Here is a 454541-nt window from a genome sequence, read left to right as displayed (position 1 = left end):
TAGCATCCACCTTCAGGCACTGCGCCTTCAGCGCTTCGCGCAGGGCAATCGCTTCGCGGGCGTAGCCGACGATGCGCGGAGAATCGAAGTTAACGTTAGTCAGCGTGGAGAAAAAGGCGCGCGGCGCGAAGCTGTCGACGTAATGGTCGACGATGCCGTACTCGCGGGCTTTGAATGCCCAGGCGGAAAGCCCCTGCAGGGCGGCTATCAGCAGATCCTGCAGGTCTGATGTTTCTGCGGTTTTACCGCACATACCCTGCGCGTAAGAACAGCCATTGCCTGCCGGGGTACGGATAGTTTGTTCACATTGCACACAAAACATAATCACACCTGTTAAAGTTATATTTAATATACATGTTTAAGATTATGCCTGTGCCAGAACGGTGAAAAGGGGTTTCTGCTACAAAATAGAGGGAGATTGATTTAGCGCAATTTTGGCGGCAGGCATCCTACCGCCATGGAGGTATCAGGCGGAGAAAAACGCCATCAGGACGGGAACCAGCAGACTTAAAATAAAGCCGTGTACGATGGCGGCGGGCACCATCTCCAGCCCGCCCGAACGCTGGAGGACCGGCAGGGTAAAGTCCATCGACGTCGCGCCGCACAGGCCCAGCGCCGTCGAGCGGCTGCGGCGAACCAGACCCGGGATCAGCATGATGGCAATCAGCTCTCGCGCCAGATCGTTAAAGAAGGCGGCGCTGCCGATCACCGGGCCGAAGGATTCGGTCAGCAGAATACCGGAGAGGGAGTACCAGCCAAACCCGGAGGCCATCGCCAGCCCGGTCTTCAGCGGCAGATCGAGAATAAAGGCATTAATCACGCCCGCCACCATTGAACTGGCGACAACCATAACGGCAACGATCATTCCCCGACGGTTAAGGACAATCTGTTTCAGCGTCATACCGTTATTTCGCAGCTGAATACCAATCAGGAACAGCAGGAAAATCAGGGTATATTCGCTGGCGTCCGTCGCGTGCTGTAAAAATGTCCATCCGGTAAGGCCCAGAAGAAATCCAAGCACCACGACGCCGCAGAGCTTTAATGATTCCAGCGCCATTGCAATTCGGGAGGGGAGCTTCTCCTGGTGATGATTATTTTTCCACGGAATAGTGCGTTCCAGCCAGAGCAGGGCAGCAATATTGCACAGCAAAATAACCACCACGGTGACCGCGGAATAATGCAGGATGGAAAGTAAATTCGTCGCCAGATTATCCAGGAAGGCCAGGCTTATCCCCATAAAGAACAGAATGACGTAAACAATCCAGCTGAGAAAACGGTTAATAAGCTTTAAGGCCGATTCATGACGCAGCGGAATAAGATAGCCCACAATCAGGGGCAGGAGAATAATGAGGAGTCCTGAAAACATGAACAGCCGGTCCTTTTATGTGTCTGTTAAGCGCCAGAGACACTACCCAATAAAGGCTGTAAGGTAAAGCTACAAAAAAGCCGGGTGGCGGCTACGCCTTACCCGGCCTACAAAGTGCACACTCACGTAGGTCGGGTAAGCTTTAGCGCCACCCGACATTACAGGCCGCACTTAATTAATCGCGTTTTTCCAGCAGAGTGCGGTACAGCACGCCGCCCAGAATACCGCCGACGATCGGCATCACCCAGAACAGCCACAGCTGCTCAAGCGCCCAGCCGCCCTGGAAAATGGCGACGGCGGTGCTGCGCGCCGGGTTAACGGAGGTGTTGGTCACCGGAATGGAGATCAGGTGGATCAGCGTCAGCGCCAGACCAATGGCAATGGGCGCGAAGCCTGCAGGCGCGTGTTTGTCGGTTGCACCGTGGATCACCAGCAGGAAGCCTGCGGTCAGCACAATTTCAATTACAATTGCAGAAAGCATGGAATAACCGCCCGGAGAGTGTTCACCGAAGCCGTTAGAGGCGAAGCCGCTGGCCGCCGCGTCAAAGCCCGCTTTACCGCTGGCAATGACGTACAGAACGCCTGCCGCAATAATACCGCCAACCACCTGCGCCACGATGTAGCCAATAACCTCTTTCGCCGGGAAACGCCCGCCCGCCCATAAGCCTAATGTCACCGCCGGGTTAAAATGACCGCCGGAAATATGCCCCACGGCGAAAGCCATGGTTAATACGGTTAAGCCAAATGCCAGCGCGACGCCGACAAAACCAATACCTAATTCCGGGAATGCTGCTGCCAGAACGGCGCTACCGCAGCCACCAAATACCAGCCAGAATGTACCAAAGCATTCTGCTGCCAATTTTCTAAACATAACCACCTCAAAATAATTTTCCACGCGTTTCCCGCGCGCGGGATATATCGCCATAAAGGGATGACGACTCAAAGAGCCCGTATTTTAGAAACCAACAACATCCCTTCGCCACTTAAATAAATTCGATTAATTTGATTTAAGGCAATGTGATGTCAATCCTTGTTCAAGTCAGCGGTAAATAGAGCATAGTTCAAATCTCGCAAGCGCGAATCTTCTGCTGTCGTGCCAGGGTTCCTGCCGCTATACTGCTGATAACTTAAAGGAAAAAGTGATCATTTCGCGGGGGATTTATGCTTCTCGAACGTGTGGAAATTGTCGGGTTTCGCGGTATTAACCGCCTGTCGCTACAGCTGGAGCAGAACAACGTCCTGATCGGCGAGAACGCGTGGGGCAAGTCCAGCCTGCTTGATGCGCTGACGCTGCTGCTCTCACCCGAAGACAAGCTGTATCACTTCGTCCACGATGATTTTTGGTTCCCGCCCGGCGATATCGCAGGCCGCGAGAAGCACCTGCATATCATCCTGACGTTCCGCGAATCCGAGCCCGGCCGTCACCGCGTGCGTCGCTTCCGCCCGCTATCGCCCTGCTGGGTGCCCTGCGACGACGGCTTCCACCGGATTTTCTATCGACTGGAAGGTGAGATGGCGGAAAGCGAGGGGGTGCTGACCCTGCGTGAATTCCTCGATGAGAAAGCCAACCCGATCCCGCTGGAGAATATCGACGATCTTGCGCGTCACCTTATCCGCCTTACGCCGGTGTTACGCCTGCGCGATGCGCGCTTTATGCGCCGTATTCGTAACGGCACCGTACCGAATATGCCGGAAGTGGAAGTCACCGCCCGCGAGCTGGATTTCCTGGCGCGAGAGCTGGTGTCGCGTCCGCAGAACCTCACCGATGGTCAGATTCGTCAGGGGCTGTCCGCGATGGTGCAGCTGCTGGAGCACTATTTTTCCGAGCAGGGCACGTCGGAGTCGCGCCATCGTCTGATGCGCCGTCGTTCTCATGATGAGCAGCGCAGCTGGCGCTATCTCGACATCATCAACCGGATGATCGACCGGCCCGGCGGGCGTACCCATCGGGTGATTTTGCTGGGGCTGTTTTCAACGCTTCTGCAGGCGAAGGGCACCGTCCGTCTTGACCGGGATGCCCGCCCGCTGCTGCTGGTGGAAGACCCGGAAACGCGCCTGCACCCCATCATGCTCTCCGTGGCGTGGCACCTGCTGAATCTGCTGCCGCTCCAGCGGATTACCACCACCAATTCCGGCGAGCTGCTATCGCTGACGCCGGTGGAGCACATCTGCCGTCTGGTGCGCGAGTCCTCCCGCGTATCCGCGTACCGCCTCGGGCCCGGCGGGATGAATGCCGAAGACGGGCGGCGTATCGCGTTTCACATTCGCTTTAATCGCGCCTCGTCGCTCTTCGCCCGCTGCTGGCTGCTGGTGGAGGGGGAAACGGAGACCTGGGTCATCAACGAACTGGCGCGCCAGTGCGGCCACCATTTTGATGCCGAAGGCATTAAGGTGATCGAATTTGCCCAGTCGGGATTAAAACCGCTGATAAAATTTGCCCGCCGAATGGGAATTGAATGGCATGTGCTGGTGGACGGCGACGAGGCGGGGAAAAAATATGCCTCAACCGTGCGCGGCCTGCTGAACAACGAGCGGGAAGAAGAGCGCGACCACTTAACGATGCTGCCCGCGATGGACATGGAGCATTTTATGTACCGTCAGGGCTTTGACGACGTGTTCCACCGCATTGCGATGGTGCCAATCGACGTCCCGATGAACATGCGCCGCGTGATCGCCAAAGCTATTCACCGCTCGTCAAAACCGGATTTAGCCATTGAAGTGGCGACGGAAGCGGGAAGGCGGGGCGTGGAGGCCGTTCCTACGCTGCTGCGGAAAATGTTCTCCCGCGTGCTGTGGCTGGCACGCGGGAGGGCGGATTAACGCCGGGTCGCCTGTTCCACCTGCTGAATCAGGCTATCCAGCAGCGCGTAGCGGCGGCGGTATTCGGCGCGTTTTTTGCTCGCGATCTCTTCTACGGGTTTACGCGGCATGGCAAGCGGCAGCATAAAGTGGCCGCTCTCCTGCTTTTCCCCACCGAGGGAACTCCAGAAGCCGTCGTAATCGGCCAGCAGTTTTCCCTCTTTTTTCTTGCGGTAGCGCCAGCTGCGATAAATATGGGTGGCGTTACTGACGGCAACAATCTGCGCGACCGGGAATGCGGCGCCGAACGTCATGGCGGCTTCAACCAGCAGGCGTTTCGGGAACAGCCCGTGGCAGGCCTTCGTCGCTTTCTGGATAAGCTCATGGGGAACATGCGCTTTCGCACCCTGTAAACCGCCGATGAACAGCGTCGATTTTCCTTCAAACTGGCAGAGCGTAAAGGTTAGCTCCGCCAGCACCGTATTCTGATCGTCGCAGAAGGTGAGGGTGGCCTCTCCCTCTTTATCCAGGAACGCATCGGCACACAGGCGGACGGTAAATTGCTGTTCATCTTTCCCGGTTAAGGTCAGCAGCGTAGTCCCCTGCGTCGAAAGATAGCCCTTCAGGAGCGTGGCCGGGAGCTGGCGGCTCATGGCCTGGTAGTGCCAGTTCAGGGATTCCAGCGCGTGCTGGCGATCCATCGTCACCGTCAGCCAGGGACGATGAAGCCGACACGGCAGACCGGGCTGCACCTGCAGCATCTGCATCAGACGCGGCTGCTTAGCGAGGTTCGTTAACAGGCGAGACGTGCTCACGGGCGTCGCCAGCGAACGCAGCATGAACTTACGGCGATAGGCGGGGTTCTGCCATGCAAGGCCGGGCGCGATCTTGCCGAACGCCAGGTTTTTGAAGAGCTGCCAGCCGGATGTCGGCTGCGTCAGGTTTGAAAGAGGTGTATCGACGATAGAAGACATGATAAATCCTGAGCCTTTTGGAATACCGCTATTTCAGCAGGGGAAATATCAACGTCTTGTAAACAAATTAGGGTGATTTCGGAGAACGGGGGTTTCGTTAAGGAGTCGTTTAGATAGAATCAACGTTTATTATTGCCAGAACATTTATTTGGAATATTTATGAACCTCAAGGGAAAACGCAGAACGCTGTTTCTGCTGCTGGCGCTGGTGATTGTAGCCGGTGGATTCTGGTTATGGCAGGTGCTTAACGCGCCTGTACCGCAGTACCAGACGCTGATCGTTCGCCCGGGCGAACTGCAGCAAAACGTCCTCGCGACGGGCAAGCTTGACGCGCTGCGCAAGGTTGACGTCGGCGCTCAGGTCAGCGGCCAGTTGAAAACGCTGTCGGTAGAGATTGGCGACAAGGTAAAAAAAGGCCAGCTGCTCGGCGTTATCGACCCTGAACAGGCCGAGAACCAGATCCGCGAAGTGGAAGCGACGCTGATGGAGCTGCGCGCGCAGCGTGCGCAGGCGCAGGCAGAGCGTAACCTGGCGCAGGTGACGCTGACCCGCCAGCAGGCCCTGGCGAAAACCCAGGCTATTTCAAAGCAGGATTTAGACACCGCCGCGACTGAACTGGCGGTGAAACAGGCGCAGATTGGTACGATTGACGCGCAAATCAAGCGTAATCAGGCCTCGCTGGATACGGCGAAAACCAATCTTGATTACACAAAGATCGTCGCGCCGATGGCCGGGGAAGTGACGCAAATTACCACCCTGCAGGGCCAGACGGTAATTGCCGCCCAGCAGGCGCCAAACATTCTGACCCTGGCGGACATGAGCACCATGCTGGTGAAGGCCCAGGTCTCCGAGGCGGACGTGATCCATCTTAAGCCGGGGCAGAACGCCTGGTTTACCGTACTCGGCGATCCGCAGACCCGCTACGAAGGCGTGCTGAAAGACATTCTGCCGACGCCGGAAAAGGTTAACGACGCCATTTTCTACTATGCCCGTTTTGAAGTGCCAAACCCGAAGGGCGTGCTGCGCCTGGACATGACCGCCCAGGTGCACATCCAGCTGACCGGCGTGAAGAACGTGCTGACCGTTCCGCTCTCCGCGCTGGGTGAATCCGCCGGGGACAATCGCTACAAGGTGAAAGTGCTGCGCAACGGCGAAACGCGCGAGCGCGAGGTGGTGATTGGCGCGCGCAACGACACCGACGTGGTGGTGGTAAAAGGGCTGGAAGAGGGCGAGGAGGTTGTTGTCAGCGAAAGCCTGCCCGGAGCCGCTAAATGACCGCGCTGCTTGAGCTGAACGACATTCGTCGCAGCTATCCGTCCGGCGACGGCCCGGTGGAGGTGCTGAAGGGCATCTCCCTGCGCGTGGAGGCGGGTGAGATGGTGGCGATCGTCGGCGCGTCGGGGTCTGGTAAATCGACGCTGATGAACATTCTCGGCTGTCTGGATAAGCCCACCAGCGGCACGTACCGCGTGGCCGGGACGGACGTCTCGACGCTGGACGGCGACGCCCTGGCGAAGCTGCGCCGGGAACACTTTGGCTTTATCTTCCAGCGTTACCATCTGCTCTCGCACCTGAGTGCGGCCCAGAACGTGGAGGTTCCCGCGGTGTATGCGGGCGTCGAGCGGAAGAAACGCCTTGAGCGCGCGAAGGCGCTGTTAACGCGACTGGGGCTGGCGGAGAGGGTGGAGTACCAGCCGTCGCAGCTTTCCGGCGGCCAGCAGCAGCGCGTGAGTATCGCCCGCGCGCTGATGAACGGCGGGCAGGTGATCCTCGCGGATGAACCGACCGGGGCGCTCGACAGCCACTCCGGCGAAGAGGTGATGGCAATCCTGCACCAGCTGCGCGACCAGGGGCACACGGTGATTATCGTTACCCACGATCCGCAGGTGGCGGCGCAGGCCGAACGGATTATTGAGATCCGCGACGGCGAGCTGGTGAGCAACCCGCCGCCGCGCGAGTCCAGAAAGGCGGCACCGAAGGAAGCGCTGCCAGCGTCGACCGGCTGGGCGCAGTTCTCCAGCGGCTTTCGTGAAGCGCTGACCATGGCCTGGCTGGCGATGGCGGCCAATAAAATGCGCACTCTGCTCACCATGCTCGGCATCATTATCGGTATCGCCTCGGTGGTGTCGATTGTGGTGGTGGGCGATGCGGCCAAGCAGCTGGTGCTGGCGGATATTCGCGCCATCGGGACGAACACCATTGACGTCTATCCCGGCAAAGACTTCGGCGACGACGAGCCGCAGTATCAGCAGGCGCTCAAGTATGACGATCTGGCGGCCATCCAGAAGCAGCCGTGGGTGAACTCCGCCACGCCTGCGGTCTCGCAAAACCTGCGTCTGCGCTACGGCAACATCGACGTAGCGGCCAGCGCCAACGGCGTGAGCGGCGACTACTTCAACGTCTACGGCATGACCTTCAGCGAAGGCGCCACCTTCAACGCCGAACAGCTGGCGGGGAGGGCGCAGGTGGTGGTGCTGGACGCCAACTCGCGCAGGCAGCTTTTCCCCAATAAAGCGAACGTGGTGGGGGAAGTGATCCTCGTCGGCAACATGCCTGCCACGGTTATCGGGGTGGCGGAAGAGAAGCAGTCGATGTTCGGCAGCAGCAAGATCCTGCGCGTCTGGCTGCCGTATACCACCATCTCCGGGCGGATTATGGGCCAGTCCTGGCTTAACTCCATCACCGTGCGCGTGAAGGAGGGCTATGACAGCACGCTGGCGGAACAGCAGCTGGAGCGGCTGTTAACGTTGCGCCACGGGAAGAAGGATTTCTTCACCTGGAACATGGACGGCCTCTTGAAAACGGCGGAAAAGACCACACGTACTCTTCAGCTGTTCCTGACCCTAGTGGCGGTGATCTCGCTGGTTGTCGGCGGTATCGGGGTGATGAATATCATGCTGGTGTCGGTAACTGAACGCACCCGGGAGATTGGCATCCGCATGGCGGTCGGGGCCAGGGCCAGCGACGTGCTTCAGCAGTTTTTAATTGAAGCGGTGCTGGTATGCCTGGTGGGCGGCGCGATGGGCATTGCGCTCTCGATGATGATTGCCTTTGCGCTCCAGCTCTTTTTACCCGGCTGGGAGATTGGCTTCTCGCCGATGGCAATACTCACCGCGTTTTTGTGTTCCACCTTTACCGGGATTTTGTTTGGCTGGCTGCCTGCGCGCAACGCGGCGCGGCTGGATCCGGTGGACGCGCTGGCTCGGGAATAACCCGAAAATAAAAATGCCAGCCGATCGGGCTGGCATTTTGACTGCGTGATGTACACAATAAAACAGAGAGCTATGCAACCGTTTCTGCTTCAACGGGTACGATTAGGCTTGCATGATTGCCTTTTGGTCCCTGGTGTACATCGAACCGGACGGACTGCCCGGCTTTGAGCGTCCTGTAACCATCCATCTGAATGGTGGAATAGTGAGCGAAGATATCTTCGCCGCCGCCTTCGGGGCAGATGAAGCCAAACCCCTTGGCGTTGTTGAACCACTTAACAGTACCCATTTCCATGCTTCGACATCCTTCGTAAATCTTATAAATTAAGATGGAATGAACCGGTGGTGGAGTGGGGGCTGTTCAAAACCTCGCCATCTCACGCTTGTACAATTTAGATAAACGAAAGACGTCGTCAAGCGTTTGGCGCTGGAGTTGGGACAATAATCAACCAAAGTTTGAAGCAGTTAACGCTATTGCAACAGTTTGTGACAGACATCGCGGATGACAGTAATAGATGATTGTTATCTAACATCTGAGGTAGATTCAAAGTGGTTATGCAAAATGGGTAAGACCAACGACTGGCTGGATTTTGACCAGCTGGCGGAAGACAAAGTGCGTGACGCGCTAAAACCGCCATCTATGTATAAAGTTATGTTAATGAACGATGATTACACGCCGATGGAATTTGTTATTGACGTGCTACAAAAGTTCTTTTCTTATGATGTAGAACGTGCAACGCAACTGATGCTTACCGTTCATTATCGTGGCAAAGCTATCTGCGGCATTTTTACCGCCGAGGTGGCGGAAACCAAAGTGGCGATGGTGAACGACTATGCGAGGGAGAACGAGCATCCGTTGCTGTGTACGCTGGAAAAGGCCTGATAAGGCATAAAATTGGGGGAGGTGCCTATGCTCAATCAAGAACTGGAACTCAGTTTAAACATGGCTTTCGCCAGAGCGCGTGAGCACCGACATGAGTTTATGACCGTCGAGCATTTACTGCTCGCACTGCTTAGCAACCCATCTGCCCGCGAAGCGCTGGAAGCCTGCTCCGTGGATCTGGTGGCGCTGCGTCAGGAACTCGAAGCCTTCATCGAACAAACCACACCGGTGCTGCCGGCCAGTGAAGAGGAGCGCGACACGCAGCCGACGCTCAGCTTCCAGCGCGTGCTGCAGCGCGCGGTATTTCACGTCCAGTCTTCCGGACGTAGCGAAGTGACTGGCGCAAACGTCTTAGTCGCCATCTTCAGCGAGCAGGAGTCACAGGCTGCCTATCTGCTGCGCAAACATGAAGTCAGCCGCCTCGACGTGGTTAACTTTATTTCTCACGGAACGCGCAAAGACGAGCCTAACCAGGCATCGGATTCCAGCAATCAGGTCAATAACAATGAAGAGCAAGCAGGCGGGGAGGATCGTATGGAAAACTTCACCACCAACCTTAATCAGCTTGCTCGCGTTGGCGGCATCGACCCGCTGATTGGCCGCGATAAAGAGCTGGAGCGTGCGATTCAGGTGCTGTGCCGTCGCCGCAAGAACAACCCGCTGCTGGTGGGTGAGTCCGGCGTGGGTAAAACCGCGATTGCCGAAGGTCTTGCCTGGCGCATTGTGCAGGGTGACGTGCCGGAAGTGATTGCCGACTGCACTATCTACTCGCTGGATATCGGCTCGCTGCTGGCGGGCACGAAATACCGCGGTGATTTTGAAAAACGTTTCAAGGCGCTGTTAAAACAGCTGGAGCAGGACACCAACAGCATCCTGTTTATCGATGAGATCCACACCATCATCGGTGCAGGTGCGGCTTCCGGCGGCCAGGTGGATGCGGCAAACCTGATCAAACCGCTGCTCTCCAGCGGCAAGATCCGCGTGATGGGCTCCACGACGTATCAGGAGTTCAGCAACATCTTTGAGAAAGACCGCGCGCTGGCGCGTCGCTTCCAGAAAATCGACGTGACCGAGCCGTCCGTTGACGAAACGGTGCAGATCATCAACGGCCTGAAAACTAAGTATGAAGCGCACCACGACGTGCGTTATACCGCGAAAGCGGTACGTGCGGCGGTGGAGCTGGCGGTGAAATACATCAACGACCGTCATCTGCCGGATAAGGCGATTGACGTGATTGATGAGGCAGGGGCGCGTGCGCGTCTGATGCCGGCCAGCAAGCGTAAGAAAACCGTTAACGTGGCGGATATTGAGTCCGTGGTGGCCCGCATCGCGCGTATCCCTGAGAAGAGCGTTTCTCAGAGCGACCGCGACACGCTGCGCACCCTCGGCAACCGCCTGAAAATGCTGGTCTTTGGTCAGGATAAAGCCATTGAGGCCTTAACCGAAGCGATCAAGATGGCCCGTGCCGGACTGGGGCATGACCACAAGCCTGTCGGTTCCTTCCTGTTCGCTGGCCCGACCGGCGTGGGGAAAACCGAGGTGACGGTTCAGCTCTCCAAAGCGCTGGGCATTGAGCTGCTGCGCTTTGATATGTCCGAGTATATGGAGCGTCACACCGTCAGCCGTTTGATTGGTGCGCCTCCGGGCTACGTGGGCTTTGACCAGGGCGGCCTGCTTACCGACGCGGTGATTAAGCATCCGCACGCGGTACTGCTGCTCGATGAAATCGAGAAAGCGCACCCGGACGTGTTCAACATCCTCTTGCAGGTGATGGACAACGGGACGCTGACCGACAACAACGGGCGCAAGGCGGACTTCCGCAACGTGGTGCTGGTGATGACCACCAACGCCGGTGTGCGTGAAACCGAGCGTAAATCCATCGGCCTGATCCACCAGGATAACAGCACCGATGCGATGGAGGAGATCAAGAAGATCTTCACGCCGGAGTTCCGTAACCGTCTGGACAACATTATCTGGTTCGATCACCTGTCTACCGAGGTGATCCATCAGGTGGTGGACAAGTTTATCGTCGAGCTGCAGGTTCAGCTGGATCAGAAAGGCGTGTCGCTGGAAGTGAGCCAGGAGGCCCGCAACTGGCTGGCCGAGAAAGGCTACGACCGCGCAATGGGTGCTCGTCCGATGGCGCGCGTGATTCAGGACAACCTGAAGAAACCGCTGGCGAACGAGCTGCTGTTTGGCTCGCTGGTGGACGGCGGCCAGGTCACCGTGGCGCTGGACCAGGCGAAGAACGAGCTGACGTACGATTTCCAGAGTGCGGCGAAGCACAAGCCGGAAGCGGCTCACTGAGTTGTTTTAGTTCAAAAGCCGGGTTTTTAACCCGGCTTTTTTGTGCCTGCTTTTCTCCCTCTCCCCGTGGGCTGAGGGTTCCCCACAAATTAATGCGAGCAGTGAACAATCCCCTCGCCCCTTTGGGGAGAGGGTTAGGGTGAGGGGAACAGGCCGCAGAGGAATTTTGCGAGGCGCTTTCCAGTTTCTTTCGAAGTTTGTTGCTGGATAAATCCACAGTAATAAAATGGCGGCGCACCTGCAAAATCAGGTGCCGGGATTGGCGTCCTGAATACACACGAGAAATGATGTTGATACGTCAACTATCATCAGGTTCGTTCACACTTTTGAAAGCTAGCGATATAATCCGCAGACTCAATTATGGTGGGCTGAACCGGGGCTTCTTTTGAAGCGCCGATTTTCCCGTGTGGGTCGGTACGCCAAACCGGTTCAGTCTGCCACCTGAGTTGGCGTTCGGGTGGAGATCTCATTATTTCACACGGAGTCATAATCAAATGGAACATAACAATCTTTCTCTGCTTTACAGCGAACTCTCCCTCAACCCCGATCTCCCAACCCTCGCAGAGCGCTGCAAACTGCTCACCGAAATCCTCCTCGACTGCAAATCACTCCCACAAACGCAGCCCGTTTGCCGTTGTCTCGGAGCTTACCTGGAAGAGGTGAAATCCGGCCTCACGGAATCAATGCGTGATTTTCAGGTGGTGGAATTTGAGGACGAAGCGGAACAACCGCGACAAAAAGAGTGGCTGCTGGAAGATACAGAAACGAAATGCGACTACTGCCGGGCGTTAAACCACGTGCTGCTGGTTTCGCATTTTGACCGCGATATGCTGCCGCACCTGACGGGGCTACTTCATGACATGGCTCATTCTATGGCGGAGGATTTAATCACTCCTGTACAGCCGTGGACCACAATACATCTACCGGTACAGCCGCACTAAGCCATAAATAAAAAAGGCCGGGATAATCCCGACCTTTTAAATATTCATCTGCCATTACAGGCGAAAACAATTAGCGACTACGGAAGACAATGCGGCCTTTGCTCAGGTCGTACGGGGTCAGTTCAACAGTCACTTTGTCGCCCGTCAAAATGCGGATGTAGTTTTTGCGCATTTTACCGGAGATGTGCGCAGTTACCACGTGACCGTTTTCCAGCTCTACGCGAAACATGGTATTAGGCAACGTATCAAGTACGGTACCCTGCATTTCAATATTGTCTTCTTTGGCCATCTAATCCTCTGGGGTATCACTACCAAGTTTTGAACCGGCAAGATAATGCCGAAATTCATCAATTAAGTAAAGAATTGCGCGATTAAAACGCAGCAAAACAGTTTCGGCGCATTGCCCAAGCGTCACGGTACAACCGAACAGGAAGCGCATTCGTAAAGGGGAGACGACAGGATAAACGTCAGGACGTTATCTGAAGCGAGGGTCCCAAACGGCGGCGGGGCAACAGGCAGAAGCTACTCTGCGGCATAATTATAACACCCTCACAAAAAATATGCGGAAAACATTTAAGCATTGGGCATAAAGAGCGTCCTGGGGATCCAGAAGTCGCGCGGGAGCTTCTCCTGACGGCAGGCGTCCAGATGCTCAATATACTGTCGACGCGGTATGTCAACTGCACCGAGAGAGGCCGTGTGCTCATTGAGCACCTGGCAATCTATCAGGCGTCCACCGCGTTGGGCAAAGGCCTGGCAGAAGACCAGCAGCGCGGTTTTCGAGGCGTTGACCGCACGGGAGAACATCGACTCGCCGCAAAACAGCGTCCCTTGCGCCACGCCGTACATGCCGCCAACCAGTTCCCCGTTTTCCCAAACCTCAATGGAGTGGGCGTAGCCAAGCTCATGGAGCTGGTGATAGGCGTTGACGATATCGCGGGTGATCCACGTCCCTTCGTGGCGATCTTCGGCACAGCCTTCGATCACCTGCCCAAAGGCGTGATTCAGCGTTACGCGGTATGGTGATTTTGCATGGAATCGCTTCATGCTGCGGCTCAGATGGAACTGCTCTGGCCACAGCACGGCGCGCGGGTCGGGAGACCACCATAAAATCGGGTCGCCGGGAGAAAACCACGGGAAAATGCCGCGCTGGTACGCCATTAATAGCCGCGCAGGGCTAAGGTCACCGCCAAGGGCCAGCAGCCCGTTGGGCTCACGCAGCGCTCCCTCCGGCGAAGGGAACGCGATGTTATGACGAGAAAGCTGGACCAGGCGCATGACAGCAAAACTCCAGTACGCGAGTGAGGACGCTACAAATATAGTCTACAGACGCTGTTTGAACTGATAGTAGCGACCCTGTTTCGCCAACAGCTCTGCGTGACTACCTTGCTCAATAATGTGCCCGTTGTCCATCACAATTATCCGATCAAAACTTGCCAGCCCGCGCAGGCGGTGCGTCACCATCAGAACGGTTTTTCCTGTCATGACGTTCGCCAGCAAATCAAGGATTTGACTCTCGGTTGTCGCATCAAGCCCTTCTGTAGGTTCGTCGAGCAACATCAGCGGCGCATCATGCAGCAGCGCGCGCGCAATGGCCAGACGGCGTAGCTCGCCGCCGGAAAGCTGACGACCGCCTTCACCCAACCAGCTGTTGAGCCCTTCGTCCTCAAGCAGCTTGTGCAGTCCGACCTGCTCCAGTACGGCGCGAAGATCATCGTCCGAAGCCTCTGGCGCGGCCAGCAGCAGGTTATCGCGCAGGGTTGCGCTAAACAGATGCACGCGCTGGGGAACGACGCTCACGGTCTTGCGCAGGGCCTGCTCGCTGAAATCAGTCAGCAACGTGTTATTAAAACGAATCTGACCGTGCTGTGGATCCCAGGCGCGCGTCAGCAGCTGCAGCAGTGTCGACTTACCGCAGCCGGTACGGCCGAGGATCGCAATCCGCTGCCCTGCATTAATGGAAAGGTTGATACCGTCCAGCGCGTTCTGCGCCTGCTTGTCATAGGCGAAAGTCACGTTATCAAGCGTCAGCGCCACCTGCTCAGGCACGGCGGTCTGCCCGGCGCTGAACGTGACTTCAGGCTCCTGTTCGGCAATCTGGGTGATGCGCAGGGCAGAGGCGATCACCTGTCCAAGATGCTGGAAGGCGCCCGTCACCGGGGCCAATGCCTCAAAAGCGGCCAGCGCGCAGAAAACGAAGAGGGCAATAAGAGGGCCTGGCTGGGTGTTGCCGCCAATCCCGCCGGATGCCAGCCACAGCATGGCGATCACCGCCACGCCGCCGATTAACACCATCAGCGCCTGCGAGAAGGCCGTCAGTTCTGACTGGCGGCGCTGGGCCTCATGCCAGTTCAGCTCCGTACTTTCCATTCGGGCACGGTAGCGCTTGCTGGCACCAAAAATGGTCAGCTCTGCCTGGCCCTGAAGCCAGGAGGTCAGCTGCTGGCGGTAATCCCCGCGCAGCCGCGTCAGGTTTTCCCCGGTGGATTTCCCGGCGCGGTAAAACAGCGGCGGCAGAATAAGGAGCGTCAGCAGCATGATCCCGCCGAGCGTCAGCGCAACGGGAACATCCAGAACGGACAGCCCCAGCGTGACCACTACAATCACCACAAACGCGCCCACTATCGGGGAGATCACCCGCAGGTAAAGGTGGTCCAGCGTGTCGACATCCGCAACGACACGGTTAAGTAATTCACCCTGACGAAAACGCGCCAGCCCGGCAGGGGAGAGGGGCAGCAGTTTGCTGAAGGTGTAAATGCGCAGGTGCTGCAGGACGCGGAACGTCGCGTCGTGGCTGACCAGCCGCTCGAAATAACGTCCGGCAGTACGGGTAATGGCGGTACCCCGCACGCCTGCCGCCGGCAGCATATAGTTAAAGCTGTATAATCCGGCAAACCCGGCAACGGCGGAGGCCGACAGGAACCAGCCGGAAAGCGTGAGCAGGCCGATGCTGGCGAGCAGCGTTACAATCGCCAGCACGATCCCCAGCGTCAGCATCCATTTGTGGCGTTTATAGAGCGCAAGATAAGGCAGCAGAGCACGCATCAGATGTCCTCCTGACGGTTCGCCAGCAGGGCGGCGAACGGCCCCTGCGCGGCAACGAGAGCGGCGTAATCGCCTTGCTCAACAATACGGCCGTTCTCCATCACCCAGATCTCGTCCCAGTCAGCAAGGCCTTCCAGCTGATGGGTGACCATCAGGGTGGTTTGCTGCAAGGAAGCGGCGTTCAGGGCCGCCATGACGCGCTGCTCGCTGTGTGAATCCAGGCTGGCTGCGGGCTCATCCAGCAGCATCAGCTGGCACGGGTTCAGCAGCGCACGGGCGACGGCCACGCGCTGTGCCTGGCCGACAGACAGACCGGCAGACTGATCGCCTACCACGGTATCGACACCCTGCGGGAGCAGCGGCAGAAATTCACTGACCCACGCGCGGTCGAGAACGGACTGCAGTTCATCTTCACGGGCATCCGGGCGCGCCAGGAGCACGTTTTCACGCAGCGTGGAAGCAGGAAGCTGCGGGTTTTGTCCGACCCAACTGAGCTGCTTACGCCAGGCGTCGGGATCGAGATTACGCAGTTCAGCTTTGTTTATCCGCAGCGAACCGGTGTAGGCCATAAAACCGGATAACGCATTCAGCAGTGAACTCTTCCCGGAACCGCTGGTGCCGACCAGCACCACGCGTTTTCCGGCTGGCAGGGTAAAGTTCAGCGGACCTGCGAGCACTTTGCCTTCAGGTGACAGAATGGAAAAGTCCTGCGCTTCAATGGTCACGGGGTCTTTAGCATTCAGCGTCACGTCACCGCGCTCCGGGTGCGCCAGCGGCGTCTCCAGGAAGGTTTTCAGGCTGTCGGCCGCGCCAACGGCCTGCGCTTTGGCATGATAGAAGGTCCCCAGGTCGCGAAGCGGCTGGAAAAACTCCGGGGCCAGGATAAGCGCGAGGAAACCGGCAGAGAGGGTGACTGCCGTGCCGTAGTGGCCGAAATCCAGCGCGCCGAGATAGGAGAAACCGAAATAAACCGCCACGAGGGCAATCGACAGCGAGGTAAAGAATTCCAGCACGCCGGACGAGAGGAACGCCAGGCGTAACACTTCCATCGTGCGCTGGCGGAAGTCCTGTGATGCCAGGCGAATATTCTCGGTTTCCGCTTCACCGCGACCAAAAATACGCAGGGTTTCCATCCCGCGCAGACGATCGAGGAAATGTCCGCTCAGCCGGCCCAGCGCCAGGAAGTTGCGGCGGTTGGCATCAGCCGCACCCATGCCGACCATCGCCATAAACAGCGGGATCAGCGGGGCAGTGCCCAGCAGGATCAATGCCGCCACCCAGTTAACGGGGAAAATGGCGATAACAATCAACAGCGGCACAAAGACCGCCAGCGCCATCTGCGGAAGATAGCGCGCGTAGTAATCGTGCATATCGTCGATCTGCTCAAGGATCAGCGTCGCCCAGCTTCCGGCGGGTTTACCCTGGATCCACGCGGGCCCGGCTTCCTGCAGGCGATCGAGCACCTGACGACGGATCTCGTAGCGGATATGCTGTCCGGCGTGGAAGCCGACACGTTCACGCAGCCACACCACCCAGGCGCGCAGGACAAAAACCAGGATCAGAACAATAAAAGGCAGCAGGAGCGCTTCGCGGGGAATGTTCTCCATGATCATGTGATTAAGAATGCGGGCCAGCAACCATGCCTGGGCAACAATCAACAGACCGCTAACGAACCCCAGAAGACGGGAGATCGTAAGCCAGCGGCGGGAAATAACGCTTTGCTGTTTCAGCCAGCGTGTTAACTCTTGTTGACGGGTTTTTTCCATTGCGTATTTTGCAGGTGACGTTATAAGAAATTAGACATCTGCATGTTACACGCGAGCAAAAATAAAGGCGACCTGTGGCCGCCTTTATTTACGTTTGTTACTGACTTGTAAAGATTATTTACCTTGTTCAGCCAGTCCGTCGAGGTAGCGTTCAGCGTCCAGCGCGGCCATACAGCCAGTGCCCGCAGAGGTGATCGCCTGACGATAGATATGGTCCATCACGTCACCGGCAGCGAACACGCCCGGGATGCTGGTCTGGGTCGCGTTACCGTGAATGCCGGACTGCACTTTGATATAGCCGTTTTCCAGCTCCAGCTGGCCTTCGAAGATCGCGGTGTTCGGGCTGTGGCCGATTGCCACAAACAGACCCGCCACTTCCAGCGTTTCGACATTATCGGTGTTCTGGGTATCACGAATGCGCAGACCCGCAACGCCCATCTGATCGCCGGTGACTTCTTCCAGGGTACGGTTGGTGTGCAGCACGATGTTGCCGCTAGCCACTTTATCCATCAGGCGCTTAATGAGGATCTTCTCCGCGCGGAAGGTGTCACGACGGTGGATCAGATGCACCTCAGAAGCGATGTTCGCCAGGTACAGCGCTTCTTCCACCGCGGTGTTGCCGCCGCCGATAACCGCGACTTTCTGGTTACGGTAGAAGAAACCGTCGCAGGTCGCACAGGCAGAGACGCCGCGGCCTTTGAACGCTTCTTCAGACGGCAGGCCGAGGTAGCGGGCAGAGGCCCCGGTGGCAATGATTAGCGCATCGCAGGTGTACTCGCCGCTGTCGCCCGTCAGTCGGAACGGACGGTTTTGCAGGTCGACCTTGTTGATGTGGTCGAACAGGATTTCGGTTTCGAATTTAGCAGCATGCTCGTGCATGCGTTCCATCAGCAGCGGCCCGGTCAGGTCGTTCGGGTCGCCCGGCCAGTTTTCCACTTCCGTGGTGGTGGTCAGCTGACCGCCTTTTTCCATGCCTGTGATCAGTACCGGCTGCAGGTTTGCACGTGCAGCATAGACCGCCGCGGTATATCCCGCAGGTCCAGAACCAAGGATTAACAACTTACTGTGTTTGGTCGTGCCCATGAGATCCCCATTGTTGTTGGCAGGCAATGGGCTGGATTGTAGGGAATTTGTTGCCGTAAAAAAAGAGCACTGGGATTTTGCTTTCGATATATGCAATAGCTGCGCCCGATGAATCTAGCGCCGTTACATCACGTTTTCTACTGAAAACCGCTCGTTTATAAGGCAGTAAAATGAGGATTAATACCCCCCCGTAATGAATATCCGGCATCTTGTACTAAAAAACGATGTTTTGCTTTGACAATCCCCTGCGCATTTGCGAAAACATTCAAGGAAGAAAAAAACCGCGTTAACCGTATGCCGCATAGGCATGCACGTAAATGCCATTTTTACCGTGTCAGTGAAATCTACGCATGGCGTGGACAGACGCCATACGTGATGTCGGTGACAGCCTTCGGGCAGCGGTCTTCTTACCAACAGAACCCGAATCCGCATCGCGTCTATAGCCTAATAATTCGAGTTGCATGAAGGCGGCGACGCAGCGAATCCCCTGGAGCGTACATAAGTACGTGACTGGGGTGAGCGAGGAAAGCCAACGCACAGGCAACTTGAAGTATGACGGATATAATACATAACCAGGCGATGTGATGACTAACGGGTACAGGCTCTGAACAGTGATGTGCACAGGGTCCAGGCAGGAGTAGGGAAGGAATACAGAGAGACAATAATAATGGTAGATAGCAAGAAGCGCCCTGGCAAAGATCTCGACCGTATCGATCGTAACATTCTTAATGAATTGCAAAAGGATGGGCGTATTTCCAACGTCGAGCTTTCAAAACGTGTGGGACTTTCCCCGACGCCGTGCCTTGAGCGTGTGCGCCGACTGGAAAGACAGGGTTTTATTCAGGGCTATACGGCTCTGCTGAACCCGCATTATCTGGATGCCTCACTTCTGGTATTTGTTGAGATTACTCTGAATCGTGGTGCGCCGGATGTGTTTGAGCAATTTAACGCCGCTGTACAAAAACTTGAAGAAATTCAAGAGTGTCATCTGGTGTCCGGTGATTTCGACTACCTGTTGAAAACCCGTGTGCCTGATATGTCCGCCTACCGTAAGCTGCTGGGGGAAACCCTGCTGCGTCTGCCAGGCGTGAACGACACCCGTACCTATGTGGTGATGGAAGAGGTCAAACAGAGCAATCGTCTGGTTATTAAGACGCGCTAACACGGAACAGGTGCAAAATCAGCGTAGTTTGATTACACTCCTGTTAATCCATACAGCAACAGTGCCGGGGAGCCCCGGCGCTGTTGTCCGTTTTAGCAAACAGGCAGGATATGCCTGATACCTGGAGAGCCTTTCTTGAGCCAGGAATACACTGAAGACAAAGAAGTCACACTATCGAAGCTAAGCAGCGGACGTCGTCTCCTCGAGGCTTTGCTGATCGTTATTGCCCTTTTTGCCGTCTGGCTGATGGCAGCCTTACTCAGTTTCAACCCCTCCGATCCCAGCTGGTCGCAAACCGCGTGGCATGAGCCTATTCATAATTTAGGCGGCGTACCCGGAGCCTGGCTTGCGGACACGCTCTTTTTCATTTTCGGTGTGATGGCCTACACCATTCCCGTCATTATTATTGGCGGATGCTGGTTTGCATGGCGTCATCGTCAGAACGATGATTACATCGACTATTTCGCGGTTTCCCTGCGCCTGATTGGCGCGCTGGCACTGATCCTCACCTCCTGCGGGCTGGCGGCGATTAACGCCGATGATATCTGGTACTTTGCCTCCGGTGGGGTGATTGGCAGCCTGCTGAGCTCTGCGCTACAGCCGATGCTTCACAGCAGCGGCGGCACGCTGGCGCTGCTCTGCATCTGGGCGGCCGGGCTGACGCTGTTTACCGGCTGGTCATGGGTGAGCATTGCCGAGAAGATCGGCAGCTTTATTCTTACGATCCTGACTTTCGCGAGCAACCGTACCCGCCGCGACGACACGTGGGTCGATGAAGAAGAATATGAAGACGAGTACGAAGAGGAAGACGATGCCCCGGTGCAGCGTCGTGAATCTCGTCGTGCCCGTATTCTGCGCGGTGCCCTGGCGCGTCGCCAGCGCGTTGCTGAGAAATTTGCTAACCCGCTTGGACGTAAAACCGATGCGGCGCTCTTCTCCGGTAAGCGTATGGATGAAGACGAGCAGGTGGAGTACCGCGCAGCGGGTAACGCAGTAGATCCTGATGATGTGCTTTTCTCCGGCAACCGTGCGATGCCGGGTGATTTCGATGAATACGATCCGCTGCTTAACGGCCATACCGTTACCGCGCCGGTTGCCGCGGCCGCAGCCGCAACGACAGCAGCCCAGGCGTATGCCGCGCCTGTCGAAGCCGTGATGCCATCCGCGCCGGTTCCGCCTCCGGAATCCGCTATTCAGCAGCCTCAGGTTGCGTGGCAGACCGCGCCGGGTATCCACACGCCGGAGCCTGTTATCGCCCCTGAACCAGAAAGCTATATCCCTGTGCAGCAGGAGCAGTGGCAGCAGCCTTACCAGCCGCCGCAACCTGAGTATGAACCGCAGCAGTATGAGCAGCCTGTGGCCCAGCCGTATCAGGAGTACGTGCCTGAACCGGTTGAACCTGTGCAGCCTTATGTCGAGCCTCAGCCTGAACCTGAGGTGGTGGAAGAGGTGAAACCGTCTCGTCCGCCAATGTACTACTTTGAAGAAGTTGAAGAACGCCGGGCTCGTGAGCGCGAGCAGCTGGCGGCATGGTATCAGCCTGTGCCTGAACCGGTGCAGGAACCTGCTCCAAAAGCCCCGTCTGTTTCGGTTCCTCCGGTCGACCCGACGCCTGCTGTTGCCCCCGTAGCGGAAAGCGTGAAGCAGGCTACCGCGGCCGCAGCGGCGGCGGCACCTGTCTTTAGCCTGGCAACGGGCGGTGCGCCGCGTCCTCAGGTAAAAGAGGGAATTGGTCCGCAGCTGCCTCGCCCTAACCGCGTCCGCGTTCCAACCCGTCGTGAGCTTGCCTCCTATGGGATCAAGCTGCCTTCCCAGCGGATGGCCGAAGAAAAAGCGCGTGAGACGGACTACGAGGATGACGCTGATGAAATGCAGCAGGACGAGCTGGCCCGCCAGTTCGCCGCGCAGCAGAATCAGCGCTACGGTGAAGACTATCAGCACGATGAACCGATGCTGGAAGACGAAGATGACGCGGCTGAAGCCGAATTAGCGCGTCAGTTCGCGGCAACCCAGCAGCAGCGTTACTCCGGTGAACAGCCTGCTGGCGCGAACCCGTTCTCATTATCGGATTTCAAGTTCTCGCCGATGAAAGATCTGGTGGATGATGGCCCGAGCGAACCTCTGTTCACCCCAAGCGTGATGCCGGAAGCAGAGCCTGTGCGCCAGCAGCCAGCGCCGCAGGCACAGACATACGCGCAGCCGCAGCAACCTGTTCAGCAGCCGTATGCGCAACCGCAGCAGCCACAACAACAGCCGCCGCAGTTCCAGCAGCCAGCGCCACAGCCGCAGGAGAGCCTCATTCACCCGCTGCTGATGCGTAACGGTGACAGCCGTCCGCTGCAGCGTCCGAGCACGCCGCTGCCGTCGCTGGATCTGCTGACGCCGCCACCGGCTGAAGTCGAACCGGTTGATACGTTTGCCCTGGAGCAGATGGCCCGTCTGGTGGAAGCCCGCCTGGCAGACTTCCGCATCAAGGCGGATGTGGTGAACTACTCACCCGGTCCTGTGATCACCCGTTTCGAACTGAACCTGGCGCCGGGCGTCAAAGCCGCGCGTATTTCTAACCTGTCCCGCGACCTGGCGCGTTCTCTGTCGACCGTGGCGGTACGTGTGGTGGAAGTGATTCCGGGTAAACCGTACGTTGGCCTTGAGCTGCCGAACAAGAAACGTCAGACCGTTTACCTGCGTGAAGTGCTGGATAACACCAAGTTCCGCGATAACCCATCCCCACTGACCGTGGTGTTGGGTAAAGATATCGCCGGCGATCCGGTGGTGGCAGACCTCGCGAAAATGCCTCACCTGCTGGTAGCGGGTACTACCGGTTCCGGTAAGTCCGTCGGCGTGAACGCCATGATCCTCAGCATGCTTTATAAAGCGCAGCCGGAAGATGTGCGTTTCATCATGATCGACCCGAAAATGCTCGAACTGTCGGTCTACGAAGGCATTCCGCATCTGCTGACGGAAGTGGTCACCGACATGAAAGACGCCGCCAACGCCCTGCGCTGGAGCGTCAACGAGATGGAGCGCCGCTACAAGCTGATGTCGGCGCTGGGCGTGCGTAACCTGGCCGGCTATAACGAGAAAATCGCCGAGGCGGCGCGCATGGGCCGTCCAATCCCGGATCCTTACTGGAAACCGGGTGACAGCATGGATGCCCAGCATCCGGTGCTGGAGAAACTGCCTTATATCGTCGTGCTGGTGGATGAATTCGCCGACCTGATGATGACCGTTGGTAAGAAAGTGGAAGAGCTGATCGCGCGTCTGGCACAAAAAGCGCGCGCGGCAGGTATTCATCTGGTGCTGGCGACCCAGCGTCCGTCCGTGGACGTTATCACCGGTCTGATTAAGGCGAACATTCCGACCCGTATCGCGTTTACCGTTTCGAGCAAAATTGACTCCCGTACCATTCTTGACCAGGGCGGCGCTGAGTCGCTGCTGGGAATGGGTGACATGCTGTACTCTGGCCCGAACTCCACCTCTCCGGTGCGCGTGCACGGCGCGTTTGTTCGCGACCAGGAAGTACATGCGGTGGTGCAGGACTGGAAGGCGCGCGGACGTCCGCAGTACGTTGACGGCATTACCTCCGACAGCGAAAGCGAAGGCGGCGGCGGTGGCTTTGACGGCGGCGAAGAGCTGGATCCGTTATTCGATCAGGCGGTTAATTTCGTTACTGAAAAACGTAAAGCCTCCATCTCTGGCGTGCAGCGTCAGTTCCGTATCGGCTATAACCGCGCGGCGCGTATCATTGAGCAGATGGAAGCGCAGGGTATCGTGAGCGAACAGGGGCACAACGGTAACCGCGAGGTGCTGGCTCCGCCGCCGTTTGATTAACCTTCAGCGATTGCAAAGAAGGGTAAATCAGCAAAAATTAAGCATATTCTTCTGTCGCCTGCCTGCTGGCAGGTCCAGAATAGAAACGGAAACCCCATTTCGGGAAGACGTATTTTAAGGAATAACAATGAAAAAAATCGCCATCGCCTGTGCATTACTCACCAGTTTTGTAGCCAGCAGCGTCTGGGCTGATGCAGCCAGCGACCTTAAAAGCCGACTGGACAAAGTAAGCAGCTTCCACGCCAGCTTCACGCAAAAAGTGACAGACGGCAGCGGCAACGCGGTGCAGGAAGGACAGGGTGATTTGTGGGTGAAACGCCCCAATCTGTTTAACTGGCATATGACCCAGCCTGATGAAAGCATTCTGGTTTCTGACGGTAAAACCCTGTGGTTCTTCAACCCGTTTGTTGAGCAGGCCACTGCGACCTGGCTGAAAGACGCGACCAGCAACACACCGTTTATGCTGATCGCCCGCAACCAGGCCAGCGACTGGCAGCAGTACAACATTAAACAGAATGGTGATGAATTTGTCCTGACGCCAAAAGGCAGCAACGGCAACCTGAAGCAGTTCACCATTAACGTAAGCACCAACGGTACCATTAATCAGTTCGGCGCGGTTGAGCAGGACGATCAGCGCAGCAGTTACCAGCTTAAGTCTCAGCAGAACGGCGCCGTTGACGCATCGAAATTCACCTTTACCCCGCCGCAGGGCGTAACGGTGGACGACCAACGCAATAAGTAAGAGGCATGAGTGGGCAATCTGTCGCTCGATTTTTCAGATAATGCGTTTCAACCTCTGGCCGCCCGTATGCGGCCAGAAAATTTAGCGCAGTACATCGGTCAGCAGCATCTGCTGGCTGCGGGGAAACCCTTGCCGCGCGCCATTGAGGCGGGGCATTTACACTCAATGATCCTTTGGGGGCCCCCAGGTACCGGCAAGACCACGCTTGCAGAAGTCATTGCCCGGTATGCTAACGCGGACGTTGAACGTATCTCGGCGGTAACGTCCGGCGTAAAGGAGATCCGCGAGGCGATCGAGCGCGCGCGTCAGAACCGCAATGCCGGGCGCCGCACCATTCTCTTTGTCGATGAAGTCCACCGCTTCAACAAGAGCCAGCAGGATGCTTTCCTGCCGCATATTGAAGACGGCACGATCTTTTTTATCGGCGCGACCACCGAAAACCCGTCGTTTGAGCTCAATTCCGCGCTGCTTTCCCGCGCGCGCGTCTACCTGCTTAAATCCCTGACCACCGAGGATATCGAAAAGGTCCTCACGCAGGCGATGGACGACAAAGCGCGTGGCTACGGCGGGCAGGATATCGTCCTGCCTGACGACACGCGACGTGCGATTGCGGAGCTGGTCAACGGCGATGCGCGCCGCGCGCTGAACACGCTGGAAATGATGGCCGACATGGCCGAAGTGGATGATGCCGGAAAGCGCGTGCTGAAGCAGGAGCTGCTGACCGAAATTGCCGGAGAGCGCAGCGCGCGTTTCGATAATAAAGGCGATCGTTTCTACGACCTGATCTCGGCGCTGCATAAGTCCGTGCGCGGCAGCGCCCCGGATGCAGCGCTCTACTGGTACGCGCGTATCATCACCGCGGGTGGCGATCCGCTATACGTTGCGCGCCGCTGCCTGGCGATTGCCTCAGAAGATGTTGGCAACGCCGACCCGCGCGCCATGCAGGTTGCGATCTCGGCCTGGGACTGCTTCACCCGCGTAGGCCCGGCGGAAGGGGAGCGCGCCATTGCTCAGGCGATTGTTTACCTGGCCTGTGCGCCGAAAAGCAATGCCGTTTATACCGCGTTTAAAGCCGCGATGTCGGACGCGCGTGAACGCCCTGACTACGATGTGCCGGTCCACCTGCGCAACGCGCCAACCAAGCTGATGAAAGAGATGGGTTACGGGCAGGAGTACCGCTACGCGCATGATGAACCCAACGCCTACGCCGCTGGCGAGGAATATTTCCCGCAGGAGATGGCACAAACCCGCTATTATCACCCCACAAACAGAGGTCTTGAGGGCAAGATTGGTGAAAAGCTCGCCTGGCTTGCCGGACAGGATCAAAATAGCCCTATAAAACGCTACCGTTAGCGCTATCGTTGCGGTAATGTTGGCGTAGTATCCCTGTGGCCGCAGGCTGTGGTCACATTTTCCTATTTTAATTCGATAAGCACAGGATAAGCATGCTCGATCCCAATCTGCTGCGTAATGAGCCAGACGCAGTCGCTGAAAAACTGGCACGCCGGGGCTTTAAGCTGGATGTAGATAAGCTGCGCGCTCTTGAAGAGCGTCGTAAGGTTCTGCAGGTACAAACTGAAAATCTGCAGGCAGAGCGTAACTCTCGATCGAAATCCATTGGCCAGGCGAAAGCGCGCGGGGAAGATATTGAGCCATTACGCCTGGAAGTGAACAAGCTGGGTGAAGAGCTGGATCAGGCGAAAGCGGAGCTGGACGTTCTTCAGGCCGAAATTCGTGATATCGCCCTGGCGATCCCGAACATTCCTGACGACAGCGTGCCTGTCGGCAAAGACGAGAACGACAACGTAGAAGTGAAACGCTGGGGCACGCCTCGCGAGTTTGACTTCGAGGTGCGCGATCACGTCACGCTGGGGGAAATGCACGCGGGCCTGGACTTTGCGGCAGCGGTCAAGCTGACCGGTTCTCGCTTCGTGGTAATGAAAGGCCAGATTGCCCATCTGCACCGCGCCCTGGCGCAGTTCATGCTGGATTTGCACACCGAGCAGCACGGCTACAGCGAAACCTACGTTCCGTATCTGGTTAACCACGATACGCTGTACGGTACGGGCCAGCTGCCGAAATTTGCCGGCGATCTGTTCCATACCCGTCCGCTGGATGAAGAAGCAGACAGCAGCAACTATGCGCTGATCCCAACCGCGGAAGTGCCGCTGACCAACCTCGTGCGTGATGAGATCATTGACGAAGACGACCTGCCAATCAAGCTGACGGCACACTCTCCGTGCTTCCGCTCGGAAGCAGGTTCTTACGGTCGCGATACCCGTGGACTGATCCGTATGCACCAGTTCGACAAAGTTGAGATGGTGCAGATCGTACGTCCTGAAGAATCCATGGACGCGCTGGAAGAGATGACCGGCCACGCGGAAAAAGTGCTGGAGCTGCTGGGCCTGCCGTATCGCCGTATGGCGCTGTGCACCGGTGACATGGGCTTTGGCGCCTGCAAAACCTTCGACCTGGAGGTCTGGGTGCCTGCGCAGAACACCTACCGTGAAATCTCCTCCTGCTCTAACGTCTGGGATTTCCAGGCGCGCCGCATGCAGGCACGCTGCCGCAGCAAATCTGATAAGAAAACCCGTCTGGTGCATACCCTGAACGGTTCTGGTCTGGCTGTTGGCCGTACCCTGGTTGCCGTGCTGGAAAACTACCAGCAGGCAGATGGCCGCATCGAGATCCCTGAAGTGCTGCGTCCATACATGAAAGGCCAGCAGTACATCGGCTAATTCTTTGCCTCAAAACAAAAAAGCGCCTTCTGGCGCTTTTTTTATGCCTATGAATTGACACGACGCAATACCCCCTCCCTCTAAAGTAGTAATACTCCTCCGAATGAAAGTTAGCATAAAACGCTGATAACGAAGCAATTCGTTATTTATAAAACTATATAGCGGTTCGTGCCGCCTCTCTTTTCTTTGTGAGCAACCAAAGTGAGTCTCTATGAAAATCAAAGCGCCTGAAGCGTTAATGGCTGCCGAGGTCACTCGCCGTGGGTTGATGAAAACCACGGCAATAGGCGGCCTGGCTGTAGCCAGCAGCGCCTTCACGCTCCCTTTTACCCGGCTGGCGTCGGCGGCGGATGCACTATCCTCAGCCGCAGCTCCGGAAAAAGTGGTGTGGAGTGCGTGTACCGTAAACTGCGGTAGCCGTTGTCCGCTGCGTATGCATGTGGTGGATGGCGAAATTAAGTATGTCGAAACCGACAACACCGGGGACGATAACTACGAAGGGTTACACCAGGTTCGCGCCTGCCTGCGCGGTCGCTCCATGCGTCGCCGCGTCTATAACCCGGATCGTCTGAAATACCCAATGAAGCGTGTCGGTAAACGTGGGGAAGGGAAGTTCGAGCGCATTAGCTGGGATGAAGCCTACGACATTATCGCCACCAACATGCAGCGCCTGATCAAAGAGTACGGCAACGAGTCCATCTACCTGAACTATGGCACCGGGACCCTGGGCGGCACGTTGACCCGCTCCTGGCCACCGGGTAAAACGCTGGTCGCGCGTCTGATGAACTGCTGCGGCGGTTATCTCAATCACTATGGCGACTACTCTTCCGCACAGATTGCCGCGGGCCTGAACTATACCTACGGCGGCTGGGCCGACGGCAACAGCCCGTCCGATATCGAAAACAGTAAGCTGGTCGTCCTGTTCGGTAACAACCCGGGCGAAACCCGGATGAGCGGCGGCGGGGTGACGTACTACCTCGAACAGGCCCGAGCCAAATCTAATGCCCGCATGATTATTATCGATCCACGCTATACCGACACCGGTGCCGGGCGCGAAGATGAGTGGATCCCCATTCGTCCCGGTACCGATGCGGCACTGGTTTCCGCGCTGGCGTGGGTGATGATTACTGAAAACCTCGTCGATCAGCCGTTCCTTGATAAATACTGCGTCGGTTATGACGAGAAAACGCTGCCAGCCAGTGCCCCTGCCAACGGTCACTACAAGGCCTATATTCTCGGCCAGGGTAGCGATGGCGTGGCGAAAACGCCGGAGTGGGCCTCCACCATCACCGGTATTCCGGTTGAGCGCATTGTTCAGCTGGCGCGTGAGATTGGCACAGCTAAACCGGCCTACATCAGCCAGGGCTGGGGACCGCAGCGTCATGCGAATGGCGAAATTGCCACCCGCGCTATCTCCATGCTTTCTATTCTGACCGGAAACGTCGGTATTCATGGTGGTAACACCGGCGCGCGCGAAGGTTCTTATGAAGTGCCGTTTGAGCGTATGCCGACGCTGGATAACCCGGTTCAGACCAGCATCTCCATGTTTATGTGGACGGATGCGATTGAACGTGGCCCGGAAATGACCGCCCTGCGCGACGGCGTACGTGGCAAGGACAAGCTGGATGTACCGATCAAGATGATCTGGAACTACGCCGGCAACTGCCTCATCAATCAGCACTCGGAAATCAACCGCACCCATGAAATCCTGCAGGATGACAAGAAGTGCGAGATGATTGTGGTGATCGACTGCCACATGACCTCCTCGGCAAAATATGCCGATATTCTGCTGCCGGACTGCACCGCGTCTGAGCAGATGGATTTCGCGCTGGATGCGTCCTGCGGCAACATGTCCTACGTGATCTTTACCGACCAGGCCATCAAGCCGCGCTTCGAGTGCAAAACCATTTATGAGATGACCTCCGAGCTGGCGAAACGTCTTGGCGTTGAGCAGCTGTTTACCGAGGGACGCACGCAGGAAGGGTGGATGCGCCATTTGCACGAACTCTCTCGTAAAGCGATTCCTGACCTGCCGGACTTCGATACCTTCCGCAAGCAGGGCATGTACAAGCAGCGTGACCCGGAAGGGCATCACGTGGCGTATAAAGCGTTCCGTGAAGATCCGCAGGCGAATCCGCTGACCACGCCGTCGGGCAAAATCGAAATCTACTCCGAAGAGCTGGCAAAAATCGCCTCTACCTGGGAGCTGCCGGAAGGCGATGTTATCGATCCGCTGCCGATCTACACGCCGGGGTTCGAAAACTATAACGATCCGCTGACGGCGAAATTCCCGCTGCAGCTGACCGGTTTCCACTACAAGGCGCGCGTGCACTCCACCTACGGTAACGTCGACGTACTGAAGGCCGCCTGCCGCCAGGAGATGTGGATCAACCCGATGGATGCCAAAGCACGTGGTATTAGCAATGGGGATCGCGTGCGTATCTTTAACGGTCGCGGCGAGGTGCACATTGAAGCCAAAGTGACACCGCGCATGATGCCAGGCGTAGTGGCGCTGGGGGAAGGGGCCTGGTACAGCCCGGATGCCAACCGCATTGACCAGGCAGGCAGTATCAACGTCCTGACCACTCAGCGTCCGTCGCCGCTGGCGAAAGGCAACCCGTCTCACACAAACCTTGTCCAGGTTGAAAAGGTTTAAGGAGTAACCGATGACAACCCAGTATGGATTTTTCATTGATTCCAGCCGTTGCACCGGGTGCAAAACCTGCGAGCTGGCCTGTAAAGATTACAAAGATCTCACTCCGGACGTGAGCTTCCGCCGCATTTACGAATACGCCGGGGGCGACTGGCAGGAAGATAACGGCGTCTGGCATCAGAACGTTTTTGCCTATTACCTGTCGATTGCCTGTAACCACTGTGAAGATCCGGCCTGCACGAAGGTGTGCCCGAGCGGGGCGATGCACAAGCGGGAAGACGGTTTTGTGGTGGTGGATGAAGATGTCTGCATTGGCTGTCGCTACTGCCATATGGCGTGCCCGTACGGCGCGCCGCAGTACAACGCCGCCAAAGGGCATATGACCAAGTGCGACGGCTGCCACAGCCGCGTAGCGGATGGCAAAAAGCCAATCTGCGTCGAGTCCTGCCCGCTGCGCGCCCTGGATTTTGGTCCGATTGAAGAGCTGCGTCAGAAACACGGCCAGCTTGCCGCACTGGCGCCGCTGCCCTCCGCGCACTTCACGAAGCCGAGTATTGTCATTAAACCTAACGCCAACAGCCGTCCGACGGGTGACACCACCGGCTACCTGGCTAATCCGAAGGAGGTGTGAGATGGGAAGTGGATGGCATGAATGGCCGCTGATGATCTTCACGGTCTTTGGGCAGTGCGTAGTGGGCGGCTTCATTGTTCTCGCGTTGGCGCTGTTAAAAGGGAACCTCAATGCTGAACAGCAGCAGCGTTTAGTGTTGAGCATGTTTGGCCTGTGGGTGCTGATGGGGATTGGATTTATCGCCTCTACGCTGCACCTGGGCTCACCGATGCGCGCGTTCAACTCCCTGAACCGCGTGGGGGCCTCATCCCTCAGTAACGAAATTGCCAGCGGGGCAATCTTCTTTGCGGTCGGCGGGCTGGGGTGGCTGCTGGCTGCGCTCAAGAAATTGCCTGCGGGCCTGCGCAGGCTGTGGCTGATCGTCACCATGGTACTGGGCGTGGTGTTCGTGTGGATGATGGTGCGCGTCTACAACACCATCGATACCGTCCCAACCTGGTACAGCGTCTGGACGCCGATGAGCTTCTTCCTGACGATGTTTATCGGCGGGCCGCTGCTGGGCTACCTGCTGCTGCGCGTGGCGGGGGTAGACGGTTGGGCAATGCGTTTGTTGCCAGCCGTTTCGCTGCTGGCGCTGGTGGTGAGTGCGATGGTCGCCCTGATGCAGGGTGCCGAACTGGCAACCATTCACAGCTCTCTCCAGCAGGCTTCTGCGCTGGTGCCGGACTACGGCTCGCTAATGGCCTGGCGCGTGGCGTTGCTGGCGGCTGCGCTGGTATGCTGGATTGCCCCTCAGCTTAAAGGTTACCAGCCCGCTTTGCCGCTGCTATCCCTGGCCTTTGTGCTGGTGCTGGCGGGCGAGCTCATTGGTCGCGGCGTGTTCTATGGCCTGCATATGACGGTCGGTATGGCAATCGCCAGCTAATTTTATTTTTGGTTATTAAAAGCCGGGACATAGCGCCCGGCTTTTCTTTTTTTCATTCATGAAATTTTTCGACTGTCGTTTTGTTTTAATTTTGGTCATTAATAAATAAAAACAGATACATAATTAATATCTATAGCAGGCGCTGCATTAGCAGGATAAGTTTTTTAAATCGACAGGGAACATATTGTGCGAGCCGGCTAAATCTGTGGATTGACTTTGTTTTTGCCAGTGGCATGATGCGCACGAAATCTGAACTTCCTCACGGTTTTTAATCCATGACCACCTATACCCGGCCAGTGCTCCTGTTGCTCTGTGGCCTGCTTCTGTTGACCCTGGCGATCGCCGTGTTAAACACGCTCGTCCCGCTGTGGCTCGCCCATGAAAACTTACCGACCTGGCAGGTGGGTATGGTCAGCTCGTCCTTTTTCACCGGGAACCTGCTGGGCACATTATTAACCGGTAGCCTGATTAAGCGTTTTGGCTTTAATCGCAGCTATTATCTGGCCTCGCTGATTTTCGCTGCCGGGTGCGCCGGTCTGGGTCTGATGGTCGGCTTCTGGAGCTGGATGGCATGGCGCTTTATCGCCGGCGTCGGCTGCGCGATGATTTGGGTGGTGGTTGAAAGCGCGCTGATGTGTAGCGGTACCTCCCGCAACCGCGGGCGCCTGCTGGCGGCCTATATGATGGTTTACTACGTCGGTACCGTTCTGGGTCAACTGATGGTCAGTAAACTGCCAACCGACCTGATGAGCGTACTGCCGTGGGTAACGGGGATGGTGCTAGCCGCTATCCTGCCGCTGCTTTTTACGCGCATTGTGAACCAGAACAGCGAACATCAGGAAGCGACCCACGTCTGGCCGATGTTGAGGCTCCGTCAGGCGCGTCTGGGCGTTAACGGCTGCATTATCTCGGGAATTGTACTGGGCTCGCTCTATGGCCTGATGCCGCTCTACCTGAATCATCAGGGCGTCAGCGATTCCGGAATTGGTTTCTGGATGGCGGTGATGGTCAGTGCGGGTATTGTGGGGCAATGGCCGATTGGCCGCCTGGCGGACCGCTTTGGTCGTCTGCTGGTGCTGCGCGTTCAGGTCTTCGTGGTGATCATGGGATGCCTTGCGATGCTCAGCAACGCCGCGATGGCGCCCGCGCTGTTTATTCTCGGAGCCGCAGGTTTCACGCTCTATCCGGTCGCGATGGCCTGGGCCTGTGAGAAAGTAGAACATCACCAGCTCGTGGCAATGAATCAGGCGCTGTTATTAAGCTACACCATCGGTAGCCTGCTGGGACCGACATTTACCGCGATGCTGATGCAGAATTATTCCGACAATTTGCTGTTTATCATGATTGCCAGCGTGTCGTTTATTTATCTCTTAATGCTGCTGCGTAAAGCGGGCGAGCATCCAACGCCTGTGGCACACGCCTGATTAAATAAAAGCCTGTCGATGACAGGCTTTTTTGTCCCTGTCACATATAAGACTTTTACTCATTGTTTGTTTTTCCCGCCTGGCGATAATTCAAGTGAGTTCTACCACTAAAAGGCAACAATCATGTCTATACGTCGTTTTTCCACTACCGCACTTGCCGTAGTGTTGTCTTTAACGTTTGCAACGGCTCCGGTCATGGCTAACCCTGGAAACGGGAACGGCGGTGGTCACGGAAACGGTGGCGGACAAGGTAATGGCGGCAATCATGGTAACGGGAATTCTGGTAATTCCGGTAACCATGGTAATAAGCAAAATAGCGGAAAGGATAATCCTGGGAAATCGGATAAGAGCTTCAAAAACAGCAAAGATGTCGGTAATGACGTTGATGCTCGCGTGAGCTTCGATCATGCCCGCCACCTGGCACTGAATTACGGCTTAACGGGCTATGAGTCTCTGCCTCCGGGTATTGCGAAAAACCTCGCCCGCGGTAAACCACTTCCTCCGGGCATTGCTAAGAAAACCGTGCCAGCGTCTATGCTCGGCCAGCTTCCTTCCTACCCTGGCTATGAATGGCGCGTGGTGGGTGACGATCTGGTCTTAATTGCGCTGAGTACGGCGATTGTGACCTCCGTTATTAATGGCGTCTTTAAATAGAATATAAAAGGCCCGGTTCTTACCGGGCCTTCTCTTTAATACATGACCTTGTGGCCATACTGCTCAAGAATACCTTTCACGCGTTCCATCGTCTCTTTTTTCGGCGGCTTCACGCCATCAAGCTTGTACTCTTCGCCCATCGCCACCCATTTATGTTTACCCAGTTCGTGATAGGGCAGAAGCTCAATTTTCTCGACGTTGCCCATGTCGCGGGTAAATTCACCCAGGCGGTGCGCGGAGTCATCGTCATCTGACCAGCCGGGAACAACAACGTAGCGGATCCAGGTTTTGATGCCCTTGTCGGCGATGTATTTGGCAAACTCCAGCGTACGGTGGTTAGAAACGCCAACCAGATTCTGGTGGATCTCATCGTTCATCTGTTTGAGATCGAGCATCACCAGATCGGTCACCTCGAGCAGTTCATCAATGACCGGATCGTAGCGGCGCACAAAGCCGTTGGTGTCGAGACAGGTATGAATGCCTTCTTTATGGCAGGCGCGGAACCAGTCGCGGACAAACTCAGCCTGAAGAATAGCTTCACCGCCGGATGCCGTCACGCCACCGCCGGACGCGTTCATAAAGTGGCGGTAGGTCACCACCTCTTTCATCAGATCTTCCACGGTGACTTCTTTACCGCCGTGCGTGTCCCAGGTGTCGCGGTTATGGCAGTACAGGCAGCGCATCAGGCAGCCCTGGAAAAAGGTGATAAAGCGGATACCCGGGCCATCGACGGTGCCACAGGATTCAAAGGAGTGAATGCGACCAATAGTTGACATTGCGGTGATATCTCCGAATTTGGCCCATCCGGGGGCCTATGTAGTTGCACAGCTCAAAGGCTATGTCGAGTCTGTTTTGGCTGTTATCCATAAAGTATAGATAGCGGACAAAAGAGACTGGTGAAGCGAGGGTGTTAAAAAGGCCCCACTTGCGTGGAGCCTTTATTGTACGCTTTTTAACGCGTGATTTCAGTCAATTCCACTTACATGGACTGAGTGAAAGTACGGGTGATAACGTCCTGCTGCTGTTCTTTAGTCAGGGAGTTAAAACGTACTGCGTAGCCAGATACGCGGATGGTCAGCTGAGGATATTTCTCAGGGTGTTCCATCGCATCGAGCAGCATTTCACGGTTCATTACGTTCACGTTCAGGTGCTGACCACCTTCGATGGACGCTTCGTGGTGGAAGTAACCATCCATCAGACCCGCGAGGTTAGTTTTACGCACTTCGTCGTCTTTACCCAGCGCGTTTGGCACGATAGAGAAGGTGTAAGAGATACCATCTTTCGCGTAAGCAAACGGCAGTTTAGCAACGGAGGTCAGAGAGGCAACAGCACCTTTCTGGTCACGACCGTGCATTGGGTTAGCACCTGGGCCGAATGGCGCGCCAGCACGACGACCGTCTGGGGTGTTACCGGTTTTCTTACCATACACAACGTTAGAAGTGATGGTCAGAACAGACTGAGTCGGGATAGCGTTACGGTAGGTAGTGAGTTTCTGAATTTTCTTCATGAAACGTTCTACCAGGTCAACCGCCATGTCATCAACGCGAGAATCGTTGTTACCAAACTGCGGGTATTCGCCTTCGATTTCGAAGTCTACGGCCAGGCCGTCTTCGTCACGAATTGGTTTAACTTTCGCATATTTGATTGCAGACAGGGAGTCAGCAGCCACGGACAGACCAGCGATACCACACGCCATGGTGCGGATAACGTCACGGTCATGCAGCGCCATCAGAGAGGCTTCGTAGCTGTACTTGTCGTGCATGTAGTGGATAACGTTCAGCGCGGTCACGTACTGCTTAGCCAGCCAGTCCATGAAGTGGTCCATGCGCTCCATGACTTCGTCATAGTTCAGCACGTCGCCTTTGATTGGTTCAGACTTAGGACCAACCTGCATTTTCAGTTTTTCATCAACGCCGCCGTTGATAGCGTACAGCATGGTTTTCGCCAGGTTTGCACGCGCACCGAAGAACTGCATTTGTTTACCAACAACCATTGGGCTCACGCAGCAAGCGATAGCGTAGTCGTCGTTGTTGAAGTCCGGACGCATCAGGTCATCGTTCTCGTACTGCAGAGAAGAGGTGTCGATGGACACTTTAGCGGCGAATTTCTTGAAGTTCAGAGGCAGTTTTTCAGACCACAGAACGGTGATGTTCGGCTCCGGAGAAGGACCCATGGTGTACAGGGTGTTCAGGAAGCGGAAGCTGTTTTTGGTAACCAGCGTACGGCCGTCAACGCCCATACCACCGATAGATTCAGTTGCCCAGATTGGGTCACCAGAGAACAGTTCATCATATTCTGGGGTACGCAGGAAGCGAACCATACGCAGTTTCATGACCAGGTGGTCAATCATTTCCTGAGCGTCTTGCTCGGTGATTTTGCCAGCTTTCAGGTCACGTTCGATGTACGCATCCAGGAAGGTAGACACGCGACCGAAGGACATTGCTGCGCCGTTCTGAGACTTAACCGCGGCCAGGTAGCCGAAGTAGGTCCACTGGATAGCTTCCTGGGCGTTGGTTGCAGGACCAGAGATATCGCAGCCATATTTCGCAGCCATCTCTTTAATCTGACCCAGCGCGCGGTGCTGTTCAGCAATTTCTTCACGCAGACGGATAGTCGCTTCCAGGTTGACGCCGTTTTCCAGATCGGACTGCAGGGAAACAAACTGCGCGTACTTGTCTTTCATCAGGAAGTCGATACCGTACAGCGCAACGCGACGGTAGTCACCGATGATACGGCCGCGGCCATACGCATCTGGCAGACCAGTCAGAACGCCAGATTTACGGCAGTTCAAAATGTCTTTGGTGTAAACATCGAATACGCCCTGGTTATGGGTTTTGCGGTATTCGGTGAAGATTTTTTTCAGCATTGGGTCCAGCTCGCGGTTATACGCTTTGCAGGAACCTTCAACCATTTTGATACCACCGAACGGGATGATTGCGCGTTTCAGTGGTGCTTCAGTCTGCAGACCAACGATTTTCTCAAGGGCTTTGTTGATGTAGCCAGCATCGTGAGAAGTGATGGTGGAAGCAACGGAGGTGTCAAAATCAACTGGCGCGTGAGTGCGGTTTTCCAGTTTAACGCCTTCCATTACGCTGTCCCACAGCTTGGTGGTCGCGTCAGTTGCGCCAGCCAGGAAGGATTCGTCACCTTCATACGGGGTATAGTTTTTCTGAATGAAGTCACGGACGTTTACTTCATTCTGCCAGTCACCTTTCGCAAAACCTTCCCAGGCTGTGGCTAACTTTTCATTAAGCTCGGACATGTAACACCTACCTTCTTAAGTGGATTTTTTATTTACTGCCTGAGACAACCATTAATGATGGTCGCCGCCACGCAGGTAAATGACCCAGTATGTCAACCCAACTAACAGACCCCCACCGATAATGTTCCCGATAGTAACGGGGATCAGGTTATCAGTAATGAAATTCATAATAGTCAGGTGAGAGAAACTTTCCGGGGATGAACCAACTGCGGTCCAGAACTCCGGGCTTGCAAAGTTGCGGATAACAATCCCCATCGGGATCATGAACATATTCGCAATACTGTGCTCGAAGCCGCTGGCAACAAACATCGCAACCGGCAGAACCATAATCATGGCTTTATCCATCAGGCTACGGCCAGAGTAGCTCATCCAGACCGCCAGGCAGACCATCAGGTTTGCGAGGATGCCGAGAGCAACGGCTTCGATAAATGTGTGGTGCATTTTGTGGTCAGCGGTTTGCAGGACATTAAGCCCCCAGCCGCCGTTGGCGGTCATATACTCGCCAGAGAGCCACATCAACAGAACAAAGAGCAGACAGCCAATCAGGTTACCAACGTAGACGTTAAGCCAGTTGCGCGCCAGTTGACCCCAGGTAATTCTTCCGCTGGCTTTCGCCACAACAATCAGCACCGTTGAGGTGAAGAGGTCGGCGCCGCAAATGACGCAGAGAATCAGACCCAGTGAGAAGCAAATGCCGCCAATCAGTTTGGCCATGCCGAAAGGCATTCCGGCAGTACCGGTGGTGGCGGTGATGTAGAAGACGAAAGCGATAGAGATGAACACACCTGCGGTGATCGCCAGATAGAACGTCTTCATCGGGTGTTTCGTTGCTTTATAGACACCCGCTTCTTCGGCAACTTTTGCCATCGCGGCGGGGAGTAAAAGATCAAAAGGGTTGTCAGCTTTCACACTAACTCTCTCTTTATTAAGTCGGCGACGAGATACTAACAAAGCATTATAGAAGAGAAATTGATATAGATCATATCTCGCCTGGCTTATAGGCCCGCAGTATGTATGGTTTTACAGCAAATGCGGAGTAAGTATTTGATTATCCGTATAAAAATAAATTTTAAAAATTATGAAAAGAGTTGAATTATTTCGTTCGGCCCCCTTCGAAACAGTTAATTAATATGGAGTATTTACCATAAAAAGTAACAATAAAGCCCAGGCAAATATTATTATATTTACCCGTGTTTAACTTAATTATTACAATCAACAATCATTGCCGAAGAGAATAAAAAACGGGGCAATGAAATTGCCCCGTAATATAGCCCAGACGATTGAATACGCCTACTGCTGTTAATGTTATATGCGCTTATTTTGACCAGTAAGCGGCTTTTGCTTTCTGCAGCTTTTCATAGGCCTTCAGCAGAGACTGATGCGCCGGGAAGGCTTTCAGATCGCTGTCAACCGCCTGCAGACCGTAGAACGGCTCTTCACCGCTCAGCGCCGCGCTGGCGGCTTCAACCGCTTCAGCACCGTACATACGTACGAAAGCGTTGAGGTACTGCAGTGGCTCGCGAGCCTCTTCCTGTGCAAGCAGCAACAGGGTTTGCAGACAGCGGTAATAGTTGGTGCGCTCGGCGGAGAAGACCGACTGGTTAAACTCCATGGTCCATTCGGTCCAGGCCAGAGCCTGATCTAGATCGCCGCCCGCGAGGGCCAGCATCGCTTTCAGCTCACCGATGCGCAGGGTGTACCAGCCGTTGTCTTTACCGGTCGCCAGACCCAGCAGCTCGCGCACGCGGGTGAAGTCATCGTGGCCTTCATCGTCCATCTGGGCAATCAGGTTGAGATAATCTTCTTTTTCCCACTCGCTGCCCGGCAGGGAGAGCAGGGTTTCACGCAGGTGCGCGCCCATGCTGTTGTTTGCGAGCCACAGATCTTCAGCAGGGTAGATATCGGACATGCCAGGTACGATGATGCGGCACGCGTAAACGCCCAGGTGTTCGTAGTCGGCAATGTAGACTTCCTGATCTTCGGCGTTGAAGATGGCCATCAGTGTGGCGAACTCTTCTTCGGTGGTACCGGCAAAGCTCCAGTCCACGAACGGATAGTCCGCGTCCTGCTTGAACATATCCCAGGAGATCAAACCGCTGGAGTCGATGAAGTGGGTTTCGAGGTTGGTGTGCTCGGCCACTTCTTCATCGTCAAACGTTGGCGGGGTGAAGACGTCGAGATCTTTTAGGCTACGGCCCTGCAGCAGCTCGGTCACGGTACGCTCCAGCGCCACGCCGAAGTCAGGATGCGCGCCGAAGGAGGCGAAGCAGGTTCCGTTAGTCGGGTTAAACAGCACGACGCAGATAACAGGATATTTACCGCCCAGCGAGCCGTCATACGCAAAGATTGGGAAACCTTCCGCTTCCAGCTTCGCGATGGATTGCACCACGCCCGGGTAGCGCGCCAGCACGTCCGCCGGGATCTCCGGCAGGCTGATGGATTCAGCGATGATGCGGTTTTTAATGTGACGCTCGAACACTTCAGACAGCCCCTGCACGCGCGCTTCATTGCGGGTGTTACCGGCTGACATGCCGTTGGACACATACAGGTTGCCGACGATGTTCATCGGAATATACACGGTCTGCTCGTCAGACTGACGGGTGAACGGCAGGGCGCAGATCCCACGCTCTTCATTGCCAGACTGCAGATCGATCAGCATGCTGGCGGTCAGTTCGTTTTCCGGATCGTAGAAGGCACGCAGACGGGCATCCAGAATGCCTTCCGGCAGTTCATCGTCTTCGGTCAGCGGGAACCATTTTTCGTTCGGATAGTGAACGAACGGGCCGTTAGCGATGGTTTCACCCAGCCAGAAGTCAGCGAAGAAATAGTTGGTGGACAGACGCTCAAAATACTCACCCAGCGCAGAGGCCAGTGCCGCTTTTTTCGTCGCACCTTTACCGTTGGTAAAGCAGAGCGCGCAGTCTTTGTCGCGAATGTGCACGGACCAGACGTGAGGCACCGGGTTCAGCCAGGAGGCTTCTTCGATGTTAAAGCCCAGGTCGGTCAGTTTCTGCTGGAAGCGAGCGATGGAATCTTCCAGAGCGGCGTCTTTGCCGGGGATAAACGTTTGAGTCATGGCGTTCACTTTTATCGTACGTAAAGCGCGCAATGATACGGGTTTTGCGTGACGGGTGCTATCTCCGGCGAAAATAAATGGCTGGGCTATGCTTAGTAGCAGTAACCTACTGTTAAGGCGTAGAAAAATGAAAGCATTTGATCTCCAGCGGATGGCGTTTGATAAAGTTCCACCTGAATTTCTGGGCGAAGTGGCGCTGCGCAGCCTGTACACCTTCGTACTCGTCTTCCTGTTTCTCAAAATTACCGGCCGTCGTGGCGTTCGGCAGATGTCGCTGTTTGAAGTGCTGATCATTCTGACGCTGGGCTCGGCGGCGGGGGACGTCGCGTTTTATGACGACGTGCCGATGGTGCCGGTGTTTATCGTTTTTGTTTCTCTCGCCTTGCTTTACCGGCTGGTCATGTGGCTGATGTCGAAAAGTGAGAAGCTGGAAGATCTGCTTGAAGGGAAACCGGTCGTTATTGTCGAGGACGGTCAACTGGCCTGGGAAAATGTGCAAAGCGCCAATATGACCGAGTTTGAGTTCTTTATGGAGCTGCGTCTGAATAGCGTTGAACAGCTCGGGCAGGTGCGGCTGGCGATCATGGAAACCAATGGGCAAATCAGCGTCTATTACTATGCTGACGACGACGTTAAGCCCGGCCTGTGTATCCTGCCGGATATGTTAATAGAACGGTTCAGGGTGGTACCTGAAACCGGGGAGTATGCATGTATAAAGTGTAGTCATGTGGTGGGGATGCATGCGGGCGATCATCAATTATGCCCCCGTTGTGCAAATCCGGAATGGACGAAGGTTAGCCGGGCTAAACGCCTCGTCTGACAGCGATTTTGTCGGTTTTGTGACGACGAGGCGGCAGATTGTTTTGTGTGACGAAGGGCACATTTCTCCGGTCATAAGTTTTAGACATTGCGGCGCGTGTCACTGAATGATAAAACCGATATCCACAGTTATAACTTATGGCTTTTAGCGTGGTGAGGGGAAATGGCTCAAGTCTTTAATTTCAGTTCAGGTCCGGCAATGTTACCGGCAGATGTGCTCAAGCAGGCTCAACAGGAGCTGTGCGACTGGAACGGTCTGGGTACGTCGGTGATGGAAATCAGCCACCGTGGTAAAGAGTTTATTCAGGTGGCGGAAGAGGCAGAAAAGGATTTTCGCGATCTGCTGAACATTCCCTCGAACTACAAAGTATTGTTCTGTCACGGCGGTGGACGCGGCCAGTTTGCGGGTATCCCGCTCAATCTGCTGGGCGACAAAACCACCGCTGATTACGTCGATGCCGGCTACTGGGCAGCCAGTGCGGTAAAAGAAGCGCACAAATACTGCACGCCGAATGTCATCGATGCCAAAGTCACCGTCGACGGTCTGCGCGCCGTGAAGCCGATGAGCGAGTGGCAACTGTCTGACAACGCCGCGTATCTCCACTACTGCCCGAACGAAACCATCGACGGCATCGCCATTCACGAAGAGCCAGACTTTGGCGACAATGTCATTGTGACGGCGGACCTCTCTTCAACCATTCTCTCCACCCCGCTGGACGTTAGCCGTTACGGCGTTATCTATGCGGGCGCGCAGAAAAATATCGGTCCTGCGGGCCTGACTATCGTCATCGTCCGTGAAGACCTGCTGGGGAAAGCCCATAAGTCCTGCCCGTCAATTCTGGATTACACCGTCCTGAATGACAACGACTCCATGTTCAACACCCCACCTACGTTTGCCTGGTATCTCTCCGGCCTGGTCTTCAAATGGCTGAAGCAAAACGGCGGCGTGGCGCAGATGGACAAGATCAATCAGCAGAAAGCCGAACTGCTGTACGGCACGATCGACAAGAGCGATTTCTACCGTAACGATGTGGCGAAAGCGAACCGTTCCCGCATGAACGTGCCGTTCCAGCTGGCGGACAGCAGCCTGGACAAAGTCTTCCTGGAAGAGTCCTTCGCAGCAGGCCTGCATGCGCTGAAAGGCCATCGCGTGGTGGGCGGCATGCGTGCCTCTATCTATAACGCGATGCCGCTGGAAGGGGTTAAGGCCCTGACCGATTTCATGATCGACTTCGAACGTCGTCACGGTTAATTTGCTGTTTTTCACCCCCGCAGCGTCCCTGCGGGGTTTTTATTATGTTGATTTGAGAGTTTAGTTTTCATGGAATCCCTGACGTTACAACCTATCGCGCGGGTAGATGGCACCATCAATCTGCCTGGTTCAAAAAGTGTCTCGAACCGCGCTCTGCTGCTGGCAGCTCTGGCAAACGGCACCACCGTCCTCACCAACCTGCTGGACAGCGATGACGTGCGCCATATGCTCAATGCGCTGAAAGCGTTGGGCGTTCATTACACACTCTCTGACGATCGTACCCGCTGCGAAGTGGCCGGTAACGGCGGCGCGCTGCAGGCGAGTGAAGAGCTTGAGCTGTTTCTGGGTAACGCGGGTACTGCGATGCGTCCGCTGGCGGCGGCTCTGTGCCTCGGGAGCAATAACATCGTGCTGACCGGCGAGCCGCGCATGAAGGAGCGTCCGATCGGCCATCTGGTGGATGCCCTGCGTCAGGGCGGCGCGCAGATTGATTATCTGGAGCAGGAAAATTACCCGCCGCTGCGTCTGCGCGGGGGCTTTACCGGCGGTAGCGTCGAGGTTGACGGCAGCGTCTCCAGCCAGTTCCTGACGGCGCTGCTGATGACCGCGCCGCTGGCCCCGCAGGATACGGTTATCGCGATTAAAGGTGAGCTGGTTTCCAAGCCGTATATTGATATTACGCTGCACCTGATGAAGACCTTCGGCGTTGAGGTTGAAAACCAGTCTTATCAGCGCTTCGTGGTTCGCGGCGCGCAGCAGTATCAGTCGCCGGGCAACTACCTGGTTGAAGGCGATGCTTCATCCGCGTCCTATTTCCTTGCCGCTGGCGCGATTAAAGGCGGTACGGTAAAAGTGACCGGCATTGGCCGCAACAGCGTGCAGGGCGATATTCGTTTTGCCGACGTGCTGGAAAAAATGGGCGCGGTTGTCACCTGGGGGGATGATTTCATCTCCTGTACCCACGGCGAGCTGAACGCCATCGACATGGACATGAACCATATCCCGGATGCGGCGATGACCATTGCCACGGCGGCGCTGTTTGCCAAAGGCACCACCACGCTGCGTAACATCTACAACTGGCGCGTAAAAGAGACGGACCGCCTGTTCGCGATGGCAACCGAGCTGCGTAAAGTCGGCGCTGAGGTAGAAGAGGGCGAAGATTACATTCGCGTTACCCCTCCGGCAAAACTGAACTTTGCTGAAATCGGGACCTATAACGATCACCGTATGGCGATGTGTTTCTCGCTGGTGGCGCTGTCCGATACCCCTGTGACCATTCTCGATCCGAAATGTACGGCGAAAACCTTCCCGGACTATTTCGAACAGCTGGCGCGCATTAGCACCCTGGCATGATGAAGTCTTGCCGCATCACCTGATGCGGCATTTCCTTACGCTTCCTGACGATCTTTCCCGCTCATTTCTTCTACACTCTGCTTCTATCATTCCGTAATTTGCACGCAAAGGTAACAGTTGCGCACGTTGGCGCGTATAATGCGCGGCGTTCATGTTAACGGTATGCCTTATTTAAGGAGAAAAAGATGACGGCAGTTGCCCCGGTAATCACCATTGATGGGCCGAGTGGCGCAGGGAAAGGTACTCTGTGCAAAGCGATGGCGGAAGCATTGCAATGGCATCTTTTAGATTCGGGAGCAATCTATCGCGTGCTGGCGCTCGCTGCGCTGCATCATCACGTGGATGTCGCCTCTGAAGAGGCGCTGGTACCGCTGGCTGCGCATCTGGATGTGCGCTTTGTCTCAACTGATGGCAACCTTGAAGTGATCCTGGAAGGGGAAGACGTGAGCGGTGAAATCCGTACGCAGGAAGTCGCTAATGCGGCCTCCCAGGTGGCCGCTTTCCCACGCGTTCGCGAGGCGCTGCTGCGTCGCCAGCGAGCGTTTCGAGAAGCCCCGGGTCTGATCGCTGACGGACGCGACATGGGAACCGTGGTCTTCCCTGATGCGCCAGTAAAAATCTTCCTTGACGCCTCTTCGGAAGAACGTGCTCAACGCCGTATGCTTCAGTTGCAGGAAAAGGGGTTTAGTGTTAACTTTGATCGCCTTTTATCCGAGATAAAAGAGCGCGATGACCGCGATCGTAACCGCGCCGTCGCACCGCTTGTTCCTGCAGAAGATGCATTAGTTCTGGATTCAACCAGTTTAACTATTGAGCAAGTGATTGAAAAAGCGCTACAATATGCGCGCCAAAAACTGGCATTCGCGTAATCGCGACCGATTTAGCAGTACCCCCGCTGCAATGGATTGACGGCGGGTATGTGAAACAACCCCATCCGGCACGGAGCCAGGTGGACGTTAATATTAACCTGAAGATTAAACATGACTGAATCTTTTGCTCAACTGTTTGAAGAATCCTTAAAAGAAATCGAAACCCGTCCGGGTTCCATCGTTCGTGGTGTTGTTGTTGCTATCGACAAAGACGTAGTACTGGTTGACGCCGGTCTGAAATCTGAGTCCGCCATTCCGGCTGAGCAGTTCAAAAACGCCCAGGGCGAGCTGGAAATCCAGGTTGGTGACGAAGTTGACGTTGCTCTGGACGCAGTAGAAGACGGCTTCGGCGAAACCCTGCTGTCTCGTGAGAAAGCTAAACGTCACGAAGCATGGATCACGCTGGAGAAAGCTTACGAAGAAGCTGAAACTGTGGTCGGTGTTATCAACGGCAAAGTTAAAGGTGGCTTCACTGTTGAGCTGAATGGTATTCGTGCGTTCCTGCCAGGTTCACTGGTAGACGTTCGTCCAGTCCGTGACACCCTGCACCTCGAAGGCAAAGAGCTTGAGTTCAAAGTAATCAAGCTGGACCAGAAGCGTAACAACGTTGTTGTTTCCCGTCGTGCCGTTATCGAATCCGAAAACAGCGCAGAACGCGATCAGCTGCTGGAAAACCTGCAGGAAGGCATGGAAGTCAAAGGTATCGTTAAGAACCTCACTGACTACGGCGCATTCGTTGACCTGGGCGGCGTTGATGGCCTGCTGCACATCACCGACATGGCGTGGAAACGCGTTAAGCACCCAAGCGAAATCGTGAACGTGGGCGACGAAATCACTGTTAAAGTGCTGAAGTTCGACCGCGAGCGTACTCGTGTATCCCTCGGCCTGAAACAGCTGGGCGAAGATCCATGGGTAGCTATCGCTAAGCGTTACCCAGAAGGTACTAAACTGACTGGTCGCGTAACCAACCTGACCGACTACGGCTGCTTCGTTGAAATCGAAGAAGGCGTTGAAGGCCTGGTGCACGTTTCCGAAATGGACTGGACCAACAAAAACATCCACCCATCCAAAGTTGTTAACGTTGGTGATGTAGTGGAAGTGATGGTTCTGGATATCGACGAAGAACGTCGTCGTATCTCCCTGGGCCTGAAGCAGTGCAAAAACAACCCATGGCAGCAGTTCGCGGAAACCCACAACAAGGGCGACCGTGTTGAAGGTAAAATCAAGTCTATCACTGACTTCGGTATCTTCATCGGCCTGGACGGCGGCATCGATGGCCTGGTTCACCTGTCTGACATCTCCTGGAACGTTGCAGGCGAAGAAGCAGTTCGTGAATACAAAAAAGGCGACGAAATCGCTGCAGTTGTTCTGCAGGTTGACGCAGAGCGTGAGCGTATCTCCTTGGGCGTTAAACAGCTCGCAGAAGATCCGTTCAACAACTGGGTTGCACTGAACAAGAAAGGCGCAATCGTAAACGGTAAAGTGACTGCAGTTGACGCTAAAGGCGCAACCGTAGAACTGGCTGACGGCGTTGAAGGTTACCTGCGCGCTTCTGAAGCTTCACGTGACCGCGTTGAAGATGCCACTCTGGTTCTGAACGTAGGCGACGACGTTGAAGCTAAGTTCACCGGTGTTGACCGTAAGAACCGTGCAATCAGCCTGTCTGTTCGTGCTAAAGACGAAGCTGATGAGAAAGATGCAATCGCAACTGTTAACAAACAGGAAGATGCAAACTTCTCTAACAACGCAATGGCTGAAGCTTTCAAAGCAGCTAAAGGCGAGTAATATCAGGTTCTCAACATCATTTGAGCTGTAACGCATTTACAGCGCGAAGGATGAGGAGCAGACTTGACAGATTGCAGGATTCGTCCTGTAATCAATAACAAAGGGCGGCTACGGCCGCCCTTGTTTAATGAGCTGTTCAGCTAATTGGTTTGAAAGGAACCGGAGGAATCATGACCAAGTCAGAATTGATTGAAAGACTTGCCAGTCAGCAACCGCATATCCCTGCCAAGGCAGTGGAAGATGCCGTAAAAGAGATGCTGGAGCATATGGCCTCCACTCTTGCCCAGGGCGAGCGCATTGAAATCCGCGGTTTCGGTAGTTTTTCTCTGCACTATCGTGCTCCACGTACCGGGCGTAACCCGAAAACTGGTGATAAAGTCGAGCTGGAAGGGAAGTACGTTCCACACTTTAAGCCGGGTAAAGAACTGCGCGATCGCGCCAATATTTACGGCAACTGAGTTTAGCCAGCCGGTTAAACTGGGTTCGAAAGAAAGCACCTGCGGGTGCTTTTTTTGTCTCCGTCACTTTCATTCTGAAGGTGTCTCGCATTTTACGTTGCGTTTTCTGCAACGCGCTAAAAACCTTGCAGCGCTTGCTGTAGATTGCATTTTTCACACCTGACACCCCGCTCGATCTGCCCGCATACTGCCACCCAGAAACAGGGAGGTAGCAATGGGAATTCCCGCTTTAGGTATCTGCGCCATTCTGGCGATAGCCCCGTTACTCTGGTTACCTGAACTGCCATCGCGTTATACCATCTGGATAATGATGGCTGGCGGGGTTGCACTGGCCGCACGCCAAAACGTACGGCTGAAGTATGTGGGGATGACGCTGTTATTTTGCGTGTGGGGCATTCTGGCCGCGCAAGAGAGCGTCTGGCCGATGCAGCATTTAACCGCAGGTGCCATACAGGCCGAGGTGGAGATCGCCGCGACTGATGGTGCCACTGTGCATCAGGGAAAAATACTCACCGTTGATGGCCAGCGCTGGTGGGCGTCAACGGGCGTAACGCTTTATGGTCATTATCTGCCGCAGAAAGCGTGTGCCGGTCAGCGCTGGTCGATGACGCTCCGGCTCAGGCCTGTACACGGCGAACTGAACGACGGAGGGTATGACCCCCAGCGCAGCGCTATTGCCCGCCATCAAACGCTAAGTGGGCGTTTTACCCATGCAGAACTCATCGATGGACGCTGCAGCCTGCGAGTGCAATACCTGACATCGCTGCAAAACCGACTTTCAGCTTATCGTTGGGGCGCGGTTATCCTCGGACTGGGCATGGGAGAACGTCTGGATGTCCCCAGGGAAATAAAAGACCTGATGCGTGAAACCGGCACGCTGCATCTGATGGCGATTTCGGGTCTGCATATCGCGCTGGCGGCCTCCATCGTCTGGTTTCTTGTGCGCGGGCTTCAGTTTTTATTACCTTGCCATCGGGTCAACTGGCAAATGCCTCTGCTGGCAGGGTTATTCTTTGCTGCTTTCTACGCCTGGCTGACCGGTCTGCAACCGCCCGCGTTACGCACGGTTATCGCACTTGCTGTACTGGCGGCGCTGCGGATCGGTGCCCGGCAATGGTCTCCCTGGCAGGTGTGGATCTGCTGTGTCGCGGCGATCCTGATAAGCGATCCCTTAGCCATACTTTCGCAGAGCCTGCTTTTGTCTGCATTTGCCGTCGCCGCGCTGATTTTCTGGTTTCAGTGGCTGCCGCTTCCTCACTGGCGGCAGGTGCGTCGGGTACGTCCGCTGCTGAACCTGATCTATCTGCAGGTTGGCATGCTGTTACTCCTCATGCCGTTACAGGTTCTGATTTTCCATGGCTTTAGCATTTCATCGTTGATCGCCAATTTCTTTGCCGTTCCGCTGGTGACGTTTGTCTGCGTTCCGCTGATTTTACTCGGCATGCTGCTCCATCTGCTGCCGCTGGCGGGGCTGGAAAGCGGCATCTGGTATGCAGCCGACAAGACGCTTGCCGGGTTGTTCTGGTTTCTGATGCGCCTGCCAGACGGCTGGCAGAGTGTGGACCAGCGCTGGCAGTACATGACGTTACTGCCGTGGCTTATCCTCATCGGCTGGCGTTTCCGCGCCTGGAAAACCGTTCCTGCCGTTTGTCTGGCGGGAAGTGTCTTGCTGGCTTCTCCCCTCTGGCGAACGGCGAAAAGCGACGACTGGACGCTCCATATGCTGGACGTGGGGCAGGGGCTGGCAATGGTTATTGAACGACAGGGAAAAGCCATTCTTTACGATACCGGGCTCGCCTGGCCGGGCGGGGATAGCGCACAGCGATTAATTATTCCATGGCTGCGCTGGCATCATCTGCAACCGGAAGGCGTTATTCTCAGCCATGAGCACCTCGACCATGCGGGAGGTCTTGTATCGCTGCAAAAAGCATGGCCTGAGATGTGGGTTAGAAGTCCGTTGCACCAGACTGGGCATCGTCCCTGCTTTCGCGGGCAAAGATGGCAATGGCAGGGTTTAACGTTCACCGTCCACTGGCCCCCTGAAAATTATCCGGCTCAGGGTAACAATCACTCATGCGTGGTAAAAATTGACGACGGCGAGCAGAGCGTTCTGCTGACGGGAGACATTGAAGCACAGGCAGAACAGGCTATGCTTAGCCATTACTGGCAGCATCTGACGTCCACACTCATACAGGTACCTCATCACGGCAGCAATACCTCGTCGTCATTGCCGCTGGTACAGCGCCTGGAAGGGGAGATTGCGCTGGATTCAGCGGCCCGCTATAACGCATGGCGATTTCCGTCGGCTAAAGTGGTCCGGCGCTACCGAAAAGAGGGATATATCTGGCACGATACCCCCCATTCCGGGCAAATATCGGTGACATTTTCGAATCATCGCTGGGAAATCCGGCGCGTGCGGGATCAATTTTTACCCCCCTGGTATCATCAGTGGTTTGGCGCGCCCGTAGATAACGGGTAGAATATGCGGCTATTTCAACAAATGCTGGTTTTTTGAATGCATAACGACAAAGATCTCTCCACGTGGCAAACCTTCCGCCGACTCTGGCCGATGATTGCACCTTTTAAAGCAGGCCTGATCGTGGCGGGTGTAGCGTTAATCCTCAACGCAGCCAGCGATACTTTTATGTTATCGCTCCTCAAACCGTTACTGGACGACGGTTTTGGTAAAACGGATCGCTCAGTGTTGCTATGGATGCCTCTGGTGGTTATCGGGCTGATGATCTTACGTGGGATCACCAGCTATATCTCCAGCTACTGCATTTCCTGGGTTTCCGGGAAAGTGGTTATGACCATGCGCCGTCGTCTGTTCAGCCACATGATGGGCATGCCGGTCTCATTCTTTGACAAGCAATCCACCGGGACGCTGCTGTCTCGTATTACCTACGATTCAGAGCAGGTAGCCTCCTCCTCTTCAAGCGCGCTGATTACCGTCGTGCGTGAAGGAGCGTCGATCATCGGTCTGTTTGCAATGATGTTCTATTACAGCTGGCAGCTGTCGCTGATCCTTATCGTGCTGGCACCGGTCGTGTCCATTGCTATCCGCGTCGTCTCAAAGCGCTTCCGCAATATCAGTAAGAATATGCAGAACACCATGGGGCAGGTGACGACCAGCGCAGAACAGATGCTGAAAGGGCACAAAGAAGTGTTGATCTTCGGCGGTCAGGAAGTCGAAACCAAACGCTTTGACAAAGTCAGCAACAAAATGCGTCTGCAGGGGATGAAGATGGTCTCGGCCTCTTCCATCTCTGACCCGATCATTCAGCTGATTGCCTCACTGGCGCTGGCGTTCGTTCTTTATGCGGCAAGCTTCCCGAGCGTAATGGAGACGCTGACGGCGGGTACCATCACCGTAGTCTTCTCCTCGATGATTGCCCTGATGCGCCCGCTGAAATCCCTGACGAACGTGAACGCCCAGTTCCAGCGCGGGATGGCCGCCTGCCAGACGCTTTTCAGCATTCTGGATTCTGAACAGGAAAAAGACGAAGGTACACGCGAGGTAGAGCGCGCGCGTGGCGACGTGGAGTTCCGCAACGTGACCTTCACCTATCCAGGCCGCGAAACGCCGGCTCTGCGCAATATCAACCTGACGATTCCGGCAGGTAAAACCGTTGCGCTGGTAGGCCGCTCCGGCTCCGGTAAATCCACCATTGCGAGCCTCATCACCCGTTTCTACGATATTAACGAAGGTGAGATCCTGCTGGATGGTCACGACCTGAGGAAGTACACCCTGCAGTCGCTGCGTAACCAGGTTGCGCTGGTTTCTCAGAACGTGCATCTCTTCAACGATACGGTTGCCAACAACATTGCTTATGCGCGCACTGACGAGTACAGCCGCGAGCAGATTGAGAACGCCGCGCGTATGGCGTACGCAATGGACTTTATCAACAAGATGGATAACGGTCTGGATACGATCATCGGTGAAAACGGGGTACTGCTCTCCGGCGGTCAGCGCCAGCGTATTGCCATTGCGCGCGCGCTGCTGCGCGATAGCCCTATACTGATCCTGGACGAAGCAACCTCTGCGCTGGATACGGAATCTGAACGCGCGATTCAGTCGGCGCTGGATGAACTGCAAAAGAACCGTACGTCGCTGGTGATTGCGCACCGTCTCTCCACCATCGAGCAGGCAGACGAGATCGTCGTGGTTGAGGACGGCATCATTGTTGAACGCGGAAGCCATGCCGATCTGCTGGAACATCGCGGCGTTTACGCCCAGCTTCACAAGATGCAGTTCGGCGAATGATTGCACGCATCTGGTCCGGTGAATCCCCGCTGTGGCTGCTGCTTTTGCCGCTCTCCTGGCTGTACGGCCTGGTGAGCGGCATTATTCGCCTGTTTTACCGTCTGGGGATTAAGCGTGCCTGGCGCGCGTCGGTTCCGGTAGTCGTGGTGGGTAACCTCACGGCGGGCGGCAACGGCAAAACGCCGGTGGTGGTCTGGCTGGTGGAGCAGCTGCAAAAACGCGGCATCCGCCCCGGCGTGGTGTCGCGCGGGTATGGTGGTAAAGCGGCGCATTACCCATTGCTGCTGACGACGGAAACCACGACCGCCGAAGCCGGTGATGAACCAGTATTGATTTTCCAGCGCACCGGTGCGCCGGTTGCGGTTTCCCCGGTGCGCAGCGACGCCGTGCAGGCGCTGCTTGCCGGGCATGCAGTACAAATCATTATTACTGACGATGGCCTGCAGCATTACGCTCTGGCGCGTGATAAAGAGATTGTAGTTATCGACGGCGTTCGCCGTTTCGGCAACGGCTGGTGGCTGCCCGCTGGCCCCATGCGTGAACGGGCTTCGCGTCTGAAGTCCGTTGATGCGGTGATTGTTAACGGCGGTGAAGCAAAGTCGGGTGAAATTCCTATGCGTCTGTTACCTGGAATGGCGGTCAACTTGGTGACGGGGGAACGCCGGCCGGTTGCTGAGCTGCCTTCGCTGGTGGCGATGGCGGGAATTGGCCATCCGCCGCGCTTCTTCGCGACGCTGGAGCAGTGTGGTGCCCGGCTGGAAAAACGCGTTCCACTGGCCGACCATCAGGCGCTGGTGGCAGAGCAGGTTGAGGCGCTTACCGCGCCTGGCCAGACGCTCATTATGACCGAAAAAGATGCGGTGAAATGCCGTGCCTTTGCGAAAGATAACTGGTGGTATCTGCCGGTTGACGCTGAACTCAGCGGCGAACAGCCGGAACAATTGCTTAAGGAACTGATTGCGTTGGTGCAGTAGAGGCTTACGCGGTTCTGGTGGCGCTTTGACTGACAGGAAAACGCATGTCTTTACCGCAACTCTCGCTTTCAGCCGCACGTCATTTACACCTAGCCGCGCAGGGGCTGCTCAAAAAGCCCCGTCGCCGTGCGCAGCCTGCCGATATCCTCTCTACCGTCCAGCGCATGTCGCTGCTCCAAATCGACACCATTAACATTGTCGCCCGTAGCCCTTACCTGGTCCTGTTTAGCCGCCTGGGAAGTTATCCTCCGCAGTGGCTGGATGAGGCGCTCTCCAAAGGGGAGCTGATGGAGTACTGGGCTCACGAAGCCTGCTTCCTGCCCCGCAGCGATTTCGCCCTGGTTCGTCACCGCATGCTTGCTCCGGAAAAGATGGGATGGAAATACCGGCAGGCGTGGATGGAGGAACATGAGGCCGAAATAGAGCAGCTTATCAGCCATATTCAGGAAAACGGCCCCGTTCGATCCGCCGATTTTGAACATCCGCGCAAAGGTGCAGGCGGATGGTGGGAGTGGAAGCCGCACAAGCGTCATCTTGAAGGGTTGTTCACGTCAGGCAAAGTCATGGTCATTGAGCGGCGTAATTTTCAGCGCGTTTATGATCTGACGCATCGCGTGATGCCCCACTGGGACGACGAGCGGGACCTGCTTACCCAGGAGGCGGCCGAGGCCATCATGCTGGAGAACAGCGCCCGCAGCCTGGGCATTTTCCGTCCGCAATGGCTGGCAGACTATTACCGCCTCCGTCAGCCCGCGCTGAAGCCGCTACTGGAGATATGGCAGCGCGAACAGCGAGTTATTCCCGTCATGGTGGAAACGCTGGGCGAAATGTGGCTGCATGCGGATCTCCTCCCTCTGCTGCCCGAGGCTCTGGAGGGGAAACTCCGGGCGACCCACAGCGCGGTATTGTCACCTTTCGATCCGGTGGTCTGGGACAGAAAACGCGCCGAGCAGCTGTTCGACTTCAGCTACCGGCTGGAATGCTATACCCCGGCGCCAAAGCGGCAATACGGCTACTTTGTCTTACCGCTGCTGCACAAGGGACAGCTGGTCGGACGCATGGATGCCAAAATGCACCGCAAGACCGGCACGCTTGAAGTCATTGCCCTTTATCTGGAAGAGGGCGTCAGGGGCACGGCGAGCCTGGAAAAAGGGTTAACGTCCGCCATTAGCGAGTTCGCGCGCTGGCAGGGGGCTCGCGACGTAACGCTTGGCCAGGTACCTGACGGGTTATTCACATCCTGTCGAAGTGGCTGGGAAACAGGCACGCCCTGAAAAGGGAATGTGTTAAGCTTTAGCGATTACCCATACGGAGGAACTATGGATCACCGTTTACTTGAAATTATTGCCTGCCCGGTATGCAACGGCAAACTCTACTACAGCCAGGACAAACAGGAGCTGATCTGCAAGCTGGACAGTCTGGCCTTCCCGCTGCGTGACGGCATTCCGGTACTGCTGGAAAATGAAGCCCGTTCCCTGGTGGCAGAAGAGAGCAAACCATGAGTTTTGTTGTCATTATTCCTGCGCGTTATGCCTCAACGCGTCTGCCGGGTAAACCGCTGGTAGATATCAACGGCAAGCCGATGATTGTGCATGTCCTTGAGCGGGCGCGTGAGTCCGGTGCCGATCGCGTGATTGTTGCAACCGATCATCCTGACGTCGCCCGTGCGGTTGAGGCCGCAGGCGGTGAGGTGTGCATGACCCGCGCCGATCACCAGTCCGGCACCGAGCGTCTGGCGGAAGTGGTTGAGAAATGTGGTTTCAGTGACGATACGGTCATCGTAAACGTGCAGGGCGACGAGCCGATGATCCCGGCCGTTATTATCCGTCAGGTGGCGGAAAACCTGGCGCAGCGTCAGGTCGGTATGGCGACGCTCGCGGTGCCCATTCACCACGCTGAAGAGGCATTCAATCCGAATGCGGTGAAGGTGGTGATGGATGCCGAAGGCTATGCGCTCTATTTCTCCCGCGCGACGATTCCGTGGGATCGCGATCGCTTTGCGCTCTCTAAAGAGACCATCGGTGATGCTTTCCTGCGTCATATTGGGATCTACGGCTATCGCGCCGGATTTATTCGTCGCTATGTTGCCTGGGCGCCGAGCCCGCTGGAGCATATCGAAATGCTGGAGCAGCTTCGCGTGCTCTGGTATGGCGAAAAAATCCACGTTGCCGTTGCCCGCGAAGTACCGGGAACGGGCGTTGATACGCCGGAAGATCTTGAGCGCGTCCGCGCCGAGTTGCGCTAATCCCGCCAGCATCCCTCCTTTCGGAGGGATGTCCTCTCCCGCAAATTCCCCTTTCTTTACCCTAATTGATCTCTTCCGGGTGACATCTTCACGCTGTGCGCTCATTATAAAAGCAGTAGTCTTAATGGGGGTAATCTCATATGGAACAGCTGCGTGCCGAACTTAGCCATCTGCTGGGTGAGAAGTTAAGCCGGGTCGAATGTGTGAGTGAAAAGGTCGATACCGCGCTCTGGTCGTTGTATGACGGCCAGGGCAATCCGATGCCGCTGATGGCCAGAAGCTTCTCGTCGCCGGGCGTGGCCAGGCAGCTTGCCTGGAAAATGTCGATGCTGGCACGGGAGGGAACCGTCCGTATGCCGACCGTGTACGGCGTGATGACCCACGAGGAACATCCCGGCCCGGACGTACTGCTGATTGAGCGTTTACGCGGTGTGCCGGTTGAAGCGCCCGCGCGTACGCCGGAACGCTGGGAACAGCTGAAAGACCAGATTGTCGAGGCGCTGCTGGCCTGGCACCGACAGGATAGCCGTGGGCTTGTTGGCCCGGTCGACAGCACCCAGGAAAACCTGTGGCCGCTGTGGTATCGCCAGCGGGTGGAAGTGCTGTGGGGGACGCTTAACCAGTTCAACAATACCGGTTTGACCATGCAGGACAAACGTATTCTGTTTCGCACCCGCGAGTGCTTACCGGCGCTGTTCAACGGCTTTAACGACAACTGCGTGCTGATCCACGGCAATTTTACTCTGCGCAGCATGCTCAAAGACTCCCGCAGCGATCAGCTCCTGGCGATGCTAGGGCCGGGGATCATGCTCTGGGCACCGCGGGAATATGAGCTGTTCAGGCTCAGCGACAGCGGGGCGGCGGAAGGGTTACTGTGGCACTACCTTCAGCGCGCGCCCGTTGCAGAGGCGTTTCTCTGGCGGCGCTGGCTTTATCTGCTCTGGGACGAAGTGGCGCAGCTGGTCAACACCGGACGTTTCAATCGCGCCAACTTCGATCTGGCGGCTAAATCACTCTTGCCCTGGCTCGCCTGACGATCCTTTCAGCCACTGCCAGAGGCGTCCGAGCGTCTCGTAGCCGACGCGATCGCTATGCATCAACCACATCGGAGAGGGGATCACCCGTTCCCACGGGTTGAGCGGCGCGCTGATGGCCATCTGGTTTGCCGGTGCGGGAAGCGGGTGCAGACCTTGCTTCTCGAAGAAAATCATCGCGCGTGGCAGGTGCGAGGCGGAGGTCACCAGTAAGAACGGAACATCGCCAATCGCCTGCTTCACCGCGGCAGCCTCTTCCTCGGTATCCTTTGGGCTGTCCAGCGTGATGATAGAGGAACGCGGTACGCCGAGCGATTCCGCGATTCTGGCCCCCGCTTCAGCCGTGCTCACCGGGTTGGTTTTGGCCGCCGCGCCGGTGAAGATCATTTTTGATCCCGGATTCGCCAGCCACAGGCGAATGCCTTCGTTTAGCCGTGGCAGGCTGTTGTTGATCAGGTTCGAGCTGGGAGCCCAGTCAGGGTCCCAGGTATACCCGCCGCCCAGCACAACGATGTACTCAACTTTCTGGTTTCCCTGCCACGTCGGGTACCTGTTTTCGATGGGGCGCAGCAGTCCATCCGCTACCGGCTGCAGGCTCAGCAGCAGCAGGACCAGCCAGCCGAACGTAATAAGCGTTTTGCCACTCTTCTGAAAGCGACTAAACCACACCAGCGCCAGCCCCAGCGCGATGATGACAAGCAGCAGCGGAAGGGGAAGCATCATCCCTCCAACGTATTTCTTAAGGGTAAAAAGCATCCTTTTTGGTTCCTTTTTTGACCATACAGCAGATGATTACCGGTGATATTACACCAGAGAGGTTCATTCTCCGCGCGGGTGTGACAAAATAGCGGTTTTGCAGTTAGCGAGTGGAACTCTCCCAATGCGGGATCGCAATTTTGATGACATCGCGGAAAAGTTTTCGCGCAACATTTATGGCACCACGAAAGGGCAGCTCCGTCAGACGATCCTCTGGCAGGATCTGGATACCATTCTGGCGGGCTTTGGCGGCCAAACGTTGCGCGTGCTGGACGCCGGAGGCGGTGAAGGGCAGACGGCGATAAAAATGGCCGGGCTCGGTCATCACGTCACGCTTTGCGATCTTTCTGCTGAAATGGTCGCCCGCGCGACGCGTGCCGCAGAAGAGAAAGGTGTGAGCGACAACATGCATTTTATACAATGCGCCGCTCAGGACATCGCGCAGCATTTGGAAACACAGGTTGATCTGATATTGTTTCATGCGGTGCTGGAATGGGTTGCCGATCCGCAAAGCGTGTTACAAACCCTGTGGTCGATGTTACGCCCGGGCGGTACGCTGTCGCTGATGTTCTACAATGCTAACGGCTTCCTGATGCACAACATGGTGGCAGGGAACTTCGACTATGTTCAGGTCGGGATGCCGAAAAAGAAAAAACGCACGCTTTCCCCGGACTATCCGCGCGATCCGCAGCAGGTTTACGGCTGGCTGGAAGAGATTGGCTGGCAGATTGTCGGGAAGACGGGCGTCAGGGTGTTTCATGATTATCTGCGTGAAAAACACAAACAGCGTGACTGTTTTGACACCTTAACAGAATTAGAAACGCGGTATTGCCGCCAGGAGCCGTTTGTCAGCCTTGGCCGCTATATTCACGTCACCGCGCACAAGCCGCAGATGCAAGGATAACCTATGAGTGAATTTTCCCAGACAGTCCCCGAACTGGTTGCCTGGGCCAGGAAAAACGATTTCTCCATCTCGCTGCCGGTAGACAGACTCTCTTTCCTGCTGGCGGTTGCTACGCTCAACGGCGAACGGCTGGATGGTGAAATGAGCGAGGGTGAACTGGTGGATGCGTTCCGCCACGTCAGTGATGCGTTTGAGCAAACCAGCGAAACCATTAGCGTGCGTGCCAATAACGCAATCAACGATATGGTGCGTCAACGTCTGCTGAACCGCTTTACCAGCGAGCAGGCGGAAGGAAACGCCATCTATCGCCTGACGCCGCTGGGCATCGGCATTACCGACTACTACATTCGCCAGCGCGAATTCTCCACGCTGCGTCTCTCCATGCAGCTCTCGATCGTGGCGGGTGAGCTTAAGCGTGCCGCCGACGCGGCCGATGAAAACGGTGACGAATTCCACTGGCACCGCAACGTTTACGCGCCGCTGAAATACTCGGTGGCCGAGATTTTTGACAGTATCGATCTCACCCAGCGCCTGATGGACGAGCAGCAGCAGCAGGTGAAAGACGATATCGCGCAGCTGCTGAACAAAGACTGGCGTGCGGCCATCTCCAGCTGTGAACTTTTATTGTCAGAAACCTCCGGTACGCTGCGTGAGCTGCAGGATACGCTGGAGGCCGCAGGGGACAAGCTGCAGGCCAACCTGCTGCGCATCCAGGACGCGACCCTGGCGCACGACGATCTGCATTTTATCGACCGTCTGGTGTTCGATCTGCAGAGCAAACTTGACCGCATCATCAGCTGGGGCCAGCAGTCGATCGATCTGTGGATCGGCTATGACCGCCACGTGCATAAATTTATCCGTACCGCGATTGATATGGATAAAAACCGCGTCTTTGCCCAGCGTCTTCGCCAGTCGGTACAGACCTACTTTGATGCGCCGTGGGCGCTGACCTATGCCAATGCCGATCGTCTGCTGGATATGCGCGACGAAGAGATGGCGCTGCGCGACGAAGAGGTTACCGGTGAACTGCCGCCGGATCTGGAGTACGAAGAATTCAACGAAATTCGTGAGCAACTTGCGGCGATGATCGAAGAACAGCTCGCCGTCTACAAAACCAGACAAGCGCCGCTGGATCTTGGGCTCGTGGTGCGCGACTATCTGGCGCAATATCCTCGCGCGCGCCACTTCGACGTTGCCCGCATTGTGGTAGACCAGGCGGTTCGCCTAGGTATCGCGCAAGCAGATTTCACCGGACTGCCGCCGAAGTGGCAGCCAATTAACGATTACGGAGCCAAGGTACAGGCGCATGTCATTGACAAATATTGAACAAGTGATGCCAGTTAAGCTGGCACAGGCGCTGGCGAATCCGTTATTTCCGGCGCTGGACAGCCAGCTGCGTGCCGGTCGTCACATTGGCCTGGACGAGCTGGATAATCACGCCTTTTTGATGGACTTCCAGGAATACCTGGAAGAGTTTTACGCCCGCTACAACGTGGAGCTTATCCGCGCGCCGGAAGGTTTTTTCTATCTGCGCCCGCGCTCCACGACCCTGATCCCGCGCTCCGTGCTTTCCGAGCTGGACATGATGGTCGGCAAAATTCTTTGCTATCTCTACCTCAGCCCGGAACGCCTTGCAAATGAAGGCATCTTCACCCAGCAGGAGCTGTACGATGAGCTGCTGACGCTGGCGGATGAGAGCAAGCTGCTAAAGCTGGTGAACAACCGTTCGACGGGGTCGGATCTTGACCGTCAGAAATTACAGGAAAAGGTTCGCTCTTCCCTGAGCCGTCTGCGCCGTCTGGGGATGGTCTGGTTTATGGGCCACGACAGCAGCAAATTCCGCATTACGGAATCGGTCTTCCGCTTCGGCGCCGACGTGCGTGCGGGCGATGACGCGCGTGAAGCGCAGCTTCGCATGATCCGCGACGGTGAAGCGATGCCGGTGGAAAACCATTTGCAGCTCAATGACGAGCATGAAGAGAATCTGCCGGATAGCGGGGAGGAAGAGTAATGATTGAACGCGGTAAATTTCGCTCACTAACGCTGATTAACTGGAACGGCTTCTTTGCCCGAACCTTCGATCTGGATGAGCTGGTGACGACGCTCTCCGGCGGTAACGGGGCGGGTAAATCCACCACCATGGCGGCGTTTGTTACGGCGCTGATCCCCGACCTGACGCTGCTTCACTTCCGTAACACCACCGAAGCGGGCGCAACGAGCGGCTCCCGCGATAAAGGACTCCACGGTAAGCTGAAAGCGGGCGTCTGTTATTCCGTGCTGGACGTCATCAACTCCCGTCACCAGCGCGTGGTGGTGGGTGTGCGCCTGCAGCAGGTTGCCGGCCGCGACCGTAAAGTGGATATCAAACCGTTTGCCATTCAGGGGCTGCCAACCTCCGTACAGCCGACCGCGCTGCTGACGGAAACGCTGAATGAACGCCAGGCGCGCGTCCTGACGCTGCAGGAGCTGAAGGACAAGCTGGAAGCCATTGAGGGCGTGCAGTTCAAGCAGTTCAACTCGATTACCGACTATCACTCCCTGATGTTCGATCTGGGCGTGGTGGCGCGCCGTCTGCGTACCGCTTCAGACCGTAGCAAATACTACCGACTTATCGAAGCGTCCCTGTACGGCGGTATCTCCAGCGCCATTACCCGCTCCCTCCGCGACTACCTGCTGCCGGAAAACAGCGGCGTGCGTAAGGCCTTCCAGGACATGGAAGCGGCGCTGCGTGAAAACCGCATGACGCTGGAAGCGATTCGCGTTACCCAGTCTGACCGCGACCTGTTTAAACACCTGATCAGCGAAGCCACCAACTACGTGGCGGCGGACTATATGCGACACGCCAACGAGCGCCGCGTCCATCTCGATCAGGCATTAGAATACCGCCGCGAGCTGTTTACCTCCCGTAAACAGCTGGTGGCCGAGCAGTATAAGCACGTAGAGATGGCGCGCGAGCTGGGCGAACACAACGGTGCCGAAGGCGATCTGGAAGCCGATTACCAGGCTGCCAGCGATCACCTGAACCTGGTGCAGACCGCGCTGCGCCAGCAGGAAAAGATCGAACGCTACGAAGCGGATCTCGATGAGCTGCAGATTCGTCTCGAAGAGCAAAATGAAGTGGTGGCCGAAGCCGCCGAGATGCAGGAAGAGAACGAAGCCCGCGCCGAAGCCGCCGAGCTGGAAGTGGACGAGCTGAAAAGCCAGCTTGCCGATTACCAGCAGGCGCTGGACGTGCAGCAGACGCGTGCGATTCAGTACAACCAGGCGCTGCAGGCGCTACAGCGTGCAAAAGAGCTGTGCCATCTGCCAGACCTGACGCCGGACAGCGCCGACGAATGGCTGGACACCTTCCAGGCCAAAGAGCAGGAAGCCACCGAAAAACTGCTCTCGCTTGAACAGAAAATGAGCGTCGCGCAAACGGCGCACAGCCAGTTTGAGCAGGCTTATCAGCTGGTGGTTGCCATTAATGGCCCGCTGGCGCGTAACGAAGCCTGGGAAGTCGCCCGTGAACTGCTGCGCGACGGCGTCAACCAGCGCCATCTTGCCGAACAGGTGCAGCCGCTGCGCATGCGCCTGAACGAGCTGGAACAGCGCCTGCGCGAGCAGCAGGAAGCCGAGCGTCTGCTGGCCGAGTTCTGCAAGCGTCAGGGCAAACAGTACGATTTCGACGAGCTTGAGGCGCTGCATCAGGAGCTGGAAGCGCGAATTGCGGCCCTGTCCGATACCGTATCAAACGCCAGCGAACAGCGTATGACGCTGCGTCAGGAGCTGGAGCAGCTTCAGTCTCGTTCGAAGACGCTTCTGGAGCGTGCGCCGGTCTGGCTGGCCGCGCAAAGCAGCCTGAACCAGCTCAGCGAACAGTGCGGCGAGGAGTTCGAATCCAGCCAGCAGGTGACGGAATACCTGCAGCAGCTGCTGGAGCGCGAGCGCGAAGCCATTGTTGAGCGTGACGAAGTGGGTGCCCGCAAGCGTGACGTCGACGAAGAAATCGAGCGCTTAAGCCAGCCGGGCGGGTCAGAAGATCCGCGTCTGAACACCTTAGCCGAGCGTTTTGGCGGCGTACTGCTGTCTGAGATTTACGATGACGTCGGCCTGGACGATGCGCCTTACTTCTCCGCGCTGTACGGTCCATCCCGCAACGCAATCGTGGTGCCGGATCTGTCGCTGATTTCTGAACAGCTCGCAGGGCTGGAGGATTGCCCGGAAGATCTCTATCTGATCGAAGGGGATCCGCAGTCGTTTGATGACAGCGTGTTTAGCGTTGACGAGCTGGAAAAAGCGGTGGTGGTTAAAATCGCCGACCGCCAGTGGCGCTACTCCCGCTTCCCGGAGCTGCCGCTGTTTGGCCGCGCCGCGCGCGAAAGCCGCATTGAGAGCCTCCACGCCGAGCGTGAAACGCTGTCTGAACGTTTTGCCACCCTGTCGTTTGACGTACAGAAAACCCAGCGTCTGCACCAGGCGTTCAGCCGCTTTATCGGCAGCCATCTGGGCGTGGCGTTTGAAGCCGACCCGGAAGCGGAAATCCGCAAGCTCAATACCCGTCGTGGCGAGCTGGAGCGCGCGATTGCCAGTCATGAAAGTGACAACCAGCAGAGCCGCATCCAGTTCGAACAGGCGAAAGAGGGCGTCGCTGCCCTTAACCGCATCCTGCCGCGCCTGAACCTGCTGGCGGATGACACGCTGGCCGACCGCGTGGATGAGATTCAGGAACGTCTGGATGAAGCCCAGGAAGCCGCGCGTTTCGTGCAGCAGCACGGCAACCATCTGGCGAAGCTGGAGCCCGTCGTGTCTGTACTGCAGAGCGACCCGGAACAGTTCGAGCAGTTAAAAGAAGATTATGCCTGGTCACAGCAGGTGCAGCGCGAAGCGCGTCAGCAGGCGTTTGCCCTGACGGAAGTGGTGCAGCGTCGTGCGCACTTCGGCTACTCCGATTCGGCTGAAATGCTGAGCGGCAACAGCGACCTGAATGAAAAACTGCGTCAGCGCCTTGAGCAGGCGGAAGCGGAACGTACCCGCGCTCGCGAAGCGATGCGCAGCCACTCGGCTCAGCTGAACCAGTACAACCAGGTGCTGGCCTCGCTGAAAAGCTCCTTTGACACCAAGAAAGAGCTCTTAAACGACCTGCAGAAAGAGCTGCAGGACATAGGCGTCCGTGCCGACAGCGGGGCGGAAGAGCGCGCGCGCATTCGTCGTGATGAGCTGCACAGCCAGCTCAGCAATAACCGCGCGCGTCGTAATCAGCTGGAAAAAGCGCTCACCTTCTGCGAAGCGGAAATGGATAACCTGACCCGTCGCCTGCGCAAGCTGGAACGCGACTACCATGAAATGCGCGAGCAGGTGGTGACGGCGAAAGCGGGCTGGTGCGCCGTAATGCGGATGGTGAAAGACAACAACGTTGAGCGTCGCCTGCACCGCCGCGAGCTGGCATATCTCTCTGCCGATGAACTGCGTTCGATGTCGGATAAGGCGCTGGGTGCGCTGCGTCTGGCGGTGGCGGATAACGAACACCTGCGCGATGTGCTGCGCATGTCAGAGGATCCGAAACGTCCGGAACGTAAAATCCAGTTCTTCGTGGCGGTTTACCAGCACCTGCGCGAGCGTATTCGTCAGGACATCATCCGTACCGACGATCCGGTCGAAGCCATCGAACAGATGGAAATCGAGCTGGGGCGTCTGACGGAAGAGCTGACCTCCCGCGAGCAGAAGCTGGCGATCAGCTCCCGCAGCGTGGCGAATATCATTCGTAAAACCATTCAGCGCGAGCAGAACCGTATCCGCCAGCTGAACCAGGGGCTGCAGAGCGTGTCGTTTGGTCAGGTCAACAGCGTACGTCTTAACGTCAACGTGCGTGAAGCCCACGCGACGCTGCTGGAAGTGCTCTCTGAGCAGCACGAGCAGCATCAGGATCTGTTCAACAGCAACCGTCTGACCTTCTCCGAAGCGCTGGCGAAGCTGTATCAGCGCCTGAATCCGCAGATTGATATGGGCCAGCGTACGCCGCAAACCATCGGTGAAGAGCTGCTGGACTACCGTAACTACCTGGAAATGGAAGTTGAGGTTAACCGTGGCTCAGACGGCTGGCTGCGTGCGGAGTCCGGAGCGCTCTCTACCGGTGAAGCGATCGGTACCGGGATGTCGATTCTGGTGATGGTGGTGCAGAGCTGGGAAGATGAAGCGCGTCGTCTGCGCGGGAAAGACATTTCCCCATGCCGACTGCTGTTCCTCGATGAAGCGGCGCGTCTCGATGCCCGCTCGATTGCCACGCTGTTTGAGCTTTGCGAACGTCTCGATATGCAGCTCATCATTGCGGCACCGGAAAACATCAGCCCTGAAAAAGGCACCACCTATAAGCTGGTGCGTAAAGTGTTCCAGAACAGCGAACACGTGCACGTTGTCGGGCTACGTGGCTTTGCGCCGCAACCGCCTGAGTCATTGCCGGAAACCACGGCAGACGCTTCCTGAGGCGTTTTGTTACAAAGAGCGGCGCAAAAGCGCCGCTTTTTTTTATTCACTTAACTTGTGCTCAGGGCTGCGTTATCTTTAAACTTCTTTACATAAGGTAAGGCAACAGCGTTGTCGTCTACCTATAATAAAAGAAAGCCCCACCGTGATGGGCATGTCGTAAAAACAGGGGGCAAGGGATGTTGCTAAAGAAAGAATGTGGTCGTCAGCTGTCAGCGCTGAGTTTATGTCTGGCAGTGATGTTTGCTCCACTGTTAACCGCCCAGGCCGACGAGCCTGAAATTGTGCCGACTGACAGCTCCGCAACGACAGGCGCGCAGCCGACGTCATTGTCTCAGCCGCTGGAACAATCTCCGGCAACGGCCATCATGGCCGGAATTAAGCCATTGCCGGAAGGCATCGACGTTGAATCGCTCAGCCAGCAGCTCCAGACAGGCCTGCCTTCAGGCTACACGCCCGCCTATATCAATCAGCTCACGCTGCTTTATGCTGCCCGGGATATGAAGCCCATGTGGGAAAACCGCGAAGCCGTGCGCGCCTTCCAGCAACAGCTGGCGGAAGTGGCGATTGCGGGCTTCCAGCCGCAGTTTACGAAGTGGGTTGAGCTGTTAACCGATCCTGCCGTCACCGGTCAGGCGCGGGACGTGGTCCTTTCCGATGCCATGATGGGCTACCTGCAGTTTGTGGCGGGAATTCCGGTCAATGGTAACCGCTGGTTGTACAGCGACAGGCCCTATAAGCTGGCGACGCCAGCCCTGTCGGTGATTAACCAGTGGCAATTAGCGCTGGATAACGGCGACCTGCCGCGCTTTATTGCCAGCCTCGCGCCGGCGCATCCACAGTATGCCACCATGCACCAGTCGCTCCTCGCGCTGGTGGGGGACTCGCGTCCATGGCCGCAAATGCGGGGGACCGCAACGTTGCGTCCGGGTCAGTGGAGCAGCGATGTGCCAGCCCTGCGCGAGATCCTGAAACGCTCCGGTATTCTTGATGGCGGGCCGAAGATTGCCCTGCCGGGCGACGATCCGCAAAGCGCGGTGGTCAGCCCGTCAGCGCCCGTAAAAGAGAACAAGGCCACTACCCTGAGTAACAAGCCCGAGGCTTACGATCGCGAGCTGGTCGCCGCGGTTAAACAGTTCCAGGCCGTTCAGGGGCTGGGAGCCGATGGCGTTATTGGACCGTCAACGCGTGACTGGCTTAACGTATCGCCTGCGCAGCGGGCAGGGGTGCTGGCGCTTAATATTCAGCGTTTGCGTTTGCTGCCGGGCACGCTGTCCACCGGCATTATGGTCAATATCCCGGCCTATTCCCTGGTCTATTATCAGGATGGTAGCGAGAAACTGGCCTCGCGCGTGATTGTCGGGCGTCCGGATCGCAAAACGCCGATGATGAGCAGCGCGTTAAATAACGTGGTGGTTAACCCACCGTGGAACGTGCCGCCGACGCTGGCGCGTAAGGACATTCTGCCTAAGGTCTGGAACGATCCGGGTTATCTGGAACGTCATGGCTATACGGTGATGCGTGGCTGGAACAGTAAAGAGGCAATCGATCCTTACATGGTCGACTGGTCGACGATTACGGCTTCCAATCTGCCGTTCCGCTTCCAGCAGGCTCCCGGAGCGCATAACTCTCTGGGACGCTATAAATTCAACATGCCAAGTTCAGATGCTATCTATCTGCACGATACGCCGAACCACAATCTGTTCCAGAAAGATACCCGGGCACTGAGTTCAGGCTGCGTGCGCGTGAATAAAGCCTCGGAGCTGGCCAACATGCTGTTGCAGGATGCGGGCTGGAACGATACGCGTATCTCTGACGCCCTGAAGCAGGGGGATACGCGCTACGTGAATATTCGCCACAACATTCCGGTTAATCTTTATTATCTGACGGCGTTTGTGGGTGAAGACGGTCGCACTCAGTACCGTACAGATATTTACAATTATGATCTCACCGCGCGATCCGGCGCACAAATTTTGCCAAAAGCGGAACAATTAATCAGGTAAATGAAGCAGTTCGGGAAAAATGATTGTCGTAAGTTATGGTGAATCGGGGCCAATATCGCTGTAAGCCGCGTATTCACTGGGGTTGGGCGCCTTGACGTACTCTGTTTTGCCAGTTAAGGTGCCCTTCGTGCGCTAAGCATATTACGATTTCTTTGACCTGTAGACCTGATTATCATGGACAAATTTGACGCTAATCGCCGCAAGCTGCTGGCGTTAGGTGGTGTTGCGCTTGGCGCAGCGGCCATCTTACCGACGCCAGCATTTGCCACCCTCTCGACACCTCGTCCGCGCGTTTTAACGCTCAGCAATCTTCACACTGGTGAGTCGCTAAAAGCGGAGTTTTTCGATGGCAGAGGCTATATTCAGGATGAATTAGCAAGACTCAACCATTTTTTCCGTGATTTCCGCGCGAATAAAGTAAAAGCCATCGACCCTGGACTGTTTGATCAGCTTTTCCGCCTTCAGGGCCTTCTGGGCACCAGCAGGCCGGTGCAGCTTATTTCTGGTTATCGCTCAATTGATACCAATAATGAACTGCGCGCCCATAGCCGTGGTGTAGCGAAAAAAAGCTACCACACGAAGGGACAGGCAATGGATTTCCATATTGAAGGCGTTTCGTTAGCCAATATTCGCAAAGCCGCGTTATCTATGCGCGCTGGTGGTGTAGGATATTACCCACGTAGCAACTTTGTGCATATTGATACCGGGCCGGTTCGGCACTGGTAATAACGAAACACAGGAGCAGTATGAACTATCGTATTATTCCGGTTACCGCGTTCTCCCAGAACTGTTCATTAATCTGGTGCGAGCAAACCAAACTGGCCGCGCTTGTCGATCCCGGCGGTGACGCTGAGAAAATCAAGCAGGACGTTGCCGACAGCGGCGTGACGCTGATGCAGATTTTACTGACGCATGGTCACCTCGACCATGTAGGCGCAGCGGCTGAACTGGCTAAACACTACGGTGTGCCGATTATCGGCCCGGAAAAAGAAGATGAGTTCTGGCTGCAGGGGTTACCCGCCCAAAGCCGCATGTTTGGCCTTGATGAGTGTCAGCCTTTGACGCCCGATCGCTGGTTGAACGAAGGAGAGCGCGTTAACGTAGGGAATGTGACTTTACAGGTGTTGCATTGTCCTGGGCATACGCCAGGCCATATCGTCTTCTTTGATGACCAGTCCCGTCTGCTGATTTCCGGCGATGTGATTTTCAAAGGTGGCGTGGGACGCAGCGATTTTCCGCGCGGCGATCACGGGCAGCTGATTCAGTCGATCAAACAGAAGTTGTTGCCGCTGGGTGATGACGTAACGTTTATCCCTGGACACGGTCCGATGTCGACGCTGGGCTATGAACGGCTCCATAACCCGTTCCTTCAGGATGAGATGCCTGTCTGGTAACCAGCATAAAAAAAGCCTGCTTACGCAGGCTTTTTTGTGGGCGCAAATTACAGGACGGCGACAATCGCTTCGCACAGTGGCGCCATGTTGTCAGGCGTCATGCCTGCAACGTTCACGCGGCCAGAGGCCACGGCGTACACGCCAAACTCTTCACGCAGACGCAGAACCTGCTCTTTGGTCAGGCCGCTGAACGAGAACATGCCGTTCTGTTTGATGATGAAGCTGAAGTCGCGGTCAGCGCCTTTCTCAGCCAGGGTGTTCACAAACAGCAGGCGCATGCGCTGGATACGCTGACGCATATCGTTCAGCTCTTGTTCCCAGATCGCGCGCAGCGCATCGTTGCTCAGAATGGTCGCAACAACAGACGCACCGTGTGCCGGCGGGTTAGAGTAGTTAGCGCGGATAACGGACTTCATCTGGCTGAAGGCGCGATCGGCGGTTTCATCGTTAGCCGCAACCAGCGTACAGGCACCTACACGCTCATTGTACAGACCAAAGTTCTTGGAGTAGGAGCTTGCAACGATCAGCTCCTGATGCACGGCTGCGAACGCGCGCAGGCCTTCGGCATCTTCTTCCAGACCGCGGGCAAAGCCCTGGTAAGCAAAGTCAAACAGCGGCAGCCAGCCTTTCTCAACGGAGAGCTTCGCCAGGTGTTCCCACTGCTCAAGCGTTGGATCGATACCGGTTGGGTTGTGGCAGCAGCCGTGGAACAGCACCACGTCACCCGCCTGCGCTTCGCTCAGGCTTGCCAGCAGGCCGTCAAAGTCCAGAGCGTGGTTTGCCGCGTCATAGTAAGCATATTCGCGCACTTCCAGGCCCGCAGAGTTGAATACGCTCTTGTGGTTCGGCCAGCTTGGGTTGCTCACCCATACGCGCTTAACAGAGGTGTTTTTCGCAAGGAAATCCGCCGCCACGCGCAGCGCGCCGGTACCGCCAGGGGTCTGCGCCGTGCGCGCACGTTTGTCACTCACGATTGCGCTGCCTTTACCGAACAGCAGCTCCTGGGTGCAGCGACCAAATTCAGGGATACCATCAATACCGAGGTAGTTTTTGGTGGTTTCATTTTCCAGCAGATACTGCTCAGCTTTCTTAACGCTGGTCAGTACCGGAGTTTTGCCGGTTTCATCTTTATATACACCAATACCCAGGTTGATTTTGCCAGGGCGGTCGTCGGCACGAAACAGATCGGCCAGGCCCAGAATAGGGTCGGCAGGAGCGGCGGTAATGTTCTCAAACATGACGAAGTTCCATTGTGATTACAGAAGTGAAATCCGCTATCAGGTTAACGGTAGATTTACAAAATGCCAACCGTTTGCGACGAAAAGCGTGCGGCTTTTCAAAAGTCGCCATTATTTTCTGTCAGGCATAAAAAAACAGGGCCGAAGCCCTGTTCATTATGCATATAACAAAGTGGTGTACTGATTAGAACTGGTAAGTTACAGCCATTGCAACCTGGTCGTCTTTACCGTTCACGATACCAACGCTACGAGAGTAGTCACTGTCGTCGATCAGGTTCAGCTGATAGTCAACATAGATGTTGAAGTTTTTGTTGAAGTAGTAAGTCGCACCCAGTTCAACAAATTTCTGCAGGTCAGCATCGCCGCCGGAGAAGGTGCCACGCTGTGCCAGGTTTTTACCTTTAGACTGAACGTAAGACACGGAAGGACGCAGGCCGAAGTCGAACTGGTACTGGGCGATAACTTCGAAGTTCTGAGTTTTGTTCGCGAATGAGCCGTCATCTTCACGGGTCATATTGCGGGTTTCAGCATAGGTGGTTGCCAGGTAGATGTTGTTTGCGTCGTATTTCGCGCCAACTGCCCATGCTTCAGCTTTCTCACCTTTGCCATCAGCGCTTTGCGCATCAGTACGGTCAGAGTTGCTGTATGCACCGATCAGGCCGAAACCTTCGCCGAATTCATAACCTACAGAAGTACCGAAGCCGTCACCGTTAGACGTTCTAACGTCGTCACGCTCGTTTTTACCCTGGTACTGCAGGCCCATGCTAAGACCGTCAACCAGACCAAAGAAGTCAGAGTTACGATAGGTCAGAACACCCGTGGTACGGCCGGTCATGAAGTTATCAGAGTAGTTGGCCCAGGTCATACCAGAGTAGGATGGCGCCATATCGGTGTAGGATTCTACGTCGTAAACGATACCGTAGTTACGACCGTAGTCGATTGAACCTGCATCACCGGCTTTCAGACCAGCGAACGCCAGACGAGTACGCTGAGTCTGGTTGCTTTCTGCCTGGCTTGCCAGGGCACGGTATTCCCACTGACCATAACCAGTCAGTTGGTCATTAATTTGAGTTTCACCTTTGAAACCGATCTGCGCATAGGTAGCGTCGCTGCTGTCAGTGTTGTCACCTGAGGTGACGAAGTCATGCTCGGCAACCACTTTTCCGTACAGATCCAGTTTGTTGCCGTTCTTGTTATAGATTTCTGCAGCGTTAGCTGCACCGGCTACCAGCAGGGCAGGGATTACCACTGCCAGAATATTGCGCTTCATCATTATTTATTACCCTCATTGGTTTTTTTATGACACTCGCCACCGCCGCCAATAAATTCTGTCAATAAATATTTCCGGAACTATTGATGAGAGTTTGGTGTCTTTATGTATCTGACAGGCATCTTTCCATTCACCGAAGCGTTTCGCTAGCCTGAAAGTGCTACAATTTTCAAGATTGAGTTACAGAAAGAAAATATGTGTAACTAAATGTGTATTTTTGGGAACTTTGTGAACCATCTCAAATTTCGGAACCCTCTGGCGAATTAAGCATCAGTTTGTTTCCTATATATATGAATTCCTTATGTTTAATTTGGATAAAGGCAATTCCTATAAACGGATGTTAAACGACTCGTTTTTTCTTATGACCGAAAAAAGACTTCTGGATGGCTGAAAATTGGTTGAAATTTGTGCTATTACTTCAGGGTGTAATAATCGCAATAAGACTGAGGTTTATTTTTTGTGGCTGGATATTTCGCGGAAACAAAACGTAACAGGTAGTGGTTGTGACGGGGTGGTGGTTTAAAAAGGCTGACTTTACGCTGACAAAAACTGACAAGACAGAATAAAATAATGGCCAGCAAATGCTGGCCATTGTCTGTGGTGTTACTTAGAAGCTGGCGTTGCGCGGAGTACGCGGGAACGGGATCACGTCACGCACGTTCTGAACGCCGGTAACGTAGGCGATCAGACGCTCGAAGCCCAGACCAAAACCGGCGTGCGGAACGGTGCCATAACGGCGCAGGTCGCGATACCAGCTGTAGTCCGCAGGGTTGAGACCCATCTCTTCCATGCGCGCATCGAGCACGTCCAGACGTTCTTCACGCTGAGAACCACCGATGATTTCACCGATGCCCGGCGCCAGTACGTCCATCGCTGCCACGGTTTTACCGTCTTCATTAAGGCGCATATAGAAGGCTTTAATGTCTTTCGGGTAGTTTTTAACAACAACCGGCGCTTTGAAGTGTTTCTCGGCGAGATAGCGTTCGTGCTCAGACGCCAGATCGACGCCCCAGTAAACCGGGTTCTCAAACTTCTCACCGCATTTTTCGAGGATCGCTACCGCGTCGGTATAGTCCACCTGCGCAAAGTCGGCAGAGACGAAACGCTCCAGACGCGCTACAGCATCGCTGTCAACGCGCTCTGCGAAGAACTTCATGTCGTCAGGACGCTCTTCCAGCACCGCTTTGAAGACGTACTTCAGCATCGCTTCTGCGAGACCTGCAACGTCATTCAGATCGGCAAACGCCACTTCCGGCTCCAGCATCCAGAACTCCGCCAGGTGGCGGCTGGTGTTGGAGTTTTCGGCGCGGAAGGTTGGGCCGAAGGTATAGATTTTAGACAGCGCACAGGCGTAAGTTTCGCCGTTGAGCTGACCGGATACCGTCAGGAAGGCTTCTTTACCAAAGAAGTCTTTGTCATAGTCCACTTTACCTTCCGGCGTGCGCGGCAGGTTTTCCATGTCCAGCGTCGAGACGCGGAACATTTCGCCTGCGCCTTCCGTATCGGACGCGGTGATCAGCGGGGTCGACACCCAGAAATAACCCTGCTCATCGAAGAAGCGATGCAGCGCCTGGGCCAGCGTATGGCGCACGCGAGCCACCGCACCAATCAGGTTGGTACGCGGACGCAGATGTGCGACTTCACGCAGGTATTCTATGCTGTGACGTTTTGCCGCCATCGGGTAGGTGTCCGGATCTTCAACCCAGCCGGTGACTTCAATGGCTGAGGCCTGGATCTCGAAACTCTGACCCTGGCCAGGTGATGCGACAACCACACCGGTAACGATAACGGAACAGCCCGTCGTCAGGCGCAGAACGTCATCATTGTAATTGGGCAGAGAATTATTGATGACGGCCTGTACAGGATCAAAGCAGGAACCGTCATAGACGGCAAGGAAGGAGATGCCAGCTTTAGAATCTCGGCGAGTACGCACCCATCCGCGCACGGTGACCTCCTGGTCAACGGCGACACGGCCCTGGAGTACGTCGGCTACAGGCACAACGCTCATAATATTCTCTCTGTTAATAGTCGGAAAAAATAAACACTTGTCCACCCCAAGACGGGGGGATATCTATGTTACCTGCCAACCGCTATCAGACAAGTAAATTTCGCAGTCAAAAGAGAAGAATTGAGAAATAAATAAGGGAAGGGAGCCCTGAAGGCTCCCGTAAGCGCTTAACTGGCTTTTTTGATCTGGGGGAGATCGAACGCTTTGCGCAATGCGCGAACAAACGCTTTGTCATGGCAGATGGTTTTACCCGGGCTGTCGGAGAGCTTTGCCACCGGCTTGCCGTTACATTCCACCAGCTTTATCACGATATTCAGAGGTTTTACCTGAGGAATGTCGCAGGTCAACCGGGTACCGATCCCGAAGCCCAGATTAATTCTGGTATTGAAATGACGATACAGTTCGACAGCTTTCGCCAGGTCAAGATTATCGGAGAAGACCAGTACCTTGCTCATCGGGTCAATGCCGAGTTTTTGATAATGGGCAATCGCCTTTTCGCCCCATTCAACCGGATCCCCGGAGTCGTGGCGTAACCCCTGGTAACGCTCTGCGAACTCGGGACCAAAGTCACGCAGGAAGGCATCCATCGTAATGCAGTCGGTCAGGGCGATCCCGAGTTGATTCGGGTACTCTTCAAGCCAGGCGGCCAGCGCCGCTCGCTGGCTGTTAGCCAGGTCAGGGCTAATTTGCTGATGCGCCTGGAACCACTCGTGCGCCTGAGTGCCCATTGGCGTCAGGTTGAGGCGACGCGCAAGATCGTAGTTGCTGGTGCCCACGAACCACGGCTCCTGCTGCAAACGTTCAACGATAGCCTGCTGAACTTCGCGAGAGAAGCGGCGACGGGTGCCGAAGTCCATCAGGCGGAAGCGGGACATATCCAGCCCTTCGGTCAGCGTTGAGAATGCCTCAAGTTTGTTTTCCAGCGAGGCGACCGCCTGTTCGACGCCCGTTTCAGGCGAACGGTAGCGGTGAGCCAGCTCGCTGATGACGGCCAGAAGCGGCACTTCCCACATAATCACTTCCCGCCACGGACCTTCAAGACGAATATCCAGCTTGCCGTTCTCGTTGGTCACGGTGACCTGTTCAGGCTTATAGCGGAAGTCGCGCAGCCAGTTCAGATAGTCCGCTTTGAAGAAAGGCAGGCCTGAAAGCCACTGGTATTCGTCGTCCTGCAGCGTCAGATGCTGCATCGCATCGACCTGTTCACGAATGGAGTCTGCGTAGATACCGAGCAAGTCGTCACCACGGCAGCGGAATTCCGCCGCGACGTGAACGTCATAGTAATGGTGGAAAACGGCTTGCTGCATATGCAGTTTATACGCGTCGGTATCCAGCAACGTATGCAGAACCGGAGAAGCGAATTGAGTCATAGGTGCGCTGTAGCATCCTCTCACGGGAGCGTTTAGTACAATAAACAACTCCGGAGTATACCTTGTTTAGTGATTTATTGAACCCCGATCACAACATAAGCACACTTTATGGTCGAGAGCATTTCGTGCCCCGTGTTATACAAATGTAGCAAAAAAGGTGTTTCTGCCTGAAAAGATGAACATTCTGCATAGCGCGTTTTACGCAACAGGAATATATTGAAACGTTACTCGACAAACGATGCATAAGGTTTTCTATGACACAACAGCCACAAGCCAAATACCGCCACGACTACCGTGCGCCGGAATACCTGATTAGCGATATCGACCTGACTTTTGACCTGGATGCCACAAAAACCGTTGTGACGGCGGTAAGCCAGGTGACGCGCCACAGCGCGACTGCCGTACCGCTGCGTCTGGATGGCGAAGACCTGACGCTGGTCTCCCTGCACATTAACGATGAACCCTGGTCAGACTATAAAGAAGAAGGCAACCAGCTGGTCATCGACAACCTGCCGGAACGCTTTACGCTGCGCATCGTGAATGAAATCAGCCCTGCCGCCAACACGGCGCTGGAAGGGCTTTACCAGTCAGGCGTGGCCCTGTGTACCCAGTGTGAAGCAGAAGGTTTCCGCCACATTACCTGGTACCTCGACCGCCCGGACGTGCTGGCGCGCTTTACCACTAAAATCATTGCCGATAAAACGCTCTATCCGTTCCTGCTCTCCAACGGTAACCGCGTCGGCGAGGGCGAGCTGGAAAATGGCCGTCACTGGGTGCAGTGGCAGGACCCGTTCCCGAAACCGTGCTACCTGTTTGCGCTGGTGGCGGGTGATTTCGACGTGCTGCGCGATACCTTCAAAACCCGCTCTGGACGCGAAGTGGCGCTGGAGCTGTTCGTTGACCGCGGCAACCTTGACCGCGCGCCGTGGGCGATGACTTCACTCATTAATTCCATGAAGTGGGACGAAGAGCGCTTCGGCCTCGAATACGATCTCGACATCTATATGATCGTCGCCGTCGACTTCTTCAACATGGGCGCGATGGAGAATAAAGGCCTTAACATCTTTAACTCCAAATACGTGCTGGCGCGTACCGATAACGCCACCGATAAAGACTACCTCGATATTGAACGCGTCATCGGCCACGAGTATTTCCACAACTGGACCGGTAACCGCGTCACCTGCCGCGACTGGTTCCAGCTGAGCCTGAAAGAGGGCCTGACCGTCTTCCGTGACCAGGAGTTCAGCTCCGATCTCGGCTCGCGGGCGGTCAACCGCATCAACAACGTGCGTACCATGCGCGGCCTGCAGTTTGCGGAAGATGCCAGCCCAATGGCGCACCCGATCCGTCCGGACAAAGTCATTGAGATGAATAACTTCTACACACTGACGGTGTACGAGAAGGGCGCGGAAATTATTCGCATGATCCACACCCTGCTGGGCGAGGAGAACTTCCAGAAAGGGATGCAGCTCTATTTCGAGCGCCACGACGGCAGCGCGGCCACCTGCGACGACTTCGTGCAGGCGATGGAAGACGCGTCCAACGTTGATCTCTCTCATTTCCGCCGCTGGTACAGCCAGGCCGGAACCCCGATCGTCACCGTGAAGGACGACTACAACCCGGAAACCGAGCAGTACACTCTGACCATCAGCCAGCGCACGCCGCCAACCGCCGAGCAGGAAAAGAAATATCCGCTGCACATTCCGTTTAGCATTGAGCTGTACGACAACGAAGGCAACGTTATTCCGCTGCAGAAGGGCGGCCATCCGGTGCACAACGTGCTGAACGTGACCCAGGCAGAGCAGACCTTTATCTTCGATAACGTCTACTTCCAGCCGGTTCCTGCGCTGCTGTGCGAATTCTCCGCGCCGGTGAAGCTGGAGTACAAGTGGAGCGACCAGCAGCTGACGTTCCTGATGCGCCACGCGCGCAACGATTTCTCTCGCTGGGACGCCGCGCAGAGCCTGCTGGCAACCTACATCAAGCTGAACGTGAACCGCTACCAGCAGGGCCAGCCGCTGACGCTGCCGGTGCATGTGGCAGACGCGTTCCGTGCCATCCTGCTGGACGAGAAGATTGACCCGGCGCTGGCGGCTGAAATTCTGACGCTGCCGTCCGCGACTGAAATTGCGGAGCTGTTCGAGATCATCGACCCGATTGCCATCGTGGCCGTGCGCGAAGCGCTGACCCGCACGCTGGCGACCGAACTGGCGGATGAATTCCTGGCGCTCTACAACGCCAACAAGCTTGACGCCTATCGCGTGGAACATGCGGATATCGGCAAGCGTACCCTGCGCAATACCTGCCTGCGCTATCTCGCGTTTGGTGAGGCCGGGCTGGCGAACACGCTGGTGAGCAAGCAGTACCACGAAGCGGATAACATGACCGATGCGCTGGCCGCGCTGTCGGCAAGCGTTGCCGCTGAACTGCCGTGCCGCGATGCGCTGATGCAGGAGTATGACGACAAGTGGCACCAGGATGGCCTGGTGATGGACAAGTGGTTTATTCTGCAGGCGACCAGCCCGGCGGCCGATGCGCTTAGCAAGGTTCGCAGCCTGCTGAAGCACCGTTCGTTCACCATGAGCAACCCGAACCGCGTTCGCTCGCTGATTGGCGCATTTGCCAGCAGCAACCCGGCCGCGTTCCACGCCGAAGACGGCAGCGGATACCAGTTTATGGTGGAAATGCTGACCGAGCTGAACAGCCGTAACCCGCAGGTTGCATCACGTCTGATTGAGCCGCTGATCCGCCTGAAACGCTACGATGCGCAGCGCCAGGCGAAGATGCGCGCCGCGCTTGAGCAGTTGAAAGGGCTGGAAAATCTGTCTGGCGATCTGTACGAGAAGATTGCTAAAGCACTGGCCTGATAGAAAGCTTAACCCTCCCTCTCCCTGTGGGAGAGGGCCGGGGTGAGGGCATCAGGCATTAGCCGTAATCAACGCACGCTCATTTACCCCACGCTTCATCACCCGCTCCAGTACCGCCGCCTCCAGCTCCGCCAGTCTCGCCGAGCCCACGCGACGAGGTCGCGTGATATCCACCGTCAGATCCAAACCGATTTTCCCGTCTTCTATAAGCAATACCCGGTCCGCCATCGCCACGGCTTCGCTGACGTCATGCGTCACCAGCAGGACCGTAAAGCCGTGCGCCTGCCAGAGGGATTCAATCAGATCCTGCATTTCGATCCGCGTCAGGGCGTCGAGCGCGCCGAGCGGCTCATCAAGCAGCAGCAGGCCGGGACGGTGAATCAACGCTCGCGCCAGCGCCACGCGCTGCTTCTGCCCGCCCGACAGCGCCGCAGGCCATTCACCGGCACGGTTTTCCAGCCCGACGGCGGCCAGCGCCTGACGGGCTTCATCCTGCCAGTTGCCTTTGAGCCCCAGCCCGACGTTATTAATCACCGTCTTCCAGGGCAGCAGCCGCGCGTCCTGAAACATCATGCGCGTATCGTTCTGAATATTCGAAAGCGGCGTTGTTCCTGCCAGAATCTCTCCACCGTTGGGGGCTTCCAGCCCGGCTAAAAGACGCAGGAGCGTGCTCTTGCCGCCGCCGCTGCGCCCGACAACGGCCACAAACTGGCCGGCGGGAATGTGCAGATCCAGCCCGTTAAGAATGGTGTTTTCGCCGTAGCGTTTAGTTACGCCGTTCAGCAGCAGCGGCGTTCCCTGGTTCAGTCGTGCCGTATTCATGCTTTCGCCTCCTGAAGGGTATAGGCCGGGTTCCAGCGCAGCCAGCTGCGCTCCAGCCACTGGGCGCTGATGTCCGCGAGTTTGCCAAGCAGGGCATACAGGATGATGGCAACCACCACCACGTCCGTTTGCAGGAATTCACGAGCGTTCATCGCCAGATAGCCGATGCCTGAATTGGCTGAAATGGTCTCCGCCACAATCAGCGTCAGCCACATCAGGCCGAGCGCAAAACGCACCCCGACCATAATGGAGGGCAGGGCGCCCGGCAGGATCACGTGTGTAAAGAGAGAAAAGCCGGACAGGCCGTAGCTTCGCGCCATCTCCACCAGACCGCGATCGATATTGCGGATGCCGTGCCAGGTGTTGATGTATATCGGGAACAGCGTGCCCAGCGCCACGAGGAAGATCTTGGCGCTTTCATCAATCCCAAACCACAGAATCACCAGCGGGATCAGCGCCAGGTGCGGCACGTTGCGCAGCATCTGAATGGAGGTATCCAGCAGCCGCTCGCCCCAGCGGGAAAGGCCGCTGATCAGACCCAGCAACAGACCAATGCTGCCGCCGATGGAAAACCCAATCACCGCACGCCAGGAGCTGATCGCCAGATGCTGCCACAGCTCGCCGCTGACGCTCAGCGACCAGAACGCTTCGATAACGCCCTCCGGAGAGGGCAGTATGCGGCTCGACAGCCAGCCGGTGGTCGACGCGAGCTGCCAGAGCGCCACGATGCCGACGGGCAAAAACCACGGGGCGGCGCGCAGCAGCCATTTTTGTGAGGTGGCAGACATGGTCACTCCTTAGCTCTGCGCGGCTTTGCGCGGAATAAACTCGTTCGCCACGGCTTCGCCCTGCAGCTGGAGCCGCTGCGGCTGCGGAATTTCCGGAACGGCGACGTCCAGATGCGGGAATAACAGCTCGCCCACCCTGTAGGCCTCTTCCAGATGCGGATAGCCGGAAAGAATAAAGCTGTCGATGCCCAGGTCAGCGTATTCATTAATCCGGGCGGCTACGGTCGGGCCGTCGCCGACCAGCGCCGTGCCCGCGCCGCCGCGTACCAGACCGACGCCCGCCCACAGGTTCGGGCTGATTTCCAGATTCTCGCGCCTGCCGTTGTGCAGAGAGGCCATGCGGTGCTGCCCGACGGAGTCGGTTTTGGCAAACGCGGCCTGCGCCTTCGCGATGGTCTCATCATCCAGCTGGGAGATCAGACGGTCTGCCGCCTGCCAGGCTTCTTCATTGGTTTCGCGCACAATCACGTGCAGGCGAATGCCGAAGCGCACCCTGCGGCCATGGGCGGCGGCTTTGGCGCGGACCTGAGCAATTTTCTCTTTCACCAGCTCGGGCGGCTCGCCCCAGGTCAGATAGAGATCGACCTGCTCGGCGGCCAGATCCTGAGCCACATCCGACGATCCGCCAAAATAGAGCGGGGGACGCGGCTGCTGCACCGGCGGGAAGTAGAGCTTCGCGTCGCGAACGTGAATATGCTTGCCTTCAAAGGTGACGGTTTCGCCTTCCAGCAGGCGTCGCCAGACGCGGGTAAACTCGGCGGAGGCTTCATAGCGCTCGGTATGGTCGAGGAACACGCCGTCGCCCGCCAGCTCCTGCGGATCGCTGCCCGTCACCAGGTTGAACAGGGCCCGGCCGTTGGAGAGCCTGTCCAGCGTTGCCGCCTGACGCGCCGCCACGGTGGGGGAGACGACGCTCGGGCGCAATGCAACCAGGAATTTAAGGCGCTGGGTGACCGGGATCATCGACGCGGCGACCAGCCAGGCATCCTCGCACGAGCGTCCGGTCGGGATCAGCACGCCGGTAAAACCGATTCGGTCCGCCGCCTGCGCAATCTGCTGCAGATAGCCGTGGTCAACCGGGCGCGAACCCTCTTCTGTGCCAAGATAGTGCCCATCGCCGTGGGTGGGTAAAAACCAGAAAAGATTCAGACTCATGATTTAGCTCCTTCTTTGCCTGCGGGCTGCCAGATGCGTTCGCGAATATCGACCTGTTTTGGGACCAGGCGGTTTTGATAGAAGAGGTCAGCGGTCTGTTGCTGAAGCGCGGCGACGTGCGCGTCTACCGGTGAAATGGTGGTGGGTGGACGGTGGCTGAGATAGCTCGCGATCACCGGTTCAGGCAGGCCCATGGTTTTTGCCAGCAGGGCAATGCTCGCCTGAGGCTGGCTTTGGGTCAGAGCATCTGCCTGCGTGAAGGTATCCAGCACGCCCTGAATAAACGCGCCGTTTTTTTCCGCGTAAGGGCGCGCGGCGAGGTAGAACGAGCCGGTCTGTTTCAGCGTGGTGCCGTCCTTCAGCACCCGAACGCCGCCCTGCAGTAATGCCGCAGAGTAGTACGGATCCCAGATAGCCCAGGCATCAACGTTCTTCTGCTGGAACGCGGCGCGCGCGTCGGCAGGCGTCAGGTAAACGGGTTGAATGTCGGTGAACTTGAGCCCGGCTTCCTGTAAGGCGCGCAGCAGCAGGTTGTGCGAGCTGGAGCCTTTCTGGAAAGCGACCTTACGTCCTTTAAGGTCGGCGACGCTTTTAATGTCGCTGTTTTCAGGTACCAGAATCACCTCGGCTTTCGGTTTCGCGGGTTCTACGCCGACGTAGACAAGGTCTGCCCCGGCAGCCTGAGCAAAAATAGGCGGGATGTCGCCCGTGCTGCCCAGATCGATACTGCCGACGTTCAGCGCTTCAAGCATCTGCGGCCCTGCCGGGAACTCCACCCAGGAGAATTTGGTGTCCGGGAAGCGTTTTTCCAGCAGATGGTGGCTTTTTGCCAGCACCATGCTGACGCTGCCTTTTTGGTAGCCAATGCGTAAGCTGTCCGGTGCGGTTTCTGCGGCATGCGCCAGCGCGGTAAACGCCATCAGGCCAGCCAGTCCGAGACGGGTTAAGGTTTTAAACATGTGCGACTCCCTGAGGCGGAGTAAAAGAAGGAACCTGGATATCCCGGCGATGCAGGGCGTGCCAGAAGGTTTCCAGCGCGGCATCAAGGCGCGTTTGCAGATTCGGCGTGAAGTGCGGCTTATGCTGGTAGTCAATGACCTGCGAATCATCCGCGAAAACGCCGTGGAGGATCTCCTGCGCCTTCAGGGCGTTCAGCACCGGCTTCAGGGCGTAATCCACCGCCAGTAAATGTGCCACCGTGCCGCCCGTTGCCAGCGGCAGCACCACTTTGCCGTCCAGCGCGCGCTCGGGGAGAAGATCGAGCAGGGTTTTCAGCGCGCCCGAAAAAGAGGCTTTATAAATCGGGGTCGCAACGATGAGGCCGTCCGCTTCCTTGAGCTGCTCGGTGAGGGTTTTCAGCGCGGGGCTGTCGAAGCGGGCATACAGCAAATCTTCAGGCTCGAAGTTATGCAGATTCCAGTGGCACACTTCCACGTCCAGGGCGTTGAGCTTTTCACGGGCATGTTCCAGCAGGGCGCTGGAACGCGAAGGGAATCGTGGACTTCCGGCCAGGGTAATGACGCGCATACATCCTCCTTATAACTAATTGTTTGCTTTTATCTAACATTCATAACAATTTTCAGGAGTGTGACACCGCGCGGTTATTCCACTAAATGATTTATCCGCAATTAAAATGCAAAAAACTGCATAAGAAAGGGAAAGGCAGGAAAACGATTGCGTTTTACGCCGTTTTTTTGCCGCAGGTCAATTCCCTTTCGCGACGGGATCGCCCATAATCCCCTCCCGGTTTGCACACCGGGAATCCAGGAGAGTTCATGTACTACCCCTTCGTTCGTAAAGCCCTTTTCCAGCTCGACCCCGAGCGCGCTCATGAATTTACATTCCAGCAATTACGTCGCATTACAGGCACGCCTCTGGCGGCACTGGTGCGCCAAAACGTGCCGGAAAAGCCTGTGCAGTGCATGGGTCTGACCTTTAAAAATCCGCTGGGTCTGGCGGCCGGTCTGGACAAAAATGGCGAGTGCATCGATGCCCTGGGCGCGATGGGCTTTGGCTCCATCGAAATTGGTACCGTCACGCCGCGCCCGCAGCCGGGAAATGACAAACCGCGTCTGTTCCGCCTGGTCGAAGCCGAAGGACTGATCAACCGCATGGGCTTTAATAACCTCGGCGTTGATCATCTGGTGGAGAACGTGAAGAAAGCCCATTTCGATGGGGTGTTAGGCATCAATATTGGCAAAAATAAAGATACGCCGGTTGAGCAGGGTAAAGATGACTATCTGATTTGTATGGAAAAAGTCTACGCCTATGCCGGGTATATCGCGGTGAATATTTCCTCACCTAATACCCCGGGTTTACGCTCGTTACAATATGGCGAAGCGCTGGACGATCTTCTGAGTGCCATTAAAAATAAACAAAATGAACTCCAGGCGATCCACCATAAATATGTTCCGGTCGCGGTGAAGATCGCGCCGGATCTTTCTCATGAAGAATTGATCCAGGTTGCCGACAGTTTGGTTCGCCATAATATCGATGGGGTGATTGCAACGAATACCACGCTCGATCGTTCGCTCGTTCAGGGAATGAAAAACTGTGACGAAGCGGGTGGGTTAAGTGGCCGTCCGGTACAATTAAAAAGCACCGAAATTATTCGCGCTCTGTCTGCGGAATTAAATGGCCGTTTACCGATTATTGGCGTCGGCGGTATCGACTCGGTGATTGCTGCGCGCGAGAAGATGGCGGCCGGTGCGTCACTGGTGCAAATCTATTCCGGCTTTATTTTTAAAGGCCCGCCGCTGATTAAAGAAATCGTTACTCATATCTAATCTTTTCTCTTAATCAGACAACCAGGGCTTTATTTCCAGCCCTGGTTGTTTTATATTCCGTCACTGTTGCTTATTTAGACATTATAGTCTTTTATTACTAGTGTTATAAACGAAGCGGCCAACAGGACATTTTTAGTACAGGACGTTTGGGGACGGGAGAGAAACATGCGAATTAAACCTGACGATAACTGGCGCTGGTATTTTTGCGACGAACACGATCGCATGATGCTCGATTTAGCCAATGGCATGTTGTTTCGTTCTCGTTTTGCCCGCCGAATGTTAACCCCGGACGCGTTTTCTCCATCGGGCTTTTGCGTTGACGATGCGGCGCTTTATTTCTCCTTTGAAGAAAAATGCCGCGATCTGGAGCTCTCAAAAGAGCAGCGTGCCGAACTGGTATTAAATGCGCTGGTGGCTATCCGTTTCCTGAAACCGCAAATGCCGAAAAGCTGGCATTTCCTGCCTCACGGCATGGACTGGACGCCAGCAACGGGTGATGCGGCCAGCGTTAACCTGAGCGATACCGCCGAAGAGGTGAGTTTATTAGTCGTTGAGCCGGGCGAAAACGCCGCACTTTGTCTGCTGGCGCAGCCCGGCGTGACGATTGCCGGGCGCGTAATGCAGTTAGGTGATGCGATCAAAGTCATGAATGACAGGCTGAAGCCACAGCTGCGCGTAGATTCCTTCAGCCTCGAACAGGCGGTTTAAGCTTCCAGCTGTACCGACGTTTTCGGTACGCAGCTACAGCACAGGATTGTGCCGTCATTTCCAATTGCAGATTTTTTCAGCGCACTCACTTCACCCTCCAGCAGCCTGATGCGGCAGCATCCGCAAATTCCCGCGCGGCAGGAATACGGTACGCGAATACCGGCTTGCTCCAGTTGCTCCAGCAGCACCTGCTGATTGTTGCCACGAATAATCTTGCCCTGCCAGTGAATATCCACCGCAGAGGCGACGTTTGTCACAACGTCAACCATTTCTTCTTCCTGGCCCGAGCCGTACACTCTCGCCGGCCCGCGGGCGAGAATTTCAACCTCATCGCCTACGCGGATCGCGCCGCTGGAGCGCGGGATCAGGTTCTGGCCGAAATCGACATCGCCGTTGTCCTGTGCGGTACGGAACGATTGCAGCGTTTTCAGCGGCTCGCCGGAAGGATGCTTCTGGCCTTTCTCGGGGCTTACCGTGGTGAAAATGCAGCGGCTGCAGGGTTTGACGACATCAAAGATGACGCTGCCGATGCGGATGACTTTCCAGGTATCTTCATCCCAGGCGTCGACTCCCGTCACCACCAGGTTCGGACGGAACTGTTCCATCTGTACGCTGGCTTTACAGCGATTCTGTAAATCACGCAGCGACGCTTCGTTGGTGAGCAGGAACGGGAAGCCATCCGCGAAGGAGAGGGGAACGGCGTCGTGGCGCTTGACGCGACGCGTCAGTTCCGGCCCAACCCAGCGCAGCTGCACGTCGCGGGAGAAGAAGCCGCTCAGCCAGCGGTTAATTTCATCCGGTGCGATGCGGGCGGTAAAATGGTTGCCCCATACTTCCGTTGGCGCGTCGACAGTCGCAAAATCAGCAAAGCGGATCACCGCGCTGGAACCGTCCGGCGCGGTCAGATGCAAACCATCATGAAGCGGTGAAGGGGTAAAGCGAACCATTTGCGGGAACTGGCGTGCGGTGATAAACGTCCCGTCAGGCTCGGTGACCATAAAAATACGATCGAAGGCGAACCCGCTCATGTCTGCCAGCGCGTGAGAGACGCCGATGCCGCGCATGGATTTCACCGGATGAATAAAAAGCCTGGATAACGTCGCCACTGCACACTCCCGCAAATGAAAATAAGCCTTCAACTTTATGACATACACGCCATATTAGCTATAATGCGCGACAATTTTCTAAGAGTAAAAGTGACGATATGAATTCTCTGTTTGCCAGTACGGCCCGTGGGCTGGAAGAGCTGTTAAAAACTGAACTGGAAGCCCTCGGCGCGCAAGAGTGCCAGGTGGTTCAGGGTGGTGTCCATTTTGAGGGCGACACGCGGCTTATTTACCAGAGCCTGATGTGGAGCCGTCTGGCGTCGCGCATCATGCTGCCGATGAAGGAGTGCAAGGTCTATAGCGACCTGGATCTCTACACCGGCGTACAGATGATCGACTGGACAGAGATCTTCACGCCTGACGCCACCTTCGCGGTGCATTTCAACGGCGTCAACGACGAGATCCGCAACAGCCAGTACGGCGCCCTGCGCGTAAAAGACGCGATTGTTGACTGCTTCACGCGTAAAAATAAGGAACGTCCGAACGTCGATCGCGAAAATCCGGACCTGCGTATCAACGTCTGGCTGAACGGCGACACGGCAAGCATCTCCCTCGATCTGAGCGGCGCCGGTCTGCACCTGCGCGGCTACCGCGATCGCACCGGTATGGCGCCGATCAAAGAAACCCTGGCCGCCGCCATCGTGATGCGCTCCGGCTGGCAGCCGGGCACGCCGCTGCTCGACCCAATGTGTGGATCCGGTACGCTGCTGATTGAGGCCGCAATGCTGGCAACCGACCGTGCGCCGGGGCTGCACCGCGGCCACTGGGGCTTTAAGGGCTGGGCACAGCACGACGAAGCGCTCTGGAAAGAGGTTAAAGACGACGCGCAGACCCGCGCGCGTAAGGGCCTGGCGGAGTACACCTCGCACTTCTACGGTTCGGACAGCGACCCGCGTGTGATTGAACGCGCCCGCAGCAACGCCCGTCGCGCCGGTATCGGCGAGCTGGTCACCTTCGAGGTGATAGACGTGGCGAACCTGACCAACCCGCTGCCGAAAGGCCCGTACGGAACCGTGATCAGCAACCCGCCATACGGCGAGCGTCTGGACAGCGAGCCTGCGCTGATTGCTCTGCACAGCCTGCTGGGCCGCAATATGAAGGACTATTTCGGCGGCTGGAACCTGTCTCTGTTCAGCGCTTCGCCGGAGCTGCTGAGCTGCCTGCAGCTGCGTGCCGATCGCCAGTTTAAAGCGAAAAACGGCCCGCTGGACTGCGTGCAGAAAAACTACCATCTGGCAGAGAAAGCGGCGGACAGCAAGCCAACCGGCGTGGCGGAAGATTACGCCAACCGCCTGCGCAAAAACCTAAAGAAATTTGAAAAATGGGCGAAGCAGGAAGGGATCGAGTGCTATCGCCTGTACGATGCCGACCTGCCGGAGTACAACGTGGCGGTTGACCGCTACGCGGACTGGGTGGTGATTCAGGAATATGCTCCGCCGAAAACCATTGATGCGCAAAAAGCGCGTCAGCGTATGCTGGACGTCATTGCGGCCACCATTGCCGTGCTGGGGATTGCGCCGAACAAGCTGGTTCTGAAAACCCGCGAGCGTCAGAAGGGTAAAAACCAGTACCAGAAGATGGGCGAAAAGGGCGACTTTATCGAAGTGGGCGAATACAACGCCCGCCTGTGGGTGAACCTGACCGACTATCTTGATACCGGCCTGTTCCTTGACCACCGTATCGCCCGCCGCATGCTTGGCCAGATGAGCAAGGGCAAAGATTTCCTCAACCTGTTCTCCTACACCGGGAGCGCCAGCGTGCACGCCGGTCTCGGCGGCGCGCGCAGCACCACCACGGTGGATATGTCCCGCACCTATCTGGAGTGGGCCGAACGCAACCTGCGCCTGAACGGTCTGACCGGACGCCAGCATCGCCTGATGCAGGCCGACGTGCTGGGCTGGCTGCGGGATACCGACGAGCAGTTCGACCTGATCTTTATCGATCCGCCGACCTTCTCTAACTCCAAGCGCATGGAGGATAGCTTTGACGTTCAACGCGATCACCTGCGCCTGATGACCGACCTGAAGCGCCTGCTGCGCAAAGGCGGCACCATTATGTTCTCGAACAACAAACGCGGCTTCCGTATGGATCATGACGGCCTGGCAGCCCTGGGACTGAAAGCACAAGAAATCAGCCAAAAAACGCTGTCTCAGGACTTCGCCCGTAACCGTCAAATTCATAACTGCTGGTTGATTACCGCGGTCTGAAAGGAAAAATAAATGTCATTAATTAGTATGCACGGCGCGTGGCTCTCTTTCAGCGACTCACCGCTTCTCGATAATGCAGAGCTGCATATCGAAGATAACGAGCGCGTCTGTCTGGTGGGCCGTAACGGCGCGGGTAAATCCACGCTGATGAAAATCCTCAACCGCGAGCAGGGGCTGGATGACGGCCGCATCGTGTACGAGCAGGATCTGATCGTCTCCCGCCTCCAGCAGGATCCGCCGCGTCATGTGACCGGCAGCGTGTACGATTTCGTGGCGGAAGGCATCTCCGAGCAGGCGGAGTACCTGAAGCGCTATCACGAGATTTCGCATCTGGTGATGACCGACCCGAGCGACAAGAACCTCAACGAACTGGCGAAAGTGCAGGAGATGCTCGATCACCACGGTCTGTGGCAGCTGGAAAACCGCATTAACGAGGTGCTGGCCCAGCTTGGTCTCGAAGCGGATATGGAACTGTCCGCGCTCTCCGGCGGCTGGCTGCGTAAAGCGGCGCTGGGCCGCGCGCTGGTCAGTGGCCCTAAGGTACTGCTGCTGGACGAACCAACCAACCACCTGGATATTGAAGCGATTGACTGGCTGGAAGGGTTCCTGAAAACCTTCAGCGGCACCATCATCTTCATTTCGCACGACCGTTCGTTTATTCGCAATATGGCGACGCGCATTGTCGATCTCGACCGCGGGAAGCTGGTTACCTATCCTGGCGATTACGATACGTATCTGCTGGAGAAAGAAGAAAACCTGCGCGTGGAAGAGCTGCAGAACGCCGAGTTCGACCGCAAGCTGGCGCAGGAAGAGGTGTGGATCCGTCAGGGCATCAAGGCGCGCCGTACCCGTAACGAAGGCCGCGTGCGTGCCCTGAAGGCGATGCGACGCGAGCGCAGCGAGCGCCGCGAAGTGATGGGCAGCGCCAAAATGCAGGTGGAAGAGGCGTCCCGCTCCGGCAAGATTGTCTTCGAAATGGAAAACGTTAACTACCAGGTTGACGGCAAAGTGCTGGTGAAAGATTTCTCCGCTCAGGTTCAGCGCGGGGACAAAATTGCGCTGATTGGCCCGAACGGCTGCGGCAAAACCACGCTGCTGAAGCTGATGCTGGGCCAGCTGCAGGCCGACAGCGGCCGCATTCACTGCGGCACCAAGCTGGAAGTGGCCTACTTCGACCAGCACCGCGCGGAGCTGGATCCGGACCGCACGGTGATGGATAACCTCGCCGAAGGTAAACAGGAAGTGATGGTAAACGGCAAGCCGCGGCACGTGCTGGGCTATCTGCAGGACTTCCTGTTCCACCCGAAACGCGCGATGACGCCGGTGCGCGCGCTCTCCGGCGGGGAGCGTAACCGTCTTTTGCTGGCCCGTCTGTTCCTGAAGCCAAGCAATTTGCTGATCCTCGATGAACCGACGAACGATCTGGATGTCGAAACGCTGGAATTACTGGAAGAGCTAATCGACGGTTATCAGGGAACCGTGATGCTGGTTAGTCACGATCGTCAGTTCGTGGATAACACCGTGACCGAGTGCTGGATCTTCGAAAGTGAAGGGCGAATTGGTCAGTACGTGGGCGGTTATCACGACGCAAAAGGGCAGCAGTCGCAGTCTCTGGCGCAGAAACAGTCAAAGTCCAGAACAAGTTCTGAACCTGCTGTAACAAAAGCAGAAACTGTCAAGAAAACCTCGGCTAAACTAAGCTATAACCTGCAGCGCGAACTGGAGGGGCTACCTCAGCGTCTCGAAGAGCTGGAGGCCGCGCTTGAGGGGCTGCAAGCACAGGTTGCTGATGCATCATTCTTTACCCAATCGCATGACTATACTCAGAAAGTACTGGCTGAAATGTCCGCGGCTGAAAAAGCCCTGGAAGAAGCATTTGAGCGCTGGGAGTATCTTGAGTCTCTGAAAAACGGCGCATAAACAGGGATTAAATATGTGTGACCAGCACCATGCCGACAGGCATATATTATGCTCGCAATGCGATATGCTCGTGGCGTTGCCAGAGCTTGGTCACGGACATAAAGCCCTGTGTCCACGCTGTGGCGCGACGTTGACAACCGAATGGGACGCGCCGCGGCAGCGTCCCACTGCCTACGCGCTGGCAGCCTTGTTCATGCTGCTGCTCTCCAATCTCTTCCCCTTCATCTATATGAAGGTCGGTGGGATGACAAGCCAGGTGAATCTGCTTGAAATCCCGGGCGTGATGTTCTCGGAAGATTACGCCAGCCTCGGCACCTTTTTTCTCCTGTTCGTCCAGATAGTCCCGGCGTTTTGCCTGGTCGTCATCCTGCTGCTGGTTAACCGCGTCAGGATGCCGTCATTGCTGAAAATCCGGCTTGCGCGCATCCTTTTTCAGCTCAAAAGCTGGGGGATGGCCGAGATCTTTCTGGCGGGGATACTGGTCAGTTTCGTGAAGCTGATGGCGTACGGCGACGTGGGGATAGGCAGCAGCTTTATTCCCTGGTGTCTGTATTGCGTCCTGCAGCTGCGCGCTTTCCAGTGCGTGGACAGGCGCTGGGCCTGGGACGATATCGCCCCGGCCCCGACGCTTGCCCAGACGGTGAAGGTCGGCGTGCCGGGTATCCGCCAGGGGCTTCGTTCCTGCCCGTGCTGCACCGCCGTGCTGCCCGCCGATCTTGAGGTTTGTCCGCGCTGCGAAACGAAGGGCCACGTTCGCCGTAAAAACAGCCTGCAGTGGACGATGGCGCTGCTGGTCACGTCCGTCATGCTGTATCTGCCCGCCAATATTCTGCCGATTATGATCACCGATTTGCTCGGCGATAAAATGCCCTCGACGATCCTTGCCGGGGTCATACTGCTGTGGGGCGAAGGATCCTATCCTGTCGCCGGCGTGATTTTTATCGCCAGTATTATGGTGCCCACCTTAAAAATGATCGCCATTGCCTGGCTCTGCTGGGATGCAAAAGGCCACGGAAAGCGCGACAGCGAACGCATGCACCTGATTTACGAAGTGGTCGAGTTTGTTGGTCGTTGGTCAATGATCGACGTGTTTGTGATTGCCGTTCTCTCTGCGCTGGTGCGGATGGGCGGTTTGATGAGTATTTATCCCGCGATGGGGGCTTTAATGTTTGCACTGGTGGTGATTATGACCATGTTTGCGGCCATGACCTTCGACCCTCGTTTATCGTGGGATCGTGAGCCTGAATCAAGCCATGAGGAAGAGTAAGAGCATGGAAAATAAGAGTGGAGAGGCGAAAGTGCAGAAGGTCAAAAACTGGTCGCCGGTGTGGATTTTCCCCATCGTGACCGCGCTGATCGGTGCATGGATCCTGTTTTATCATTACAGCCATCAGGGACCGGAAGTGACGCTGATTACCACCAATGCCGAAGGAATTGAGGGCGGTAAAACGACCATCAAAAGCCGCAGCGTGGATGTGGGCGTGGTGGAAAGCGCAACCCTGACCGACGATTTAACCCATGTGGAGATTAAGGCGCGTCTTAATGCCGGCATGGAAAAACTGCTGCACGGCGATTCTGTTTTCTGGGTGGTTAAACCTCAGGTGGGGCGCGAGGGGATCAGCGGCTTAGGAACGCTGCTCTCAGGTGCCTACATCGAGCTGCAGCCGGGTGCAAAAGGCAGCCAGCCGGCGCAGTACCAGCTTCTGGATTCACCTCCGCTTGCCCCGCCTGATGCAAAAGGTATCCGCGTGATCCTCGACAGTAAAAAAGCGGGCCAGCTCACGGCGGGCGATCCGGTGCTGTTCCGCGGCTATCGCGTGGGTTCGGTGGAGAAAAGCACCTTCGATCCTCAGAAAAGAGCCATCAGCTATCAGCTGTTCATCAATGCGCCTAACGATCGTCTGGTCACCAGCAACGTCCGTTTCTGGAAAGACAGCGGCATCGCGGTGGATCTAACCTCGGCGGGCATGCGTGTAGAAATGGGCTCGCTGACAACGCTGTTTGGCGGTGGCGTGAGTTTTGACGTGCCGGAAGGACTGGACCTGGGGCAGCCGGTTGCGGAGAACACCGCTTTCCGCCTGTTCGACGATCAAAAAAGCATTCAGGATGCACTCTATACCGATCACATCGACTATCTGATGTTCTTTAAGGATTCGGTTCGCGGCCTGCAGCCTGGGGCGCCCGTTGAGTTCCGCGGTATTCGTCTGGGGACGGTGGGACAAGTGCCTTACTTTGTTCCTGGCCTTAAGCAGATGCTTGATGATGATTACCGTATTCCGGTGCTGATCCGCATTGAGCCTGAGCGCCTGATCAACCAGATTGGTGAGAATCAGGATATCGGCGAGCACATCACCGACCTGATGAACCGCGGTCTGCGCGGCTCGCTGAAAACCGGTAACCTGGTGACCGGCGCACTGTATGTCGATATGGACTTCTATCCAAAAGCGCCGCCGATTACCGGTATGCGTGAATTTGGTGGTTACAAGATCATCCCAACGGTAAGCAGCGGTCTGGCCCAGATCCAGCAGCGTCTTATGGAAACGCTGGATAAAATTAACAACCTGCCTCTGAACCCAATGATTGAGGCGGCGACAGGTTCGTTACATCAAAGCCAGGCGACGATGCAGCGCCTGCAGACTACGCTGGACAACATCAACAAGATCACAGCCAACCAGAGTATGCAGCAGCTGCCGCAGGATATGCAGAAAACGCTGCGCGAGCTGAACCGCAGTATGCAGGGCTTCCAGCCTGGCTCGGCGGCGTACAACAAGATGGTGGCAGATATGCAGCGTCTCGATCAGGTCTTGCGCGAACTGCAGCCGGTTCTGAAAACGCTCAACGAGAAGAGCAATGCGCTGGTGTTCGAAGCGAAAGATAAAAAGGATCCTGAGCCGAAGAGGGCGAAACAATGAAAAAATGGCTAGCGATTGCAGGAGCGATGGTACTCACGGCCTGTAGCTCCGGGAGCGAAACGAAAAGCTACTACCAGCTGCCGCTGGTGACGCAGGCGGTTACGCAAACTACCGCCTCGCAGGGCAACCGTCTGCTGTGGGTTGAGCAGGTCGCCGTGCCAGATTACCTGGCCGGCAACGGGGTGGTCTATCAGACCAGCGATGTACAGTACGTTATCGCCAACAACAACCTGTGGGCCAGCCCGCTGGATCAGCAGTTACGCAATACGCTGGTGGCGAATCTGGGTAGCCAGCTTCCGGGCTGGGTTGTTGCCTCCCAGCCTTTGGGAAGCGATCAGGATACGCTGAACGTCACGGTAACGGGCTTCCACGGTCGTTATGACGGTGCCGTTGTCATCAGCGGCGAGTGGCTGTTAAATCATCAGGGACAGCTGATTAAGCGTCCTTTCCATCTGGAGCTGAAGCAGCAGAAGGATGGCTATGATGAAATGGTGAAAATGCTGGCTCAGGGTTGGGCGCAGGAGTCAGCCAGTATCGCCAGGGAAATTTCCCGGCTACCATAAGTAAAATTCATCGTCAAAAACCGCAATCGGCCTGGTGCTGATTGCGGTTTTTTTTTCGTTTTTGCGTCAGGTTGTTACTTGTGCCGGGTCACAATTTTTGTACAAATGATCTTCCAGCTAGCTCACAAATATGACAGCCGTATGAATTTTGAACATTGACGCTGAGAGTAAATCGGGGTATTCGTTATCTGTGCCTGCGCATCTGGCGTAGACACTGTTTTCTTTCCACCAGACAAAAGAATGAGGGAAACGAGGCATGAAGAGACAGAAACGAGATCGCCTGGAACGGGCTCATCAACGTGGTTATCAGGCCGGCATCGCTGGACGTTCGAAAGAAATGTGTCCTTATCAGACGATAAATCAAAGGTCACAATGGCTTGGAGGCTGGCGAGAAGCCATCGGCGACAGGGCACTAATAGCCTGATAACGTCTCTTTAAAAAAAGAAACCTCCGCATTGCGGAGGTTTCGCCTTTCTGAACGGGGCTAAAAGCCGTTATCAGAAAGCAGAGGTATCCTGGAATAGACCCACTTTCAGGTCGTTCGCGGTATAGATCAGACGACCGTCTACCAGCACTTCGCCATCCGCCAGCCCCATAATCAGGCGACGGTTAACGATGCGCTTGAAGTGAATGCGATAGGTCACTTTCTTCGCCGTAGGCAGAACCTGACCGGTGAATTTCACTTCGCCCACGCCCAGCGCGCGGCCTTTACCTTCACCACCCAGCCAGCCCAGATAGAAGCCAACCAGCTGCCACATGGCATCCAGGCCCAGGCAGCCAGGCATTACCGGATCGCCAATGAAGTGGCAACCGAAGAACCACAGGTCCGGGTTGATATCGAGTTCTGCTTCTACGTAACCCTTATCGAAGTTGCCGCCGGTTTCGGTCATTTTCACGACACGGTCCATCATCAGCATGTTCGGGGCCGGTAACTGTGGGCCTTTCGCGCCAAACAGTTCACCGCGACCAGAGGCAAGAAGATCTTCTTTTGTATAGGATTCGCGTTTATCTACCATGTTCTCAGTAAGCCTTATTTTAGTGAAGGACGCAGGATAGCTAACACGTGTACGCTGAACAAGTCCGATCAGTTCGAACTGAACCAACCCATCCAGCGTAACGGCCATGGATAACGATGACGAGCATCCTGCTGTGTCGCCTGAGCAATGCGCTCCTGGATAGTCTGCATCAGGGTTGTCTGACCTTCGCCATCCCAAACCAGGTTTGTCAGTAAGGGTAGTGCATCCTCAATCCCTTCGATGGCCCAGATGGCGAACTGTTCTTGTTCAACCGCGTCCAGAATATCCTGGCACAGGCTGAGATGGCGTACGTTAGGCGCCGGAATAATCACACCCTGTTTGCCGTTTAAACCGCGCTGCTGGCAGACAGAGAAGAAGCCTTCAATTTTTTCGTTCAGACCGCCAACGGGCTGAGCACGACCAAACTGATCGACCGAACCGGTAATCGCGATGTTCTGGTTGATCGGCACGTCCGCCAGGGCGCTGATTAAGGCGCACAGCTCCGCCATAGAGGCGCTATCGCCATCCACTTCGCTGTAGGACTGTTCGAACGTCAGCGAGGCGGAGAAGGGGATTTGCTGCTCAAGCTGCAGCTCAGACATCAAAAACGCCTGCATGATCATCATGCCTTTGGCGTGAATATTGCCGCCCAGTTCGGCCTTGCGTTCAATATCGGTAAACTCGCCATCGCCAATATGCACAACGCAGCTGATTCGCGAGGGTTCACCGAACGCCCGCGGATGGCCAGGAAACTCGATCACCGAGAGGGCGTTGATCTGCCCAACGCGTTCGCCTTCTGTCTCGACCAGAATTTGTTCCAGCAGAATTTCATCCTGCATGCGGTCAGCAAGATAGCCTTCGCGCCACTCTCGCTGCGCCAGCATCTGCGTGAGCTGTTCGCCGGTAAACGCACCGTTACAGCTGATCGTACCCACTTCACGCAGTTGCTTGCCGATCCAGAGCGGGCAGAGCGGCAGGGTTTCCTGGTCACCGGTATAGCGAACGGCTTCGCGGATTAAACCCGGCCACGCGTCAGCGGCAGGCGCTGGCAATGCAAAACGTTCCGCCACGGCCATTACCCACTGACACCACTGCGCCATGTCGTCCGCATCGGCAATCTGAATGTTGTCTTCATATTCGCTGTAAACCGCCTGCTCGGCCAGCTCCGGCTCCATCTCCTGGAAGTCCGCCAGCGATTCGCGGTCACCCGTCAGCACGACGGTCAGCGACAGCGGCATGGACGGCACGGAGACAGGAAGAGGACGAGACTCGTCATAGCCGACCCAGTCAAAGCGCTGTTGAGTCACAACGGTTTTCAGGCGCATCCACAGCAGCGGCTGCGAGAGCAGGGTGCGCAGAGAGATGATGAGCACGCCACCGTTTGCACGATGCACCAGCCCCGGCTGCAGGGAAAGCTCACCGTTAAACTGGCGCAGACAGCCAAAGAGCTGTTCAGCCTCGACCCAATTAGCGGTAATCACCTCGCCTTTAGCAGCAAAACGACCGTCTGCCTGGTCCGCCGGTTCGAAGGTAATATTATGCCCCGCGATACGATACTGGCCGCCAAATACCGCGTTGGTGTCCGGCCGCAGCTGGCGCATGGCATCCCCAAGCAGCGTCAGATATTCCGCTTCTTCCGGGGCTTTCAGCAGCATGAAGGGCGATGTCGCCCACGGGCTTAACGTCTGTTCCAGCGCATAATGTAAGCGTGGTTGCGTATCGCTAAGGATGAATTCGTGTTCTTTTGCGAGATCGGGCTGTGCAAACAGTTCCTGATAGCTCTCGGCATCCGGAACAAGGTCACGCCATGCTAGTTTCGTAATGGTCAAAGTTGATGTTTTTTAGTCAGATGTAAAAGCGTGGAGTATACCGTAAGCGGGGGGCTCTACCCAAGCAGGATTGGGTATTTCAGCAGGCGGATTGGCTGCACTCACTCACAGGATATGATTTCTTTTCAGCAGATTGCTAAAAAACTGATATTCTGAACAGAGTTACGTGGTAACACTGAGATCGCAATGAAATATCAACAACTGGAAAATCTCGAAAGCGGCTGGAAATGGAAGTACCTGGTCAAAAAGCACCGTGAAGGGGAGCTGATCACCTGCTACATCGAAGCCAGCGCTGCGCAAGAAGCCGTGGATATTTTGCTGACCCTCGAAAATGAACCGGTACAGGTTAATGGCTGGATTGAGAAGCACATTAATCCCGCGCTGTTAAACCGGATGAAGCAAACTATCCGCGCGCGACGTAAACGGCATTTTAATGCCGAGCATCAGCATACCCGGAAAAAATCCATCGACCTTGAATTCGTGGTCTGGCAGCGTCTGGCCGGGCTGGCGCAACGGCGTGGTAAGACCCTGTCGGAAACCATCGTGCAGCTGATTGAGGATGCCGAACATAAAGAGAAGTACGCCAGCCAGATGTCGTCACTGAAAAACGACCTTCAGGCGTTGTTGGGCAAAAAATAGATTTTTGTTTTCTTCAGACAATAAAAAACCCCGCATGGCGGGGTTTTTTTATAAGACGATAACTTATGCCGCTGGCTGAGTTACAACGTCTTTAACGCCTTTAACTTCGATCTCTACGCGACGATCTGGTGCCAGGCAGTCGATCAGTGCAGCGCGAGCTTTAACGTTGTCACAGGTGTTGCCAGTAACTGGGTTAGATTCGCCCATACCACGTGGGGAGATCTTGTTAGCTGGGATACCTTTAGAGATCAGGTAATCAACAACAGACTGAGCACGTTTCTCAGACAGTTTCTGGTTGTAAGCGTCAGAACCGATGCGGTCGGTGAAGCCCAGAACCACTACAGAACCGTCTTTAGGATCCAGGTTGCTCAGCTGGGTGTACAGCTGATCCAGTGCCTGCTGACCTTCTGGTTTCAGGGTCGCTTTGTTGAAGTTGAACAGAACGTCAGACTTCAGAGTGAAGTGCTTGGTCTGTACTTCTGGAGCTGGAGCCGGCGCTGGAGCAACAACTGGTGCTGCATCTTCCTGCTGGCCGAAACGGTAGGAAACACCTACGCTCAGCATGCCGTTGTCTGGACGAACGCCAACGGTAGCACCGTCACCGATGTTGTTAACCCACTGGTATTCCAGACGGGTAGCGATGTCACGGGTCATAGCCCACTCAACGCCACCAGCGAATACTGGGGAAACGCCAGTGTCATGGTCGTCGCCAGCGAGGTTGTTGCTGGAGTCTGCACGCCATACCATGCCGCCCAGACGGGTGTACACGTCCAGATCGTCAGTTACTGGGTAACCCAGTTTAGCGGTCAGCTGAACGCCCTGAGCTTTGAAAGCGCCATTGATGGTGTCGCCTTTGTATGGCATACGACCTAACCAGTCGTAACCCATTTCAAAACCAACATACGGGTTAACCTGATAGCCACCGAACGCACCTGCACCAAGCTGGCTCTCGTGAGTAGGGCCATCGTTGTTCAGGCTGCTGTTGTACCAGCCAGTGTCGTGGAACTGAGACCAGCCCAGTTTACCACCTGCATACCAGGTATTATCTTTCGGAGCGGCCTGCGCTACGGTAGCGAAGCCAGCCAGTGCCACTGCAATCGCGATAGCTGTCTTTTTCATTTTTTGCGCCTCGTTATCATCCAAAATTCGCCATGAAGGTCTCAAGAGAGAATCACGGTTAAATCCTTCACCGGGGGGCGTGGTCAAATATAAATCTACCGATATCTTCGGCTTAGGCCGAGCACCCCTGGCGATGTAAAGTCTACAACGTAGCTGAAAACTTACAAGTGTGAAGTCTGTCAGGCATATGAAAAAAAAAGTTCCGTATACCTATTATTTAACATTTTTAGAACGAATTTTGTGCAATAAAATTAAGGAGAACCGCACCAGACAAGCCTTGCCGCAATTTTGAGGCCGGGAACTAAAACCGCATCTTGCGGTCAAAAAAAATTCCAGGAAAAATCTTAATTTCACTCAATGATACAAATTTGAGTGAATTTTTAGCCCAGAAAGTTGTCCTCTGCGATAAGAATCTGGACGAACCGGGCGCATGATAAACCCGATCGCATTCCCTTCTTCAGCCGCTTCGGTCAGACGAAAATGTTCCTCTTCCGTCAATTCTTCCGGTAACCACCCGATCACCACGCTGTAATTTCCGGTACGTAACGCGCGAATCATCGACTCGACGGTATCGCAGGGAGAAAGCTGGTTGATCTGCATCACCTTTGCCAGGGGCAGGCCTGCGGACTGCACCCATTGACGGCTCAGTTTCTGCTGTGGCGTCAGCCAGAGCTGCCAGCGCGATTGCTGACCAAGCTGCTGTAATAACGGAAGCAGCAGGAGTTGGGTCAACAGAGGCTGGTCTTCACGGTAAACCACTTCACTAATAAGCCCCGTCGAAGCACCCCCAACGGTGTTCTGCGCGACAGTGCCCGCGGTAGAGGAGAGAGAAGTTGAGCGATTTGCATAGCCTGAAGTGTACATATTCATTCCAGCCCTGTAGTTACTGTATGGATATACAGTAACCCCTGTGTGCATAAAGATCAACCTCATTTTCGGAAAGCGACTCGCAAAATTCATTCAATGTTGATGCCCTTCGAAAAATCATCTTGCTCAACGACGCTAAGTTGCCTATTTTCCTGCTAACGGATCCGCTAGTAAGAAATTTCGTTGTTACTTTATGATTTTGAAGGGAAATATCATGAAAAAGATATCTTATGAACGGATTTATAAATCCCAGGAATACCTCTCACCGCTGGGTGAAATTCATCATCGCGCGCTGTTCGGCGGCTATACCCTGGCGGTGGATGATGCGGTTTTTGCCATGGTGTCAGACGGTGAGCTCTATCTCCGCGCCTGTGAAGAAAGCGCAAAATACTGTGTGAAAAATGCCGCTTCTTTTTTGACCCTGATGAAGCGGGGCCGTCCGGTGCTCCTCAACTATTACCGGGTGGATGACGGGCTGTGGCAGGACAGGGAGCGTCTGCTTCAGCTCTCCTCTTTCGCACTCAATGCGGCAAGAAAAGAGCGTTACCAGCGCCATCAGCGCAATCGACTTAAGGACCTGCCAAACCTGACCTTTCAGCTGGAAGTACTGCTCTTTGAAGCGGGCATAACCAACGAAGAAACGCTGCGGGCGCTTGGCGCCAGGGAGTGCTGGCTAAAGATGCGGGCAAAAAATAAAGCGCTGAGTATTAAAGTGCTCTTCGCGCTGGAAGGGGCGATCGAGGGGCTGCATGAGGCGGCACTCCCGGCCGGCATTCGCCGGGAGTTGACGGAGTGGTTTAATGCGCTGCCTGAGCCACAGGAGAATCACTCCTCCAGGTAGCGATTTGCTGTTGCAGACGGCAAATTTCTGGCAGCAGGGCGATGAGCAGGCCAATCTGCTGAAGCACCAGAGGCGCTTTGCTGTCGTTCCCGGGCTCAAGATGCGCAATACGTTGGGTCAGTTCATCCAGCGCCTGCCTCACGCGCGGTTCATCGGCTGGCCGGTGATGCAAAGCATCGTCGACATAACAGACCGCGTCATCCAGCAGGTTGAGGATGCCCGGGTTGGTGAGTTTTTCACGGTGGGCGCCCAGCGTGGAAATGTAGCTGGTGAAGGTATGGTTCAGGCAGAGCAGCCGGAAAGCCGTCTCACGAATCTCGGCCGTGGCGCGAGGCTCCGTTGACATATTAGAGACGACCGAGGCCAGTTCTGCATCGCTGTTGTGCGCATCGCGGCGCGCTATCCGGTAAGCCAGGCGGTTATCGCGGCCCTGATGGTACTGCTCAAGGATGGCATCCAGGTATCGGCAGTTGGCGTTCATGGCCCTGTCTAACACGCGCGGTAGATTACGGAAACGCCAGTCCGGCCAGATAAAGCTGACGGCGGCCCAGGCGATAGCGCAGCCAATCAGGGTATCGAGCACGCGGGGCAGGGCGACCTCGAACCCTTCACCCAGCAGGTTAAAGCAGAGCAGAACCAGCAGCGTGATGAACATGGTGGCATGGGCGTACTGCACGTTGCGAAACGCGAAGAACAACACGCCGGTAATCACGATCAGGATCAGCTGTCCTTCAATGGACGGCACGAAATAGAGTACCGGAAGGCCGATCGCGACCCCGACCAGCGTGCCGATAATACGCAGCGCCAGGCGGTGTCGGGTGGCGTTATAGTTCGGCTGACAGACAAACAGGCTGGTCAGCAGGATCCAGTAGCCGTGGTGCAAACCGGTTATCTGGATAAAAGCATACCCCACGCATAAGACCAGGGACATTCGCACCGCGTGGCGAAACAGCGCCGATTCCGGCGTGAAGTTGCGGCTCAGACGTAGCCACATATCGCTCACGCTGTGCACGCTGTCATCTGCAAGCTGGTTATCCATCTCGCTGCCCGGCAGCGCCATCGCCTGCTCGGACTCAATCGTCGCCAGCTGAGCATCAATCGCCCGCAGGTTGTTGAGCAGAAAACCCAGCGCTTTGATCTGTTCCGGTGACGTTCCGCTGGCCTGCACGCGGTCGAGTGCCGCATCAAGATGGCTAAACACGCGTTCGAAGCGGGAGTCGTGCTGATAGGGCGTGCGCAGAAGAATGGAGCGCGCGAGCTGCTGGCATGCCTGAGACTGCATGGAAAGCAGGCGCTGGAAGCGGAACATGACGTCGCTGTAGCGGAACTTCTCGCGCAGGGCGGCATACTGAACGTGCGAGGAGCTGGCGCGTTCATGAATGTCCTGAGCGGCAAAATAGTAGTGTAAGGTTCTGCGCGTTCCCCGCTGGCCGCGATCCCCGCGCAGTCGGGTAAGAAGCGAGGCTTTCGTCTGGTTTAGGGTGGCGACCAGCTGGCCGTTTGCCAGCGCCAGATCGTAAAGCGGCGCCTGGCTTTCTTCTTCGATATCCGGGTCGAACAGCCGGGACTTTAGTTCAAGATAGTGGGCTAGCTGCTCATAGCTGCGAGCGAGGTTATCCTGCAAAGGGCGAACCGGGAAGATCAGATGACCGGTTAACGTCAGCAGGTTATACCAGATGGCGCCCAACAGCAGCAGCACAGGCTGCTGGTACCACTGGTCGTACAGGGAAACGCCCAGCATGGTATAGATGGCGATCAGCAAGGCACCGAAGGCGATAGTGGCGTAGCGCTGCCCCAGACCGCCCAGCAAAATAAACCCGCTGGTGGAGAGCGTCAGGCCCAGGGCAAACAGCCACGGCCAGGGGAAAAGCAACTCAACGGACGCGGAGGCGATAAAAAAACAGACCAGTGTAATGACCAGGTTCCGCAAACGCCCGGCCAGGCGATCGTCCAGATCCGCAAGCGCCCCGGCCACCACCCCCAGCGTGAGCGGGATGGTGAGCTTGACATCATTCAGCCACCACGGCAGGGCAGCCGTGCCGCAAAGAGCGATAAAAATCCTGACGTTGTAGAGCCAGGCGCTGTTCCAGGTATAACGGCGAAGCAGTGGGCTTAGCATAAACGCGGCCAGTCCTTTTTACTGAAAACGACGACGTGCGTTCGCTTCACGCGCCGCCTGGGCTACCTCGACCGGAACCACCCTGCGCCCGACGGGCCAAAGGGCGATGGCGGCGATCTTAAAGTTCGCGAGCCCGACCGGAATACCAATTATTGAGATGCACTGCGCAATACCGGCAAAAATATGCATGATGCACAGCCACCAGCCGAAGAAAATCAGCCACAGAATGTTCAGCAAAGTTCCCCCCGTATTCATCAGGGCGCTCTTGCTCTCCGGGTTCAGCTCGTTAACGTGGATAGCTTCGTTACCGTAGGGGATGAAGGACAGTTTCGTGATTTCCCAGCAGGAGCGGGTCAGGGGAAGCGTGAAAATCAGGACGATGCTCACCAGCGTGGCAAAAAGCCAGGAAAGGGTGGTGGCAAAACCGCCCAGCACAAAATTCAACACATTCAGAACGGTACGCATAAACCCTCACTTCCTTTCGATAAAATTAACGCCCAATGATTGTAACGTTTTTTTAGGCTGGAGCACCTTAAAACTGGCAGTTAAACTGTCAGGTAAATTATCTCTTCGTGGATTTGGCGGGACATGGAACTGAAAGCAACTTCATTAGGCAAACGCCTGGCGCAACACCCCTATGACAGAGTTGTTCTGCTCAACGCCGGGGTGAAAGTCTCCGGAGAACGCCACGAATACCTTATTCCGTTTAATCAGCTTCTGGCTATTCACTGCAAGCGCGGGCTGGTGTGGGGCGAGCTGGAGTTCGTTCTGCCTGACGACAAAGTCGTTCGCCTTCACGGCACCGAGTGGGCGGAAACCCAGCGTTTTCATCACCACCTGAACGCGCTCTGGCAGCAGTGGAGCCATGACATGAGCGAAATTGCCGCTCAGGTGCTGCAGCAGGTGCTGGACGATATTGCGCAAAGCAACGCGCAACAAACGTGGCTGACTCGCCAGCAGACTGCCGGATTGCAGCAAAAGATCCGGCAGGCACTCTCGGCGCTGCCGCTCTCCGTGACGCGCCTTGATGAGTTCGACAATTGTCGCGACGCCTGGCGTCAGTGTCAGGCCTGGCTGAACGATATGGATAAAAGCCGGCTGGCGCATAACCAGGCCTGGACGGACGCCATGCTCACCCAATACGCCGACTTTTTCAGTACGGTGGAAACTTCACCGCTCAACCCTGCTCAGGCGCGCGCGGTGGTCAACGGCGAGCAGTCGCTGCTGGTGCTTGCGGGGGCCGGAAGCGGTAAAACGTCGGTGCTGGTGGCGCGTGCGGGCTGGCTTCTCACGACCGGGGAGGCCGTTGCCGATCAGATCCTGCTTCTGGCTTTTGGCCGTAAGGCGGCCCAGGAGATGGACGAACGCATCCAGGAACGCCTGCACACCCGGGACATCACCGCCAGAACCTTCCATGCCCTCGCGCTGCATATCATTCAGCAGGGCAGCAAAAAAGTGCCTGCCATCAGTAAACTGGAAAACGACGCGCAGGCGCGGCAGGCGCTGTTTATCAAAACGTGGCGCCAGCAGTGCAGTGAGAAAAAAGCGCAGGCGAAAGGGTGGCGCCAGTGGCTGGAGGAGGAACTCGCCTGGGAGGTACCGGAGGGCAGCTTCTGGCAGGATGACAAACTGGCGCGTCGGCTCGGCTCGCGTCTTGACCGCTGGGTCAGCCTGATGCGGATGCACGGCGGCTCGCAGGCAGAGATGATTGAAAGCGCGCCGGAGGCGATCCGCGATCTGTTTTCAAAACGGGTCAAGCTGATGGCTCCGCTATTGAAAGCCTGGAAAACCGCGCTGAAAGAGGAAAATGCCGTTGATTTCTCGGGTCTTATCCATCAGGCGATCGTCATTCTGGAGAAGGGACGCTTTGTCAGCCCGTGGAAGCATATTCTTGTGGATGAATTCCAGGACATCTCACCCCAGCGTGCGGCACTGCTCTCGGCGCTGCGGGCGCAGAACAAACATACCTCGCTGTTTGCGGTGGGGGACGACTGGCAGGCCATCTACCGCTTCAGCGGGGCGCAGCTCTCGCTGACGACCGCCTTCCACCACTATTTTGGCGAAGGCGACCGCAGCGATCTGGACACGACATACCGCTTCAATTCACGGATTGGTGAAATCGCCAACCGCTTTATCCAGCAGAACCCGCATCAGCTGGCCAAGCCGCTAAACAGCCTGCGGGCAGGAGATAAAAAAGCGGTCACCCTGCTGGCAGATGACCAGCTGGAGCCGCTGCTGGACAAGCTCAGCGGCTATGCGAAGCCCGATGAGCGTATCCTGGTGCTGGCGCGTTATCATCATCTTAAGCCTGCTGCGCTGGAAAAAGCCGCTACCCGCTGGCCGAAACTGCAGCTTGAGTTTATGACCATTCACGCCAGCAAAGGGCAGCAGGCCGATTATGTGATTGTGGTGGGGCTGAAAGAGGGCAGCGACGGTTTTCCGGCCCCGGCCCGCGAGTCGGTCATGGAAGAGGCCCTGCTGCCGGTGCCGGAAGATTTCCCGGATGCCGAAGAACGGCGTTTGCTGTACGTGGCCATCACCCGCGCGCGGCACCGCGTGTGGCTGCTGTTCAACAAAGAGGAGCCATCCGTGTTTGTCGATATTCTGAAGAGTATTGATGTGCCGGTGGCGAGAAAACCATAACAGCGTCAGGCAAGATTTCCAGGCCGGGTAAGGCGTAGCCGCCACCCGGCAAAAAAGCTACTTCAGTCTCTCGGAAAGATAGCGCTGATAGTCCGGAATAAGGATCTCAACCGGCGAGTTAAACTGCGGGGATTCAATGATGAAATCCGCCGTCGACAGGTTCGTCGCTACCGGAATATTCCACACCGTTGCAAGACGCAGCAGCGCTTTGACATCCGGATCGTGCGGAACCGCATTCAGCGGATCCCAGAAGAAAATCAACACATCAATTTTCCCTTCGGAAATCTGCGCCCCGACCTGCTGATCGCCGCCCATCGGGCCGCTCAGCATCGCATTCACCTCCAGACCCGTTTCGCGCTGGATCAGGTTACCGGTGGTGCCGGTGGCCGACAGGGCGTGCTTTTCCAGCAGCGGCTGATGGCGGCGAACCCAGTTAAGCAGCATTTGTTTACAGTGATCGTGCGCCACCAGCGCAATGTGTTTGCGTTCAGGCAGCGTGCGTGTTGTCAGTTCCATAATCATATCCATCAGGTTAACTGACTACACGATGACGGGAACCGTCTGACGCTGCAAGAGAAAGGCGTAAAAAATGTGGCTTATGATGAAGGTTGTTGCTTTGCCCACTGTAAAAACCGGGCCCGCGTGTCGGGATCGGCCTGCTGGAACCAGAATTTAAGGCGCTGTTCCGTCAGGCTCTGGGACTGCGGCGGAATGACGTCCAGTTCCGAGACGCCGGATAGCAGCGTACTGTCGTCCGCCATCATGGTGGCAAACTGCGGAAGGGAGGCGCGTTTGCCGGCTTTGTTATAGACCTGCGTCGCGGCCTCGTAGTCCGGGCTTTTCGGGGCGCTGGTCAACGCCAGAATATCCAGCTTCACCGGGATCGGCATTGCATTCCCGTCCAGCAGTTCAACGCGCGGCTCGGCGTCAAAGGCCGCAGCCTCCTTCTCCGTTTCAAGGCGAGGCAGGGTAATGTTCACCTGACTGACTTGCCGGGTATTAAAGCTGACAATCAGCGGCGGAGAGATGTACATCCGCTGCTCATGGTTAGACAGGCCGATTGATTTTTCGACCCGGAACACCAGCTGATGCGGCCCGTTATCTAACTCAATGCTTTCAGCCCCGCGCAATAACGAGCTGGAAACTTTTTTCCCGTCCAAAACCAGAAGATCAATGTCGCCAGAGAGCCGAAGCGTGGTGGCAAAAACGCAAACCGGCATCACTAACGCAATCAGAGCAGTGGCAATACCGGTTTTCATAGAAGGCTCCCGTCAGACATATTTTCGCCGCATTAATGTATCTAAATCTTTCGGTAATCACGTTTACTAACATATAGACATATTTTGCCGTTTTGCCCTCATACATCTGTATGGGATGGATGGTTGAGATGTGCGCTTTGGCGTACACTTTTAAAAAAGCCAGGAGAAAAACCATGAAAGAGAACGATATTGCCGAGATTCTGACATCCACGCGTACCATTGCGCTGGTGGGCGCGAGCGATAAACCCGACCGTCCAAGCTATCGGGTGATGAAATACCTTCTCGATCAGGGCTATCACGTCATCCCGGTGTCGCCAAAAGTGGCGGGAAAAACGCTGCTGGGTCAGCAGGGTTATGCCACGCTCGCAGAGGTGCCGGAAAAAATTGATATGGTGGATGTCTTTCGTAATTCCGAGGCCGCATGGGGCGTGGCGCAGGACGCGATTGCCGTAGGGGCGAAAACCTTGTGGATGCAGCTGGGCGTGATTAACGAGCAGGCCGCCGTGCTGGCGCGGGATGCGGGATTGAAAGTGGTCATGGATCGCTGTCCTGCGATCGATATTCCCCGGCTGGGTCTGGCGAAGTAATAAAAAAAAGCCCGTCATCGGGCTTTTTTTACACGCTTAGTTCCGCAGGCGCGGAGCCTGTAACTGTTTGCGGATAGTCTGAGCAAGTTCATCCATCGTGGGTTGTTCCGGATGCTCTTCCTGCAGCTCGCTACTCAGCTGCGCTTCGGCAAGATAGGTATGAACGGGTTGTCCGTCATCACCTTCCATCACCACATGATACCAGGGCGCAGCGCGAAGCTCTGCGTTCACCGCCAGCTCGTCCGCTGACGGTTCATCAAGGGAATACTCCGGGTCGATATCCACGACCACACCCAAATACCCTAGCAAAGTGTGGCGGACCTGCTGGCCGATACCGAATTTGCTGGCAATCATAGTCACCTCCCGGGAAACACTACTTACACATTAAGTGTGGGCAATATTTCTCTTTTCAAGTTACATGACGCGACAGGCAAACCCTTTCAGATACAGTCCTTCCGGGTAGGTAGCAATCACGGGGTGATCGGCTGCCTGACGGAACTGCTCTATAAATTGTACATCACGCCCGGCATCTATTGCGGCATCGGCGATGATTTTTTGGAATAAATCGGTGGTCATCAGCCCGGAGCAGGAGAAGGTGAGCAGCACTCCGCCCGGGTTCAGCAGCTGGATGGCCAGCATGTTGATATCCTTATACCCACGGCAGGCGCCCATCAGCTGGCTTTTGTTCTCCACAAACTTTGGCGGATCCATCACGATGACGTCGAACTTCTCGCCCCCATCGCGATATTTACGCAGCAGCTTGAAGACGTCATCGCGAACAAATTCAGCTTTGCTCAGGTCAAGCTTGTTCAGCTCGACGTTTTGCTTCGCCACGTCCAGCGCTTCCTGCGACGTATCCACGCTCACCACCTGAGCACAGCCGCCCATCAGCGCCGAAACGGCGAAGCCGCCGGTATAGGAGAAACAGTTCAGGACGCGTTTGTCGGCAACGTACTGGCGGGTCGCCAGACGGCTGTCGCGCTGATCGAGGTAATAACCCGTTTTGTGCCCGCCCTGGATATCCACCAGCAGCTTCATGCCGTGCTCTTCAATCGGCAGAAGGGCAGGCGGCAGCTCGCCGGTAACCGGACCCTGGGCCAGCTCCATACCCTCTTTTTTGCGCACCGCCACGTCGCTGCGGTCGTAAATAGCGCATTCCGGGAACAGGGCTTGCAGCGCGCTAATCAGCGCGGCACGCTGGTATTCCGCTCCGGCGCTCAGAAGCTGCAGCACCAGAAAATTACCGAAGCGATCGATGGTGACGCCCGGCAGGCCGTCGGATTCACCGGCAATCAGGCGGTAGCTGTCCAGCCCGTCGCGCTTTGCCAGCCATTCGCGCCACTGCTGCGCCTGCTGCAGGCGGCGGACGAAGAAGTCGATGTCGATGGTTTCATCTTTATCAAAGGTCCAGACGCGCGCGCGGATCTGGGACGCTGGCGAGTAGGCGCCTCGCGCTAACCATTTCCCCTGGTGGTCAACAATATCAATGGTTTCACCGAGGCTGGCTTTGCCTTCCATACGGGCAACCGCGCCGGAAAAGACCCAGGGATGACGGCGCAGTAATGATTTCTCGCGCCCTTTGGCTAACACTAAACGTACACTCATAATTTGCTGTTCTGTCGATTTCAGGGAAATGGCGCGTAGAGTAGCACATTCAGCCTGGCGCAATCATCTGCGGATGTCGTTGAGCGTTTCGGCACAAAATCAAATCGCTTAGGCACATTACGGCATTGCAGCAGGCATTACAGTGGGGCTTCCGGTACAGCAAAGGAAGCACCCATGAAAAAGCGCAGTGTGATAGCAATAGCCGCTTTGGCGGCAATCAGTTTTCAGGTTTCAGCGGCAACGCCTTTCAGCATCACCAGTGAGGATATTTCCGGCGAGCGCCATTTAGCGCAGCCGCAAATATTCGAGGGATTCGGCTGCCACGGCGGTAACCAGTCTCCGCAGCTGGCGTGGAAAAATCCGCCAGCCGGTACGAAAAGTTTTGCCGTCACGGTATATGACCCGGATGCGCCCACCGGCAGCGGCTGGTGGCACTGGACCGTAGTCAATATTCCCGCGGAGGTAACGACGCTGCACGCTGATGCCGGAAACCCAAACGGCGAAAAATTACCTGCCGGCGCGGTGCAGGGGCGTAATGATTTCGGTTATTCTGGCTTCGGCGGCGCATGTCCACCTGCGGGAGACAAACCCCACCGCTATCAGATGACCGTCTGGGCGCTGGACGTGGATAAACTGCCTCTCGATAAAAATGCCAGCGGCGCGCTGGTCGGCTTTATGCTCAATAGTCACGTTCTGGCAAAGGCGCAGTTAACCGCAACCTACAGCAGATAAGGATAAACCGGTGCAGGAGTTCCATTTTCGATATAAACACCTCACGGCGGGTGAAGTGAACGCCCGCAAAATGCATCGTCTGCACCAGGTTAAGCTCTTTTTCCCGGCCATTTGCCATATCACGCATGGCAGTAAGGTAATTGTTCAGGACGATAACCGCCTGGTGGCCACCCGGGATGAGCTCATCATTATCCCGGCCAATACGACGATGGAGATTATCAATCAGCCCGCGAACGGTTTTTTTCATTCTGATTTACTGATGTTGTCCCCGGAGATCCTCGCCGAGTTTAAAGCGCATTACCTGAAGTCCTGGCCGCGAACGACATCACATTCCCTCTGTGCCCCGCTGAGCGAGGGGCTGGCGTTTATGTGGGATAACCTGCTGCACGCCGTGCGTCAGGATTTACCGGAAGCGCTGCAAAAACATCAGGCCTTCGGCCTTCTGCTGGCATTGCTGAATGATGGCTTGGCGGGTCCGCTGCTTATTGAGCGAAACAGTAACCTGACCGAGCAGGTGCGGCAGTTCATTATGCTGTCGCCCGCCAGAGCCTGGACCGCGCAGGACGTCGCCAGCCGTCTGGCCTTAAGCGTACCGACGCTGCGCAGACGCTTACGCGAAGAGTCGCAGAGTTTTCGCCAGATCGTGGAGGAGGTGAGGATGGCCGTGGCGCTGTCTCAGCTTCAGTCGACCCGACTACCGATTGGTGAAATCGCATTACAATGTGGGTATCTTTCCAGCTCTCGTTTCACCGCCCGTTTCCGGCAGCACTATGGCTGTTTACCGAAAACGCTACGTTAAGGAGAAGAAAAATGTCAAAAGTCTGCACCATTGCCTGGGTCCACGGCGTCGTTCAGGGCGTCGGGTTCCGCTACAGCACCCAGCGCGAAGCGATGACGCTTGGGCTAACGGGATACGCACGCAATATGGACGACGGCAGCGTTGAGGTCGTCGCCTGCGGCGACGCGGAGCAGGTTGAAAAACTGATGGCGTGGCTGAAAGCAGGTGGGCCGCGCAGCGCCCGGGTTGATAAGGTCTTAACGGAACCGCATCAACCCGGCAGGGAATATGTGAACTTCGGTATTCGCTATTAAATACACTTCACAGGTTTAGGCAGGCCGGCAATTTTGGTGGCCTGTTTGGCCGGGCCCTTCGGGAACAGGCGATACAGATAGCGGCTGTTGCCTTTTTCTTCGCCGAATTTGTTGGCCATGGCTTTAACCAGCATGCGGATCGCCGGAGATGTGTTGAATTCGAGATAGAATTCGCGCACGAAACGCACCACTTCCCAGTGTTCGGGGGAGAGGGCGATGCCTTCGTTTTCGGCGATTTTCTCCGCCAGCGGCTCGCTCCATAGCGTCGTGTCTTTCAGATAGCCTTCGCTATCGGTCTCAATTTCCTGGCCTGCAAAAATGAACATAGTGCTCTGTCGATAAAGTAAAAACCGCCCCTAGTCTAGCAAATAAGGGGCGGCGTGAGAAACCTCGACCTACAGAAGAAGCTGGAGCAGATTGTTGGCATTAAGCTTTTTTAGCGCGTTGCATTTATACGTCGAGACCTGTTTTTCACTCATCTGCGTCATATGCGCGACGTGCCTTACCGATTGTCCGTTCACCAGCCTGTCGAGAACGTTGAACTCCATGCCCGTCAGGCAACAGTTCAGGGTGCGCACCCGGCGGGGCTCTCTGGCAAGCAGATATGCCGCATCTGCAACGGCAATCCGGTCGTCAATGATATATAAGGTCAGCGCGGCAAACCGCTTTCGCAGATGGGTAGCCAGCGCCCAGCCTTTTTCATTGCACACCAGATACACCGTTCCTTCCCAGCGCCTGGCCTCCAGCTGCAGCAGAATGTCGACCAGCGCCAGATGCGCCCCCGCGACGGAAAAGCGGCAGCGAACAACGAGGGTGTTACAGGCCAGCAGCGAACGGCACCACTTTACCGTACCGCTCTCAACCTGCGTCTGAGCGTTACGGCGCAGAAGGGCGTAGCGCAACCCTTCGGCATAAAAACGATTGTTATCGAGGATGGCGTAACTCACGATGGCCTCTCTATAAGGTACTGGGCGTATAGATAACGCGCAGCGTGCCGGTGTAATCCCCGGCATTTTTACTGCTGGCAGCAAACGCGGGCGTTTTCAGAACGATGGGGGCGGGGACACACAGTACGCTCTCCCGTCCACCCGGCAGCACAACCTGACGCAGATATTGCGGGTCATTAGTGCCCTGCCAGACCAGCGTTTTGCCATTCGCCGCGGTTTCTGCTGCGCCCGTTACCGGGTTGATCACCGTCACCTGATAATCGAGCCGATCCCGCGCTTCGGTCTGGCTTCCACCGCGTCGTCTGACGGAAAACGCCCCCTCAGTACGGCCCGTTGCCGCTAAACCGTCATCCTCAAAGCGCAGATAGACGCGCGTGCTGGCGCTGTTTTTGCCGTCATACAGGCACATATCCAGCGCGCTCTCGCCCTGGATTTCGCTGCCGCCGGGCCGCCCCGGAAAATTGGTCAGGTTGAGGTTAACCATCGGGGTTGAGTGGGGGAACGCCGGCAGATAAATCTGATGGTTACCCGGATCGACCACCTCAATACGTATCGTCGCCTGCCAGCGGGCAATGGTGAGGTAGCCTGGGCACCCAACGTTGACGTCGTTAAAGTTGCCCCCGCAGTCGGCGCTTCCCCATTCGCGCAGGTCCTGCTTCAGCGTTGCGGTCCAGATGCCCGGCTGGGCGAGCTTGTCCAGTTCGCCTTTAACGATGTAAAAATCAAAATAGGGCTCCCGGTTCCAGGCCGAGAGATCGCCGGTACCGCCGGTCACAAAGCTGGCAAAAGTGAAAACTTTGTTGTTGATAAACATATGTTTTTCACCATAGACCTTCACATCTACTGTTTTATTTGTCGACGTGTGGGTAAAACGCAGCGTAATGGCGTAGGGGGCGGCCGGGTTCGCGGAAAACCAGACCGGTGCTGTCATACACGCCCCGTACGTCGGGTCGGTGCGGGACTGGCAGGTCAGGGTGTTGCGTCCCCACTTTTGTGGGTCAACGGTGTCGTAACCGCTCGGTTCATGGACCCAGATATCAAAGCGCGCAGGCGGCACCGCGCGATCGTAGCTAATCCCTACGCTGGAATTTCTTCCGGCAGGGACGCCCGCCAGCGTCTGGCAGCTCCACAAGGTCAAAAAAAGCAAAATAAAGAGGTAGTTGTTCACATCATTTCCCTTTGGTGAGGTGCTCTGCATTCATGGCCGTTGGCCCCGTCGGCACGTTACGTCCGGCGAGCATCAGCTGCGCCTGGTGCTGGACCGAATCCGGCAGGGCGGAGAAGGTGAGTTCCCGACACGGGATCGACCCGACGTAACGCACCACGTCGCGCATGCTTTTTACGCTCAGCTCACACTGATAAAACTGCTGCTGGCGCACCAGATAAAGGTTGCGGAGCAGGGCGTCGCTCTGGGCGCTGAAACCGCCATTGCCGAGATCGTTCCAGCCGTTCACGTTCAGCGGCACGCCGCCCACGAACGGCGAATGGTGTTCGTCAGTAAGCTGGCCGAGCCAGGTGTAGCGGGTGGTGGTTTGCACGTCCCGGCGAAGCATTTTGCCAGGCACCATAAAGAGCGTCCGGCTGCCGGAACCCTGCGTGATTTCACTGCTGGCGCCTGATGAGACGTTCAGCGACTCATTAACCGTCAGCGTTGTTGGCTGATAACCCGGCACCGCAAAAAGGGCGCGGCTGTTGGCCGGGATATCCGCGCTGCCGCCGTTATCCAGCGAGACGGCGACGCGTGAATCCCGGGAGTCCTCCGGCGTAGCCACGTTTACCGCAACGGCAGAAGCCGGGCGTCCGTCGCTCCAGCGGCCAAGCCACAGCCCGGCGCGCGACAGGGCGAGGGTGGAGCTGTAGTTGCCGCTGCTGCTTAACGTATGGCGCCGATCCTGGCGATCCCACGCGTCGCTCACCGTCAGGCTGGCGTTACCAAAACGTCCGCCCTGGCGCGTATACGCCGAGGCGTTGAGCGAATCGCTGTTGATCCCCGACGCGCTCAGGCCGTATTCATTCTCGCCGCGCGCGTCGGCATACCAGTTATGCGCCACGTTGTAGCTCAGCTGGTTTTTTTGATTCTGCTGGTGCTGCCAGGTTGCCCCAAGCGAGGTATAGCCTGAAGCATCGCCCTGGCGGTTATGCGCCATCGAGAGGCTAACGCTCAGATAGCCGCCTTTGTCTTTCCCGTCGCGAGAGTGGTCGTTGCGCATAAACAGGTTAATGCTGCTGTTGATGTTCAGACCGCGCGCGCTAATGGTATTACTCAGCCCGGCCTGCCAGGCCTGCGTGCGGGAGCGGGTCACATACACCGGCTCCCACGGCAGGCCGGCGTCGTGACGATCGTCATGGTCCGGCAGTTCCCGGCGCGTAACGTAGCGCCCTTCGTTGCGGTTATCCGAATACCCCAGGCTGGCGTACCACGAGCCGACAGGCACGGAGAACATGACTGAGAGGCTACGATAACAGCCGTTGACGGCGTCAAAACCTGCGCTGCGGGTATCACAATTTTCTGCGGATAACGCGTTGCGATAGAAGCTCAGCGAAAACCCGTCGTTATAGCTGATTTGCTGAATATTGCCGCGTTGGCCCTTGCTGCCGTAGAGGTAGCTAAAGCGTGTGCTTAACACCCCGTCGATCGGGCCCGCGTTAAAGCCGCGGCTCCAGTCGAGGGCATTTTCCAGAAAATGCTGCCTTTTCATGACGGTTGCGCCGCTGGTCAGCGCCAGCGTCGGGGTAACGGGCAGGCGTATACCCGCCTGCGCGACCGGGCTGCGTTCGTCATTTTGATCGTTATTGGCCGTTTCTCCTGCCTGCATAAACCACTCGACGCGGTCGAATGGCGTAATGCTCGTACGGGTAAACGGAACCTGCTCGGTACGCGTCAGTCGGTTGTTTTCATAAACAGACAGGGTCACGGTATAGCTTCCATCCGGAAACGCGCGGGTATCCAGGGTTTGTGCCCCGGCATTGAGGTAAAAGCTGGCCAGCAGCTCCTTGCCGCGTCGCGCGTCGATACGCGCATCGTGCGAAAGCAGCACCGTAATGGGCGTGCCCTTCGATTGCTGAACCGGGTTGATCCAGGCTCGCGTAGAGCCCGCGCGCAGGCCACGAATTTTGCCCAGCGGCAGCTGGCTGAGGTTAATATTCCCCCCGGCGTTGCTGAACAGGTCGCGGGTATCCATCTCGCCCATCTGTAGATAATATTCACGCCATAAATCCTGGCGGAACCAGGCATTGTTAACGGTCATTTCCTGCTGCTGCTGGTGACGCGAGCGTTGTCCCAGCCAGGTCCAGTCGAGGTTAAGATAGCCGTCCTGGGTCAGCGCCAGCGCCCCGTTGCCCTGAACGGTGGCGGACTGATAATCCCTGTCGGCAACAAAATTGATATTTTGCTGATGAATCAACGCATTTTCGGTCTCCTGCGTAGGCTGATACCACTGGTTTTCCACCGAGGGCTTTGGCAAAAAGCGCTTATCAAAAAACAGGTTTATGCGGGCATTGTTTTCGTCATAGATGATGGCCGCACGGCGGGTTTCGAGATAATCACACCCCGTCGCGGAGCCGTTGCTGCTGCAGGCCAGGTTGCCGTTACGGGCAAGCGGAACGGCCAGCGCGGCGGAAACGGAGCCGATAAGGGCAGGATCGTCGTTAAACTGACGTTTGATGGCCGCGACCACGGTTTCAGGCGCGACAAAACTGACCGTTTCAAGGTTGATATCGGTTTCGAAAAGGCCAAGCGACTCGCCGTATAAGCTCACTTCTGTCCACATGCGCTGCGTTTTTGCCAGATCCTCGAATCCGGCCGGGACGGCCATCTCGGCGCAGGCGAGGTGGACAGATGCAGGTAATAAAGCAACAAAAAGGAGAGTATTTCTGTGAAACGCCATGAACGAGCCTCGACATCATCCTGACGTCAGAGGGCGGGCGCCCTCTGACGTTATTCCTTAGGTGCTGTGGTGTTACGCACCGCCTTCCGTGGTGGTTGCCTGAGTCAGCATCAGGCTCACAACGCCGCTGTACTGGCCGGTTTTCAGAATGCCTTTGGTGGTCTGGGAAATGGTCAGAGGCAGAACCGCAGAACCGTTTTCAATGCTGCCCGGGAACAGTTCGGTTCCGGTAAATTCGGCATCGGTGGTGGAGAGGGTTTTATCACCCAGAAGAACCGTCATCGGTACAATCTGATCCCCATCCGTGTTGGTGAGCTTAGCTGCGCTAACGAGGCGTACTTTGACGTTGCTGGTAGCGGAGTTGGACCATACCTTGGTGTTCAGGCGGTAGCTTTCCAGGCCACGACCCGGCAGATACTGCATGTCGATGCTCGCTGGCAGCGGCGTGTTATCGGCCTGGGTCATGTCCAGCTGTGAATCAACGCTGGCGTTGACGGTAATATCTTTCTGGATCGCCAGCGCGCTGGCAGATGTGGTCATCGCGGCAACGATCATCAGAGGTTTAATAAATTTACGCATTGATATCTCCATATTTTACAAATGAGCACCCTGGCTCTTTAAACAAACCACAAGGGTTTTTACAGTGACGTCGTGTTATTGCACGACGGGTAAGTCAGCTTCTTCAGCGGTTTTTTTCACCCAGTTGAAGTAGCGGAATTTGTATTTCTTGCCGTTTACCTGATTAAGCGTTTTTAATTTCCGCTCGGTATCCGGGTAAATCGTGGCGTCTTCTTTAATCCATTTACAGACGTCGTCTGACTGACAAATACCGATCTCCCTGAGCGGCACGCGCAGGGTGCCGGCGTTGGTGACGGTCCCCCGTGCGGGATCGATATGCAGCGAAACGCGCTCCGTTGCGGGGGCCAGATGTACCAGCGCCCCCCAGATAACATTGACCCCCAGCTTTGCCGTCGCTGCCGTGCTTTCGGGCTGGCCGGGAATAATGCTGTCCGGCTGTTTCACCCCTTCAAAATAGACTCGCCAGGTGGTCTCTTTTTCCGGCGGCGTCAGTGAAACAAGGCGCACCACGCGCATTGCGCCTGCCGCCAGGGCAAATTTATCGGGCGTCACCACGACGCCGCCTTCTTTCCATGAAGCAACGTCAATCTCTTTTTCCTGGGCCGTTCCGGGGTTAAGAATTTTCTTTTGCCTCACCCGGATGAACTGAATATCATCCGTTTTCGATGCCACTTTTATTTGCGCTGCACCGGCGCTCTCCACGTTAAGTTCCATTGGATAGACGCTCATATTGGCCATTGTCATTTCTGAGAAAAATGACAGCGACAGCGCGGCGACATAAAACGCGGTTGTCATATTCACTTTTTGTTTCTGTTTCACATTCAGCCTGCCTGCTCTGAGTTCTTGTACGGTTTTTAACACCAGGACACCGTCTGCTTTCGTATCGCTTCAGGGCAGGGAAACTTTAACCAGAACAGCAGGTTGTGAAAATTTGTATTAGTTAACCGCTAATATACAGTGATTTATCCTGCTTTGATGGGCTTAAAGTTGTATAGTTAAAAGAAAATGCCGCTACCCAGGATGGGGAGAAAATTCCTGTTGATGAAAAAACAACCTGCTCAGGAAGCGATTTTCTTGCCGATGTCACAGGGATAAAAAAGCCTGCGGTAATAGCTGAGAGTGAAATATGTTTTTTATATGCAATAATTCGTTGTTATTTGATCCTGAAGCACATGCAATTAGCCTTGTTGGTCAACCGGAGTCTGTATTAACGCTCTCGGCGCCAGCCGTTCGCCTTTTACAGGAGTTTATTCGTCATAAAGGGCACGATCTGAGTCGGGAAGAATTAATTACGCGCGTTTGGGAGGAGTATGGCTTTACGCCGTCTGGAAATAACCTCAACAAAGCGGTCAGTGAATTACGCAAAGGCTTCCAGTCCCTCGGTGAACATCATAATTTTATTGTGACGATACCCCGGTATGGATTCCGTTTTGTTGCCGACGTTATTTGCCAGCCTGCGCAAACCGTTCACCCTGCAGAACCGCAGCCGCACTCTGCTGTGGCGCCGTCAGAGGCAAAACGTCAGCGTATATCCCTGAAATGGGGCGCCGCGGCGGCGGTATTGTTAGCATCAGCACTGGGGTTAGGCCTGCTGTTTAACCAGCAGCAGAAGATTGCTATACCGATGACGCCAAAGCCCGTCGGGCAGAAAATAGCGGGCTGCAGCATCTGGCTTATTAACGATCATGGCCGGCCGCTGGTGCTCTCGAAACTGGCGGTGCTGCTGGAGGCGAATAACGTGGCGTGCGCGCGCGAAGCGTACAATATCTACTATTTCAGCGCCCGCTTTAACCTTGCAGCCGCGGATGAAGTGTTCATTGGCGCATGCCCGGTCAATAAAACCAGCCTGTGCAAAACCATTCGCTATAAAAGCGGGGCAGAAAAATGAAAATGAGACTTCTGTTCGCCGCGGGCGGTGCGCTTGCCGGCGGCGCGCTGGCGCTGTTTATCTATTCGGGCGGCCTGTATAAACGCGATGCGCTGGCCTGCAGTACGGAATTTAATTTTACGCGCAATGAGGGAAAAGCGAATGAGGTCCGGGTCAATACCGTTGCCCAGTTCTATTTTCATCGGGACGGTACCGGATTAACAACGTACAAAGGTGCTGCTATGGCGGAAGGCCGGGGCATGATCGTTGACAGGGATGTGGATTTTACCTGGTCGCGACGGGATGATGATAACGTTATCGTGTTGAGCTACGCCAAAACCTGGCGTCGGCATAATGACAATACCCCGGACGAAAAGTGGGGAAGCTTTGCGAGGCCGACAGCCCGCTATTACCTCACGATCTCCGAGCTCGAACCCGCCGTGTGGTTGATACAGGACCGGCTCTATCCCACCTATATTTGCCGCGGTGACTAGGGCATAAAAAAAGGAGAATGCCTGAGGCATTCTCCTTTTTATTTCAGCAGGCCTGCTTAATCGCGGCTGGCGAAGCCCAGGATGCTGAGCAGGCTGACGAAGATATTGTACAGCGACACATACAGGCTCACGGTCGCGCGGATGTAGTTGGTCTCACCGCCGTGAATGATGTTGCTGGTTTCATACAGGATCGCGCCGGATGACAGCAGGATAAACACCGCGCTAATCGCCAGGTGCAGGGCAGGCAGCTGCAGGAAGATGTTTGCCACCATACCAATCAGCACCACCACGATACCCGCCATCAGCATACCGCCGAGGAAGGACATATCCTTGCGCGTGGTCAGCACGTAGGCCGAGCAGCAGAAGAACACCAGCGCGGTACCGCCCAGCGCCATGCCAATCACGTCGCCCATGCCGGCAGACAGGTACGCGTTCAGGATCGGCCCCAGGATATACCCCAGGAAGCCGGTGAAGGCGAACGCGGAAAGAATACCGACCGGTTTATCAGCGGTTTTGTAGGTCAGGAACATCAGACCGTACATCCCCACCAGCGTCAGGATCAGGCCCGGAGACGGCAGCATCAGCACGGTGCTGGCGGTAGCGGTGATCGCCGAAAACGCCAGCGTCAGGCTGAGCATAAAATAGGTATTGCGCAGCACCTTGTGGGTGCTGAGTAGCGATGTGCGGTCGCGTGAGGAAGTAATTATACGATCCATGAGTCACTCTCTTATGACAGATGTAATTAACGGAAAGAATAGGAAACGGCGCGCCAGTCTCAAAGTGGTTTTACCCATCTTTACTCAGCACGTTAGCGCTGAAGGTGGTTGTTTCTTCTGCAAAAGCATGTGTAACCAGTATGAACGGCGGTTTAAAAGTATTTACCAGATCAACCTCTTATAGGTTACTGAAAAATATTGCGTTATTTCCCTTCGGGCGCTAAGAGTTATCTCCGGATCGTCATAAAACAGACAATAAGGCGAAGGAAATGAAACCACAAACACGCACGCGCTTTACGCTCTCTTTACTCACCGCCGGGATCCTGTGCGCCAGCACGGCGACCTGGGCGGCTAACGTGCCGGCAGGAACAGCGCTGGCCGAAAAACAGGAACTGGTCAGAAACAACGGCAGCGAACCGGCCTCGCTCGACCCGCATAAAGTCGAAAGCGATGTCGAATTCAATATTATCAGCGATTTATTCGAAGGGCTGGTGAGCGTCTCCCCGTCTGGGGAAATTCAACCCCGGCTGGCGGAAAAATGGGAGAACAAGGACAACACCGTCTGGACGTTCCACTTACGTCCGGGCATCACCTGGAGCGACGGGACGGCCATTACCGCAGAGGATGTGGTCTGGAGCTGGCAGCGCCTGGTCGATCCAAAAACCGTTTCACCGTACGCCAGCTATCCCGGCAACATGCACATCGTCAACGCGGCCGATATCGCCCAGGGGAAAAAATCCCCCGACACGCTGGGCGTAAAAGCAATTAACGACACCACGCTGGAAGTGACGCTCACCCAGCCCAACGCGGCGTTTCTGGCGATGCTGGCGCATCCGTCGCTGGTGCCGGTGGATAAAGTGCTGATTGGCCGTTTCGGTGAAAAGTGGACCAAACCGGAGCATTTCGTTAGCAGCGGGGCGTATAAGCTGTCCCAGTGGGTGGTCAACGAACGCATTGTGGCGGAGCGTAACCCGCGCTACTGGGATAACGCGCATACCGTTATTAACAAAGTCACCTATCTTCCCATCACCTCCGAGGCCTCGGATGTGAACCGCTATAAAGCGGGCGAAATTGACATTGTGTATACGGTACCCATTAACCAGTTTGCTCAGCTGAAGAAAACGTTGGGCAGCCAGCTGGACGTCTCCCCGCAGCTGGCGACCTATTACTACGAATTCAACACCACCCGTCCGCCGTTCAACGACGCGCGCGTGCGCAAGGCGCTGAACATGGCGCTGGATAAAGACATCATCGCTGAGAAGGTGATGGGGCAGGGGCAGCGCCCAGCGTGGCTGATTAGCCAGCCGGATATTGGCGGGGTCAAGCTGCAGAACCCGGATTACGCCAGCTGGCCGCTGGACAAACGCATCGCTGAGGCGAAAAAACTGCTCAACGAGGCCGGGTATAACGAAAGCCATCCTCTGAGCTTCAACCTGCTCTATAACACCTCTGAATCGCACCAGCGCATCGCGATTGCGGCCAGCTCGATGTGGAAGAAAAACCTCGGCGTAGACGCGAAGCTGCAAAATCAGGAGTGGAAAACCATGCTGGACACCATGCACACCCACAACTTTGACGCGGTGCGCTACGCCTGGATTGCCGACTACGACGACGCGGCGACCTTCCTGAACAACTTCCGTACCGGCGACAGCGAAAACACCAGCCAGTACAGCAACCCGGACTACGATCAAGCCTTGATCAACGCCGCAAAGGCCAAAACGCCGGCAGAGCGGGGTAAGTTCTACCAGCAGGCGGAAGATCTGCTTGGGCGTGATGTGCCTGCCATTCCGGTTTATCACTACGTCCGTACGCACCTGGTGAAACCGTGGGTGGGTGGCTTTACGCCGGATAAGCTGGGGTACTATTTCACAAAAGATATGTACATCAAAAAGCACTAAGCGAGAGGGCTGGATTTTATGCTGATAAAATCGCCGATGTGTTGTCAGTTCAACCGATTAAGCACATTTTGGCTAATTTTAAAGCGAACGAATGCAGCCACTCTTTACAGCACGCGGTGAGGTGTTTATAGTTCGCCTCACTCAGGAAGTGTGGCCGAGCGGTTGAAGGCACCGGTCTTGAAAACCGGCGACCCGAAAGGGTTCCAGAGTTCGAATCTCTGCGCTTCCGCCAAATTAGAGCCCCTGCGATAGTTCTATCGCAGGGGCTTTTTTTATGTCCATATCTCAACATCGATCCCAGAGATAAGTCGGTAGGCACGTTTTCCTGTCTCACAATCACTCTGATTCTGAAGCTATCATGATTGTGTTTAATGCCCGGCACATCAACAGGTGATTTGATGAACGTAAGTTCAATTTATTTTTCACTCTGATGCGATACGCACTGGTGGTTTTTTCTGAAATGTTCATTAGACTGGCGATACGATGATTGCTTAAATGAGCGAGTTTAAAAAAATCATATTCTCTGTTCGTTAAATACGTTTGTTTGACTTTTTCTCTGTTATTGGCCAGGTTGCTTATATACTTGATCGAAGATCGTAATGACGAGTAAATACCACTGTCGATCTTGACCGCTGTGTCTTTTTTTATTTCATCTAGCATAACAATATGTGGTGTGCTCAAATCTCGTAGTAGACTTGTCGTTCTGACTCGTAACACTTCATTTTCAATAGCAACGATAACGGAGTTTGGGTTGTTCAAATAACATAACTTTTTGATCTCTAAAATATTGCTCACATTGCTTACAAAGAATACAGTAGAGGGGATTCCTTTGCACAAAAAATAATTATCGCTCACAAATGATATCATAGATCAACCCCTTTTTTATCTTCCATGGCGAAATGATACTAAAGTGATAATTATAATTGGAAGTGTTTAATGTTTAGATTATTTAAATTTTAAATTTAAATATCGAAAATAGTGTGAGCACTATGTTTCAGACCTGCTATCTATGGGGTGTTGAAGCATCAATGTATCCGAAATACGATCAAGGGCCAGCATGGCGATATTTTTCTCCATCGCCTGATGATAATGGATAAAACAGTCGAATGACATGTTAAAGCGTTCTGGCAATTGACATCCCTGAAGAGGAAAACGCTTTTGCAATGGTGCTAAAAACACCTTTGGTACCACCATAAGGTATTTTGATATAGCGCAATGCCATGCAAGTGACAGGAGATTTGGGCTCGTCCACACCACTTTGCGTTGCATAAAAAGGTCATAATCTATTTGCTCGACCAACCCTCTGATGCTGTCTAAACCGCGTTGCCAGTTGATAAATTCATACTCGTTCCAGTCATCCAATAGTATGCCATCCTTTATCCGAGGGTGATCCCGGTTAGCCAACGTACATATATCCGAGATAACCAGTCGCTTGCAGATAATGGCGCGGTCATCCGGCAATCTGCCTCCAATATCGATATCCACCTCCCGGTGTTTTAGCTTTTTAAGGCGCTCTTCCTCTGTGCTTCCCATCACCGTAAAGTGCATTAAGGAATCTGTTTTAGGGTGCAAATGATCGGCTAACAGCATCTCTATCAAGGAGTAGGTGGCGATAACAAACTCACTCTTTCCGGCATTAATTTCAGCAATTTCAGCGTATTTTTCCTGTAACTTGACTGCATATTCGGTAGGGCGTAATCCCTGACGCGTGCGTAAAAATAATGCCTGTCCAGTTTGCTTTTTCAGTTGGTTAAGAGCATAGCTGATTGAAGACGGTGAAATATTCAGTTCTTTAGCTGCGCTGACAGCACTCTTTTGTTCAATAAGCGTATTGATGATTTTTAATTGCCGCATATTTATCTGGCACATTCAATAAATCCTTTAAGGAGGGGTTACAAAATCGTCTTGATTGCCCTGATTTATATTTTTAAAATGAGAAACGATCTCATTAGCGGTGAGTTTCATCTCTTCATAATCAAAAAGTGTATTGCTAAAATGGAAATAGCAATCGTATTTAAGAGACAGTTCCGGTGGCATAGACAACTTTTTTACTGGAAACGTCGACGTAAAAACATGGGCAAAATAATCAGGGATCATCATAATGCATTTACTGTTGGCACAAAAAGCAACCATGTTAATGATACTGGCGGAAATCATGGCTATTTTTCTCTCCTCCATATGTTTGACAACATTTTGTGAGGATAAAAGATTATCGCAATAGTAATCACTGAAAACTGACCAAACCGCATGTTTTCTCTCCTGCCAGTCGATGAGCGTGATCGTATCTTCTAACCCTGAATGTTGATTCGCCAGGAGAGAAACGGGAGTCGAAAACAGCTTGATCTTATTAACGAGTTTGTCGGCTGGCAGTTTGGAACCAATATCAATATCGATCAGACCATTTTTTATTCTTTCGAGACGATCGTTGCTATTGGAGTCATAGGGAAAAAAGTTGAAGCGTAGATCGCTGTTCCAGACGCGACTCTCTTTAACGATTTTCGCTAACATCATTTCAACAGGTGTGAACGTCATGATATTCAAGGTATTTTTGCCTGTCGCACTTTCGCTAAAAGTGGGGGGAATACTGTTACCCGTAAATTTTTGATACCGTTGACTCAGTTCTTTAGCTGTCGTATCAGGTTTCATACCATTCCGTGTACGAATGAAAAGATGAGCGCCTGTGATGCTGCGCGCTTTTTTCAACGCATAACTGATGGAGCCCGGACTCACTTTTAATTGTTGAGCCGTTTTAGTGACACTTTGCGTCACGACCAGGGTATTGATGATGTTAAGTAGTTTTATATCTATTTCTTTTTTCATGCCACTCTCACGAATATTTAGATGCGCAGCGTTTGAATCTAACCGCCAGATGCTGGAAGATTAAGTGATAATTAGATTGTGATGTTTTTAATAATTCTAACCTCGATTTTTTAGAAAAAACAACAATAAAAATATTTTTTTAAAAATTACGTATGGCTATTTGTAACTTTCCGGGAGTAACGCTATGTATCTCAAGGTTATTTTTTAATTTAAATTCTTTTAAAAATACATTTCAACGTACTGCTAATTTAATTTTGAACTAAGAATGTATGAACACTTCCTTTTTGTATGGTATAGGCAGAGGAAATGCCCTTCGTCTCTCCATGAAATTTATTTAAAATTAAATTACCAGTATTGCTTTTTTCAGTGTTGAATTTAGCTTAACCCTTTAATTTTAAAAGTTTAATTGATATTCGATTGGTTTTTTTAAAAATCCGAGTCGGGTTGTTTGATTTTTTAAAATAGTTATATTTAAAGGGCTGAAGGATGTTGATAAGTAGCGTTGTCAATACTCAGCAGACAAAGGTTATTTATATTTAATAAGTGCGTGGATAATCCGTATCCACCACAAAAACACAGGTAATGATATGAAAAAATACTTGCTCACTATTGCTGCATCTATTGCGGCAGTAACCACTATTAATGCCTATTCTGCGGATGGGACAATTCACTTTACAGGCAGCATTTCAGATGAGGCTTGTACTGTTGATGCGGCCTCTCAGAATATGACCGTCGATTTAGGGAAAATATCTCAGTCCACACTAAATGGTTCTGCAGGTTTGCGTGCTGCACCCACTAGCTTTGTTTTGAGCCTGAGCAATTGTCCTGCAACGCTGACCGCGGCGAACGTCAAATTTGATGGGACAAGCGACAGTACGGATAGCTCACTTCTGGCGCTTGATTCAGAAGCGGGGGTGGCATCCGGTGTCGCTGTTGAATTGTCTGACGCTTCTGGTAATCCGCTTGATCTGAAGACTTCATCAATGGACTACCCCATTACCACAGGGGTCACAAATAATCTGCAATTCACGGCGCGTTATATCTCTACGGGCTCGACTGTTGTGGCAGGTACGGCTAATGCTACCACGGAGTTCACGATGAGTTATAAATAATGCGCAGATATTAAAAAGGAATCACTACAGGGACGTATCTTATTTAAGCTATTCCGAGAGGATATTATGTACGTATTTCATAAAAAGGCAGCCGTAACGGCTTCGTTGCTTGCGGCTACTTTGTTGATGGCTATCTCCATCCCGGCAGAGGCGGGTATATCTATCGGCGGTACGCGAGTGATTTATCAGGCTAAAAACAAAGAAGCTACGCTTTCTATTAAAAACCCTGCGAACTCCTCAGTCTATTTAGTCCAGAGTTGGGTAGAGGGAAACAATAGCTCCCGCAAAGCCCCGTTTATTGTTACACCCCCGTTGTATCGTTCAGAACCGGGTAAGGAAAATATTCTACGTATAGTGCATACCGGTGCGCAAACGGTGGGGAATAAAGAGACTCTGTACTGGTTAAATGTCAAGTCAATCCCCGCGACGGACAGTGAGGCAGCAAATAACAATACGCTGCAGATGGTGGTGAAGTCACGTATAAAACTATTTTACCGCCCTGCTGATATTAAAGGAAATCCGCAGGATAGCTATAAATCGCTACAGTTCAGCCGCAATGGTTCGCATTTGCATGTGAGTAATCCTACGGGTTACTACGTTACCTTTTACTCTCTGAAGGTTAACGGCAAAGACGTTAAGGAAGCTGATATGGTCCCACCATTTGGCCAATCCGATTATGTCGTACCTATGAATGGCCGTGTCAGTGTGACCTGGCAGGCAATTAATGATTTTGGTGGTATCACTGAGGCCGCCAATACAAGCGTATAACGCTACGCAGGTTATTTATCATGTTTATTAATACCAGATTAAAAATTCTGGCGGTCGCCATTATGGCGATTTCAGGTAATGCTTCTGCGAAAGAAATATTTAACCTGCATGCGCTGGAAATAGGTAATCCAGCAGGGCAGCCGGTAGATATTTCCCGGCTCATTTTGCCTGGTGGACAGCTGCCTGGTGTTTATCATGTGCGTATAGCCGTCAATGGCACACCGTTAGCTGATGCTGAAAATATAAGCTTCATTGAAGGCGATAAGGGAAACCTTACGCCACAAATTACACCGGCCATGCTTTCTCGCTGGGGCGTTAAAGTTGAGGCCTTCCCTGAACTGAATCGTGCGCCACAGGAAAAACCTTTGCGGGATATTGGGGAATATATTCCCGATGCAACAGCCGTAATCAATTTTGAGGCGATGAAACTTAATGTCACGATTCCACAGGCGGCGATGGATAAGCAGGCTCAGGGGTGGGTCGACCCTTCGTTATGGGATGAAGGTATTCCTGCGGTACTGCTGAATTATAACCTTAGCGGCTCAGATACCTGGCGGCGCGATCAACCGGGCAAAGCTGAAAAATCGTATTACGCGAACCTTCAGGGTGGGATCAATATCGGTCCGTGGCGTTTGCGTAACAGCTCAACCTGGGACTACAACGAAACGGATGGGGGCCACTGGAATACCATTAGTACCTCTTTGTCCCGTGATATTCAGTCATTGCGCTCGCAGTTTACGGTAGGGGATACCTACACAGATGCCGAAATCTTCGACAGCGTTAAAATGCGCGGGCTTCAGCTGGCGTCAGATGACAGCATGTTGCCGGACAGCCAGCGCGGATTTGCCCCGGTTATTCGTGGGATCGCCAAATCAAATGCGCAAGTGACCATCAAACAGCATGGTAACGTCATCTATCAAACCTACGTTGCACCAGGAGCCTTCGTTATCGACGATCTGTATCCCACCTCTAACAGCGGGGATTTAGACGTTACGATCAAAGAGGCAGATGGCAGTGAACGTCATTTCACCCAGGCATTTTCCTCGGTCCCTGTGATGCAGCGCGAGGGGCAATATAGCTATGCTCTTGTCGCGGGGAAATACAGCTCTTCCTCATCGGGAGCGAATGAACCTGACTTTATTCAGGGAACATTAATTTATGGCTTGCCCCATGGTCTGTCCCTGTATGGCGGCGTGCTTTATTCCCGTGATTATGCCTCTGCGGCAGTCGGGGCGGGGATGAGTCTTGGTGAGTTGGGGTCGGTTTCCGCCGATCTGACTCAGGCTAAAACAACCTTTAACACGGGTGATAGTGCTCAGGGGCGTTCAGTACGTGTTCAGTATGCGAAGAGCATTGATTCTACGGACACGAATCTGACGCTGGCGGCCTCGCGTTTTTCAACGGCAGATTACTACTCCTTCGAAGATGCGAATGAAAATTTTTATGGCCCGGACGCCCAGGACAATACAGACAGCCACAAACGTCAAAAGTTACAGCTTCAGATTAACCAGTCTGTCGGCGACTGGGGCTCCTTCTATTTAAGTGGCTATCGCCAGAGCTACTGGGATAACAGTGGTTCCGATCGCACGTTGAGTGCTGGCTGGAACGGAAGCGTGAAAGGTATCACCTATAGCCTGAGCTATACCCACACCCACTCGCTGGACGTCGATGAGGATGATGACCGTCAGGTTGCTTTCAGTCTGCAGGTACCGCTTTCCCGGTTCTTACCAAATGCCTGGGCCAGCTACAACATGAACAGCAGTACTCACGGAAGTACCCGTCATCAAATTGGACTCAGCGGTACGGCACTGGAAGATAACAACCTCAGTTACAGCATTCAGGAAAGCTTTAACGGTCGCGACGTGGGGACAAGCGGAAATGCCAGTGCCAGCTGGAAAGGGACTTACGGTGAGGTGCGTGGTGGCTATAACTATGATGCCGATAGCCATCAGATTAACTATGGCGCGCAGGGCGGGATCATTGCCCACCCCTGGGGGGTTACCTTCTCGCAAAGTCTGGGTGATTCGGTCGTACTGGTCAAAGCCCCTGGCGCGGCAGGCGCGAAGGTGCAAAACAACACTGGCGTGCGAACGGACTGGCGGGGTTATACGGTTGTCCCTTCTGCGCAGGCTTATCGCCTGAATCGCGTGGCGATCGATCCTGAATCACTACCCGATAATGTGGATCTGGATAACGCAGTAAAAACCGTGGTTCCCACAAAAGGGGCGGTTGTCGTTGCAGATTTCAACTCCCGTAAGGGATATCGCGTGCTGATGCACTTGACCCATCATGCCAAACCCGTGCCGTTTGGGGCTATCGCCACGATGGAAGGTGGTGCAAATGGCATTGTTGACGAAAAAGGTCAGGTCTATCTCAGCGGCGTACCGGCTAAAGGCCATGTCACCGTTTCGCTGGGCCAGAAGACCTGCTCTGCCAACGTTTCGATCCCAAAAAGCAAAATCAATCAGCCGGTCATTGAGATCGATGAGGTATGCAAGTGATGAATATTTTGAAAATAACCCTTTTGTTGGTTGGGGTTGCACTGTCCCGACTGGCCCTGGCTGGCTGCGATACGCTGGCACCAACACTGGCAATGCCGGAAAGCCACATCCAGTTTGGTAAAATTACCGTGGATTCGACTTTGCCTGTCGGCGGTGTCATCGCCAGTATCAGTCAGCCGCAGAATGGGGAGGTCGGGTGCGTCTGGTCCGCTGAGAAGTGGCGCTCGCCGGGAGTGGGTGGGGAGGGTGTCTATCAGACGAACCTGAAGGGGGTGGGGATCCGCATGACACAAGGCGGGAAGGTCATCTCCACCACAGCGCGTTCACCGGACGCAGCCATACCAGGGCCATTAAAAATTGAATTAATCAAGACGGGCGAGATTTCCGGTGGGGTGCTGGAAAATGGCATCATTGCGGAACAGAAAACACGAGAGGCTGAGCCGGTACGGTCATTGAAACTGAGTGGGGTCAATGCTCTGGCCGCAGCCACCTGTACCGTTACGACCCCCGATGTGAATGTCAATCTTGGCTTTCATCGTCCAGGTGAATTTGCTGAGAATACGGTCACCGCATGGCAAAAGTTCGCGATAGGACTGGACTGCGTTCAGGGTACCATTGTCTCAGTGCAGTTTGACTTTAGCATAGCTCCAGGGCGCCTTGTTTCGACAATGCCTCTGGACGACGCGGGCAGCAGTTCTACCGCGCAGGGGGTGGGCGTTCAAATGTTTTTTGCTGACGACACGCGTATCTACCCAGGTGAAATCGTTCAGGATTATTTGACCTCCACCAACGGCGGCACCGAATACATTAATCTGAAGGCGCGGTATGTTCAGATCAGTACGCCAGTCACTGCCGGCAAGGCCGACGCAACCGCGACCTTTACCATGACCTACCGCTAGTTTCCTTGTTATTTATCTGATAGCTCAACGGTAGTTTTGGGCATCATGCGGCCATAGTCATTAATACTTTGCCAGCTCAAAATACAACGTGAAGCCGGGTCGCACTCTGCCAACTGGCGGGTACTGAAGGGGGCGACCATGCCTGGGTCACGAACATTCAGCCCATTAACGTTAAGATTAACCAGTGTGACGTAATAGGGCGTAGGGTTGTTGACCTCAACCTTTCGAGCCACTTGTCTCCAGCGTAGCTGTTTACTGGCGTCCTGGGGCTTCCCTTGTAGACCCATCGGGCGGTAAAACAATTTCAGCAAGGAACGGGGCGCAACTTGCACACTATTGCCTGTGGCGTTTCCGGCAGGAATAGCTGCAATGCTGAGTGTAAAAAGCGTTTCCCGATCTTGCCGCAACGTCTGCGCGGTTTTCAGTATTCTCAGCGTGCCTTGTTTCTTCCCTTTTAACGCAAACAGGGGAGGGGCAATAATAAATGGCGCGGGTTGTGGTGAGGGGCGAACACCGTTCCATGTCCCACCCGAGGTAATATGGGTGTTAATTAACCAGGTTTCAGCACTGCTGTTCATGACAAGTACTGTCAATGCACGGGCTTTCTCACTGTATATAAAACGTGTTCCACCAATGCTGACGCCAGCAAGGGCGGTAGTGGTATAAGCAGTCAAAAATACCGCGGCGAGAAGTTTAATCATAATTCAGGGTGAATGTCGTGGAGGCCGTTGCAGAACCAGAGCGAACCGGGCTGCCATTTGCGAGGAAGCGAGCATAGAAAGAGAGGGTGACGTTTGCCTGGTTCGTCACCAGATCGGTCGCCGCGGATGGCGTATTTAGCGGAATAAGGGTCTGATCGCTATTATAGAGGGCGAGGGCAACGCCCTGTGCGCCAGATGTATTCGTGTCCAGCCTCAGAAAGTCCGGTGCAACCGTGTCCTGGATACCTGAAAAAGTAATACTTACCCGCTTCGCGGCATCCCCGCATCGTTCAAGATGAAGTGTAAAAGGTTGATAGGGCCCCCCTTCTCCGGCACGCGTAAACTGCGCTTTTGCAATATTTCCCATATCTACGGTCAGGGCGGTTGAATCTGCCGAAACAACACAGGTGTTATCTGTGATCCTTCCGGTGATATTTACCGTGCCGTCATAGGCATGCGTGTTCAGCGTAAAGAGTAGCAATGTTGCAGAGACGGATAAACCCACAGAAAAGCGTGTCACGTGATCGTCCTATTGATATTGAATATCGAAATACATCACTGCCGAGGCATTTCCGGGAGTGACGCTGTTTTGTGTGGATTTATAACGCAGATAAAACGGCAGCATGACGTCCCCGGATGTCAGAGGAACGTGACCCGACGTTACCGTATTTACTGCGATAGGTTGCTGTGTATTATCAAGTATCTCTATGGCGACGCCTGATGCCATACCGCCCTGACCAGACGTATCCGAGAGTGCCAGTAATGATGGGTTAGTGGCATCGGACGTGCCGGAAAACACCATTTTTGCGCCAGATGCTTTCGAGCCACAGCCGGTTAAATGGATGTTGAACTGAGTGGCTGACGAGGTGGCACCGGTAGAGGTGAACGAGCTGGCGTTGAATTGGCCCATATCGACATCCATATTCTGGCTATCGCTGGCAACATCGCAGGTCCGCGACAATATCGTGCCAGTGATCTGCAAATTAGGCGAGCTGGCAAGGGCTTGTACGCTTAACCCTGTTGCTATCACGCAGGTCAGAACTGCTATGGAATAATGTTTAAGTTTCATTTTTTATCCTCAGGCGAAATCAATGCGCAGTATCGCGAGGGCCGTAAATGTCCCCTCGGCAGGAGGCAGGCCAGTGGTGCTGACAGGGTAGGCCTGCAGCGAGACGTTGGTGGTGTAAGTATCACTGTCGACCATGTCCAACGTAATCGGAATGGCGCTGTTGGTATCTGTGGGGCGTAGCGTCATACCATCAGAAGTGGTGATTTTGACGCCAACATCCGGGTTCGTGGTCTCCAGGGCATCGGGTACACTGGTGGCAGGCGTTCCGTCCACACGCAAGGTTAGATTCGCCAGCGACGCCCCATAGTTACATGACACGGGAACGTTAAAGGATTTAGCATTTACGTTGCGTGGCTTCTCGCCAGCGGAGATAAAATCCGAACTGTACATTTCCCCCAGATCCAGTGAAATCACCGTTCCGGCATTGATGACGCAATTCTGGGGTACCGCCACCGTACCGCTTAAGAAAATCTGTGCGATGGGCTCAGGGCTGGTGGCAGTTGCACTCTTGGTGACATAAAAATCGGCCACATGGATATTTTCAAAATCGCTGCTACCCATAACAGCTTTCTTGAAACGGAGATCGAGTTTACCTGACCCTCCGCCGTTGACCTGAGTATTTGAGCTCGCATCATTCGCCAAACCACCGCGAACATTCCTGAAGGGGACGTAGCGTGCGGCCCCCTTAATATTCAGTGCGACGGTACTGTCCAGGTACTCATTGATATAGTACCACTGGTGTCCATCATTGGTGGTCGGTGTGAGCGGGGAGTCTGCAGAGAAGTAACGATAACGGTAGCCTGTAGTCGGTTCATCGCATCGAATGTGGCTACTGACGCTCTTGCTCCAGGTGGCTGCCGACATAAAGGTCTGACCCGGCACGTTCGCGGAGGGGTCTGTAATCGTGTAAGTCCCAAAATTGGCGATAATGGGGTTAGGCGTTCCCGTACGGGAATGACAGGTATAGGTATAACCCCAGGCATTTTGCAGTGATAAGGCGACGAATAAGAGTCCGCTTGCTATGAGAGTATGTTTCAGGGCTTTCATTATCGACACTCTATGTTCAATGTATTTATTGTTTTCCCGGCCGCATCCTCAGGAAGACGGTAATGACCAGTACACGCCTGTTGGGCTCCCGCGCCCCATTTGGCAACGATATCCCCCTCAGGCGACAGCCCTGACAGATAGGCCTGACCGGCATCGCCAACAATGCTGCTGTTTTGGTCTGTGCTAACCATTGTTCCAAAAGGAAGGGGTTTACCATTGTGGGTGAGGTTAATTAACGCGCGGGCACCCACATGAGGATTGAATTCGGCACGCACCAGCGCACCACGGGTAGGGACAACGTTGACCACGTTCTCTTCCAGCTCAACGTTAGCTGGCATATTAGTGGTGTCCAGGGACATCCGGTTGCGACGATATGTCGTGGCAAAAGGCACGACGGCATAACCCCGCCAGTCCGTTTTAAGGCCCTCAACATCATCGACTTTGACATTTTTCGCCCCTGGTGCGGCGATAAGAACATTGGTGTCACCCAACGGCTGGCTGAAGGTGATACCCTCGTCATGGATGACAATTCCACCACGCAAACTGTAATTAAGCTGTTGGTAGTCGCCGTTATCGCTGTAGTTATATCCCACGCTGGAGCTTCCCCAGGAGGTGTCGTAGCCGATGTTCACCGCACCGTTTGCGTTGCTTTCACTGCCGGTTTGATATCCTTGCTGGACGCTATAGTTGAGATTATTGTCCTCCAGCAACGTCCCGTTAATTCCTGCGCTGTGAGAGGCATTACCGTGTTGATCATGGCTGAAGTTATAGCTGGCATAGGCTTCGTGATGCTGCTGGGTAATATCGTCACCTGATGAGAGCCACAAACTCAGAGGAAAGGAGAAACCGAACGCAATACGCTTGTCGGCATCGCCTAATCCCGGAATTTTGTTGTAACTGTAGCTGACATTCCAGGAGATACCCTTGAGGTTTCCGCTGTAACCCGCCTGTAGCAACGTATTAGATTCATTCGTTTTCCAGTAGCTCTGACGGCTACCACTGAGATAAATTGACCCGTACTGACCTAATTGTTGCGACACGTTAACCTGGAACTTTGCACGCTTATTGTTTTTTAAATTGTAATAGTCGACATACGGCGACGCGTCGTTATTATCTGTATTACTTTCATCCTCGATAAACCCGGACATCTTTTTCCAGGTCGTTTCTTCGAGGGTATAAAAACCTTCTGTCGAATAGCGATAACCCAGTAACTGGAAGTTTGTACCCAGTTCATTCAGGGACTTTGCATATAAAAAACGAAGAGAGGCACCGCTGTGGTCGCTTCCGTCGATAAGCCTACTTTTGGCCTGTGTCACGTCAGCTGAAATGGCGCCAAATTGGCCGACATTGATTCCAAGACCTAATGCGAACGCCTTGTACTGGCTGGCAAGCTGTGTTCCACCATAGGCTGTCACACCGGCGGGTAAACCGTAGATTAACGTAGATTGCACAAACCCAACGCTGTCTTGCCGATCGTTATTACTGCGGTAATCCCCGGCGGTCAGAGCATATTTTATGTGACCTTCTCGCTGTAAAACCGGCACACTGGAATAAGGCACGGTGTAAACGTTCACGCTGCCATCAGCTTCTTTTACCTGCACGACAAGATCGCCACTTGACGAAGTGGGGAAGAGGTCATTAATTTCGAAAGCACCGGGCGGAACGTAAGTCTGATAAAGGGTATAACCGTTCTGTTTAATGGTGACCTGTGCGTGACTTTTGGCAATACCTCTCACGACCGGCGCAAAACCGCGCAGGCTATCGGGCAGCATAGTATCGTCAGACGCTAGCTGGACGCCCCTGAAACCAATGCTGTCGAACACATCTGATGGGGTCGTGCTGTCGCCGATCACCAGTTCACTACGCAATGGAATGATCGCGCGCTCCAGATAGGTATTAATATGGTTCCAGTGGTTTTCACCAGACGACCCGTCGCTGTAGTTCCAGGTAGCGTAATCCCGCAGACGCCAGGGGCCATAGTTAAATCCGCTATTTAGCCCCAGGAAATAATTTCGGTTTGATTCGTCATCATGCGTATCCGATCCCGAGAACGTGTAATTAAACATCAGTGCTGTAATGCCTTCATCCCAGCGAGAGGGAGGAATATAGCCACGGGCGGTATTCAGCATGGCAACCTGGGGAACGGTAATGTTCAGGCGCTGTTGGTCGAAGGCAAATTCCGTGTGAGCACCAGGGATAACCCGGGCTATATCGATGGTTGCGTCCGGATTCGATGCAGTAAGCTCAGGGATCGCGGTGACATTCAATCCCATCGATTTAACCATTTTCAGGGGAAGTTGAGGCCGAAGACCGGTATCGTCCAGTGAGGATTGATCGGTGGTATCCACTACAAAGGTAACATCTTGCGAGGACTGAAAAATATCATTTACCCATATGTCCACGCGATATTGACCGGGAGCCTGATTACCATTTTGAAATCGGGAAAGGTCGGCTACGGCATCAGGGTCGGCAGAGAGAAATGCCGGGTTGAAAATATTTTCTGCGTAGCAATTGATGGTGGCAAGCGATATAAAAAACGCAAGTGTAGTTTTTTTATAATGTTTATTAACCATCGTCGACAAGTTTCCTTTTAACGTTTATGGCAAAGCGGAACACCTGTCAGGTGCGACAGTGCTGTAGCGGTGTATTCGCACCGAAATCATTAAGGGTGCTGAATTTGACGGCGCCCTGGCCTGCCACTGTTAATGAGGATTTTGGGGCAACCATATTATTCGCCATTTTTTTTCCGCCGATGCTGAGCTGTACTAACGTCACGTAATAAGGGGAAGGGTTATTGAACACTGTTTTCGCGGACTCGACATGGCAGGTTATTGTTGCAGGAGCATCGACAGAACGTGACGGTAAACCTTCCGGACGCATGAACAATTTGATGACACTTTGTGTAGCAATCTGCAGGGTATTACCCTTAAGCGATTCTTTCGGGACTGAAGGTATGGCTTTGCTATTGATATAAAAAACGGATTCCCGATCCTGAGGCAGCATTGGACCAGTGTAAATAATACGTAACTTATTCTCTTTTTTAGGCTTAAGGACAAATAATGGCGGAGTGACGATAAAGTTAGCCGCCTTTGAACCATCTGCGCGTGAAATCCAGGTTTGTACAAGAAAACTCATGTTTTCTGACGTATTATTTAACGGTAATGAAATTTGCTTTTCATTTTCGCTATAGATTACTCGCGTCGCGCCGAGTGCAATTCCACCCGCATGAGCAGCACTGATACCTGCGATGTTAAGCAGGCTTGCCGTGATGGCTATTTTGAACATTTTCATATGGATATACATCTTCAGAGAAAAAGCCCCGCCAACGGGGCTTACCATTTACTCAGGAATAGGTCGTGGTGAAGGTGGCAACAGCGGCTACGCCACCTGCGGTAGCAGCACCGGCAGTGGCAACATAGTCCACACTAAATGGCAGGATGTTTTCGCCGGTAGTCATGGTGGTAGCATTACCTGTCGTGCCCAGGGTCATGGCATTACCATCCTGACCGTACAGCTGCAGAGCAACGTTTGTGGCTGCACCGGCACCGGCGGTGTTGGCTAAGGCTCCAACTGTGTTCGCGTCTGACTGACCGTTAAAAGTCACAGCAACGTTTGACCATGCGGTGGTATCACAATCTTCCAGCGTGATGTTGAAGGATTTCGCCTGACCCGCGGCCTGGCCGGCAGTTTGCAGGCGAGAAGCACGAACCTGATCCAATGTTACGGTCTGGTTCAGGCTGTCAGCAGAGACGGCGCATGCGCCATCGACAACCTGGCCTGTGAAGTTAATAGTACCGCCTGATAAGGTCGTTTCTGCTGCGTGCACTACGCCAGAAGAAATTGCTGCCGTTACAACGAAAGCCAGGGTCGTTTTAATTAATTTCATAGTTTTCCTTATTTTTCCTTTTATCCTAATAAATTAGGGTGGTTAAGTTGAAATATTGACAATTCTTTGTGGCAGTTACTGGTAAATAAATGTCACTTTTTATCGCTCTTCTTTCAGAGGTTTGATTGTTGCTGCGTGTTTGTCTGCTATTATCCCTTTTTTGACGTCACTCCTTGTTTGTCTGAAATATAACTTACATGATTTGTATGGTTATACCAAGAAGACTGCTTGTTGATAGTGTTGATATATAAATTTAAAAAAATAGAAATTTTGAATTTTAATGGGGTTGGCACGAAATAGCATATTGGCCTCCTTCCACTTTGCACTACTTTCCCTTGCCATATCCATGATCGTCGCTCGCTGGCGAAGGTCTTTCGACACCCCGAAATCATGGCGATTTCTTTACAACGTATTCTTCCCTGGCCGAGTCCGGTTCGGCTGCCCGTCTGAAAAAATACTCTGATTCTTGAACTGCTTCGCACACGTATGACTGATTTTTCACGGTAACTCGCGAGGTATATAAAAATGTCTATACTGATGCTGTATCCCATTTCGTTGCAGGCATTCATCCTGATGCAGGTTCACTTTTTGTAGCCTGAGCCGGGTAAATGAAAGCGGTAAGCGTATTAAGGAGCCGGTAAGGAACTATGAAACTTCCAGAAAAAAAGAAAACGCTCGCCGTCGTCATCTTCTCTGTCTTAGCAGTCTATTTCGTACAAAAAATACATACGCGGCATCAGGATAATAATGCGTTGGCTTATGTTGATGTGCAGCGTGTCCTCATGGAGTCCACTATTTTGAAGCAGGAAAAGGCTCAGCGTGAGGTTATCAAGAAACGTCTTGAGAATGATATGAAGAACCTTGAAAATGCTTACGCCAATATGCCCGAACCGCTCCGGCGTGAGAACCGTTTTGTTGATATGACAAACTTAAATAACCAGTTCAGAAATGAGACTAATCATCTCCGAATGAAAAGTATGTCGGTCATTAATGAAGCCATTGAAAATTACAGGCTCAAAAATAAATTATCTCTTGTGGTATATAATCAAAACATAACTGAAAATAATAAATACCGCGATATAAGTCCGATGATCATCCGGGAAGTTAATAAATCGAAAATTAACTACGACCCGCAACACACGGCACTGCAAAATTAATATATTTAAACTGCTTGTTTATGGTGCCAATGATATCACCGGCACGGTCGCCAGGAGGAGGTGAATAGCATAATGGATATCGTGGCGGAGTATGATACCACCGGTAATTTCTTCTGGCCCAGCCAGGGGATCTCTCTTAGCGGTGAATACCAGTTTTATGGTCACTACCTCGGGGGTGATTATCGCTACGATTTAATGACGCAGGGAGAGGATGTCAGCACGGTACAGACTCAAATTGCCTGGCAAGCAACACCGCAGTGGGTGATTCAGGGGTTCGTCGGCGCAGGGAGCGCAGCAGACCGCGCCAGTGATATCTATAGAACGGCGGAAGTCGCCTGGGAAATCGGGTTTCGCTATGTGATTGCCAAAGAATATGGTTTGCATTCGGGGATAGATATTGCCTTCAGCGACCATAAACAGGCGGTGTATTTCAACGTGGGCTCCGGGCTGTAAGCGGACAATGATACCCGGAATCTTCATGTTACTCAGGTTTCGGCATGGCTCTGGAGCGATCCTCCAGAGCCTTCACAATAACGTTAACGTCAGGGGCGTTTAGCGGTTTTCTTCAATATAGCGAGCCAGATCCGCCGGGGTTTTCAGCACCGTCGCCACGTCGGTAGGCGGGATCATACAGCCGTAAACGTCCTGCACCTCCAGCACCATGTCGACCGCCAGAATGGAGTCGAGAATGTCGGATTCAATCAGCTCATCGTGAAAGCCCACCTTGCGGGATAACACTTTTTCAAACAGGGCGAGAATATCGTGTTCCATCATTTTTCCTGGGATAATTAATGTGTGCGGGCGTAAGCGTCCAGCAGCTTGCGGTCAATTTTGCCGTTAGGATTCAGCGGCAAAGCGTCTTTTACGATAATTTGTGAAGGCACCATGTAGTGGGGCACCACGTTTGCCAGCGAGGTTTTGATGGCATCCGGCGCCAGCTCCGTCACGCAGAATGCGGCGATGCGCAGCACGCTGCCGCAGGGTTTCATCAGCGGCATCACCACCGCTTCGCTGATGCCGGACATGGCCAGCAGGCGGTTTTCAATCTCGTTGATCTCGATGCGGTAGCCATTCAGCTTGACCTGGCTGTCGTTGCGGCCCTGGCAGTAGATAAGCCCGTCTTCATAACCCAGATCGCCGGTCCGGTAGCCGCGAAACGCGTCATCTTCCCGACGCAGCAGTTTTGCCGCGTTCTCCTGCGGCAGGCCGAGATAGCCGCGCATGACGTTTTTACCCCAGATAATCAGCTCGCCCTCGGCGGAAACTTCCATTCGGCTGTCCGGCATCATCACCCCCACCGGCAGCACCGCGCTGTCGCTGTTAAGGATGGCATCCGTGATCTCAACCACGGTTGTCGCAATGGTCGCTTCCGTTGGGCCATAGGAGTTGATGATTTTGGCCTGCGGGAAGCGGCGGCGAAGCTGTTTAACCAGCGCTTTATTGAGCACTTCTCCAATGAAGATAAAGACGCTGAGTGCAGGTAAATACTCGCTGTTAAAGTGCGGGGAAAGCAGCTGCTGATAGGCAAAAGAGGGGGTGGAAACCCAGGCGGAGACCGCGTTGCTTTGCAGTCGCTCAAGCCAGTTCTCTTTCTGGATATCCTCTTTGGCATTCAGCACGATGTGGCCTCCCATCGCCAGGTTCGCCAGCAGAGGGATCAGGGAGAGGTCAAAGCTGAATACCGCGTGGTTCATCAGCACCGGCTTTTCCGGCAGCGAAAAGTCCCGGCTGACCCACTTCATGAAGTGCCATACGCTTTCACGCCCAATCTGCACGCCTTTCGGTTTTCCGGTGCTGCCTGAGGTAAACATGATATAGGCCAGATCCTGCTCTTCGAGCACCTTGCCCGCCTCGCCGGTGGCGATGAACTGCCGCGTCGCCACGTCGTAGTAGTAAGGGGCACTGGCAAGGTTGCAGATCTCGCGAAGCCGCTCCTGCGGGTAGATGCAGTCCACCGGGATGTACGGAATGTTGTGCAGCAGGCAGCTATAGATTGCCACGGCGAACTCGGCCTGCTGATGGCCGTACAGCACGACTGGCGTACCGTCTGCGGGCTGGCAGCGTCGATAGCGCTCTGCCCAGTCCGTCACGGCAGCGGAAAGCTGGTGCCAGCTTAGGGTTTCGTCGCTGCCGCTGATGGCCAGCTGCTGCGGGGAGGCGGGATCGCGCAGTGCAGCACGTAAGAAATCCTGCAGTTCCTGCAGGTCGGTATGCTTTTTCATAGAGGTGACATTCCACTGAAGATGTAAAGGGACCCTGCGGCGCTTCCCAGCGTCAGAATTCGTCCCAAAAACGCAACGGCCGGATACTGCAATCCGCGGTGTAACGTTGGGCTACGTTTGGCTGACCACAGCAGCATGTTGTGCGCGACGGAAATCGCGCCAAACAGCGCGCCGCTGATGACGTAATGGCGTTCCAGGCCATTCCACGCCCCCATGCAGAACAGGGTGCAAAAAATGCCGATATTTTGCGCCAGCGTTTTGTTCTGGCGGAAAAAGTTAAACTTCATCAGGTTCATATAGACGGGCATAAAGACCACGTCGCGCAGCCATTCGGACAGGCTGATGTGGAAGCGGCGCCAGAAATCCTGAGGGTTCTTCGCAAGAAGCGGCATATTGAAGTTTGCCGGAATATTCAGCCCAAACAGGCGACCCGCGCCGATGGCCATATTGCTGTAGCCCGCAAAATCAAAGTAGAGGTAGGCGCTGTAGGCAATCGACATCACTACGCCCACGGTCAGGGTAAACGGCTTATGGCTCCAGGGCTGCACGACGAGCGAATCGATCAGCATGGCAAACAGGAACTTCTGGATGATGCCGGTAATAATTTGCTCCAGCGCCGTTAAAAACTGTTCGCGATTAAGGACAAATGCCGGCTTATTTACATCGCTCATCCACGTCCGCCAGCGATACATCGGGCCGGCCAGAATAATAAATGGCATAAAGAGATAGCAGAAATAGTGCAGGAAATTCTGGCCCTCTTTTTTACTGCGATAGAGCAGCACGTCCACCGCGCGGAACGTCATAAAAGAGAGACCGAGCATGCCGAGATGATGATTAAGGTGTAATTTCACCAAAAACAGGGGCAGCAGCGTTAAAACGATCGCCTGCCAGGTTTTTAACCATCCCTTTTCTTTTAGCGTAGCGAAGAGATAAAAACAGCAAAAGACGGCCAGGGGGACAATGTAATCACCCTGAAAAATATAGCCCCAGCCTAATGCAGCAAGGACGGATAAGGCCGATAAATAAGTCAGACGATGACGTAATACGCGATTGACCAGCGCAAACGCCAGGGCGGATGAAAATAAACAGACAAAAAACATTCCTGAGCTGTACATCATTTCGCCTCAGAATTTTTGATATTCAAAATGCAGCTGCATACTCATGCTGTCATCGACAGCGGTCCATGCAACGACGGTGATCGCCAGCAGTAAATAAAGGCAAAAAAGACGGATCGCGATTTTCATTATTTAAAACTCTGTGCAATAAAGCGAAGCATTGGCACCCAGGCCAGTTCGGTAGGGTGCAGACGATCCCAGTTCCAGCCGTTCTGATACGGCATGGCGTACATATCTAAATACGGGATCTGGTTCTCTTTCAGAATGGTTTGAATCTGCTTATCGAACGGGCGGAAGGTGTCGGTATTGTAAAGCGCCCACGGGTTAACCGGGTCAACGATCGCAATCACCTGCACGTGATGCGCTTTCAAAAGCTGAACGGTTTTCCTGAACGCGGCGAACTGCCCCGGCACCACCGGCGTGTCATCCCACTGCTGCGGCTTTCCGTCCTCGTCGTAAATCGTTTTGTCCATCCACAGCGTGGCCGCGCTCTGATGGCGTTTTTTATTCAACTCCCGGGCATTCGCCAGCGCTTTATCCCAGTCAGGGGAAAGAGGGGCGGTCGGCTGCTGAGGCCAGGGCTGCGCCGTTTGTGGCGTAATGTTGAGCAGCGACAGCCAGTCGTTTTTAATCAGGGTGCAGAAATTCGCAAACTGAAAACTCAGCTCGTCCCACATCAGCGCCGGATGCCAGCCATAGACACCCATTTGCCCGAAGGTTAAATGGCTTATCTCTTTCGCATCAATATGCTTCAGGTAATTAACCAGTAACGGGCGCGCCTGAGGATCTTTCATCAGGGGATTAAAAACGGAGCCCGGAAAATTATCCGCATAGATAGCGGGCGGCAGGCCTTTTGAGTAAAAGGCGTCGGGTGCCAGCAGCAAAACGACTTTACTGTTTGCGTTAAGGCTATTTTTAAAACGCGAGAGAAGTAAAAATTGCGTTTCGTCATCGACAAACGCATCGCCATAGGCCACGACGGGCTGGTGCAATTGCTTATTAAAATAATTATATACCGCGTAATGCTCATCTTCTGAGGTGGCAACCTCAGACGCGCCGAGGAAGAAAATAGCGTTCCCTTCTAAAGCATGGGAAATAGTGGCTATTTTTTCCGCCTGTTCTTTTGTCGTCCCCGCCATAGATTTGATCAGCGGCTGGAATTTAAGCGGCGGTTCAAAGCTTGTCACCAGCGGGTGAAAGCTCAGGACTAAAATGGCCAAAACGGCCATCACGATATGTAAGCAAAACGTATTTTTGATTTTCATCATCAACCAGTAAGGCCCTATGACAGTAATGCGTTTAAACCCGCGTTACCCGGATTTATTACCATTACGAAACACATGGACGTCTATTTTTTTGGGCATTCTATACCACAGTGATTTAAAAGGATGAGCGTTGCTGTGTAACGGTATGTACAAGGGGGGAAGGCGCGAGGGCAGGAAAGCGTCCGGGTGACTTTTTGCGCAGTCAAACGCCTGCAGGCAAAAAACGAAAAATTCCTGCTTTACAAGGCGCTAATAGATGTTTATAGTGCGCCTCACTTTGGAAGCGTGGCCGAGCGGTTGAAGGCACCGGTCTTGAAAACCGGCGACCCGAAAGGGTTCTAGAGTTCGAATCTCTACGCTTCCGCCAAATTTGAAACCCAGGTCGTTATGCGACCTGGGTTTTTTTATGCGCAGAAAACCCCTTTCGATCTGTTAATGACGTTCAAATACGCGAACAGGACGTTCTGGCGCTGAGGATACTGCGCCGATACTGCAGTGGCGTCTGGCGCATCATCTTTTTAAAGCAGGTAATGTAATAGGTTACCTCACTAAACCCGACGGCCAGGGCAATGGCGTCAATAGGCTCATCGCTGTACCGTAACAAATCGCAGCTGCTTTTTATCCGCCGGGTCAGCAAATATTCGTGGATGGTACCGCCGGTCTGCTGGCGGAAAATTCGTGAGGTATAGCTGCGCGAAAGCCCCAGGTCGTGGGCCAGCTGGTCGAGCGAAAACTTGCGGGCATAGTGGGCTTCGACCCAGCTCATAATCCGCGAGGCGACGGTCTGCTGGCGCGGCGGGTAGGGCTGCGGCTGTTCGGGCAGAAACGTCATGAGCTGCATCACCAGAAATGCCACCTCACAGGCCTCGGTCTGTTCGTAGCCCTCCAGGCGCTGAAACTGTTCAAGGATCCTCTCGATAAACGCCGCATGTTCGCTGAGATCGTAAATCTGTGCTGGCAGATTGCTGGCGGCCAGCGCGGCGAACCGGGCCTGATGGCGAGGGAAGGCGCCGAGTGCACTTTCGACGACCGATTGCTCAATGTGCATGGTCGTGCGGTGGTAGGGATTCTTATCGCTATGATCGACCTGCACTTTGTGCAAACGGAAGGGCGGGAAGATAAATAATCGCCCCGGACGGGCGGTGTAGTGCTGATTATCCACCACCACGATGCCGTAGCCGCTGGAAATATAGAGCAATTCAACGCACTGATGCCAGTGGTAGTAAATCGCGCTGGTGGTGTACATGCGGTTAAAAGAAATGGCCTGCCGATCGAGCGTTATGCGTTCCAGCAGTTGCGTTTCACCCATTTTGCCTCCAGGACAACGGATTTAAATTTTTAGGCCATCATTTGTAATTTATCCCCCTCCCGATCGACAAAATCCAGCAAAAATGAAATAGCGGTTTAATTTTGTGAGTCTGCTCACTCAGCGCCGGGAATAAAAGCAGTTACTCTTCATTCAGACGTCGCACGTGTGGCTTTAAAAAAGCCAAATAACAATAACTTATCTCTACCCTCGTGTAATGCGGGAGGACCCTGTGCAACCTGAAAACATTCATCTGGATAATCCACTGACAAGCCGGGAAGAGGTGCAACGGCTGGTCAACGACATGCTGAACGCGGTGGCGCCCTTTTTTAAAAAAGACGCCAGCCGTATTGATTTAGCGAACTTTACCGCTCACTACGGCCAGCAGGTCGCGAGCATGGAAACCTTTTCCCGCCTGCTGTGGGGGGTGACGCCGCTGTTGGCTGGCGGCAGCGAGCCGCAGCACTTCTCTTTCTATATACAGGCGATAAAAAACGGCACCAATCCTCAGCATGCCGATTACTGGGGCGACGTGGCGCCTTACGATCAGCGAATTGTCGAGATGGCGGCCTACGGGCTGCTGCTGGCGCTGGCGGATGAAACCGTACTGGCGCACTTCACCGAGACGGAGAAAGAGAATTTATGGCGCTGGCTAAAGCAGTGCGAGACTCAGGAGATCCCCGATAACAACTGGCACTTCTTTCCGATTCTGGTGCAGGTCGGCTTCCATTATTGCGGCATGCCAACTAACCCGCAGGCGCTGGAAGATCATTTTGCTGCCATGGAGCATTACTACCTCGGCGATGGCTGGTACTCCGATGGTCCGGGCCGGCCGCGCGACTATTACATCTCGATGGGCTTTCATTTCTATGGCCTGATTTACGCGAAGCTCATGGCCGGGGTCGATCCACAGCGCTGTGCAACGCTGCATGACCGGGCCGCGCGTTTCTCCTCTGACTTCATCCATTTCTTTGCCGAAGACGGCGCGGCGATCCCGTTTGGCCGTAGCCTGACCTACCGCTTTGCCGAGGCGGCGTTCTGGAGTGCGGCGGCCTTCGCCGGGCTGGAGGTCTTTTCGCCTGGCGTGATGAAGGGCATCGTTCTGCGCCATCTGCGCTGGTGGCTGAAGCAACCGATGTTCGACCGCGACGGCGTGCTGAGCGTCGGCTACAGCTATCCGAACCTGGCGATGGCGGAAGACTACAACGCGCCGGGTTCGCCATACTGGGGCCTGAAGACCCTGCTGGTGCTGGCATTAGATGAGGGCAATGCCTTCTGGCAGGCGGCCGAGTTGCCGCTGCCGCCGTTGCCCTCGCAGCACACGATAGCCCACGCGGATCAGGTGGTGGTGCATCAGGCCGATCACCTGTGGATGCTGACGTTCGGCCAGATGGAGCTGAACAACTTCGTCAATACCGAAGCGAAATACTGCAAATTTGCCTATTCCACCCGCTTTGGCTTCACCATCGAACGCGGGCGCTACGGCCTGAACCATGCCGCGCCCGATTCGATGCTGCTGCTGGCCGAAAAGGATAACTACTGGCGTGGCCGCCGCGAATGCCAGCGCGTGGTCACCGCTGACGGCACCATTTACAGCCGCTGGCTGCCGTGGCGCGATGTAGTCATTGAAAGCTGGCTGCTGGCGCTGGGCGACTGGCAGCTGCGCGTCCATCGTATCAATACCCGGCGCGCGCTGGACTGCGCGGAGGGTGGCTTTAGCCTGGCGAACCGCCCGCAGCCGCAGGTACACGAGAGTGACGGTGCCTGCTGGTTACGCAATGTCCGGGATGTCTCTGCCATTTTCTGTTTACATCCGCACGCCCGCCGCGGCGAGACGGTGTTGACGCCGCCAAACAGTAATCTGCTGTTCGCCGAGCGCGCGGCGGTGCCAGTGCTGCGCGGTGAACTCGACCCCGGCAAGCATGTGTTAATCAGCGCGGTGTGGGCGGGAAATGCCGCCGACTTTGACCCGCAACGCTGCCCACAGGCCATCATTAGCGATGACGCGGTACGCTTCGTGACGGCACGACAAGAAACAACGCTCGTTCTGGCCCCGGAGGCATCGCTATGAGCACATCATCGTCCGTACGCGCCGCACAGTACAAAATGAGTACCTTTATTTTTCTTTACTTCTTCACCTGGTCATCCAGCTTTGGCCTGTACGCCTTATGGCTGAGCCAGAAAGTGGGTCTCGATAGCGTCACCATCGGCAGCGTGTTCGCTATTAACGGCGTCTTCGCGGTGGTCCTGAAGCCGGTGTACGGCTACATCATGGACAAAATCGGCATGAGCAAGTGGTTGCTCTATTTTGTCTGCGCCATCTCTGCGCTGATGGCGCCGTTCTTCGCGCTGGTGTACCAGCCGCTGCTGCAAAGCCATGCGATGGCGGGGATTATCATCGGCGCGCTGTATCTGAGCCTGGGCTGGTACGCCGGCGTGGCGGCGTCTGAATCTTACGCCGACCGCTTTAGCCGCCTGTACGGGCTGGAGTTTGGCCGCATCAGAATGTGGGGTTCACTGGGCTGGGCGATGGCGGCTTCAGTCTCAGGTCTGTTGTTTAACGTCACGCCGCTGGCCAACTTTCTGCTCAGCAGCGGTACCTCGGTACTGATGCTGCTGGTGCTGATGAGCCTCAAAATCGGCGACGAGCAGCTGCGCAATAACAGCGTCATCTCCGCCAATAAGATCGTTTTTGCCGACGTGCTGATGCTGCTGAAAAACCGCAAATTCTGGATGTTTAGCCTCTACGTTGCCGGGGTGGCGTGGATGATGTTTATCGCCGAGCAGCAGTTCCCGCGCTACTTCGTGTCGTTCTTCGTCACCAAAGAGCAGGGTAATGCCTGGTACGGCTACCTGAGCACCGTCCAGTCGGGGATGGAGTTCGTGATGATGATGTTTATCCCGTGGCTGGTGAACCACTACGGCGCGAAGCGCGGCCTGCTGTTCTGCGGCTGCGTGGTAGGAGCACGGCTGATCGCATCCGGGCTGACCAGCGACCCGATTGTTATCTCCATCATCAAACCGTTTTATGGCGTCGAGATCGCGCTGCTGCTGATTTCGGTCTTCAAATACATCGCCGAACATTTCCATCGTCGGGTTAACGCCACGATGTACCTGCTGGGCTACCAGGCGATGATTTATGTGGGCTCGATTGTGGTCGCCCCGCCTGCCGGCTACCTGTACGACAGGATAGGCTTTGAGCATACCTATCTGCTAATGGGTTGCTGCGCCCTGATATTTACGCTGATTTCCGCCTTTACGCTGTCGCGCTGCCAGTCGACGCGCGATGTCTCACGACCCTTTGCTCCGGCTTTAGATACCGCCCCGGTTGAACCGGCCAAACATTAACTCAGGAGTTGTTATGACCAAATCTGTTATCACCGAAGCGCTGCGGCCGATCGAACTGCATCAGGTCGATCGCCTGGCGCTGAGCCAGAAGCTGGAAGCGGCCTTAACCCGCGTCACGCGCAAGCTAGACAAGAATATTGTCGCCTTCGGCGATAAGTTCCCCGGCGAAGCCTGTGAGAAGGGGGTCTGGCCGCGCACCGATAACGTGGAATGGACCACCAGCTTTTGGCCTGGCCAGCTTTGGCTGGCGTGGGAGATGACCGGCAAAGCGCATTACCGCAAAGCCGCCGAGCGCTATTTACCGTCGTTCGCCCGGCGTATTGAGCAGCGTATCGACACCGCCACGCACGATCTCGGGTTTCTCTATTCGCTCTCCTGCATCAGCGCCTGGCGGCTCACCGGTAACGAAGCCGCTCGCCGGTCGGCGCTGCTGGCAGCCGAGCGCCTGATGGAGCGTTTTAACCCAACGGCCAGCATTATTCAGGCGTGGGGTGATTTAAACGACCCGGAGCAGCAGGGGCGAATGATCATCGACTGCAATATGAACCTGCCGCTGCTGTACTGGGCCAGCGAACAGACCGGGGATCCGCGCTATGCGCAGGCGGCGACGGCTCACGCCGGACAGGCAGCGAACTATATCGTGCGTGAGGATGCCTCGACGTACCACACTTACTATATGGATGTGCAGAAGGGTGAGCCGCGCTTTGGCAACACCCATCAGGGCTACAGCGATACCTCGTGCTGGTCGCGCGGCCAGGCATGGGGCATTTACGGCTTTCTGCTCAGCTATCAGCAAACCGGCGATAAGCAGATGGTTGAGTTGTCGCGCAGCCTGGCGCATTACTTCCTCAACCGCCTGCCGGAAGATGATGTTTGCCACTGGGATCTGGCGCTGCTCGGCACCGACGCCGTGCGCGACAGTTCAGCGGCGGCGATTGCCGCCTGTGGCCTGCTGGAGCTGGTCAAGGCGCTGCCGACGCTCGACGCACACCGCGCGTATTATGAAGAGATGGCGCTGCGTATTGCGCAGTCGCTGACCGATAACTACCTTGCTCACGACGACGATCCGACCGAAGGGCTGCTGCAGCACTCGGTTTATCATATGGGCAGCGGTAAGGGCGTCGATCAGTGCTGTAGCTGGGGAGACTATTTCTATCTTGAGCTGCTGGCGCGGCTGCGACAGATTTGGCATCCGTACTGGTAACCCTTAAGCAATGGAGAGCAAGATGAAAAGCGTAGCCGTGCTACTAGCCCCCGGTTTTGAAGAGGGGGAAGCGATTGTCACTGTCGATATCCTGCGCCGCCTGAATATTAAGGTGCAGACGATTGCCTGCGGCGAGAGTCGCGAAGTGGTGAGCTATCACGCCATCTCTGTGATGGCGGACAGCACTTTGCAGGCCAGCCTCGACCGGACCTTTGACGCCGTGGTGTTACCGGGGGGCCCGGAAGGCAGCGTCAACCTGGCGAAAAGCGCGGAGGTGATTGCCTTCGTTCGCCGCCATGATGAAGCGGGAAAATATATCTGCCCGATCTGCTCCGCCGCCGCCCGCGTGCTGGGTGGCAATGGACTGCTGAAGGGGCGTCGCTATGTCTGTTCCGGCGATTTGTGGAAAACAATCAGCGATGGCATGTACGTCGATGCCGACGTGGTGGAGGACGGCAATCTGCTGAGCGGCCGTGGGCTGGGTAAAGTATTTGATTTCGCCTTTACCCTGGCGGCGCGATTACAGGGCGATGAAGCGTTGGCGCGCGAGCAGGCCAGCCATATTGATTATGCGTGGCCGCCGGGACGCGTCTGATAACAAAGCGTTGCTGGCACATCTGAAAAACCTCCGGCTATGCCGGAGGATAGTTATTTCGTTTTACAGCCCAATCACCAGCTCCCTGGAGTGACTCCGCGAACAGCAGAGCGCCACCTGCTGGTTAGCCGCGCTTTTTTCTGCATCCGACTGCACGCTATCCCTGTGGTCCACCACGCCGTCAATCACCGGCGTCAGGCAGGCGCCGCAGATCCCCATTTCGCAGGACAGCGGCACGTCCACGCCGTTTTCCTGTAATACCTGAGCGATGGTCTTATCCGCAGGCACCGGCCAGCGCTCGCCGGTGGAGGCAAGTTTGACGGTAAAAATCTCGCCCGCGTCACCCGCGGCAGGAGGGGCTACAGGCTGAAACGCCTCGCTGTGGATATGGGCGTCATCCCATCCCTTCGCCGCCGCCACCTCGCGTGCTTTCGCCATAAACCCCGCGGGTCCGCACATCCACGCGTGCAGCCCCGCCTCAGGCGCCGGGAGATGCTCCGCCAGCGTGATTCGTGGGCTGGTGGTATGAATAACGCAGTCAGCGCACTGCGAGAGTTCGCGCGCAAACGCCGCGCTTTCCCGGCTTCTGACGTAATAGTGCAGCGTAAACGGCGTCCCGATAGCTTTCAAATGCAGAGCCATCGCATACAGCGGCGTAATGCCAATCCCTGCCGCCAGCAGCAATACCCGCTCTGCCTGATGCAGCGGAAACAGATTGCGGGGGGCCGAGATCGAAAGCCTCTGGCCCGGACGCAGCGTTTCATGAACGTAGCGCGACCCGCCGCGCGAGGCGGCTTCCCGCCCCACGCAGATAAGATAGCTCTCCTCCCCACAATCCCCGGTCAGGGAGTACTGGCGGACCACGCCGCAGGGCAGGTGGACATCAATGTGCGCGCCGGGCTGCCACGCCGGTAGCGCGTCGCCGTTTTCGGCCACCAGCCTGACGGCGAGGCTTTTATCCCCCTCGCGCCACAGCCCGTCAACGATCGCGTTCAGCATATTGGCCTCCGTCATACCAGGAAAAATTCGCCAAAGCCCATCTTCTTCAGTCCACGGCGGTAGGCAATCGAACTCTTATCTGCCGGAATATGGGCCTCCAGAGTGAGATCCAGCGGCAGACTTTCCGGGCGCTGGGTTTCGACCATCAGGCGATCCTCTTCGAAGATGCGCAGGTTGAAGGCATACACGTCTTCCACCGGAATATGCAGATCAAAGTTGCGCGCGATAGGCGCGAACATGCGGGTCACCCGTGACGAGACGGGCGAGGCGGCGTTCATAATCACCAGCCGCGATTCACCCGGAAAATGAATCGTCAGGGTGGCGGTAAACGGCAGATGCATTTCAAAATGGCGCAGCCACTGGAACCCTTCTGGCGCCTGCACGGGTGAACTGGCGGGATAGTTGCTCACGGAACTCCAGTAATCGGCCACGAAACCGAAGGGCGTCTCCTGCGGCTGATAGTGGGGCACCAGCGGGTTATTGGGGTCGGCAAAGGTATCGGTGTGGATCCAGGCAAAGTGCGCCACGTCCAGAAACCCCTCCACCTGGCGCCCGGCGAAGCCGTTCACCTCAAACGCCGGGCAGTTGATCTGCTGAAATCCGTCGTCGTCCCAGTGCGGCATGGTGGGCAGCAATACAGGATTGTCCGGGTCGAACGCCAGGCAGGTCCAGATCAGGCCGAAGCGCTCTTCCACCGCGTAGTTAATCAGGTTCAGCTTCGCCGGAACGGGCTGGTCGGGGCTGGACGGAATACGGTTGCAGCGCCCGTCCTCCCCAAAGCGGAGGCCGTGGTAGGGGCAGATAATCCCGTGCTCGTCGTGAAAGCCGAGCGTCAGCGGCACGCCGCGGTGCGGGCAGACGTCACGGGCGACCACGACCTGGTCGTTAATTCGGTAAATTACCAGCTGTTCATTCAGCAGGGTGGCTTTGATCGGCGCCGGGCCGACGTCGCAGGCGCGCGCGACCGGATGCCAGCATTTCGCCAGACGCAGCCAGTCTTCTGGCTCAAACGTGCAGTGGGCGGGTGGAGTCGGTTCTCTTTTCATCGTTGTCCCTCTTGTTCAGCCTAACGGGCCGCCCTGAATGGTCTCGCACAGACCGTTGATAATGCGCTCTCCGGTCTCCTCTTTGAGCTCCTGATACCAGGCCTGCGTCAACGCCATGTCTTTCCCGTGGGTGACGTCGCAGCGTTTACGCGCCTTCAGCACCAGGTCACGCACACGGTCGCAGCGCAGGGCTTCGTACTGCCGCAGCGCCAGCGTAATGTTGTGGTTTTCACGCAGGCATTCGCCCAGCACCACGGCGTCCTCCATGGCCGCGCAGCCGCCCTGGCCGATATCCGGCGTGGTGCTGTGTCCGGCATCGCCGAGCAGCGCGACGCTGCCGCGCACCAGGCTGTCGAACGGCTCGATGTCATGGATTTCAATGCGGTTGGTGGTATCGGGATCCAGCGCGGCGATAAGCTTCTGCACCGGCGGTGCCCAGCCGCGGAAGTAGCCCGTGAGATCGGCGCGCAGGGTGGTGCGATCCTCCGCCAGGCCTGCGGGCAGCGGCACGTCAAAAAAGAAGTAGAAGCGTCCGCCGGAGACGGGCATCAGCGAGACGCGTTTGCCCTCGCCAACGAAGGTGGTCCACTGGTGCGCCGGGGCAATCTCTTCGTCAATTTTCACCAGCCCGTTCCAGTTCACGTAGCCGGCGTAGCGGCGCTCCGGGGTATAGCCCAGCACATACGGGCGAACCGCCGAGTGGCTGCCGTCTGCGGCAATCAGGAAATCCCCGGCTGCCGTGGTGCCGTCGGTAAAGGTCACGCTCACGCCCGCGTCGTCTTCATGAACGTGTTCCACGCGCTTGCCGAACTGCACCCTGTCGCGCCCCCAGAAGTCCAGCATTTCGCGCTGGAGTTCAGCGCGCGAGACGGGGCAGGGACGCCCGCCGGTACGCTCAACCAGCGGGGCAAGGCTAAAGCGGGTCAGGGTGTCGCCGCGCCGGTAATCCTTGTAGGCCATAAAACGCATCGGACCGCCCCAGGTCTCGATAATGTCGCCCATGCCGAGGTGCTGCATACATTTCACGCCGTTAGGCCAGATGGAGATGGCCGCCCCGACGGGCCGGATCTCTTTTACGGCTTCGAACACGGTACAGTCGATGCCCGCTTTCTTTAGCGCGACGGCGGCGCTCAGGCCGCCAATACCCGCGCCAATGACGATTGCTTTCATGCTTCTCTCCTTTTGCAGGGTGTAAAAACATTCAGCAATTTGCGTACCAGGCTGCAGAGTGGCGAAAACAGCGTTGTGGGAGGTGGGTTTGCACTGCTAAGGTGCGCAAACGCGGTGAACATGCCTTTTTATGAATCAATAATTTCCTGTTCAGCCATACAGAATCGACTGTTTCACACCGGCCACAAGAGTGGCGCGGTTTGTGCAACAACCCGGAGGATGACAATAAAGGAGACACCATGATCGCTCTGCACGACTTCAATCATCTTCCTGAGAAAGAGGCTCTCGCGCTGCTCCATCCCTGCGTGGCGCTCCCCGGCTGGGCTGAGGTGCTGGTATGCGGTCGGCCTTACCCGAGCCGGAGTGAATTGACGATCGCGGCGCAGGCGCTGATGCAGCGCTGGGATGAGGCGGCGTTAGCGCAAGCCCTGAGCGCCCACCCGCGCATCGGCGAAAAGCCCGCGGGTGCACAGGCGGAGGCGGCGCTGTCGCGTCAGGAGCAGGGCGCGGTGAATGACCGGGACGCGGCGCTTGCGCAGGCGCTGCGCGAGGGCAACGCCCACTACGAGGCCCGCTTCGGGCGGGTGTTTCTGATCCGCGCGAAGGGCCGCAGCGGCGAGGACATTTTACAGATACTGAACGCGCGGCTGGAGAACAGCGACGCGCAGGAAGTGCAGACGGCGCTGGAACAGCTGCGGGAGATTACGCTGCTGCGGCTGGAAGGAGTAATTAGCGAATGAGCACGCTCAGCACCCATATTCTCGATATTTCGACGGGCAAACCCGCAGAGGGCGTGACGGTCCATCTGCAGCAGGACGGGAACACGCTGGCCATGGGCGTGACCAACGCGCAGGGGCGCATTGCCGCGTTCGTTTCGTCTCTGCCCGCAGGCCGCTATCGGCTGGTGGCGGAGATCGGCGCGTGGTTTCACGAAACCGGCCGGGAGACGATCTACCCCTGCGCGCAAATTGATTTTGTGACGGGAGAAACGGCAGACGAGCACTTCCATCTGCCGTTTGTGATTGCGCCCGGCGGGTGGTCAACCTACCGGGGCAGTTGACCACACCCGCTCGCCGTTGACCCAGGTCTCGCTGATGTTGCGCTCGTCGCCCAGGGTCATCAGCACGAAAAGCTGCTCGTAGATATCCTTATAGCGGCGATTGCGCAGGCGCTGCAGCGGCGTCACGTCAGGATCGATAACCACAAAATCCGCCTCTTTGCCGGGGGCGAAGTTGCCAATCTTGTCGTCCAGCCTGAGGGCGTGCGCGCCGCCCAGCGTGGCGTGATAAAACGCCTCGCTGGCGCGCAGGCGGTAGCTCTGAAGCTGGCCGACCTTGTAGGCTTCTCCCAGGGTGCGCAGCATGCTGAAGGTGGTGCCCGCGCCGACGTCGGTGCCGATGCCCATCCGCACCCTGTGCTGCCAGCAGGCGGGCAGGCGAAACAGCCCGCTGCCGAGAAACAGGTTCGAGGTGGGGCAAAACGCCACCGCCGAACCGGTGTCGTGCAGGCACTGCCACTCGCTGTGGTGGAGATGAATCGCGTGGGCAAACACGCTGCGCTCGCCGGTCAGGCCGTAGTGGTGATACACGTCCAGATAGCGCTCGTGCTCCGGCCAGAGATCGTTCACCCAGGCCACTTCGTTTGGGTTTTCGCTGAGATGGGTCTGCAGCCAGGTATCCGGGAACTCCTCTCTGAGCAGGCTGACCGCGGCGAGCAGCTCGGGTGAGGACGTTGGGGCAAAGCGCGGCGTAATGGCATACCCCAGCCGCCCCCGTTGATGCCAGCGCTGGATCAGCTCCCGCGTCTGCCGGTAGCTCTGCTTTGCGTCTTCGCTCAGGTAGTCCGGCGCGTGCCGGTCCATCATCACCTTCCCGGCGATAAGGCGCATGTTGAGGCGCAGGGCCTCGGTAAACAGCGCCTCGACCGATTCCGGATGCAGCGTGCAAAACACCAGCGCGGTGGTGGTGCCGTTACTCACCAGCTGGTTAATGAAAAATTCGGCGATCTCCTTCGCGTAGGCTTCATCGGCAAACTGGCTCTCCACCGGGAAGGTGTAGGTGGTTAGCCACTCAAGCAGCTGTTCGCCAAAGGCGCCGATCATCTCCGTTTGCGGATAATGGACGTGGGTGTCGACAAAACCGGGCAGCAGCAGCCTGCCGCGCAGGTCGGTGTAGCCTTTATGAGGGGCAAGATACTGCTCGCCCTCCTGCCACGCCGTGTGCGCCAGAATTTTACCGTTCTGGATAAACAGCAGCCCGTCCTCAAGGTAGCGCGCGTGTTGGGCGATCGCGTCTGCGCTGTCGCAGACCTGGGCGATATCGAAAAATGCACCGCGTATCGCAGTCTGGTATTCCATCGTGGGTCCTGCCTTAGTGTTTGCGTAGCGGGGTGAAAAGGCTCAGCAAGAACGGTGCCAGATTGAACGGGCCGCAGATAAACTGCGGCCGGAGGGAGGGGGTTACTCTTTTTGCGTTGCCACGCGGGAGCTGAACGAGGCCGCGCCTGCAGTCTCGCGCTCTTCCCGCGCCAGCCAGCGGTAGGTCACGCCGCCGAGGAAGACGCCGATAAACCAGCTGAAGTTTGCCACCTCATGCAGGGCCGGGATAAAGCCAATCACCAGCCCCACGGCAACGGACGGGATCAGCGCGCCAATGGCCTTCGGGTTAAAGCCGTTGCGGTACCAGTATTTGCCCTTTGGCGTGTCGTCGAACAGATCGTCTACCGACACCTTGCCGCGCTTAATCAGGTAGAAATCGGCAATCAGAATGCCGAACAGCGGCCCGATAAACGCCCCAAGCACGTCCAGGGTGTAGTGGATAAGCTCCGGCGAATTGAACAGGTTCCACGGGGTGAGCAGGATCGAGCCGACGGCGGCAATCATCCCCCCGGTGCGGAAGCTGATCTTCTGCGGCGAGCAGTTAGAGAAATCAAACGCCGGTGAGACAAAGTTCGCGACGATATTGATCCCGATGGTGGCGGTGATCATGGTCAGCAGGCCAATCGCCACGGCCAGATCGTTACCCACGCGGCTGACGGTTTCGATCGGGTCGGTGATCATGCGGCCAAACAGCGACTGGGTGCCGGAGACAATCACCACGGTGACGATGGAGAACAGCAGGAAGTTAAACGGCAGCCCCCAGCGGTTGCCGCGACGGATCTCGCCCATGCTTTTGCCGTAGCGGGAGAAGTCGCCAAAGTTGAGCAGCGGGCCGGAGAAGTAGGAGACCACCAGCGCGGTCGCGGTGATCATCTGCCAGGTCTGCTCGCCCGCGCTCAGGGATTTGCTGGCGAGGGTAAAGGAGATCCCGTCAAAGCCGGTCTTGTATACAATCCAGCCCGCGAGGGCCAGCATCACCACATAGACCGCCGGACCGGCGATATCAATAAAGCGCTTGATGGCGCTCATGCCGTGCCAGAAGACCATCGCCTGAAGGACCCACATGATAGCAAAGCAGATCCAGCCCAGCGGCGACAGGCCCAGGAAGGCACCGGTGGTAAGGCTCGCCAGAGAAGGCCAGAACTTAAGCACTACCAGCATCAGGGCGTTGGCGGCAAGCCAGGTCTGGATGCCGTACCACGCAAAGGCGATAAGCCCGCGGATCACCGCCGGAATATTGGCCCCGAAGACGCCAAACGCCTGGCGGCTGATCACCGCGTAGGGCACGCCCGCCATCTGGCTCGGTTTTGCGACCAGGTTGGCGCACAGCTGCACAATGCAGATCCCCACCAGCAGGCAGAGCAGCACCTGCCAGCTTGCCAGCCCGAGCGTAAAGAAGCTCGCGGCAACAACGTAACCCCCCATGCTGTGAACGTCCGACATCCAGAAAGAAAAGATGTTGTACCAGCTCCAGTTCTGGTCACGCGTTGGTGCCAGATCCTCATTGCAAAGACGTGGGCTGTAAACCGCACCGGAATCAGCGGCCGTACCCTGCTGTGCGTTTTGACTGTTTGGCATGAATCCTGCTCCTGTTAATGAAAACCCGTTGAGTGGGAGTGCAAACGGTATTGCAGGATCCAGGCCAAAATAATAAATCTTGTATGCAATATTTTATTTTTATGTATACGATTCGCTAACGAAAGGTAAAAGATGGAGTGGTAAATGAACATCGTAAACGCCCTGCAGACCGCGCCAGACCTGCATGACAAAGACGAATCGATCTTTCAGGCGCTGATGACCGCGATTGTCGAGCATCAGCTGCTGCCGGGAAGCAAATTGCCGGAAGAGGCGCTGGCCGAGGTGTTTGGCGTGAGCCGCACGGGCATTCGCAAGGTGCTTCAGCGACTCGCCGCTGTGCAAATGGTCACCTTAACGCCCAAGCGTGGTGCACACGTTGCCAGCCCGACGGTCGAAGAGGCGCGGCACATCTTCCGCACCCGCGCCCTGCTGGAGGTCGCCAACCTGCCGGACGTGCTTGCCCGCTGCCAGCCGCCGCACCTTGCCGCGCTGGAGGCCATTATTCGCCAGGAGCAGCAGGCGCACGAGGCGTACGACGGCCCGGCGGCAATTCGCCACTCCGCCAATTTCCACATTCAGCTGCAGGCCATCTCCGGCAACCAGGTGCTGACGGAGATGGTGACAGGCCTGAGCCAGCGCTCCTCGCTGGTGATTGCTACCTGGGGCGCGCCGTGGCGCCAGGGCTGCCGCTGCAACGACCACGAACAGCTGGTGGATCTGCTGCGTCAGAAGGCGCTGCAGCCGCTGAGCGATGCCCTAATGCACCATTTTGAACATATCGTTGCCAGCCTCTGCTTCGAGCGGGCGGGCGAGTGCCTGCCTGATTTTGCCCGGCTGTTTGCCGGCCACAAGGAGTCGTAATGTCATCTGTCTGTATACAAGTCATTAACCCCAACACCAGCCTCGCGATTACGGAAACCATCGGCGCGGCGGCCCGCGCGGTGGCGGCGCCGGGCACGGAGATCCTCGCGGTCTGCCCCAGCGCGGGCGTGCCGTCTATCGAGGGCCACTTTGATGAAGCCATCGCCGCCGTGGGGGTACTCGAACAGGTCAGGCTCGGGAGAGAGCAGGGCGTGCACGGTCACGTCATCGCCTGCTTTGGCGATCCGGGCCTGCTGGCGGCGCGCGAGCTGGCGCAGGGGCCGGTAGTCGGCATTGCGGAAGCCGCCATGCATATGGCGACGCTGGTGGCGACGCGCTTTTCGGTGGTCACCACGCTGCCGCGCACGCTGATTATTGCCCGCCATCTGCTGCACCAGTACGGCTTTCAGGACAAGTGCGCGGCGCTGCACGCCATCGATCTCCCGGTGCTGGCGCTGGAAGACGGCAGCGGTCTGGCGCAGGAGAAGGTGCGCGCGCGCTGTATACAGGCGCTGAAGGAGGACGGCTGCGGCGCCATCGTGCTGGGCTGCGGCGGCATGGCGACCCTGGCGCACGAGCTGACCCGCGAGCTGCGCGTGCCGGTTATCGACGGCGTCAGCGCGGCGGTGAAGATGGTGGAGTCGCTGGTGGCGCTGGGGCTCTCGACCAGCAAGCACGGGGATCTGGCCTTCCCGGAGAAAAAAGCGTTAAGCGGACATTTTCAGGCACTGAATCCATTTTAATTTTTGGGGGTGGCAATGGGGCTTTTTGAACAGGATTACCCGCGCGATCTGCACGGCTACGCGGGCAACCCGCCGCACGCGCGGTGGCCGAATCAGGCGCGCATCGCCGTGCAGTTCGTGCTCAATTACGAAGAGGGCGCGGAAAACCACGTTCTGCACGGCGATGCCGGATCCGAGCAGTTCCTGTCGGACATCATCGGCGCGGCCAGCTATCCGGACAAACACATGTCGATGGACTCCCTCTACGAATACGGCAGCCGCGCCGGGTTCTGGCGGATCCACAGTGAATTTCAAAAGCGCGGCCTGCCGCTGACGGTCTTTGGCGTGGCGATGGCGCTGGCGCGTCACCCGGAGATCGTTGAGGCGATCAGGGCGGCGGATTACGACGTGGTCAGCCACGGCTGGCGCTGGATCCACTACCAGAACATGGACATCAGCCAGGAGCGCGAACACCTGCATAAGGCGGTGCACGTGCTGACCGACCTGTTCGGCAAGCCGCCAACGGGCTGGTACACCGGGCGCGACAGCCCCAATACCCGCCAGCTGGTGGTGGAGCACGGCGGCTTCGACTACGACAGCGACTACTACGGCGACGACCTGCCCTTCTGGACGGAAGTGGGCTGCGGCGACGGCACCCGCAAACCGCACCTGATCGTGCCCTATACGCTGGATGCGAACGATATGCGCTTTGCGACCGCGCAGGGGTTTAACACCGCCGAGCAGTTTTATACCTACCTGAAGGACAGCTTTGACGTGCTGTACGAGGAGGGGGAAAGCGCGCCGAAGATGATGTCCATCGGCATGCACTGCCGCCTGCTGGGGCGGCCGGGGCGTTTTCGCGCGCTGCAGCGGTTTCTGGATTACGTGCAGCAGCACGAGCGGGTGTGGGTCTGTACCCGCCAGCAGATTGCCGACCACTGGCGGGAGATGCATCCGTTTCAGAAGTAAGTGTGCGGTGTTTTGCCGGGTGGCGGCTGCGCCTTACCCGGCCTATGTCATCAAACTCACCTGCGCCGCAACAATGCGCCACCCAAACGCAAACCGCACCCACGTCTGCTGCTGGCGGCCAATACGTTCCGTGCCCTGGCGGGTAAACTCGGTGCTGCACACGGCATAATCCTCCCCGAAGGTGGTAATCACGGTGTGGCGCAGCGTCCGCTGCAATCCGGCAGTCGGGCGCGCCGCCCTAAAGGCGCGGATTTCATCGATCCCGTACAGGTTTTCACCCGCTCCCAGACGCACCGTGTTTTTGTCGTGCCAGAACAGCTCGTCCAGCACGGCAATGTTGTTGCTCACCAGCGCGTCTTCGTAGCGATAAAACGCGGTGGTCACCTCGGCCACCACCCACGGCAGGTTAATGTCATCATGATTTATCATGCTGCAACCTCCGCCGGACGGGCATCGGTGATGCCGCTCTCTTCCAGCACGCGCGCGACGCGCAGGCAGGCCTGCTCGTTAAACGGCGCGGCAATCAGCTGCAGGCCAATCGGCGCGCCATGAGCGGTGCGCAGCGGAACGGTGGTCACGGGCAGGCCCAAAAATGAAATTGGCTGGGTCAGCATCCCCATGCTGGCGCGGATGGGGAGCGGCTGACCGTTAATCTCCATGGTTTGTTCGCCGATCCGCGTGGCGCTGCGCGGCGTCGCGGGGGCGATCAGCACGTCGGCCTGGGCAAACAGCGCGTGAAACGCCTGCCGCGCCTGCGCGCGGAACCGCTGGGCCTGAATATACCAGGCGGAGGGGATCATCGCGCCTGCCAGCAGGCGTTCACGGGAGTGCGGCTCAAAGCGCTCGGGCTCGCGGCGAAGCGCGGGCAGGTACTGATTTCCCCCTTCAGAGGCGCTGATGATAAACGCCGCGGAGCGCGCCAGCTCGGCGTCCGGGAACTGTAATTCATCCTGCACGTCGAGCGCCTTCGCCACCCGCGCCACGGCGTCTCTGGCGTCTGCATCGCACCAGGTTGTGAAGTAGCCGCCGAGCACCGCGCAGCGCAGGCCGTCAAGGCCGCGATCGAGCAGGGGGCGCGTCTGCTCGCGCGAGCTCTCTGCCTGAAAACCGTCGCTGCCGTCCCGGCCCTGCAGCGCGTCGTACGCGGACGCCAGGTCGCACACCCGGCGGGCAAAGGGGCCGATATGATCCAGGCTCGCGACAAACGGATGGCTACCGGATCGCGACAGGCGGCCGAAGGTGGGCTTCAGGCCGTAGATGCCGCACAGGGAGGCCGGGACGCGAATCGACCCGTTGGTGTCGGTGCCGAGCGAAAAGTGCACCAGCCCGGCGGCCACGGCGGCGGCTGAACCGCCGGAGGAGCCGCCCGCAATGCGCGTCAGGTCGTGCGGGTTACGCGTCGCGCCGTAGTGGCTGTTCTCGGTGGTAAAGCCGTAGGCGTAGGCGTCCATATTCACCATCCCGGACAGCAGCCCGCCCGCGCTGCGCAGCTGGCGCACCGCGAAGCTGTCAGCGGCCGCGGCGGGGCGCTGGCTGAACAGCTCTGCGCCCGCGAGGGTGGTATGTCCGGCAACGTCGAACAGGTTTTTTACCGCGTAGGGCACGCCCGCCAGCGGGGGCAGGGGGCGCTTTTCGCGGCGCAGGGTGTCGATGTTCTCGGCCTCGGCGAGCATGCGTGCTTCCGTCACGGTGGTCCAGGCGTTGATCTGCGGATTAACGCGCGCAATCGCCTCCAGCGTCTGGCGGGCAATCTCATGGGCGCTCAGCTCGCCCGCGCTCAGCGCCTGTTGAATGTCGCTGATACTCATCTCGTGTAGCGTCATGCTTTATACACTCCTGCGATCTCCAGACGGTCGTCGAGCGGCAGCGCCATCAGCGGGGCGGCCATGCCGGCAATGCGGCTGAATTGTAATTGCAGCTCGGCGCGGCGGGCATCGTCCAGCGTCACGCCGAGCACGGACTCCATGTGCGCCAGGTACGCTGGCCAGTCGGGTTGTTGTGTCGTCATTATTTTCTCCTCAGAATCCGGCGGCCGCGCCGTTGCTGCGCGGGTCAAACGCCCCTTCAAACAGCCCGTTGGGGTGGCGGACAATCGCGCCCGCGTGGCCCATCGCTTCGCTAAAGTCGGGGAACATTTCCACCTCGTGCCCCCGCCCGCGAAGCTGAGCGACCGTCTCAGCGCTAAAGCGTCCTTCCAGTTTTAAGGTGTCTGAGGTTTGTCCCCAGGTGCGTCCCAGCAGCCAGCGCGGGCGGGAAATGCTTTCCTGCAACGGCACGCCCTGAACCACGTAGCGGGTAAAGAGCGTGGCCTGGGTTTGCGGCTGTCCGTCACCGCCCATCGATCCGTAGACCATCACGCGCCCGTCCTTAAGACGCGCCGCCGCCGGGTTCAGGGTATGGAAAGGCTGTTTGCCCGGCGCGAGGGCCAGCAGATGAGCGGGGTCGAGGCTGAACGACGCCCCCCGGTTCTGCCAGACGATGCCGGTATCGGGCAGCACCACGCCGCTGCCGAACTCGTGATAAATGCTCTGGATAAACGACACGGCAAGCCCGCTGTTATCCATCACCCCCATCCACACCGTATCGCCGGGCCCTTTTCCGGTGCCCCACGGCGCGGCGCGGCCGTCGTCAACCCTGTCGGCAAGCGCCTGCAGGGCGGCGGGATCCAGCAGACCCTGAATATCGGTTTTCAGCTCGCGCGGGTCGGTGATGTGGGCATCGCGCAGGCCAAAGGCCAGCTTTGTGGCTTCAACGATGCGGTGAATGGTGTCCGCGTCGTCGGCCTCCGCCATATTCAGGCGGTCGGTGATGCCGAGTATCGCCAGCGAGACCAGCCCCTGCGTCGGCGGGGCGTGGTTAAAGATCTCCCCCTGCTGATGCTGCAGCTTCAGCGGCGCGGTGCGCCGGGCAACGTGCGCGTTAAGATCGGCCAGCGTCACGGGCAGGCCCAGCGTCTCCATGCCGTGCGCCAGCACGTCCGCCAGCGGGCCGCGATAAAAGCTGTCCAGACCGTCCTCTACCAGGCGCGTCAGGGTTGTGGCCATGGCGGGCTGGTAAAAACGGCTTCCGACCTGCGGCGGCTTACCGTCCACCAGCCAGGTTTCCGCGAAGCCGGGGATGGCCTTCAGTTCGTCGAATTTACTGGCCGTGGCATGGGCCTGTGAGGCCGTGACCGGCGTGCCTTTCTGCGCATAGTCGATGGCGTCGCCCAGCAGGCGGGCCAGCGGCAGCGACTTGCCGGTCATCTCGCGCGAGACCTTCAGCGCCTCGTCCCAGCCGCTCACCGTACCGGCAACGGTCAGCGCCGCCAGCGGTCCGCGATGGGGAATGTGCGTAAGGCCGTCGTAGGCGGCAAGCGTTGCCCGCGATCCCGCCGCGCCGCTGGCGTCAATGGCGATGGGGTCGCCTTCCGGCGGCACGATAAGCCAGAAGCCATCGCCGCCCAGCCCGTTCATGTGCGGGTAAACCACGGCGATGGTGGCCGCCGCCGCGACCATCGCTTCAATCGCGCTGCCGCCTTCGCGCAGGACCGCCAGCGCGCTCTGGCTGGCAAGGTGGTGGGGCGCAACGGCCATGCCGTGCGTGGAGACATTGCTTTGCATGAGAAGTCCTCGTAACCCTGAAAGTTACAAGGCGCTGCAAAAGCTGTTCCAGTTCTGAGAGAAAAGTTTCAGTAAACTGGCACGTATAATGAATACGTATTAAAGAATGGCATAATGTGATGAAACAAAAGTTACAGAGGCGCTATGGAACAACTGGATGAACGTCTGAAAGCACAGTACCCGTCGCTGTCGCCGCAGGAGCAGCGGGTGGCGGATTTTATATTCGACCATTTTGACGACCTGATTAGCTACAACAGCGCCGAGCTGGCGCAGCTGAGCGGGGTGTCGAAAGCCACGGTGAGCCGCCTGTTTAAGCGTCTGGGCTATGAGAAATATAAAGATATGCGCGACGAGCTGCGCACCCTGCGCCAGAGCGGGATGCCGCTCACCGATAACCGCGATGCGGTGCAGGGCAATACGCTGCTGGCGCGCCACTACAAGCAGGAGATGGCGAACCTGACCCAGTGGGTCAATGCCCTTGACGCGCAGCAGTTTGCCGACGCCATGGCCTGCATGGTGAAGGCGCGGCGCATCGTGATTATCGGCATGCGTAACGCCTATCCGGCGGCGCTGCACCTGCGTCAGCAGCTGCTGCAGGCGCGCGGTCAGGTGCTGGTCCTGCCACAGCCGGGGCAGAGCCTGAGCGAGGAGCTGGTGGACTTAACGCCGGACGATCTGGTGGTGATGATGGCCTTTCGCCGCCGCCCGCGCATCATCCGCCCGCTGATGCAGCAGCTTCAGAGTAGCGGTATTCCGGTGCTGCTGATGTGCGAGCCGCAGGCCCACAGCCTGTTTCCGCTGGCGAGCTGGCAGCTTTGCGCCCCGCTGGACAGCGTCTCGGCCTACGACAGTTACTCCTCGGTCAACAGCCTGATCAACCTTCTGGCAAACGCCTTCCTGCATGAAATTCTCGATAAAGGCCGTCCGCGCATTCACGAAATTGCCTCCCTTTACCAGCAGTTGGACGAGCTGGAACAACGATAATGGGGCATCAGGCTGGTGCTTTGCATTAAAATGGTGCAGTAGACGGGTAGGGAAAACGCAGGTTTTTTTGGCCCGTCCTCGTTTTATCAGGCTTTAAAAGAATATTCCCCGCTTCGCCTTATCTGGCACATTAGTTGCAAAATCACATTCAAAGAATCTTTTGTTTCATGTTAACGTTACGGGGAAGCACCATGAAAAAACTGTTAATTGCACTGGCCGGGGCCGCCTGTCTCTTCACTCAGCTGCCGGCAAAGGCTGACCAGCTTCAGGATATCGAGAAGCGCGGCACTATCCGCATTGCCGTTCCGCAGGACTTCCCGCCGTTTGGCTCGGTGGGGACCGATCTGCAGCCGCAGGGCTACGACATCGATATGGCGCGCTATCTGGCGAAACAGATGAAGCTCAAGCTTCAGCTGGTGCCGGTGACCAGCGCCAACCGCGTGCCGTACCTGCAAACCGATAAGGTGGATCTGGTCATTTCCAGCCTCGGTAAAAACCCGGAGCGCGAGAAGGTGATCGACTTCAGCCGCGCCTACGCGCCGTTCTTCCTCGGCGTGTTTGGCCCGAAAGGGGCCGAGCTGAAGGACGCCGCCGCGCTGAGCGGGAAAACCATCGGCGTGACGCGCGGGGCGGTGGAGGACATGGTGCTGACCGGCCTGGCGCCAAAAGACGCCAACGTGAAACGTTACGAAGACAACAACACCACGCTCTCCGCCTACCTCTCCGGTCAGGTGCAGTACGTGGCGACCGGCAACCTCGTGGTGGCGGCCATTTCGCGCCAGAACGCGGATAAAGCCCCGGTGCCGAGCTTTATGCTGAAAGATTCGCCGTGCTTTATTGGCCTGAAGAAAAACGAACCGGCCCTGAAGGCAAAAGTGGATGCGCTGATTGAGCAGGGCATCAAGGACGGCACGCTGAACGGCCTGTCCGAGCAATGGCTGAAGGCCCCGCTGCCGGCAAACCTTGGCGCCTGAGCCGATGACGGAGCAACTTGATTTTTCAGCCCTCTGGCCGCACTGGCCGGAGCTGCTGGCGGGGCTGTGGGTCACCATTCATCTGACGGTAATGGCGACCGTCGGCGGGCTGGCAATCGGGATTTTCGGGGCGGCGATCCGCAGCGGACGCGCCACCTGGTTCAGCCGGATCTGGGGCGCGTACGTGGAAATCATCCGCAACACGCCGTTCGTGGTGCAGCTGTTTTTCATCGTCTTCGGCCTGCCGAATCTTGGCCTGAAGATGACGGCGGGGGAAGCGGCGCTGCTGGCAATGGTGGTGAACCTGGGCGCGTACAGCACCGAGATAATCCGCGCGGGCATTCAGGTCACGCCGAAAGGGCAGTGGGAGGCCGGGCGCGTGCTGGGGCTGACCCGTCTGCAGACGTTTATTCGCGTGGTGCTGCCGCCCGCGCTGCAGCGCATTTATCCGGCGCTGGTGAGCCAGTGCATCATCGTAATGCTCGGCTCGTCGGTGGTGTCGCAGGTCTCGTATGAAGAACTGACCTTCGCCGCCAACCTGATCCAGTCCAGAACGTTTTTGAGCTTTGAGGTCTATCTGGTGACAACCGGGATTTACTTAGCGCTGTCGATTACCCTGCGCCAGCTGATGATGGCGGCAGGACGTAAATGGCTGGGGGTGCAGGCATGATGACCACCTTTACCGACTGGGACATTATTCGCAACCTGCTGCTGGCCGGACGCTGGACGGTGCTGCTGTCGCTGGTGGCGTTTGTCGGCGGGGCGGCGGTAACGCTGCCGCTCCTGCTGCTGCGCCTGACGGGCGGGCGCACGGTGAAGCGCATCATCCGCGGCTATATCGAGCTGTTTCAGGGCACCCCGCTGCTGATGCAGCTGTTCCTGGCCTTCTTCGGCGTGGCGCTGTTCGGCATCGACGTCTCGCCGTGGACCGCCGCCTCGCTGGCGCTGACGTTTTACACCAGCGCGTTTTTGCTCGATATCTGGTACGGAAGCATTCGCGCCCTGCCGAAGGGGCAGTGGGAAGCCTCGCGCTGTCTGGGGCTGACCTTCGGCCAGACCCTGTTTCGCGTGGTCGCCCCGCAGGCGCTGCGCATCGGCATCGCCCCGACGGTCGGCTTTGCCGTGCAGGTGATCAAAGGCACCGCGCTGGCGTCGATTATCGGCTTCATCGAGCTGACCAAGGCCGGGACCATGCTGACCAACGTGACCTATCAGCCGTTTAAGGTCTTTGCGCTGGTGGCGCTCGGCTACTTTATTCTGTGTTATCCGCTGTCGCGCTACAGCCGCTATCTGGAGACGAAATTCAATGCCTCTCATCACCATTAATCAGGTGCAGAAGTACTACGGCGATAACCACGTGCTCAAGGGCGTCGATCTGGATATCGACATGGGCCAGGTGATCTCCATTATCGGGCGCAGCGGTTCGGGCAAAAGCACGCTGCTGCGCTGTATCAACGGCCTGGAAGGGTATCAGGACGGGAGCATCAAGCTGGGCGGCATGACCATTACCGACCGGGACTCTCAGGCGCGTGAAATCAGCCGCTCGGTCGGGATGGTGTTCCAGAGCTTCAACCTGTTCCCGCACATGACGGCGCTGGAGAACGTGATGCTCGCCCCGCGTCGGGTGCTGAAGAAAAGCGCCGCCGAATGCCGCGAGCTGGCTCAGCGCATGCTGGAGAAAGTGGGGCTTGGCGATCGTCTGGATTACTACCCGTCGAGCCTCTCCGGCGGCCAGCAGCAGCGCGTGGCGATTGCCCGCGCGCTGGCGATGTCGCCTAAGGTTTTACTCTGCGACGAGATCACCTCCGCGCTCGACCCGGAGCTGGTGGGCGAAGTGCTCAAGGTGCTGGAGCAGCTGGCGGCGGAGGGGATGACCCTGATCCTCGTGACCCATGAAATGAATTTTGCCCGCGAAGTGGGCGACCGCGTGGTGTTTATGCACCAGGGGAAAGTCTGGGAGCAGGGCGACAGCAAAACGCTGTTCGCCAACCCGCAGACCACGGAACTGAAGCAGTTCATCTCCTCCGTGCGCGGCCTCAACTGATAAGGACTGACAAATGGATATCGCACGCTTTCCGCAAATTAACCCGCCCCAGCGCCTGCTGATGGGGCCGGGGCCGATCAACGCCGACCCGCGCGTGCTGCGCGCCATGTCGAGCCAGCTGATCGGCCAGTACGATCCGGCCATGACCCACTACATGAATGAGGTGATGGCGCTCTACCGCGGGGTGTTCCGCACCGAGAACCGCTGGACGATGCTGGTGGACGGCACCTCCCGCGCGGGGATTGAAGCCATTCTGGTCTCCGCCATCCGCCCCGGAGACAAAGTGCTGGTGCCGGTCTTTGGCCGCTTTGGACACCTGCTGTGCGAAATTGCCCGCCGCTGCCGCGCGGAGGTGCATACCATCGAGGTGCCGTGGGGCGAGGTGTTCACCCCGGACCAGGTCGAGGACGCGATTAAGCGCATTCGTCCGCGCCTGCTGCTGACCGTGCAGGGCGACACATCTACCACCATGCTGCAGCCGCTCGCCGAGCTCGGGGCCATCTGCCGCCGCTACGACGTGCTGTTCTACACCGACGCCACCGCGTCGCTCGGGGGTAACGCGCTGGAGACCGACGCCTGGGGGCTGGATGCCGTCTCGGCCGGAATGCAGAAGTGCCTCGGCGGCCCGTCGGGCACCTCGCCGATCACACTCAGCCCACGCATGGAGGAGGCGATCCGCCGCCGTAAATGCGTTGAGGAGGGCATACGCACCGACGCCCACCGCGACGGCGACGAGGAGATGATCTACTCCAACTATTTCGATCTCGGCATGGTGATGGACTACTGGGGGCCGGAGCGCCTCAACCACCATACCGAAGCCACCACCGCGCTGTTTGGCGCCCGCGAGTGCGCGCGTCTGATCCTGCAGGAAGGGCTGGATAACGGCATTGCCCGCCACAGGCTGCACGGCGACGCGCTGCTGAAGGGCATTCAGGCGATGGGGCTGGAGACCTTCGGCGACCTGAAGCACAAGATGAACAACGTGTTGGGCGTGGTTATTCCGCAGGGCATCAACGGCGACCAGGTGCGTAAGCTGATGCTGGAGGATTTCGGGATTGAAATCGGCACCTCGTTTGGCCCGCTGCACGGCAAAGTGTGGCGCATCGGCACCATGGGCTACAACGCGCGCAAGGACTGCGTGATGACCACCCTGAGCGCGCTGGAGTCGGTGCTGAACTACCTGAAATTCACCACCACGCAGGGTGCGGCGATGCAGGCCGCGTGGGACCACTATCGCCGCGAGACGCCGCAATGAGCCCGGCGGCAGAACGGGTGATGGCCCGCGCCGACGCGCTGGCCGCCATCAGCGAAACCCCGGATGCGCTGACCCGGGTCTACCTCTCCACGCAGCATCTGCAGGCCAACCAGCTGGTGGGGCAGTGGATGAGCCTGGCGGGAATGACCGTCTGGCAGGACAGCGTGGGCAACATCTGCGGCCGCTATGAGGGCGCGCAGGAAGGGGCGCAGGCGGTACTGCTCGGATCGCATCTGGATACCGTGCGCAACGCGGGACGCTACGACGGCATGCTCGGGGTGCTCACCGCCATTGAAGTGGTGGACAGCCTGCACCAGCAGGGCGTGCGTCTGGCACAGGCCATCGAGATTGTCGGCTTTTGCGATGAAGAGGGCACCCGCTTCGGCATTACGCTGTTAGGCAGCCGGGGGCTGACGGGCACCTGGCCGCAGGGCTGGCTGGAAAAAGCCGATGCCAGCGGCATCAGCGTGGCGCAGGCGATGACCCAGGCGGGGCTCGATCCCGCCCGCGTGTCGAATGCCGCGCGCCGTCAGGAAGATTTCAGCGCCTATCTGGAGCTGCATATTGAGCAGGGGCCGTGCCTTGAGCAGGAGGCGCTCGCGCTTGGCGTGGTGGAGGCCATCAACGGCGCCCGTCGTCTGAACTGCCGCTTCACCGGCGAGGCCGGGCACGCGGGAACCGTGCCGATGCACCACCGCAGGGACGCCCTTGCCGCCGCCGCCGAGTGGATGGTCATCATTGAAAACGCGACCCGACAGCAGGGCGGCAACCTGGTGGCGACGGTTGGTGAGCTGCGCTGCCTGCCGGGGGCGGTGAACGTGATCCCCGGCGAGGTTCAGCTCTCGCTCGATATTCGCGGCCCGCAGGATGCACCGCTGGACAGGTTGCTCAACGATCTGCTGGAACATGCCCGGGCGATCGCATCGCGCCGCGGGCTGGCGTTTAGCGCCGAGGAGTTTTACCGCATTGCCGCCACGCCGTGCGATCTCCACCTGCAGAACGTGCTGGGGGAGGCCATCAAATCGGTACAGGGGCGCTCGCTGTCGCTGCCCAGCGGCGCGGGCCACGATGCGATTGCCATCGCGGAACGCTGGCCGGTGGGCATGCTGTTCGTGCGCTGCAGGGGCGGTGTCAGCCACCACCCGGCGGAATCGGTGATGGCTGAGGATGTCGCGCTGGCGATTGAGGCGTTTTCGCGTGCGGTGATTCAGCTGGCGGAACGCGCTACTCCAGCCCCAGCGTATACTGCGCGATCTTGAAGTAGATAATTAGCCCGGTACCGTCGATAAGCGTCGCGATAAACGGCGCGGAGACGACCGCCGGGTCAATGCCGCAGCGCTTGAGCACCATCGGGATCACTGACGACACAATCGCGCTCCAGAGCGTAATGCATACCAGCGTCAGGCTAACGATAAGCGTGATTTCCAGCCCGATACCCATCATCCAGGCGCGGATGCACCCGGCAATACCGAGCGTGACGGCAATCATCAGCGAGGTGGTCATCTCTTTGCGCAGCACGCGGCCCACGTCGCGCAGATGCACTTCACCCAGCGCCATGGCGCGCACCAGCGTGGAGGTGATCTGCGTTCCGCTGTTCCCGCCCGTGCCGATCAGCAACGGAATAAAGAACGCCAGCGCGATGGCGGACTCCAGCGCCTCTTCAAAGTGCTGGATCACCGAGCTGGTGTAGGCTTCCGCGACAAACAGCAGCAGCAGCCAGACGGAGCGTTTCTTCCACAGGCTGAAGGCGCTGGTTTCCAGATAGGGCTTCTCCAGCGGCAGCGTCGCCCCCTGGAGCTGGGCGTCTTCGGTGACGTCATCTTCCAGCAGATGGGCAATTTCGCGCTCGGTCAGGCAGCCGACGAGCTTGCCGTGGGTCACAACCGGCACGACGTCCGCCTCGCCGTGGGCCAGAAGCCCGGCGACATCAGCGCGTTCATCTTCCGGTTTGACCTGCAAAAACTGAGAAATCATCAGGCTTTTAATTGGCTGCACGGTATCCGTGACCTGCAATAATTTGCGCACCGCAATCATGCCCGCCAGGCGTCCATGGTCTTCAATAAAAATATGCGACGGAATATCATCGTCTTTTAATTTTTCGAAGAATTGCTCGCGCGCCAGCGCCACGCATAATGAAACGTCGAGGACGATAAAATCGGTATTCATATATTGCGCAACCGCGCTGTCGTTGAATGCCAGGTTTTGGTTGTGAATAGCGTAAGACATAGTGAATTCCCTTTGAATAATAATATCTCTCAGGGGCGAGCAAGACAGGGCATGTCGAAGAGGAGATCCCCACGTCCTGGGTTCAGCACTGTACACCGTATCCCGCAAGGGAAGTTATACTGACAAAGCCTTGATTCGACAGTGCCTGTTTTACCCTGTGCCGGTTCTCTCGAACCCACCAGAGCGATAACGTGTATTTGTACAGGAGCCTCGCCATAACGAGATCGTTGTAAAACGTGAGGAATAATACGCCTGTTTAAATTTACCGCTCAGAAAATTAAATAATGTTTAAGAAAGGTTTAGGTAAATCTTAATAATAAAATGTTGAGGGTTTATTTAAGGTTATTCCTTTTAAATGAAGGATTAATTAACGGGGGGGAGAAAAATGGCGTGGTTTGATAATCTGCTGAATCATTTTGCGCATTATCCCGCACATCTGTTCGCGCTGTTATTCGTGATGGCGCTGAGCAAGTCCACGGTGCTGATCTCCTCCGTGCTGCCGCCCGCCTCGGTGATGCTGCTGGCGGGCATCGGCGTCAGCCAGGGGAGCATGCATCCCGCGCTGGCGTGGCTCGCCGTGGTGCTGGGGGCAACGGCCGGTTCGGCGCTGAATTACCATATCGGCCAGCTGATGGGGCACACCCGGCTGGTCGCGCGCTTTACGTCGAAGCATGCCGCTACGTTTTTACGGGTTCAGCATCAGCTGCAAAAGAACGGCGTCTTCGTACTGTTTACGTCGCGCTTTCTGGCGGTGTTGCGCTATGTCGTGCCGCTGGCAGCGGGGATGCTCAGGCTGAACGCCGTCAAAGTTTACGCCGTCAGCCTGCTTTCCGCCTGCGCGTGGGCGGCGCTGTATGTCGGCGCGGTCACCGGCATCAGCGCCTTTTGATTTACAAACTCCCCATTCCGCCGTCCACCAGCAGCTCTGTTCCTACCGTGTAGCTCGACTCGTCTGACGCCAGATAGAGCGCGGCTTTCGCCAGCTCCGTTGTCGAGCCCATTCTGCCGAGCGGCACCAGCTTGATGATGTCCGCCATCATCGCGTTAAGCGTCTCTTCGCTTAAGCCCGTTTTCGTAAACGCCGGGGTTTCCACCGGGCCGGGGCTCAGGCCGTTGACGCGGATCCCGCGCGGCAGCAGCTCCGCCGACAGCGTGCGCGCCAGCGACAGCAGGGCGGCCTTGCTCGCGGCATAGACGCTGCTGGTGGGCAGGCCGATGCGGGCGCTCACGGAGCCGCAGAGGATCACCGACGACGGGTTATTCAGCAGCGGCAGCAGCGCCTGAATTAAAAAGAACGGTCCCTTCAGGTTGATGCCCATCAGACGATCCCAGGCCTCTTCCTGCCACGCTTCCAGCGGCGCGTGCGTCACGTCGCCTGCGTTGAGAAACACCGCGTCCAGGCGCGGCCAGCGGGCGGCGAGGGTTGCCGCCAGCGCGCGTTGCGCTGTGATATCTCCCGCATCGGTTGGGATCACCCAGGCCTTATCGCCCAGAATGCGCTCTGCTTCGGCGAGGGTGTCCGGGTTGCGTCCGGTCACGGCGACGCGCGCGCCTTCTGCGATAAACGCCTGCGCGGTGGCAAGACCAATGCCGCTGGTGCCGCCGGTAATCAGCGTATATTTATCTGTTAAACGACCCATGTTCTTCTCCTGAAAAGTCACTGGAGAAAGCACTATAGAAACGTTAGTATCGAAAGGAAACCAGGTACCAAATGGATACTAAAGAGGCAAGAGGTGTGCTATGGCGGAAATGCTGACTGAGTGCTGTGAAAAAAAATCTGAGGTCTATACCTGCCCGATGACGCAGTTTGTGAACCTGATTTCCGGCAAATGGGCAATCCCGATCCTCTATCGTCTGATTGTGATCAACACGCCCGTCCGCTTCGGCGATCTGCTGCGTGCGGCTGCCCCCATCACCCAGAAAGAGCTGACGAAGCAGCTGCGCCTGTTTGAGCAGCGCGGGCTGGTGACGCGGACGGTCTACCCGGAGATCCCGCCGCGCGTGGAGTATCAGATAACCGGGCTGGGGTTAACCCTGCAGGACGCACTCTCGCCGCTGGCCGCCTGGATGAGCGAGTACGGCGACCAGCTCGAACGTTAAGCTACTGCTTCACGTAGCGCGGTGCCGGAATACCGGTGCGCGCGCTGTTAAACAGCTCAAGGCGCGCCGCTTCGTAGCGAGTCCACAAGGTGGCGTCATGCATCGGCGGAATAGTGATCTGTTCGCCTTGATCCAGACCCGCCAGTGACGCATCGACCATATCGTCGGTGGTCATCACCGACCCTTCCGGCAAATCGTTCACCGTAACCCCTGAATGGCTCCAGATCTCCGTCGCGGTAGCGGCGGGCAGCACCGCCTGAATGCGCACGCTGCTGTCGGCAAATTCTTCCTGTAGCCCGCGGGTAAAGCTCAATACCCAGGCTTTGGTGGCGCTGTACAACGCGCTGCCCGCACGGACATGAAGCGATAGCACCGAGGCGATATTGATCAGCGTCCCGCGATTATTCTTCGCCAGGCGGGGCAGGATGGCGTAGGTCAGACGCATCAGCGCCGTGGTGTTGAGGGTGTTGATGGCCTGATGCTGCGCCACGTCGCCCGCGAGGAACGGCGCCATCTGCGCGGTGCCCGCGTTGTTTACCAGCGTATCGATGGCGGTATTGCGGCGCAGTTCCTCTTCCACGGCGCGGATCCCGGCTTCATCGCTGAGATCGGCCACCAGTATATCGACGGCCACGCCATAGCGCGCGCGCAGGTCGGCGGCGAGGGCTTTCAGGCGATCCTCGCGGCGGGCGACCAGGACCAGGCTAGCGCCGCGCGCGGCCAGGCGATCGGCATAGACGGCACCGATCCCGGAAGAGGCGCCCGTGATCAGGGCGGTGGTGATTTGCGTAGTCATCGTGTGTTACCTCAAGGCAAAGTGGGTTATTTGGTTTCAATATGAAACTGAATTAACTCTCTGCTATTTGGTTTTATAATGCAACCATTTTACTGAGCATTTTGTGCTTTTGCCGTTGGGAACGATCAGGAGGGGAGTTTAGCCACGATCTCTTCAGGCGTCAGCTCGCGCCCATCGTCGGCGATAAGCGCCAGTTTACGCAGCGGTTTGCGCTGTTCGCTATCGACGAGAACGGTGCCGCATTCGTTTTCCGCGAACAAAAATTCATTGCCCCACTGGGACAGGGCGACCAGCACCGTCTGGAGCGCGCGTCCCTTGTCGGTCAGAACGTACTCCTGCCAGGCGCTGCCGTCGGAGGCGGGCTGAAGCCGGAGGATACCTTCGTCGACCAGCAGCTTCAGCCGCGAGGTGAGCATGTTTTTCGCGATACCGAGGCTTTTCTGAAACTCGCCGAAGCGTTTAATCCCGCGCAGCGCGTCGCGAACGATCAGCAGCGACCACCAGTCGCCGATGATATCCAGCGAACGGGCGACGGGGCAGGGGCTCTCTTCAAGGCGGGTACGTTTCACGGTAAGGTCTCCGGTGGGGTGTGGTTTTATTATAAAACTAATTAGCGCCCACCGTAAGCACGTTAATCATCAGTTTGAGAAATGCTTCCCGAAAAAACTGTCACGAATCTGTCACACTCAGCGGAACATTAAAAAAGCGTGAGGAACGAGGGATGAGAAAAGCACTACTCGCAGTGGCCGTGGCAGGTACCCTTTCAATGACCTTTGGCGCACAGGCGCAGGAGACGCCGGAAGGCTATCAGCTGCAGCAGGTGTTAATCATGAGCCGTCACAACCTGCGCGCGCCGCTCGCCAACAACGGCAGCGTGCTGGAGCAGTCCACGCCGAAGCAGTGGCCGGAGTGGGACGTGCCGGGCGGTCAGCTCACCACCAAGGGCGGCGTGCTGGAAGTCTATATGGGCCATTACATGCGCGAGTGGCTGGCAGAGCAGGGGATGGTGAAGACGGGAGAGTGCCCAGCGGCGGATAGCGTCTATGCTTACGCCAACAGCCTGCAGCGTACCGTCGCCACCGCGCAGTTCTTCATTACCGGCGCGTTCCCGGGGTGCGACGTTCCCGTGCACCATCAGGAAAAAATGGGCACCATGGATCCGACCTTTAATCCGGTGATTACCGATAACTCGCCGGAATTCCGCGAAAAAGCGCTGAAGGCGATGGAGACCGAGCGGCAGAAAATGCAGCTTGGCGAAAGCTATAAGCTGCTGGAGCAGATGACAAATTACGTCGATTCCCCATCCTGCAAAGAGAAAAAAGTCTGCTCCCTGGCGGACGCGAAAGATACCTTCAGCGCCGACTATGAAAAAGAGCCTGGCGTATCCGGCCCGCTGAAGGTGGGTAACTCGCTGGTGGACGCGTTTACGCTGCAGTATTACGAAGGCTTCCCGGCCGACCAGGTCGCGTGGGGTGAAATCAAGACCGACCAGCAGTGGCGCGTGCTGTCGAAGCTGAAGAACGGCTATCAGGACTCGCTGTTTACCTCCACCGAGGTGGCGCAGAACGTGGCGAAACCGCTGGTGAAGTATATCGATAAAACGCTGGTCACCGAACAGGCGAAAGCGCCGAAGATCACCCTGCTGGTAGGGCACGATTCGAACATCGCTTCACTGCTCACCGCGCTGGACTTTAAGCCGTATCAGCTGCACGACCAGCAGGAACGGACCCCGATTGGCGGCAAAATTGTCTTCCAGCGCTGGCACGACAAAAACGGCAATCAGGAGCTGATGAAAATTGAGTATGTTTACCAGAGCGCGGAGCAGCTGCGAAACGCCAGCGTGCTGTCATTGCAGTCGCCCGCGCAGCGCGTGACGCTGGAGCTGAAGGGCTGTCCGGTGGACGCGAACGGCTTCTGTCCGGTTGATAAATTCAATGCGGTTATGAATAACGCGGCGAAGTAAAAGAGAACCCCCCGCGGCGGCGGGGGGAAACGCTTAGACGTTTTTACGTTCGATGGTTTGCTCGCCCCAGAAGAGCGAGTCTTTGTCCGTTTTTTCGAAGGCGCGAATCAGCACTTCATCGTTGCCTTCTTCCCAAATCTGCTCGGCCAGCTTTTCATCGTAGTTCGCGACTTCAAAGATAGCTTCGGCAATCTCCGGAGAGGTGTTGCGTAAACTTGCCCATTCGCCCACGTGGTGAGCTTTGGATTCCTGTGTTGGCATACTTTTCCTCCTGTTGGGTTAGCCGTTCAGTTTTTTAGCGAGACCCGCAACGTATTCACCCTGATAGCGGGCGATAGAGAGTTCTTCATTGCTTGGCTGACGTGAGCCATCCCCACCGGCAATGGTGGTTGCGCCGTACGGCGTGCCGCCGCGCACCTGGGAAACGTCAAACAGCTCCTGCGCGCCGTAGCCAATTGGCACAATCACCATCCCATGATGAGCAAGGGTAGTCCAGGTTGAGGTAATCGTCTGCTCCTGCCCGCCGCCGGTGCCGGTAGAGCTGAATACGCTGGCGAGCTTGCCGTACAGCGCCCCGGATGCCCAGAGCCCGCCGGTTTGATCGAGGAAGGTACGCATCTGGCCTGACATATTGCCGAAGCGGGTCGGGGTGCCGAAGATAATGGCATCATACTCCGCCAGCTCCTGCGGGGTGGCGACCGGGGCATTTTGGGTTTTTCCCCCGGCTTTGGCGAACGCTTCCGCCTGCATGGTTTCCGGTACGCGTTTTACCACAACCTCAACGCCGTCCACTCTGTTTGCGCCTTCTGCTACCGCGTGAGCCATGGTTTCAATGTGTCCATACATGGAATAATAGAGCACCAGAACTTTTGCCATTTTGCATCACTCCTCGTTGGTTTTTTCTGACAGCGGATCGCTGCGTTCATTTAAAGATATGACATCACGGCCAGACTGCAAAAATGAACGGCATTTCTTTGATTTATAACAATATGGTTACAATAAGGCTACTGTAGCAAAATGAAACAACTTTCTGGTCGCCGAATTTTAAAATGATAAGAAAGGCTTATAGATTTCCGTCGCGTTATCTCACCCGAAAGGCGGAGATCATGTTGCAGAATATTACCCGTGGCTTGCCGGATAGCCTCAGTCCACTAAGCTTAGTTTCACGCGGCACAGATAAAGGCCCTGTCCTTTAGCCGCGAGGTGAAAGAATCCTCTTTTACTGAATGCAATATGATGTCTAATGTTTCACACTCTGGAGGTTAGAGATGGCAAACCATCGTGGTGGTTCAGGTAATTTCGCTGAAGACCGTGAAAGAGCATCAGAAGCAGGTCGTAAAGGTGGCCAGTCTAGCGGGGGTAACTTCAAGAATGACCCTCAGCGCGCGTCAGAGGCTGGTAAAAAAGGGGGTAAAAATAGCCACGGCAGCAACAAGTAGTACGCTGGGTTGACTCCCTGCCGCCGGGTTTCCCGGCGGCTTTTTTATTTCTGCAACATTGAACTGTAACCAAAGGCAACGCACACTACAGAATTGATCTCACTTGCTGGTGTCGCATGTCCGTCTCACGCTTTAAATTCTCCATAAAACCGCAGGAAGCCATCCTTATTCTCATCACCATGTTCTGGGGCGGGACCTTTCTTGCCGTCCAGTACGCGGTAACCCTCAGCGATCCGTTCTTTTTTGTCGGCCTGCGCTTTGCGACGGCGGCGATAGCCGTGGGGCTGATCTCCCTTAAAACGCTGCGGGGTCTGACGCTGAAGGAACTCAAGGCCGGCGTGGCGATTGGGATTGCGATAGCGATGGGGTACAGCCTGCAGACGTGGGGTTTGCAGACCATCTCCAGCAGCAAATCTGCATTTATTACCGCCATGTACGTACCGCTGGTTCCGCTATTGCAGTGGCTCTGTCTCGGCAGAATTCCGGGCCTGATGTCCTGCATTGGCATCGTGCTGGCGTTTATCGGCCTGATTTTATTAGCCGGGCCGGAAAATAACCTGCTGGCGCTGGGGCCGGGCGAGATCATTACCCTCGTAGGTGCCATTGCCATCGCGGCGGAAATTATTCTGATCAGCGCCTGGGCTGGGAAAGTGGACGTCAAGCGCGTGACGGTGGTGCAGCTCGCGACGGCGTCGCTGGTGGCCTTCGCGACGATGGTGCCTGCCGGGAAGTCCGTGCCGCCGATGTCCACCGGGCTGGTGGTGGTCGCGCTGGGGCTCGGCATCTTCAGCGCCATTATCCAGGTGACCATGAACTGGGCGCAGCGCAGCGTATCGCCAACGCGCGCGACGGTGATTTATACCGGCGAACCGGTGTGGGCGGGTATTTTCGGACGACTCGCTGGCGAGCGTTTGCCGCTGCTGGCGCTGGTGGGCGCGGCGTTTATTGTCGCCGGGGTGCTGGTGAGCGAGGTAAAGCTCAGAAAGCGGCGGCGTGAAGCGAGTCATTTGACTGCTGAGAAAGGTTTAGATTGAAAAAAAGCGCAACGTTACTTAGGGTGTGTACGGATTAAAACCGTACACGGTGATGTAAACCATGCCAGCACTTAAAAAACAGCGTATCGATCTTCGCTTAACGGACGAAGACAAAACAATGATTGAAGAAGCGGCGGCGATGACGAATCAAACGATCACCCAGTTTATGGTGAACAGTGCGTCAGAGCGTGCTGCAGAGGTCATCGAGCAGCACCGTCGTCTCGTGTTGAACGAAGCCTCATGGAATGCGGTGATGGATGCCATCGACAATCCACCAGAGCCAAATGAACGCCTCAAGCGAGCGGCAAAACGTCTTCGAAACATGGAGTGAAGCGTCCTGGAAAATCTCACGATTGAAATGTTTTCAGAGGGAACCGATTATGATTTCGGGGATTTTGATTGTGGTGAACCCTCGCTAAATGCCTTTCTGAGAGAACACCTGGTGCGCCAGCACAATGGGCGAATTCTACGAGCCTACCTGCTTAAAGAGCGCGACCATCCGCGCGTGCTGGGTTATTACACGCTATCGGGAAGTTGCTTTGAGAGAGCGATGCTTCCTTCTAAGACTCAGCAGCGACGTATCCCTTATAGCAACGTACCCAGCGTGACGCTGGGACGTCTGGCTATTCATAAAGAACTACAGGGAAACGAGTGGGGAACAACGCTTGTTGCACACGCTATGCGCGTGGTTTACCTGGCGTCGCAGGCTGTGGGCGTACACGGAATATTTGTTGATGCCCTTAGCGAGCAGGCTAAACGATTTTATCTGAAGCTGGGTTTTATCCCGCTGGCAGGCGAAAATAGCCATTCTTTGTTCTTCCCGACAAGATCTATCGAACGGCTGTTTGAGCAGGCGTGATCGCTCTTAAGGAGCATGCAGGTCGGGTAAGGCGTAGCCGTCACCCGACATATCGATTTCACGAATCCTGATGCACCACGGCGCCCTGCGGCGCAGCGGCCATCCGGCGGCTCAGCAGGGCGTTAAGCAGGATCGCGCCGAAGGTCGCTGTACCAATCCCGCCAATCGTAAACCCGCCCAGCGTCAGGGCAAAATCGCCCGCGCCCAGCACCAGCGTGACGGCCACCATGATCAGGTTGCTGTTCTGGCTGAGGTCGACCCGATGCTGCACCCAGATGCGCGCTCCGGCCACGGCGATCAGCCCGAACACCACAATCGACGCGCCGCCGATGACCGGCGACGGAATGGTGTGGATCAGCGCGCCGAACTTCGGTGAGAAACCAAGAAGGATCGCCATGACCGCCGCCGCGACGAAGACCAGCGTCGAGTAGACTTTTGTCACCGCCATCACGCCGATGTTTTCCGCGTAGGTGGTCACGCCGCTGCCGCCCACGGAGCCTGAGAGCATGGTTGCCAGCCCGTCGCCGACAAACGCGCGGCCCATGTACGGATCCATGCTGCGCCCGGTCATCCCCGCGACCGCCTTCAGGTGACCTAAGTTCTCAGCCACAAGGATCACCGCCACCGGGGCGATAAGCATCATCGCCTGCGTGTTAAAGGTGGGCGAGGTCACCTGCGGCAGACCGAACCAGGCGGCCTGATGAAGCAGGGTAAAATCCACCGGCTTGCCCATGCCGAACACGTTCGCCAGCAGGGCGTAGATCAGACAGGCGACAATCAGCCCGACCAGGATCAGCAGCCGCTGGATCATCCCCCGCGTGAACACCGCCACCAGGCCGATGCACAGCACGGTTATAACCGCCATCCAGCTTTCAAACGGCGAAGCGGAGACGCTTTTCACCGCAATCGGCGCGAGGTTCAGGCCTATTGCCATCACCACTGCACCGGTGACGACGGGGGGCATCATCCGTTCGATCCAGCGCGTGCCGATCTTCATCACCACCAGACCAATCAGGGTGTACACCAGACCGCAGGCGATGATGCCCCCGAGGGCCACGCTCAGGTTGGGGTTGATCCCCTGGCCGTTAAAACCGGTGGTGGCGATGACCACTCCGACAAAGGCGGCGCTGGAGCCGAGATAGCTGGGCACGCGCCCGCCGGTGACGAAAAAGAACAGCAGGGTGCCGATACCCGACATCAGAATAGACAGGTTGGGATCGAGCCCCATCAGCATCGGCATCAGCACCGTCGCGCCGAACATCGCGACCGCGTGCTGGACGCCCATCACCATCGTCTGCCCGAGCGGGAGGCGTTCATCCGGCGCGACCACGCCTGCTTCTGTGGAGGTCGATTTCAACTGCCAGTGGGGAAATCCGAACATGGTCTGTCTCCTTAAAGCGCCTTAGCAGGCGGGTCGCATAAGCGCGTGGTAGCCGCGGTCAAACCACACCAGACCTTGCGGCGCGGGGTGGCGAATAATGGAAACGATGTCGCAAAACAGAATGTCGTGAGTACCGACGCTCACCACCTGGCTGATGCGGCAGTCAAACGAGGCCAGTGCATCCTCCAGACGCGGGCAGCCCGTGTCGCCCGTCTGCCAGCGGGCGGCGGCAAAGCGTTCTTCCATCGGCGTTTTGCCGCCAAACAGATTGGATAGCGGCTCCTGTCCGGCGCTCAGGGTATTCACGCACAGGGTGCGGTTCTCGCTGAACGTGGGCCAGACGGACGCGCCGCGGTTCAGGCACACCAGCAGTGTGGGAGGGGAATCCGTGACGCTGCATACCGCGCTGGCGGTAAAGCCCGCCATCCCCGCCGGGCCGTCGGTGGTGATGATGTTGACCGCCGCGCCAACGCAGGCCATAGCGTCGCGAAAGGTCTGTTTATCCGGTGTCGTCATAATCGCTCCTTACGCCAGCCCGCAGGCATCGTCGAAGGTCAGGCGCGGCAGGCGCCCGTAAAGTTTGCGCGTATCGCCATAGCCAATGTTGATCAGCAGGTTGCTTTTAAGCGTTGTGCCGGTGAAAAAGGCCTCGTCGACCTTTTGTCGGTCAAAGCCCGACATCGGGCCGGTATCCAGCCCGAGCGCGCGACAGGCGAAGATCAGATACGCGGCCTGCATTGAGCTGTTGCGAAAGGCCGTCTCTTCCGCCAGCGCGGGGCTTGCGGTAAACCAGCTCTTTGCATCGCCGTGCGGGAACAGCTCGGGCAGGCGCTCGAAGAATTCCCCGTCCCAGGCGACGATGGCCGTGACCGGGGCGGTAAGCGTTTTCTCGAGGTTGCCGCTGGAGAGCGCCGGGCGCAGCTTCTCTTTTCCCTCTGCGCTTCGCACAAACACAATCCGCGCCGGGGAGCAGTTGGCGGAGGTCGGTCCCCATTTCATCAGGTTGTAGATCTCGCGCAGCGTCTCGTCGCTGACCGGCATATCCAGCCAGCCGTTGTGGGTGCGGGCGCCGGTGAACAGAGTTTCCAGCGCGGCGGGCGTAATGGCTTCGCTCATTAAAGCTCCTTATAAAGCGGGTTCAGGGCTGTGCAGCAGGCTGGCGAGCCCGTTCAGCAGCAGGGTGTTAAAGGTGTCCGGCTCGGTGACGTTGCAGGCATGCCCGCCCTGGCGCATCATCGTTTTGTGGGCGTGCGGGAGGGCGGCGTGCAGTTCAGCGGAACAGACGGACGGCACCAGCACGTCGTCGGCGGAACAGATAATGTGAACCGGGCAGCGAATGCGTGCGGCCTGGCGGCGGAAGTCGGCTTTTTTCAATGCGCTGAGCCTGTGCAGCAGATTGGTTTTACCCTGGAAATGGGCCAGCGCCAGCGCTTCTTCGGCCTCCAGACGCGGCGCGCGGGCGGCCATCCAGTCTGCCGGGTAGAGAAACAGCGGCTGCGCCTCGACCCATGCCTGCGCGCCGCCGGAATGCAGCAGCCGCTCGCGAACGTCAAAACAGCGGCGGGTGTGGGCATTGAGGGTCAGCCAGCCGTTGACGCACACCAGCGCGGTGAGGGCGTCGGGCCTGTCGAGAGCCAGCTGCAGGCCGACCAGCGCGCCGAGCGCGTGCCCGACGACGCTGTAGCGCGCAATGCCCGCGTCAGCCAGCGCCTGGGCGAGCTCGTCTGCCATCTGCGCAAGGCTGTAACCCTCCGGCAGGGTCTCGGGGTTATTGCCCGTTCCCCGCTGGTCATAGCACACCACCTGATATTCCGGCTCCAGCGCGGCCTGCTGGGGCAGCCAGTAGCTGCCGCTGCCGCCGAGACCGGAAATAAAGACCACCACGGGCGCACCCTCGTACGGCGGCGGCGAGACGGAAAGTTTCATGCCTGCCTCACTTCGCAACGTGCGCAACGGTGGCGATCTCAACCAGCGCGTCCGGTTTTACCAGCCCGCACTGAATGCAGAACCGCGCCGGTTTATCGCCGGGGAAGAACTCGGCGTAGATTTCGTTAATCGCGGCGTAGTTTTTCCAGTCGGTGATAAAGATGCTGTTGAAGGTCACGTCCTCCATGGTGCCACCCGCCGTTTCGATGACGGTTTTGATCGTCTCCAGCACGTGGCGGGTTTGCGCCTTTGGGTCGTTGATAAACACCACGTTATTGTCTTTATCAAACGGCAGCGTGCCGGAGACGTACACCACGCCGTCGGCGAGGGTGCCGGGAACAAACGGGGCAATGGGCGTGCTGGTCCCCGGCGGAATAATCACGGATTTCGGCATCAGGCGTCTCCTCAGGCGATACGGGCGAGCGGCGGGGTCAGGGCGTTGCAGAAATCGGCAACGTTACTGACCCAGCCAAAAAAGGTTTCGATATTGAACAGGGCGGCTTTCTGGGCGAACTCCGGCCCGGCCTGATGGGTCGCGTCCTCCAGCACCACGCCGAAATACTCAAGGAAAAAGCCGTCGCGCAGGGTCGACTCCACGCAGACGTTGGTGGCGATACCGGTGAAGACCAGATGGCGAATGCCCCGGCTGCGCAGCAGGCTGTCGAGCGGGGTATTGAAAAAGCCGCTGTAGCGCGGTTTCGGCAGGACGATATCGCCCGCCTGCGGCACCAGCTCGTCCACCAGCTGATAGTCCCAGCCGCCTTTGGCCAGCAGCTTGCCCTGCAGGTCTGGGTTCTTACGCATGGTTTTCAGGGCGTTGGACTTGTGGAAGTTGGGCGAGCCGGGGCCGCCTGCCTCGACGTACTGGTCATCCCAGCCGTTCTGGAACCAGATGATGAGCATGCCCGCCGCGCGCGCCGCGGCGACGGCGGTTTTGATGTTCTCGATCACAGGCCTTGTGGCGGAGACGTCGAACCCCGCCAGATCCAGATAGCCGCCTTTGCTGGCGTAGGCGTTTTGCATGTCCACCACGATCAGCGCGCTCTGCTGCGGCGCAAAGGTGATGGCTTCCGGGCGAGCGTTTAAGGTCGTCATTACGCCACCTCCTTCGTAACGGCAGGAATATGGGCGCGACACTGCATCAGAGGCTGGATGCGCTCGCCGAAGGTTTCCACGCCGGTGAGGAAATCATCGAAGGTCAGCAGGACGCCCTCCGCGCCGGGTACGGCTGCCACTTCGTCGAGCATTCTGGCGACGCTGGCGTACGAGCCAACCAGCGTGCCCATATTGATATTGACGGCGGAGGTCGGGTCGGCCATCTGGCGCACGTTGGTGTCTGCGCCGGAACGGGTGTCTTTCTGGCTCTGCTCGGTAAGCCAGCTCAGGGCTTCGTCGTCAGCGCCGTCCTTATATCGCTCCCATTTAGCGCGTGCGGCGTCGTCGGTTTCGTCGGCAATCACCATAAACAGCACGTAGGAGCCCACGTCGCGCCCGGTCTTGTCGGCGGCCTCTTTCATCCGCGCGGCGGTTGGGGCGAAGGCGGCAGGGGTATTAACGCCTTTGCCGAAGCAGAAGTTGAAGTCGGCGTATTTGGCGGAGAATTCCATCCCCGCGTCGCTCTGCCCGGCGCAAATCACCTTCATCGGCACAGACGGCTGCGGGCTGACGCGGCAGTCGTTCATGGTGAAGAAGTCGCCTTTAAAGTCGCTTTTGCCGGTGCCCCACAGGTCGCGCAGCACCTGCACGTATTCGGTCAGGTAGTCGTAGCGGCGGGAGAAATAATCGTCGCCCGGCCAGAGCCCCATCTGCTCGTACTCCGGTTTTTGCCAGCCGGTGACCAGGTTAACGCCGAAGCGCCCGCCGGAGATGGAGTCGATGGTGGAGGCCATGCGCGCCACGATTGCGGGCGGCAGGGTGAGGGTGGCCGCGGTGGCGTAGATCTGGATCCGCGAGGTGACTGCCGCCAGCCCGGCCATCAGGGTGAAGGACTCCAGGTTGTGGTCCCAGAATTCAGTTTTGCCGCCAAAGCCGCGCAGCTTGATCATCGAAAGCGCAAAGTCGAAATGGTAGTGCTCCGCTTTTTGCACGATGGCTTTATTCAGCTCAAAGGTCGGCATGTATTGCGGTGCAGTGGTCGAGATAAGCCAGCCGTTGTTGCCGATGGGTACAAATACGCCAATTTTCATCACGAACCTCTCTTCATTACGTCGCAGGTGTAACGGTGGTTTTGCAAAGGCAATGCCAGTTTTGAAAACGGCTGTGTTATTAATGTGTTAATCAGAGGTTGGGGAATTGATGCCGCTAAATGTGGACTAAATGGTCAAAAACATTGCACAGAAAACAGGCACTCATGCGCGATGGGAGTGCAGAATGTCGTGGCGAGACGGGGGTTTTGCTATGCTGAGGGCAACGCAGAATAAGGAGAGCGGGAATGACACAAGGCGCAGTGAAAACACCAGGTAAACGTTCGCAGGCGGTGAGCGCCAAGAAGCAGGCGATCCTCAGCGCCGCGCTGGAGACCTTTTCACAGTTTGGCATTCACGGCACGCGCCTGGAACAGGTGGCGGAGCAGTCCGGGGTATCCAAAACTAATCTGCTCTACTATTACCCGTCGAAAGAGGCGCTCTATGTGGCGGTGATGCAGCAGATCCTCGATATCTGGCTGGCGCCGCTTAAGGCGTTCCGCGAAGAGCTGGCCCCGCTGGTGGCTATAGAGGAGTACATTCGCCTGAAGCTGGAGGTGTCGCGCGATTACCCGCAGGCGTCAAGGCTGTTTTGTCTTGAGATGCTGCAGGGCGCGCCGCTGCTGCAGGCAGAATTAACGGGAGATTTAAAGCAGCTGGTGGACGATAAGTCGGCGATTATCGCCGGATGGGTTGCCAGCGGAAAGCTGGCCCCGGTCGACCCGCAGCACCTGATCTTTATGATCTGGGCCGCTACCCAGCATTACGCTGACTTTGCGGCCCAGGTCGAGGCGGTAACCGGTAAAACGCTCCAGGACGAGGCGTTTTTCCACAGTACCCTGCAAAACGTGCAGCGGATGATTATTGAAGGGATCCGCGTGCGCTAGTTCCCCCTCACCCTAACCCTCTCCCCGGAGGGGCGAGGGGACTGTTCTGTGCTGTCTTTTCGCCCTCGCCCCTATGGGGAGAGGGGACAGCTTAGGTCGCCCTCTTCACACTGCATCAGCGAGGACAGAAACGCTTCGCGCTCCACGGTTTTCTCCGCCAGGCACTGATTCACAATCATGGGCTGAACGCTGCCGCCCTCCGTACCCGAACCGATAAACGCGCAGTCCGCGTCGCGCAGGGCAATCCACGCCTGCTGCGCCTTTTTCAGCAGGTCGCGCTGGGGAGCCGCGGCACGCTTAATGGCGGCCTGATAGGTCTGGTTGAGCTTTTTATCGGCAGCCTGGTACTGCTGCGCGCTACAGGTGTTCATTTCAAGCTGGGTGGTCGCTTTGTCGCACTCGTTGGCCAGCGCGCTGGCGCTGAACAGCAGTGCCGCACCGGCGATAAGATATCGTTTCATATTCTCCCCAATAAAATAAGGCTCCGTCTCCGGAGCCTTATTAGCACAGCGTTAGCCGATTGTCATCAGGCTGGCGTTACCGCCCGCCGCCGCGGTGTTGACGCTGAGCGAGCGCTCCACGTACAGGCGCTCCAGCAGCAGGTTGGTTTCCCCGCGGGCGAAGCCCTGCACCGAAACAATCGCCCCGCTGCGGGCCGCCACCTGCTCGCAGAGCTCGCGCAGCTGGTCAGAATCGCCGTGGTAAATCACCGCATCAAACGGCTGGGTCAGCAGGGCATCGGCCTTCGCAAAGCGAATGCGGGCCGAGACCGCTTTCGGCAGCTGCTTGGCGAGATCGCGATGCAGCGCATCTTCCGGCCACAGCACTTCGCAGCCGGTAGCCATCGCCGCGGCCAGCTGCACCAGCGCGTCCTGCTCGTTATCCGCCACGCACAGCACGCGCTCGCGCGGCATCAGCGTCCAGGTGTTGCGCTCGCCGGTTGGCCCCGGCAGCAGGCGCTGCGTGCCTGCCTGCGCCAGCTCGCCGTACTGCCGGGCAACCGCACGCAGCTCAGGACGTTTTTCCGCCCAGGCGATCAGCGCCTCCAGCGGCTGGGTCAGCACGGTTTTCACCTGCGTATCTACCGGATAACTTGCGTCCTGGCGCGCCAGCGTCACGCCCAGGGCATTTTCCGGACGGTTCGCCAGCAGGCGGTACAGGTAGAGCGGGCCGCCCGCTTTCGGGCCGGTGCCGGAGAGGCCTTCGCCGCCGAACGGCTGCACGCCCACGACCGCGCCCACCATGTTGCGGTTAACGTACAGGTTGCCAACTTTGGCCGTGCCGGTGACCTGTGCAATGGTTTCGTCGATACGGGTATGCACGCCGAGCGTCAGGCCGTAGCCGGAGGCGTTGATCTGGTCGATAAGCTCGTTGAGGTTGTTACGGCTGTAGCGCACCACGTGCAGCACCGGGCCGAAGACCTCTTTTTTCAGCTCGTCGAAGCTTGCCAGCTCGATAAGCGTAGGCGGCACGAAGGTGCCGGTCTGCCACTCGCGGGCATCTTCGCTGTTCTCGCGCACCGCCTGGAACACCGGACGGCCTTTGGCGCGCATGGACTGAATGTGGTTTTCAATGTTGGCTTTGGCCTCCGCGTCGATCACCGGCCCGATATCGGTGGTGAGACGGCCCGGGTTGCCCATGCGGCATTCCGCCATCGCGCCGCGCAGCATCTTCAGCGTGTGGTCCGCCACGTCGTCCTGCAGGCACAGCACGCGCAGGGCGGAGCAGCGCTGACCGGCGCTGTCGAAGGCGGAGGCCAGCACGTCGACCACCACCTGCTCGGTGAGCGCGGAGGAGTCAACGATCATGGCGTTCATCCCGCCGGTTTCGGCGATGAGCGGCGTAGGGCGGCCCTGCGCATCCAGACGGGTGGCGATATTGCGCTGCAGCAGAGAGGCCACTTCGGTGGAGCCGGTAAACATCACGCCGCGCACGCGGTTGTCGGAGGTCAGCTTCGCGCCGACGGTTTCACCGCGGCCCGGCAGCAGCTGGACCACGCCCGCAGGTACGCCTGCTTCCAGAAGAATGTTGATGCCCTGGGCGGCAATCAGCGGGGTCTGCTCTGCCGGCTTGGCCAGCACGCTGTTGCCTGCGGCAAGGGCGGCGGCAATCTGGCCGGTGAAGATCGCCAGCGGGAAGTTCCACGGGCTGATACAGACCACCGGACCGAGCGGACGGTGCGTTTCGTTGTCGAAATCATCGCGCACCTGACCGGCGTAGTAGTGCAGGAAGTCGACGGCCTCGCGCACTTCGGCGATGGCGTTGCTGAAGGTTTTACCCGCTTCGCGTACCAGAATGCCGATGAGCGACTGCATCTGATCTTCCATCAGCACCGCGGCGCGTTCCAGAATGGCGGCACGCTCCTGCGGCGGGGTGGCGAACCAGATTGGCGCGTTGTTCACCGCGCTCTCCAGCGCCTGGTCCACTTCCGCTTCGGTTGCTTCACGCGCGTAGCCGACGATGTCCTTCGGCTCTGCCGGGTTGATCACCGGCTGCATGTCGCCATCCTCGACGGCCTGCTCAAGGATCGGTTTGGCCTGCCACTTCTGCAACGCGCTGTTGAGCAGGGCAGAGGAGAGGGACGCCAGACGGTGTTCGTTGGCGAGATCCAGACCCGCCGAGTTGACGCGGCCCTCGCCGTACAGCTCGCGCGGCAGGGCAATCTTCGGATGAGGCAGGCCAATCTGGCCTTCCTGCGCCGCCATCTTCTCTACGGCCTGCACCGGATCGGCCACCAGCTCGTCCAGCGGCAGGGTGGTGTCGGCGATGCGGTTAACGAAGGAGGTGTTCGCGCCGTTTTCCAGCAGGCGACGCACCAGGTACGCCAGCAGGGTTTCGTGGGTGCCCACCGGGGCATAGATGCGGCAAGGGCGGTTCAGCTTGCCGTCGGCTACTTTACCGGTTACCTGTTCGTACAGCGGTTCGCCCATGCCGTGCAGGCACTGGAACTCGTACTGGCCCGGATAGTAGTTCTGCCCGGCCAGGCTGTAGATCGCCGCCAGGGTATGGGCGTTGTGGGTCGCGAACTGCGGATAAATCAGGTTCGGCACGCCGAGCAGCTTTTTCGCGCAGGCGAGGTAAGAGACGTCAGTGTAAACCTTGCGGGTATAGACCGGATAGCCTTCCAGGCCTTCCATCTGGGCGCGTTTGATTTCGCTGTCCCAGTAGGCGCCCTTCACCAGGCGGATCATCAGGCGACGGCGGCTGCGGCTTGCCAGATCAATCAGGTAGTCAATAACGAACGGGCAGCGCTTCTGGTAGGCCTGGATAACGAATCCAATCCCGTTCCAGCCCGCCAGCTCCGGCTCGAAGCACAGTTTTTCCAGCAGATCGAGGGAGATCTCCAGACGGTCGGCCTCTTCGGCGTCGATGTTGATGCCGATGTCATACTGGCGCGCCAGCAGCGTCAGGGACTTCAGGCGCGGATAGAGCTCTTCCATCACCCGGTCGTACTGCGCGCGGCTGTAGCGCGGGTGCAGGGCGGAGAGCTTAATAGAGATGCCAGGGCCTTCATAAATACCGCGACCGTTGGACGCTTTACCGATGGCGTGGATCGCCTGCTGGTAAGAGACCATGTAGGCCTGCGCGTCGGCGGCGGTGAGCGCCGCTTCGCCCAGCATGTCGTACGAGTAGCGGAAACCTTTATCTTCCAGCTTGCGGGCGTTCGCCAGCGCTTCGGCAATGGTTTCCCCGGTGACGAACTGCTCGCCCATCAGGCGCATCGCCATGTCCACGCCCTTGCGGATCAACGGCTCGCCGCTCTTGCCGATGATGCGGTTCAGGGAGCGTGACAGGTTGGCTTCGTTATGGGTGGAGACCAGCTTGCCGGTAAACAGCAGGCCCCAGGTAGCGGCGTTGACGAACAGCGACGGGCTGCGGCCAATATGGGAGTGCCAGTTGCCGTTGCTGATCTTGTCGCGGATCAGCGCGTCGCGGGTGGCTTTATCCGGAATACGCAGCAGCGCTTCCGCCAGGCACATCAGCGCCACGCCTTCCTGCGAGGAGAGGGAGAACTCCTGCAGCAGCCCCTGTACCATCCCGGCGCGTCCGGTGGCGGTTTTCTGGTTGCGCAGCTTGTCGGCTAACTGATACGCCAGGCTGTGCGCCTGGGAGGCAATGGCTTCCGGCAGGCGGGCCTGCTCCAGCAGCATCGGCACGGCGTCGGTTTCGGCGCGGCGGTAAGCCCCGGTAATGGCGGCGCGGCTGACGGACTGCGGCAGGATCTGCTCGGCAAATTCGAGGAACGGCTGGTGGTTATCTTCCACCGCCGTCGCGGCGTCGTCGCTTTCGTTTGCTGCGCCCGCCAGCAGGGCAGGCAGCTCCGGCAGGCCTTCTTCGCTCTCAAGCCTTTCCAGATAGTTAAAAATCGCCTGCTTGATTAACCAGTGCGGTGTGCGGTCAATGCGGGTTGCTGCGGTTTTAATCCGTTCGCGGGTCGCGTCATCCAGCTTAACCCCCATGGTGGTCATCCCCATGCCAAAACTCCTGTTGTTCTGTAATAGCGTTCTGTTGATAGCGTGAAATATCCACCATGTTGCAACTTTGTGCAACCGTGTTAAATGTGACCTGGTTTGCAAGCTGGAAAATGAATGGATTGTTAACGATTAGTTAGCTGGGAAAAAGAACTGCCTGCTGTTTCTGAACCCAGTTTTTATGCGGTGCTTAACACTTTTTAAAGGTGCAACCCGCAAAAGCGTGAGCGAGTGCAACCTATAGGAAACTCGTATCAAACCGGGGATGAATTTGATGTAAATGCAGTGTTAAATCGTTTGTCAGCGGGATGCGCATACGGCAGGATAGCGCGCCCAACGGAAACACATACACACATCACTACGTTCCGGTGATGACATAACAAGGCAGCCCGGACGGCTGTCGCTCGACATTTTGGAGAATTTGAATGGCTATTAGCACACCGATGCTGGTGACATTTCTCGTTTATATTTTTGGCATGATCCTGATAGGGTTTTTGGCATGGCGTTCGACAAAGAACTTTGACGACTACATTCTGGGCGGCCGCAGCTTAGGCCCGATGGTTACCGCGCTCTCTGCGGGCGCATCCGACATGAGCGGCTGGCTGCTGATGGGGCTGCCGGGCGCGATTTTCATCTCTGGTATTTCCGAAAGCTGGATCGCCATCGGCCTGACCGTCGGCGCGTGGATCAACTGGAAGCTGGTGGCAGGCCGTCTGCGCGTGCACACCGAAGCCAACAACAACGCCCTGACGCTCCCGGACTACTTCACCGGACGCTTTGAGGATAACAGCCGTATTCTGCGCATTATCTCCGCGGTGGTGATCCTGCTGTTCTTCACCATCTACTGCGCCTCCGGCATCGTGGCGGGTGCGCGCCTGTTCGAAAGCACCTTCGGCATGAGCTATGAAACCGCCCTGTGGGCCGGTGCCGCGGCAACCATCCTCTATACCTTCGTGGGCGGGTTCCTGGCGGTAAGCTGGACCGACACCGTGCAGGCGAGCCTGATGATCTTCGCCCTGATCCTGACCCCGGTGATTGTGATTTTCACCGTCGGCGGCTTTGGCGAATCGCTGGAAGTGATCAAGCAGAAGAGCATTGAAAATGTCGACATGCTGAAGGGGCTGAACTTTGTGGCCATCGTCTCCCTGATGGGCTGGGGCCTGGGCTACTTCGGTCAGCCGCATATCCTGGCGCGCTTTATGGCGGCGGATTCTCACCACACCATCGTTCACGCGCGTCGCATCAGCATGACGTGGATGATCCTGTGTCTGGCGGGCGCGTGCGCGGTCGGCTTCTTCGGTATTGCGTACTTTAACAACAACCCGGCCCAGGCGGGCGCGGTGAACCAGAACGCCGAGCGCGTGTTCATCGAGCTGGCGCAGGTGCTGTTTAACCCGTGGATTGCCGGTATTCTGCTCTCTGCGATCCTGGCGGCGGTGATGTCCACCCTGAGCTGCCAGCTGCTGGTTTGCTCCAGCGCAATCACCGAAGACCTCTACAAGGCCTTCCTGCGTAAAGACGCGAGCCAGAAAGAGCTGGTGTGGGTAGGGCGCTTTATGGTGCTGGTGGTGGCGCTGGTGGCCATTGCGCTGGCGGCCAACCCGGAAAACCGCGTGCTGGGCCTGGTTAGCTACGCGTGGGCGGGCTTCGGTGCCGCGTTTGGTCCGGTGGTGCTGTTCTCCGTGCTGTGGTCACGCATGACCCGCAACGGCGCGCTGGCGGGGATGATCATCGGTGCGGTGACCGTCATCGTCTGGAAGCAGTTCGCGTGGCTGGGCCTGTACGAAATCATTCCGGGCTTCATCTTCGGCAGCATCGGTATTGTGGTGTTCAGCCTGCTGGGTAAAGCCCCGTCTGCCTCTATGCAGAAGCGCTTTGCGGAAGCGGACGCGCATTACCACACTGCGCCGCCGACTAAGCTTCAGGCAGAGTAAAAATATACCCACCTCCTCACCCTAACCCTCTCCCCAAAGGGGAGAGGGGATAGACCGTTCACCAGTTCGAGATGAAAAATGATGATTAAAACAGGGTTAATGGTGGCAGCATTAGTGATGCTGGCAGGCTGCACTGCTCCCACGCAGCGCGCGGCGGTAGAGACCTGCAAAGCGGATAACCAGATGCAGCAGACCACGCTCTATTTCGGCTTAAATCGCCCGGCAGGGGCGCAGATTACCGGTAGCGAGTGGCAGCAGTTTGTTGACCAGGACGTGACGCCGCGCTTTCGCGATGGCTTAACGGTATTTGATGCGCGCGGGCAGTGGCTGGGTAACGACGGGAAAGTAGCGCGTGAGCCCAGCAAGGCATTGATGCTGATCCACGGTAAAGACGTGCAGAGTGAAACAAATATCGAAGCGTTACGCGGGATTTATAAATCACGCTTCGCGCAGGAGTCGGTGATGCGCGTCGACCAGCCGGTGTGCGTGCAGTTTTAATAAAAACGGCGGGAAATCCCGCCGTTATTTGTAGCAAAGCAATTTACAGCACTAACCCCGCAAAGCTCGCCGACAGCAGGCTCACCAGCGTCGCACCGTACACCAGACGCAGACCAAACCGCGATACCACGTTGCCCTGCTGCTCGTTCAGCCCCTTAATCGCCCCGGCGACGATGCCGATGGAGGCGAAGTTGGCGAACGATACCAGGAAGACGGACAAAATACCCAGCCCGCGCGGTGACATTTCATGGGCAATTTTTTGCAGCTCAATCATCGCTACAAATTCATTCGCCACCAGCTTGGTTGCCATAATGCTGCCCGCGTTTAGCGCATCGCTCAGCGGAATCCCGATAAGCCACGCCAGCGGATAAAAAACATAGCCCAGGATCTGCTGGAAGCTCATGCCGAATACGCTGGAGAAGAGGGCGTTAACGGCGCTGATGAGGGCGATAAAGCCAATCAGCATCGCCAGAATAATCATCGCCACCTTAAAACCGGCCAGAATATACTCGCCCAGCATTTCAAAGAAGCTCTGGGATTCGTGCAGCTTTTCCAGCTTGATATCCGGCTCGGCTTCCGGACGCACCGGGTTAATGACTGAGAGAATAATAAAGGTGCTGAACATGTTCAGGATTAGCGCCGCAACGACAAATTTGGCGTCGAGCATGGTCATATAGGCGCCGACAATCGACAGGGAAACCGTCGACATCGCGGTTGCGGCCATGGTGAACAGGCGACGCGAGGAGAGATCCCCCAGCACGCCTTTATAGGCAATGAAGTTTTCCGACTGGCCGAGGATCAGCGAGCTCACCGCGTTGAACGATTCCAGCTTGCCCATGCCGTTCAGCTTTGACAGCAGCGTTCCGATGATTCGAATAAAAATCGGCAGGATCCGCCAGTGCTGGAGAATACCAATCAATGCGGAAATAAAAATAATCGGACACAGTACGCCGAGGAAAATAAACGCCAGCCCTTTTTCACCCATTCCGCCAAAGACGAAATTCGTCCCTTCCGAGGCAAATTTCAGCAGTGACTCAAAGAAGCCGGAAACGTATTTAATCAGGAATAGCCCGCTTTCGGCGTGCAGGAAAAAGAACGCCAGAGCAATTTCAATAACAATCAGCTGGAAAACATAACGAATGCGAATTTTTCGGCGGTCGAAACTCACCAGCCAGGCAAGCGCAAGAATAATCACCAGCGCCAGCAGGAAATGGACAATCTTAAACATGGGTTATTTTCGGTTGGTTTTTGAGGCGGATATTTAGCCACAGCGCTGGTTAACCGTAAATGGGCATTTTTATTATAACTTATAAACTTAACGGTAACGGCAGCAACTATTAACAGGCTTTACGTTTACAACTCGTCATCAAATCACCACACATTTCGCTTGTGTTTCCCTTCGCCGTAATGATAATCACTATCACAAGAATTTACCTTTCTTTGCATCAGTTGACCGCGATAAACATTTAAGGTGTCGGCATGTTTGTTCCATTTCTCATTATGTTACGTGAAGGCCTTGAAGCGGCCCTGATTGTCAGCCTTATCGCCAGCTATCTGAAGCGCACCCAGCGCGGGCGCTGGATTGGCGTGATGTGGGTTGGCGTCTTCCTTGCCGCGGCGCTTTGCCTGGGCTTAGGTATCCTCATCAATGAAACCACCGGCGAATTCCCGCAGAAAGAACAAGAGCTGTTTGAGGGTATCGTCGCCGTGATTGCGGTGTTCATCCTGACGTGGATGGTCTTCTGGATGCGCAAAGTTTCCCGCAACGTGAAGGTGCAGCTGGAGCAGGCGGTGGATAACGCCCTGCAGAAGGGGAATCACCACGGCTGGGCGCTGATTATGATGGTCTTTTTCGCCGTGGCGCGCGAGGGGCTGGAATCGGTCTTCTTCCTGCTGGCGGCATTCCAGCAGGACGTGGGCATCTGGCCGCCGCTGGGCGCTATGCTCGGTCTGGCAACGGCGGTGGTGCTGGGCTTTCTGCTCTACTGGGGCGGCATTCGCCTCAACCTGGGCGCCTTCTTTAAGTGGACCAGTCTGTTCATTCTGCTGGTGGCTGCGGGGCTGGCGGCAGGAGCGATCCGCGCCTTCCACGAGGCGGGCCTGTGGAACCACTTCCAGGACGTGGCGTTCGATCTCAGCAACGTTCTCTCCACCCATTCACTGACCGGCACCCTGCTCGAAGGCATCTTCGGCTACCAGGAAACGCCGAGCGTCAGCGAGGTGGCGATGTACTTTATCTATCTGGTTCCGGCGCTGGTGCTGTTCGCAATGCCGCCGCGTACCGGCTCGCAGGCGTCGCGCGTTGCGCCGTAATTATTGTTTTAGTTACAACATACTTTTTAAGGGAAGAGTCATGGCAATTCAGTTTCGTCGTAGTGCATTGTGCGCAGGCATTGCCGCGCTGTTCGCTTCTGCATTCGCCGCGCAGGCTGCGGATACTCCGCAGGTGAAAGTCACCGTTAACGATAAGCAGTGCGAGCCGATGACCATCACGGTTAACAGCGGTAAAACCCAGTTTATCATCCAGAACCACAGCCAGAAGGCGCTGGAGTGGGAGATCCTCAAAGGCGTGATGGTGGTGGAAGAGCGCGAAAACATCGCGCCGGGCTTCAGCCAGAAGATGACCGCCAACCTGCAGCCGGGTGAATACGACATGACCTGCGGCCTGCTGACCAACCCTAAAGGCAAGCTGATCGTCAAAGGTGCAGCGACGGCGGACGCGGCCAAAGGCGAGGCCCTGCTGAGCCTGGGCGACGCCATTACCGCCTATAAAGCCTACGTCACCAAAGAGACGGCGGACCTGGTCACGGGCACCAAAGCCTTCACCGACGCGGTGAAAGCGGGCGATATCGAAAAAGCGAAATCCCTGTACGCGCCAACCCGTCAGCACTACGAGCGCATCGAGCCGATTGCCGAGCTGTTCTCTGACCTCGACGGCAGCATTGATGCCCGCGAAGATGACTACGAGCAGAAGGCCGCCGATCCGAAATTCACCGGCTTCCACCGTCTGGAAAAAGCCCTGTTTGGCGATAACTCCACCAAAGGAATGGAGAAATACGCCGGGCAGCTGAACGCCGACGTGCTGGAGCTGCAAAAGCGCATCAGCGAGCTGGCCTTCCCGCCGTCAAAAGTGGTGGGCGGCGCGGCGGGGCTGATTGAAGAAGTGGCCGCGAGCAAAATCAGCGGTGAAGAAGATCGCTACAGCCATACCGACCTGTGGGACTTCCAGGCCAACGTCGACGGCGCGCAGAAGATTGTCGATCTGCTGCGTCCTCAGCTGCAAAAAGAGAACGGCGAACTGCTGGCAAAAGTGGATGCCAACTTCAAAAAGGTCGATACCATCCTGGCGAAGTACCGCACCAAAGACGGGTTTGAAACCTACGACAAGCTGACCGACGCTGACCGTAACGCGCTGAAAGGCCCGATTACGACGCTGGCGGAAGATCTCTCCCTGCTGCGCGGCGTACTGGGTCTGGACTAAGCACGATGAACAAGCACGACGAATTCGACGTGGCGGAACCTTCCCGACGTCGTTTGTTAAAAGGGGTAGGGGCGCTGGGCGGCGCGCTTGCCCTGGCGGGCGGCTGCCCGGTGGCGCACGCAGCAAAACCGCAAAGCGCGCCCGGCACGCTGTCGCCGGATGCCCGCATGGAGACCCAGCCGTTTTACGGCGCGCACCAGGCGGGTATTCTGACGCCGCAGCAGGCTTCCATGATGCTGGTGGCCTTTGATTCGCTGGCCAGCGATAAGGCGGATCTGGAGCGGCTGTTCCGCCTGCTGACGGCGCGCATCGCGTTTCTGACCGCGGGCGGGCCGGCGCCGGAGACGCCGAACCCGCGCCTGCCGCCGATGGATTCCGGTATCCTCGGTGCGTTTATCGCGCCGGATAACCTGACCATTACTGTGTCGGTAGGGGAGTCGCTGTTCGATGACCGCTACGGCCTGGCAAAACAGAAGCCGAAAGCGCTGCAGAAGATGACGCGCTTCCAGAATGACTCTCTCGACGCGGCGCTGTGCCACGGCGATCTGCTCCTGCAGATTTGTGCCAATACTCAGGACACGGTGATCCACGCCCTGCGCGATATCATTAAGCACACGCCGGATCTGCTTAGCGTGCGCTGGAAGCGGGAAGGGTTTATCTCTGACCATGCCGCCCGCAGCAAAGGCAAAGAGACGCCGGTTAACCTGCTGGGCTTTAAGGACGGCACGGCCAACCCGGACAGCAGCGATGCGGCGCTGATGAAAGACGTGGTGTGGGTGACGGCAGATCAGGGCGAACCGGCGTGGGCGGTGGGCGGCAGCTACCAGGCGGTGCGCATTATCCAGTTCCACGTGGAATTCTGGGACCGCACGCCGCTGAAAGAGCAGCAGACGATTTTTGGCCGCGACAAGCAGAGCGGGGCGCCGCTGGGCATGAAGCACGAGCATGATGTGCCGGACTACGCGAGCGATCCGGATGGCGACGTCATCGCGCTCGACAGCCATATTCGCCTCGCCAACCCGCGCACCAAAGAGACGCAGTCCAGCCTGATGATGCGCCGTGGCTACAGCTATTCGCTGGGCGTGACCAACTCCGGCCAGCTTGATATGGGGCTGCTGTTCGTCTGCTATCAGCACGATCTGGAGAAAGGCTTCCTGACCGTGCAGAAGCGGTTAAACGGCGAAGCGCTGGAAGAGTACATTAAGCCCATCGGCGGCGGCTATTTCTTTGCTCTGCCCGGCGCGCGCGATGCTGGCGCGTATCTCGCACAAGGTCTGATTGAAGCCTGATAATCGTCCCTGCGATAGTTCGCGGGGACATTATTTTTTCATATGACTATCTTATTGTTATATTTCTGTAATATTCATATATAAGACTGATTCCGCTGCAGGAACAGTCTTAAAAGTTGCATTCAGGTAAAATAAATGTTGCATTTATGATAACTCCTGATGTACTTAAGATAAGACAGCGGTAGTTCCCGGCAGTGATGCTGAATCACTATGGAGATCGCGAATGGTTGCGTCCTGTACTGGACAAGGTAAACATAACAACCGCAGCACCCGGCGCGGAGGCTCAGACTCCGGCAGCGATTTCCTCACCACTAAATTCTCCCCCACACCTCAAGAATCTGATTCGACCGACGTGCAGACCGGTGCGCGTAGCCGTTCTGTATCGTCATCTGATAAAGCAAGCAATGGCTTACAAGGAAGCCAACCCTCTGATGTTCGTGCGCATAATCGTGCCAAAGCTGGCGCGTGTGATGAATACCAACAACTCAAGGTGCTATCCATGGGAAGACAAAAAGCAGTGATCAAAGCTCGTCGCGAAGCAAAACGTGTGCTGAGACGGGACTCACGTAGCCATAAACAGCGTGAAGAAGAATCGGTCACCTCGCTTGTGCAGATGAGTGGCGTAGAAGCAATTGGCATGGCCAGAGACAGCCGTGATAATTCTCCAATTGTGGCGCGCAATGAGGCTCAGGCGCACTACCTGAATGCTATCGAGAGTAAACAGCTCATCTTTGCAACCGGTGAAGCCGGATGCGGGAAAACCTGGATCAGTGCGGCCAAAGCGGCGGAAGCGCTGATCCATAAGGACGTGGAGCGCATTATTGTTACTCGTCCGGTACTGCAGGCGGATGAAGATCTCGGCTTCCTGCCCGGGGATATTTCGGAGAAGTTTGCTCCGTACTTCAGGCCCGTCTATGACGTGCTGGTGAAGCGACTGGGTGCATCCTTTATGCAGTACTGCCTGCGACCAGAGATTGGCAAGGTGGAAATCGCGCCGTTCGCCTATATGCGCGGACGTACATTTGAAAATGCGGTCGTCATTCTTGACGAGGCTCAGAACGTGACCGCTGCGCAAATGAAGATGTTCTTAACGCGCCTCGGGGAGAACGTGACGGTTATTGTTAACGGCGATATTACCCAGTGTGACCTGCCGTCGGGCGTGAAGTCCGGCCTCAGCGATGCCATGTCACGTTTTGAGGAAGATGAGATGATTGGGGTGGTACGTTTCACCAAAGAGGACTGCGTGCGTTCAGCGCTGTGTCAACGGACGCTGGAAGTGTATTCCGATTAAGATCATTCTTTTTAAGCCATTTCTTCCCGGCGTCATGCCGGGAAGCGTCATTTATTATTTGCATTCCTCACCTGTTATTCATAATTAATCATTTCGATTATTTATTTATATTCGGCTGGTTTTTATTTGAGCGGTAGAAGTGTGACATGTGTTTATAATACCCACAAAATATCTATGAATATAATGATCGCGCTAATTGTTAGTTAAAAATTAAACGTGAATGTTGTCACAGATCATTACTACGAAGTAAAAATTAAGTTGGTGTCTGCAGGGGAGTTATCTATGTTTCGTACTTGTTCGAACAAAATTCTAAGAAGAAACACAACAGGGGATCCGTTCCCCCGAAACATCACGCTGAGGGTCATACATGAACGAACTGGTTGGTGCTATTAATGGTGTAATCTGGAGCCCTGCGTTAATATTTTTATGTCTGGGTGTTGGCCTCTATTTCTCACTGCGTAGTCGCTTTCTGCAATTACGTCATATCAAACATATGATTACCCTGATGTTCCAGGGGCGTCCTACCGATGCAGGCGTATCGTCGTTTCAGGCGCTGACGATGACGCTGGCAGGCCGCGTGGGGACAGGGAATATCGCCGGTGTGGCCACGGCAATTACCTTTGGCGGGCCGGGGGCGCTTTTCTGGATGTGGATAGTGGCGTTTTTGGGCGCCAGCTCAGCGTTTGTTGAATCCACTCTCGGTCAGGTTTATAAAGAAAAAATAAACGGTGAATATCGCGGCGGTCCTGCCTTTTATATTGAAAAAGGTTTAGGCGTGAAGTGGTATGCCTGGTTATTTGCCATTGTGACTATTTTCTCCTGCGGGTTATTACTTCCGGGCGTACAGGCAAACTCGATTGGTGCGAGCCTGGATATTGCCTTTGGTCTGAGCCCGAACGTCACGGCGGCATTACTTGCCGTGCTGTTAAGTTTTATTATTTTCGGCGGCGTGAAAAGGATCGCCAGCTTTAGCAGTATGGTCGTTCCTTTTATGGCGCTGGGCTATATTATTGTCGCCTGCGTGATTATCGCCATTAATATTAACCAGCTCCCTTCGGTTATTCTGCTGATCTGGAAAAGCGCGTTCGGCCTGGAAGCGGGCTTTGGCGCCATCCTCGGCCAGGCGATTATGTGGGGCGTTAAGCGCGGCGTCTATTCTAACGAAGCGGCGCAGGGGACCGGGCCGCATGCGTCATCCGCGGCGGCGGTAAGCCATCCGGTGAAGCAGGGGCTGGTGCAGGCATTCTCGGTCTATATCGACACGCTGTTTGTCTGCTCCGCGACCGGGTTTATGCTGCTGATCACCGGGCTGTATAACGTGCAGGGCGTCGACGGCGCGGCGCTGTATACCGGGATTGCAGGCGTGGCCGCAGGTCCTGGCTACGTGCAGACGGCGATGGAAAGTATGATGCCGGGCTTTGGTAATTACTTTGTTGCCATTGCGCTGTTCTTCTTTGCCTTCACCACGATTATTGCCTACTACTATATTGCCGAAACGAATATCGCCTTTATTAACCGTAAAATTCACCGCCCGTGGCTGACGTTCCTGCTCAAATTATGTCTGATGGCTTCGACGGTATATGGCACGGTTCGTACCGCGGATCTGGCCTGGGGGCTGGGGGATATTGGGGTAGGGCTGATGGCATGGCTCAACATTATTGCCATTGTTCTGCTGCATAAAAAAGCGTTTGCCAGCCTGAAGGATTATGAAACTCAGAATGCGCAGGGGCTGGATCCACAGTTTGACCCGGTTCGACTGGGGATTAAAAATGCGGATTACTGGCTGGAGGAGCGTAAGGACGAGAATGTTGCTAATCCTGGACAGGTTTCATCTCCTGAAGGAAAGCAGCCGGCAGGGAAGTTGAATAGCTGAGGAATAGAATAAGAAGGCCCGTGCTTTGACACGGGCTTTTTTTATAAGTGAGGTGCTGAGTCTGGACCGGGGGGGGATTGACTCGCTTCGCTCGCCCTACGGGCAGCCTGTTCGCTTCGCTCTCAGTCTGTCCAACTGGCTGCGCCAGTTGTCGAACCCCGGTCGGGGGTTCTCATCCCCCCTTACGGAGAATATAAAAGAAAAAAGCCCGTACTTTCGTACGAGCTTTTATCTTGAATATGGCGGTGAGGGGGGGATTCGAACCCCCGATACGTTGCCGTATACACACTTTCCAGGCGTGCTCCTTCAGCCACTCGGACACCTCACCATATTGTTTTGCTGCCTGACTGCTTGGGGGGCAACGGGGCGCTACTATAGGGAGTTGCGCGAAAGCGGTCAAGCAGATTTTCTGCATTCCTGCTTGTTCGGTTAAGCCTTAATCAGCTTATGCCGCACGGCGCAGGATTAACGCTGCGAATCGAGCACTTCGCTGTTTTTCACCACCTCCTGCGCTTTGCCGTAGCTTTCGATCAGCAGCTGGTAGGCCGGGAAGATGTGGGTGTAGACCTCAGCCCATTCAGCCGCGTCTTCACGGTTCCAGGTTCGCTGGATCTCAGAGGCCACAGCGGCGGTATCCATCGGCACCACGCCTGCCTGAACCACGCGTGCCAGGGTGATCTCCTGCGCCATTTTGCTGTAGGTGCCGGAGGCATCAATTACCGCAAACACTTTATACCCGTCCGCGACCGCGCTGATGGACGGGAAGGCCATGCAGACGCTGGTGATCGTGCCGGCAATAATTAACGTCCTGCGACCGGTGGCTTTTACCGCCGCCACGAATTCCGGGTTATCCCAGGCGTTGATCTCACCTTTGCGGGCCACATACTGCGCATGCGGCGCGTTGGCGTGGATCTCCGGGATAAGCGGGCCGTTCGGTCCCTGTGGAACGGAGGCCGTGGTGATCACCGGGATCTTCGCCAGCGTGGCGATCTTTGCCAGCGCCGCCGCGCGGGCGCGCAGCTCCGGCATGGGCATGTCGCCGACGGTCTGGAACAGACCGCTCTGGTGGTCAATAAGCAGCATGACGGCATCATTTACGTCAATGACGGGACGTGTACCGTTGAAGTTTGCAGGGGTAGACATATTGCGCTCCTTAATTACGTTCAGATCTGGCCGAAGCGGCCGGAGTTGAAATCACGAATGGCTTCCGCGATCTCGGTTTTACTGTTCATCACAAACGGGCCGTAGCCCACAATCGGTTCATTCAGCGGCTCGCCGGCCATCAGCAGCACTTTCGCGTCGCTGTTCGCTTCCAGATGCAGCCTGTCGCCGCTCTGGCTCAGCACGACCAGCTGCGCTTCACTCGCTGGCGTGGTGCCGTTCACCGTTACGCTGCCCTCAAGTACCACCAGCGCTGTGCTCCAGCCTTCGGGCTGGTTGAGCGTCAGATGGCTGCCCTGGTGCAGCGCCAGATCCCAGACGTTCAGCGGTGAGAAGGTATGAGCCGGGCCCGTCACGTCCTCAAAGCGACCGGCGATGACCCGCAGCGTGCCGCTGTTATCCGGCAGCGTGACCACCGGGATATCCGCTTTGGTGATGCTCTGGTAGCCGGGCGTCGCCATTTTGTCTTTGGCAGGCAGGTTAACCCACAGCTGCATCATTTTCAGTTCGCCGCCTTTCTGCGCGAAGGTGCTGGAGTGGAACTCCTCGTGCAGGATGCCTGCGCCCGCCGTCATCCACTGCACGTCGCCGGGGCCGATGACGCCGCCTCTGCCCGTGGAGTCGCGGTGCTCCACTTCGCCGGAGTAAACGATGGTCACCGTTTCAAACCCGCGATGAGGATGCTCGCCCACGCCGCGTTTCGCGCCGTCCGCCGGGAAGGTGTACGGCCCTGCGTAGTCCAGCAGCAGAAACGGGCTCAGCGGCTCGCCGTGCGTCTGGTACGAAAACATCGAACGAACCGGAAAACCGTCACCGACCCAGTGCGGACGAGGTGCGGTATAAACGCCTGTTACGCTTTTCATGATGAACTCCTGATGTTCTGTTGATGTAATTAGCTTATATTCAGGGTTAATATCCCGGTAGATAGTGAAAATGACATTCACTGTTCTGAAAATAGAACGATGAGGGCATATGCAGGATCTCAATGATTTCGCGTGGTTTGTGAAGGTGGTGGACCATGGTGGGTTTGCGGCGGCAGGCCGGGCGCTCGATCAGCCCAAGTCGAAACTGAGCCGCCGGATTGCCCAGCTGGAAGAACGCCTTGGCGTGCGGCTGATTCAGCGTACCACCCGGCAGTTTACGGTGACGGAAGTGGGGCAGACGTTCTATCAGCACTGTAAAGCCATGCTGGTAGAGGCCGAAGCTGCGCAAGAGGCGGTGGCGGCGTTGCAGGCCGAGCCGCGCGGCGTGGTCAGGATCACCTGTCCGGTCACCTTGCTGCACGTGCACGTGGGGCCCATGCTGGCGCGGTTTATGGCGCGCTATCCGGGGATCAATCTTCAGCTTGAGGCCACCAACCGGCGGGTCGATCTGGTGGGCGAGGGGATTGACGTGGCGATCCGCGTTCGCCCACGTCCGTTTGACGACAGCGACCTGGTGTTAAGAGTGCTGGCTGACAGGGGGCACTGCCTGGTGGCGAGCCCTGAGCTGATCGAGCGGATGGGCAACCCTGCCGTGCCGTCTGAGCTGAGCGAGTGGCCGGGTTTGAGCATGGGGGCGGGAAAGCAGCTGCATAAATGGGAACTGAGCGGGCCGGAAGGGGCGAAAGCGGAGATTCACTTTACGCCGCGCTTGATTACCACCGATATGCTGGCGCTGCGTGAAGCGGCGTTGGCGGGTGTGGGGGTAGTACAGCTGCCGATTTTAATGGTCAAGGATCAGCTGGCATCAGGGGAACTGGTACGGGTGCTGGACGCGTGGGAGCCAAGACGGGAAGTGATTCACGCTGTTTATCCCTCCAGGCGAGGTTTGCTGCCGTCCGTCAGAACGCTGGTGGATTTTCTTACTGAAGAGTATGCGCGGATGGTGGAGGAGTAACGATCCCTTCGCCCTGCGGGCTGAGGAGTCCCCGGAAACTAATGCGAGCAAGTGAACAATTCCCTCGCCCCTTTGGGGAGAGGGTGAGGGGCTCAGGCCGCACCGAGCTGCTTATAGCACCGGGGGGATTGACTCGCTTCGCTCGCCCTTCGGGCAGATTCCTCGCAGGCTCGTCATCTGTCCAACTGGCTGCGCCAGTTGTCGAACCCCGGTCGGGGGGCTCATCCCCCCACAGGCGTGCAATATGCAAAAAAAAAGCCCGCATTTTCATGCGAGCTCTTCTTTAAATATGGCGGTGAGGGGGGGATTCGAACCCCCGATACGTTGCCGTATACACACTTTCCAGGCGTGCTCCTTCAGCCACTCGGACACCTCACCATATTGTCATCCCGTTGTTGCCGGGACGGGCGCTAATGTAAGGAAAAGCCGAACTGCCGTCAACCCACTTTTTCAGTAATTTAGCGCGTTTAGACAAACTTCAGGCAACATGATTCTTAAATGTGCTGAAAGCGTCTTTTTTATCAACAACACAGTCGCGCAAGAAATTTGCTATGCTGACCGTCCAGTTAAAAAGCAAAATAAATCAGCGCAATAAAAGGCAGGATTGACTATGGATATACTCTTCTATCACCCCACTTTTGATACGGCTTACTGGATTAAAGCACTTTCTGCGGCTCTGCCGGGCGCTCGCGTTCGTGAGTGGAAGCGGGGCGATAACGAACATGCCGACTACGCGCTGGTCTGGCATCCGCCGGTAGAAATGCTTCAGGGCCGTAAGCTGAAGGCCGTGTTCGCGCTCGGGGCCGGCGTGGATTCCATTCTGAGCAAGCTGAAAGCACACCCTGAAATGCTGCCGGAAGATATCCCTCTGTTCCGCCTCGAAGATACCGGTATGGGCCAGCAAATGCAGGAATATGCCGTGAGCCAGGTGCTGCACTGGTTCCGCCGCTTTGATGATTATCAGGCGCTTAAGCAGCAATCCCGCTGGGAGCCGCTGCCAGAATATCCGCGCGAAGCGTTTACCGTTGGTATCCTCGGAGCCGGCGTGCTGGGTTCGAAAGTGGCTGAAGCGCTCGCGCCGTGGGGCTTCCCGCTGCGCTGCTGGAGCCGCAGCCGTAAAAACTATCCGGGCGTTGAGAGCTTTGCCGGAACGGATGAGCTTCCGGCCTTTCTGAACGGCACGCGCGTGCTGATTAACCTGCTGCCCAATACGGCGGAAACGGTGGGGATCATCAATGAAGGCCTGCTTAACCAGTTGGACGATCGGAGTTACCTGATGAATCTGGCGCGCGGCGTGCATCTGGTCGAGCCGGATCTGCTGAAGGCGCTGGACAGCGGGAAGCTTAAAGGCGCCATGCTGGATGTCTACAGCCGCGAGCCGCTGCCGGAGGAAAGCCCGCTGTGGCGACACCCGCGCGTGGCAATGACTCCGCACGTTGCCGCCGTGACGCGACCTGCCGAGGCGGTGGCCTATATCTCGCACACGATCGGTGAAATAGAGAAGGGTAACCCGGTCACCGGACAGGTCGATCGACAGCGCGGTTACTGAGAGAAACCCGGCGTTCGCCGGGTTTTTGCTAATATTCGCCGCTGATAACTGCTATCCTTTGGAAAAAACGCAGAGGAGAGAAAGATGTATCCCGTTGACCTGCATATGCACACCGTCGCCAGCACCCACGCGTATAGCAACCTCCATGATTATATCGCCCAGGCGAAGCTTAAGGGCATCAAGCTGTTCGCGATAACCGATCACGGCCCGGATATGGCGGATGCGCCGCACTACTGGCATTTTGTGAATATGCGTATCTGGCCACGTCTGGTGGACGGCATTGGGATACTGCGCGGCATTGAGGCGAACATCAAAAACACCGACGGTGAAATTGACTGTACCGGCCCGATGCTGACCTCGTTAGATCTGATCCTTGCCGGTTTCCATGAGCCGGTATTCCCGCCGCAGGATAAAGAGACCAATACCGCGGCGATGATTGCCACTATTGCCAGCGGCAACGTGCACATCATTAGCCACCCGGGCAATCCGAAGTACCCGATTGATATTCAGGCCGTGGCGCAGGCGGCGGCGAAACACCGCGTGGCGCTGGAAATTAATAACTCCTCGTTCGTGCACTCGCGTAAGGGCAGTGAAGCCAACTGTCGCGAAGTGGCTGCCGCCGTGCGTGATGCGGGTGGCATGGTGGCGCTGGGCTCTGATTCGCACACGGCCTTCACGCTGGGGGATTTTAGCGAGTGCCTGAAAATATTGCAGGATGTGGATTTCCCGGAAGAACGCATCCTGAACGTCACGCCGCGTCGTATGCTCGATTTCCTCGAGTCGCGCGGCATGGCGCCGATTGATGAATTTGCCGATCTTTAATTGAATAACGGAATAAAACAATGAATGAATTTTCCATCCTTTGCCGCGTGCTGGGCTCCCTGTATTACCGCCAGCCGCAGGATCCGCTGCTGGTTCCGCTGTTTACGCTGATTCGCGAAGGTAAGCTGGCGCAGAACTGGCCGCTGGAACAGGATGAGTTACTGGAACGCCTGCAGAAAAGCTGCGACATGCAGCAGATCTCAACGGACTACAATGCTCTGTTCGTGGGCGAAGAGTGCCGCGTGTCGCCGTATCGTTCCGCCTGGCAGGAAGGAGCGACCGAAGCGGAAGTGCGGGCATTTCTCTCCGAACGCGGGATGCCGCTGAGCGATACGCCAGCCGATCATATCGGTACGCTGCTGCTGGCCGCCTCCTGGATCGAAGACAACGCTGGTGACGACGAAAATGAGGCCATCGGGATCCTCTTCGAAACGTATTTGCTGCCGTGGGTGGGGACCTTCCTGGGTAAAGTGGAAGCTCATGCGACCTCTCCCTTCTGGCGAACGCTGGCCCCGCTGACGCGTGACGCCATCGCAGCAATGTGGGACGAGCTGGAAGAAGAGAGTGAAGAGTGATTTAAATCACAAAAATCCTGCAACGATACATTTCAACTTGCACGTAATGTGCTTCTGATCTCATTTCTGTGGCGCGCTTCTGCTAAGATGCGCGCCATGAACATATTACTTTGTATTGCGATCACGACGGGCATCCTCTCCGGTATTTGGGGATGGGTAGCGGTGTCTCTCGGTCTGTTAAGCTGGGCTGGCTTTCTGGGCTGCACGGCCTATTTCGCCTGTCCTCAGGGCGGGCTTAAGGGGCTGTTTATCTCTGGCTGCACGCTGATGAGCGGCGTTATCTGGGCGCTGGTCATCATGAAAGGCAGCGCGCTGGCGCCGCATCTGGAGATGCTGGGGTACGTCATGACGGGTGTCGTCGCCTTCCTGATGTGCATCCAGGCGAAGCATCTGCTGCTGTCGTTTGTCCCGGGCACCTTCATGGGGGCCTGTGCGACCTTTGCCGGTCAGGGGGACTGGAAGCTGGTGGTTCCTTCCCTGGCGCTGGGACTGCTGTTTGGCTACGCCATGAAGAACAGCGGTCTTTGGCTGGCGGCGCGACGGGAAAAAACGCAAAACATCACCGCGGTGAGTGAATAAAAAAAGGCGAGATAATCATCTCGCCTTTTTTATGCGCTGCCCGTCAGGATTCCGGAGGCACCGACATATCACGGTATTTCACCAGGATCGGGTTCTGCACGTCCGCTCTGTTTTGCAGATCCCACAGCCCGCGATCGATACCATCGTTGATTAAGAAGATCACGCCGGTTTCAATGGCTGACATCAGACACATCATGACCGGTTCGTTCGAGGTGTAGCCAATTTCTCCCTCCAGCAGGCGCTGGTAGTCGATGAAGCGGAATACCCCAGCCTGAACTTCATAAGACAATATCGTTTTGCTGGTGTTGACCGAAGAGAGCACTTCACCGGTACTGACGTTCACGACGCGCAGGTTAACCGCAATTTGGTCGAGCTGGTACTGGGTATCTGCGCCGATACCGAAGTAGCGCGCGCCCACGCCACCCGATTTCACGTTGCTCTCGTAACCGATAATCGACCCTTCAATCATCACGTTTGCGGCGGCCAGAGACTGCAGAGGCATCCGGTTATTGTCCGCGACGGTGCCATTCTCCTGCGCGGCACGAATGATTTTTCGTTCGTTTAACAGGTTCTGAAGCCCCTGGCGTTCCAGCGGTATAAACCAGCGCGAATCCTTCAGAGCGGTCACCAGCATGGCGGTGGCGCTTTGCGGCACCGCGGTGGAGAAGTTACTTGCCGGGTAAGGCTTAAATTGCCCGGTTTCATCCTGAATGTTGTATACCGAGACAAATATCTTGCCCGTAGGCGAAGGCAAATGGGTTAAATCACGATAACTCTGGGCCCGAGGCATTAATGTGGGTTTTGCAGCTTCTTTAGGCGGAGCAGTTAAACAACCGCTCAATAAGCACACTGCAACAAATATCAGGAAGCGCTGCATGGTCGTTGTCCTTATTTAGCTGTTGTTTAAAAGTCAGTTGAATTATTTTGCAGGCCGGAAACTTCTATGGTGGACGTTTTTCCGGTTTTACGATCGGTCACATTCAACTGAAGCTGTCCGTCCCTGTTGGCGATGTCGACAATAAAGTCGTTGGTCATCATTCGGCCGGGCTTGCCGGTATTAATGTTGGTCAGCAATCCCCCTAAAATTTGCGACTGGATAGCCTGGGTGAAGTTATCCAATGCGGAAGGGGTATCAACGGTAAAATCCTGATAGCTCGGATCTTTATAGGAGTTTTGTGCCTGGGCTTGATTCAGCAGAAAGGCACCGTTGTTGGGGTTACCGCCAAAGTTAGGGTTACGGAACTGGAAGGTCATATTTCCGGCCCAGCTCAGGGGAGCAATAAGCATGATCGAAACAACTGCATATGCAATACGCATGACAGCCTCCGCATATCGGTTCGCTAGAACTCATCTTTTGCTAAATCGCTGGTGCTTAATAGGGCTTTATCTATTTGCAGGCGATTAATAGCGTCTTCAGTTTGAGCCAGTGCTAAGGCTACGTTTTTATCGAAGTCTGTTTTCGAGGGGAATAAAAACGTTTGATAAATAACGTCCTGATTGGCCGTTATGGTTATCCAGCTTCCCCAACGTGCACTGGGCCGCTCGTTGATTGTTAAATTACCCGTGTAGGGACTGTCCCATTTATCGCTGAAGGCCCGGTAAAAACTGTGCCCGATCGATGAGACAGTGTGGTCAGTTAACAATCCGGGAACTTCGACCTCAACGGCCTGCAGGTTCCCTGCAGCGAGCAGAAAACTCGCTGCGGCGATCCAACTCAACGTGCGCTTCATGTGATTAACGCCTGAGGTTATCGTTTGCCCATGAAACCGCCTGAGTTCGGTTTTTAACAGCTATCTTCTTGAAAAGATTATAAAGGTGCGTCTTTACCGTATTTTCGCTGATAAATAACGAACGGGCGATTTCAATATTTGAAGCACCAATGCGTAATTTGTTCAGGATCTCTTTCTCACGGTGGGTGAGCAGCGCTGATTCCGAACTGTTATAGCGGTAATTTCCGGAGTGCGTGATGAGGTAGCTGGCGAGCTTTTGCGAGAAATAGCATTCGCCGCGCAATATGCCTTGCAGACCATCTACCACCCGAACTTCTTCTTCAGTGACGTAGAACACGCCATTGATATGCGGCCAGCTCTCAATATCTCTGAAAGGATATTCATCAGGCGTATTCAATAATAACACGCGGATATTATTGTTTTTCCTGCTTAAGTTATCTTGCCAGTAATGGATAAGCTTTTTATCGGCTTCCATCATATCAAACAGAATGATGCTGCCAGGCGCAATATCATCAAAAGAACGTTGAATATTATGCAATTTCCCGTTCAGTGATAAAGATTGCTTTAAATGTTGTAATAAAGCTGTCGCTTGCAGAGAAGGTTTTGTGATCAACAGTAATGTATGACCATGTAAACTATGGACTTCATTATACATGATGAAACCCCACTTATTTTTGGCACCTGACAGCAGCCCTCTTTGTAAAGAAGAGGGCACCAGAAGTACTGACAGATGTTGCACTGCTGTGTGTAGAATCAGAACATAACCTCCGCAGGGAGGTAAATATAAAACCAATTTCGTACATCTAATTTCAATCTAGCTTTTACGAATTTTAAAGCAAGTGTTAATCATGTAACAAGATGTAAAAATCAATATTAATTTGTGAAAATTACAGATTTTGAATGTTGTTATTTGATATGAAAGTTGTACATGTAAATAGTTGTGCATAGATTTTAAAAATCATACAAATATTATTAATTGGTTGATATTTATCAGTATTAATTATTTTCTTTCGCTTGTATCCAGGTATGAGTAACTGATACTTTCTAAGTCATGCCGTTCTGGTTTTTCTGGCTTAAGAAAACTCGCCTTGTGTCACGCACTGAAGAAAATGTCATCCTGTCGTTACGCTTAAACAACGCGGGGAGGGGCATGGACGGCTTTCTCGTCGTTGTACAACATGTCACGCATAAATATTTTTATAAAAAATAAAACCGGCCTGTGTAATGCCTTTTATGGTGCGAATTACAACTTTGTGGTGAGCTGAAAAATAAAAATAAGCCGCGCGGGTGAGATATTTAAAATGTTTCAACGGACATACTCTTCACCGTAACGACGCGTTAACAAAAACGAGCCGTTTAATACGAAATACGATCAGGGTGTTTTCAGGTAGCCGGGTCCAGGGTGACAACATGAAAAACACATCGTTATTTTTGATGTTTACATTACTGGGTGCGCCTGGATTTGTAACCGCAGCGAATTCAGATTTGGCAAACGCTGAATATAACTTTGCGGTTAATGAATTAAGTTATTCATCATTAAATCAGGCAGCTATTATTGGTCAACAGGGCGTATTTAATGACGCTCAGCTTCGCCAGGAAGGATCGAAACTCTTGTCCGTCATTTCCCAGGATGGGGTAGGCAACAGAGCGAGAGTTGATCAATCAGGGACTTACAATATTGCCTGGATCGATCAGAGCGGTAACGGGAACGATGCAGGTATTACGCAGGATGGATATGGTAATAGTGCGAAAATTATCCAGAAAGGGTCGGGTAATAGAGCAAATATTACGCAGTACGGTACGCAGAAAACCGCAGTTGTAGTGCAGAAACAGTCGCAGATGGCAATTCGCGTTATTCAGCGCTAGCTATTTCGCGACGACGTTAATCAATCCGATGGGGGTATACCATGAAATTTATCAAAGTGGCAGCACTTGCAGCAATCGTAGTTTCTGGTAGTGCTATGGCTGGTATGATTAATCAGGGCGGATGGGGTCATGGACACGGTCATGGTCAGGGCGGAAACAGTGGTCCAAATTCAACCCTGAATATTTATCAGAACGGTGGCGGTAACTCCGCGCTGGCGTTGCAGACCGATGCCAGAAATTCCGTTCTGAATATTAGCCAGACCGGTGGCGGTAACGGGGCTGATGTTGGTCAGGGTTCTGACGACAGTAAAATCAACCTGACCCAGAACGGTTTCGGCAACAGTGCGACACTCGATCAGTGGAACAGCAAAAAATCCGTTATGAATGTTAGCCAGTACGGCGGCCTTAACGGTGCGCTCGTAGACCAGACGGCGTCTAACTCCACCGTCAACGTTACCCAGATCGGCTTTGGTAACCACGCGACAGCGCATCAGTACTGATACTGAAATCTGTACTACAAAAAAACAGGGCCGATGCCCTGTTTTTTTTCGGGAGTTCCTCATGAATACCTTCATTCTCCTTGCCGCGCTTTCCGGCCAGATAACCTTTCAAACGTCACAGCAGGGAAATATGACGACCATTATTCCGCAGGTCATTTTGACGGAACCGTGTGATTGTCAGGTTCAGATCCACACCTTGAAGGAAGGGCAGAGCGGGCAAAGTGCTTCGCGGCAGCAAAATACCCTCTTTATTCCCGCTAATCAGCCGATTGATTTAACGCGGTTGAGTTTAACTATTTCTGCGGGGGACACGATAAAAATCGTTGTCACCGTCACGGATGGAAAAGCGCTTCATTTATCACAGCAGTGGTCGCCAGCCGGGGGTGCGCTGTAAATATTCATGAAATCAATAGATTGCGAATATTTGCCGTTGAACTAAGCTGTTATCAGGAACTGCGTTGTTAGGTTCCGTAACGTCAGCCTTCGTTTGCATAATGAAGCGCGTTTGCCCCTCATGGACGATTTTCATTGAGGAGTACATATCGTGACCCACTATTTTGCTCATCTTATTTCAGGTCTGGGCCTGCTCGTTTCTGCTTTTATCGCTCCAGCTTATTCAGCCACTATTGCAGAAGGTGGTGTTATTCACTTTCGCGGTGCAATCGTTGCTGACCCTTGTGAAGTCACACCGCAACAGCGGCAGCTTGCGCTGTCATGCCCGGAAAAAAACCGTATGCAAACGCGTACGATCAGTTTTGACGATGCGCTGAACGGCAAGTCGACGGCTTCAAGCCTTGCGACAGTCAATATGACGTACCTGAATCCTGAAAAAACGCTCGCGGTTGTTCAGATCCAGTACCGTTAATACCCGTGCGCGCCCGTCGGTGGGCGCGGTTTTATGCCTGTCATTTTTCTCAATAACCCCTCTGCGATACACTTATAAAAAAGCGGACAGCAGAGGGGCTTTATGAAACCGCAAATTGAAGTTATTCATGGCGATATTACGACAGTTCATGTCGACGTCATCGTCAATGCGGCCAATCCTTCCCTGATGGGGGGAGGAGGCGTAGACGGCGCTATTCACCGGGCTGCCGGACCGCAGTTACTGGAAGCTTGTAAAATCGTGCGTCAGCAACAGGGTGAATGCCCTCCGGGCCATGCGGTGATTACGCTGGCGGGCAACCTTCCTGCTAAAGCGGTGATTCATGCTGTCGGGCCCGTGTGGCATGGCGGCGACCAGCATGAAGCGAGCCTTCTGGAAGAGGCATACCGGAACTGTCTGCGGCTTGCTGCCGACAACGGCTTTAAAACGATGGCCTTTCCGGCCATCAGTACCGGCGTGTATGGTTATCCAAAGGCAGCCGCGGCGGCCATCGCTGTAGATACCGTCTACCGTTATCTGTCACTCAAACCGCTGCCAGAGAAGGTGATTTTTGTCTGCTTCGATGAAGACACCACGCATCTTTATCAGCGGCTTCTGACCCAGCGCAGACAAGAGCTGGAAAGCTGAAGTAAAGGCGGCGCACTCAGTGCGCCGCGCTGCTCAGGCGGCTTTCGGCTGTGGTTTTCCTGAAAACAGGAAACGCAGGAGAGGGATCCGCAGATGGATCTCATAGAGTACGACGGCAATCCCCACCACAAACACCAGCCCGGTAAAGAAGCCCAGCGTGTTGGATGCAATATGCGGCGTGATGTACGCCCCGAAGAACAGCGTCAGCGGGTGGTGCACCAGATAGATAAACAGTGAGGCGTTGACGAAGTAGGTCACGCGGCTGGACTTAAAGTTCAGCAAACGGTGGCCGAGCGCGAACACCACGTTCACCATCCACAGGCCCAGCAGCATGGTAATCACGCTTTCCGTTTCATACATCCAGGCGTCGCCGCTTCCGTAGCGCTGGTTCAGCAGGTAGGCCACGAAGGCGATGGCCGCACCCACCGCGCACCACGGTGACGGGGTGGTAAACAGCGCTTTAAGCTTCGGATGGATAAAGGCCAGTGCGCCAATTAAAAAGAATGGAATGTAGAACAGCGACTGCATCACCACAAAATTGAACAGGCCGTCGCTCAGTATCGGTGGATAGATGATAAACAGCGTGCGTCTCACCGCGGCATAGGCGATCCCCAGCAGTAAGAAGAGCACCGACAGTTTGCCCAGCGTGACGTTGGCGAAGAAAGCGTCTGCTGTCGTGCTGAGATGACGGCGCAGGCGGCTGAAAATCACCAGACTGACCGTGGTCAGCACCACCAGAACCAGCAGGAACCAGAGGTGAGACACCAGCTCCCAGACCAGCGTGTTGTACTTTTCATACAGCGAGAGATTCGGCCAGTTCTCCGCCTTGCCCTTAACGTACTGCAGCATAATGAACTGCGGCAGCGTCAGCAGCGGGATGGCGGTTAACATGGGAATACCTACGCGCTCCACGCGCACTTTCCACCAGCGCTTAAGCGGATAGCGTAAAAAAAGCATGTACGAAAAATAGCCGGATATAACAAAAAACACCTGCATGCGGAAGGCGTGAATAAAGTCATTAAACAGCGTCAGCCACCAGGAGGGCATCTGGCTATTAACATGCCACGTGTGGCTGGAGTAAATCAGTGAAATATGAAAGGGGATCCCCAATAGCATCAGCCATGCCCGGATCGAGTCGAGGAAATATTCCCGTTGTATCGGTGTTGTGCTCATATAACGTTGTGCATTCTCAGACTTTTCGCCTTATCCCTAAGGCTCATAATGGTTACATTCGAAGCCAACCCTACACCAAGACCGACACACTGTCTCCAGGATAAGCACGCAAAGTGAATAGCGGGTTCTTTCATTTGCTTAATCCATGAGCCAGCAGCTGAACAAAGCAGTGATTATGTTGTCGGATTGCCTGAGTTTCCATTAAAATGGATCGGATCGATATAAGCACACAAAGGGGGAAGTGCTTACTTATTATGAAACATAAACCACAGATGATGAAAATGCGTTGGTTGGGTGCTGCAGTGGTGTTATCACTGTATACCTCATCGGCACTGGCCTTTAACATCGACGATGTCGCAAAACAGGCAAAATCGATGGCAGGCAAGAGCTACGAAGCGCCGAAAAGTAACTTGCCCTCCGTTTTCCGCGACATGAAGTATGCGGACTATCAGCAGATCCAGTTCAACCACGATAAAGCGTACTGGAACAACATTAAAACCCCGTTCAAGCTTGAATTTTATCATCAGGGTATGTACTTCGACACGCCTGTTGCCATCAATGAAGTGACGGCAACCGCGGTACGCAAGATCAAGTACAGCCCGGATTACTTCAATTTTGGCAATGTGCAACACGACAAAGATACGGTGAAAGACCTGGGCTTCGCAGGCTTCAAAGTCCTTTATCCGATCAACAGCAAAGATAAAAACGACGAAATCGTCAGCATGCTTGGCGCCAGCTACTTCCGCGTGATTGGCGCGGGGCAGGTGTACGGGCTTTCTGCGCGCGGTCTGGCTATTGATACCGCGCTGCCATCAGGTGAAGAGTTCCCGCGTTTCCGCGAGTTCTGGATTGAACGTCCAAAACCAACGGACAAACGTCTGACTATTTATGCGCTGCTCGACTCTCCGCGTGCAACCGGTGCCTATCGCTTTGTGATTATGCCGGGTCGTGACACGGTTGTTGACGTGCAGTCTAAGGTTTACCTGCGAGACAAAGTGGGCAAACTGGGCGTTGCGCCGCTGACCAGTATGTTCCTGTTCGGGCCGAACCAGCCGTCTCCGGCAACCAACTTCCGCCCGGAACTGCATGACTCCAACGGTCTGTCTATTCATGCCGGTAACGGTGAGTGGATCTGGCGTCCGCTGAATAACCCGAAACATCTGGCGGTTAGCAGCTTTGCGATGGAAAATCCGCAGGGCTTTGGCCTGCTGCAACGTGGCCGTCAGTTCTCTCGCTTTGAAGATCTCGACGACCGCTATGACCTGCGTCCAAGCGCCTGGGTTACGCCGAAAGGTGACTGGGGTAAAGGCAAGGTAGAGCTGGTTGAAATTCCAACCAACGACGAAACCAACGACAACATCGTCGCATACTGGACGCCGGATCAGCTGCCGGAAGCCGGTAAAGAGATGAACTTCAAGTACACCATTACCTTCAGCCGCGACGAAGATAAGCTGCATGCGCCGGATAACGCGTATGTGACGCAGACTCGCCGCTCTACGGGTGACGTGAAGCAGTCTAACCTGATCCGTCAGCCTGACGGTACGGTAGCGTTTGTCGTGGACTTCACCGGTCAGGATATGAAGAAACTGGCTCCGGATACTGCGGTGTCGGCCCAGGCCAGCATCGGTGACAACGGTGAAATCGTAGAGAACACCGTGCGTTACAACCCGGTAACCAAAGGCTGGCGTCTGACCCTGCGCGTGAAAGTGAAAGATCCGAAACAGACCACTGAAATGCGTGCTGCGCTGGTCAGTGAAGATCAGCCGCTGAGTGAAACCTGGAGCTACCAGCTACCTGCCAATGAATAATACATCTGAATATATTGATGCCATGCCGCTGACGGATATCGAAAAAGCGGCGCTGCCTAAGAGCGACATCCGCGCGGTTCATACCGCGCTGGATGGCGAACATCGTCAGTTTTCCCGTGATGATGATACGCCGCTGGGGTCAGTCAAGGCGCGTCTGGAGCAGGCCTGGCCAGACTCGCTGGCAGAAGGGCAGTTGATTAAAGACGACGAAGGACGCGATCAGCTTCAGGCAATGCCGAAGGCGACGCGTTCCTCAATGTTCCCCGATCCATGGCGCACCAACCCGGTTGGCCGCTTCTGGGATCGCCTGCGCGGACGTGACGTCACGCCGCGCTATCTGTCGCGCCTGACGAAAGAAGAGCAGGCCTCCGAACAGAAATGGCGTACAGTGGGGACAATTCGCCGCTATATCCTGCTGCTTCTGACGCTGGCGCAGACGGTTGTCGCGACCTGGTACATGAAAACCATTCTGCCTTACCAGGGCTGGGCGTTTATCAACCCGACTGACATGATGGGCCAGGATCTCTGGGTCTCCTTCATGCAGCTGCTGCCGTACATTCTGCAAAGCGGCATTCTCCTGCTGTTCGCGGTTCTCTTCTGCTGGGTGTCGGCCGGTTTCTGGACCGCGCTGATGGGCTTCCTTCAGCTGCTGATGGGACGGGACAAGTACAGCATTTCGGCGTCAACGGTCGGGGATGAACCCCTCAATCCCGAGCACCGCACCGCGCTGATTATGCCTATCTGTAACGAAGACGTTGACCGCGTATTTGCGGGGCTGCGTGCAACCTGGGAGTCCGTGAAGGCGACCGGTAACGCGGAACATTTCGACGTTTACATCCTGAGCGACAGTTACAACCCGGATATCTGCGTTGCAGAGCAAAAAGCCTGGATGGAGCTGATTGCGGAAGTGCAGGGCGAAGGGCAGATCTTCTACCGTCGCCGCCGCCGTCGCGTGAAGCGTAAAAGCGGCAACATCGATGACTTCTGCCGCCGCTGGGGTAACCAGTACAGCTACATGGTCGTGCTGGATGCTGACTCCGTCATGAGCGGTGACTGCCTGAGCGGTCTGGTGCGTCTGATGGAAGCCAACCCGAACGCGGGGATCATTCAGTCTTCGCCAAAAGCGTCCGGTATGGACACCCTGTACGCGCGCTGCCAGCAGTTCGCCACCCGTGTTTACGGCCCGCTGTTTACCGCCGGTCTGCACTTCTGGCAGCTGGGTGAGTCGCACTACTGGGGCCACAACGCCATTATCCGCGTGAAGCCGTTCATCGAACACTGTGCGCTGGCGCCGCTGCCGGGCGAGGGTTCTTTTGCCGGTTCGATTCTGTCGCATGACTTCGTGGAAGCGGCGCTGATGCGTCGTGCTGGCTGGGGCGTCTGGATTGCCTACGACCTGCCGGGATCGTACGAAGAGCTGCCGCCGAACCTGCTGGACGAGCTCAAGCGCGACCGCCGCTGGTGTCACGGTAACCTGATGAACTTCCGCCTGTTCCTTGTTAAAGGGATGCACCCGGTTCACCGTGCGGTGTTCCTGACGGGCGTGATGTCCTATCTCTCCGCACCGCTGTGGTTTATGTTCCTCGCGCTCTCCACTGCGCTGCAGGTCGTCCATGCCCTGACGGAGCCGCAATACTTCCTGCAACCGCGCCAGCTGTTCCCGGTGTGGCCGCAATGGCGTCCGGAGCTGGCGATTGCGCTGTTTGCTTCCACCATGGTGCTGCTGTTCCTGCCTAAGCTGCTCAGTATCATCCTGATCTGGTGCAAAGGCTCGAAAGAGTACGGCGGATTCTTCCGTGTGACCCTTTCACTGCTGCTGGAAGTGCTGTTCTCCGTGCTGCTGGCGCCGGTGCGTATGCTGTTCCACACCGTGTTTGTGGTCAGTGCGTTCCTGGGCTGGGAAGTGGTCTGGAACTCACCGCAGCGTGATGACGACTCCACGCCGTGGAGTGAAGCCTTCATGCGCCACGGCTCTCAGCTGCTGCTGGGTCTGGTGTGGGCAGCCGGAATGGCCTGGCTGGATCTGCGTTTCCTGTTCTGGCTGGCGCCGATTGTCTTCTCGCTGATCCTGTCGCCGTTTGTGTCCGTGATCTCCAGCCGTTCAACGGTGGGGCTGCGTACCAAGCGCTGGAAGCTGTTCCTGATCCCGGAAGAGTATTCCCCGCCGCAGGTGCTGGTGGATACCGATACCTATCTGGAACAGAACCGCAACCGCACGCTGGACGATGGCTTTATGCACGCCGTGTTTAATCCGTCATTCAATGCTCTGGCGACGGCGATGGCCACCGCGCGCCACCGCGCAAGCCAGGTGCTGGAGATTGCCCGCGATCGTCACGTTGAGCAGGCGCTTAACGAGACCCCGGAAAAACTCAACCGCGACCGCCGTCTGGTGCTGCTGAGCGATCCGGTCACGATGGCAAGGCTTCACTATCGCGTATGGTCCGCTCCGGAGAAGTACTCTTCATGGGTGAACTACTACAAAGAGCTGAAGCTGAACCCGCTGGCGCTGAAGGCGAAGTAAGCGGTTAAGCAAAGCGCCACCCGCCAAATAAAATACCGGCTGCGAGGCCGGTATTTTTTTAGAGGTTACTGATGAAAATAATCATCGTCGTCATGATGGCATGCCTGCTAAGCGGCTGCGGCAGCATCATCAGCCGCACCATTCCAGGTCAGGGCCACGGCAACCAGTACTACCCGGGCGTGAAATGGGATGTCCGTGATTCCGCATGGCGCTACCTGACGGTGCTCGATCTGCCGTTCTCGCTGATTTTCGACACGCTGTTGCTGCCTATCGATGCCAGCCACGGCCCGTACGAGTAGCGTAAATTAACGCTCGTCCCATTCATCGGCTGCGGTTTGACCTTCTTCCGTATCCAGCGGTGGCTCGAGCTGAAATTCGCCCTCATCCCACTCGTGCAGCGTATTCTCCTCCAGCCATTCCTGGCGTAACTCAATTTCATCATAGTCGCCATCAAACACGGCCTGCGCACCTGCACCGCTCAGGACCGGCAAACATTCCCCTTCTTCGCCTTCATCGGCAAAGAATTCGGCCTGCCACATAATATCCCCATCCTGCAGAACATATTTTTGGATATTAAGTTGTTGCACGTCAGCATCTTCTTCCTCAACGCCGGGATTATCGGCAAGGAACTCTTCACGAGCGGCATCAATAGCTTCTTCCAGCGTGGCGTACATGGTCATTGGTGTCTCCCTGTTTTCCAGAAGGTTTCAGGGAAAGAATAGCTGAATATCAGATTCTGCAAGTATGAATGCGAAAATAAGCCGTCAGGCTTTCTTCTTATTCCGTCACCGGCCGTAACGCGCGGGATAAACTGAACCACGAGTAAATCGCGTTGAACAGCACCACGCCAGCCGTCACGATAAAGACGGCGCGAAAACCGAAGCTGGCTGAAATACCCGCCCCGAGAAGCGGTCCGGTGACGTTGCCGATATCGCGAAACGACTGGTTATAGCTAAAGATACGCCCGGCAATCTGGTTCGTGGAGTTGTAGACCAGCAGGGTCTGCACCGCGGGCAGCAACGCCCCGTCGGCGGCGCCCAGCAAAAAGCGCAGGACGCCCAGCTGCCACGGAGAGTGCACCATCGACATGGGGATAAGCAGCAGGACGGAGATGACCAGCGCACAGATTAGGATCTTCTCCGGACCCACGCGGTCCCCCAGCTTCCCCAGCCGCGGCGCACTAAGCAGCGCCGCCACGCCGGGCACGGAGGCAATCAGCCCGCTAATAAACGCAATATTGCTGACGTTACCCGCGAGGTCGCGAACGTACAGCGTCAGAATAGGAGCAATCGATCCGGTTGCCACCTGAATGATCAATGTCGTCACGAACAGGCTCAGCACCAGTCTGGGGTTTTTAAGCGAGGTCAGCACGTCTCTGGCATGGAGCATCTCTTTTTTGGCGACGGGCGTAAATTTTTCACGAATGCAGACCAGGGTGACAATAAAGCACAGGAACAACACGCTGGCGGTGATGAAAAAGACCGGGCGCAGGCCGTAGTTATCCGCCAGTAATCCCCCCGCCAGCGGCCCCAGCAGGGCACCGCTCACGCCGCCGGTTGAGAGCGTGCCAAGCGCCCAGCCGCTCTTATGGCGAGGAATTTGCGTGGCGATCAGGGCATTCGCGTTGGGAATAAATCCGCCCAGCAAGCCCAGCAATGCGCGCAATATCAGGAACTGCCAGACGTTCTGCGCCACGCCCATCAGCGCCATGATAATCGCCATTCCCAGCGCCGAACGCAGCAGCATAATTTTACGTCCCTTACGGTCGGCAAGGCCGCCCCAGAAGGGCGAGGCAATGGCGGAAAAGAGAAACGTGATGCTGAATACCAGGCCAGACCACATGTTGAGCGCACCGTGGCCCGTCACGCCCAGCTGTTCGACGTAGAGCGGCAGGAAAGGCATGACCAGGCTAAACGCCGCGCCGGTAAGAAAACAGCCAAGCCACGCAACCGTGAGGTTACGCTTCCAGTTTATGGGGGCATCTGAGGGTGACATAACAATCCGCATAGTGAGGTGCAGAGCACCTGAAGCATGAAGTAATAAGCCTGCTAATTATGCGCCTGGGTTATGATTGCCGCAATGAGGGGGAGCTTTTAAAGCTAAAACAGCATGCGGCCCTGAAGGCCGCATGAGGATTAATAGCGGGACGGCGTGCCTTCTGGCCGCGTTTTAAAGCGGCGGTGCAGCCACATGTACTGCTCGGGCGCCAGCATGATGCACTTCTCCACAACGCCGTTCATCCAGCGCGCGGTGGTTTCCGCATCTTCCAGCGGCGGCGCGAGTTCCGGCTCAAGCATCATCAGCTCGTAGCCTGAGCCATCCGGCATACGGCGGGGAACAAAGGGAACGATGGCGGCCTTGGACATCCGCGCCAGCATCCAGGTGCCGGTCGTGGTGGCGGCCTCGTCGACGGCGAAGAAGGGGACAAAGACGCTGGCCTGTGGGCCATAGTCGTGATCGGGGGCATACCAGACCACTTCACCGGACTTCAGCGCGCGGATCATGCCCTTCAGATCCTTACGGTCGATCATGCTTTTGTTGGAGCGCATGCGGCCGTTGGTCTGAATGAGATCGATAACCGGGTTGTCGTTAGGACGATAAACCCCGATGCCGGGCGCCTGCATGCCAAACATACGCGCCCCGATTTCGAGCGTCAGAAAATGGACGCCGATCAGCAGCACGCCGGTCTGATTGGCCTGAAGCGTATGTACCGGCTCCATGCCGGTGCCTGTAACCTTGCTCCAGCGGGCCATGCGTTTGTCCGACCAGAACCACGCCATGCCGGTCTCCATAAGACCCATGCCGACGGATTCGAAATTCTTCGAAACCATATCATGGCGCTCTGCCTCGCTCATCTGCGGAAAGCACAGCTCAAGGTTACGATACGCGATGCGGGCGCGGCGCTTCATAAGCGTTTGCGCGAGTCGGCCTAATGATTTACCTAACCGGAAGATAACAGGGTAGGGAAGCTGTACCAGTAGCCATAAAAAGCCAATGCCAAGCCAGGTCATCCAATAGCGGGGGTGCAAAAGGGCGACGGTAAATTTTGGTAACTGGGTCATGTCTTTCCTGTGTTCAAACGTCCTGTTTCGCTATTGTCGCATTTTTTGAGACATAGCCAAAATATCTGCCGTCGAAACCTGCACGACAGCAGTAATTGTTAAGCCTGATTCATCAGGGTGTGTGAAATGTAGCGTAAATTGTGTGGATGTAAATTGGTTTTGTTTGCTATATGATGCCGACCGATTTTGATTCTCTCTGACGATTGCAGGACTTGTACACCATGCCAGTGTTACACAACCGCGTTTCGAATGAGATGTTAAAGGCGCGCATGTTGGCTGAAACCGAACCGCGCACGACCATCTCCTTCTACAAATACTTCACCATTGACGATCCGCAGGCGACCCGCGATGCGCTTTATCAGGCCTTCACGGCGCTGAACGTTTTCGGGCGCGTCTATCTTGCCCGCGAAGGCATTAACGCGCAGATTAGCGTCCCGGAAAGCAAAGTGAACGCGTTCCGCGACGCGCTTTATAACTTCGATCCGGCCCTTAACGGCTTACGCCTGAACATTGCCCTGGATGACGACGGAAAATCGTTCTGGGTGCTGCGCATGAAGGTGCGCGAACGCATCGTGGCGGACGGTATTGACGATCCTGATTTTAACCCGGCGGACGTCGGCGAATATCTGAAGGCCGCTGAAGTGAATGCGATGCTGGACGATCCGGATGCCGTGTTCATTGATATGCGTAACCACTACGAGTACGAAGTGGGGCATTTCGAAAACGCGATGGAGATTCCGGCCGATACCTTCCGCGAGCAGCTGCCTAAAGCGGTGGAGATGATGCAGGAGCATAAGGATAAAAAAATCGTTATGTACTGCACCGGCGGTATCCGCTGCGAGAAGGCCAGCGCGTGGATGAAGCACAATGGGTTCAACAAGGTCTGGCACATTGAAGGCGGTATTATCGAGTACGCCCGCCGCGCCCGCGAGCAGGGCTTACCGGTACGCTTTATCGGTAAAAACTTCGTCTTTGATGAGCGTATGGGCGAGCGCATTTCAGAAGACGTGATTGCCCACTGCCACCAGTGCGGCGCGCCGTGCGATACCCACACCAACTGCAAAAACGACGGTTGCCACCTGCTGTTTATCCAGTGCCCGGCCTGTGCAGAGAAGTTTAACGGCTGCTGTAGCGAGCTGTGCAGCGAAGAGAGCGTCCTGCCGGAAGAAGAGCAGCGACGTCGTCGCGCAGGGCGTGAAAACGGCAATAAGATTTTTAATAAATCACGCGGCCGTCTGAATACCAAACTGGGAATTCCTGACCCGGAATGATAATAACGCCCGGCACGGCGCAAGCCTGCCGGGCGAATCTATTACGACTTCTGCTGCACGCCCTCAACGGAAATAACCAGCTCAACGTCCTGAGACGCCGGGCCTAAATCCGTTGTGATATTAAAATCTTTCAGGTGAATTTTACCCGCCGCTTCAAAACCTGCGCGTTTTCCGCCCCACGGATCGTCGCCCTGACCGATCAATTTCGCATCCAGAGTAACGGGTTTGGTTACGCCATTCAGCGTGAGGTTACCGGTAATAGCCAACTTATCACCGTCTTTTTTCACTTCCGTAGAGGTGAAAGTTGCCTGTGGGAATTTTGTGACGTTCAGGAACTCTGCGCTGCGCAGGTGTTTATCGCGCTCAGCATGGTTCGTGTCGACGCTGTTCGTATTAATGGTCACATTGACTTTATCTGCCGCAGGATTTTTCTCGTCAAAAGTAAATGTGCCGTCGAAATCTTTAAAGGTGCCGTACAGCCAGCTGTATCCCAGGTGCTGAATGCGGAAATTGACGAAAGCGTGCTGGCCCTCTTTATCAATTTTATAGTCAGCCGCCACGGCAGAACCGGCGGTGAATAACAGAGATCCAAGGGCGATACCCAGCAGGTGTTTTTTCATTTTATGCTCCAGAGTCAACTGACGAGCGGCCAAGCATGCGCTTAAGCGTATCGTCTTTATCAATAAAGTGGTGTTTAAGGGCGGCGAGCCCGTGCAGTACGGACAGGATCACCACGCTCCAGGCAAGCCAGAGGTGAACGACGCCTGCCGTGTCGGCCTGAGCCCCGGCATCGCTGAGCGTTGCCGGAACCTCGAACAGGCCAAAAACGCTAATCGGTTTGCCGTCTGCCGTTGAAATGAGATAGCCGCTGATAAAGATGGCAAAGAGCAGCGCGTAGAGCGCAATATGCGCGGCGACGGCGCTGACGCGGGTTATTTTACCGTATGTCTTTAGCGGCGCGGGCGGTGGAGAAATATGTCGCCAGATCACGCGAAACACCAGGCCCAGCATCAGCAGAACCCCGATGCTTTTATGCAGCTCGGGTGCCTGATGATACCAGCCATCGTAATAGCTGAGCGTGACCATCCAGAGTCCAAGTCCGAACATACCATAGACGGCAATGGCAAATATCCAGTGCAAGCTTATGGATATTATTCCGTAGCGCCGGGAGGAGTTACGCAATTGCATCAGAATGTCCATTTTCAAATTAACCGAAAGGTAAAAATGAACGGGAAGGCGCGATATTGCAACTGAAATAATTGACTATTGATTTTTATTTTATTTATTTCAGCGATTTTGAAAAGGAACCGCAAGATTAATTCAATGGCTTCGTGCAAGACGTATTTAGCAGAAGAAAAAAGCTTAAATAAACATAAAGTAACGTCAGTTAACGTCAATTGTCGCTTTCAATAAAACACAATGTAAATAACATCAACGATAGCGAGCAGCGCCCACAATAAGATATAGAGCATAAAGTGCTCGCGAATGTTATTGATGAGGAAATCCACGATCCTGCGCATAACGCCCCACGGTTGAGTACGAAGAAAACGGGCCCCGATACCGCCGGAGCCCGTGGCCGATTATCCGTTAAAACGCGAGAGTGAGAACGGCGTCAGATCAAACTGCGACGTGATACCCTGGGCAAACTGCGCGGCGATTTCACCCAGCACCGAAGCGAACTTAAAGCCGTGGCCGCTCAGCCCGGTAATCAGCAGGGTGTTGTCATGGCCCGGCAGCGTATCAATGATAAAGTCTTCATCCGGCGTGTTGTCATAGGTGCAGGCCGCGCCATAAAGCAGGCCACCGACGCCCGGGAGAATATTGCGCAGGAACGAGAAGGCTTCTGAACCGTCCTGCGGGCAGGCGCCAAACGGTTTGCGCTCCTCCGGTGAGGAGATGACCTGCCCGCCGTTATGTTTTCCAATCTTGAGGGCGTCCTTTTCGGAAGGGAAACCGTAGAACTGATCGCCGTTGGCTAACTCGCCGGTAAACGCCGGAAATTTATTTTGCGCGCTGTAGCGCCCGTCCGACTGGAACCAGGAGAAGACCTTGCGCACCGGCTGGATCGGCAGGTCCGGGAGAAGGCGGGTAACCCAGGTTCCTGCGCTAATAAGCAGGCGGGAAGCTGAATAGTCCCCGTCTACGGTTTTCACCGTAACGCCGTTTGCATCATGCGTAATGGCCTCTACGGGGCAATTAAACAGCTGCGCGCAGCCTGCTTTGGCAGCCAGATCGATCCAGGTTTTGATCGCCGTTTCACAGTGCAGCACGCCGGAGTTGGCTTCAAAGAGGCCGATATAATCCTCCGGGACGGTAATTTCAGGCCAGCGCGAGGTAATGGCCGTCGCGTCCAGCTTCTCAACGTCAAGATTAAAGGCTTTCGCGCTGCGTTCGACGTTGGCGAGGAATTCTGAACGGGCCGGACCGAGGTTGATGACTCCCGTGCGCTCAAAAATGCGCTCTTCAGTCTGTTTCGCCAGCTCGTCCCACAGCGTCTGGGCGCGAAGCACCAGCGGTACGTAGCGCTCCCCCTCGCCGTAGGCATGACGAATGAGGCGGGTGTCGCCATGATGGCTACCTTCGCTGTGAGGCGGCAGGTGGGCGTCAATCATCAGGACGTTCAGCCCTGCCCGCGTTGCGTAATAACCGGCGGCCGAACCAACGGAGCCGCTACCAATAATGATTAAGTCGTATCTCATATGCATCTCGTAAACTTACGGTTTGTTAGCAGAGTAATTAACAACGCGGGCGCAAACAAGCGGGAAATAAATAAGGCACCGCGAGGGTGCCTGTTGAGTGAAAAGTGGGCATACGGTTAGTGCCGTTTATACTCATTTTCCTGATAGTCGCCAGATTCTATTTTTGCAATGCCTGCCTCTAAAATAGAAATAAACTGACGGGCGACGTCTGTTGTTAGCCACAGCGTCTGTCCAACTTCCGCTTCGTCACGGTTGAGTTGATTTGGGGTCTGGTAGTGCAAACGCAGCATCAGCGCATCGTAGCTATCTACGGTACTGATATCCCAGCCTACAAGCGGATGGGTCTGGATGACTTCGTTATTCTTTTCCATTATAACCCCCTAAATGCGTGTTAGAAGACAACGGCTCTGAGGTTCAATGCATGTTTTTCTGAAAGCTTCTTCAGTATACCAAGTAATAAGGGTTCCAACGGGAAAAATAAACAGGTAGCAACACATTTTTCTGCTTTTTAGGATTGTTCGAACAATAAAACACCATCTCGTTCACGATTTTTTAAGAAGACGCTGAATTAATTTGAACTATCGAAATTACAGGCAAAAAAAAAGCCGGGGCGACCCGGCAAAAAACACAATGAGGGAGCAGTGTTAATCGGTAATGAACCAGTCGTCTGCGCTTTCCCACGTTTCCTGCAGGATTTCGCTGATGCGATCTTTGTCTTCTTTTGCGGCACCCATGACGGAGAGGTTGTTCGCTGCGGCGTAACGCACCGTTACGGCGCCCGCGTTGTCGGGAAAGGTGTTGTTAATACGACGGGATAATTCGCCTGCCAGAGCGTCAAGCGCGCCGGCAGGCAGAACGGTAGTTTTGGCTATGGTGACTTCAATACGCATAAATGCCCCCTGTGTAATATACTGTTTATTTATACAGGCATATTGTCGGTTTGACAACAAGGGGCGTTGATTTTTTAGCGTTTTACTGTCCAGCTTACGGTTTCACCTGCCAGGAAGGGGATCAGCGTGTCATCCGTTAGCGCGATAGACTCCTCAACCTGGCTCGCTTTGCGCTCCAGTTCAATGAAGGTGTCATTGACCGGCAGGCCGTAGAAGCGCGGGCCGTTGAGGGAGCAGAACGCTTCGAAATGCTCCAGCGCGTCCATCTCTTCAAATACGGTTGCATAGCTGGCAAGCGCCGTTGGGGCGTTGAAACAGCCCGCGCAGCCGCAGCTAGCCTCTTTACGATGGCGGGCGTGAGGCGCGGAGTCCGTGCCCAGGAACGCGCGCGTGAATCCGCTGGCGACCAGCTCGCGCAGCGCCTGCTGGTGAACGTTGCGCTTGAGGATCGGCAGGCAGTACAGGTGAGGGCGCACCCCGCCCACCAGCATATGGTTACGGTTAAACATCAAATGCTGCGGGGTAATGGTCGCAGCGATCAGCTCGTTACCGTCGCGAACATACTCTGCCGCATCTTTGGTGGTGATATGCTCAAAGACCACCTTAAGCGCGGGCAGGCGCTGGCGCAGAGGCTCCATCACGGTCTCGATGAAACGAGCTTCACGGTCGAAGATGTCAATCTCCGCATGCGTTACTTCGCCGTGTACCAGCAGCGGCATGCCCAGCTTCTGCATGCGCTCCAGCACCGGCATGATGGCATCAATGCTGGTGACGCCGTGGCTGGAGTTGGTGGTGGCATTCGCCGGGTAGAGTTTCGCCGCCGTAAATACGCCTTCGTTAAACCCGCGTTCCACTTCGTTCGGGTCCAGTGAATCGGTCAGGTAGCAGGTCATCAACGGGGTGAAATCATGTCCCGCCGGAACGGCATCCAGAATGCGCTGGCGGTAGGCAACCGCTGCATCGACGGTGGTGACTGGCGGAACCAGGTTTGGCATGACAATCGCGCGGCCATAAATTTCACTGGTATAGGGCACGACGGTTTTCAGCATATCGCCATCACGCAGATGGATATGCCAGTCGTCTGGGCGGCGGATTTTAAGAACCTGGGGTTGTGCAGTCATGGAAGCTCCGGCTTGTCAGGAATCAGTCATAAGGATGGCTGTTTTTGCCGGACACAAATCATAAGCGGAAACGTTTTCGTTTGCACACTTTTCCGTAAAAAAAAGGGCGCCGCAGCGCCCTTCAGGTTAATCGGTGAAAGGAATAACGATCTCTCCCGGCTTCACCTCTATCCCTTTTGCGTATTTTTTCGCGAGAGCTTCACCCTTGCTTTTGTCTTCGCTTAAGACGTACGCCGGCTGCTGGTTAAAGTAGTTTCGCAGCGACTGGTTCAGATAGGGCATCAGGGTTTGCAGTACCGGTGCCATTTTGTCCGGCGAAACCTGCGCATCGACCACTTCCATCTCCTGCAGGAATATCGCCCCCTTCTCTTTGTTGAAAACGGGAAGCGCCTTCAGCTTGAGCTTGATGTTGGCTTTCTGATTGCCAAAAAGGGAGGTCATATCAAGCGCGGCATCGCCTGCCAGAGTGACTTTATTCGGCTCTTCGCGACCAATCTGGCTGGTGAGATTGGTGAGCACGATGTGGGCATCGGCCAGCCCCGGCACGCCAATGTCTTTAGAGAAATTGTTATGTTTTTCCAGCGCCTGATTAATTTCCTGCTCACTGACGGTATATTGCGTAAGCTGGTTACAGCCCACCAGCAGTCCGCTGACAATAAATGCGGCGGCAATGACAATTTTCTTCATAGTGTTCCTCAACGAAAAATCGGCGCTTCTGTCCTGTTTCGCAAGTATGTCAGTGTGAAATGGCATAAACCAGCAGAAAATACTGAGAAGTGAGGCGGGAGTTTTCTCCCGCCGGAGGGAAGGTCTACGCGCCGGGCTCGAGCATGCCGCTCGCGCTGCGCTTCTGGCTGAACTGCCACCACAGGGCGAGGAGCGTCATGACACCCACCACGCCGAGCATCATCCAGGGGAGCTCCGGCTGGTTCAGCGCTTTGCCGGCATCGAACAGCCAGCCGCCGCCGGCGTAACCCAGCGCACCGCCAAAGGCCAAACCCAGGCGGCTGAAGCCCATATAGCTGCCCCGCGCACGCGCATCCGCAAGCGAGGCGCTCAGCGTTTCGCGGGCGGGCTCGGCAATGATGGAGCCGATGTAGAAGGTGCAGATCAGCGTAAAAAGCTGCTGAAGCGTGTTTACCAGACCGATCGGCATCATGCTCAGCGTCATCAGAAACAGCCCGGCCATCAGGCGATGCTCCAGGCGAAAACGTCGTTCACTCCAGCGGGCAATCGGGTAGAGCAGCGTTAACGACAGGCAGGCTTCGATGGCGTACATCCATTTTACGGCAGCAGGCGTGCCCGCAATATCGTTCACCATGATTGGCAGCATCAGCATCACCTGTACGGCCAGCATGTAATAGCCGGTCAGGGTCAACACGTAGGTGACAAAACGCCTGTCGCGCAGGACGCGTCCGAGCCCTTCGCGCACCGGGGCTTTTACCGTCGACAGCTTCCAGGCCGGAAGGTAGAGGCCGTTAAACAGCGCGCAAAGAATAAACAGCACCGCCCCGGCCGCGCAAACCAGACGGAAATCGTACTGCAGCAGCCAGCTGCCCAGCAGGGCGCCAACAACCGCCCCGGCGCTGTCCTGCATCATCAGAATGGAGAAGAAGCGGCCGCGGTGCTGGGGACGAATCAGCTTCACCACCAGCGCGGTGCGCGGCGGGTCAAACAGGGTGCCACCGATACCGGAGAGGAAGCAGGAGAACCACAGCAGCCAGGGCTCGTGGGCAACCGCCATCGTGGCAAAGCCTGCCGCGCGGAGCAGCATACCGGTAACGATCATCGGTTTAGCGCCAAAGCGGTCAGCGATCGCGCCGCCAAAGACGCCCAGACCCTGCTGGACAAACTGACGTAGCCCCAGCGCAATACCAACCATCAATGCCGCCCAGCCCATTTGATCGACAAAGCGGATCGAGATGAGGGGGAACACGACAAAAAAGCCGAGCACGACCAGCATGTTATCGACGAGCAGGAAATATTTACCCAGGCTCCTGGCCTGTGATACGCGGGACATTTTCCCTCCAGGGAAAATAAGAAGGTGAGCACGCTAACATTCTGCGGTGTCGCCGCGTTTTTTCCCACCCCCGGGCGCGACAATATTTTTTTATCAAAACGGTGCTTTGATAGAGAGTTCTCATCGAAAAATGTGAAAAGAGGTGAAAATGGTATGTCACTGTTTTCACAGACGGCACAGGCGCAGGTATAGTAAAGCTAATGGGTAAGCTGAAGCGACGGGAAGGAGTGGTATTGATGTTTGGCTATCGCAGTAATGTGCCAAAAGTGCGTCTGACAACTGACAGGCTGGTCGTTCGTCTTGTGCATGAGCGTGATGCCTGGCGTCTGGCGGATTATTACGCCGAGAATCGCCAGTTTTTAAAACCCTGGGAACCCGTTCGGGACGAGAGCCATTGTTACCCCTCCGGCTGGCAGGCGCGCCTCAGCATGATCGCTGAATTTCATAAGCAGGGCAGCGCGTTTTATTTCGCGCTGCTGGATCCAGAAGAGAAAGAGATTATCGGGATCGCCAATTTTTCAAACGTGGTGCGGGGATCGTTTCACGCCTGCTACCTTGGGTACTCCATCGGCCAGAAATGGCAGGGGCAGGGGCTGATGTACGAGGCGTTAACGGTAGCCATCCGCTATATGCAACGCACGCAGCATATCCATCGCATTATGGCGAACTACATGCCGCATAATCAGCGCAGCGGCAATTTGCTGGCGCGTTTAGGGTTCGAGAAAGAGGGTTACGCCAAAGACTATCTGCTGATAGACGGAGAGTGGCGCGACCACGTTCTGACGGCATTAACCACCCGTGACTGGACCGCAGGTCGTTAAGGAGAAAAGATGAAGTATCAGCTAAACGGTACGGAAGCGCGCGTGATTGGGTGCTTACTTGAAAAACAGGTGACGACGCCGGAGCAGTATCCGCTCTCTGTCAACGCCGTGACCATGGCCTGCAACCAGAAGACCAACCGCGAGCCGGTGATGAACCTCAGCGAGCATGAGGTTCAGGACGTGCTGGATGCGCTGGTGAAGCGCCACTATCTGCGCACCGTCAGCGGCTTCGGCAACCGCGTGACCAAATACGAGCAGCGCTTCTGTAACTCCGAATTTGGCGACCTGAAGCTGAGCAGCGCGGAAGTGGCGGTCATTACCACGCTGCTGCTGCGCGGGGCGCAAACGCCGGGGGAACTGCGAACGCGCGCTTCCCGAATGCATGAGTTCAGCGACATGCAGGAAGTCGAGCAGACGCTGGAAGGGCTGGCCGCGCGTGAGGATGGCCCTTACGTGGTGCGCCTGGCGCGCGAGCCGGGCAAACGTGAGAGCCGCTATATGCATCTCTTCAGCGGCGACGTTGACGCCGCAAGCGTGGCGACGGAATCGGGCCCTGCAACCCGTGACGACCTTGCCGCGCGCGTGGAGGCGCTGGAAGACGAGGTGGCCGGGCTGAAACAGCGGCTGGATGCACTGCTGGCACATTTGGGAGACTAACGGTGAAAAAATTACGCATTGGCGTGGTGGGGCTGGGCGGTATTGCGCAGAAAGCCTGGCTGCCCGTACTTGGCGCCGCGTCTGACTGGACGCTGCAAGGGGCATGGTCACCTACCCGAGAAAAGGCAGAACGCATCTGCGAAACCTGGCGTATCCCGTATGCGGCATCGCTTCAGGATCTGGCCCGCGAGTGCGATGCGGTATTTGTGCATACCTCAACGGCAACCCACTATCAGGTAGTGAGCGAGCTGCTCAATGCGGGCGTTCACGTCTGCGTGGATAAACCGCTGGCGGAAAATGTTCAGGACGCCGAACGGCTGATTGAGCTGGCGGCCCGTAAAAAACTGACGCTGATGGTCGGTTTCAACCGCCGCTTCGCGCCGCTTTACCAGCAGCTGAAGGCGCAGTCCGGCAATATGGCCTCGCTGCGCATGGACAAGCACCGCACCGACAGCGTGGGTCCGAACGATCTGCGCTTTACCCTTCTCGATGACTACCTTCACGTAGTGGACACCGCGCTGTGGCTGACTAACGGCAATGCACAGCTGAAAAGCGGCACTCTCGTCACCAACGAGCAGGGGCAGATGGTGTATGCGGAACACCATTTTGCCGTTGAGCATCTTCAGGTCACCACCAGCATGCACCGCCGCGCGGGCAGCCAGCGGGAATCCGTACAGGCGGTGACCGACGGCGCGCTGTACGACGTTACCGACATGCGTGAGTGGCGGGAAGAGAAGGGCAGCGGCGTGGTGATGCAGCCGGTCCCCGGCTGGCAAAGCACTCTGGAGCAACGTGGTTTCGCAGGATGTGCCCGCCACTTTATCACCTGCGTGGAAAATCAGACGGTTCCTGAAACGTCCGGCGAGCAGGCCATTCTGGCTCAGCGCATTGTGGAACGGCTCTGGCGCGATGCCATGAGTGAATAACTCGCTGTAACATCTGCGGATAGTAATTCGTTGAAATCGGGTTAGACTAAGCGCCGCTTGTTGGCTTTGCCGGGTGGCGCTTGCGCGTTCCTGGTCTATAAATCCGTATGGTTCTGGAAATTCACGTTAATGAACTTATTAAAATCGCTGGCGGCCGTCAGCTCGATGACCATGTTCTCTCGCGTTCTCGGTTTTGCGCGCGATGCCATTGTGGCAAGGGTCTTTGGTGCAGGGATGGCAACGGACGCCTTTTTCGTCGCGTTCAAGCTGCCGAACCTGCTGCGTCGCATTTTTGCTGAAGGGGCGTTCTCCCAGGCGTTCGTGCCCATTCTGGCGGAATATAAAAGCAAGCAGGGTGAAGACGCGACGCGCGTGTTTGTCTCTTATGTCTCCGGGCTGTTGACGCTGGCGCTGGCCGCGGTGACGGTAGTCGGTATGCTGGCCGCGCCCTGGGTAATTATGGTGACCGCCCCCGGCTTTGCCGACACGGCGGATAAATTTGCCCTGACCTCGCAGCTTCTGCGCATTACCTTCCCCTATATTCTGCTGATCTCGCTGGCCTCGCTGGTGGGGGCGATCCTGAATACCTGGAACCGCTTCTCCGTTCCGGCGTTTGCGCCGACGTTCCTCAACGTCAGCATGATCGGTTTTGCGCTGTTCGCCGCGCCGCACTTCAACCCGCCGGTGCTGGCCCTGGCCTGGGCGGTCACCGTGGGCGGGGTACTGCAGCTGGCGTATCAGCTGCCGCATCTGAAGAAAATCGGCATGCTGGTGCTGCCGCGCATCAACCTTAAAGATGCCGGGGCTATGCGGGTGATTAAGCAGATGGGGCCCGCCATTCTTGGCGTCTCTGTCAGCCAGATCTCGCTTATCATCAACACCATCTTTGCCTCTTTCCTGGTGTCGGGTTCCGTCTCGTGGATGTACTACGCTGACCGTCTGATGGAGTTCCCGTCCGGCGTGCTGGGCGTGGCGCTGGGGACCATCCTGCTGCCGTCGCTGTCGAAAAGCTTTGCCAGCGGCAACCATGACGAATACTGCCGCCTGATGGACTGGGGCCTGCGTCTCTGCTTCCTGCTGGCCCTGCCAAGCGCGGTAGCGCTGGGGATCCTCGCCAAGCCGCTGACGGTGTCGCTGTTCCAGTACGGTAAATTCACCGCGTTTGACGCCGCGATGACCCAGCGCGCGCTGGTCGCTTACTCGGTGGGATTGATGGGGCTGATTGTCGTCAAAGTGCTGGCGCCGGGGTTCTATTCGCGTCAGGACATTAAAACGCCGGTGAAAATTGCCATTGTGACGCTGATTATGACGCAGCTGATGAACCTGGCATTTATCGGCCCGCTGAAGCATGCCGGCCTGTCGCTCTCTATTGGTCTGGCGGCCTGCCTGAATGCCGGGCTGCTTTACTGGCAGCTGCGCAAGCAGGATATCTTTACGCCGCAGCCGGGCTGGGCAAGTTTCCTCGCGCGTTTGGTTGTGGCCGTGCTGGTGATGTCTGCGGCACTCATCGGGATGATGTACGTCATGCCGGAGTGGTCCCTCGGCACGATGCCTTATCGTCTGATGCGGCTGATGGCCGTGGTGGGCGTCGGGGTGGTAGCCTATTTCGCCACGCTCGCCGTGCTGGGCTTCAAAGTGAAAGAATTTACCCGCCGGACGGCATAAACGCCAAAAGGGGAGTTCACCTCAGGGTGCTCCCCACTGCATGATTTGTCGCTTAAGCTTCAAATCGAAATCTTTTTTACACCCGCAATACGTGCCGTCGCCGTCTGACCATCCGCGCCGTACAGTCCGGTTTCTTTATGCGGCTTCAGCACCTCAAGCGCCTGCTGATTACGCTCTATCTGGCCTTCAAGCAGCCAGCCGTTATGCTGGTTGAGATCGCGCAGATGCTGGGTTTTTTCGGTAATGGTCTGCCAGCGCTCGGCAATATCGTCATTGGCGCTGCGCTTCGAGTCCTGCTCGGCGCGGCGCTGCTGCTCCAGATAGTCCAGCGTCGCCAGCAGCGAACTCTTATCTTCAGTAACACGCTGCAGCGCGCTGCCGTTAATGTGACCGGAAGAGAGATGCTGCTGTTCAGCGTCCATTACCGTTTTCAGGTCGTTCAGGACAACCGTCATTTGATCCAGTATTTCTGACAGTCGACTCATACGGTTAGTTACTCTGTAAGAAACTCTGTGCTTCCTGAATCAGGGCATCAGCGATTTTGCTGGTGTCCATTTTCAGCTCACCGTTGCGAATAGCCGTTTTCAGCGCTTCAACACGTTCCATATTGATATCGTTGCTGCCTGGCTGCATCAGTTTTGCCTGGGCATCGCTCAGGGTCACGCTGGTGCTGTTAGACGTTGACGGTTTTTCCAGACGCGTTTTCTGAGGAGTTGCGTCGTTCGTTTCGCGAGGCTGTACAGCGCTTACCGGCTTCAGGGCTGATGTACGATCAATGCTCATAGTGTTGTCCTCATCGAGGGTTCGCGGCGTTTGCGCCTGACATCATCATTAGTGGAATATTTATCGGCACGCGCCGCGAAATCTTTAAAAAGATTATAGGTTAATCAGAATATTCCCATCAGAATCGACGGTTCCGCTCACCACCTGGCCTGAGGACATTCTGACGCGGGCGTTTTGCGCTACCGCGGCATTGTTTAACGCTTTCCCTTCACTGTTGATGCTAAAGCCGTCTCCATTGGCGACCACCATCACCTGCTGTCCCGCTTTGACACGCCACGCCTGGCGCAGCATGGAGAGCTGAATCGGCTGGCCCGGCGCGACGTCGCGCAGGCTGACGGCGTCCTGTGCCTGGTTAATGTCCAGCATTGTCCGCGGCGGGAGCTGATCCAGACGCCCGCGCTTTAACGTCACGCTGTTTGCCTGCAGCGCGCTGCCACGCACAATGGGTACGGCGGCGACAACATAATTGCCCGTCGCCTGAACTGCAACCTGTAAATAGCGTTTTTCGCTGGCGCAGCGTGCCAGGACGTTCACATTGCCCCACAGCTTGGTGGTCCCCGTCACGCTGAATGACGGTTGCTCGCAGGTCGGATACAGATTCGGCGGCGTGCGGATGGTCACGTTAACGTCATCGCTAAAGCCCGCCAGCTTCTGGGCAAAAAAATTGGTCAGCGCATCCTGTAAATCCCCGGCATTCACCAGAGGGCTAAACAGCAAGAAGGTTGCCATCAGGCCACGTTTTAACGTTTGCATCGCAAGTTCCACCGTTTCCAGAGTTGAGTGAATTCTACCTGCAGTGGTTTTGCATCAACGGAATAAATAGCGACGCATTTTGTGCTTATTCCGTCGATAGGGGAGACCGGGTGAGATTTAAGCTGTGAACTGAAATTTTGCCATCAGCGGAGGAGACATGCTCGATAAACTCGACGCCGCGTTACGTTTTCAGCAGGAAGCGCTCAATTTACGCGCCCAGCGGCAGGAGATTTTAGCCGCCAACATCGCTAACGCCGATACGCCCGGGTATCAGGCGCGCGATATTGATTTTTCCAGTGAACTCAAAAAGGTGATGGAGCGTGGACGTGCCGAAGGAACGGGTGTTGCACTCGCCATGACATCCTCTCGCCATATTCCCGCTCAGGCGATGACCGCGCCAGCGACCGATTTACTTTATCGCATCCCTGACCAGCCTTCACTCGACGGTAACACCGTGGATATGGACCGGGAGCGTACGCAGTTTGCCGATAACAGCCTGAAATACCAGACGGGCCTGACCGTACTCGGCGGACAAATCAAAGGCATGATGAACGTCCTGCAGGGGGGCAACTGATAAATGGCCTTGCTGAATATTTTTGATATCGCCGGCTCGGCGTTAACCGCCCAGTCCAAACGTCTTAACGTGGCCGCCAGTAACCTGGCGAACGCCGACAGCGTGACCGGACCTGACGGACAGCCTTATCGTGCCAAACAGGTTGTGTTTCAGGTCGACGCTGCGCCAGGCGCGGCAACGGGCGGCGTGAAGGTGTCTGACGTGGTAGAGAGCCAGGCGCCGGACAAGCTGGTGTACGAGCCCGGTAACCCGCTCGCGGACGCTAACGGATACGTGAAGATGCCAAACGTGGACGTGGTGGGCGAGATGGTGAACTCCATGTCGGCGTCCCGTAGCTACCAGGCGAACGTCGAAGTGCTTAATACCGTGAAGAGCATGATGCTCAAAACACTCACTCTCGGCCAGTAAAGGAGACATGCATGTCCATCGCCGTAAATGTGAACGATCCGACGAACACGGGTGTTAACAACACCAAAAGTTCGACAAGCTCCAGCTCCCTGACGGGAAGCAATGCCTCCGATTTGCAGAGCAGCTTCCTGACGCTGCTGGTGGCTCAGCTTAAGAACCAGGATCCGACTAACCCAATGCAGAACAACGAACTGACCACGCAGCTTGCGCAGATCAGTACCGTGAGCGGCATTGAGAAACTGAACACCACCCTGGGTTCCGTCTCCGGTCAGATTAACAGCGCCCAGTCCCTGCAGGCGGCAAGCCTGATCGGTCACGGCGTGATGATCCCGGGGACCACGATCCTTGCGGGCACCAGCACCACCGACGGTACATCGACCACCACCACTACGCCGTTCGGCGTTGAACTGCAGCAGGCGGCTGACAAAGTGACGGCGACGATCACCGACTCAACCGGCGCCGTGGTTCGCACCATCGACATCGGCGAGCTGAAGGCGGGCGTTCACACCTTTACCTGGGACGGCAGCCTGACCGACGGCACGAAAGCACCAAATGGCTCCTACAAAGTCGCGATTAGCGCCAGCAACGGAACGACCCAGCTGGTGGCGCAGCCGCTGCAGTTCGCGCTGGTTCAGGGCGTGATTAAAGGGGGCGACGGCAACAAACTGGATTTGGGTACCTCCGGTACCACCACACTCGACGAAGTTCGGCAGATTATCTAAGCCTTAACACTTATCAGGAGTAAGTCATGGCCTTTTCTCAAGCGGTCAGCGGCCTGAATGCTGCGGCCACCAACCTGGACGTCATTGGCAACAACATCGCCAACTCCGCGACCTATGGTTTCAAATCCGGTTCTGCGTCCTTTGCAGATATGTTTGCCGGTTCCAAAGTGGGTCTGGGCGTAAAAGTTGCGGGCATCACTCAGGACTTTACCGACGGCACCACCACCAACACCGGTCGTGGCCTGGACGTTGCCATCAGCCAGAACGGTTTCTTCCGTATGGTCGATGCAAACGGCTCGGTGTTCTACAGCCGTAACGGCCAGTTCAAGCTGGACGAAAACCGTAACCTGGTGAACATGCAGGGGATGCAATTAACGGGTTATCCGGTTGCCGGAACGCCATCAACGGTTCAGACCGGTGCGAATCCACAGGCGATTAATATCCCGACCACGCTGATGGCCGCGAAGTCCACCACCACGGCTTCCCAGCAGATTAACCTTAACTCTACCGATGCCGCACCGACCGCCGCCTTCGATCCGGCTAACCCGGATACCTACAACAAAAAAGGTACGGTAACCGTCTTTGATAGCCAGGGTAATGCGCACAACATGAACCTGTTTTACGTCAAAGATGCAACCCCGGCTAACTCCTGGAAAGTGTATGCCCAGGACGGCAGCGTAGCAGGCAGCACGGCGGCAGTGGCCACGACGTTGACCTTCGATAATAACGGTACGTTGATTGGTGGTGGAAACATCAACATTACTACCGCGACTATCCCAGGTGCGGACCCGGCGACCTTCGCGATGAGTTTTGCTAACTCCATGCAGCAGAACACCGGTGCGAACAATATCGTGGCGACCAACCAGAACGGCTTCAAGCCGGGCGACCTGGTGAGCTATCAGATCAACGATGACGGCACCGTCGTCGGGAACTACTCCAACGAGCAGACCCAGGTGCTGGGCCAGATCGTGCTGGCTAACTTCGCCAACAACGAAGGCCTTAAATCTGAAGGCGATAACGTCTGGTCGGCTACCCAGTCCTCCGGCGTGGCGCTGCTGGGTACGGCGGGAACCGGTAACTTCGGCACGCTGACCAACGGCGCACTGGAAGCCTCTAACGTGGACCTGAGTAAAGAACTGGTGAACATGATTGTCGCGCAGCGTAACTATCAGTCGAACGCGCAGACCATCAAGACCCAGGATCAGATCCTCAACACGCTGGTTAACCTGCGTTAAGCGGCTAACAGGAAAGCGCAATGGATCACGCAATATATACCGCGATGGGCGCGGCAAGTCAGACGCTCAACCAGCAGGCCGTTACCGCCAGCAACCTGGCCAACGCCTCTACGCCGGGCTTTCGCGCTCAGCTGAATGCGCTGCGCGCGGTGCCGGTGGAAGGGCTCTCCCTGCCGACCCGTACGCTGGTGGCGGCATCCACCCCGGGCGCAGACATGACGCCAGGGCAGATGGATTATACCTCGCGCCCGCTGGACGTTGCTCTGCAGCAGGACGGCTGGCTGGCGGTGCAAACGGCGGACGGCGGTGAAGGCTATACCCGTAACGGGAATATCCAGGTCAGCGCGACCGGCCAGCTGACGATTCAGGGGCATCCGGTGATGGGTGAAGCGGGCCCGCTGACCGTACCGGAAGGCTCTGAGCTGACCATCGCTGCGGACGGTACCATCTCGGCGCTGAACCCGGGCGATCCGGCCAACACCGTTGCCCCCGTCGGGCGTCTGAAGCTGGTCAAAGCGGAAGGCAAAGAGGTGCAGCGCGGCGACGACGGCATGTTCCGTCTGACCCAGGCGGCCCAGGCTACCCGTGGTGCCACGCTACAGGCCGATCCGAGCATCCGCGTGATGTCCGGCGTTCTGGAAGGCAGCAACGTTAAGCCGGTAGCCGCCATGAGCGACATGATCGCCAGCGCCCGTCGTTTTGAAATGCAGATGAAGATTATCAGCAGCGTGGACGAAAACGCGGGCAAGGCTAACCAACTTCTGTCGATGAGTTAACAGGACTCTTTATGATCAGTTCTTTATGGATCGCGAAAACTGGCCTGGACGCGCAGCAAACCAATATGGACGTGATTGCCAACAACCTGGCAAACGTAAGCACCAATGGTTTCAAGCGTCAGCGTGCCGTTTTCGAAGATTTGCTTTATCAAACCATCCGCCAGCCGGGCGCGCAGTCTTCTGAACAGACGACGCTGCCGTCAGGCCTGCAGATCGGTACCGGCGTTCGCCCGGTGGCGACCGAGCGTCTGCACAGCCAGGGCAACCTGTCTCAGACCAACAACAGCAAAGACGTGGCGATCAAAGGCCAGGGCTTCTTCCAGGTGCAGCTGCCTGACGGGACCTCTGCCTACACCCGTGACGGTTCCTTCCAGGTCGATCAGAACGGTCAGCTGGTAACGGCGGGCGGTTTCCAGGTTCAGCCTGCGATCACCATTCCGGCGAACGCCCTGAGCATTACCATCGGCCGTGACGGCATCGTGAGCGTGACCCAGCAGGGGCAGGCCGCGCCGGTTCAGGTCGGTCAGCTCAACCTGACCACCTTCATGAACGATACCGGTCTGGAAAGCATTGGTGAGAACCTCTACACCGAAACGCAATCCTCCGGCACGCCAAATGAAAGTACGCCAGGCCTGAACGGTGCCGGTCTGCTGTATCAGGGGTATGTCGAAACCTCCAACGTGAACGTGGCGGAAGAGCTGGTGAATATGATCCAGGTCCAGCGCGCGTATGAAATTAACAGTAAAGCAGTCTCGACGACCGATCAGATGCTGCAGAAACTGACGCAACTCTAAGGTGTAGCCCGGTGCGGTAAACCCCGCACCGGCTCCCTGTTTTCGAAGATGAAGGCAATGCAAAAAAACGCGGCGTTTCGTTATCCGATACTGACTGTTCTGGCCGTCACCCTCAGCGGGTGCGCCTTGATCCCGTCTAAACCATTGGTCCAGGGTGCGACGACTGCCCAACCCGTTCCTGGCCCTGCGCCAGTCGTAAACGGCTCCATTTTCCAGACCGCGCAGCCGATTAACTACGGCTATCAGCCGCTGTTTGAAGATCGCCGCCCGCGCAATGTCGGCGATACATTGACCATTGTGCTGCAGGAAAACGTCAGCGCGAGCAAGAGCTCGTCGGCGAACGCCAGCCGCGATGGCAAAACCAATTTTGGCTTCGACACCGTTCCACGTTATTTGCAGGGTCTGTTCGGCAATGCCCGTGCGGATGTTGAGGCCTCCGGCGGCAACACCTTTAACGGTAAAGGTGGCGCGAACGCCAGCAACACCTTCAGCGGTACGCTGACCGTCACGGTTGACCAGGTGCTGGTTAACGGCAATTTACACGTCGTGGGTGAAAAACAGATCGCCATTAACCAGGGCACTGAATTCATTCGCTTCTCGGGCGTGGTGAATCCACGCACCATCAGCGGCACCAACACCGTTCCGTCCACCCAGGTGGCGGATGCGCGCATTGAGTACGTCGGTAACGGCTACATTAATGAAGCGCAGAATATGGGTTGGCTGCAGCGCTTCTTCCTTAATTTATCGCCGATGTAAGCGAGGTGACCCATGTTTAAATCGATCTTCGCCGCGGCGCTGGTTCTTGTCGCAACGTTTGCTCAGGCCGACCGCATTCGCGATCTCACCAGCGTTCAGGGCGTTCGCGGGAACTCGCTGATTGGCTATGGCCTGGTGGTGGGGCTGGACGGTACCGGTGACCAGACGACCCAGACGCCGTTTACCACCCAAAGCTTAAACAACATGCTTTCCCAGCTCGGCATTACCGTGCCGGCGGGAACCAACATGCAGCTGAAAAACGTGGCCGCGGTAATGGTCACGGCCTCCTACCCGGCGTTTGCGCGCCAGGGGCAGACCATTGACGTGGTGGTCTCCTCAATGGGTAACGCCAAAAGCCTGCGCGGCGGTACGCTGCTGATGACCCCGCTGAAAGGCGTCGACAGCCAGGTCTACGCGCTGGCGCAGGGGAACATCCTGGTCGGCGGGGCGGGCGCATCCGCTGGCGGAAGCAGCGTGCAGGTGAACCAGCTGAACGGCGGGCGCATCACCAACGGTGCGATCATCGAGCGTGAACTGCCGACCCAGTTTGGTGCGGGCAACACCATTAACCTGCAGCTGAATAATGAAGACTTCACGATGGCGCAGCAGATCGCCGACACCATCAACCGCAGCTATGGCAATGCCACGGCACTGGATGCGCGTACCGTGCAGATCCGCACCTCCACCGGCAGCAGCAACCAGGTGCGCATGCTGGCGGATATCCAGAATCTGGAAGTGAACGTGCCGGTGCAGGATGCCAAAGTGATCATCAACTCCCGTACGGGCTCCGTGGTGATGAACCGGGAAGTGTCGCTGGATAGCTGTGCCGTGGCGCAGGGTAACCTGTCGGTGACGGTTAACCGTTCTGCCAACGTCAGCCAGCCGGATACACCATTTGGCGGTGGACAGACGGTAGTGACGCCGCAAACGCAGATTGATTTACGCCAGAGCGGCGGTTCCCTGCAGAGCGTGCGCTCCAGCGCCAACCTGAACAGCGTGGTGCGTGCCCTGAACGCGCTGGGCGCGACGCCGATGGATCTGATGTCCATTCTGCAATCCATGCAAAGCGCGGGCTGTCTGCGCGCCAAACTGGAAATCATCTGATGCTGACCGATAGCAAACTGTTGACCAGTGCCGCCTGGGACGCCCAGTCGCTCAACGAACTGAAATCCAAAGCAGGTAAAGATCCGGCGGCGAATATCCGCCCGGTTGCCCGCCAGGTGGAAGGGATGTTTGTACAGATGATGCTGAAAAGCATGCGTGAAACCCTGCCGAAAGACGGGATGTTCAGCAGCGATTCAACGCGTCTTTACACCAGCATGTATGACCAGCAGATTGCGCAGCAGATGACCGCCGGTAAAGGCCTCGGTCTGGCTGACATGATTGTCAAACAGACCGCCGCCGCACAGGGTGTTCAGCCTGAAGAGCAGCCGCAGCAGGTGCCGATGAAGTTCGACCTTGAAACGGTGACCAGTTATCAGAACCAGGCGCTGACGCAGATGGTGCGTAAAGCGATACCGAAGGCAACGGGCAGCGGCGACGAGGCGCTCTCCGGTGACAGCAAAGACTTCCTGGCGCAGCTTTCTCTGCCTGCGCGACTGGCCAGTGAACAGAGCGGCGTGCCTCACCACCTGATTCTCGCCCAGGCCGCGCTGGAGTCGGGCTGGGGCCAGCGCCAGATCCGCAAGGAAAACGGCGACCCGAGCTTTAACATTTTCGGCGTGAAGGCCACCTCCAGCTGGAAGGGGCCGACCACGGAGATCACCACCACCGAATACGAGAACGGCGCGGCGGTGAAGGTGAAAGCGAAATTCCGCGTTTACAGCTCTTATCTGGAAGCCTTGTCCGACTATGTGGGGCTGCTGAGTCGAAATCCGCGTTATACCGCCGTTACGCAGGCGGCGACGGCGGAGCAGGGCGCCCAGGCCCTGCAAAACGCGGGCTACGCGACCGATCCGAACTACGCCCGTAAGCTTACCAGCATGATCCAGCAGCTGAAATCCATGGGCGAGAAGGTCAGCAAAGCCTATAGCGCAGATATCGAAAATCTGTTCTGAAAGTTCTCAAGTCCCGGTGGAGGTTGCCGATAACCTTCATCAGGACTCGTGTCTGAACGTATAAAAGGAACCCCCATGTCCAGTTTGATTAACAGCGCCATGAGTGGCCTCAGTGCCGCGCAGTCGGCACTCAATACCGTCAGTAATAATATTTCAAGCTATAACGTGGCAGGTTACACCCGCCAGACGACGGTGCTGGGTGCATCTAACAGCACGCTGACCGGCGGTGGCTGGGTGGGTAACGGGGTGTATGTCTCCGGTGTCCAGCGTGAATATGACGCTTTCATCACCAACCAGCTGCGCGCCGCGCAGACCCAGAGCAGCGGCCTGACCACGCGCTATCAGCAGATGTCAAAAATTGACGATGTGCTCTCCGATACAACCAACTCGCTTTCCACCACCCTGCAGGATTTCTTCAAGAGCCTGCAAACGCTGGTGAGCAACGCCGAAGATCCGGCTGCGCGTCAGACGGTGCTGGGAAAAGCGGGCGGCCTGGTCAATCAGTTTAAAACCAACGATCAGTATCTTCGCGATCAGGATTCGCAGGTGAATACCGCAATTGCGACCAGCGTTTCGCAGATCAACAACTATGCCAAACAGATTGCGAATCTGAACGATCAGATTTCCCGCCTCACCGGCGTCGGCGCGGGCGCATCGCCTAACGATCTGCTCGACCAGCGCGATCAGCTTGTCAACGAGTTGAACAAAATCGTGGGTGTGGAAGTTTCGGTTCAGGATAGCGGCACGTTTAACATCTCTTTCGGCAATGGCTACAGCCTGGTGCAGGGCAGCAAAGCTAACCAGCTGGCGGCCGTAAAGTCCAGCGCCGATCCATCCCGCACCACTATCGCCTACGTCGATGAGGTTGCGGGTAATGTCGAGATCCCGGAAAAGATGATCACCACCGGCTCGTTAGGCGGTTTGCTGACCTTCCGCGCGGAAGATCTGGATAAGGCCCGTAACACCCTGAACCAGATGGCGCTGGCGTTTGCTGACGCGATGAACAAGCAGCACGAGGCCGGCTTTGATGCCAACGGCGATGCGGGCGGCAAGCTGTTCGGCTTTGGCTCTCCGGCTGTGCTTTCCAACAGCAAAAATAGCGGTACGGCGGTCGTCAATGCCACCGTTGCGGACAGCACCAAAGTTCAGGCAACGGACTATAAGCTGCAGTTCAACGGCACCGACTGGACCATTACCCGCACGTCGGACAAGACCAGCTTTACCATGAGCCCGGATGCCAGCGGCAATCTGTCGTTTGACGGTCTCAACGTGAACGTCAGCGGTTCGGCTAACGCCAAAGACAGCTTTACCGTGAAGCCTGTTTCCGACGTCATCATGAACATGGAACTGTCCATCAGCGACGAGTCCAAACTGGCCATGGCCGGGGTGCAGAACGGCGGTGAGAGCGACAACCGCAACGGGCAGAAAATGCTCGATCTGCAAAACAGCAAAGTGGTCGGCGGAAACAAAACCTTCAACGATGCCTACGCCTCGCTGGTGAGCACCGTGGGGAGCACCACCGCTTCACTGAAAGTCAGCAGCCAGACGAAAGCCAATGTGGAAACGCAGTTAATTAAGCAGCAGCAGACCATCTCCGGGGTAAACCTCGACGAAGAGTATGGCAACCTGCAGCGTTATCAGCAGTATTACCTCGCCAACGCGCAGGTGCTCCAGACTGCCAGTACGCTCTTTGATGCAATTATCAACATTCGTTAAGGTTGAGGTGAAAAATGCGTATTAGCACCCAGATGATGTACGAACAGAACATGCGCGGGATCACCGATTCCCAGAGCAGATGGCTAAGCTATGGTGAACAGATGTCCACCGGCAAGCGCGTTAACCGTCCGTCGGACGATCCTATCGCGGCTTCACAGTCTATTGTGCTGTCACAATCTCAGTCTCAAAACAGCCAGTTCGCGTTAGCGCGCACCTTTGCCACGCAAAAAGTGTCGCTGGAAGATAACGTGCTGACCCAGGTGAACACCGCGTTATCAAGCGTGCGTGAGAAGCTGGTCTATGCGTCAAACGGCACCTTAAGCGATGACGACCGCCTCTCTCTGGCGACCGATATCCAGGGGATCCGCGACCAGCTCATGAACCTGGCTAACACGACGGATGGCAATGGTCGCTTTATCTTTGCGGGTTACAAAACCGAGAGTGCACCTTTTGATGCCGCAACCGGCACCTACAATGGCGGCACTGAGGCGATCACCCAGCAGGTTGATACGGCGCGAAACATGGCGATCAGCCATACCGGCCAGCAGATCTTCGAGAGCATTACCAGCAATGCGCAAGAGCTGCCGGGCGGGGGCTATGGCGATACCAACATGTTTAAAATCCTTGATTCCGCCATTGCTTCGCTGAAGACGCCGATTGAGAACGATCCGGCCGCGGCTGCCGCGCAAAGCCAGGTGATTTCCAATGCGCAGATCGGTATTAAAAACGCTCAGAACAACGTCCTGACGGTCGTTGCGGATGTGGGTACCAAGCTGAATGAGCTGGAAAAACTCGATACCCTGGGTGACGACCGCGCGCTGGGTCAGACTAAGCAGATGAGCGACCTGGTGGACGTGGACTGGAACGAAGCGATTTCCTCTTACACCATGCAGCAGGCGGCCCTGCAGGCCTCTTATAAAGCGTTTAGCGATATGCAGGGCATGTCTCTGTTCCAGCTAAACAAATAACATCTTGACCTCTTGGAACATGTCTTGAAACTGGGCATGTTTTACTGCCCAATCCGTCTGGATTGGGCATTTTTTTTATGCCATTTCTGCTGGTGCCGAGGCGACGCGCGCGCTTTCAATCATACGGATTGCCAGCGCAATGATGCCGCAGACCGTTGCCAGCGCAACCACGCCCGTCCAGCCAGCCAGCGTATAAATATTGCTGCCTAACGCGGAACCTAACGCCATACCGATAAAGATCACGGTAAAGAGCAGGGCGTTCAGACGGCCACGAGCCTGTGGCTCAAGGCTGTAAACCAGATTCTGGTGCGCGACCAGGCTGGACTGCAGGCCCAGATCGAAGCCGATAGCAGAGACGGCAATCAGAATCAGCTGTCCGTGAACCCCCAGAGCGGGCATCAGGAACATCAGGGCAAACGAGACGGTCACGAGGACGGCGCCAAGCTGCGTGACTTTTCCTGCACCCAGTTTATCCGCCAGGCCGCCCGCCAGCGGGGCTGCCAACGCGCCGGCTGCACCTGCGATACCAAAACCACCGGCGACGGCACTCCCGAGGTGATAGCGTTCCAGCAGCATGACCGCAAGCGTAGACCAGAAGGCGCTAAAGGCTATCGACAGAAAACCCTGGGCCAGCGCCGCGCGGCGCAGAGCGGGATAGCGACGCCACAGATGTTCCATCGAGCGCAGCAGAGCGGGATAGCTCAGCGTGGAGTGAACCGCGAAACGAGGGAGCACGGCCCACATCACCACGCCGATAAACGCAATACTTGCCGCAGCCAGCTGATACATCACGCGCCAGCCAAACGCTTCACCCACCACGCCGCTGACGGTTCTGGAGAGCAAAATGCCCAGCAGCAGACCGGTCATCACCGTACCCACGGTTTTCCCCTGTTTGCCTTCCGGCGCAAGGATCGCCGCAGCCGGGACAATATCCTGCGCCATGGTAGCGGCCATACCGATAAGCAGGCTTGCCAGCAGCAGGGAGTGGATCTGTCCGGTCAGGCTACAGCCCAGCAGAAACAGCGCCAGCGCCGCGCTCTTTATCAGGATTAACGTTCTGCGGTCGTGGCGATCGCCGAGCGGCAGCAGGAACAGGATCCCCAGGGCATATCCCGCCTGGGTGAGGGTCGGGACCATGCCCATTCCTTCGATACTGAGGTGAAGGTCTGCGCCCATCAGGGGCAGCAGAGGCTGGGCATAATAGATGGATGCCACGCTGAAGCCCGCACCGAGCGCCAGCATTAATATTACCCAGCGGCTTACGGCATGGGCGGCGGTTGTTGTGTTCATAAGACGTTCCTCATTCATCGTGTGAGGCTATTTTTTATCACTACGCCTTGCGGCGGTAGCGGGCGTGGTGGTAAAACGCTTATACGTTGGGCGTATAGGTAAGAATGAGATGAAAAGAGCTGAGCGTATAGACAGGGTGGAGCTGATGCGGACGTTTGTGCGCATTGTGGAGGCGGGTTCCCTCTCTGCGGCGGCACGGCAGCTGGCCACAACCCAGGCCACGGTGAGCAGGCGGCTGCAGTCGCTTGAGACCATGCTGGGCGTGCGTCTGATGTTGCGCACCACCCACACGACGCGGCTGACGGATGATGGGGAGCGCTGCTACCAGCACGCCCGTCGCGTGATTGACAGCTGGCTGGCGCTGGAAGATGAGGTGGGGCAGACGGAAGATGAACCGGTAGGCGTGCTGCGGGTGCGGGCACCGCACGCGTTTGGTCAGGATCAGCTCCTGAAACCCTTAACCGAATTTCTACAGCGTTATCCGCAGCTTTCAATTGAGTGGATGCTCAACGATCGGTCGGCTGATTTTCTGGGCGACAACCTTGACTGCGCTATTCGGGTGGGAATGGAAGTCGACCCGGCAACCGTGTCCGTGCTGCTGGCCGAAGTGCCGCGCTCGGTGGTGGCCTCTCCGGCATTGCTGGACCGTTTTCCGACGGTTAACGCCCCGGAGGATCTGCAGCAGCTTCCCTGGATTGCCATCAGTTCTTTCTACCAGCGCCATGTGGAGCTTTTTCACGAGGCATCATCCGCCACCGCGCGCGTGATAATTACCCCACGCCTGAGCACCGACAGTCTGTACGTCGCACGCAATACGGCACTCACCGGTCTTGGCGTGGCGGTGGTATCCAGCTGGACAGTACAGGATGATATTCGGGAAGGGCGGCTGGTGCATTTACTGCCAGAGTGGCAGCCGGCGGCATTACCAGTGCATCTGGTTTACCCCTGGTCCCGGTATTATCCGGCGCGCTTGCGGCGTTTTCTGGAGCTGATGCGGCAGATCATGCCGGAGGTCACCGGGATGAGAAAGCCCGTGCAGCAGGCATAAAAAAGCCGACCCGAAGGTCGGCTTTTTACTTTCTGCATCGTTATTCGACAGACTGCGGACGCGTCGCCGGTGCAGTCGCCTGATGCGTTGCACTGTGGCCGCCTGCAGCGCCTTTACCGTCAAAGCTGAACGCCGGGCGAACCCAGTCGCTGTGACGCGGTGCTTCTGGCACATACTCTGGTGCCGGAGCGCGCGTCATCGGCGCTGTCGCAACGTGAGCTGGCGCAGGTGCGGCAACAACCTTAACCGGCTCTGGCTCCACTTCAGGCGCTTTCGCTTCTTCAACAACCGGTTCAACCTGAATCTCAACGTCCTGAACGACTTCTTCAGTGGTGGTTTCGACGAGGGTTTCAGCAGTTTCTTCCACCGCGGCTACAGGTTCGGCCTCTTCAGCGACTTCCTCAGCCACCACGACATCTTCTTCGGCGATAATCTGCGGTGCGGCATCAACCGGCGCGGCAATCACTTCAGGATGGGTGGTTTCGACGTCCACTGCGTGTGGTTCTGCCGCTTCAACAACCTGAGGTTCAACCACGGTTGCTGCTTCGGTCACAGCCTCTTCAACCGCTGCTACAGGGGCAATCACCTCTTCGGCCACAGTCTGTTCTTCAACAGCCTGCTCCAGGCGAGCGACCGGATAACGGATCCAGACTTTGCCGGATGCCATTTCTGGTGACGCGCACGCCACGGCCAACGGCATTGGAGACTGAGTCGGATAACGCTCGTCACGGTAGCGACGACGGCGCTGGCCACTCACGCGCAGATGACGCGGAGAACGGCGGGAGCGACGCGGCATACCTGCGTTGTCACGGTTTTCACCGTTTTCATCCTGCTCAACGTTATTGTCCACGACGGCTGGCAGGTCAACTTTTGCAACCTGCGTGCCTGTTGCGGTTTCTGCCGCTTCAGCCGGAACTACGGTGGTTTCTTCTACCGGAGCAGCACCGATGCGCACTTTCTGCGCCATCTGGCGCTGCTTACGACGTGGCATAACCTGAGTACGTTCTTCCTGCTCGCCGTCCTGCTGCTCAGCGGGCTCTTCGCGGTTCAGGTTTTTAACTTCCTGCTGCGCCTGACGCTTCTCGTCGTTACGACGGCGGTTGCGTTCGCGGCGTGGCTGCTGCTCGTCGCGCTGTTTGCTCTTCTCGGACTCATCGCCCGCCTGCTGGCGAATTTCACGATCTTCAACGTTCTGCTGCTGTTTCTCGCGACGGTTGCGACGGTTGTCTTCGCGCTGCTCACGGCCTTCGTTATTGTCTGAACGGCTGTCACGGCGCTCGTTACGGTCGCTGCGGTCATTACGATCGCGGCGGTTGTTCTGACGCTTGCGACGGTCCTGCTGACGCTCAGGTTTGGCTGCTTTTGGTTCTTCTTTCGGCTGCTCTGGCTGAACTTCTTCACCCGCAAACATCTTCTTCAGCGCGCCGAAGAAGCGGCTCAGCAGACCCGGTTGCGCCGGCTGGGCTTTCGCTGCCGCGGCTTCTGGTTTCTGTGCCGCCGGTTTGGCTGCCGGTTTTTCCAGCGCCGCTTCCGGTGGTGCTTCAGGCATAATGAAGGTCGCTAACGCAGGCTGCTCAGGCAGTTTGCGCTCGGCAGGTTCTTCATCGGAAGGCAGCGCCATCTCTTCTTCATGCAGCTTCGGCAGCAGGTAGCTGAGGGTGCTGGTCTCTTCGCCTTTACGGACACGCAGCACGTGATAGTGCGGGGTTTCCATCTGGTCGTTTGGCACGATGATGCAGCGAACGCCACCCTGACGGGCTTCGATTGCGCTGACCGCTGCACGTTTTTCGTTCAGCAGGTAAGAGGCAATTGGCACAGGCACAATCGCGTGAACCTCTTTGGTGTTCTCTTTCAGCGCTTCTTCTTCAATCAGACGCAGGATAGAGAGGGACAGAGATTCGTTATCACGCACGGTACCGGTGCCGGAGCAGCGCGGGCAGACGTGATGGCTGGACTCACCCAGCGACGGGCTCAAACGCTGGCGGGACATCTCCAGCAGGCCGAAGCGCGAGATATGGCTAATCTGGATACGCGCGCGATCCTGACGCACCGCTTCACGCAGGCGGTTTTCAACCGCTCGCTGGTGGCGAACAGGCGTCATGTCGATGAAGTCGATAACAATCAGACCGCCCAGGTCGCGCAGGCGGAGCTGGCGGGCGATTTCATCAGCGGCTTCAAGGTTGGTGTTGAAGGCCGTCTCTTCGATGTCGCCGCCGCGGGTTGCCCGCGCGGAGTTGATGTCGATAGCGGTCAGCGCTTCGGTGGTATCGATAACGATAGAACCGCCGGACGGCAGGCGCACTTCACGCTGGAAGGCGGATTCAATCTGGGATTCGATCTGATAGTGGCTGAACAGCGGGATTTCACCGGTGTACAGTTTAATTTTGCTGGTGAAATCCGGACGACCCAGCGCGGCGATGTGCTGGCGAGCCAGCTCAAGCACTTTCGGGTTATCGATCAGAATCTCACCGATGTCCTGACGCAGGTAATCACGGAAGGCACGCACGATAACGTTGCTTTCCTGGTGGATCAGGAACGGAGCAGGGCGGCTTTCTGCAGCTTTCTGGATCGCTTCCCAGTGCTTCAGACGGAAGCTCAGGTCCCACTGCAGCGCTTCGGCAGATTTGCCCACGCCCGCGGTACGCACGATAAGCCCCATGCCATCCGGCAGCTCAAGGCTTGCCAGGGCTTCTTTCAGCTCGGTACGGTCATCACCTTCGATACGGCGAGAGATGCCACCCGCGCGCGGGTTGTTTGGCATCAGCACCAGATAGCTCCCCGCCAGGCTGATAAAGGTAGTCAGTGCGGCACCTTTGTTGCCGCGCTCTTCTTTATCAATCTGAACGATAACTTCCTGACCTTCACGCAGAACATCTTTGATGTTTGGGCGGCCATGGGCGTTGTAGTTTGCAGGGAAATATTCGCGGGCGATTTCTTTCAGAGGGAGGAAACCATGACGCTCAGCACCGTAATCGACAAATGCAGCTTCAAGGCTTGGTTCAATGCGGGTGATTTTACCTTTGTAAATGTTCGCTTTTTTCTGTTCGTGTCCAGGACTTTCGATATCCAGATCGTACAGGCGCTGCCCATCCACAAGGGCGACACGCAACTCTTCTTGCTGAGTTGCGTTGATTAACATTCTTTTCATCGTAACTTACTCGTTATTCTTACATTGACGACAAAGCTGCGGGCAAGGTGACGCTTTCCGGGGTATGAACCGATGGCCTCGTGTCTGTTCACGTCGCCAACCTCACGGTTGTCGCTCGCTTAAGAGGCGCAGAGTGTCGGTTGCCTGTATTTCATACGGAAACACAGCGCAATTATCAGGGGAATTGCCTGGGTAGAACTCTCCAGAGAACAATCCTTATACCGGGAAGTACTGCAACCCGCAGCCCGCTAACTGCCTGAAAGATCAATACGTCTTACGCCATTGCTGCGTGGATGATCGGTCAGACAAAATTGGTCATTCCGTCGACATCCTTACAAAACCCGGATTTAACGCGGAAAACGGTCTCATTATTCCACTGCTCGCCGGGTTATAGCAAGATGACTTTTACCAATTATCACCCGGTTACTCACAGTTTCTTCACCTCAAGGTGGTGATTGGTTTAATAACCACCAAATCGATTGCGTGAAACAGGGCGCAGGCCGGATAAAAGTAAATATAAGCATAGAAAAATGAGTGGCGCTAATGGCTGACGATATTTAGAATCGCCAACCATGAAAACAGAGACTCCAGCCGTAAAAATGGTTGCTATCGCGGATGACTACGCGGGGCAACGTATCGATAACTTCTTGCGCACCCAGTTGAAGGGCGTGCCAAAGAGTATGATTTACCGCATCCTGCGTAAGGGCGAGGTGCGGGTGAATAAAAAACGCGTGAAGCCTGAGTACAAGCTCGAAGCGGGCGATGAAGTGCGTATTCCACCGGTGCGCGTGGCAGAACGTGAAGAAGAGGTAGTTTCGCCGAAGCTGCAAAAAGTCGCGGCCCTGAGCGATGTCATCCTTTATGAGGACGATCATATTCTGGTGCTGAATAAGCCATCGGGTACCGCGGTCCACGGTGGTAGCGGCCTGAGCTTCGGCGTGATTGAAGGGTTGCGTGCGCTGCGTCCGGAAGCCCGTTTCCTCGAACTGGTGCACCGTCTGGACCGTGATACCTCAGGCGTGCTGCTGGTAGCGAAAAAGCGTTCTGCGCTGCGTTCACTGCACGAGCAGCTGCGCGAGAAGGGCATGCAGAAAGATTATCTGGCGCTGGTGCGCGGTCAGTGGCAGTCCCACATGAAGGTGGTGCAGGCGCCGCTGCTGAAGAACATTCTGCAAAGCGGCGAGCGCATTGTTCGCGTGAGCCAGGAAGGAAAACCGTCTGAGACGCGCTTTAAGGTAGAAGAGCGCTACGAGTTTGCCACGCTGGTGCGCTGCAGCCCGGTGACGGGGCGTACCCACCAGATTCGCGTCCATACGCAGTTTGCGGGCCATCCGATTGCGTTTGATGACCGCTACGGCGACCGCGAATTTGATAAACAGCTGGCCGGTACGGGCCTGTCGCGTCTGTTCCTGCATGCGGCCGCGCTGAAGTTTACCCATCCTAATACCGGTGAAATCATCCGTATTGAAGCGCCGCTGGATGAGCAGTTGAAACGCTGCCTGAAGGTTCTGCGCGGTTAAGGTAAATGTAAAACGGCAACGAGGTTGTCGTTTTTAATGTTTGCTCCCTCTCCCTGTGGGAGAGGGCCGGGGTGAGGGCATCAGGCCGCAGTTTAGTAGCCCCATGCAATTGAAGCGCCGCTGGGCGAAAGTCACATGGACAGCGGATTACATTCTTCTCTTCTTAACATCTGGCACAGCGCAATCAATGGCAGCCCCACCAGCGTATTCGGATCCCGCCCGTCCAGCTTGTCGAACAACGCAATCCCCAGTCCTTCACTCTTAAAGCTCCCTGCGCAGTTCAGCGGACGTTCCCGGCGCACGTAGTCCATAATTTCCTGCTCGCTTAGATGGCGGAAGTGCACGTCGAACGGCTCGCATTCGGTTTGCAGATGGCCGGAGGCGGAGTTATAGAGCGCCAGGCCGGTATAAAAGGTCACGATACTGCCGCGCGCGCGCAGAAGCTGCTGGCAGGCGTTTTCTTCCGTATGGGGCTTGCCGGTGATTTCGCCGTCCAGCACGCAAACCTGATCGGAGCCTATAATCAAATGTGCAGGATAACGTGCGGCCAGCGATTGCGCTTTCTCCTTAGCGAGACGCGTCACCAGATGACGCGGTGATTCACCCGGCTGCGGCGTCTCATCAACGTCCGGCGCGGCGCATTCAAACGGGATCCCGAGCTTTTCCAGCAGCGTTCGACGGTAGGGAGAAGTGGAAGCAAGTACGAGATTTGGCATATTTTTATCACCAGATATAGCGTATCGATGCCAGCCATTTTAAACTACAGGCCGCAATGTGTGCGAATAATTGGCAAAAGGCAGCTCTGGTTGCCTTTTTCTTTGACTCTATGACGTTACAAAGTTAATATGCGCGCCCTATGCAAAAGGTAAAATTACCCCTGACTCTTGATCCGGTTCGTACGGCTCAAAAACGCCTCGATTACGAAGGTATCTATACTTCCGATCAGGCCGAGCGTATTGCCGAATCTGTAGTCAGTGTGGACAGTGATGTAGAATGCTCCATGTCGTTCGCTATCGACAACCAGCGTCTCGCCGTTTTAACCGGTGATGCAAAGGTAACGGTAACGCTCGAGTGTCAGCGTTGCGGGAAACCGTTTGTACAGCATGTTCACACAACGTATTGTTTCAGTCCGGTTCGTTCTGACGAACAGGCTGAAGCACTCCCGGAAGCGTATGAGCCGATTGAGGTTAACGAATTCGGTGAAATCGATCTTCTGGCTCTGGTTGAAGATGAAATCATCCTCTCCTTGCCAGTGGTTCCGGTGCATGATTCTGAACACTGTGAAGTGTCCGAGGCGGACATGGTCTTTGGGGAACTGCCTGATGAAGCGCAAAAACCAAACCCATTTGCCGTATTAGCCAGCTTAAAGCGTAAGTAATTGAGGAGTAAGGTCCATGGCCGTACAACAGAATAAACCAACCCGTTCCAAACGTGGCATGCGTCGTTCCCATGACGCGCTGACTGCAGTTACCAGCCTGTCTGTAGACAAGACTTCTGGTGAGAAACACCTGCGTCACCACATCACCGCTGACGGTTTCTACCGCGGCCGCAAGGTTATCACTAAGTAATCACGCGTCAGCGTGATTAGGCTTAGTGAGGATTTCCCCGTGCAAACGGGGAAGTTACCGAACCAGGCTGCGACGATACCTTGACACGTCTAACCCTGGCGTTAGATGTCATGGGGGGAGATTTTGGCCCTTCCGTGACAGTGCCTGCAGCATTGCAGGCACTGAATTCTAATTCGCAACTCACACTTCTTTTAGTCGGCAATCCCGACACAATCACGCCATTACTTGCAAAAGCTGACTTTGAACAACGTTCGCGTCTGCAGATTATTCCTGCGCAGTCAGTTATTGCCAGTGATGCCCGGCCCTCGCAGGCGATTCGCAATAGCCGCGGCAGCTCTATGCGCATCGCGCTGGAGCTGGTAAAAGAAGGGCGAGCGCAGGCTTGCGTCAGCGCCGGCAATACCGGTGCGCTGATGGGGCTGTCGAAATTACTGCTCAAGCCGATTGAAGGCATTGAGCGCCCGGCGCTGGTGACGGTGTTACCGCATCAGCAGAAGGGGAAAACGGTGGTGCTCGATTTGGGCGCTAACGTGGATTGTGATAGTACCATGCTGGCTCAGTTCGCCGTGATGGGGTCGGTGCTGGCAGAAGACGTGGTCGGGATTAACAATCCCCGCGTTGCGTTATTGAATATTGGTGAAGAAGAGACCAAAGGCCTGGACAGCATTCGCGAAGCTGCTGAAATGCTCAAACAGGTTCCCTCCATCAACTATATTGGTTATCTCGAAGCCAATGAGTTGCTGACGGGAAAAACGGATGTTCTGGTGTGCGATGGCTTCACCGGAAACGTAACGTTGAAGACCATGGAAGGGGTCGTGCGCATGTTCCTTTCTCTGCTGAAATCTCAGGGAGAAGGCAAAAAAAGCGCCTGGTGGTTGATTTTATTGAAGCGTTGGTTACAAAAGAGCCTGACGCGGCGATTCAGTCACCTCAACCCCGACCAGTATAATGGCGCCTGTCTGTTAGGATTGCGCGGCATCGTGATTAAGAGTCATGGCGCCGCCAATCAGCGAGCATTTTCTGTCGCCATTGAACAGGCAGTGCAGGCGGTGCAGCGACAAGTCCCTCAGCGGATTGCCGCTCGCCTGGAATCTGTATTAGCTAAAAGTGACTGAGCGTACATGTATACGAAGATTTTAGGTACCGGCAGCTACCTGCCAAAACAAGTGCGTACCAACGCCGATCTGGAAAAAATGGTAGATACGTCTGACGAGTGGATTGTCACGCGCACAGGTATCCGCGAACGTCGTATCGCCGCGCCAGACGAAACCGTGTCCACCATGGGTTACGAAGCCGCACAGCGCGCTATCGAAATGGCGGGTATCGATAAAGAAGAGATTGGCTTGATCGTGGTTGCCACGACGTCTGCCACGCATGCTTTCCCAAGCGCGGCGTGCCAGGTGCAGAACATGCTCGGTATTAAAGGCTGCCCGGCGTTTGACGTTGCCGCCGCGTGCGCAGGTTTCACCTACGCGCTGAGCATTGCCGATCAGTATGTTAAATCTGGCTCCGTCAAATATGCGCTGGTCATCGGTGCTGACGTGCTGGCGCGTACCTGCGATCCAACCGATCGCGGAACGATCATTATTTTCGGTGATGGTGCCGGTGCGGTGCTGCTGGGGCAGTCCGAAGAGCCGGGTATCATCTCCACGCATCTGCATGCCGATGGCCGTTACGGCGAGCTGTTAACGCTGCCTAACGCCGATCGCGTTAATCCGGACAGCTCCATCTACCTGACCATGGCGGGTAACGAGGTGTTCAAGGTGGCGGTGACCGAGCTTGCGCATATCGTCGATGAGACGCTGGAAGCGAACAACCTTGAACGCACCGCTCTCGACTGGCTGGTGCCGCATCAGGCGAACCTGCGAATCATCAGCGCAACGGCTAAAAAGCTGGGCATGTCGATGGATAACGTTGTGGTGACGCTGGATCGTCACGGCAACACCTCTGCGGCGTCGGTACCGTGCGCATTTGATGAAGCGGTACGCGATGGACGAATCAAACGGGGCCAGCTGGTCTTGCTTGAAGCCTTCGGTGGCGGGTTCACCTGGGGTTCCGCGCTGGTTCGTTTCTAGTATAAGGAATAAAAAATGACGCAATTTGCTTTTGTGTTCCCGGGCCAGGGTTCTCAAACCGTTGGGATGTTGTCTGAAATGGCAGCAAACTACCCGGTTATTGAAGAGACTTTTCGTGAAGCTTCTGATGCGCTGGGTTATGATCTGTGGGCGCTGACCCAACAGGGTCCGGCCGAAGAGCTGAACAAAACCTGGCAGACTCAGCCAGCGCTGCTGACTGCGTCAGTTGCGCTGTGGCGAGTATGGCAGCAGCAGGGCGGTAAAGCGCCAGCGCTGCTCGCGGGCCATAGCCTGGGTGAATACTCTGCGCTGGTGTGCGCCGGTGTGATTGCGTTTGCTGACGCGGTGCGCCTGGTAGAACTGCGCGGTAAATTCATGCAGGAAGCGGTGCCAGAAGGAACGGGTGGCATGTCTGCCATTATTGGTCTGGATGATGCCGCGATTGCAAAAGCGTGTGAAGAATCTGCTGAAGGGCAGGTGGTTTCTCCGGTTAACTTCAACTCGCCGGGCCAGGTCGTTATTGCTGGTCATAAAGAGGCCGTTGAGCGTGCCGGTGCAGCCTGTAAAGCCGCGGGCGCCAAACGCGCACTGCCGCTGCCGGTCAGCGTACCGTCTCACTGCGCGCTGATGAAGCCCGCTGCCGAGAAACTGGCGGCTGAGCTGGAAAAAATTACCTTTAACGCACCGACGATTTCCGTTGTGAACAACGTCGATGTGAAATGCGAAACCGCGCCGGAAGCGATTCGTGACGCACTGGTTCGCCAGCTCTACAACCCGGTGCAGTGGACCAAAACCGTTGAGTTTATGGCCGCTCAGGGCGTTGAGCACCTGTATGAAGTCGGTCCTGGTAAAGTCCTCACCGGTCTGACGAAACGTATTGTTGACACCCTGACTGCCTCGGCGATTAACGAGCCGGAAGCGATGTCAGCGGCACTCTCGCAATAAAAGAGGAATACCATGAGTTTTGAAGGAAAAATTGCCCTAGTTACTGGCGCAAGCCGCGGTATCGGGCGTGCAATTGCTGAAACACTGGTCGCGCGCGGCGCGAAGGTGATTGGTACAGCAACCAGCGAGAATGGCGCTCAGGCCATCAGCGAGTATCTGGGTGCGAACGGTAAAGGTCTGGTACTGAATGTGACCGAACCTGCATCTATCGAATCTGTTCTGGAAAATATTCGCGCAGAGTTTGGTGAAGTGGATATTCTGGTCAATAATGCCGGGATCACTCGCGACAACCTTCTGATGCGAATGAAAGATGATGAGTGGAACGATATTATCGAAACCAACCTGTCATCTGTATTCCGTCTGTCAAAAGCGGTAATGCGCGCTATGATGAAAAAGCGTCATGGTCGTATTATCACTGTTGGTTCTGTGGTTGGTACCATGGGAAATGCTGGTCAGGCTAACTACGCTGCGGCGAAAGCAGGTCTGATCGGTTTCAGTAAGTCGCTGGCGCGTGAAGTCGCGTCCCGCGGAATTACTGTAAACGTTGTTGCTCCGGGCTTTATTGAAACGGACATGACGCGTGCGCTGACTGATGATCAGCGTGCGGGTACGCTGGCGGCAGTTCCGGCGGGTCGTCTTGGCGACCCTAAAGAAATCGCCAGTGCGGTTGCATTTTTAGCCTCTGACGAAGCGGGTTACATCACTGGTGAGACCCTCCACGTCAACGGCGGGATGTACATGGTTTAATCACGATCGAAAATATTTGCGTTATTAGGGCAAATGGCCTCAAAATAACGTAAAATCGTGGTAAGACCTGCCGGGATTTAGTTGCAAATTTTTCAACATTTTATACACTACGAAAACCATCGCGAAAGCGAGTTTTGATAGGAAATTTAAGAGTATGAGCACTATCGAAGAACGCGTTAAGAAAATTATCGGCGAACAGCTGGGCGTTAAGCAGGAAGAAGTTGTGAACTCCGCTTCCTTCGTTGAAGACCTGGGCGCAGATTCTCTTGACACCGTTGAGCTGGTAATGGCTCTGGAAGAAGAGTTTGATACTGAGATTCCGGACGAAGAAGCTGAGAAAATCACCACCGTTCAGGCTGCCATTGATTACATCAACGGCCACCAGGCGTAAGTGAACATCTCCAGGCGGTCATTCGACCGCCTGAGTTTTATCTTTTTTAGTCCCACGAATCTCTTTTTTTATCCCTCCCTGGAGGACAAACGTGTCTAAGCGTCGTGTAGTTGTGACCGGACTTGGCATGTTGTCTCCTGTCGGCAATACCGTAGAGTCCACCTGGAAAGCTCTCCTTGCCGGTCAGAGCGGCATCAGCCTAATCGACCATTTCGATACTAGCGCCTATGCAACGAAATTTGCTGGCTTAGTAAAGGATTTTAACTGTGAAGAGATCATCTCGCGCAAAGAACAGCGCAAGATGGATGCCTTCATTCAATATGGAATTGTCGCTGGCGTTCAGGCCATGCAGGATTCTGGCCTTGAGATTACGGAAGAGAACGCAACCCGTATCGGCGCCGCTATCGGCTCCGGGATTGGCGGTCTTGGCCTGATCGAGGAAAACCATACATCGCTGATGAATGGCGGACCGCGTAAGATCAGCCCGTTCTTCGTTCCGTCCACGATTGTTAACATGGTGGCAGGTCACCTGACCATTATGTTCGGCCTGCGTGGGCCAAGCATCTCTATCGCTACTGCGTGTACGTCTGGCGTACATAACATCGGCCAGGCCGCGCGTATTATTGCGTACGGCGATGCAGATGCTATGGTTGCGGGCGGTGCTGAAAAAGCCAGTACCCCACTGGGTGTCGGTGGCTTCGGCGCGGCGCGTGCGCTCTCTACCCGTAACGATAACCCTCAGGCGGCGAGCCGTCCGTGGGATAAAGACCGCGATGGTTTCGTACTGGGTGACGGCGCAGGTATGCTTGTACTGGAAGAGTACGAACATGCGAAAAAACGTGGCGCAAAAATTTATGCTGAAGTCGTTGGCTTCGGTATGAGCAGCGACGCGTATCACATGACGTCTCCTCCGGAGAACGGTGCGGGTGCTGCGCTGGCGATGGAAAACGCGATCCGTGATGCGGGTATTACCCCGGCACAGATTGGCTACGTTAACGCGCACGGCACTTCTACGCCTGCAGGCGATAAAGCTGAAGCGCAGGCGGTTAAGTCTATCTTCGGCGAGGCTGCCAGCCGCGTTATGGTCAGTTCCACAAAATCCATGACCGGTCACCTGCTGGGTGCGGCGGGTGCAGTAGAGTCAATCTACTCCATCCTTGCGCTGCGCGATCAGGCTGTACCGCCAACCATCAACCTGGATAACCCGGATGAAGGTTGCGATCTGGACTTCGTTCCGCACGAAGCGCGCCAGGTTAGCGGTATGGAGTACACCCTGTGTAACTCCTTCGGCTTTGGCGGCACGAATGGTTCTCTGATCTTCAAAAAGGTCTGAGCCTGACTGCGCGAAAGCTATAAAAAAAGGTCCGCTTGCCGGGCCTTTTTTATTAGGGAAAATCCCCTTGTCCGGCTTTTAACATCCTGCCAGACTGAGCCTCCACGCATAAGGAGCCACCATGTTTTTAATTAATGGTCTTGAGCAAGAAACGCTGCCGGCAAGCGACAGGGCAATCCAGTTTGGCGACGGCTGTTTCACCACTGCGCGTATTCTTGACGGTGAGGTGTGCCTGCTTGACGCCCATATCCGTCGTTTACAAAAAGCCTGCGAGAAATTGCTGATTCCCTTCATGCAGTGGGACATTATCGAGCGCGAGATGCGTCGGCTGGCGTCAGGTAATACAAGCGGCGTATTAAAAGTTATCCTCAGCCGCGGCAGCGGCGGGCGAGGGTACAGCGGTGCCGCCTGTCAGCATCCCACTCGTATTCTTTCTGTATCAGCGTATCCTGCCCACTATGCGCGCTGGCGTGAGGAGGGGGTGACGCTGACGCTGAGCCCGGTACGGCTGGGGCGAAACCCAATGCTCGCCGGAATAAAACATCTTAATCGCCTTGAACAGGTGCTTATTCGTACTCATCTTGAACAGACGGACGCCGATGAGGCGCTAGTCCTTGACAGCGAAGGGTTCATTACGGAATGCTGTGCGGCTAATTTATTCTGGCGGAAGGGCTGTGAGGTATTCACCCCTTCGCTGGAGCAGGCTGGGGTTAACGGCATCATGCGTCAGTTTTGTTTGCAGCAGCTGGCACATGCAGGCTTTCGCGTTGTCGAAGTAAACGCGAAGGAAGAGGCGCTGCTGTCCGCCGATGAAGTTGTCATCTGCAATGCACTGATGCCTGTTATACCCGTCCGGGCGTATGGTCAACAACGCTGGTCTTCGCGCGAGCTGTTTACGTTTTTAGCCCCGATATGTGAGCAAATCAGATAGTCATGAAGAAAATGTTGCGCTTTGTCCTTCTCCTGATCGTTGCGCTGGGTATCGCCGGCGGAGCGGGAGTATGGAAAGTTCGCCAGCTGGCGGACAGTAAAATCCTGATTAAAGACGAGACGATTTTTACCCTGAAAGCAGGTACCGGGCGGATGGCGCTCGGCGAGCAGCTTTACGGGGATAAAATCATCAACCGTCCACGCGTGTTCCAGTGGTTATTGCGTATCGAGCCTGAACTGTCTCACTTCAAGGCTGGTACCTATCGCTTTACGCCCGGCATGACCGTCAGAGAGATGCTGCAGCTGCTGGAAAGCGGTAAAGAGGCACAGTTCCCTCTGCGTTTTGTCGAAGGGATGCGCCTGAGCGATTACCTCAAACAATTGCGTGATGCGCCTTACATTAAGCACACGCTCAAAGATGACCGCTATGAGACGGTCGCCGAGGTGTTGAAATTTGAACATCCTGAGTGGGTGGAAGGCTGGTTCTGGCCAGACACCTGGATGTATACGGCGGGCACGACCGATGTGGCGATTCTTAAACGGGCACACAAAAAGATGGTCGAAGCAGTTGATTCCGCCTGGGAAGGGCGCATGGACGGGCTGCCTTATCAAGATCAAAATCAGTTTGTGACAATGGCCTCGATCATCGAGAAAGAGACGGCCGTGGCGGCCGAGCGCGACCGGGTCGCGTCGGTATTTATCAACCGCCTGCGCATCGGCATGCGTCTGCAAACCGACCCGACCGTCATCTACGGCATGGGCGAGAGCTATGCCGGCAAGATCTCCAGAAAAGATCTGGAAACGCCAACGGCGTATAATACCTACGTGATTAACGGCTTACCGCCGGGCCCGATAGCCACGCCGAGCGAGGCTTCGCTCAAAGCCGCCGCGCACCCGGCCAAAACGCCGTATCTCTATTTTGTGGCGGACGGAAAAGGCGGGCATACCTTTAATACCAACCTTGCCAGCCACAATCGCTCTGTTCAGGACTATCTGAAGGCACTTAAGGAAAAAAATGCGCAGTAAATACATTGTCATTGAGGGACTCGAAGGGGCGGGTAAAACCACCGCCCGCAACGTGGTGGTAGATACGCTGAAATCGCTTGGCGTCGCTGACATGGTCTTTACTCGCGAGCCGGGCGGTACGCAGCTGGCGGAGAAACTGCGCAGCCTGGTGCTGGACATTAAATCCGTTGGCGATGAAGTTATCACTGACAAAGCCGAAGTGCTGATGTTCTACGCGGCCCGCGTGCAGCTGGTTGAGACCGTGATTAAACCTGCGCTGGCCGAAGGCAAGTGGGTGATCGGCGACCGTCACGATCTGTCGACTCAGGCCTATCAGGGCGGGGGACGCGGTATTGACCAGGCGATGCTGGCAACCCTTCGTGATGCCGTGCTGGGGGATTTTCGCCCGGACCTGACGCTCTATCTGGATGTGACCCCGGAAGTGGGCCTCAGGCGCGCCCGCGCGCGCGGTGAACTGGACCGCATTGAGCAAGAGTCTTTCGATTTCTTTAACCGCACGCGCGCGCGCTATCTTGAGCTGGCCGCACAGGACAGCGCAATTCGTACCATTGATGCCACGCAATCTCTGGACGACGTCACGCGCGACATTCAACAGACCGTTACGCAGTGGCTACAGGAGCAGCAGGAATGAAATGGTATCCATGGTTGCGCCCGCACTTTGAACAGCTGATCGCCAGCTATCAGGCCGGTCGGGGGCATCATGCGTTACTGATTCAGGCGCTGCCGGGAATGGGGGATGATGCGTTGATCTACGCCATCACTCGCTTCCTGATGTGCCAGCAGCCGGAAGGGCATAAAAGCTGCGGTAAATGTCGCGGCTGCCAGCTGATGCAGGCCGGCACGCATCCTGACTACTACACGCTTGAGCCTGAAAAGGGCAAAAGCGCGCTCGGTATTGATGCCGTTCGTGAAGTCAGCGAGAAACTGTATGAACATGCGCGACTGAGCGGGGCCAAAGTCGTCTGGCTCAACGACGCTGCGCTGCTTACCGAGGCGGCGGCGAACGCGCTGCTTAAAACCCTGGAAGAGCCGCCGGAAAAGACGTGGTTCTTCCTCTCATGCCGGGATCCGGGTCGATTGCTGGCGACGCTGCGCAGCCGTTGCCGTCTTCATCATCTCGCGGTGCCCCAGGAATCGTGGGCGTTGAGCTGGCTGGAACGCGAGGTGACAACGTCACAGGAAAGTGCGCTGTCTGCGCTGCGCCTCAGCAGCGGCGCACCCGCGGCGGCGCTGGCATTACTGCAGCCTGACGTCTGGTCGCAGCGAGAAGCGCTCTGCCGGGCCGTTGAGGCTTCACTTAACACCCAGGACTGGCTGGGTTTACTGCCTGCGCTGAATAGCGATCGGGCCGTTGAGCATCTGCACTGGCTGGCCGCCTTATTGCTCGATGCGCTAAAAATCCAGCAAGGGGCTACGCTGCTGACTAACCCGGACGCGTGGCCCCTGGTCAACATGCTGGCGAGCCGCCTTACAGGCGCGTCTCTGCACGCTATCCTTCATGATGTTTGCGAGAGCCGCGAACAGCTTTTAACCGTGACGGGTCTTAATCGCGAGCTTTTGCTGACCGACCAGTTACTGCGTATTGAACACTACCTGCAACCAGGCGTTACGCCGCCTGTTTCCCATCTCTGAGAGAGACATTATGTTTTTAGTCGACTCACACTGCCATCTTGATGGCCTGGATTATCAATCCCTGCACAACGACGTGGATGACGTGCTGGCAAAAGCCGCTGCCCGCGATGTGAAATTTTGTCTTGCGGTGGCGACGACGCTGCCGGGGTATCGCTCAATGCGTGAGCTGGTGGGCGTTCGCGATAACGTGGTGTTCTCCTGCGGCGTTCATCCGCTGAACCAGGATGAAGAGTATGACGTAGAAGAGCTGCGCCGACTGGCAGCAGAAGAGGGCGTCGTGGCGATGGGTGAAACCGGGCTGGACTATTTTTACACGCCGGAAACGAAAGCGCGCCAGCAGGCGTCTTTCCGCAACCATATCCGCATCGGCCGCGAACTGAATAAACCGGTCATCGTGCATACCCGCGATGCGCGCGCCGACACGCTGGCGATCCTGCGGGAAGAAAACGTGACGGATTGCGGTGGCGTACTACACTGTTTCACAGAAGACAGAGAAACGGCGGGTAAACTGCTTGATTTGGGGTTTTATATTTCGTTTTCCGGGATCGTGACGTTCCGTAACGCTGAGCAGCTCCGTGATGCTGCGCGCTATGTCCCGCTCGATCGCATTCTGGTGGAAACAGACTCTCCGTATCTGGCGCCGGTACCGCATCGCGGTAAAGAGAACCAGCCGGCCATGACGCGAGACGTTGCGGAGTACATGGCCGTGCTTAAAGGCGTCAGTATCGAAGAACTGGCCCGCGTCACGACGCAAAACTTCTCTGCGCTGTTCCATATCGACCCCGCCCGCCTGCAATCCGTCTGATAAGCCTGTTTTTTTTAGGCTCGTAATTAATAAGTAAAACGAGTAAAGTTCACCGCCTCATTTGGGGCGGTGACGGCGTTCTTAGAAACATCCAGACATGCTTTTTGTAAATTACTGAAAGTTTTTCGACCGTCTTAAGCTGAAACGTGATAGCCGTCAAACAAACTCAGAGGGAATTATTTTACTCTGTGTAATAAATAAAGGGCGCTTAGATGTCCTGTCCACGGCACGGTACTCCCCCCGGGCCAATGCGTGAAAGCGTAAAAAAAGCACAAATACTCAGGAGCACTCTCAATTATGTTTAAGAATGCATTTGCTAACCTGCAAAAGGTCGGTAAATCGCTGATGCTGCCAGTATCCGTACTGCCTATCGCAGGTATCCTGCTGGGTGTCGGTTCTGCTAACTTCAGCTGGCTGCCAGCCGTAGTTTCCCATGTGATGGCTGAAGCAGGCGGTTCCGTCTTTGCTAACATGCCTCTGATCTTCGCTATCGGTGTGGCGCTGGGCTTCACCAATAACGACGGCGTTTCTGCGCTGGCTGCAGTGGTTGCTTACGGCATCATGGTGAAAACCATGGCCGTGGTTGCGCCGCTGGTTCTGCATTTACCGGCAGAAGAGATTGCCGCGAAACACCTGGCAGATACCGGTGTTCTGGGCGGTATCATCTCCGGTGCGATTGCAGCGTATATGTTCAACCGCTTCTATCGCATCAAGCTGCCTGAGTATCTGGGCTTCTTCGCGGGCAAGCGTTTTGTTCCGATCATCTCTGGTCTGGCAGCGATTTTCACTGGCGTGATCCTGTCCTTCATCTGGCCACCAATCGGTTCCGCTATCCAGACCTTCTCTCAGTGGGCTGCTTACCAGAACCCGGTTGTCGCGTTCGGTATCTACGGCTTCATCGAGCGTTGCCTGGTACCATTCGGTCTGCACCACATCTGGAACGTTCCATTCCAGATGCAGATTGGTGAATTCACCAACGCAGCAGGCCAGGTGTTCCACGGCGATATCCCACGTTATATGGCGGGTGACCCAACTGCAGGTAAACTGTCTGGTGGCTTCCTGTTCAAAATGTACGGTCTGCCGGCTGCTGCGATTGCAATCTGGCACTCTGCTAAGCCAGAAAACCGTGCAAAAGTGGGCGGTATCATGATCTCCGCAGCGCTGACCTCGTTCCTGACCGGTATCACCGAGCCGATCGAGTTCTCCTTCATGTTCGTTGCGCCGATCCTGTACATCATCCACGCTGTATTGGCTGGCCTGGCGTTCCCAATCTGTATCCTGCTGGGTATGCGTGACGGTACGTCCTTCTCTCACGGTCTGATCGACTTCATCGTTCTGTCCGGTAACAGCAGCAAGCTGTGGCTGTTCCCAATCGTGGGTGCGTGCTACGCCGTTGTTTACTACACCATCTTCCGCGTGCTGATCAAAGCACTGGACCTGAAAACTCCGGGTCGTGAAGATGCAACTGAAGACAGCAAAGCAGGCGCGACAAGCGAAATGGCTCCGGCACTGGTTGCTGCGTTCGGCGGTAAAGAGAACATCACTAACCTGGACGCGTGCATCACTCGTCTGCGTGTGAGCGTTGCCGACGTTGCGAAAGTGGACCAGCCGGGTCTGAAAAAACTGGGTGCAGCGGGCGTTGTTGTTGCAGGTTCGGGCGTTCAGGCAATCTTCGGTACCAAATCCGATAACCTGAAAACCGAAATGGATGAGTACATCCGCAACAGCTAAGCTGTGACCTGGGGAGACTAAGGCAGCCGAATGGCTGCCTTTTTTATTGCTGTGGTTTGTCGTGCCAACACTCAGAAGTCGTAGCTCGCGCTCACCGAGACGTTCAGCGGCGCGCCATAAACCACGTAAGAGCCGACGTAATCGTAATACTCTTTGTCGAACAGGTTGTTAACGTTCGCCTGAACAGCGAAATCTTTGGTGACCTGATAGCGGCTGAACAGGTTAACCAGCCCGTAGCTGCCTTGCTCTGCGCGGGATTGTCCCGCCGGGCCGCCGTCCACATCCGTCCACACTTTGTTCTGCCAGTTTACGCCACCGCCCACCGTCAGCGCCGGCAGCATTGGCAGTTGATAACGGGTAAACAGCTTCATCGTCGTGCGCGGCTGATCGGAACTGACAGCGTTGCCGTTCTTATCTTCCGCAATGTAGCGGGTCGCGCCGAACGTCAGCTGCCAGTTATCGGTCAGGGCGCCGTTTAGCTCGAACTCAATCCCTTTGCTGACCACGCCGTCCAGCGATTCATAAATCGACTCACCGCTCGGCATGTAGGTATAGGTGTTGCTCGCCACGTTATCCTGCTCAATGCGGAAAATCGCCAGCGAGGTGGTCAGACGGGTATTGAACCAGTCTGCCTTTACGCCGGCTTCGTAGCTTTTGCCCGTGGTTGGATCGAGATAGCGTCCGCTGGCGTCACGCTTGTCCTGCGGCTGGAAGATGGAGGTATAGCTGACGTAGGTCGACCAGTCTTCGTTGATATCGTAGACCAGGCCCGCGTAAGGCGTTACGTCATCTTTGGTGCTTTCCAGCCGGGTGTCAGGGGAGCCCGCCGGGTTATAGCGAATGTTGTAGTTGGTGTAGCGCGCCCCGAGGATCAGGTGCAGCGGGTCGGCCAGCGAGAAGCGGGCGGAGGTATAAGCTGAGGACTGGCGAATGTCGTCCTGGCTGTAGAGCTTCCACGGCGTCCACTGCGGATCGGCGATATTTCCGTTCCAGTTTTTGAAATTCCCCACGTCCACCATGCCGTACAGGGCATCCGGCATTCTGTTGTCATAGTGGTTGCGCTGTCGGCTGAAGCTGCCGCCAAACATCATCTCATGCTGGCGGCCAAAAAGATCGAAGCCGCCGCGCAGGAAGGCATCAACCGCATCCTGTTTGCGTTCACCTCTGTTCCAGCCGCCGTAGCCCACCATGCCCGCACCGGTCTCTTTATCAGGATAGCCGGACATATACATCAGCTTGCTGTCGAAGTTGGTCTCCGCGTGCATGCCGTTGACGTGCGCTTCCCAACCGTTGTCGAAACGCTGGGTCAGGTTAGCGAAGATGCGGGTGCTGTCCTTGTCCGAGTAGGCCCAGTCAGGCGCGACGGTCTGGCTGCGATTGTAGTCGGTTTTACTGCCGTCGCTGTACCAGGTCGGCAATCCGCCCCAGGTCGGATCGGCGGTGTGGCTTTCCTGATATTCATAGCCCACAGAGAGGGTGGTGCTGTCGGTAACGTCCGCATCCACCACGCCGTAGAGGAATTTCTTCCGGTAGTGGTAGTTGTCCACGAAGCTGTCGTTGTCCTGATAGCCCGTAATCAGGCGTCCCCGTACCTTCCCGGACTCTACCAGCGGTGCCTGGAGATCCAGCACGTAGCGCTGCTTATCCCAGCTGCCGTAGCTGGCCGAGACATTGCCTTTGAATTCATTGCTGTCCGCATGCTTACGCACCATATTGACGTACGCCGCCGGGTTGCCGGTGCCGGACATCAGCCCGGTCGCGCCGCGAACCACTTCGATACGGTCGTAAATCGCGGTATCGGCGGCGGTGTCGCCGAAGTTCCACACCTCGCTGGTGGAGGTTGGCAGGTCGTCAAAGGCGTAGTTACTGACGAAAAATCCGCGCGAGTAAAATACGGTACGGTCGCTGTCCTGCACCTGCGCCGTTACGCCAGTCGTGTTGGTTAACACCTGGCCGATAGACTGCAGGTTTTGATCCGCCATGCGCTGTTGGCTAATGACGCTAACGGACTGTGGGATATCGCGTGGCACGAGGAGTAGTTTGGTCCCCGTGGTGGTGGTCTTTACGCTGTAATCCCGATCCTGCCCGCTGGCGGCATCCGGGGCGCTATCGAAACCGCCCTCAACCACAACGGTATCTTCGCCTGTGGCGGCGGCAAAACTCACGGCTGGCATCAATGCCATGGCAATACAGGCTGCCAGCAACGAAGGCGTTGCGACAGGCTGACGTTGCCCATCCCTGGTGTGATGATTGAAAGACATTATCAAACCCTTAATGAACGGTGAAGGTGAGCTGCATCAGTCCCGCAGACACGGTCTGACGTCGTTTTCTATGTTAAAAATGCGCATGAAAATGCAAATGCGAAATATACGCATTGCTATTAATGCTGTAAACAGATGTGTCATGCGAAACTGAAATAATGTTTCAGCCCGTTAAGGCGCGCGAGCGGTCACTCTTCAGTCAGCTGATGAATATTCAGCAAAGAATTCGGGGGAGGAGGTTGAAAGGACAGGAGAAACTCGCTCATACTCTTGAATTGTGTCACACAGTCCTCCAGAGAGTGTGTTAACAGCGGACGCACCTAACAAAAAAGGAAAAGGTCATGGCTGAAGAAACGATTTTCAGTAAAATTATTCGCCGCGAAATCCCGTCGGATATCGTCTATCAGGATGAACTGGTAACGGCTTTCCGGGACATTTCCCCTCAGGCACCGACACACATCCTTATCATTCCCAATATTCTGATTCCTACCGTAAATGACGTAAAAACCGAGCACGAAGTGGCGTTAGGTCGTATGCTGACGGTGGCTGCGAAAATTGCCGAGCAGGAAGGTATAGCGGAAGACGGCTATCGTCTGATCATGAACTGTAATCGTCATGGCGGCCAGGAAGTTTATCATATTCACATGCATCTGCTGGGTGGACGTCCGCTGGGACCGATGCTGGCTCACAAAGGTCTGTAACATGTTTAAAGGGCGTATTGCAGCGCTGGTAATGACGATGATGATTGTGGGGTGCAGCACGCGTCCGGCGATCCCCGTCAGCGATGAACAGACGCTGGTAATGGAATCCTCCGTGCTGGCTGCGGGCATCACGGCGCAACAGCCCGCGCTGACCATCAGTGAAATTAAATCTTCTGCCTCCTCTACGCTCTTTAACGAAAGAAATGAACCGGTGACGGTCCACTACCGTTTCTTCTGGTATGACGTAAGAGGTCTTGAGATGCACCCGCTGGAGGCGCCGCGCAGCGTCACTCTTCCGGCAAGGTCGTCGGTAACGCTCTATGACAGCGCCAGCTATTTGGGTGCGCATAAGGTGAGACTTTATCTTTATCTCTAAGGGGTGAACCTTGATTAAAAATATGAGCCGTTATGCGCTCGTGACCGCATTCGCGCTGTTTCTCGCAGGGTGTGTGACCCGTACAGAACAGCCAGCACCTGTGGAAGAGGCAAAGCCGGGTACCGAGCAGCCGACACCACCAACGCAGACCCAGCCAACCGTGCCGTCTGTACCGTCTATTCCGGCACAGCCTGGCCCGATAGAGCATCAGGACCAGACGTCACAGCCTGCGCCGCGCGTGCGCCATTACGACTGGAACGGTGCGATGCAGCCGATGGTCGGTAAAATGCTGCAGGCTCAGGGCGTGACGGCAGGCAGCGTACTGCTGGTCGATAGCGTGAATAACCGCACCAACGGTTCGCTGAACGCGGGCGAAGCGACAGAAACGCTGCGCAACGCGCTGGCAAACAACGGTAAGTTTACGCTGGTCTCTGCTCAGCAGCTCGCGTTAGCCAAACAGCAGCTGGGGCTGTCGCCGCAGGATAGCCTCGGCACCCGCAGCAAGGCGATTGGCATTGCCCGTAACGTTGGCGCCCAGTATGTGCTGTACTCTAACGCGACCGGTAACGTGAATACCCCAGCCCTGCAGATGCAGCTGATGCTGGTTCAGACAGGCGAAATTATCTGGTCAGGTAAAGGTGCGGTTACGCAACAATGACACCACGCGTGAAGAGATTCTGACGCGTTATTTTCCACAGTACCGCCTTATCGCGCCGCAGGCCCACTCCGGGCTTAGCGGCGCGAGTTGCATTATAGCGCAGGGCGCGCACCGTCTGGTCCTGCGGCAGAACCACGATCCCTTCGCCCCGGCTTTCCAGTTTCGCCGTCAGTTTCGCGCTCTCAAACGTCTTCCCTCGGATCTCGTGCCTGAACCCCGTTTTTTCAAACAGGGCTGGATGGCCGTTGACTATCTGAAGGGGGAGGTGAAAAGCGCGCTGCCGGACACTTCAGCGCTTGCGGCGATGCTGTATCATCTGCACCAGCAACAGCGTCTGGGGTGGCGAATCGCCTTACTTCCGCTGCTGGAAAACTACTGGCAACAAGCCTCTCCAGCAAGACGTACCCCGGTGTGGCTTGAGCATCTCAAACGGCTGCGTAAAGCGGGCGAGCCGCAACCGATTCGGCTCTCGCCGTTACATATGGATGTGCACTCCGGGAACATCGTGCATACGCCACAGGGAGCCAGGCTTATCGACTGGGAATATGCCGGAGACGGCGATGTGGCGCTGGAGCTGGCCGCGGTCTGGACGGACAGTGAAGCCGCGCGGCAGAAACTCATCAGAGAGTATGCCAGAGTGGCGGACGTTGACGCCGATGCGCTGGCCCGCCAGGTGAGACGCTGGCGGCCCTGGGTCATCATGCTGATGGCGGGCTGGTTTGAGATGCGTTTGCAGCAGTCCAGAGATAAACAATTTATTGCGCTGGCAGACGATGCCTGGCGCCAGTTACAAACGAAAGGATAAGAGAGGTGAGTGTGGGTCCAGTCATGTTGGATGTAGAAGGGTTTGAGCTGGATGCGGAGGAGCGTGAAATTCTGGCGCATCCGCTGGTGGGCGGCCTGATCCTGTTTACCCGCAACTATCACGATCCGGCGCAGCTGCGGGAACTGGTGCGCCAGATCCGCGCCGCGTCGCGCAATCATCTGGTGGTGGCCGTCGATCAGGAGGGGGGCCGCGTGCAGCGTTTTCGCGACGGTTTTACCCGCCTGCCGGCAGCCCAGTCTTTTGCCGCGCTGCTCGGCACGGAAGAGGGTGGGATACTGGCGCAGGAAGCCGGCTGGCTGATGGCCAGCGAAATGATCGCCATGGATATCGATATCAGCTTTGCTCCGGTACTGGATGTGGGCCACATCAGCGCCGCGATTGGCGAGCGCTCATACCATGAAGATCCGCGTATTGCGCTGGCAATGGCGACCCGGTTTATCGACGGGATGCACGAGGCGGGAATGAAAACCACCGGGAAACACTTCCCGGGCCACGGGGCGGTGACGGCGGATTCCCACAAAGAGACCCCGCGCGACCCGCGCCCGGAAGCGGAAATTCGCGCCAAAGATATGTCGGTGTTCCGCTCGCTTATCACCGATAACAAGCTGGACGCCATTATGCCCGCGCACGTGATTTACAGCGACGTCGATCCGCGTCCTGCCAGCGGCTCCCCGCACTGGCTGAAAACCGTTCTGCGCCAGGAGCTGGGCTTCAACGGCGTGATTTTCTCCGACGATTTGTCGATGGAAGGGGCGGCAATTATGGGCAGCTACGCGGAACGCGGCCAGGCGTCGCTGGACGCAGGTTGCGATATGATCCTGGTCTGCAATAATCGTAAAGGTGCCGTTAGCGTGTTGGATAACCTGTCACCGATCAATGCAGAGCGTGTTACGCATTTGTATCATAAAGGTTCATTAAGCCGTCAGGAGCTGATGGATTCGGCGCGCTGGAAGTCGGTCAACGCCCGGCTTGAAGACCTGAATGAGCGCTGGCAGGCACATAAAGCCAGCCTGTAAACCCTCCCGGAAGGCGTAGCGTGGTGAGAAGACGATGATCATCTATTTACACGGTTTTGACTCAAACAGTCCTGGTAATCATGAGAAGGTGCTGCAGCTGCAGTTTATCGATCCCGATGTACGGCTGATTAGCTACAGTACGCGCCATCCAAAGCATGATATGCAGCATCTGCTCAAAGAGGTGGATAAGATGCTGCAGCTTAACGTCGACGATCGCCCGTTGATTTGCGGCGTGGGGCTGGGCGGCTACTGGGCGGAACGGATTGGCTTCCTGTGCGACATCCGCCAGGTGGTCTTCAATCCTAACCTTTTCCCGAATGAGAACATGGAAGGCAAAATTGACCGCCCGGAAGAGTATGTCGATATTGCGACCAAGTGCGTGAGCAACTTCCGTGAGAAAAACCGCGATCGCTGTCTGGCGATCCTCTCGCGTAATGATGAGGCCCTCAACAGCCACCGGGCCGCAGAGCTGCTGCATCACTATTACGAGATCGTCTGGGACGAAGAGCAGACCCACAAGTTCAAGAACATCTCTCCGCACCTACAGCGCATCAAGGCCTTTAAAACGCTGGGCTAAACCCAGCCTGCCGCTTCAGAAATCCGGTCGTGAACGCGCACCGGGTTTCTTTTTGTCCAGAATTGTCTACTTTTAAGCCATCAAAACTTGATGCATATCAATTTTGGTATGACCAATGCGCCTGACGTGATATTCTCAATGCACCTGAATGGTTTCAGTGATGTAACCTGTTGTTAATTAAGGGTTATTTTTATAACTTTTAATTAACAATTGGTTAATAATTTGAGGGGGTCACGTTGACTACGCCATTGAAAAAGATAGTGATTGTAGGCGGTGGTGCTGGCGGGCTGGAGCTGGCCACACAGTTGGGCAAGAAGCTGGGGCGCGGTAAAAAAGCCAAAATCACGCTGGTGGATCGTAACCACAGCCACCTGTGGAAACCGCTGCTGCACGAAGTGGCGACCGGCTCGCTGGATGAGGGCGTGGACGCGCTGAGCTATCTGGCGCACGCGCGCAACCATCATTTCCAGTTCCAGCTGGGCTCGGTGGTGGACATCAACCGTGAAAGCAAAACCATTACCCTGGCCGAGCTGCGTGATGAAAAAGGCGAGCTGCTGGTCCCCGAGCGCAAGCTGGCGTATGACACGCTGGTGATGGCGCTGGGCAGCACGTCTAATGACTTCAACACGCCGGGCGTGAAAGAGCACTGTATCTTCCTCGATAACCCGCACCAGGCGCGTCGTTTCCATCAGGAAATGCTGAACCTGTTCCTGAAGTACACCAGCAATCTGGGTGCGAATGGCAAAGTTAACATTGCCATTGTCGGCGGCGGCGCGACGGGCGTTGAGCTGTCCGCGGAGCTGCACAATGCGGTGAAACAGCTGCACAGCTACGGCTACAAAGGGTTAACCAACGAAGCGCTGAACGTGACGCTGGTTGAAGCGGGTGAACGCATTCTGCCTGCGCTGCCTCCGCGCATTTCCGGCGCAGCGCACAATGAACTGACTAAACTGGGCGTGCGCGTACTGACGCAGACCATGGTGACCAGCGCTGACGAAGGTGGCCTGCACACCAAAGACGGCGAGTACATTAAAGCAGATCTGATGGTCTGGGCGGCAGGTATCAAAGCGCCTGACTTTATGAAAGATATCGGCGGTCTGGAGACGAACCGCATTAACCAGCTGGTAACGGAGCCAACGCTGCAAACCACGCGTGACCCTGAAATCTTCGCTATTGGTGACTGTGCCTCCTGCGCGCGTCCTGAAGGGGGCTTCGTACCGCCGCGCGCACAGGCCGCTCACCAGATGGCAAGCCTGGTGCTGCACAACATCCTGGCGCAGTACAAAGGCAAGCCAATGAAGGCCTATGTCTATAAAGACCACGGTTCTCTGGTATCGCTGTCAAACTTCTCTACCGTCGGTAGCCTGATGGGTAACCTGATGCGCGGCTCGATGATGGTGGAAGGGCGCATTGCACGCTTCGTGTATATCTCCCTTTACCGTATGCACCAGATCGCGCTGCACGGCTACTTTAAAACGGGCCTGATGATGCTGGTGGGCAGAATCAACCGCGTCATTCGTCCACGTCTGAAGCTGCACTAATCTTTCACTCCCTCCGGGCCATCCGGAGGGATTTTTTAGCATATCATGCTGTTCGTCGTGGATTAGGTGCTTAAGAGTTCTCCTAAACACGATATATCTCTCCCCGATGCCCACTTTTTGATCCTTTGTCTTATTGGCGAAGCCGCGCCTCCATTGCAGAATTGTTACCAATAGCAACAAAGGAGGAAGTCCCGTGAATAAATCAATGTTGGCGGGTATAGGGATCGGCGTCGCAGCTGCGTTAGGTGTGGCTGCTGTTGCCAGTCTCAACGTTTTAGATCGCGGCCCGCAGTATGCGCAGGTGGTTTCCGCAACGCCTATTAAAGAAACCGTAAAAACCCCTCGTCAGGAGTGCCGTAACGTCTCCGTAACCCACCGTCGTCCGGTACAGGATGAAAACCGTATTGCCGGCTCTGTTCTCGGTGCGGTAGCGGGTGGGGTGATTGGTCACCAGTTTGGCGGTGGCCGGGGTAAAGATGTCGCGACCGTAGTCGGCGCGCTGGGTGGCGGCTATGCCGGTAACCAGGTGCAGGGCGCGATGCAGGATAACGATACCTACACCACGACCCAGCAGCGCTGTAAAACCGTCTATGACAAGTCGGAAAAAATGCTGGGTTATGACGTGACCTACAAGATTGGCGATCAGCAGGGCAAAATCCGTATGGATAAAGACCCGGGCACCCAAATTCCACTGGACGGAAATGGCCAGCTGGTACTGAATAACAAAGCGTAAAAAAGATGTTCTCTGAACTTAGCTCCTCAAGCGCTCAGGCTGAGGAGCTTTTTTTTGCGTCAGATTTTGAGCAGTTCTGGCCACAGGCGCAGCGTGGTGTCGGAAATGTTCTGCAGTTTTTCGAGCGTCGCCCCTTCACGGGCGCTGATCGACATTCCCTGCAAAATACAGCTCAGGTACTGCGCCAGCATCTGAGGCTGGCAGTGCGCGGGAATTTCACCGCGCTGCTGGCGCTGAGCCAGAAATGCGCTGAGCGTCTCCTCCTGCATCGCATGACGCGATTTAACCGTATTGGCGATCTCTTTCGATGCTGCCGCCAGGGTGGCTGAGGTGTTAATCATAAAGCAGCCCGCGGGCGTCTCTTTACTGGTGAAACAGGTGGCAACGGCGGTGAAGTAATCCCGTAGCGCCTGTTCCACGCTTTTCTCTTCACAAAATAGCTGGGCTTCGTGTTTCGCTGCAAAGCGCGAAATGTACCTGTCCAGCACCGCCCTGAACAGCCCCTCTTTATTGGTAAATTCAGCATAAAGCGTCGGCGCTTTGGCTCCGGTAGCTTCTACCAGATCGGAAAGCGAGGTCGCTTCATACCCATGTTGCCAGAAGAGAGTCATGGCCTTATCAAGCGCTGCATCCCTGTCAAACACTTTTGGTCGGCCACGGCTTTTCTTCGCACAACTCGTGACGTCGGTTGTCATTTGCCGTTGGTCCTCTGTTGGTTTGTTGAATGACCATTATAAAAATAAACGCAACCCACCACCAGTGCAGAATGCTTAAAAATAAATTAATCATATATGTATGAAAAATAACGACTTTAAAATTTAATTAATGCTCGTTATAAAAATGTGTTGACGCGTGAGCTGGATCACACTTATGATTTACCTATCGATCGTTAACTAAATAGCTAGCGACCTAAAAATTCATCTGCCAAAGGTAAACATTATGAAAAACGTAAAAACCCTCATCGCTGCTGCTGTTCTGAGTTCACTCTCTTTCGCAAGCTTCGCTGCTGTACAGGTACAATCCACTCCAGCCGATCAGCATAAAGTCGGGACGATCTCTGCGTCTGCCGGGACTAACCTGAGCTCACTGGAAGATCAGCTGGCACAAAAAGCGGAAGCAATGGGTGCAAAATCTTACCGAATCACCTCCGTGACCGGTCCTAACACCCTGCACGGCACCGCTGTTATCTACAAATAAGCCGGGCATAAACCCTCATTTATGCCACTGCAATGAAAAACGCCCTGCTAAGCAGGGCGTTTTACTTTCCGTCTTACATGGACTGCTGGACGACATCGTGATGCCGGGTGACATCGGTCGGCATGCCTGACCGCGCTTCCATCGCGCGCTCCATCACCAGGCTATCGGTGTTCGCATTCGTTTTGAAGCTCACCATCGCGGCATTCAGGTTAATGGGTAACGTCTGCGGATCGTCGCCAATATTTTTCGATAGCGGCTGGTGAATCTCAACCAGTCGCACGCCGCCTGGCTCTTCAGAGACCTTAATCGGCGTATTGATAATATTCACCTTCGTTCCCGGCGTAACCACGTTAAACAGCGTTTTGATATCGTCATCGCGCAGACGAATACAGCCGGAGCTGACGCGCATGCCGATGCCAAAATCCGCGTTTGTGCCGTGCAGCAGGTAGACGCCGCCGTATGCGGCAAGGCGGATCGCGTGATGACCCATCGGATTATCCGGGCCTGCCGGAACCACGGCAGGAAGTTCGATGCCCTGGGCCTTATAGCGGGCGCGAATGTTGGCCGTCGGCGTCCAGGTTGGGTTGGCGCGTTTATCCGAGACGGTGGTGACCATCGTTGGCGTCAGCGTATCGCCGCCCAGCTGACCAATACCGATAGGGTAGACGGTGACCTCATTTTTACCCGGCGGGTAATAGTACAGACGCAGCTCCGCCAGGTTAATCACGATCCCCTCGCGCGGGGCGTCCGGCAGGATAGTCTGTAACGGGATGGTCAGTACGCTGCCCGCGCGCGGGACGTACGGGTCGACGCCGGGGTTCGCCTGCAGCAGGGCCAGAAAACCGACGTTATATTTTTTGGCTATCGCCTCCAGTGAACCACCATTGTTTTCAACCACATGAAAGCGGTTTTCGCCCACCACCTTGCTGCCGGGCGGGGGAAGGGGCCAGGTGTTTGCCCGCGCAGGAAGCGCAACCGCGACGGTGGCTGCCAGCGCAAACAGGGTTATCCAGCGGGTAAAACGCGAAGAGGTCATCATCACCATAATCCATGTAAATGATAAGGTTATTGTTTTATAAAGGGTTAATGATAATTATGGCGAATGGGTGTGTCGGGAAGATCGGGTGAAGTGCAAAGAGTTTGTAAATTGTCCCCCCCGGCAGCACTGCGCTAACGGGGGGGAAGGGCGAGTTACGCGACGGCGTTCTCTTCCAGCTGACGCATAAAGTTACGCACCCAGTCCATGCGGGTTTTACGCTCCGTCAGCTCCTGGGTAAATTTCAGACGCGTCGGGCCATCAAGACGGAAATGCTGCGGCTGTTTTTGCAGCAGGCCGATCAGCCACATCGGGTTGACGTGGTTCTTCTCGGCAAATTCAATCATGCCGCCTTTTTCGTTGCCTTCAAGCTTGCGAATGCCCAGCTTCTGAGCCTGCTGGCGCAGGCGCGCGATATCCAGCAGGTTACGCGCCGCATCGGGCAACAGGCCGAAGCGGTCGATCAGCTCCACTTTGATCTCTTCCAGCTCGTTCTCATTCTTCGCGCTGGCGATGCGCTTGTAGAACGACAGGCGGGTATTCACATCCGGAATGAAATCGTCCGGCAGCAGGGAAGGCATACGGAGTTCAACCTCGGTCTGCTGGCTGGTCAAATCTTCCAGAGACGGCTCGCGTCCGGCCTTCAGGGCGTCTACCGCGTTTTCCAGCAGCTCCATATAGAGCGAGAAGCCGATGGTCTCCATGGAGCCGCTCTGGTCCTCACCCAGCAGCTCACCCGCACCGCGGATCTCCAGATCGTGCGTGGCCAGCGCGAAGCCTGCGCCGAGGTCTTCCAGCGAGGCGATGGCTTCCAGGCGCTTTTGCGCGTCGGTGGTCATCGCTTTCGGATGCGGCGTCAGCAGCCAGGCGTAGGCCTGATGGTGCGAACGCCCGACGCGGCCGCGCAGCTGGTGAAGCTGGGCCAGGCCAAAGTGATCCGCGCGTTCGATGATAATCGTGTTCGCGGTCGGAATGTCGATCCCGGTCTCAATGATGGTGGTACACACCAGCACGTTAAAGCGCTGGTGGTGGAAGTCGTTCATCACCCGCTCCAGCTCGCGCTCGCGCATCTGTCCGTGGCCGATGGCAACACGCGCTTCCGGTACCAGTTCCGCCAGCCTGTCGGCGGCTTTCTGGATATTTTCAACGTCGTTATACAGGTAATACACCTGGCCGCCGCGCAGCACCTCGCGCAGGATCGCCTCGCGCACCACCAGATTGTCGTACTCGCGGACGAAGGTTTTTACCGCCAGACGGCGCGCCGGCGGCGTGGCGATAATCGACAGATCGCGCATGCCGCTCATCGCCATGTTCAGCGTGCGCGGGATAGGCGTGGCGGTCAGGGTCAGAATGTCGACGTCCGCGCGCATCGCTTTGATGCGCTCTTTATGACGCACCCCGAAGCGGTGCTCTTCGTCGACGATCAGCAGCCCCAGATCTTTCCACTTCACGTCGCTTTGCAGCAGCTTGTGGGTACCGATCAGAATGTCAATTTTGCCTTCGCTTGCCTGCTCCAGGATCTGCGTCTGCTCTTTGGTGCTGCGAAAACGCGACAGCATCTCGATGCGCACCGGCCAGTTGGCGAAGCGGTCGCGGAAGTTGTCGAAGTGCTGCTGGGCGAGCAGGGTGGTCGGCACCAGCACCGCCACCTGCTTGTTGTTTTCTACCGCAAGGAAGGCGGCGCGCATCGCCACTTCGGTTTTGCCGAAGCCGACGTCGCCGCAGACTAAGCGGTCCATCGCCAGCGGCTGGCACATGTCGCTCAGCACGGCGTTAATGGCCTGGGCCTGATCCGGCGTGGTTTCAAACGGGAAGCTGTCGCAGAACAGCTGGTACTGTTCTTTGTCGTGCTTAAAGGCGAAGCCCTCTTTGGCCGCGCGCTGGGCGTAGATATCCAGCAGCTCGGCCGCCACGTCGCGCACTTTTTCCGCGGCCTTCTGGCGCGCGCGTGCCCAGGCGTCGCCGCCCAGCTTGTGCAGCGGCGCGTTCTCCTCCGCGCCGCCCGCGTAGCGGCTGATCAGGTGCAGCGACGAGACCGGTACATAGAGTTTGGCGTCATTGGCGTAGGTCAGCATCAGGTACTCACCTTTGATGCCGCCCGCTTCCAGCGTGGTCATCCCCTGATAGCGGCCAACGCCGTGCTCCAGGTGAACAATCGGCTGGCCCGGGTGCAGCTCGGCCAGGTTGCGGATCAGCGTGTCCGGGTTAATGGTCCGACGGCTGTCCTGACGGCGGCGCGCGACGCGCTCGCCCAGCAGGTCGCTTTCGCAAATTAGCGCCAGGTTGTTGAGCGTGTCGATGAACCCGTGTTCGGCGGCGCCAATCATCAGGTAACGACCGTTTCCGGTCGCTTCGCTCAGGCGAAGAATGCGCTTCGGCGCCACCTTAATGCGTCCCAGCAGCTCACCTAAAGCTTCGCGGCGGCCTTCGCTCTCAACGGAGAAGACCACCGGACCGGTAAAGGACTCCAGAAACTTGCGCAGATTGTCCAGCGGCGATTTCTGCTGCGCCTGAACGGCCAGGTCCGGCAGCGTGCGGAAGGCGAGGTTGGTGTTGGCGGCCTTATCGGCAAGCGAATCGGTTTTCAGCTGCATGCGCGGCCAGCGCTTCAGCTCGGCGTTGAGCTCGTCGGTGCGCAGCCACAGCGATTCCGGCGGCAGGAGCGGACGCATCGGGTCAACGCCCCGGTTTTCGAAGCGCGCGCGGGTTTCGCTTTCAAAGCGGCTGGCGCTGGCGTCGATATCGCCGGTGTTCACAATCAGGGTATTCGCCGGGAAGTAGCTGAACAGGGGAGGCAGCGGCTCGCTGAAGAACAGCGGCTGCCAGTATTCGATCCCGGCCGGGAGCGTACCCTTGCTGACCTGCTGATAGATATGTTCTGCATCACGCTTCACGTCGAACCTGTCGCGCCACTGGCTGCGGAACAGCTCGATGGCGGTTTTGTCCGTCGGGAACTCGTGGGCAGGCAGTAAATTGATGGATTCCACCTCTTCCAGCGTGCGCTGGGTGTCGGCATCGAACACGCGCAGGCTGTCGATTTCATCATCAAAGAAATCCAGACGATATGGCTGGTCGCTGCCCATCGGGTAAAGGTCGAGCAGCGCGCCGCGGGTCGCATATTCCCCGTGTTCCATAACCTGATCGACATGGCGATATCCGGCACCGTCAAGCTGGTCGCGCAGGGTGTCGCGTGACAGGCGCTGGCCTTTTTTCATCACCAGCGCGTGACCGTGCAGATAGCTGTGCGGGCAGACGCGCTGCATCAGGGTATTCACCGGCACAATCAGCACGCCGCGCTGCATGGTCGGGAGTTGATACAGGGTCGACAGGCGCGAGGAGATGATCTCCTGATGCGGAGAGAAGCTGTCATACGGCAGCGTTTCCCAGTCGGCCAGGCTGAACACCAGGCTATCGGTGAACTGGCGGATTTCGTCGTGCAGGCGCAGGGCGTTTTGCATATCCGGGGCAACCAGCACCACCGGGCCAGGGTGCCGCTCAGCGATTTCTGCCACCAGCGTGGCGCACGCCGCGCCCGTGAGTTCACCCAGCTGGCGCTGGTCGCCCGCTTTGACGGGCAAGGAATAACGATAGTGTTCAGGCATGGCTATGTCAGAGTCTCTTATGGATATACCAACAGTATTGGGGCATATCACTGATACGCAATGTCTTTATTATCCTCGATCGTTTTACATAAGCAAATCGTAACCGCACGGCAGGGCTAAACGCCCCCAAAACGGGGGCGGAGAGGGCATTAACGCGTGGAAGGTGACAGGGTCCGCGTAGACGGAGGAGAGAAGAAAACGTCCCCGAACAGGGCGGTGGAGATTTTACGCACCCCGAGCCCGGCAAGGGTACAGATAAGCAGGCTGGCAAACGGGTAGACCAGAATTAAGGACAGCTCGGCCCAGACCGGCCAGTATGCTGCATTCATCTCGCCAATCAGGATCAGGCTGAAGGCCTCAATTAAGATGCGGTGGGTGGTATAGATCGCAATGGTGTTTGAGCCAATCACGTTCAGCAGGTTGTTGGGATGCACGGCATAGCGCTGCTCAAGGCTGTAGAACAGCTTCATGATCAACACAATCGACAGCAGAGAAAGCAGGAGAGGAACGTTAGCAAACCACAGCACGACGGAGACGGCCGCGAAAGCGCCAGTAGCCAGCCAGGTGCGGCGCAGGTTAAAGCTTTTCATCCACGCCATCAGCTCTACGCCATACCACGCCCCCAGGCTGTAGTAGATCATGTTGCGTACCACGCTGTTCATTCCCCACCACGGCAGCGGCAGGAAGTTGATCGCGATGCTCGCCAGCGCAAGCAGTCCGAGTACCGGCAGCTTCCAGCGGCTCAGCAGTTTACACAGCGTGAAGTAGACCACCAGGGCATACAGATACCACAGGCTGGTGCTGGCGGTGAGCATGCCCCGCACAAATCCTGCCAGGGAATCGGCGTAGGCCGCGTTCGACGAGGTGGCAAGCTCGCGATCGGGCGCCAGCCAGGCGTTCAGGTGGGTCAGCGCCTGCCATTGCAGGATCCCCCACAGCGCCAGAACCCAGACAATGCTCCAGATCCGCTTGTCGAGGCTGGTGTGCCAGTCTACCTCATCAATATAACGACGGATCAGATAGCCGGAGATAAAGAAGAAGACCGGCATCCGGAACGGGGCGAGATAGAGGTTAAAATAGACCCAGCATTTGGCGAGGAGCCCGGAGAGCGGGTGTTGCAGCCCGCTCAGATGCGGGTAAAAGGTGATGACCGAATGGTAGATAACCACAAGGCAAATACACAGCCCTTTTATCTGGTTAATCCATAATGCTTTTTGCTTCATTGTTCGCGACTACCTTATTGCCATAAACGAACGAGCAATTGTTGTTAAACGAAGCCGGGATGTAACGGGTAACAGTCTGTATCAGGAGGTTTTTCGGAAAAGGTGGAGGCTGCGAGGTGAGGATTCAGTCAATAGCACGCTGATTTATCTGAATTTATCGGAAAAATGATTACCAAAGCTTACGGTTTCAGTCATTTACCCTTAACGGATTCGCTTATATACTCGTGGGTCTGCTATCAGCAAACAGACGGACTTCATGTATCAACCTGTCGCACTCTTCATAGGCTTACGTTACATGCGTGGGCGCGCCGCGGACCGCTTCGGTCGCTTTGTCTCCTGGCTTTCGACTATTGGCATTACGCTCGGCGTGATGGCTCTGGTGACGGTGCTTTCCGTCATGAACGGCTTCGAGCGCGAGCTGCAAAACAATATCCTGGGGCTGATGCCGCAGGCCGTTCTCTCCTCAACCAACGGTTCCGTTAACCCGCAACAGCTGCCGGAAAGCGCGGCGAAGCTACAGGGCGTCACGCGCGTTGCGCCGCTCACGACGGGCGACGTGGTGCTGCAAAGCGCCCGCAGCGTGGCGGTGGGCGTGATGCTGGGGATTGACCCGGCGCAAAAAGACCCGCTGACGCCGTTCCTGGTTAACGTGAAGCAAACCGATCTGGAAGCCGGAAAATACAACGTGATCCTCGGTGAACAGCTTGCCGGGCAGCTTGGCGTCAACCGTGGCGACCAGCTTCGCGTGATGGTGCCGTCGGCCAGCCAGTTTACGCCGATGGGGCGTCTCCCGAGCCAGCGCCTGTTTAACGTGATTGGTACCTTTGCCGCCAACAGCGAAGTTGACGGCTATCAGATGCTGGTGAACATTCAGGACGCTTCACGCCTGATGCGTTACCCGGCGGGGAATATCACCGGCTGGCGCCTGTGGCTCGATCAGCCGCTGAAGGTCGATACTCTCAGCCAGCAAAAACTGCCGGACGGCACCAAATGGCAGGACTGGCGCGAGCGTAAAGGCGAGCTGTTCCAGGCCGTACGCATGGAAAAAAACATGATGGGGCTGCTGCTGAGCCTGATCGTCGCCGTGGCTGCATTTAACATCATCACCTCGCTGGGCCTGATGGTGATGGAGAAGCAGGGCGAGGTTGCCATCCTGCAAACCCAGGGGCTGACGCCGCGACAGATCATGGCGGTCTTTATGGTGCAGGGGGCCAGTGCAGGCATTATCGGCGCGCTGCTGGGCGCCGTGCTCGGCGCACTGCTTGCCAGCCAGCTTAACAACTTGATGCCGATCATCGGCGCGCTGCTTGACGGCGCGGCGCTGCCGGTGGCTATCGAGCCGCTGCAGGTGGTCGGTATTGCGCTGGCCGCGATGGCCATTGCGCTGCTTTCTACGCTTTATCCTTCCTGGCGCGCTGCCGCCACTCAACCCGCTGAGGCTTTACGTTATGAATAAGATCCTGTTGCAATGCGACAACCTGTCCAAACGCTATCAGGAAGGCACTGTGCAGACCGACGTGCTGCACAATGTGAGCTTTAGCGTGGGCGAGGGCGAGATGATGGCGATTGTCGGCAGCTCCGGTTCCGGCAAAAGTACGCTGCTGCACCTGCTGGGCGGGCTGGACACGCCAACCAACGGCGACGTGATCTTCTCCGGCCAGCCGATGAGCAAAATGTCCTCTGCGGCGAAGGCCGAGCTGCGTAACCGCGAGCTGGGCTTTATCTACCAGTTCCACCACCTGCTGCCGGACTTCACGGCGCTGGAAAACGTGGCGATGCCGCTGCTGATTGGCAAAAAGAAACCGGCAGAAATTAACGCCCGCGCCAGCGATATGCTGAAAGCGGTAGGGCTGGGCCACCGTGGCAATCACCGCCCGTCGGAGCTGTCCGGCGGCGAGCGCCAGCGCGTGGCGATTGCCCGCGCGCTGGTCAATAATCCGCGCCTGGTGCTGGCGGATGAACCGACCGGTAACCTGGACGCGCGCAATGCGGACAGTATCTTCCAGCTTCTCGGCGAGCTGAACGCTTCTCAGGGTACCGCGTTTCTGGTGGTGACCCACGACCTGCAGCTGGCAAAACGCATGGGTCGCCAGCTTGAGATGCGCGACGGCCATCTGAATGCGGAACTGACCCTGATGGGGGCAGAGTAATGGCGTCACCGTTATCGTTACTCATCGGGTTACGCTTTAGCCGCGGCCGCCGTCGCGGCGGCATGGTGTCGCTGATCTCCGTGATCTCCACCATCGGTATTGCGCTGGGCGTGGCGGTCCTGATTGTCGGCTTAAGCGCCATGAACGGCTTTGAGCGCGAGCTCAATAACCGCATTCTGGCGGTGGTGCCGCACGGGGAGATCGAGCCGGTTAACCAGCCGTGGACCAACTGGAGCGATGCGCTCGCCAAAGTTGAAAAAGTGCCCGGCATTGCGGCGGCTGCACCTTACATTAGCTTTACCGGGCTGGTGGAGAGCGGGGTAAACCTGCGCGCCATTCAGGTAAAAGGGGTCAACCCGGCGCAGGAAGAGCGGCTCAGCGCGCTGCCGAAATATGTCCAGAACGGCGCGTGGGCTAACTTTAAGGCCGGCGAGCAGCAGATCATTATGGGTAAAGGCGTTGCCGATGCCCTGAAGGTGAAGCAGGGCGACTGGGTGTCAATCATGATCCCGAACGCCAGCGCCGACCACAAATTACAGCAGCCCAAGCGCGTGCGCCTGCACGTCGCCGGTATTCTCCAGCTGAGCGGCCAGCTTGACCATAGCTTTGCGATGGTGCCGCTGGAAGATGCGCGCCAGTATCTCGACATGGGCGACAGCGTGAAGGGCATTGCCATTAAGGTGAACGACGTCTTTAACGCCAACAAGCTGGTGCGTGATGCCGGCAGCGTCACCAATAACTATGTCTATATCAAAAGCTGGATCGGCACTTACGGGTATATGTACCGTGATATCCAGATGATCCGCGCGATCATGTATCTGGCGATGGTGCTGGTGATTGGCGTGGCGTGCTTTAATATCGTCTCGACGCTGGTAATGGCGGTTAAGGACAAGAGCGGCGACATCGCCGTGCTGCGTACCCTCGGGGCAAAAGACGGTCTTATTCGCGCCATCTTCGTCTGGTACGGTTTGCTGGCAGGGCTGTTCGGCAGCCTGTGCGGCGTGGTGATTGGCGTGGTGGTTTCCCTGCAGCTGACGCCGATCATCAACGGGATTGAAAAGCTCATCGGCCATCAGTTCCTGTCCGGTGACATCTATTTTATTGACTTCCTGCCGTCTGAACTGCACTGGCTGGACGTTTTTTATGTGCTGGTTACAGCACTTTTACTGAGTCTGCTGGCAAGCTGGTATCCGGCGCGTCGCGCAAGCCGAATTGATCCGGCGAGGGTATTAAGTGGCCAGTAATTACGTCATGGCGTAGCGGTCCTGAGGCCGCTATGTCAGAAAGAGGAATGCACTATGTATTATGGATTTGATATTGGCGGCACCAAGATTGCGCTCGGCGTGTTTGATAAAGATCTCAAACTGCAGTGGGAAACCCGCGTTCCCACGCCGCGCGAAAGCTACGATGAATTTTTAACCGCCATTGCCGCGCTGGTGGCGCAGGCGGATGAACGCTTCGGCGTGAAGGGCAGCGTCGGCATCGGCATTCCGGGGATGCCGGAAACCGATGACGGCACGCTGTATGCCGCCAACGTGCCGGCCGCCAGCGGTAAACCGCTCCGCGCCGACCTCTCGGCCCTCCTTGAACGCGACGTGCGTTTAGATAACGATGCCAACTGCTTTGCCCTCTCTGAAGCCTGGGACGATGAATTCCGCCAATATCCGCTGGTGATGGGGCTGATCCTCGGTACCGGCGTCGGCGGGGGGCTTGCGATCGACGGTAAGCCGATTACCGGGCGCAGCTACATCACCGGGGAGTTTGGCCATATCCGTCTCCCGGTGGATGCGCTGGAGGTGGTGGGGCGTGATTTCCCGCTCACCCGCTGCGGCTGTGGTCAGCACGGCTGTATCGAGAACTATCTCTCAGGACGCGGGTTTGCATGGCTTTACGAACACTTCTATCATCAGAAACTTGAGGCCCCTCAAATCATTACCCTGTGGGAGCAGGGGGATGCGCGGGCGCGTGAGCACGTTGAGCGCTATCTGGATCTGCTGGCGGTGTGTCTGGGAAATATTCTCACCATCGTCGACCCGGATCTGCTGGTTATCGGGGGAGGGCTGTCAAACTTTACTGCGATTACGGAACGGTTGTCCGGGCGTCTGCCCCGACATTTATTGCCGGTCGCCCGCGTGCCGCGCATTGAACGCGCGCGACACGGGGACGCAGGAGGCATGCGCGGAGCCGCATTCCTTCATCTTACCGATTAGTTTACGAGGTCTTTATGCTGTCGCGTCGCCAGGGTCGACTCAGCCGTTTTCGCAAAAACAAACGCCGCTTACGAGAGCGCTTGCGCCAGCGGATCTTTTTCAGAGACAGAATCATGCCAGAAGCGATGGATAAACCCAGAGTGGTGGTGCTGACCGGCGCGGGGATCTCCGCCGAGTCAGGAATTCAAACCTTCCGTGCAGCGGACGGGCTGTGGGAAGAGCACCGCGTCGAGGACGTGGCGACGCCGGAAGGCTTTGCCCGCGATCCGGATCTCGTGCAGGCGTTTTACAACGCTCGCCGTCGGCAGCTTCAGCAGCCTGAGATTGCGCCGAACGCGGCGCATATGGCGCTGGCGAAGCTGGAAGAGGCGCTCGGGGATCGTTTTCTGCTGGTGACGCAGAATATCGACAACCTGCACGAGCGGGCCGGTAACAAGAACATCATCCACATGCACGGTGAGCTGCTCAAGGTTCGCTGCGCCTGGAGCGGCCAGGTGCTGGACTGGAAAGAGGACGTGCTGCCAGAGGACAAGTGCCACTGCTGCCAGTTCCCGTCGCGCCTGCGCCCGCACGTGGTCTGGTTTGGCGAAATGCCGCTGGGGATGGATGAGATCTACAGCGCGCTGGCGATGGCGGACGTGTTTATCGCTATTGGCACATCAGGACACGTTTACCCGGCGGCGGGGTTTGTTCACGAAGCGCGACTGCACGGAGCGCATACGGTAGAGCTCAATCTGGAGCCGAGCCAGGTGGGCAGCGAGTTTGAAGAGAAGCAATACGGCCTGGCGAGCGAGGTGGTGCCAGCGTTTGTGGATAAGCTTCTGAAGGGGCTGTAAGCGTAACGGGCGACGTTGCGTCGCCCGTTACGTATTGCATTAACGACCTGCTTTTAACTTCTGATAATACTCTTCGTAAAGGCGGCTCGCGTCGCCTACATCGTTCTGCCATTCACCTTTGCTGATGGTTTCGGCATCCGGATAGAGTGACTTATCGTTAGCCACGTCAGGCTTCAGCAGCTTGCGGGCGGCCAGGTTTGGCGTCGGGTAGCCAATCGTCTCGGCAACCTGTTTCGCCACGTCCGGACGCAGCAGGAAATTAATCAGCTTCAGCGCGCCGTCCACGTTCTTCGCGTTGGCCGGGATCGCGAGGCTGTCCATCCAGAAGATCCCGCCTTCCTTCGGCCAGACCACCTCCAGCGGCGTACCGGCCTGGCGGGCAACATACGCAGAGCCGTTCCACACCATCCCCAGATTTACTTCGCCTTCCATATACGGGTTTGCCGGGTTATCAGAGTTGAATGCCGCCACGTTAGGCATCAGCTTTTTCAGCTCGTTGTAGGCCGCTTCGATCTCTTTCGGATCGGTGGTGTTACCGGAATAGCCAAGTTTACGCAGCGCGATCTGGAACACTTCGCGCGCATCGTCGGTTAACAGCAGGCTGCCTTTGTATTCCGGTTTCCACAGATCGGCCCAGCCGGTGACCGTTTTCGGATCGATGGCCTCGCTGTTCACGCCAATAGCGGTTGCACCCCAGATGTACGGAATGGAGTAGTCGTTATTCGGGTCGAACGGCTTATTGAGCATCTCCGGATCGAGATTTGAAAAATGGGTTAGCTTCGTTTTATCGATCTTCTGGATCATGCCTTCTTTGCGCATTTTGTCGACAAAGTAGGTGGAGGGAACGACCAGATCGTATGCACCGTCTTTATAGGTTTTCAGCTTGGCGTACATGGTTTCATTCGACTCGTAGGTTGAGTAGATAACCTTGATGCCCGTCTCTTTGGTGAACTGCTCCAGCAGGCCCGGCGGCACGTATTCGGTCCAGTTGTAGAAGTAGAGCGTTTTGCTGTCATCAGCGTGTGCGGCACCCATGCCAAGCACCAGCGCCGCAGCGGCGAGCATTTTTTTCATTTCATTGTCCCCTGAGGTTTTGTTTTATCACGAGCAATAACCTGGCTGGCGATCACCAGAACCAGCGAAAACACCAGCAGAATGGTCGCCAGCGCGTTCACCTCCGGTGAGACGCCGACTTTCACCATTGAATAGATCTTCAACGGCAGAATTTCGTAGCTCGGCCCGGTCACGAATGAGGAGACCACGACGTCATCCATCGACAGGGTAAAGCTAAGCAGCCATCCGGCAGCGACAGCAGGCATCGCCAGCGGCAGGATGATTTTGCGCAGGATGGTCATTTCGCTGGCACCCAGATCTTTCGCTGCCTCCAGCATGCGCACGTCGAACCCTTTCAGGCGGGCATAGACGGTCACCACCACAAACGGCAGGCAGAAGGTGATATGGGAAAACAGCAGCGACCAGAAGCCAAGCTGTACGCCCAGCAGCATAAACAGCACCAGCAGCGAAATCGCCATCACGATGTCCGGCGACATCATCACCACAAACAGCATGCCGCTGACGAACGGCTTGCCGCGAAAGCGGTAGCGGTACAGCGCCACGGCGGTGAGGGAGCCAATCAGCGTGGCGAAGGTGGCGGAGACGATCGCCATCGTCAACGAGTGCTGGGCTGCCTGCAGCAGGCTGTCGTTGTTCATCAGCAGGCTGTACCAGCTGGTGGTAAAGCCCTGCCAGTTAATCCCGAAGCGCGAGCTGTTAAACGAGTTCACGATCAAAATGATAATCGGGATATAAAGGTAAGCGTAAATGGCGGTCATAAAACCGCCGCGAAGCAGTCGACCGATCATTCGAGCTCCACCTTTTTATTCAGCAGACGCGAAGCGCGCCAGTAGACCAGCAGCATCAGGCCCATCACCACCGTGAGCGTAATGCTGGTCGCGGAGCCGAACGGCCAGTCGCGGATGTTGAGGAACTGGCTCTTGATCACGTTACCGATCAGCAGGTTTTTCGCCCCGCCCATCAGGTCCGACACGTAGAACAGGCCCATCGCAGGCAGCATCACCAGCAGACAGCCCGCGATAATGCCGGGCATGGTCAGCGGAATGATAATCCGGATAAAGGTCTGCAGCTTGCTAGCTCCCAGGTCTTTTGCCGCTTCCAGCAGCGGTTTATCCAGCTTCTCAATGCTGGAGTAGAGCGGCATCACCATAAACGGCAGCAGGATATAGACCAGGCCAACGATCACCGCGCTCGGGGTGAACATAATGCGGATCGGCGTATCAATCACCCCCAGCCACAGCAGAAATTCATTGAGGTAGCCTTTGGTGCTGAGGAAGATTTTCAGCCCGTAGATGCGAATCAGTGAGTTGGTCCAGAACGGCACAATCAGCAGAAACAGCAGCAGCGGGCGCACCTTTTGCGGCAGTCCCGCCAGGAACCATGCGAAAGGATACCCCAGCAGCAGGCAGGCCACGGTGGCAATCAGCGCCATATTGAGCGAGTGCAGCAGCACGTCAAAATAGAGCGGATCGAGCAGGCGCGCGTAATTATCCAGCGTAAAGACCAGAGAAACGAAGTTTGCATCGTCGCGGGTCAGGAAACTGGTGGCAACGATCATCAGGTTGGGTAAAAAGACAAATAGCACAAGCCAACCGACGATTGTGGCAATCACCACCTTCTGGAACTTACTTGTGTTCTTCATCAGCCAGCACAACCTCCCAGCTTTCTACCCAGTTGATAACCATTTTCTGGTCAAGAGAGTGGTCAAAGTCAGGGTCGTCCTCGTTAAAGAATTCGCTGACCATCACCATTTTGCCGTTCTCCAGTTCAACCACGGACTCAAGGGTCATCCCTTTATAGTTACGTTCGCGAACGTAACCGATCAGACCTTCGACGTCGGCCGCGTCGTGGATCTCATCAACGCGGAGATCTTCCGGGCGCAGCAGGACGTTGAGTTGTTGGCCTTTCTCGACGGCAAAGTTCACGGTGATAATGCAGTCGCGTCCCTCGACGTTCGCGCGAACGCGCTGCGCATCCAGACGCTCAAGCACCGTGGCGTTGAAGATATTGATCTCGCCAATAAAGCTGGCGACAAACAGGTTTTTCGGCTCTTCGTAAATTTCACGCGGCGTACCGTCCTGCTCGATTTTGCCGTCGCGCATCACCACGATGCGGTCAGACATGGTCAGCGCCTCTTCCTGATCGTGGGTGACAAACACGAACGTGATACCGAGCTTGCGCTGTAGCGCCTTCAGCTCGTTCTGCATCTGCTTGCGCAGCTTGTAGTCCAGCGCGGAGAGGGATTCATCCAGCAGAAGCAGGCGTGGTTTATTGACGACCGCGCGGGCAATGGCCACACGCTGCTGCTGACCGCCGGAGAGCTGGTGGGGCTTTCGCTGGGCAAACGCTTCCAGCTGTACCATGCGCAGAGCTTCGGTGACGCGCGGTTCGATCTCATTAGCCGGGGTTTTTTGCATCCGCAGGCCAAACGCCACGTTCTCAAACACGGTCATGTGCGGGAACAGAGCGTAGCTCTGAAAAACGGTATTGACGTGGCGATCTTCGGCAGGAACCTGGGTGATGTCCTGGTTCTCAAGATGGATGCGGCCATTATCAACGCTTTCCAGCCCGGCGATAAGGCGCAGTACGGTGGTTTTGCCGCAGCCGGAGGGGCCAAGCAGCGTAAGAAACTCACCATCATTGATGGTCAGGTTGAGGTCTGAAATGACGTCTTTGCCATCAAAGCTTTTACGAATTCGTTCCAGTTGCACCAGCGGTGAACGAGAACGGGATTGTGTATTCAATTTTTGCGCTGTCCCATATAGACGCCTCAGGCAGCAGACTGAAGCGGGGTTTGTGTGTAACCACCTTGGTGACTCGTAATGAGGGCGGACATTCTACGGCAATCCCCCGTAATCGCCAATCCTTGTCACTGATTCATAAGCTACATTTATTAACGCATAAAGATATAAACGTAAAAAGTTCTCGTTTGCGGGATAAAAGTGACCTGACGCAATATTTGCGTTTTGATGCTTACTGATAATGTTGTCACAAAAAGTGAGGGTGACTGCATGGATAAATTACTTGAGCGTTTTTTACAGTATGTTTCGCTGGATACCCAATCTAAGCCGGGTGTCCGCCAGGTGCCAAGCACCGAAGGCCAGTGGAAGTTGTTAAACCTGCTTAAAGAGCAGCTTGAGGCCATGGGGCTGGTCAACGTCACGTTAAGCGAAAAAGGCACTGTGATGGGAACGCTGCCGGCGAATGTGCCAGGTGATATTCCGGCGATTGGCTTTATCTCCCATGTCGACACCTCTCCGGATTTTAGCGGCAAACACGTGAACCCGCAGATCGTGGAAAACTACCGCGGCGGCGATATTGCGCTGGGTATTGGCGACGAAGTGCTCTCTCCGGTGATGTTCCCGGTGCTGCACCAGCTGCTCGGCCAGACGCTGATCACCACCGACGGCAAAACGCTGCTGGGGGCGGATGACAAGGCGGGCATCGCGGAAATCATGACGGCGCTGGCGGTGCTGAAAGGTAAAAACATCCCGCACGGGGACATCCGCGTGGCCTTTACCCCGGACGAAGAGGTGGGTAAGGGCGCGAAGCACTTCGACGTGGAAACTTTTAACGCGCAGTGGGCGTACACCGTCGACGGCGGCGGCGTGGGCGAGCTGGAGTATGAAAACTTCAACGCCGCCTCGGTGACCATAAAAATTGTCGGAAACAACGTTCACCCGGGCTCTGCCAAAGGGGTGATGGTGAACGCGCTGTCGCTGGCGTCGCGTATTCATGCGGAAGTCCCGGCGGAAGAGAGCCCTGAACAGACCGAAGGGTATGAGGGCTTTTATCACCTCACCAGCATCAAAGGCACCGTGGACAGCGCGCAGATGCACTACATCATCCGCGATTTTGACCGTAAAGCCTTTGAGGCGCGCAAGCGTAAAATGATGGAGATCGCCAAGAAGGTTGGGAAGGGATTGCATCCTGACTGCTATATTGAGCTGATCATTGAAGACAGCTATTACAATATGCGCGACAAGGTGATGGCCCATCCGTACATTCTGGATATCGCCCAGCAGGCGATGCGCGACTGCGATATTGAACCGGTCTTAAAACCGATTCGCGGCGGCACTGACGGCTCGCAGCTGTCGTTTATGGGGCTGCCGTGCCCGAACCTGTTTACCGGTGGCTACAACTACCACGGCAAGCATGAGTTCGTGACGCTGGAAGGAATGGAAAAAGCGGTGAAGGTGATTGTGCGGATAGCGGAGTTGACCGCGAAGCGGTAAGCAAAAGCCCGGTGGCGCAGCGCCACCGGGCATTAAAGCAACTCAGTCTTCAAAGAACCAGTACCCGCTGTTGACCAGCGCGGCCAGCATCGCGAGGAAGGATGGGTCTTCCAGCGCATCGCCAAAGGTGTCAGCCGTCAGCACCATATGGCTGGCAATGGCTTCCAGCGCCGGGCGGTGCGGGGAGTCGAGCTTCTCACCGTTGACGAAGACCTCTTCACCAATGCGCAGCACGCGCAATCCGCCCAGACGAACCAGCTTGTCACCCTGCTGCAGCGCATCATAAATCTCGTCTGCCTGATACGGCGGCTCCGGCGGTGCAACGTCCAGCTCGTGGCGGGACTGGCTGATAAACTCGCCAAACCATTGTTTAAAGTGCTCCGGCTCGTTGATCAGATCCAGCATCATGCCGCGCAGCTTATCCAGCTCTTCCGGCAGGATGTCAGCAGGATGCTCGCGCGCGGGCACGTCCGGATCGCTGTAGCGATAGCTGCCCAGCTCGCGCTGCAGGACGTAGTCGGCAAAGCCGCTGATCATCTCGCGGCCGCTCGGCGCGCGGAATCCAACGGAGTAGTTCAGCGAGTTCTCCAGGGAGTAACCTTCGTGAGGGAAGCCTGGCGGAATGTAGAGGATATCGCCCGGCTCCAGCTCTTCGTCGATAATGCCTTCGAATGGGTCAACCTGAAGCAGATCCGGGTGCGGGCAGTGCTGTTTCATCGGCACTTTTTCGCCCACGCGCCAGCGGCGGCGGCCCGTACCCTGAATGATAAACACGTCGTACTGGTCCAGATGCGGACCCACGCCGCCGCCAGGTACGGAGAAGGAGATCATCAAATCGTCCATGCGCCAGTCGGGCAGGGCGCGGAACGGGCGCATTAGCGCGGCAGTCGGCTCGTGCCAGTGGTTGACCGCCTGCACCAGCAGCGACCAGTTGCTTTCGCCGAGATGATCGTAACTTTCGAAAGGACCGTGGCTGACCTGCCATTTCCCGTCCTGGTGGCTGACCAGGCGGCTGTCGACTTCGTTTTCCATGGCCAGACCGGCCAGCTCGTCAGGTGAGATAGGGTCGACAAAGTTGCTGAACCCGCGTTTCAGAACCACCGGGCGCTTTTGCCAGTAACGTTCAATAAACTCGGGCCAGTTAAGTGTTAAGTGATAATCCATATTTTTTTATTCCGCAGGCTCTTACTGACTCGGATTATAACGGAAGCTCAGCCCCCCGGCTGCGAGATCCTCGCATTTTTCACATAACGGGTTAACTATCGTCCGATGTGGGCTGCTGACGACCAAAAATCACTTCCATTCTGGCCCCGCCGAGCAAGCTTTCGCTGGTTTCGATTTTTCCGTCGTACTGGTCGACAATCTCGCGGGCGACGGCTAAACCCACGCCCTGACCGGGGCGCAGCGTATCCGCTCGCTGACCGCGATCGAACACCACATCTCTTTTATTGAGCGGGATCCCCGGGCCATCATCCTCAACGATAACGTGTAACGCGTTATCCGTCTGGCGCGCCGACACTTCCACAAACTCCAGGCAGTATTTGCAGGCGTTATCTAACAGGTTGCCCATCACTTCCATAAAGTCATTTTTTTCGCCGACAAAGCTAATCTCAGGCGAAATATCGAGGCTAATGTTCACCCCTTTACGCTGATAAACCTTGTTGAGGGCGGACGTGAGATTATCCAGCAGCGGAGCCACCGGGTGCAGCTCGCGGCTCAGGAGCGCGCTGCCGGAACGCATGCTGGCGCGATGCAGATAGTAGCCAATTTGCTGCGAGATTCGGCTGATCTGCTCCAGCATCACCGGCTCGGCATCGTCGACGCTCAGCCTTGAGCTGCGCATGGAACGCAGGGTGCTTTGCATCACGGCCAGCGGCGTTTTCAGGCTGTGGGTGAGGTCGGTCAGGGTCGTACGGTACTTATCATAGCGTTCACGCTCGCTTTTCAGCAGGCGATTGAGGTTACGCACCAGGCTGGTCAGCTCACGGGTGGTTTCCGGATTGAGCTTTTCACGATGGTGTTCCTCCAGCTCGCGCACCTCTCGCGCCAGGGACTCAATAGGGCGCAAGCTCCACCACGCCGCCAACCAAAGCAGCGGGATCACCAGCAGCAGGTTTGCGGCCAGAACATAAACGAACCAGCCCCAGACCTTATAGGAACGTTTTAGCTCAACCGGAATGGTGTCGATCACCACAATGGTCAACTGCGGCATGTTCATGGTCGCCGGGTAGATATTGATCGCCACCGAGTGCGTCATTTCCGTTTCGGCATCGTCAGCACGGATTTCATTGAGCTTTTGCTGCATCGAGCGATCTTCGCGGATCAGCGTGCTGGTGGTATTGAGATCGGCTTCTATCTCATGAAACCCGTTGGTTTTGAGCCACTCCGGACGAATGCTTTTCGCCAGCCACGGAATATCGCGTTGCGCCCAAAGCAACTTTCCCTTTTCGTTATAGATCAGGGCTAAAGTGGGGCTCTGTTGATCCAGGTTCTCCGGCATTTCAACGGTGATATGGTTGTCTTCCCATTTTGCCAGGGTATAAAACAGATTGCTTTCGCCGCGTAGCAGTCGAAAGGTCGTTTTATCGAAGCTGACGCTGTAGCCCACCAGGGCGACCAGACCGTAAGAGAGCGACAGCACCAGCACCACCGCGGCCGTTGCCAGCAAAAAACGAACCCGCAGCGAGAGGGGCAGAATGTGGCGCAAAATCCGTCTCATTTAGCGTAATTCGAACAGGTAGCCCTGGCCGCGGACGGTCGTAATCACGTCCTGCGGATACTGCGCCTGGATTTTCTTACGCAAACGGCCCATCAGCACGTCAATGGTGTGACTCTCGCGCAGCTCAGCGTCAGGGTAGAGCTGGAGCATTAAGGAGTCTTTGCTCACTACCTTGCCGCTGTTACGGATCAGCGTTTCCATAATGGTGTATTCGAACGCGGTGAGCTTGATCACTTCATCGTTGATCGAGAGCTCGCGCCGGGAGAGGTCCACCTGGAAAGGCGGAATGGAGATAACCTGTGAAGCCAGCCCGCTGTTGCGCCGTAACAGCGCCTGCATGCGCGCCGCCACTTCTTCAATATGGAACGGTTTGGTGACGTAATCATCGGCACCGGCGCTGAGCACTTCAACTTTGTCCTGCCAGCCTTCGCGGGCGGTGAGAACCAGAACCGGCAGGGAAACGTCATGGCTGCGCCAGCGACGAATTAACGACAGGCCGTCTTCATCAGGCAGGCCTAAATCGACAATGGCGATGTCCGGCAGATGTTCATTGAGATAATAATCGGCTTCTTTTGCATCTTCAGCATCGTCCACCTGATGTCCCATCTCCTGAAGCTGAACCTTCAGGTGGTGGCGTAGCAATGCGTTATCCTCAACAACCAGTACGCGCATCATCTTTTCTCCCGGAATAAATAGTATGAATAGTTTAACGCTGATTATGTTGCTGTGGGGATAAACATTCAGTAAACCGGGGAAAAGCAACCCCCTTTCCGGGCGGAAAGGGGGGAAGGAACATTACTTCAGCTCATCAACCATGGTGATGGCGCGGCCAATGTAGTTCGCAGGGGTCATCGCCTTCAGGCGGGTTTTCTCTTCTTCCGGCAGTGCCAGACCGTCGATAAACTGTTTCATGCCTTCGGCATCAACGCGTTTACCGCGGGTCAGCTCTTTCAGCTTCTCGTACGGTTTTTCGATACCGTAGCGGCGCATCACGGTCTGAATCGGCTCTGCCAGCACTTCCCAGTTGTGATCCAGCTCGTCCAGCAGACGGTCACGGTTCACTTCCAGCTTGCTCACGCCCTTCAGGGTGGACTGATATGCGATCAGCGCATAGCCAATGCCCACGCCCAGGTTACGCAGCACGGTGGAGTCGGTCAGGTCGCGCTGCCAGCGGGAAACCGGCAGCTTGCTCGCCATATGCTGCAGCACCGCATTCGCCAGTCCCAGGTTGCCTTCGGAGTTTTCGAAGTCGATTGGGTTCACTTTGTGCGGCATGGTAGAGGAGCCAATTTCACCGGCGATGGTTTTCTGCTTGAAGTGGTTCAGCGCGATGTAGCCCCACACGTCACGATCGAAGTCGATCAGGATGGTGTTGAAGCGCGCGATGCAGTCAAACAGCTCGGCGATGTAGTCGTGCGGCTCAATCTGGGTGGTGTACGGGTTCCACTGAATGCCCAGCGAGGTCACGAACTCTTCGCTGAACTGGTGCCAGTCAACTTCCGGGTAAGCGGCGATGTGGGCGTTATAGTTACCGACCGCGCCGTTGATTTTGCCCAGAATTTCAACCCGTTCCAGCTGACGGTACTGGCGCTCCATACGGTACGCCACGTTCGCCATCTCTTTGCCCATCGTGGATGGGGTGGCTGGCTGGCCGTGAGTGCGGGAAAGCAGCGGAATGTCGCGGTATTCAACGGACAGCGCTTTCACCGCGTCGATGATTTTACGCCAGTAAGGCAGCACCACTTCTTTACGCGCGGTGGAGAGCATCAGCGCGTGAGACAGGTTGTTGATGTCTTCGGAAGTACAGGCGAAGTGAATGAACTCGGATACCGCGTGCAGGGCCGGGACGCTTTCCACTTTCTCTTTCAGGAAGTACTCAACCGCCTTCACGTCGTGGTTGGTGGTGCGTTCAATGGTCTTAATGCGCGCGGCATCTTCTTCGCTAAACTCAGCAACGATTTTATCAAGGTAATCGTTTGCCTTTTCGTCAAAAGCAGGAACTTCCTTGATTGCTGCCTGGGCGGCCAGCTTTTGCAGCCAGCGTACTTCAACCTGAACACGGAACTTCAGCAAACCATATTCGCTGAAGATCCCGCGCAGCGCGCTGACTTTATCGCCGTAGCGTCCATCGACAGGGGATACGGCGGTCAGTGAGGATAATTCCATAATTCGCAACTCCGGGAGGTTAACAATGAGCAAGAATTTGTTTTGCCTGAGTGGTCAGGCGATTACGAGAAAACATTAACTGCAGGCGGCCACCGCCAACCTGATGCCACAGCACGGCGGCGCGGATCCCAGCCAGCAGGGAAGCGCGGACCTTCGCCTGCACCTGCGGGCTTTGCAACACGGCAGGGGAGCCGGTGACCTGAATGCGCGGGCCCAGCGGGCTGATAACGTCAACGTAAATGCCCGCCATGGCGCTCAGCAGCGTTTCAGACTGCAGGTCAAAATGGTCGAGCTGACGCTGTAGCCCGGCGATGCGATCGCCCAGGGTATTGAGCGCGCCTTTCGCCGCGCTCAGCTTACGCTCCAGCACCATCAGGCTTAAGGTGTAGCGGGTCAGTTCCGCGTTTAACCCCTGGCGGCTGCTGGCGTTAAGCACGCCAAGCAGGGTTTCAAGACCGAGACGAAGATTGGTTTCACTGCCGCCGAACACGCCCAGGGTTGAACCGGGGTTGAGGTCGATAACGCTGTTGAGCGAAACGTGCAGGGCATCAGCGTCACAATGACCCTGATGCGCCAGCTGTTGCACCAGACGAGCAGACTGGCAAATTCCTGCCAGCGCCAGGGTGATGTCATAGTAATTCTTCGCCACACGGTCTCCTTTATGTGTGCAATCGGTTAAACAGCGGGCAGCGGCAGGCGCTGTTCAATGATCCCGCCGCCCAGGCAGATTTCGCCGCTGTAGAAGACAGCAGACTGGCCCGGGGTAACGGCGGCGACCGGCTCGTCGAAACGGACGTCAATGCGGTCGTCATCGAGCGCGGTAATGGTGCAAGGAATATCGGTCTGGCGGTAGCGCGTTTTCACCGTGCAGCGCAGCGTGCCTTTCAGCGGCTTGCGATCGACCCAGTGCAGCTGCTGCGCGATAAGACCAACGGACATCAGACGCGGATGGTCATGGCCCTGGGCGACAATCAGAATATTGTTTTCGACGTCTTTATCGACAACGTACCACGGATCTTCGCTACCTTCTTTAGTTCCGCCAATACCCAGGCCTTTACGCTGGCCTAAGGTGTGGTACATCAGCCCCTGATGCTGACCAATCTCGTCGCCGTCAACGGTGACAATTTTCCCCGGCTGTGCAGGCAGGTAGCGGCCCAGGAAATCACGGAATTTGCGCTCGCCGATAAAGCAGATACCGGTAGAGTCTTTTTTCTTCGCGGTGATCAGGTCCAGCTCTTCGGCAATTTTACGCACTTCAGGCTTTTCCAGCTCACCCACCGGGAACAGGCTTTGCGCAATCTGTTCATGGCTTAGCGTATAGAGGAAGTAGCTCTGGTCTTTATTGCCGTCGAGGCCGCGCAGCAGCTGGCTTTTGCCATTCACGTCCGCACGACGCACGTAGTGACCGGTCGCAATGTAGTCAGCGCCCAGATCTTCCGCGGCGAATTCCAGGAAGGCTTTAAATTTGATCTCTTTGTTGCACAGAATATCCGGGTTCGGGGTGCGTCCGGCTTTGTACTCCTCAAGGAACAGTTCAAAGACGTTGTCCCAGTATTCTGCGGCAAAGTTAACGGTGTGCAGTTCAATGCCGAGCTTATCGCATACGGCCTGCGCGTCGGCGAGATCCGCAGCGGCAGTGCAGTATTCCTCGCCATCGTCTTCCTCCCAGTTCTTCATGAACAGGCCCTCCACCTTATAGCCCTGTTGCTGTAACAGGTAGGCGGAAACGGAGGAATCGACACCGCCGGACATGCCGACGATCACTTTTTTCTGGCTATTATCTGACATGGAATACTCACGACATTGAACTTCAAGGCGGCGTATTCTATCACGCCCCCCCACCGTTGACACCCTCTGTAAACGGCCAGTTAAATTCTCCGATGACCTCCAGCGGCAGGCGTGCGCCTGACTGCCAACAGCGGATGCTTTCCGCAACCAGCGGCGAGCGCAGGTTTGGCGCGTTCAGGATCTCCTCGGCGGTGACCCACAGGCAGCGATCGATATCGTCATCATGAGGTTCTGTGGCGCACGTTTCGCTAAGCTCAACGGCGAATAAAAAGCGCAGGAATGGGGTGCTGTCGGGCGCAATCCACTGGTGCATGCGGATGAAGTGCTGTGGCTCCGCGCGGATGCCGGTCTCTTCCCAGAGTTCACGTTTTGCTGCCTGTAATAAGGTTTCATTGGCTTCCAGATGCCCGGCTGGCTGATTCCACAGCGCTTTGCCGTTGATGCTCTCTTCTACAACCAGGAATTTACCCTGCGCGTGCACCACGCAGGCGACCGTGACATGAGGTTTAAACATCGTTTCTCCTTAAGGGGCTACGTCCCGCCATTCACCGTTTGCCAGGGAATCCAGCGTGTAGCTGCCCATGGCGTAGCGAATCAGGCGCAGGGTAGGGAAGCCCACGTGGGCGGTCATGCGCCGAACCTGACGGTTACGGCCTTCATACAGAGTGATTTTGAGCCAGCTGGTAGGAATAGATTTGCGCTCGCGAATGGGCGGGTTGCGCGGCCACAGCCACTCCGGCTCATTCACGCGTTCAATACCGGCGGGCAGGGTGGGGCCATCGTTCAGCGTCACGCCGCTGCGCAGTTTCGCCAGCGTCTCTTCGTCCGGCTCGCCCTCGACCTGAACGAAGTAAATTTTTCCGGTGCGTTTGCCCGGCTGCGTGAGCTTCGCCTGCAAGGCGCCGTCGTTGGTTAAGACCAGAAGGCCTTCGCTATCCCGGTCCAGACGACCGGCGGCGTAGACGCCCTGAACGGGGATGTAATCCTTCAGCGTGCTGCGCCCGGCTTCATCGGTGAACTGCGGCAAAACATCGTAGGGTTTATTGAACAAAATCACCCGCTTCGGCTGGTTTTGCTGGGGTCTTTTGGTGGCTTGTCGCGAGCTGAATCGCTCAACCCGGTGTTTTGTAAAAGAAGTTTTCTTCATGGTATTTTCAGGCGTTATCAATTGCCGCATTATAGCCTAATAACGAAGACCTTTCATGGCGCAGGACAATCAGGTACTATCGAAGGGCTCATTACAATTTATTAACATAAGATCAGTAACAACCAGAAGCGCTCGAAGGAGAGGTTAATGGAAAGCAAAGTAGTTGTTCCGGCGGAAGGTAAAAAGATCACCCTGCAAAACGGCAAGATTAACGTTCCTCACAATCCGATCATCCCGTTCATCGAAGGTGACGGTATCGGCGTAGACGTTACCCCGGCAATGCTGAAAGTGGTTGATGCCGCTGTTGAGAAAGCCTACAAAGGCGAGCGTAAAATTTCCTGGATGGAAATTTACACCGGTGAAAAATCTACTCAAGTTTATGGCCAGGACGTCTGGCTGCCAGCGGAAACGCTGGACCTGATCCGCGACTACCGCGTTGCTATTAAAGGCCCACTGACCACCCCGGTCGGCGGCGGCATCCGTTCCCTGAACGTGGCACTGCGTCAGGAGCTGGACCTGTACGTGTGTCTGCGTCCGGTTCGTTACTATCAGGGCACCCCAAGCCCGGTTAAGCACCCTGAACTGACCGACATGGTTATCTTCCGCGAAAACTCAGAAGACATCTACGCGGGTATCGAATGGAAAGCGGACTCTGCTGACGCAGAAAAAGTGATTAAATTCCTGCGCGAAGAGATGGGCGTGAAGAAAATTCGCTTCCCTGAGCATTGCGGTATCGGCATCAAGCCGTGCTCCGAAGAAGGGACCAAACGTCTGGTGCGCGCGGCAATTGAATACGCGATCACTAACGACCGTGACTCTGTGACCCTGGTTCACAAAGGCAATATCATGAAGTTCACCGAAGGCGCGTTCAAAGACTGGGGTTACCAGTTGGCGCAAGAAGAGTTCGGCGGTGAGCTGATCGACGGCGGCCCGTGGCAGAAGATCAAGAACCCGAATACCGGCAAAGAGATCGTCATTAAAGATGTCATCGCCGATGCGTTCCTGCAGCAGATCCTGCTGCGTCCAGCGGAATACGACGTGATTGCCTGTATGAACCTGAACGGTGACTACATCTCCGACGCCCTGGCTGCACAGGTTGGCGGTATCGGTATCGCCCCAGGCGCGAACATCGGTGACGAATGCGCCCTGTTCGAAGCAACCCACGGTACTGCGCCTAAATACGCAGGCCAGGACAAAGTGAACCCAGGCTCTATCATCCTGTCCGCAGAGATGATGCTGCGTCATATGGAATGGTTCGAAGCCGCAGACCTCATCGTCAAAGGTATGGAAGGCGCGATTAACGCGAAAACCGTAACTTACGACTTCGAACGTCTGATGGAAGGCGCTAAGCTGCTGAAATGTTCAGAGTTTGGCGACGCGATTATCGCGAACATGTAATCCAGATTTTGGGTCAAACAAAACGGGAGCCTGATGGTTCCCGTTTTTTTATTTTATTAAGAAGGATAGAGAATACGTGTCCTGAACCTTTAAAAAATTACGCCCTCAGATGGTATCAATGATATTTGGGCGTAGCGCTAAATATTCAGAAGCCAAATCGCCAGCTAGCTGGCTGATTTTTTCGGATCAGATTATTCGTAATAAACGAGCTTAAGCCCTTGCTCACCTGACTGCAAAAGCAACGGATATTTGCTACCCTAAGGAAGATAACGCTTTAGATCCAGAGCGTTCGAAAGTTAATGGAATAAATTACGATGAGTGAAAATGATACTATCCCAAAGAAGTCTACAAGCCAGATTAACAAAGCGGTATTCTTCACATCTGCTTTGTTAATTTTCCTTCTTGTCGCCTTTGCCGCTGTATTCCCGGATTTGGCAGACAAAAAATTCAAACTGCTTCAGCAACAAATATTCACGAATGCCAGCTGGTTCTACATTCTTGCTGTCGCCCTGATTTTACTGAGCGTTACTTTCCTCGGTCTTTCACGTTACGGTGATATCAAACTGGGGCCGGATCATGCCCAGCCTGATTTCAGCTACCATTCCTGGTTTGCGATGCTGTTTTCGGCAGGGATGGGGATCGGCCTGATGTTCTTTGGCGTTGCCGAACCGGTGATGCATTACCTTTCGCCGCCCGTCGGCACCCCTGAGACCGTCGCCGCCGCGAAAGAAGCCATGCGCCTGACGTTCTTCCACTGGGGGCTGCATGCCTGGGCAATCTATGCCATTGTGGCGCTGATTCTGGCATTCTTCAGCTACCGTCACGGTTTGCCGTTAACGCTTCGTTCTGCACTTTATCCCATCATCGGCGATCGCATTTATGGGCCTATAGGCCATGCGGTTGATATTTTTGCCGTGATAGGGACTGTTTTTGGCGTCGCGACATCGCTGGGTTACGGTGTTTTGCAGGTTAATGCCGGTCTGAACCACCTTTTTGGGGTGCCCATCAATGAAACGGTGCAGGTCATTCTGATTGTAGTCATCACGGGGTTAGCGACGATTTCAGTGGTGTCCGGTCTGGACAAGGGAATACGTATCCTCTCTGAACTCAATCTGGGTCTGGCTGTTTTACTCCTGGCGCTTGTGCTGTGTCTTGGACCAACCGTCCTTTTACTGAAATCTTTTGTCGAAAATACCGGCGGTTATCTTTCGGAATTAGTGAGTAAAACCTTTAACCTTTACGCCTACGAACCGAAATCAAGCAACTGGCTTGGTGGCTGGACGCTATTGTACTGGGGATGGTGGCTTTCCTGGTCGCCGTTTGTCGGTATGTTCATCGCGCGCGTATCCCGTGGCAGGACAATTCGTGAGTTTGTTACGGGCGTGCTGTTTGTTCCCGCTGGTTTTACCCTCATGTGGATGACGGTGTTTGGTAACAGCGCCATTTATCTCATCATGAACCAGGGAGCCACTGACCTGGCAAATACCGTCCAGCAGGATGTCGCGCTGGCGCTGTTTAATTTCCTGGAACATTTCCCGTTCTCGTCATTGTTGTCATTTATTGCAATGGCGATGGTCATTGTCTTCTTTGTCACCTCGGCTGACTCCGGGGCAATGGTTGTTGATACGCTGGCGTCTGGCGGCGTCGCGAACACGCCTGTCTGGCAGCGAATTTTCTGGGCATCGCTCATGGGAATTGTTGCTATTGCATTGCTGATTGCGGGTGGCCTGAGCGCGCTGCAAACCGTGACAATAGCGAGCGCATTACCGTTCTCCGTGATCTTATTGATCTCAATTTACGGACTGTTAAAAGCCCTGCGTCGAGATTTGACCAAACGTGAAAGTCTGAGCATGGCCACCATTGCGCCGACTGCCGCACGTAACCCTATTCCGTGGCAGAGAAGGCTGCGTAACATTGCCTATCTGCCAAAACGCTCTCTGGTGAAACGGTTTATGGACGAGGTTATCCAGCCTGCCATGACGTTGGTTCAGGAAGAGTTGAACAAGCAGGGGACGTTGAGTCATATCAATGATGCGGCTGACGATCGTCTCCGGCTTGAAGTGGATTTAGGCAATGAGCTGAACTTTATTTATGAAGTAAGGCTTCGTGGCTATAATTCGCCTACTTTTGCGCTTGCCGCGATGGATAATGATGAGCAGCAGGCGGAGCAGCACCGTTATTATCGCGCAGAAGTTTATCTGAAAGAGGGCGGTCAGAATTATGATGTCATGGGCTGGAATCAGGAACAGCTTATTAACGACATACTTGACCAGTATGAAAAACACCTGCACTTCTTGCACCTGGTTCGTTAATATGTTTTGCCGCCCTTAGGGCGGCATTACGTTAGGGTAGGCACTCTCTTCCAGCAGGAAAAAATAATGTTAGCCACCATTCTTATCGCTGTCGTTGCATTCATCCATATCTACATTCTTGTGCTGGAAATGTTCCTGTGGAACACCAGAACGGGGCATAAGGCCTTTAATCTGCGTCCCGATTTTGCGCGCAACACCCGCGTGCTGGCCGCGAATCAGGGGCTGTATAATGGTTTTCTGGCTGCGGGTCTGCTCTGGAGCCTCTGGCTTGGTGAAAAGGGGTTATCCGTAGCCATCTTCTTCCTGACCTGCGTGTTGATTGCCGGTCTCTTTGGCGCAGCGACCGCCAGCCGAAAGATTCTGTACGTTCAGGCCATACCTGCTCTTGCAGCCCTGCTTGCTCTGCTTATCTGACGCAGCGCGTTGGTTAACCGTACGTCGTCGGATATACTTGTGGCTTCACCCTCAGAGGTTAACGCTGTTATGAATAACGAAATCCCACTGAAGTATTATGACATCGTCGAAGAATACGCGACGGAAGCCACAAAGCCCGTGAGTGAGTCAGAGCAGGACTCGCTGGCGCATTATTTCCAGCTGCTTCTCACCCGTTTGTCGAATAATGAGGAGATCGATGAGGAAGCTCAGCAGGAGATGGCGCGTGAAGCCGGGGTTCGTGCCGAACGTATTGACGATATTGCGAATTTTCTCAACCAGTGGGGAAACGAGTAGCCTACCGCGCGATCCCAGCGAGTCGCTTCGCAAGCTCGCTCCGGGTGACGGATTTTGAGAAATACCATCCCTGAATCAGCGCCTCGGGGTATCTTTCAGCAATAAAGCGATACTGTATTTCGCTCTCTACGCCTTCGAAAACAAGCGTTTTATTCAGTTTTGCGAGGGCGTCGCTAAAGATGACAAAAATGTTCTGCTTGTAATGTTCACTGATGCCATCGACCAGCGACTTGTCGATTTTGATCTCATCATATTCAAGCAGCGATAGCCTTGCCAGGTTTGAGTTTTGCACCCCGAAGTCATCAATGGATATTCTCACGCCAAGATTTTTTAAATCCTTGCAGAAATCTTCCAGAATATTCCCCGTTGAAATAGCTTTTTCAGAAAGCTCGATTTTTATCAGAGAGAGCGGAATATTATTAGCTAAACAGCTACGGCGCAAAATGCTGATAAACTGTCCGTCTTCAATTTCCGTTCGGCCAACATTGAGCGAAACAACCAGATGATATTTAATAATAAGCGGCGCGATATCCGAAAGGGATTTTTGCAGAATATTAATATAGTAATTTTTATACAGGCCGATCTTTTTGATTAATGGAATAAACAGTTCCGGGGAGACGTCACCGTATCTTGCGTCACGCCATCTCGACAAGACCTCAACGCCCACAATCTTTTTATCCTCAATCCGAACAATCGGCTGGTAATGAACGCCGATGGTATTAGTGATAACCGCTTTGACCAGCGTCCGCTCCAGGGAGAACCGGTCCTCGTTGAGTCGAAAGAAAAATAGCGTTATTGCAATCCAGACAAAACATAAAATGACCGCGAGAACGATAAACAAGACGGGAGATAACGAGGCCAGTCCCGCGTTGTGATGCTTCACAATGACACACAAATCCCAGGAGGTGCTGCACTGGGTGAGGGTCAGGGTAAACAAGGATGAATGCAGTTCGCTCTGTTGGTTTAATTCAGGCGTAGCCGAAAAAAATGTCCTGCTTAAGTCCCTGGTGGTGGTGCTCAGAGAATAGCTCTCCGTAACCGGGGTGAATTTATCGTAAGCGTAGCGGGAGGTGAAGATAATGTGATTATTATAGATGGCCGCATTGCCGGTAAAAAAATCTTTTCTGGAAAATTGTGCGAGGAGAAATCCTCTGGGCGTTTCATGGAGTTCTTCAGGAAGCGGAACAGGGTTAACGAGTTTACCCCAAAAAGCGGTACAGACTATTTTTCCCTTTTCAATAAAACCGACGTCTGCAACATAGAGGCTTTCAAGCTTGACCTGCCGGTAGCGATCGAGACTGTCTTTGTCGCATCCCTGTGCGGTCAGGTTTTTGAGGGTCTGCGCTACGCTCTGGGTCAGACCTTCTGAGTGCTGTAAAAGGGTACGGGAAATCTCAAGCTGTTTGCTTTTCTGCTGGCTCACGATAACTGCATTAACCGCAACAAGAGACAGGAAGACCAGAAACGCTGAAACGATAGTAACGGCAATGATCTTTTTCATTTTCCAGATACCCTGTCCGCTCCCTCATCTCTCAAATCTTATCACAGGCAGGACAAGCTACAAGCCTGATAATAACGGCGGCCGTTACGCTTAAGTGCAATTCGTTTTCCTCTTAACCTGAGCTTTGTTACAGTGAAAAGAGTTGTCAGCCAGGGATGCCTGGCGTGATAAGGTGGAAAAGCTCGTGCATGTGAAAAATACTTTTTACACAACAACCATTACCGTCATCATTGTCTCATTGATTGTTTCATTGTCGCTTGCCGTCCAGATTGCCACGTCCCGACAGCAGTCAATTCAGCAGATCAATACCAGCGTTGCCAACCTGAGCCATACCCTGAACGTCTACACGGAAGGGATCATTCGCCAGAGTGAAATGTTGATTACCACCGTTTCTGACACAATTGAAATTTATGGTATGACCCCGCAACAGGCGATCAATATTCAGCTAATGATAAGCAATCAGGATAATCTTCTTACTCAGATTAATAACGTGGTTGTCTATGATGCGCATGGGGATATCTTCACTGCATTGCACAAGAATTTTGCCGGCCCGCATAAAGGCGCGGACAGGGCATTTTTTGTCTATCACAAGGAAAATAAAAGTCAGCAGATTTATATTGGTGAGCCGGTGATAAGCAGAACCAATGGTAAATGGGTTATTACCCTTAGCCGACGCCTTGAAACCCACACCGGTGCATTTAACGGTGTTGTGGTGGTGACGCTGGGTATCGAAAATTTTTTGGCGCTTTATGGACAGATTAATATTGGTCACGCGGGCGTTATTGGTTTAACGACGCAAGCAGGCGTTTTACTGATTCGTTATCCCTTTAAAAATAACTATATCGGTACGATTTTTTCTGACTCACCTCTCTTTAGAAAATACCTCAAGGTACAAAATACAGGTATAGCCAGCTCCGTCTCCCGGTTTGATAAAATCGAACGCATTTATGCCTATGAGAAAAACAGGCGCTACGGACTGGTTACCACGGTAGCGGTAAGCATTGATGAAGCCCTTTCACCGTGGCGCAAGCAGGCGATTCAGCTTGCCGCACTTATTTTGGTGTTTACCGCGACGCTCATCGTGGCGTCCTGTTTCCTCTATTCCGACTTATCCAGAAAAGCACGGGATAACAAAGCGCTAAAGATTATTGCCTCGGAGGATGCGCTGACAGGGCTTTATAACAGGCGCATCTTTGATGAAAAAATCCTCTCGGAAATCGCGGCGTGTGCGGAAAAGGACGCGCCGGTTTCGCTGCTCCTTGTGGATGTGGACTACTTCAAAAAGTACAACGATAACTACGGCCATCCGGAAGGGGACAGATGCCTGGCGTTGCTGGGAAACTGCCTCAGGGAAAGCCTCACCCGCGACAACCAGGTTGTGGCGCGGTATGGCGGGGAGGAGTTTGCGCTGATTTTGCCTGAAACGGATATCCAGGAGGCGCTCCTCCTTGCGCAGGCGATTATTCGCAATGTTTTCTCTCAGCAAATTGAACACGCGTTTAGCCCCTTCGGGCGGGTCACGGTAAGCGTGGGGGTCTCCAGCGCGCGTGCTGTCAACATCGCGGGTAGCCAGCAGAATATTGTTAATGCTGCCGACCAGGCGCTCTATCAGGCAAAACGCGGCGGACGCAACCGGCACGCTTTCGTTGGAGCTTGATCAAAAAAAAGCCCACTCAAGAGTGGGCAAGAAATACTGGAAGCAATGTGAGCAATGTCGTACTGAATACCTGAGTATTTTTCTCAACTATTCAGTGTTGAGAAAGATAATCTTTCTCAACAAAAGATGCAACCCCACAGTTCTTGTGGAAGGGTGTGTTGATGAAGAAATGCGCAGACTCTCTCTGTGAGGCTTATCACAAATTTCCTTTCTCAGATCCTGTGCTATCCTTTTTGTGTCGTTGATTTAATGACAAAAACCATACAGAGAGGAAAGTTATGGGAATTTTATCCTGGATTATCTTTGGGCTTATTGCGGGTATTCTGGCGAAGTGGATCATGCCGGGCAAAGATGGCGGTGGGTTTATCGTCACCATAATACTGGGTATTGTCGGCGCGGTAGTCGGCGGTTGGATCAGTACGCTGTTCGGTTTTGGTAAAGTCGATGGCTTTAACTTCGGCAGTTTCGCGGTCGCGGTGATCGGCGCGCTGGTTGTGCTGTTTATCTACAGAAAGATCAAAAGCTAATACTGAAGCGTTAAAAAGGCTGCCAGATGGCGGCCTTTTTACGTAACGGGGTTACCACCAGCCAAACTGCGTGCCGGCAAACGCCACGACGGCCACGATCAACATAATCAGGGTGGTTTTTCTCATTTATGCCCCCGGAGCCGCGTAACCACCGACAAAAAACCACGCCAGAAATACCACCGCCGTTATAAAAATAACGACCGGGAAGAGGATCCCTATTCTCATATCATCACCTGTTTCGGTTTTTGTAACGCCGTAGAGTGTACGGGGTTAATCCATCGTGAGAAAGCCTGTTTTACTTTTTCCTTTCTTATCCTGATACATCGCGATATCCGCGGCACGTAACGCACTGTCCGGATCGGTTACGCCGGGGTCCACTTCGATAACGCCGAGGCTGGCGCCAGGATAAATAATGCTGATGCTACCCAGCCAGTACTCCCCCGCAATTCGAGCGCTGAGGCGCGTTCTGAGAAGGTGAATTTGCTCCTCATTTTTGACGTTGCTCAGAGTGGCTACCAGAAACTCATCGCCGCCCAGCCGACCGATGATATCGTCCTGCTGTTTTTCTGCGGTCAAACGCTTGCCCACTTCAATCAGGAACTGGTCGCCTGCTTCGTGCCCGTAGCGATCGTTAATCAGTTTGAAATCATCCAGATCGATAAAGGCAATGATGGCGTTACGTTTCAGATGACGCGCCAGGGAAAACAGGGTGGTCAGATCCTCAAAAATGGCGCGACGGTTGGGTAATCCTGTAAGGGCATCCGTGTAGGAGTGCGCGATAAGCGCCGCGTTGGCTTCACGGAGCTGGGTCACCAGAGACTCTTTCTGAATGTACTGACTAATCAATCCGGCGAAGAGTTTTAGCATCTGCTCGCCGCGCGCGCTGAGCGGTTTTTTGGCCGTGCTGGTGGCGCAGAGCGTACCGTATAGCGAGCCATCGGCAAGATGAACGGGGATGCTCATGTAAGTGGTAATGCCGAGTGCTTTCGCCGCTTCACACTCCGGCCAGCGCTCGGGAACATCGTTACTGAACAGCGTGTCGCTATCGAGCGCGCGCTTGCACAGCGTTTCATCCCACGGCACGCTCAGCCCCTCGGGGATCGTCATCTGCTTGCTGTTTCGGGCATAGAGGATGTGCTGCAGCCGCGCTTTGATATCCACCTTCGTCAGGTAAGTCGACTCCATGTCGGTGACGATTTCCAGCATCTCCAGCAGCTGGCGAACAAGACTTTCAAGAGATTGCTCAGTGGCGAGGGTTTCTGAAACACGGGCAAGGATAATATCCGACATGACGTAGAAAGACTCCCAGGCAGAAGACGTCTGCATCTGCATGTTATGCTGAATTCGTAGGCTTCCGGCATAGTTAAACATGAATGCAGAAAATTTAATACAGGCTGAAAGAAGGGGGATTGGGCGGGGAAAAAAAGCCCCGTTGTTGAGAGCGGGGCAAAGACATCTTGATTACGGAATGATGTTCTCTGGTCAAAGTGAGAACATGCCAGACTATAGCGTTGAAAAGTGCAGTTAGAATGGAGAAATCATGGAGAAAGCGGCGACAAGCCGTTACCCTTAGCCAACGATGATGTTAAAAGGATCAACAAGATGAGATTTCTGCTACTGGCGCTGGCGCTTCCCCTGGTTGCCTGCACCGCAAAAACAACCCCACCCGACGCCCCGAAACCGCCCCACGCCGTGGGTATGGCGAACCCGGCTTCCGTTTACTGCCTGGAAAAGGGCGGGGAACAGGTCCCGATTCAAAGCCCGCAGGGTGTCCGCACCGAGTGCAAGCTGCCCGGCGGCGAAGTGATCGACGAATGGACGCTCTATCGTCGCGATCATCCGCAACCCGCCAGGTGACAGAGGGATAGTAGCTGCGATACACTTCTCTTTAGGATTATTCTTAGCCAGTATCTGGCTACCGTTACCGCGAGAGAAGTATGTTTCAGCTTAAACCGGGCAGCATGGCGATGATCGTTGGTGCCCGCACGGCGTCAGGCCGCCGCAATATTGGTAAATCCGTTGAGCTATTTGGCCTTTGCCAGCCCGGCCAGCGTTTCGTTAACCCGGTCAACGGCGTGATGACGCAGTTACCCGCAAGCGCGGACCGCGCGCTCTGGCTGGTGACGGGAGACGTCTACGCCTTTGACAATCAGCACGGCTTTGCGTTTGTCCGCGCCGAACACCTGATGCCGCTTACCCCGGACGAAGCTCCGCAAATTCAGAATGCGCTGACGGTCGGCTGATCACAGATGGCGCAGCCAGTCGGCTAAGACCAGAGCGTGATTCTGCTTCGTGTCCTTCGCGCCGTAGAGCAGGGTTACGGTCTGCTTGTGCGCCAGCGCCGCCAGACGCTCTCCCTCGTCCTTATGCTGCGCCAGTTCGTCCTTGTAGGCTTGAGTGAAGGCCGCGAAATCAATCGCTTCGCTATGAAAGTCCTTGCGTAACGCACTGGACGGCGTGAGCGTTTTACACCATTCATCATACGCGAGGTCCGTTTTTTTAACCCCGCGGGGCCAGAGCCTGTCCACCAGAACCCGATAGCCATCGTCCGGGCTTGCCTGCTCATAGACGCGTTTGCACTGAATCATGATTCCACCCTCCCAATTTAAGGTATTGTGATAATTGCAGAAGATCGGTAGTCTGAGGTTCCTTATGTTATCTGATAATACTCTGGCATAAGGAACCTTTCATGGAACACCTCCCGGTTAAAACGACGCTGCGCATTGCGCTGGTTGGCGATTACAATCCTGACGTTATTGCACACAAGGCGATCCCGCTGGCTATTGACGACGCCGCCGCAGTCCTTGACCTCACCGCCGATTACGACTGGCTTGCCACCACGGAATTAACCAGTTCTGAGGATCTGGTGGGCTACGATGCCATCTGGCTGGTTCCCGCAAGCCCCTATAAAAATACCGAGGCGGCCTTTATTGCCGCACGCTACGCGCGTGAAAACAGCATTCCGTTCCTGGGCACCTGCGGTGGATTCCAGCATGCGTTAATTGAATATGCCCGTAACGTGCTGGGCTGGCGCGATGCGGCACATGCTGAGACGGATACCGAAGGTACGATGGTGATTGCGCCGCTGGCCTGCTCGCTGGTGGAAAAAACCGAAGCCATTGAGCTGCGCAATAATACGCTGATCGCGAAGGCCTACGGAAAGCCGGAAATCGTAGAGGGTTATCGCTGTAGCTATGGCGTATCGGCGGCATTTGCCCGGGAACTGGAGAGCGGTGATATGCGCGTGACGGGCTGGGACGAGCAGGGGGAAATCCGCGCGGCGGAGCTGGTGACCCATCCGTTCTTTGTGATCACCTTATTCCAGCACGAGCGTGCTGCGCTGGAAGGGCGTCCGGTGGTGCTGGTGCAGGCAATGCTGCGCGCGGCGCGCGGGTAAAAAAGGCAGACCCGATGGTCTGCCATCGTGTTTATCGGGGCGCGATTTCCCGGTCGCGCCCGGCAAGTACGCCGCAGATGGCCATGACGACAGCGGCCAGCGCGCAGGCGAGAAGCGGGATCCGCCAGTCTCCAGCCGAATCGTGAATTTTGCCCATCAGCGGCGGACCGCAGGCGGCGAGCAGATAACCAATAGACTGCGCCATACCGGACAACGCTGCCGCCTGGTGTGCGGAGCTGGCGCGCAGGCCGATGAACGTCAGGCCGAGGATCATCGTTGCCCCGGTACCAAAGCCAAACACCAGCGTCCACATCACCGCCATATCAGGCATAAACCACAAGCCCGCCGCGCTAACCGCGCACATCAGCCCAACCGCTCCGGCGATGGTTCGCTGATCCTTCAGACGATGGAGGACGAGCGGAACGGCAAGCCCCGGCACGGCAGTAGCCAGCTGTAAAAGGCCATGCACCGAGCCGGCCTGCGCTTCGCTGAAGCCATGGCTGAGCAATATGGCCGGCAGCCAGCCGATGACAACGTAATAAATCAGCGAATTAATCCCCAGAAAGAGCGTCACCTGCCAGGCGAGTGCCGAGCGCCAGATCGCGCGGTTATGCAGCGCGCCGGCGCCCGTTACCGTTGCGACGTGTTTTTGGCGCCACTGCGGCAGCCAGAGCAACAGGGCAATCAGCGGAAACACCATCAGCATCAGCAGCGCGCCATGCCAGCCCGCTTCACCCTGCGCCAGCGGAACGATCAGCGCCGAGCCTAGCGCGGCAGAGACACCCATAGTCAGGGAGTAGGCGCCCGTGAGTCGGGCAACCTGGCCCGGGAAATCACGCTTAATTAAGCCGGGCAGCAGCACATTTCCGAGCGCGATCCCGCAGCCGATGACCGCCGTTCCGATGAAAAGCAGGGTAGCGGAAGGCAGGGAGCGAACCGCAATCCCGATGCAAATCAGCATCAGGGCGATAAACAGGCTGCGCTCCATGCCGATACGCCGGGCAACGCCTGCCGCGAGCGGGGAGACAAGAGCAAAGGCCAGCAGGGGCAGGGTGGTCAGCAGACCGGTCTGTGCCGTGCTTAAGCCATAATCAAGGCGAATGGTATCGAGCAGCGGGGCTGCTCCGGTAAAGGTGACGCGAAGCGTGGTGGCAATCATCAGAATGCCTGCAATCAACAGCGCGCCCTGTTTTCCTGAGGTGCGAAGAGCAGTAGTCATTGTGTTCTCATACGTTCAAGCGAGCGCACACAATACCGATTTTCTCAGCGGTTGAAATCAGGCTAAAATGACAGTTTATCGCTAATATCGGACAACCTGATGATTGGTCTGGGACTGGACGGCTACGATCCTGATAGCCAGCACGATGCGGCCGTCGCGTTTCGCATCCGCGTGGTGGCGGAAGAACAATATATTCCGCAGCATCAACACCGTAAGGGGCAGCTGATTCTGGCCCTTGGCGGCGCGATCACCTGCGAAGTGGAAAATGCCATGCTGATGGTACCGCCTCAGTACGCCGTCTGGATCCCAGGCCAAATGCCGCACAGCAACAGGGCCACGCCGGGGGCGCAGCTGTGCTTTTTGTTTATTGAGCCTGGTGCCGCCAGACTGCCCGACCGCTGCTGCACCCTGAAAATTTCTCCCCTCGTGCGGGAGCTGATTTTATCCCTGGCGGAGAAAACGCGTGAACAGCTGCATCTTGCGGCCACATCGCGCCTGGTGGGCGTCCTGTTTGACGAGCTGCCGCTCCAGCGCCAGGAGCATCTGCAGCTGCCCGTCTCACCCCACCCTAAAATCCGGCTGATGAGCGAGAAGATGGCGGAAGAGCCCGCCGCCTGGCAGACGCTGGCCCAGTGGGCGAGCCACTTCGCGATGAGCGAACGTAACCTGGCGCGGCTGGTGGTCAAAGAGACCGGCTTAAGCTTTCGTCGCTGGCGTCATCAGCTGCAGCTGATTTTGGCGTTACAGCATCTGATAAGCGGGAAATCCGTACAGCAGGTGGCACAAACGCTGGGCTATGACTCCACCACCGCGTTTATCACCATGTTCAGGAAGGGGCTGGGCCAGACGCCGGCGCGTTACATGGCCAGCCTGACTATGACTTCCCGATAAACAGGGAAACCAGCCCTGCCGCAATCAGCGGGCCCACCGGCACGCCGCGGAAGAGCGCCACGCCCAGCACCGTGCCCACCAGCAGGCCAGCAACCAGCGAGGGCTGGCTGCTCATCAGCGTCACGCCGCGCCCGCCCAGCCACGAGACAAAAATGCCTACCGCGATCGCCACCAGCGATTTCCAGTTCACAAACGAGTGCAGCAGCGTCGAGGCGGGAAGCGTTCCGCTGGCGATGGGCGCCATCACCCCGATGGTTAGAATGATGATCCCGATGGTGAGGCCTTGTTTTTCTATCCACGGGAAAAAGGTGTTTAACGGGGTCACGCGCACAATTATCAGTACCAGAATCGAGATGGCGACGGTGGTGTTGTGGCTGATAAACCCGAGCGCGGCGAGAGCCAGAAGAATGAGCAGAGTAGGGTCAAACATGGGAAGTCCTTGCCAGAATAGTTACCCTGCTTACTGTACGCGGAAAAGCGGCGGAGAACAGTTTTAAAAAGATTATATTGTTGTCATAACCTTGTCATTTGCGCGGATTAAAACGGAAGCAGGTATCGCAAAGGGGCCGCCATCATGCACGATCACATGTTTGTTGAAACGCTCATTATCTCCTCATCGTTTTTTGCTATTGCCGTGATTCTCGTCGCCTCCGTGCTGTTTCTGGAAAGAAGAGGCTAGCGCCGTCACGACGACGCTTTGTGGAAGTTAACAAGCTCAGGACGGGCAATGCGCAGGTAATCCTGGGTATCCATGATCACGGATTTCTCCAGTAAACCGGCGTTAAAGGCGATTTCGTCGAAACGCTCGAACAGAAGCGGGTCGGCAACCAGCGCTAAATCAGGATGGAAGCTAAAGGGCGGAATAGCGCCAAAAACGCAGGCGGTCAGGGTATCAACCTCGGCCGGGCTGGCGAGGGAGGCCTTAAGCCCGCCAAAGTGGCTGGCAAGCTGGCTCAGATCGGCCTGCAGGTCGGCGGCCAGAATCGCCAGTACGTGTTTTTTAACGCCGTTGCCCTTCACTTTGCAGACCAGCGCTTTTGCGCCCTGGCGCAGATCGGTCCCGCGAATTTCACTCACCGCTTCGCATTTCCCCACCGCCTCGTGCTCCATGACGCGAAAACGCGCGCCCTGCGCGGTAAGTAAGGTGATCAGCTTCTGGTGGGTTCCAGCCCCAATAGCGTCGTCAGTCATCACAATTTTCCCGATGATAATCCAGTATGCAGCTTGCTACATTAGCACGGGATAAACGGGGTCGAAAGAAAACAGCCAGCGGATTCGCTGGCTGTGGGTTATGCGTTGCTGGTTGCAGATTGTTTGTGGAACAGCTCCCTGAACACAGGATAAATATCATCCTGATCGCGGATATGCTGCATGGCAAAGTTATCGAACATGGACTGCAGATGTTCATACTCCCGCCACAGGGTCTGGTGGGCGCGACGGGTGATTTCGATATAGCTGTAGTAACGCACCACCGGCAGAATTTTCTTCGCCAGGATCTCGTGACACAGCGGTGAGTCGTCGGCCCAGTTGTCGCCATCCGACGCCTGCGCGGCATAAATGTTCCACTGCGCCGGGTCGTAACGCTCTTTCACCACTTCATCCATCAGCTTCAGGGCGCTTGATACAATGGTCCCCCCGGTCTCCTGGGAATAGAAGAACTCATGTTCATCCACCTCTTTGGCCTGGGTGTGATGTCGGATATAGACCACTTCTACGTTCTTATAGGTTCTGCTCAGGAACAGGTAGAGCAGGATATAGAAACGCTTCGCCATATCCTTGGTGGCCTGGTCCATCGAGCCGGAGACGTCCATCAGACAGAACATGACCGCCTGGCTGGAGGGTTCAGGCCGTTTTTCGTAGTTCTTGTAGCGCAGGTCGAAGGTGTCGATAAACGGCACGCGGTCAATCTTCGCTCTTAGCTCGGCAATCTCTTTACGCAGGCGCTCCTCTTCCAGCAGCTGCGCCGGCTCCGTGTTTTCCACGACCTTCAGGCTGCTCTCCAGCTCGCGCAGTTCGCGACGCTTGCCTGCCGTCATGGCCGTGCGACGCGCCAGAGAATTCTGCAGCGAACGCACAACGCTGATATTGGCGGGCACGCCGTTAGCGGTATAGCCCGCACGATGGGTTTTGTACTCGTTAAGCTGACGGTGCTGATTCTTTTTCAGATTCGGCAGCGCAAGGTCCTCAAACAGCAGGTCGAGATATTCATCTTTCGAAATCTGGAAAACGAACTCATCCTGGCCTTCACCGTCCTGGCTGGCCTGTCCCTGACCGCTTCCTGAACCACCGCCGCCGCCCTGAGGGCGCTCAATTCTGTCGTTCTGAACGAAGTGGTCATTACCCGGGTGTACGCGATGGCGCAGGCCGCCGCGCCCCTGATGAAACATCGGTTCGCTGATGTCATCGGTAGGGATGGAGACAGACTCGCCGCTGTCGACGTCGGTCACCGAGCGTTTGTTGATGGCCTCGGAGATCGACTGTTTGATTTGCGCTTTGTAACGGCGCAAGAAGCGCTGGCGGTTCACCGTGCTCTTGTTCTTGCCGTTAAGACGCCGGTCAATAAACCAGGTCATATACCCCCCGTACTGCATTTGCCAACTTGCGTTTTTGTTGGCCCGGCAGGCGCAGGCGCTACCGGGCGCTTGTTTTAGGACGATTTACGCACGCGCAGATACCATTCGCAGAGCAGGCGAACCTGTTTGCGGGTGTAACCTTTTTCCATCATACGGTCGACAAAATCGTCGTGTTTCTTCTGCTCGTCGGTTGAGGTTTTGGTGTTAAACGAGATCACCGGCAGCAGCTCTTCGGTATTGGAGAACATTTTCTTCTCAATGACCGTGCGCAGCTTCTCGTAGCTGGTCCAGTTCGGATTGCGCCCGTTGTTATGCGCTCTGGCGCGCAGAACGAAGTTCACAATCTCATTGCGGAAGTCTTTCGGGTTGCTGATCCCGGCAGGCTTCTCGATTTTTTCCAGCTCCGCGTTCAGGGATTCACGGTCAAACAGCTGGCCGGTATCCGGGTCGCGGTACTCCTGATCCTGGATCCAGAAGTCAGCGTAGGTGACATAGCGGTCGAAAATGTTCTGCCCGTATTCTGAATAGGATTCCAGATAGGCCGTCTGGATCTCTTTGCCAATGAACTCGGCGTATTTCGGGATCAGGTAGCCTTTCAGGAACTCAAGGTAGCGTTCAGCCTGCTCCTGCGGGAACTGCTCGCGCTCGATTTGCTGCTCAAGCACGTAGAACAGATGAACCGGGTTGGCCGCCACTTCCGCGTGGTCGAAGTTAAAGACGCGGGAGAGGATCTTAAACGCGAAACGCGTGGACAGACCATTCATCCCTTCATCAACCCCGGCGTAGTCGCGGTACTCCTGATAGGACTTCGCTTTCGGGTCGGTATCTTTCAGGCTTTCACCGTCGTAGACGCGCATTTTCGAATAGATGCTGGAGTTTTCCGGCTCTTTCAGGCGCGACAGGATGGAGAAGCGCGACAGCGTTTCCAGCGTGCCCGGTGCGCATGGCGCGTGTACCAGCTCGCTGTGGTTAAGCAGTTTCTCGTAAATTTTGATCTCTTCGGAGATCCGCAGGCAATAAGGCACCTTGACGATGTACACGCGGTCAAGGAAGGCCTCATTGTTTTTGTTATTACGGAAGGTCACCCATTCAGATTCGTTCGAGTGGGCGAGAATAATTCCGTTAAACGGCAGGGCGGAGATACCTTCCGTCCCGTTGTAGTTCCCTTCCTGGGTCGCCGTCAGCAGGGGATGCAGCACTTTAATCGGTGCTTTAAACATCTCGACGAACTCCATAATCCCCTGGTTGGCGCGGCACAGCGCGCCGGAATAGCCATAGGCATCCGGGTCGTTTTGTGCGAAGTTTTCCAGCTTACGGATATCGACTTTACCCACCAGCGCCGAGATATCCTGGTTGTTCTCATCACCCGGTTCCGTTTTGGCGATAGCGATCTGCTCCAGGATGGATGGCCACACCTTCACCACCCGGAATTTGGTGATATCACCGCCAAACTCGTGCAGGCGTTTTGCCGCCCACGGCGACATAATGGTGCCGAGGTAGCGGCGCGGGATGCCAAACTCTTTATCCAGAATTTGCGCATCTTCCTGCGGATTAAACAGGCACAGCGGATGGTCGTTCACCGGGCTGCGCTCGCCGTTAGCGCTCAGCACGTAAATCGGCACGCGCTGCATCAGCGACTTCAGGCGTTCAGCCAGCGAGGATTTACCGCCGCCGACGGGGCCGAGTAAATAGAGGATCTGTTTCTTCTCTTCCAGACCCTGGGCGGCATGCTTCAGATAGGAGACAATCTGTTCAATGGCATCTTCCATACCATAGAACTCTTCGAACGCCGGATATCGGGCAACCACCCGATTCGAAAACAGACGGGAAAGCCGTGGCTCCAGGGCAGTATCAACCATGTTTGGCTCACCAATAGCCATCAATAGCCGTTCTGCCGCATTGGCATAGGCACTGCGATCTTGCCGACAAATGGTAAGAAACTCCTGCAGTGTGAACTCTTCGTCCTTGGCAGCTTCGTAGCGCTGGCGATAGTGATCGAATATATTCATGGCATGCCGTCCTTTCGTTTTTTAGCACAGGATAAGAGCCGTTCGTATGAGTAGTGGAGGCTCCCGGAAGAGAATCTCTCGCACCCCACTGCCAGAGCAGCAACCTGTGTGCCAGGTCAGACGCTAAGAACCGCAGGTGTTCAGGAAAACTCTTCTTAAATTTAAGCGTAGATGGCATTTGCCAAACTTGCATGCTGAGAAAAACTAATTTCAATGACATATCAATAACTCATCCAAAAATTTCCACCCTGGTTATAAGGCTTAAGCACGTTTTTCATTCAGCGGTCATATAAATGAAAGCGGGTTGTCATCTGAAAAGTTAAAAATAATGGGTTAATCAGACTGATTAGCAGGCAAAAAATTTTGGGATGTACGGGAATGGCGGTTACACTTCACCCGCTGATTATTTGACTACAGGAAAGAATGGATTGTGACCAAACTCAAACTTCTGGCATTGGGCATCCTTGCCGCGACCGCAGTTAGCACCGCTCAGGCGGAAAGTCAGTGGACGGTGGGTGCGGGCGTTGGCGTCATTAACAGCCCATACAAACAGTATGACCGCGACGTTTATCCTGTCCCCGTTATCACCTACGAAGGCGATAACTTCTGGTTCCGCGGTCTCGGCGGCGGCTACTATCTGTGGAACGATACGGCCGATAAGCTTTCTATCATGGCCTACTACGATCCAACGCACTTCAAGCCGGGCGACAGCGACAGCCACGCGCTTCGCCAGCTAGACAAGCGCAAAAGCTCCATGATGGCCGGGCTTTCATACGTACATAACACCCAGTATGGCTTCCTGCGTACGGCCCTGGCGGGTGATACGCTGGATAACAGCAACGGCTTTATCTGGGATCTGGCGTGGTTGTATCGCTATACCAACGGTGGGCTCACCCTGACCCCGGGTATCGGCGTGCAGTACAACAGTGAAAACTACAACGACTACTACTACGGCGTCTCTAAAAACGAGTCCCGCCGCAGTGGGCTGAAAAGCTACAGCGCCGATGACGGCTGGGATCCTTACCTGGAGCTGACCGCGAGCTACAACTTCCTTGGCGACTGGAACGTCTATGGCACCGGTCGTTACGAACGTCTGAGTGACGAAGTGAAGGATAGCCCGATGGTTGATAAGTCCTGGGCTGGCATCTTCTCTGTGGGTGTGACCTACAAGTTCTGATTGTGTATTATTGCGGTGCAATCTTTGCATCAAAACGGGGCGCTTGCGCCCCGTTTGCTTTAGTGCGGTGCAGCGACATTATCGCTTAACGATGCGAATCGTCTGCCCTAAACGAGACGGCTTTTCTTCACTCGCTTTTTGCGGGGTGGTCACGCAGGCCGTTTCCACGCAGACGAACGTTTTGTAACCGTCATCCGGAATGTCGGCCATGCTGATGGAGAGGGCAGGGCCCGGGTTCCAGCCCACCACGTTGCTGTGATGGTGATGAACCACCTCAATGCCGCGGTTCAGGGCACCGTCGTGGATCACGCTGCACGCTTCCGGGTGCAGATAGACGCGGTCGGTACGGTCCGGGAACGCCTGAACGCCGTCGCTCAGTTTGCCTTCCTTCGCGTTATCAACTTTGTCGATAAAGGTATCGCCAAGGCCGCTCACCTTCACAGCGCTGATGTCACCAACGTTGAAGTAGGTATGCAGGGCAGAGGTGGTGTCGAACTCGCCGTGGGCTTCCAGCTCAATCTCGCAGCTTTGACCCAGCTTGAAGCGGGCATACAGGGTGAAATCATGCGGCCACAGGGCGCGGGTTTCGTCATTAGCCTGCAGCTCAAAGGTCAGCACAGCGCCGTTGTCGTCTTCGTTATGAGCCTTCAGCGTCCACTGCTGGTTACGGGCGAAACCGTGAGAAGGCAAACCCGGCTGTGCGGACGGGCCAAACCACGGCCAGCAGATCGGTACGCCGCCGCGAATCGCATCCCCTTTTTTGAACGAGGTGGCGTCGCTCAGCCACAGCGCTTCCGCTTCGCCTTCCGGTCTCCAGGAGAGCAGGTGCGCGCCGTTCAGCGCCACGGAGGCTTTAACGCGCGGGTGGTCAACGACGATAACGTCGGCACCGTCAATCTGACGGCGGGAGAGCACAGGGGTAAGTTGTTCGACTACCGGAAGTGCAAAAATTTTATTAATCATTAAGCAATCCTCTGTCTAAAAACAATAAAAAAGGCGACCGAAGTCGCCTTTTTGGATCAATCACTCATCTCAACTTATTTGGAGATGTGAGCGATCAGGTCCAGTACTTTGTTAGAGTAGCCAGTTTCGTTGTCGTACCAGGAAACCAGTTTCACGAAGTTGTCGTTCAGTGCGATACCTGCTTTAGCATCGAACACGGAAGTGCACACTTCGCCGTTGAAATCGGTAGATACAACGTCGTCTTCGGTGTAGCCCAGAACGCCTTTCATTGCGCCTTCGGAAGCAGCTTTGATTGCTTTCTTAATTTCTTCGTAAGAAGCAGCTTTTTCCAGACGAACGGTCAGGTCAACAACGGATACGTTAGGAGTTGGAACGCGGAACGCCATACCAGTCAGTTTGCCATTCAGTTCTGGCAGTACTTTACCTACAGCTTTAGCAGCACCGGTAGAGGATGGGATGATGTTCTGAGCCGCGCCACGGCCGCCGCGCCAGTCTTTGTGAGACGGGCCGTCAACGGTTTTCTGAGTAGCGGTGGTCGCGTGAACGGTAGTCATCAGACCTTCGATGATGCCGAAGTTGTCGTTGATAACTTTAGCCAGCGGTGCCAGGCAGTTGGTGGTGCAGGATGCGTTAGAAACGATGTCCTGGCCAGCGTAAGTTTCGAAGTTTGCACCGCGAACGAACATTGGGGTGTTGTCTTTGGAAGGACCAGTCAGAACAACTTTCTTCGCACCCGCAGTGATGTGTTTACGTGCAGTTTCGTCGGTCAGGAAGATACCGGTTGCTTCAGCAACAACGTCAACACCGATTTCGTTCCATTTCAGGTTAGCTGGGTCTTTCTCAGCAGTAACGCGGATGGTTTTGCCGTTAACAACCAGGTGGCCGTCTTTCACTTCAACGGTGCCGTCGAAACGACCGTGAGTTGAGTCGTACTTCAGCATGTACGCCATGTATTCAGCGTCCAGGAGATCGTTGATACCAACGATTTCGATGTCAGAACGTTTCTGAGCAGCACGGAAAACAATACGGCCGATACGGCCAAAACCGTTGATACCTACTTTGATAGTCATATATTCCACCAGCTATTTGTTAGTGAATAAAAGGTTGCCTGTAAAATTACAAAAACCTTACGCAGCGTCAAGCGGAATCGTGTCAATCATTGCGACAAATCAATCCTGTGACTAACGTTTGTGCGACTGACTCGCCTCACTTTCCCTTTGAGCTTGCAACCACATGGGGGCTGCGCCCGGAATTTTAAAGTCCTTGCAGGATAAAAATGTGAACATGATCACAATTGCCTGACCGCCTTTTCGCGACACATAAGTTTAGAACAAAAGTGCACGCAAGGGTGTTAATGTTTTGTTAGAATCCGGGTTAAAAGATGTCTGTTTCTACAGCGAGATGTAAGCATATGTCGAACCAACGCAACCCTGACGATTTGAAAAAAAACCTCACAGAAATGCAGTTTTACGTGACGCAGAACCACGGCACGGAGCCGCCATTTACCGGGCGTTTATTGCACAACAAGCGAGACGGCATCTATCACTGTCTGGTCTGTGATGCCCCGCTGTTCAATTCACAAACGAAATACGACTCCGGCTGCGGCTGGCCGAGCTTTTACGAGCCGGTGAGCGATGACGCAATCCGCTATCTGACGGACTCGTCGCACGGTATGGTGCGCACGGAAATTCGCTGCGGCAACTGCGACGCGCACCTGGGCCACGTCTTCCCGGACGGTCCTCAGCCAACGGGTGAGCGTTTCTGCGTAAACTCAGCTTCTCTGAGCTTCAGCGACGATGAAAACGGCGACCAGATCAAAGGTTGAAAAAACGATTCAGCAAATTATTCCTTTAAAAGGGAGAGATCGTGAATATTGAGGACATGATTAACGGGATGACCCCGGAAGTTTATCAGCGTCTGGTGACCGCCGTTGAGCTGGGTAAATGGCCCGACGGTGTGGCCCTGACGCCTGAGCAAAAAGAGAACAGTCTGCAGCTGGTGATGCTGTGGCAGGCGCGCAACAACACTGACGCGCAGCACATGACTATCGACACCAACGGTCAGATGGTGATGAAGAGCAAGCGCGAGCTGAAGGAAGATTTTGGCATCACGCCGAAGCCGATTGCGACGATGAAAATGCAATAACGGTGCGGGCTGATGCCCTTACACCCAGCCCTCTCCCACGGGGAGAGGGCTTGATGTCTTACTACTTATGCGGGATCCCGAGCGACTCCGCCAGCTGTTTCGCTAACTGATTATTGTCGTCCGCTCCGTACTCCCAGAACATCGCCCCGGCGAGGCCTTTCTCTTTGATGTAGTCCGCCTTGATCGCGACGGAACGCGGGTTCTCATACGAAATCGCAAACAGCGCGTTGCCATCGGCACCCTTTACCGAGAGCCACGGTACCTTCGCCTGGTCGTCCCAGTGCTCGGTAAAACGCTTCTGCGGATCGTTCAGCAGCTTCTTCACGATATCGTTGTACTTCACGTAGGTATCTTTGGTCAGGTCATAGCCGAGCGACTTAAACAGGTCGATCTCATGCGTTCCAAAGTAGGGCTGGGTGACCGGATTTTTTTGCGCGTCCGGCTTGCTCCAGTCAATGCCCGGTTCAACCGCACGTTTCGGTACGCGGCCGTAAAAACCGATCCCGAGGTTCATCTGCTTTGGCTTAAGTCCGGCGGCCAGATAGTTGTTCACCACAAAATCGACGCTGTATTTATCGGCGGCAGCCACCGTTGGCCAGGCGCTGGAGTCATACAGGTTCGCGTTGAAATACTGGGTGCCGTACGCCATGTCGTAGGTCATCAGGTTGATGTAGTCGAGGAGCGGGGCGATGGCTTTGACATCCACCCAGCTTTTCGGACTTTCCGCATTCGCGCCCACCGCAATGGTCACCAGCTTTTTCTGCCCGAACGCGTCGCGCATCTCTTTCAGCAGGGCGGTGAAGTTATCCCTGTCGGCGGGCGTGCTTGCAACCAGCCCCCACGCGCCGTTGACCGGATACTCCCAGTCGAGATCGATCCCGTCCAGGCCGTATTTCTCAACAATCTCCTGCGCGGAGCGGATAAACACCGCGCGACTCTCTTTGGTTGCCGCTGCGCCAGAGAAACCGCGCGCCCCCCAGCCGCCAACGGAGAGCAGGACTTTCAGGTTCGGGTTTTGTTTACGCAGGGTGGGGATGAGAGCCAGATCGGACGCCACTTTTGGCGACAGCCAGATTTGATGCAGTTTCGCCGGATCTTTCAGCGCGGCGTTGGTCTCGTCTTTCTCGTCGTTATAAACAAGCCCAAACGAGTAGTTCAGGTGGGTGATCTGACGAACGTCCAGCTTATTGATATCGCCACCCGGTCCGGCGGTGACATCGCCACCCCCGTTAAAGTAGCCCACGGACATCAGAGGCGCGGCGGAAGCAAGCGACGCGCAAAGCAAGGGTAATGCTGCCAGCAGGGGCAAACGTTTCATACAAGTTCCTCTTTGACCTAATAAAAATAACCACGCCACAGAAAAAGCGTGGCGAAAAAACAGCCTGAAGAGAATAGCATTGCCGTTTCGCTTAGGATGCGAGGGAGTTCACTTTATGAGGATTGGGGAGGGTTTTTGCCGGGTGGCGGCTGCGCCTTACCCGGCCTACGGGGAAAGGTAGGCCGGGTAAGCGTCAGCGCCACCCGGCTAAAAAGGCTACGCCTGCGTTTCCAGCCAGTCTGCCAGCGTATACAGCGTTGCGCCTTCGGCGGCCATATCCATAAACGCCTGAGCGCTGTCCTGCGGTTGGATGTTCACCCCGCGACAGCCGTCGGTGATGACGCTAACGGTATAACCCAGCTGGAGCGCGTCCAGCACGGTAAACTTCACGCAGTAATCCGTCGCCAGACCCAGCACGATCAGCTCCGTGATTTCATGGTGACGTAACCACGCGTCCAGCGCCGTCTTCTGGCGATGCCCGTTATCAAAAAACGCGCTGTAGCTATCGATGGCCGGGTTTTCACCTTTATGAAATACCGCGTCGATGGCCTTCTGATTCATGAGCGGATGCAGCTCCGCGCCTTCCGTCTGCTGCACGCAGTGATCCGGCCAGAAGGTTTGCGCCAGCCCGTCGAGTTCCCCCTGGGTGAAAGGCTCGACGTTGTGCTGGCTGGCAAAGCTGCCGTGGTTCGCCGGGTGCCAGTCCTGGCTTGCGACAACCGCTTCACCGCGGGCTTTACACCAGTCAATCAGGGTATTTGCCACGTCAACGGTGCTGTCACCTTCGGCGACGGCCAGCGCGCCGCCCGCGCAGAAATCATTTTGCAAATCGACCAGTAGCAGGGCGCGTTGCTTCATGAGAGCTCCTTATTCGTCCGGGGTCAGCTCGCCGCGCAGGTTTTGCATCATCGCGCGGCGAATGGACTGAATGTCCAGATCCTGACTCAGTAAATAGTGAAGTTTAGTCAGCGTCGCCTCAACGGTCATATCGAAGCCGCTGATCACCCCAGCGTGCGCCAGCGCGTTGCCGGTGGCATAGCCGCCCATGTTCACTTTGCCAGACATGCACTGGGTCAGGTTCACCACCACAATTCCGCGCTCGCTGGCTTCCTGAAGCTCCTTCAGGAATTCGCCGTTCTGCGGGGCGTTGCCGACGCCATAGGAGCGCAGGATCAGCGCCTTAACCGGCTGGCGCAGGAAATTGCGCACCACGTCCGCGGAGATGCCCGGATAAATGGTGACGACGCCAATCGGCTGCGGGGTAATCGGGTGCACAATCAGCTCACCGGCGGTGTTCGGCGCCGGAGGCGTTCCCAGACGACGGATATGAATACCGGCTTCCAGCAGCGGCTGCAGGTTAGGGGAGGCGAAGGCGTCAAAACCGTCGGCATGGGCTTTGGTGGTGCGGTTGCCGCGGTACAGACGGTTGTTGAAGAAGAGCGACACTTCGTTGATCGGGTAATTCGCCGCCACGTACAGGGAGTTCAGCAGGTTGATCTGCCCGTCAGAGCGCAGCTCCGCCAGCGGAATTTGCGACCCGGTAACGATAACTGGTTTGCTCAGGTTCTCCAGCATGAAGGAGAGCGCCGAGGCGGTAAACGCCATGGTGTCGGTGCCGTGCAGGATCACGAAGCCGTCGTACTGGTCGTAATGGGCTTTAATGTCATCCGCGATGTGCTGCCAGTCTTCCGGCGTCATGTCGGAGGAGTCCATCAGCGGCTCGTACTCGTGGATCGTGAAGTCAGGCATTTCCGGACGGTGGAATTCAGGCATCAGCGCAAGCTGACGCTGAAGATGGCCGGAGACAGGGATATAGCCATTTTCAGAGCGCTGCATACCGATGGTACCGCCAGTGTAGGCTACATAAATCGATTTCTTCTGCATGGTAGTGAGTTCTTGTTCTTCAAAAGAAAAAAATCCCCTCTTCACGGGAAGAGGGGACGGTTTTTAACGGACGTTAGCGCAGGTCAGGCAAAACGCGTAACGACTTTGTGGATCGTTAAAGGCCGCGAGCTTATCGCTTTCCGCCTTCATCGCTTTCGCCGCCGTGGCCACCGGGGCCGGCAGGTACGCCTGCAGCGCCTCCGGCAGCATGGCGCGTACGGAAACAGACATGCTGTCCATCACCATATCGAAGAACGACGGCTCGTCCTGATAATACTCAATATGCCACTGCTTGAGCTTCGCCAGTTCGGCGGCTTTCTTCACCGCGTCGTCGAAGTCGCCCAGGCTGTCGACCAGACCGTTACTCTTCGCATCCTGTCCGGTCCAGACGTGGCCCTGTGCAATCTGGTCGATCTGTTCCGGCGTCTTCTTACGCGAGTCGGCAACCAGCGTGATAAAGCGCTTATAGCCGTTCTCAATGCTCAGCTGCATCATCTCTGAAACTTCCGGCGGCAGGGATTTGGTCATCGACACATCCGCCAGCGGTGACGTGGAAACGCCATCGGTATGCACGCCCAGATAATCCAGACTGTTTTCCACGGTGTTAATCACCCCGAAGATGCCGATCGAGCCGGTCAGCGTGCTTGGGTTCGCCACAATGTAGTTGGCAGGCGTGGAGATCCAGTACCCGCCTGACGCGGCCATTCCGCCCATGGATACAACGACCGGCTTGCCAGCGGCACGCGCTGCGGCCAGCTCTGCGCGGATCACTTCGGAGGCGCTAACGCTGCCGCCAGGGCTGTTCACCCGCAGAACAATCGCTTTCACTTTCGGATCCAGGCGAGCATCGCGGATCTGCGACGCGGTGGTATCACCGCCGACGTTCCCCGGCGTTTCCTGGCCGTCCATGATGGCGCCGTTAGCAAACACCACGGCTACGCTGTCGCCGCTGTCGTCCGGCTTTTTCGCAGCATAGTCATACATGCTGATGGCGCTGTAGTTTTTGTCCTCTTTGCTCCAGCCAAACTGTTTGGTCAGGGCTTTTTCGATATCCGCACTGGTGCCCAGCGCGTCAACCAGCTTATTGTCGAGCGCATACTTCGCGGTATCGCCGTCGACCTTGCGCAGTCCGTCCAGCACGCCGCGAGCGCCAGGGAATACCTGCTCAGCGGTAATTTGACGGTTAGCGGCAACGGTGCCGAGATAGTTCTGCCACAGCTCGCCAATCCAGCGGCTGTCCGCTTCACGGGCGGCAGGGGACATATCGTCGCGGATAAACGGCTCCACGGCAGATTTATAGGTGCCGACGCGGAAGACGTGGGTGGTGACCTTCAGCTTGTCGAGCAGCGATTTGTAGTACAGGCCGTTGGTGGCAAAGCCGTGCAGATCGACCGTACCCTGCGGAGAAAGCCAGATCTTATTGGCGAAGCTCGCCAGATAATATTGCCCCTGACTGTAGCTATCGCCCACGGCAATCACCGGCTTGCCGCTGTCGCGGAACTCGCGCAGCGCTTTACCGATGTACTGCATGGAAGGCTGGTCGCCGCCGGCAAAATCTTTCAGATCCAGCACGATCCCGGTGATGTTTCGGTCGTCTTTGGCCTGACGGATGGTATCGACGATATCGAACAGGGAGTTCTCCTGCAGGCGGTCTGACGTCGCGCCAAACAGCTGGCGGCTGATAACCCCCAGACGGTTGCTGGTGGACGGTTTATCAACGATTACGCCGGTGATATCGAGTAACAGGGCCCCGCGAGTCGAATGCTGCGCCTGATTCGCGTTGCTGATATGCATCCAGATGCCCGCGCAAACCAGAACCAGCAGGATGAAGAAGATGTTCATCACCAGGTTGCGGACGAAGTTGAGCAGTCGCCACGTCCATTTAAAGAAACCGGCAAAGATTCGCCAAAGGGTTCGCATGTATTCTCCCTAACCAGAAAATGACTGTTTCCGTCGCCACTGGACGGTAATGTTGGGTTATCGTAATGACCCAACCGCCACTTGTCAGCAGGAATCGCCTGCCAGGCTGTAACAAAATCTGCCGTCGTGTTAATTTTGTGAGTAAATTTCAAGAAAGGAGTTAACCAATGGATGCACTCGAACTGCTTGTTAACCGTCGTAGCGCGTCACGTCTGGCTGAACCCGCCCCTGCGGGCGAGCAGCTGGAAAACATTCTGCGTGCCGGTATGCGTGCCCCGGATCATGGCACGCTGCAGCCATGGCACTTCTTTGTGATTGAAGGCGAAGGCCGCGATCGCTTCAGCCAGCTGCTGGAGCAGGGGGCAGTTGCCGCCGGGCAGGATGAGAAAGGTATCGACAAGGCACGCAATGCCCCGTTCCGTGCCCCGATGATTATCGCTGTCGTGGCGAAATGCCAGGCCGACCATAAGGTGCCGGTCTGGGAGCAGGAAATGTCTGCCGGCTGTGCGGTGATGGCGATGCAGATGGCCGCCGTTGCGCAGGGCTTTAACGGTATCTGGCGCACCGGTCCGCTGACCGAGAGCGCCGCCGTGCGGGCAGGGTTCTCCTGCGGCGAGCACGACAAAATTGTCGGCTTCCTCTACCTCGGCACCCCGCAGCTTAAAGCCTCCAGCACCATTAGCGTGCCGGACACCACGCCTTTCGTCAGCCGTTTTTAATTACACGCGCTAAACTGTCTGGATTCTGAGCATCCGCCGCAGAATTCAGACAGTCATACTTACCTCTTTATGGAATGAGCGCTACCATAGCGCGATTGAGATGACAGGAGACGTCCATGAGCGAGCAAACCATTCGTTTAACGCAGTACAGCCACGGAGCCGGTTGCGGTTGTAAAATTTCCCCGAAAGTGCTGGAGACCATTCTGCACAGTGAACAGGCGAAGTTTGTCGACCCGAACCTGCTTGTCGGCAATGAAACGCGTGACGATGCGGCGGTTTATGACTTAGGTAACGGCACCAGCATTATCAGCACCACTGACTTCTTTATGCCGATTGTCGACAACCCGTTCGACTTCGGGCGCATCGCGGCCACCAACGCCATCAGCGATATCTTCGCCATGGGCGGTAAGCCGATCATGGCGATTGCCATTCTGGGCTGGCCTGTCAACACCCTTCCGCCGGAAATCGCCCGCGAGGTGATTGATGGCGGGCGTTTCGCCTGCCAGCAGGCGGGGATTGCCCTGGCCGGCGGCCACTCGATTGATGCGCCAGAGCCGATCTTCGGCCTGGCCGTCACCGGCGTGGTGCCGACCGAGCGCGTGAAGCGCAATAGCACCGCGCAGGCGGGCTGCAAGCTGTTCCTTACCAAGCCGCTGGGCATTGGCGTGCTCACCACCGCCGAGAAAAAATCCCTGCTCAAACCGGAGCACAAAGGCCTGGCGACGGAAGTCATGTGCCAGATGAACCTCGCCGGCGCGGCGTTCGCCAATATCGACGGCGTGAAGGCGATGACCGACGTCACCGGTTTTGGCCTGCTGGGGCACCTCTCCGAAGTCTGTCAGGGGGCGGGCGTGCAGGCGCAGGTCTGGTATCAGGACGTACCGAAGCTGCCGGGCGTGGAAGAGTACATTGCCCAGGGCGCGGTTCCGGGCGGTACCCAGCGCAACTTCGCCAGCTACGGTCACCTGATGGGCGAAATGCCTGAGGCGTGGCGCAACCTGCTGTGCGATCCGCAAACCTCCGGCGGCCTGCTGCTGGCGGTCACGCCGGAATCCGAAGCCGAGGTTCAGGCAACCGCCGCCGAGTTTGGTATCACCCTGACTGCGATCGGCGAGCTGGTGACCGCGCGCGGTGGCCGACCGATGATTGAGATCCGTTAATTCAATGCGGTTGTTTATTGCCGAAAAGCCGAGCCTGGCCCGTGCCATCGCCGACGTGCTGCCTAAACCGCATCGCAAGGGCGACGGCTTTATCGAATGCGGCAACGGGCAGGTGGTCACCTGGTGTATCGGTCACCTGCTTGAACAGGCGCAGCCGGACGTCTACGACAGCCGCTACGCCCGCTGGAACCTCAACGATCTGCCCATCGTGCCGGAAAAGTGGCGTCTTCAGCCTCGTCCGTCCGTCACCAAACAGCTCAACGTTATTAAGCGTTTTCTGCATGAGGCGACGGAAGTGGTCCACGCGGGTGACCCGGACAGAGAAGGGCAGCTGCTGGTGGACGAAGTGCTGGACTATCTTGAGCTGGCTCCGGAAAAGCGGCAGCAGGTGCAGCGCTGCCTGATCAACGACCTCAACCCGCAGGCGGTTGAGCGTGCCATTTCGCGCCTGCGCGCCAACAGCGAATTTATCCCGCTGTGCGTCTCCGCGCTGGCGCGCGCCCGAGCGGACTGGCTGTACGGGATCAACATGACCCGCGCCTACACCATCCTCGGGCGTAACGCGGGCTATCAGGGCGTACTCTCCGTGGGCCGCGTGCAGACGCCGGTGCTGGGGCTGGTGGTGCGTCGCGATGAAGAGATCGAGAACTTCGTCGCCAAAGACTTCTTTGAAGTGAAAGCGCACATCGTCACGCCAAAAGACGAACGCTTTACCGCCGTCTGGCAGCCGAGCGATGCCTGCGAGTCGTATCAGGACGAAGAGGGGCGGCTGCTCCATCGTCCGCTGGCGGAGCACGTGGTTAACCGCATTACCGGCCAGCCTGCCATCGTTACCAGCTATAACGATAAACGGGAATCAGAACCCGCGCCGCTGCCGTTCTCACTTTCTGCTCTGCAGATTGAGGCCGCGAAGCGCTTTTGCCTCAGCGCGCAGAACGTGCTGGATATCTGCCAGAAGTTGTATGAAACCCACAAGCTGATCACCTATCCGCGCTCGGACAGCCGCTATCTGCCGGAAGAGCACTATGCCGGACGCCATTCGGTGATGAACGCCATCGGCGTCCACGCGCCGGATCTGCTCCCGCAGCCCGTCGTTAACCCGGACACCCATAACCGCTGCTGGGACGACAAAAAGGTCGATGCCCACCACGCGATTATCCCGACGGCGCGCGCCAGCAGCGTCAACCTGACCGATAACGAAGCGAAGGTCTATAACCTGATCGCCCGTCAGTACCTGATGCAGTTCTGCCCGGACGCGGTGTTCCGCAAGTGCGTCATCGAGCTGGAAATTGCCAAAGGCAAGTTTGTCGCTAAAGCGCGTTTCCTCGCGGAAGCGGGCTGGCGCACGCTGCTGGGCAACAAAGAGCGCGATGAGGAGAACGACGGCACGCCGCTGCCGGTGGTCGCTAAAGATGACGAACTGCTGTGCGAGAAGGGCGAAGTGGTTGAACGTCAGACCCAGCCGCCGCGCCACTTCACCGATGCAACGCTGCTGTCGGCCATGACCGGGATCGCCCGCTTTGTGCAGGATAAAGATCTGAAGAAGATCCTGCGCGCCACGGACGGTCTGGGGACGGAAGCGACCCGCGCGGGGATCATCGAGCTGCTCTTTAAGCGCGGTTTCCTGGAGAAAAAGGGACGCTACATCCACTCAACGGAACCGGGCCGGGCGCTGATTCATTCGCTGCCGGAACTGGCCGCGAGGCCGGACATGACCGCGCACTGGGAATCGGTTCTGACGCAGATCAGCGAAAAGCAGTGCCGCTATCAGGACTTTATGCAGCCGCTGGTGGGGACGCTTTACCAACTGATCGATCAGGCCCGCAGCACGCCGGTGAAGCGATTCAGAGGAATGGTTGCGCCAGGGGCGAGCAAAAAACCAACGTTTAAACGTAGCGGGAAAAAACCGCGGGCAAAAGACAATCATGCCGAACAGCCCTCATCCTGAGGGCTGCTCATCCCGGCAGAAGGGCGGTGTTTAATCGTCCAGCGCGCCATAGATCTGATCAACTATCCAGCCGTAGGTTGCCGCAGGCAATAATCCGCTGACAAAAATATTCGGATTTGTTTTGGGATCGGCAACCGGCGAGTGGGGCCGGTTGCCCAGGATTGCAATCGCCATTTTCTTGACGGGATCGATGGCCGTGAGCGTGCCTGTCCAGCCCGTATGACCATACGTTTGCGGGCCGGCCAGCACGCCAAAGGTGGGCGTCATGGATGAATTGCCGTTAACCCGCCAGCCCAGACCAAAGGTAGCATCTGCTGCTGAGCTACGGGTAAAGGCATCTACCGTATTCTGATCGAATAACGTTACGCTGCCGTAATGGCCGCCGTTAAGCATGGTCTGCATCAGGACGGCGATATCATGCGTATTCGAGAACAAACCCGCGTGACCCGAAACGCCGCCCATGGAGTACCAGGCTTTTTCATCGTGTACCTGGCCCCACAGGGTGGAGGTACGAATATGGGGGAAGCTGATGACGCCATCGCGAGTGTTACCGTTCAGTTCCGTGGCGGCAATCTGCTGCGGCTTGAACCCCTTCGTTAAGGGATTAAATACCGTGTGCTTCAGGCCGAGAGGATGGTAGATATGCTTTTCGACATAGGCGTCAAGCGGCATGGCGGTAACGGCCTCAATGATAAAACCCAGGATCATGTAATCGACGTCGCTGTAGACATGTTTTGAACCAGGCGGGTAATCAAGCGGCGTGCGCGTAATCATTTTCAGCGTGGTCTGTTTATCCTGTGAATACAGGCGGCCCGCAACGCGCGCGTTTGGATACTGCGGATCGGCAGGGAAACCGGCCGTATGATGCAGAATATCAATAATGCGCAGGGACTGTTTACCCTTAATCTTGTCTTCGGGCGCATCGGTAAACCCCGGAATGTACTTCGCGACAGGATCGTTCACGTTAATTTTGCCTTCATACACCAGCTTCTGTAGCGCAAAGTTTGTGGCGTACATTTTGGTGTTGGAGGCCAGGTCGTACAGCGTATCCGTTGTGGCCCTGATGGGATGCGTATCCAAACCAGAACCCTCGTATTTTTTGGCGTAGCCCCAGGCTTTCTGCAAAACGATTTGATTGTCTTTTATCACCACGACATTCATACCGGGATAACCGGCATCGACCTGCTGCTGGATCCAGCGGTCCAGCCTGTTTAGCTTTTCGACATTAAAGCCTGCCTTTTCCGGCGGCGCACTGGTTAACACCGGATAATCAGCTGCCAGTGTCGATGCGGATAACGCAATCAGAGACGCAAAAATCATACAGAGTTTCATCATTGTTCCTTCAATGTAGGTCCACATTTTTGTACGCAAAGCAGGCGGCCATAATAAACCTGCTCGACTGTAAAAAATTATGCCTGGGTCATAAAGGGGAACGACGGGCGACGGACCTCAATTGCTGCCGGCAATCATCCCGGCGACGGCCATCACGTTGGCAGGCGGTTGCTGATGGCGGATCTGCTCCGCCATAAAGCGCATATAGGGATCCATATGGCTGAACATGGCTTTATAGCCTGCGCAAAGATGGTTGTGCCAGCGTTGACCGCTTTTATGGATACGGTGCTTAGGACACCCGCCGTGGCATGCGAAGCGCCAGTCGCAGCGCATGCACTCTGCACAGACGGCGGTTTTCGCTAAGCCAAATTTCCGCTGCTGTTTGCCGTGGGCCATTTTTGCCAGGCTATCCCGTCGCAGATTGCCCAGGCGGTGTTCAGGATAAACGTAGTGATCGCAGCTGTAGACATCACCGTTTTGCTCAACCACCAGCCCAAAACCGCAGGATGACTGCATCACGCATAAAGAGGGCGTTTCCCCGAGCCACGCGGCAAGGGCGCTGTCAAACAGCTGGACATACACCTGGCCCACATCCTGCCGAACCCACACGTCGAAAACGCCGTTAATAAACGTTCCCCACTGCTCACCGGATACTGACCACTCGGTAACTTTTCCTCCGCATAGCGACTGCGGATAAAGCAGTTCACCGTATTTCTCCCCTGGCGTCCTTTGCTCGACGGCAGGGATAAACTGCACAAATTTGGCCCCCAGCTCGCGAGTGAGAAAAAGATAGATTTCCTGCGGATGCTCGGCCGTGAGGTTATTTACGACAGCCAAAACATTCACGTCGACACGGTGCTGCTGTAGCAGCGACATTGCGCGGACAACCTTGTCAAATACTGAGCCTCCGCTGCGGGTTTTGCGGTAGCGATCGTGCAGCCAGGCGGGGCCGTCAACCGATAATCCCACAAGAAAATGGTTTGCAGCGAGGAACGTGGCCCACGCTTCGTCGATGAGCACTCCGTTGGTCTGAATGCTGTTCGTGATGCGCTTCCCGTCCGCATATTTTTGCTGCAGCCGCAGCGCCTGCTCGTAAAACGCGATGCCCGCCAGCGTCGGCTCGCCGCCTTGCCAGGTAAATTCCACCTCCGGGCCCGGATTTGCCGCTATGTACTGCCGGACAAAGGCCTCAAGCGTTGCGTCATCCATGTGTCTCGACGACTTGCGGGGCTGAAGCGTCCCGTGTTCTTTTTCCAGATAAAAGCAGTAGTCGCAGGCGATGTTGCATTGATAGCTCACGGATTTGGCCATCAGATGAAACGGACGGTTCATTCGGGCTCCTTAGCCTTTGAGAAAAAAGGTGATGCTGTTCACTTTTCTCTCACTGGGTTTTGACATTATAAAAAAACGATCGAAATATAGATTTCATATAAACACGAATAACATGAAATATAAACTTCATTTCGCCAATATCAGGGGCTTTTATGAGCAAATTGTTTGCGGGCGCACAAAATCTGGGTAAGTCGTTTATGTTGCCAATTGCCGTTCTTCCCGCGGCCGGGCTGTTGCTGGGCTTTGGTGGCGTCTTTACCAATCCGGTCACGCTTGCGACCTATCCGATGCTGGACAGCACGCTGTTCCAGACCCTTTTTACCGTCATGAAGCTATGCGGAAGCGTGGTGTTCGATAACCTTTCGCTACTGTTTGCGGTGGGGATCGCGGTTGGAATGGCGCGTAGCGACAAAGGGACTGCCGGGCTGGCGGCGGTGCTCTGTTATATCGTCATGAATAAGGCCATTAACGCCTCGCTGCTGCTTTCAGGCACGCTGGCGACAGATAATCTGGCCGCAGCGGGGCAAGCGAACGTCCTTGGGATCGTCAGCCTGCAAACCGGCGTGATGGGCGGCATTATGAGCGGGCTGCTGGCCTGGTGGGTGCATAAACGCTTCGGTAAAACGGCGTTGCCGGATCTGCTGGCCTTTTTTAGCGGCTCGCGCCTGGTGCCCATCCTCAGTTCGTTCTTCGCCATTTTTCTCGGCGTGGCGCTCTTCTTTGTCTGGCCGCATATTCAGGCAGGCATCAGCCATCTCGGTGGGCTGGTGGAAAAAACAGGCTACGTGGGGACATTGTTCTACGGCATGATCCTTAAATGCCTGATCCCGCTCGGCCTGCACCACCTGTTCTACCTCCCGTTCTGGCTGACCAGCGTGGGGGGAGAGGCGGTGGTTAACGGTCAGGTGGTGCAGGGGACGCAGAAAATTTTCTTCGCCCAGCTTGCTGACCCAGCGGTCACCCAGTACTACATTGGCGTGTCGCGGTTTATGGCTGGCCGCTTTGCTGACTTTATGTTTGGTCTGCCAGGGGCCGCACTGGCTATCTACCACGCCTCTCGGCCGGAGAACCGTAAAAAAGTCGCCAGCCTGATGCTTTCCGCCGCGCTAACCGCATTTGTCACCGGCATCACCGAGCCGCTGGAGTTTGCGTTTATGTTTTGTGCGCCACTGCTCTACGGTGTTCACACCGTGTTAACCGGCGTGGCATTTATGTTGACTCATATCCTGCAAATCACCGTCGGACAAACCTTCTCCGGCGGACTTATCGACTTTCTGCTGTTTGGCGTGCTTCAGGGCAACGCCAAAACGAACTGGCTGCTGATGCTGCCGCTTGGTGCGGTGATGTTCTGCCTCTACTACTTTTCCTTCCGCTTCCTGATCCAGTGGCGACAGTTGAAGACGCCTGGCCGTGAGCAGGACGAGGAGGCCGTGGAGGCCGCCATTGCAGGCAATGAACGTGCAGCAGGGATCGTGCGCGCGCTGGGAGGACGCGACAATATCGTCGACGTGGACTGCTGCGCCACGCGACTGCGCGTAACGGTGAAGAATGCAAAAAAGGTTGTCGTTGATGACTTTAAACGGCTCGGCAGCCGCGGCGCCTTTATTCGTGGGGAAGGGGTGCAGGTGGTCTATGGGCCTCATGTCACCCTGATCAAAAACGAAGTCGAAGAATTTATCGGTTCATAAAGAGAGACGTCTTATGAAAGCAGTTATGTTGATGTTCGACACGCTAACCCGCCATCATCTTGCCCCCTATGGTGGCGAGGCGATTACCCCCAATTTCACCCGGCTTGCGCAGGCATCGGCGCAGTTCGACCGCTTTTACGTTGGCAGCATGCCCTGCATGCCCGCCCGCCGGGAGCTGCATACCGGCCGCTATAACTTTTTGCATCGCAGCTGGGGACCACTGGAGCCGTTTGATTTCTCTACCTTTCAGGCCTTACGCCAGGCCGGGATCCATACGCATCTGGTTACCGACCACAAACATTACTGGCGGGACGGCGGAGCCACCTACCATACCCGCTACTCCACCTTTGAGTTTATTCGCGGTCAGGAGGGGGACTGCTGGAAAGGTCAGGTCGAGAAACCGACCATTGCCTGGCAGGGGCTAGAAGATGAAGACACGCTGCGCAGGCGCAGCGGACGAATGACGCAGGATCTGATAAACCGAGCCGCAATGCCCGCGCAGGAAGATCACTATACGCACCGCACTATCCAGGCGGGGATGGACTTCCTTGAGGTTAACCAGCACCAGGATAACTGGTTCCTGCAGATCGAATGCTTTGATCCTCACGAGCCGTTTTTTGTCCCGGAAAAATACCTCGCGCAGTATGGCTGTACTGCCGATGAGTTCGACGGCTGGGTTCCCTATTATTGCGGTGCGCCCGGCGGGCAGAACGACGAAAAGGTGAGGAAGTTTTACCAGGCGCTGGTCACCCTGTGCGACGACTATCTCGGGCAGGTGATGGATAAACTCAAGGCGCTGAACCTGTGGGATGACACGCTGTTTATCGTCTGCACCGATCACGGTTTCCTGCTCGGCGAGCACCAGTGGTGGGGCAAAAATATCATGCCGGTCTACAACGAAATCGCCAACACGCCGTTTTTCATCCGCGATCCGCGCAGCCGCAGCTACGGGGTGAGGCGGCAGGCGCTGGCGCAGACCATCGACATACCGGCCACGCTGCTCGACTATTTTGATGTGCCGCCCCCGGCATCAATGACCGGGCGGCCGTTGCGCGAGGCTGTCGCGCACGACGCCCCGGTACGTGACTACGCCCTGTTCGGCTACTTTGGCGGTCATATTAATATCACCGACGGCGATTACGTCTATATGCGCTGCCCACGAGAGGAGGGTAAAGGCCGTCTGTATGAATACACATTGATGCCCACGCGCATCGACAGCATGTTTAACGTGAGTGAACTGCAAAATATCGCTCTCCATCCGGGGTTTGACTTTACGCAAGGCGCGCAGGTAATGCAGATCCCGGCCACCTTTGGCTACCTCAATCCGTGGCGCTTCGGCGATAAGCTGTTTGATCTGCGAACCGATCCGGGGCAGACGGTTTCGCTGGCGGACGGTGAAAAAACGCTGCATTACGCGCAGGCGATGCGCGCGATGATGCAGGCGCACGATGCGCCTTCGGAGCTGTATATCCGTTTCGAACTGGACGCGATCGGCGCCGCGCGCGAGTCGGCCTTCGCCGAGCGCTGGTCACGGCTGAATCTTCTGGCCGAGTGCGAGCATCATGGCGTGGAAGAAGCCCTGCGTTTTATCCTCCGCGCCGGGCAGGCTCAGGGGATATCCCGCGACGTCCTGCTGGCCCACCTGCCCGAAGGGAAAACAGTCCGCGAGGCCGAGATTTTTTCCCTCATCGACGCCTTTTTTAAAGGGGATCCGCATCGGGCGCTGGTCTACCAGATCCGATTGTTATTAAGGACAGCGTAACGCCATGTGGACGGTGGAAAACGAGCACTTTACGGCAACGGTACGGGCATCCGGCGGCGAGCTGGTCAGCCTCTGGCACAAGCAAATGCGCACAGAACGGTTATGGCAGCCGCAGGCGGCGGTCTGGAACCATACGGCCACGCAGCTTTTTCCGGTGGTCGGGAGGCTGATACACGACGGACTCTGGCTGGACGGCCAGTTCTGGCCGCTCCCGGCGCATGGTTTTCTTCGGGAGCAAACGTTCTACTGTGTTGAGCAGAGCCCGGACAGGCTGACGCTGGAAGCCTGTTCCACCCCGCAGGCGCGCAAACAGTGGCCGCGCCGTTGGCGGGTGCGGCTGGCGTTTGCCCTCGACGCCTGTGGACTCACTTTTCAGCAGACGGTGATCAATGAGGACAGCAGAACGTTGCCTTATTCGGCTGGCTGGCATCCTGGCTTTGCTCTGCCCGTTGCTTCCCGCTCCGGGTGGTGGGTGGAGTTCAGCCCGGCGGTGACCGGCCCGTTCTTTACCGATAATCGCACGCTAAAAACAGACGGGTCTCAGCGGTGTGTCGCCCGTTTTGCGCTAACAGGGACAAGCTTCGCAGCAGGGGCTGTCTATTTTGGCGACTGCCAGCACAGGGTGATTCGCGTTCGTGCCCCCGACGGCACGCTCGCCTTAACGCTGGAGACCGGCGAACAGCCCTGGCTGGCCTTGTGGGGCGTGCCGGGAGCGGATTTGCTCTGCATTGAACCGCTCGCTGGCACCACCGATGCCCCGGATGCTGACGGGCAGACCGTTAACAAGCGCGGCATGCAGCATCTGCCCGCCGGAGAAAGCCAGACTTTTACCGTCCGGTTACGCTTTGCGGTGGACGCATGAGCGGGGGATTGCCAGAATACGGGCAGTCTTTATCGCAAAAGGAGCGAAACGTCGCCATGAGCGTGAATCGGGAAAACGTGAGGGTCTATATCAGCAATATTTTGGGCGGCTTAAGCGAGACCGATCGCCACATCGCCGGGTTTATTCTGGGGCAGCCTGCTCAGGTGGCGCAGATGCCGGTCAGCCGACTGGCAGAGGCGATTCAGGTCAGTGAGGCAACGATCGTACGTTTTTGTAAAAGGATTGGCTATGGCGGCCTGCTGGATCTAAAGGCGGCGCTGAAGCGCGAGCTGCTTGAGGAGAGCGAGCAGCCTCTGCCGGTGTCGCCGGATATTTTCCTGGACGATTCACGCAACGAGGTGGCGCAGAAAATTGCGTTGACGCTGGATACCACGGTGAAAGAGACCATCGGTCTGCTTGATATGAAGGTGGTGCATCCGGTCGTCGATCGTTTTCTGACGGCCAGCCGGGTGCTGTTTGTGGGGTTTGGTGCATCGGGTCTGTCCGCCATGGAAGCCAGGGATAAAATGAACCGCCAGGGGATCGACTCGGAGGCGTACACCGATCGTTTCACCATGACCCTGAAGCTCGCCAACCTTAAGCAGGAAGATTTGGTCGTGGCCTTTTCTCACTCGGGCGAAACGCCGGAGGTGGTCAACGCTTTCCGACTCGCGCGAAAGGCCGGGGCGCACTGCCTGGCGATTACCCATAACCTTCAGTCGCCGCTCATCGAGCTTGCCGACACCTGGCTGTTAACCTGCGGCAGCGCAGGGCCGTTTCAGGGCGACTCCATCGCCACGCGGCTTTCTCAGCTTTTTATTATTGAATTCCTTTGTACCGAAATCACCCGGCACAACCTGCGCGACAGCGCTTCAACCGGGCTTTCCATAAAGGAATTGTTGATTAAGGAAAGAATCAAACGTGAGTCTTCAGGAGAATAATTCGTCTGTTCCTCCACGTCCGCGGGGGAAATGGTGGCTGGCGGGCAAAACGCCGGACTACCGTTTTACGCTGGCAAATGAGCGTACCTTTCTGGCGTGGATCCGCACCGCGCTGGCCCTGATGGCGGGAGCGGTGGGGATAGAACAATTCTCACCTCAGCTCTCCTCCGTTGGGCTGCGCACGACGCTTACGGCGCTGCTGCTGAGCGCCGCCTCTGCGCTGGGTATCATTGCCTGGCGGCGCTGGCGTCACAATGAATACGCGATGCGCCTGGGCAGCGATCTACCCTATACGCGAGGGTTACTCCTGCTGGGGGGATTTATCATGGTGTTGGCAGTCTTGCTTGCGGTTATGCTCTGGCAGGCTTCGCAGTGAACCGCGATCCGGGGCGACAGCCGGAGCGAACGCTGCTGGCCTGGCATCGTACCGGATGGGCGACGCTGGTCCCGGCTCTTCTCTGTCTGCGTCGCTGGCTGCACGGCGGCGAACCGCTGTATGCGGTGAGTGCGTTCCTGCTGCTGACGCTCGGGGTGGCCATGCTGTGCGGCCTGCTGCGCAGGCAGAGCGTTGTTTCACTGCTGATCGCCAGCAGCGGCGTGCTGCTGCTGGTTGGAATAGTGGTACGCTTATAGCCCGGCGACACCCTCGCGCCGGGCGGTTCTCTGTTAAATCACACCCTGCCCAATCATCGCATCCGCCACCTTCACGAACCCGGCGATATTCGCGCCGCGCACGTAGTTGGTTTGCGATGCCTCGCCGCCGTACTCCACGCAGGCGTGGTGAATATCGAGCATGATGTGGTGCAGACGGGCATCCACTTTTTCCGCCTTCCAGCCGAGACGCGCGGCGTTTTGCGCCATCTCCAGGCCGGACGTCGCCACGCCGCCCGCGTTCGCCGCCTTGCCCGGCGCAAACAGCACGCCCGCCTCCAGGAACAGATCCGTTGCCTCGATAGTGGTCGGCATATTCGCCCCTTCGGCCACCGCCTTCACGCCGTTGGTAATCAGCGTGCGCGCGGCGTCTGCGTCCAGTTCATTTTGCGTGGCGCACGGCAGGGCGATATCCACCGGCACGCCCCACGGCTGTTTGCCTTCCAGATACGTCAGGCCAAACTCTGCGGCGTAATCGGCAAGTCGGCCATCGCGGCTGGCTTTGATTTCGCACAGGCGCGCCAGCTTCTCAGCCGTAAAGCCCGCTTCGTCCACCACCGTGCCTTTAGAGTCAGAGGCGGTCACCACGCGGGCGCCAAACTGCATCGCTTTTTCGATAGCGTACTGCGCCACGTTACCGGAGCCGGAGACCGCCACGCGCATCCCTTCGAAACCTAAGCCGTGACGCTTGAGCATTGCCTCAGTGAAGTAAACCAGGCCGTAGCCGGTCGCCTCAGGGCGGATCAGGCTGCCGCCAAACGATAATCCTTTACCGGTAAAGACGCAGGCGCTGTTGTTGGAGAGTTTTTTCATCATCCCGGCCATGAAGCCCACTTCGCGGGCACCCACGCCGATATCTCCCGCCGGTACGTCGGTGTCCGGGCCGAGATGGCGGTAGAGCTCGGTCATCAGCGCCTGACAGAAACGCATCACTTCGCCTTCGCTTTTGCCTTTTGGATCGAAATCACTCCCGCCTTTACCGCCGCCCATTGGCAGGGTGGTGAGCGCGTTTTTAAACGTCTGCTCAAAGCCGAGGAATTTCAGAATCGACAGGTTCACGGAAGGGTGGAAGCGCATGCCGCCCTTAAACGGACCGATGGCGGAGTTAAACTGCACGCGCCAGGCGCGGTTGACCTGCACCTGGTTGCGGTCATCCACCCAGGTCACGCGGAACTGGATCACGCGTTCTGGTTCAACCAGACGCTCCAGCAGCGACAGTTGACGATAGCGCGGGTTTTCTTCAAGGAACGGCCAGAGGGTGGTCATTACTTCACGAACGGCCTGAGCAAACTCGCTTTGGTGCGGGTCGCGCCGCTGAACATGGGCAAGGAAACTTTCCAGAGAGCGTGTCTGATCCATAGATATAAGAACCTCTTATAGTAATTTATGTATGTTGCTTATGCGATTTGTGTTGTTTTTTTGACTATACCACCCGTACCGCTTTGTGAAGCAAGCGGAAATGTTTGCCGAAAGGGAAATTAATGACCCGGGCCGCGTCATAACAAAAAGCGATGACGCGCTAAATTAAAGATTCTCCCCGATTTACCGTTATAGTCATTATCAGGACACAACAGGAAGAGAAGTCTATGAACCGTTATGTGATGGCCGCGTTATCATTAATGTTGACCGCAGGCGCGCAGGCTGACCGCATTCGCCCGGACGTAGAAGTGAATGTGCCGCCGGAGGTGTTTAGCTCCAGCGGCCAGCGCGCGCAGCCGTGTAACCAGTGCTGCATCTACCAGGATCAAAACTATTCTGAAGGGGCCGTCGTGAAGGCGGATGGCGTGCTGCTCCAGTGCCAGCGCGATGAACGTACCATCAGCACGAATCCGCTGGTCTGGCGTCGCGTAAAAGAATAAACGCCTCCAGCAGCGGAATGTCCGCCGGGGCTAAGCTGTAGCCGAACGCCTCTTCCGGCGTACACCACACCAGCGCGCTGTGGTAGTGCGCCGTTAACTCTCCGCTGAAGCGGGGTACGTGCCAGGCGTGCAGGTTGATTAACCGCTGCGATACTTCGCGCTGATGGCTTGCCACGTACTGCTCAGGCTGCGCCTCAATGCCTAACTCTTCACGCAGCTCGCGGATAAGCGCCTCAGGCTGGGTTTCTCCGGCCTCCACTTTACCGCCAGCGAACTCCCACATACCCGGCTGGTCGGCGTGAGCAGGGCGCTGCGCCAGTAAAATTTTGTCGTCTTTTTCGATGATGGCCGCAACGACATCGACTGTTTTTAGCATGGTCGTCAATACTTGATAGCGAAAAACGCCATATTATCGTGCCCTTTCAAAGAGTCCAGCCATCAGGAGAATCAGGTGAAAGAGACGTCCACCTGGGTAGATCCCGTCCCAACCCTTCCGGCGAGCGTAAAACCCATTGCCGCCGTGCAGCAAAAACACTTCGGCACCGTGCTGAACCCCACGCGCTGGTGGGGACGCGTGCCGCGTCTGTTCTGGCTGGTCGCCTTGTTTGTGGGGTTTCTGGAGCGCAGAAAAGCGCGCCTGACGCCCGTGCTGCGCTCGCTGCTCATGACGCGCGTATCGCAGCTCTGCCACTGTGCGTTCTGCATTGATGCCAACAGCCTGCGCCTGGCCGAGCGCTGCGGCGCGCTGGATAAAGTCCAGGCCGTGAGCGGCTGGTCAGATTCTGACTTGTTCAGTGAACAGGAGCGCGCGGCGCTGGCCTATGCGGAGGCCGTGACCGCCACGCCGCCACGGGTGGATGAGGCAGTCAAAACGGCGATGAAACGCCACTTTACGGATGATGCCATCACTGAAATGACGGCGCTCATTGCCTTTCAGAATCTCTCGGCCCGGTTTAATGCCGCGCTGGATATTCCGGCGCAGGGGCTGTGCGCCACGTTTAAAGGGAAGCCTGATGCTTGACCGTCACCTGCACCCGCGGGTAAAGCCCGCGCTGAATCGTCTGGTTTCCGTGCTGGATAAGCCGGGCATTACGCCCGACGGGCTAACCCTTGCCGGGTTTGCTATCGGCCTGCTGGCGCTGCCGTTTCTGGCCCTCGGCTGGTATCCGGCGGCTCTGGTTGCCATCGTCCTGAACCGCCTGCTGGATGGCCTGGACGGCGCGCTGGCGCGTCGGAGAGGGCTGACGGATGCGGGAGGTTTTCTGGATATCGCCCTCGATTTTCTGTTCTACGCGCTGGTGCCGTTTGGCTTTGCGCTGGCTGCACCGGCCGAGAATGCGCTGGCGGCCGCCTGGCTGTTGTTCGCGTTTATCGGCACCGGCAGCAGTTTTCTCGCCTTTGCCGCGCTGGCGGCGAAGCATAATATCGACAACCCCGGCTATGCGCACAAGTCGTTTTACTATATCGGCGGGTTAACGGAAGGGACGGAGACGATCGCGCTGTTCGTGCTGTGCTGCCTGTTTCCGGCGCACTTTACGCTGTTCGCGTGGATATTCGGCGCGCTGTGCTGGCTGACCACCACAACGCGCATCTGGAGCGGCTACGTGACGCTGAAGTCACTCACCCGTTAGAGAGCGCTCTCTGGCCCGCGCGCTCCGGCGGTGACCGGGTTCTGCGGGTGGCTGCTCCATTCATACCAGCCGCCGTCATAGACGGCGACGTGCTTCCAGCCCATCGCCCGGGCGTACATAAAGGTTTCTGACGCTCGCCAGCCGGTGCCGCAGTAAAACGCGACGTGCTGGTCCGGCAGGATATTCCAGCTTTTCCACTGGGCGGCGATATCGTCCGCGCTGCGCATGGTGCCATCCGGGTTATGGAAGTCTTCCATATGGGTGGCATCGCTGCCCGCATGGCCCCAGCGGGCGCCGGCAATTTCACCTTTTGGCTTGATGTAGCTGTAGCCGCTGGTTTCGCCGATAAACTCCGGCCACGAACGAATGCTGACCAGGGAGGCATCCTGACGGTGCAGCATGCCGCGCGCCTGCTCCATATCCACCATCAGCTGCGGCTGGCCGGGGATCGGCGCGCCAAAATCAGGAGCAGGCGCCACTTTGCCGGGCGTGCCGCGCTCAACCGGCAGACCTGCATCTGACCACGCCTTCCAGCCGCCATCGAGAAGGCGCACATCCTTCACGCCCGCGTAGAGCATAATCTGCGCCACGCGCGCGGCGGCGTAAACGTCACGTCCATACAGAATGACGGTGGTATCGTGACGGATCCCGTGCTTCGCCAGCATTGATTTCAGCCTGTCGTCGGAAACTTTGTTCCACAGCGGCTCGCTTTCCACCTCGTTGGTGTCGATGTAGCCCGCGCCGGGAATGTGGTTAAGCAGGTAAAACTTCGGCGCGCCCCATGCCGCTTCTATGACTTTCCATTCGCCCGCCGGCGCGGCGGTCACCGGTTTGCCCTGCTGGAGCTGGTGGATCCACTGGGGGTAGACGAGCTGTTCAAAGTGCGCCAGACGCTGCAGGCGGTCGGGCGACTGGAGGGCATCGCTGAGGAACGAAACATGGCGGTATCCGGCTTTCTCCAGGCGGGCTTTCACCGCCTGAGTGGCGCCGTCGTCGCCGTACAGCGCGATGGTCGTTGCCGGCGTCAGCTGATGCTGTCTGGCCCAATGCGCAATCTGCTCGTCGCTCATTGCGTCAAGCCAGGCGGCTGCCAGGTTGAGCGCTGCGGGTTCGTGCCCGGAAGGACCGCTGAGGGTCTGCGGCCAGCCGTTATAGAAGGCGCTGGGGCGGGTGTCGATTGCCGCGCCGTGCTGCGCCTGAAGCTGAGACAGCGTCATCGCGTTGGCCATATCAGCTGCCAGAGAGGAAAAAGAGGCGAGGCCGCAGATCAGGGCCAGCGCGGTCAGTTGAGAAACACGTTTCATCGAAAAACCTGACGTCAGTAAAAGAGGGGGGCATTGTCGTCTCTCCCGAAACGGAAAACATTGCGTTAGCACATTATTGCCAGCGAGAAATCTCCATCACCTCGCCGCCGGGCGGAATATCGTCCTCGTCATGGGTGACCAGCACCACCGGAATATTGCGCGCGCGGACGGCGTCAAACACCCATGCCCGGAACGACGTGCGTAACGCTTTATCGAGGCGGCTGAACGGTTCGTCCAGCAGCAGCGCCTGCGGCTCTGCGAGCAGGGCGCGCAGCAGGCTAACCCGGGCGCGCTCACCGCCGGAAAGCGTGGCCGGATCGCTGGCGTAATGACCGCCAAGCCCGGCGGAATCCAGCGCCTGCTCGACCGCTTCCCGCCGTGCGCGTCCCGCGATCCGCTCAGGCAAGGCCAGCAGCAAGTTTTGCCCAACGCTGAACGGGTCAAACAGCAGCGCGTCCTGAAAAAGAATCCCCAGGCCGCGGGATTCAACGGGCAAACCGTCGCAGCGGCGTTCGTCGAGCCACAGTTCGCCCCGCGCGTGAAAATTATCTGACAGCGCGCCAACCATCCAGGCAAAGAGGGTCGATTTGCCGCTGCCGGACGGTCCCATCAGGGTGACAATCTCCCCGCGGGGTACGCAAAAATTGACCTCGCGGAAAAGCGGTTCGATGGTGAGATCGTTGACCTTAAGCATTAACGTAATCCTTGACGGTAGCGGCCCGCGAGCCGGGATAACAGCGCGGCAAGACCGAATACGACGCCCGTGACCAGCAGTAATCCCAGGGCGCGGTTAGCGAGAACCGGGATGCTGCCCCCGCTGCTGAGCGCGACGGTCTCGGTGGTCAGCGTGGCGAAACGCCCCGCGCCCAGCCAGAGCGTCGGCATATATTGCGCCATGCTGACGGAAAAGCCGGTGGCAAAGGCCAGCAGCGCAGGACGCACCAGCAGGGGACATTTCAGCAGGCAGAAAATTTTTGCCCGCCGCCAGCCGAGCGTTCTGGCGGTAAGGATAAGCCGGGGATCGATCCGCCGCCACGCGGGCTGGAGCACCAGCAGCATCCACGGCAGTACCCACAGCAGATGGCTCCAGAGGACGGCGATAAAGCCTCCGTCGAGTTCCAGATGCAAAGCAATTGCGTATTGCCCGGTCACGAGCGGCAGTGCCGGAAGGGCGAGCGGTAGCCACACCCACGCCGCACCGCGCTGCGGCCCCCATTCCAGCCAGAGAAAAATGACGATGAGGGCGATAAGGCTCGAAAGCAGACCGAAGGAGAGGCTGGTGCCCACGGGACCCACGTCGTCCCGTTGCGCCAGCATCAACAGCACGGCGGCGCAAAGGAGGCCGCATGCGGGCAGAAACCCGCTGAATGCGCGCTCTGGCAGCGCGATATGCAACCTGCGGCGCGTCCCGCTCAGGTCCGGAATAGCGCGACGCCAGACCTTCCACAGGCCGTACCCCAGCGCGGCAAGCGTGGCCAGTAAAAGAAGGAGCAGCAGGCACAGCAGCGTCCCTTTTACCTGCTGCTGCGCGTCGCCCTGGCTCAGCCACTGCCAGGCCAGCACGGCCAGCGTGGGCGGGTTGCCGGGCCCGAGAACGATCGCCACGTCCACAACCGACAGCGACCACGCCAGCACCGCCAGCATCACCGCCCCGAGGACGGGCGCGATCGCCGGAAGGATCAGCCAGCTGAGCGTCTGAAAACGCCCGTAGCCGAAGGTTTGCAGGACGATCTTCTGCTGCGCGAGCCCTTTTTCCGGCAGCCCGGCGTAAATGGCCCACAGCACAAACGCGCTCTCTTTGACCGCGAGCGTCAGGCCCAGCCCAACGCCGTAGCGGTCAAGCGGCGGCGAACAGGCGGTACAAACCTGATAAAACAGTCCGCCCTCGGCAAACAGCAGCAGCGCGCTGGTGGCGAAGGCTACGTGGGGGATCGCCAGCAGCCACGGCAGGCGCGTGCTGAGGCGCCGCCAGCGGTTGCCGGGCCAGAAAAGAGCCACGAGGGAAAGGGCGATAAGCAGGGCTCCCAGCGTGGCGATAAGCGTTGAGACCAGCGTGGCAACGGCTGCCTGCGGCAGCTGAGGATCGTTCAGCAGCCGCTGCCAGTTCGTCACGGAGAATGCCGGCGCGAACAGCACGGTGCCAGCGGGCAGGATCGGCAGATAAATCACCGCCATCGCCAGCCAGACAAGCCAGCCTAACGGGTGCCGTAACGACGCAGCCATTCCTGCTCCAGCGCGTTCACCCACGCGGACTGCGGCTCGGGGAGCACCTTCGGCAGCCCCTGAGGCGTATGGGCCTGCAGCTGTTTCGCGTCACCGTCTGGCAGCGTTTTCGCATCCAGCACGCTCGGGTCTCCCCACACGGCCGGGTTGGCCTTGCGGATCTGCGCCTGCGGCGACAGCAGGAAATTGGCGACTACCTTCGCGCCCGCGCTCGCGCTGGCGTTGGCCGGAATAGCCACAAAATGCACGTTGCCGAGCATCCCGTCGCGAAAACCAAAGCTGTAGCTGTCGGCAGGCAGTTCTCCGCTCGCCACTTTTTGCTGCGCATGCGCCGGGTTAAAGGTCAGCGACAGGTTCAGACTGCCGCTGGCGAGCAGGGCATCCATCCGGGCGGGGGAAGGAGGGAAGTCTTTCCCTTCACGCCACAGCAGCGGGTGCAGTTTATCGAGGTAGGCCCAGAGCGGCGCCGTAACCAGGGCAAACGTATCATCAGGCGCTTTTTGTAACGCCTCGGGATGCGCCGTAAGCGTCAGCAGCAGCTGCTCCAGAAAGGCCGTGCCGGTAAAATCGGGCGGGCGAGGATAGCTCACCTTGCCCGGATGCTGCTGCGCGTACGCCAGCAGCGCCTGCGGATCCTGCGGCGGCGTCGGCATGCTGGCTTTGCGGGTGATAAAGGTCAGCTGCGCGCCGCCCCACGGCGATTCCGCGCCGTCCGTGGGAATGGCAAAATCTTCCGTGACGGGCTTACGGGTATCGACATAGCGCCAGTTGGGCAGACTCTGCGCCCACCCGGTTTTCAGCAGGTTAGCCTCTTTGAGGGTGCGGAAGTTCTCGCCGTTCACCCACAGGAGATCGACCGAGCCGTTGGTCTTACGCCCTGCGGCGGCTTCCGTCTGAATACGTTTGACCGCATCGGCGGCATCCGCCAGCGGGACGATTTTTAGGGTGATGGCATAGTGCGTTTGCATCTCACCGCTAACCCACTCAAGGTAGCGGTTGACCGCCGGATCGCCGCCCCAGGCGTTAAACCAGACGGTTTGTCCTTTGGCCTGCTGTTGAATAGCGTGCCAGCCGTCGGCGGCATAGAGGGGGGCTGCCAGCAACAGACCGGTCAGAAACGTGCAAAAACGCACACGGCGCATAATGCCTCACTTTTTAGCAGAAGGGAGATAACGGGAAAACAGCCGGCGCGTAACCAGCGGTAATAACCCCAGTAGTGTAAAGGCGAATACCATGCCCGGCGACAAAATATCGCGAAGCGATGCCACTTTTCCCAGCTCCCGCCCGGCGTTCAGAAAGATAACCGTTGCGGGCAGCATGGCGACCTGGCTGACCCACCAGTAGCGCCGCACCGTGATGCGGGTCAGCCCCATCAGTAAATTCACCAGGAAAAACGGGAACAGCGGCATCAGGCGCAGGGCAAAAAGATAGCCCGCGCCGTCGCGCGCCATGCCGGCGTTCACCGTTGTCATCTGCCGGGCAAACCGCCGCTGCACCCAGTCGCGCAGCAGGTAACGGCTGGCGAGCATCGCCAGCGTGGCCCCGAGCGTGGAGGCAAATGAAACCAGCACGGCGCCTTCCCACAGGGCAAAAAGCGCCCCGCCCAGCAGGGTCAGAACCGCCGCGCCGGGTATCGATAGGGCGGACACCGCCACGTAAAGCGCAAAGAAGATCAGCGCGCTACGCAGCGGCGCGCGGTCGACATAGGAAAGTAGGGCCTGCTGGTGCGTTTTTACTCCTGCCAGAGAGAGCGTGTCAGGCGGCAGAATGACAAATGTCATAAGAAATGCGCCCAGAAGGGCGCACAGGAAGAGTGTTTTTCGCATGTTCACGCGCGATTACAGCTTGAATTTAGCCCATACCGGCGCGTGGTCCGACGGTTTTTCCATGCTGCGGATGTCGTAGTCGATCCCGGTTTCAATGCAGCGCTCCGCCAGCGGCGTGCTGGCCAGCAGCAGATCGATACGCAGGCCGCGGTTGTCGTCAAAGCCCTTCGAGCGGTAGTCAAACCACGAAAAGCGATCCTGCGTTTCCGGGTTGGCATTGCGGAAGGTATCCACCAGGCCCCAGCCCAGCAGACGCTCCATCCACTCACGCTCTTCCGGCAGGAAGGAGCATTTGCCGGTGCGCAGCCAGCGCTTGCGGTTCTCTTCGCCGATGCCGATATCCAGATCCGTCGGGCTGATGTTCATGTCGCCCATGATCAGTACCGGATTCTCTTTTTTCAGTTCGGTCGTCAGGTAGTTCTGCAGATCCTGATAAAACTTCGCTTTGGCCGGGAATTTTGTCTCGTGATCGCGGCTCTCGCCCTGCGGGAAATAGCCGTTAATGACCGTGATGTTCCCGAGCGCGGAAGGCACTTCCGCCATGATGATGCGGCGCTGCGCTTCTTCACCGTCGCCGGGGAAGCCGCGGCGCACGGAAACCGGCGTGTCTTTGGTGAGCAGCGCGACGCCATAGTGACCTTTCTGACCGTGGTAAAAGACGTTGTAGCCGAGTTTCGCCACCTCTTCGAGGGGGAACATGTCGTCGTGAACCTTGGTCTCCTGCAGGCCGATCACATCTGGCTGATGTTGCTCAACAATGGCTTCAAGCTGATGAGGGCGGGCGCGCAGGCCGTTGATATTAAAAGAGACAAATTTCATAGTCGCTGCCAGTGCAAGGTGAATAGTGCATGGATGGTAGCAGAATTTGCGTCAACTGTTACCGGGTTCGACCAATAACTGCGACAGATAATGCCGGTGGTGCAATATTTGCACCATTCTGACGCGCTTCGCCCTCAAACAGGGCGTAAATGGCCAATAAATTTCGCGAGCGATCACAATTCCAGAATTATATTTGGCCTCTGCATACTCTTTCTGATTTTCATGCGGCAAAGCGCCGCTTGTCGTAAAAATATTCACTTTTTATGCACTAACAGTGAATAACTCCATATTGTAACCTATTGATATTCTGTTACCTCAACCCGTTTATGCAATTTTATCGCTGGCTGGCACGAAGGCTGCAATCTACATTCACAGTGCAAACACTCAATTATTTAACATTCAAATAACTTTTTATTTACCGGATGAGGTCGCTATGTCTCTGTCAATTACGCGTGAAAATTTCGATGAATGGATGATGCCGGTTTATGCTCCGGCGGCTTTTATTCCGGTTCGCGGGGAAGGCTCACGCCTGTGGGATCAGCAGGGTAAAGAGTATATCGACTTTGCCGGGGGGATTGCGGTGAACGCGCTGGGTCATGCCCACCCGGCGCTGCGTCAGGCGCTGAACGACCAGGCTGCGAAGTTCTGGCATACCGGCAACGGCTTTACCAACGAGCCCGCGCTGCGCCTGGCGAAAAAGCTGATTGACGCGACCTTCGCCGAAAAAGTCTTTTTCTGTAACTCCGGGGCGGAAGCCAACGAAGCGGCGCTGAAGCTGGCACGTAAATATGCCCACGATAAGTTTGGGACGCACAAGAGCGGGATTGTGGCGTTTAAAAATGCCTTCCACGGGCGCACGCTCTTTACCGTGAGCGCGGGCGGCCAGCCTTCTTATTCGCAGGATTTCGCTCCGCTGCCGCCGGATATTCGTCACGGCGTCTATAACGATCTGCAGTCCGCCAGCGAGCTGATTAACGACACCACCTGCGCGGTGATCGTCGAGCCGATGCAGGGCGAGGGCGGCGTGCTTCCGGCGCAAAAGGCATTCCTGCAGGGGCTGCGCGAGCTGTGCGACCGCCACGACGCGGTCCTGATTTTCGACGAAGTGCAGACCGGCGTGGGCCGCACCGGCGAGCTGTATGCCTATATGCACTACGGCGTGACGCCGGACGTTCTCTCTACCGCCAAAGCGCTGGGCGGCGGCTTCCCGATTGGTGCGACGCTGACCACCGAAAAATTTGCCAGCGTGATGACCGTGGGCACCCACGGCACCACCTACGGCGGCAACCCGCTGGCAACCGCCGTCGCCGGACAGGTTCTCGACATCATTAACACCCCTGAGGTGCTGAAGGGCGTTAAGCAGCGTCACGAGTGGTTCGTTGAGCGCCTGAACGCCATCAACGGCAAGCTTGGCCTGTTTAAAGAAATTCGCGGCCTGGGGCTGTTGATCGGCTGCGAACTCACCGCTGAGTTTGCCGGAAAAGCGAAGCTTATTTCACAGGAAGCGGCAAAAGCGGGCGTGATGGTGCTGATTGCCGGTGCCAACGTGGTGCGTTTTGCGCCTGCGCTGATTGTGAGTGAGGAAGAGGTGCAAACCGGTCTGGACCGTTTTGCGCTGGCGTGTGAGAAGGTGAAATCCGGGGTGTCATCATGATGGTCATCCGTCCCGTTGAGCGCGGCGATATCGCCGGGCTCATGCAGCTTGCCGGTAAGACGGGAGGCGGGCTGACCTCGCTTCCTGCCGATGAAAAAACGCTGTCGGCGCGCATTGAGCGCGCCCTGCAAACCTGGCAGGGGACGTTGCCAAAAAGCGAACAGGGTTACGTGTTCGTGCTGGAAGACACCGACACGGGAACCGTGGCCGGGATTTGCGCCATCGAAGTGGCCGTCGGGCTTAACGACCCGTGGTACAACTACCGCGTCGGCACGATGGTTCATGCCTCGAAAGAGCTGAACGTCTATAACGCGCTGCCCACGCTGTTTCTCTGTAATGACCACACGGGCGCCAGCGAGCTCTGCACGCTGTTCCTCGACCCGGCGTGGCGCAAAGAGGGCAACGGCTATCTGCTCTCTAAATCGCGCTTTATGTTTATGGCCGCCTTCCGCGATCGCTTTAACGAAAAAGTGGTGGCAGAGATGCGCGGTGTGATCGACGACAAAGGCTACTCGCCCTTCTGGGAGAGCCTGGGCGAGCGCTTCTTCTCGATGGAGTTCAGCCGGGCGGACTATCTCTGCGGCACCGGTCAGAAAGCGTTTATCGCGGAGCTGATGCCTAAACATCCTATCTATACCCATTTCTTAACGCCGGAAGCGCAGGCGGTAATTGGCGAAGTGCATCCGCAAACCGCGCCGGCCCGCGCGGTGCTGGAGAAAGAGGGCTTCCGCTACCGTAACTATGTGGACATCTTTGACGGCGGGCCGACGCTTGAGTGCGATATTGACCGCGTGCGCGCGATCCGCAAAAGCCGCCTGGTTGAGGTATCCGAAGGCCAGCCCGCGCCGGGTGACTGGCCGGCGTGCCTGGTGGCGAACGAAAATTACGCCAACTTCCGCGCCATGCTGGTGCGGACCAACCCGAAATGTGAACGTCTGGTGCTGACGGCTGCAGAGCTTGATGCCCTGAAATGTAACGCCGGCGATACGGTTCGCCTGGTGCGTCTCTGCCCTGAGGAGAAAACAGCATGACATTATGGATTAACGGTGACTGGGTAACAGGCGAAGGCGAACAGCGCACAAAGACCAACCCGGTAGGAAAAGAAATTCTGTGGAAGGGAAATGACGCCAGCGCCGCGCAGGTCGAGCAGGCCTGCCGTGCCGCACGCCGCGCGTTTCCCGCGTGGGCAAAACGGCCTTTCGCCGAGCGCCAGGCGCTTGTTGAAAAATTTGCCGGGCTGCTGGAGGCGAACAAGGCCGAACTGACGCGCATCATCGCCTCCGAAACCAGCAAACCGCGCTGGGAAGCGGCGACCGAAGTGACGGCGATGATCAATAAAATCGCCATTTCGGTTAAGGCGTACCACGTCCGCACCGGCGAGCAGCATACCGAGATGCCGGACGGCGCGGCCACGCTGCGCCACCGTCCGCACGGCGTGCTGGCGGTGTTTGGCCCGTATAACTTCCCGGGGCATCTGCCGAACGGCCACATTGTGCCCGCCCTGCTGGCGGGCAATACCGTCATCTTCAAGCCGAGCGAGCTTACGCCGTTAACCGGCGAGGCGGTGGTGAAGCTGTGGGAGCAGGCCGGGCTGCCGCCGGGCGTGCTGAACCTCGTGCAGGGCGGTCGGGAAACCGGCCAGGCGCTGAGCGCGCTGAGCGATATCGACGGCCTGCTGTTTACCGGCAGCGCCGGAACGGGCTATCAGCTGCACCGCCAGCTGGCGGGGCAGCCGGAGAAAATTCTGGCGCTGGAGATGGGGGGCAATAACCCGCTGATTGTCGAAGATCCTGATGATATCGACGCTGCGGTGCACCTGACGATCCAGTCCGCCTTTATTACCGCCGGACAGCGCTGCACCTGCGCCCGCCGCCTGCTGGTCAAGCGCGGCGCGCAGGGTGATGCCTTCCTGAAGCGTCTGACAGAGGTGAGCGCGCGGCTGGTGCCTGGCGCGTGGGATGCCGACCCGCAGCCGTTTATCGGCGGGCTGATCTCCGAACAGGCCGCGCTGAACGTGCTCAAAGCCTGGCAAGACCATGTAGCGCGCGGGGCGAAAACCCTGCTGGAGCCAAAGCTGGTTCAGCCGGGTACCTCGCTGCTGACGCCGGGCATTCTTGAGATGAGCGGCGCGAGCAGCGTGCCGGATGAAGAGGTGTTTGGCCCGCTGCTGTGCGTGTGGCGTTACGACGATTTTGATGCGGCCATTGCGATGGCGAATAACACCCGCTATGGCCTGTCGAGCGGGCTGATATCGCAACATCGCGAGAAGTTTGATCGGCTGCTGCTGGAAGCGCGCGCCGGGATCGTGAACTGGAATAAACCGCTGACCGGGGCCGCGAGCACCGCGCCGTTCGGCGGCGTGGGCGCCTCGGGCAACCATCGCGCCAGCGCATGGTATGCTGCGGACTACTGCGCGTGGCCGATGGCGAGCCTGGAGACCCCGGCGCTGACGCTGCCGGAGACGCTCAATCCGGGGCTGGATTTTAGCGAAGGGGACCGACATGAAAGCGCGTGAAGTCAATTTTGACGGGCTGGTGGGGCTGACGCACCACTATGCCGGCCTGTCTTTTGGTAATGAAGCCTCGACGAAGCACCGCTTCCAGGTCTCCAACCCGAAGCTGGCGGCGAAGCAGGGGCTGCTAAAAATGAAGGCGCTGGCGGATGCCGGCTTCCCGCAGGCGGTGATCCCGCCACAGGAGCGTCCGAACGTGGCGGTGCTGCGCCAGCTAGGTTTTAGCGGTACGGACGAGCAGGTCGTCGAAAAAGCGGGTACGCAGACGCCGCACCTGCTCTCTGCGGCAAGCTCTGCCTCTTCAATGTGGGTGGCAAACGCGGCCACCGTCGCCCCGTCGGCCGATACGCTGGATGGTAAAGTCCACCTGACGGTGGCGAACCTGAACAACAAATTCCACCGCGCCACCGAAGCGGAGACCACCGAGCGCGTGCTGCGCGCCATTTTCAAGCATGAAACCCATTTTGAGATCCATCAGGCCCTGCCGCAGGTGGCGATGTTTGGTGACGAAGGCGCGGCCAACCATAACCGGCTGGGGGGCGATTACGGCGATCCCGCCGTGCAGCTGTTTATCTACGGTCGGGAAGAGGGCGGCCATACCGCGCCTACCCGTTATCCAGCGCGTCAGACGCTGGCGGCCAGCCAGGCGGTTGCGCGCCTGAACCAGGTCAATCCTTCCCAGGTGATTTTTGCCCAGCAGAACCCGCACGTGATCGACCAGGGCGTGTTCCATAACGACGTGATAGCCGTCTCCAACCGCCAGGTGCTGTTCTGCCATGAGCAGGCCTTTGCCCATCAGGATAAGCTGCTCGCCACGCTGCGCGAACGCGTGCCCGGCTTTATGCCGATCCAGGTGCCAACGCAGGCGGTCAGCGTGCAGGACGCGGTGGAAACGTATCTGTTCAACAGCCAGCTGCTGAGCCGCGATGACGGCAGCATGATGCTGGTGCTGCCGCAGGAGTCCCGGGACCATCAGGGCGTGTGGCGCTATCTCACCGAACTGGTGAAGGCCGATAACCCGATTGACGAGCTGCGCGTGTTTGACCTGCGCGAAAGCATGGCCAACGGCGGTGGCCCCGCCTGTCTGCGCCTGCGGGTCGTGTTAACGCCAAATGAAATGCAGGCCGTTAACCCGGCAGTCATGATGAATGAGACGCTCTTTAACACCCTGAATGACTGGGTGGACCGCTACTATCGCGACCGGTTAACGCAGGCCGATCTGGTTGACCCGCAGCTGCTGCGCGAAGGGCGCGAGGCGCTGGACGCGTTATCGTCAATCCTGCAGCTGGGCTCGGTTTACCCGTTCCAGCGCTAAAGGAGTGGATATGGAAAATTTACTGGCGCTGACCCTGGCCGATGAAACGCCGGACCAGAGTGAGGGGGAAGGCCCCTCATTCCGCTGGCGGTGGCTGGGGCGCGGGGTGCTTGAGCTGACGCCGACGGCCAGCAGCGCGTTATCGCTGCTGCTTTCCACGGGGATCCACGGGAATGAAACCGCACCCGTTGAGATCGTCGATGGGCTGCTGCGCGCGCTGTATCGCGGCGAGATCGCCCTTGCGTGCCGCGTGCTGGTGGTGCTTGGCAACCCGCCTGCGCTGGCGCAAAACAAACGGTACCTGGTTAGCGACATTAACCGCATGTTCGGCGGCCGCTGGTCGCAGTTTCCGCAGAGTGACGAAACGGCGCGCGCGCAGTGGCTGGAGAACGTCGTGACGACGTTTTTTGCCGCGGCGGGACCGGCGCGCTGGCATCTGGATCTGCATACGGCGATCCGCGCCTCTTACCACGTGCGCTTCGGCGTTCTGCCGCAGCGCAATCAGCCGTGGGATGAAGCGTTTCTGAGCTGGCTGGGGGATGCCGGGCTGGAGGCGCTGGTGTTTCATCAGTCGCCGGGCGGAACGTTTACGCACTTTACCTGTGAAAACGTCGGGGCGCTGTCCTGTACGCTGGAGCTGGGAAAAGCGTTGCCGTTCGGACAGAACGATCTCACGCGCTTTGCGCCAACGGGTCTCGCGCTTCGGGCGCTGCTCGGTGGGACGGATCCCGAGCACGCGCATCAGCCCGTTGAGCGGTACCGGGTCGTACAGCAGATCACCCGCCGCAGCGAGGCTTTCCAGCTTCACATGGCCGCGCACACTCTGAACTTTACGCCGTTTCGCAAAGGGGCTCTGCTGGCGGAAGATGGCGAAGAGCGTTACGAGGTGCAGAAAACCACCGAATATGTGCTGTTCCCCAACCCCTCCGTGGCGTTTGGCCTGCGGGCCGGTCTGATGCTGGAAAAACTCTCCTGAACGTTTCCCCTCCCATCATCCGGGAGGGGACGTAAAAATGTTTTCTTAGCGATTAAAGCGCTCTGACTTCTTTTACGGAATATTCCTGGCGAATTGCTTTATTATTCACCGTCACTTCGTTATACTTCTGCTAAATATCTTTAAAATCATCGTTTTGAATATTTCTTGTTGCAACTCTCCACGCTTTATCCTTATTTCCTCCACATTTGGCGAAAAATTGTTTTTTACACTTTCATTGTTTTACCGTTGCTCTGACTAATTGACGATAAACCCCGTAAAGTTAATCTCGTCAACACGGCATAGCGCCGAAGAATAACTGAAAGAAAGGAAATAAATTATGCGTAAGTTTACTGCTCTGTTTGTTGCTTCTACCCTGGCTCTGGGCGCTACCAGCATGGCGTTCGCCGCAGATACCGCAACCACCACCGCCGCGCCAGCTGAAGGCAAAATGATGATGCATCATAAAGGCAAGCCGGGTATGCACCACGAGATGATGATGTTTAAAGATCTGAACCTGACGGACGCGCAGAAGCAGCAGATCCGCGACATCATGAAAAGCCAGCGTGACCAGATGAAGCGTCCTCCGCTGGAAGAGCGCCGCGCAATGCATGACATCATTGCCAGCGACAGCTTCGATAAGGCGAAAGCCGAAGCGCAGATCGACAAAATGGCCGAGCTGCACAAAGCCCGCATGCTGGCCCACATGGAAACTCAGAACAAAATCTACAACATTCTGACCCCTGAACAGAAAAAACAGTTTAATGCCAATTTTGAGAAGCGTCTGACAGAACGTCCGGCGATGGAAGGTAAAATGCCAGCACCAACCGAATAATCGGTTCACTCTCTTAAGACCGCCGGGATCCTGTCCACAAAAGCGCAATCGCTGTGGACAGGACCGGCGGTTTTTCTATTCTGCCCTCTTGTCTGCCGCCGCCAGCGCGGTATTCTCCTGTAGTAGCTTCAGAGAATGTTTGTAGAGTCATGGCGTTAGCATTTTTATTAACGTTCCGCTAAGGCCTGCCCGCTCTGCTGCCGATACTGTGTCTGTGAATACCTAACGATAACAAACAAGACTGCAAGGGTAGCGATACTCTTGCCCTGGCACGGGTTGTGCCATTCAGGAGTGGTGATGGAGTTCTTTGATATTCGTAAGATGCCGGTCAGCCTCTGGCGCAATGGCGCAGGCGAAACGCGAGAAATTTGCTGTATCCCTCCCGCGACGCGCGATTTTTTCTGGCGTGCCAGTATCGCGACCATCGCCAGCAACGGCGAATTCTCCTCGTTTCCCGGCGTCGACCGGGTCATTACCCTGCTGGAAGGCGGGGAGGTGACGCTGGATGCCGGTCAGGCGTTCTGCCATACCCTTAAGCAGCATCAGCCTTACAGTTTTGCCGGCGATCTGCCGGTGAAGGCGCTGCTTTCCGACGGCAGGATGGCGATGGATTTCAACATCATGACCCGGCGCGACTGCTGTCAGGCAAAGGTGCGGGTTGCCGATCGTACCTTTACCACCTTTGGCTCGCGCGGGGGCGTGGTGTTTGTATTAAGCGGGGCGTGGCAGCTGGGTGATAAATTGCTGACGGCCGATCAGGGCGCCAGCTGGCAGGAGGGGACCCATACTCTGCGTCTGCTGGAGTCTCAGGGTACCCTGCTGTTCAGTGAAATTAACTGGCTGCCGGGTCACTGAGCGCGACGATCTCGAACTTGCCCGTTAAGACGGGCTTGCAGAGGATTTTGTAGCCGTCGTGGTCGAATCCCGCGGGGGTGCGCAGCAGGGTTGCCGCGTCGCTTAAATCATCGACAGCCCCCAGCCAGAGCCAGTTGTTGACGATGTGATACTGCGTCATGGTTTCACCCACTTCTTTTAGCGCAACGGCGCCGTCCCAGGGCCAGCAGTTGACGCTGATCCCCGCCAGGCCCTCGAGGAGCCTGGCGTGATGCGCCTCTACGCTCTCTTTTCCGCAGCAGGCGCCTGCGCAGCGCTTGAGCGCGAAGCGGAAGCAGGCGCGGCCCCGCGTGGTGCCCTCCAGCCCTAAAAGGCTATAGCAAAGCTGCAGCTCGTCGGCGAGCGCCTGCAGAGACTGCAGGGCGGCACGCTTGTTTGCGAACAGCCCGAAGAGGTTCGGGGCATGGGAGAAATCGACCTCGCGGGCGTAAACGACCTGCGGCTTGCCGTCGGCGATCTGCAGGGAGCAGAGCTGGCGGTTGCGGCGCAGGCGCTTATTGAAGAGCGGCTGCTGCTCTTTTATCAGCCGGGCTTCCAGCAACAGCGCGCCCATTTCTCCCGCCGTCTGGAACCAGGTAATACGGCGCGACTGGCGCAGCATGGCGGCTTCGTCCGGGGTACGCAGGTGAGATAACACCCGGCTGCGAATGTTAACGCTTTTGCCGATGTAGAGCGGCAGGGTCTCGCTTTCACCGTGAAAGATGTACACGCCCGGCTGTTTGGGCAGCGCCTCAAGCCAGGGACGGAGATGTTCGGGATATTCATAGATAGCCGCCGCTTCAAACTCAAGACGCGGGGCGGATTGACGCCTGCTCACATACTGCTCCATATACTGTTCAGGTATACAGTGTAGCAGGTGTGCTGTGGTTAAAAAAGAGCCGGGTGGCGACTGCCCCTCACCCCCACAGGGGAGAGGGGATTGTCCACTGCTCGCATAAACTTGTGGAGATGCGTTTATTTCCAGAAATCGTCAAACACCGTAATTGGCGTGTGGCGCTTGTGCTCGGTTTTCAGGTACCAGCCCTCGATAATTTTCGCGGTACCTTCATCCAGCGTTTTGCCTTCCAGGTAATCATCAATGTTGTCATAGGTGACGCCAAGGGCCGCTTCATCCGGCAGGGAAGGGCGATCGTCTTCCAGATCCGCTGTTGGCGCTTTCTTGTACAGATGCTCAGGGCAGCCCAGCGCGGCGAGCAGCTGCTTGCCCTGACGCTTGTTGAGACGGAAAATCGGGTTGATGTCGGTACCGCCATCGCCGTATTTGGTGAAGAAACCGGTGATCGCTTCTGCCGCATGGTCGGTGCCTACCACAACGCCTTTGGTCATCCCGGCGATGCTGTACTGCGCTTTCATGCGCTCGCGCGCTTTCTCGTTGCCGCGCACAAAATCGCTTAGCTCAATGCCCGCTTCGCGCAGCGCCTGCTCGCTTGCCAGCACCGAGCCTTTGATATTGACGGTGAGCACGCGATCGGGCTGGATGAACGCGATGGCATCCTGGCAATCCTGTTCGTCCGCCTGAACCCCGTAAGGCAGACGCACGGCGATAAACTGCAGCGCGTCATCGCCCGTCTCTTCGCGAAGCTCTGAAATCGCCATCTGGCACAGTTTACCCGTCAGGGTAGAATCCTGACCGCCGCTGATGCCCAGCACCAGGGATTTCAGGAAAGCGTTCTTTTTTAAGTACGACTTTAAAAAATCCACGCTGCGGCGGATCTCTTCCTGTGCATCTATCGCAGGCTTAGCGCCCAGCGCCTGAATAATCTCTTGTTGCAGAGCCATCATGCCCTCCGTATGCAGAACATAAACAGAATGTGTTAACTGTTAAAACTAACCCTTTGGGCGGAAAACGACAAGGATCACAGTTTCGAGTGCGTTAATTTGCGGCGATTTAGCAGCTTATCGTTGTTTTATTAGAATTTTCCGAAATTCGTCTGGCGTAAATCACAAGGTTGAACAATAGTACTTTTTATCCCATGCTTAGATAACACGCTGATAAACAAGAGGACGGAATATGAACAAGAACGTAGCAGGAATTCTTAGCGCAGCGGCGGTACTGACGATGCTGGCAGGGTGTACGGCTTACGATCGCACCAAGGATCAGTTTACCCAGCCCGTGGTGAAAGACGTTAAAAAAGGGATGACCCGTTCGCAGGTGGCTGCGATCGCCGGTAAGCCTTCTTCTGAAGTGACCATGATTCACGCGCGCGGTACGTGTCAGACTTATATCCTGGGTCAACGTGATGGTAAGGCAGAAACCTACTTCGTCGCGCTGGATGATACCGGACATGTGATTAACTCCGGCTATCAGACCTGTGCTGAATACGACACCGATCCACAGGCACCTAAGGCGCAGTAACCCTGCTTGCCTGGAGATGTTAACAAACCGGCCTCTGGGCCGGTTTATTTATGCATACGTTAATCTTATTTCTTTGCGCGAATTATTTGCCTGAAATGTGAAGGTAGTCAACAAGCCAGGTCAATGAGAGACAATTTAGGTCTGTTCAGAATTATCTCCCCTCTGTACCATTGCGTATACTCACTCCAACGATAAACAACAGTACGCAAGCTACCTGTCTGCCGGGACAGCGAGTCGAGTGATAGCGCGACGGCAGGTAGTCATACAAGAGGGAAATTACGATGGAAAAGAAACATATCTACCTGTTCTGCTCAGCGGGCATGTCAACCTCGCTCCTGGTGTCAAAGATGCGCGCGCAGGCTGAAAAGTATGAAGTCCCCGTGGTGATTGAAGCGTTTCCGGAGACGCTGGCGGGCGAAAAAGGGCAGAAAGCCGATGTTGTGTTACTGGGGCCGCAAATTGCCTATATGTTGCCCGAAATTCAACGGCTGTTACCGAATAAACCGGTCGAAGTGATCGACTCGGGGCTGTACGGCAAGATCGATGGTTTAGGTGTACTTAAAGCTGCTGTGGCAGCAATTAAAAAAGCTGCTAATTAATTTTTATTTTTCCCGTCAAAGAGTTATTTCACAAACAATTACGCCGTAACATGCGTTACGGCATTTAAGGGTATTTTCCTATGAGTAAAGTCATCGCTTCACTTGAAAAGGTACTCCTTCCTTTTGCTGTTAAAATAGGAAAGCAGCCTCACGTTAATGCCATCAAAAACGGTTTTATTAAATTAATGCCGTTGACGCTGGCCGGGGCCATGTTCGTTTTAATAAACAACGTTTTTCTGAGCTTTGGTGAAGGTTCCTTCTTTTATTCATTAGGAATTCGGTTAGACGCTTCCACTATTGAAACCCTTAACGGTTTTAAAGCCATCGGCGGCAACGTATATAACGGTACGTTGGGTATTATGTCGCTGATGGCGCCTTTCTTTATCGGGATGGCGCTGGCTGAAGAGCGGAAAGTGGATCCGCTGGCCGCAGGGTTATTATCCGTTGCCGCGTTTATGACCGTCACCCCTTACAGCGTGGGGGAAGCCTACGCCGTTGGCGCTAACTGGCTGGGCGGAGCCAACATCATTTCCGGTATTGTTATCGGCCTGGTGGTGGCAGAAATGTTCACCTTTATTATTCGTCGCAACTGGGTCATCCGCCTGCCGGATAGCGTGCCGGCCTCCGTTTCTCGTTCATTTTCCGCGTTGATCCCGGGCTTCATTATTCTCTCCATCATGGGGATTATCGCCTGGGCGCTCTCTCACTGGGGCACTAACTTCCACCAGATCATCATGGACTCTATCTCTACGCCGCTGGCGTCGATGGGTGGCGTGGTCGGTTGGGCGTATGTGATTTTCACCTCTCTGCTGTGGTTCTTCGGCGTGCACGGTTCACTGGCACTGGCCGCGCTGGACAGCGGAATTATGACCCCGTGGGCACTGGAAAACGTTGCGCTTTACCAGCAGTATGGCTCCGTTGACGCGGCGCTGGCAGCAGGTAAAACCTTCCATGTGTGGGCGAAGCCGATGCTTGACTCCTATATCTTCCTGGGTGGTACCGGGGCGACCCTGGGTCTGATCATCGCGGTCTTTATTGTCTCTCGTCGCGCTGACTATCGTCAGGTGGCGAAACTGGCCCTGCCATCAGGCATCTTCCAGATTAACGAGCCGATTCTGTTTGGTCTGCCAATCATCATGAACCCGGTAATGTTTATCCCGTTCATCCTGGTGCAGCCGCTGCTGGCAGCGATCACCCTGACGGCCTATTACATGGGTATTATTCCACCGATCACCAACATTGCACCGTGGACCATGCCGGCAGGTCTGGGCGCGTTCTTTAACACCAACGGTAGCGTCGCGGCCTTCCTGCTGGCGATATTCAACCTCGGGATTGCCACTCTGCTGTACATGCCGTTCGTGGCGATTGCGAACAAAGCCGCCACCATCATTGATGAAGAAGAGAGCGAAGAGGAAATTGCCCTCTCACTGAAATTCTAAGATTGACCGGCGCGGGGAAGCCCGCGCCAGCCACAAGGAGCTTAAACATGTTAGATTTGGATAGTATCGTCGCAGACGAAGCCGCAGAGAACGATCTCGAAGAAGTGGTGATGGGCCTCATCATCAACTCCGGGCAGGCGCGCAGCCTGGCGTATGCCGCACTGAAGCAGGCAAAGCAGGGCGATTTTTCCGCCGCGAAAACCATGATGGAGCAGTCCCGCACGGCGCTGAACGAAGCGCACCTGGTGCAGACAAAGCTGATTGAAAGCGACCAGGGCGAAGGGAAGATGAAGGTCAGCCTGGTGCTGGTACACGCCCAGGATCACCTGATGACGTCCATGCTGGCGCGTGAGCTGGTGACGGAGTTGATTGAGCTTCACGAGAAAATGCACTAGGTCGGATTGAGCAGCAGGAGGTCAGCACGATGGAAATCAAAACCGCATTTGAACAGCAACTGTTTAATGGCAAAAATTTTCACGTGGTTATCTACAACAAGACGGAGAGCGCCAGCGGTCTGCACCAGCATGACTACTACGAGTTCACGATTGTTCTGACCGGCCGCTACTACCAGGAGATCAACGGTAAGCGCGTCCTGCTGGAGCGAGGGGATTTTGTCTTCCTGCCGATGGGGTCCTATCACCAGAGCTTTTACAAATTTGGCGCGACCCGCATTCTGAACGTGGGCGTCAGCAGACGCTTCTTTGAGAAGCACTATCTGCCGCTGGTGCCGTTCTGCTTTGTGGCATCTCAGGTTTATCGCGTGAAAAACGAGTTCATGACCTGGATTGAAACGGTCATCGCCTCGCTTAACTTCCGCGACAATGAATTTGATGAATTTATTGAAACGGTGACCTTCTACGTGATGAACCGGTTGCGGCATCATCGTGAAGAGCAGCAGGTGACGGATGATGTTCCACAGTGGCTGCGCAGCACCGTGGAACTGATGCACGATAAAGGCCAGTTCAGCGAAAATGCGCTGGAAAATATGGTATCCCTCTCGGGGAAATCCCAGGAATATCTGACCCGCGCGACGCAGCGTTATTATCGTAAAACGCCGGTGCAAATTATTAATGAAATTCGCATTAACTTTGCCAAAAAACAGCTGGAGATTACCAACTATTCTGTTACCGATATTGCGTATGAGTCAGGATACAGCAGTCCCAGCCTGTTTATTAAAACGTTTAAGAAATTGACCTCATTCACACCGAACAGCTACCGGAAGAATTTAACGGTAATTAATTAACTTTCGGCGGGTTACCCGCCATAAATATTGCTTTAATGGCTTGCCCAAATAGCGGGAAGAGTACGCTATACCTTGCAGGCGATTAACCTGATACGCTAAGGGAGATATTATGCAAAAGAAATTAAAAGTCGTAACCATTGGTGGCGGCAGCAGCTATACCCCGGAATTACTTGAAGGCTTTTTAAAACGCTATCACGAATTACCGGTCAGCGAATTATGGCTGGTGGACGTTGAGGAAGGTCAGGAGAAGCTGGATATTATTTTCGACCTGTGTAAGCGCATGGTTGAGAAAGCGGGCGTGCCTATGACCGTGCATAAATCCCTCGATCGTCGCCTGGCGCTGAAAGACGCGGATTTCGTCACCACCCAGCTGCGCGTCGGCCAACTGAAAGCGCGCGAACTGGACGAGCGTATTCCGCTGAGCCACGGCTATCTTGGGCAGGAGACCAACGGCGCGGGCGGCCTGTTCAAAGGACTGCGTACCATTCCGGTGATTTTCGACATCGTCAAGGATGTGCAAGAGATCTGCCCGAACGCGTGGGTGATTAACTTCACTAACCCGGCCGGAATGGTGACCGAGGCGGTTTATCGTCATACCAATTTCAAACGCTTTATCGGCGTCTGTAATATCCCGATCGGCATGAAGATGTTTATCCGCGACGTGCTGGAGCTGACCGACAGTGACGATCTCTCAATCGATCTGTTCGGCCTGAACCACATGGTGTTCATTAAAGACGTCATCGTGAACGGAAAATCGCGCTTTGCCGAACTGCTGGACGGCGTGGCTTCCGGTCGCCTGACCGCGGCCTCCGTGAAGAACATCTTTGACCTGCCGTTCAGCGAAGGGCTCATCCGCTCGCTGAATCTGCTGCCGTGCTCGTACCTGCTTTACTACTTCAAGCAGAAAGAGATGCTGGCTATCGAAATGGGCGAGTACTATAAGGGCGGCGCGCGTGCGCAGATCGTTCAGAAAGTTGAGAAGCAGCTGTTCGATTTGTATAAAGATCCGAACCTGGACGTCAAACCGAAAGCGCTGGAGCAGCGCGGCGGGGCCTATTACTCCGATGCGGCGTGTGAAGTGATCAACGCCATCTACAACGACAAGCAGGCGGAGCACTATGTTAACGTGCCGCATCATGGCCATATCGACAATATCCCGGCGGACTGGGCCGTCGAGATGACCTGCATTCTGGGACGCGAGGGGGCCAAACCGCATCCACGCATCACCCACTTTGATGACAAAGTCATGGGCCTGATCCACACCATTAAAGGCTTTGAAGTGGCAGCGAGCAACGCGGCGCTGAGCGGTGAGCTCAATGACGTGCTTCTGGCGCTGAACCTCAGCCCGCTGGTGCATTCTGACCGCGATGCGGAGCAGCTGGCCAGCGAGATGATCCTGGCGCATGAAAAATGGTTGCCGAACTTTGCCGCCACGATTGAGAAGCTGAAGTTCAAACAACACTGAGAGGACGCACAATGGAAAACCTGCTGATCGTTAATGCTGATGATTTTGGCCTCTCTAAAGGCCAGAACTACGGCATTATTGAAGCCTGTCGCCGCGGGGTAGTGACCTCTACAACGGCACTGGTGAACGGTGAAGCGGTTGAGCACGCGGCGCAGCTGAGCCGCGAGGTGCCAGAGCTGGGCGTCGGCATGCATTTTGTGCTGACGCTTGGGATTCCGCTTTCGCCCATGCCGGGCCTGACGCGTGACGGCCTGCTGGGCAAATGGATTTGGGAACTGGCGGAGCAGGACGCTCTGCCGCTCGAAGAAATTACCCGTGAGCTGGACTGCCAGTACAACCGCTTTGTTGATCTGTTTGGCAAGGCGCCGACGCATATTGACAGCCACCATCATGTGCACATGATCCCGGCGATTTTCCCGATCGTTGCGGCGTTTGCCCAACGCAAAGGCGTGGCGATGCGTGTGGATCGTGAAGTGCAGGGCGTGCCGGACTGTGCCGTGACAACAACTGAGGGGTTCAGCAGCGCCTTTTACGGCGACGAGATCGACGAAGCGCTGTTCCTGAAGGTGCTGGAGGATTCCGCCGCAAGGGGAGAGCGGTCTCTGGAGGTCATGGCGCATCCTGCTTTTGTCGATAACACCGTGCGTAAGAGCGCCTACTGCTGGCCTCGTCTGGCGGAACTGGACGTGCTGACGTCGGCGTCGCTGAAGTATGCGATTGCCGAGCGTGGGTATCGTCTGGGGACGTTTAGGGATCTTTGAGAAATTTCCCCTCACCCTAACCCTCTCCCCAAAGGGGCGAGGGAACTGGGCGGTGCTGTCCGTAATGTAAGCGCAGGTCTGCATTTCACCCTCTCCCTTTCAGGGAGAGGGCCGGGGTGAGGGTGTTTTTTTACGCCGGTATCTGGTCAATCTTACTGCTGCGCGACCAGACGCGGTGCGCGGCAAGCAAATCAAACAGCTTCGTCATAAACGCATCGTCAACGTTATCGCCCTCGACAATGCCGTCCTCGCCCTGCTCGGCAACCTTCAGCTGCGCCTTAAACTGACGCGCGTCGCCGGACAGCGCGATCGGTTTCAGGTGCTTATAGGCTTCCAGCAGATAATAGACGGCGTCACCGTTGTTCAGCAGGCTGGCAATATCCCCACACGGCACAATCACCGCATCGACGGTCAGCGACGGCGCGCCGGCAAATGTCGCCGCCACCGGCAGCACGGAGCCGTCATCGGCCGTCACTTCACCCATGCGGGAATAGAGCAGTTTCGCGTGCACGCCCTGGGTTTTCAGCGCCTGCATAATTCCCAGCACGTCGCTGGCGCGGGTTTTGTCGTTCAGCAGGATGGCAACCACGCGGCCTTTAATCGAGCCTCCCGGCACCGCATACAGGCTCAGCGACGGATCTTTCTTCACGCCGTTCACCTCTTTCGGTGGAGCAAGGTTGCGCTGTTCGTCCGTAAGCGTGATGCCCAGGTTATCCGCCACGCTCTGGGCAAGCAGAATATCAATATGCGCCAGCTGGTCGACCACGCGCTCGCGGATGTAGGTGCGCACCACTTTGCTCAGTTCGAAGCTAAAGCCGCCGATGATGTGCTGTTGCTCAATCGGCGTCTGGCTGTTCCAGAACAGGCGAGGGTGGGCGTAATACTCACCGAAAGAGGGGCTGCGCTCGCGAATTTTGTTGCCGTCGATACGCTCCTGATACGATTCGAATCCGCCGCGTTTTGGCCCCGGCGGGGTTTCTCGCGGCCAGTTGTCGTTGATGGAGTTCGGCTCATAGTTTGCCGGGTTGGTATCAATATCCTGACGGTGCATCCCGTCGCGCTGGAAGTTATGGTACGGACAGGTTGGGCGGTTAATCGGGATCTCGTGGAAGTTCGGCCCGCCAAGACGGCTAATCTGCGTATCGGTATACGAGAACAGGCGTCCCTGTAAGAGCGGATCGTTGGTGAAGTCCAGTCCGGGAACGATGTGGCCCGGGTGGAACGCGGCCTGCTCGTTTTCGGCAAAGAAATTATCCGGGTTGCGGTTGAGCACCATTTTCCCCACCAGCTGAACCGGCACCAGCTCCTCAGGAATGAGTTTTGTCGGGTCAAGCAGGTCGAAATCGAACTTAAATTCGTCCTCTTCCGGAATAAGCTGCAGGCCCAGCTCGTACTCCGGGAAGTCGCCTGCTTCAATGGATTCCCACAGTTCGCGGCGATGGAAGTCCGGGTCGCGTCCGGTGAGCTTCTGCGCTTCATCCCACACCAGCGAGGCTTTGCCCGCTACCGGCTTCCAGTGGAAGCGGACAAACGTAGCTTTTCCTTCCGCGTTGATCATGCGGAAGGTATGAATACCGAACCCTTCCATCGTGCGATAGCTGCGCGGGATCCCACGGTCAGACATTGCCCACATCACGTTGTGTAAGGTTTCAGGCTGTAGGGAGACATAGTCCCAGAAGGTATCGTGCGCACTTTGTCCCTGGGGTATGGCCCAGTGGGGCTCCGGTTTTACCGCATGGACAAAGTCAGGAAATTTATGCGCATCCTGAATGAAAAACACCGGGGTGTTATTGCCTACCAGATCGAAAATACCCTCTTCGGTATAAAACTTGGTGGCAAAGCCGCGGATATCACGCACCGTGTCTGCCGAGCCTGCGCCGCCCTGCACGGTGGAAAATCGCACAAACACCGGGGTAATTTTATCCGGGTCGGAGAGGAAATCCGCTTTGGTAATGTCTTTCAGGCTCTTATAGGGTTGGAAATACCCGTGCGCAGCCGAGCCGCGCGCGTGAACGATGCGTTCCGGTATGCGCTCGTGGTCAAAGTGGGTAATTTTTTCCCGCAGGATGAAATCTTCCAGCAGGGTCGGCCCACGCGCGCCTGCGCGAAGAGAGTTTTGATCGTCAGCAATCCGCACGCCCTGATTGGTGGTGAGCGCAAAACCTTCGCCGCCTTTACGGTGCGGCTCAAGCGATTTCAGCTTCTCGTTTCCGGTGTCCGGCGATTTCATGCTTCCCGGCGCGGTTGGTTGTTCGCCAGGGGCTGATGGGCCAGGCGAGGGGCGGTGAGAGCCGTCAGCAGGGGCGAGAGAGTCCATACCCGGTTGAGATTCTTCAGTGCCATGAATCGGTGATTGATGTGATTTATCTTTGTTCGACATTGCACGCTTCTCCTTTATCCATTGCTAAAAACCCTATTAAGGATAGAACAATGTCGTGAGATGGCTCGCTAACTAAGAGTTTTCACATGACGTTATTAACGAAAGGAGCCATCTCACCCACTCGGAGCGCGACGTAAGGCAGCAGGATCGGCTATCATAGAATTTTCCTGCTTCAAGAATTTGCTTTAGTGAACCAGTCGCTTATGAAACCTCTTCGTCAACAAAACCGCCAGGTTATTAGCTATGTGCCCCGCGTTGAGCCCGCGCCGCCTGACCATGCCCTGAAAGTGGATGGTTTTCGCGATGTCTGGCTGCTTCGCGGTAAATATGTGGCTTTTGTCCTGATGGGGGAACATTTCCGCCGGTCGCCGGCGTTTTCCGTGCCGGAGTCAGCCCAGCGATGGGCGACGCAAATCCGCCAGGATGAAGAGGTTGAAGAATAACAGCCATAAAAAAACCGCCATCAGGCGGTTTTTTTATTTCTATCGAGATTAACGGTGCGCCAGCTCGGCGTCGTCTTCACTTTCCAGAATGGCTTTGTCGGTCTGCTTCAGCCACTGGCTGGTCAGCGTACCGGCAGTCATGGAGCCGCTCACGTTCAGCGCGGTACGGCCCATGTCGATCAGCGGTTCAACGGAGATCAGCAGGGCGACCAGCGTCACGGGCAGGCCCAGCGCGGGCAGCACAATCAGCGCGGCGAAGGTTGCACCGCCGCCGACACCTGCAACGCCTGCGGAGCTGATGGTAACAATCCCGACCAGAGTGGCGATCCAGACCGGATCCAGCGGGTTGATGCCCACGGTCGGGGCAACCATCACCGCCAGCATCGCTGGGTAGAGCCCCGCACAGCCGTTCTGACCAATAGTGGCACCAAAGGAGGCAGAGAAGCTGGCGATAGATTCCGGCACGCCCAGGCGACGGGTCTGCGCTTCAACGTTCAGCGGAATAGACGCTGCGCTGGAACGGCTGGTGAAGGCAAAGGTCAGTACCGGCCATACTTTGCGGAAGTATTTCAGCGGGCTGACGCCGTTCACGCCCAGCAGGATACCGTGCACCACGAACATAATGCCCAGGCCCAGATAAGAGGCGACAACGAAGCTGCCCAGCTTAATGATGTCCTGCAGGTTAGAGCCGGCTACCACTTTGGTCATCAGCGCCAGAACGCCGTATGGCGTCAGCTGCATCACCAGACGGACCAGCTTCATCACCCAGCTTTGCAGGGTATCAATAGCGGTCAGCACGCGTTCGCCTTTCGGCGCATCGTCCTTCAGCAGCTTAAGCGCCGCCACGCCCAGGAACGCCGCGAAGATCACCACGCTGATGATAGAGGTTGGGCTTGCACCGGTCAGGTCAGCAAACGGGTTCTTCGGAATGAAGGAGAGCACCATCTGCGGAACCGTCAGGTCAGCCACTTTACCCACGTAGTTAGTTTGAATTGCGGTCAGACGCGCCGTTTCAGCGGTACCCTGAACCAGACCTTCGGCAGTCAGGCCAAACAGGTTGGTGACCAACACCCCCACCAGCGCGGCAATCAGCGTGGTAAACAGCAGCGTACCAATGGTCAGAAAGCTGATTTTACCCAGCTGGGTTGCGTTGTGCAGGCGGGCTACGGCGCTCAGAATAGAGGCGAACACCAGCGGCATAACGATCATCTGCAGCAGCTGGACGTAGCCGTTACCGACAATGTTGAACCACTGAATGGACTCTTTCAGTACCGGGCTATCGGAGCCGTAGACGGCGTGTAGGGCCAAACCAAACGCCACACCCATGACCAGACCGACCAGCACTTTTTTCGCCAGGCTCCACTGTTTGTGGCGCGCCTGCGCGAGAAGCAATAGCAATACGACGAACACGACTATGTTCGCGATGAGTGGAAAATTCATCCCCGTTCTCCTGATTTATTATGTGGGATCGGTTTTTCCCGATCCTGTTGGCGGAAGGTTAGCAGAAGTGTGATGTGGCGCTTATATCCAAATGGAATGGTTTATGACAAATGGAATGATTTTGTTGGTTTACTGTTCAATCTGGTGATGAATAAAACGATTGAACTGAAATTGCAGCGAATTGATCATCTGGGAAGACCAGCGGACTGCACTGTTTTCGGGCAGGGTTTGCGGCATCCAGACGGCGTAGGCGAACAGCGCCATGCACAGCACGCGCTCAAGCTGGTTCCCTTTCTGCGGCGCGAGGATCGGAAAACGGAAGCGCCAGCGGCAGGGCCACAGCAGCGGCACGCCCGCGGGCGTCAGCATATCGGCGAGAATATGGCTTAAATAACCCAGCACCATGCCCTGAATGGCATCGCCCGGCACTATCCAGCTTTCAGGGACTTTTAAATAGAAAAGCGTTAGCAGGCCAAATACGGCCAGCAGGCTGTGGGTAAACCCGCGGTGACCGAATGCGCGGGCGATGGGCTTCGACACCCACTTCAGGCGCTGTCCGAGGAAGGATTTCGGGTGGTCAATATCGGGCAGCAGGCAGGTTAATACCGCGGAAGGGACAATATGCCACCAGTCTCCCTGTGCAAGCACGGGAGTAAGTTCTGCGTTTTTGGCAAATACTGCGCACGCAATTGAAAAAAGCAGGTGGCCTTCCGCCGTCATGATAAAACCCACGAAACTGTCAATTTATACAGTATAGGGTTTTTATACAGTGGGCGAAAGAGGTGACGGTGTAACTGTTTGTCACAAACGCGCGTCAGCGCGCCAGCCAGCCGCCGTCGACGGCTAAGGTGTGACCATTCACGTAATCCGAGGCGGAGGAGGCTAAAAAGACGACCGGTCCCTGAAGGTCATCCGGTACTCCCCAGCGACCTGCCGGGATGCGGTCAAGGATCTCCGCATTACGCTGTTCGTCGGCGCGCAGCTGCTGCGTATTATTCGTCGCCATGTAGCCCGGCGCGATGGCATTCACGTTGATGCCGTGTACCGCCCACTCATTTGCCAGCAGGCGCGTGATCCCCAGTACCCCGCTTTTCGAGGCGGTATACGACGGCACGCGAATGCCGCCCTGGAACGAGAGCATAGAGGCAATATTGATAATTTTGCCGCCCTGGCCCTGGGCGATAAATTGTTTAGCGACCGCCTGTGAGAGGAAAAAGAGCGACTTGAGATTCAGGTTCATGACGTCATCCCAGTCTTTTTCGCTGAACGTCAGAGCCTCCTCCCGGCGAATCGTCCCGGCATTGTTCACCAGAATATCAATTCGTCCCATCTCCGACACGGCGGTGTCCACGACGTGCTGAAGGTTTTCCTGCTGGCTCAGATCGGCCCGAATAGCCACAAAACGTCTTCCCAGGCCGGTGACGGCGCTGGCCGTTTTCTCCGGATCTTTGCGATTTACCCCAACGATATCGCAACCTGCCTGCGCCAGCGCAATAGCCATGCCTTGCCCCAGCCCGGTATCGCACCCGGTGATGAGGGCCACTTTGCCTGAAAGAGTAAAGGTGTCCAGTATCATACGCGCCTCAGAAGACTGATTATCGTCGTGCTGACGTTAAAGATAGGAGGCAGAAATGAGAAAAGCAAACAAAAATGAAACGATGTTTTGTTTTTCATCAGGCAGCATGACGCTGCCTGTAAGAGGGGCGCTATTCGCCGCGCAGGTGTTGTACCGTCAGTTCAGCCAGCGAATTCAGCTTGACGTCGGCAAGAGCATACCGGGGATCGTGGCGGTTTTCTTCATCGGGAACCACAATGGAGCGCATACGCGCGGCTTTGGAGGCTACCATGCCGTTAACGGAATCTTCCAGCGCGACGCAGGTCAGCGGATCAAGACCCAGCTTCGCCGCGCAGTCCATATAGACCTGCGGATGCGGCTTGCTGTAGGGCAGCTTTTCCGCAGACGCCAGGGCGTCAAAACTGTCGCGCAGCTCAAACATGATCAGCACTTTTTCCAGCATATGCAGCGGTGAAGCAGAAGCCAGGCCAACCTTCAGCCCCTGAGACTTGCACAGCGCGACAGCCTCACGTACGCCCGGCAAGAGCGGCTTGTTCTCCTCCACCAGCGCGATGGCGCGGCTGATAATGCGCGAGGTGACTTCGTCGCGATCGGGCCCAACCCACGGCTGTTGGGCGTACCACAGGTCGACGACCATATCAATGCGCAGGCCCAGCGTGTCGGGAAGTTCATTACGGCGGCTGATATCAACGCCTAGGCTGGCCATCACGTCCAGCTCGGCGCGATCCCACAACGGCTCGGAATCAATCAGTAATCCATCCATGTCAAAAATAGCGGCAAGTATCTGGCGCGGTGTCGACATCACAACGTCTCCTTATCCAGGTGTTCGACAGACGATAAGTGCTAAGCACACTCTGCAATTTAGCATATTGCTTTTAAAGAGCGGGCGAAATTGATGACCAGCAGGTAGACTTAGGCTCAAATCACGCGTCTTTATGAAGAGGAACTGATGACGTATCAACAAGCTGGACGCATTGCTGTCTTAAAACGTATTGCAGGCTGGGTGATTTTTATTCCCGCCGTCATTTCTACGCTGATATCCGTGCTGAAGTTTATGTACGATCACAGCGAAAAACAGCCGGGCATTAATGCGGTAATGCTTGATTTTGCGCATGTCATGATTGAGATGGTGCGGTTTAACACCCCGTTCCTGAACGTCTTCTGGTTCAACTCGCCAACGCCGGATTTTCACCAGCAGCTGAATGTTGGGTTCTGGATTATCTATGCGCTGATTTTTATTGCGATGGCGCTGCAGGCATCGGGCGCACGCATGAGCCGCCAGACACGTTTTTTACGCGAAGGGGTGGAAGATCAGCTTATCCTTGAGAAGGCGAAAGGCCCTGAAGGAATGAGCCGGGAGCAGATTGAATCCCGCATTGTGGTGCCTCGTCACACCATTTTTCTGCAAATTTTCCCGCTCTATATCCTGCCGGTTATCATCATCGTGGCGGGATATTTCTTCTTCTCACTGCTCGGTTTTCTGTAACGAATAAGGGTGGCGGCAAGGCCACCCGCTTTGTCTTTAAGCCGCAAGCACGCGTTCAAGCGCGCGCTGGGCGTTGACCAGATGTTGCCCGCCAAAAAGAATGGCTCGGTTCATCAGCGTATAGAGCTGGTACACGGGCTGGCGCTCAAGGAAGTCCGGCGGCAGGGGGGAGACAGACTGATAGCCATCGTATATTTGCGGCGGTTGTTCGGGATGCAGGGGCAACATGGCCAGATCGCACTCTCTGTCGCCCCAGTAGCAGGCCGGGTCGAAGATATACGGGCCGTTGGGGCCCAGCGCGCAGTTATCGGACCATAAATCGCCGTGCAGTAAGGACGCCTGAGGCTGGTGGGAGGCCAGGCGCTGCTGCACATGCTCGACGATGGCGTCAATGTTGCCAAATTCCAGCCCTTTCTCGGCGGCCAGCTCAAGCTGCCATCCGATGCGCTGTTCGGCAAAGAACGTCGACCAGCGGCGCTGCCAGGCATTGGGCTGCGGCGTGGTGGAAAGGTCGTTGTCAAAGTCGAGACCAAACTGGGGCTGGTCGCTCCACTGGTGCAGGCGCGCTAGCTGTTGCCCGAGAATAAAGGCATTATGGGCGTCCAACGGGCGGGCAGGGAGATAGTCCATCACCAGAAAGCTGTAGTCCCGGTCACTGCCCACGGCCAGCACCTCAGGTACCGTCACCGTTTTGCTGCGGGACAACAGTTCAAGCTGATCGGCTTCAGCGGTAAAGATCGGGAGCAGCTCTCGCTCGTCGCATTTAACGAACAGATCGCGTCCTGCGTAGCGTACATGCCACGCGGCGTGAATTTCCCCGCCCGGCAGCTCGTTACGCAGTTCAATTTCACCTTCACCCATTTGCTCATGTAAAAGATGACTGATAGCCTGCCACATGTTGACTCTCCCATGTTGTCTGCCAGATCATAAAGTTAGCGCATAACTGCGGTAAAAAAATACGAACTAACGCACACCTGAGCGGTTTAATTTCATGCAGGGCACTTATTGTTCTTTTTTCTGCCAGCGTTCCCACGTCTCTACGGTGATGTCGGCAGGCTTGTCGGTCACGCTTTCCACCAGACTGGCGGCCAGCGCATGCACTTCTTCTTCACTCAGGGCTGCGATCAGGCCAAACGCCAGGGTGCCTAAATCATGAATATGACCTTCGTCATCCGTTAGCGTGAGCAGGAAGTTCGCCCGTGTAAAGGCGTTGTTGAGCTCATTAAGCTCGGTCAGCGATGCTTCATGAAGGCCGATGGTCACGACGTAGCGGGTGATATCACCACTGCTCATAATTCACCTCGTTGTTATCCTGAAAGTTTTTTTAGCATAGTCGATACGCCATATTTGGCGACTTCGACGTGTATCCCCCTCCGTCAGGAGGGGGGATATCGGTTAGCTTCGTGACAGGTAATCGACGATTTTCTGCGTATCGGCAAGCGAACACAGGCGCGTTCCCTGATTGATGGTGGCGGCACTCCCCGCCGCGACGCCGTAGCGCGTCATCTCCAGAAGTGAGGCGCCCTGCGCCAGCTTCAGCGCCATCGCGCCGACCATACTGTCGCCTGCGCCGACGGTGCTCTGGCTCTTCATTGGGGGCGGCACAACCTGCACAAAGCCCGTCTTGTCGACGGCCAGCGCACCCTGAGGACCCAGAGAAACGACAACGCGGTGCGCTTTCCCGCTGCGAACCAGTTCTTCTGCGGCAGTACGCACGTCATCCGGCTGGCTAAGTTCGCGATTAAGAAGCGCGCTCAGCTCTTTCTGGTTAGGCTTAACGAGCTCAAGCTGTCCGGGTTCTAATGCCGCCTGCAGGGCTTCGCCTGAACTGTCGACAATGCAGCGGATGCCGCGCTGAAGTACGGCATCAACCAGCGCTGTCAGCTTTTCTGTTTTGACGCCCGGCGGCAGGCTACCGCTGATGACCAGCAGCGAGCCGCTTTCAATGGTCAGCACCTTCTCTTCCAGTTGACGAAACTCATCATCGCTCAGCCTGGCGCCCGGCATAACGAAACGATACTGTTCACCGCTGGACTCAACGTGGACATGCAGGTTCTGCCGGGTCCAGTCTTTGGCGTCTACAGTATCCACGGCAACCTGTTCATCGGCCAGCAGGGCGACAAGATGTTCCCCCGTGGCGCCACCGGCCGGGAAAATGGCGGTCGCTTTACCGCCGAGGTGGGTAATCGCGCGCGCAACGTTAATCCCGCCACCGCCCGGCTCAAACACGGGTGCGCTACAGCGTAGTTTACCTTCGGGGTAAATTTGCGGCGTTATGGTCGCGGAGTCGAGGGAAGGGGAGAGCGTCAGCGTATAAATAGAAGCCATCATAACCTCCTTTTAGCATGGGTTCTTTTAAGCCTGGCACCGATCGGCAGGAAGGCAATGTAAATAACAGTATGATTTTAAAAATGAATGCTGACATAAATGCGATGAGAGATATATAAAATAAAACGCGTTTTGAGATCGTTCTTATTCAAAAAATGAAATAAGAAAATATTGCTATGTTATTTGCGCCTTTTTATAATTTGTTACCTTTCTCTGGACGCCTTGTCATTGATCCTCAAGAAAGTTTCCGAGACCGTGGTGGTCTCTTTTTTTGTTGTACGGACTCCTTAAATAAAATGAAGCTTTTGAAGACAGTACCCGCAGCACTGATGCTGGCGGGTGGCGTTTTTGCATCACTGAATGCAGCCGCCGATGACACCGTTTTTACTGTCATGGACGATCCCTCCACTGCCAAAAAACCGTTTGAAGGTAACCTGAACGCCGGGTATCTCGCGCAATCGGGTAACACGAAAAGCTCTTCTCTGACGGCGGACAGCACCCTGACCTGGTACGGCAATACCACTGCATGGTCGCTGTGGGGAAATGCCAGCAACACGTCCGCTAACGATGAACGCTCATCCGAGAAATACGCGGTAGGTGGACGTAGCCGTTACAACATGACCGACTATGACTACATCTTTGGTCAGGCAAGTTGGTTAACCGACCGCTTCAACGGCTATCGCCAGCGCGATGTATTCACCGCCGGTTATGGTCGTCAGTTCCTGAATGGTCCGGTACACAGCCTCCGTTTCGAATTCGGTCCTGGTGTCCGCTATGACGAGTACACCAATGGCGAAAATGAAACCCAGCCGCTGGGCTATGCTTCCGGCACGTATGCCTGGCAGATGACCGACAACACTAAATTTACGCAGGGTGTTTCTGTGTTTGGTGCCGAGGATACGACGCTGAACTCCGAAAGCGCGTTGAACGTGGCTATCAATGAACACTTCGGTTTGAAATTGGCCTACAACGTGACCTGGAACTCTTCACCGCCAGAAACGGCACCGGATCATACCGATCGCAGAACCACGATTTCGCTGGGCTATAAAATGTAATCATAGCGGGCCGATGTTAGTGTCGGCCCGTTTTCATTATTATGGTTAACCCGCGCCAATAAATTCTCATCACGCGCAACGGCATTAATTTTTATTTGGACTGCTAATATGTGTACTTAGCCCCAAATCATTGCCGCCCACCGAAATAACAGCATTGCGCCGCAGATGGCAACCAGCACCAGCACCATTTTCCAGTGTTTTACGGCAAATCGTTTTGTTGGCATAACCTAATCCTTGTTCGTTGATACGCATAGTCTATCAAACGGGGCCAAAAGATGCGCCTTCCCGGGATCGATCGGGTTATGCCAACGAGGGTTCGGCTCAGAACCAGTGGAATCGTTCGGCGAGGATCAACAATAAACCTGTTGCGGAAAGGACGTTTAAAATCACAACCGTTCTACTGGATACATTCATGGTATGCACCTGTTGATATAAAAGGCATGTTCAAGAGTAGCCCAGCATGTCTGAAATGCGAGCGCCGGAGAGATGCAATCTGCAAATTCACGCTAAGTGCCAGCCCATCAATCTGGCTGCAGAGGGTGCAATCTCCTTGCTGATAGTGTTAACATTACGTCGCTTGCCGTAAATCCGCATTAATCTGAATTCGGCAGGTGCATGATGACGAACCAATTTGACGATTGTTGGTCAGATGGTGTCGTAATCTATTGTCAAATCACGATTATTTTCTTTGTATATGCTCTTATGTGTGGGGCATCACTGCAAATAAGGATATAAAATGCCTGTAATTACTCTTCCTGATGGCAGCCAACGCCATTTCGACCACGCTGTTAGCCCTATGGATGTCGCCCTGGACATCGGTCCTGGCCTCGCGAAAGCGACCATCGCCGGCCGTGTTAACGGTGAGCTGGTTGATGCGTCCGATCTGATTGAAAACGATGCGACGCTTGCGATCATCACCGCGAAAGACGAAGAAGGTCTGGAGATCATTCGTCACTCCTGCGCGCACCTGTTGGGTCATGCTATCAAGCAGCTGTGGCCAAACACCAAAATGGCGATCGGTCCGGTTATCGACAACGGTTTCTACTACGACGTTGATCTTGACCACACCCTGACCCAGGAAGATATCGACGCGCTCGAAAAACGTATGCACGAGCTCGCCGAAACCAACTATGACGTCATCAAGAAGAAAGTCAGCTGGCACGAAGCGCGTGAAACCTTCGTCAAGCGTGGCGAGAGCTATAAAGTCTCTATTCTCGATGAAAACATTGCTCATGATGACAAGCCTGGCTTGTATCATCACGAAGAATACGTCGACATGTGCCGTGGACCGCACGTGCCGAACATGCGCTTCTGTCATCATTTCAAACTGATGAAGATCGCCGGCGCCTACTGGCGTGGCGACAGCAACAACAAGATGTTGCAGCGTATCTATGGTACCGCGTGGGCGGATAAGAAAGCCCTGAACGCGTACCTGCAGCGCCTGGAAGAGGCCGCGAAGCGTGACCACCGTAAAATCGGTAAGCAGCTCGACCTGTACCACATGCAGGAAGAAGCGCCGGGTATGGTGTTCTGGCATAACGATGGCTGGACTATCTTCCGTGAACTGGAAACGTTCGTACGTTCCAAGCTGAAAGAGTACCAGTATCAGGAAGTGAAAGGCCCGTTCATGATGGACCGTGTGCTGTGGGAAAAAACCGGCCACTGGGACAACTATAAAGATGCGATGTTCACCACCTCGTCTGAGAACCGTGAATACTGCATTAAGCCAATGAACTGCCCGGGCCACGTTCAGATCTTCAACCAGGGTCTGAAATCCTACCGCGACCTGCCGCTGCGTATGGCGGAGTTCGGTAGCTGCCACCGTAACGAGCCATCAGGTGCGCTGCACGGTCTGATGCGCGTTCGTGGCTTTACTCAGGATGATGCGCATATCTTCTGTACTGAAGATCAGGTTCGTGACGAAGTTAACGCCTGTATTCGTATGGTCTACGATATGTACAGCACCTTTGGCTTCGAGAAGATCGTAGTCAAACTCTCAACGCGTCCGGAAAAACGTATCGGTAGCGATGAGACCTGGGATCGCGCAGAAGCGGATCTCGCCGTAGCGCTGGAAGAGAACGGTATTCCGTTCGAATACCAGCTGGGTGAGGGCGCCTTCTACGGTCCGAAAATTGAATTTACCCTGTATGACTGCCTCGATCGCGCATGGCAGTGCGGTACTGTACAGCTGGACTTCTCCCTGCCGCAGCGTTTAAGCGCCTCTTATGTTGGCGAAGACAACGAGCGTCAGGTGCCGGTCATGATTCACCGTGCCATTCTCGGTTCTCTGGAGCGCTTCATTGGCATCCTGACCGAAGAGTTCGCGGGCTTCTTCCCAACCTGGCTTGCGCCGGTGCAGGTCGTGGTGATGAACATTACCGATTCTCAGGCGGATTACGTTAAAGAATTGACGCAGAAACTACAAAATGCGGGCATTCGCGTAAAAGCAGACTTGAGAAATGAGAAGATTGGCTTTAAAATCCGCGAGCACACTTTACGTCGTGTCCCGTATATGTTGGTCTGTGGTGATAAAGAGGTGGAAGCAGGCAAAGTTGCCGTTCGCACCCGCCGTGGTAAAGACCTGGGCAGCCTGGACGTAAGTGAAGTGATTGAGAAGCTGCAACAAGAGATTCGCAGCCGCAGTCTTCAACAACTGGAGGAATAAGGTATTAAAGGCGGAAAACGAGTTCAAACGGCACGTCCGAATCGTATCAATGGCGAGATTCGCGCCCAGGAAGTTCGCTTAACAGGTCTGGAAGGCGAGCAGCTGGGGATTGTGAGTCTGAGAGAAGCGATCGAAAAGGCTGAAGAAGCTGGAGTAGATTTAGTTGAAATCAGCCCTAACGCCGAACCGCCAGTTTGTCGTATCATGGACTACGGCAAGTTCCTTTATGAAAAGAGTAAGTCTTCTAAGGAACAGAAGAAGAAGCAAAAAGTTATCCAGGTTAAGGAAATCAAATTCCGTCCTGGTACCGACGATGGCGATTATCAGGTAAAACTCCGCAGCCTGATTCGCTTTCTGGAAGATGGCGATAAGGCCAAGATCACGCTGCGTTTCCGCGGTCGTGAGATGGCCCACCAACAGATTGGTATGGAAGTGCTTAACCGCGTCCGTGACGATCTGAGTGAACTGGCAGTAGTCGAATCCTTCCCTACGAAGATCGAAGGCCGCCAGATGATCATGGTGCTCGCTCCTAAGAAGAAACAGTAAGGCCTTCAAGCAGCAAAATCTGTGGAGCCTTCGGGTTTCATAGGTTTTGTTCGCCTATGTTTCGTTTATTTAACAATGCGAAGTGGAAGTTATTAAGATGCCAAAAATTAAGACCGTACGCGGTGCTGCTAAGCGCTTCAAAAAAACCGGTGGTGGTGGATTTAAGCGTAAGCACGCAAACCTGCGTCATATTCTGACCAAAAAATCTACTAAGCGTAAACGTCACCTGCGTCCAAAAGGCCTTGTTTCTAAAGGCGATCTGGGTCTGGTTATCGCGTGCCTGCCGTACGCATAAGCCGTTAACGTTTAATTTTTTACTAAGAATATAGATACAGGAGAGCACATATGGCTCGCGTAAAACGTGGTGTAATTGCACGTGCACGTCACAAGAAAATTTTGAAACAAGCTAAAGGCTACTACGGTGCGCGTTCACGCGTATACCGCGTTGCCTTCCAGGCTGTTATCAAAGCTGGTCAGTACGCTTACCGTGACCGTCGTCAGCGTAAGCGTCAGTTCCGTCAACTGTGGATTGCGCGTATCAACGCAGCAGCACGTCAGAACGGTATTTCTTACAGCAAATTCATCAACGGCCTGAAAAAAGCCTCTGTTGAAATCGACCGTAAGATCCTGGCTGACATCGCAGTATTCGACAAAGTAGCGTTCACCGCTCTGGTCGAAAAAGCGAAAGCAGCACTGGCATAAGCCAGTTGAGAGAGGGAGCTTTGCTCCCTCTTTTGTTTTAACGTCATCAGAACATTGACTTTTACCCGTGCAGGCTTTTCAATAAGGTCTTAACGGTTTTTACCAGACAAGGTAACGCAAGCATGAATGCTGCTATTTTCCGCTTCTTCTTTTACTTTAGCACCTGACTCCAGGAGGCTAGCGCGTGAAAGATGAAACGAAAAACAGCGCCAGATAAGCCTCCCGATGGAGGCTTTTTTTGTGCCTGAATTTGAGAGAATAACTCCACCAAATCGGTGTCTGCACCGACATAATGAGGAAAATCATGTCACATCTCGCAGAGCTGGTTGCCAGTGCAACAGCCGCCATTAATCAGGCCTCAGATGTTGCCGCGTTAGACAATGTCCGCGTCGAATATCTTGGGAAGAAAGGGCACCTGACCCTTCAAATGACAACCCTGCGTGAACTGCCGCCAGAAGAACGCCCGGCAGCGGGTGCGGTGATTAACGAAGCCAAAGAGCAGGTTCAGCAGGCGCTGAACGCACGTAAGGCCGAGCTGGAGAGCGCGGTACTGAATGCGCGTCTGGCGGCAGAAACCATCGACGTTTCTCTGCCGGGTCGCCGTATCGAAAACGGCGGTCTGCATCCGGTTACCCGTACTATCGATCGTATTGAAAGTTTCTTCGGTGAGCTCGGCTTTACCGTGGCGACTGGCCCGGAAATCGAAGATGATTACCACAACTTCGACGCCCTGAACATTCCAGGCCATCATCCGGCACGCGCTGACCACGACACTTTCTGGTTTGACGCGACGCGTCTGCTGCGTACCCAGACCTCTGGCGTTCAGATCCGTACCATGAAGGAACAGGAACCGCCAATCCGCATCATCGCGCCGGGCCGCGTCTATCGTAACGACTACGATCAGACCCACACCCCAATGTTCCACCAGATGGAAGGGCTGATTGTTGATAAAAACATCAGCTTCACCAACCTGAAGGGCACGCTGCACGATTTCCTGAACAACTTCTTTGAGGAAGATTTGCAGGTTCGTTTCCGCCCGTCCTACTTCCCGTTCACTGAACCGTCTGCGGAAGTTGACGTGATGGGTAAAAACGGCAAATGGCTGGAAGTGCTGGGCTGCGGCATGGTGCATCCAAACGTACTGCGCAACGTGGGTATCGATCCGGAAGTTTACTCCGGCTTTGCGTTCGGCATGGGCATGGAGCGTCTGACCATGCTGCGCTACGGCGTGACCGACTTACGTGCATTCTTCGAAAACGATCTGCGTTTCCTCAAACAGTTTAAATAAGGGCAGGACAGAACAATGAAATTCAGTGAACTGTGGTTACGCGAGTGGGTGAACACCACGCTGCACAGCGAAGCGCTTTCCAACCAGATCACCATGGCGGGCCTGGAAGTTGACGGCGTTGAGCCGGTTTCAGGTGCCTTCAACGGCGTCGTGGTGGGTGAAGTGGTGGAGTGCGGCCAGCACCCTAATGCTGACAAACTGCGCGTGACAAAAGTGAACGTTGGCGGTGACCGCCTGCTGGACATCGTCTGCGGCGCGCCAAACTGCCGTCAGGGCCTGAAGGTGGCCGTGGCGACCGTCGGTGCCGTGCTGCCGGGAGATTTCAAAATTAAAGCGGCCAAGCTGCGCGGCGAGCCGTCTGAAGGCATGCTGTGCTCCTTCTCCGAGCTGGGTATTTCCGACGATCACAGCGGCATCATTGAGCTGCCGCTGGATGCGCCGATCGGCACCGATATCCGTGAATACCTGAAGCTCGATGACAACACCATCGAAATCAGCGTTACGCCAAACCGTGCCGACTGCTTAGGCATTATCGGCGTGGCGCGCGACGTGGCCGTGCTGAACCAGACCGAACTCAACGCGCCGGAAATTGCGCCGGTTGAAGCGACCATCAGTGACGTGCTGCCGATTCAGGTTGACGCTGCGGACGCCTGCCCGCGCTACCTCGGTCGCGTGGTAAAAGGCATCAACGTTAAAGCGCCAACCCCGCTGTGGATGAAAGAGAAGCTGCGCCGCTGCGGTATCCGCTCAATCGACGCCGTGGTTGATGTGACCAACTACGTTCTGCTGGAGCTGGGCCAGCCGATGCACGCGTTCGATAAAGATCGTATCGACGGCGGCATCGTTGTGCGCATGGCGAAAGAGGGGGAAACCCTGGTGCTGCTGGACGGCACTGAAGCCAAACTGAACGCCGACACCCTGGTGATTGCTGACCACAGCAAAGCGCTGGCGATGGGCGGTATCTTTGGCGGCGAACACTCTGGCGTCAACGACGAAACGCAAAACGTCCTGCTGGAATGTGCGTTCTTCAGCCCGCTCTCCATCACCGGCCGCGCGCGCCGTCACGGCCTGCACACCGACGCGTCTCACCGCTACGAGCGCGGCGTTGACCCGGCGCTGCAGTACAAAGCGATGGAGCGTGCAACCCGCCTGCTGATCGACATCTGCGGCGGCGAAGCGGGCCCGGTTATCGACGTCACCAACGAAGCGACCCTGCCGAAGCGCGCCACCATCACCCTGCGCCGCAGCAAGCTGGATCGCCTGATTGGCCACCACGTTCCGGATGCGCAGGTGACCGACATCCTGACGCGCCTGGGCTGCGAAGTGACCGAAGGCCAGGACGAGTGGAAAGCCGTTGCGCCATCCTGGCGTTTCGACATGGAGATCGAAGAAGATCTGGTGGAAGAAGTGGCCCGCGTCTACGGCTACAACAACATCCCTGACGAGCCAGTGCAGGCGGGTCTGGTTATGGGCACCCACCGTGAAGCCGACCTGTCCCTGAAGCGTGTGAAAACCATGCTGAACGACAAAGGCTACCAGGAAGTGATCACTTACAGCTTCGTTGATCCTAAGCTGCAGCAGCTGATCCACCCGGGTCAGGAAGCGCTGATCCTGCCAAGCCCAATCTCCAGCGAAATGTCCGCGATGCGTCTCTCCCTGTGGACGGGCCTGCTGGGGACTATCGTTTACAACCAGAACCGCCAGCAAAACCGCGTGCGCATTTTCGAAAGCGGTTTGCGCTTTGTGCCGGATAATCAGGCAAATTTAGGCATCCGTCAGGATCTCATGCTGGCTGGCGCCATCAGCGGTAACCGCTACGAAGAGCACTGGGACCTGGCAAAAGGCACGGTTGATTTCTACGAAATGAAGGGCGATCTGGAAGCGATTCTGGATCTGACCGGTAAATTATCTGAAATTGAATTCCGCGCGGAAGCGATTCCTGCGCTTCATCCGGGCCAGAGCGCGGCGATTTATTTAGACGGCAAACGCGTTGGTTTCATTGGGGTTGTTCACCCTGAGCTGGAGCGTAAGCTGGACCTGAACGGCCGTACCATCGTGTTCGAGCTGGAGTGGAGCCCGGTTGCAGACCGCGTCATTCCTCAGGCGCAGGACGTCTCCCGCTTCCCGGCGAACCGCCGTGATATCGCGGTTGTGGTCGCTGAAAACGTGCCTGCAGCAGATATTTTGGCCGAATGTAAGAAAGTTGGCGTAAATCAGGTAGTTGGCGTAAACTTATTTGACGTGTACCGCGGCAAGGGCGTAGCAGAAGGTTTCAAGAGCCTCGCTATCAGCCTTATCCTTCAGGATACCAGCCGTACACTCGAAGAAGAGGAGATTGCCGCTACCGTCGCCAAATGTGTAGAGGCATTAAAAGAGCGATTCCAGGCATCATTGAGGGATTGAACCTATGGCGCTTACAAAAGCTGAAATGTCAGAATATCTGTTTGATAAGCTTGGGCTTAGCAAACGGGATGCCAAAGAGCTGGTAGAGCTGTTTTTCGAAGAGATCCGTCGTGCTCTGGAAAATGGTGAGCAGGTAAAACTCTCCGGTTTTGGCAATTTTGATTTGCGAGACAAAAACCAACGTCCGGGCCGTAACCCGAAGACGGGGGAAGATATTCCCATTACAGCCCGCCGCGTGGTGACCTTCAGACCCGGCCAGAAGTTAAAGAGCCGCGTCGAAAACGCAACGCCTAAAGCAGAGTAATATGAACTAACCAAAAAGGCCGCACACGCGGCCTTTTTTCTTTGCGCTCTCCGGCAAACCCGCCGTAAAATCAATTACATCACTCGCTAACAAACCGTACACATGCTTGATTATGCTCATCGCCAGCACCGTTCCGACCGGCGTCGCCTGCTTCTGCTGGTGCTGCTGCTTATTCTCGCCGCGGGTATCAGCCTCTGCGCGGGCGACAGCTGGATCGGGCCTGAACGCTGGCTGGGGCCTGACGGGCAACTCTTCGTCTGGCAAATTCGCCTGCCGCGCACCGTTGCGGTGATCCTGGTCGGCGCCGCGCTGGCGCTGTCTGGCACCATTATGCAGGCGCTGTTCGAAAACCCGCTGGCGGAGCCCGGCCTGCTCGGGGTGTCGAACGGTGCAGGCGTCGGGCTGATTGCGGCGGTGATGCTGGGCGGGGGAGAACTCTCCGGCTGGAGTATTAGCCTGAGCGCCATTCTCGGCGCACTGCTGATCACCGTCATTCTTCTTCGCTTCGCCAGACGGCACCTGTCGACCAGCCGGCTGCTGCTTGCCGGCGTCGCGCTGGGGATCATCTGTAGCGCGCTGATGACCTGGGCGGTCTACTTCTCGACCTCCTTTGACCTGCGCCAGCTCATGTACTGGATGATGGGCGGCTTTGGCGGCGTTGACTGGCAGCAGGGCTGGCTAATGGCGCTGCTGGTGCCAGTCATCGCGTGGGCTGCGCTGCAGGCCCAGCCGCTGAACCGGCTCGCGCTGGGGGAAATCTCTGCCCGCCAGCTCGGCATGCCGATTGGTTTCTGGCGTAACGTATTGGTTATTACCATTGGCTGGCTGGTGGGCGTCAGCGTGGCCCTGGCGGGGGCGATTGGCTTTATCGGGCTGGTCATTCCGCACATGCTGCGTCTGTGCGGCTTCACGGATCATCGGACCTTGCTTCCGGCCTCGGCGGTTGCCGGGGCAGCCACGCTGCTGGTGGCCGACATCATCGCCCGTCTTGCCCTGACGGCCGCAGAATTGCCTGTTGGCGTGGTGACCGCTACGCTGGGCGCGCCAGTCTTTATCTGGCTACTATTAAAAGCTGGACGTTAAATCGATAACCTGAGGAAATGCTATGCAGTCAGATATCCTGAATACCGAAGTGACCACCATTGATGGGGATAACACCACGCTGGAAGGCTACAAAGGCAAGGTGTTGCTCATCGTCAACGTGGCATCGAAATGCGGCCTGACGCCGCAGTACGAGCAGCTGGAGAATATTCATAAGGCTTGGGAGAAAGACGGTTTTACCGTGCTGGGCTTCCCATGCAACCAGTTCCTGGGCCAGGAGCCGGGCAGCGAAGAAGAGATCAAAACCTTCTGCAGCACCACCTATGGCGTGACGTTCCCGATGTTCAGCAAAATCGACGTCAACGGTGAAGACCGCCATCCGCTGTATGCGAAGCTGATTGCTGCCGCGCCGAAGGCCGTTGCGCCGGAAGAGAGCGGTTTTTACGAGCGTATGGCCAGCAAAGGCCGCGCGCCGCTCTATCCGGACGACATTCTGTGGAACTTCGAAAAATTCCTGATTGGTCGTGACGGCCAGGTCGTTCAGCGTTTTTCGCCGGATATGACGCCTGAGGATCCGATCGTCATGGAATCTATTAAGCTGGCGCTGGCGAAATAATGTCGCTGCTGATGCAGCTCACGGACGTCGCCGAGAAGGGGCGTCTGGAGCCGATAACCTGCGACATCAATTCGGGGGAAATCCTGCATCTCGTCGGGCCAAACGGCGCGGGTAAAAGCACGCTGCTGGCGCGGATGGCGGGGCTGACCACCGGGCCAGGGCAGATTACGCTGCTGGAACAGGCTTTGGTCGACTGGTCACCCGCCTCGCTGGCACATCGGCGCAGCTACCTGGTGCAGCAGCAGGTACCGCCTTTTGCGATGCCGGTCTGGCATTATCTGATGCTGCATCTGCACGACAAACAGCATACGGCACTGCTGGAGGAGGTGGCTGCGGCGTTAGGGCTGGAAGATAAACTCTCCCGGCATGCCAGCCAGCTTTCCGGGGGGGAATGGCAGCGGGTGCGTCTGGCGGCGGTCATTCTGCAGATCCATCCCGTGGCCAATCCTCACGGGAGGATGCTGCTGCTGGATGAACCGATGAGCGGTCTGGATGTTGCCCAGCAGGCGGCGCTGGATAGCCTGCTAAGCGCGCTGAGCAGGCAAGGTATTGCCATAGTGATGAGCAGCCACGATCTTAACCATACGTTACGTCACGCCCATCGCGTGTGGCTCCTGTCGCGCGGCAGGATGGTCGCCAGCGGTACGCGGGATCGGGTCCTTACGCCGCCCAATCTCGCCCGCGCCTACAACATGTCGTTCCGCAGGCTGGATATAGAGGGGCATAAGATGCTGATTTCTACCGGGCTGGAGTAACCGTTTCTTGCCTGTTGACACAATTGCACGCTAAATTACCGAAAGAACAATAAAAGCAGAGGATTCGTCTGAAAATGCGATTCTGGTTTCTCCTCGTGGCGGCACTCTTTCTTGCTGGATGCAGCAGCCATCGTGCACCGCCGCCTAATCCGCGGCTATCAGATTCTATCACCGTCATTGCCAGCCTTAACGATCAGCTGAGCAACTGGCGCGGCACGCCTTATCGCTACGGCGGCATGAGCCGCGGCGGGGTGGACTGCTCAGGCTTTGTGCTGATGACGTTTCGTGACAAGTTTGATTTACAGCTTCCGCGAGACACGCGCAAACAGGCGGAAATAGGCACTGAAATTGATAAAGACGATCTCCTGCCCGGTGACCTGGTCTTTTTCAAAACCGGCTCGGGAGAAAGCGGCCTCCATGTTGGGATATATGATACAGACAACCAGTTTATTCACGCCTCTACCAGCCGCGGCGTGATGCGCTCTTCTCTTGATAACGTGTACTGGCGTAAAAATTTCTGGCAGGCGCGACGTATTTAGACTGCCCGTACACGATTCTTATGTCGGCATGGTAACTATTAAGCCATGCCGTTTTTCTCAAATAAGCTGATTAAAGTTAAATTTACCTAAATTAGCAACATCCTTATGTGTCTGTTTTATCTAAAACTGGCTATTATTCAGTAACCAGGATAAGATTATTTTAGATTCAGGGATAAATCTGAAAATTAATACGGAACTAATGAAATTAAACTTATTAAAATCAAGACAGTGGAATTGTGTCAGCAATTGCTCCAGGATGTCCTCTCTCATCTTTAATGCGGGGCGAGTGCAATGATTATTACGCTAGATAATGCTTACCAGTCTGAACTGATGCTTCTGCCTGCCCGTAATAGCGCAGGCGAGCTAAAAGGTTTAGAAATACTGGTTAACTTTACTGGCGTCGGCACCGATGTGAGGATCCCCACCGAGCTCGTTATCCCTCGGCTTTCAGCGGCAGAGGAGTTAGCGCTGTTTAACGAAAAACTGCAATTGCTTGATACCTGTAAACTGTTTTTTATTCAGCATCAGTTAATTGCATGGATCAATATTACACCAGCAATTGTTGAGTTTTTATTAAGTAATGGGAATGCTGTTTCAATTCTTGAGCGTTATCCGTTTCTTGAGTTTACTGTTAATGAGAACTATCCAGGTTTAAATAACGGAAAGGACGATCTGCAACTGGCAAGAATGGCAATCCATTTTCCGCTGGTGCTGGCAAACTTTGGTGCCGGTGCGGCATCGCTCAAGGCCGTCTATGATGGATTATTTAAACGGGTTATTCTTGATAAAGGATTCATCCAGCAGCGCGCTTCTGAGCTTTCTTTCGAGCCTTTTATGCGGGCGATCCTCTGGCAAATAACCCCGCACTGCCAGTCGGTGATTGTTTCCGGCATTGACGACCACGGCCTGCTGCAGCGCGTCCTGTCCTTCAATTTTGGTGCCATGCAGGGCGCGCTCTGGCCAGCCGTCTCGGCGGAGCACGTCACGACGCTCGTTCAGCAGCGATAACCCTGCCTTTCGCCCGTGTTTAAGTCCGGGTAAACCCTCTACACTAAAAGCAGGAGGACTTATGACCCTGTCTTTTACTGCTCACTGGCATGACGAGTTGCCTGGCTTTTACACCGCACTCAAACCAACACCGTTACATAATTCACGTCTTATCTGGCATAACGATCGGCTGGCCGATGAGCTGGCCATTCCGCCCGATCTGTTTCAGCGTTCAGAGAGCGCTGGCGTCTGGGGAGGCGAGACGCTTCTCCCCGGCATGCAGCCTCTGGCTCAGGTCTATAGCGGGCACCAGTTTGGCGTCTGGGCGGGGCAGCTGGGTGACGGCAGGGGGATCCTGCTCGGCGAACAACGGCTTCCCAACGGGGAGACGGTTGACTGGCATCTGAAAGGCGCAGGCCTTACCCCTTACTCACGCATGGGCGACGGGCGCGCGGTATTGCGGTCAACAATACGCGAAAGTCTGGCATCCGAAGCGATGCATGCGCTGGGTATTCCCACCACCCGCGCGCTGTCGATCGTCACCAGCGACACGCCGGTGGCGCGCGAAACGGTGGAAAAGGGGGCAATGCTGGTGCGCATTGCGCAAAGCCATCTGCGCTTTGGTCATTTTGAGCACTTTTACTATCGCCGCGAGCCGGACAAGGTTCGCCAACTCGCGGACTTCGCCATTCGCCACCACTGGGCGCATCTGCAGGATGAGGCGGATAAATACGTTCTCTGGTTCCGGGACGTGGTTGCCCGTACCGCCACGATGATTGCGCGCTGGCAAACGGTAGGCTTTGCTCACGGGGTCATGAACACGGACAACATGTCGATTCTCGGCCTGACCTTTGATTACGGTCCGTTTGGTTTCCTTGACGATTATCAGCCGGGGTATATCTGCAACCATTCCGACTATCAGGGGCGTTACAGCTTTGACAACCAGCCCGCGGTTGGGCTGTGGAATCTCCAGCGGCTTGCACAGACCTTATCGCCGTTTATTGACGTTGATGCCCTGAACGATGCGCTCGACAGCTATCAGGAGCTTTTGCTGCGGGAGTACGGCACGCTGATGCGTAACAAGCTGGGGCTGATGACCCAGGAGAAGGGCGACAATGACATTCTCAACGGCCTGTTTGCCCTGATGGCGCGTGAGGGAAGCGATTACACCCGCACCTTCCGCATGCTGGGCCAGACGGAGCAGCATAGCGCCGCCTCGCCGCTGCGCGACGAGTTTATTGACCGTCAGGCGTTTGACGACTGGTTTGCACAGTACCGCACGCGGCTGCAGCAGGAGCAGGTAGACGACGCTACCCGTCAGGCGCAGATGAACGCAGCGAATCCCGCGATGGTATTACGCAACTGGCTGGCGCAGCGGGCGATTGAGCAGGCAGAGCAGGGTGAGTACGACGAGTTACACCGGCTGCATCTGGCGTTGCGCACGCCGTTTGCCGACCGGGATGATGACTACGTCAGCCGCCCGCCCGACTGGGGCAAGCGGCTGGAAGTCAGCTGCTCAAGCTAGAGATGTTGGCCGGGCGGCGGCGTTGCCTTACCCGGCCTGTTCATCACTGAGCAACCCAGCCGCCATCCATATTCCACGCGGCGCCGCGAACGTTCACGGCGCCGTCGCTGCACAAAAACAGCGCCAGCTCGCCCAGCTGTTCCGGGGTAACAAACTCCCCTGAAGGCTGTTTCTCCGCCAGTAGCTGTTCGCGGGCCTGCTCCGGCGGTACGCCATCCGCGATACGCTTGTCGATTTGCTGCTGCACCAGCGGGGTCAGTACCCAGCCGGGGCAAATAGTATTGGCGGTAATCCCCGTGCGGGCGGTTTCCAGCGCCAGGGATTTGGTAAAGCCCACCACGCCGTGCTTGGCCGCAACGTAGGCCGATTTCTCTTTCGACGCGACCAGCCCGTGAACGGAGGCGATATTGATGACGCGCCCCCAGTTTTTCTCCCGCATGGCCGGCAGCGCCAGCCGGCTGGTGTGAAACACCGCGGAAAGGTTAATGGCGATAATGTCGTTCCATTTCTCCACCGGAAAGGCGTCAACCGGGGCCACGTGCTGGATCCCTGCGTTGTTCACAAGAATATCCACGCCGCCAAACTGCGATTGGGCGAAGCGCATCATGGCCTCAATCTGCAATACGTCCCGCAGATCCGCATCGTGATAGCCCGGCTTTTTGCCCAGTTGCGCAATCTCTTCCCGTGCCGATGCGCTGTCGCCGAAGCCGTTGAGGATCAGCTGCGCGCCCGCCTTCGCCAGCACGCGGGCGATCCCCAGGCCAATGCCACTGGTCGAGCCGGTTACCAGGGCGGTTTTACCGTTCAGATTCATATTTCTCTCCTTACACAATGCCGGTCAGATAGAACACGGCAATGACAAAAAGCACTGCCAGACTTTTAATGATGGTGATAGCGAAAATGCCGCCGTAGGCCTGGCGATGGCTCAGGCCGGTGATAGCCAGCAGGGTAATCACCGCGCCGTTATGGGGAAGGGTATCCATCCCGCCGCTCGCCATCGAGGCCACGCGGTGCAGCACCTCAAGCGGAATATTGGCCGCATGGGCGGCAGCAACAAAGGTATCGGCCATCGCCGCAAGGGCGATGCTCATTCCGCCGGAAGCCGAACCGGTGATCCCCGCGAGGACGGTCACGCTGATGGCCTCGTTCAGCAGCGGATTCGGAATGGCCGCCAGCGCTTTGGATAACACCAGGAACCCAGGCAGCGCCGCGATAACCGCGCCGAAACCGTATTCCGAGGCGGTATTCATCGCCGCCAGAATGGCTCCGCTCACCGCCGTCCGGCTGCCTTCGGCCAGACGCCCCCGGATATTGCGAAAGCCAAAAATCATCACCAGCACGATACCGGCGATCAGCGCCGCCTCCACGGCCCAGATGGCGGTGATCTTGCCCACCTCGGTCACAATCGGTTTCGCCAGGCCGGGCAGGGTTAATTCGTGACTCACGCCGTACCAGCCGGGGATCCAGCGGGTAAACAGCAGGTTCAGTATGCCTACCACCAGCAGCGGGGAGATAGCAATCAGCGGATGCGGGAGATTAATATTATCCGGCGTCTCGGGTTCATTTTTCAGATCCGTGCCGTAACCTTCATTGTTATTGAGCGCCTTCCGACGCTGGCGCTCCAGCCAGAGCAGGCCAAAGACGATAATAAACAGAGAGCCGATAAGCCCCAGCCACGGGGCCGCCCAGGCGTTCGTGCCGAAGAAGCTGGTGGGGATGATATTCTGGATCTGCGGCGTGCCGGGCAGGGCGTCCATGGTAAACGAGAATGCCCCCAGCGCCACGGTGGCCGGGATCAGCCGCTTAGGGATGCCGCTCTGGCGAAACAGCTCGGCGGCAAACGGGTACACCGCAAACGCCACCACGAACAGCGAAACGCCGCCGTAGGTTAACAGCGCACACACCAGGACAATCACCGGGATGGCGTGCCGACGCCCGAGGATCTGGATCGCGGCGGCGACGATGGAGCGTGAAAAACCGGAAAGCTCAATCAGCTTGCCAAACACCGCACCCAGCAGGAACACCGGGAAGTAGAGCTTGACGAAGCCCACCATCTTTTCCATAAACAGGCCGGTAAACGTCGGGCCGACGGCACCCGGATCGGTCAGCAGCACGGCACCGAGCGCTGCGATCGGCGCAAACAAAATAACGCTGTATCCGCGGTAGGCCGCCAGCATCAGCAGTGCCAGCGCCGCCAGGGCTATTAACACACTCATTACGACTCCTCACTTTAATTATTATTCGGGTACCAACGAGAGGTTTAACGCGCGACGGTCAGGGCAATGCCTTGTCCGCCGCCTACGCACAGGGTGACGAGCCCTTTTTTTACGTCACGGCGCTGCATTTCGTACAGCAGGGTCACGAGGATGCGGCAGCCGGAAGCCCCAATCGGATGGCCCAGGGCGATGGCGCCGCCGTTAACGTTGACCTTGCGCTCGTCCCAGCCGAGCTGCTGGCCCACCGCCAGCGCCTGGGCGGCAAAGGCTTCATTGGCTTCAATGAGGTCCACCTCGTCGAGCGTCCAGCCCGCTCGCGCCAGCGCCGTCCGGCAGGCGCTGACCGGGCCCATGCCCATCACCGACGGGTCAACGCCCGTCACGGCGTAACTCACGATGCGGCCAAGAACAGGCAATCCGCTCTCCCGCGCCTTTTCCTCACTCATCAGCAGCACCGCGGCGGCACCGTCGTTAAGCGCGGAGGCATTCCCCGCCGTGACGGTACCTTCCTCGTGCAAAAAGGCGGGGCGCAGCTGCGCAAGCTGCTCTGCGGCGGTGCCCGGTCGGGGCTGTTCGTCACGGCTGATAACCAGCGGCGGCTTTTTACCCTGTTTCACCGTCACCGGCGCTATCTCGGCGTCAAAGCGACCCGCTTCGATGGCGGAGGCCGCTTTTTGCTGCGAGCGGGCGGCGAAGGCGTCCTGCTGCTCGCGGGTAATGCCATACTCACGGGCGACGTTTTCAGCGGTGATCCCCATGTGGTAATCGTTGAATGCGTCCCACAGGCCGTCGGTAATCATGCTGTCCTTGAGGCCCGCATGCCCGAAACGCAGCCCGGCACGCGCGCCGTCAAGCAGATACGGGGCGTTGCTCATGCTCTCCTGACCGCCGGCGATAACCACCTCCGCGTCGCCGCAGCGGATCGCCTGGGCGGCGAGCTGCACCGCTTTTAAGCCCGCGCCACACACCAGGTTGACGGTGGTCGCCGGCGTGCTGACGGGCAATCCGGCGCCGATGGCCGTCTGGCGGGCGGGGTTTTGCCCGCATCCGGCCGTCAGCACCTGTCCGAAAATCAGTTCGTCTACCTGCTCTGCGCTGAGACCGCTGTTCTCCAGCAGGCGCCGTACCGTGACGGCCCCAAGCTCAACCGCAGAAAGGGGCGAGAGCGATCCGCGAAAACTGCCGATGGGGGTTCGCGTTGCCCCGACAATCATGACCTTGTTCATGCTGACCCCTCAGTTGAAGCGCATCTCGCGCACGTCGTCCGCCACAATGATTTTCCCTGCCGTTTTACGCACGATCTCGTCAGTACTGACGCCCGGGGCGTATTCCCGCAGGATGAACGCGCCGTCCTGGATTTCCAGCAGCGCGAGATCGGTCAGGACCCGACGGATACAGCCCGCGCCCGTGAGCGGCAGCGTGCAGCGCGGCAGCAGCTTCGACTCACCGCTCTTTGAGGCGTGGGTCATCACCACGATGATGTTCTGCGCCCCGGCAACGAGATCCATCGCGCCGCCCATGCCCTTCACCATCTTTCCGGGAATCATCCACGAGGCGATGTTGCCCTCCACGTCCACTTCAAACGCGCCCAGCACGGTCAGGTCCACATGGCCGCCGCGGATCATGGCAAACGACTGGGCCGAGTCGAAAATGGCTGCGCCGATCCGCGCGGTCACGGTCTGTTTACCGGCGTTGATCATGTCGGCGTCGAGGCTCTGCTCGTCAGGAAAAGCCCCCATCCCCAGCAGGCCGTTTTCCGACTGAAGCATCACGTCCATCCCGTCCGGGATGTAGTTCGCCACCAGGGTAGGGATGCCGATCCCCAGGTTGACGTAATAACCGTCGCGCAACTCGCGGGCGACGCGCATGGCCATCTGTTCACGGGTTAACATCGTCACACTCCTTGCGCGCGCAGGGTGCGCTGCTCAATGCGTTTTTCAAACTGGCCGACAATCAGCCTGTCGACGTAAATTCCCGGAGTGTGAATGGCCGACGGCGGCAGTTCACCCGGCGGAACAATCTCTTCCACCTCCACCACCGTGATCCGGCCCGCCGTTGCCATCAGCGGATTAAAGTTTTGCGCGGTATGGCGATAGATGACGTTGCCGTACCAGTCCGCTTTCCAGCCCTTGATCAGCGCGAAATCGCCGACGATCGCCTCCTCGAGGATGCAGTGCTTGCCCGCAAACTGGCGCACGTCCTTGCCGGCCGCCACGGGCGTGCCGTAGCCGGTGGCCGTGTAAAACGCCGGAATACCGGCCCCGCCCGCGCGCACCTTTTCCGCCAGCGTGCCCTGCGGGGTGAGCTCAATCTCCAGCTCGCCGCTCAGCACCTGCTGCTCAAACAGCGCGTTCTCGCCGACGTAAGAGGCCACCACTTTGCGAACCTGCCGCGTTTCGAGCAGTATCCCCAGACCGAAACCGTCCACGCCGCAGTTGTTTGACACCACGGTCAAATCTCTCACCTGACGGCGTCGGACCTCCGCAATCAGGTTCTCCGGAATGCCGCACAGGCCGAAGCCGCCCGCCAGCAAGGTCATTCCGTCCGTCAGCCCATCCAGCGCCTGCGCATAGCTGCCAACGCGCTTATCCAGTCCTGCCATAGTCATCCCTCCCGTTAACCGTGCCGGTATCATTAGGGGCGGCGACTCATTTGTTAATTTTGAATTTGTGACCCACTCATTTGGTTTTCTTATTAATTTCCTGTTAACTAATTCTTTTCAATTAGTTAACAGGATGGAAAATGAGAATGAGTGTCAAACAGTTACGCGCGTTTTTAGCGGTAGCTCACACTCTCAATTTCGCGCACGCCAGCGAACGCTTAAATCTCTCCCAGCCGGCCCTGAGCCTGACGATTAAAAGTCTGGAAGACGCGCTCGGCGGCCCGCTGCTGCAGCGGAGCACGCGCAAGGTTGCCCTCACGCAGGAGGGTGAGACGTTTCTGCCGATGGCGCGGCAGCTGCTTGCCGACTGGGATAATGTGGAAGAGGCGATGCACCAGTGCTTTACCCTGCAGCGCGGCAAAATCTCCGTCGCGGCGATGCCGTCATTTGCCGCCAACGTCTTGCCTGAGGTGCTCAAGGCGTTTCGCGATCGCCACGCCGGGATCAACGTCACCGTGCATGACGTCATCAATGAGCAGGTGATTGAGATGGTGCGGGAAGGGCGGGTTGAGATGGGGATCGCCTTTGAGCCGGCCCCCACGTACAACCTGCTGTTTACGCCGCTGGGGCTCGACAGGTTTGTCGCCATTGTGCCGAAGGACTCCGCGCTGGCGGGCAAAAAGCGGCTGGCCTGGGAAGAGCTGCTGACGCTGGACTTCATTACCCTGCAGCGCCCTTCGGCGGTACGTCTGATGATGGAGGAGGAGCTGGCGCGAAGCGGCAGAAAGCTGGACGTGGCGCTGGAGAGTCATCAGCTGGTGACGGTAGGACGCATGGTCGCCAGCGGGCTGGGCGGCAGCGCCGTACCGGCGCTCTGCGAAGCGCAGATGACGGCACTGGGCGCGGTCTGTATTCCGCTGGATAACCCGCCCATAGAAAAGTGCATCGGGGCGATCCATCCGGGGCACACGCAGCTCTCTAAAGCGGCGCATGCCCTGCTGGAAACGCTGAAGGATTTTTACCAGCCCGCTCAGGGGGCGAGAAATACCTGCGGTACGGGGTGATCCGGATGGCTGCCGACGCGCACCTGCGCGCCGTACCAGCGCGCCAGCGTCCCGGCCTGCAGCACGTCCTCCGGCGCGCCACTGGAGACCAGCCTGCCGCTGTGCAACAGCAGAATGCGATCCGCCCACAGCGCCGCCAGATTGAGATCGTGCAGCACCACGCAGACGTGGAGATGACCCCGACGGGTCAGGGATTTCATCAGGCGCAGCAGATGCTGCTGGTGGTAGAGATCCAGCGCGGAGGTGGGCTCATCAAGAAACAGCCAGCCGCGCGGTGCTCCGTCGCACCAGAGCTGGGCCAGAGCGCGGGCGAGCTGGATCCGCTGCTGCTCGCCGCCGGAGAGCGTCGAATAGCGTCTGCCCGCCAGCGGTAGACAGCCCGTTATCGCCATCACTTCCTCAACCACCGACGCTTCAGGGGAGCGAGCCCAGGGGGCGCGTCCCATACCGACCACCGCTTCTACCGGCCAGTCGAATCCGGGCTGTGTATTCTGGCGCATCACCGCCCGGTAGCGGGCGAGGGTATCCGGCGGCCAGTCCGCAAGCGGCGTGCCGGCCAGAGTGCAGCGTCCGCTTGCGGGCTTGAGATAGCCGGTAAGCAGCCGCAATAACGTCGATTTCCCGGCACCGTTTGGGCCAATCAGTGCGACCAGCTCACCCTGAGAGAGGGTAAGCGACACATCGTCGATCAGCGTCCGCTGCCCGGCGTGAAAGAAAATGTTTTCTGCACAATAGCGTTCAGCCATGCGTACCTCCGCGACGAAAGATAAGCCACAGGAACCACGGCGCGCCGAGAAGGCTGGTCAACAACCCGACGGGCATCTCCGCCGGAGAGACCAGGGTGCGCGCCAGCGTGTCGGCAACCAGCAGCAGCAGCGCGCCGGCCAGCACCGAGCCGGGAACGACGGCCCGGTGGTCGGCCCCCAGCCACATGCGCATCAGGTGCGGCACCACAAGGCCAATAAAGCCGATCACCCCGCTGACGGACACCGCCGCGGCAACCAGCAGGGCGCTGCACAGCAGAAGGATCCGCTGTACCATCGCGACATCCACCCCGAGATAGTGCGCCTCTTCATCGCCCAGCTGCAGCAGGTTGAGCGGGCCGGCCAGCCGCCAGATAACCAGCACCGCGGGCACCATCAGCGACGTTACCGCCAGCAGGGTGGACCACTGCGCCTGCCCGAGGCTGCCCATTCCCCAGAGGGAAAGCTGGCGAAGCTGGGCATCGTTGCTGAGCCATGAGAGCATCCCGACGGCCGCGCCGCACAGGGCGTTGATGGCGATCCCCACCAGCAGCAGGCGGGACAGGGAGCCGTGACGCTGCTGGCTGAGCAGGAAGATAATGACGGTTGCGGCCAGCGCGCCGAGGAACGCCGCGAGCATCGGGGCATACAGCATCAGCAGGGCAGGTAAAGCGGCGGGAATGACCACCCACAGCGCCACCGCCAGCGCCGCGCCGCTGCTGATCCCCAGCAACCCCGGGTCCGCCAGCGGGTTGCGGAACAGCCCCTGCATCACACAGCCGGCCAGCGCCAGCGCTCCGCCAATCACCAGCGCCAGCAGTACGCGGGGCAGGCGAATGGTAAGCCAGATCTGACGCATGGCCTCATCGCTGCCGCTCCACAGCAGGCTGACCGGCAGATGCAGTGCCCCAAACCCGGTCGCGGTGAGCGTCATGATGCTCAGGATCGCGGCCAGCATCCACAGCGACAAGGCGATCCGCCGGGACATCAGGGCAGTTGCTCCGCTTTGGCGCGCAGCTTCTGGATGGCATCCGGCGTTCGCACGCTGAAGCCCAGCAGCGCCATATCATCAATCGCCAGCACCTGCCTGTTCCGTCCCGCCGGGGTTTGCGCCAGACCGGGCAGTTTCCAGAGGTTTTCCTCGCCGCCCAGCGCGTTCACGCCGTCCTGCGAAATCACCACCAGATCGGGCTGGCTGGCAATGACCCCTTCCTGAGACAGCGGCTGGTAGCGGGTGAATCCCTGCATCGCGTTCTGCAGCCCGGCGGCACGGATGGCGGCGTCTGCGCCGGTCTGCTGCCCGGCGGCCATCGCGGTCATTCCCCCGTGATAGAGGATAAACAGCACCCGCTTGTTGAGGGGCGCGGTGGGCAGAGCCGCCAGCGCCTGACGCAGCGTGTGGCGCAGGGCTTCTCCCTCGGCTTCACGGTGCGTGGCGTCTGCAATCACGCGAACCTTTTCGTCAATGACTCTCAGGTCGTTGCGGCCGGGAACGGTTACCACCCTGACGTGACTTTGTTCGACCTGCTTCAGCGCCAGAGACGGCTGCGCCTGGTCGCTGGCCAGCACCAGCGTGGGGCGCATGGACAAAATGCCTTCGGCGTTAAGCTGGCGTAAATACCCCACGTCAGGCAGATCGTTTGCCGCCTGCGGCCACTGGCTGGTGCTGTCGCGCGCGACCAGCGAAGACTGCGCGCCAAGCGCATAGACAATCTCGGTCACGTCGCCGCCAAGGGCGACAATTTTCTCCTGCGCGGCGGCAAACGCCACCAGAGGCAGGGCGCTCAGCAGGGCTAACCACGTTTTCATGCGGCCAGCCCTTTTGGCGTCAGGGCGTCAATCTGGCTGCGCCACTGGCTCTGCTCCGGCTCGCCTTCGGTACGCTGGCCGTAAAGCTGGGCGATTTGCGTGCCGTCGGCGGCAAACAGCTCCAGGCTGGTGACGTGACCGTCAGCGGTAGGCTTGCGCGTCACCCAGCTCTCCGCGATCGTCTCCTCCAGCAGATGCAGGGTAAAGGCAGGGTTAAAGATGTTCAGCCAGCCTTTCATCGGCACGACTTTCTCCACCGCGCCGGTGAAGATCTGCACGCAGCCGCGGTTGCCGACGAAGACCATGATTTCGTTGCCGTCCTGGCGTGCCGCTTCCAGCAGCTGTGCCAGCGCGCTGTTCTCCACCATACAGGCAAGGTCGTCGCCCACCAGGCGAAACGCCTGCTGGCGGCTGAGATTGTGGCGTTTGAGCAGGCTGAAGAACTGATGCACGTCGGTCATGGCGCGCCACTCCTTGTCCACCAGAGCGGCATCCGCGTTTTCGGCGTGAGCCGGGGCATCCCCGGCGCTCAGCTCAAGCGGCGGGTTATCGGCAAAGATAAAGCGGGTCAGCACGTCGCCCCAGGCGGCGAGGTCGGTGTTGTCCGTGGTGTAGATCTTCAGCACCGCATCGCCCTGGCGATCGAAGAACTGAATGCTCTGGCGCTCGCCGCGGGCGGTGGCTTCGCTGAGGTGAAACGCGCTCGCCCACTGGTTGAGGAACAGGCGCAGATCCAGCGCGCGCGGGTTCAGCACCAGCCCGGCGTGGCCGTTCAGGTGCTGGTTGGTGAAGCTGCCCACCTGCTCGTGAACGGCATACTCGTTGCGGCAGATGCACTTGGTTTCACCCACGGCTTCCAGCGCGCCCAGGATATCGCGGATTTCGCCGCGCAGTCGCCAGGCGTCATGGCCCACGCGCGCAAAGGTCAGCTCCGCTTCGCTGATGTTCATTAACCCGGCGATGTCTCGCGCGTACTTACCCGGATGTTCTTCTTTTAGCTCAAGCCAGCGTGTGTAGTGATGCATTGTCTTATCCTTCTGAAGAGTGGCCCCGAAGGGAATTACCACTGATAGCTTACGAAAATCTTGCCGTTACGACCGTCCTGCGGAATACCCTGCGGAGACCAGTACTCCTTGTCGAAGGCGTTGCCGAGCACCAGCGTGGTGGTGACGCCCTTGAGCTGCTCCTGACCCTTATAGCTGACGTAGAAATCGTTAACCGCATAGCCCGGCTGCTTGCTGTAGCTGCTGCTGACGTGGGTTGAACGATCGGCAAAGGTGCCGATCCAGCCCACGGAGAAACCGCTTTGCGCCACCGGAACGTCCAGCTTGCTGGTGACGGTGTCCGGGTTGATGCTGGAGATGTACTCCCCGGTATCGGTATCTTTCCCGCGGGTGCGGTTATAGGCCACGTCGAGGTTAAACAGATCGGCCGAGTATTTTGCCATCACGTCCCAGCCCCAGATTTTGGCGTTGGGAACGTTGTACGACATGGTGGTCGCCGCGGCAAAATTGACGGTGGTGGAGATGTAGTCTTTGGCTTTGGTATCGAAATAGCTGGCCTTGAACTCCAGCGCGTCGTTGGCGAGCATCAGGTCGTCAAAGCGCAGGCCGAAACCAAACTCCTGCGTTTCGTTGGTTTCCGGGCGGAGGTTCGGGTTAGGCACCCAGTAGTTGGTGTAGAACCGGCCGATGGAGAAGTGTTTGGCGTCGTTATACATTTCGCCCATGGTCGGCGCGCGGAAGGCCTGCGCGTAAGATCCGAACAGCATCAGCCAGTCGGTCGGGCTGACGGTTAATCCCGCCCGGGAAGACCACTTATCGGCATTGACGTCATCGTAGCCCTCGCTGCTGCCGCGATAGTTGTCATAGCGCGTGCCGCCCAGAAGGGTAACGGGCAGGTCGCGCAGGGTGATTTCATCCTGCAGCCAGCCGGAGCTGAAGTCGATTTTCGCCTCCGGGAAGCCGGTCGTGGCCCCGCCCGGACGCTGCTCCTGACGATAATATTCTCCGCCGTAGGTCAGCAGGTGAGAGGCAAAGGAGTCGCTGAACAGGCGGGTACGGTTTTCCACCTTGCCGCCTTTGGTGGTCTGCTTACGGAACTCGCCGGTGCTGTCGATGTTCTGGGCATTAATGCGCGCTTCGGACCAGTAAACCTTCGCATCGGCATTCAGCCAGTCGTACCCTTCCGGCGCAATGTGGTAGCCAACCTGCGCATCGCGCTGAATGGTGGACCGGTCGGTCATCGGGTTGCTGCTATTGGCATCAGCGGTTTGCGGGTTTTTCGGCTCCTGCGCGGCGTTGTTGTAGTAGCGCAGGGCGCCGCTCAGCGTCTGGGCCTGGTCGATTTTCCAGCTGCCTTTCGCCAGCATGTTATTGATGGATTCGTCGTTCGGCGCCGTCGCACCGTCGCTCTGGCGGATATCGCCGCGGTCGCGGCTGGACCACGACACCAGGCCGTCCAGGGTATCGGTACGGCCATAGGCGCTGGCCCCGAGGCCGAGGCTGTGATCCCCCGTCGCGCCGGTACCAAACACGCGGTATCCGCTGTTTTTGCCCGGTTCCAGCAGATCTTTGGCGTCGACGGTGTCATAGGAGATGACGCCACCCAGCGCGCCGCTGCCGTAGAGCAGAGCAGACGGACCGCGCACCACTTCAATACGTTTAATCAGCGCCGGATCGAGAAACGTGCTGTTAAGGTGTCCGGTGTCGGTACCCTGGCGCACGCCGTCGACCAGCACCAGCACGCCGCGGCGGTCGTAGCCGCGCAGGTTAACGTCCTGACCGTTGGTGCGGCCGGTGCCGTCCAGCGTCAGGCCGGGCACGTTGCGCAGCAGATCGGCGGCAGAGCTGGCGGTCTGTTTTTCCGGGGCGGTGGCGTCAATCACGCTCACCATCATAGGGGCTTCGAAGGCGCTACGGGCGTTGCCCGTGGCGGTGACGGTGATTTCATCTGCGGCAGCAAACGCGGCGCCCGGCAGGGTGCTGACAATCGCCAGCGCCAGAAGGGACGGGCGTAAACGTGCGGTATGCAGGTGTGGCATAGCAACTCTCCATAAAGTATCGAAAGCGCTGGCTGCCTGGGGATCACCTGGGTGGCTGGCGAAAGTTTTGGTTTATTTTGTGAGGATCAATTTTCCGGCATTCGTCTGGCGCAGCAGATAGTGCTGGCCATCATGCTCGATAATTACCCGGCCCTCATCACCCAGCAGCGTTTTGCTGTCGATGCGACGATCGGTAGGGGTAGGGGACGGTGCTGTGTGTGTTTTAGCTGGCGTTGCCGCGCTGTTATCCGTAGGTGACATCATGTTTATAAATAACAATCAATGTAACAATGATAATTATTATCAATAAACTGCAATTTCACGGCAAGCGTTTTTGTGAAAATTGTGTGACGGGATCAAATTTAGGGGAGGTGCGGCCTGATCCCCTCACCCCAACCCTCTCCCAAAGGGAGAGGGAGAAGGGTGCCATCCGACAATAACATCAGAAGCGAGAATCAACCGCACCTGCCAGCTTCTCCAGCAGCAGCTCGCTGTCTTCCCAGCTCAGGCACGGGTCGGTGATAGACTGGCCGTACACCATCTGCTGTCCGGCAACGATTTTCTGCGTGCCTTCTTTGATAAAGCTTTCGGCCATAATCCCGGCAACGGCGGTCGAGCCGCTGCGGATCTGCTGACAGACCTCATCGCAAACGTCCAGCTGGCGGCGATGCTGTTTCTGGCAGTTGCCGTGGCTGAAATCCACCACAAGATGTTCCGGCAGGTCGAATTCGGCCAGCGTTTCGCAGGCAGCCGCAATATCTTGTGCATGGTAATTAGGCTTCTTCCCGCCGCGCATAATGATGTGCCCGTAGGGGTTACCGCTGGTCTGGTAGATGGTCATATGGCCGCTCTTGTCCGGCGAGAGGAACATATGGCTGGCACGCGAGGCGCGGATCGCATCCACCGCAATCCGGGTGTTGCCGTCGGTCCCGTTTTTAAAGCCGACCGGACAGGAGAGGGCGGAAGCCATCTCGCGGTGGATCTGGCTTTCGGTCGTGCGCGCGCCAATCGCGCCCCAGCCGATCAGGTCGGCGATAAACTGCCCGGTCACCATATCGAGAAACTCGGTGGCCGTCGGCACGCCCAGCTCGTTGACCTGCAGCAGCAGCTTGCGCGCCAGCTCAATGCCGTGGTTCACGCGATAGCTGCCGTTAAGGTCTGGGTCGGAAATCAGCCCCTTCCAGCCCACCACGGTACGCGGTTTTTCAAAGTAGGTGCGCATCACTATTTCAAGGCGATGCTGGTATTTATCCCGCATCCCCTGAAGGCGTGTTGCATAATCCATCGCGGCATCCAGATCGTGGATGGAGCAGGGCCCAATCACCACCAGAAGACGCTTGTCTTCACCATTGAGGATTTTTTCAATGCGGCGGCGGGAGGCCGTCACATGTTCCGCGACCGCGGCGGAAACGGGGTGCCGCTCGGCCAGTTCAGCCGGGGTGACCAGGCTGTCTATGCGCGCCGTGCGGAGTTCATCGGTTTTATTCATGACGTGTCTCAGAAAATTTGTGCTTCATCGGCAGACTACCGGGAAGTGATGGGCATCACATTAAACCAATCCCTGCTGATTTCAAGTTCGGGGCGACACCGCCCCGCTGTTGAAAAGGATGATACATGAATCCGAGCCAATGTACTAGCATATTAGTACATGCGGCGGTTAAGCCCCATGATGTCGAGAATTTTGGTGGCGATCTCTTCTACCGAATAGTTCGTGCTGTTCAGCCACGGGATCTGGTTTTTGCGGTACAGCGCCTCCACTTCGGAAACCTCCATGCGGCACTGGCGCATCGAGGCGTAGCGGCTGTTCTCGCGGCGCTCTTCGCGGATCGCCGCGAGACGTTCCGGGTTAATTGTCAGGCCGAACAGCTTGTGCTGCAGCGGCTTGAGCGCAGCGGGCAGCACCAGGTTATCCATATCGTCAGCAATAAAGGGATAGTTTGCGGCGCGGATGCCAAACTGCATCGCCAGATAGAGGCTGGTCGGCGTTTTGCCGCAGCGCGACACGCCGAGCAAAATCACCTGCGCCTGGTCGAGATTGCGCAGCGAGATCCCGTCGTCGTGCGCCAGGGTGTAGTCGATGGCGGCGATGCGCGCGTCGTACTTGGTCAGGTTGCCGGGGTTCAGCCCGTGGGTGCGGTGGGCGATAGGCGTCGGGTCAAGCTTCAGCTCGCTCTGAAGCGGAGCCACCAGCGCCTGCACGATATCCTGGCAGAAGCCTTCACTTTGCAGAATGATGTGGCGAATCTCTGGAATAACGATGGAGTAGAACACCAGCGGGCGCACGCCGGTCTGCTGGAAGATGGCGTCAATCTGGTCCTTCACCGCTTTGGCGCGGCTCTCATTTTCCACAAACGGCAGCGTGATGCTGTTAATCGAAACGGGGAATTGCGACATCACCGCGTGGCCCAGCACCTCGGCGGTGATCGCCGTACCATCAGAAATATAAAAAACGTGGCGATCGACAGCATTATCCATTTTACCCACCCTGAATATCATACGTAATTGTCTGAAAGCATAAATTAAAAAAGTTAATTGCACAGCAAAGAAGTTATCTGAATTTAAAATGAAATGATGTTTTTGGTTTTCCTGAAAAGCGGATTTCATTTTTCAAATAGCGGCTTTATTTTTGTGGTTTCTGGCTGAATATAGAGGAATCATCAGCTTATTGGCTGGTGGGAAACTATCCGAAAAGTTGAAAATTTAAATTGCTTACACGATTCACCGTTTTTTTAGCGCAAATAATTATGCCAGTATAAATACGTAGTCAGGTGTTACTTACTCCGATCAAATATCACAAAAGGATTGTTTCGATGTCCAACAATGGCTCGTCACCGCTGGTGCTTTGGTATAACCAACTCGGCATGAATGATGTAGACAGAGTTGGGGGCAAAAATGCCTCCCTGGGTGAAATGATTACAAATCTGTCCGGTATGGGTGTCTCCGTACCAAACGGGTTTGCCACGACCGCCGACGCGTTTAACCTGTTTTTAGACCAGAGCGGTGTAAACCAGCGCATTTACGACCTGCTGGATAAAACGGATATTGATGACGTCACCGAGCTTGCTAAAGCCGGCGCGCAGATCCGCCAGTGGATCATCGACACACCTTTCCAGCCGGAACTGGAAAAAGCTATCCATGACGCGTACAACCAGCTCTCCGCTGACGACGCGCAGGCCTCCTTTGCCGTGCGTTCTTCCGCGACCGCAGAAGACATGCCGGACGCGTCGTTTGCCGGGCAGCAGGAAACCTTCCTGAACGTTCAGGGCTACGATGCCGTGCTGGTGGCGGTGAAGCACGTGTTTGCTTCCCTGTTCAACGACCGCGCCATCTCCTATCGCGTGCATCAGGGCTACGACCATCGCGGCGTGGCGCTCTCCGCGGGCGTGCAGCGCATGGTGCGTTCGGACGTGGGTTCCTCCGGCGTGATGTTCTCCATTGATACCGAATCCGGCTTCGACCAGGTGGTGTTTATCACCTCCGCATGGGGCCTGGGTGAGATGGTGGTGCAGGGCGCGGTGAACCCTGACGAATTCTACGTACACAAGCCTACGCTTGCTGCGGGCCGTCCGGCGGTGGTGCGCCGCACCATGGGCTCGAAAAAAATCCGCATGATCTATGCCCCAACCCAGGAGCACGGCAAGCAGGTTAAGATTGAAGATGTGCCGCAGGAGCAGCGCGACCGCTTCTCCCTGACCGACGCCGAAGTGCAGGAGCTGGCGAAGCAGGCGGTGCAGATTGAAAAACACTATGGCCGTCCGATGGATATCGAATGGGCGAAAGACGGGAACACCGGCAAGCTGTTTATCGTGCAGGCGCGCCCGGAGACCGTTCGCTCTCGCGGCCAGGTGATGGAGCGTTATACGCTGCACGCGCAGGGTAAAATCGTGGCGGAAGGCCGCGCCATCGGTCACCGCATCGGTGCTGGTCCGGTCAAAGTGATCCACGACATCAGCGAGATGAACCGTATTGAGCCAGGCGACGTGCTGGTGACCGACATGACCGACCCGGACTGGGAACCGATCATGAAGAAAGCCTCGGCCATCGTCACCAACCGCGGCGGCCGCACCTGCCACGCGGCGATCATTGCCCGCGAGCTGGGGATCCCGGCGGTTGTCGGCTGCGGTGACGCTACCGAGCGCATGAAGGACGGCCAGAACGTGACCGTCTCCTGTGCGGAAGGCGATACCGGCTACGTCTACGCCGATATCCTTGACTTCAGCGTGAAAAGCTCCAGCGTGGATACCATGCCGGATCTGCCGCTGAAGATCATGATGAACGTCGGTAACCCGGACCGCGCGTTTGACTTCGCCTGCCTGCCGAACGAAGGCGTTGGCCTGGCGCGTCTGGAATTCATCATCAACCGTATGATCGGCGTTCACCCGCGCGCGCTGCTGGAGTTTGACGACCAGGACGCGAAGCTGCAGAACGAAATCCGCGAGATGATGAAAGGCTACGACTCGCCGAAAGAGTTCTACGTTGGCCGCCTGACCGAAGGGATCGCCACGCTGGGCGCGGCGTTCTACCCGAAACGCGTGATCGTGCGTCTGTCTGACTTTAAGTCTAACGAATACGCTAACCTGGTGGGCGGCGAGCGCTACGAGCCGGAAGAAGAGAACCCGATGCTGGGCTTCCGCGGGGCCGGACGCTACGTGTCCGACAGCTTCCGCGACTGCTTCGCGCTGGAGTGCGAGGCGGTGAAACGCGTGCGCAACGACATGGGGCTGACCAACGTCGAAATCATGATCCCGTTCGTGCGTACCGTGGATCAGGCGAAAGCGGTGGTGGACGAGCTGGCGCGTCAGGGGCTGAAGCGCGGCGAAAACGGGCTTAAGATCATCATGATGTGCGAGATCCCGTCCAACGCCCTGCTGGCCGAGCAGTTCCTGGAGCACTTCGACGGCTTCTCTATCGGCTCGAACGACATGACGCAGCTGACGCTGGGCCTGGACCGCGACTCCGGCGTGGTCTCCGAGCTGTTCGACGAGCGTAACGAGGCGGTGAAAGCGCTGCTCTCTATGTCCATCCGCGCGGCGAAGAAGCAGGGCAAATACGTCGGGATTTGCGGTCAGGGACCATCCGACCATGAAGACTTTGCTGCCTGGCTGATGGAAGAGGGGATCGATAGCCTGTCCCTGAACCCGGACACCGTGGTGCAAACCTGGCTGAGCCTGGCGGAACTGAACAAGTAACGGCAACACGATCGCAAAAAGGCGAGGATTTTATTCCTCGCCTTTTTTATTTCACCTCTAATTTGCTCCCCATCACAAATAAACTAAAAAACCAAATATCATAATTTGTCTGTTAATTAAGATAATTGTTAGTGCGCAACGCGTTGCTAATACTTGAGCCTTACTGCGCATTTCCCTTCAGAAGATGCGCAACTGGTTGAAATACGTTTTAACCTGATAAAAAGGCAAATAACAATGACACTCTCCTCTGTATTGCGTACCAAAGATAAAATAGGTTATGGCTTAGGCGATATGGCCAGCGCGCTGGTCTGGCAAACGGCCACATTATTTCTTGCTTATTTCTATACCGACGTTTTTGGTTTGCCTGCCGCGATCATGGGTACCATGTTTTTAGTGGTGCGCGTGGTGGATGCGTTTGTCGACCCGTGCATTGGCGCGCTGGTTGACCGCACCCAGACGCGTCACGGTCGTTTCCGTCCCTGGCTGCTGTGGTTTGCTATTCCCTTTGGCGCAAGCTGCCTTATCACCTTCTACGTACCGGACGTGGCGCCGACGGCGAAAATCATTTATGCCTGCGCGACCTACGCGATTTTAAGTCTGATTTACTCCGCCATAAACGTGCCTTACTGCGCCATGCCGGGCGCGCTGACGCTGGATCCGCGCGAGCGCCACTCCCTGCAGTCCTGGCGTTTTGGCCTGTCATTTATCGGCGGGCTGATCGTGACGGTTATCGCTCTGCCGCTGGTCTCACTGTTGGGCCAGGGCAACGTGCAGAAAGGCTATTTCTATGCCATGAGCCTGATGGGGCTGCTGGGGATTGTGCTGTTCTTCTGCTGTTTCCTGATGACCCGCGAGCGTTATTCCCCGCGCAATGATACCTCCGGCTCCATGCTCACCGATTTAAAACTGCTGGCCGGCAACAGCCAGTGGCGCATTGTGTTCGTGTTTAATATTTTGCTGTTAACGGCGGTGGTGACGCGCGGCTCTGCCACCATGTATTACGTTAATTATGTGCTGTTGCGCCCGGAGCTGGTTTTTGCCTTTATTGTTTCCGGAATGGTGGCCTCGTTAAGCGGCGCGTTATTATCTGAACGCCTGCTGGGGAAATTTGACCGCGTACGCGCCTATCAGTGGACGATAATTTCCTTCGTCATTTTCGGCGCGCTGATTTTCTTCCTGCCGCCTTCGCAGGTGTGGCCGATCTTTGGCCTTAACATCGTCTTTAGCTTTATTCAAAACCTCACCACGCCGCTCCAGTGGACCATGTTCTCCGATGTGGTCGACTACGAAGAGCATCGCAGCGGCCGCCGTCTGGACGGGCTGGTCTTCTCTACCGCGCTGTTCGCCATCAAGTTTGGCCTTGCGCTGGGCGGGGCGGTGGTCGGCTGGGTGCTCGGCATGGTGGATTACGCCCCGGGCCAGGCAGCCCAGGCGCCGCACGTGCTCTCCACCATCAACGCGCTGTTCACCCTTATTCCGTGCGCGCTGTTCCTCTGCATGGTGGCGCTGCTTTCCATCTACAAGCTCAACAGCCGGCTGGTGGATTCCATCGCCCGGGAGCTGGCCAGCAAGCGTGAGGTAAGACCCGACGCGGGGCCGCTCGGCCCGTCAACCCCTTCCGCACTACAGGAGTAAAATATGACTGCTATCTATAAGGACGCGGGACGTCCCGTGCACGAGCGCGTCGCCGATTTACTGGCGCGCATGACCCCGGAAGAGAAGTTCGCCCAGATGCACGCCTACTGGCTGATCCTCGATGAAAACGGCAACCACCGGGAGCGCAGCGATTTGAGCGACGAATTCGCCGGCGTTAGCGAGCAGGCGGCGCTGAGCGAACGGCTAAAGCTGGGCGTCGGGCAGATCACCCGTCCGCTCGGCACCCACATCGTTGACGCGAAAACCGGGGTGCGCGCCGCTAACCGCCTGCAGCGCATGATGATGGAAGAGACGCGGCTCGGCATTCCGGCGTTGTTCCATGAAGAGTGCCTGGTGGGGCTGCTCTGCAAAGACGCCACGCTGTTCCCGTCCCCGCTGAATTACGGCTCCACCTGGGACCCTGAACTGGTGCAGCGCGCGGCGGAGCAGATCGGTAAAGAGGCGCGTTCCGTCGGCTGCCAGCAGGGGCTGGCCCCGGTGCTGGACGTTTCCCGCGACGTGCGCTGGGGGCGAACCGAAGAGACCTTCGGGGAAGATCCCTGGCTGGTGGGCGTGATGGCAACCGCCTACGTGAAAGGGCTGCAGGGCGACAAGCGCGATCTGCTGGCGACGCTCAAGCATTACGTAGGCCACTCGTTCAGCGAAGGGGCGCGCAACCACGCCCCGGTTCATCTGGGCTTCAGCGAGCTGAACGACACCTTCCTGCTGCCGTTTGAAATGGCGGTCAAGCTGGCAAACGCCGGTTCGGTCATGCCCGCCTACCACGACATTGATAACCAGCCGGGGCACAGCGACGGCTTCCTGCTGACCACCGTCCTGCGCGAACGGTGGGGCTTCGACGGCATTATTGTGGCGGACTACGGCGGCGTCAGCCTGCTGCACCAGCACCACGGGATTTCCCACGACGCAGCGGAGTCCGCCGCACTGGCCTTTAACGCCGGGCTGGACGTTGAGCTGCCGAAAGACGACTGCGCGAGGCATCTGGCAGACGCGGTTGAGCGCGGGCTGATTTCCATGGCGAAGGTGGATGAGATCGTGGCGCGTACGCTGACCGAAAAATTTCGCCTCGGCCTGTTCGAGAACCCGTATGCCGATGAAAACGGCATCGATCTGCAAAATGCGTTGACCCGCCAGGCGGCGCGGGAGGTGGCGACAAAATCGGTCACGCTTCTGGAAAACAACGGTATTCTGCCGCTGAACGGTAAACCCCGCGTGGCGGTGGTGGGGCCGACGGCAGACGATCCGCTGGCGTTACTCAGCGGCTACAGCTTCCCGGTGCATCTGATCATCAGCGATATGGTTGAGGAGACCTCGCAGGTGACGACCCCGCGCGCGGCGCTGGAGCAGTACCTGGGGGCCTCGAACGTGCGCTACGCGAAAGGATGCCACATTATCGAAAAACGGATGGCGGGCGCGCCGGTCTTCCCCGGCGACAGCGGCGGCAAGCCAATGCAGCAGTCTCCGGTTTCGCACAGTACCGCACTTATCCCCGAGGCGGTCAGCGCCGCGCAGGAGAGTGACGTGGTGGTGGCCTGCGTGGGCGATCTCGCCGGGCTGTTCCAGAGCGGCACGGTAGGGGAAGGCTCCGATACCGATTCCCTGAATCTGCCCGGCGTGCAGCAACGGCTGCTGGAGGCGCTGGTCGCCACCGGCAAACCGGTAATTGTTGTGATGACCGGCGGGCGCCCGTACAACCTTCAGGGGCTGGAGGAGAAGGTTGCCGCGCTGATGATGGCCTGGGCGCCGGGGCAGGAAGGGGGCTGGGCGATTGCCGATGTGTTAACCGGTCGCGCGGAGCCGCAGGGCCGGCTGGTGGTCAGCGTGCCGAAAAGCGCCGGGGCGATGCCGTTCTACTATAACCACAAGCTGAAAAGCGGCGGCACGCCGTTTGCGTTCCATTTCGGTGCGCGTTACCCGTTTGGTTTCGGCCTCGGCTGGACGCAGTTTAGCTGGGGCACTGCCCGCGTCGCTGAAAGCAGCGTGCCGGTCGACGGTGAGGTGACGCTGAGCGTGGATATCACCAATACCGGTGAGCGCAGCGGCAGCGAAGTCGTGCAGGTCTACGTGCGGGATAAGGTCGCCAGCCAGGTGCGCCCGCTTCAGGAGCTTAAGGCCTTCCAGCGCGTTACGCTCTCGCCGGGCGAAACCGCCACGCTCAACTTCACGCTGCCGGTCGATATGTTCAACTTCACCCGTCGTGACGGCCAGCGCGTCGTTGAGCCGGGCGAGTTTGAAATTCAAATTGGCGCATCGTCGGCGGATATCCGCGAGGCGGTGACGGTCAATGTGACAGGGGAAACGCGGGTGCTGCCAGCGGAGTGGCGGATGCTCAGCGCCTGTGACGTGAAGCGCGCGTAGTCAGGATAAAAAAAAGCCCATCGTGGGAGATGGGCAAAGACTACACACAGCAATTCGTTGTTTCACTCAGGGGATTTCCATGCTTATAAATCAAGGTGTTGATTTATAACCGTGAGCTAATAGTAGGCATTGTAATTTTTAGCGTCGATCGGATTCGTCTCAATAGTTAAAGAGACGTAAAGATTTCTTGAGAATAATAGCGGACTTAATGCTGAAATGGCGGGTCTGACCAGTGCGTAACGAATAAATACTTTAGCAGTGTTTAAGTATTGCGTGAAATAGTTAAGGCCGGGTAAGCGTTAGCGCCACCCGGCAAAAAAACTTACTGCGTGTTCTTCTCTTCCAGCTCTTCCAGCTCGCTCAGAATCGCGTCCGGGTCGGTTCCCGGCGGCGGCACTTCATGAACCCAGGCTGAGAACAGGCGCCAGGTAACGGCGAGCAGCACCGGGCCAATGAACAGGCCGATCATCCCGAAGGCAATCAGTCCGCCGATAACCCCGGAGAGGATCAGGATCAGCGGCAGGTCTGCGCCCATGCGGATGAGGATGGGGCGAATCACGTTATCCATGGTGCCAACCACGCAGCTCCAGACCAGCAGAACCGTTCCCCACGTGGTATCTCCCGTCCAGTAGAGCCAGATAATGCTCGGAACCAGCACCAGCAGCGGCCCCAGTTGCGCAAGGCAGGTCATCAGCATGACCACGGTAAAGACGGTGGCGTACGGCACGCCGGAAATCGCCAGGCCAATACCGCCCAGCACCGCCTGCACCAGCGCCGTCACCACAACGCCCAGGGCGACCGCGCGCACGGCCTGCGCGGCCAGCAGAACCGCGGCGTCACCGCGTTTTCCCGCGAGGCGAGTGGCAAAGTGACGCACGCCTAAAGCCACCTGCTCACCGCGCCAGTAAAGCAGGGCGCTGAAGACCAGCATCAGGGTACAGTGCATCATAAAGCGGCCGATATGCGCGGCCTGACCGACAAACCAGGTGGTGGTGGTGCCAATATACGGGCGCACTTTCGCCATCAGCGCGCTGCCGCCCATCTCCAGCAGGCTATGCCAGCCGCTGTAAAGTTTAGCGCCCACGACCGGAATGCTGTTCAGCCAGCCGAGGTCCGGCAGCGTCAGGTCGCCGCTGGTCACGGCGCGGATCACCGGGCCGCTGGAGTCGACAAGGCTGTTTACCAGCAGCGCAATCGGAATAATAAACAGCAGGAACAGCAGCAGCGTCATCACCAGTACGGCTAGCCCGCGGCGGCCAAACAGCAGCTTCTGCAAGCGCAGCAGCAAAGGCCACGTGGCGACGACAACGGTCGCAGCCCAGGCGAAGCCGAGAATAAACGGTTGAACAATCCACAGACACGCAATAATCATGAGGGCCAGGAACAGCACCGACAGCAGAATTTGCGCAACATCCCTGGGCTGGCGAAGATTGACCATAAATGAAACTTTCCTTAAAAGAACGCCAGTACGACTGGCGGGAATGGAAAACCGCGTTTCTCTAATCATTAGCGATATCAGCGGTTTTTGACAGGCGAATTCTGCCTGTAATTCAGCAGAGATTATAAGAAAAAAATGTGATAAAACTTTTAAGATACACGCAAACGATTCCCACAACTCTAATTAGGGTCGACAGTAATGATCCCACAGATTTCTCAGGCACCTGGCGTCGTTCAGCTGGTGCTTAATTTTTTGCAGGCACTGGAGCAACAGGGTTTTACAGGTGATACCGCCACGAACTATGCCGACAGGCTGACGATGGCAACCGATAACAGTATCTACCAGCTTCTTCCCGATGCGGTCGTTTTCCCTCGTTCAACGGCCGACGTGGCGCTTATCGCCCGGCTGGCAACGCAGGAGCGGTTTGCCTCTCTGGTCTTCACGCCGCGCGGCGGTGGCACCGGAACCAACGGTCAGGCGCTGAACCAGGGCATCATTATTGATATGTCGCGCTATATGAACCGCATCATCGAGATCAACCCTGAAGAGGGATGGGTGCGGGTTGAGGCGGGCGTGATCAAAGATCAGCTTAATCAGTACCTCAAGCCTTACGGCTACTTTTTTGCCCCAGAACTCTCCACCAGCAACCGTGCAACCATCGGGGGAATGATCAACACCGATGCCTCCGGGCAGGGGTCGCTGGTCTACGGCAAAACCTCCGATCACGTGCTGGGCGTGCGGGCGGTATTGTTAGGCGGCGACATTCTTGATACCCAGCCGATGCCGGTCGAACTGGCGGAAACGCTGGGTAAAGACAATACCGCCAGCGGGCGCATCTACCGCACCGTGCTGGAGCGCTGCCGCGACAACCGCCAGCTGATTCTTGACAAGTTTCCCAAACTGAACCGCTTCTTAACGGGCTACGATCTGCGCCACGTCTTTAACGACGACCTGACGCAGTTTGATTTAACCCGCGTGCTGACCGGCTCCGAAGGGACGCTGGCGTTTATTACCGAGGCGCGGCTTGATATCACCCGCCTGCCGAAGGTGCGTCGCCTGGTGAACGTCAAATATGACTCCTTCGACTCCGCGCTGCGCAATGCGCCGTTTATGGTGGACGCGAAGGCGCTGTCGGTGGAAACCGTCGACTCGAAGGTGCTGAACCTGGCGCGGGAAGATATCGTCTGGCACTCCGTGCGCGAACTGATTACCGACGTGCCGGATAAAGAGATGCTTGGCCTCAACATCGTGGAATTTGCCGGTGATGACGCGGAGCTGATTGAAAGCCAGGTGACGACTCTCTGCCAGCGCCTGGATGAGCTTATTGCTCAAGGCGAAGGCGGCGTGATTGGCTGGCAGCTTTGTCACGATCTGGCCGGTATCGAGCGTATTTACGCCATGCGTAAAAAAGCCGTGGGCCTGCTCGGCAATGCGAAAGGGGCGGCGAAGCCGATTCCGTTTGCCGAAGACACCTGCGTGCCGCCTGAGCATCTGGCGGATTATATCGTGGAGTTTCGCGCCCTGCTGGACGGCCACGGCCTGAGCTATGGCATGTTCGGCCACGTGGATGCCGGGGTACTGCACGTGCGTCCGGCGCTGGACATGTGCGACCCGCAGCAGGAGATCCTGATGAAGCAGATCTCCGACGACGTGGTGGCCTTGACCGCCAAATACGGCGGTCTGCTGTGGGGGGAGCATGGGAAAGGGTTCCGCGCGGAATACAGCCCGGCCTTCTTCGGGGAACAGCTTTACGCGGAGCTGCGCAAGGTGAAGGCGGCGTTCGACCCGGATAACCGCCTCAACCCGGGGAAAATCTGCCCGCCTGAAGGCGTGGACGCGCCGATGCTCCAGGTGGATGCCGTGAAGCGCGGTACGTATGACAGACAGATCCCGATTGCGGTGCGCTCGTCCTGGCGCGGCGCGATGGAGTGTAACGGCAACGGCCTGTGCTTTAACTTCGACGTGAAAAGCCCGATGTGCCCGTCAATGAAAATCACCAGCAACCGCATCCACTCGCCGAAAGGGCGGGCGACGCTGGTGCGCGAGTGGCTGCGTCTGCTGGCGGACCGCGGCGTCGATCCCCTGAAGCTGGAGCAGGAGCTGCCGGAAAAACGGGCCAGCCTGCGCTCGCTGATTGAGCGCACCCGCAACAGCTGGCATGCCAACAAGGGCGAGTATGATTTCTCCCACGAGGTGAAAGAGGCGATGTCCGGCTGCCTGGCCTGTAAAGCCTGCTCTACCCAGTGCCCGATTAAAATCGACGTGCCGGAATTCCGCTCGCGCTTCCTGCAGCTCTACCACACCCGCTATCTGCGCCCGGTGCGCGACCATCTGGTGGCGACGGTAGAAAGCTACGCGCCGCTGATGGCGCGCGCGCCGAAGACCTTTAACTTCTTTATTAATCAGCCGCTGGTGCGCAAGCTCTCCGAAAAACACATCGGCATGGTCGATCTGCCGCTGCTGTCGGTGCCGTCGCTGCAGCGCCAGCTTGTCGGCCACCGCTCGGCGAACATGACCCTGGAACAGCTCGAAGCGCTTGCTCCTGAGCAAAAAGCGAATGTGGTGCTGGTGGTCCAGGATCCGTTCACCAGCTATTACGACGCGCAGGTGGTCGCTGACTTCATCCGCCTGGCTGAAAAACTGGGGTATCAGCCCGTGGTGCTGCCGTTCTCGCCAAACGGCAAGGCGCAGCACATTAAAGGCTTCCTGAACCGCTTTGCGAAAACGGCGCAAAAAACCGCTGATTTTCTCAACCGGATCGCCGAACTTGGGATGCCGATGGTCGGCGTCGATCCAGCGCTGGTGCTTTGCTATCGCGATGAATACAAGCAGACGCTGGGTGATAAGCGCGGCGATTTCCACGTCATGCTGGTGCACGAGTGGCTGCCGGCAGCCCTGGAAGAGGAGGCCATTCAGGAGGCTGGCGGTGAACCGTGGTATTTGTTCGGCCACTGTACGGAGGTGACGGCGCTGCCCGGCGCCACGGCGCAGTGGGCGTCTATTTTTGCGCGCTTCGGCGCGAAGCTGGAGAGCGTCAGCGTGGGCTGCTGCGGCATGGCGGGCACCTACGGCCACGAGGTGAAAAACCACGCCAACTCGCTCGGTATTTATGAGCTCTCCTGGCATCAGGCGATGCAGCGATTGCCAAGAAACCGCTGCCTGGCGACGGGCTACTCCTGCCGCAGCCAGGTCAAACGGGTAGAGGGTAACGGCGTACGCCACCCATTACAGGCTTTACTGGAGATAATTGGATGATCTGGAAACGTGCCGTCACGCTGCAGGCGCTGAACGCCATGGGCGAGGGGAATATGGTGGGGCTGCTGGATATCCAGTTCACCCGCATTGGGGACGACGATCTGGAGGCGACGATGCCTGTCGATAGTCGCACCCATCAGCCGTTTGGCCTGCTGCACGGCGGGGCCTCCGTCGTGCTGGCGGAAACCCTGGGCTCCGTTGCGGGATATCTCTGCACCGAAGGCGAACAGAAGGTGGTCGGGCTTGAGGTGAATGCCAACCACATTCGCTCGGTGCGCAGCGGACGCGTGCGCGGTATCTGCCGCGCGCTGCACGCCGGCAGCCGCCACCAGGTGTGGCAGATTGATATTCTCGATGAGCAGGATCGCCTCTGCTGCTCGTCGCGGCTGACGACGGCGGTCGTGTAAAGTTTTCAGATGAATTGCCTTTGGTCAAAAACTAGCCAGCACGATGTGATATACTGGTCAGGATTTGTACATAAGCGAGGACATCATGGATACTGAAATAACCCCAACACAGCTGGCAATTGAATATTTACGTCGCGATAAGAGCAACCTGTCTCCGGCGCAATACCTGAAAAAGCTGAAACAGCTTGAGCTGGAGTTCACGGATTTGCTGGCGCTCTCTTCGAATGAGCTGAAAGAAGAGATCTACTTTGCCTGGCGGTTGGGCGTTCACGTCCATTGAGTGAGTGTTGTTGAATAGGCCGCGAGTGCGGCCTTTTTTGTGCCCGCAATTCAGTAGCGGGCGGGAAGCTTGTTGATCCTGATGAGTCTGCCTTCTTCTATTTCAATAAAGCCGCCGGTTTTTAAATCCGCCAGAATACGCATCACGCCGCTGCGGGAGAGCTGGGTTTTCTCCCGAATATACCTTTCCGCCGTCACGCTGCTGCGATAGCTTTCATCTTCCTCCATCAGCTTTATCAGCTGCTGGCGAATCATCTCATACGCCGTCGGCGCGCCCTGCGGCATCACGTTGTTATAAAGACGACTATATACAAACATAAGTTGTTTCGAGAGCAGCCCCCACAGCGCCTTTTCCTTGATAATTTCATTCACCCGCCCGGTGGTGAGCGTGCCTATCAGGCACGGGCTAACGGTCTTCAGGTAATCGTTGAAATAAATATCTGTCAGATTAGCGAGCCCGAACAGGGCGGGGCTGCGGGCCGTGGAGAGCATCATGTCGTCGCTTCTTCTGTAGATAGCGACCGTTCCCTCAAGAATTAAATAGCACATTCCCTGACCGTCAATCTGAAGATCGAGCCGCTCACCGCGAGCGGTGCGTCGCGTTGTACAATCAGGCAGTAAGTGAGAAATAAGCTCTTGTGCGTAGGGCGAGCCGCGGTGAGACGTTTCTGGAAGGGACATGGTAGCCGGTAACCTTAAAAATAACCTGGCTAATTATAGCGTTTCTCGCCCGTACAGGCACGGTGGCAATCAATATTTTCGCGGTAAATGGTGAATTTCAAGCAGCACGCCGCGCTCCATGGTGATGTACTTCCCGGTACGCAATTCCGCCAAAATACGCATAATTCCGCTACGTGAAAGATACGTCCGGCTTTTGATGTAGGCTGCCGCCGTCGTATTTTGCCGTATGGCGTCCGGCTCCTGCATCAGCTCAACAAGCTGGAACCGGATGATATCGTAGGCAGACATCTGCGATATTTGCGCGCAATGCTCGTATACCCGCGAGGCGGTATAAATAAGCAGCTTTGAAAAGTGCTCCCATAAATCATGTTGCGACACAATCTGGTTAAAGCTTTCCAGCGACACGCGGGCGATTTCCGCGGTCTCCAGCGCCCTGACGTACAGATGTTCAGAGGAGAATTGACTGCTTACGCCCAGAATAAAAGGCGCACATTCAGAATTTAACACAATGCCGTCACCCCGGCGATGAAGCGCCACGCTGCCCTGGATAAGCAGAAAGCACTGCCGAACATCATCTTTATAATAATGGACGGTTTCACCACGACTGATGATCATTCTGTTGGCCGCCGGCAACACATGTTTAATCAGCATGTCTATATGGGAGAACGGTTTTAAATCCAGAACGGAGGATTCGTTATTATTCAGTGGGGTGGTTAAACGCGTATTCATAAGTTACCTCACAGCGACTTCATGTGTGATCATTTTTTGATCTGCGAAGAGAATTATCTTAAAAATGAAGAACTCAGGGAATATTTCAGCGAGGTCTAAAAGTAGACCGAGACACTCTTGAAATCTAACCAGTTGAATAAAAAGAAAAAGTGAGGCGAGTCTAATAATAGACCTGGCGCAATAACAGATAAGATTCCCCTGAAGTAAATGTTGCTTATTCGTTAAATTCCAGTCTACAGCTAGACCATCAAAAAGTTGTATTCACGAAAATAATTATATAAATTTTGACCAATCAGTGAGAAACGCCTTATCCCATTTATTGGGAAATAAAAAATCTGAAGAGGTTTTTTATCGGCTTTCTGCTGCACGAATCTCAGTAATAAATAAAGTGATACAGGGTAGAGCATTATGAAAAAGCAATTAATGATGGCAATGTTTGCAGCCGGTTCTTTACTGACCATGACAAATACATTCGCAGCGGCAGGTACCGTTAATTTTAACGGTAATATTCTTGATTCTGCCTGCGATGTCGATGTGGCTTCTCAGAACCAGGTGGTGGTGCTGGGTGATTATAATAAAACGGAATTCCCGGCTGCGGGTTCCAGAACGGCTGCAACACGATTTGATATTGTACTGAAAAACTGTCCAGTTACGGTGACTAACGCAAAAGTCCGTTTCGACGGCACGCCGGATCCAACCAATGCCAACCTGCTGGCAATTGATTCGTCAGTGGCTGGGGCTGCAACAGGGGTAGCAATTAACCTGATGTCGGCGGATAAGGTCGATCTGCCGTTACACGGCAGCAACAGTTATTCCTATGTGCTCAGCAGTACGATGGATAATACGCTGAATTTTTACGCGCAGTATATATCCACTGCGTCAGCGATAACCGCCGGACCTGCAAATTCCGTGGCTAACTTCTCCGTTGTCTACAACTGATTTTCTTGACGGAAACCATTGGGGGGCCGTCTGTCGGCCCCTTTGTTATTGAGGTATAAAATGTATTTTCTGAGTAAAGCTCTCATTGCCTGCGTATTTCTTTTAGCCGGTATTTCTGAAGCCACTGCTGGTGTGGTCATCGGTGGAACGCGCGTTATTTATGATGGCAATAAAAAGGAGTCTTCTATTAGCGTCACTAACCCCGACACAGCACCATATTTAATTCAGTCGTGGGTGGAATCGCAAAGCGGAAGTGCTGAGAAAACACCTTTTATTATTACGCCACCGCTCTACCGACTGGATAAAGGCCAGCAGAACGTGGAACGTATTGTACTGACAGGCCCAGTGGCCGAGGATAAAGAGTCGCTCTACTGGCTAAATATCAAATCTATTCCGGCGGCATCGCGAAAAGATAACACGCTGCAAATTGCGGTAAAAACCCGCATCAAGTTGATCTATCGTCCAGCGGCGCTGAAAGGGATCATTCCTGAAGATCTGGCAGATAAATTAACCTGGCAGCGTAGCGGGAATCAAATCCAGGTCACTAACCCAACGAACGTGGTAATGAACTTCAATGAAATCCGCGTCAACGGTAAAAAACTGGAGGACGTAACCTATGTACTTCCCGGCGCTAGCGCAAGGTTTGATTTGCCGAAAGGTATTACCGGCGGTTCGGTAACGTTCAAAATAATTAATGATTACGGCGGCACCGGAAATGTGCATAACGCCACCCTGTAATTCGCATTGTGCCAGATGTCCCCTTTATTCTCGGTATGGATTAACGTCGTGATTAGCCATAATAAGCAGGCGGTTTTAATTAAACCGGTACTGTTAATCGCTGTCGTACTCGGTTCGGTTACCGGGACCGCTTATGCCGGCGAGTATTTTAACCCTGAGCTGATTGAACTGGATAACCCCGGCATGAAAGGCGCCGATCTTTCGGCGTTTGAGTCCGGCTCGCAGCTGCCCGGCACCTATCGCGTTGATGTGCTCATTGACGGGCAGGTTGTTGACACGCGCGAGATCAAATTTGACGCGGTAAAAAATGCGGAAGGCGAGACCTCCTTGCAGCCGTGCCTGAGCGTGGCGCTGTTGAAAAGCTGGGGGGTAAAAACCGAGCTATTCCCTGACCTGGCTTCAGGCGGCGAATGTGCGAAGCTCTCGGCGATCCCGCAGGCCTCCACGGCGTTCATTTTCAGTGCCCAGCACCTGGAGATGACGATTCCACAGGCGGCGCTATCACCGCAGGCTCGGGGATATGTGCCGCCAGAAATGTGGGACGAGGGGATCACCGCCGCGCTGCTTAACTACAGTCTGAGCGGCTCAAACATCTGGGGACGTGACGGCAACAGCAGTAACGCGAACAGCCAGTACGCCAACCTGCGCCCGGGCATTAACGTCGGTCCGTGGCGGATCCGCAACTATTCCACCTGGAGCCGCGACAGCAGCGGCAACGACAAATGGGATACGGTCTACACCTACGTACAGCGGGCGATCGTTCCGCTCAAGGCTCAGCTAACGACCGGCGACAGCACCTCTCCGGCTGACGTGTTCGACAGTATTCCATTCCGGGGCGCGCAGCTGGCCTCTGACGACGACATGATGCCGGACTCGTTGAAAGGGTACGCTCCGGTGGTGCGCGGTATTGCCCGCACCAACGCCCAGGTCATCATTCGCCAGAATGGCTACCAGATTTACCAGAGCGATGTAGCGCCGGGCGCGTTTGAAATTACGGACATCTACCCCACTGGCGGCGCGGGTGACCTCGACGTTACCGTGAAAGAGAGCGACGGCAGCGAGCAGCACTTTTCCGTGGCCTTTGCTTCACTGCCGGTGTTGCAGCGTGAAGGGCGCTTTAAGTATGCGGTCACCGCAGGCCAGTACCGATCCTATAGCAGCGACGTTGATAAAACCCCGTTCGCACAGTTGACCGGGATCTACGGCCTGCCGCATGGCCTGACGCTCTACGGCGGTATCCAGGAGTCGAGCAAGTATCGCTCTCTGGCGGCAGGGATCGGTAAAAACATGGGCGACTTTGGCGCCTTCTCGACGGATGTCACCCAGGCGTGGTCAACCCCGCAAAACCTGCCGGGAAGCAGCGGCCAGTCCTGGCGCATTCGCTACAGCAAAAACTTTGTTGAGACGGGAACCAACTTCGCCATCGCGGGCTACCGCTATTCAACCAGCGGCTACTACGGGATGCAGGAGGTGCTGGATTCCTATAGCGACAGCAGCGCGCTGCAGAACCGCCGTCGTAACCGCGCCGAGCTGACGATGAGCCAAAACATCGGTCAGAGCCTGGGCTCGCTCATGCTCAGCGCCGTACGTGAAGATTACTGGAATTCCGGTAAGTCCACGGCGTCTTACAGCGCCGGGTATAACAATGCGTGGGGAAGCGTGAACTATGGGATCACCTATACCTACAGTAAAAACGGCAGCACTGACGGCAACGGTCGTTCAACCCGCAACGATACGGATCGGCAGATTGCACTGAACGTCAGCGTGCCGTTAGAGGCCTTCCTGCCGCGTACCTGGGCCAATTACAGCATGAACGCCAGCAGGAACAACGGCACGACGCACAGCGTCGGCCTTAACGGTACCGCGCTGGAAAACAACGCGCTCAGCTGGAACGTGCAGCAAGGTTACGGAACGGATTCCGTGGGGTATACCGGCAATGCCAGCGCTGATTTTAAAGGTACCTATGGTGAAGTCTATGGGGGGTACGGTTACGACAAAGGCGGCGATCGTCTGAACTATGGGTTACAGGGTGGGATCGTTGCCCACGCCGACGGGGTGACCTTCTCGCAGCCTCTGGGTGAAACCAACGTGCTGATAAAAGCACCCGGCGCGAAAGGGGTGAGCATCCAGAATCAGAGCGGCGCAAAAACCGACTGGCGTGGCTACACCGCGGTGAGCAACCTGACGCCGTACCGTAAGAACGACGTGGCGCTGATGACCGATACGCTACCGGATGACGTGGAGCTCGAGCTGACCAACAAGACGGTGATACCGACCCGCGGTGCGGTGGTCAGGGCGGATTATGTGGCAAATGTCGGGATGCGGGTGTTGATGACGCTTAAGTATCGTAATGGCCAGCCGGTTCCGTTTGGCGCTATCGCCACCATCAAAGGGCTGAGCGGGAACAGCTTTATTGTGGGAGATAAAGGCCAGGTTTATTTGACGGGGTTAAGTCCAAACGGAACGTTATGGGTTAAATGGGGTAGTGATAATTCAGAACAATGTCAGGTTAACTATGCGATTACTGAAAAAGAGAGATCCAACAGTATCCCTGACGTTGTTTATGATTGTCGTTGAGGATGAGTTATGTATTCAGCAAATAAATATCGGCCGTATGGGCAAATCATTTTTCTGGCACTGTTAGGGTTATGCTCACTACGTGCTGAAGCAGACTGTACGTTTGGGGGTAGTGGATTTAACCCAGCACAACCGTTCAACATACAGCAGCCTGCCGTGACGGTTCAGCGCGATGCTCCCGTTGGCACAGTGATAAGTAGCTTTATTACCAATGGCAGCGGTGATATTGACCTCTGTGTCGGTTCGGGAATAATTACGTATGAAATGAGTATGTTCAGTACGCCTTCGTCAATAGCGAATTATTATAATACAAATGTTCCTGGTGTGGGTATTGCGTTAAAATTTACCTCTGCAAGCTGGTATTTTTCAAAGGTCAGGCAATATACAAACTCGACGCCGACACAGACAGTTGTTTCCCCTCTGGAGGTAACTTTAATAAAGACAGGGGATATTACGTCAGGCGTGATAGGCTCCGGACTGCTGGCAACGGCCCATGGTGATGATAACGTTCAGTCGTTAACGGTTAACTATATTGGTAACAAAGTGACGCAATTAGCATGCTCAATAACAACGCCTGGATTAAGTTTTCCTATCGGTGATATTTCAGCATCGGCTTTTGGCAACGCTGTCGGCACCATTCCTTCTGGCGCTCAAAACACGCAGAATCTGGGCCTCGACTGCGATGCGGATGCGAATATTAATGTCATGCTGCAGGGAATGCAAAACCCTGACGTCAGTACTACCAGCGTATTAGCCTTGACCGGTCAGGGGAGCGCGGATGTGGCGAAAGGCGTCGGCGTGCAATTGTTATATAATGGAGCGCCTTTGGAATTAAATAACCGAATCGTTTTGAAGCAATCCGCTGGCGGCCAGGAAACTTTTCCGATTACTGCCCGTTATTATCAGACGCAGGCGAGTGTTTCAACCGGTAAAGCCAACGCATCAGCAACTCTTGATTTAACGTATCAGTAATGGATAAGAAGATGAATATTTTGCGCGCGGCAGCGCTTGCCGCCACGTTAATAAGCTGCAATATCTTTGCGGGAGACGCTGTTAATATGAGCGTTACCGGCAATATTATTGCTTCTCCCTGCATATTTAACGGCGGGAATGACAACATGGATATTGATCTCGGCAATATACAGGCATCAAACATGGCCACGCCGGGGTCATCATCCGATCCTGTGCCGTTTAACCTGCTGTTTACCCAGTGTCCGACAGGAACGAGCAGCGTGACGGTTTCATTTACCGGAAACCCCGATCCCGTCGCGGGGGCGGATTACTATATGAACAGCGGTTCGGCCACGAATGTCGCGATAGGGATGAGTGAGGCGGCAACCGGTGCGTTAAAGGGGACGGGGACTAGCATTACGCAGACGATCGCAGCAGACAGAACCGCGACGATGGCCATGCTGGCATCGGTCAGATCCTTTACCGGCGGCGCGACGCCGGGAAGCATCAGCGCAGTCGTTGTCATGACGATGCAGTACAACTAATCAGTAGATGGGTTGATTTTTCTTAATGATTGACAGATGTCGGTAACTGCTATGTTGAATATTCTGATTAAAGAGAAAGATTCATTTTTCAGAGATGGGTTGCAGCGTTTTCTTGTGGATTTCTTCACGCATAATTTCAGGCATTCGCTCCATTTTGACGTTGAGCTTTCTCATGAATATGTCAGCGCCGCAGATATTATTTTTCTCGCGTTATGTCAGGGGGAAAACCTGACCTGTTATCCAGAATTACTGGCGCGCAAAAAAGGGATTGTGATTGGCCTGGTCGAGGATGAGCAACGTTTCACGGCATGTCCGTCCTGTTATCAGGATATGATATTTATCTCTCGGCGCACCTCGCTTGACAGAATGACCGAGGCGCTGTTTATCGCCTGGTATCGTACGCAATTACCCAGCTTTCGCTGGAAGAATAAAAGCTGCGAAGAATGCCAGCATAAAATATTATCTATGCAGCAGATTCGCGTTATGGTGCATTTTTACCGCGGGTTATCGGTAGGACAGATTGCGAATAAGCTTAACACCAGTGATAAAACCATTTTCACCCATAAATATCTGCTGATGCAGAAATTCGACCTGCGCAGCGATTTTGAACTCATGGCCCTGATTCACCGGATGGTAGAGAAAAATGCCTGTCCGAACCGGTTGCGTGATTATCTGACTAACAGCTGATAACCCGCAGTACGGCTAAAGCGTGGCGCTGTTGCCGGGTGGCGCTGACGCCACCCGGCAGGTGCATCAGACGTTCACGGCATTAATCAACCGCGTTTTCATCGACTGGTAAGACGACGCCGCAAAATCCTCCGCCCAGCGCTGGTCCTCAATGGCCTCCAGCTGCACCGCACAATACTTTGTCTCCGGCGTTTTTGAGACGGGGTCGAGATTATCCTGCGTTAACTCGTTACAGGCCCCGATCCACCACTGATAGGTCATATAGACCGCCCCGGCGTTGATGCGCTCGCTAAGGCTGGCGCGGGTGATGACTTTACCCCGGCGCGAACGTACCCAGACCAGCTGGCCGTCGGTAATACCCAGCCTGTTCGCATCGGCAGGATTGACCTGCACCCGTCCGGGCTCATCGGCGAGGCTTTGCAGCGCGGCGCAGTTACCCGTCATCGAGCGGCAGGAGTAGTGCCCAACTTCGCGCACCGTGCAGAGCACCAGCGGGTAATCATCATCGGGCGTCTCTGCCGGCGCGCGCCACGGCGCGGCAAACAGTTGCCCCTTGCCTGTTGGCGTATCGAACTGATTGTTTTTGTACAGGTACGGCGTGCCGGGGTGATCGAGCGTCGGGCACGGCCACTGCACGTGGCCCATCTCGCCCATTTTTTCATACGTCACGCCGTAGAAGAGAGGGCACAGCTCGCGCATCTCGTCCCAGATCTGCTGGTTATCATCGTAGTGCATCGGGTAGCCCATCTCGGTGGCGAGCAGGCTGACGATCTCCCAGTCGCGCTTCACGTTGCCTTTGGCCTCAATGGCTTTGCCAAAACGCTGGAAACCCCGGTCGGCGCAGGTAAAGACGCCGCCGTGTTCGCCCCATGAGGTGGCAGGGAGCAGAACGTCCGCCGCTTCCGCCGTTTTGGTCATAAAGATGTCCTGAACCACCACGAAGTCAAGCGCCTCGAAACCGCTGCGGACCAGGCCGAGATCGGCTTCCGTCTGGAGCGGATCTTCCCCCATGATGTAATAGGCTTTAACCTTGCCTTCCAGCGCAAGGTGAGGCACTTCGGTAATGCGCGTCCCGACGCGATCGTCCATGTTATTCACGTCAATCCCCCAGGCGTCGGCGAACTTCTGCCTGACAGCCGGATCGGTCACATCCTGATAGCCGGGGAACATATTCGGCAGAACGCCCATATCGCAGGCGCCCTGAACATTGTTTTGCCCGCGCACGGGACCGACGCCGACGGCAGGGCGGCCGAGGTTGCCGGTCAGCAGCGCCAGGCTGGAAAGCCCTTTAACGACGTCGACGGCCTGGCCAAACTGGGTCACGCCCATACCCCACATAACGGTGGCGGAAGGGGCCGCCGCGAAGGTGCGCATTGCCTGACGAACGTCGCGGGAAGGGATGCCGGTGAGGTGTTCTACGCGCTCCGGGGCATACTCTTTGACCGTCTGCCGATAGGCCTCTAGCCCCTCCGTAAACCGCGCGACGTAGTTCTTGTCGTACAGCTCCTCTTCCAGCAGCACATAGCCAAAGGCGTTCACCAGCGCCATGTTGCTGCCGTTTTTCAACTGCAGGTGCTGATCGGCAATGCGCGCCGTTTCGATGCGGCGCGGGTCGCAGACGATGATTTTCGCACCGTTTTCACGGGCTTTTAGCACGCGCCGGGCGACGATAGGGTGGGAGTCTGCGCAGTTATAGCCAAATACCAGCAGGCATTTGGAGTGTTCAATATCGTTGATAGAGTTGCTCATCGCACCGTTGCCGAGGGTCTCCTGTAGCCCGGCGACGGAAGGACCGTGACAAACGCGCGCGCAGCAGTCGACGTTGTTGGTGTGCAGCACCGCGCGGGCAAATTTTTGCATCACGTAGTTGGTTTCATTCCCGGTTCCGCGCGACGACCCGGTGGTCATAATCGAGCGCGGGCCGAACTGGGCTTTAATGCTGCTGAGCTTCTGGGCGGTGTAGCGGATAGCCTCCTCCCAGGTCACGGGAGTGAATGCCTCTCCCTTGCGGTAGCGGATCATCGGCTGGGTCAGGCGTGGGGTGAGCAGGCGGGTATCGTTAAGGAAGTCCCAGCCGTAAAATCCTTTCAGGCATAGTGTGCCCTGGTTTGTGGCCCCCTCTGCCGCTTCGGCACGGATGATACGGTTATTCTCAACAACAAGGTTTAGTTTGCAGCCTGCACCACAGTAAGGGCAGACGCTGGCGATTTTTTTCATCAATAACAGACCTGTTAAGAAATGAAGCAAAATGACTGGTAACCCCAGTCCCGTAACAGGGAGTAAGCAGAAACCATGCCATTTTTATAGCGCTTATTTTACAGGGGGTTATGAAGAGAGGGGGATGTCATCGTCAGAATCTTCGTCAGTTCTGACGATGACATGAGTGCTGAATGGCAGGGCGTTTAAACGTCATCCATGGTGTAGCCCACAACGATTTCAAGCGTCTTACGAATAACATCCGCCTGAACAACGTCGCTGGTCGCTTCCAGCGTCTGAATGAGCCAGAGGATGATCGCTTTGTTAGAAATATGACCTTCAGAGGCCAGAACACAGCGTACTGCAGTAGAAAAAACAGCAGACTCTTCAGCAAAACGATCGCCTGCGTGACGGAAATATTCCGCCAGCGCGCTTTCTAAAAAAGCAGAATGGTATTCGGGTTGCAGCTGAATATTTTGTCTCATTTGGTCTCACCGTAGCTGTTAAAATGCAGTCAATGTATTTTTTTGGGATCGGACGGTTTTCCCTTTCCAAACAACGACACTACATTGCCTCTGTTATCATTGAGAGGTCCCTCTCTGCTCATTCGTCCTTGCGCGGTTCTGCGACGTTTTAATCCGAGGCTTTTTGATCCGATATCGGCAATCGCCTTCGCCAGTGTCTCCCGCCGCCGGGGATTCTTTTCATGTGCTTTCATATGCCGCAGACGCTGAACCAGAGCTTCAGTTGTAACGGGGCCACGCTCTCTCAACAGAGAAAGAACGGCTTCGCCTATCAACTGATCGGTCAGTTTGTCCGCGTCACTGCTGTTCATCACGTTATCGTTCGAAGAGCAGGCCAAGCAGCATGTGGTAATGCTGTTCCTCTTCTGGGCCCTCGGCCCTTTCAAGGCGACTTAACAGTTTGGTACAGAGCGATTTGCGATTGAGATTTCGCCCGTCGCTAAGGATCTCAACAACGACCTGACCCAGCGTTTCCTGTTGAGTAGGAAGCGTGGCTTTTTCGAAGTACTGTGCGATCGCTGCTGCGGAATCTGCGACGTAACCTTTCTGCTGCATGTTTCGCTCCTGTAAAATTTTGTAATCAGTAACGTTACATTTAAGGTATACACATTTTCTAAATCTGTACATGAAAAATGTACAGATTTTTAATAAAATCAGGATATATTTTATAAATAACATATTTATCAGTGAGTTATTTGTTGTTCACGGAACGGTAATGCTACAGAATATATTGTACAAATTGCATGGTCGCTGTTAAGTTGTACAACGCTTTTGAGCGTGCCATTAACGGCAGTAAATGATTGAGATGTAAATTATTTGTGAGGCAATTAATGTGCTATAAGAGAAGTCTCTCCACTTGTTTTTGTGGCCAAAACCCTTAACCCCCCAGGAATCGCATGCTTACAACCATCATTTACCGCAGTCATATCTGCGAGGACGTTCCAGTGAAAGCGCTGGAAGCTATGGTCGCTGCTGCAAATAGTAAAAACCGGCAAGCCAACGTCACGGGGATCTTGCTGTTTAACGGCACACATTTTTTTCAGTTGCTTGAGGGGCCAGTTGATCATGTATCTGCTATTTATGAGGAGATCTGTAACGACCCGCGCCACCACAACGTGGTAGAGCTGATGCGGGATCACGGGCCAGTTCGGCGTTTTGGCAAGGTGGGCATGGAGCTTTTTGATTTGCGCCAGTTCGACAGAAGCGAGGTGCTGCAACAGGTGCTGAACAAGGGAACCACACGCTATCAGCTGACCTACAACGACCGTCCGCTGCAGTTTTTCCGTACCTTTGTCGAGGCCACGGAAAAAGCTAACTATTTTGAACTGCCGCCTGCGGATTCCTGGGAGTTCGTTCGCGAAGAAACGCGGTTGTCAGCGCAACCCGAGGTGGTCGCGAAAGGAGCGGATTGCAGCTTTGCCTTCCAGCCGATAGTCGATCCGTTTATGCAGCGGGTCGTCTCCTGGGAGGCGCTTCTCCGCACGCCTGACGGCGGCGCACCGGAAGTTTACTTCGCCAATCTGCCGCGTGACGACGTGTATACCTCTGATTTGCACAGCAAGCAGGTGGCACTCTCAATGGCCAGCGCGCTCGGGTTACAGAACCAGACGTTATCTCTCAACCTGCTGCCTATGACGCTGGTTAACATTCCTAACGCCGTAGATTTCCTGCTCACCGCGATTGAAGCAAACGGTTTTGTCCCTGAGCAAATTGTGGTGGAGTTTACTGAAAGTGAAGCCATTTCCCGTTTTGACGAGTTCACGGATTCAGTCAGACAGCTAAAAAGTGCGGGCATCAGCGTGACGATCGACCACTTTGGTGCCGGTTTTGCGGGACTACAGCTACTGGCCCAATTCCAGCCCGACAGAATTAAGATTAATCGCGATCTCGTCGCGAACGTGCACAAAAGTGGCCCTCGACAGGCCATCATTCAGGCGATTATCAAATGCTGTGCCTCGCTTGAAATTCAGTTCTGCGCGGTCGGCGTGGAGAAGGCAGAAGAGTGGATGTGGCTGGAATCTGCGGGCATTTCCCAGTTCCAGGGCCATCTCTTTGCCAGCCCCCGGCATGGCGGAATTCCGGCGATTGCATGGCCGGAGAAAAAATTCGATTTCTGATAAAGCTGTACAGAATTCGGCAGACTTAGCTGTACGAGAAGCAAATTTTAGACAACAATGTATTAACAGGTGAAGGGAGAACGACCCCTTTCACCTGGGCAAATTGCGGTCTTAGTTATACAAATGGTTTGTACAATCTGATAAGGTTGGTGTAGTTAGGTATGGAAGTTCTGAGCGTGAGGGAGTTAATGGCCTATTACAGTATCGGCGAAGTGGCCGAACGATGCGGTATCAACCCCGTTACGCTGCGTGCCTGGCAGCGACGTTATGGATTGTTGAAGCCGCAGCGCAGCGAAGGGGGTCATCGTCAGTTTGACGATGAAGATATCCTGCGTATTGAAGAGATCAAGCGCCTGATGAAAAGCGGCGTTTCGGTCGGAAAAGTAAAAGCCTTGCTGGAAAACAAAGAAGTCCTGACTCAGGGCAACTGGGTTTCGTTCCAGGAAGAGATGATGACCGTTCTGCGTTATGCCAGCCCGGCAAAGCTGCGTGCCAAAATCGGCGAATTCCGCCGCAATCACGCCATGGATGCGCTGATTGATAACATCATTTCCCCCGTCCGTCAGCGAATGAATCAGGATCAAAATACGGTACGCCACATGGCGAGCATGCTTGACGGTATCCTGATTGAATTCGCGGTTCTAAGCCTGGCGGAGTCGCGCAAGAAAGCGGGTAAAGATGCGTTGCTTATCGGCTGGGAATGCGATGACCGTACCCATCTGTGGCTTGAAGCCGCGCGGCTGGCGCAGCAAGGCTGGCATATTGACGTACTGGCGGACCCGATTGATTCCCCGCGTCCTGAACTCTTCCCGGGGCAAAAAATCTTCGTCTGGACGGGAAAAACGCCAACACCGCGTCAGCAGGAACAGCTCGATCACTGGCGTGAGCAGGGTTTTACCGTTTCATTTCATCAATAATAATCAGAGGCCTTGAGGGCCTTTTTTTGTTTTAGTCACTTCCAGAACAAAAGCTATCTCAAAAATAGGCATTTCCGATGCATATTTTACTTTTCCTCTCTTCGCTATTTTCTCCGTTAGATAATCCATTAATTTTCAAAGCATTGAAGAATTAAATCCATCCCGCCCGCATCTTCTGACAGGGTCTATGCTTAATAAAAGTAGACAAAAAGGGCGGTTTAGCCGAATGCCCCTGCTGACAGAGGGTTGAAGTGATAATCGTTATCACTAACATGGTGTTATGCCCTGATGGCTAATCAGATGAGGTGGACCTATGGAACTGCATTCAGAAACCTTCAATCCTGCCGATTTTGCCTGGCGCGGATTAACGCTCACGCCTGCGGCGGCGGCGCATATCCACGCGCTGGTGGCGAAAAAGCCCGAGATCCTCGGCGTACGCTTAGGCGTAAAGCAGACCGGCTGCGCGGGCTTTGGCTACGTGCTGGATACCGTCACCGCACCGGAAAAAGATGACCTGGTGTTTGAAACTGACGGCGCAAGGCTGTACGTCGCGCTGCAGGCTATGCCGTTTATCGACGGAACCGAAGTGGATTACGTGCGGGAAGGTTTAAACCAGTTATTCAAATTTCATAACCCGAAAGCCCAGAACGAATGCGGCTGCGGCGAAAGCTTTGGGGTATAGGCGGTACTATGTCTCGTAATACTGAAGCAACGAGTGATGTAAACACCTGGAGCGGCGGACACCTCAACTATAAAGAGGGGTTCTTCACGCAGCTGCAGACCGACGAGCTGGCGAAAGGCATTAATGAAGATGTCGTGCGCGCCATTTCGGCCAAACGTAACGAGCCAGAGTGGATGCTCGAATTCCGCCTGAGCGCCTTCCGCGCCTGGCTGGAGATGGAAGAGCCGCACTGGCTGAAAGCCCACTACGACAAGCTGAACTATCAGGATTACAGCTATTACTCCGCGCCATCCTGCGGCAGCTGTGACGACACCTGCGCCTCGCAGCCCGGCGCGGTCCAGCAGACCGGCGCCGAGAACAGCTTCCTGAGCAAAGAGGTAGAAGAGGCGTTTAACCAGCTGGGCGTGCCCGTGCGCGAGGGGAAAGAGGTGGCGGTGGACGCCATTTTTGACTCCGTCTCGGTGGCGACCACCTACCGTGAAAAGCTGGCCGAGCAGGGGATCATTTTCTGTTCCTTTGGCGAAGCCATTCATGACCATCCCGAGCTGGTGAAGAAGTACATCGGCACCGTGGTACCGAGCAACGATAACTTCTTCGCCGCGCTGAATGCCGCGGTAGCCTCTGACGGCACTTTTATCTACGTGCCGAAAGGCGTGCGCTGCCCGATGGAGCTCTCCACCTATTTCCGCATCAACGCCGAAAAAACCGGCCAGTTTGAACGCACCATTCTGGTGGCGGACGAAGGCAGCTACGTCAGCTATATCGAAGGGTGTTCCGCACCGGTGCGCGACAGCTATCAGCTGCACGCGGCGGTGGTAGAGGTCATCATCCACAAAGACGCCGAGGTGAAATACTCCACGGTGCAGAACTGGTTCCCCGGCGACGGCAACACCGGCGGGATCCTGAACTTCGTCACCAAGCGCGCGCTGTGCGAAGGCGAAAACAGCAAAATGTCCTGGACGCAGTCGGAAACCGGCTCCGCCATCACCTGGAAATACCCGAGCTGTATTCTGCGCGGGGATAACTCCATCGGTGAGTTTTACTCGGTGGCGCTGACCAGCGGGCACCAGCAGGCCGATACCGGCACCAAGATGATCCACATCGGGAAAAACACCAAATCCACCATCATCTCGAAGGGGATCTCCGCCGGGCACAGCCAGAACAGCTATCGCGGGCTGGTGAAAATCATGCCGACGGCCACCAACGCGCGTAACTTCACCCAGTGTGATTCGATGCTGATCGGTGCCGACTGCGGGGCGCATACCTTCCCGTACGTGGAGTGTCGCAACAACACGGCTCAGCTTGAGCACGAGGCGACCACGTCGCGTATCGGGGAAGATCAGCTCTTCTACTGCCTGCAGCGCGGCATCAGCGAAGAAGATGCCATTTCGATGATTGTGAACGGCTTCTGTAAGGACGTGTTCTCTGAACTGCCGCTGGAATTCGCCGTTGAAGCACAAAAACTCCTCGCCATTAGTCTTGAACACAGCGTCGGTTAAGGAAAGCACATGTTAAGCATTAAAGATTTACAGGTTAGCGTGGAAGAGAAAGACATCCTGCGCGGTCTCAATTTTGACGTCAAGCCGGGTGAAGTTCACGCCATCATGGGGCCGAACGGCTCCGGGAAAAGTACGCTTTCAGCGACGCTGGCGGGACGCGAAGATTACGAAGTGACTGGCGGCTCGGTCGAATTCAACGGCAAAGATCTGCTGGAGATGTCGCCGGAAGACCGCGCGGGTGAGGGCATCTTTATGGCCTTCCAGTACCCGGTGGAAATTCCGGGCGTCAGCAACCAGTTCTTCCTCCAGACGGCGCTGAATGCGGTGCGCAAGTATCGCGGCCAGGAGGCGCTGGACCGCTTTGACTTCCAGGACCTGATGGAAGAGAAGATCAAGCTGCTCAAAATGCCGGAAGACCTGCTGACCCGCTCGGTCAACGTTGGCTTCTCCGGCGGTGAGAAAAAGCGTAACGACATCCTGCAGATGGCGGTGCTGGAGCCCGAGCTGTGCATTCTGGATGAGACGGACTCCGGTCTGGATATCGACGCCCTGAAGATTGTCGCCGACGGGGTGAACGCCCTGCGCGACGGCAAGCGTTCGTTCATTATCGTCACCCACTACCAGCGCATTCTGGACTACATCAAGCCGGACTACGTCCACGTGCTTTACCAGGGACGTATTGTGAAATCCGGTGATTTCACGCTGGTTAAACAACTGGAGGAGCAGGGCTATGGCTGGCTTACCGAACAGCAGTAATGCGCTCCAGCAGTGGCACAGGCTGTTTGAGGAGCAGGGGCATACGCGCTCCGAGCAGGCGCAGCAGCACCTGCAGCAGATGCTGCGTCTCGGCCTGCCGACGCGTAAGCATGAGAACTGGAAGTACACCCCGCTCGACGGCCTGATGAAAGGCGAGTTTGTGACGCGTCTGGCGGATCTCGCGCCTGCGCAGCGTGACGCGCTGGCCGTAAACGTGGATGCCGTGCGCCTGGTGTTTGTCGACGGTGCGTTCCGTCCCGAGCTGAGCGACGCGCTTCAGGGGAGCGGATTTGAGATTGAGATAAACGACGATCGCCAGTCCCTGAGCGCCCCGGTTCAGTCGGAAGTATTTCTCCACCTGACCGAGAGCCTGGCCCGCAGCGTGACGCATATCCGCGTGAAGCGTAACCAGCGCCCGGCAAAACCGCTGCTTCTGATGCACATCACGCAGGGCGTGGAGGGCGATGAGATCAACACCGCGCACTATCGCCACCACCTTGAGCTGGCGGAGGGGGCAGAGGCCACGGTGATTGAACACTACGTCAGCCTCAACGAAACCCGCCACTTTACCGGGTCGCGGCTGACGATGAACGTCGCCGCGAATGCGCAGCTTCACCACATTAAGCTGGCGTTTGAGAATCCGCAGAGCCACCATTTTGCCCATAACGATATCCTGCTGGGCCAGGATGCCGCGGCGTACAGCCATAGCTTTCTGCTCGGCGGCGCGGTGCTGCGCCACAACACCAGCACGCAGCTTAACGGTGAGAACACTACGCTGCGCATCAACAGCCTGGCGATGCCGGTCAAATCAGAAGTGTGCGACACGCGCACCTGGCTTGAGCACAACAAAGGCTACTGCAACAGCCGCCAGCTGCACAAAACCATCGTCAGCGATAAAGGGCGGGCGGTGTTTAACGGCCTGATTAACGTGGCCCAGCACGCCATCAAAACCGACGGGCAGATGACCAACAACAATCTGCTGCTGGGGCGCCTGGCGGAAGTTGACACCAAGCCGCAGCTGGAGATCTACGCCGACGACGTAAAATGCAGCCACGGCGCGACGGTCGGGCGGATCGACGATGAGCAAATGTTCTACCTGCGCTCGCGCGGCATCGACCGGCAGGCGGCGCAGAAAATGATCATCTACGCCTTTGCGGCGGAGCTTACGGAAGCGCTGCACGATGGCGTATTGAAGCAGCAGGTGCTGGCCCGCATTGGTCAGCGTCTGCCCGGAGGCGAAGCATGAGTTTTCCCGTAGAAAAAGTGCGGGCCGATTTCCCGGTTCTGACCCGTGAAGTGAACGGCCTGCCGCTGGCGTATCTCGACAGCGCGGCCAGCGCGCAGAAGCCGAATCAGGTGGTGGATGCGGAAGCCGAGTTTTACCGCCACGGCTACGCCGCCGTGCATCGCGGTATTCATACCCTGAGCGCCGAGGCGACCCAGCGCATGGAAAACGTGCGCACGCAAATTGCAGCCTTCCTCAATGCGCGCCTGCCGGAAGAGCTGGTGTTTGTGCGCGGCACCACCGAGGGGATTAATCTTGTCGCCAACAGCTGGGGCAACGCCCAGGTGCGCACGGGGGATAACATCATCATCACCCAGATGGAGCACCACGCCAATATTGTGCCATGGCAGATGCTCTGCGAGCGTGTCGGCGCGCAGCTGCGGGTCGTTCCGTTGAACGAAGACGGCACGCTGCAGCTTGAGCAGCTTGACGCCCTGCTGGACGACAGGACGCGGCTGGTGGCGGTCACCCAGGTCTCTAACGTGCTGGGCACCGAAAACCCGGTGGCAGAGATTATCGCAAAAGCCCATCAGGCCGGCGCGAAGGTGCTGATTGACGGCGCGCAGGCGGTGATGCACCACGCGGTGGACGTGCAGGCGCTGGACTGCGATTTCTACGTATTTTCCGGGCATAAGCTCTATGGGCCGACCGGGATCGGCGTGCTGTATGTGAAAGAGGACATCCTGCAGGCGATGCCGCCGTGGGAAGGGGGCGGATCGATGATCGCCACCGTCAGCCTAACGGAAGGGACGACCTACGCCCGAGCGCCGTGGCGTTTCGAGGCGGGCACCCCCAATACCGGCGGGATTATTGGCCTGGGGGCGGCGGTGTCTTACGTCTCCGCAATCGGCCTGGACGCCATCCAGGAGTACGAACAGCTGCTGATGCACTACGCGCTGCAGGAGCTTGCCAGCGTGCCGGATCTGACCCTGTATGGCCCGGCTGACCGGCAGGGCGTAATTGCGTTTAACCTGGGGAAACACCACGCCTATGACGTGGGCAGCTTCCTCGATAACTACGGCGTGGCCGTCCGGACCGGGCACCACTGCGCCATGCCGCTGATGGCCTTTTACCAGGTTCCGGCAATGTGCCGCGCGTCGCTGGTGATGTATAACACAATGGAAGAGGTCGACAGGCTGGTGGCGGGGCTTAAGCGCATTCACCAGCTGTTGGGCTAAGAAGAGGCAAAAGATGGCAGAACTGCCGGACAGAGACAAATTGCTGCGCAACTTTGGGCGTTGTGCAAACTGGGAAGAGAAGTACCTTTACATCATCGAGCTGGGGCAGCGTCTGCCGCCGCTCGGAGAAGAGGCGCATAACCCGGAAAACATTATTCAGGGCTGCCAGAGCCAGGTGTGGATCGTGATGGAGCAGTCTGATGACGGCACAATCGCACTGCACGGCGATAGCGATGCGGCCATTGTAAAAGGGCTGATTGCGGTCGTCTTTATTCTTTACCACCGGATGTCGGCGCAGGATATTGTCGCGTTCGATGTCCGCCCGTGGTTTGAAAAAATGGCCCTGACCCAACACCTCACCCCGTCCCGCTCCCAGGGGCTGGAAGCAATGATTCGCGCCATTCGCGCCAAAGCTGCAATCCTTAGCTAGACTTACAGAACAGCATTCATTCTGTTTCGCGAGGTGGTTCCCGCCTCGCTGGTTTTTCAGCTTTCTGGCGTCCTGCCAGTGAATAAGGAATCTCAGCATGAAGCGCGCGTCTCTAATAACTCTATTACTCCTCAGTTCGCTCGGTACGTTTAATTCGGCCCGCGCGATGGACTATCCGTTGCCGCCCGCAGGGAGCCGCCTGATTGGGCAAAATCAAACCTACACGATACAGGAAGGGGATAATAAGCTTCAGACCATCGCCCGTCGGTTTAATACCGCGGCGCAGGTGATCCTTGAAACGAACAATACCATTGCGCCGGTAAACCCGGCGCCGGGTACCGTTATCACCATTCCGTCGCAGATGCTGCTGCCGGATACGCCCCGCGAGGGCATTGTGGTGAACCTGGCCGAGCTTCGGCTCTACTACTTCCCGCCGGGAGAAAATATTGTCCATGTATTCCCGCTCGGCATCGGACAGCTGGGGCTGGAAACGCCGGTAAGCACTACCCGCGTCAGCCAAAAAATACCTAATCCAACCTGGACGCCAACGGCGGGCATCCGAGCGCGTTCCCTGGCCCAGGGAATTAAATTGCCTCCGGTTGTACCAGCCGGCCCAAATAACCCGCTGGGGCGTTACGCACTGCGTCTGGGTATTGGTAATGGGGAATATCTTATTCACGGCACCAGCGCGCCGGACAGCGTAGGCCTGCGCGTCAGTTCCGGCTGTATGCGAATGAACGCCCCGGATATTAAAGCCCTGTTTGAGCAGGTGCGGGTTGGCACGCGGGTACAAATTATCAATGAGCCGGTCAAATTCTCGGTTGAGCCGGACGGCAAGCGCTATATTGAGGTCCACCGTCCGCTGGCGCAGGTGGAAGGCGAGAACCCGCAAATTTCGCCCATTACGCACTCCGCAGACTTTGCCGCCTTTGTTTCTCAGTCCGGAAGCGATAAAGCGCTTATTGATAAAGCGCTGGCGCGCCGTGCGGGGATCCCGGTGGTTGTATCCGCGGGTAGCGGGCCCTCGGCCAGCAACAGCGTGTTGTCAGTGCAGAACAGCCGGGTGTCTGCTGCGGTAGCAGAAGAGGAAGGGGAGAAGGTAACGCAGTAGGGGTTTGACGCAGGCAAAAAAAATGGCGCACAATGTGCGCCATTTTATTAACAGGTACTATTACTTACGGTATTTAGTAGCCTGGTTGTCCAGACGCTGGTTAGCGCGAGCTGCGTCGTCTTTAGCAGCCTGAACGTCGGAACGCATTGCATTCACGTCGTTGCTCAGCTGGTCAACTTTAGCGTTCAGAGTCTGAACGTCAGAAGACAGCTGATCGATTTTAGCGTTGCTGGAGCAACCAGCCAGCAGAGTAGAACCCAGGATTACCGCGCCCAGTACCAGTTTAGTACGATTCATTATTAATACCCTCTAGATTGAGTTAATCTCCATGTAGCGTTACAAGTATTACACAAACTTTTTTGGGTTGAGAATATTTTTTTGATGGGAATACGCCTATTTTTGATCGTTCGCTCAAAGAAGCATCGAATCAGTGCGTTTTGAGTAAAAAGCTATGTAAAAAAAGGCATTTTTCATCGGATTCATCTTAGATAAATCGCATTTAAATAGAAAAACCCGATTTGCTTTTTGAATGAATTTGGCTAATACCGCTAATAAAAAAAGCGCCCATTGGGCGCTTTTTATCAAATTTAATTCGTTCGTGAATTATTACAGCACGTGAACGGAGGCAGTGTTGGTTGTTCCGCTTGGTACCAGTGCACCAGAAACCATCACAACAACGTCGCCTTTCTGCGCCAGACCGCTTTCCAGAGCCATTGCTTTACCCTGAATGTAGAAATCGTCAGTAGAGGCGATCTCTTTGACCAGGTGCGCAACCACGCCTTTGCTCAGCACCAGTTGACGTGCGGTGGTTTCGTTGGTGGTCAGGGCCAGGATGGTGGCATCCGGGAAGTATTTACGCACTGCGCGCGCAGATTTGCCGCCCTGGGTCGCAACCACAATCAGTGGCGCTTCCAGTTTCTCAGCGGTTTCTACCGCACCGCGGCATACTGCTTCGGTGATGCGCAGCTTGCGGCTGTCGTTGTTGAAGTCCAGACGGCTGGTCATCACGCGGTCTGTACGTTCGCAGATGGTCGCCATGATGCCAACCGCTTCCAGTGGGTATTTCCCTTTCGCGGATTCACCGGACAGCATCACTGCATCGGTACCGTCGAGGATGGCGTTCGCCACGTCGCCTGCTTCAGCGCGGGTAGGGCGTGGGTTTTTGATCATGGAGTCCAGCATCTGCGTAGCGGTGATAACCACTTTACGCGCGCGAACACATTTCTCGATCATCATCTTCTGCGCGAAGATCACTTCTTCAACCGGGATTTCAACGCCCAGGTCGCCACGTGCAACCATGATGCCGTCAGACGCTTCGAGGATTTCGTCGAAGTTGTTCAGGCCTTCCTGGTTTTCGATTTTGGAGATGATCTGGATCTTCTCGCCACCGTGGGCTTTCAGGTGCTCACGAATTTCAACCACGTCGGAACGCTTACGGATGAAGGACGCCGCAACGAAGTCAACGCCCTGTTCGCAGCCGAAGATCAGGTCCTGTTTGTCTTTCTCAGCCAGAGCCGGCAGCGCGATAGAAACGCCCGGCAGGTTAACGCCTTTGTTTTCGCCCAGGTCGCCGTTGTTCAGCACTTTACAGATAACTTTGTTACCTTCGATAGCGGTCACTTCCATACCGATCAGACCATCGTCGACCAGCACGGTGTTACCCACGGACAGATCGCTGGTGAAGCCTTCATAGGTTACCGCAACGATTTCGCTGTTACCGACAACGGATTTGTCGGTGGTGAAGGTGAAGGTCTGGCCCGCTTTCAGAGAGACGTCGTTACCGCCTTCCAGTTTGATGGTACGGATTTCCGGACCTTTGGTATCGAGCAGGATCGCCGCTTTTTTACCGGTCTTGCTCATCACGTTGCGCAAGTTCTGGATACGCTGACCGTGCTCCGCGTAGTCACCGTGGGAAAAGTTCAGACGCATCACGTTCATGCCGGCGTCCAGCATTTTGCTCAGCATCTCTTCGGATTCGGTTTTCGGGCCGATAGTACAAACAATTTTCGTCTTTTTCATGACAGTCTTAGTCTTTAAGTTGGGAAGGATATGGAAATCTCGCTCCGGGGGCGCACCGCCGCGGAGTCAAACCTGTGTTGCAAAAGAGTATATGACACGCACTAAGGATAGGAGACATCAAATGAGCGTGCAGAAGAAAGTGTGCCTGCGTGACAGCCCAACGAAGGAGAGGGGAAGTTGTAGGTTGTTTTTTGTATTCCAAGCGCTGAAACCATTCACCAGGGATTTGGCGCGCATTATACGCTGATTTTAAGATAAAAGGAAAATGGATACGGCGTTTCAGAATTAATCAATGCCGTTTCACATAATATTGTTATCAAGGCGTTAAGCCATGATGACAACTTTTGGCGGCAGGCGATCGACCTGCCGCATTTTGCCTATTTTTGCAGCGCCTGACTGAGGTCGGCAATCAGGTCTTTCGGATCTTCAATGCCCACCGACAGGCGAATCAGCTGCGGCACAATGCCGTTTGCCAGCCGTTGCTCCAGCGGAATCGAGGCGTGCGTCATGCTGTAGGGCTGGCTCACCAGGCTCTCCACGCCGCCCAGGCTTTCCGCGAGGGTGAACAGCTTCAGGTTGCGAATCACCTCGCTAGCGCGTTGCGCATCGCCTTTCACCACGACGGAAATCATCCCACCCGGCAGGGCCATCTGCGTGCGGGCAAGCTGATACTGCGGATGCGATTCCAGGCCGGGGTAGAACACTTTTTCGACCAGAGGATGCTGCGCCAGCCATTGCGCAATCTCCAGCGCGTTGCTGCTGTGCTTTTCTACCCTCAGCGCAAGCGTGCGGATACCGCGCAGGGTCAGGAAGCTGCTAAAGGGATCCAGGACGCCGCCGACCGCATTTTGCAGATAGCCAAGCTGGTCCGCCAGCGCCGGGTTATCACCCACCACCGCCAGCCCGGCCACCACGTCCGAGTGGCCGTTAAGGTATTTGGTGGCGGAGTGCACCACGATATCAAAACCCGACGCCAGCGGGCGGTGGATCGCCGGCGACGCGAAGGTGTTATCCGCCACGCTGATGACGTTATGACGCCGCGCGATAGCGGCAATGGCCGCCAGATCCGCCAGCTTCAGAAGCGGGTTGGTCGGCGTTTCCACCCACACCATGCGCGTGTCCGGGCGAATGGCGGCCTCAAGCCCGGCTAAATCGTCCGGCTTAACCCAGCTGACCCGAAGGCCGGTGCTGCGCTTGCGCACGTTTTCGATCAGGCGATACGTCCCGCCGTAAACGTCATCAATGGCGACGATATGGCTGTCTTTATCCAGCAGTTCGAGCACCGTGGAGATGGCGGCGAGACCGGAGGCAAAGGCGTAGCCGCGCGTGCCGCCTTCGAGCTCGGCGATGGCGGTTTCCAGCGCGTGGCGCGTTGGGTTGCCGCTGCGGGAATACTCATAGCCGGTATGCTCCCCGGGTGACGGTTGCGCAAACGTCGACGTGGCGTAAATCGGCGGCATGACGGCGCCGTGCTGGTCGTTAAACGCGCCGCTGTGGACGCTCAGGGTTGCCAGGTTTTTCATCGTTTAATCCTTTATTGCTGTAGACGGTAGCGCCACGCGGTCAGGACGTCGCTGCGCGTAATCAGGCCGAGAAAACGGTCATTGTCGTTAATCACGGCCACCAGACCGCGGTCGAAGATGGCGTGCAGGGCGCTCTCCGGGGCGCGTTTGTCGAGGAATTCCACCTGACGGGTCATGGCCGCCGTGACCGGCAGGGCAAAGCGGTCGCCGTCGCCGCCGATATGCCGCAGCAGATCCCACTCGTCGATAATGCCCACCACCTTGCCGTTCTCAAGGACTGGGAGCTGGGAGATGTCATACAGGCGCATGCGTGCCAGCACGGTGGAAAGCGTGTCGTCCGGAGCGGCAGTGACGGTGGCGCCTTCATCGTGGCGCAGGGCGATGTAGTCGGAGAGATCGCCCGCCTGAGGGCACGTGATAAGCCCCTGCTGGCGCATCCAGTCGTCGTTGAACATCTTGGAGAGATATTTATTGCCGCTGTCGCAGGCGAAGGTCACCACGCGTTTAGGTATGGTCTGCGCCTGGCAGTATTTCAGCGCCGCCGCCAGCAGCGTGCCGCTGGAAGAGCCCGCCAGAATACCTTCCGTTTTCAGCAGCTCGCGCGCGGTGGTGAAGGCTTCCCGGTCGGAGATGCGCCAGGCGCGATTCACCCCTTCGATGTGGGCCAGCGGCGGAATAAAGTCTTCGCCAATTCCCTCTACCAGCCAGGAGCCCGCGTCGTGGTAGCGTCCGGTTTCCACCTGGTCGGCAAGAACCGACCCGGCGGGGTCAGCCAGGACAAACTCCGTGTGCGGCGAGTGCTCGGCGAACCATGCCTGCAGGCCGCCGAGTGTCCCGCCTGAACCGACGCCCACCACGATGGCGTCAATCCTGCCGTCAAGCTGCTCAAACAGCTCCGGGGCCGTGGTGGTGCGGTGCGCCAGGGGGTTGGCCTCGTTATTAAACTGGTCGATATAAAACGCGCCGGGCAGCTCGTTGGCCAGGCGTCGGGCGTAATCCTGGTAATAGGCGGGGTGGCCCTTGTTGACGTCGGAGCGGGTCAGCACCACCTGGGCACCCAGCGCGCGCAGGTGGAAAATCTTCTCGCGGCTCATTTTGTCCGGCACCACCAGGATCAGCGAGTAGCCTTTCTGGGCGGCGATCAGGGCCAGGCCGAGGCCGGTATTTCCCGCCGTTGCCTCAATAATCGTGCCGCCCGGCTGCAGCTGGCCGGTGCGCTCCGCTTCGTTAATCATCGACAGCGCAACGCGGTCTTTAATTGAGCCGCCGGGGTTCTGGTTTTCCAGCTTCAGAAACAGCGAGCAGGGGCCGGTATCAAGCTTATGCAGCTGGATCAGCGGCGTGCGGCCAATCAGTTCGGTGACGGAGTGGTAAATCGTCATGATGTTTTCCTTTCTGGATGTCATGACGGGATGATAGGGCGGTGAAATTTTCTCAATAAAGAACCATTCACTGCAGTTTAGAACAGAAAGGAATATAAATGCCGTTTTTGGATGTCAGGACAGCAAGACGTACAGTTGTCTGGATGTGAGGATGGCTATATCGGCATAAAATGCTGAAAAAAAGACCGCTTTTACGGAAGGTAAGCCAGCACATATGCGTCTGGCAGATAATCATTGCTGAAATTAGTCTAAATACTTCCCGCCCGGCAAACTCGCTGTTTATTTCTGAAAGTTATAAGACATGCTTTTTTGTTCATTTCAAAGCTGATAACGCCTGTTTACTATCGTTTGGACATCCATACTGCTAAACCGCTATATGCGCAACGGATAACGTATAAGAATGATCGTACTCAGGAATATTTCGAAGATTTTTGACAACGGAAAAGTCGCGCTGACCGCCGTTGATAACGTCAATTTGACGATAGAGCAGGGACAAATTTACGGCATTATCGGCTACAGCGGGGCCGGGAAAAGCACGCTGATTCGCCTGCTGAACGGTCTGGAGAAACCCAGCGCCGGGAGCGTCACCATTAACGGGCAGGATATCTCCGCCGCAAAAGGTGAAGCGCTGCGCCAGGCGCGCCTGAAGATCAGCATGGTGTTTCAGCACTTCAACCTGCTGTGGTCGCGCACGGTGAGTGAGAACATTGCTTTCTCAATGCAAATTGCCGGTGTGCCAAAAGCTAACATTAAGGCGCGCGTCGCCGAACTGGTGGAACTGGTTGGCCTGAAAGGGCGCGAGAATGCATATCCGTCTCAGCTGAGCGGCGGGCAAAAACAGCGCGTGGGGATTGCGCGCGCGCTGGCCAACAACCCCGACGTGCTGCTCTGCGATGAGGCCACGTCCGCGCTCGACCCGCAGACCACCGATCAGATCCTCGATCTGCTGCTCGACATTAACCGCCGCTTCAAACTCACCATCGTGCTGATCACGCACGAGATGCACGTGGTGCGCAAAATCTGCGACCGCGTGGCGGTGATGGAGAACGGCAAAGTGGTGGAAGAGGGTGACGTGCTGAGCGTCTTTACCCATCCGCAGCAGCCGATTACGCGGCAGTTCGTCCGCCAGGTGAGCCAGTACGCAGAGGAAGAGACCTTCAATACCGAACTGGCAAACGATCTGGAAGGCACGGTGATCAGGCTGACCTTTACCGGGCACAGCACCCATAAGCCGATTGTCGGGGAATTAACCCTGCGCTACGGCCTGCCGTTTAACATCCTGCACGGAAAAATGACGCAAACCGCCCACGGTGTCTTCGGGCAGCTCTGGGTCCACGTGGTGGCCTCCGATGAACAACTGAACAATATCCTCGCCGACCTGAAGCAAAGCGATATTGAAGGCGAGGTAATTAAACATGGCTGAGAATCTCTTTCCGCATCTCAAGTGGGATCAGCTCTGGGCTGCCACGCTGGAGACGCTGTACATGACCGCGCTTTCCGGCGTGGCAACCTTTGTTCTGGGCATCGTGCTGGGCCTGGTGCTGTTTTTAACCGCGCGCGGTGGCTTGTTCCACAACCGTACGGTCTACAGCGTCATTTCGATCGTGGTGAACGTGTTCCGCTCTATTCCGTTCATCATTTTAATCGTCCTGCTCATCCCGTTCACCAAGACCGTCGTCGGTACCATCCTTGGCGCTAACGCGGCGCTGCCGGCGCTGATTGTCGGCGCCGCGCCGTTCTACGCGCGTCTGGTGGAGATCGCCCTGCGCGAAGTGGACAAAGGGGTCATAGAAGCAACGCGCTCGATGGGCGCACGACTGAGCACGCTAGTGTTTCGGGTTTTACTGCCGGAATCATCACCTGCACTGGTTTCAGGTATTACGGTGACGCTGATTGCGCTGGTGAGCTACAGCGCAATGGCGGGGGTGATTGGCGCCGGTGGTTTGGGAAATCTGGCTTATCTGGAAGGATTCCAGCGCAACCATGGTGACGTCACGCTGGTGGCAACGGTGACCATTTTAATCATCGTTTTCATTATCCAGTTCTGCGGCGATGTCGTTACTTCACTGTTAGATAAACGCTAATACCCGTCATATTTCGAGCCTCAGGCGCGTTGGCTGCATTCGTTCACCCCAGTCACTTACTGTATGTAAGCTCCTGGGGATTCACTCACTTGCCGCCTTCCTGTGACTCGAACTATTTAGGGTAACAACAACACACAGGAACCACATCATGAAAAAGACACTGACGCTGATCGCCGCCGCCACCCTGAGCGCCCTGAGCTTCGCCTCCTGGGCCGACACCCTGACCGTGGGCGCGTCCAACACCCCGCACGCCGAAATTCTGGAGCATGCAAAGCCGATTCTGGCGAAGCAGGGTATCGACCTGGAGATCAAACCGTTCCAGGACTACATTCTGCCCAACACCGCGCTGGCTGGACGTGACATCGACGCCAACTATTTCCAGCACATTCCTTACCTGAACAGCGTTCTGAAGGATCACGCGGGGGATAAGGACTACGATTTTGTCAGTGCGGGCGCGATCCACATTGAGCCAATCGGCATCTACTCCAAAAAATACAAATCCCTGAAGGACCTGCCGGAAGGTGGCAAGATCATCATGCGTGATGCGGTTTCCGAAGAAGGCCGCATTCTCTCCATCTTCGAAAAAGAGGGCGTGATCAAGCTGAAGCCGGGCATCGACAAAGTGACGGCGCGCATCAGCGATATCGTTGAGAACCCGAAAAAACTGAAGTTCACGCCGAACGTGGAAGCGTCCCTGCTGCCGCAGATGTACAACAACGACGAAGGCGACGCGGTGGTGATTAACGCCAACTACGCGATTGACGCCGGTCTGGACCCGGTTCATGACCCGATTGCGGTAGAGAGCGGTGAAAACAACCCGTACGCCAACATCATTACCGTGCATCGCGGCGACGAGAAGAAGAAAGACATCGTCGCGCTGGTGAACGTGCTGCACTCCAAAGAGATTCAGGACTGGATCCGTACCAAATACAAAGGCGCGGTCATTCCAGTAAACAACTAATTGTTTGATTTTCCAGATGAAGCCCGGCGAGATCCTCGCCGGGCTTCTTTTTTGTATCCGGGGGGAGAATCATTTAAGCTCAACGTTTAACAGGCAATGGAGTGATGACGATGGGTAACGTGACCAAAGATGAAGCGCTGTACCAGGAGATGTGCCGGGTGGTCGGAAAGGTGGTGCTTGAGATGCGTGATTTAGGGCAGGAGCCAAAGCATATTGTCATTGCGGGCGTGCTGCGAACCGCGCTGGCGAACCAGCGCATCAAGCGCAGCGCACTGACAACCGAAGCGATGGAAACGGTGGTTAAGGCGCTGGCCGGGTAAGGCGTCAGCGTTTCGCGTGTTACTCAGATCCTGCATATCAACAGTCGTTATTGTTATTTCCTCTCCCTGATGGAGGCGTGTTTTACTGAACTCAGGTAAAGCAAGAGGGGTAAAGACGATGAAAAAATGGATCGGCACGCTACGGCGGTTTTTTGCGACCCGGCCCGCGAATGCGGAGAACAGCGCGCAGCGTGTTCTTGAGTCAATACTGCCTGTTGCCAGCCTCTATGGCGTGGACGTCGCCAACATAGACCCGGAGTGGTTCCATGATAAAACGCCACGCTGAACTTCGCCGCACGCGCGAAACGTACTGGAATGAGCTGTGCGTGATGCGTGTAAAGCAGGGATGAACGGAAAAATACGCGGGCAAATCCTCGGTAAACCGTAGCCGTTTTGTTACCAATATCTCCTTTCTCAGAAGGAGATGATAATGAAACGGATAATACTCACCCCGGCACTTTCTGCCACCGCACTACTGATTGCCATGCAGGCGGCGCACGCTGCGCCTCAGGCGCACGTCGTCTGCGGTTACTCCCACACGCTCGGCGACGATGCCATTATGATGTACGGCATGCCCAATGAGGCCATGCTGCACGATTTTTTTGGCAACGTGCAAACGGATGCCTTCTCCAGCCGCGAATCGCTGCGTACGCATGAAAAGACCACCTGCGATAATAAAGCAGACAGCTCGGCCTACTGGGCACCCTCTCTGAAACTGCCTGACGGAACGGTGGTCAAACCTGCCTATCAAAAAACCTATTATCAGGCATCGAACGTGGACGCCTGGCCGCTGCACCCGTTCCCGGCGGGGCTATCGCTGCTGGCGGGCGATCATCACGGCACCGCGCCGAATCCACATATCACCTTCCTGTGCGCTAACGGCCACGGCTACACCACCAAAACGGGTGAGGTCTGCGGCTTACGCAAGGCGAACGATGCCGTGCAGTTTAATATCGGCATTCAGTTTCCGAACTGCTGGGACGGGGTAAACCTGAAGCCCGCCCACGGTCTGGTCAACGCCACCTACGACACCAAAGGGCAGTGCCCGTCCGACTTCCCGGTGAAAATTCCCACCGTGAACATGAACATTGCGTACGTGCTCCCGACAATTAGCTCGCTCGATACCAGCAAAGCGCAGCTTTCCCTCGACCCCATCATGCACGGCGACGAGCGTGAAGAGCGGTGGGGGAGCCTGTATACGGCCCATGCTGACTTTATGAACGGCTGGACGGAAGACGCCGCGCGCTTTATGACCGACCTGTGCATGAACCGCGGGCTGGACTGTGGCACCACCGTTCCGTACGGTTATTCAAAGGCGAAGGCCAACGTCTGGCTCAGCAGCCTGGAGCCAGCGCTTTCCCAGCCCGATCCCCAGGCCCTGCTGGTGCAGGATAACTGGCAGAACGGCGGACGCACGAAAAACAGCGAAACGCTGTCGCTGGTGAAGTTCCACATTCCCCCGCTGCCAGCCGGACAGGATCCGTCGCAGTTTAAATACCGCGTGCGTATTTATGGCGGGAAAGTGGAAACCAACGGCGCGGATCAAATCTTCTTCTATCCGGCAAGCAACGACTGGGATCCGGCCAGCGTGAGCTGGCAGTCGCGGCCAGCCTGTAACTACCGTTCGGATGCGGTGCTTTACCTTAACCACTCCCGCGAATACCGGATGGTGGACGTGGATAAAGCGGTGCGCAAGGCGCTGGCAGAAGGGAAAAGCGAGGTTTCGTGGTACATCGGCGGCGATCGTCAGGGAAATCACTACCAGTTTGAGACGGCATCCTCCCCGCAAAGCCTGATCCTGATGCTGACCGGCTTTAGCAAAACGCCGGAGATCTGATCGCGCCGCGTTTTTTTGTTCTCATCATCGTTAACTGGTAATGTCGTCAGTCTGAATGACGGTGCCAGTTAACGCTATGAGCATAAAAAAGATGATAAAGCGCAGCATCGCGGTGTGGGTGGTAGTCTGCCTGATAAGCGGCGTGCTGCTGTATGCGGAACAGATACGCCGCCAGTTCTGGGAGCGCGATCGCGAGTTTACGGCGCTGTATTCGGCGATCGGCGCCGTGCTGACGCAAAACGAGTCGGTGCTTCCGCTTCTGACCGGCGATGAAGATATCACCGCGTTACGCAAAAAATTCCCCCATATTAAGGCCCTGGAAAAAACTACCGGTCGCGCGCTCGACGCCGCCCGCGTTGAGCCGTTTCGCGGGGTTCAGTACTGGCTATACAACCCGTGGCGGCAGATCCGCGTCCTGATCGACTTAAGCGCGCTGCTTGCGCCGAGCCATAGCTTTGCAGAGCTGCATCTGAACCTCTCGAATAACGATCGGCCGTGGTCTACAGACGCTTTCTGGCACTGGCAGCGCACCTTCCCGCAGCATACTCAGCCCTTTATTCTCTCTGCCGCGGCAGATCCGGACTGGTTCAGGGTCTCCTGGCTGGCGTTTCCGCTGCTCTTTCTGACGTGGGGGATGGTGATTGCGGGCGCGGGAGCCGTGCTCTGGCAGCGCAAACAGCGCCAGCAGGCCGAGCAGCGTGCGCTCTATTATCAGCATGCCAGGCTTAACACGCTGGGAGAGATCACCGCGGGCATCGTCCATGAAATCAACCAGCCGCTGACCGCCGTGCAAACCTGGGTCCAGGGGGCGCAGCGACAGCAGCAGCAGGATAATCCGCAGGCCGTGTCGCAGGCGCTCGCGGCCGCGCTGCTGCAAACGCAGCGTATCAGCGCCTTGCTGACGCGGTTTCGCGAGCATGTTGTCCAGGAGAAGGTGACCCTGCGCGAAACCGATCTGGTGCAGTGCTGGCTGCAGGTGGAGAATTTACTGGAGCACGAGCTTAAATCCCGGCGTATCGCGGTCATCCATGTATTTGCTGTGGATGCTACGACCGTGCTGGCGGACCGACTCTGGCTGGAGCAGATCCTGCACAATCTGCTCAGCAATGCGATTCAGGCGCAGCAGGAGAGCACGCACGGCTGGGTGCGAATCGACAGTCAGAAAAATGAGAAGGGCATTCTGGTTACCCTGACCGACGGCGGGCCCGGGTTTAGCCCGGATGCTCTGCAGAACGCATTTATGCCATTCTTTAGCGGACGCCCCGGCGGAATTGGGCTGGGGATGACGTTAACGGAAACGTTGATAACGCGCATGAACGGCTCGATCACCCTGGGTAATGCCCCGCAGGGTGGGGCGCAGGTCCGCTTGCAGCTGGCAGCAGGAGAGGAGACAAAGCATGGATAAGGTTGTCTGGCTCATCGATGACGACGAGTCCATCAGAGAATCCCTGGCGTTTTTACTGTCGGGGATGGGCTGGCAGGTTAAGACGTTTGAGAGCGTCGAAGCCTTTACGAAAACGCAGGACGGTCACTCGGCGCTTGTCGGCTGTCTGCTGCTGGATATGCGCATGCCGGGCAAAGGCGGGCTGACGTGGCTGGAAGAGGGCGAATGGCCCTGGCCGCTGCTGCCGGTGATTATTATGACCGGGCACGGAACGATCGACGCCTGCCGTCGCGCGTTTCGCAACGGCGTGTTTGAGTTTTTCACCAAGCCGTTAGACGCCGATAAGCTCATCGAAACGGTTGGGCAGGCCTTTGAGGAGAGCCAGCGACGGTCTGCCGCCTGGCAGGATATTTCGCAGATCAAAGCACGCTTTGAACAGCTAACCGCGCGGGAGCACGAGGTGTTGACCGTACTGATGGAAGGGTGCAGTAACAAAGAGGTGGCTGCACGTCTGAATCTTTCCCCGAGAACCGTGGAAGCGCACCGCGCGGCGGCGTTTGCCAAGCTCGGCGTCACCAGCCTGGTCCAGGCGAGCCGGGCATACGACAAATTGCAATCCGTATAACTACCAGGTGGAGTGCGTAATCAACCGAATTACGTTTCGTTGTGCAGTTAAGTAACCTTTGAGATGTCAAACAACACTCGAGGAAGTGCAATGAAAAAAGTAATGATGGTTGCGGCACTGGTCGCGGGTAGCGTAAGTCTGGCCGCGCAGGCCGAGACGTTGACCCAAAAGAATCTCTCTCTGGCGCAGGCTAACGCGCTGGCAACATCCGCCATTCAGTCCTGTGCAGCGAAAAATTATCAGGTCGCGGTTACGGTGGTTGACCGTGCGGGCGTGGTAAAAGCGGTGCAGCGTATGGATAACGCCGGTCCTCACACGGTAAAAGCCAGCGAAATGAAAGCGTTTACGGCACTTAGCGCAAAGAATGCGTCAGGCAAAGTGATGGAAGCGGCGCAGAGCAATGCGGGCGCACAGAATATGCGTGATATTCCAGGTTTCCTGCTGCTGGCAGGTGGACTGCCGGTAAAAGAAGGCGATGAGGTGATTGGGGCGATCGGCATCGGCGGTGCGCCGGGCGGTCATCTTGATGAAGCCTGTGCTCAGGCGGCCATTGACGGGCTGAAAAAGTAATCTAAAAAAGCACCGGTTTACCGGTGCTTTTTTTATCAAATCTTGCAGGCATCACCGCAGTCGTCGTCGGCAACAACCGCCTGCGCTTTTTTATCCGCGTCGTCCAGACGTTCCGCGTTACGCTCTTCCGCTTCATCCAGTCCGTTAAAAACTAAGTTATCGAGATCAATTTCCATGTTGCACCTGCTCTGTTCGGTTTTTGATACTGGCACAGTATAGGGTAAAAAACGTCGGCAATGTACCTCGCAGCACATAAGGATAATCCCTGCCATACTCAGTGCTTTATCACCGAGGAGCGCTCATGATTACCCTCTGTAAAACCTGCGGTACCTCCTATGACGGAAAGCCGGAGAGATGTCCGATTTGCGAGGACGAACGCCAGTATGTCCCTGCCAGCGGTCAGGCGTGGATTGATTACGCGACGGTGACGGCCACGCACGCGAACAAATGGCAGCAGCTGGAGCCCGCGCTGTTCAGTATCAAAACGGTACCGTCCTTTGCAATTAGCCAGCGAGCGCTGCTCCTGCGCACGCCACACGGCAATATTCTGTGGGACTGCATTGCCAACCTCGATTCCGCAACCCAAACGCTCATCACCGCGCTCGGTGGCCTTCACGCCATTGCGATTTCGCATCCGCACTATTACACCACGATGCAGGAGTGGGCCGCGGCTTTCGATGCGCCGGTCTATCTGCACGCCAGCGACCGCGAATGGGTGATGCGCAACAGTCCGGCGATTCACTTCTGGGATGGCGATGCGCTGGAGATTATGCCCTCGGTCACGCTGCTGCGTCTCGGCGGCCATTTTGCGGGCGGAACGGTGCTGCACTGGCAGGAGGGTGAGGGCGTTTTGCTGGCGGGGGATATTTTGCAGGTCACGCCGGGGAAAAATGCCGTGTCGTTTATGTGGAGCTACCCGAATATGCTCCCGTTGCCTGCCCGTACGGTTGAGGACGTTACCCGGCGCCTGGCGGGAAGATCGTTCGCCCGTCTTTACGGCGCGTTTGAAGGGCAGAACATCCCGGCGAACGCCGACGATATCGTGCAGCGGTCGGGCCAGAAATATATTGCTTGTCTCAGGTAAAGTACGATGGGTAAACTTTACGAGTGTGATCGCGATCATACCTAAACGAAAACAGATAAAAGAGAAATTGCTATGCAACATATCATTGAAGGTTTTCTCAGCTTTCAAAAAGAGATTTTCCCGCAACGTAAAGAGCTCTTTCGCAGTTTAGCGTCCAGCCAGAATCCCAAAGCGCTGTTCATCTCCTGCTCCGACAGCCGTCTGGTTCCTGAACTGGTCACCCAGCAAGAGCCGGGACAGCTCTTTGTCATTCGTAATGCTGGCAACATTGTCCCGCCTTTCGGGCCGGAGCCGGGCGGCGTCTCCGCAACTATCGAGTACGCGGTGGTGGCGCTGGGCGTGACCGACATCGTGATCTGCGGCCACTCCAACTGCGGCGCGATGAAGGCGATTGCCGATAACGCCAACCTGGAGCCGATGCCTGCCGTATCGCACTGGCTGCGCTATTCCGACGCGGCAAAGGCCGTGGTAGAGAAGAAAAGCTGGGACACGCCTGTCGATAAAGTGAATGCGATGGTGCAGGAGAACGTGTTTGCGCAGCTGAGCAACATCAAGACCCACCCGTCCGTCGCGGTGGGCCTGCGTAATAACTCCATCCGACTGCACGGTTGGGTGTACGACATTGAAAGCGGCAAAATCCTTGCCCTGGATAAGAACACCAAAACGTTCGTATCGCTGTCGGAAAACCCGGAGGTCTTCTTCGAGTAATCACCGATAGCAGGGCATGGAAGCCCTGTCAGTTCTCCACGTACGGTAACCTACGCCGTCTCCCTGAGGCTTGTTTTTCAGCCGCCTTCGCCATCGCCTCTGCAATCTCCGCACACTCCGCCAGCCCCTGAACGAAGGGACGATCGTGCATCAGCCACGGTATTGCGCCGAAAGCGATGCGCCCGCGAACCGTTTCAGGCGCTTTAAGCGTGTAATCCTCGCCAACGTCGGGTATCTCGTCGCCCGTCTCTGCCAGCTGTTTACGCAGCGTCGGGAAAGGCAGGTCCTTTGTTTTGAGCGGCTTTTGTCCGCGCGCATCAATAAACACGTCGAAACGATAAACGGTCTCTTTGGTGGTAATGACCGTCCGATCGCTGCCGGCATCAAGCGTGTAATCATCGCCGAGCGCCGCCACGCTAATGATGCTGGCCTCGCGAAGCGCAAGCAGCCTGCGGATAGACTGCGGCGGGATCGCGGCATAGTTGTCGATAAACACGCGGGCGAGGCCCTGCTTAAAGCGCTCTCTGTCCTCTTCGTTGAGGTGGGGCACAATCTCCTGAACCACCTCATGCAGCCGAAGGACGGTATAGCGCCAGGCCACGGTGCGCCGTTCGCGTTTGTTGCGCTCAACCTCGCTGAGGTTCTCTTCCGCCCAGGTAAAGGGCCCGTGCCGCTTACGATCCTCAAACCACGCCTCACGAAGGCTGTCGGCATCCTGGTTACGCAAGGAAATTTTCTCGCACCAAGCCGGGTCGGCGAGCTCGAGCTCTTTCACCATCAGGGCAAAGATGCGGTCAAGCAGGCCGTCCGTTCCTTTGGCTATCTCGCTTTCAACCACGAATTCGGTCAATACCGACAGCGGCTCGTAAGGGATAGGGCAGTAAAAATCGGCTTCCGGCAGAATGCCCGTTCGGGACATCAGCGTAATGTTTAACCCTTCGCTGCCCTTGTCGAGGATGAATTTACCGTCACGAAACTCACCGTGCTGCATCACCACCGCCATAGCCGCGTCCAGACCGCTCAACGAGGTTCCCATAATGCCCACGCGGCAAGGGGGAATGCTGGCGTCCATCAACCCCGACCACGGGCTGGGGAAGTACGTGCGCGTGGCTTCCTTCTCATCCGGCCAGACATGGCCGGTGGCGATAACCGCCAGGTCGAACCGATCGGCCAAGGTGGTGTCGTTGACGGAAAGGGTGACGCCGGTTGTCGAGGGGATGATGTCCGTTACCTTCGCGGATTCATGAACCGTCACCTGGAACCCCAGCTTTTTTGCCTCTTTCACGATTGAACGAAAGCTGTCGCGAAAATACTCTCCCAGCAGGAGCCTCGGCAGGAACTGCCGGTCATGCAGGCGGGCTTTATCAACCTTAAAGCGCGCCAGATGGGCGTCGCTCTGTTCTTTAAGCCAGTCGAGGTAGGTCATAAAAATGGGCGGGATTTCAATGCTCGCAATGTTCGCCAGCATCAGCCGGGAATTATCGTCGTCGTTATAGGGCATGCCCACGCCGGCTTCATCGGCCTGTTCGAAGATGGATACGGAGAGCGGAGTGCTGTTATTTAGCAGATGATAAAAGGTGTAAATCCCTGTGGGGCCGGAGCCGATAATCGCGATATTCTTCATTGACGCGCTTCCTGTTTTTTTTCCATAAGAAAAGCGTAGCAGGAGAATAATGATGAAAATAAGGGATTAAGAAAATTCAGGCTAACAGGAGAGAATTTGCACCATTTCAGGACTGAAATGGTGCGTCCGAGTGGACTCGAACCACCGACCCCCACCATGTCAAGGTGGTGCTCTAACCAACTGAGCTACGGACGCAGAATGGTGCGTTCAATTGGACTCGAACCAACGACCCCCACCATGTCAAGGTGGTGCTCTAACCAACTGAGCTATGAACGCAACGTGTTGTGGGTGACAACGGGGACGAATATTAGCGGCACAGCATCAAGGAGGCAAGAGGGAAAATACATTTTTCTCTCTGATTTCACGCGATTGCTTCATTACCGCGCAAAGTGAAGAGAAAGTAGCCGCCAGCGGGCGGCTACTGCATATTTAACGCGCAGCGCGCTGCAAAATTACCGTTGACGGCTGGCGCTGCAGGAAGCGCATGCGCAGCATCATCATGATTGCCGCCGACGTCAGTCCGATGATAAAGCCCATCCAGAATCCGGCTGGCCCCATGCGATCAACGACCAGATCGGTCAGCGCCAACACGTAGCCAGCCGGCAGACCCAGCACCCAGTAGGCGATAAAGGTAATAAAGAAGATCGAACGCGTGTCTTTATATCCGCGCAATACGCCGCTGCCAATCACCTGGATGGAGTCAGAAATCTGATACACCGCAGCCAGCAGCATCAGGTGCGAGGCCAGCGCCACCACGTCCGGGTTGTCGTTATAGAGCAGGGCGATTTGCTCGCGCAGCGCCACCGTGAACAGCGCCGTACAGATGGCCATACAGACGCCGACGCCCAGCCCGGTCCTGGCGGCCGTTTGCGCATCCAGGGTGGAGCCCTGTCCCAGGCGGAAGCCAACGCGAATCGTCACCGCCGCCGCGAGCGACATCGGCAGGACGAACATCAGGGAGCTAAAGTTGAGCGCAATCTGGTGTCCGGCGACGTTAACAATCCCCAGCGGGGAGACCAGCAGGGCAACCACGGCAAAGAGCGTCACCTCAAAGAACAGGGCCAGCGCGATCGGCAAGCCTAGCTGTACCAGACGCGTCATGATGCTCCAGTCAGGCGTGCTGAATTTGTTTGCGTTGCGAATATCGCGCATTGAACGGGCGCGTTTCACATAGGCGATCATACTGAAGAACATTACCCAGTAAACCGCAGCCGTCGCCACGCCGCAGCCGACGCCGCCCAGCTCCGGCATGCCGAAATGACCGTAGATAAAGACATAGTTCACTGGAATATTCACCAGCAGGCCGATAAAGCCCATCACCATGCCGGGCTTGGTTTTCGCCAGTCCTTCACACTGGTTACGTGCCACCTGGAAGAAGAGGTAGCCAGGCGCACCCCAGAGCAGGGCGCGCAGATAGCCCACGGCTTTATCTGCCAGCGCCGGGTCAATATTGTGCATAGCGCGGATGATATGGCCCGCGTTCCAGAGCACGACCATAATCAGCACGGAAACAAACCCTGCCAGCCAGAAACCCTGGCGGACCTGATGGGCAATACGCTCGCGACGACCCGAGCCATTAAGCTGAGCGATAACCGGCGTGAGGGCGAGCAGCAGACCGTGGCCGAACAGGATGGCCGGCAGCCAGATTGACGTGCCGATGGCAACGGCCGCCATATCGGTGGCGCTGTAGCCACCCGCCATTACCGTATCCACAAATCCCATTGCGGTCTGGGCCACCTGCGCGACGATCACTGGTATAGCCAGTGCCAATAACTGGCGCGCTTCATTCATGTACTTCTGCACGTGAACACCTTTATTTTGTAGTTATATGAGAGACTAAAAAAGCCGCCGTAACTGGCAGCAAGAAGAAAATGCAGGGGGGTGCCAGCTATTGTAGCGGGCTTTAGCTATTTATCTAGTGAAAAAATCGCCAGAAAATGCGCTCCGCTGGCAACCTGTTTTTCCAACTGTTATTGTGGTGGGATTAAACGGTGTCACCACCGTCCGGAAAAAACAGGAGTTGTAAGCATGTTTACTGGTATTGTGCAGGGCACCGCCAAATTGGTGTCCATTGATGAAAAACCTAATTTTCGTACTCATGTTGTAGAGCTGCCGGAATATATGCTTGATGGCATTGAAACCGGCGCCTCGGTTGCTCATAACGGCTGCTGCCTGACCGTCACCGAAATTAATGGCAACCAGATTAGCTTTGATTTAATGAAAGAGACGCTGCGTATTACCAACCTGGGCGAGCTGGTGGTGGGGGACACCGTCAACGTTGAGCGGGCGGCGAAGTTCAGCGATGAGATTGGCGGCCATCTGATGTCCGGACACATCATGACCACCGCCGAAGTGGCGAAAATCGTGACGTCGGAAAATAACCGTCAAATCTGGTTTAAAGTGCAGGATCCGTCATTAATGAAATACATCCTCTATAAAGGGTTTATTGGCATTGATGGGATTAGTCTGACGGTGGGAGAAGTGACGCCAACCCGTTTTTGCGTGCATTTAATTCCCGAGACGCTGCAGCGCACCACGCTGGGTTCGAAAAAACTGGGGCATCGCGTGAATATCGAAATCGATCCGCAAACCCAGGCGGTTGTCGATACCGTTGAGCGCGTGCTGGCCGCAAAAGAAGCCGCAATAATTAACGCTGTAGAAGAAGAATAAAAATAACCCCGGCTGGCCGGGGTTATTTTTTTAGCGTGCGACCCGCAATCCGTGTTCAATCCCACGGCTGAAAACAACCTGCCAGAGCTGAATATCGCGCGCGCGAAACGCCCCCGCGCAGGCGTTCAGATAATAGCTAAACATCCGCTTGAATCGTTCAGAATAGTTGTCCGCAATTTCAGGCCAGGCTTCCTGAAAACGTGCATGCCACGCCATTAACGTGGTGTCATAATCCGCGCCGAAGTTATGCCAGTCTTCCATTACGAAATGGGATTCGCTGGCGTTGGCAATCTGGCGTACGGACGGTAAACAGCCATTCGGAAAGATGTATTTGTTGATCCACGGGTCGACGTTATTGTCGGTCCGCTTAGAGCCGATGGTGTGCAGCAGGAAGATGCCGTCCGGTGTCAGATTACGGTCAACCACCTCGAAATAGGTGTCGTAGTTTTTCGGCCCGACGTGCTCAAACATGCCCACGGAAACGATGCGGTCAAACTGTTCGTTCAGGTCACGGTAATCCTGCAGCCGGATATCAACATCCAGCCCCTGGCAGCGCGCCTGCGCCATTTTTTGTTGTTCAGCTGAAATGGTGACGCCGACCACGCTAACGCCGTAGTGCTTCGCCATAAAATAGGCCAGCCCGCCCCAGCCGCAGCCGATATCCAGCACGCGCATGCCGGGCTGAAGCTGCAATTTCTCGCTTATCAGGCGCAGCTTGGCCTGCTGAGCCTCTTCAAGCGTCGACGCCTCTTTCCAGTAGGCGCAGGAGTATTGCATGAAGGGGTCCAGCATGCGGCTGAACAGATCGTTGCCGAGATCGTAATGCTCTTTGCCGACGATCCAGGCGCGTTTTTTACTTTGCAGGTTAAACAGACGGGCAGAGGCGACACGCAGGGTGTCTTTTAGATTGCGGGGGAGCTGTTTTTCCAGACCGGCACGCAGCACGCTGGCGAAAAAAGTATCCAGCCGTTCGCACTCCCACCAGCCGTCCATATAGCTTTCTCCCAGGCCTAACGAACCTTCCCGCAACACGCGTTTAAAAAAATCGGGATGTTTAACCTGAGGATCGGAGGGGGATGAGCCATTAATTGTAATGCCCGCACGTCCCAACAGTTCACTGACGATCCGGGACCAGTTATCGTCCGGAACGCTGACTTCTTCTATACACGATGAACTCATAGCTTCTCCATCACCCTACTGTGATCAGAACCTTAAAACAGCGTAGACGCTTTTTTTGGTTTGTGAGAAATCTCACGGTAAATACCGCGAGGCTAGTATCCGACGTAGAACAGAGGAAGGGAGATAACCCTTGCCGAAATGCCTTCCATGGTAAAACGGGAGCGCTCCGGCTCCCGTTAACACTTAATATTTATCGTATTTAATCGAGCCAAATTTAGTATAGGCCTCAAAATTTGGTGATTCAATAGAAAATTCTTAGCAACCTAATCACTGAAAATTAACATAGTTTCTGGCGCGATTAGGCATGCGAGGTTTCCACCTGCGTGCTCTTATCCTGCGCGCGCTGCGCGGCGGCCTGCATGCGATAACCCAACGCCGCCAGCGCGACGGTGACCAGCATCACGCTGGTCGTCGTCAGCAGCGGCGTGGCAATCAGCGCGGAGACCACCAGGCTTGCCAGGAAGCACAGCCCCAGCTGCAGGGTGTTCTGCAGCGCAGCCGCGCGGCCTGTCGCCTGCGGGAACGGACGCAGCGCCTGCGCCACAACGATAGGGTAGATCGCCCCGTTCGCGATGGCCATCACGCAGAATGGAATCAATATTTCGGCCAGACCTGCGCCCGGAATAAAGCCAACGGCCCAGGTGCCGATGACGCTCAGCGCATAGAGCACCAGCAGCCACGGCAGCATCTGCTGACCTTCCCATTTTTGCAGCGCCGCGCGACAGCCGTAACCGCCAACCAGGAACGCGATGGTCTGCGGAACGTAGCTCAGGCCAATGGCCGCCGGGCTGTAGCCCATATCGTGCAGAATAAAGGGCGACCCGGTCAGCCACGCGAAGAAGCTCGCCGAGCAGGCGGCATAGATCAGAACGTTGCCGCGATACGCCTTAGCGCTCAGCAGGGAGGTGAAGGTAATCGGCTTCGCGTCTGCGTGCGCCTCTTTTTTATGCGCGGGCTTGAGGGCGAACGCCGGCAGCATCAGCACCAGCGTAATGGCAAACAGCGTGGCGAAGATGGCCTGCCAGTCGAAATGCGCGAGGATCCAGCTGCCCAGCAGCGGGGCGAGGGCCGGTGAGAGCCCCACCAGCGGCATAATGGTGGCGAAAATACGGTTTGTGCGGTTTGCCGGGTAGTAGTCGGTGACCAGCGCCTGCCAGGTCACGGCCGCGGCACAGACGCCGACCGCCTGAACAAACCGCAGCACCAGCAGCCAGGTGGCATCGCGCACCCATAGCATCCCCAGGCAGCCCACGGCAAAAATGGCCAGCCCCAGCAGCAACACCGGTTTACGCCCAAAGCGATCCGAGAGCGGTCCCCAGAGCAGCTGCGCGAAGGCAAAACCGGCGAGGAACAAACTCAGGCTGGCGCTGATGGCGGCGGCAGGGGTTTGCAAATCTTCCTGCATGGCGGCGAAAGCCGGCAGGTACATATCGGTGGCCAAAAAGCCCAGCACGCTTAAGCCGCCGAGCCAGACTAAAAAACCTTTCCTGGGTTGCACTGTTTTATTCTCCTGAGGAGGCAGGTATACGTTGGCGCTGAGTGTAGGGAGTGCAAAGCCGCTTGTGAAACGCTAATATTTGGCGGGTGCATTCAAATTTTTTGCAGGCAGAAAATGTGGTCAGATTATTCTCTTGAAGTGGTCGATGCTGTCGCGCGTAACGGCAGCTTTAGCGGGGCGGCGCAGGAGTTGCACCGCGTCCCTTCGGCCATCAGCTATACGGTGCGACAGCTTGAGGAGTGGCTGGCGGTTCCGCTGTTTGAACGGCGGCATCGTGATGTGGAATTAACGCCCGCAGGGGCGTGGTTTTTGAAGGAAGGGCGTTCTGTTATCAAAAAAATGCAGATCACCCGCGAGCAGTGCCAGCAGATCGCGAACGGCTGGCGGGGACACCTTTCCATCGCGGTGGATAACATCGTTAAGCCCGAACGCACCCGGCAGATGATCGTCGACTTCTATCGTCATTTTTCGGATGTCGAGCTGCGGGTCTCGCAGGAGGTGTTCAACGGCGTCTGGGATGCGCTGGCGGACGGCAGGGCAGAGATGGCGATTGGTGCGACCCAGGCGATCCCGGTCGGTGGACGTTACGCCTTTCGCGATATGGGCATGCTGAGCTGGAAATGCGTGGTGGCAAGCGATCATCCGCTGGCGAAGATGGAAGGGCCGCTGAGCGACGATACGCTGCGCAGCTGGCCGTCGCTGGTGCTGGAGGATACCTCCCGCTCTCTGCCCAAGCGTATTACCTGGCTTTTAGATAACCAGCGGCGGGTGGTGGCCCCTGACTGGGAATCGTCGGCGACGTGCCTCAGCGCCGGGCTCTGCGTCGCGATGGTACCCGTTCATTTTGCGCGTCCGCGCATCGACACCGGCGAGTGGGTTGAACTGACGCTGGAGAATCCGTTCCCGGATGCGGCCTGCTGCCTCACCTGGCAACAAAATGATGTCTCGCCCGCCATGGCCTGGCTTCTGGATTATCTGGGGGACAGCGAAACGCTTAACCGGGAGTGGCTGCGGGAGCCAGACTGACTGGCTCCGCAATGAGATTAACGACGATAGTCGCGGAACGGACCGTCCGCAACGGAACGGCGTTCGATGAGGCGAGGGTGAACTTCAATGGACTGCGACTCTTCACGCTTGTTGACGATCCTGTCCAGCAGCATATTGAAGGCGGTTTCACCCAGCGAATCTTTCGGCTGGTGAATGGTGGTCAGCGCTGGCGTGAAGAAGCGCGCGTTGCGCACGTTGTCATACCCGATCACGGAAATATCCTGCGGGACGCGCAGGCCCAGCTCGTCGGCAGCGCAGAGCGCGCCCATTGCCATGATGTCCCCCCCGCAGAAGACGGCGGTTGGACGGTGCGGCTGAGAGACGATCTGCTGCATCGCGCGGTAGCCTGATTCCGGCTCGAAGTCACCCTGCACGATCCAGTTTTCCGGCACGGTAATCAGCGCTTCTTCCATCGCTTTCATAAAGCCGGCCAGGCGGCCAGCGCCGGTGTTGCGTTCCAGCGGGCCCGGGATCACGCCAATCTCGCGGTGGCCGCGTTCGATCAGATAACGGCCCGCCATATAACCGCCTTCGAAGGCGTTATCGATGACGGAGTCCGTGAAGTCGGCGCGCGCTTCGCCCCAGTCCATCACCACCATAGGGATATGGCGATACTCTTCCAGCATCGACAGCACGGATTCCGGGTACTCGGAGCACATCACCAGCAGGCCATCCACGCGCTTTTGCGCCATCATCGACAGGTAGGCGCGCTGTTTTTCAATGCTGTTCCAGGCGTTGCCCAGAATCAGGGTATAGCCTTTCTGGAAGCAGTTTTTCTCTACCGCTTCAATGATCTCGGCAAAATAGGCCGCTTCGCTGCTGGTCGCCAGCAGACCAATAGACTTGGTGTGGTTAACCTTGAGGCTGCGCGCAACCGCGCTCGGGGAGTAGTGCAGCTCTTTAATTGCTGCCCAGACGGCGTTGCGCGTCTCTTCCGCCACAAAGCGGGTTTTGTTAATTACATGTGATACGGTTGTAGTGGAAACGTTTGCGCGTTTTGCTACGTCTTTAATTGTTGCCATTAAATGTCACTCCAGACCATATCCTAAGCTCCTGAAAAACTTGAAGGTAAACGTTTGCCTTCTCTCACCCTTATCACGCAATTTTGGATTGCGGCACGCCGGGAAAACGACACGGGACGTCAGGAGGGGGTCAATGGCCGGTACGCTAATAAATTTAGCGTGGAATTTTGGCCTATCTTGATGAAAAGGGGAAGAGGTAAAGTGTTTATCAGCTTAAATCATGGAAGATTTTTGACGTAAACTGTGCAAAAATGAGCAAGCTCACTTTTCGTGGGGGGATTAAAAGGAGAAAAATTGATGAGTTCCGATCTGAAGTTTTCGCTGTTCACCACCGTTATTGTGCTGGCGCTGATTGTGGCGGCTGGCCTGACGGCTGCGCTGCACTGATTTACGCGGGGGGAGAGCCTTCTCCCTCCCGAACGTCCCGATTGTTACTTCCCTGGCAAAAATCTTTTGCCATTTTGTTAACTTCTCATTTTTTGTGATTGATGTCATGCTTTCCGCTTCTTTGTTCTGTGTCACTACATGACACGGCATCCGGAGTTGACGCATGAAAATCAATTTTCCCCTGCTGGCCCTGGCGATTGGCGCTTTTGGGATTGGCACCACTGAATTCTCCCCGATGGGGTTACTGCCTGTAATCGCCCGGGGCGTGGACGTCTCGATCCCGGCCGCCGGGATGTTAATCAGCGCCTACGCCATCGGCGTGATGGTGGGGGCGCCGCTGATGACGCTTCTGCTTTCGCACCGCGCGCGCCGCAATGCGCTGATTTTCCTGATGGCGATTTTCACCCTGGGCAACGTGCTTTCGGCCATTTCGCCGGACTACACTACCCTGATGCTGTCTCGCATTCTGACCAGCCTCAACCACGGTGCCTTCTTTGGGCTGGGATCGGTCGTGGCCGCAAGCGTGGTGCCAAAACACAAGCAGGCAAGCGCCGTGGCGACCATGTTTATGGGGCTGACGATTGCCAACATCGGCGGCGTACCGGCGGCGACCTGGCTGGGTGAAGCGATCGGCTGGCGTATGTCTTTCCTGGCAACGGCCGGGCTGGGCGTGGTCGCGATGGTGGCGTTGTTCTTCTCCCTGCCGAAAGGCAGCGCCGGAGAACGTCCGGAAGTGCGTAAAGAGCTGGCGGTGCTGATGCGCCCGCAGGTACTCTCCGCGCTGCTCACCACGGTGCTGGGGGCAGGGGCGATGTTTACCCTCTACACCTATATTTCACCGGTGCTGCACGATATCACCCACGCAACGCCTCTCTTCGTTACCGCGATGCTGGTGCTGATTGGCGTCGGCTTCTCGATTGGCAACTATCTCGGCGGGAAATTTGCCGACCGTTCCGTGAGCGGCACGCTGAAGGGCTTTTTAACTCTGCTGATTGTCATTATGGTCGCTATCCCGTGGCTGGCGCGGAATGAGTTCGGCGCGGCGATTGCGATGGTCGTCTGGGGAGCCGCTACCTTTGCCGTGGTGCCGCCGCTGCAGATGCGCGTGATGCGCGTCGCCCATGAGGCGCCGGGCCTCTCGTCTTCCGTAAATATCGGGGCGTTCAATCTCGGCAATGCGCTGGGTGCCGCCGCCGGAGGCGCCGTGATTTCAGGCGGTCTGGGGTACAGTTTTGTGCCGGTGATGGGGGCGATTATTGCCGCGCTTGGCCTGCTGCTGGTGATGATGTCCGGCCGTAAACAGCCTGAAGCGGTTTGCACGGCTGAATAAGCAAAAACGCAGAAGGGTTGCCCCTTCTGCGTGTCTCTTACGCGGCGAAGTTCTTCGCGACAAAGTCCCAGTTAACCAGAGCCCAGAAGTGCTCCAGATAGTTCGGGCGCGCGTTGCGGTAATCAATGTAGTAAGCATGCTCCCACACGTCCACGGTCATCAGCGGCGTAGCGCTGGTGGTCAGCGGGGTGCCCGCGTTAGACGTGGATACGATAGCCAGTTTGCCATCCGCCTCTTTTACCAGCCACGTCCAGCCAGAACCGAAGTTCTTGATGGCTGCATCGGTAAACTTCGCTTTAAACTCCGCAAAGCTGCCAAAGGCGGCGTTGATGGCGGCTGCCAGTTCACCGGCAGGTTCGCCGCCGGCATTCGGCGCCAGGCAGTGCCAGTAGAAAGTGTGGTTCCACACCTGAGCCGCGTTGTTAAAAACGCCACCCTCTGAGCTGCGAACGATCTCTTCCAGCGTTTTGCCTTCAAAACCGGTGCCCTTGATGAGGTTGTTCAGGTTAGTGACGTACGTCTGATGATGCTTGCCGTAGTGATATTCCAGGGTTTCCGCAGAAATGTGCGGTGCCAGGGCGTCTTTTGCATACGGTAGTGCAGGTAATTC

The 454541-nt window shown here is 56.3% G+C and carries 438 protein-coding genes, 6 tRNA genes, 1 other RNA gene, 1 pseudogene, 1 riboswitch and 1 other annotated feature (2 of these 448 cut by a window edge); of the genes and pseudogenes, 248 read left to right on the top strand and 198 right to left on the bottom strand.

The window, feature by feature from the left end; genetic code table 11:
* From hcp to aqpZ, 3 genes are all read right to left on the bottom strand, one after another.
* On the bottom strand, positions 1–322 hold the beginning of the coding sequence (hcp, locus tag OSH03_RS04870; RefSeq protein WP_061098719.1) for a hydroxylamine reductase. The gene continues 1331 nt to the left of window position 1, outside the view; the window shows 322 of its 1653 coding nt (coding positions 1–322); it begins with the start codon at positions 320–322; the stop codon falls past the left edge of the window.
* 144 nt (positions 323–466) lie between these two features.
* The gene (locus tag OSH03_RS04865) at positions 467–1366 is read right to left on the bottom strand and encodes a LysO family transporter (RefSeq protein WP_048960573.1); all 900 of its coding nucleotides are present in this window, start codon (positions 1364–1366) and stop codon (positions 467–469) included.
* A 175-nt stretch (positions 1367–1541) separates the two neighbouring features.
* Positions 1542–2237, bottom strand: a complete 696-nt coding sequence (aqpZ, locus tag OSH03_RS04860) for an aquaporin Z (RefSeq protein WP_028012545.1) — start codon at positions 2235–2237, stop codon at positions 1542–1544.
* Between the two features lie 290 nt (positions 2238–2527).
* On the opposite strand from aqpZ, the gene OSH03_RS04855 reads away from it, so the two are divergent.
* Positions 2528–4186 carry an ATP-dependent endonuclease gene (locus OSH03_RS04855; protein WP_266178418.1) on the top strand — a complete coding sequence of 553 codons (1659 nt, stop codon included), beginning with the start codon at positions 2528–2530 and terminating at the stop codon, positions 4184–4186.
* On the opposite strand, the gene OSH03_RS04850 is transcribed toward OSH03_RS04855, so the two are convergent.
* The gene (locus OSH03_RS04850) at positions 4183–5139 is read right to left on the bottom strand and encodes a VirK/YbjX family protein (protein ID WP_266178417.1); all 957 of its coding nucleotides are present in this window, start codon (positions 5137–5139) and stop codon (positions 4183–4185) included. The genes OSH03_RS04855 and OSH03_RS04850 overlap by 4 nt on opposite strands.
* Positions 5140–5298: 159 nt before the next feature.
* Between OSH03_RS04850 and macA the strand changes: the two genes are divergently transcribed.
* Together macA and macB are read left to right on the top strand one after the other, a co-directional pair.
* Complete coding sequence (macA, locus tag OSH03_RS04845; RefSeq protein ID WP_061098716.1) at positions 5299–6414, top strand: macrolide transporter subunit MacA; 1116 nt, start codon at positions 5299–5301, stop codon at positions 6412–6414.
* Positions 6411–8351, top strand: coding sequence for a macrolide ABC transporter ATP-binding protein/permease MacB (gene macB, locus OSH03_RS04840; RefSeq protein WP_266178416.1), 1941 nt, complete (start codon positions 6411–6413; stop codon positions 8349–8351). Before macA ends, macB begins: the two co-directional genes overlap by 4 nt.
* A gap of 70 nt (positions 8352–8421) precedes the next feature.
* Here macB and cspD read toward each other — a convergent pair whose 3' ends face one another.
* The gene (gene cspD, locus OSH03_RS04835) at positions 8422–8643 is read right to left on the bottom strand and encodes a cold shock-like protein CspD (protein WP_006809408.1); all 222 of its coding nucleotides are present in this window, start codon (positions 8641–8643) and stop codon (positions 8422–8424) included.
* A gap of 267 nt (positions 8644–8910) precedes the next feature.
* On the opposite strand from cspD, the gene clpS reads away from it, so the two are divergent.
* The 3 genes from clpS (at position 8911) to OSH03_RS04820 (ending at position 12479) form a co-directional block, all read left to right on the top strand.
* Positions 8911–9231 carry an ATP-dependent Clp protease adapter ClpS gene (clpS, locus tag OSH03_RS04830; RefSeq protein ID WP_006174393.1) on the top strand — a complete coding sequence of 107 codons (321 nt, stop codon included), beginning with the start codon at positions 8911–8913 and terminating at the stop codon, positions 9229–9231.
* A gap of 27 nt (positions 9232–9258) precedes the next feature.
* Positions 9259–11538 carry an ATP-dependent Clp protease ATP-binding subunit ClpA gene (gene clpA / locus OSH03_RS04825; protein WP_028012550.1) on the top strand — a complete coding sequence of 760 codons (2280 nt, stop codon included), beginning with the start codon at positions 9259–9261 and terminating at the stop codon, positions 11536–11538.
* Positions 11539–12032: 494 nt separating this feature from the next.
* Positions 12033–12479, top strand: coding sequence for a hypothetical protein (locus tag OSH03_RS04820; RefSeq protein ID WP_266178415.1), 447 nt, complete (start codon positions 12033–12035; stop codon positions 12477–12479).
* Positions 12480–12549: 70 nt separating this feature from the next.
* Here OSH03_RS04820 and infA read toward each other — a convergent pair whose 3' ends face one another.
* From infA to trxB, 5 genes are all read right to left on the bottom strand, one after another.
* On the bottom strand, positions 12550–12768 hold the full coding sequence (gene infA, locus OSH03_RS04815) for a translation initiation factor IF-1 (RefSeq protein WP_002211347.1): 219 nt from the start codon (positions 12766–12768) through the stop codon (positions 12550–12552).
* Between the two features lie 284 nt (positions 12769–13052).
* Positions 13053–13757 (bottom strand): leucyl/phenylalanyl-tRNA--protein transferase, encoded by a 705-nt coding sequence (aat, locus tag OSH03_RS04810; RefSeq protein ID WP_061098712.1) that lies wholly within the window; start codon positions 13755–13757, stop codon positions 13053–13055.
* A gap of 45 nt (positions 13758–13802) precedes the next feature.
* Positions 13803–15524, bottom strand: a complete 1722-nt coding sequence (gene cydC / locus OSH03_RS04805; protein ID WP_266178414.1) for a heme ABC transporter ATP-binding protein/permease CydC — start codon at positions 15522–15524, stop codon at positions 13803–13805.
* Positions 15524–17290 (bottom strand): heme ABC transporter permease/ATP-binding protein CydD, encoded by a 1767-nt coding sequence (gene cydD / locus OSH03_RS04800; protein ID WP_266178413.1) that lies wholly within the window; start codon positions 17288–17290, stop codon positions 15524–15526. Before cydD ends, cydC begins: the two co-directional genes overlap by 1 nt.
* A 114-nt stretch (positions 17291–17404) precedes the next feature.
* Positions 17405–18373 (bottom strand): thioredoxin-disulfide reductase, encoded by a 969-nt coding sequence (gene trxB / locus OSH03_RS04795; RefSeq protein ID WP_028012555.1) that lies wholly within the window; start codon positions 18371–18373, stop codon positions 17405–17407.
* A 667-nt stretch (positions 18374–19040) separates the two neighbouring features.
* Here trxB and lrp point away from each other — a divergent pair.
* The 10 genes from lrp (at position 19041) to OSH03_RS04745 (ending at position 33073) form a co-directional block, all read left to right on the top strand.
* Positions 19041–19535, top strand: a complete 495-nt coding sequence (lrp, locus tag OSH03_RS04790; RefSeq protein ID WP_000228469.1) for a leucine-responsive transcriptional regulator Lrp — start codon at positions 19041–19043, stop codon at positions 19533–19535.
* A gap of 135 nt (positions 19536–19670) precedes the next feature.
* On the top strand, positions 19671–23366 hold the full coding sequence (locus OSH03_RS04785) for a DNA translocase FtsK 4TM domain-containing protein (RefSeq protein WP_266178412.1): 3696 nt from the start codon (positions 19671–19673) through the stop codon (positions 23364–23366).
* Positions 23367–23493: 127 nt separating this feature from the next.
* On the top strand, positions 23494–24108 hold the full coding sequence (lolA, locus tag OSH03_RS04780; protein ID WP_014883204.1) for an outer membrane lipoprotein periplasmic chaperone LolA: 615 nt from the start codon (positions 23494–23496) through the stop codon (positions 24106–24108).
* A 9-nt stretch (positions 24109–24117) separates the two neighbouring features.
* On the top strand, positions 24118–25461 hold the full coding sequence (gene rarA, locus OSH03_RS04775) for a replication-associated recombination protein RarA (RefSeq protein ID WP_151412820.1): 1344 nt from the start codon (positions 24118–24120) through the stop codon (positions 25459–25461).
* Between the two features lie 92 nt (positions 25462–25553).
* Positions 25554–26846, top strand: a complete 1293-nt coding sequence (gene serS / locus OSH03_RS04770) for a serine--tRNA ligase (RefSeq protein ID WP_008499983.1) — start codon at positions 25554–25556, stop codon at positions 26844–26846.
* Positions 26847–27057: 211 nt separating this feature from the next.
* On the top strand, positions 27058–29502 hold the full coding sequence (dmsA, locus tag OSH03_RS04765; protein WP_266178411.1) for a dimethylsulfoxide reductase subunit A: 2445 nt from the start codon (positions 27058–27060) through the stop codon (positions 29500–29502).
* Between the two features lie 10 nt (positions 29503–29512).
* Complete coding sequence (locus OSH03_RS04760; RefSeq protein ID WP_266178410.1) at positions 29513–30130, top strand: DMSO/selenate family reductase complex B subunit; 618 nt, start codon at positions 29513–29515, stop codon at positions 30128–30130.
* A 1-nt stretch (position 30131) separates the two neighbouring features.
* Positions 30132–30995, top strand: coding sequence for a dimethyl sulfoxide reductase anchor subunit family protein (locus OSH03_RS04755; protein ID WP_266178409.1), 864 nt, complete (start codon positions 30132–30134; stop codon positions 30993–30995).
* Positions 30996–31270: 275 nt separating this feature from the next.
* Positions 31271–32419, top strand: coding sequence for an MFS transporter (locus OSH03_RS04750; protein WP_045261768.1), 1149 nt, complete (start codon positions 31271–31273; stop codon positions 32417–32419).
* A 123-nt stretch (positions 32420–32542) separates the two neighbouring features.
* Positions 32543–33073, top strand: coding sequence for an anti-virulence regulator CigR family protein (locus OSH03_RS04745; RefSeq protein WP_061098704.1), 531 nt, complete (start codon positions 32543–32545; stop codon positions 33071–33073).
* A 35-nt stretch (positions 33074–33108) separates the two neighbouring features.
* Here OSH03_RS04745 and pflA read toward each other — a convergent pair whose 3' ends face one another.
* The 4 genes from pflA to ycaO form a co-directional block, all read right to left on the bottom strand.
* Positions 33109–33849 (bottom strand): pyruvate formate lyase 1-activating protein, encoded by a 741-nt coding sequence (gene pflA, locus OSH03_RS04740; RefSeq protein ID WP_045630022.1) that lies wholly within the window; start codon positions 33847–33849, stop codon positions 33109–33111.
* Between the two features lie 203 nt (positions 33850–34052).
* Positions 34053–36335: a formate C-acetyltransferase gene (pflB, locus tag OSH03_RS04735; RefSeq protein WP_023332542.1), complete on the bottom strand. Its 2283-nt coding sequence runs from the start codon at positions 36333–36335 to the stop codon at positions 34053–34055.
* A gap of 51 nt (positions 36336–36386) precedes the next feature.
* Complete coding sequence (gene focA, locus OSH03_RS04730) at positions 36387–37244, bottom strand: formate transporter FocA (protein WP_028012564.1); 858 nt, start codon at positions 37242–37244, stop codon at positions 36387–36389.
* 406 nt (positions 37245–37650) lie between these two features.
* Positions 37651–39411: a 30S ribosomal protein S12 methylthiotransferase accessory factor YcaO gene (ycaO, locus tag OSH03_RS04725; protein WP_266178408.1), complete on the bottom strand. Its 1761-nt coding sequence runs from the start codon at positions 39409–39411 to the stop codon at positions 37651–37653.
* 127 nt (positions 39412–39538) lie between these two features.
* Here ycaO and OSH03_RS04720 point away from each other — a divergent pair, with 127 nt between their 5' ends.
* From OSH03_RS04720 to OSH03_RS04660, 13 genes are all read left to right on the top strand, one after another.
* A complete protein-coding gene (locus tag OSH03_RS04720) occupies positions 39539–40231 on the top strand; it encodes a DUF421 domain-containing protein (RefSeq protein ID WP_266178407.1) in 693 nt (230 codons plus the stop codon).
* Positions 40232–40393: 162 nt separating this feature from the next.
* On the top strand, positions 40394–41482 hold the full coding sequence (gene serC / locus OSH03_RS04715) for a 3-phosphoserine/phosphohydroxythreonine transaminase (protein ID WP_266178406.1): 1089 nt from the start codon (positions 40394–40396) through the stop codon (positions 41480–41482).
* Between the two features lie 69 nt (positions 41483–41551).
* Positions 41552–42835, top strand: coding sequence for a 3-phosphoshikimate 1-carboxyvinyltransferase (aroA, locus tag OSH03_RS04710; RefSeq protein ID WP_266178405.1), 1284 nt, complete (start codon positions 41552–41554; stop codon positions 42833–42835).
* Positions 42836–43020: 185 nt separating this feature from the next.
* Positions 43021–43704: a (d)CMP kinase gene (gene cmk / locus OSH03_RS04705; RefSeq protein ID WP_266178404.1), complete on the top strand. Its 684-nt coding sequence runs from the start codon at positions 43021–43023 to the stop codon at positions 43702–43704.
* A gap of 111 nt (positions 43705–43815) precedes the next feature.
* A complete protein-coding gene (rpsA, locus tag OSH03_RS04700; RefSeq protein WP_008499966.1) occupies positions 43816–45489 on the top strand; it encodes a 30S ribosomal protein S1 in 1674 nt (557 codons plus the stop codon).
* Between the two features lie 170 nt (positions 45490–45659).
* Positions 45660–45947 (top strand): integration host factor subunit beta, encoded by a 288-nt coding sequence (gene ihfB, locus OSH03_RS04695; protein ID WP_008499965.1) that lies wholly within the window; start codon positions 45660–45662, stop codon positions 45945–45947.
* A gap of 214 nt (positions 45948–46161) precedes the next feature.
* Positions 46162–48426, top strand: coding sequence for a ComEC family protein (locus OSH03_RS04690; protein WP_266178403.1), 2265 nt, complete (start codon positions 46162–46164; stop codon positions 48424–48426).
* Between the two features lie 36 nt (positions 48427–48462).
* Positions 48463–50211, top strand: coding sequence for a lipid A ABC transporter ATP-binding protein/permease MsbA (gene msbA, locus OSH03_RS04685; RefSeq protein WP_266178402.1), 1749 nt, complete (start codon positions 48463–48465; stop codon positions 50209–50211).
* Positions 50208–51185, top strand: a complete 978-nt coding sequence (gene lpxK, locus OSH03_RS04680; protein WP_266178401.1) for a tetraacyldisaccharide 4'-kinase — start codon at positions 50208–50210, stop codon at positions 51183–51185. Before msbA ends, lpxK begins: the two co-directional genes overlap by 4 nt.
* Positions 51186–51229: 44 nt before the next feature.
* Positions 51230–52459, top strand: a complete 1230-nt coding sequence (locus OSH03_RS04675; protein WP_266178400.1) for a winged helix-turn-helix domain-containing protein — start codon at positions 51230–51232, stop codon at positions 52457–52459.
* 45 nt (positions 52460–52504) lie between these two features.
* Positions 52505–52687, top strand: coding sequence for a protein YcaR (gene ycaR / locus OSH03_RS04670; protein WP_006174474.1), 183 nt, complete (start codon positions 52505–52507; stop codon positions 52685–52687).
* A complete protein-coding gene (gene kdsB, locus OSH03_RS04665; RefSeq protein ID WP_266178399.1) occupies positions 52684–53430 on the top strand; it encodes a 3-deoxy-manno-octulosonate cytidylyltransferase in 747 nt (248 codons plus the stop codon). Before ycaR ends, kdsB begins: the two co-directional genes overlap by 4 nt.
* A gap of 140 nt (positions 53431–53570) precedes the next feature.
* On the top strand, positions 53571–54464 hold the full coding sequence (locus OSH03_RS04660; RefSeq protein ID WP_266178398.1) for a YcbJ family phosphotransferase: 894 nt from the start codon (positions 53571–53573) through the stop codon (positions 54462–54464).
* On the opposite strand, the gene elyC is transcribed toward OSH03_RS04660, so the two are convergent.
* Positions 54441–55220 carry an envelope biogenesis factor ElyC gene (elyC, locus tag OSH03_RS04655; RefSeq protein WP_266178397.1) on the bottom strand — a complete coding sequence of 260 codons (780 nt, stop codon included), beginning with the start codon at positions 55218–55220 and terminating at the stop codon, positions 54441–54443. The genes OSH03_RS04660 and elyC overlap by 24 nt on opposite strands.
* 124 nt (positions 55221–55344) lie before the next feature.
* On the opposite strand from elyC, the gene cmoM reads away from it, so the two are divergent.
* The 7 genes from cmoM (at position 55345) to OSH03_RS04620 (ending at position 65983) form a co-directional block, all read left to right on the top strand.
* Entirely contained in the window at positions 55345–56124 is a 780-nt protein-coding gene (cmoM, locus tag OSH03_RS04650) for a tRNA uridine 5-oxyacetic acid(34) methyltransferase CmoM (RefSeq protein WP_266178396.1), read from the top strand.
* A 3-nt stretch (positions 56125–56127) separates the two neighbouring features.
* Positions 56128–57450: a chromosome partition protein MukF gene (mukF, locus tag OSH03_RS04645; protein WP_041910621.1), complete on the top strand. Its 1323-nt coding sequence runs from the start codon at positions 56128–56130 to the stop codon at positions 57448–57450.
* Positions 57431–58135 (top strand): chromosome partition protein MukE, encoded by a 705-nt coding sequence (gene mukE, locus OSH03_RS04640; RefSeq protein WP_266178395.1) that lies wholly within the window; start codon positions 57431–57433, stop codon positions 58133–58135. The genes mukF and mukE overlap by 20 nt, the downstream gene beginning before the upstream one ends.
* Positions 58135–62586, top strand: a complete 4452-nt coding sequence (mukB, locus tag OSH03_RS04635) for a chromosome partition protein MukB (protein ID WP_266178394.1) — start codon at positions 58135–58137, stop codon at positions 62584–62586. The genes mukE and mukB overlap by 1 nt, the downstream gene beginning before the upstream one ends.
* A gap of 179 nt (positions 62587–62765) precedes the next feature.
* Complete coding sequence (ldtD, locus tag OSH03_RS04630; protein WP_266178393.1) at positions 62766–64589, top strand: L,D-transpeptidase; 1824 nt, start codon at positions 62766–62768, stop codon at positions 64587–64589.
* Between the two features lie 174 nt (positions 64590–64763).
* Positions 64764–65315: a peptidoglycan L,D-endopeptidase MepK gene (gene mepK / locus OSH03_RS04625; RefSeq protein WP_061098687.1), complete on the top strand. Its 552-nt coding sequence runs from the start codon at positions 64764–64766 to the stop codon at positions 65313–65315.
* 20 nt (positions 65316–65335) lie between these two features.
* Complete coding sequence (locus tag OSH03_RS04620; protein WP_219366970.1) at positions 65336–65983, top strand: MBL fold metallo-hydrolase; 648 nt, start codon at positions 65336–65338, stop codon at positions 65981–65983.
* A gap of 47 nt (positions 65984–66030) precedes the next feature.
* On the opposite strand, the gene OSH03_RS04615 is transcribed toward OSH03_RS04620, so the two are convergent.
* The 4 genes from OSH03_RS04615 to pncB all read right to left on the bottom strand — a co-directional run bounded on the left by OSH03_RS04615 (position 66031) and on the right by pncB (position 71869).
* Entirely contained in the window at positions 66031–67221 is a 1191-nt protein-coding gene (locus tag OSH03_RS04615) for an amino acid aminotransferase (RefSeq protein ID WP_061098686.1), read from the bottom strand.
* A gap of 184 nt (positions 67222–67405) precedes the next feature.
* Positions 67406–68494: a porin gene (locus tag OSH03_RS04610; protein ID WP_277614550.1), complete on the bottom strand. Its 1089-nt coding sequence runs from the start codon at positions 68492–68494 to the stop codon at positions 67406–67408.
* A 604-nt stretch (positions 68495–69098) separates the two neighbouring features.
* Positions 69099–70499, bottom strand: a complete 1401-nt coding sequence (asnS, locus tag OSH03_RS04605; RefSeq protein ID WP_048960458.1) for an asparagine--tRNA ligase — start codon at positions 70497–70499, stop codon at positions 69099–69101.
* Positions 70500–70666: 167 nt separating this feature from the next.
* Positions 70667–71869, bottom strand: coding sequence for a nicotinate phosphoribosyltransferase (pncB, locus tag OSH03_RS04600; protein ID WP_266178392.1), 1203 nt, complete (start codon positions 71867–71869; stop codon positions 70667–70669).
* Between the two features lie 254 nt (positions 71870–72123).
* On the opposite strand from pncB, the gene pepN reads away from it, so the two are divergent.
* A complete protein-coding gene (gene pepN / locus OSH03_RS04595; RefSeq protein ID WP_266178391.1) occupies positions 72124–74736 on the top strand; it encodes an aminopeptidase N in 2613 nt (870 codons plus the stop codon).
* A gap of 51 nt (positions 74737–74787) precedes the next feature.
* On the opposite strand, the gene ssuB is transcribed toward pepN, so the two are convergent.
* From ssuB to ssuE, 5 genes are read right to left on the bottom strand one after another with little or no spacing between them, the layout of a single operon-like run.
* Positions 74788–75558, bottom strand: a complete 771-nt coding sequence (ssuB, locus tag OSH03_RS04590) for an aliphatic sulfonates ABC transporter ATP-binding protein (RefSeq protein WP_266178390.1) — start codon at positions 75556–75558, stop codon at positions 74788–74790.
* Entirely contained in the window at positions 75555–76346 is a 792-nt protein-coding gene (gene ssuC, locus OSH03_RS04585; protein WP_266178389.1) for an aliphatic sulfonate ABC transporter permease SsuC, read from the bottom strand. Before ssuC ends, ssuB begins: the two co-directional genes overlap by 4 nt.
* Before the next feature lie 9 nt (positions 76347–76355).
* Entirely contained in the window at positions 76356–77501 is a 1146-nt protein-coding gene (gene ssuD, locus OSH03_RS04580) for an FMNH2-dependent alkanesulfonate monooxygenase (protein WP_266178388.1), read from the bottom strand.
* Complete coding sequence (locus OSH03_RS04575) at positions 77498–78460, bottom strand: sulfonate ABC transporter substrate-binding protein (protein ID WP_266178387.1); 963 nt, start codon at positions 78458–78460, stop codon at positions 77498–77500. Before OSH03_RS04575 ends, ssuD begins: the two co-directional genes overlap by 4 nt.
* Complete coding sequence (ssuE, locus tag OSH03_RS04570) at positions 78453–79028, bottom strand: NADPH-dependent FMN reductase (RefSeq protein WP_266178386.1); 576 nt, start codon at positions 79026–79028, stop codon at positions 78453–78455. Before ssuE ends, OSH03_RS04575 begins: the two co-directional genes overlap by 8 nt.
* A 248-nt stretch (positions 79029–79276) precedes the next feature.
* On the opposite strand from ssuE, the gene pyrD reads away from it, so the two are divergent.
* On the top strand, positions 79277–80287 hold the full coding sequence (pyrD, locus tag OSH03_RS04565; RefSeq protein ID WP_061098677.1) for a quinone-dependent dihydroorotate dehydrogenase: 1011 nt from the start codon (positions 79277–79279) through the stop codon (positions 80285–80287).
* Between the two features lie 165 nt (positions 80288–80452).
* Complete coding sequence (gene zapC / locus OSH03_RS04560) at positions 80453–80995, top strand: cell division protein ZapC (protein WP_151412834.1); 543 nt, start codon at positions 80453–80455, stop codon at positions 80993–80995.
* Here the strand turns inward: zapC and OSH03_RS04555 are convergent.
* Positions 80992–82101, bottom strand: coding sequence for a YcbX family protein (locus OSH03_RS04555; protein ID WP_266178385.1), 1110 nt, complete (start codon positions 82099–82101; stop codon positions 80992–80994). The genes zapC and OSH03_RS04555 overlap by 4 nt on opposite strands.
* Before the next feature lie 98 nt (positions 82102–82199).
* On the opposite strand from OSH03_RS04555, the gene rlmKL reads away from it, so the two are divergent.
* The 6 genes from rlmKL (at position 82200) to rmf (ending at position 90127) form a co-directional block, all read left to right on the top strand.
* A complete protein-coding gene (gene rlmKL, locus OSH03_RS04550) occupies positions 82200–84308 on the top strand; it encodes a bifunctional 23S rRNA (guanine(2069)-N(7))-methyltransferase RlmK/23S rRNA (guanine(2445)-N(2))-methyltransferase RlmL (protein ID WP_266178384.1) in 2109 nt (702 codons plus the stop codon).
* Positions 84309–84320: 12 nt separating this feature from the next.
* Entirely contained in the window at positions 84321–86228 is a 1908-nt protein-coding gene (locus OSH03_RS04545) for an ABC transporter ATP-binding protein (RefSeq protein ID WP_266178383.1), read from the top strand.
* A 13-nt stretch (positions 86229–86241) separates the two neighbouring features.
* Positions 86242–87495 carry a membrane integrity-associated transporter subunit PqiA gene (pqiA, locus tag OSH03_RS04540; RefSeq protein ID WP_266178382.1) on the top strand — a complete coding sequence of 418 codons (1254 nt, stop codon included), beginning with the start codon at positions 86242–86244 and terminating at the stop codon, positions 87493–87495.
* A gap of 4 nt (positions 87496–87499) precedes the next feature.
* On the top strand, positions 87500–89140 hold the full coding sequence (gene pqiB / locus OSH03_RS04535; protein ID WP_047364232.1) for an intermembrane transport protein PqiB: 1641 nt from the start codon (positions 87500–87502) through the stop codon (positions 89138–89140).
* Entirely contained in the window at positions 89137–89703 is a 567-nt protein-coding gene (gene pqiC, locus OSH03_RS04530) for a membrane integrity-associated transporter subunit PqiC (protein ID WP_266178381.1), read from the top strand. The genes pqiB and pqiC overlap by 4 nt, the downstream gene beginning before the upstream one ends.
* A gap of 256 nt (positions 89704–89959) precedes the next feature.
* The gene (gene rmf / locus OSH03_RS04525; RefSeq protein ID WP_013097261.1) at positions 89960–90127 is read left to right on the top strand and encodes a ribosome modulation factor; all 168 of its coding nucleotides are present in this window, start codon (positions 89960–89962) and stop codon (positions 90125–90127) included.
* Positions 90128–90200: 73 nt separating this feature from the next.
* On the opposite strand, the gene fabA is transcribed toward rmf, so the two are convergent.
* The gene (gene fabA / locus OSH03_RS04520) at positions 90201–90719 is read right to left on the bottom strand and encodes a bifunctional 3-hydroxydecanoyl-ACP dehydratase/trans-2-decenoyl-ACP isomerase (RefSeq protein WP_000227926.1); all 519 of its coding nucleotides are present in this window, start codon (positions 90717–90719) and stop codon (positions 90201–90203) included.
* A 68-nt stretch (positions 90720–90787) separates the two neighbouring features.
* Positions 90788–92548, bottom strand: a complete 1761-nt coding sequence (locus OSH03_RS04515) for an AAA family ATPase (RefSeq protein WP_266178380.1) — start codon at positions 92546–92548, stop codon at positions 90788–90790.
* Positions 92549–92734: 186 nt separating this feature from the next.
* On the opposite strand from OSH03_RS04515, the gene matP reads away from it, so the two are divergent.
* Positions 92735–93187 carry a macrodomain Ter protein MatP gene (gene matP, locus OSH03_RS04510; protein ID WP_253541439.1) on the top strand — a complete coding sequence of 151 codons (453 nt, stop codon included), beginning with the start codon at positions 92735–92737 and terminating at the stop codon, positions 93185–93187.
* Between the two features lie 63 nt (positions 93188–93250).
* Here matP and ompA read toward each other — a convergent pair whose 3' ends face one another.
* Both ompA and sulA read right to left on the bottom strand, forming a co-directional pair.
* Positions 93251–94306, bottom strand: a complete 1056-nt coding sequence (gene ompA, locus OSH03_RS04505; RefSeq protein WP_266178379.1) for a porin OmpA — start codon at positions 94304–94306, stop codon at positions 93251–93253.
* 354 nt (positions 94307–94660) lie between these two features.
* Positions 94661–95170, bottom strand: coding sequence for an SOS-induced cell division inhibitor SulA (sulA, locus tag OSH03_RS04500; RefSeq protein ID WP_041910604.1), 510 nt, complete (start codon positions 95168–95170; stop codon positions 94661–94663).
* Between the two features lie 217 nt (positions 95171–95387).
* On the opposite strand from sulA, the gene OSH03_RS04495 reads away from it, so the two are divergent.
* Positions 95388–96014 carry a TfoX/Sxy family DNA transformation protein gene (locus tag OSH03_RS04495; protein WP_061098669.1) on the top strand — a complete coding sequence of 209 codons (627 nt, stop codon included), beginning with the start codon at positions 95388–95390 and terminating at the stop codon, positions 96012–96014.
* Here OSH03_RS04495 and yccS read toward each other — a convergent pair.
* Entirely contained in the window at positions 95971–98133 is a 2163-nt protein-coding gene (yccS, locus tag OSH03_RS04490; RefSeq protein ID WP_045261705.1) for a YccS family putative transporter, read from the bottom strand. The genes OSH03_RS04495 and yccS overlap by 44 nt on opposite strands.
* Positions 98134–98151: 18 nt before the next feature.
* On the bottom strand, positions 98152–98598 hold the full coding sequence (locus tag OSH03_RS04485) for a YccF domain-containing protein (RefSeq protein WP_041910601.1): 447 nt from the start codon (positions 98596–98598) through the stop codon (positions 98152–98154).
* A 123-nt stretch (positions 98599–98721) separates the two neighbouring features.
* Here OSH03_RS04485 and helD point away from each other — a divergent pair, with 123 nt between their 5' ends.
* On the top strand, positions 98722–100776 hold the full coding sequence (helD, locus tag OSH03_RS04480; RefSeq protein WP_266178378.1) for a DNA helicase IV: 2055 nt from the start codon (positions 98722–98724) through the stop codon (positions 100774–100776).
* 57 nt (positions 100777–100833) lie between these two features.
* On the opposite strand, the gene mgsA is transcribed toward helD, so the two are convergent.
* Both mgsA and csgI read right to left on the bottom strand, forming a co-directional pair.
* Entirely contained in the window at positions 100834–101292 is a 459-nt protein-coding gene (gene mgsA / locus OSH03_RS04475; protein ID WP_041912035.1) for a methylglyoxal synthase, read from the bottom strand.
* An 80-nt stretch (positions 101293–101372) separates the two neighbouring features.
* The gene (gene csgI / locus OSH03_RS04470) at positions 101373–102035 is read right to left on the bottom strand and encodes a curli synthesis inhibitor (protein WP_266178377.1); all 663 of its coding nucleotides are present in this window, start codon (positions 102033–102035) and stop codon (positions 101373–101375) included.
* Positions 102036–102208: 173 nt separating this feature from the next.
* Between csgI and OSH03_RS04465 the strand changes: the two genes are divergently transcribed.
* Positions 102209–102622 carry a CoA-binding protein gene (locus tag OSH03_RS04465; RefSeq protein WP_061098666.1) on the top strand — a complete coding sequence of 138 codons (414 nt, stop codon included), beginning with the start codon at positions 102209–102211 and terminating at the stop codon, positions 102620–102622.
* A 36-nt stretch (positions 102623–102658) separates the two neighbouring features.
* On the opposite strand, the gene hspQ is transcribed toward OSH03_RS04465, so the two are convergent.
* Positions 102659–102976, bottom strand: a complete 318-nt coding sequence (gene hspQ / locus OSH03_RS04460) for a heat shock protein HspQ (RefSeq protein ID WP_008499919.1) — start codon at positions 102974–102976, stop codon at positions 102659–102661.
* A gap of 60 nt (positions 102977–103036) precedes the next feature.
* Positions 103037–104227, bottom strand: coding sequence for a 23S rRNA (cytosine(1962)-C(5))-methyltransferase RlmI (gene rlmI / locus OSH03_RS04455; protein ID WP_266178376.1), 1191 nt, complete (start codon positions 104225–104227; stop codon positions 103037–103039).
* Positions 104228–104401: 174 nt separating this feature from the next.
* Here rlmI and OSH03_RS04450 point away from each other — a divergent pair, with 174 nt between their 5' ends.
* The 3 genes from OSH03_RS04450 to yccX are packed head-to-tail and all read left to right on the top strand — an operon-like array spanning position 104402 to position 106051.
* Positions 104402–104959, top strand: coding sequence for a kinase inhibitor (locus OSH03_RS04450; protein ID WP_266178375.1), 558 nt, complete (start codon positions 104402–104404; stop codon positions 104957–104959).
* 10 nt (positions 104960–104969) lie between these two features.
* Positions 104970–105758: a helix-turn-helix domain-containing protein gene (locus tag OSH03_RS04445; RefSeq protein WP_266178374.1), complete on the top strand. Its 789-nt coding sequence runs from the start codon at positions 104970–104972 to the stop codon at positions 105756–105758.
* A gap of 11 nt (positions 105759–105769) precedes the next feature.
* The gene (yccX, locus tag OSH03_RS04440; protein ID WP_028012610.1) at positions 105770–106051 is read left to right on the top strand and encodes an acylphosphatase; all 282 of its coding nucleotides are present in this window, start codon (positions 105770–105772) and stop codon (positions 106049–106051) included.
* On the opposite strand, the gene tusE is transcribed toward yccX, so the two are convergent.
* From tusE to OSH03_RS04410, 6 genes are all read right to left on the bottom strand, one after another.
* Entirely contained in the window at positions 106048–106377 is a 330-nt protein-coding gene (gene tusE, locus OSH03_RS04435) for a sulfurtransferase TusE (protein ID WP_028012611.1), read from the bottom strand. The genes yccX and tusE overlap by 4 nt on opposite strands.
* Positions 106378–106446: 69 nt before the next feature.
* The gene (locus tag OSH03_RS04430; RefSeq protein ID WP_061098661.1) at positions 106447–106998 is read right to left on the bottom strand and encodes a LuxR C-terminal-related transcriptional regulator; all 552 of its coding nucleotides are present in this window, start codon (positions 106996–106998) and stop codon (positions 106447–106449) included.
* A 10-nt stretch (positions 106999–107008) separates the two neighbouring features.
* Complete coding sequence (locus OSH03_RS04425) at positions 107009–108166, bottom strand: CfaE/CblD family pilus tip adhesin (protein WP_266178373.1); 1158 nt, start codon at positions 108164–108166, stop codon at positions 107009–107011.
* A 1-nt stretch (position 108167) separates the two neighbouring features.
* The gene (locus tag OSH03_RS04420) at positions 108168–110885 is read right to left on the bottom strand and encodes a TcfC E-set like domain-containing protein (RefSeq protein ID WP_266178372.1); all 2718 of its coding nucleotides are present in this window, start codon (positions 110883–110885) and stop codon (positions 108168–108170) included.
* Positions 110886–110957: 72 nt separating this feature from the next.
* On the bottom strand, positions 110958–111464 hold the full coding sequence (locus tag OSH03_RS04415) for a CS1 type fimbrial major subunit (RefSeq protein WP_028012615.1): 507 nt from the start codon (positions 111462–111464) through the stop codon (positions 110958–110960).
* A gap of 75 nt (positions 111465–111539) precedes the next feature.
* Positions 111540–112283, bottom strand: a complete 744-nt coding sequence (locus tag OSH03_RS04410; RefSeq protein WP_478213770.1) for a hypothetical protein — start codon at positions 112281–112283, stop codon at positions 111540–111542.
* A 307-nt stretch (positions 112284–112590) separates the two neighbouring features.
* On the opposite strand from OSH03_RS04410, the gene OSH03_RS04405 reads away from it, so the two are divergent.
* Together OSH03_RS04405 and OSH03_RS04400 are read left to right on the top strand one after the other, a co-directional pair.
* Positions 112591–113352: a winged helix-turn-helix domain-containing protein gene (locus OSH03_RS04405; RefSeq protein ID WP_420909749.1), complete on the top strand. Its 762-nt coding sequence runs from the start codon at positions 112591–112593 to the stop codon at positions 113350–113352.
* On the top strand, positions 113349–113825 hold the full coding sequence (locus tag OSH03_RS04400; protein ID WP_061098656.1) for a hypothetical protein: 477 nt from the start codon (positions 113349–113351) through the stop codon (positions 113823–113825). Before OSH03_RS04405 ends, OSH03_RS04400 begins: the two co-directional genes overlap by 4 nt.
* Before the next feature lie 56 nt (positions 113826–113881).
* Here the strand turns inward: OSH03_RS04400 and yccA are convergent, their stop codons facing one another.
* A complete protein-coding gene (yccA, locus tag OSH03_RS04395; RefSeq protein ID WP_013097244.1) occupies positions 113882–114541 on the bottom strand; it encodes an FtsH protease modulator YccA in 660 nt (219 codons plus the stop codon).
* A gap of 269 nt (positions 114542–114810) precedes the next feature.
* Between yccA and OSH03_RS04390 the strand changes: the two genes are divergently transcribed.
* Both OSH03_RS04390 and OSH03_RS04385 read left to right on the top strand, forming a co-directional pair.
* Positions 114811–116439, top strand: coding sequence for an ABC transporter substrate-binding protein (locus tag OSH03_RS04390; RefSeq protein WP_028012619.1), 1629 nt, complete (start codon positions 114811–114813; stop codon positions 116437–116439).
* 144 nt (positions 116440–116583) lie between these two features.
* Positions 116584–116671, top strand: a tRNA-Ser gene (locus tag OSH03_RS04385).
* A gap of 104 nt (positions 116672–116775) precedes the next feature.
* On the opposite strand, the gene OSH03_RS04380 is transcribed toward OSH03_RS04385, so the two are convergent.
* The 3 genes from OSH03_RS04380 to OSH03_RS04370 form a co-directional block, all read right to left on the bottom strand.
* Complete coding sequence (locus OSH03_RS04380; protein WP_266178370.1) at positions 116776–117306, bottom strand: LuxR C-terminal-related transcriptional regulator; 531 nt, start codon at positions 117304–117306, stop codon at positions 116776–116778.
* 120 nt (positions 117307–117426) lie between these two features.
* Positions 117427–118308, bottom strand: coding sequence for a LysR family transcriptional regulator (locus tag OSH03_RS04375; protein ID WP_266178369.1), 882 nt, complete (start codon positions 118306–118308; stop codon positions 117427–117429).
* Between the two features lie 12 nt (positions 118309–118320).
* Positions 118321–119259 (bottom strand): LysR family transcriptional regulator, encoded by a 939-nt coding sequence (locus tag OSH03_RS04370; RefSeq protein WP_266178368.1) that lies wholly within the window; start codon positions 119257–119259, stop codon positions 118321–118323.
* 587 nt (positions 119260–119846) lie between these two features.
* Between OSH03_RS04370 and OSH03_RS04365 the strand changes: the two genes are divergently transcribed.
* The 4 genes from OSH03_RS04365 to OSH03_RS04350 all read left to right on the top strand — a co-directional run bounded on the left by OSH03_RS04365 (position 119847) and on the right by OSH03_RS04350 (position 124539).
* Positions 119847–120371, top strand: coding sequence for a fimbrial protein (locus OSH03_RS04365; RefSeq protein ID WP_266178367.1), 525 nt, complete (start codon positions 119847–119849; stop codon positions 120369–120371).
* A 66-nt stretch (positions 120372–120437) separates the two neighbouring features.
* The gene (locus tag OSH03_RS04360; RefSeq protein WP_266178366.1) at positions 120438–121139 is read left to right on the top strand and encodes a fimbrial biogenesis chaperone; all 702 of its coding nucleotides are present in this window, start codon (positions 120438–120440) and stop codon (positions 121137–121139) included.
* 20 nt (positions 121140–121159) lie between these two features.
* Entirely contained in the window at positions 121160–123640 is a 2481-nt protein-coding gene (locus OSH03_RS04355) for a fimbria/pilus outer membrane usher protein (protein WP_266178365.1), read from the top strand.
* Positions 123640–124539, top strand: coding sequence for a fimbrial protein (locus OSH03_RS04350; protein WP_266178364.1), 900 nt, complete (start codon positions 123640–123642; stop codon positions 124537–124539). Before OSH03_RS04355 ends, OSH03_RS04350 begins: the two co-directional genes overlap by 1 nt.
* Positions 124540–124547: 8 nt before the next feature.
* Here OSH03_RS04350 and OSH03_RS04345 read toward each other — a convergent pair whose 3' ends face one another.
* From OSH03_RS04345 to OSH03_RS04315, 7 genes are read right to left on the bottom strand one after another with little or no spacing between them, the layout of a single operon-like run.
* The gene (locus OSH03_RS04345; protein ID WP_266178363.1) at positions 124548–125240 is read right to left on the bottom strand and encodes a fimbria/pilus periplasmic chaperone; all 693 of its coding nucleotides are present in this window, start codon (positions 125238–125240) and stop codon (positions 124548–124550) included.
* Positions 125233–125760, bottom strand: coding sequence for a fimbrial protein (locus OSH03_RS04340; RefSeq protein WP_266178362.1), 528 nt, complete (start codon positions 125758–125760; stop codon positions 125233–125235). Before OSH03_RS04340 ends, OSH03_RS04345 begins: the two co-directional genes overlap by 8 nt.
* Positions 125761–125769: 9 nt before the next feature.
* On the bottom strand, positions 125770–126309 hold the full coding sequence (locus tag OSH03_RS04335; protein WP_266178361.1) for a fimbrial protein: 540 nt from the start codon (positions 126307–126309) through the stop codon (positions 125770–125772).
* Between the two features lie 9 nt (positions 126310–126318).
* On the bottom strand, positions 126319–127356 hold the full coding sequence (locus tag OSH03_RS04330; RefSeq protein WP_266178360.1) for a fimbrial protein: 1038 nt from the start codon (positions 127354–127356) through the stop codon (positions 126319–126321).
* Complete coding sequence (locus OSH03_RS04325) at positions 127356–129929, bottom strand: fimbrial biogenesis usher protein (RefSeq protein WP_266178359.1); 2574 nt, start codon at positions 129927–129929, stop codon at positions 127356–127358. The genes OSH03_RS04330 and OSH03_RS04325 overlap by 1 nt, the downstream gene beginning before the upstream one ends.
* Positions 129930–129975: 46 nt before the next feature.
* Positions 129976–130647 (bottom strand): fimbria/pilus periplasmic chaperone, encoded by a 672-nt coding sequence (locus OSH03_RS04320; protein ID WP_277614548.1) that lies wholly within the window; start codon positions 130645–130647, stop codon positions 129976–129978.
* A 52-nt stretch (positions 130648–130699) separates the two neighbouring features.
* Positions 130700–131242: a fimbrial protein gene (locus tag OSH03_RS04315; RefSeq protein WP_266178358.1), complete on the bottom strand. Its 543-nt coding sequence runs from the start codon at positions 131240–131242 to the stop codon at positions 130700–130702.
* Between the two features lie 647 nt (positions 131243–131889).
* On the opposite strand from OSH03_RS04315, the gene OSH03_RS04310 reads away from it, so the two are divergent.
* Together OSH03_RS04310 and OSH03_RS04305 are read left to right on the top strand one after the other, a co-directional pair.
* Positions 131890–132399 carry an OmpH/Skp family outer membrane protein gene (locus OSH03_RS04310; protein ID WP_266178357.1) on the top strand — a complete coding sequence of 170 codons (510 nt, stop codon included), beginning with the start codon at positions 131890–131892 and terminating at the stop codon, positions 132397–132399.
* 60 nt (positions 132400–132459) lie between these two features.
* Positions 132460–132852: a hypothetical protein gene (locus OSH03_RS04305; RefSeq protein ID WP_266178356.1), complete on the top strand. Its 393-nt coding sequence runs from the start codon at positions 132460–132462 to the stop codon at positions 132850–132852.
* Positions 132853–132951: 99 nt separating this feature from the next.
* Here OSH03_RS04305 and OSH03_RS04300 read toward each other — a convergent pair whose 3' ends face one another.
* The 4 genes from OSH03_RS04300 to OSH03_RS04285 all read right to left on the bottom strand — a co-directional run bounded on the left by OSH03_RS04300 (position 132952) and on the right by OSH03_RS04285 (position 137001).
* A complete protein-coding gene (locus OSH03_RS04300) occupies positions 132952–133170 on the bottom strand; it encodes an acyl carrier protein (RefSeq protein WP_028012621.1) in 219 nt (72 codons plus the stop codon).
* A 17-nt stretch (positions 133171–133187) separates the two neighbouring features.
* Positions 133188–134621: an AMP-binding protein gene (locus tag OSH03_RS04295; protein ID WP_266178355.1), complete on the bottom strand. Its 1434-nt coding sequence runs from the start codon at positions 134619–134621 to the stop codon at positions 133188–133190.
* The gene (locus OSH03_RS04290) at positions 134618–135736 is read right to left on the bottom strand and encodes an MBOAT family O-acyltransferase (RefSeq protein ID WP_266178638.1); all 1119 of its coding nucleotides are present in this window, start codon (positions 135734–135736) and stop codon (positions 134618–134620) included. Before OSH03_RS04290 ends, OSH03_RS04295 begins: the two co-directional genes overlap by 4 nt.
* 128 nt (positions 135737–135864) lie before the next feature.
* Positions 135865–137001, bottom strand: a complete 1137-nt coding sequence (locus tag OSH03_RS04285) for a D-alanyl-lipoteichoic acid biosynthesis protein DltD (RefSeq protein ID WP_266178637.1) — start codon at positions 136999–137001, stop codon at positions 135865–135867.
* Positions 137002–137280: 279 nt separating this feature from the next.
* On the opposite strand from OSH03_RS04285, the gene OSH03_RS04280 reads away from it, so the two are divergent.
* A tRNA-Ser gene (locus tag OSH03_RS04280) sits at positions 137281–137368 on the top strand.
* Positions 137369–137443: 75 nt separating this feature from the next.
* Here OSH03_RS04280 and OSH03_RS04275 read toward each other — a convergent pair.
* Positions 137444–138310 carry an AraC family transcriptional regulator gene (locus OSH03_RS04275; RefSeq protein WP_151412848.1) on the bottom strand — a complete coding sequence of 289 codons (867 nt, stop codon included), beginning with the start codon at positions 138308–138310 and terminating at the stop codon, positions 137444–137446.
* Positions 138311–138539: 229 nt separating this feature from the next.
* On the opposite strand from OSH03_RS04275, the gene OSH03_RS04270 reads away from it, so the two are divergent.
* Genes OSH03_RS04270 through OSH03_RS04255 form a run of 4 tightly spaced genes read left to right on the top strand, consistent with a single transcriptional unit; the run spans position 138540 to position 143454 of the window.
* On the top strand, positions 138540–140378 hold the full coding sequence (locus OSH03_RS04270; protein WP_266178354.1) for a DUF2264 domain-containing protein: 1839 nt from the start codon (positions 138540–138542) through the stop codon (positions 140376–140378).
* Positions 140375–141655 (top strand): oligosaccharide MFS transporter, encoded by a 1281-nt coding sequence (locus OSH03_RS04265; RefSeq protein ID WP_266178353.1) that lies wholly within the window; start codon positions 140375–140377, stop codon positions 141653–141655. The genes OSH03_RS04270 and OSH03_RS04265 overlap by 4 nt, the downstream gene beginning before the upstream one ends.
* A 13-nt stretch (positions 141656–141668) precedes the next feature.
* Positions 141669–142859, top strand: coding sequence for a glycoside hydrolase family 88 protein (locus OSH03_RS04260; RefSeq protein ID WP_266178352.1), 1191 nt, complete (start codon positions 141669–141671; stop codon positions 142857–142859).
* A 22-nt stretch (positions 142860–142881) separates the two neighbouring features.
* Positions 142882–143454: a DJ-1 family glyoxalase III gene (locus OSH03_RS04255; protein ID WP_266178351.1), complete on the top strand. Its 573-nt coding sequence runs from the start codon at positions 142882–142884 to the stop codon at positions 143452–143454.
* 63 nt (positions 143455–143517) lie between these two features.
* Here the strand turns inward: OSH03_RS04255 and OSH03_RS04250 are convergent, their stop codons facing one another.
* Genes OSH03_RS04250 through hpxO form a run of 3 tightly spaced genes read right to left on the bottom strand, consistent with a single transcriptional unit; the run spans position 143518 to position 146669 of the window.
* Entirely contained in the window at positions 143518–144453 is a 936-nt protein-coding gene (locus tag OSH03_RS04250; protein WP_266178350.1) for a PDR/VanB family oxidoreductase, read from the bottom strand.
* An 11-nt stretch (positions 144454–144464) separates the two neighbouring features.
* Complete coding sequence (gene hpxD, locus OSH03_RS04245; protein ID WP_266178349.1) at positions 144465–145499, bottom strand: molybdenum cofactor-independent xanthine hydroxylase subunit HpxD; 1035 nt, start codon at positions 145497–145499, stop codon at positions 144465–144467.
* 15 nt (positions 145500–145514) lie between these two features.
* On the bottom strand, positions 145515–146669 hold the full coding sequence (hpxO, locus tag OSH03_RS04240; protein WP_266178348.1) for an FAD-dependent urate hydroxylase HpxO: 1155 nt from the start codon (positions 146667–146669) through the stop codon (positions 145515–145517).
* A 239-nt stretch (positions 146670–146908) separates the two neighbouring features.
* On the opposite strand from hpxO, the gene uraD reads away from it, so the two are divergent.
* Together uraD and uraH are read left to right on the top strand one after the other, a co-directional pair.
* On the top strand, positions 146909–147409 hold the full coding sequence (gene uraD / locus OSH03_RS04235) for a 2-oxo-4-hydroxy-4-carboxy-5-ureidoimidazoline decarboxylase (RefSeq protein WP_266178347.1): 501 nt from the start codon (positions 146909–146911) through the stop codon (positions 147407–147409).
* Positions 147406–147729: a hydroxyisourate hydrolase gene (uraH, locus tag OSH03_RS04230; protein WP_266178346.1), complete on the top strand. Its 324-nt coding sequence runs from the start codon at positions 147406–147408 to the stop codon at positions 147727–147729. The genes uraD and uraH overlap by 4 nt, the downstream gene beginning before the upstream one ends.
* Here uraH and guaD read toward each other — a convergent pair.
* The gene (gene guaD, locus OSH03_RS04225; protein WP_266178345.1) at positions 147709–149025 is read right to left on the bottom strand and encodes a guanine deaminase; all 1317 of its coding nucleotides are present in this window, start codon (positions 149023–149025) and stop codon (positions 147709–147711) included. The two genes, uraH and guaD, sit on opposite strands and share 21 nt — an antisense overlap.
* Positions 149026–149127: 102 nt before the next feature.
* Entirely contained in the window at positions 149128–150624 is a 1497-nt protein-coding gene (locus OSH03_RS04220) for an NCS1 family nucleobase:cation symporter-1 (protein WP_151412853.1), read from the bottom strand.
* Positions 150625–150768: 144 nt separating this feature from the next.
* On the opposite strand from OSH03_RS04220, the gene OSH03_RS04215 reads away from it, so the two are divergent.
* The 3 genes and pseudogenes from OSH03_RS04215 (at position 150769) to puuE (ending at position 153176) form a co-directional block, all read left to right on the top strand.
* A complete protein-coding gene (locus tag OSH03_RS04215) occupies positions 150769–151485 on the top strand; it encodes a GntR family transcriptional regulator (RefSeq protein ID WP_266178344.1) in 717 nt (238 codons plus the stop codon).
* Positions 151485–152356 (top strand): annotated as a pseudogene (locus OSH03_RS04210) (aspartate/glutamate racemase family protein); the annotation flags it as partial. The gene OSH03_RS04215 and the pseudogene OSH03_RS04210, both read left to right, overlap by 1 nt.
* Positions 152277–153176, top strand: a complete 900-nt coding sequence (gene puuE, locus OSH03_RS04205; RefSeq protein WP_266178636.1) for an allantoinase PuuE — start codon at positions 152277–152279, stop codon at positions 153174–153176. The pseudogene OSH03_RS04210 and the gene puuE, both read left to right, overlap by 80 nt.
* 42 nt (positions 153177–153218) lie before the next feature.
* On the opposite strand, the gene hpxZ is transcribed toward puuE, so the two are convergent.
* The 4 genes from hpxZ to hpxW are packed head-to-tail and all read right to left on the bottom strand — an operon-like array spanning position 153219 to position 156778.
* Entirely contained in the window at positions 153219–153605 is a 387-nt protein-coding gene (gene hpxZ / locus OSH03_RS04200) for an oxalurate catabolism protein HpxZ (protein ID WP_266178343.1), read from the bottom strand.
* Entirely contained in the window at positions 153602–154999 is a 1398-nt protein-coding gene (locus OSH03_RS04195) for an AtzE family amidohydrolase (protein WP_266178342.1), read from the bottom strand. Before OSH03_RS04195 ends, hpxZ begins: the two co-directional genes overlap by 4 nt.
* Complete coding sequence (hpxX, locus tag OSH03_RS04190) at positions 154996–155184, bottom strand: oxalurate catabolism protein HpxX (RefSeq protein WP_266178341.1); 189 nt, start codon at positions 155182–155184, stop codon at positions 154996–154998. The genes OSH03_RS04195 and hpxX overlap by 4 nt, the downstream gene beginning before the upstream one ends.
* Positions 155185–155194: 10 nt before the next feature.
* Positions 155195–156778 carry an oxamate amidohydrolase gene (gene hpxW / locus OSH03_RS04185; protein ID WP_266178340.1) on the bottom strand — a complete coding sequence of 528 codons (1584 nt, stop codon included), beginning with the start codon at positions 156776–156778 and terminating at the stop codon, positions 155195–155197.
* Between the two features lie 144 nt (positions 156779–156922).
* On the opposite strand from hpxW, the gene hpxU reads away from it, so the two are divergent.
* The 7 genes from hpxU (at position 156923) to hpxK (ending at position 163294) form a co-directional block, all read left to right on the top strand.
* The gene (gene hpxU, locus OSH03_RS04180; protein WP_047346836.1) at positions 156923–157762 is read left to right on the top strand and encodes a MurR/RpiR family transcriptional regulator HpxU; all 840 of its coding nucleotides are present in this window, start codon (positions 156923–156925) and stop codon (positions 157760–157762) included.
* Between the two features lie 191 nt (positions 157763–157953).
* The gene (locus OSH03_RS04175; protein WP_041910577.1) at positions 157954–158736 is read left to right on the top strand and encodes a transporter substrate-binding domain-containing protein; all 783 of its coding nucleotides are present in this window, start codon (positions 157954–157956) and stop codon (positions 158734–158736) included.
* A 4-nt stretch (positions 158737–158740) separates the two neighbouring features.
* Positions 158741–159406, top strand: coding sequence for an amino acid ABC transporter permease (locus OSH03_RS04170; RefSeq protein ID WP_266178339.1), 666 nt, complete (start codon positions 158741–158743; stop codon positions 159404–159406).
* Entirely contained in the window at positions 159406–160062 is a 657-nt protein-coding gene (locus OSH03_RS04165) for an amino acid ABC transporter permease (RefSeq protein ID WP_080328162.1), read from the top strand. Before OSH03_RS04170 ends, OSH03_RS04165 begins: the two co-directional genes overlap by 1 nt.
* Positions 160043–160780 (top strand): amino acid ABC transporter ATP-binding protein, encoded by a 738-nt coding sequence (locus OSH03_RS04160; RefSeq protein ID WP_008499843.1) that lies wholly within the window; start codon positions 160043–160045, stop codon positions 160778–160780. The genes OSH03_RS04165 and OSH03_RS04160 overlap by 20 nt, the downstream gene beginning before the upstream one ends.
* 13 nt (positions 160781–160793) lie before the next feature.
* Complete coding sequence (locus OSH03_RS04155; protein WP_266178338.1) at positions 160794–162035, top strand: pyridoxal-phosphate-dependent aminotransferase family protein; 1242 nt, start codon at positions 160794–160796, stop codon at positions 162033–162035.
* Positions 162032–163294 (top strand): allantoate amidohydrolase, encoded by a 1263-nt coding sequence (gene hpxK / locus OSH03_RS04150; RefSeq protein WP_266178337.1) that lies wholly within the window; start codon positions 162032–162034, stop codon positions 163292–163294. The genes OSH03_RS04155 and hpxK overlap by 4 nt, the downstream gene beginning before the upstream one ends.
* Here the strand turns inward: hpxK and OSH03_RS04145 are convergent.
* Positions 163260–164261 (bottom strand): magnesium transporter, encoded by a 1002-nt coding sequence (locus OSH03_RS04145; RefSeq protein ID WP_061098633.1) that lies wholly within the window; start codon positions 164259–164261, stop codon positions 163260–163262. The two genes, hpxK and OSH03_RS04145, sit on opposite strands and share 35 nt — an antisense overlap.
* Before the next feature lie 60 nt (positions 164262–164321).
* Positions 164322–164491: riboswitch (M-box (ykoK) riboswitch) on the bottom strand.
* A gap of 155 nt (positions 164492–164646) precedes the next feature.
* On the opposite strand from OSH03_RS04145, the gene OSH03_RS04140 reads away from it, so the two are divergent.
* Complete coding sequence (locus tag OSH03_RS04140; protein WP_266178336.1) at positions 164647–165150, top strand: DedA family protein; 504 nt, start codon at positions 164647–164649, stop codon at positions 165148–165150.
* Between the two features lies 1 nt (position 165151).
* Here OSH03_RS04140 and OSH03_RS04135 read toward each other — a convergent pair whose 3' ends face one another.
* Positions 165152–165901 carry an SDR family oxidoreductase gene (locus tag OSH03_RS04135; protein ID WP_266178335.1) on the bottom strand — a complete coding sequence of 250 codons (750 nt, stop codon included), beginning with the start codon at positions 165899–165901 and terminating at the stop codon, positions 165152–165154.
* Between the two features lie 100 nt (positions 165902–166001).
* On the opposite strand from OSH03_RS04135, the gene OSH03_RS04130 reads away from it, so the two are divergent.
* Positions 166002–166361, top strand: coding sequence for a winged helix-turn-helix transcriptional regulator (locus OSH03_RS04130; RefSeq protein WP_061098630.1), 360 nt, complete (start codon positions 166002–166004; stop codon positions 166359–166361).
* 1 nt (position 166362) lies between these two features.
* Here the strand turns inward: OSH03_RS04130 and OSH03_RS04125 are convergent, their stop codons facing one another.
* Both OSH03_RS04125 and OSH03_RS04120 read right to left on the bottom strand, forming a co-directional pair.
* Positions 166363–167157: an SDR family NAD(P)-dependent oxidoreductase gene (locus tag OSH03_RS04125; RefSeq protein ID WP_266178334.1), complete on the bottom strand. Its 795-nt coding sequence runs from the start codon at positions 167155–167157 to the stop codon at positions 166363–166365.
* A gap of 125 nt (positions 167158–167282) precedes the next feature.
* Positions 167283–167726 (bottom strand): winged helix-turn-helix transcriptional regulator, encoded by a 444-nt coding sequence (locus OSH03_RS04120; RefSeq protein WP_266178333.1) that lies wholly within the window; start codon positions 167724–167726, stop codon positions 167283–167285.
* Between the two features lie 152 nt (positions 167727–167878).
* On the opposite strand from OSH03_RS04120, the gene agp reads away from it, so the two are divergent.
* Entirely contained in the window at positions 167879–169120 is a 1242-nt protein-coding gene (gene agp, locus OSH03_RS04115) for a bifunctional glucose-1-phosphatase/inositol phosphatase (RefSeq protein WP_266178332.1), read from the top strand.
* A gap of 33 nt (positions 169121–169153) precedes the next feature.
* Here agp and OSH03_RS04110 read toward each other — a convergent pair whose 3' ends face one another.
* Both OSH03_RS04110 and wrbA read right to left on the bottom strand, forming a co-directional pair.
* On the bottom strand, positions 169154–169381 hold the full coding sequence (locus tag OSH03_RS04110) for a YccJ family protein (protein ID WP_028012649.1): 228 nt from the start codon (positions 169379–169381) through the stop codon (positions 169154–169156).
* Between the two features lie 18 nt (positions 169382–169399).
* Positions 169400–169996 (bottom strand): NAD(P)H:quinone oxidoreductase, encoded by a 597-nt coding sequence (gene wrbA / locus OSH03_RS04105; protein ID WP_041910554.1) that lies wholly within the window; start codon positions 169994–169996, stop codon positions 169400–169402.
* A 392-nt stretch (positions 169997–170388) separates the two neighbouring features.
* Between wrbA and OSH03_RS04100 the strand changes: the two genes are divergently transcribed.
* From OSH03_RS04100 to OSH03_RS04085, 4 genes are all read left to right on the top strand, one after another.
* Complete coding sequence (locus OSH03_RS04100; protein ID WP_001273664.1) at positions 170389–170559, top strand: con-10 family general stress protein; 171 nt, start codon at positions 170389–170391, stop codon at positions 170557–170559.
* A gap of 116 nt (positions 170560–170675) precedes the next feature.
* Positions 170676–171593, top strand: a complete 918-nt coding sequence (locus OSH03_RS04095) for a DMT family transporter (protein WP_266178331.1) — start codon at positions 170676–170678, stop codon at positions 171591–171593.
* A 61-nt stretch (positions 171594–171654) separates the two neighbouring features.
* Positions 171655–171924 carry a type II toxin-antitoxin system TacA family antitoxin gene (locus OSH03_RS04090; protein ID WP_008499829.1) on the top strand — a complete coding sequence of 90 codons (270 nt, stop codon included), beginning with the start codon at positions 171655–171657 and terminating at the stop codon, positions 171922–171924.
* A 27-nt stretch (positions 171925–171951) separates the two neighbouring features.
* The gene (locus OSH03_RS04085) at positions 171952–172452 is read left to right on the top strand and encodes a GNAT family N-acetyltransferase (protein ID WP_266178330.1); all 501 of its coding nucleotides are present in this window, start codon (positions 171952–171954) and stop codon (positions 172450–172452) included.
* Positions 172453–172510: 58 nt separating this feature from the next.
* On the opposite strand, the gene rutG is transcribed toward OSH03_RS04085, so the two are convergent.
* Genes rutG through rutA form a run of 7 tightly spaced genes read right to left on the bottom strand, consistent with a single transcriptional unit; the run spans position 172511 to position 177945 of the window.
* Positions 172511–173833 (bottom strand): pyrimidine utilization transport protein G, encoded by a 1323-nt coding sequence (rutG, locus tag OSH03_RS04080; protein WP_266178329.1) that lies wholly within the window; start codon positions 173831–173833, stop codon positions 172511–172513.
* Between the two features lie 21 nt (positions 173834–173854).
* The gene (gene rutF / locus OSH03_RS04075; RefSeq protein ID WP_023327078.1) at positions 173855–174349 is read right to left on the bottom strand and encodes an NADH-dependent FMN reductase RutF; all 495 of its coding nucleotides are present in this window, start codon (positions 174347–174349) and stop codon (positions 173855–173857) included.
* Positions 174350–174358: 9 nt separating this feature from the next.
* On the bottom strand, positions 174359–174949 hold the full coding sequence (locus OSH03_RS04070) for a malonic semialdehyde reductase (RefSeq protein ID WP_151412865.1): 591 nt from the start codon (positions 174947–174949) through the stop codon (positions 174359–174361).
* A 9-nt stretch (positions 174950–174958) separates the two neighbouring features.
* Entirely contained in the window at positions 174959–175759 is an 801-nt protein-coding gene (gene rutD, locus OSH03_RS04065) for a pyrimidine utilization protein D (RefSeq protein ID WP_266178328.1), read from the bottom strand.
* Positions 175760–175766: 7 nt separating this feature from the next.
* The gene (gene rutC / locus OSH03_RS04060) at positions 175767–176153 is read right to left on the bottom strand and encodes a pyrimidine utilization protein C (RefSeq protein ID WP_061098621.1); all 387 of its coding nucleotides are present in this window, start codon (positions 176151–176153) and stop codon (positions 175767–175769) included.
* 11 nt (positions 176154–176164) lie between these two features.
* Positions 176165–176854, bottom strand: a complete 690-nt coding sequence (rutB, locus tag OSH03_RS04055; protein ID WP_266178327.1) for a pyrimidine utilization protein B — start codon at positions 176852–176854, stop codon at positions 176165–176167.
* Positions 176854–177945, bottom strand: coding sequence for a pyrimidine utilization protein A (rutA, locus tag OSH03_RS04050; protein ID WP_041910549.1), 1092 nt, complete (start codon positions 177943–177945; stop codon positions 176854–176856). Before rutA ends, rutB begins: the two co-directional genes overlap by 1 nt.
* Positions 177946–178190: 245 nt before the next feature.
* Between rutA and rutR the strand changes: the two genes are divergently transcribed.
* Positions 178191–178829 (top strand): HTH-type transcriptional regulator RutR, encoded by a 639-nt coding sequence (gene rutR / locus OSH03_RS04045; RefSeq protein ID WP_151413161.1) that lies wholly within the window; start codon positions 178191–178193, stop codon positions 178827–178829.
* Between the two features lie 71 nt (positions 178830–178900).
* Here rutR and OSH03_RS04040 read toward each other — a convergent pair whose 3' ends face one another.
* Both OSH03_RS04040 and putA read right to left on the bottom strand, forming a co-directional pair.
* Positions 178901–179290 carry a lysozyme inhibitor LprI family protein gene (locus OSH03_RS04040; protein ID WP_266178326.1) on the bottom strand — a complete coding sequence of 130 codons (390 nt, stop codon included), beginning with the start codon at positions 179288–179290 and terminating at the stop codon, positions 178901–178903.
* Positions 179291–179341: 51 nt separating this feature from the next.
* Positions 179342–183304 carry a trifunctional transcriptional regulator/proline dehydrogenase/L-glutamate gamma-semialdehyde dehydrogenase gene (gene putA, locus OSH03_RS04035; protein WP_266178325.1) on the bottom strand — a complete coding sequence of 1321 codons (3963 nt, stop codon included), beginning with the start codon at positions 183302–183304 and terminating at the stop codon, positions 179342–179344.
* A gap of 422 nt (positions 183305–183726) precedes the next feature.
* On the opposite strand from putA, the gene putP reads away from it, so the two are divergent.
* Both putP and OSH03_RS04025 read left to right on the top strand, forming a co-directional pair.
* Positions 183727–185235 (top strand): sodium/proline symporter PutP, encoded by a 1509-nt coding sequence (putP, locus tag OSH03_RS04030; protein ID WP_061098616.1) that lies wholly within the window; start codon positions 183727–183729, stop codon positions 185233–185235.
* Between the two features lie 78 nt (positions 185236–185313).
* Complete coding sequence (locus tag OSH03_RS04025; RefSeq protein ID WP_266178324.1) at positions 185314–185733, top strand: DUF3574 domain-containing protein; 420 nt, start codon at positions 185314–185316, stop codon at positions 185731–185733.
* 43 nt (positions 185734–185776) lie between these two features.
* Here the strand turns inward: OSH03_RS04025 and OSH03_RS04020 are convergent, their stop codons facing one another.
* A complete protein-coding gene (locus OSH03_RS04020; RefSeq protein WP_045261666.1) occupies positions 185777–186961 on the bottom strand; it encodes a NupC/NupG family nucleoside CNT transporter in 1185 nt (394 codons plus the stop codon).
* Positions 186962–187212: 251 nt separating this feature from the next.
* On the opposite strand from OSH03_RS04020, the gene efeU reads away from it, so the two are divergent.
* The 5 genes from efeU to OSH03_RS03995 all read left to right on the top strand — a co-directional run bounded on the left by efeU (position 187213) and on the right by OSH03_RS03995 (position 193667).
* Complete coding sequence (efeU, locus tag OSH03_RS04015; protein ID WP_028012665.1) at positions 187213–188046, top strand: iron uptake transporter permease EfeU; 834 nt, start codon at positions 187213–187215, stop codon at positions 188044–188046.
* A gap of 40 nt (positions 188047–188086) precedes the next feature.
* Positions 188087–189214 (top strand): iron uptake system protein EfeO, encoded by a 1128-nt coding sequence (gene efeO, locus OSH03_RS04010; RefSeq protein ID WP_266178323.1) that lies wholly within the window; start codon positions 188087–188089, stop codon positions 189212–189214.
* 5 nt (positions 189215–189219) lie between these two features.
* Positions 189220–190503, top strand: a complete 1284-nt coding sequence (gene efeB, locus OSH03_RS04005; protein WP_266178322.1) for an iron uptake transporter deferrochelatase/peroxidase subunit — start codon at positions 189220–189222, stop codon at positions 190501–190503.
* 499 nt (positions 190504–191002) lie between these two features.
* Entirely contained in the window at positions 191003–191794 is a 792-nt protein-coding gene (gene phoH / locus OSH03_RS04000) for a phosphate starvation-inducible protein PhoH (protein WP_173647354.1), read from the top strand.
* A 367-nt stretch (positions 191795–192161) separates the two neighbouring features.
* A complete protein-coding gene (locus OSH03_RS03995) occupies positions 192162–193667 on the top strand; it encodes an alanine/glycine:cation symporter family protein (protein WP_061098610.1) in 1506 nt (501 codons plus the stop codon).
* A 240-nt stretch (positions 193668–193907) separates the two neighbouring features.
* On the opposite strand, the gene OSH03_RS03990 is transcribed toward OSH03_RS03995, so the two are convergent.
* The 3 genes from OSH03_RS03990 to OSH03_RS03980 form a co-directional block, all read right to left on the bottom strand.
* Positions 193908–193995: transfer RNA gene (locus tag OSH03_RS03990), tRNA-Ser, on the bottom strand.
* A 137-nt stretch (positions 193996–194132) separates the two neighbouring features.
* The gene (locus OSH03_RS03985) at positions 194133–194810 is read right to left on the bottom strand and encodes an isochorismatase family protein (RefSeq protein ID WP_266178321.1); all 678 of its coding nucleotides are present in this window, start codon (positions 194808–194810) and stop codon (positions 194133–194135) included.
* A 20-nt stretch (positions 194811–194830) separates the two neighbouring features.
* Complete coding sequence (locus OSH03_RS03980; RefSeq protein ID WP_266178320.1) at positions 194831–195691, bottom strand: pirin family protein; 861 nt, start codon at positions 195689–195691, stop codon at positions 194831–194833.
* A gap of 109 nt (positions 195692–195800) precedes the next feature.
* Between OSH03_RS03980 and OSH03_RS03975 the strand changes: the two genes are divergently transcribed.
* Positions 195801–196706: a LysR family transcriptional regulator gene (locus OSH03_RS03975; RefSeq protein ID WP_266178319.1), complete on the top strand. Its 906-nt coding sequence runs from the start codon at positions 195801–195803 to the stop codon at positions 196704–196706.
* A 290-nt stretch (positions 196707–196996) separates the two neighbouring features.
* Here OSH03_RS03975 and OSH03_RS03970 read toward each other — a convergent pair.
* Positions 196997–197084: transfer RNA gene (locus OSH03_RS03970), tRNA-Ser, on the bottom strand.
* Positions 197085–197316: 232 nt separating this feature from the next.
* Between OSH03_RS03970 and ghrA the strand changes: the two genes are divergently transcribed.
* The 4 genes from ghrA to OSH03_RS03950 all read left to right on the top strand — a co-directional run bounded on the left by ghrA (position 197317) and on the right by OSH03_RS03950 (position 200231).
* Entirely contained in the window at positions 197317–198255 is a 939-nt protein-coding gene (ghrA, locus tag OSH03_RS03965; RefSeq protein ID WP_151413166.1) for a glyoxylate/hydroxypyruvate reductase GhrA, read from the top strand.
* Positions 198256–198339: 84 nt separating this feature from the next.
* Positions 198340–199077 carry a phosphatase gene (locus tag OSH03_RS03960; RefSeq protein WP_028012671.1) on the top strand — a complete coding sequence of 246 codons (738 nt, stop codon included), beginning with the start codon at positions 198340–198342 and terminating at the stop codon, positions 199075–199077.
* 20 nt (positions 199078–199097) lie between these two features.
* Positions 199098–199652, top strand: a complete 555-nt coding sequence (locus tag OSH03_RS03955; RefSeq protein ID WP_028012672.1) for a TorD/DmsD family molecular chaperone — start codon at positions 199098–199100, stop codon at positions 199650–199652.
* A gap of 96 nt (positions 199653–199748) precedes the next feature.
* Positions 199749–200231 carry a DUF1097 domain-containing protein gene (locus tag OSH03_RS03950; RefSeq protein ID WP_072201771.1) on the top strand — a complete coding sequence of 161 codons (483 nt, stop codon included), beginning with the start codon at positions 199749–199751 and terminating at the stop codon, positions 200229–200231.
* A 43-nt stretch (positions 200232–200274) separates the two neighbouring features.
* Here the strand turns inward: OSH03_RS03950 and csgG are convergent, their stop codons facing one another.
* The 4 genes from csgG to csgD are packed head-to-tail and all read right to left on the bottom strand — an operon-like array spanning position 200275 to position 202616.
* A complete protein-coding gene (gene csgG / locus OSH03_RS03945) occupies positions 200275–201108 on the bottom strand; it encodes a curli production assembly/transport protein CsgG (protein WP_061098605.1) in 834 nt (277 codons plus the stop codon).
* A 26-nt stretch (positions 201109–201134) separates the two neighbouring features.
* Entirely contained in the window at positions 201135–201548 is a 414-nt protein-coding gene (gene csgF, locus OSH03_RS03940; protein ID WP_116340728.1) for a curli production assembly/transport protein CsgF, read from the bottom strand.
* Positions 201549–201571: 23 nt separating this feature from the next.
* Positions 201572–201961 (bottom strand): curli production assembly/transport protein CsgE, encoded by a 390-nt coding sequence (csgE, locus tag OSH03_RS03935; RefSeq protein ID WP_061098603.1) that lies wholly within the window; start codon positions 201959–201961, stop codon positions 201572–201574.
* A 4-nt stretch (positions 201962–201965) separates the two neighbouring features.
* Positions 201966–202616, bottom strand: coding sequence for a biofilm master transcriptional regulator CsgD (gene csgD / locus OSH03_RS03930; RefSeq protein ID WP_028012677.1), 651 nt, complete (start codon positions 202614–202616; stop codon positions 201966–201968).
* 755 nt (positions 202617–203371) lie between these two features.
* Here csgD and csgB point away from each other — a divergent pair.
* From csgB to ymdB, 5 genes are all read left to right on the top strand, one after another.
* Positions 203372–203827 (top strand): curli minor subunit CsgB, encoded by a 456-nt coding sequence (gene csgB / locus OSH03_RS03925; RefSeq protein ID WP_266178318.1) that lies wholly within the window; start codon positions 203372–203374, stop codon positions 203825–203827.
* 41 nt (positions 203828–203868) lie between these two features.
* The gene (gene csgA / locus OSH03_RS03920; RefSeq protein WP_028012680.1) at positions 203869–204327 is read left to right on the top strand and encodes a curli major subunit CsgA; all 459 of its coding nucleotides are present in this window, start codon (positions 203869–203871) and stop codon (positions 204325–204327) included.
* Between the two features lie 61 nt (positions 204328–204388).
* Complete coding sequence (gene csgC / locus OSH03_RS03915; RefSeq protein WP_151413167.1) at positions 204389–204721, top strand: curli assembly chaperone CsgC; 333 nt, start codon at positions 204389–204391, stop codon at positions 204719–204721.
* Between the two features lie 150 nt (positions 204722–204871).
* On the top strand, positions 204872–205192 hold the full coding sequence (locus OSH03_RS03910; RefSeq protein ID WP_061098599.1) for a fimbrial protein: 321 nt from the start codon (positions 204872–204874) through the stop codon (positions 205190–205192).
* A 102-nt stretch (positions 205193–205294) separates the two neighbouring features.
* Complete coding sequence (gene ymdB / locus OSH03_RS03905; RefSeq protein ID WP_151413168.1) at positions 205295–205837, top strand: O-acetyl-ADP-ribose deacetylase; 543 nt, start codon at positions 205295–205297, stop codon at positions 205835–205837.
* Between the two features lie 33 nt (positions 205838–205870).
* On the opposite strand, the gene mdoC is transcribed toward ymdB, so the two are convergent.
* Positions 205871–207010, bottom strand: a complete 1140-nt coding sequence (mdoC, locus tag OSH03_RS03900; RefSeq protein ID WP_266178317.1) for a glucans biosynthesis protein MdoC — start codon at positions 207008–207010, stop codon at positions 205871–205873.
* A gap of 254 nt (positions 207011–207264) precedes the next feature.
* Here mdoC and mdoG point away from each other — a divergent pair, with 254 nt between their 5' ends.
* The 3 genes from mdoG to OSH03_RS03885 all read left to right on the top strand — a co-directional run bounded on the left by mdoG (position 207265) and on the right by OSH03_RS03885 (position 211638).
* The gene (gene mdoG, locus OSH03_RS03895; RefSeq protein WP_116340716.1) at positions 207265–208818 is read left to right on the top strand and encodes a glucans biosynthesis protein MdoG; all 1554 of its coding nucleotides are present in this window, start codon (positions 207265–207267) and stop codon (positions 208816–208818) included.
* Positions 208811–211339, top strand: coding sequence for a glucans biosynthesis glucosyltransferase MdoH (gene mdoH / locus OSH03_RS03890; RefSeq protein ID WP_151413171.1), 2529 nt, complete (start codon positions 208811–208813; stop codon positions 211337–211339). Before mdoG ends, mdoH begins: the two co-directional genes overlap by 8 nt.
* Positions 211340–211410: 71 nt before the next feature.
* Complete coding sequence (locus tag OSH03_RS03885; protein WP_013097162.1) at positions 211411–211638, top strand: YceK/YidQ family lipoprotein; 228 nt, start codon at positions 211411–211413, stop codon at positions 211636–211638.
* Between the two features lie 6 nt (positions 211639–211644).
* On the opposite strand, the gene OSH03_RS03880 is transcribed toward OSH03_RS03885, so the two are convergent.
* From OSH03_RS03880 to OSH03_RS03870, 3 genes are all read right to left on the bottom strand, one after another.
* Entirely contained in the window at positions 211645–212019 is a 375-nt protein-coding gene (locus OSH03_RS03880; protein ID WP_028012687.1) for a MysB family protein, read from the bottom strand.
* Positions 212020–212116: 97 nt separating this feature from the next.
* Positions 212117–213334 carry a multidrug efflux MFS transporter MdtG gene (gene mdtG, locus OSH03_RS03875; protein ID WP_253541535.1) on the bottom strand — a complete coding sequence of 406 codons (1218 nt, stop codon included), beginning with the start codon at positions 213332–213334 and terminating at the stop codon, positions 212117–212119.
* 140 nt (positions 213335–213474) lie between these two features.
* Positions 213475–214401, bottom strand: a complete 927-nt coding sequence (locus OSH03_RS03870; RefSeq protein ID WP_163333841.1) for a Kdo(2)-lipid IV(A) acyltransferase — start codon at positions 214399–214401, stop codon at positions 213475–213477.
* Between the two features lie 221 nt (positions 214402–214622).
* Between OSH03_RS03870 and trhO the strand changes: the two genes are divergently transcribed.
* Positions 214623–215672, top strand: coding sequence for an oxygen-dependent tRNA uridine(34) hydroxylase TrhO (trhO, locus tag OSH03_RS03865; protein ID WP_266178316.1), 1050 nt, complete (start codon positions 214623–214625; stop codon positions 215670–215672).
* A 41-nt stretch (positions 215673–215713) separates the two neighbouring features.
* Here the strand turns inward: trhO and OSH03_RS03860 are convergent, their stop codons facing one another.
* The 9 genes from OSH03_RS03860 to mdtH all read right to left on the bottom strand — a co-directional run bounded on the left by OSH03_RS03860 (position 215714) and on the right by mdtH (position 222402).
* The gene (locus OSH03_RS03860; protein ID WP_061098591.1) at positions 215714–216292 is read right to left on the bottom strand and encodes a YceI family protein; all 579 of its coding nucleotides are present in this window, start codon (positions 216290–216292) and stop codon (positions 215714–215716) included.
* A 1-nt stretch (position 216293) separates the two neighbouring features.
* On the bottom strand, positions 216294–216860 hold the full coding sequence (locus OSH03_RS03855; protein WP_266178315.1) for a cytochrome b: 567 nt from the start codon (positions 216858–216860) through the stop codon (positions 216294–216296).
* Between the two features lie 218 nt (positions 216861–217078).
* Positions 217079–217192: a YceO family protein gene (locus tag OSH03_RS03850; protein WP_032644857.1), complete on the bottom strand. Its 114-nt coding sequence runs from the start codon at positions 217190–217192 to the stop codon at positions 217079–217081.
* Between the two features lie 60 nt (positions 217193–217252).
* On the bottom strand, positions 217253–218371 hold the full coding sequence (gene solA, locus OSH03_RS03845; RefSeq protein ID WP_253541542.1) for an N-methyl-L-tryptophan oxidase: 1119 nt from the start codon (positions 218369–218371) through the stop codon (positions 217253–217255).
* Between the two features lie 116 nt (positions 218372–218487).
* Entirely contained in the window at positions 218488–218742 is a 255-nt protein-coding gene (bssS, locus tag OSH03_RS03840) for a biofilm formation regulator BssS (protein ID WP_023299782.1), read from the bottom strand.
* Between the two features lie 273 nt (positions 218743–219015).
* A complete protein-coding gene (gene dinI, locus OSH03_RS03835) occupies positions 219016–219261 on the bottom strand; it encodes a DNA damage-inducible protein I (RefSeq protein ID WP_028012694.1) in 246 nt (81 codons plus the stop codon).
* 74 nt (positions 219262–219335) lie between these two features.
* Positions 219336–220382 (bottom strand): dihydroorotase, encoded by a 1047-nt coding sequence (gene pyrC / locus OSH03_RS03830; protein ID WP_266178314.1) that lies wholly within the window; start codon positions 220380–220382, stop codon positions 219336–219338.
* A gap of 126 nt (positions 220383–220508) precedes the next feature.
* Positions 220509–221069, bottom strand: a complete 561-nt coding sequence (locus OSH03_RS03825) for a lipoprotein (RefSeq protein ID WP_061098587.1) — start codon at positions 221067–221069, stop codon at positions 220509–220511.
* Between the two features lie 124 nt (positions 221070–221193).
* A complete protein-coding gene (gene mdtH / locus OSH03_RS03820; protein WP_061098586.1) occupies positions 221194–222402 on the bottom strand; it encodes a multidrug efflux MFS transporter MdtH in 1209 nt (402 codons plus the stop codon).
* 236 nt (positions 222403–222638) lie between these two features.
* Here mdtH and rimJ point away from each other — a divergent pair, with 236 nt between their 5' ends.
* The 4 genes from rimJ to murJ all read left to right on the top strand — a co-directional run bounded on the left by rimJ (position 222639) and on the right by murJ (position 226471).
* Complete coding sequence (gene rimJ, locus OSH03_RS03815) at positions 222639–223223, top strand: ribosomal protein S5-alanine N-acetyltransferase (RefSeq protein WP_013097146.1); 585 nt, start codon at positions 222639–222641, stop codon at positions 223221–223223.
* A 9-nt stretch (positions 223224–223232) separates the two neighbouring features.
* Positions 223233–223880 (top strand): YceH family protein, encoded by a 648-nt coding sequence (locus tag OSH03_RS03810; RefSeq protein WP_266178313.1) that lies wholly within the window; start codon positions 223233–223235, stop codon positions 223878–223880.
* A gap of 2 nt (positions 223881–223882) precedes the next feature.
* Positions 223883–224806, top strand: coding sequence for a Gfo/Idh/MocA family protein (locus OSH03_RS03805; RefSeq protein WP_266178312.1), 924 nt, complete (start codon positions 223883–223885; stop codon positions 224804–224806).
* A 129-nt stretch (positions 224807–224935) separates the two neighbouring features.
* Positions 224936–226471, top strand: coding sequence for a murein biosynthesis integral membrane protein MurJ (gene murJ, locus OSH03_RS03800; protein ID WP_266178311.1), 1536 nt, complete (start codon positions 224936–224938; stop codon positions 226469–226471).
* Positions 226472–226530: 59 nt separating this feature from the next.
* Here the strand turns inward: murJ and flgN are convergent, their stop codons facing one another.
* The 3 genes from flgN to flgA form a co-directional block, all read right to left on the bottom strand.
* Positions 226531–226956 (bottom strand): flagella biosynthesis chaperone FlgN, encoded by a 426-nt coding sequence (flgN, locus tag OSH03_RS03795; RefSeq protein WP_266178310.1) that lies wholly within the window; start codon positions 226954–226956, stop codon positions 226531–226533.
* Positions 226957–226960: 4 nt separating this feature from the next.
* On the bottom strand, positions 226961–227254 hold the full coding sequence (gene flgM / locus OSH03_RS03790) for a flagellar biosynthesis anti-sigma factor FlgM (RefSeq protein ID WP_014883360.1): 294 nt from the start codon (positions 227252–227254) through the stop codon (positions 226961–226963).
* A 93-nt stretch (positions 227255–227347) separates the two neighbouring features.
* Positions 227348–228007, bottom strand: a complete 660-nt coding sequence (gene flgA / locus OSH03_RS03785) for a flagellar basal body P-ring formation chaperone FlgA (protein ID WP_266178309.1) — start codon at positions 228005–228007, stop codon at positions 227348–227350.
* Positions 228008–228164: 157 nt separating this feature from the next.
* Here flgA and flgB point away from each other — a divergent pair, with 157 nt between their 5' ends.
* The 11 genes from flgB (at position 228165) to flgL (ending at position 238013) form a co-directional block, all read left to right on the top strand.
* A complete protein-coding gene (gene flgB / locus OSH03_RS03780; protein WP_008500815.1) occupies positions 228165–228581 on the top strand; it encodes a flagellar basal body rod protein FlgB in 417 nt (138 codons plus the stop codon).
* 3 nt (positions 228582–228584) lie between these two features.
* Positions 228585–228989 carry a flagellar basal body rod protein FlgC gene (gene flgC, locus OSH03_RS03775; RefSeq protein WP_013097138.1) on the top strand — a complete coding sequence of 135 codons (405 nt, stop codon included), beginning with the start codon at positions 228585–228587 and terminating at the stop codon, positions 228987–228989.
* Positions 228990–229000: 11 nt separating this feature from the next.
* Complete coding sequence (flgD, locus tag OSH03_RS03770) at positions 229001–229711, top strand: flagellar hook assembly protein FlgD (protein ID WP_041910524.1); 711 nt, start codon at positions 229001–229003, stop codon at positions 229709–229711.
* Between the two features lie 26 nt (positions 229712–229737).
* Positions 229738–230946: a flagellar hook protein FlgE gene (flgE, locus tag OSH03_RS03765; protein ID WP_061098580.1), complete on the top strand. Its 1209-nt coding sequence runs from the start codon at positions 229738–229740 to the stop codon at positions 230944–230946.
* Positions 230947–230966: 20 nt separating this feature from the next.
* Complete coding sequence (locus OSH03_RS03760; RefSeq protein ID WP_045281249.1) at positions 230967–231722, top strand: flagellar basal body rod protein FlgF; 756 nt, start codon at positions 230967–230969, stop codon at positions 231720–231722.
* An 11-nt stretch (positions 231723–231733) separates the two neighbouring features.
* Entirely contained in the window at positions 231734–232516 is a 783-nt protein-coding gene (flgG, locus tag OSH03_RS03755; RefSeq protein WP_000625853.1) for a flagellar basal-body rod protein FlgG, read from the top strand.
* A gap of 57 nt (positions 232517–232573) precedes the next feature.
* Positions 232574–233272 carry a flagellar basal body L-ring protein FlgH gene (gene flgH, locus OSH03_RS03750; protein ID WP_023311139.1) on the top strand — a complete coding sequence of 233 codons (699 nt, stop codon included), beginning with the start codon at positions 232574–232576 and terminating at the stop codon, positions 233270–233272.
* 12 nt (positions 233273–233284) lie between these two features.
* On the top strand, positions 233285–234376 hold the full coding sequence (locus OSH03_RS03745) for a flagellar basal body P-ring protein FlgI (protein WP_028012706.1): 1092 nt from the start codon (positions 233285–233287) through the stop codon (positions 234374–234376).
* Complete coding sequence (gene flgJ / locus OSH03_RS03740) at positions 234376–235329, top strand: flagellar assembly peptidoglycan hydrolase FlgJ (RefSeq protein WP_266178308.1); 954 nt, start codon at positions 234376–234378, stop codon at positions 235327–235329. Before OSH03_RS03745 ends, flgJ begins: the two co-directional genes overlap by 1 nt.
* 75 nt (positions 235330–235404) lie before the next feature.
* On the top strand, positions 235405–237045 hold the full coding sequence (gene flgK, locus OSH03_RS03735) for a flagellar hook-associated protein FlgK (RefSeq protein WP_253541548.1): 1641 nt from the start codon (positions 235405–235407) through the stop codon (positions 237043–237045).
* 14 nt (positions 237046–237059) lie between these two features.
* The gene (flgL, locus tag OSH03_RS03730; protein WP_266178307.1) at positions 237060–238013 is read left to right on the top strand and encodes a flagellar hook-associated protein FlgL; all 954 of its coding nucleotides are present in this window, start codon (positions 237060–237062) and stop codon (positions 238011–238013) included.
* Positions 238014–238088: 75 nt separating this feature from the next.
* On the opposite strand, the gene OSH03_RS03725 is transcribed toward flgL, so the two are convergent.
* Positions 238089–239303, bottom strand: coding sequence for an MFS transporter (locus OSH03_RS03725; RefSeq protein ID WP_266178306.1), 1215 nt, complete (start codon positions 239301–239303; stop codon positions 238089–238091).
* A gap of 145 nt (positions 239304–239448) precedes the next feature.
* On the opposite strand from OSH03_RS03725, the gene OSH03_RS03720 reads away from it, so the two are divergent.
* On the top strand, positions 239449–240351 hold the full coding sequence (locus OSH03_RS03720; protein WP_420909748.1) for a LysR substrate-binding domain-containing protein: 903 nt from the start codon (positions 239449–239451) through the stop codon (positions 240349–240351).
* Positions 240352–240391: 40 nt separating this feature from the next.
* On the opposite strand, the gene rne is transcribed toward OSH03_RS03720, so the two are convergent.
* Positions 240392–243499, bottom strand: coding sequence for a ribonuclease E (rne, locus tag OSH03_RS03715; RefSeq protein WP_266178304.1), 3108 nt, complete (start codon positions 243497–243499; stop codon positions 240392–240394).
* A 572-nt stretch (positions 243500–244071) separates the two neighbouring features.
* On the opposite strand from rne, the gene rluC reads away from it, so the two are divergent.
* A complete protein-coding gene (rluC, locus tag OSH03_RS03710; protein ID WP_266178303.1) occupies positions 244072–245019 on the top strand; it encodes a 23S rRNA pseudouridine(955/2504/2580) synthase RluC in 948 nt (315 codons plus the stop codon).
* 131 nt (positions 245020–245150) lie between these two features.
* Here the strand turns inward: rluC and OSH03_RS03705 are convergent, their stop codons facing one another.
* A complete protein-coding gene (locus OSH03_RS03705) occupies positions 245151–245735 on the bottom strand; it encodes a Maf family protein (RefSeq protein WP_061098574.1) in 585 nt (194 codons plus the stop codon).
* 140 nt (positions 245736–245875) lie between these two features.
* Between OSH03_RS03705 and yceD the strand changes: the two genes are divergently transcribed.
* The 14 genes from yceD to ptsG all read left to right on the top strand — a co-directional run bounded on the left by yceD (position 245876) and on the right by ptsG (position 258202).
* A complete protein-coding gene (gene yceD, locus OSH03_RS03700; protein WP_021240759.1) occupies positions 245876–246397 on the top strand; it encodes a 23S rRNA accumulation protein YceD in 522 nt (173 codons plus the stop codon).
* A 16-nt stretch (positions 246398–246413) separates the two neighbouring features.
* On the top strand, positions 246414–246587 hold the full coding sequence (gene rpmF, locus OSH03_RS03695; protein ID WP_003857964.1) for a 50S ribosomal protein L32: 174 nt from the start codon (positions 246414–246416) through the stop codon (positions 246585–246587).
* An 80-nt stretch (positions 246588–246667) separates the two neighbouring features.
* On the top strand, positions 246668–247702 hold the full coding sequence (gene plsX / locus OSH03_RS03690) for a phosphate acyltransferase PlsX (protein WP_061098573.1): 1035 nt from the start codon (positions 246668–246670) through the stop codon (positions 247700–247702).
* Positions 247703–247708: 6 nt separating this feature from the next.
* Positions 247709–248662, top strand: a complete 954-nt coding sequence (locus tag OSH03_RS03685) for a beta-ketoacyl-ACP synthase III (RefSeq protein ID WP_041910515.1) — start codon at positions 247709–247711, stop codon at positions 248660–248662.
* Positions 248663–248677: 15 nt separating this feature from the next.
* Positions 248678–249607: an ACP S-malonyltransferase gene (fabD, locus tag OSH03_RS03680; protein ID WP_266178302.1), complete on the top strand. Its 930-nt coding sequence runs from the start codon at positions 248678–248680 to the stop codon at positions 249605–249607.
* A gap of 12 nt (positions 249608–249619) precedes the next feature.
* Complete coding sequence (gene fabG / locus OSH03_RS03675; protein ID WP_010429699.1) at positions 249620–250354, top strand: 3-oxoacyl-ACP reductase FabG; 735 nt, start codon at positions 249620–249622, stop codon at positions 250352–250354.
* 154 nt (positions 250355–250508) lie between these two features.
* Positions 250509–250745 (top strand): acyl carrier protein, encoded by a 237-nt coding sequence (acpP, locus tag OSH03_RS03670; protein ID WP_003857954.1) that lies wholly within the window; start codon positions 250509–250511, stop codon positions 250743–250745.
* A 91-nt stretch (positions 250746–250836) separates the two neighbouring features.
* Positions 250837–252078, top strand: coding sequence for a beta-ketoacyl-ACP synthase II (gene fabF, locus OSH03_RS03665; protein ID WP_045630098.1), 1242 nt, complete (start codon positions 250837–250839; stop codon positions 252076–252078).
* A gap of 121 nt (positions 252079–252199) precedes the next feature.
* Positions 252200–253009: an aminodeoxychorismate lyase gene (gene pabC / locus OSH03_RS03660; protein WP_266178301.1), complete on the top strand. Its 810-nt coding sequence runs from the start codon at positions 252200–252202 to the stop codon at positions 253007–253009.
* Positions 253010–253011: 2 nt separating this feature from the next.
* Complete coding sequence (gene yceG, locus OSH03_RS03655) at positions 253012–254034, top strand: cell division protein YceG (RefSeq protein WP_041910512.1); 1023 nt, start codon at positions 253012–253014, stop codon at positions 254032–254034.
* A complete protein-coding gene (tmk, locus tag OSH03_RS03650; RefSeq protein WP_266178300.1) occupies positions 254024–254665 on the top strand; it encodes a dTMP kinase in 642 nt (213 codons plus the stop codon). The genes yceG and tmk overlap by 11 nt, the downstream gene beginning before the upstream one ends.
* Entirely contained in the window at positions 254662–255666 is a 1005-nt protein-coding gene (gene holB, locus OSH03_RS03645; RefSeq protein ID WP_266178299.1) for a DNA polymerase III subunit delta', read from the top strand. The genes tmk and holB overlap by 4 nt, the downstream gene beginning before the upstream one ends.
* Before the next feature lie 10 nt (positions 255667–255676).
* Positions 255677–256471, top strand: a complete 795-nt coding sequence (locus tag OSH03_RS03640; RefSeq protein ID WP_151413186.1) for a metal-dependent hydrolase — start codon at positions 255677–255679, stop codon at positions 256469–256471.
* A gap of 297 nt (positions 256472–256768) precedes the next feature.
* A complete protein-coding gene (ptsG, locus tag OSH03_RS03635) occupies positions 256769–258202 on the top strand; it encodes a PTS glucose transporter subunit IIBC (protein WP_028012724.1) in 1434 nt (477 codons plus the stop codon).
* Between the two features lie 71 nt (positions 258203–258273).
* On the opposite strand, the gene fhuE is transcribed toward ptsG, so the two are convergent.
* A complete protein-coding gene (gene fhuE / locus OSH03_RS03630) occupies positions 258274–260463 on the bottom strand; it encodes a ferric-rhodotorulic acid/ferric-coprogen receptor FhuE (RefSeq protein ID WP_266178298.1) in 2190 nt (729 codons plus the stop codon).
* Positions 260464–260804: 341 nt separating this feature from the next.
* On the opposite strand from fhuE, the gene hinT reads away from it, so the two are divergent.
* From hinT to OSH03_RS03590, 8 genes are all read left to right on the top strand, one after another.
* Positions 260805–261164 carry a purine nucleoside phosphoramidase gene (gene hinT, locus OSH03_RS03625; RefSeq protein ID WP_006809243.1) on the top strand — a complete coding sequence of 120 codons (360 nt, stop codon included), beginning with the start codon at positions 260805–260807 and terminating at the stop codon, positions 261162–261164.
* 1 nt (position 261165) lies between these two features.
* A complete protein-coding gene (locus OSH03_RS03620) occupies positions 261166–261540 on the top strand; it encodes a YcfL family putative periplasmic lipoprotein (protein WP_061098564.1) in 375 nt (124 codons plus the stop codon).
* Between the two features lie 13 nt (positions 261541–261553).
* Positions 261554–262198 (top strand): penicillin-binding protein activator LpoB, encoded by a 645-nt coding sequence (lpoB, locus tag OSH03_RS03615; RefSeq protein WP_151413267.1) that lies wholly within the window; start codon positions 261554–261556, stop codon positions 262196–262198.
* On the top strand, positions 262179–263003 hold the full coding sequence (gene thiK / locus OSH03_RS03610) for a thiamine kinase (RefSeq protein ID WP_266178297.1): 825 nt from the start codon (positions 262179–262181) through the stop codon (positions 263001–263003). The genes lpoB and thiK overlap by 20 nt, the downstream gene beginning before the upstream one ends.
* An 11-nt stretch (positions 263004–263014) precedes the next feature.
* On the top strand, positions 263015–264040 hold the full coding sequence (gene nagZ / locus OSH03_RS03605) for a beta-N-acetylhexosaminidase (protein ID WP_266178635.1): 1026 nt from the start codon (positions 263015–263017) through the stop codon (positions 264038–264040).
* A gap of 34 nt (positions 264041–264074) precedes the next feature.
* Positions 264075–264617, top strand: coding sequence for an alpha/beta hydrolase YcfP (ycfP, locus tag OSH03_RS03600; RefSeq protein WP_047650880.1), 543 nt, complete (start codon positions 264075–264077; stop codon positions 264615–264617).
* Positions 264618–264853: 236 nt separating this feature from the next.
* On the top strand, positions 264854–266158 hold the full coding sequence (locus tag OSH03_RS03595; protein ID WP_028012730.1) for an NAD(P)/FAD-dependent oxidoreductase: 1305 nt from the start codon (positions 264854–264856) through the stop codon (positions 266156–266158).
* A gap of 193 nt (positions 266159–266351) precedes the next feature.
* Entirely contained in the window at positions 266352–266891 is a 540-nt protein-coding gene (locus OSH03_RS03590) for a glycine zipper 2TM domain-containing protein (protein WP_028012731.1), read from the top strand.
* A gap of 59 nt (positions 266892–266950) precedes the next feature.
* Here OSH03_RS03590 and comR read toward each other — a convergent pair whose 3' ends face one another.
* On the bottom strand, positions 266951–267586 hold the full coding sequence (comR, locus tag OSH03_RS03585) for a TetR family copper-responsive transcriptional repressor ComR (protein ID WP_061098561.1): 636 nt from the start codon (positions 267584–267586) through the stop codon (positions 266951–266953).
* Between the two features lie 244 nt (positions 267587–267830).
* Here comR and bhsA point away from each other — a divergent pair, with 244 nt between their 5' ends.
* On the top strand, positions 267831–268088 hold the full coding sequence (gene bhsA / locus OSH03_RS03580; RefSeq protein WP_045630104.1) for a multiple stress resistance protein BhsA: 258 nt from the start codon (positions 267831–267833) through the stop codon (positions 268086–268088).
* 73 nt (positions 268089–268161) lie between these two features.
* Here bhsA and ldtC read toward each other — a convergent pair whose 3' ends face one another.
* The 3 genes from ldtC to OSH03_RS03565 form a co-directional block, all read right to left on the bottom strand.
* The gene (ldtC, locus tag OSH03_RS03575) at positions 268162–269127 is read right to left on the bottom strand and encodes a L,D-transpeptidase LdtC (protein WP_266178296.1); all 966 of its coding nucleotides are present in this window, start codon (positions 269125–269127) and stop codon (positions 268162–268164) included.
* A 152-nt stretch (positions 269128–269279) separates the two neighbouring features.
* Positions 269280–272726, bottom strand: a complete 3447-nt coding sequence (gene mfd / locus OSH03_RS03570; RefSeq protein WP_266178295.1) for a transcription-repair coupling factor — start codon at positions 272724–272726, stop codon at positions 269280–269282.
* 149 nt (positions 272727–272875) lie between these two features.
* On the bottom strand, positions 272876–273949 hold the full coding sequence (locus tag OSH03_RS03565; RefSeq protein WP_266178294.1) for an acyltransferase family protein: 1074 nt from the start codon (positions 273947–273949) through the stop codon (positions 272876–272878).
* 256 nt (positions 273950–274205) lie between these two features.
* Here OSH03_RS03565 and lolC point away from each other — a divergent pair, with 256 nt between their 5' ends.
* The 5 genes from lolC to cobB are packed head-to-tail and all read left to right on the top strand — an operon-like array spanning position 274206 to position 279145.
* On the top strand, positions 274206–275405 hold the full coding sequence (gene lolC / locus OSH03_RS03560) for a lipoprotein-releasing ABC transporter permease subunit LolC (RefSeq protein WP_061098557.1): 1200 nt from the start codon (positions 274206–274208) through the stop codon (positions 275403–275405).
* Positions 275398–276099, top strand: a complete 702-nt coding sequence (lolD, locus tag OSH03_RS03555; protein WP_008500772.1) for a lipoprotein-releasing ABC transporter ATP-binding protein LolD — start codon at positions 275398–275400, stop codon at positions 276097–276099. The genes lolC and lolD overlap by 8 nt, the downstream gene beginning before the upstream one ends.
* Positions 276099–277343, top strand: coding sequence for a lipoprotein-releasing ABC transporter permease subunit LolE (gene lolE, locus OSH03_RS03550; RefSeq protein WP_266178293.1), 1245 nt, complete (start codon positions 276099–276101; stop codon positions 277341–277343). Before lolD ends, lolE begins: the two co-directional genes overlap by 1 nt.
* Before the next feature lie 54 nt (positions 277344–277397).
* Positions 277398–278309 (top strand): N-acetylglucosamine kinase, encoded by a 912-nt coding sequence (nagK, locus tag OSH03_RS03545; RefSeq protein ID WP_266178292.1) that lies wholly within the window; start codon positions 277398–277400, stop codon positions 278307–278309.
* A gap of 14 nt (positions 278310–278323) precedes the next feature.
* On the top strand, positions 278324–279145 hold the full coding sequence (gene cobB / locus OSH03_RS03540) for a Sir2 family NAD+-dependent deacetylase (RefSeq protein ID WP_061098554.1): 822 nt from the start codon (positions 278324–278326) through the stop codon (positions 279143–279145).
* Positions 279146–279184: 39 nt separating this feature from the next.
* On the opposite strand, the gene potD is transcribed toward cobB, so the two are convergent.
* The 4 genes from potD to potA are packed head-to-tail and all read right to left on the bottom strand — an operon-like array spanning position 279185 to position 282993.
* Entirely contained in the window at positions 279185–280219 is a 1035-nt protein-coding gene (gene potD, locus OSH03_RS03535) for a spermidine/putrescine ABC transporter substrate-binding protein PotD (protein ID WP_266178291.1), read from the bottom strand.
* On the bottom strand, positions 280216–281007 hold the full coding sequence (potC, locus tag OSH03_RS03530; protein WP_061098552.1) for a spermidine/putrescine ABC transporter permease PotC: 792 nt from the start codon (positions 281005–281007) through the stop codon (positions 280216–280218). The genes potD and potC overlap by 4 nt, the downstream gene beginning before the upstream one ends.
* Positions 281004–281861, bottom strand: coding sequence for a spermidine/putrescine ABC transporter permease PotB (potB, locus tag OSH03_RS03525; protein ID WP_266178290.1), 858 nt, complete (start codon positions 281859–281861; stop codon positions 281004–281006). Before potB ends, potC begins: the two co-directional genes overlap by 4 nt.
* Positions 281845–282993, bottom strand: coding sequence for a spermidine/putrescine ABC transporter ATP-binding protein PotA (gene potA, locus OSH03_RS03520; protein ID WP_266178634.1), 1149 nt, complete (start codon positions 282991–282993; stop codon positions 281845–281847). The genes potB and potA overlap by 17 nt, the downstream gene beginning before the upstream one ends.
* Before the next feature lie 237 nt (positions 282994–283230).
* Between potA and pepT the strand changes: the two genes are divergently transcribed.
* Positions 283231–284454, top strand: a complete 1224-nt coding sequence (gene pepT, locus OSH03_RS03515; protein ID WP_266178289.1) for a peptidase T — start codon at positions 283231–283233, stop codon at positions 284452–284454.
* Positions 284455–284496: 42 nt separating this feature from the next.
* Here the strand turns inward: pepT and OSH03_RS03510 are convergent, their stop codons facing one another.
* From OSH03_RS03510 to rluE, 8 genes are all read right to left on the bottom strand, one after another.
* Complete coding sequence (locus tag OSH03_RS03510; protein ID WP_266178288.1) at positions 284497–285618, bottom strand: ribosomal protein uL16 3-hydroxylase; 1122 nt, start codon at positions 285616–285618, stop codon at positions 284497–284499.
* 91 nt (positions 285619–285709) lie between these two features.
* The gene (gene phoQ / locus OSH03_RS03505; protein WP_266178287.1) at positions 285710–287173 is read right to left on the bottom strand and encodes a two-component system sensor histidine kinase PhoQ; all 1464 of its coding nucleotides are present in this window, start codon (positions 287171–287173) and stop codon (positions 285710–285712) included.
* The gene (gene phoP / locus OSH03_RS03500; protein WP_025911763.1) at positions 287174–287845 is read right to left on the bottom strand and encodes a two-component system response regulator PhoP; all 672 of its coding nucleotides are present in this window, start codon (positions 287843–287845) and stop codon (positions 287174–287176) included.
* Positions 287846–287968: 123 nt separating this feature from the next.
* Positions 287969–289339, bottom strand: coding sequence for an adenylosuccinate lyase (purB, locus tag OSH03_RS03495; RefSeq protein ID WP_266178286.1), 1371 nt, complete (start codon positions 289337–289339; stop codon positions 287969–287971).
* Positions 289340–289358: 19 nt separating this feature from the next.
* Entirely contained in the window at positions 289359–289988 is a 630-nt protein-coding gene (gene hflD / locus OSH03_RS03490) for a high frequency lysogenization protein HflD (RefSeq protein WP_013097081.1), read from the bottom strand.
* 26 nt (positions 289989–290014) lie between these two features.
* Positions 290015–291127, bottom strand: a complete 1113-nt coding sequence (gene mnmA / locus OSH03_RS03485) for a tRNA 2-thiouridine(34) synthase MnmA (protein WP_266178285.1) — start codon at positions 291125–291127, stop codon at positions 290015–290017.
* Positions 291128–291167: 40 nt separating this feature from the next.
* Positions 291168–291641, bottom strand: coding sequence for an NUDIX hydrolase (locus OSH03_RS03480; RefSeq protein WP_266178284.1), 474 nt, complete (start codon positions 291639–291641; stop codon positions 291168–291170).
* 9 nt (positions 291642–291650) lie between these two features.
* Complete coding sequence (rluE, locus tag OSH03_RS03475; protein WP_151413197.1) at positions 291651–292304, bottom strand: 23S rRNA pseudouridine(2457) synthase RluE; 654 nt, start codon at positions 292302–292304, stop codon at positions 291651–291653.
* Positions 292305–292421: 117 nt separating this feature from the next.
* Here rluE and icd point away from each other — a divergent pair, with 117 nt between their 5' ends.
* The 4 genes from icd to OSH03_RS03455 all read left to right on the top strand — a co-directional run bounded on the left by icd (position 292422) and on the right by OSH03_RS03455 (position 296713).
* Positions 292422–293672 (top strand): NADP-dependent isocitrate dehydrogenase, encoded by a 1251-nt coding sequence (gene icd, locus OSH03_RS03470; protein WP_061098543.1) that lies wholly within the window; start codon positions 292422–292424, stop codon positions 293670–293672.
* A 314-nt stretch (positions 293673–293986) separates the two neighbouring features.
* Positions 293987–295984 carry a BCCT family transporter gene (locus OSH03_RS03465; protein WP_266178283.1) on the top strand — a complete coding sequence of 666 codons (1998 nt, stop codon included), beginning with the start codon at positions 293987–293989 and terminating at the stop codon, positions 295982–295984.
* A 66-nt stretch (positions 295985–296050) separates the two neighbouring features.
* Complete coding sequence (locus tag OSH03_RS03460; protein WP_266178282.1) at positions 296051–296398, top strand: DUF1304 domain-containing protein; 348 nt, start codon at positions 296051–296053, stop codon at positions 296396–296398.
* Between the two features lie 69 nt (positions 296399–296467).
* On the top strand, positions 296468–296713 hold the full coding sequence (locus tag OSH03_RS03455; protein ID WP_028012755.1) for a DUF2543 family protein: 246 nt from the start codon (positions 296468–296470) through the stop codon (positions 296711–296713).
* Between the two features lies 1 nt (position 296714).
* Here OSH03_RS03455 and OSH03_RS03450 read toward each other — a convergent pair whose 3' ends face one another.
* Complete coding sequence (locus OSH03_RS03450) at positions 296715–298214, bottom strand: EAL domain-containing protein (protein ID WP_266178281.1); 1500 nt, start codon at positions 298212–298214, stop codon at positions 296715–296717.
* Between the two features lie 172 nt (positions 298215–298386).
* Between OSH03_RS03450 and OSH03_RS03445 the strand changes: the two genes are divergently transcribed.
* Together OSH03_RS03445 and OSH03_RS03440 are read left to right on the top strand one after the other, a co-directional pair.
* On the top strand, positions 298387–299871 hold the full coding sequence (locus tag OSH03_RS03445) for a sensor domain-containing diguanylate cyclase (protein WP_266178280.1): 1485 nt from the start codon (positions 298387–298389) through the stop codon (positions 299869–299871).
* A gap of 278 nt (positions 299872–300149) precedes the next feature.
* Positions 300150–300398 carry a GlsB/YeaQ/YmgE family stress response membrane protein gene (locus OSH03_RS03440; protein WP_028012758.1) on the top strand — a complete coding sequence of 83 codons (249 nt, stop codon included), beginning with the start codon at positions 300150–300152 and terminating at the stop codon, positions 300396–300398.
* A gap of 126 nt (positions 300399–300524) precedes the next feature.
* Here the strand turns inward: OSH03_RS03440 and OSH03_RS03435 are convergent, their stop codons facing one another.
* Together OSH03_RS03435 and OSH03_RS03430 are read right to left on the bottom strand one after the other, a co-directional pair.
* A complete protein-coding gene (locus OSH03_RS03435) occupies positions 300525–300623 on the bottom strand; it encodes a YoaK family small membrane protein (protein WP_014883431.1) in 99 nt (32 codons plus the stop codon).
* Between the two features lie 45 nt (positions 300624–300668).
* On the bottom strand, positions 300669–301688 hold the full coding sequence (locus OSH03_RS03430; protein WP_253543481.1) for a sensor domain-containing diguanylate cyclase: 1020 nt from the start codon (positions 301686–301688) through the stop codon (positions 300669–300671).
* 312 nt (positions 301689–302000) lie between these two features.
* Here OSH03_RS03430 and OSH03_RS03425 point away from each other — a divergent pair, with 312 nt between their 5' ends.
* Together OSH03_RS03425 and OSH03_RS03420 are read left to right on the top strand one after the other, a co-directional pair.
* Positions 302001–302255: a putative hemolysin gene (locus OSH03_RS03425; RefSeq protein WP_045261615.1), complete on the top strand. Its 255-nt coding sequence runs from the start codon at positions 302001–302003 to the stop codon at positions 302253–302255.
* 80 nt (positions 302256–302335) lie between these two features.
* Positions 302336–302641: a nuclear transport factor 2 family protein gene (locus tag OSH03_RS03420; protein WP_061098538.1), complete on the top strand. Its 306-nt coding sequence runs from the start codon at positions 302336–302338 to the stop codon at positions 302639–302641.
* Here OSH03_RS03420 and OSH03_RS03415 read toward each other — a convergent pair whose 3' ends face one another.
* Complete coding sequence (locus tag OSH03_RS03415; protein ID WP_266178279.1) at positions 302642–302986, bottom strand: DUF488 domain-containing protein; 345 nt, start codon at positions 302984–302986, stop codon at positions 302642–302644. It lies immediately after the preceding gene.
* A gap of 101 nt (positions 302987–303087) precedes the next feature.
* Between OSH03_RS03415 and OSH03_RS03410 the strand changes: the two genes are divergently transcribed.
* The gene (locus OSH03_RS03410; RefSeq protein ID WP_266178278.1) at positions 303088–303795 is read left to right on the top strand and encodes a CTP synthase C-terminal region-related (seleno)protein; all 708 of its coding nucleotides are present in this window, start codon (positions 303088–303090) and stop codon (positions 303793–303795) included.
* 31 nt (positions 303796–303826) lie between these two features.
* Here the strand turns inward: OSH03_RS03410 and OSH03_RS03405 are convergent, their stop codons facing one another.
* Positions 303827–305014 carry a CynX/NimT family MFS transporter gene (locus OSH03_RS03405; RefSeq protein WP_266178277.1) on the bottom strand — a complete coding sequence of 396 codons (1188 nt, stop codon included), beginning with the start codon at positions 305012–305014 and terminating at the stop codon, positions 303827–303829.
* 99 nt (positions 305015–305113) lie between these two features.
* On the opposite strand from OSH03_RS03405, the gene OSH03_RS03400 reads away from it, so the two are divergent.
* Positions 305114–305905, top strand: a complete 792-nt coding sequence (locus OSH03_RS03400) for an AraC family transcriptional regulator (protein WP_277614543.1) — start codon at positions 305114–305116, stop codon at positions 305903–305905.
* Here the strand turns inward: OSH03_RS03400 and OSH03_RS03395 are convergent.
* Entirely contained in the window at positions 305889–306335 is a 447-nt protein-coding gene (locus tag OSH03_RS03395; RefSeq protein WP_008500737.1) for a DUF441 domain-containing protein, read from the bottom strand. The genes OSH03_RS03400 and OSH03_RS03395 overlap by 17 nt on opposite strands.
* Before the next feature lie 144 nt (positions 306336–306479).
* Between OSH03_RS03395 and yoaI the strand changes: the two genes are divergently transcribed.
* Complete coding sequence (yoaI, locus tag OSH03_RS03390; protein ID WP_151413204.1) at positions 306480–306584, top strand: small membrane protein YoaI; 105 nt, start codon at positions 306480–306482, stop codon at positions 306582–306584.
* A 5-nt stretch (positions 306585–306589) separates the two neighbouring features.
* Here the strand turns inward: yoaI and OSH03_RS03385 are convergent, their stop codons facing one another.
* From OSH03_RS03385 to yeaG, 3 genes are all read right to left on the bottom strand, one after another.
* A complete protein-coding gene (locus OSH03_RS03385; RefSeq protein WP_266178276.1) occupies positions 306590–307096 on the bottom strand; it encodes a YbaK/prolyl-tRNA synthetase associated domain-containing protein in 507 nt (168 codons plus the stop codon).
* A 98-nt stretch (positions 307097–307194) separates the two neighbouring features.
* Positions 307195–308478 carry a YeaH/YhbH family protein gene (locus OSH03_RS03380; RefSeq protein WP_028012767.1) on the bottom strand — a complete coding sequence of 428 codons (1284 nt, stop codon included), beginning with the start codon at positions 308476–308478 and terminating at the stop codon, positions 307195–307197.
* Between the two features lie 74 nt (positions 308479–308552).
* Entirely contained in the window at positions 308553–310487 is a 1935-nt protein-coding gene (yeaG, locus tag OSH03_RS03375; RefSeq protein ID WP_014883443.1) for a protein kinase YeaG, read from the bottom strand.
* A gap of 430 nt (positions 310488–310917) precedes the next feature.
* On the opposite strand from yeaG, the gene OSH03_RS03370 reads away from it, so the two are divergent.
* The gene (locus OSH03_RS03370) at positions 310918–311664 is read left to right on the top strand and encodes a MipA/OmpV family protein (RefSeq protein ID WP_041910477.1); all 747 of its coding nucleotides are present in this window, start codon (positions 310918–310920) and stop codon (positions 311662–311664) included.
* Between the two features lie 78 nt (positions 311665–311742).
* Here OSH03_RS03370 and OSH03_RS03365 read toward each other — a convergent pair whose 3' ends face one another.
* A complete protein-coding gene (locus OSH03_RS03365) occupies positions 311743–312627 on the bottom strand; it encodes a D-hexose-6-phosphate mutarotase (protein ID WP_266178275.1) in 885 nt (294 codons plus the stop codon).
* Between the two features lie 74 nt (positions 312628–312701).
* Positions 312702–313697, bottom strand: a complete 996-nt coding sequence (gene gapA / locus OSH03_RS03360) for a glyceraldehyde-3-phosphate dehydrogenase (protein ID WP_014831506.1) — start codon at positions 313695–313697, stop codon at positions 312702–312704.
* Between the two features lie 341 nt (positions 313698–314038).
* On the opposite strand from gapA, the gene msrB reads away from it, so the two are divergent.
* Together msrB and OSH03_RS03350 are read left to right on the top strand one after the other, a co-directional pair.
* Positions 314039–314452, top strand: coding sequence for a peptide-methionine (R)-S-oxide reductase MsrB (msrB, locus tag OSH03_RS03355; protein ID WP_266178274.1), 414 nt, complete (start codon positions 314039–314041; stop codon positions 314450–314452).
* 41 nt (positions 314453–314493) lie between these two features.
* On the top strand, positions 314494–314772 hold the full coding sequence (locus OSH03_RS03350; protein WP_061098531.1) for a YeaC family protein: 279 nt from the start codon (positions 314494–314496) through the stop codon (positions 314770–314772).
* Between the two features lie 61 nt (positions 314773–314833).
* Here OSH03_RS03350 and chiD read toward each other — a convergent pair whose 3' ends face one another.
* From chiD to sppA, 4 genes are all read right to left on the bottom strand, one after another.
* Positions 314834–316090: a chitinase ChiD gene (chiD, locus tag OSH03_RS03345; protein ID WP_266178273.1), complete on the bottom strand. Its 1257-nt coding sequence runs from the start codon at positions 316088–316090 to the stop codon at positions 314834–314836.
* A gap of 216 nt (positions 316091–316306) precedes the next feature.
* On the bottom strand, positions 316307–316948 hold the full coding sequence (gene pncA, locus OSH03_RS03340; RefSeq protein WP_266178272.1) for a bifunctional nicotinamidase/pyrazinamidase: 642 nt from the start codon (positions 316946–316948) through the stop codon (positions 316307–316309).
* A 9-nt stretch (positions 316949–316957) separates the two neighbouring features.
* Entirely contained in the window at positions 316958–317974 is a 1017-nt protein-coding gene (gene ansA / locus OSH03_RS03335; protein ID WP_028012774.1) for an asparaginase, read from the bottom strand.
* A 63-nt stretch (positions 317975–318037) separates the two neighbouring features.
* Entirely contained in the window at positions 318038–319894 is a 1857-nt protein-coding gene (gene sppA / locus OSH03_RS03330; protein WP_116340569.1) for a signal peptide peptidase SppA, read from the bottom strand.
* A 167-nt stretch (positions 319895–320061) separates the two neighbouring features.
* On the opposite strand from sppA, the gene OSH03_RS03325 reads away from it, so the two are divergent.
* From OSH03_RS03325 to OSH03_RS03315, 3 genes are all read left to right on the top strand, one after another.
* Entirely contained in the window at positions 320062–320613 is a 552-nt protein-coding gene (locus OSH03_RS03325) for an NAD(P)H nitroreductase (RefSeq protein WP_045261605.1), read from the top strand.
* Positions 320614–320729: 116 nt separating this feature from the next.
* Positions 320730–321773 (top strand): selenide, water dikinase SelD, encoded by a 1044-nt coding sequence (gene selD, locus OSH03_RS03320; protein WP_061098526.1) that lies wholly within the window; start codon positions 320730–320732, stop codon positions 321771–321773.
* A gap of 4 nt (positions 321774–321777) precedes the next feature.
* A complete protein-coding gene (locus OSH03_RS03315) occupies positions 321778–323721 on the top strand; it encodes a DNA topoisomerase III (protein WP_266178271.1) in 1944 nt (647 codons plus the stop codon).
* A gap of 30 nt (positions 323722–323751) precedes the next feature.
* On the opposite strand, the gene pbp4b is transcribed toward OSH03_RS03315, so the two are convergent.
* A complete protein-coding gene (pbp4b, locus tag OSH03_RS03310; RefSeq protein ID WP_266178632.1) occupies positions 323752–325053 on the bottom strand; it encodes a penicillin binding protein PBP4B in 1302 nt (433 codons plus the stop codon).
* Positions 325054–325170: 117 nt separating this feature from the next.
* Positions 325171–326385: an anaerobic sulfatase maturase gene (locus OSH03_RS03305; protein WP_266178270.1), complete on the bottom strand. Its 1215-nt coding sequence runs from the start codon at positions 326383–326385 to the stop codon at positions 325171–325173.
* A gap of 152 nt (positions 326386–326537) precedes the next feature.
* On the opposite strand from OSH03_RS03305, the gene OSH03_RS03300 reads away from it, so the two are divergent.
* The 6 genes from OSH03_RS03300 to OSH03_RS03275 are packed head-to-tail and all read left to right on the top strand — an operon-like array spanning position 326538 to position 332271.
* Positions 326538–328073 carry a PTS transporter subunit EIIC gene (locus OSH03_RS03300; protein WP_266178269.1) on the top strand — a complete coding sequence of 512 codons (1536 nt, stop codon included), beginning with the start codon at positions 326538–326540 and terminating at the stop codon, positions 328071–328073.
* 13 nt (positions 328074–328086) lie between these two features.
* Positions 328087–329835 (top strand): sulfatase, encoded by a 1749-nt coding sequence (locus tag OSH03_RS03295; RefSeq protein ID WP_266178268.1) that lies wholly within the window; start codon positions 328087–328089, stop codon positions 329833–329835.
* A 4-nt stretch (positions 329836–329839) separates the two neighbouring features.
* Positions 329840–330697, top strand: a complete 858-nt coding sequence (locus OSH03_RS03290) for an aldose epimerase family protein (RefSeq protein WP_266178267.1) — start codon at positions 329840–329842, stop codon at positions 330695–330697.
* Between the two features lie 56 nt (positions 330698–330753).
* The gene (locus OSH03_RS03285) at positions 330754–331638 is read left to right on the top strand and encodes a MurR/RpiR family transcriptional regulator (RefSeq protein ID WP_266178266.1); all 885 of its coding nucleotides are present in this window, start codon (positions 330754–330756) and stop codon (positions 331636–331638) included.
* Complete coding sequence (locus OSH03_RS03280) at positions 331619–332014, top strand: YidH family protein (protein WP_061098519.1); 396 nt, start codon at positions 331619–331621, stop codon at positions 332012–332014. The genes OSH03_RS03285 and OSH03_RS03280 overlap by 20 nt, the downstream gene beginning before the upstream one ends.
* Positions 332011–332271: a DUF202 domain-containing protein gene (locus tag OSH03_RS03275; RefSeq protein ID WP_266178265.1), complete on the top strand. Its 261-nt coding sequence runs from the start codon at positions 332011–332013 to the stop codon at positions 332269–332271. The genes OSH03_RS03280 and OSH03_RS03275 overlap by 4 nt, the downstream gene beginning before the upstream one ends.
* Before the next feature lie 33 nt (positions 332272–332304).
* Here OSH03_RS03275 and gdhA read toward each other — a convergent pair whose 3' ends face one another.
* Complete coding sequence (gene gdhA / locus OSH03_RS03270; protein WP_266178264.1) at positions 332305–333648, bottom strand: NADP-specific glutamate dehydrogenase; 1344 nt, start codon at positions 333646–333648, stop codon at positions 332305–332307.
* Positions 333649–333875: 227 nt separating this feature from the next.
* Between gdhA and OSH03_RS03265 the strand changes: the two genes are divergently transcribed.
* Positions 333876–334148 (top strand): YnjH family protein, encoded by a 273-nt coding sequence (locus OSH03_RS03265; RefSeq protein ID WP_028012780.1) that lies wholly within the window; start codon positions 333876–333878, stop codon positions 334146–334148.
* Here the strand turns inward: OSH03_RS03265 and OSH03_RS03260 are convergent.
* Positions 334108–334524: a pyrimidine (deoxy)nucleoside triphosphate diphosphatase gene (locus OSH03_RS03260; protein WP_266178263.1), complete on the bottom strand. Its 417-nt coding sequence runs from the start codon at positions 334522–334524 to the stop codon at positions 334108–334110. The two genes, OSH03_RS03265 and OSH03_RS03260, sit on opposite strands and share 41 nt — an antisense overlap.
* 75 nt (positions 334525–334599) lie before the next feature.
* Here OSH03_RS03260 and OSH03_RS03255 point away from each other — a divergent pair, with 75 nt between their 5' ends.
* Together OSH03_RS03255 and OSH03_RS03250 are read left to right on the top strand one after the other, a co-directional pair.
* Complete coding sequence (locus OSH03_RS03255; protein ID WP_266178262.1) at positions 334600–335169, top strand: carboxymuconolactone decarboxylase family protein; 570 nt, start codon at positions 334600–334602, stop codon at positions 335167–335169.
* Positions 335162–335779: a CDP-alcohol phosphatidyltransferase family protein gene (locus tag OSH03_RS03250; RefSeq protein WP_266178261.1), complete on the top strand. Its 618-nt coding sequence runs from the start codon at positions 335162–335164 to the stop codon at positions 335777–335779. Before OSH03_RS03255 ends, OSH03_RS03250 begins: the two co-directional genes overlap by 8 nt.
* On the opposite strand, the gene OSH03_RS03245 is transcribed toward OSH03_RS03250, so the two are convergent.
* From OSH03_RS03245 to xthA, 6 genes are all read right to left on the bottom strand, one after another.
* Positions 335776–337083, bottom strand: coding sequence for a sulfurtransferase (locus tag OSH03_RS03245; protein ID WP_266178260.1), 1308 nt, complete (start codon positions 337081–337083; stop codon positions 335776–335778). The genes OSH03_RS03250 and OSH03_RS03245 overlap by 4 nt on opposite strands.
* Before the next feature lie 73 nt (positions 337084–337156).
* Positions 337157–337777: an ATP-binding cassette domain-containing protein gene (locus tag OSH03_RS03240; RefSeq protein ID WP_266178259.1), complete on the bottom strand. Its 621-nt coding sequence runs from the start codon at positions 337775–337777 to the stop codon at positions 337157–337159.
* The gene (locus tag OSH03_RS03235) at positions 337777–339306 is read right to left on the bottom strand and encodes an ABC transporter permease family protein (RefSeq protein ID WP_266178258.1); all 1530 of its coding nucleotides are present in this window, start codon (positions 339304–339306) and stop codon (positions 337777–337779) included. The genes OSH03_RS03240 and OSH03_RS03235 overlap by 1 nt, the downstream gene beginning before the upstream one ends.
* Positions 339279–340439, bottom strand: coding sequence for an ABC transporter substrate-binding protein (locus tag OSH03_RS03230; protein WP_420909754.1), 1161 nt, complete (start codon positions 340437–340439; stop codon positions 339279–339281). Before OSH03_RS03230 ends, OSH03_RS03235 begins: the two co-directional genes overlap by 28 nt.
* Positions 340440–340454: 15 nt before the next feature.
* Positions 340455–341087: a TVP38/TMEM64 family protein gene (locus OSH03_RS03225; protein ID WP_277614541.1), complete on the bottom strand. Its 633-nt coding sequence runs from the start codon at positions 341085–341087 to the stop codon at positions 340455–340457.
* 57 nt (positions 341088–341144) lie between these two features.
* Entirely contained in the window at positions 341145–341951 is an 807-nt protein-coding gene (gene xthA, locus OSH03_RS03220; protein WP_032644863.1) for an exodeoxyribonuclease III, read from the bottom strand.
* A 433-nt stretch (positions 341952–342384) separates the two neighbouring features.
* On the opposite strand from xthA, the gene astC reads away from it, so the two are divergent.
* From astC to ves, 7 genes are all read left to right on the top strand, one after another.
* The gene (gene astC / locus OSH03_RS03215) at positions 342385–343605 is read left to right on the top strand and encodes a succinylornithine/acetylornithine transaminase (RefSeq protein ID WP_061098508.1); all 1221 of its coding nucleotides are present in this window, start codon (positions 342385–342387) and stop codon (positions 343603–343605) included.
* Positions 343602–344636, top strand: coding sequence for an arginine N-succinyltransferase (gene astA / locus OSH03_RS03210; protein ID WP_061098507.1), 1035 nt, complete (start codon positions 343602–343604; stop codon positions 344634–344636). The genes astC and astA overlap by 4 nt, the downstream gene beginning before the upstream one ends.
* Entirely contained in the window at positions 344633–346120 is a 1488-nt protein-coding gene (gene astD / locus OSH03_RS03205; RefSeq protein ID WP_266178255.1) for a succinylglutamate-semialdehyde dehydrogenase, read from the top strand. Before astA ends, astD begins: the two co-directional genes overlap by 4 nt.
* Positions 346107–347432 (top strand): N-succinylarginine dihydrolase, encoded by a 1326-nt coding sequence (gene astB / locus OSH03_RS03200; protein WP_266178254.1) that lies wholly within the window; start codon positions 346107–346109, stop codon positions 347430–347432. The genes astD and astB overlap by 14 nt, the downstream gene beginning before the upstream one ends.
* Before the next feature lie 10 nt (positions 347433–347442).
* Entirely contained in the window at positions 347443–348408 is a 966-nt protein-coding gene (gene astE, locus OSH03_RS03195; protein ID WP_266178253.1) for a succinylglutamate desuccinylase, read from the top strand.
* 337 nt (positions 348409–348745) lie between these two features.
* Positions 348746–349240, top strand: a complete 495-nt coding sequence (spy, locus tag OSH03_RS03190; RefSeq protein ID WP_266178252.1) for an ATP-independent periplasmic protein-refolding chaperone Spy — start codon at positions 348746–348748, stop codon at positions 349238–349240.
* Between the two features lie 297 nt (positions 349241–349537).
* The gene (gene ves, locus OSH03_RS03185; protein WP_045261590.1) at positions 349538–350095 is read left to right on the top strand and encodes an environmental stress-induced protein Ves; all 558 of its coding nucleotides are present in this window, start codon (positions 349538–349540) and stop codon (positions 350093–350095) included.
* Here the strand turns inward: ves and cho are convergent.
* Both cho and nadE read right to left on the bottom strand, forming a co-directional pair.
* On the bottom strand, positions 350073–350951 hold the full coding sequence (gene cho, locus OSH03_RS03180) for an excinuclease Cho (protein WP_266178251.1): 879 nt from the start codon (positions 350949–350951) through the stop codon (positions 350073–350075). The two genes, ves and cho, sit on opposite strands and share 23 nt — an antisense overlap.
* A gap of 137 nt (positions 350952–351088) precedes the next feature.
* Positions 351089–351913 carry an ammonia-dependent NAD(+) synthetase gene (nadE, locus tag OSH03_RS03175; protein WP_266178631.1) on the bottom strand — a complete coding sequence of 275 codons (825 nt, stop codon included), beginning with the start codon at positions 351911–351913 and terminating at the stop codon, positions 351089–351091.
* A 232-nt stretch (positions 351914–352145) separates the two neighbouring features.
* On the opposite strand from nadE, the gene osmE reads away from it, so the two are divergent.
* From osmE to chbG, 7 genes are all read left to right on the top strand, one after another.
* Positions 352146–352490 carry an osmotically-inducible lipoprotein OsmE gene (osmE, locus tag OSH03_RS03170; RefSeq protein ID WP_003857836.1) on the top strand — a complete coding sequence of 115 codons (345 nt, stop codon included), beginning with the start codon at positions 352146–352148 and terminating at the stop codon, positions 352488–352490.
* A 281-nt stretch (positions 352491–352771) separates the two neighbouring features.
* Complete coding sequence (gene chbB / locus OSH03_RS03165; RefSeq protein WP_014883474.1) at positions 352772–353089, top strand: PTS N,N'-diacetylchitobiose transporter subunit IIB; 318 nt, start codon at positions 352772–352774, stop codon at positions 353087–353089.
* An 80-nt stretch (positions 353090–353169) separates the two neighbouring features.
* A complete protein-coding gene (chbC, locus tag OSH03_RS03160) occupies positions 353170–354528 on the top strand; it encodes a PTS N,N'-diacetylchitobiose transporter subunit IIC (RefSeq protein ID WP_028012799.1) in 1359 nt (452 codons plus the stop codon).
* A 47-nt stretch (positions 354529–354575) separates the two neighbouring features.
* Positions 354576–354923 (top strand): PTS N,N'-diacetylchitobiose transporter subunit IIA, encoded by a 348-nt coding sequence (gene chbA / locus OSH03_RS03155; protein WP_266178250.1) that lies wholly within the window; start codon positions 354576–354578, stop codon positions 354921–354923.
* Positions 354924–354928: 5 nt separating this feature from the next.
* The gene (chbR, locus tag OSH03_RS03150; RefSeq protein WP_266178630.1) at positions 354929–355771 is read left to right on the top strand and encodes a transcriptional regulator ChbR; all 843 of its coding nucleotides are present in this window, start codon (positions 354929–354931) and stop codon (positions 355769–355771) included.
* 109 nt (positions 355772–355880) lie between these two features.
* On the top strand, positions 355881–357236 hold the full coding sequence (locus OSH03_RS03145; protein ID WP_061098501.1) for a 6-phospho-beta-glucosidase: 1356 nt from the start codon (positions 355881–355883) through the stop codon (positions 357234–357236).
* Positions 357237–357247: 11 nt separating this feature from the next.
* Positions 357248–357997 carry a chitin disaccharide deacetylase gene (chbG, locus tag OSH03_RS03140; protein ID WP_151413216.1) on the top strand — a complete coding sequence of 250 codons (750 nt, stop codon included), beginning with the start codon at positions 357248–357250 and terminating at the stop codon, positions 357995–357997.
* Positions 357998–358127: 130 nt separating this feature from the next.
* On the opposite strand, the gene katE is transcribed toward chbG, so the two are convergent.
* A complete protein-coding gene (gene katE / locus OSH03_RS03135) occupies positions 358128–360377 on the bottom strand; it encodes a catalase HPII (protein WP_266178249.1) in 2250 nt (749 codons plus the stop codon).
* A gap of 188 nt (positions 360378–360565) precedes the next feature.
* On the opposite strand from katE, the gene cedA reads away from it, so the two are divergent.
* Entirely contained in the window at positions 360566–360820 is a 255-nt protein-coding gene (gene cedA, locus OSH03_RS03130; protein WP_266178248.1) for a cell division activator CedA, read from the top strand.
* Positions 360821–360868: 48 nt separating this feature from the next.
* Here cedA and tcyP read toward each other — a convergent pair whose 3' ends face one another.
* The 4 genes from tcyP to hxpB all read right to left on the bottom strand — a co-directional run bounded on the left by tcyP (position 360869) and on the right by hxpB (position 364638).
* Positions 360869–362260 carry a cystine/sulfocysteine:cation symporter gene (gene tcyP, locus OSH03_RS03125; RefSeq protein ID WP_041910456.1) on the bottom strand — a complete coding sequence of 464 codons (1392 nt, stop codon included), beginning with the start codon at positions 362258–362260 and terminating at the stop codon, positions 360869–360871.
* 129 nt (positions 362261–362389) lie between these two features.
* Entirely contained in the window at positions 362390–362980 is a 591-nt protein-coding gene (locus tag OSH03_RS03120) for a metal-dependent hydrolase (RefSeq protein ID WP_032644865.1), read from the bottom strand.
* 94 nt (positions 362981–363074) lie between these two features.
* The gene (gene kduD, locus OSH03_RS03115; RefSeq protein ID WP_266178247.1) at positions 363075–363836 is read right to left on the bottom strand and encodes a 2-dehydro-3-deoxy-D-gluconate 5-dehydrogenase KduD; all 762 of its coding nucleotides are present in this window, start codon (positions 363834–363836) and stop codon (positions 363075–363077) included.
* 130 nt (positions 363837–363966) lie between these two features.
* Positions 363967–364638, bottom strand: a complete 672-nt coding sequence (gene hxpB, locus OSH03_RS03110; protein WP_061098497.1) for a hexitol phosphatase HxpB — start codon at positions 364636–364638, stop codon at positions 363967–363969.
* 147 nt (positions 364639–364785) lie between these two features.
* Between hxpB and OSH03_RS03105 the strand changes: the two genes are divergently transcribed.
* Complete coding sequence (locus OSH03_RS03105) at positions 364786–365322, top strand: YniB family protein (RefSeq protein ID WP_045261585.1); 537 nt, start codon at positions 364786–364788, stop codon at positions 365320–365322.
* A gap of 36 nt (positions 365323–365358) precedes the next feature.
* Here OSH03_RS03105 and OSH03_RS03100 read toward each other — a convergent pair whose 3' ends face one another.
* From OSH03_RS03100 to pfkB, 3 genes are all read right to left on the bottom strand, one after another.
* A complete protein-coding gene (locus tag OSH03_RS03100) occupies positions 365359–366219 on the bottom strand; it encodes a fructosamine kinase family protein (RefSeq protein WP_266178246.1) in 861 nt (286 codons plus the stop codon).
* Positions 366220–366324: 105 nt separating this feature from the next.
* Positions 366325–366615 carry a type V toxin-antitoxin system endoribonuclease antitoxin GhoS gene (ghoS, locus tag OSH03_RS03095; protein ID WP_151413221.1) on the bottom strand — a complete coding sequence of 97 codons (291 nt, stop codon included), beginning with the start codon at positions 366613–366615 and terminating at the stop codon, positions 366325–366327.
* Between the two features lie 102 nt (positions 366616–366717).
* The gene (gene pfkB, locus OSH03_RS03090; RefSeq protein ID WP_266178629.1) at positions 366718–367650 is read right to left on the bottom strand and encodes a 6-phosphofructokinase II; all 933 of its coding nucleotides are present in this window, start codon (positions 367648–367650) and stop codon (positions 366718–366720) included.
* Between the two features lie 296 nt (positions 367651–367946).
* On the opposite strand from pfkB, the gene OSH03_RS03085 reads away from it, so the two are divergent.
* Entirely contained in the window at positions 367947–368705 is a 759-nt protein-coding gene (locus OSH03_RS03085) for a DUF481 domain-containing protein (RefSeq protein ID WP_028012813.1), read from the top strand.
* 116 nt (positions 368706–368821) lie between these two features.
* Here OSH03_RS03085 and yniD read toward each other — a convergent pair whose 3' ends face one another.
* Together yniD and yncL are read right to left on the bottom strand one after the other, a co-directional pair.
* Positions 368822–368929, bottom strand: coding sequence for a small membrane protein YniD (gene yniD, locus OSH03_RS03080; RefSeq protein ID WP_088205299.1), 108 nt, complete (start codon positions 368927–368929; stop codon positions 368822–368824).
* Between the two features lie 97 nt (positions 368930–369026).
* Positions 369027–369119 carry a stress response membrane protein YncL gene (yncL, locus tag OSH03_RS03075; RefSeq protein WP_071886547.1) on the bottom strand — a complete coding sequence of 31 codons (93 nt, stop codon included), beginning with the start codon at positions 369117–369119 and terminating at the stop codon, positions 369027–369029.
* Positions 369120–369441: 322 nt separating this feature from the next.
* Between yncL and thrS the strand changes: the two genes are divergently transcribed.
* From thrS to selO, 14 genes are all read left to right on the top strand, one after another.
* The gene (thrS, locus tag OSH03_RS03070; RefSeq protein ID WP_028012814.1) at positions 369442–371370 is read left to right on the top strand and encodes a threonine--tRNA ligase; all 1929 of its coding nucleotides are present in this window, start codon (positions 369442–369444) and stop codon (positions 371368–371370) included.
* 3 nt (positions 371371–371373) lie between these two features.
* Positions 371374–371916 carry a translation initiation factor IF-3 gene (infC, locus tag OSH03_RS03065; RefSeq protein WP_023616141.1) on the top strand — a complete coding sequence of 181 codons (543 nt, stop codon included), beginning with the start codon at positions 371374–371376 and terminating at the stop codon, positions 371914–371916.
* Between the two features lie 97 nt (positions 371917–372013).
* Positions 372014–372211, top strand: a complete 198-nt coding sequence (gene rpmI / locus OSH03_RS03060) for a 50S ribosomal protein L35 (RefSeq protein WP_003030583.1) — start codon at positions 372014–372016, stop codon at positions 372209–372211.
* 50 nt (positions 372212–372261) lie between these two features.
* Positions 372262–372618 carry a 50S ribosomal protein L20 gene (gene rplT, locus OSH03_RS03055; protein ID WP_000124850.1) on the top strand — a complete coding sequence of 119 codons (357 nt, stop codon included), beginning with the start codon at positions 372262–372264 and terminating at the stop codon, positions 372616–372618.
* A gap of 117 nt (positions 372619–372735) precedes the next feature.
* Positions 372736–372860: a sequence feature (Phe leader region), on the top strand.
* A complete protein-coding gene (gene pheM / locus OSH03_RS03050) occupies positions 372741–372785 on the top strand; it encodes a pheST operon leader peptide PheM (RefSeq protein WP_001386830.1) in 45 nt (14 codons plus the stop codon). It overlaps the preceding feature by 45 nt.
* Positions 372861–372922: 62 nt before the next feature.
* Positions 372923–373906: a phenylalanine--tRNA ligase subunit alpha gene (gene pheS, locus OSH03_RS03045; protein ID WP_020884406.1), complete on the top strand. Its 984-nt coding sequence runs from the start codon at positions 372923–372925 to the stop codon at positions 373904–373906.
* 15 nt (positions 373907–373921) lie between these two features.
* Positions 373922–376309, top strand: a complete 2388-nt coding sequence (gene pheT / locus OSH03_RS03040; protein WP_266178245.1) for a phenylalanine--tRNA ligase subunit beta — start codon at positions 373922–373924, stop codon at positions 376307–376309.
* 4 nt (positions 376310–376313) lie between these two features.
* Positions 376314–376613, top strand: coding sequence for an integration host factor subunit alpha (gene ihfA / locus OSH03_RS03035; protein ID WP_003857805.1), 300 nt, complete (start codon positions 376314–376316; stop codon positions 376611–376613).
* A gap of 102 nt (positions 376614–376715) precedes the next feature.
* Positions 376716–377696 (top strand): vitamin B12 ABC transporter permease BtuC, encoded by a 981-nt coding sequence (btuC, locus tag OSH03_RS03030; protein ID WP_266178244.1) that lies wholly within the window; start codon positions 376716–376718, stop codon positions 377694–377696.
* 22 nt (positions 377697–377718) lie between these two features.
* The gene (locus OSH03_RS03025) at positions 377719–378270 is read left to right on the top strand and encodes a glutathione peroxidase (protein ID WP_266178243.1); all 552 of its coding nucleotides are present in this window, start codon (positions 377719–377721) and stop codon (positions 378268–378270) included.
* The gene (gene btuD / locus OSH03_RS03020; protein ID WP_266178242.1) at positions 378270–379025 is read left to right on the top strand and encodes a vitamin B12 ABC transporter ATP-binding protein BtuD; all 756 of its coding nucleotides are present in this window, start codon (positions 378270–378272) and stop codon (positions 379023–379025) included. Before OSH03_RS03025 ends, btuD begins: the two co-directional genes overlap by 1 nt.
* 74 nt (positions 379026–379099) lie before the next feature.
* Complete coding sequence (locus tag OSH03_RS03015; RefSeq protein WP_061098488.1) at positions 379100–379564, top strand: NlpC/P60 family protein; 465 nt, start codon at positions 379100–379102, stop codon at positions 379562–379564.
* Positions 379565–379855: 291 nt separating this feature from the next.
* Positions 379856–380572 (top strand): EAL domain-containing protein, encoded by a 717-nt coding sequence (locus OSH03_RS03010; protein WP_028012821.1) that lies wholly within the window; start codon positions 379856–379858, stop codon positions 380570–380572.
* Between the two features lie 61 nt (positions 380573–380633).
* On the top strand, positions 380634–382076 hold the full coding sequence (selO, locus tag OSH03_RS03005; RefSeq protein ID WP_266178241.1) for a protein adenylyltransferase SelO: 1443 nt from the start codon (positions 380634–380636) through the stop codon (positions 382074–382076).
* A 43-nt stretch (positions 382077–382119) separates the two neighbouring features.
* Here the strand turns inward: selO and OSH03_RS03000 are convergent, their stop codons facing one another.
* Genes OSH03_RS03000 through OSH03_RS02980 form a run of 5 tightly spaced genes read right to left on the bottom strand, consistent with a single transcriptional unit; the run spans position 382120 to position 386894 of the window.
* Positions 382120–382890 (bottom strand): 3-hydroxybutyrate dehydrogenase, encoded by a 771-nt coding sequence (locus OSH03_RS03000; RefSeq protein WP_266178240.1) that lies wholly within the window; start codon positions 382888–382890, stop codon positions 382120–382122.
* Positions 382891–382900: 10 nt separating this feature from the next.
* The gene (locus OSH03_RS02995; RefSeq protein ID WP_266178239.1) at positions 382901–384292 is read right to left on the bottom strand and encodes a GntP family permease; all 1392 of its coding nucleotides are present in this window, start codon (positions 384290–384292) and stop codon (positions 382901–382903) included.
* A 44-nt stretch (positions 384293–384336) separates the two neighbouring features.
* Positions 384337–385518 carry an acetyl-CoA C-acetyltransferase gene (locus OSH03_RS02990; protein WP_266178238.1) on the bottom strand — a complete coding sequence of 394 codons (1182 nt, stop codon included), beginning with the start codon at positions 385516–385518 and terminating at the stop codon, positions 384337–384339.
* A gap of 9 nt (positions 385519–385527) precedes the next feature.
* Positions 385528–386184, bottom strand: coding sequence for a CoA transferase subunit B (locus OSH03_RS02985; protein ID WP_266178237.1), 657 nt, complete (start codon positions 386182–386184; stop codon positions 385528–385530).
* A gap of 2 nt (positions 386185–386186) precedes the next feature.
* Positions 386187–386894 carry a CoA transferase subunit A gene (locus tag OSH03_RS02980; protein WP_151413230.1) on the bottom strand — a complete coding sequence of 236 codons (708 nt, stop codon included), beginning with the start codon at positions 386892–386894 and terminating at the stop codon, positions 386187–386189.
* A 140-nt stretch (positions 386895–387034) separates the two neighbouring features.
* On the opposite strand from OSH03_RS02980, the gene OSH03_RS02975 reads away from it, so the two are divergent.
* Positions 387035–387958 carry a LysR family transcriptional regulator gene (locus tag OSH03_RS02975; RefSeq protein ID WP_266178236.1) on the top strand — a complete coding sequence of 308 codons (924 nt, stop codon included), beginning with the start codon at positions 387035–387037 and terminating at the stop codon, positions 387956–387958.
* On the opposite strand, the gene OSH03_RS02970 is transcribed toward OSH03_RS02975, so the two are convergent.
* The 8 genes from OSH03_RS02970 to ppsR all read right to left on the bottom strand — a co-directional run bounded on the left by OSH03_RS02970 (position 387925) and on the right by ppsR (position 396028).
* The gene (locus tag OSH03_RS02970; RefSeq protein WP_266178235.1) at positions 387925–388704 is read right to left on the bottom strand and encodes a heme ABC transporter ATP-binding protein; all 780 of its coding nucleotides are present in this window, start codon (positions 388702–388704) and stop codon (positions 387925–387927) included. The genes OSH03_RS02975 and OSH03_RS02970 overlap by 34 nt on opposite strands.
* On the bottom strand, positions 388697–389689 hold the full coding sequence (locus OSH03_RS02965) for a FecCD family ABC transporter permease (RefSeq protein WP_266178234.1): 993 nt from the start codon (positions 389687–389689) through the stop codon (positions 388697–388699). The genes OSH03_RS02970 and OSH03_RS02965 overlap by 8 nt, the downstream gene beginning before the upstream one ends.
* On the bottom strand, positions 389689–390510 hold the full coding sequence (locus tag OSH03_RS02960; protein ID WP_266178233.1) for a heme/hemin ABC transporter substrate-binding protein: 822 nt from the start codon (positions 390508–390510) through the stop codon (positions 389689–389691). The genes OSH03_RS02965 and OSH03_RS02960 overlap by 1 nt, the downstream gene beginning before the upstream one ends.
* Positions 390507–391535 carry a hematinate-forming heme oxygenase ChuS gene (gene chuS, locus OSH03_RS02955; protein ID WP_266178232.1) on the bottom strand — a complete coding sequence of 343 codons (1029 nt, stop codon included), beginning with the start codon at positions 391533–391535 and terminating at the stop codon, positions 390507–390509. Before chuS ends, OSH03_RS02960 begins: the two co-directional genes overlap by 4 nt.
* Before the next feature lie 35 nt (positions 391536–391570).
* Positions 391571–393553, bottom strand: coding sequence for a TonB-dependent hemoglobin/transferrin/lactoferrin family receptor (locus OSH03_RS02950; protein ID WP_253541648.1), 1983 nt, complete (start codon positions 393551–393553; stop codon positions 391571–391573).
* A 72-nt stretch (positions 393554–393625) separates the two neighbouring features.
* A complete protein-coding gene (gene hemP / locus OSH03_RS02945) occupies positions 393626–393814 on the bottom strand; it encodes a hemin uptake protein HemP (protein ID WP_151413273.1) in 189 nt (62 codons plus the stop codon).
* A 181-nt stretch (positions 393815–393995) separates the two neighbouring features.
* Complete coding sequence (aroH, locus tag OSH03_RS02940; protein WP_266178231.1) at positions 393996–395042, bottom strand: 3-deoxy-7-phosphoheptulonate synthase AroH; 1047 nt, start codon at positions 395040–395042, stop codon at positions 393996–393998.
* A gap of 152 nt (positions 395043–395194) precedes the next feature.
* The gene (ppsR, locus tag OSH03_RS02935; protein ID WP_028012835.1) at positions 395195–396028 is read right to left on the bottom strand and encodes a posphoenolpyruvate synthetase regulatory kinase/phosphorylase PpsR; all 834 of its coding nucleotides are present in this window, start codon (positions 396026–396028) and stop codon (positions 395195–395197) included.
* A 335-nt stretch (positions 396029–396363) separates the two neighbouring features.
* On the opposite strand from ppsR, the gene ppsA reads away from it, so the two are divergent.
* From ppsA to OSH03_RS02920, 3 genes are all read left to right on the top strand, one after another.
* The gene (gene ppsA, locus OSH03_RS02930) at positions 396364–398742 is read left to right on the top strand and encodes a phosphoenolpyruvate synthase (protein WP_028012836.1); all 2379 of its coding nucleotides are present in this window, start codon (positions 396364–396366) and stop codon (positions 398740–398742) included.
* A gap of 234 nt (positions 398743–398976) precedes the next feature.
* Positions 398977–400377 (top strand): MFS transporter, encoded by a 1401-nt coding sequence (locus tag OSH03_RS02925; protein WP_266178230.1) that lies wholly within the window; start codon positions 398977–398979, stop codon positions 400375–400377.
* Between the two features lie 3 nt (positions 400378–400380).
* Positions 400381–402756: a glycoside hydrolase family 3 N-terminal domain-containing protein gene (locus OSH03_RS02920; protein ID WP_266178229.1), complete on the top strand. Its 2376-nt coding sequence runs from the start codon at positions 400381–400383 to the stop codon at positions 402754–402756.
* Positions 402757–402761: 5 nt separating this feature from the next.
* Here the strand turns inward: OSH03_RS02920 and rprA are convergent.
* Positions 402762–402869: antisense sRNA RprA (rprA, locus tag OSH03_RS02915), an RNA gene on the bottom strand.
* Between the two features lie 209 nt (positions 402870–403078).
* On the bottom strand, positions 403079–404194 hold the full coding sequence (gene ydiK, locus OSH03_RS02910) for an AI-2E family transporter YdiK (protein WP_253541656.1): 1116 nt from the start codon (positions 404192–404194) through the stop codon (positions 403079–403081).
* Between the two features lie 198 nt (positions 404195–404392).
* Here ydiK and ydiJ point away from each other — a divergent pair, with 198 nt between their 5' ends.
* From ydiJ to OSH03_RS02895, 3 genes are all read left to right on the top strand, one after another.
* Positions 404393–407449, top strand: coding sequence for a D-2-hydroxyglutarate dehydrogenase YdiJ (gene ydiJ, locus OSH03_RS02905; protein ID WP_266178228.1), 3057 nt, complete (start codon positions 404393–404395; stop codon positions 407447–407449).
* Positions 407446–407856 carry a 1,4-dihydroxy-2-naphthoyl-CoA hydrolase gene (gene menI, locus OSH03_RS02900; RefSeq protein WP_151413236.1) on the top strand — a complete coding sequence of 137 codons (411 nt, stop codon included), beginning with the start codon at positions 407446–407448 and terminating at the stop codon, positions 407854–407856. The genes ydiJ and menI overlap by 4 nt, the downstream gene beginning before the upstream one ends.
* Before the next feature lie 85 nt (positions 407857–407941).
* Positions 407942–408136, top strand: coding sequence for a YdiH family protein (locus OSH03_RS02895; protein WP_003857766.1), 195 nt, complete (start codon positions 407942–407944; stop codon positions 408134–408136).
* A 50-nt stretch (positions 408137–408186) separates the two neighbouring features.
* Here the strand turns inward: OSH03_RS02895 and OSH03_RS02890 are convergent, their stop codons facing one another.
* Positions 408187–408816: a helix-turn-helix domain-containing protein gene (locus OSH03_RS02890; protein ID WP_151413237.1), complete on the bottom strand. Its 630-nt coding sequence runs from the start codon at positions 408814–408816 to the stop codon at positions 408187–408189.
* 69 nt (positions 408817–408885) lie between these two features.
* Positions 408886–409545 (bottom strand): helix-turn-helix domain-containing protein, encoded by a 660-nt coding sequence (locus tag OSH03_RS02885; protein WP_061098468.1) that lies wholly within the window; start codon positions 409543–409545, stop codon positions 408886–408888.
* A gap of 408 nt (positions 409546–409953) precedes the next feature.
* Between OSH03_RS02885 and OSH03_RS02880 the strand changes: the two genes are divergently transcribed.
* Genes OSH03_RS02880 through OSH03_RS02855 form a run of 6 tightly spaced genes read left to right on the top strand, consistent with a single transcriptional unit; the run spans position 409954 to position 415982 of the window.
* Positions 409954–410484 (top strand): fimbrial protein, encoded by a 531-nt coding sequence (locus OSH03_RS02880; protein ID WP_266178227.1) that lies wholly within the window; start codon positions 409954–409956, stop codon positions 410482–410484.
* A gap of 60 nt (positions 410485–410544) precedes the next feature.
* Entirely contained in the window at positions 410545–411222 is a 678-nt protein-coding gene (locus tag OSH03_RS02875; protein ID WP_266178226.1) for a fimbrial biogenesis chaperone, read from the top strand.
* Positions 411223–411237: 15 nt separating this feature from the next.
* The gene (locus OSH03_RS02870; protein ID WP_420909747.1) at positions 411238–413799 is read left to right on the top strand and encodes a fimbria/pilus outer membrane usher protein; all 2562 of its coding nucleotides are present in this window, start codon (positions 411238–411240) and stop codon (positions 413797–413799) included.
* Between the two features lie 9 nt (positions 413800–413808).
* Positions 413809–414771: a fimbrial protein gene (locus tag OSH03_RS02865; RefSeq protein ID WP_266178225.1), complete on the top strand. Its 963-nt coding sequence runs from the start codon at positions 413809–413811 to the stop codon at positions 414769–414771.
* 11 nt (positions 414772–414782) lie between these two features.
* Positions 414783–415295 (top strand): fimbrial protein, encoded by a 513-nt coding sequence (locus tag OSH03_RS02860; RefSeq protein WP_420909753.1) that lies wholly within the window; start codon positions 414783–414785, stop codon positions 415293–415295.
* A 51-nt stretch (positions 415296–415346) separates the two neighbouring features.
* Positions 415347–415982, top strand: coding sequence for a helix-turn-helix transcriptional regulator (locus OSH03_RS02855; protein ID WP_266178223.1), 636 nt, complete (start codon positions 415347–415349; stop codon positions 415980–415982).
* 66 nt (positions 415983–416048) lie between these two features.
* Here OSH03_RS02855 and fdhF read toward each other — a convergent pair whose 3' ends face one another.
* The 4 genes from fdhF to ycgZ form a co-directional block, all read right to left on the bottom strand.
* Positions 416049–418199 carry a formate dehydrogenase subunit alpha gene (fdhF, locus tag OSH03_RS02850; RefSeq protein WP_266178222.1) on the bottom strand — a complete coding sequence of 717 codons (2151 nt, stop codon included), beginning with the start codon at positions 418197–418199 and terminating at the stop codon, positions 416049–416051.
* Between the two features lie 185 nt (positions 418200–418384).
* Positions 418385–418663 (bottom strand): biofilm/acid-resistance regulator YmgB/AriR, encoded by a 279-nt coding sequence (locus OSH03_RS02845; RefSeq protein WP_266178221.1) that lies wholly within the window; start codon positions 418661–418663, stop codon positions 418385–418387.
* Positions 418664–418692: 29 nt separating this feature from the next.
* A complete protein-coding gene (locus tag OSH03_RS02840) occupies positions 418693–419013 on the bottom strand; it encodes a hypothetical protein (protein WP_266178220.1) in 321 nt (106 codons plus the stop codon).
* A gap of 4 nt (positions 419014–419017) precedes the next feature.
* Positions 419018–419257, bottom strand: a complete 240-nt coding sequence (gene ycgZ, locus OSH03_RS02835) for a regulatory protein YcgZ (protein ID WP_028012861.1) — start codon at positions 419255–419257, stop codon at positions 419018–419020.
* 341 nt (positions 419258–419598) lie between these two features.
* On the opposite strand from ycgZ, the gene OSH03_RS02830 reads away from it, so the two are divergent.
* The 9 genes from OSH03_RS02830 (at position 419599) to ldtE (ending at position 428677) form a co-directional block, all read left to right on the top strand.
* On the top strand, positions 419599–420819 hold the full coding sequence (locus tag OSH03_RS02830; protein WP_266178219.1) for a diguanylate phosphodiesterase: 1221 nt from the start codon (positions 419599–419601) through the stop codon (positions 420817–420819).
* Between the two features lie 188 nt (positions 420820–421007).
* Complete coding sequence (locus OSH03_RS02825; protein ID WP_266178218.1) at positions 421008–421736, top strand: MerR family transcriptional regulator; 729 nt, start codon at positions 421008–421010, stop codon at positions 421734–421736.
* 313 nt (positions 421737–422049) lie between these two features.
* Complete coding sequence (gene sufA, locus OSH03_RS02820) at positions 422050–422418, top strand: Fe-S cluster assembly scaffold SufA (protein ID WP_266178217.1); 369 nt, start codon at positions 422050–422052, stop codon at positions 422416–422418.
* Positions 422419–422426: 8 nt separating this feature from the next.
* The gene (sufB, locus tag OSH03_RS02815; RefSeq protein ID WP_032657798.1) at positions 422427–423917 is read left to right on the top strand and encodes a Fe-S cluster assembly protein SufB; all 1491 of its coding nucleotides are present in this window, start codon (positions 422427–422429) and stop codon (positions 423915–423917) included.
* Positions 423918–423926: 9 nt separating this feature from the next.
* Complete coding sequence (gene sufC / locus OSH03_RS02810; RefSeq protein ID WP_116340441.1) at positions 423927–424673, top strand: Fe-S cluster assembly ATPase SufC; 747 nt, start codon at positions 423927–423929, stop codon at positions 424671–424673.
* Positions 424648–425919, top strand: coding sequence for a Fe-S cluster assembly protein SufD (gene sufD, locus OSH03_RS02805; protein WP_266178216.1), 1272 nt, complete (start codon positions 424648–424650; stop codon positions 425917–425919). Before sufC ends, sufD begins: the two co-directional genes overlap by 26 nt.
* Entirely contained in the window at positions 425916–427136 is a 1221-nt protein-coding gene (sufS, locus tag OSH03_RS02800) for a cysteine desulfurase SufS (RefSeq protein ID WP_266178215.1), read from the top strand. Before sufD ends, sufS begins: the two co-directional genes overlap by 4 nt.
* 13 nt (positions 427137–427149) lie before the next feature.
* Positions 427150–427566: a cysteine desulfuration protein SufE gene (gene sufE, locus OSH03_RS02795; protein ID WP_028012869.1), complete on the top strand. Its 417-nt coding sequence runs from the start codon at positions 427150–427152 to the stop codon at positions 427564–427566.
* Between the two features lie 97 nt (positions 427567–427663).
* Positions 427664–428677, top strand: coding sequence for a L,D-transpeptidase LdtE (ldtE, locus tag OSH03_RS02790; protein ID WP_266178214.1), 1014 nt, complete (start codon positions 427664–427666; stop codon positions 428675–428677).
* Positions 428678–428737: 60 nt separating this feature from the next.
* Here the strand turns inward: ldtE and lpp are convergent, their stop codons facing one another.
* From lpp to OSH03_RS02770, 5 genes are all read right to left on the bottom strand, one after another.
* On the bottom strand, positions 428738–428974 hold the full coding sequence (gene lpp, locus OSH03_RS02785; RefSeq protein ID WP_001082307.1) for a murein lipoprotein Lpp: 237 nt from the start codon (positions 428972–428974) through the stop codon (positions 428738–428740).
* Between the two features lie 309 nt (positions 428975–429283).
* Positions 429284–430696, bottom strand: coding sequence for a pyruvate kinase PykF (pykF, locus tag OSH03_RS02780; RefSeq protein ID WP_014883536.1), 1413 nt, complete (start codon positions 430694–430696; stop codon positions 429284–429286).
* A gap of 7 nt (positions 430697–430703) precedes the next feature.
* A complete protein-coding gene (gene ynhH / locus OSH03_RS22155) occupies positions 430704–430898 on the bottom strand; it encodes a protein YnhH (RefSeq protein WP_418721919.1) in 195 nt (64 codons plus the stop codon).
* A gap of 175 nt (positions 430899–431073) precedes the next feature.
* The gene (locus OSH03_RS02775; protein WP_266178213.1) at positions 431074–432219 is read right to left on the bottom strand and encodes a trans-sulfuration enzyme family protein; all 1146 of its coding nucleotides are present in this window, start codon (positions 432217–432219) and stop codon (positions 431074–431076) included.
* 11 nt (positions 432220–432230) lie between these two features.
* Positions 432231–433601, bottom strand: coding sequence for a cystathionine beta-synthase (locus OSH03_RS02770; RefSeq protein WP_266178212.1), 1371 nt, complete (start codon positions 433599–433601; stop codon positions 432231–432233).
* A gap of 400 nt (positions 433602–434001) precedes the next feature.
* Between OSH03_RS02770 and OSH03_RS02765 the strand changes: the two genes are divergently transcribed.
* The 9 genes from OSH03_RS02765 (at position 434002) to OSH03_RS02725 (ending at position 441382) form a co-directional block, all read left to right on the top strand.
* Positions 434002–435024: a methionine ABC transporter ATP-binding protein gene (locus tag OSH03_RS02765; RefSeq protein WP_266178211.1), complete on the top strand. Its 1023-nt coding sequence runs from the start codon at positions 434002–434004 to the stop codon at positions 435022–435024.
* Complete coding sequence (locus tag OSH03_RS02760) at positions 435017–435685, top strand: methionine ABC transporter permease (protein ID WP_266178210.1); 669 nt, start codon at positions 435017–435019, stop codon at positions 435683–435685. Before OSH03_RS02765 ends, OSH03_RS02760 begins: the two co-directional genes overlap by 8 nt.
* Positions 435686–435833: 148 nt before the next feature.
* On the top strand, positions 435834–436646 hold the full coding sequence (locus OSH03_RS02755; protein WP_266178209.1) for a MetQ/NlpA family ABC transporter substrate-binding protein: 813 nt from the start codon (positions 435834–435836) through the stop codon (positions 436644–436646).
* Positions 436647–436756: 110 nt separating this feature from the next.
* Positions 436757–436966 (top strand): fumarate hydratase FumD, encoded by a 210-nt coding sequence (gene fumD, locus OSH03_RS02750; protein ID WP_028012876.1) that lies wholly within the window; start codon positions 436757–436759, stop codon positions 436964–436966.
* 118 nt (positions 436967–437084) lie between these two features.
* On the top strand, positions 437085–437252 hold the full coding sequence (locus tag OSH03_RS02745) for a hypothetical protein (RefSeq protein WP_061098450.1): 168 nt from the start codon (positions 437085–437087) through the stop codon (positions 437250–437252).
* A 144-nt stretch (positions 437253–437396) separates the two neighbouring features.
* Positions 437397–438803, top strand: coding sequence for a DUF1996 domain-containing protein (locus tag OSH03_RS02740; protein WP_266178208.1), 1407 nt, complete (start codon positions 437397–437399; stop codon positions 438801–438803).
* 91 nt (positions 438804–438894) lie between these two features.
* Entirely contained in the window at positions 438895–440208 is a 1314-nt protein-coding gene (locus tag OSH03_RS02735; protein WP_266178207.1) for a sensor histidine kinase, read from the top strand.
* Positions 440201–440812: a response regulator transcription factor gene (locus tag OSH03_RS02730; protein ID WP_266178206.1), complete on the top strand. Its 612-nt coding sequence runs from the start codon at positions 440201–440203 to the stop codon at positions 440810–440812. Before OSH03_RS02735 ends, OSH03_RS02730 begins: the two co-directional genes overlap by 8 nt.
* Positions 440813–440902: 90 nt before the next feature.
* The gene (locus tag OSH03_RS02725; RefSeq protein WP_061098446.1) at positions 440903–441382 is read left to right on the top strand and encodes a GlcG/HbpS family heme-binding protein; all 480 of its coding nucleotides are present in this window, start codon (positions 440903–440905) and stop codon (positions 441380–441382) included.
* A 35-nt stretch (positions 441383–441417) separates the two neighbouring features.
* Here OSH03_RS02725 and OSH03_RS02720 read toward each other — a convergent pair whose 3' ends face one another.
* Positions 441418–441558 carry a hypothetical protein gene (locus OSH03_RS02720; protein WP_061098445.1) on the bottom strand — a complete coding sequence of 47 codons (141 nt, stop codon included), beginning with the start codon at positions 441556–441558 and terminating at the stop codon, positions 441418–441420.
* Positions 441559–441683: 125 nt separating this feature from the next.
* Between OSH03_RS02720 and OSH03_RS02715 the strand changes: the two genes are divergently transcribed.
* Both OSH03_RS02715 and OSH03_RS02710 read left to right on the top strand, forming a co-directional pair.
* Entirely contained in the window at positions 441684–442466 is a 783-nt protein-coding gene (locus OSH03_RS02715) for an MBL fold metallo-hydrolase (protein ID WP_266178205.1), read from the top strand.
* A 72-nt stretch (positions 442467–442538) separates the two neighbouring features.
* The gene (locus OSH03_RS02710) at positions 442539–443174 is read left to right on the top strand and encodes a carbonic anhydrase (RefSeq protein WP_266178204.1); all 636 of its coding nucleotides are present in this window, start codon (positions 442539–442541) and stop codon (positions 443172–443174) included.
* Positions 443175–443202: 28 nt separating this feature from the next.
* Here the strand turns inward: OSH03_RS02710 and OSH03_RS02705 are convergent, their stop codons facing one another.
* The 4 genes from OSH03_RS02705 to mdtK all read right to left on the bottom strand — a co-directional run bounded on the left by OSH03_RS02705 (position 443203) and on the right by mdtK (position 446601).
* Positions 443203–444798, bottom strand: coding sequence for an FAD-NAD(P)-binding protein (locus OSH03_RS02705; protein WP_266178203.1), 1596 nt, complete (start codon positions 444796–444798; stop codon positions 443203–443205).
* 118 nt (positions 444799–444916) lie between these two features.
* Positions 444917–444993 (bottom strand) — tRNA-Val (locus OSH03_RS02700).
* A 4-nt stretch (positions 444994–444997) separates the two neighbouring features.
* Positions 444998–445074 (bottom strand) — tRNA-Val (locus OSH03_RS02695).
* A gap of 153 nt (positions 445075–445227) precedes the next feature.
* Positions 445228–446601 (bottom strand): MdtK family multidrug efflux MATE transporter, encoded by a 1374-nt coding sequence (gene mdtK / locus OSH03_RS02690; protein WP_266178202.1) that lies wholly within the window; start codon positions 446599–446601, stop codon positions 445228–445230.
* A 225-nt stretch (positions 446602–446826) separates the two neighbouring features.
* On the opposite strand from mdtK, the gene OSH03_RS02685 reads away from it, so the two are divergent.
* On the top strand, positions 446827–447468 hold the full coding sequence (locus tag OSH03_RS02685; RefSeq protein WP_266178201.1) for a riboflavin synthase subunit alpha: 642 nt from the start codon (positions 446827–446829) through the stop codon (positions 447466–447468).
* A gap of 30 nt (positions 447469–447498) precedes the next feature.
* On the opposite strand, the gene cfa is transcribed toward OSH03_RS02685, so the two are convergent.
* Both cfa and punC read right to left on the bottom strand, forming a co-directional pair.
* Positions 447499–448647, bottom strand: coding sequence for a cyclopropane fatty acyl phospholipid synthase (gene cfa / locus OSH03_RS02680; protein ID WP_266178200.1), 1149 nt, complete (start codon positions 448645–448647; stop codon positions 447499–447501).
* A 298-nt stretch (positions 448648–448945) separates the two neighbouring features.
* Positions 448946–450145 carry a purine nucleoside transporter PunC gene (gene punC / locus OSH03_RS02675; protein WP_151413256.1) on the bottom strand — a complete coding sequence of 400 codons (1200 nt, stop codon included), beginning with the start codon at positions 450143–450145 and terminating at the stop codon, positions 448946–448948.
* 114 nt (positions 450146–450259) lie between these two features.
* Here punC and punR point away from each other — a divergent pair, with 114 nt between their 5' ends.
* A complete protein-coding gene (punR, locus tag OSH03_RS02670; RefSeq protein WP_061098436.1) occupies positions 450260–451171 on the top strand; it encodes a DNA-binding transcriptional activator PunR in 912 nt (303 codons plus the stop codon).
* A gap of 17 nt (positions 451172–451188) precedes the next feature.
* Here the strand turns inward: punR and purR are convergent, their stop codons facing one another.
* Entirely contained in the window at positions 451189–452214 is a 1026-nt protein-coding gene (gene purR, locus OSH03_RS02665) for an HTH-type transcriptional repressor PurR (protein ID WP_008500597.1), read from the bottom strand.
* 297 nt (positions 452215–452511) lie between these two features.
* Here purR and cydH point away from each other — a divergent pair, with 297 nt between their 5' ends.
* Together cydH and OSH03_RS02655 are read left to right on the top strand one after the other, a co-directional pair.
* Positions 452512–452601, top strand: coding sequence for a cytochrome bd-I oxidase subunit CydH (gene cydH / locus OSH03_RS02660; RefSeq protein ID WP_020688313.1), 90 nt, complete (start codon positions 452512–452514; stop codon positions 452599–452601).
* Positions 452602–452764: 163 nt separating this feature from the next.
* Positions 452765–453931 (top strand): MFS transporter, encoded by a 1167-nt coding sequence (locus tag OSH03_RS02655; protein ID WP_151413258.1) that lies wholly within the window; start codon positions 452765–452767, stop codon positions 453929–453931.
* 37 nt (positions 453932–453968) lie between these two features.
* Here the strand turns inward: OSH03_RS02655 and sodB are convergent, their stop codons facing one another.
* Positions 453969–454541, bottom strand: the 3' portion of a protein-coding gene (gene sodB / locus OSH03_RS02650; protein ID WP_061098434.1) for a superoxide dismutase [Fe]. It continues 9 nt past the right edge of the window; 573 of the gene's 582 nt are visible here — the last part of the coding sequence; the start codon falls outside the window, past its right edge — the gene reads right to left on this strand; its stop codon occupies positions 453969–453971.

It is taken from the genome of Enterobacter nematophilus, from assembly GCF_026344075.1.
Classification (GTDB): Bacteria; Pseudomonadota; Gammaproteobacteria; order Enterobacterales; family Enterobacteriaceae; genus Enterobacter; species Enterobacter nematophilus.
The sequence above is the reverse complement of the archived record's forward strand: the minus strand, read 5'-3'. Positions and strand labels throughout refer to the sequence as shown.

Coding starts and splice junctions, on each gene's coding strand:
- pheS (WP_020884406.1), top strand. CDS start 372,923: ATGTCACATCTCGCAGAGCTGGTTGCCAGTGCAACAGCCGCCATTAAT.
- pqiC (WP_266178381.1), top strand. CDS start 89,137: ATGAAAAAATGGCTAGCGATTGCAGGAGCGATGGTACTCACGGCCTGT.
- fabG (WP_010429699.1), top strand. CDS start 249,620: ATGAGTTTTGAAGGAAAAATTGCCCTAGTTACTGGCGCAAGCCGCGGT.
- OSH03_RS02725 (WP_061098446.1), top strand. CDS start 440,903: ATGAAAAAAGTAATGATGGTTGCGGCACTGGTCGCGGGTAGCGTAAGT.
- rpmI (WP_003030583.1), top strand. CDS start 372,014: ATGCCAAAAATTAAGACCGTACGCGGTGCTGCTAAGCGCTTCAAAAAA.
- flgG (WP_000625853.1), top strand. CDS start 231,734: ATGATCAGTTCTTTATGGATCGCGAAAACTGGCCTGGACGCGCAGCAA.
- tcyP (WP_041910456.1), bottom strand. CDS start 362,260: ATGAATTTTCCACTCATCGCGAACATAGTCGTGTTCGTCGTATTGCTA.
- OSH03_RS03995 (WP_061098610.1), top strand. CDS start 192,162: ATGAACGAACTGGTTGGTGCTATTAATGGTGTAATCTGGAGCCCTGCG.
- ydiK (WP_253541656.1), bottom strand. CDS start 404,194: ATGGTCAATCTTCGCCAGCCCAGGGATGTTGCGCAAATTCTGCTGTCG.
- OSH03_RS03010 (WP_028012821.1), top strand. CDS start 379,856: ATGATTATTACGCTAGATAATGCTTACCAGTCTGAACTGATGCTTCTG.
- punR (WP_061098436.1), top strand. CDS start 450,260: ATGTGGTCAGATTATTCTCTTGAAGTGGTCGATGCTGTCGCGCGTAAC.
- OSH03_RS03640 (WP_151413186.1), top strand. CDS start 255,677: ATGTTTTTAGTCGACTCACACTGCCATCTTGATGGCCTGGATTATCAA.
- OSH03_RS04390 (WP_028012619.1), top strand. CDS start 114,811: ATGAAACCACAAACACGCACGCGCTTTACGCTCTCTTTACTCACCGCC.
- OSH03_RS03415 (WP_266178279.1), bottom strand. CDS start 302,986: ATGATTCAGTGCAAACGCGTCTATGAGCAGGCAAGCCCGGACGATGGC.
- OSH03_RS04070 (WP_151412865.1), bottom strand. CDS start 174,949: ATGAGCGAAGCCATTACGCCCGCCGCGCTGGAAACTCTGTTCACCGGC.
- icd (WP_061098543.1), top strand. CDS start 292,422: ATGGAAAGCAAAGTAGTTGTTCCGGCGGAAGGTAAAAAGATCACCCTG.
- OSH03_RS02870 (WP_420909747.1), top strand. CDS start 411,238: ATGTCCCCTTTATTCTCGGTATGGATTAACGTCGTGATTAGCCATAAT.
- OSH03_RS04610 (WP_277614550.1), bottom strand. CDS start 68,494: ATGATGAAGCGCAATATTCTGGCAGTGGTAATCCCTGCCCTGCTGGTA.
- OSH03_RS03510 (WP_266178288.1), bottom strand. CDS start 285,618: ATGGATTATCACTTAACACTTAACTGGCCCGAGTTTATTGAACGTTAC.
- OSH03_RS02715 (WP_266178205.1), top strand. CDS start 441,684: ATGATTACCCTCTGTAAAACCTGCGGTACCTCCTATGACGGAAAGCCG.
- lpxK (WP_266178401.1), top strand. CDS start 50,208: ATGATTGCACGCATCTGGTCCGGTGAATCCCCGCTGTGGCTGCTGCTT.
- bhsA (WP_045630104.1), top strand. CDS start 267,831: ATGAAAAACGTAAAAACCCTCATCGCTGCTGCTGTTCTGAGTTCACTC.
- btuC (WP_266178244.1), top strand. CDS start 376,716: ATGCTTGATTATGCTCATCGCCAGCACCGTTCCGACCGGCGTCGCCTG.
- OSH03_RS04355 (WP_266178365.1), top strand. CDS start 121,160: ATGTTTATTAATACCAGATTAAAAATTCTGGCGGTCGCCATTATGGCG.
- OSH03_RS03410 (WP_266178278.1), top strand. CDS start 303,088: ATGGAACACCTCCCGGTTAAAACGACGCTGCGCATTGCGCTGGTTGGC.
- OSH03_RS03565 (WP_266178294.1), bottom strand. CDS start 273,949: ATGAAGCAAAAAGCATTATGGATTAACCAGATAAAAGGGCTGTGTATT.
- OSH03_RS02925 (WP_266178230.1), top strand. CDS start 398,977: ATGACACTCTCCTCTGTATTGCGTACCAAAGATAAAATAGGTTATGGC.
- hpxZ (WP_266178343.1), bottom strand. CDS start 153,605: ATGATAAATCATGATGACATTAACCTGCCGTGGGTGGTGGCCGAGGTG.
- hxpB (WP_061098497.1), bottom strand. CDS start 364,638: ATGTCGACACCGCGCCAGATACTTGCCGCTATTTTTGACATGGATGGA.
- rpmF (WP_003857964.1), top strand. CDS start 246,414: ATGGCCGTACAACAGAATAAACCAACCCGTTCCAAACGTGGCATGCGT.
- OSH03_RS04450 (WP_266178375.1), top strand. CDS start 104,402: ATGAAAAAGCGCAGTGTGATAGCAATAGCCGCTTTGGCGGCAATCAGT.
- mdtH (WP_061098586.1), bottom strand. CDS start 222,402: ATGTCCCGCGTATCACAGGCCAGGAGCCTGGGTAAATATTTCCTGCTC.
- fdhF (WP_266178222.1), bottom strand. CDS start 418,199: ATGAAAAAAATCGCCAGCGTCTGCCCTTACTGTGGTGCAGGCTGCAAA.
- flgB (WP_008500815.1), top strand. CDS start 228,165: ATGCTCGATAAACTCGACGCCGCGTTACGTTTTCAGCAGGAAGCGCTC.
- OSH03_RS03315 (WP_266178271.1), top strand. CDS start 321,778: ATGCGGTTGTTTATTGCCGAAAAGCCGAGCCTGGCCCGTGCCATCGCC.
- OSH03_RS03825 (WP_061098587.1), bottom strand. CDS start 221,069: ATGAAGAAAATTGTCATTGCCGCCGCATTTATTGTCAGCGGACTGCTG.
- OSH03_RS03465 (WP_266178283.1), top strand. CDS start 293,987: ATGAGTGAAAATGATACTATCCCAAAGAAGTCTACAAGCCAGATTAAC.
- pqiB (WP_047364232.1), top strand. CDS start 87,500: ATGGAAAATAAGAGTGGAGAGGCGAAAGTGCAGAAGGTCAAAAACTGG.
- hpxO (WP_266178348.1), bottom strand. CDS start 146,669: ATGAAAGCAATCGTCATTGGCGCGGGTATTGGCGGCCTGAGCGCCGCC.
- cspD (WP_006809408.1), bottom strand. CDS start 8,643: ATGGAAATGGGTACTGTTAAGTGGTTCAACAACGCCAAGGGGTTTGGC.
- rutG (WP_266178329.1), bottom strand. CDS start 173,833: ATGTTCGGATTTCCCCACTGGCAGTTGAAATCGACCTCCACAGAAGCA.
- uraH (WP_266178346.1), top strand. CDS start 147,406: ATGAGCACGCTCAGCACCCATATTCTCGATATTTCGACGGGCAAACCC.
- cobB (WP_061098554.1), top strand. CDS start 278,324: ATGCTGTCGCGTCGCCAGGGTCGACTCAGCCGTTTTCGCAAAAACAAA.
- OSH03_RS03265 (WP_028012780.1), top strand. CDS start 333,876: ATGAACCGTTATGTGATGGCCGCGTTATCATTAATGTTGACCGCAGGC.
- ycgZ (WP_028012861.1), bottom strand. CDS start 419,257: ATGCAGCAGAAAGGTTACGTCGCAGATTCCGCAGCAGCGATCGCACAG.
- hinT (WP_006809243.1), top strand. CDS start 260,805: ATGGCTGAAGAAACGATTTTCAGTAAAATTATTCGCCGCGAAATCCCG.
- OSH03_RS03435 (WP_014883431.1), bottom strand. CDS start 300,623: ATGAGAATAGGGATCCTCTTCCCGGTCGTTATTTTTATAACGGCGGTG.
- OSH03_RS02860 (WP_420909753.1), top strand. CDS start 414,783: ATGAATATTTTGCGCGCGGCAGCGCTTGCCGCCACGTTAATAAGCTGC.
- chbG (WP_151413216.1), top strand. CDS start 357,248: ATGGAAAACCTGCTGATCGTTAATGCTGATGATTTTGGCCTCTCTAAA.
- pfkB (WP_266178629.1), bottom strand. CDS start 367,650: ATGGCTTCTATTTATACGCTGACGCTCTCCCCTTCCCTCGACTCCGCG.
- OSH03_RS04085 (WP_266178330.1), top strand. CDS start 171,952: ATGTTTTCAGAGGGAACCGATTATGATTTCGGGGATTTTGATTGTGGT.
- OSH03_RS03290 (WP_266178267.1), top strand. CDS start 329,840: ATGTGGACGGTGGAAAACGAGCACTTTACGGCAACGGTACGGGCATCC.
- pheT (WP_266178245.1), top strand. CDS start 373,922: ATGAAATTCAGTGAACTGTGGTTACGCGAGTGGGTGAACACCACGCTG.
- OSH03_RS04315 (WP_266178358.1), bottom strand. CDS start 131,242: ATGAAATTAATTAAAACGACCCTGGCTTTCGTTGTAACGGCAGCAATT.
- clpS (WP_006174393.1), top strand. CDS start 8,911: ATGGGTAAGACCAACGACTGGCTGGATTTTGACCAGCTGGCGGAAGAC.
- kdsB (WP_266178399.1), top strand. CDS start 52,684: ATGAGTTTTGTTGTCATTATTCCTGCGCGTTATGCCTCAACGCGTCTG.
- OSH03_RS04750 (WP_045261768.1), top strand. CDS start 31,271: ATGACCACCTATACCCGGCCAGTGCTCCTGTTGCTCTGTGGCCTGCTT.
- csgG (WP_061098605.1), bottom strand. CDS start 201,108: ATGCAGCGCTTCCTGATATTTGTTGCAGTGTGCTTATTGAGCGGTTGT.
- OSH03_RS02950 (WP_253541648.1), bottom strand. CDS start 393,553: ATGCCACACCTGCATACCGCACGTTTACGCCCGTCCCTTCTGGCGCTG.
- OSH03_RS04130 (WP_061098630.1), top strand. CDS start 166,002: ATGGCGGAAATGCTGACTGAGTGCTGTGAAAAAAAATCTGAGGTCTAT.
- OSH03_RS02770 (WP_266178212.1), bottom strand. CDS start 433,601: ATGACGATTTACCACTCCGTCACCGAACTGATTGGCCGCACGCCGCTG.
- OSH03_RS02875 (WP_266178226.1), top strand. CDS start 410,545: ATGTATTTTCTGAGTAAAGCTCTCATTGCCTGCGTATTTCTTTTAGCC.
- OSH03_RS03395 (WP_008500737.1), bottom strand. CDS start 306,335: ATGTTTGACCCTACTCTGCTCATTCTTCTGGCTCTCGCCGCGCTCGGG.
- OSH03_RS04335 (WP_266178361.1), bottom strand. CDS start 126,309: ATGAAACTTAAACATTATTCCATAGCAGTTCTGACCTGCGTGATAGCA.
- potC (WP_061098552.1), bottom strand. CDS start 281,007: ATGATCGGTCGACTGCTTCGCGGCGGTTTTATGACCGCCATTTACGCT.
- OSH03_RS04275 (WP_151412848.1), bottom strand. CDS start 138,310: ATGGGTGAAACGCAACTGCTGGAACGCATAACGCTCGATCGGCAGGCC.
- efeO (WP_266178323.1), top strand. CDS start 188,087: ATGGCAATTCAGTTTCGTCGTAGTGCATTGTGCGCAGGCATTGCCGCG.
- OSH03_RS03460 (WP_266178282.1), top strand. CDS start 296,051: ATGTTAGCCACCATTCTTATCGCTGTCGTTGCATTCATCCATATCTAC.
- OSH03_RS03380 (WP_028012767.1), bottom strand. CDS start 308,478: ATGACCTGGTTTATTGACCGGCGTCTTAACGGCAAGAACAAGAGCACG.
- ldtC (WP_266178296.1), bottom strand. CDS start 269,127: ATGATGACCTCTTCGCGTTTTACCCGCTGGATAACCCTGTTTGCGCTG.
- pabC (WP_266178301.1), top strand. CDS start 252,200: ATGTTTTTAATTAATGGTCTTGAGCAAGAAACGCTGCCGGCAAGCGAC.
- OSH03_RS04155 (WP_266178338.1), top strand. CDS start 160,794: ATGGATATCGCACGCTTTCCGCAAATTAACCCGCCCCAGCGCCTGCTG.
- gapA (WP_014831506.1), bottom strand. CDS start 313,697: ATGACTATCAAAGTAGGTATCAACGGTTTTGGCCGTATCGGCCGTATT.
- fhuE (WP_266178298.1), bottom strand. CDS start 260,463: ATGTCTTTCAATCATCACACCAGGGATGGGCAACGTCAGCCTGTCGCA.
- osmE (WP_003857836.1), top strand. CDS start 352,146: ATGAACAAGAACGTAGCAGGAATTCTTAGCGCAGCGGCGGTACTGACG.
- OSH03_RS04495 (WP_061098669.1), top strand. CDS start 95,388: ATGAAAAAGATATCTTATGAACGGATTTATAAATCCCAGGAATACCTC.
- OSH03_RS02965 (WP_266178234.1), bottom strand. CDS start 389,689: ATGTCCCGGCGGATCGCCTTGTCGCTGTGGATGCTGGCCGCGATCCTG.
- OSH03_RS03225 (WP_277614541.1), bottom strand. CDS start 341,087: ATGACATTTGTCATTCTGCCGCCTGACACGCTCTCTCTGGCAGGAGTA.
- OSH03_RS04320 (WP_277614548.1), bottom strand. CDS start 130,647: ATGAAAATGTTCAAAATAGCCATCACGGCAAGCCTGCTTAACATCGCA.
- OSH03_RS02990 (WP_266178238.1), bottom strand. CDS start 385,518: ATGAACAAGGTCATGATTGTCGGGGCAACGCGAACCCCCATCGGCAGT.
- OSH03_RS03235 (WP_266178258.1), bottom strand. CDS start 339,306: ATGGCTGCGTCGTTACGGCACCCGTTAGGCTGGCTTGTCTGGCTGGCG.
- OSH03_RS04170 (WP_266178339.1), top strand. CDS start 158,741: ATGACGGAGCAACTTGATTTTTCAGCCCTCTGGCCGCACTGGCCGGAG.
- flgK (WP_253541548.1), top strand. CDS start 235,405: ATGTCCAGTTTGATTAACAGCGCCATGAGTGGCCTCAGTGCCGCGCAG.
- OSH03_RS02720 (WP_061098445.1), bottom strand. CDS start 441,558: ATGGAAATTGATCTCGATAACTTAGTTTTTAACGGACTGGATGAAGCG.
- wrbA (WP_041910554.1), bottom strand. CDS start 169,996: ATGGCAAAAGTTCTGGTGCTCTATTATTCCATGTATGGACACATTGAA.
- csgE (WP_061098603.1), bottom strand. CDS start 201,961: ATGAAGCGCACGTTGAGTTGGATCGCCGCAGCGAGTTTTCTGCTCGCT.
- csgB (WP_266178318.1), top strand. CDS start 203,372: ATGAAAAACACATCGTTATTTTTGATGTTTACATTACTGGGTGCGCCT.
- purB (WP_266178286.1), bottom strand. CDS start 289,339: ATGGAATTATCCTCACTGACCGCCGTATCCCCTGTCGATGGACGCTAC.
- sufC (WP_116340441.1), top strand. CDS start 423,927: ATGTTAAGCATTAAAGATTTACAGGTTAGCGTGGAAGAGAAAGACATC.
- OSH03_RS04325 (WP_266178359.1), bottom strand. CDS start 129,929: ATGGTTAATAAACATTATAAAAAAACTACACTTGCGTTTTTTATATCG.
- OSH03_RS04250 (WP_266178350.1), bottom strand. CDS start 144,453: ATGCTGAACGCGATCGTTGACGGGCTGTGGCGCGAGGGGGATAAAAGC.
- OSH03_RS03880 (WP_028012687.1), bottom strand. CDS start 212,019: ATGACCATGTACGCCACGCTGGAAGAAGCTATTGATGCCGCTCGTGAA.
- ycfP (WP_047650880.1), top strand. CDS start 264,075: ATGATCATCTATTTACACGGTTTTGACTCAAACAGTCCTGGTAATCAT.
- OSH03_RS04820 (WP_266178415.1), top strand. CDS start 12,033: ATGGAACATAACAATCTTTCTCTGCTTTACAGCGAACTCTCCCTCAAC.
- OSH03_RS04095 (WP_266178331.1), top strand. CDS start 170,676: ATGTCCGTCTCACGCTTTAAATTCTCCATAAAACCGCAGGAAGCCATC.
- OSH03_RS02960 (WP_266178233.1), bottom strand. CDS start 390,510: ATGAAAACGTGGTTAGCCCTGCTGAGCGCCCTGCCTCTGGTGGCGTTT.
- pyrD (WP_061098677.1), top strand. CDS start 79,277: ATGTACTACCCCTTCGTTCGTAAAGCCCTTTTCCAGCTCGACCCCGAG.
- zapC (WP_151412834.1), top strand. CDS start 80,453: ATGCGAATTAAACCTGACGATAACTGGCGCTGGTATTTTTGCGACGAA.
- fabD (WP_266178302.1), top strand. CDS start 248,678: ATGACGCAATTTGCTTTTGTGTTCCCGGGCCAGGGTTCTCAAACCGTT.
- OSH03_RS04260 (WP_266178352.1), top strand. CDS start 141,669: ATGACCAAATCTGTTATCACCGAAGCGCTGCGGCCGATCGAACTGCAT.
- OSH03_RS02995 (WP_266178239.1), bottom strand. CDS start 384,292: ATGAGTGTGTTAATAGCCCTGGCGGCGCTGGCACTGCTGATGCTGGCG.
- cydC (WP_266178414.1), bottom strand. CDS start 15,524: ATGCGTGCTCTGCTGCCTTATCTTGCGCTCTATAAACGCCACAAATGG.
- OSH03_RS04690 (WP_266178403.1), top strand. CDS start 46,162: ATGGGAATTCCCGCTTTAGGTATCTGCGCCATTCTGGCGATAGCCCCG.
- flgJ (WP_266178308.1), top strand. CDS start 234,376: ATGCTGACCGATAGCAAACTGTTGACCAGTGCCGCCTGGGACGCCCAG.
- OSH03_RS02685 (WP_266178201.1), top strand. CDS start 446,827: ATGTTTACTGGTATTGTGCAGGGCACCGCCAAATTGGTGTCCATTGAT.
- OSH03_RS03440 (WP_028012758.1), top strand. CDS start 300,150: ATGGGAATTTTATCCTGGATTATCTTTGGGCTTATTGCGGGTATTCTG.
- selD (WP_061098526.1), top strand. CDS start 320,730: ATGAGCGAGCAAACCATTCGTTTAACGCAGTACAGCCACGGAGCCGGT.
- csgD (WP_028012677.1), bottom strand. CDS start 202,616: ATGTATAATGAAGTCCATAGTTTACATGGTCATACATTACTGTTGATC.
- OSH03_RS03850 (WP_032644857.1), bottom strand. CDS start 217,192: ATGCGCAGGATCGTGGATTTCCTCATCAATAACATTCGCGAGCACTTT.
- rutA (WP_041910549.1), bottom strand. CDS start 177,945: ATGAAAATTGGCGTATTTGTACCCATCGGCAACAACGGCTGGCTTATC.
- OSH03_RS03725 (WP_266178306.1), bottom strand. CDS start 239,303: ATGAACACAACAACCGCCGCCCATGCCGTAAGCCGCTGGGTAATATTA.
- msrB (WP_266178274.1), top strand. CDS start 314,039: ATGTCGAACCAACGCAACCCTGACGATTTGAAAAAAAACCTCACAGAA.
- sufA (WP_266178217.1), top strand. CDS start 422,050: ATGGAACTGCATTCAGAAACCTTCAATCCTGCCGATTTTGCCTGGCGC.
- mdoG (WP_116340716.1), top strand. CDS start 207,265: ATGAAACATAAACCACAGATGATGAAAATGCGTTGGTTGGGTGCTGCA.
- csgA (WP_028012680.1), top strand. CDS start 203,869: ATGAAATTTATCAAAGTGGCAGCACTTGCAGCAATCGTAGTTTCTGGT.
- OSH03_RS02755 (WP_266178209.1), top strand. CDS start 435,834: ATGAAAAAGACACTGACGCTGATCGCCGCCGCCACCCTGAGCGCCCTG.
- rlmI (WP_266178376.1), bottom strand. CDS start 104,227: ATGAGTGTACGTTTAGTGTTAGCCAAAGGGCGCGAGAAATCATTACTG.
- phoP (WP_025911763.1), bottom strand. CDS start 287,845: ATGCGCGTACTGGTTGTTGAGGATAACGCATTGCTACGCCACCACCTG.
- OSH03_RS04380 (WP_266178370.1), bottom strand. CDS start 117,306: ATGATATCATTTGTGAGCGATAATTATTTTTTGTGCAAAGGAATCCCC.
- yniD (WP_088205299.1), bottom strand. CDS start 368,929: ATGCCAACAAAACGATTTGCCGTAAAACACTGGAAAATGGTGCTGGTG.
- flgH (WP_023311139.1), top strand. CDS start 232,574: ATGCAAAAAAACGCGGCGTTTCGTTATCCGATACTGACTGTTCTGGCC.
- OSH03_RS03960 (WP_028012671.1), top strand. CDS start 198,340: ATGTATCCCGTTGACCTGCATATGCACACCGTCGCCAGCACCCACGCG.
- OSH03_RS03085 (WP_028012813.1), top strand. CDS start 367,947: ATGAAGCTTTTGAAGACAGTACCCGCAGCACTGATGCTGGCGGGTGGC.
- tusE (WP_028012611.1), bottom strand. CDS start 106,377: ATGTTCATTTTTGCAGGCCAGGAAATTGAGACCGATAGCGAAGGCTAT.
- chuS (WP_266178232.1), bottom strand. CDS start 391,535: ATGCATCACTACACACGCTGGCTTGAGCTAAAAGAAGAACATCCGGGT.
- rne (WP_266178304.1), bottom strand. CDS start 243,499: ATGAAAAGAATGTTAATCAACGCAACTCAGCAAGAAGAGTTGCGTGTC.
- ihfA (WP_003857805.1), top strand. CDS start 376,314: ATGGCGCTTACAAAAGCTGAAATGTCAGAATATCTGTTTGATAAGCTT.
- menI (WP_151413236.1), top strand. CDS start 407,446: ATGATCTGGAAACGTGCCGTCACGCTGCAGGCGCTGAACGCCATGGGC.
- OSH03_RS03870 (WP_163333841.1), bottom strand. CDS start 214,401: ATGACCCAGTTACCAAAATTTACCGTCGCCCTTTTGCACCCCCGCTAT.
- OSH03_RS03245 (WP_266178260.1), bottom strand. CDS start 337,083: ATGAAACGTGTTTCTCAACTGACCGCGCTGGCCCTGATCTGCGGCCTC.
- mepK (WP_061098687.1), top strand. CDS start 64,764: ATGGACAAATTTGACGCTAATCGCCGCAAGCTGCTGGCGTTAGGTGGT.
- rutF (WP_023327078.1), bottom strand. CDS start 174,349: ATGACGACACCGGATAAACAGACCTTTCGCGACGCTATGGCCTGCGTT.
- OSH03_RS04140 (WP_266178336.1), top strand. CDS start 164,647: ATGGCGTGGTTTGATAATCTGCTGAATCATTTTGCGCATTATCCCGCA.
- sufB (WP_032657798.1), top strand. CDS start 422,427: ATGTCTCGTAATACTGAAGCAACGAGTGATGTAAACACCTGGAGCGGC.
- ymdB (WP_151413168.1), top strand. CDS start 205,295: ATGAAACCGCAAATTGAAGTTATTCATGGCGATATTACGACAGTTCAT.
- OSH03_RS03705 (WP_061098574.1), bottom strand. CDS start 245,735: ATGCCAAATCTCGTACTTGCTTCCACTTCTCCCTACCGTCGAACGCTG.
- mukF (WP_041910621.1), top strand. CDS start 56,128: ATGAGTGAATTTTCCCAGACAGTCCCCGAACTGGTTGCCTGGGCCAGG.
- ihfB (WP_008499965.1), top strand. CDS start 45,660: ATGACCAAGTCAGAATTGATTGAAAGACTTGCCAGTCAGCAACCGCAT.
- sufE (WP_028012869.1), top strand. CDS start 427,150: ATGGCAGAACTGCCGGACAGAGACAAATTGCTGCGCAACTTTGGGCGT.
- efeU (WP_028012665.1), top strand. CDS start 187,213: ATGTTTGTTCCATTTCTCATTATGTTACGTGAAGGCCTTGAAGCGGCC.
- flgD (WP_041910524.1), top strand. CDS start 229,001: ATGTCCATCGCCGTAAATGTGAACGATCCGACGAACACGGGTGTTAAC.
- OSH03_RS04415 (WP_028012615.1), bottom strand. CDS start 111,464: ATGCGTAAATTTATTAAACCTCTGATGATCGTTGCCGCGATGACCACA.
- cydH (WP_020688313.1), top strand. CDS start 452,512: ATGAGTTCCGATCTGAAGTTTTCGCTGTTCACCACCGTTATTGTGCTG.
- ssuC (WP_266178389.1), bottom strand. CDS start 76,346: ATGTCTGCCACCTCACAAAAATGGCTGCTGCGCGCCGCCCCGTGGTTT.
- ydiJ (WP_266178228.1), top strand. CDS start 404,393: ATGATCCCACAGATTTCTCAGGCACCTGGCGTCGTTCAGCTGGTGCTT.
- OSH03_RS02710 (WP_266178204.1), top strand. CDS start 442,539: ATGCAACATATCATTGAAGGTTTTCTCAGCTTTCAAAAAGAGATTTTC.
- OSH03_RS03015 (WP_061098488.1), top strand. CDS start 379,100: ATGCGATTCTGGTTTCTCCTCGTGGCGGCACTCTTTCTTGCTGGATGC.
- ves (WP_045261590.1), top strand. CDS start 349,538: ATGGAGTTCTTTGATATTCGTAAGATGCCGGTCAGCCTCTGGCGCAAT.
- OSH03_RS03685 (WP_041910515.1), top strand. CDS start 247,709: ATGTATACGAAGATTTTAGGTACCGGCAGCTACCTGCCAAAACAAGTG.
- aroH (WP_266178231.1), bottom strand. CDS start 395,042: ATGAATAAAACCGATGAACTCCGCACGGCGCGCATAGACAGCCTGGTC.
- ssuE (WP_266178386.1), bottom strand. CDS start 79,028: ATGCGCGTCATTACCCTGGCCGGAAGTCCACGATTCCCTTCGCGTTCC.
- OSH03_RS02985 (WP_266178237.1), bottom strand. CDS start 386,184: ATGTTAACCCGTGAACAGATGGCCATGCGCGTCGCCCGCGAGTTGCGC.
- nagK (WP_266178292.1), top strand. CDS start 277,398: ATGTATTATGGATTTGATATTGGCGGCACCAAGATTGCGCTCGGCGTG.
- yncL (WP_071886547.1), bottom strand. CDS start 369,119: ATGAATGTATCCAGTAGAACGGTTGTGATTTTAAACGTCCTTTCCGCA.
- OSH03_RS04365 (WP_266178367.1), top strand. CDS start 119,847: ATGAAAAAATACTTGCTCACTATTGCTGCATCTATTGCGGCAGTAACC.
- OSH03_RS02830 (WP_266178219.1), top strand. CDS start 419,599: ATGCTTACAACCATCATTTACCGCAGTCATATCTGCGAGGACGTTCCA.
- yccX (WP_028012610.1), top strand. CDS start 105,770: ATGTCAAAAGTCTGCACCATTGCCTGGGTCCACGGCGTCGTTCAGGGC.
- putA (WP_266178325.1), bottom strand. CDS start 183,304: ATGGGGATGACCACCATGGGGGTTAAGCTGGATGACGCGACCCGCGAA.
- OSH03_RS04090 (WP_008499829.1), top strand. CDS start 171,655: ATGCCAGCACTTAAAAAACAGCGTATCGATCTTCGCTTAACGGACGAA.
- serS (WP_008499983.1), top strand. CDS start 25,554: ATGCTCGATCCCAATCTGCTGCGTAATGAGCCAGACGCAGTCGCTGAA.
- OSH03_RS03885 (WP_013097162.1), top strand. CDS start 211,411: ATGAAAATAATCATCGTCGTCATGATGGCATGCCTGCTAAGCGGCTGC.
- OSH03_RS02885 (WP_061098468.1), bottom strand. CDS start 409,545: ATGAATACGCGTTTAACCACCCCACTGAATAATAACGAATCCTCCGTT.
- ssuB (WP_266178390.1), bottom strand. CDS start 75,558: ATGAATACGGCACGACTGAACCAGGGAACGCCGCTGCTGCTGAACGGC.
- OSH03_RS04290 (WP_266178638.1), bottom strand. CDS start 135,736: ATGTACAGCTCAGGAATGTTTTTTGTCTGTTTATTTTCATCCGCCCTG.
- pepT (WP_266178289.1), top strand. CDS start 283,231: ATGGATAAATTACTTGAGCGTTTTTTACAGTATGTTTCGCTGGATACC.
- OSH03_RS03430 (WP_253543481.1), bottom strand. CDS start 301,688: ATGTCGGATATTATCCTTGCCCGTGTTTCAGAAACCCTCGCCACTGAG.
- yceG (WP_041910512.1), top strand. CDS start 253,012: ATGAAGAAAATGTTGCGCTTTGTCCTTCTCCTGATCGTTGCGCTGGGT.
- OSH03_RS03145 (WP_061098501.1), top strand. CDS start 355,881: ATGCAAAAGAAATTAAAAGTCGTAACCATTGGTGGCGGCAGCAGCTAT.
- OSH03_RS03000 (WP_266178240.1), bottom strand. CDS start 382,890: ATGAATCTGAACGGTAAAACCGCCCTGGTAACCGGCTCGACCAGTGGC.
- OSH03_RS04615 (WP_061098686.1), bottom strand. CDS start 67,221: ATGTTTGAGAACATTACCGCCGCTCCTGCCGACCCTATTCTGGGCCTG.
- gdhA (WP_266178264.1), bottom strand. CDS start 333,648: ATGGATCAGACACGCTCTCTGGAAAGTTTCCTTGCCCATGTTCAGCGG.
- ldtE (WP_266178214.1), top strand. CDS start 427,664: ATGAAGCGCGCGTCTCTAATAACTCTATTACTCCTCAGTTCGCTCGGT.
- efeB (WP_266178322.1), top strand. CDS start 189,220: ATGAACAAGCACGACGAATTCGACGTGGCGGAACCTTCCCGACGTCGT.
- csgF (WP_116340728.1), bottom strand. CDS start 201,548: ATGCGTATTGCATATGCAGTTGTTTCGATCATGCTTATTGCTCCCCTG.
- lolC (WP_061098557.1), top strand. CDS start 274,206: ATGTATCAACCTGTCGCACTCTTCATAGGCTTACGTTACATGCGTGGG.
- kduD (WP_266178247.1), bottom strand. CDS start 363,836: ATGATACTGGACACCTTTACTCTTTCAGGCAAAGTGGCCCTCATCACC.
- csgC (WP_151413167.1), top strand. CDS start 204,389: ATGAATACCTTCATTCTCCTTGCCGCGCTTTCCGGCCAGATAACCTTT.
- OSH03_RS02735 (WP_266178207.1), top strand. CDS start 438,895: ATGATAAAGCGCAGCATCGCGGTGTGGGTGGTAGTCTGCCTGATAAGC.
- OSH03_RS02840 (WP_266178220.1), bottom strand. CDS start 419,013: ATGAACAGCAGTGACGCGGACAAACTGACCGATCAGTTGATAGGCGAA.
- murJ (WP_266178311.1), top strand. CDS start 224,936: ATGAACTTATTAAAATCGCTGGCGGCCGTCAGCTCGATGACCATGTTC.
- OSH03_RS02775 (WP_266178213.1), bottom strand. CDS start 432,219: ATGAAAAACCTGGCAACCCTGAGCGTCCACAGCGGCGCGTTTAACGAC.
- OSH03_RS04400 (WP_061098656.1), top strand. CDS start 113,349: ATGAAAATGAGACTTCTGTTCGCCGCGGGCGGTGCGCTTGCCGGCGGC.
- OSH03_RS03425 (WP_045261615.1), top strand. CDS start 302,001: ATGAGATTTCTGCTACTGGCGCTGGCGCTTCCCCTGGTTGCCTGCACC.
- pqiA (WP_266178382.1), top strand. CDS start 86,242: ATGTGTGACCAGCACCATGCCGACAGGCATATATTATGCTCGCAATGC.
- OSH03_RS03480 (WP_266178284.1), bottom strand. CDS start 291,641: ATGTTTAAACCTCATGTCACGGTCGCCTGCGTGGTGCACGCGCAGGGT.
- matP (WP_253541439.1), top strand. CDS start 92,735: ATGAAATATCAACAACTGGAAAATCTCGAAAGCGGCTGGAAATGGAAG.
- OSH03_RS03305 (WP_266178270.1), bottom strand. CDS start 326,385: ATGAACCGTCCGTTTCATCTGATGGCCAAATCCGTGAGCTATCAATGC.
- OSH03_RS04465 (WP_061098666.1), top strand. CDS start 102,209: ATGAAAGAGAACGATATTGCCGAGATTCTGACATCCACGCGTACCATT.
- OSH03_RS03745 (WP_028012706.1), top strand. CDS start 233,285: ATGTTTAAATCGATCTTCGCCGCGGCGCTGGTTCTTGTCGCAACGTTT.
- OSH03_RS04295 (WP_266178355.1), bottom strand. CDS start 134,621: ATGAAAAAGCATACCGACCTGCAGGAACTGCAGGATTTCTTACGTGCT.
- chbC (WP_028012799.1), top strand. CDS start 353,170: ATGAGTAAAGTCATCGCTTCACTTGAAAAGGTACTCCTTCCTTTTGCT.
- asnS (WP_048960458.1), bottom strand. CDS start 70,499: ATGAGCGTTGTGCCTGTAGCCGACGTACTCCAGGGCCGTGTCGCCGTT.
- mdoC (WP_266178317.1), bottom strand. CDS start 207,010: ATGAGCACAACACCGATACAACGGGAATATTTCCTCGACTCGATCCGG.
- pncA (WP_266178272.1), bottom strand. CDS start 316,948: ATGAAGCAACGCGCCCTGCTACTGGTCGATTTGCAAAATGATTTCTGC.
- rmf (WP_013097261.1), top strand. CDS start 89,960: ATGAAGAGACAGAAACGAGATCGCCTGGAACGGGCTCATCAACGTGGT.
- sulA (WP_041910604.1), bottom strand. CDS start 95,170: ATGTACACTTCAGGCTATGCAAATCGCTCAACTTCTCTCTCCTCTACC.
- ptsG (WP_028012724.1), top strand. CDS start 256,769: ATGTTTAAGAATGCATTTGCTAACCTGCAAAAGGTCGGTAAATCGCTG.
- OSH03_RS03325 (WP_045261605.1), top strand. CDS start 320,062: ATGGATGCACTCGAACTGCTTGTTAACCGTCGTAGCGCGTCACGTCTG.
- solA (WP_253541542.1), bottom strand. CDS start 218,371: ATGAGATACGACTTAATCATTATTGGTAGCGGCTCCGTTGGTTCGGCC.
- cmoM (WP_266178396.1), top strand. CDS start 55,345: ATGCGGGATCGCAATTTTGATGACATCGCGGAAAAGTTTTCGCGCAAC.
- ssuD (WP_266178388.1), bottom strand. CDS start 77,501: ATGAGTCTGAATCTTTTCTGGTTTTTACCCACCCACGGCGATGGGCAC.
- rutC (WP_061098621.1), bottom strand. CDS start 176,153: ATGCCGAAATCCGTGATTATTCCGCCGGGGACCAGCACGCCCATTGCC.
- flgA (WP_266178309.1), bottom strand. CDS start 228,007: ATGCAAACGTTAAAACGTGGCCTGATGGCAACCTTCTTGCTGTTTAGC.
- aat (WP_061098712.1), bottom strand. CDS start 13,757: ATGCGCCTGGTCCAGCTTTCTCGTCATAACATCGCGTTCCCTTCGCCG.
- flgE (WP_061098580.1), top strand. CDS start 229,738: ATGGCCTTTTCTCAAGCGGTCAGCGGCCTGAATGCTGCGGCCACCAAC.
- OSH03_RS03260 (WP_266178263.1), bottom strand. CDS start 334,524: ATGCTAAAAACAGTCGATGTCGTTGCGGCCATCATCGAAAAAGACGAC.
- hspQ (WP_008499919.1), bottom strand. CDS start 102,976: ATGATTGCCAGCAAATTCGGTATCGGCCAGCAGGTCCGCCACACTTTG.
- OSH03_RS03405 (WP_266178277.1), bottom strand. CDS start 305,014: ATGACTACTGCTCTTCGCACCTCAGGAAAACAGGGCGCGCTGTTGATT.
- OSH03_RS02845 (WP_266178221.1), bottom strand. CDS start 418,663: ATGAGACAAAATATTCAGCTGCAACCCGAATACCATTCTGCTTTTTTA.
- xthA (WP_032644863.1), bottom strand. CDS start 341,951: ATGAAATTTGTCTCTTTTAATATCAACGGCCTGCGCGCCCGCCCTCAT.
- macA (WP_061098716.1), top strand. CDS start 5,299: ATGAACCTCAAGGGAAAACGCAGAACGCTGTTTCTGCTGCTGGCGCTG.
- astD (WP_266178255.1), top strand. CDS start 344,633: ATGACATTATGGATTAACGGTGACTGGGTAACAGGCGAAGGCGAACAG.
- OSH03_RS04675 (WP_266178400.1), top strand. CDS start 51,230: ATGTCTTTACCGCAACTCTCGCTTTCAGCCGCACGTCATTTACACCTA.
- potB (WP_266178290.1), bottom strand. CDS start 281,861: ATGAAGAACACAAGTAAGTTCCAGAAGGTGGTGATTGCCACAATCGTC.
- OSH03_RS03385 (WP_266178276.1), bottom strand. CDS start 307,096: ATGACTGACGACGCTATTGGGGCTGGAACCCACCAGAAGCTGATCACC.
- OSH03_RS03285 (WP_266178266.1), top strand. CDS start 330,754: ATGAGCGTGAATCGGGAAAACGTGAGGGTCTATATCAGCAATATTTTG.
- pbp4b (WP_266178632.1), bottom strand. CDS start 325,053: ATGAAACTCTGTATGATTTTTGCGTCTCTGATTGCGTTATCCGCATCG.
- ppsR (WP_028012835.1), bottom strand. CDS start 396,028: ATGGATAATGCTGTCGATCGCCACGTTTTTTATATTTCTGATGGTACG.
- OSH03_RS04285 (WP_266178637.1), bottom strand. CDS start 137,001: ATGAAAATCAAAAATACGTTTTGCTTACATATCGTGATGGCCGTTTTG.
- OSH03_RS04025 (WP_266178324.1), top strand. CDS start 185,314: ATGATGATTAAAACAGGGTTAATGGTGGCAGCATTAGTGATGCTGGCA.
- rplT (WP_000124850.1), top strand. CDS start 372,262: ATGGCTCGCGTAAAACGTGGTGTAATTGCACGTGCACGTCACAAGAAA.
- flgN (WP_266178310.1), bottom strand. CDS start 226,956: ATGAGTCGACTGTCAGAAATACTGGATCAAATGACGGTTGTCCTGAAC.
- serC (WP_266178406.1), top strand. CDS start 40,394: ATGGCTCAAGTCTTTAATTTCAGTTCAGGTCCGGCAATGTTACCGGCA.
- OSH03_RS03365 (WP_266178275.1), bottom strand. CDS start 312,627: ATGATTAATAAAATTTTTGCACTTCCGGTAGTCGAACAACTTACCCCT.
- elyC (WP_266178397.1), bottom strand. CDS start 55,220: ATGCTTTTTACCCTTAAGAAATACGTTGGAGGGATGATGCTTCCCCTT.
- OSH03_RS03455 (WP_028012755.1), top strand. CDS start 296,468: ATGAATAACGAAATCCCACTGAAGTATTATGACATCGTCGAAGAATAC.
- astB (WP_266178254.1), top strand. CDS start 346,107: ATGAAAGCGCGTGAAGTCAATTTTGACGGGCTGGTGGGGCTGACGCAC.
- mukE (WP_266178395.1), top strand. CDS start 57,431: ATGTCATTGACAAATATTGAACAAGTGATGCCAGTTAAGCTGGCACAG.
- nadE (WP_266178631.1), bottom strand. CDS start 351,913: ATGGCTCTGCAACAAGAGATTATTCAGGCGCTGGGCGCTAAGCCTGCG.
- OSH03_RS04145 (WP_061098633.1), bottom strand. CDS start 164,261: ATGTCTTACGCTATTCACAACCAAAACCTGGCATTCAACGACAGCGCG.
- OSH03_RS04575 (WP_266178387.1), bottom strand. CDS start 78,460: ATGTTTAAAACCTTAACCCGTCTCGGACTGGCTGGCCTGATGGCGTTT.
- hpxX (WP_266178341.1), bottom strand. CDS start 155,184: ATGACGACACAACAACCCGACTGGCCAGCGTACCTGGCGCACATGGAG.
- OSH03_RS03400 (WP_277614543.1), top strand. CDS start 305,114: ATGATTGGTCTGGGACTGGACGGCTACGATCCTGATAGCCAGCACGAT.
- OSH03_RS03450 (WP_266178281.1), bottom strand. CDS start 298,214: ATGAAAAAGATCATTGCCGTTACTATCGTTTCAGCGTTTCTGGTCTTC.
- chbB (WP_014883474.1), top strand. CDS start 352,772: ATGGAAAAGAAACATATCTACCTGTTCTGCTCAGCGGGCATGTCAACC.
- OSH03_RS04720 (WP_266178407.1), top strand. CDS start 39,539: ATGAAAGCATTTGATCTCCAGCGGATGGCGTTTGATAAAGTTCCACCT.
- mdoH (WP_151413171.1), top strand. CDS start 208,811: ATGAATAATACATCTGAATATATTGATGCCATGCCGCTGACGGATATC.
- OSH03_RS04300 (WP_028012621.1), bottom strand. CDS start 133,170: ATGGAACACGATATTCTCGCCCTGTTTGAAAAAGTGTTATCCCGCAAG.
- OSH03_RS04125 (WP_266178334.1), bottom strand. CDS start 167,157: ATGACTACGCAAATCACCACCGCCCTGATCACGGGCGCCTCTTCCGGG.
- ppsA (WP_028012836.1), top strand. CDS start 396,364: ATGTCCAACAATGGCTCGTCACCGCTGGTGCTTTGGTATAACCAACTC.
- OSH03_RS02745 (WP_061098450.1), top strand. CDS start 437,085: ATGAAAAAATGGATCGGCACGCTACGGCGGTTTTTTGCGACCCGGCCC.
- OSH03_RS02655 (WP_151413258.1), top strand. CDS start 452,765: ATGAAAATCAATTTTCCCCTGCTGGCCCTGGCGATTGGCGCTTTTGGG.
- OSH03_RS02920 (WP_266178229.1), top strand. CDS start 400,381: ATGACTGCTATCTATAAGGACGCGGGACGTCCCGTGCACGAGCGCGTC.
- ghoS (WP_151413221.1), bottom strand. CDS start 366,615: ATGAGCAGTGGTGATATCACCCGCTACGTCGTGACCATCGGCCTTCAT.
- mnmA (WP_266178285.1), bottom strand. CDS start 291,127: ATGTCAGATAATAGCCAGAAAAAAGTGATCGTCGGCATGTCCGGCGGT.
- OSH03_RS02975 (WP_266178236.1), top strand. CDS start 387,035: ATGAGAATGAGTGTCAAACAGTTACGCGCGTTTTTAGCGGTAGCTCAC.
- rutD (WP_266178328.1), bottom strand. CDS start 175,759: ATGAAACTTTCCGTCTCGCCGCCGCCGTACGAGGGTGCGCCCGTGGTG.
- dmsA (WP_266178411.1), top strand. CDS start 27,058: ATGAAAATCAAAGCGCCTGAAGCGTTAATGGCTGCCGAGGTCACTCGC.
- aroA (WP_266178405.1), top strand. CDS start 41,552: ATGGAATCCCTGACGTTACAACCTATCGCGCGGGTAGATGGCACCATC.
- OSH03_RS03950 (WP_072201771.1), top strand. CDS start 199,749: ATGAACATATTACTTTGTATTGCGATCACGACGGGCATCCTCTCCGGT.
- yccA (WP_013097244.1), bottom strand. CDS start 114,541: ATGGATCGTATAATTACTTCCTCACGCGACCGCACATCGCTACTCAGC.
- OSH03_RS02895 (WP_003857766.1), top strand. CDS start 407,942: ATGGATACTGAAATAACCCCAACACAGCTGGCAATTGAATATTTACGT.
- flgL (WP_266178307.1), top strand. CDS start 237,060: ATGCGTATTAGCACCCAGATGATGTACGAACAGAACATGCGCGGGATC.
- phoQ (WP_266178287.1), bottom strand. CDS start 287,173: ATGAGACGGATTTTGCGCCACATTCTGCCCCTCTCGCTGCGGGTTCGT.
- hpxW (WP_266178340.1), bottom strand. CDS start 156,778: ATGCAAAGCAATGTCTCCACGCACGGCATGGCCGTTGCGCCCCACCAC.
- selO (WP_266178241.1), top strand. CDS start 380,634: ATGACCCTGTCTTTTACTGCTCACTGGCATGACGAGTTGCCTGGCTTT.
- pflB (WP_023332542.1), bottom strand. CDS start 36,335: ATGTCCGAGCTTAATGAAAAGTTAGCCACAGCCTGGGAAGGTTTTGCG.
- OSH03_RS04370 (WP_266178368.1), bottom strand. CDS start 119,259: ATGAAAAAAGAAATAGATATAAAACTACTTAACATCATCAATACCCTG.
- rimJ (WP_013097146.1), top strand. CDS start 222,639: ATGTTTGGCTATCGCAGTAATGTGCCAAAAGTGCGTCTGACAACTGAC.
- lrp (WP_000228469.1), top strand. CDS start 19,041: ATGGTAGATAGCAAGAAGCGCCCTGGCAAAGATCTCGACCGTATCGAT.
- pepN (WP_266178391.1), top strand. CDS start 72,124: ATGACACAACAGCCACAAGCCAAATACCGCCACGACTACCGTGCGCCG.
- OSH03_RS03420 (WP_061098538.1), top strand. CDS start 302,336: ATGTTTCAGCTTAAACCGGGCAGCATGGCGATGATCGTTGGTGCCCGC.
- OSH03_RS03975 (WP_266178319.1), top strand. CDS start 195,801: ATGCAGGATCTCAATGATTTCGCGTGGTTTGTGAAGGTGGTGGACCAT.
- cydD (WP_266178413.1), bottom strand. CDS start 17,290: ATGGAAAAAACCCGTCAACAAGAGTTAACACGCTGGCTGAAACAGCAA.
- msbA (WP_266178402.1), top strand. CDS start 48,463: ATGCATAACGACAAAGATCTCTCCACGTGGCAAACCTTCCGCCGACTC.
- potD (WP_266178291.1), bottom strand. CDS start 280,219: ATGAAAAAAATGCTCGCCGCTGCGGCGCTGGTGCTTGGCATGGGTGCC.
- rluE (WP_151413197.1), bottom strand. CDS start 292,304: ATGCGGCAATTGATAACGCCTGAAAATACCATGAAGAAAACTTCTTTT.
- rpsA (WP_008499966.1), top strand. CDS start 43,816: ATGACTGAATCTTTTGCTCAACTGTTTGAAGAATCCTTAAAAGAAATC.
- yceD (WP_021240759.1), top strand. CDS start 245,876: ATGCAAAAGGTAAAATTACCCCTGACTCTTGATCCGGTTCGTACGGCT.
- fumD (WP_028012876.1), top strand. CDS start 436,757: ATGGGTAACGTGACCAAAGATGAAGCGCTGTACCAGGAGATGTGCCGG.
- btuD (WP_266178242.1), top strand. CDS start 378,270: ATGTCGCTGCTGATGCAGCTCACGGACGTCGCCGAGAAGGGGCGTCTG.
- OSH03_RS02825 (WP_266178218.1), top strand. CDS start 421,008: ATGGCCTATTACAGTATCGGCGAAGTGGCCGAACGATGCGGTATCAAC.
- rutB (WP_266178327.1), bottom strand. CDS start 176,854: ATGACGACCTTAAACGCTCGCCCGGAAGCCATCACCTTTGCGCCGCAG.
- comR (WP_061098561.1), bottom strand. CDS start 267,586: ATGACAACCGACGTCACGAGTTGTGCGAAGAAAAGCCGTGGCCGACCA.
- mukB (WP_266178394.1), top strand. CDS start 58,135: ATGATTGAACGCGGTAAATTTCGCTCACTAACGCTGATTAACTGGAAC.
- OSH03_RS04220 (WP_151412853.1), bottom strand. CDS start 150,624: ATGCCAAACAGTCAAAACGCACAGCAGGGTACGGCCGCTGATTCCGGT.
- macB (WP_266178416.1), top strand. CDS start 6,411: ATGACCGCGCTGCTTGAGCTGAACGACATTCGTCGCAGCTATCCGTCC.
- sufD (WP_266178216.1), top strand. CDS start 424,648: ATGGCTGGCTTACCGAACAGCAGTAATGCGCTCCAGCAGTGGCACAGG.
- astE (WP_266178253.1), top strand. CDS start 347,443: ATGGAAAATTTACTGGCGCTGACCCTGGCCGATGAAACGCCGGACCAG.
- OSH03_RS04195 (WP_266178342.1), bottom strand. CDS start 154,999: ATGACGCTACACGAGATGAGTATCAGCGACATTCAACAGGCGCTGAGC.
- fabA (WP_000227926.1), bottom strand. CDS start 90,719: ATGGTAGATAAACGCGAATCCTATACAAAAGAAGATCTTCTTGCCTCT.
- OSH03_RS04040 (WP_266178326.1), bottom strand. CDS start 179,290: ATGAAACGATATCTTATCGCCGGTGCGGCACTGCTGTTCAGCGCCAGC.
- ghrA (WP_151413166.1), top strand. CDS start 197,317: ATGGATATACTCTTCTATCACCCCACTTTTGATACGGCTTACTGGATT.
- OSH03_RS04100 (WP_001273664.1), top strand. CDS start 170,389: ATGGCAAACCATCGTGGTGGTTCAGGTAATTTCGCTGAAGACCGTGAA.
- OSH03_RS03240 (WP_266178259.1), bottom strand. CDS start 337,777: ATGCTTAAGGTCAACGATCTCACCATCGAACCGCTTTTCCGCGAGGTC.
- OSH03_RS04160 (WP_008499843.1), top strand. CDS start 160,043: ATGCCTCTCATCACCATTAATCAGGTGCAGAAGTACTACGGCGATAAC.
- OSH03_RS04350 (WP_266178364.1), top strand. CDS start 123,640: ATGAATATTTTGAAAATAACCCTTTTGTTGGTTGGGGTTGCACTGTCC.
- OSH03_RS03250 (WP_266178261.1), top strand. CDS start 335,162: ATGCTTGACCGTCACCTGCACCCGCGGGTAAAGCCCGCGCTGAATCGT.
- OSH03_RS03105 (WP_045261585.1), top strand. CDS start 364,786: ATGACGTATCAACAAGCTGGACGCATTGCTGTCTTAAAACGTATTGCA.
- OSH03_RS04135 (WP_266178335.1), bottom strand. CDS start 165,901: ATGGGTCGTTTAACAGATAAATATACGCTGATTACCGGCGGCACCAGC.
- holB (WP_266178299.1), top strand. CDS start 254,662: ATGAAATGGTATCCATGGTTGCGCCCGCACTTTGAACAGCTGATCGCC.
- OSH03_RS03295 (WP_266178268.1), top strand. CDS start 328,087: ATGAAAGCAGTTATGTTGATGTTCGACACGCTAACCCGCCATCATCTT.
- helD (WP_266178378.1), top strand. CDS start 98,722: ATGGAACTGAAAGCAACTTCATTAGGCAAACGCCTGGCGCAACACCCC.
- lpp (WP_001082307.1), bottom strand. CDS start 428,974: ATGAATCGTACTAAACTGGTACTGGGCGCGGTAATCCTGGGTTCTACT.
- pyrC (WP_266178314.1), bottom strand. CDS start 220,382: ATGACTGCACAACCCCAGGTTCTTAAAATCCGCCGCCCAGACGACTGG.
- katE (WP_266178249.1), bottom strand. CDS start 360,377: ATGTCGAACAAAGATAAATCACATCAATCACCGATTCATGGCACTGAA.
- pykF (WP_014883536.1), bottom strand. CDS start 430,696: ATGAAAAAGACGAAAATTGTTTGTACTATCGGCCCGAAAACCGAATCC.
- hemP (WP_151413273.1), bottom strand. CDS start 393,814: ATGTCACCTACGGATAACAGCGCGGCAACGCCAGCTAAAACACACACA.
- OSH03_RS03025 (WP_266178243.1), top strand. CDS start 377,719: ATGCAGTCAGATATCCTGAATACCGAAGTGACCACCATTGATGGGGAT.
- OSH03_RS02865 (WP_266178225.1), top strand. CDS start 413,809: ATGTATTCAGCAAATAAATATCGGCCGTATGGGCAAATCATTTTTCTG.
- purR (WP_008500597.1), bottom strand. CDS start 452,214: ATGGCAACAATTAAAGACGTAGCAAAACGCGCAAACGTTTCCACTACA.
- OSH03_RS04660 (WP_266178398.1), top strand. CDS start 53,571: ATGGAACAGCTGCGTGCCGAACTTAGCCATCTGCTGGGTGAGAAGTTA.
- hpxD (WP_266178349.1), bottom strand. CDS start 145,499: ATGAAAAGAGAACCGACTCCACCCGCCCACTGCACGTTTGAGCCAGAA.
- mgsA (WP_041912035.1), bottom strand. CDS start 101,292: ATGGAACTGACAACACGCACGCTGCCTGAACGCAAACACATTGCGCTG.
- rlmKL (WP_266178384.1), top strand. CDS start 82,200: ATGAATTCTCTGTTTGCCAGTACGGCCCGTGGGCTGGAAGAGCTGTTA.
- OSH03_RS04110 (WP_028012649.1), bottom strand. CDS start 169,381: ATGCCAACACAGGAATCCAAAGCTCACCACGTGGGCGAATGGGCAAGT.
- ansA (WP_028012774.1), bottom strand. CDS start 317,974: ATGCAGAAGAAATCGATTTATGTAGCCTACACTGGCGGTACCATCGGT.
- OSH03_RS03860 (WP_061098591.1), bottom strand. CDS start 216,292: ATGAAAAAACACCTGCTGGGTATCGCCCTTGGATCTCTGTTATTCACC.
- ycaO (WP_266178408.1), bottom strand. CDS start 39,411: ATGACTCAAACGTTTATCCCCGGCAAAGACGCCGCTCTGGAAGATTCC.
- astC (WP_061098508.1), top strand. CDS start 342,385: ATGTCTCTGTCAATTACGCGTGAAAATTTCGATGAATGGATGATGCCG.
- spy (WP_266178252.1), top strand. CDS start 348,746: ATGCGTAAGTTTACTGCTCTGTTTGTTGCTTCTACCCTGGCTCTGGGC.
- OSH03_RS03810 (WP_266178313.1), top strand. CDS start 223,233: ATGAAGTATCAGCTAAACGGTACGGAAGCGCGCGTGATTGGGTGCTTA.
- OSH03_RS02890 (WP_151413237.1), bottom strand. CDS start 408,816: ATGTCCCTTCCAGAAACGTCTCACCGCGGCTCGCCCTACGCACAAGAG.
- OSH03_RS04745 (WP_061098704.1), top strand. CDS start 32,543: ATGTCTATACGTCGTTTTTCCACTACCGCACTTGCCGTAGTGTTGTCT.
- OSH03_RS04855 (WP_266178418.1), top strand. CDS start 2,528: ATGCTTCTCGAACGTGTGGAAATTGTCGGGTTTCGCGGTATTAACCGC.
- OSH03_RS03980 (WP_266178320.1), bottom strand. CDS start 195,691: ATGAAAAGCGTAACAGGCGTTTATACCGCACCTCGTCCGCACTGGGTC.
- OSH03_RS04215 (WP_266178344.1), top strand. CDS start 150,769: ATGAACATCGTAAACGCCCTGCAGACCGCGCCAGACCTGCATGACAAA.
- hpxK (WP_266178337.1), top strand. CDS start 162,032: ATGAGCCCGGCGGCAGAACGGGTGATGGCCCGCGCCGACGCGCTGGCC.
- guaD (WP_266178345.1), bottom strand. CDS start 149,025: ATGGAATACCAGACTGCGATACGCGGTGCATTTTTCGATATCGCCCAG.
- pncB (WP_266178392.1), bottom strand. CDS start 71,869: ATGACTCAATTCGCTTCTCCGGTTCTGCATACGTTGCTGGATACCGAC.
- clpA (WP_028012550.1), top strand. CDS start 9,259: ATGCTCAATCAAGAACTGGAACTCAGTTTAAACATGGCTTTCGCCAGA.
- OSH03_RS03300 (WP_266178269.1), top strand. CDS start 326,538: ATGAGCAAATTGTTTGCGGGCGCACAAAATCTGGGTAAGTCGTTTATG.
- OSH03_RS04345 (WP_266178363.1), bottom strand. CDS start 125,240: ATGATTAAACTTCTCGCCGCGGTATTTTTGACTGCTTATACCACTACC.
- csgI (WP_266178377.1), bottom strand. CDS start 102,035: ATGAAAACCGGTATTGCCACTGCTCTGATTGCGTTAGTGATGCCGGTT.
- OSH03_RS04175 (WP_041910577.1), top strand. CDS start 157,954: ATGAAAAAACTGTTAATTGCACTGGCCGGGGCCGCCTGTCTCTTCACT.
- hpxU (WP_047346836.1), top strand. CDS start 156,923: ATGGAACAACTGGATGAACGTCTGAAAGCACAGTACCCGTCGCTGTCG.
- OSH03_RS03720 (WP_420909748.1), top strand. CDS start 239,449: ATGCGGACGTTTGTGCGCATTGTGGAGGCGGGTTCCCTCTCTGCGGCG.
- putP (WP_061098616.1), top strand. CDS start 183,727: ATGGCTATTAGCACACCGATGCTGGTGACATTTCTCGTTTATATTTTT.
- OSH03_RS02980 (WP_151413230.1), bottom strand. CDS start 386,894: ATGGCAGGACTGGATAAGCGCGTTGGCAGCTATGCGCAGGCGCTGGAT.
- chiD (WP_266178273.1), bottom strand. CDS start 316,090: ATGAAACGTTTGCCCCTGCTGGCAGCATTACCCTTGCTTTGCGCGTCG.
- OSH03_RS03760 (WP_045281249.1), top strand. CDS start 230,967: ATGGATCACGCAATATATACCGCGATGGGCGCGGCAAGTCAGACGCTC.
- OSH03_RS02765 (WP_266178211.1), top strand. CDS start 434,002: ATGATCGTACTCAGGAATATTTCGAAGATTTTTGACAACGGAAAAGTC.
- OSH03_RS02760 (WP_266178210.1), top strand. CDS start 435,017: ATGGCTGAGAATCTCTTTCCGCATCTCAAGTGGGATCAGCTCTGGGCT.
- sppA (WP_116340569.1), bottom strand. CDS start 319,894: ATGCGAACCCTTTGGCGAATCTTTGCCGGTTTCTTTAAATGGACGTGG.
- OSH03_RS04865 (WP_048960573.1), bottom strand. CDS start 1,366: ATGTTTTCAGGACTCCTCATTATTCTCCTGCCCCTGATTGTGGGCTAT.
- phoH (WP_173647354.1), top strand. CDS start 191,003: ATGGGAAGACAAAAAGCAGTGATCAAAGCTCGTCGCGAAGCAAAACGT.
- thrS (WP_028012814.1), top strand. CDS start 369,442: ATGCCTGTAATTACTCTTCCTGATGGCAGCCAACGCCATTTCGACCAC.
- OSH03_RS04265 (WP_266178353.1), top strand. CDS start 140,375: ATGAGCACATCATCGTCCGTACGCGCCGCACAGTACAAAATGAGTACC.
- cfa (WP_266178200.1), bottom strand. CDS start 448,647: ATGAGTTCATCGTGTATAGAAGAAGTCAGCGTTCCGGACGATAACTGG.
- OSH03_RS04850 (WP_266178417.1), bottom strand. CDS start 5,139: ATGTCTTCTATCGTCGATACACCTCTTTCAAACCTGACGCAGCCGACA.
- OSH03_RS03955 (WP_028012672.1), top strand. CDS start 199,098: ATGAATGAATTTTCCATCCTTTGCCGCGTGCTGGGCTCCCTGTATTAC.
- pflA (WP_045630022.1), bottom strand. CDS start 33,849: ATGTCAACTATTGGTCGCATTCACTCCTTTGAATCCTGTGGCACCGTC.
- astA (WP_061098507.1), top strand. CDS start 343,602: ATGATGGTCATCCGTCCCGTTGAGCGCGGCGATATCGCCGGGCTCATG.
- OSH03_RS03120 (WP_032644865.1), bottom strand. CDS start 362,980: ATGACGGCGGAAGGCCACCTGCTTTTTTCAATTGCGTGCGCAGTATTT.
- OSH03_RS04485 (WP_041910601.1), bottom strand. CDS start 98,598: ATGCGTACCGTTCTGAATGTGTTGAATTTTGTGCTGGGCGGTTTTGCC.
- OSH03_RS02855 (WP_266178223.1), top strand. CDS start 415,347: ATGTTGAATATTCTGATTAAAGAGAAAGATTCATTTTTCAGAGATGGG.
- lolA (WP_014883204.1), top strand. CDS start 23,494: ATGAAAAAAATCGCCATCGCCTGTGCATTACTCACCAGTTTTGTAGCC.
- OSH03_RS04760 (WP_266178410.1), top strand. CDS start 29,513: ATGACAACCCAGTATGGATTTTTCATTGATTCCAGCCGTTGCACCGGG.
- agp (WP_266178332.1), top strand. CDS start 167,879: ATGAGAAAAGCACTACTCGCAGTGGCCGTGGCAGGTACCCTTTCAATG.
- yoaI (WP_151413204.1), top strand. CDS start 306,480: ATGCACGATCACATGTTTGTTGAAACGCTCATTATCTCCTCATCGTTT.
- rutR (WP_151413161.1), top strand. CDS start 178,191: ATGACACAAGGCGCAGTGAAAACACCAGGTAAACGTTCGCAGGCGGTG.
- OSH03_RS02705 (WP_266178203.1), bottom strand. CDS start 444,798: ATGAAGAATATCGCGATTATCGGCTCCGGCCCCACAGGGATTTACACC.
- ompA (WP_266178379.1), bottom strand. CDS start 94,306: ATGAAAAAGACAGCTATCGCGATTGCAGTGGCACTGGCTGGCTTCGCT.
- OSH03_RS02970 (WP_266178235.1), bottom strand. CDS start 388,704: ATGGCTGAACGCTATTGTGCAGAAAACATTTTCTTTCACGCCGGGCAG.
- OSH03_RS02880 (WP_266178227.1), top strand. CDS start 409,954: ATGAAAAAGCAATTAATGATGGCAATGTTTGCAGCCGGTTCTTTACTG.
- lolE (WP_266178293.1), top strand. CDS start 276,099: ATGGCGTCACCGTTATCGTTACTCATCGGGTTACGCTTTAGCCGCGGC.
- trxB (WP_028012555.1), bottom strand. CDS start 18,373: ATGGGCACGACCAAACACAGTAAGTTGTTAATCCTTGGTTCTGGACCT.
- acpP (WP_003857954.1), top strand. CDS start 250,509: ATGAGCACTATCGAAGAACGCGTTAAGAAAATTATCGGCGAACAGCTG.
- dinI (WP_028012694.1), bottom strand. CDS start 219,261: ATGCGTATTGAAGTCACCATAGCCAAAACTACCGTTCTGCCTGCCGGC.
- uraD (WP_266178347.1), top strand. CDS start 146,909: ATGATCGCTCTGCACGACTTCAATCATCTTCCTGAGAAAGAGGCTCTC.
- OSH03_RS03620 (WP_061098564.1), top strand. CDS start 261,166: ATGTTTAAAGGGCGTATTGCAGCGCTGGTAATGACGATGATGATTGTG.
- tmk (WP_266178300.1), top strand. CDS start 254,024: ATGCGCAGTAAATACATTGTCATTGAGGGACTCGAAGGGGCGGGTAAA.
- OSH03_RS04420 (WP_266178372.1), bottom strand. CDS start 110,885: ATGGCGTTTCACAGAAATACTCTCCTTTTTGTTGCTTTATTACCTGCA.
- mdtG (WP_253541535.1), bottom strand. CDS start 213,334: ATGTCACCCTCAGATGCCCCCATAAACTGGAAGCGTAACCTCACGGTT.
- OSH03_RS04360 (WP_266178366.1), top strand. CDS start 120,438: ATGTACGTATTTCATAAAAAGGCAGCCGTAACGGCTTCGTTGCTTGCG.
- ldtD (WP_266178393.1), top strand. CDS start 62,766: ATGTTGCTAAAGAAAGAATGTGGTCGTCAGCTGTCAGCGCTGAGTTTA.
- OSH03_RS04020 (WP_045261666.1), bottom strand. CDS start 186,961: ATGTTTAAGATTGTCCATTTCCTGCTGGCGCTGGTGATTATTCTTGCG.
- rluC (WP_266178303.1), top strand. CDS start 244,072: ATGAAAACAGAGACTCCAGCCGTAAAAATGGTTGCTATCGCGGATGAC.
- bssS (WP_023299782.1), bottom strand. CDS start 218,742: ATGGAAAAGAATAACGAAGTCATCCAGACCCATCCGCTTGTAGGCTGG.
- ycaR (WP_006174474.1), top strand. CDS start 52,505: ATGGATCACCGTTTACTTGAAATTATTGCCTGCCCGGTATGCAACGGC.
- OSH03_RS04375 (WP_266178369.1), bottom strand. CDS start 118,308: ATGTGCCAGATAAATATGCGGCAATTAAAAATCATCAATACGCTTATT.
- OSH03_RS04310 (WP_266178357.1), top strand. CDS start 131,890: ATGAAACTTCCAGAAAAAAAGAAAACGCTCGCCGTCGTCATCTTCTCT.
- OSH03_RS02740 (WP_266178208.1), top strand. CDS start 437,397: ATGAAACGGATAATACTCACCCCGGCACTTTCTGCCACCGCACTACTG.
- OSH03_RS04255 (WP_266178351.1), top strand. CDS start 142,882: ATGAAAAGCGTAGCCGTGCTACTAGCCCCCGGTTTTGAAGAGGGGGAA.
- OSH03_RS03100 (WP_266178246.1), bottom strand. CDS start 366,219: ATGTGGCAGGCTATCAGTCATCTTTTACATGAGCAAATGGGTGAAGGT.
- OSH03_RS04620 (WP_219366970.1), top strand. CDS start 65,336: ATGAACTATCGTATTATTCCGGTTACCGCGTTCTCCCAGAACTGTTCA.
- OSH03_RS04755 (WP_266178409.1), top strand. CDS start 30,132: ATGGGAAGTGGATGGCATGAATGGCCGCTGATGATCTTCACGGTCTTT.
- chbA (WP_266178250.1), top strand. CDS start 354,576: ATGTTAGATTTGGATAGTATCGTCGCAGACGAAGCCGCAGAGAACGAT.
- trhO (WP_266178316.1), top strand. CDS start 214,623: ATGCCAGTGTTACACAACCGCGTTTCGAATGAGATGTTAAAGGCGCGC.
- yccS (WP_045261705.1), bottom strand. CDS start 98,133: ATGCTAAGCCCACTGCTTCGCCGTTATACCTGGAACAGCGCCTGGCTC.
- OSH03_RS03985 (WP_266178321.1), bottom strand. CDS start 194,810: ATGTCTACCCCTGCAAACTTCAACGGTACACGTCCCGTCATTGACGTA.
- OSH03_RS04545 (WP_266178383.1), top strand. CDS start 84,321: ATGTCATTAATTAGTATGCACGGCGCGTGGCTCTCTTTCAGCGACTCA.
- infA (WP_002211347.1), bottom strand. CDS start 12,768: ATGGCCAAAGAAGACAATATTGAAATGCAGGGTACCGTACTTGATACG.
- aqpZ (WP_028012545.1), bottom strand. CDS start 2,237: ATGTTTAGAAAATTGGCAGCAGAATGCTTTGGTACATTCTGGCTGGTA.
- sufS (WP_266178215.1), top strand. CDS start 425,916: ATGAGTTTTCCCGTAGAAAAAGTGCGGGCCGATTTCCCGGTTCTGACC.
- OSH03_RS02730 (WP_266178206.1), top strand. CDS start 440,201: ATGGATAAGGTTGTCTGGCTCATCGATGACGACGAGTCCATCAGAGAA.
- yeaG (WP_014883443.1), bottom strand. CDS start 310,487: ATGAATATATTCGATCACTATCGCCAGCGCTACGAAGCTGCCAAGGAC.
- flgM (WP_014883360.1), bottom strand. CDS start 227,254: ATGAGCATTGATCGTACATCAGCCCTGAAGCCGGTAAGCGCTGTACAG.
- cmk (WP_266178404.1), top strand. CDS start 43,021: ATGACGGCAGTTGCCCCGGTAATCACCATTGATGGGCCGAGTGGCGCA.
- OSH03_RS03855 (WP_266178315.1), bottom strand. CDS start 216,860: ATGCAATTGCGTAACTCCTCCCGGCGCTACGGAATAATATCCATAAGC.
- flgC (WP_013097138.1), top strand. CDS start 228,585: ATGGCCTTGCTGAATATTTTTGATATCGCCGGCTCGGCGTTAACCGCC.
- OSH03_RS04165 (WP_080328162.1), top strand. CDS start 159,406: ATGACCACCTTTACCGACTGGGACATTATTCGCAACCTGCTGCTGGCC.
- lolD (WP_008500772.1), top strand. CDS start 275,398: ATGAATAAGATCCTGTTGCAATGCGACAACCTGTCCAAACGCTATCAG.
- mfd (WP_266178295.1), bottom strand. CDS start 272,726: ATGCCTGAACACTATCGTTATTCCTTGCCCGTCAAAGCGGGCGACCAG.
- OSH03_RS04330 (WP_266178360.1), bottom strand. CDS start 127,356: ATGAAAGCCCTGAAACATACTCTCATAGCAAGCGGACTCTTATTCGTC.
- OSH03_RS04405 (WP_420909749.1), top strand. CDS start 112,591: ATGTTTTTTATATGCAATAATTCGTTGTTATTTGATCCTGAAGCACAT.